Genomic DNA, 461373 nt, shown 5'->3' on the forward strand with positions numbered 1-461373 from the left:
GCTGGGTGGTATCCTGAACCGGATTCCCTCGCCGACGGCCCCTGCAACCACCACTGACGGCTGTCCCAAGGGCAAGTCACGTAGCAAGGGCTCGACCATTGCCGGGAGCATTCTCGGCTCGCTGGCGGGCGATGCGGCGACCCGCGCGGGCGTCAACTACGGTTTCGTTCCAATCGAAGGTCTGACCGATCAGCTGACCGCGGCAATCGCCTGCAAGCTCGACCCGGAAGAACAGAAGCAGGCGGCACAGGCCACTCTCGACGCGACGCGCGGTGAGGGCGAGACTGCAGAGGTTGCTGTCGGTTCGTCCGCGTCATGGACGTCACAGACGCGCGAAGACGTATCGGGCACCTCGACGGTGGTCGGCCGCAACGACCATGAAGGCACGGGCCTGCAATGCATCACCGTTACTGACGTGATCATCGTGAAGGGCGAAGAGACCAAGGCCGACAAGCGCATGTGCCGTCGGCCACCAGCCGCGCGCTACGCGCTGATCGCATGAAGTTTCGGCAGGCATTGGTGGGCGGCGCGATCGCCCTGGCGATACTCACGGGGGCCAAGGACCCCGACAATCCGACCTGTCCGGCCGACCCCAATTGGGGACCGTCGACGGCAATGACGCTGACCCCGGCGGTCAAGATGGGCGTTCGCGTGCTTCTCGCTGAGGGTGTCATCGATGCAACGCTGCCCGAGCGACTCCGCCAGGCGCTCGAGGCCGACGAATCGATTGGCGAGATCTGGATTCGTTCGAGCGGGGGTGATGCGGCGGCAGGAAATGAAGCGGGCAAGGTAATCCGCTCTTTCCCGGGGATGCTGACTCGTATTCCTTCAGGGTGGACCTGCTTTTCAGCCTGCAACTTTGTATTCATGGGTGGTGACCGGCGGGTGGTCGAGCCCGGCGGCGAGTTCATGGTGCACATGTTTACCTACACCAACCAGCGCGACGTGATTCAGGAAGCGAGCAAGGAAGGGACCACAGGTACGGTGCGCCTGATTGCCGATATCGAGCAGCAGAGCGCCTTGCTGGCCAGCGACGACAATGATTTCCTGATCCGCATGGGCATCAGCCGCAAGCTTCTGACCGAGATCATGTACAGGCAGCAGGCGGTGCAATCCGAAGAAGATCCCACCACGCGCTACTGCCTCGATCAGGAAGAAGTGCGTCGCTACAACGTTATGCCGGAAGAACGGCCCGGCTAAACCCTTCACCAACCTTGGTTGCGAGGCCCTTGCGCTCTTCCGCGCCGTTCATTAGGGCGAAAGCCAACCGTGAAACCCCCAGAATTCGAGAGGGACTAAAATGAGCGATACTGCCGACCGCGTGCAGAAGATTGTGGTCGAACACCTCGGCGTCGAGACCGACAAGGTCACTCAGGACGCGAGCTTCATCGACGATCTCGGTGCCGACAGCCTCGACATCGTCGAGCTGGTCATGGCCTTTGAAGAAGAGTTTGGCGTCGAGATTCCCGACGATGCGGCTGAAAAGATCACCACCGTCGGCGACGCGACCAAGTATATTGAAGAGCACAAGGGCTAAGGCTCGCGCTTTTCAGAACCCGCACTATATGCGGGTACGGACAGGCCCGACCCGATAGCGGGCCGGGCCTGTTGCCTTATCTGCGGAGAATTGCATGCGTCGTGTGGTTGTAACCGGTCTTGGACTCGTCACCCCCTTGGGTGGAGACGTTGAGACCACCTGGGCGAACCTGATCGCGGGCAAGAGCGGGGCGGGGCAGATCACCCGTTTCGATACGTCCGATCAGAAGTGCACCATTGCGTGCGAGGTGAAGCCGAAGGATCACGAGTGGGGCTTCGATCCCGAAAAGCGCGTGGACTTCAAGGTCCAGCGCCAGGTCGACCCCTTCATTGTCTATGGCATCGATGCCGCTGGTCAGGCGCTCGAGGATGCCGGCCTGCTCGACATGGATGACGACCTCAAGATGCGCACCGGCTGCTCGATCGGCTCGGGCATCGGCGGGTTGCCGGGCATCGAGAGCGAATCAATCGTGCTGCATGAGCGTGGTCCTGGTCGCGTTTCGCCGCACTTCGTCCATGGACGCCTGATCAACCTGATCAGCGGCCAGGTCTCGATCAAATACGGCCTGATGGGTCCGAACCACGCGGTAGTGACCGCTTGTTCGACCGGCGCGCACTCGATCGGTGACGCGGCGCGCATGATCAAGGATGGCGACGCCGACATCATGCTGGCGGGCGGTTCGGAAAGCACCATCAACCCCCTCGGCGTGGCCGGCTTTGCGCAGGCCAAGGCGCTCAACATGAGCATGAATGACCGCCCGACCGAGGCAAGCCGCCCCTATGACAAAGGCCGCGATGGCTTCGTTATGGGTGAGGGCGCGGGCGTCGTCGTGCTTGAAGAATACGAACATGCCAAGGCGCGCGGGGCGAAGATCTATGCCGAGGTCGTCGGCTATGGCCTTTCGGGCGACGCCTATCACGTCACCGCGCCGCACCCCGAAGGCAAAGGGGCCGAACTCTCCATGCGTATGGCTTTGCGCAAGTCGGGCCTCCAACCGGGTGATATCGACTACGTCAACGCTCACGGCACCTCGACCATGGCCGACACCATCGAACTGGCTGCGGTCAAGCGGGTGCTGGGTGACGATCTCACTGGGGCCTCGATGAGTTCGACAAAGTCGGCGATGGGCCATTTGCTGGGTGGTGCAGGTGCAGTTGAAACGATTTTCTGCATCCTCGCAATCCGCGATCAGGTTGTCCCGCCGACGCTCAACCTCGACGATCCCGACGAGGGGACCGAGGGCGTCGACCTGGTGCCCAAGGTGGCGAGGAAGCGCGAAGTGCGTGCCGCACTCAACAACAGCTTCGGCTTCGGCGGAACCAACGCATCGCTGATCGTCAAGAAGGTCGACTGAGGTGAAGCGCGCGGGCGCGCTGGCATTCGGCGCGGTTGCCGCGCTCGCGGCGCTCGTGGGAGCCGCATGGTTCCTCTCTGGCTGGTGGGGCACGTCCGGGGTCGAGGAGGACACGAGCTTCATCGTACCCTCGGGTGCGTCGCTGTCGTCGGTAGCAGGCAAGCTGGAAGATGAGGGGCTGATCGCCTCCACCGACGGCTTCCTGCTGCGGGCCAAGCTGCTCGGCTCTTCCGATCCGATCAAGGCGGGGGAATTCCTCCTCCCTGCCGGCGCCAGCCCGGCGACCATCCTCGATACCTTCCAGCACGGCAATGTCGTGCGTCGTTTCGTGACGATTCCCGAAGGCCTCCCTTCGATTATGGTCTACGAACGGCTGATGGCCGAAGACCTGCTGACTGGCGAAATCCCGGTGCCGGCTGAAGGGTCAGTGTTGCCCGATACCTATGACTTCGAACGCGGCGAGACGCGTGCGCAAGTTCTCGCGCGGATGCAGGCTGCGATGCAGAACTATCTCGCCGAAGCCTGGCCCAAGCGCGCGCCGGGTATCGCGGTGGACAATATCAAGGATGCGGTAATCCTCGCCTCGATCGTCGAGAAGGAAACCGGCGTTGCGCGCGAACGGCGCATGGTTGCGGGGCTCTATTCCAACCGCCTGAAGGACGGGATGCTGCTGCAGGCCGATCCGACGATCATTTATCCGATCACGCGGGGCAAGCCGCTTGGTCGCCGCATCAAGCAGTCGGAGATCGCCGCGATCAACGACTACAACACCTATTCGATGGTGGGCCTGCCCAAAGGGCCAATCACCAATCCGGGCCGCGAATCGATAGCGGCAGTGCTCAACCCGGCGAAGACCGAGGCGCGCTACATGGTCGCCGATGGCAGCGGCGGGCACGCCTTTGCCCAAACGCTGGACGAGCACAATCGCAACGTTGCCAAGTGGTTCGAGATTCGCCGCCGGCGTGGAGAGATGTGAGCACGGGGGATGCCCCACTGATCCTCACGGCGCAGTTGCCGCAGGATCTTCACGCCCGATACACCGCGCTGCGCAGGGCGCATTTTCCGCCCGAGCGCAATTACCTCGAAGCGCATGTCACGCTGTTCCATGCGCTTCCCGCCATGAGCGAGGAGGAGGTTACCGGCTGGTGCCGCCGCATCGCGAGTGAGTACGCTCCTGTGCCCGCGAAGGCAGTTGGCCTGATGTCCTTGGGGCAGGGTACGGCAATCCGCCTTGAGAGCCCTGCCATGCTGCGCCTTCGCGATCGGCTGGCGGATGCCTTGCATGGACTGCTCACCGCGCAGGACCAGCACCGGCCGCGTCTTCACGTGACAATCCAGAACAAGGTCACCCCGGCAGAGGCGAAGACGCTCCAGGCGCAGCTCGCCGGCGCAATACAGCCTCAGGCCTTCGCCTTTCGCGGGTTGGCACTGCATCGCTATCTGGGTGGGCCATGGGAGCCGCTCAAGACATTTGCCTTTCGCGGGCGCGCGGAGGCATAAGGGTACGGAATTCCAGCCTTTGGGGAAGGAGTGGAGGCCCTGGACGTGATCGGAAACAGCCTGGCATACGGTGCTGCCCTGCTGCTGGTCGGCGCGGTTGCCATGACGACGGTTCGGCGGATGCGGTTGCTTGCGGCGGGGGCAGGCCTGCTTGCCCTGGCGCATCTCTGGATCAATCAAGCCCCAGTCGGTGCCATTGGTCTTGCGCTGGTGTTCGTACTGGTCAATCTCGCGCAGCTCCTGGCCATGTGGCGACGGTCCCGAAGTGGCGCCATGCTGGCGGAAGAGCGTGCGCTGTTCGACCATCTTCTCGGTGCGGCCGCAGCGCGCCATGAAGGGCGCCTGCGCGACCTGATGCAATGGCGGGAGGTCCCGGCGGGCGAGGTACTGATGCGTGAGGGAGATGCAAATCCGCCCCTGGTCTATGTGGCCTCGGGTCAGGTCTCGGTCGAAGCGAGCGGCGTCGAGGTCGGCGTCTGTGGTGAAGGCGACTTTCTTGGCGAAATGAGCCTGGTATCGGGCCATACGGCATCTGCAACCGTGGTCGTCGTGGAAGCTGCGCGAATTGCCCGTTTCGACCGTGATGCGCTCGCCCAGTATGCCCGTGCGGTGCCCGAAGTTGGCACGGCCTTCACCAATGCGATGAACCGTGGCCTGGCCGCCAAGGTCGAACGAATGAACGAAGCCGCCACGCGTTCGCGCCAATAATTGCTGTGTGGGCGAATTGGGCGGTTGACCGCCCCTTGCATGCGCCCTAAATGCGCCGCCTGCCGAGCGGGCTGACGCCCCGGCAGGGCCTTTACGGGGCGGAGTAGCTCAGGTGGTTAGAGCAGCGGAATCATAATCCGCGTGTCGGGGGTTCGAGTCCCTCCTCCGCTACCAATCTCGAATCCGCATGGGTTCGCTTGCTTCCGCATATATCCGTAAAACTCAATTAAAACAGAATGATGTGAGTGATTCGCGTCCGCTTGCGTGCGCATGCATTCGCTTGAAGCCGGATTTGGTGTGGGGGTATTTTGGGGGTATTTTCCGGGGGTAGCGAAAAGGAGCGATACCCCCAATGGCCTTGAGTGAGATTCAGATCAAAAAAGCGAAGGCGGCTGAGCGTCCATACAAGCTTGCGGATGGGGAGGGATTATTCCTCCTCGTGCAAAAGAACGGCTCGAAGCTCTGGCGGCTGAAATACCGGTACCACGGGAAAGAGAAGCTGCTTTCTTTCGGTGCCTACCCCGAAGTCGGAATAGCGGCCGCAAGAGAACTCAAGAGAGCTGCCAAGGGTGTGCTGGCCGAAGGCAGGGACCCGATGGTTCACAAACCGGGTCGGGACTTCGAAGAGGCTAAGACCTTCAGGGCGATTGCCACCATGTGGCATGAGAACAGAGCAAGTAGTCTCAATCCCGCCCATGCGAAGCGTGTGTGGTCGCGGATGGAGCAGGACGTGCTTCCTGTCTTGGGCGAGCTCATGATGCATGAGATAACTCCACCAGAAGTCTTGAAGGTCATTCGGAAGATCGAGGAGCGCGGCGCGCTCGACATCAGTCGACGGGCCAAGCAGTGTATTGGTCAGGTATTCCAGTTCGCGATTGCCAGCGGACTTTGCGATTCCGATCCAACGGCGCATCTTCGGGGGGCTTTGAAGCCACGTCCTCGGGTCAAGCATATGGCGAAGCTGCCTCTGGCACAGCTACCCGAACTCATCATCAAGATGGAGCGATACCAGGAAGAGGGTGAGAGACGATCCGAAATTACGCGGGCGGCATTGACCTTTGCGCTTCTTACATGGGTCCGGACAAAGGAACTCCGGTTTGCCAAGAAGCAAGAGTTTGAGGATCTAGCTGGAAACTCACCAGTTTGGCGCATTGGCGCTAATCGGATGAAAATGGGCCGCGAGCATATCGTGCCATTGTCGCGACAAGCCGCTTCTCTTGCTCAAGATATGATCAGCAAGTCCGAAGCCGAATACGTCTTTCCAGGCCAGAAACCCAAGATGCCGCTTTCCGAGAATACGATGATCTATGGCCTCTATCGGCTCGGTTACCACGGGCGACAAACTGTTCACGGCTTCAGGGGTCTGGCGAGCACCTGGGCGAATGAGCAGCTGGTCGAGGTCGGCGAACCACCGATGTGGATCCGCAGATATCATGAAGACTGGGTTGAACTGCAATTGGCACACAGCGAAGAGAACGAGGTTCGTGGGGCATACAATGCTGCCGAATATCTCGCTCCTCGTCGTGCAATGCTGCAGGATTGGGCAGACTTCCTCGATTCCATCGGCGGCAAAGCGCAAAATATTGCAGTTTTGAGAGCCGCGTGACCTGCTCCTAGGCGGGCACCTGCCCCAGCCATTCGACGCGAAGGCGGTCGAACCCGACAACGATACCCTCTGCGGTAACCTCAAATCCAAAGTCTTCGTTCGAGGGTTCGTAGTCTTCGAGAACCCAATGATCTCCGGCATCGGTTACAATTACAGCTCCCCGAGGAAGGTGCTCGAGCCGTCCGCTGATCCTTTTCCGATTCGTAGTCATATCGAACTGTATGCCATCCATCGGTCGATAACGCTCTTCACATATCCAGGTGTTTCCCGATTTTTCGGTATCCCGCCGGCTCGCGACACAGCGCCGGGTCCAGCATTGTATGCGGCCAGCGCGAGATGGATCCCACCGAAGCGCTCTAGCATCTGCTTCAGATACCGCGCGCCGCCATCGATGTTCTCAGCCGGATCGTGGCGATTGCTGACACCAAGTTCTCTTGCCGTTCCCGGCATGAGTTGAGCGAGCCCAGCGGCGCCAGCCGGACTGATTGCCATCGGGTTGAACCGCGATTCCTGCCAAATCAGGGCCTGAAGCAGTCGAGGTGGCAATTGGTATCGCGCTTCAGCTTGCCGGATGAGTGGTTCGTACAAGGCTTCCTTGAAGCTTCTATCGATATAAGCCGTGCCGCCGTCTGGCTTGCCGAGGTGGATCGGAGTTGGGTAAAAACCGGCCTCCTGATCGATTGAAATCTCAGCCTTGCCAAGGTCGTGAGCGAAAACCTGAAATTCCTGCGCGCGGGCGGGTCCAGAGATAGCAATCGCAAAGGCAAAGCAACCACATGTTACCAAGGACATTCTCATCGCACTACCTTTCACCTTGTCTCGATCTGCAAGAGAACATAGATAGAACGAGCGGGTGTAGGAAAGCGCTTTCTAAAGGATCATCCGAGAGGAGAGGGACTCGTTCGGAGGGGGCAATTATGCGGCGATGGAGCCAGTATGCCTGTTTCGAATTCTACCGTGTCACGGACCTCGCTTGAGGACACCGCCCGCAAGATCTGTGAAAGCCGAGGCGGCAAGTGGTCCGGCAACAAGGGGATTTCCCGCTGCCCCGCGCATGATGACCGCACGCCGTCACTCGGTGTGTCGCTCGGCCGACAGGCCATCCTCTTCCACTGTTTCGCGGGATGCGATCAGCAGAGCGTGCTGGCTGCTCTGGCGCGTGAAGGTTTCGAGACACCGGCGCTTTTTGCAGGTTCTGCGACCACCAACGAACCCGAATCGACCAGCACCCGCAAACCCTCGGCGGTAGCGCTGAGGATCTGGCGCGATGCACAGCCACTGCGTGCCAGTCCGGCAAAGGCATATCTTGAAAGCCGCGGCATCCTCGCCGCATCTCCGGCGCTCCGCTTCCATCCACGAACGCCGCTTGGCCCGAAAGGACGGGCCCGCTTTCTGCCCTCCATGATCGCGGCAGTGAGTCTCGACGAGGGCCCGATCGCCATCCACCGCACGTTCCTGTCTACCGAGGCTTCAGGCAAGGCTGGCTTCGACAAGCCAAAACGCGCGCTCGGCGCGCTCGGTGAAGCTGCTGTTCGTCTTTTCGCTCCAGTTTCCGGCAAGCTTGGCCTTGCCGAGGGGGTCGAGAGCGCGATGTCGGCCTATGCTCTCACCGGCATTCCCGTCTGGGCGACCCTGGGCAATGAGCGCTTCGGTCTCGTCAGTGTGCCTGAGAGCGTGACCGAGCTTCACCTCTTCGTCGATCACGATGCTGGCGGCGAGCTGGCTGCGTCGCGTGGCCTGGCCGCTTATGCCCGCGATTGGCGGACGATCCACGTTCGCAAACCATCCTCACGCGACACCGACTGGAACGATGAACTTACAGAATGGCTGCGCCGCAAAGCGGCGCGGTAGAGGAGAGAGAGAGCTTCTCGAATTCCTGATCCGGCAGAGGGCGTGTCCCGATGCCCCCATCAGGAGGACGAATTGCCATGTTTCAATCAGACCTGTTTCCCGCCAGCGAGCAGTTGCCGTCAATGCCCCTGGCCTATGCCATCGGCACCCGAGTTGCCGCGCTTCTTGCTTCGGGACGTCATCTTACCCGTACCGACATTTCCGGGCTGTTCGCCGAAGAGACCGGTGTTCTGGACTGGGGAGGTGCATGGACGATCGACGACTACAACAACGCGGTCGAGATCGGCGCACTGCTCTGGCTGCGAGAGTCTTCGCGCATCGATCTGGCGACAAGCATGCACGAAGCAGAAGCACGTTTTGACTGGCTCGAAGCTGCATTGCCGCCGCGGCACGTTCGCAGCGAAGCACAGGTCGAGCTCCAGCAGTTCTCGACCCCGCCGATGCTGGCCTGGCTGATGGCGAAGGCCGCAACTGTCTGCGCGCAAGACACGCTCCTCGAACCGTCCGCAGGCAATGGAGCCCTTGCTCTTTGGGGTTGCCTCCAGAACGCTTCGCTGCTCCTCAACGAGATCGATCCAGCAAGACGAGACGGTCTGGCCCACGTCTTCCCCACGGCCACCATCACTGCGCATGACGGGGAACTGATCGCCGACTTGCTTCACGCCCCTGTTCCGTCTGCCGTGCTGATGAACCCGCCGTTCGCTCACAGCCTGGAACGCGGCAAGGACGGCGAGACCGCTATGCGTCACCTACGCGGTGCAATCCGGGCCGCTGCTAATCGGGCGAGGATCGTCGCCATTATGCCTGAAGGCTTCGACGCCTCCACCTTCGCCAAGGAACAGGACGAAGCATCGCTGCTCCTCGATGTTCGCTTGCAGCAGATGTTTCGCCGAACAGGTACGGGGATCGCCGTGCGTTTGGTCGTGTTCGACAAGGTGCCGACTGCATCCTCGTCAACGATCATCGGAGATACCGGCGACCTGATTGCGCTCGGCGAACTTGTCACCGAGTTGCCGCCACGCGCTCAAACACCCGCCAGCCTCCATCGCTTGCCAACCGGCAATCGGGTGCGCCTCCTTGCCAAGACTTCGACCCAACGCACGCCGGTCCGACCGGTGGCGCCGTTCGCTGCGACGCCAGCAGCCACAGCGAATGCGGTCAATCTTGCCTATTCTGTTATGGCCGACCCCGCGCCTGTGCCCGAACAGACAGGCATATATCTCCCTTACCGGCCCAGCCGCATCGCCTTCAAAGATGCTCCGGTCCATCCCACCCCGCTCGTGGAATCGGTCGCCATGGGTTCGGTCGCGGCACCGCAGCCCGATGTTTGCCCGCGCCTTCCCGCATGTTGGCAGGCCGATGGCCTGCTGTCCGAAGCGCAATGCGAGTCACTGGTCTACGCTGCCCAGGCATTTGCGCGCGATCTTCCGGGTCAGTTCAAGGTGAGCCAGGAAGGCACCTCGCTGGAATTGTCCGAAGACGGGCACGCCTACCGCCAGGGTTTCTTCCTTGGCGACGGGACCGGAGCGGGCAAGGGAAGGCAGATCGCAGCGGTCATCATGGACCGCTGGCTCTCAGGTGAGCGGCGTCATATCTGGATCACCAAGAACGAAGCGCTGCTCGAAGATGCACGCCGCGACTGGGAAGCGCTTGGAGGGCTGCCGCTCGATCTCCAGCCGCTCTCGCGCTGGAAGCTCGGCCACCCTGTAACGATGTCCGAAGGCATCCTCTTTGTCACCTATCCGACGCTGCGCTCGGGCCGCGCCGAGGATACGCGGCTTGATCAGATCCTTGCCTGGGCGGGCGAGGATTTCGACGGCGTGATCGCCTTTGACGAAGCCCACGCGATGGCCAATGCGCTCGGGGGCTCTTCAACCCGCGGCAAGGTCAAGGGCTCCGAACAGGGCATGGCGGGGCTCAGGTTGCAGAACCATCTCCCGCGCGCCCGGGTGCTCTACGCGTCTGCCACTGGCGCTTCGGATATCGCCAATCTGGGATATACTTCCCGGCTTGGCCTCTGGGGACCCGAGACCGCTTTCCCGACCCACGAGGCGTTCATGACCGAGATCCGCGCTGGCGGCGTCGCGGCGATGGAGATCGTCGCCCGCGACCTCAAGGCCCAGGGCCTCTATCTTGCTCGTGCGTTGTCCTTCGCCGGGGTTGAGTATGAGATCCTCGAACACAGCCTGACCGAAGCGCAGGTCAAAATCTATGACGCCTACGCCGATGCCTGGGCGATCATTCACCGCAACTTGGAAGCTGCGCTCGAAGCAACCCGCGTGGTCGACGAGGACAGCGGCGATACGCTCAATCGCAACGCCAGGGCTGCGGCGCTGTCGATCTTCGAAGGCACCAAGCAGCGCTTCTTTGCCCAGCTTCTGCTTTCGATGAAACTGCCCAACCTGATCCCCGCGATGGAAGCGGCGCTTGGCGAAGACCATTCGGTTGTCGTGCAGCTGGTCTCGACTTCCGAGGCCATGCTCGACCGGCGCCTTGCCGACCTTACCGTGGAAGAACGCGAAGCGCTCGATATCGATCTCTCACCGCGTGAATACGTCATCGACTACCTTACGAAGGGCTTCCCGGTACGATTGATGCAGGTCTTCGCCGACGAGGACGGCAATCTTCGCTCCGAGGCAATGAGCGACGGAGAGGGCAATCCCGTTTTCTGCTCGCGTGCCCTTGCCGCGCGCGATGCGCTGATCGAACAGCTCTGCGCACTGCCGCCCATCGCTACCGCGCTCGACGCGATCATCGAGCGCTTCGGGACCGAGGCGGTGGCCGAGGTGACGGGCCGCACCCGCAGGCTGATCCTGGGCCGTGACGGCCAGCAGCGGCTCGAACGGCGAAGCCCGAGCGCAAATGTCGCCGAAGCGCAAAGCTTCATGGAAGGGACCAAGCGCATCCTCGTCTTCTCGGATGCGGGCGGCACGGGGCGTTCCTATCATGCCGACCTCGGCTGTCGGAATCAGCAACGCCGGGTTCACTTCCTGCTTGAACCGGGATGGCGCGCCGACAACGCCATCCAGGGTCTCGGTCGCACGAACCGCACCAACCAGGCCTCGGCCCCGCTGTTCCGGCCGGTAACCACCGACGTGAAGGGCGAACGCCGCTTCATCTCGACCATTGCGCGAAGGCTCGATGCCTTGGGCGCGCTGACGCGCGGCCAGCGCCAGACCGGCGGACAGAACCTCTTTGACCCGGCAGACAATCTCGAAAGCGACTATGCGCGCGATGCGCTCAGCCGCTGGTTCCAGCTGCTCTATGACGGCAAGCTCGAAGCCACGAGCTTCGGCCAATTCGTCGAACGTACCGGCCTCCGGCTTGAAAACCCCGATGGCGGGCTGACCGACAATCTCCCCACGATCCAGCGCTGGCTCAATCGCATTCTTGCGCTGCCGATCGCGCTCCAGAACGCAATCTTCGATGAATATCTCGGCCTCGTCGAAGCGCGGATCGAAGCCGCGCGCGAGGCCGGAACGCTCGACCAGGGACTGGAAACCGTGAGGGTTGATCGCTTCACGGTCCTTGCCGACGAACTTCTCCGCACCGATCCCGTGACCGGAGCGGAGACCCGCCTCGTCTCGCTCGAAGTGACAAGGCACCTTCGGCCTCTACGCTTGCAGCGCCTGGTGCGGATGCACGAGATCGGCGGCCCGCACGCGATCCCGATGCGCAATGCGCGCTCGGGCAAGGTCGCGCTCTCGGTTCCTGCCCGGCGCCTCATCGCTGACGACGGGGCCGTGATCGAACGCCGACGCTTGCTTCGACCGCTCAAGTCCGCGAACTGGACGCTTGAGGCGCTCGGTGAAAGCCACTGGGAAGAAATTGGCGTCACCGCGTTCACCAGCGCCTGGCGGGCCGAGGAAGAGGAGGCCGCCGCTTCACCGATGACCGAGCGCGTCCATCTCGCCACCGGGCTGCTGCTGCCGGTCTGGAAGCGCCTGCCCGGCGATCATGTCCGCGTCACCCGGCTCGTTGCCGAGGACGGCCAGTCGATCATCGGCCGCGAAGTGCTCGATATCGATCTCGCTGCGATCGCCGAAACCTTTGGCCTGTCCGGTGTTACCGGACCATCGGCAGAGCAGATCGGCGACCTCGTCCTCGCAAACGGCAAGCCGCTGGGCCTCGCAAGCCACGATCCACTCACCGTGAAGCGCTCGCTGGTCGGCGGCGAACAGCGCCTCGAACTGACCGGGTTCTCGCCGGATCGCCTCGACTGGTACAAGAACAAGGGCTGCTTCACCGAGATCATCCGCTACCGCACGCGGCTATTTGCCCCGGTCTCGAGAGCAAGCGAGATCCTTCAAAGCATCGCAATCGAGCCTTGAACTTCTCATTTGCCCTAAACTGGTCTATATAGAGACCAAATTCAGTCCGAAGGTGTTCTATGAAGCTGGACCAGCGCATCAAACCGATCAGCTATCTGAAGGCCCACAGCGCCGAAATTATCCGGGAGATCGGAGATGGCGCCGGGCCAATGGTCATCACGCAGAATGGCGAAGCCAAGGCAGTTCTGCAGGATGTCGCCAGCTACGAGCGCGCACAGGAAACGCTCGCTCTGCTAAAACTTCTGGCGCTCGGACAGGCCGATGTTGTCGCCGGTCGGACCCGCCCGGTGGCAGGCCTTGCGGATCGCGTACGAGGTAAGTCAAACTGAATGATGGCGGTCGCCGTAGCGATCGAGATCACCTCCGGTGCGGAGCGCGATCTTGTGGGTATCTGGCAGCGCCGCCTGAAGCAGCGCGGGCCGGATGGCGATGATGGTGCGGACGCACTGCTGGATGACCTTGTCGCGTCTATCGAATCCCTTGTGAACAATCCTCAGAAAGGACCGATTCCACCGGAACTTGAGGCTCTCGGGATCACCGACTTTCGGCAATTGTCGCGCTCTCCATTCCGCATCATCTACGGGTATCGGCCCGATCCAGCACCCGGTCAGGTGACCGTGTTCGTAATTGCTGATGCGCGCCGGGATTTTCGGACGCTTCTCGAAGAGCGCTTGCTCAGCAGCGGATAGGCATAGGTTCCGCTGAAGAGGTCAGGGTCCGGATGAACCCGAGCGCTGCCTCCGAATGCGCTCAAGTTTCCCCCTTATCTCCTCCCCTCCGTGTGACTGAATGAATCGATAAGCTCCCGTGTCGCGTAGCGCCGGAGCCTGATCACGTCCTTCCTTAAATCCGGGCGAATATTCTGCCTGTGCCCAGTGATGACGGGCCTGCCGATGGGTTCGCGCATCGAAAACAACTGCTCTCATGGACTGAACTCAACCGATCCCTGATCGCCCCAGCCCGGTCGTATAGATGGTCGCCACAGCCATCGAAGAGAGTGGAGGGAGCCCTTTGGGCTTGTGGGCCTCGTGATCCTCACCTGCGCCTTCATTCCATCAGGAGAACACCCATGATCCAGTCGATCCCCTTGAATAAGCTTGTTCCGAGCCCGCGCAACGTTCGCAAGTCGAGCGATGCGCTAGCCGACCTCCAGCTGCGGGCAGACATCGCCGCGCGGGGCCTGCTGCAGAACCTCGTGGTGCGCAAAGGAAAGCGCGGAAAGTTCGAGGTCGAGGCCGGCGGTCGCCGTCTCGCCGCGCTGCTGGCGCTGGCCGAAGAAGGCACCTTGCCTGACACGCACGAAGTCACCTGCCTCGTCATCGAAGGCGAAGAAAGCGAAGTGCGTGAAGCCAGCCTTGCCGAGAACTTCCAGCGTCTCGCGATGAACCCTGCCGATGAGGCCCAGGCCTTCGCTTCCATCATCGAGGCGGGGGCCACACCCGAAGACGTGGCGCGCCGCTTTGGCCTCACCGTTCGGTTTGTCGAAGGGCGTCTGCGCCTGGCAAGTCTGGCACCCTGCGTCTTCGAAGCGCTCGCCGAGGGCACGATCACGCTCGACATGGCGAAGGCCTACGGTGCGATTTCCGATGTCGAGCGCCAGGCGCAAGTCTATGCCGAACTGCAGGACGCCTGGTATCAGATCACGCCCGACACGATCCGCCGCATGGTGCTCGATGCCACGGTGCGCGGTTCCGACCCGCGCACTGTTCTCGTCGGTCGCGACGCCTACCTCGCCGCAGGCGGCCGGATCGAGCGCGAACTGTTCGACGATGATGCCAGCGAGAGCTGGATCGATGTCGCTCTGCTCGAGGACCTCGCGCACAAGGCCATGGAAGAAGCCGCAGAAAAGACCGCGCTTGAATATGGCCTTGCCTGGGTGCGCCCGACGCTTGGCACCTATGTCAGCCATGACCTTGTTGAAGGTATGAGCCGTCTGCCCTGCGAGCCTGCGCCGATGACCGAACAGGAAGTAAAGGAACTCGGCGAGCTCGAGGCTGACTACGACCTTGTCGCCGCCGTGCTCGAAGACGAGGACAGCGACGAGGACGAGGTCGCCAAGGCCGAACAGGAACTCATGGTGATCGACCGCGCGATGCGCGCTCTTAATGATCGTCCGCCGGTGCTCCCCGACGAACTGAAAGCTGCGGCCGGTGCCTTCCTCGTCCTCTCTCGCAATGGCGAGCCGACACTGGTCCCGCAGTTCTACACCGAGACCGAAGTCATCCCTGACGAAGGCGTGGTCGAGGCCATTGAAGAGAGCGGTGCGGCGAAGCCCAAGGGAAGCTCGCTGTCGCAGCGCCTGCTCGATGAGCTCGCAATGCAGCGCCGCGACATCCTGGCGATCCATCTCGCCAACGATCCGGCACTGGCGCTCGACTTCATGGTCTTCACGCTCGCCGATGCCGATGGGCATGACTGGCGTGCGAAGAAAGCGTCGACGCTGGTCGGCTCGGTTGCTTCCGGCCCGGTTACCGGCTTCGAGGCCAAGGATGCGCCCGCGAGTGCTGCTTTGGCCGAGTTTGCCGGGTCGCTCGATGAAAGCTGGCGTGCTGGGACAAGCGACGTGGAGCGGTTTGCGAGGTTCCGGGCACTATCCGACGAGGCGCGCTCGGCCTGGCTTGGTCATGTCGTCTCGCGCACTCTTATTGCCAGCCTTGCCTGCGAGGGCGAACGCTCTGTACTGTTGCATGAGGCGCTCGGCTCGCTGCTCGAAATCGAAACCGCGCATTGGTGGCGTCCCACGGCGGCGAACTACTTCGACCGCGTGGCCAAGGCCCGCACGCTTGAGGCGCTCGATGCCGCCGGCGGTCCCGAACTGGTTAGTCGCTATGCCGCCTCCAAGAAGGCCGAGCTGGCGAGCGCTGCCGAGCGCATCTTCTCGGGCAACTTCATCGGCGATGCCGAGGTCAAGGAGCGGGCACAAGCCTGGGTTCCGACGATCATGCGGTTCACCGATACTGACGTTCCCACCGATCTCGAGGAAGATGCGTCGATTGAAGATGAAGCCGGCGAAACGGTCAGCGGCGATGTGACCGACGAGATTGCCGAGCAGGCTGCCTGACCCCTCCTGACAGGTCTAGGTCACTCGGCGGGCGGTCCGTCCCTATCGGGACGGGCCGCTTTTTCCCGTCATGTTATGAATTGAGCACTCTCGCTCGCTGGCCGAGAGCTGCCCTCCTGAAGTTTTTGCCACTACCGTGCCAATTGCGGCTACGATCATCTTGGCAAAGCTAGCGTACGCTTTCACCAAGTCCGATGAATCTTCCGTCCGTGATGATGACTTTGTCGCCCTTTCCGGCCGTTGCGAAGAGTTTATCCATGAAGGGGTCGGGTGCCGCAACGCAGCCATGGCTCGCGTAGCCGTTTTCGATCTCGGAACCGCCGTGGATGGCAATGCCGTCCCAAGTCAGGCGAAGGGTCCACGGCATCGGAGCGTCATCGTAAATGCTCGACGTATTGTGCCGCTCTTTGGTCAGAATTGGAAACACCCCGGTTGGGGTTGGATGATCCTCGGTTCCGAGAAGCACGGCTGTGGCCCCAATTTCATAACCGCCCCGCCAGACCGACATGACTCGTGCCTGTAGATCGACCGTCACCGTTAGCTCACCGTCCGGCACGCCCTCCTCATCCCAATACCAGTCACCGTAGCGGATCGGACTGGGAATATCGAGGATGCGTTGAACCGTGAATTCTCCGTTTTTGCTTCCGACACGCCTCTCCATCTCTTGGGGAGCGGCTTGCGTCTCGCTGACGGGAGAGCCGATTGTCGCAATCACCCCAGCGGCCAGAATGACGTAGGACCTCATTGGCTCTCTCCTTTAGTCGGTCCCATCGTCGACGCATCGCCTGTCTCGACTTGAACCGTCAACCAACGGTAACTAGCCCGCCAGCTTAAGGCAGGCTTAGGCCGCGGACACTTTTGCCGGCGTCAAAAGCGAGATCCCTTCGAGGCTTACGCCGAAACTGTGCCGGAGGATGCGGCGGTTGAGCAGGTGGCCAGTCGGGCCGCCTGAGCCCTCCTGACGGTCCGTCCGGGTTCATTTCAAACCTTGCCTGGCCAGCCCACATGCAAGTCGTCAATAACGAAATGGTGCCGATGGCCGTCGCTTCCATGCTCTTGCAAATGCGGATGATCAGACGGCAGTTCGGGATGCGTATGGTAAAGCATGGAGGGGTCTTTGCGGGGCCAGAGCCACAGGGTAAGCCCGACGCCCAGAATGCCCAAGGCCGCTAGCACCAGAAAAGTCGGCGTCATGCCAAAGCGAGCGCCGATTTGACCTGCCATGGGATACGCGACGAGCCAGCACACATGGCTCAGCGCGAACTGGGCAGCGAACAGCGCCGGGCGGTCCTCATCCGCCGACGAGCGTTTGAGTAATCTTCCGCTCGGCGTGACGCAAAGCGAATACCCGATACCCATCGCGAGCCAGCCGACCAGCAGAAACGGCCAGAGCGGTTGGGTGCCCAGCTGTCCGAACACTAGCCCTATCGCTGCCAGTGTGGCGACCAAGAGAGCCGCGCCGAAAATCATGACCGTACGGTCTTTCACCCCGGTCAGGATGCGGGGCAGAGCAAGCGCAGCCAGCATCGAGCCCGCTCCGTAAGCCGCCAAAGCCAGCGCGACGTCGCCTTCGCTGCGTCCCATGTTTTTCACGATGACAACCGTGTTGACGATGACCATCGCGCTGCCAGCCGCCGCAGCAAGGGTGACGGCCAGCAAGCCGACAAGCCTGGGTGTCTTGAGATAGACCCGCATGCCGCGTGTGGTTTTGCGCCATACACCCTCCACCCGCTTTGCCAGCGATTTCCTGTGAGGTAGAGCGGCGCTCACCACAAGCATCGCCGAGACGACGAAGCCGATGGCGGTTCCCGCGAACAGCCAGTGGAAGCTTATGGTCACCAGTAGCGCGGCAGCCAGGACCGGACTGACCAGGCTTTCAAGATCGTAGGCCATTCGGGACAGGGAAAGAGCTTTCGTGTACTCTTCTTCGTCCGGCAGGATGTCGGGAATGGTTGCTTGGAAGGTCGGCGTGAAGACGGCCGATGCCGACTGCAGCACGAAAATGAGCAGATAGATTTGCCAGACCGCATCGACGAATGGGAGCAGTAGCGCAACGCCGGCGCGGATGATGTCCATTCCCACAAGCAGGCGTTTGCGGGGAAATTTGTCGGCATAGGCCCCGGCAAGGGGAGCGATACCGATATAGGCGACCATCTTGATGGCAAGTGCCGTACCCAAGACCGCGCCGGCGTCGGCACCGGCGAGATCATAGGCCAGCAAGCCGAGAGCGACCGTCGAGAGCCCCGTTCCGACAAGCGCGATGACCTGCGCAAAAAACAGGTGACGATATGTGCGATTGGTCAGAACGGAGAGCATGGCGATGTCTTCCTTTGGGCAGAGAGTGATCTAGACTACACGCTTGATTTCGGAGTAGCTGCCGTCGGTCTTGAGGGTCACGGTTACGGTTGCGCCAGAACGATTGCGCCAGAACCAGCCATGGCTCCCATCGAAGGCGGCGACGAGTGTGCCGGACTCACCCGTGGATTCGCGGCCTTTGTCGTATCCGTGGTAAGAAATGCCCGGGGCATCGGCATGCGTATCGAAATTGACGTGGCCACCTTGCACCGACCATTCGTATTGAAGACTGGCCCCATCGGCCATGACCGCCTTGACTTCCGCACCCTCACCAGGCGCGAGCGTCAATTCGGTGACATCGCGGCGCGTTGCCGCTTCGGAGCCGCTGCCGCTGTTACCGGCGAGCGTACGAACCTCCTCGATGGCTGTGTTCTGCTCGTCGGCAGCTGCTTCCGCAGCAAGTTGCTGTTTGATCTCGCCCATCTCGGAATATCCAAGAAGACGGCCCGCTCCGGTCGGATCGATCGCGTATTCCGCGGGTAGAACCACGGTGACCAGGAGGACGGTCGCGGTCACCAAGGCGAACGCGGTCGCCTTGACAAGCTGGCGGTTGGTGGGAAGGTCGCTGGTGGACGGGCGCTGTGAATTGAACATGTCTATTGCTCCTGGAAAAATGTGATCAGGCTACGGCGAAGCCGACGAGTTGGTAGCCGACGAGCATGAAGCCCGCGGTCATGAGAAGAGTGTTGGCGGCGAAGGCGTGACGCATGAAGCTCTCGGTCCTGCGCCAAAAGCCCATCACGATCAGGATTGCGCCAAGGGCGAGCAATTGCCCGATTTCCACACCGACATTGAAGGCGAGAAGATTTGGGATGAGGCCGTCTTCGGCGATCTCGAATTCGATGATCTTCGTGGCAAGGCCGAAGCCGTGAAAGAAGCCGAAAATGAGGGTTGCTGCCTTGGTACTTGGCTGGAATCCGAACCACCGCTGGAAGGCACCGAGATTGTCCAACGCCTTGTAGACGACCGACAGACCGATGATCGCATCGATGAGATAGGCGTTGGCGGTGATACCGGTCAGGACACCGAACAGCAGCGTGGTCGAATGGCCGATCGCGAACAGCGTCACGTAGATTCCGACGTCCTTCAACCGGTAGAGAAAGAAGATGACGCCGAAAAGAAAGAGCAGGTGATCGTATCCGGTCACCATGTGTTTTGCGCCGAGATAGATGAAGGGCAGGATCAGCGTTCCGCTGCTCTCCTGGATGTAGCCCTTGTCCCCCTCGGCGACATTGTGCGCCCACGCTTCGGCACCCGAGGCGAGGAAGATTAGCAGAACTGTAGCGAGCGCGAGAATGCGCATGACTGCTGTATTGGATCGAGATTGCGTTATCGATATCATTTCGTTCTCCGGTCCCGGATGTCGGCCGCCCGCAGGATTGCACCCTGCGGACGACTGCTCCGGCTTCAGCTTGCGAGTTGAGGGTTGGGGTTTTCGTCGGATGTCCCTGTCTCCGGGACTTCCGTGCGTTCGCCGCGAACCACCCTGTAGAGTGCTGGCAGAACCAGCAGTGTCAGCGCGGTAGCCGAGACGATCCCGCCGATGACGACCGTCGCGAGCGGACGCTGCACCTCCGAACCGAGCCCGACATTCAGAGCCATCGGAACGAAGCCGAGGCTTGCGACGAGTGCGGTCATGAGTACGGGCCGCAGACGAGCCATGGCTCCTTCCTTGATGGCGTCCTCGAGCGGCTTGCCGTCATCCATCAGCTGCCGGATGAACGTCAGCATGACGACGCCGTTCAGCACGGCGATCCCCGACAGGGCGATGAAGCCGACCCCCGCCGAGATCGAGAAGGGGATGCCGCGCAGCATGAGCGCGGCCACCCCTCCGGTAAGCGCCAATGGCACCCCGGAAAACACGACCAGCGCGTCCTTCACCGAGCGAAACAGCGCCACCAGCAGGCCGAAGATCAGCAGCAAGGCGAGCGGAACGACGATCTGAAGCCGCGCACTCGCGGATTCGAGTTGCTCGAATGTGCCGCCATAGTCGACCCAGTAGCCCTCGGGCAGCTCGATCTCCGTGGCGATCCTCTCTTGCGCCTCGGATATGAAGGAACCCAGGTCCCGTCCGCGCACATTGCTGGTGACCACCGCACGCCGCTTGCCGTCCTCGCGGCTGATCTGGTTCGGCCCCTGAACGTTCTCGATCGTCGCAACCTCCGACAGCGGGACAGACCCTCCACCTGGCAGTGCGATAGGAAGACGCTCGAGCACCTGGCGATCCTCGCGCATCTCTTCGGGCAGCCGGACAACGATATCGAAGCGTCGATCACCCTCGAAGATCTGGCCGGCCTCGGTCCCGCCGATTGCCGTCGACACCACCGTCTGAACATCGTCCACGTTCAACCCGAGCTGGGTCAGGCGGATGCGATCAGGGATGACCTGAATGAACGGCAAGCCGGTCACCTGTTCGGTCTGCGCGTCCTGCGATCCCTCGATCGAAGAGACAACGCCCTCGACCTCGGCTGCAACGGAAGCGAGCTGGTCGAGATCGTCCCCGAAGATCTTGATCGCGACGTCTGAACGCACGCCCGCGATGAGTTCGTTGAAACGCATCTGGATCGGTTGAAGGAACTCGTAGCGCGAACCCGGCACCTGCTGGACGGCCTCGTTCATCTCGGCGACGAGTTGCTCCTTCGGTTTGCGGGGATCCGGCCAATCCTCTCTCGGCTTCATGATCACGAAGGTGTCGGCGACCGATGGCGGCACTGGGTCAGTGGCCACATCGGCGGTACCGATCTTCGCGAACACCTGGTCCACCTCGGGGAAGGTGCGAATTTTGTCTTCCAGGGCAGTCTGCATGGCGACCGCCTGGCTGAGGCTGGTACCCGGAATTCTCAGGGCGTGGAGCGCGATATCGCCTTCATCCAGATTGGGAATGAATTCCGATCCCATCCGGCTTGCACCCCATCCACTCAGGACCACCAGAGCCACGGCTCCGGCAAGGACAGCTTTGCGCGAACGCAAGGCGAAATCGAGCATCGGACGATAACCCGATTTGGCGGCGCGCATGACGCGCGTCTCCTTCTCCTCGACCTTGCCCGTCACGAATGTCGCGACCGCTGCGGGAACGAAGGTGAGGGAGAGCACCATGGCGGCGGTTAGCGCCATGACGACCGTGATCGCCATGGGGTGGAACGTCTTGCCCTCCACGCCTTCGAGAGCGAAGATCGGCACATAGACGATGGTGATGATCAGGATGCCGAAAAGGCTCGGCTTGATCACCTCGGCAGATGCGCGGGCCGCCAGCTTGAAGCGTTCCTCGCGATTCAGCAGTCTTCCGAGCGCATGCTGCGCCTCCCCGAACCGGCGGAGACAGTTTTCGACGATGATGACGGCACCGTCGACGATCAGGCCGAAGTCCAATGCCCCCAGGCTCATCAGATTGCCCGACACGTTGTTCTCGACCATCCCCGTGATCATCAGGAGGAAAGAGAGCGGGATCACGGCAGCGGTGATGAGCGCAGCCCTGAAATTGCCGAGGAGGACAAACAGGACGACGATCACCAGCAGCGCCCCTTCGGCGAGGTTCTTCTCGACCGTGGAGACCGTTGCCTCGACCAGTTCGGAGCGATCGTAGACCGTATTGGCGACGACGCCGCCGGGCAGCGAGCGATTCACTTCCTCCAGTCTTTCGGCCACCGCGACACTGACATCGCGGGCATTCTCGCCAACGAGCATGTAGATCGTGCCGAGCACGACTTCCCGGCCATCCTTGGTTGCGGCGCCATTGCGGATCTCGGAACCTATCTCGACATCCGCCACGTCGGCGATGCGAATGGGAATGCCATCGCGGTAATCGACGATAATCCCGGACAGGTCGCGTTCGTCCTCGGCCTGTCCGGGGACGCGGATAAGATATTGCGACCCTGATCTCTCGACATAGCCGGCGCCGACATTGGCGTTGTTGTTCTCGAGCGCTTCGATCACGTCCTCGACCGTCAAACCGAAACCGGCAAGACGTTCGGGCAGCGGGGCTACGACATACTCCTTGCGGTAGCCGCCGATCGAGTTGACCTCTGTGACCCCGGGAACCGTGCGAAGCTGCGGCCGAACCACCCAGTCATGCAACGTCCGCAGATCCTGCGCGGTATAGCGCGACCCATCGGGCTTGACCGCGCCCTGCTCGGCCTCGACCGTGTACATGAAGATCTCACCCAGGCCCGTGGCGATAGGCCCGAGTTCGGGTTCGACCGTCTCCGGCAGGTTCGAACGTACCGCCTGCAGGCGCTCGTTGACGAGTTGCCTGGCGAAGTAGATGTCGGTGCCGTCCTCGAAGACCACGGTGACCTGACTCAGACCGTAGCGCGAAACCGAGCGCGTATAGGACAGCCCCGGCAACCCCGCGATGGCGGTTTCGACCGGATAGGTAATGCGCTGCTCCGCTTCGAGCGGTGAAAAGCCCGGTGCCGAAGTGTTGATCTGCACCTGCACATTGGTGATGTCCGGCACGGCATCGATCTTGAGCCGGCCGAAACTGTAAATGCCCACGGCGGCGAAAATGAACACCGCTGCCAGCACTGCGAAACGCTGTCTGATCGACAGCTCGACAATTCTTTCCAACATGAAATCGCGCTCCTCAGTGATCGTGGCTCGCGCCCGACTTCTCGATATCGGCCTTGATCACGTAGCTGTTCTCGGATGCGTAGACGGTGCCTGCATCGATCCCGCTCAGCACTTCGGTCCACTCGGGACCTTCCTGACCAAGCTCGAGCATCCGCACCTCGTAGGTCTCACCGATCTTGGCGAAGACGACGCGAAAATCGCGGAATTGCTGGATGGCGTCCGTCCTGACGGCGAGAGGCACCCGTCGCTGGTCGACCGAGACCAGACCCCGGACCGCCATTCCCGGTCGCCAGAAGCCGTCGCGATTGGGAAGCGGCGCACGCGCGGTCACCGCCTGGCTGCTGACTTCCGCCAGAGGCAGGAAGTCCCGGATGCGGGAGCCCTGCGCACGCTGGCCTTCGAGGCCCCGGATGAGCACCGATTGTCCGGGACGAACCCGCTCGATGTCGCGCGGGAAGATGGGGAAGGTCGCAACCGTGCGCGAAGGATCGGAGATGACGAACATCGGATCGCTGTCCGCGATGTCGCCGATATTCGTATTGCGCTGCGTGATCACTCCGGAAATCGGCGCGTAGATCGGATAGGTCTGCAACGATGAGCTGCTTTCCACCCGCGCCAGCAACGCCCCCCGGGCTACACGATCGCCGAGATTGGCATGCAGCGACATGACGGTGCCCGGGAATTTGGCTCCCACCTCGGCGCTGCCAGAGGGATCGAGCTCAACCCGTCCGATGATTTCCACGGTTTCACCGACCTGCTGCGGTCCGACCGTTTCTGTCCGAATGCCGGCCGCACGTGCCGCCTCGTCCGAGATCGTGACCCGACCCTCGTAGGATTCGAACGCCCATCGATGGGTGTTGTCGCCTTCGTTTGCCACTACCACCACGTCGAAACTGTGCGGTTCGACGAGAACGCCCTGGCCTCGCAGGTAATCCTGCTCCGGTTCGAATTCGAACGTGGTCTTTTCGCCGTCCAGACGCGTGATCATGACCCGGGCACGGACCGTTTCGGGATCGACGGGCTCGTTGTCACGGTAGGCGTAGAGACGGTATTCGGGCGGAACACCGTCTTCGAAGACGGTAACCTCGATAGCGAAGTCGCCGTCACGAAGCATGCGACCGTTGTGTGGACCGCGCTCGTATTCGCCCTCTGCGGCTGCCTGTTCTTCCGAAGTTTCCGGCGAATCCGCCGACTGGCCGCAGGCGGTGAGTGTCGCTGCAAAAAACGCAGCGAGGAATAAATGCGTCTTGCGCATGATCAATAACCCCCAACAAGTTCGATGAAGCGGCCAGTCAGTCGGTCGTAATCGACCTTGGCCTGATGATATTCGGCGAGCGCATCGACGAAGCGGACTCTGGCCTCGTGCAATGCGGTCTGGGCAATGGAGACATCGAGAAAGGTGAATCCTCCGCGATTATAGCCGGCACGGACCTCCCGAAGGGTCTGTTCAGCACCGGGCACGACCTGCTCCTGGATCGCCTCGGCCTCGTGGCGCGCCTCTTCGACGCGTTCGGCCGCCAGAGCGATCTGCCGGCGACGCTGGAAACGTTCGACCGCGAGGTCCGCCTCGACCTGCCGCTGCTCGGCCGCGGCGCGGTCGATGTTGGCCCGATTGAGCGCGCGGTTGGGCAAGGGCAGCGAGAAGCCTGCAATGACGGCGACATCGCCATTGCCGAACAATCTGGGACCCGCGAAGACAGTGGGATCGGTCCGCGAATTGGCTTCCTGGAGGCGATAGTTCGCGTCCGCCCTCTCGCGCCGGGCCTGGAAGACGGCAAGATCGACTGGCGTAAGGTCGGCACTGATGGAGGCAATCTCTTCGGCTTCGAGGAAGCCCGAGGTCACGACCCCGATGCTGCCTGGATCCCCGCCGGTAAGGAGCGCCAGGCGCGCCAGAGCGGCTTCGAAGGCGTGTTCAGCCAGCCCAAGATCCACCCGGGCTTCGGCCAATTGCGTGCGGGCCCGCGTTCCGGCGAAGAGAGGGTCGCGCGCCTCATCGACCCTGCGCTGCACCTCATTGGCGAGGGTCTCGGCGATCTCGACCCTGCTCCTGGCAAGTTCGAGCGACAAGGCGGCGGCTTGCGCTTCGACGTACAACGCCTGGACTTCGCTCGCGAGATCGAGACGCCGCACGAGTGCCTCGGCCTCGGCAACGGCGATATCGCCTTGCGCGAGGCCCACGCGCGCCGCGCGCTTGCCGCCGCGCTCCAGTCGCTGGTTGTAGGTCCCGTCGATCTGCCATTGCGAGAAGCCCGGGGTGCCGATGTTCTCGACGGTCCCATCGATCGTGGGCGCGGGGTTGGTATCGGCAGCGTTTCGCGCTGCGTTGAGGCCGTCGAGGCGCGCGGCGGTCGCCTCGCCCTGCGGTGAATTGGCGACCGCAGTTCGAACGGCCTCCTCGAGTGTGTACGTCTGGGCGGATGCCGAGGTCGCCCACACCAACGTGGCCGCCAAAAGGGCGGCACGCGTGGACACGTGCATGATAGATTGCTCCTGATTGTCTGAACGGAAAGTGGCCCGGAATGCGGGCCGGATTCAGAAAATCAGGCTGATGGGGGCTGTGTTAACGGAGCTGGCGAAAAGCCGATGAGAGGCGGTGTCTCGCCCGGCCGCAGAAGTGTTCGAGGCGCAGGGGCGTTGCCCGCGAACTCGGTCTGGTCCGGCATCGCAATCGAGCTGTGCGAATGCGAAGCAGGGTGAGGCACGATGTCTTCGGACGCGAGCGAATCGGCGTCTGTCTCGACCTCGATGACATCGGCGGAATTGTGCTCATGCGCATGATGCGCGCTTGCCGCCTCATGTGCATGCGCCGCTTCCAGATGCGGAATCGATCCCGGAAGCCCGCCATGCGAGACCAGGAGCAATGCCAACAAAAACAGGAAATGGAGCTGGCGCATCGGCGGGCGGTTAGCTGATCGCAAGCAAATGGGCAAGCCGCAGGGACCGGTTTTTGAGCGATTGCTTGCCGTACGATCCCGTGTCCGACGGAAGATCCGGCGCGTGCAAGGTAGCACGCAGCAAGGAGAGAGGAGAGGGAGCTTTGCTCTTCCTGAGCCGGGGCATCTCCGTCCCGGCGATCAGGAGACCTCCCATGACCAAGTCCCGCCGCGCTGTTTCAGATTCGCCAGCCCAGCGCATCACCGCCGCCATCATCGAGAAACTCGAGCAAGGGACAAAGCCCTGGGTTAAGCCGTGGCGCGGTGTGCCGGTCTCGCGGCCCTTGCGGAGCTGCGGGACACCCTATCGCGGCATGAACACATTCTGGTTGTGGATGGTGGCCGATGGCTGCGGCTACGCCTCGCCTTACTGGATGACCTATCGTCAGTGCCAGAAACTTGGCGGACAGGTCCGCAAGGGTGAGAAATCGACCATTGCGATCTTCTACAAGAGCTACACCAAGGAGGTCGAGAACGCCGAAGGCGAAGCCGACACCGAGAACCGACGCGTACTCAAGGCCTATGCGGTGTTCAACGCGGATCAGTGCGACGGCCTCCCCGAGTGCTATCATCCTAAGCCACTCATTGCCGCGCTTGAGCCCGAGGGACGCGAAGACCGGCTTGATGCCTTCTTTGCCCATATCGGCGCAGACCTGCGCCATCATGGTGCCCAGGCTTATTACGAGCCGCTGCGCGACCGGGTCACCATGCCGCCAGCCGAGTTGTTCGAAGCCTACGACCACTACTATGCGACGCTCGCACACGAGTTGTCGCACTGGACGGGTCATTCTTCGCGGCTCGACCGCGATCTCAAGAACCGCTTCGGCAGCGACGCCTATGCTGCCGAAGAACTGATCGCAGAACTGTCCTCAGCCATTCTCGGGGCAGAACTGGGTCTTCCGGTCACCCACCTCGACCATCACGCCAGCTACATCGCGTCCTGGCTCAAAATCCTCAAATCGGACGAGCGTGCGATCCTGACGGCTGCAGCAAAAGCCGAGGAAGCGGCCAGCCTGTTGCTCGAACTGGGTGGCCAGCAATCTAGCGAAGGCGAGACCGACATCGATCTCGCTGATGCAGCCTGAGGAGCAGTGAGATGGGACGTTCCGTCACCTACCCGACCGGCTCCGTGGTGGCCTTTCGCCTGCTTGATGACGGCGACGACGAAGATGTCGACTGGGCCTACGACTGCCTCGTCGAAGAGATCATCGATACCACGAAGGCGGCCTTACCTTCCTTTCAGCGCTTCGATGGATGGCGCGGCCGCGAGGATCGCATCCTCCTGCGCAATGCCTTCGCCGATTGCGGCATATCGACCTATTGCGGGATCGCCGCGATCTGGCTCGCCGAACGAGACGATCCCCGGTACTGGGAGGCGGATTCTGACATCCCGCGAACGGCAAGGGCACGGCGCTGGCTCGCTCAAGTGTCGGGAAGGTTCATCGACCTGTTCGCTGAGTTGCGCCTGGTCGGGCGGTTCTCGAATGGCGAAGCGATCTTCGAGCGCTCCCGATCCAACTGCGACACCGGGTCCTGATCCTGCCTCATCCCTGCCCGCCAGGAGAGGCCCTTGGGCCGGTCGGGGCGCGCCGCAACCTGCGGCCCGTCGGCCCGTGTTGCCCGCGCCAGCCTAGGGCCGCAGGTTTCCCGCTGCGCGGTGCGTCTCGCCCCTTCTCCCGGCCCTGATCGGGCTCCGGCGGACAGGGGCGAGGCAATGGTGCCTCCTCTCCTTGTCCCCGCGATCAGGAGACACCCCATGTACGACAGCTTCATCGACCAGTTGAGCGGCCTTGACCTTTCAGGCCTCAGCATCAGGCCCGCCCCCTTCAACGAGACCGATTTCCCCTGCGAGGATGCGATCGAACAGACGCTTGTCGCCATATGGTCCGACCTCTTCGCGATCTTTTCCGACACGGCCCTCGAAGCCGATGCCGAGGACATTGCCTGGGGCGTGGTCAATCTCTTTCACCATGCCGCCAGCCGGAAGTCCGCTCAGCTCGACCGGGCCAGTGACGAGATCCGGGTCCTCCTCGCATCAGCCGATGGCTCCGAGGTGCATTCCAGCAATCTGGAAGAGCAGGTCGAACGTGCACAGGCCGCCGAAGCCAGCATGCTGGCGTTTGAGCAAATGCGTGAGGCTGCGGCAGCACTTTATCGCGACGAGACCGGTTCCTCTTGGAAGCCCGCTTCCGGCTCGCGGACAAGCCATTCGCGCCACCTCACGTCAGCCGTAGTTGATGCCCGCGACTTCCTCCGCGCACGTGCTGAGAACCGGCGTCACGCCCTTATTCCGGAAGGAACTCCAATCGTCTTTGCCGGCGGTCGTCAGACCTTCGAGAATTCCGAGGATGCGCGCGTTTATGCCGACAATATCTGGGCGACGCTCGACAAGGTTCGCGATGTGGTTCCCGATCTCTTCCTGGTCCATGGCGGCGACGGCAAGGGAGCCGATCGCCTGGCAGCGAGTTGGGCTGAACGCCGCGAAGTGCAGCAACTGACCTACTCACTTGATCGTCGGCTTGGTGCCCGCGCCGGGTTCAAGCGCAACGAGCAAATGCTTTCGCTCAATCCGCGTTATGTCGTCGCCTTTGCGGGCAATGGCGTCACCGAACGACTGGTGATCGATGCTAAGACGCGCCGGATCACCGTGGTCGATCGTCGCGGCCTCTTGGGCACCTCTCCCGGGTCCTGACGGGCCCATCATCATCTGCATTTGCATTGTCTGGATGTGCATTGGGCGCCGACCCGATTATAGACCGGTCATGCAACTTGACGATCTGCTGCAGCGCTACTTTGCCACCACTGACCTCTCCGGGGTTGCCCCCGATACGTTGTCAGCTGGCATCGAGCACTGCCGGGTCGATCTTGGCCTTGAGGAAGACCGGGGCAAGCGCTTTGCGCTGTGGTCGTTCCTGCACATGCTCGGGTCTGCCCCCGACCTCGACGTGGCCTTCGAGAACGAGGAGGACCGGGAGGCCGCGCGCAACTTCATGGATCTCCTGGCGGCATCGGAAGGCGATGGGGCAGGCTGATTGCAGCTGGGTCTTGGCACCTTCAGGCCCGCACCCGATACCCATCCGGCATTTGTCGCGAACATTCCATAAAGCAGGTCAGCTGAGGACAGCAACCCGTTCCTTTCCGGCCGTGTGGTCGCGCTTCGCGCGCCTGCCCGCACCACCCGTCAGTAACAGGTTTCCCTTCGGCCCTTCAGGCCTTCGGTGCAGTCCTCTCATGCCCTGCTTCTTCTGGATGTTCGCAAGCCGGAGATGGTCTCCGGTTTGAGGAACCGAAGGAATATCACCATGACCAATATCGCAATCCTCACCGGCCGCATCGCCCGCGATCCGGAAACCCGCGAGACCAAGGGCGGCACCAACGTCACCGGGATCACCGTCGTCACCGATCGCCCCGCACGCGACAAGGACGGCAAGACCTACAAGGACGAGAACGGCTACACCGCCAAGGAAAGCGAGTTCCACCGGGTGACCTGCTTTAACGGCCTCGCAAAGACCGTCGGTCAGTACTGCTCCAAGGGCCAGCTGGTATCGGTCCAGGGCCGCATCCACTACACCCAGTGGGAGGACAAGGACGGGGTTACGCGCTACGGCACCGAGATCCTCGCCGACAAAGTCGACTTCCTCTCGCGCGGTAACGGCTCGGGTGACGACAACGACAACACCGACGCTCCCGAGATCGACTGAACTCTCCCGTCGGTCTCCTTCCCGAAGGGGTCCTGTCCTACCGGACAGGGCCCCTTCTTACTGTTGCTACTCACCGGTTGACTGTTCGGTGCGAGAAGACGAGCGAGCCGGTGGAAGCAGGCTCAGCAGAGATGCTTCTTCGCCGAGCTTTCCGAGCTCTCGGGCAACTTTTGCGAGCGCCTTCTTCGAGAAGGTCTCAAGTCCTGTTCCTAGGATGATGCGGCCCAGTTCAAGTGCGGCTTGCTCCTCAAGTTGCTTCTGGCGCTCGGTGAGTGCCAGCCGGTCAGCTTCGAGTTTCCGGAGTGCTGCGACAGCGCTTCGTTTTGTTGGCATCGGGGTTCCTTTCCTGCACCCCTCGGTGGATCCTCCCGTCGATCAACATGCACCCGGGCACAGCCTGTAGGAAAGTCCAATCGCGCGGGTCGTCCCTTGCACTAAGTAACGGAGCGGGGGAGGGGGCCGGCTCACCGAATTCCAAGGGTGATGGGCATGGGGCCAGCGCGTCAAGGACGGCGGGGCCCCACCATTTTGCCTCCCCTGCGCTTTGCTCCGGTCCGACAAAATCGTTGCCCCCACCGCCGCTTCGCGGTCGCCCTCGGGGCGATCCCTGACCCGCCGGCCCCATGCCCCTCCGCCTGTTTCCTGTCGTCTCAGCGACAGGTTTCAGGAGGATATCATGACTACACTCAGCACCTTGGACATGAACGCGCACAGCTATTTCGAAGCGCTTGCAGTTGCCGAAAGGCGCGCCCAGCACAGTTTCTTCGACCAGCACGTGATGGAAGATGAAGACCTGGGCTACTTCGCCCTGGACGAGGGTGACTACAACGCGCTGCCCACGCATCTCGCCAGCCGCGTGGTGCACACGGTCCATGGGGCCATGCTGGACGAATACTGACGACCATACGAGGGCAGGAGCCGGTCACGGTTCCTGCCCTTTTTTCGTGTTCGCTGGCACTGGAGCGGGACGAAAAGCGGAGCGGGGCTGGGGTCGCGCTCGGTCCCGCCCCGCCTTCGGCGGTGCTCCTGCGGGCGCGGCCTTCTTGTTCTGGGCCCCGCACGCACTCCCGAACGACAGCGGGTCGGACCGGCGCGGTGCCGCGGGAACCGACAGGCCCCGGTCCCGGACACCGCACGCGCTCCTTTGCCGCCGCCTTTGCGGTGGGTGCGGTCCTTGTGCGTATTATTCGTTCAGTTGCAGATCAGGCTCGTTTACCGCCCCGAACTGGTTGCTCGCGCCGCCAAGGGCATTGCTGGAAAATGCCTTCGAGAACGGAACGACTAGGGTCACCGGATTTCGCCGCGCAATGGGGAACAGAATTGGCACACCGTACGCAGTAGCACTGCTATGTTTTGGGAAAAAGTGCAATAAAATCAGTGCGCGAAACGCTCAAAGTGCTCGGCAGAGAGGGTGCTGTTGAATGCCGCCCGGTCCCCGCAAATGACAGTAATTCCAAGGGTTCTGGGGGCAGTTTGCATGAGGGCGAATGCCATATGGTCCCCAAACGTCGAAGGTCTGCCCGTAGAGCGCTTCTCGATGGCAATTTTGCCCGCCGCAAACTGCCGCAGCGCGAACGCGAATACTGCATCTGGGACACCGAGCTGGCAGGCTTCGGTCTTCGCGTAAGGCCGAGCGGGAACTACTTCTGGTTCGTTCGCTTGCGGCATCGCGGCAAGCATCGGCGCATCACCCTTGGCCGGACCGACGAGCTTGAGGCGGGACTGGCAAGGGCGCAGGCTCGCCGCATTCTTGCAGAAACCGCGCTCGACGGATTGCCCAAGCGCGCAGTGGTGAAGGCCACCCCAACGATGACCGATTTCGTCGAGGCTTATTGGGATGATCTATCCCGCGTCTGGAAGCCCTCGACCACCAAACGAAATTGGGATGCGTGGCGGCTCGATATCAAGCCTACGTTTGGCGACACGCGCGTGGCGGACATCCTTCCAGCAGACATCCACCGCTGGCGCGATGGATGCGCGGGAGAGAGCGAGGTGAAGTTCAACCGCGCCGTGCCCGTGCTGTCCGCGCTGCTCAAATATGCCGAGGCGCTCAAGATGCGTCGGCCAGGTTCGAACCCCTGTCGAGGAATGCCGCGCTACAAGCGGCAAAGCGTCGAACGCTATTTGACGCCAGCCGAGTATCGCCGGATCGGAGCGGCATTGCGAGAGGCTGAGGCAGACCGACCGGCAGAGGTCGCAATCGCTCGCCTGCTCTTGTTCACCGGCGCGCGCGTGGGCGAGATCAAGAATCTGCGCTGGGAGTGGGTGAAGCCACCGCGACTGCTGCTGCCAGACAGCAAGACCGGTCCCAAGGTGATCTGGCTCAATTCGCAGGCGCAGGACGTACTTGCGGTGATCGAGCGGCGCGAAGATAGCGAGCTGGTATTCCCGAACAAGACCGGCAAGCGTCCGGTGAACTTCGATCAGTGGTGGTTCGTTTTCCGGCGGCGCTGCGCATTGCCCGACGTTCGTATCCATGATTTGCGCCACAGCTTTGCTTCAACAGCGATTATGGAAAACGTGCCGCTATCGACCATCGGCAAGCTGCTGGGCCACAAGCTGGTTGAGACGACCGCCAAATATGCGCATCTGTCCGATGATGTGATCGGCGAAGCCGCCGAGCGGATTTCCGGCTCGCTGGCGCAAGCTATTGGCCTCAGGCCATGACCGCCGCCAGTCTCAAGAAGATCGTCGAAGAGGCGCTTGCCGAGGTCGGGGCAACGGTCAACTTCAAGCTCGTTCCCAAAGGCAAGGCGCGCACCACGACCTGGCTTGGTGTCGAGCACGGTTTTGGCATTCGCCACTATCCGAGTGGCCGCAACGTCTACATCGTCCAGACGCGCATGGCAGGCCGAATGCGCACGGTCACAATCGGGCCTACATCGGTCCTAACTCGCTATCAGGCCCAAATGGTCGCGCGCCGCGTCATCGCATATGCACAGGTCGGTCGCGATCCGGCGACCGAACGCCAGCGCATCCGGTCCGCGCCGAGCTTCGCCGATTTCGTGACCGAATATTGGGATCGCTGGGCGCCACGTTGGAAAGCATCGACCCTGGAAACGCACACCGGCTACCGCCGCCGCTATCTCGATGATGCCTTTGTCGGCGTCTACATCGACGAACTCAACGAGGGCCATGTCACGAGCTGGTTCGCGGACCTCAACAATCTGACTGGACCGGGAGCATCGAACCGTACGTTCGAAATCCTCAAGCATATGCTGAACAAGGCAGAGGACTGGGGCTACCGGCTCGAGAACACCAATCCGTGCCGCTCCGTCCGGCCCAACCGCAAGCGCCAGTGCGAGCGCTTCCTTACCAATGATGAACTGGCCCGTCTGGGTGCCGAGCTGACAAATCTGCGCGCATCAGAGGATCGCACCAAGCAATGTTCGGGTGCAGCGATCACGCTCCTGTTGCTGACTGGTTGTCGCAAGAGCGAAATCCTCACGCTCGAATGGACCGACATCAAGGGCAACCGGCTGCACTTGCGCGATAGCAAAACCGGGCCGCGAACGGTTTGGCTTGGCTCGGCAGCGCGCGAGGTGATCGCCGCGCTTCCGCGCTTCGAGAGGATCCCATATCCATTCTGGAACTACCGCTACCGCAAACCGCTTCGATGCGTGAATGGCTTCTGGCGCAGGCTCAGAGACGAAGCAGGGCTACCCGACGTTCGCATCCACGACTTGCGCCATACCTTTGCTAGCCATGCAGCGATGAACAAGGAAACCTTGCCGATGATCGGACGGTTGCTCGGTCATGCTAATGTGCAGACGACCGCGCGCTATGCTCATTTCGATGACGGTCATTTGCTTGAAGCGGCGCAGCAAATCGGCGATTTGCTCGAGTGCATGCTAAATTGAGCAAGCGGAACAGACCTGAAAAGATCCCGGCTTTAGCCGAGTGCCTTCCTTTTAGATGTCGTGCTCCTTCGTCAATCGGCCAGCAGCATCCCGAGAGGTGCCTGACGATTCGATCGGGAATGCAACGCAAAGACGGACATAAGGGGGAAAGTCTGCTTCGCGCCCCAAATCTCGTCGTTCCGAAACTATCCGGGAGATCCCAAAAGCGGTTATTCGCACGGCTCAGTGCGAAGGGAGTTTCGCGCCCCGGTCTCAGCTGTCCGGGATCCACATAGCTGGATACGACTGCCGATTGCCAGTCACCGTTGTGGCGACCCATTTGGGTAATTTCTGGCACGATCTTATGCCGGAAATTGATCCGAGCGACCCATAGGGTAACGGTCACGGCTAGCTCGCGCTCCCCTTGGAGATTTTGTATGGTTCACGGGAAATCATAAAGCTCAAAAAATTAGCTTTTCGCCTATCTTGTTGCTATGTATGTATGGATCAATACATTTTATGTAGGGAATATGGTGGTGAAGATTTCCGAGCGAACCAAACGAGCGTGGATTTTCGAAGCGGGTTGGAAAGGGTTGTGTCCTCGCTGCGGGAAAGGCGACATGTTTCGCTCGTGGCTCAAGGTCACCGACAAATGCGAGCAATGTGGTCTCGACTATCGGTTCGCATCTCCTGACGACGGGCCAGCCTTTTTTTCCCTCTGCTTCGTCGCCCCCCCATTGCTTGCCGTGATCGTTTGGCTACAGGTCTCGCTCGAACTCCCGACTCTGGTGCTTTTCGTGATCGGCCTCCCCTTGTTAGGGATTGGCTGCGTTTTGCCGTTGCGTCCAATCAAGGGGTGGCTTGTGGCCTCGCAGTTCGTCAACAAGGCTGTCGAAGCCGGCACAGAGAAACTGTGGGCGGAAATGCACGAGCGGGAGGATGATTCCAGAAATGACAAACTGGGTTCCTGATCTGAGCGGAAAAGCTGGCCCCAAGTATCTTGCGCTCGCGGAATCACTGACGAATTCTATCGGGACTGGCGAGCTGAAGCCTGGCGCGCGATTGCCTCCACAGCGCGAACTGGCGCAAACTCTAGGCTTTGATCTGACCACCGTTACCCGTGCCTACAACATCGCTCGTCAGCGTGGGTTGATCGATGGTCGGGGGAAAGCCGGGAGCTTCGTGCGGGAGACGGCCACGCATTCGATCTACGCAGCCGCGCAAGTGGATACCGGATTGAATACGCCGCCTGTCCCATCGGACGGGATTCTCCAGAAAGAGATGAAAAGAGCTTTCGATTTGGCTCTTGGCCAGAACGCGGGCTCATTGCTCCAATATCAATCCGCTGGCAATGATCAGGCAATCATCCGGGCTGGAACCGACCTTGCGGCGCGGGTCGGGCTGAAACCGGCTATGGATCAGGTAGTCACGGCGGCTGGCGGCCAGAATGCGCTGCTCGCCGTATCGCGGGCGGTACTTGCTCCTGGTGCCAGGGTCGCCTGCGGAGAGTTCGTCTACCCCGGCTTTCGCGCAATTGCTTTGCGTCTGGGGGTCGAACTGGTTCCCTTGCAGGCCATGAATGCCGATACACTGGAGCTTGCCTGTCGGCAGAATGATATTGCGGCGCTCTATGTCGTTCCTACCAACGACAATCCCACGGCAACCACCATCCCGCTTTCGGAACGTCGGAGAATTGCTGAGGTCGCTCAGCGATACAAGCTGCAGATCATCGAGGACGATGCCTATGGCCTTCTGCCAAAGAGTCCGCTGCAGGCGATTTCCAGCCTTGTTCCGCAGCAATCGTGGCACATCCTCAGTACGTCCAAAATCATCTCACCTGCTCTGCGGATTGCCTTCATCAGCGCGCCCACCGTGGCAGATGCACTGCGGCTAACGGCGGAGGTGCATGACACCGCTGTGATGCCACCTCCGCTCAATGCGGCAATGGTCGCAATGTGGTTGCGCGAGGGGGCCTTTGACAGCTTGGTGTCGGCAGTGCGGGGCGAAGCCGAATGGCGTTCGGATCTTGCTGCCAAGATCCTGAAGGATCATTCAATCTGCCTCCAGCCTCAGGGTTACCATCTCTGGCTTTCGCTTCCAGCTGGAGCGTCGGCTTCCATGCTCTCTCAGCAGCTTACTGCCGCGGGTGTCGGAGCGATTCCATCCGACAGGTTCGCGGTAGGCAAGGTCGCCGCGCAAGCGCTGAGGGTCTCGCTTGGCGGCACGGCCCCACGAACAACCCTTGAGGCCGCTTTGAGACAACTCGCGGGCCATCTATCTCTACTCGACGTCGAGCGGGCTGATATCATTTAGGCCGCTTTCCCGGTGGCTCTTGTTCAAACCGGCAAGTCCGGAACCGGCCCAATTCCAGTCGTATAATTCGAAAGACCTCAATGGGCAGCTTCTGGGCCGTTTCCGGAATGTCGGCTGTGAAGCTCCGGACAGGGCAAAGCTGACGGTCCGTTGGGTTTCTGCCTCGGCCAGTAGCCTCTCTTATTTTACACCAGACATGCCCCGCCACATTGCCGGCAAAATTCGCCGGTCATTTGTGCGGCGTCGATGCGATTTACACGGATGCCCTTCTGCAATATCCAGCAGTATATGAGCAAACGCGACCCTAACCTTGTCACTTCCGGCCTATCGGGTAGCCAATCGAAAGATGGGGTTTCTGTCGAGGTGAACATTTTTCGTCTGGAGGACGAAGGTCAATGGACCCTCGAAGTCGTCAATGAGAAGGGTACCTCGATCGTTTGGGATGACCAGTTCGCAGATGATGACGCGGCATTCAGGGCGTTCGAGCAGGTAGTCGCTGATGAAGGTATGGCGACCTTTCTTGATAGCGCCAATGTCATCCCATTTCCCGGCCAGTGAAAGTGACCAGAATTCCCGTGAACCAATCCGACGTATGAATCGTCTGACCGGCTTGGTTTCGGGCGCCGGTAGTTTAGCTGCCATATCGTGGCGAGTTCTGGGCCGCTTCGAGACAGTCTGGTTTCGGGAGCTTTCCTAAGAAAACGGACAATCCGGTCGCGATTCAAATCGCGGCGCCGTGTCCCATCCACATCGCATTCAAAGACAAGCCCACCAGCTAGCGACATAACTCACGTTCCCTGCCATTTCGAAGACAATGCCTGTCGCAATGAGGTGCAAGCGATCGCTGCCTTACTGATTTTTATCGGAATGGTTGCGCCTATCCGGTTTCGGCCTGTGCGTTACGGGCAGCAGCAATCGCCGCTGCAAGCTCTTTTGCTGGACCCACTCCCCAGTAGTGGAGGAAGTAAAACATCGGTTCACCGCCGATCATGTGGTTATGCAATGCTACGATATGGATATCCCGCTCGCGCAGTGCGCGGAGCACGGGCTGGACTTCGTCCTCGGTCATGATGAAGTCACCATCCACGGCGGCAAGGTCGTTGGTGCCCGAGAACGCCGCCCAGGTCGTAAGCCCCATCGAACCACCGATCTCAACGCCGTGCATGCGGCCTTGGCGAGCGAAGGTGTATTTCACGACACCATCGGCGATGCTTGGCTCGGTGCCCAAGATTTCGCTCAGCGCCAGGGCTTCGATCGTGCCGTTTGCATCCGGCGTCATGCCACCGAAACTGCGCTGCGGCGTCGGCGAGGCGGCGCGCACTTCCTTGATGGCATCCCAGACGGCTTTTACACCCGCTGCCATCTTGGCGGTTTCCCCATGCCCGCCGATATGCATAAAATAGACCGGCGGATCGTCGAATATGAAATGATTGTGCAGCGCGGTGACGGTCAACCCGTTGGCGAGGGCAGCGTCCATCGCGGCTGTTATCTCATCCTCGAATACGACCGTGTCGCCCATGACCATCACTCCGCCATCGACGGGTTTGAAGGCAGCCCATGAGCCGAGACCTGCCGGGGGATCGAGGCGCATGCCGTCGACCATCACCGGCACGTCGGCGCGCGTCCAACCGATGCGTGCGACCCCATCGTCGGTCATGGTGACCTCCGAGTGCGATGCCTCGAAAATCAGTGCCTCGAGATTGCCGAGATTATCCTGCGCGTGAAGAGCCGCCGACATCGCTGATAGCGATAGAGCCAAGCCGCCGACGAACAATGTTCTGCGTAATTGCTTCATCTTAGTTCTCCTTGGATGTGATTTCAGGTGCCAGCCATCATTGCGAGGTAATACAGCGACCCAATGAGTGCGCTCACGAAGAGAACGAGCAACATCCCGATCTTGAAGCGCAGCATGGCGATCAGGGCCGCAGCGGCAATGACGACGGAGGCGACGTCGATCGTGGCGAAGTCCGGCACGAGCAGGCGTGCGCCGTAACCTCGAACCTCGTCAAGCCGTGCGAAGGCAACGTGCAGCGCAAACCAGATGGCAAGGTTTAGGATCACACCGACGACTGCTGCCGTCACCGCCGAAAGCGCCGCTGTCAGAAGCTTCACGCCGCGCAGTTTTTCGATAAATGGCGCACCAAGGAAAATCCATAGGAAGCACGGCACGAACGTGACCCACGTGACGATGACCGAAGCCGCGATGCCCGAAGCCACCGGGCCTAACATGTCTGCTTCGCGATATCCCCCCATGAACCCCACGAATTGGACGACCTGGATCAGTGGACCCGGCGTGGTCTCCGCCATGCCCAACCCATCGAGCATTTCACCGGGGGCAAGCCAGCCATGCGTCTGCACGGCTTCCTGCGCCATATAGGCCAGCACGGCATACGCGCCCCCGAATGTCACGACCGCGAGCTTGGAGAAGAAAACCGCCAGTTCCGTGAACACGTGATTTGGGCCAACAAGAAGGATCAGCGCAATTATGGGAGCTGCCCAGATGCTGCCCCAGATCAAGGCCGTGCGGACTGCTCCGCGCCATGTAGGCTGCGCTTTCGCCATACCGCCTGTATGAAGCACGGCTTCCGGCTCGCTCTCCCCGTCCTCGGTCGTTTCACGGGCGCGAATGACCAGAAACCGTGCAGGATCGAAATGCCCTCCAAGAAAACCGACCAGCGCGGCGGCCGCGATAATCAGCGGGAAAGGTGCATCGAATGCGAATATCGCCACGAAGGCTGCGGCGGCAATCAGATACATGGGCCAAGTTTTCAATGCCCTTTTCCCGATGCGCAGCAGGGCCTCGATGACTATGGCGAGCACCGCCGCCTTAATGCCGAAGAAAATCGCCTGGACGAAGCTGGCCTCCTGAAAACTGGCATAGAGCACGCTAAGCGCCATAATGCTGAGGAAGCCGGGAAGGACGAACAGGCATCCTGCGACGAGGCCACCGCGAACGCCGTGGAGCAACCAGCCAATATAGGTGGCAAGCTGCATGGCTTCCGGTCCGGGCAGGAGCATGCAGTAATTGAGCGCATGCAGGAACCGGTTCTCCCCGATCCAGCGCTTTTCATCGACTAGAATGCGGTGCATCACCGCGATCTGGCCCGCTGGTCCACCAAAGCTCAACGCGGCCACGCGCGCCCAGACACGCACCCCTTCGGAAAACGGGATCGGAGTTTGTTCTACGGAACCTGAATTAGCGGGAGAATTCATCAACGCGTCCTTCGCACACAGCTCATCGAGCCGGACTTGGGCGCATTGCCTTACCGGGCGCCGGAATAAGTGCCCGAAGTCAAACTGCTAGATCATTGATCTGGTGTTGTCAAAAGCCTTACGCGAACAGTCTGCCTTGCACTTGGAGAATGTCGGCTTTCGAGATCGGCATTTGTATCTCCGATTTCCGAATTGAGGGCACGAAGCCGCCCTCAGCTACTACCTAGTCCAGTGGCAGGTTTCAGGATCGCGACGAGACCGATCAAATGTCCAATATTGGGGCGCAAAGTCGACGCTAGCCGAGCCAGAATTGGACCGGGGCAAGCGCTTTGCCCTGTGGTCGCTCCAGCACATGTTCGGGTACGCCCCCGACCTCGACGTGGCGTTCGAGAACGAGGAAAACCGGGAAGCAGCCTGCAACTCGATGGATCTCCTGGCGGCATCGGCAGGCGATGGGGTAAGCTGATTTCAGCGGGGTCTTGGCACCTTCAGACCCACACCCGATACCCATCCGGCATTTGTCGCGAACATTCCATAAAGCAGGTCAGCTGAGGACAGCAACCCGTTCCTTTGACGGCCGTGTGGTCGCGCTTCGCACGCCTGCCCGCACCACCCGTCAGGAACAGGTTTCCCTTGGCCACCAGACAGGTCTGTGGGCCTGCGGTGCAGTCCTCCCATGCCCTGCTTCTTCTGGATGTTCGCAAGCCGGAGATGGTCTCCGGTTTGAGGAACTGAAGGATACAGCTCATGACCAATATCGCCATCATCACCGGCCGCCTCGCCCGCGATCCGGAAGCCCGTACGACCCAGGGCGGCACCAGTGTTACCGGGATCACCGTCGTCACCGATCGCCCGCTGCGCGACAAGGACGGTCAGACCTACAAGGACAAGAACGGCTACACCGCCAAGGAAAGCGAGTTCCACCGGGTGACCTGCTTCAACGGCCTCGCTAAGACCGTCGGCCAGTACTGCTCCAAGGGCCAGCTGGTCAGCGTCCAGGGCCGCATCCACTACACCCAGTGGGAGGATAAGGACGGGGTCACGCGCTACGGTACCGAGATCCTCGCCGACAAGATCGACTTTCTCTCCCGCGGCAGTGGTTCGAGCGACGACAACGACAATACCGACGCTCCCGAGATCGACTGACATATTCCATCATCGATGCCCATCAGAGGGGCGCTGTCCAGACCGGACAGCGCCCCTCTTCTGTTGCTCTATCAGACCTAAAGGGGAGGGGCCTGGCTCACGGTTGTCCCATTATGATGGGCGTGCAACCGGCGCATCAAGGACGGCAGGGTCCCACCATTTTGCCTCCCCTTCGCTCCGCTGCGGTCCGACAAAATCGTAACCCCTACCGCCGCTTCGCGGTCGCCCTTCAGGACGATCCCTGACCCGCCGGCCGCACGCCCATCCGTCCTGCTCCTGCCGTCAACGGCAGACATCAGGAGGAAATTATGGCTACGCAATTTCAACGCACTTCGACTTCGGATCGCTACTTTGCCGCACTGGCTGTGGCAGAGGGGCGGGCGCTGCACAGCTTCTTCGATCAGCACATTATCGAGGACAAGCGCCTTGGATATTTTGCCCTGGATGAGGGCGATTACAATGTACTTCCGGCGCACCTTGCAGCGCGCGTGGTGCACACCATCCACGGGGCGATGTCAGACGAGTTCTGACCGCATGAGCAGGGCAGGGACCGGCAACGGTTCCTGTCCTATTCTCATGTTCACAGGGGTGAAGGATGGCGATGGCGCAGTGCGAAAGTTGGACGCATAATCGGTCGCCCCTGGATTCGATAAAGATCAAACATTCTGGCATGTCGGTCCATTGCGCCGGACAATACATCTTGCTCCTTTGCCGTCATATCCAAGCAGGCCAGAACATTGGCCACTGATGTTGGCTATTTGGTCCCCATTTCGGAACATTTGAGGAAAATTCTCGTCCGAATATCTCGGTTCTGAACAAAAAGTTCCGCCGCTAAAGGCGACGCTGCGCTACGCTTCCGTTTTGAAACGAAAGCATTTTCTCCAATAATCTGGCCCGGTAAGCAACTGGTCACTGATCCGCAATTGAGAATGGGCTTGACCCAGCACACCGTACGCAGCGGGTGCTGCGATGGAAGGCGCGGAATTGTTTCGCGAATTCACGAAATTTCGCCGATACCATCTTCTGTGCCGGATCCGGTCCACTTGCGTTCTCGTCCGTGCCGAGTCGGCACAGATCCGTTTAATCTGCTGAAAAGCGATGTGAATTTTCCGTTTTCCTACACCCCATGCTGCGGCCTAGAGTGGCACTTGCCTTTCGAAGGGTGAGCCAGGTTCTTTGAACACAAGGAACTTGGAAAAATGCAAAGACACCACCGGTTCGTGACTTATGTCACGCCCCTGATCGCCGAATGGATCAGGAAACAAGCAGACGAGCGCAGGGTCAGCGCGAGTATCGTTGTTTGCGATTGCATCTTCGATGCCTGGCAGCGCGCGACCGAAGCTGACCTGAGGACTCCGGCGACCGATCCGGTCCGCCAGAACATCTTCATCACGGTCGCATTGGATGCGCTGCTTACGCATCATCCCGACACTACCTTGCGTGATAAAACCGTGGCTGCCTACCAGCGCCGGCTGGAGCGCCTCGGTATCGTTGCACCCCGACCCATGGGAGGCGACGATGAAGCATAATCTCGTCAACTTCACCCGCGGCAGCCAGCTCCTCGGGCATTTCGGCTTCATGTTTGCGGCGGGCCTCAAGGGGCCCCTGATCGTGACACTCTTGGTCGTTCTCGGGCTGGTCTATTGGGACGTAAGCGGGGCGCTAGACGACTACCAGGTCTACCTCCTGTGGATGCATGCCTATGCCTCTGGTTATGCCTTCATGGAGTTCGACCCGGACAAGCTTGTGAACCTCAAGCTGGCCGATGGGAGCCTCGTCGCATTTCCCATTTCCGTGGTGACCGATTACCCGCCGATGCGCGAAGCGGTCGCGCTTTTCCGGAGCGCGGTCATCAGCGCCTTGTGGCTTGCAGGGTTCATTCTTGTGCCGCTCTTCGCGCTCTTCTGGTGGGTTGCCGAACGCTTCGGCGAGAAGTCGAAACAGAAGAAGCATGTGCGCGGGGCGGAGCTTGCTACCTTGCGTGAACTTGACCGGGAGATCGCCGCGCACAACCGCAATGCCCGTGCCCGCGAGTATGGCGATGCGTTGGGCTGGCGCTGGCGTCTGGCCGGGTCGACTTCGCTGCGGCATGCGGGCTTCTATTCTCCCGCGCATCTGGCAGGGGTCAGCTGGCCCTGGCGCCTCGAGCAGAGTCACGCGATGCTTGTTGGCACAACCGGGACAGGCAAGACCGTTGTCCTAACCGAGCTTACCAGGGAGATCCGCGAACGGGGCGAACGTGCGGTCATTTTCGATCTTACCGGGGCCTTTGTCGAAACCTTCTACGATCCCAAACGCGACATCATTCTAAACCCGCTCGACGCGCGTTGCCCCGCCTGGAGCGTGTTCAACGATTGCTCCACGCGTGCCGAATTCCATGCCGCAGCGGAGTCGCTCGTCCCGCATGATGGGGGCGGCGCCGAACAGTTTTGGGTGCTCGCCGCGCGCACGCTGTTCGTCGAGACCTGTCTCAAGCTCGCCGAAGCAGGGCGGCGCACAAACGCCGCGCTGGCGCACGAACTCATGAACGCCGATCTCTCCGATCTGCACCGTCTCGTCGAAGATACCATGGCCGGTCCCATCAGCACGCCGAGCGCGGCGCGCATGGCGGAATCGGTGCGTGCAGTGTTCAATGTCAACGCCAAGGCGCTCCAGATGCTGCCCGAAGACGGGACGCCCTTTTCGGTCCGCGAGTGGATCAATGGGGCAGGAGGACCGGGCTCGATCCTGTTCCTGTCTGCCCGCTACATCGACATGAGCGTGCTCTCGCAGTTGCTCACGCTGTGGCTCGATACCGCGATCAATACGCTGATGGCGGGCCAGCGCTCGCGGGACATCAGGCTCTGGTTCCTGATCGACGAACTGGGCGCCCTGCATCGTCTCCCTTCACTCGAAAAGGGCCTCCAGACCGCGCGCAATTTCGGGGGAGCGATCGTCACCGGCATCCATGCCTTTGCCAAGCTCAAGGATGTCTACGGCGAGAACATGGCAATGACCCTGTCCTCGCTTGCCCGCACCAAGCTGATCCTTGGCACAGCAGATCGCGAGACCGCCACCTGGTGTTCCGATATCATCGGCCACCGCGAGGTTCGCGAGATGGAGGAAGGATACAGCTACGGCTACAACAATGCCCGCGACGCGGTCAGCCTGACGCCCCGGCGCCAGGTCGTCCCGCTGCTGCTTCCCGACGAGCTGATGAAGCTCAAGAACCTGCATGGCTTCATCAAGTTTCCCGAAGGATTTCCGGCGGCACCTGTGGTCCTCGAACCGCGCAACTGGCCTCGGGTGGCCGAAGGCTTCATTCCCCGGGATATGCCGAATCCACCACCGCAGACGCGGCACGGTGATGATCATGAAGGAGCAGGTGGTGGTGCCGGAGCAGCCTCTGAAACAGGCGACAATGATGGTGATCCTCGCCGGATGAGGGACGCGCACGATCGCTCCGACAGCGCTGAAAAGAAAGCCGACAAGGAAGACAAAAAGGAACTGCGCCGGACCCATCGCAGCAACAAGGGCGATCAGGCTCGACCGGATCAGACAAGGAAGCGTCGCGATCCGAATGCAAGAGGGAAAAGGGCGACATCGGACCCTCAGCGGCCGGCTGAATCCGAACTTCCTCTGTCTTCGAAAGCTGAGGAGCACCGCGGCATGGAGCAACGGGCTGTGCCTTCCGCCAGGTCCGATATTCCCGATCCCGCAGCGCATCAGCGGGCACAAGTCGCGCGCGGCAAGGCCGACCAGAGGCTCCAGGAAGAGCAGCAGAAGTCGCTTCTTGGCGGTGCAGCGAAGCAGGGTCGCGATGCCGATCAGGGGCAGGACCATGGTCACGATTACGGGGACTTCGACCCGGATATGTGACGCTCGACCGGGGAGGGGACGAGGGCCAAGAGAAAGTGATCCCACCCCATGCTTTCCGTCGCCAATGTCCGCTCGCCATCGGCGGCGGCAAGCTACTTCGCTTCGGACAATTACTACGCGAGCGCCGATGCCGACCGCTCGGGCCAGTGGGTCGGCGAGGGTGCAAGGCGCCTTGGTCTCGACGGCAAGGTCGAGGCCAAGGCGTTCGACGCGCTTCTCCGAGGCGAGCTGCCCGACGGCAGCAGTGTCGGCAATCCCGGACAGGCACACCGCCCGGGTACAGACCTCACCTTCTCCGTCCCCAAGAGCTGGTCGCTGCTGGCACTTGTGGGGAAGGACGAGCGGATCATCGCCGCCTACCGCGAAGCCGTCCTCGAAGCGCTGCACTGGGCTGAGAAGAATGCGGCCGAGACCCGGATGGTCGAGAAAGGCAAGGTGGTGACGCAGGCCACCGGGAACCTCGCGATCGGCCTGTTCCAGCACGACACCAACCGTAACCAGGAGCCGAACCTCCATTTCCATGCGGTCATCGCCAATGTTACGCAAGGCAAGGACGGCAAGTGGCGCACGCTCAAGAACGACCGGCTCTGGCAGCTCAACACCACGCTTAACTCGATTGCGATGGCGCGCTTTCGCATCGCTGTCGAGAATCTTGGTTATGAGCTGGGACCGACCCTCAAGCACGGCAATTTCGAGGCGCGCGGTATCACCCGCGAACAGGTCATGGCGTTCTCGAGCCGCCGCCAGCAAGTGCTCGATGCACGGCGCGGTCCTGGTCTTGAAGCGGGCCGCATTGCCGCGCTCGATACGCGCGCGAGCAAGGACGGGATCGAGGACCGCGAGGCCCTCGGCATGCAATGGAGCGACACCGCGAAATCGATAGGGCTGGACCTCGCGCCCTTGGTCGAGCGGGCGCAGACCCGCTCACTGAAACAGTCGATTGACCCTGGCAGGTTCGGTTCGCTTGTCGAGCGCGGGCGCGCATGGCTGGGTCGCTTCGCCGCGCATGTCAGAGGCGATCCGGCCGATCCGCTTGTGCCCAAGTCGGTCCTCAGGCAGGACCGTGAGACGATCGCAGCGGCACAGGCCGTCGCTTCGGCGGTGCGTCATCTTTCGCAGCGCGAGGCGGCCTTCGAGCGCACCGCGCTCTACAAGGCCGCGCTCGATTTCGGGCTCCCCACAACGATTGCCGATATCGAGAAGCGGACCCGCGCCTTGGTGCGCTCCGGCGACCTCTTAGTGGGTAAGGGAGCCCACAAGGGGTGGCTCGCCTCTCGAGACGCGGTGATAACCGAGCAGCGGATCGTGTCCGAGGTTGCCGCTGGCAGGGGCGCGAGTTCGACTGCAATCGAGCCGGGAAGCGCGACCGCTCGTGTCCAGGCCGCTGCAATGGCAGGGCAGGGGTTCCTGCTGAACGCAGGTCAGCTCGGAGCGGCGAAGTTGATCCTGACGTCCGAGGATCGAACGATCGCGGTCCAGGGAATTGCCGGTGCCGGCAAGAGCAGTGTTCTGAAGCCCGTCGCCGAGGTGCTACGCGCCGAGGGCCATGCGGTCGTTGGTCTCGCGATCCAGAACACGCTCGTCCAGATGCTCGAACGCGACACCGGCATCGGCTCGCAGACGCTGGCCCGCTTTCTTGGTGGCTGGAACAAGCTGCTCAACGATCCTGGCAACGCGGCGCTGCGTTTGGAGGCAAAGGCGGCGCTGAAAGACCATGTGCTGGTGCTCGACGAGGCTTCGATGGTCTCGAACGAGGACAAGGAAAAGCTCGTCCGCCTTGCCAATCTTACTGGCGTGCACCGCCTGGTCCTGATGGGGGACCGAAAGCAGCTCGGCGCAGTCGATGCGGGCAAACCTTTCGCGCTCCTGCAGCGGACGGGTATGGCGAGCGCTGAAATGGCGACCAACCTGCGCGCCCGCGACCCTGTCATCCGCGAGGCGCAGGCGGCAGCGCAGGCGGGTGATGTACGCACGGCGCTGCGTCACCTGCAGCCGCACACACTCGAGGCCGAGGGCGATGGCGCGCTGGTCGCTGCTGACAGCTGGTTGGCGCTCGACAAGGACACCCGTGCGCGGACATCGATCTACGCCTCAGGCCGCGCCATCCGCTCTGCGGTCAATGCTGCTGTCCAGCAGGGCCTTCTTGCCAATGGCGAGATTGGCCCGGGCAAGGCCGATCTCGGAGTGCTGGACCGCGTCAACACGACCCGCGAGGAGCTGCGACATCTCCCGGCCTACCAGCCTGGCCGGGTGCTCGAGGTCTCGAGAAAGCAACAGGCCCTGGGACTGTCAGCGGGCGAGTATCGTGTCCTGGGACAGGACGGGAAGGGCAGGCAGGTCGAAGTCGCGGACAAGCGCGGCAAGCGGTTCCGGTTCGACCCGGCACGGATCAGGGCAGGGAAGGGCGACCAGAATCTGACCTTGCATGAGCCGAGGAAGCTGGAAATCCATGAAGGCGACCGGATCCGATGGACCCGCAACGATCATCGCCGCGGCCTCTTCAATGCCGACCAGGCCAAGGTGGTTGCCGTTGTCGGCGGGAAGGTCACTTTCGAAACTTCCAAGGGAGACCAGGTTGAGCTCAAAAAGGACGATCCGATGCTGAAGCGGATCGATCTTGCCTATGCGCTCAACGCCCACATGGCGCAGGGTCTGACATCCGATCGCGGCATCGCAGTCATGGACAGCCGCGAGCGCAACCTGTCGAACCAGAAAACGTTCCTGGTGACGATCACGAGGCTTCGCGATCACCTGACACTCGTCGTCGACAGTTCGGACAGGCTCGGAGCAGCCGTGGCACGCAACAAAGGCGAGAAGGCCTCGGCCCTCGAGGTCACCGCACAGTTGACGCCGACAGAAAAGAAAAACGGCGAACTTGATCAGCTGAAACCGGAAGAGGCCAACAAGGCCGAAAAGGAACTCGCCCGAAGCAAGAGCAAGACACTGGACTTCGGGATTTGAAGGGCCGCTATGTGCAAGATTTTCTGACGAATTGGGCCCGGCAGTTGGTCCAGGTGGTGCTTACGCGCGAACGATCGGATTTCGGAACCGCTCTCAGATCGCAAGAGTCTTGCGATGCCTTTCGATCGCGCTTCGCACATGATCGGGGAAGGGGAGGTGTCCGCTTTCGCTGCTCCAGGCGTCATCAAACCGTGCAACGACATCCTTTGCTGTCGCGGTGATCAGCCTGGCAGGCAGCCGAGCTCTATCGGCGATCGCCTCGAGTTCATCATAGGTGTAGGACGCCCACTCGCGCGAGCTATGAAACTTGAGTGCAGCATCGTCGCCCGGGATATAGGCGAGCGTCGAAAGCAAGTCATAGGCAGGTGCAAGCAGCGCGTTGCGCCTATCCGGATAGATCAACGACCAGTTCTTGAGGTGCATGTCGCCATTCCCGATCAGCACCGAGTAGGTGAGCCGGCGGACGAATTCGACCACGCTTTGCTCGTCGGTTTCGATCGCCAGCACACTGAGGATCTGGCGGTAGCTCGCATTCTCGTATTTATCGTCTGCAAAGACACCGAACACCTGGGCGAAGTCTTCGGTGTGCACTGGTCCTTCTTCACCCCGGTCAAAGCGCCGGATGGCAAAAGCGGACTCTCCGTAACGGGTGATACCTTCGGGTATGCCATCGATCTGATCGAGGGGCACAAGGTCGATTTCAGGTACGTCGATCCCGATCTTTGCGGCCAGTTTCATCGCCGCGAATTCTGCCTCGGGCACGTCCGGATGTCTTGCAGAGGGCAGCTTGACGATCCAGTCGCCGCCGCTGCCTGTGACCGGGATCGTCAGTCCGCCATTCTTGCCCTGGGCTTTGATCGCCGAGAATTTGAGTTGCACGCCGGCAAGCGAGAAGCGCAGCGCGCGCTCTGCCTGCTTCTCCACCACTTCTGCATCGGGCTCGTCGGCCTCCGTTTCCTCGGCGTCGACGGCGATGGCGCGCACTGCGCCTGGAAGATCGTGCCCGAGCTGTGCGAGAAGGTGGTACTCGCGCACGGCTTTTACGCCCGCGCGGCGGGCGAGGTAGTCGCGAAGCGTGCCTTCGGGAAGGAGGTTGGAGAAGAACGGCTCGATTTTCGTTCGATAGCTGCGTGTGTCCGCAATGATTTCGCCATTCGCATCCTTGTAGGCGAGCGACAGCGTTGGCCGATTTTGGTCGGCAAGGTAGACCTCGTCGAATGTGAAGATGCTCGCATCTCCATCGAGGCGCGCAATCGTTCCAACGCGCGTCTTACCCAGAAAGATATCGAGAGCCGCTGCGTCGATCATGTGGCGTCGTCCTCAAGCCGGTAAGCAGGCCGTCTCGGGGCACTATCTCGATCGATTGCGTGGACCTGCAGGTTTCTGACGCGCTGGAGGGCACGTGTGGATGCCGCGATCTGTTGGGCGAACTTCTTCGTTCCCTCTTGCTGTTCAAGCGCCCAGCCGAAGTCCTGAAAATGTTTTTTCAGATGGGCGACGGGCTGCAAGGCCTGCTGGATGGCCTTGAGCGTTTCGGGATTGAGATTAACGGTCGGGATATTTTTAAGTGCGCTTTGCAGCTCATTCACCTCGGTGATGCTCGGATAGGTCTGCCGTACTCGCTCGGCGAACCGGTTGGTTTCAGCAATCGTTGCGAGCGCTCGACTTGCCTCGCTTCTTTCGCGCTGTGAGCGCACAACGCCTTCGATCGCCGGTATGGTCCTTCGAGGCACAAGCTTCAGCTCGAGGTCGAGCGCGCGCGCTATTTCGACAAGGCTGGAAATCTGTAGGTCTACACTCCCGCCTTCGATCTTGGAGATATGGCTTTGGGGCAAACCTACCCGTTCACCCAGCTGTTTCTGGGTAAAGCCCTTTGCTATCCGAGCCGCTTTGATGCTTGCGGCGATGTCTTCGATTGCCGTGCTCATAAATATAGTTCTGCATATGTTGATCGACGTGTATATGTTTTAGCATATACAAAGGTTTCTCAAAAAGCAAGAGAAATCTGTAGCGACATATATGGCTGACTAATCATATGTCATTGCATATCATGGACGGAGATTGACGGGCATAAAGCGCGAGCAGTCGTCACTTCGCAGAACCATTTTCGGATTTTTTCTCCCGATCCTTCGATGACAGAGCTTTCGCCCAGAGGCCTGCCGATTAGTCAGGAGCGCGAACGGCGGCAATGCGCCCCAATGTCGGACGTAGCCATCCGAGATCTTAGCTCCCGAAAGCGGACATTCTCTGCGGCCATTCCGGCCAAGGAGAATGACAATGACCTATTCACAATTTGATCCTGCTTCTCAAAACCGAGTGCCTTGGAACTTCGGTGCTAAGATCGGTCCCAAGCGTCCATTCAATCAAAAGCAGATTTGGGCGATCCGTTTCTTTCTTGATCGCGAGGAGCGCATAAGAGACCGCGCTCTGTTTGACTTGGCGATCGATAGCAAACTGCGAGGCTGTGATCTCGTCGAGCTCAAAATCGGCGACCTAGTCAGCGGCCCGGAAATCCGGACGCGAGCAACAATCACGCAGCGCAAAACAGGTCGACCTGTTCAGTTTGAGATCGCATCAGATGCGCGTGCAAGCCTGTTTGCGTGACTCGAGCTCAGATGTGGTGACGTGGAGGACTTCGTCTTCCCGAGCAGAGTTGATCAAACACGCCACTTGAGCACGCGACAGTACGCGCGGCTTGTTGATGAGTGGGTGACGGCTATTGGCTTGCGTCCTGAGGAATACGGCACCCACTCACTGCGCCGGACCAAAGCTTCAATCATCTACAAAGCCACAGGCAACATACGTGCAATCCAGATACTGCTCGGTCATTCCAAGATCGAGAACACCGTGCGGTATCTTGGTGTCGACATTGAAGATGCTCTTACTCTCGCTGAGAAAACTGAGATCTGACTGGAGTTGGGCGCTGATCTCAAATGGCCCAGCGTCCGCTTCTGGAGGTGAATGCGGACAATGCTTGTTCTACCCTGCGCCGATCACAAAACCGGTAACGGTTGAGCCAACGCTTCGACCTAGGACGGTCCATGCAAGAGCGAGGATCGAAAGTTGCTCACGAGCTTCCGCAAATCCGAGGCTGCCGCATAAGCTGCGGGTATCACCAACAATGTCAGGAAGGTAGATGTCGTGAGACCGCCGATAATGATGAATCCCATGGGGTTTCTCCATTCCGCAGCGTCTGACTGTGCCAATGCGACGGGCATCATTCCGAAAACGGCAGCCAGCGCGGTCATGAGGACTGGTCGCAGCCGTTCCGGCGCGGCATCGCGCATGGCCGCAGCAGCATCTTTGCCAGCATCGCGGAACTGGTTGGCGCGATCGACAAGCAGGATGCCGTTTTTCATCACGATACCCATAAGCGCAATCATGCCGATTTGCGCAAACAAGCTCATTTCCTGACCTGCTGCCCACATGAGAAAATACGCGCCCGAGAAGGACAGCGGCGCGGTGAGCATGATGATGATCGGTTGCCCGAAGCTGTTAAACTGGCTTGCGAGGACAATGTAGAGTGCGACAATCGCTAAGATGAAGGCAAAGATAATGGCCTCGCTCGTTTCAGCGAGGCGGCGCGCTGTGCCTTCCATTTGGGTAGACAGTCCAGCTGGCGGTGGGTTGGCGGCAAGCAAGCCCTCTAAATCCGAGACGGCCACGCTCAACGGAACACCCGGCGCGGTATTGGCGAGCACCGAAATCTGGCGCGATCGATCAATGCGTTCGATTTCTGCGGCGTTCAGCGTGACATCAATGTCGGCAATTGCTGCCAAATCGACCAGACTGCCCTGCGCTGTCCTGAGGGGCAGCGCCTCTATGTCGCTCAATCGCTGTCGCTCGCTTTCCTCCAACCGGACCCGAACGTCGTAGCGGCGTCCACCCGTCTCGAACGTCCCGGCATCGCTCCCGCCTACGAGTGTCCGCGAAGCTGCCGCAAGGTCGCGCGCAGAAATACCGAGATCCGCCGCCCGATCACGGTCGAGCGCGATCTGCAACTCAGGTCTGCCACCCTCATATGTGGAGCGCACGTCTACGAAATCAGATCGCGCGGACAGCTCGCTTTCGAGCCATTGCGCGTAGCGATTGATTGTGGCGGTATCCGGCCCTGTGATGATCAGCTCTATCGCGGTCTGTCCGACCCCGGCACCGGAAACCCACGGGACTTCCTCCACCGCGACTTGGCGTGCCTTCGGGACTCCGTCGAGTGCTGCCTGGCGTGCGAAGGTCATTATATCGTCTTGCGTCACGTCGCGTGACCGTTTGTGCGAAAGGCCGACATAGATATCGAGCTCGTTGATCTTTGGATTGGTCCCGCTGCCCGCACTGACAAAAACGAGTTCGACTTCGGGATTTTCGCGCAGAGCGGCATCCACCTGCTGCGCTGCATCCTTTGCCCCGGCTATCCCTGTGCCGAGCGGTAGCTTGATCGTGACGAGAAATTCCGAGCGGTCCGTAGTGGACATGAATGTGCTGGGCACGAGCGCCGCAAAAACCCCCCCCACGAATACGCTGGCAAGGGCGCCGCCTAGTACGACGTAGCGGCGGCGGATCGCCCAAGATACGAGCCTTTCGTAGCGTTGTCGCATCCCGACATGGAATCGCTCTATGCGTGCGAACCAGCCGCTCTCCTTTTCTTCGGGACGCAGCAACCGGGCCGAAAGCGCGGGTGTGAGCGTGAAGGCAACCAGCATCGAGACGCTGACGGAGAAGACGATTGCAAGACCGTATTGAAAGAAAAAGCGGCCAACTATTCCTTCCATAAACGCGATTGGCACGAACACTGCCAAAGTCGCAAAAGTTCCAGCCAGAACAGCCAACGCAACCCGCTTAGTGGCTGCGTGAGCCGCTCCAGTTGCGTCAGCACCTTCATCGACATCATTTTGAACTGCTTCGACGACGACGATCGCGTCATCGACCAGCAGGCCGATAGCGACCGTCAGCGCTAACAAAGTGACCATGTTGATCGTGAAATCGAACGCCGCAAAGGCAATGAAGCTTGCGACTATCGAAGTGGGGATCGCCAGCAATACTATGATCGTAGCGCGCCAACTGAGAAGGAAAAGGAATGTCACCGCGACCACCAGAACCACGGCAATTAACAGGTCGAACAGCACGTCTCCGATGGCCTGTTCGATGAAGCGAGAAGTGTCGCGCGCGATGACGAAGGTGACGCCTTCTGGTGCCGAAGCTCGCAGCTCCTCAATGTCGGCGCGGATGTGTTCGGCGACGGCGACTGTGTTCTCACCGCTTTGCTTGCGGACTTCAAGAACAACGCCTGGTTCACCGTCGAGCTGAGCATAACTGGCCTCGTCTTCAATCGAGTCTTCTACCCGCCCGACGTCGCCGATCCGAACGGTTTGGCCATTGGGTCGATAGGCGATGGGTATGGCCGCGAATTCTGCCGCGCTATCCGCTTCGGCGAGTATGCGGACACCGAATTGGCGCGCGCGCCCCTCGGTGACCAACCGACCACCCGGCAGTTCGGAGTTCTCGCGCTGAATTGCGCCGAGTACGTCGTCCGCAGTCACTCCGCGAGCGCGCATCGCGGCTGCATCGAGCCAGATACGCATTTCCCGCTTGCGTCCGCCGACCAGCTCGACTGAACCGACGCCGGGGACGCGCTGTAAACGCTCCTTGACCTCCTCGTCTGCGAAAGCGGTCAAGTCACGAGCGGGCATGTCCCCCGACATGAGAACCGAGAGAATAGGCGCGGCATCGGGATCGACCTTTTCGATGACCGGTGATTCGGAATCGGCAGGCAGATCGGCTCCAAGCCGCGACATTTTGTCGCGCACCTCCTGCGCTTTCACATCGGCATCTTCCTCGAGTTCGAATTCGAGATTGACGATGCTCACACCCTCCGCACTGGTCGACCGCATCTGACGCAATCCCGCAATGGTATTGAGCTGTTCCTCGACAATGTCGGTAACTTCGGTCTCCACGGATGCGGGCGAGGCGCCAGGAAGCGCCGTCGTTACTGAAACGTATGGAAACTCCACCTTTGGGAAAAGGTCGACGCCGAGCCGATTGAACGAAACAAGTCCCAGCACCACGAGCGAGGCGATCAGCATCGTAGCGAAGACGGGGCGCCGGATCGATACGTCAGCGAGCCACATATCAGTCTGCATCGCTCATTTGGCGGGACTCTACTGTTTCACCGTCACGCAAAGTCGAAGGCGGATCGAGGACCAATTCATCCCCTGCGGCCAAGCCTGAAAGAATGCGCACCCGATCAAGATCGATGCTCTCGAAAGTAACTTCGCGCCCATGTGCCTTCCCGTTTTCAACAATGAAAACGTGCGCGGCAGCACTATCGCCACGGATTGCGGTTCGAGGGAGGATTATCGCCGAAACGGGTGGGACGTTGATTTCAGCGCGAGCCCCCAAACCTGAGCTGATGCGATAATTTGGATTGGCAATCGGCAGCCGCAATTCGACCATCCGGCTCTCAGGGTCGACCCGGTCGTTGATAATATAGACTATGCTATCAATCGGCTCGTCGAACCCTTCGATGTAGACGCGAGCGGGCATATTTCGCCGAAAGGCGTCAACATATTCCTGTGGCGCGTTCACGATGGCGGCGACCGTTCCGAGCTCCTGCAATTGGAGCGCTGCTGATTGACCGCCCATCGAAAAGCGGTTGTTGAGGTAGACCCCTTCATCGACCAACCGAGCGGTAACAACGCCATCGTAAGGCGCTCGCGTGATGGTATCAGATAACGCTTGCTGCGCGGTGCCGAACACTGCCTGAGCCTGCGTTTTTTGCGCTCGTGCAACGGCAAGTTCCGTTTCGACCGCATCGACCTGCGCGTTTGATACAAAACCCTTAGGTGCAAGCGCAATAACGCGCTCGTAGCGCCGTTCTGCCTCGATCGCTCGGGCGCTAGCTAGATCGACGGCGGCCTGCGCTTCGGCGACGCGCCGCTGGTAATCAGCCTGACGGATACGAAAGAGTGGTTGGCCCCGCGATACCCTGTCGCCGACCTTTACGAAAATGCGCTCAACCGGCCCCTCTGCGAGCGCTCCGATCGAACTGCTTTGCTTGGCTGCAATGGTGCCGAATGCTTTTACTGGTTCTGCGAGCAATTCGGGTTCGACGACCATTGTCTGAACTTTGCGCGGACCTGACTGCGCGTCTTGCCCCGCCTCGCTTCCGTCCACGCCACCTGAGCATGCAGCAAGAGCCAAACAGAAAGCCGTTAGGGTGGCGCGCGCTAACATATGTAGGCACCCCTGCCGCTGGCGATCAGTTTGCCGTCCGGTCCAACTATCCGGCTTTCGGCAACCGAGATTTGCCTTCCGACCTTGACCACCTGACCCGTCACAATGAGGGGCCCAGAAGTCGCCGGGCGATGATAATCAACGCGCAGGTCGGCTGTCACCTTCGCTGTCACACCTTGCGACAGCAATGTGTAGAGCCCTGTGAGGTCAATCAGCGATGCCAGCACGCCGCCATGAGCTGAACCGATCATCGGGTTCGAGATAATCTCTTCGCGCCACGGCATTTCGAGCTCAATCTGCTCGCTAGAATACGATTTTACCGTCAGACCGAGCCATTGATGAAACGGAGCAATCCGCAACAGCTCATCAAGACGTTCGCAATCGATTGGACCGTGCTCCTTGCTCATGCTGTAGTTCCTTGGGGAGAGTGATGGCGGGTCAGAAAATCGAGGATCGCTTCCGAAAAGGCGTCGTTGGCGTCTCCCACCACCATATGCGTGGCATCTGCGATGTCGGAATATTCGGTGTTCGGGACCAGGTCGCGCAAATGCGCCACCGCCTCTTCGGAAACCAGATCGCTCGATCCGCCGCGAATGAGATGCACTGGTAACGAAAGCCGACTGGCCGCATCGCTCAGCGCATCGAATTGCCGATCCTGATGAGCCGGATCGCTTCGCTTCGTGGTCATGATGTTACGGATAAAGGCCGGGTCCCAGTGCCAGTAGTAGCGGCCATCATCCTTTTTGCGCAGGTAGCGCCGCAGTCCCTCTCCAGCCCCGCGCTTGCGGCGATGCGGCATGTACCTCGCGATGATTCCCGCCGCTTCTTCAGGTGAAGAAAAGCCGGTATCGACATGCTGTTCCATGAAACCGACCACACGCATCACGCCGCCCGGCTCCATGCGCGGGGCAATGTCTACAAGGGTCAGGGAAGCGAAAGTGTCTGGCGCGAGATAACCCTCGGCGATGATCCCGGCCAGTCCCCCCAGCGAAGCACCAACGAGTGCTGGTTTGCACTCCATGCCTGATGCAATCGCTACAAGATCGGAAGCGAAGTCGCGAATATCGTATGCTCCGCTCGCAGCCCAATCGCTCTCGCCATGACCGCGCATATCAATCGCAATTGTGCGGTAGCCAGCTTCGGCCAAATCACCTGTTACGCGCTTCCACGCACGGCGCGTCTGCCCGCCGCCATGTGCGAGCAGGACGGGCATGGCGTTGTCGCCACCAATCACTTCTGCGGCAAGGGAGAGTCCTCCCGCTCCATGAATTTTGGTGGTCAAAATCTCCATATCGCAAGCCACTATATTGTAAATTGATTTACAGTAAATGACTTTATCTAAGTCGATGCTGTGTTAAGGTGCCTTGCATGGCAACAAAGCTCGACCACGATCCCGATGAAAAAGCGGCGCCATTCCTGACCGATCAAGACCGGTTGGTTTTTCTGTTGGAAGAGCTCACGCGACGATTGCGCCGTACCTTCGATTCCTCACTCGAGCAGTTTGGACTCACCCGCACCCAGTGGCGTGCGTTAGCCTATCTCTACCGGACACCCGGCATGACCCAGACCGAATTGGCCGGTCAATTGGAGCTGGAGCGGGCAAGCATCGGGCAAGCGATCGACCGGCTAGAAGAATTGGGCTTGGTCGAACGGCGCAGCGCCAAAAACGACCGCCGTGTGTGGCAGGTGCACCTGCGATCCGCTGCAATCGACTTGCTTCCGAAAATGCGAGTCGAAGCGGATCAGGTCTATGCGCGCCTGCTCACAGGAATAAAGGACGAGGACTTGGAGGCATTCAAGTCTACTTTGGCCGCAATGCAGCGCAATTTGGGCGATGCCTAAAGGGCCCAGCGGTCGCCGCGAGAGAAGGTAACTTTACCAGCTGTAGTCGACGCCAACGCCGAAGAATGGCGGTAATTCCAATTACCCATCTATATCCGCAATTGGGTCGGAGGCGGAAGGTCCGCTTTTTGCGAAACCAGCGCCGAAAGCCGACCGTCAACTAACGGCCCAAGTCCTGCCGCTACAAGGCTCGGCCAAACCAGATAACCCGGCCCACCACGTGAACTTCCGACCGATCCATGTCGTGCCAGGTAGGGTAAGCCGGATTGTCGCTGGCAATGGTGATCTGCCTACCATTTGGCTTGATAGCGATCCGCTTCACGACGAGGGTATCATCAGAACGAAGGACGTAGATCCCGTCTCGCAGTCGCGAGCCGTGATCTGAAGCATCGACCAGAACCTCGTCACCATCACTGAGAGTGGGCTCCATCGAGTCACCCTTGACGCCGACGATCGACAGGCTGGCGCTCTTGGCCGAAGTCAGGTGCCGCAGCCACCGCTCATCGAACCCGAACCGGGTGTGTGCAGTCTCACTAGCAGCTACCGCGCCAAAGCCGGCGGATGCCTCCACATCGAGTACGGGGATCTCGACCATGCCATCGGTGACCGGATTAGCCGGACCACCGAGCACTTGCTCGTCGACACCGAAGAAGCAGGCAAGCGTCTTTCGATCCTCGTCATCGAGCTTTCTTGGAGAGCCGCGCCTGATGAACTGTTGTACATAAGCGGGATTGCGGCCGAGCAGCCGCGATATCGAGGCGTAGCCATATCCGCCCTTGAGAATCAGCCGGTCGAGCTCTTCCCTGACATGTTCCATCTGTCTGTCCTTCGAATCTCAATCGTAGGAATTTTCCTAGACTCGCGGATATGATCTTACTAAGAACATAACAGGAACACAAGGGATTTGCGAGTCGGAGCGAAAGGGTCATGACCTTGCTGGAACGGATCGAAAAGCATCTGAAAGATCATCATATTTCGGCTACACGCTTCGGCAGGCGCGCAGTCGGTGATCCTCGATTCGTACTCGACCTCCGGCAAGGACGAAGGCCGCGTCGACGAACGCTAGAGCGGCTGGAAGCCTATCTGCAGTCAGTCGAGGCTGGAGATCCCAACAGTTCCATCAGGAATGGGACTTGCGCGCGGCAAGTTGCTCATAGCGACGGACCACAACCTGCCAGAGTCTTGCCCCGTTCTGCTCGCCGTCCTCGCATAGCTGATCGATCTTCGACGCAATAAATTTTCGAGTCTGCAGGCCAAGATAGCGTTCTCGCTTTCGTGATGCTTCTTGTCTATTTTATCAGCGATCTGTTGGGACGATTTAGAGGTGAGAGCGCCGATTTACCACTGAAGGAGAATGAGCGATGAGCGATCCAGACAACAATCCCACTGGTGGCAAGCAGGACTGGGAAGGTCTTCGTGAAGTCGACCGGGCCATCGCCGAGAACCGTCTCACTTCCTACACCTGGAAAAAGACTTGGGCTGACCCTTGGGGACGGCTCAAGTTGATTGCGATTTTTGCTGCATTGGCAGCTTTTGTCGTGTTCGTAATTGTGCACGACGTCATCCTTTAGCAGCCTACCATTCCTTAACATCGTCTGCCGCTTCGGCCGAGGCTCCCTTCGCATCGCGGGTCTTGCCATCGAGGTAGCCTTTCACGGTCCCGATCCGTCGATCTCCCTGTTGCTGCACCCGATCGACATCACGGGCGATGTCTTCACGTTCGCTGGACGGGGCGCTCAGGCTTCCCGGCACACCGTCAAGCCGCACTGATCCCCGGACGCTCTCGGCGCTGCTCGCCGAGGGCCGAGCGATGGACGCAGAGGCCGGCAAGACCAGGTCGCCCGAGATCTCGGCATTGAGCTGGTCCGCATAGCCTTCGACGAACCGCGCCTGAAGCTGCTGGCCCCGCACGCTCATCTGGAAGTCGATGTCGTCAAAGCGCACCGGACCGTAGTAATCCCGGTTAGCCTCGATCTCCGCCATGCCCCATTCGCGATAGGCCTGGCTGAGGTTGAGAGTGCCTGCGGCATTGGCACTCTCGTACCAACTCGCCTGGTTCTCGAGGCGGCTGGCGATCTCCTCGGCTCGGCGCGCTTCGCGGGTATAGCTCTGCGCTTCGGTGATCGACGTGGTAATCCCGGCCGAGCTGCTTGACACCAGCGCCTCCGAACTCGAACTCGTTTCGCGCAGGAAGCCTTCGCGCGTGCTCGACCAGCTGCGACTGTCCGAGATCTGGCTCAGCGCGCCCATGATGCGCGAGCGATCCTCGGAGGCGATCCCGATATCACTGTCGGTCCAACTCTGGTTGCGTCCTCCCTTAACACCTATGCTCGCCGAGCCAGCGCCTTTTTCTCCCTTCAGTCCTAGAGCGCCATCCCCGTTCAAGAACCAAGATACGGTGATGTCATCGGCCGCGCGGCGCGACAGCCCGAATTGCTGCTGAAGTGTCTTCGAGGCGTTGTCGACCTCGCTGAAGGCGCTGCCGATGCTGTCGCTCGTTGACGTGCCACTGACGCTCTCGTTCGAGCGCGAGCGGGTGTACGCATCGCGTAGCTCGCTGAAGCGGGTGACAGCCGAACTCGTCGACTGCTGGGCAAGGTTCGAGAAGGTCTCGCTCTGGCCGCGGCTCTGGCTCGCCATGGTCGCAAGCCGGCTCGAGAAGTCCTGCCCGAGTGTCGGGGTGAACGGATAGCTCGAGGTCGGCACGGTGGCGAATTCGGCTTGAGGGAAGCCGGTGGTCTGGGTGCCGTTTTCGCTTGTGGCTCGCGTCTGCGCGGCGCCGTAGCCAATGTTGGGAGCGAGGCTGGCTTGCGCAAACTGCCGCGAAAACACGTTCGAGTTCTCAAGGCTGGTATTCCCGAGCGAAACATTGCCGGTGCTCGCTTCGCGCGCCGCCTCTTCTGCCGCGTTCTGGCTCGGATTGAGGTAGCTCGTTGCCTGGCCCGATATTGCGAGCGCGCCCCTGGCGACGCCGCCTGCAAGGAACGGTATCGATGCGACGAGGTAGCCGGCCAGGATCCCGATATCGTTGTTGACGTCGGTCATGCCGGAGAAGGTCGCGAGGCTGAGCCCGCTTGCGCCGCCCGCTGCCGCCACATCGCTCGCGCCCTTGAGCATCAGGATCATGTGCAGGATGACGAACAGCGGCCCCCAAGCTGCCAGATAGAAGAAGCCCGTGACGTATCCTTTGAGCGCGATCGGTCCGGTCTTGGGCATCAGGAACAGTGGGAAGAGCACCGGAAAAAGCGCGTAGAATACGACCGTCAGGACGACATTGAGGATCGGGACCCACTTCATCGCGTTATGCGCGATCGAAGAATAGGTCCGTTCGGTCTGGATATCGGCGCGGGTCAGCGCGAACACATCGACGCTCGATGCGCCGCTAGCTCCGGCAAATCCATGCATCGCCTGGTTCATGGCGTTGATGGTCAGAACTTGGCGGAAGATGCTGCTTGCATCCTTCGAGACGCCGGTGAGGTATTGATAGGCAATCGGCAGGTCGGCGATGAGCTTGGCCTTCGCGAGCGCTTCGGTCTGCCGGGGGTAGAGCTGGCGCCCGGCGACCTGTGTCATCTCATCGATAAGCCCGGCCCACTGGTTGGAGAGCGCAGTGTATGCTTCGCGGCAGGTGATGATCGTGGCCGTGACGCTATCGTCCGCCTGCCGGGTGAGGAAGCGCTGCGCACGCGCGGCACTGCCGGGCGCAATGGTCGCCCAGATATCGTTGCTCTCCGACAATTCCTTCATCGAGTAGCGACCGAGCAGCAGGTCGTAGAATACGCATTGACGGACATGTTCGTCGAAATTGGCGGCAAATTCGGGGTCGGCAATGCGCAGGGACCGCGTCGCTTCGAGCAGGCGCGCGCCGTAAATCATGCCGTTCTTCGAATAGTTGAGATCGTCGGGAAGGCCGAAGACGAGCTCGGCGGAACGGGTTAGGTAGTCGCCCGCTTGGCTGGTAAAGCTTGCCATGAGCGCTAGGCCCAGCGGGACATTGGCGACCGTGGCCGGTGCAAGGCTCGGATTGACGCGGTCGGTGACCTGCACATCCATGCGCGGAACCATCAGGCACATGTAGATGAGAGTCGCGCCGAGGAACCAGTTGAGCCAGGCGCGCCAGTCCTGGTTGAACGCGACGACAATGACCGCAAGCGCCATGCCCAAGACCAGCGCCACCTGGATCAGGCTCTTGTAGCCACCGGCCCCGGTCCACGCGGCGACGGCGTTCAAGACATTGACGATGTACTCACCGCCGCCGGTTGTGAAGATTTCGACCATGGCGCTCGACTCAGGGAATAATCGAGCGCGACTGGAGGCCGCGTGACCAGTCGAGCGCTGCGGACATCGAGGGCGACATCGAAGCGGCGAGCGCGTTCTCGATCATCGCGGTCTTCTCGATGATCTGCATGATCGCCGAGACCTTGGCCTGTCCAGTAGCCTGCCTCTGGACCAGGCCAGAGCGCACTTCGGCGACCTGGCCGCGCCAGATCGCAAGCTTGGCTTCATCGGCGGCGATGAAGCTCGCCATCGAGCGACCGGCTTCCGAGACGATCCGGTCGAGGATGGCATAGAGCAGATCGATGCTGGCGATCTCGGCGAGCGTTTCGCGGTCGTCGGTCGGCATGCCGCGTCCATAGGCGGCCTGGACGGTAAGGATCTTGTACAAGGGGACAGCGGCGACCTGCAGCAGTTCCTTTTCGGCATTGCCGATCGCGGTGTCGGCCCGGATCGCATCGACCATGTTCCCGATGAGGAGCGCGACCCGCGGGCGGATGGCCTTTGCATTCGATAGGCTCATCTGCTCGAAGGTGGGATTGAGGCAGAGATCGGTCTCGTCGCAGCGGAAAACGCGCACGGTCTGGCCCTGCGTCCCGTCTAGGAGCGCGCTTACGAGCGTCGAGGACGCGTCGCCCGCGAACGGCACGAACTTGCCGGGTTCATCATCCTTGGGCGGCACGTAGATGACCGTGCCAATCAGCGTCATGGCGTATTCGGCTAGTTCGCGGTCAAAGGTACCACCCGGATTGAAGAAGGCGCTCTTTTTCAGGACGTGCCAGGTGTAGTTGCGCGGCACGCCGGGATTGACGTCGGCATAGTCGGTACCGGCGCCCTCGTTGGTCGACGCGCGCTGGCCGCGCGTGCCGCAGCCGTGCTTGGCGGCCGCATAATCGGTAAAGATCCCTTCGGAGTTCCCGATCGCTTCGCAGATCGCCTTGTCGGCGAGATCGCCCTTGGGCCACAGTCCGCCGACCAGTCCCTGCGCCATCTCGCAGGAGTTGATCGAGAGATTGTTCATGAGCTGAGCCTTCTGGCTAAACTCCTGCATGATCTTGTTGCACTCTGGGCACACGGTATCGATCGCCAGGCTGAACGCGAAGCCGACCGCGTTGTTGGCAACGGCCTTCAGGAGCGCGACCATCTCGCTCGCGTTGATGAACGAAAAGGAGCCGGCAAAGATATCGATGCCGCCGCAGCCCGCCCTTGCGCGCGGCAGCTGGAGATTGGCGATGTTGGTCGTCTTCTGAGGGAAGCGCGTCCAGACATTGCCGAGGCTGTAATAGCCTGCCGACTGGCCTTCGAAGGCGGTCGGGCCGGTGACATTCGCCGCCGCCCCCATGTCGTCCATGAAGCGGTCCATGCTGTCGCCAACATTCGCGGCGACCGGTGAGGCAACCATGCTGGCGGCGGCAAGGGTCAATGCCGCATTGCGGATGCTAGTAATCATGTCCGGCTTCCTTGGAGGTGAGAAGGTAGATGCGGTACTGCAGCTCGTCGGCCGAGAGCACGCCGTAGCCGATCGGAATCGGGCGTTTGGTCACGCTGTCCCACAGCACCAGAGCGGGGGTGGCTTTGCCTTCGAGACCAAGCTTGCCGCGCTGGTTCGTCTCGACCCGATAGTCGGGAAAATGCCGGGATGGACCGCCATCGGTGGAGATCGCGCGCACGGTGATCCGCCAGCGGTCGGCGACGCCCTTCACGATCGGGCTCATCACTTCGCACGGTCCGCAGGTCGAACTGAAGAAATAGAAAAGGCCGTAGCGCTGCGAGAGCGTTGCCATGACGTGATCGCGCTCCGCGCTGCGGGCATCCTGCCACTGCTTCTTGGCGACCGCTCCGACGGGGCGTTCAAGCGTGTAGTCGAGGTCCGGGTCCTGCCAGATCGCCCGCTGCCAGACATCGGAGAACAGCGAGGCGCGGTCGAGCTGCGCGCGCTGGAAGCGGATATAGGCCGCTACATTGGCCTCGGTCGGATAGAGGATCGCGCGCGCCTTGAGTTCGCGAAGCTCGGAGGTGATCGCGTCGAGTTCTTGGCTGGCCGCGATCTGCTCGGCTTCAGGCTGTTGTGGCTCTTCAATGGGAGCGGGCTTCACGCAGTAGAACCAGTAGCCGAGCCTACGCTCTTGGCAGTAGAGCGCGTCGGCAGCGGTGGTCGATCTTGTGTCCTGCCGCTCCTGCGCCTGGGCCGAAGTGGTGGGCAGGGCAGCTATGCCGAGCGCGAGCGCCGTTAGGTGATGCAGATGGGTCATTGGCCGCCCCTTGCGTAATAATCTTCGATCCTCTGCTGGATGAGGATGCTGGTCTCGAGTTCGTCGGGAAGTCGGGCCGCGTCGGTGAACTCGGCATAGACTTCGCTGAAATCCATCCGGCTGAGGTCGAGCCGGGCAAACTCGTCGAGAGTGAACCCCTCACATTGCTCTTCTTTGGGCTTGTCCCATGGCTTGGGGAGCTGGCGACGTCCCTGTTCCTGCAGGATCCGCGAGAGCTTGGACTCAAAGCAGCAGTAGACCTTCTTCTTGGTGAGGCAGACGCCGAGGAACTTGTCCGAACAATAGGTCCCCACATAGGCGCACAGCCCCTGCGCATCGCGCTGGTGGAGTAGCACTTCCTCGCGATCGCAGCCGAGCGCAACCAGCAGGCTGATCCCCGGAATGAGCGGGAAACCCTTGCCCTTGCAGCAGTTGAAGACGCCGAAGACCTTGGACGAGCAGGTGTTGCGCGTGCCGCGGAACAGCGTCAGCGTGTTCGGATCGAACTGGCCGCGCGCCTCGTCCATGGCGTGCAATGCGACCGCGGCATCCTTGAACTCATCGTTGGCGGTGCGCTCGATCGTCTCGCAGCTGCCATCGATGCAATAGACATCGCCGTCGCAGACATATTGGGTGGAACTGTCAGTTCCGGGGAGGGGGCATTCGTAGATGCGCTCCCAGGTCTCGCACGGGTCTTCGTCGGTTAAGCAATCCTCGCCGATGAACCGGCAGGTGCCATGGCTTTCGATGTCGGAACAGTCGCTCGCCGCCTCGCGCGATGTGCAGGTGTAGCTGCGCTGCCATTCCCAGCAGGGCCGCGTAACCGAGACACCGTCGATCACGCGGGTCTGCGGATCGGCATCGGTGCAGATCTCATTGTCGAGCGTGCAATCGCCATTATCGGCAAATCCGGTGCACTGGCTCTCGTCGGAAAAGGTATCGATCGAGTTGTCCGTGGTCACCGCATAGGGCGTGTAGCGCGCATCTGGAGTGTCGCATGTGATTTCGGCGATGGGGTCGCCAGGTTCGGTGCAGTATCTATAGAACTGGTCCTGCCGCCACTGGAGGCAGGGGCCGGGCCGATACCCGGTGATCCGGCACGAGCCTCCATCGAATGCCGAGCACCAGGGATATCCATAGACTGTGCTGGTCTCATTGCAGAGATAGTGCCATTGCTGGCGCCGGGTCACGCTGGCAACGAGCGGCACCGCGCACTGACCCACCGACTGGTCGATCCGCGTGCCGGTGTTGCAGGTCGCGGTGTAGGTCCCTGCCGATCCGGACCCGGGCGGCAGCGGCACGCAATTGCCCTGACCGCCGGAGATATCCATGCCACTGGTATAGTCGAGCGGGGTCTCGTTGATGGCGAGGCTGCGCGCGATAACGTCCTCGATCTCACTTGGATCGAAGCGCGCGCGATTGGCCACGCTGTCGCGCACCGCCCGATAGCCCTGGTGTCCGGTGGCAGCGGCTGCCGCGCTACTTTCGATCCGGTCGGGATCGTCGGCGAGCGTTTCGAGGTCACGCACGGCATTGCGATCGTAGTTGGGGAGGGTGGATGCGTCGGGCTGCGACCTGGCAGCTTCTTGCGCTTCGCCGCGCAGGCTTTCGCCGAATGCCTTGCCATCGGCCCGCGCGTCCTGCTGCTGCGCGGAAAGGGGCGCGGCTATGGCAAGAAGGGCGAGCAGTCCTATGCGAAGCGATTGTGTGAGCCTCATGGCCGTTCTCCTTCGAGGCGACGAAGGTGGAGGCGAGCGAGTTGTGCTCCCGGACCGCCTCCCGAAGCAAAGGTGTCGAGCACTTCGGCCACGCTGATATTGCCCGCAAGGCGGTCGTGCGGCGGCAGGACGTCATTGCAGTCGAACCCGTCGCACGGGGCAAAATCGCTCGCGATCATCACGAAGCTCGGGGCAACCTTGATATCGAAGGCGCGGAACAGGCGCGGGTCGATCCCGAGCGCGTCGGCATCATCGCTATCGCTCCAGATAGCGGCGATGCGCTTCTTGAAGCGCGCGCTGTCGCCTTGGGGGAATCCGCGCAGCACGGTGACGCCGCCGGCCCTCGAGACATCGCGAACCAGCGCCTTCAATGAGGGCTCGGGCATTGCTAATGAGGCAAAAGCGATGAACCGGGGCGTGTCGCCCATCGCTGCGACTTCCGCATCGGCCTGGGCGCGGATCATGCCATCGATATCGAGCGGCCCGGCATTCGCGGTCGCCTGCGCAGTCTCGGCATAGGCTGCGCGATTGTCGAAAGCCGTTTGCTGAGCGGCGCGCGCGTCGTCTGCGAGGGCATTCGCTTTTGTCCTGACCGATGTGGCGAGAGCCTCGGCGTCGGCGGCATGTTCGGCCGCGCGCGCGCGGATCTCAGCCAGGTCAAGGTCGGGCCCGGCATCCTGCGCAGAAGCTGCGGCAAATCCGGCAGCGATCACGAGGCTCAGCCCAACGAGTAGGGGGAAGGCGTTTCTCATAGCGCGCAGCAATTCCTCTTGCGCCAGACGAGGTATCCCATGTCTTCGCCGATGGCGGGGATGACCTGTCCGGGGGACTGGAAGGTGGTGGAGGCACCGACGGGCGGGCAGGCGTAGCGGCCCTTCGTCGCCGGATTGGGATTGGTGGCCTGGAAGCGGTATTGCTGCTTGCGCATCACCGGCATGAGGTACTTGCCGCACAGACCCTTCGAACCCATCGTCCCCCACGAGACCAGCTCGCGGTGGAGCTTGTAAGCGAAGCGCGAGAGCACGAGCCGCGAGGCCTGCACATGTCCGATCGAGGCCGAGACATTGCCATTCATCGGGTACATCGAGCCCTGGCAGCCTGCGCACCAGAACATCTCGTCGAGCGGCAGGTTCGCGGTCGATGCAGCGCAATCCGCAGCGCAGGCGGCGAGCGCCAGCGGGTTGGCGAAGAGCACCGCTTCAGGGTTGATGATCGCGGTGAGCTCGCTGTCCTGCCACAGCGGATCGATCTCGGAGATGTAGAGGATGTCGATCGAGCCCGGCTCAAGGCACAGAAAATCGGCGACGATCTCCATCCAGTAGATCAGTGGATAGGCATACCAGTGGACGTGCCAGCTCGAATAATACTGGCTCGCGCCGCCCACCGCCGAAGGACCCGAGATCGAGCGAAAGCCGATATCAAAGCCGGGATCGAGCTTCATGCCGCCCAAATTGACGAAGCACCACGGCTTCATGCTGACATCGGCGAGCCGCACCGGCTCCCAGAACCCCATCGCGATGCCAGGGCGAAGCCCGCACAGGCAAACGGGCAGATCGGGATTGTCGGGATCGGGGCGATTGCTCGGCCAGATTTCGAGCCCGCCGACCGATATCGGGAACAGGCACGACCAGCAGATGTCGGTGATGGGGTTGACGAATTGCCCGGTGCACTTGCCCGGACCGGCATCGGCCGAAGCTGGTGATGCGAAGACCAGCGACAGCATCGCCGTGAAGAGTACGAGGAAGGCGCGGATTCCGGTCATGGCTGTGCCTTCCGGCGCGACAGCGCAATCTCGCTGACTTCGAGGACGCGCCCGTTCTGGCGCACCCGCGCGGGAACGGCCTTGATGCCGAATTTTTGCGTCAGCTTGCCGCCCTGGTCGAAATAGAACCTTCGCTGGCGGGCCTTCATCAGCTCGAGCGGCGCACCCTTGACGAGGATCAGCTTGGCATTGACCTCTTGCCTCAGCGACCAGGCGACCTGCGCCGGATCGTCGCCGTCGAGAAACAGGAGGTCGCCGCGCAGCTTGACGCTGTCGAGCGGGTTGACCCTCGTTCCGGCAGCATGGATGAGCTCGCCTTTGGCCCCGCGGATATCGGCAGCAAGCGTGATCGTCGGGTCGAACGCCCAGCTGCGGCTTGCGCTTGCGCGGATCACGCCGGCAACCGGATCAGGCCGGTTGACGCGGGCGATCGTGCGACGCTTGAGTTCCTCGTTGAGCCGCGCGGTCTCGCCCGACTTTTCCATCTGGGCGAGGCGCGTATGGATCTGTTCCAAGAGATCGCGCTCGATCACGGGGAAGACCGCGCCGCGCTGGCCGTAGTCTCGTGCCTGCAGGCTGGCAGGGAGCGCAGCGAGGAGAAGCGCGCCAAGCGGAAAGAGGGAGCGCATCACAGGATCGCCCTCCCGCTGCCAAGGATTTGTCCGCGGCACACGAAGCCGATGGCACCGTAGCGGCTGTCGAGCCCGCGGGGATGGCTGGTGCCGGTGTAGTAGCAACCTTCCGGTATTGCGCCTTCGGGACCGCGCGCGAGCGGCACGCCAAGGCGGGTGACCTCGAGCAGGCTCGCGACCTGCTTCCCGTTGATGAAGACCGCATCGCCCTCGTGGCGCACGACATCGCCCGGCATGCCAAGCACGCGCTTGCCGAACATCTGCGGTCCTTTTCCGAAATGCCTTTCGACCAGCTCGCTTTGCGGCGGCTCGAAGAAGATCAGGCTGCCGCGTTTGATCGGCGCGTGCTTGTCGAGCCAGAACGCCCAGTTGGGCAGGCTCGGGCTCGCATTGATGAGGAACGCGTGGTCCTTGCTGAAGGCATCGAGCGGCGCCCAGGCGAGCGGTAGCAGGACCAGCCCCGAGAGCAGCAGCGTACGGAGGATCGAGCGGGTCAGGCTCATGGCTGCTTCTCCCCGGCGAGCTGGTCCGCAATGCGCTGCTCGAGTTCGGGGGTTGCGTCTTCGGCAGCGCCCGCGAGCACGGCCTCGGCAACCAGCACCACGCGGCCGTCATGGCCCATGTCGGCAACGGCGCTTTCGGCGGCCTTGAGGTAGGCAAGGCTAGCCGCCTGGACGACCGCCGGATCGGCATCGGCGCGCGCGGCCTCCTCGACGAATGTCCCGATGGTCTCGGCAAGCCGGACCGTGACGATCCGCTGCTTGGGCGCGGCAGTGACTTGCTGCGTAATCCACGCACCCCACAGGAGCGCGGCAACGAGCACCGCTAAAGCGAGGAGTTTCGGGCCCAGCTGGCGCAGCGGGAGGTTCAGTCTATCCATGGCGAGGAGATCCTTCGGAGAGGCGGCGATCGAGGCGGTGCAAGAAAGCCGGCAATCGCAGCAGGGCGAGGCCGCCAGATGCGATGAGGAATGCGATCTGGAGGTCCTGGGCAAAGAAGCGGCGCGCGACCGGTTCAGCGGTGCGGTAATGGTCGGCAAGATTGCCGAGCTGCGCGAACAGCGCCGTGAGATCCCAGCCTGCTACAGCCAGGAACACGAACAGCGGCAGGCCGAGGACCAGCAGCAGCGTGCTCGCCGCGAAGCTTGCCGTTTCGATCAGCACCAGGCAGGTGCCCTGGAACAGCGCCAGCCAGTCGATCACACGGTGCTTGTCGCGGGCTTGTCTGACTGACGGAAGCGGCACGCGATCGACGAGCGTGGTGGTCTCGAGCACCATCACATGCCTCCTTCCACACCTGCGACCAGCGCGACTGCGCGCTCCAGCGGCATGCCGTTTTCGACATGGCGGTGGATTGCGGCATAGGTGTCAGGATCGGAGGAGAAGATCGTCGCGGAGAGTGGGTCGAGCACCAGGCGTCCAACGGCTTCCATCTCGGGACCTTTGAGGTAGATCTCGCTGTACTCGGTGCCCGAGCGCTTGAGGCTGCGGATCAGCGTCTCGGTCCGGTCGTCCATGTCGAGCCGGGCCTCCTTGCGGAAATCGGCGATGGTCTCGGGCTTCTGTTGGAGCACCAGCATCCAGTCGCTGTTTTCGAGCGCGGCGCGCGCACCATCGGACTTGTAGTAGTCGTTCAAGGACTGAGTCGCGGTCGCAAGCGCGCCGCCATATTTGCGCGCGGTGCGGGCATAGGTCTCGACGAACTCGCCCATCGAACCGCCCTTGAGCATCGCCCAGGCCTCGTCGATCAGCAGCAGCTTCTTGGTCGAGCGCGACGAGCGCGTCATCGCCTGACCGGTCATGAACATGATTGCCGAGAGGACAACGCTTCGAAGCTCCTCGCGGGACGCGAGGTCGCTCATCTCGAAGACGGTGAAATCGTCTTCGAGCGCGAAGCTCGCTTTCCCGGAGAAGAAGCCGGCGTAGCTGCCACCGCGGCAGAAGGGCGCGATCGCGGTAGCGAGGTCCTTGCCCGCCTCGTTGTCGCTCTGATGGAGTGCATGCGCGACGTCGTCGATCGCGCCGCCGCTGCCGAGCGTATTCCAGACCTGGGTCACTGCAAGATCGATCAGCCCGCGCTCGGTGTCCGAGGGGGCGGCGCTTGGCCGCGCCATCTGGCCGACGATCGCTTTGATCATCGCAAAGCAGTCGAGCTGGTAATCCTCGTCTTCATGCGCGCGGGCATCATCGACCATTGAGAATGGATTCAAGGAGAAGCCCGAGGCGAGCGTAAACTCGACAAAGCGGCCGCCTTGCAGCTTGACCGAATGCTCAAAACTGCGTCCGTCATCGATCACCACGACCTTCGCGCCCGCGCCGCGTAGCGCTGCGCACAGTTCCTGCAGGAGCACAGACTTGCCCGAGCCCGACTTCCCGCAGATCGCGATGTTGTGGTTGCCCGCCGCGTTCTCGAAGGGTGACCAGAAGAAGGGCTGGCCGCGCCGGCCGAGAAGCAGCAGGTGCGGGATAGTGCCGCCGAGATACTCGCCCTGCAGCGGGGCGATATGGGCCGCGGTGGTCGAGAGCATGGTCCGGAAGCGCTTGAGCCGAGCAAGGTCGTGGACAAGCCCGTCGGCGAGGCTCAGCGGGAAGGCCGCGACGAGACCCTGGAGCTGGAGAAAGCGCTCGTCGGCGAGGTCCCAGCCGGCTGCCTTGTAGATAGCCTTGACCGTGCGCTCATGCGCATCGCCTTCGCCGAGCGGCGAGATCGTGGTGAGACCGTAGAACAGCTTGACCAGCTTCTTGCCCGCCTGGAGCTCGGCCTGGACATGTCTCCATTCTGCCGACTGCTCGGACAGTTTAGGCAGGAAACGTGCGCTCTTCGTTTCCGACAGGCTGGTGGTGCGCATGAACTTGTAGCCTGCGCGCGCCGAGGCGGCTTCCTGGTCGGGATAATGCAGGCACAGCATGGTCGCAGCCGGGCAGGGAAAGCGCAGCTTGTCGGTGAACATGTCGCCGATGAGCCGCGCGCATTCCCACGGTGCCCAGCGCTCAGGGGTAGAGCGCACGCCGTAGTGGCGCACATCGAAGCGATCGGGATAGCACTCACCCATTTGCGGCACGCCGTCGCGGCCGCGTCCGGTTTCGCGGAAGCGCTCGGTGCGCAAGATCAGCCGGTCGTCCTCGACCTCGAGTTCGATATCGCGGCGGATGGCCTGCGCGTCGAGCGTGTCCTCGCGGTTCCAGTGGGTGAGATCGGGTTCGCGCGCTGTCGTCGGCGAGGTGAGTTCGTCGACCAGTGCGAGCAGGCCTGCGGGCTCGAGCCTGTTCGATGCAAGGCCGAGCGAGTTCAGCATGCCTGCCATCCCGTCGCGGCATTCGGTGAGTTCTGCATCGGTGACGCTTCCGGGCACCGGAACGCCGAGCGAGAGCACCAGACGCACTTGGCGTGCATGAAACGGCGCGTGTGCCGAGCCCGAGTTCCAGACGAGATCGTAGAGCCGGTTGGTGCGGGCTTTCGCAATCGCTTCGTAGATCCCGCCCTGCTCGTAGCGCGGCGCGAACCAAGGGCCGACGATGGCGCCGATGCGCGGGGACGCGAAGTTCAGCACCTGCAGGCAGGCGCCTTGCGGCAGGCTCTCGGAGAAGAACTGGCCGAGGATCTCACCTGTCCGCTCGTCGGCGCCGATGAGCGGGGTGACTTCGAGAATGAAGCCCTTCGAGTGCGCGTTGCGGTAGAGCCCCGGGCCCTCGTCATAGACGCGGTACGGAAGCCAGTCCGACAGCATGTCGAGCGCGAAACGCGGCTGCGCATGGTCGCCCCTTTTCGCATCGCCGAACAGGCCAGCGAGAAGCGCGTCGCGCGCAGAGGATAGCGAGAGGTTCACTTGGGCTCTCCTTCGGGCAGAACGGGGTGGGGCACCTGGCCGGGGGAGGGGGGACGACCAGGTGCCCCGGGGTCCGGCGCTTTGGCGCCGGGCAGCTCCGTCAGATCCTGCGAGGGGATGACCAGGACATCGGGAGGCTGCTGGGGGGACGGATTGGAAAGCTGAAAAGGAATTGCTTCTGCGGCGGCGGGCGGGGCGACTTCTGCTTCAGCCGGACGCGCCAGTGCGCGAAGCACGTCGCCGGTCGAACGCGGCGCGCGCCAGCGCTCGGCAGCGCGATCGGGCAGCACGACATGAACAACCCGGGCCTCGTGGATGCGGCCCGCCCCGTCGCGGTAGCCCGCAACAACGATCCGCAATCCGCGATCACCGGCCCTGTGCGCTCCCGCAGAGGCATGACCGGACCGTTCTGCCTGTGAAACGCGGGTCGCGGTATCGTCGATCATCGAGGTCGGCGCGCAGCTTCCCTCCGGTGCCCGGCAGGAAAAGTCGCCCTTGACGTTGCCGCCAAGCGTCGCACAGCCGGCGATCATCAACGCGAGAATTGCCGTCGCTCCGACACGGGTCGCACCGCCGCTCATTGCTTCGATCCGGTCTTGGCATTGGCAAAGGCGCGCAGTGTCTTTGCATCACGGTAGCCGTGCAGCACCGCACCGTCGCGCGCCCGGACGATTACCGGGGTTCCGGCAAAGCCGTTGGCCTGTGCAAAGGCTTCGTTGGCATCGAGCGCAGCTGACTTTTTGCAGGTTGCGCGCGGTTCGAGGTGCTTGCCGGTGTATGCGGCATGGAGCGCCTCGACCGGGTCGGCGGCGCACAGCACCGCCTCGGACAAGCGGCGGCTCGACGCGCCGAAGATCGAGATCGGCCGTTCCTCGACAAGAACGCCTGCCTTTTCGAGTTCGCCGGTGAGCCGCTTACAGTAGCCGCACTGGAAATCCGAGAAGACAACCAGCTTCAGCCCCTTGGGATTGCCCCACAGGATCGCGCCTTCCTTGGGAAGGGCTTTGAGATCGACATGCGTCGCGACCTGCCTGTCGCGGGTTTCGGCAACGTCATGGCGCCCTCCAGTGTCCTCGCCGGCGTGGCGGGCTGCGCCGGCGGCGAGCAGGTCGGGGTTGAGTTCGAGCAGGCGCGCGGCAGTCACGTCGCGCCGCTCCTCCATGTCGTAGAGCCGCCCGACGAAGAGGTAGCGTGCCGCTTCGTCGATGTAGAACAGCGTCTCTCCCGAGACGACCTCGCACCATGGCGCGAATGTCGTGCAATCGAGCGCGTCGATCGGCGTTCTGGGCAGACGAAGCTTGAGCGCTTCAACCACATCTCGCGTGATCGCGGCCTGCGCGGGCATGGCGGTTACGATCGCGACGCCGCTTGTAAGGAGGGCTGCTGCGCTGGCGGCGGCGAGCGATATGTGCGCGGCGCGCGCCTTGAGGCCGGGCCGCTGGTTCGAGTAGTTCATTGGGGTGTGCTCCTGACATGGACGCCGTCAAGAAAGACGATCTCGACTGCGATGCCGGTCGGCATCTCGACGACGGGTTGGTACTGTTCTGCGCGTTCGATGAGGTATTTGCTGACGGTGTCGGCGGCTTCGCCCGCGCCCTGGCCCAGGCCGCCTGCGAGGATGTCGGTCGGCGAGAGCGCGTCGCGCTTGCCGTCGCTGCCGACAGGCTGCGCAAAGATGCCGTTGGCATTGGCCGAGAAGCCGCGGCCGAAGCCGCCGACGATTCCGGCGAGCAGCGCCTGGCTGACGAGGCTGCCTTCGCGGCTGACGACATTGCCGCGCACGCCCGACTTGCCGGCGAAGGCGATGAACCCCTTGACCTCGCTGACCGCGAAGCGTCCACCTGGTTGCGCGCAGGTCATGCGCACGAGCTTCACGTAAACCTTCTCGGCCGAGAGATCGCCGCGCGCCGCGCCGTTCACGAGGCAGCCGGTGAGATCGGTGGTGAGGAGCTTGTTGCCCTGCAGCACCGAGCGCGCCGGGCCGGTGATGCGCAGCACAACGGGCAGCGGATCGCTCTGGCTGGTCACGCCCGTCGAGGCGTCGACCCCGACGATCACGGTAGCAGGTGCATAGCTGTTGGGCGGCAGGTAATCGCGGCTTGCCTCGAGCAGCAGCGGCGGCGCGTTCTCGGTTGCCTTGACTTTGGCTGCGCCCGGCTTTTCGGATGAGAAGCTCAGCAGGCTTGCCTTGGGTTCGCTCGGCGGCTCGAGCGGTCCGGGAGCAAAGCCCGGAGCCTGCGGATCGACTGCGGCCGCCGGCGCGATCGGGGGATTGGCGCGGACGGTTTCGAGTTCTGAGCGCAAGGCGGCGTTCTCCGCCGAGATCGCATCGATCGCCGCCTGGCCGTCGCTCAGCATCCGCGCGTTTTCGCCGCGCAGCGCTTCGAGCTCCTGCTCGATAGAAGCCTTGGGAAGCTGGCTCTCCTGCAGGTCCTTGATCGCCTTGCCCTGCGCATCGAGGCGGTTGCCGTAAGTGGCGACGAATTCGCGCTGCGAGAGATTGCGATTGACCAGCGCGCCGGTCTCGATCGTGGTCGCGCCCGCGCCGTCGGCGCTCGCTTCATCCTCACCACCGAAGATGAACATCGAACCGGCGATGAGTGCCACCCCGCCGATCCCGGCGAGCAGCAGCTTCTGCTTCTGCGCCACCGTGCGGTTGAGATTGCGCCGGGCTTCGCCGCGCGTCTCGTCCTTGGGCGCTGCCGCGGGCGTATCGCGTGTGTCGGGATCGGCCATTATTCGAGCCCTCCCTTTGTAAAGACGAGGAAGGCCTGCGTGCTCTCGCCGGGCTGGAGGCTGTCTCGGCCATAGGCAAAGGCCAGCGCCCCGGCGGGCGCCTCGCGTTCACCGGCAAGGTCGACGGGCATCGGGCCGAGATTGCGTAGAGTAAAGGCCTGACCGATCAGCTCGGCACCTTCGTATTCGGCGACCTGCTGCACTTCGAGACTGTCGGTTCGGCGTGGTCGAGAGAGTTCGGTGCGGGCCCGGAAGCCCGGCAGAACCCCGTCGCTCGCCATCGCCTCGATCAGCCGGATCGCGGCCTCGTCGCGGGTCGGGGCTTGGCCTTCCCACTCGCTCGCCTGGGATTTGGCGAGCGCGGGATTGGTGACGAAGAGCTGGCTCGCTTCCTCGCCTTCGACGCGGCAGGTGAACTTGTAGACATAGCCCGCGCTGCTCGTCGCGAAGAAGCTGACCCTTGCGCTCGCATATTGCAGCGGCACCGAGACATAGATGTCGCCGCGCACCGGCTCGTGGGTCACCTCGAAATCGTTGTAGGGATAGCCGCTCGCCATCTTCGAGACATTGCCGAAACCGTCCTCGATGAGGGCGATACGGGTCAGCGCGCCGCGTGCGAGCACGCAGTCGATCGCGGCGCCATCAGCGGCCTCGACGAACTGGTCGGCATGTGCCGGTGAAGCGTAGGCGGCCGTGGCGATTGCCAGCGCAACGCCGGTCAGCGCGGCGGGGAAGGGGCGGGATAGGAGTGTCATGGGTTCTCCTCCTCGTTTTCGGTTGGGAGCTGGCGGAAGCCGGTAAGGCCGAGACTGAGGCCGCGGCGGTTCCAGCTGAATTCGAAGCTGCGCTCTTGGCTTGCGATCACCTGCGCACCGACGAAGGTCTTGAGCGTGCCGGTGACGACAGCGGTGAGCGCCTGCGCGTCGACCTCCATCCGCGAGATTACGAAGGCCTGGCTGATGTCCGAACCGCGCTGCTCGTCGACGATCTTGACGAGCTCGGCCTTGAGGCTCCCGTGCGCTGACGGATCTGCCACCTTGAGGACCTGTTCCATCCAGTAGTCGAGGCTCTCGGGTGCGCGATTGAGCAGCATGAGCGCGGTGTCGCGGGTTACGAGTTCGAGGTAGTGCGCATCGGTACCGCCGCTCCCGAGCGTCAGGCGCTCGGTCGTGACAGGCACCAAAATGACGCTTTCCTCGCGCGTCGCCGCCGCGCCGACCGCCAGCAGGCTGGTAAGGCCCAGCACGGCTGACAGCGCGGCGAAGCGGTTGCGCTGTTTGAGGTGACGCTGCGCTTCCTCATAGGCGAATTCGTGTCTCATGGGTTCCTCCCTCAGCCTGCAAGCAGGCGGCAGTGGGAGGGCGGCGTGGCTTTAAGACCGAGGAAGCTCCCCGGCAGATACCAGTAGGCAGCATGGACCAGTTTCGACCCGGCACCTGACGCCTTCGCCTTTCGAAGGGCGAACCAGGTGAGCCCGGACAGGGCTGTGCCGATGAGGATGTGCTGCGAAAGGATGCCCCACGCGAAGGGGACGAGCAGTCCCGCAAACTCGTCGATGGTCCAGAAGCCGATGAGCTCCGGGTCGTCGAGCCGCCGTGGAACGAGGTATCTGTCGGCCATGCCGCCCTCCCGTCGTTAGACCGCGATCAAATGGTTGCGGTCACGACCGAGGTGACGATCGGCACGCCTGTGCCGACGCCAATTCCGACACCGACCGGGACCGCGACCTGCCCAAGGGCGAAGCGGCCCGAGGCGAGCGCGATCAAACCGCCGGCAAGGCTGAGGACGGTGATGATCTTGCCGCCCGAACCTTCGAGGAAGTCAGTGAACTTCTGCAGCGCCGGATCAAAGGTCGTGTCGGCACCGGCATAGGCGGCACCGGCGCAGGCGAGCGCAATCGCGGCCGGAAGAATATAGTCGCGGGCACGAATGCCTTTAACGGATGGGCGGGGAAGGGTGATTGCATTGTTCATCGAGGAACTCCGTTTCGAACATTGGCAGCGATGCGTTCGCTGTATGTTCTTTCCTCGATTGGAAGGCAGGGTGTAGGAAAACGGAAACTGACGCACGCGGCATTCCGACCAAGAGAAATCGTCGATTCTGGGCAATCTGACCAGGCTTTGCGCGACCGGTGCAGACATTGCGGCCAAGAATACCGATCATTGCGCCACCCATACCGAAGTCTGAGATCGAGGGACCGGGATCTGCGCGAATCAAATCGTGTGACGATGAGCCAGTTTCCTACGTGTTCCTTATTTGTTCTTTTTCCTTTCCTACAGTTTGACGCGTCGCCTAGCCTGTTGGTGATTCGCTGAAGATCACCGGAAGCAGGAACAATGGCGCGAAACACAAACGACAAATGGGAAGAACTATCGCGAGGAGTCGCCGCTTTCCTCGACCATGCCGTGGACGAAAGTGGCAAGTCCCGGCGGACGATTGCCGCACAGACGAATATCAACAAGGACGCGCTCCGACGCATCCTCGCCGGGACAAGGTCAGCCACACTGCCAGAGGCGCTGGCCATCCTTGACGCGAGCGGACACGCGCCGCGCACCTCCCTGATGCTGGCACTCGCGGGGTACTCGCAGCGTAGCAAGGATTGGCAGAATAGCGGCGTGCTGGAATTTCTTGAAACCTTCATAAGCGAGTTGCCGTCTGCTTTGGATCAAGCGCTGGGCCAGAGGCTGCTCGATGTGAGACCGCGCTGGGCAAAGGGGACCGCGCACCGCACCGCCGGTCTCCTGTCGGATCACCTCGCGCAACTGGAGCGGCAGGATGAACAAAGCTTCGCTCTCTGAAATGACGACTGGTATCGAAACGGACGCGGAAGCCGTTCCTGTCGAGCCAACGCCAGACCGGCTCATTCGTCTTCCCGAGGTCATGGCGCGCGTGGGCCTGCGCCGAACGGCAATCTATCAGCGGATGCGCGAAGGCCGTTTTCCAAAGTCGCGTTCGCTCGGTCCCCGTTGCACGGTTTGGGTCGAAGCCGAGATCGATGACTGGATTGGTTCTGTTGTCGAACGCACCGACGAGATATGTCAGAACACGCCCCGAATTTCGAGATGATCATGGTTTGCGTCCCGTCACCGCTCGAATAAACGCGCGCTGTCCCGCTAGCCGGAAAGCACTTCGATTATCCGGCATTCGCCAACCGCTCCGTGCTGGCAGTCGTCGACCATATGGCGCAGTTCGGTTCGCAGTTTTCGCAAGTCACCAAGCTTCCGATCCACTTCGCGTAGGTGGAGGCTGGCAATAGAGTCCACGGCTTCGCACGATTGCGATGGATCATCCGACAAAGAAAGCAATTGGCGCACCTCCGCCATGGTGAAGCCAAGGTCGCGTGCGCGGCGGATAAACCGCAATCTGGCCAATTCGGTCGAACCATAGTCCCGGTAGTTTCCGGCGGTGCGTGGTGGTTCCTCCAGCAATCCGGTCCGTTCGTAGTAGCGGATCGTTTCGGCGGTCGTGCCGGTCTTCCGCGCCAGGGCACCAATCTTCATGGGTTTCTCGCAATGCTTGACCTTGTAGCCACTACAAGGTGCATAAGACGATTCGAAGATGCAAGCAGAACGGTAAAATCCTGTGGCAAAGAAGGACATTATTGAACTTATCGAAGCTGAGCGGTGCGTTTTCCGTGCCGCCAGGCAGTCTGGTGACCGGGCTTTGGCTTGGACCGCGCTCGAGCGGGAACATATTCTGGGCCAGGGCTTCTTCGGGCCGCACCTTCGTTCACATATGACGATGCTGGGCTATGCAGTTGAAACCCGCGATGGCCGCGAAGTTCTGGGGCAGGTCATACGTCTTGCGCTCGCTCCCCTTGGCAATCTCACCGGACGGCTCCCCTGGGGCAATACCGGACGCGCAAACGTGAGCGCATTCGCGCCAATGCCATACCCGGACGACCTCGCGGAGGTTTTCACCATCTCTTCGGACGAGGTTCGCTAGCACGCGCCATGGCAATTCTATCCAACGAACAGGTTGAACGTCTCTACGACAAGACCGCGGGAATCTATGACCGATTGGTGTCGGGGTTTCGGTGGGCCGGTCTTGGTCGCTGGCGACGCGATCTGGTTAACCGGCTTGAACTCAACGCCGGTGACCATGTGATCGATCTATGTGCTGGCACCGGCGCAAACCTCGCGTTTCTGCTTGAGAGAGTAGGACCAAGCGGCAAGGTGACGCTGGTCGACCTTTCGCAAGGCATGCTCGACCAAGCCCGTCGACGAGCGAAGCGCCTGCGAGCTAGCAATGTCGAATTTGTGCAGTCAGACGTAGCCGCCTTCCGCTTTCCGAGCGAGACCAGCGCAGTCATCAGCACCTTTGGACTGGAAATGCCACCTGACTACGCCGCGATCATCGAGCGCGCCTCAGCTGCTCTCCCGACGGGTGGCCGGATGGCCCTGCTTGGCCTGAAGCACCCCGAGCGCTGGCCGCGATGGCTGATTGAAATCGGCATAGTGCTGACCAAACCATTTGGTGTGGCGCGGGAATATGAAGAGTTCCGCCCTTGGCTTCCAGCACGCAAAGTTTTGCGCGAAGTTCATTTCCGCGAGTTTCTGGCCGGTTGTGCGTATGAATTCGTCGGTGCCAAATCGTGATCATGAAAAGACAAGCGCTCAGACAGCCGTGGTTGCGCAAGCTTTGCAAGGCTCCTAAAGGGTTGAGTAACATGCCGCGTCTTGTGTTCCCCTTCCTTGCGATCATCGCCATTCTTTTCGGTAGTGTCCTATCGTTACCTGACGCGCATGCTTCAGAAGGCGAAAGCTTCGTTCATGCGGCCGATCACGTTTATGCGCATGGGGCGGACCACTTCGATAGCAATGATCCCGAGCCGGACCATGATGGTCAGGACCATTCGGCAACGCATCATCACAATTGCAGCTTCAGCCTCGCCGATAGTGGAGTGTTCCTGGGGTCGCCCTTTGCGCGCACGAATAGCCTGAAGGGTCCGCTGGCGACTTCGATGCTCACCTCGCGCGCGCCGCCGGTTCTGATCCAACCTCCCAAAGCCTGACAGCAAATCATGTGCGAGTGCGCCTGCGCGTGCGCTCGATTGGTTTCAGTCAGGAGATACAATAATGCGGTGCTTTGCACTGGCCGCGGCCTTGATTGCCGTGTCCACGGGTTCGCCAGTATTGGCACAGGAAACAGTTACACTCGAGGAAGCGCTCGCTCGAGCGGGCGTCGGCATTGAAGGGGAAGATGACCCTTCCAGCAATCCCCGGGTTTACGGCCCTCAGGCGGAGGCCGAAGCCGCGCGTGCGGCTATCGACCAAGCACGCCTCCGACCCAATCCCGAGCTATCGCTCGAGGCCGAGAACATCGCGGGCTCCGGCGCTTTCTCCGGGCTGCGGTCGACCGAATATACCCTAGCGATCGGTCAGCCGCTCGAACTCGGCGGCAAGCGAAGCGCACGCATCGCGAGCGCACGCGCATCGTCCGATTTCGCCGGCTTGCAGAGCGAATTTGCCTTGTCGCAACTCGCTTTGGGGGTGCGCGAGCGTTATGTGCAGGCTGTCGCCGCAGGCCAACGCCTCGTTCTCGCGCGGGAAATCGTCGAGCGAAACCGTGAACTGACGCGGATCGCCAACGTGCTTGTAGAGGTCGGGCGGGAGCCGCCTCTTCGAGCTATGCGTGCACAAGCTACGCTTGCCGAGGCGGAGGCCGAATTGCAGGCTGCACAAGCAGACGATTTAGCAGCACGTCAGGCGCTCGCGGCTCTCTGGGTATCCGGACAGCCCAATCCCGCAGTATCGAACGTCTTTCCTGACTTATCGCCGCCCCTTGCACCGCCGGTTTCCGAAAATCCGTTGCAACTGCGCATTGCGGGCGCTCGAACCAGCTTTGCTGAAGCCGAAATTGCGCGTGAGCGCTCGCTTGGCGTTCCCGACCCAACGCTGTCGGCAGGCGTGCGCCGTTTTGAGGAAAGCAACGATCAAGCGTTCATCGTCGGGATTTCCATTCCGCTTCCCTTTCGCAACCGCAACCAGGGCAACATCGCAGCCGCCGAGGCGCAATACCGCGCGGCAAGCGCGAGCGAGGCGATAGCCGAGGCGGACTACCGCGTGGAGTTCGAGCGGACGCGAACGCTTTATCTGGCCGCCGAAACGCGTGTGGAGACCCTCTCCAGCGCATCCCTGCCGCAGGCTGAGGAAGCGCTCAGGCTCGTCGAAATCGGCTACCGCAATGGCAGATTTCCGCTGATCGAAGTTCTGGCGGCTGCCGAAGCGCGCGACGCCATTCGTGAAAATCTGATTCAGGCAGAAGAGACCCGCGGCCTGCTCGCGGCGCGGCTCATCTGGCTCAACGCACAGTGAGGCCCATTTCCATGGAACGTAGCCATTTGATCGCCGTAAGCGGCGTCCTGATCTTGCTGGCCGCCTTGGCCTCGGTCTTCTGGCCCGCTGACTCAAACGGACCCGACCAGCAAGCGGAACAAGTTGAAAAGAGCGAAGTCCCCGAAGGCGTTCTGCTGATCGACGAGAAGCAGATCGCAGCTTCGTCGATAGAAATCGAAGCTGTCCAATTCGGCGCAGCAACGGAGCTTGTATTCCCAGCGACCGTCGCCGCGGCGCCGAATGCCAGCGCACGGATCGATGCGCGTGCATCCGGTGTGGTGAAGAGCGTGAACAAGATGCTTGGCGATTATGTCAGGCAGGGGGAGGTGATCGCGCGGATCGAGAGCGCTGATGCTGCCGGACTGGCTGCGCAGGTCGCTGCCGCGCGTGCGCGGGTCAATGAACTGTCTGCGCTCTACGACCGCGAAAAGCGGCTGTTCGAGGCCAATGTGACGGCCCGGCAGGATCTCGAAGCGGCGCAGGCCAATCTGCAAGTGGCAAGATCGGAGCTGTCACGCGCACAAGCCGCATCCGCTGCTGCTGGTGTCAGCGGGGATGGGCGTTCGCTGGCCGTGACGAGTCCGATTTCAGGGCAGATCACCAGCGCGCCGATCGTGCTTGGCTCCTACGTCTCCGCCGGTGAAGAGATGTTCCAGATCGTGAACGCGAGCGGCTTGCAGGTGCAGGTCGCCTTGCCTGCCAGCGATGCTGCGAGAATTCGGCCGGGCGATGAAGCTACGTTGGAGCTCGGGCAGGACCGGGAGATCGGCGGACGTGTGCGCTCGGTGACCCCGGCACTCGATCCGGAAAGCCGTAGCGCGACAGCGATAATCTCACTCGCCGGAGCGGTCCCTGGATTGCAGCCAGGCGCATTCTTGCAGGCGCGCATCCGACCCTCAGGTGAAACCGATGCGACCTCGATCTCGGTGCCTGAATCCGCAGTTCAGATGGTCGAAGGCCGTGAAGTCGTGTTCGTTCGCACGCGTACCGGGTTTCGGGCGATGCCTGTCGTGACGGGATCGCGCTCGGGAGGGCGCATCGTGATCGAGTCCGGATTGCAGAATGGCCAGCGGATCGCGACCGAAAACGCCTTCCTACTCAAAGCCGAACTCGGAAAAGAGGAGGCCGAACATGGACATTGATCGGTCTGAAAGCGGTTTCGAGGAGGAGCGCAGCAGCCATGATGGCCTGATTGGCGGCGTCCTTGACTGGTCGGTGCGCAATCGCTGGGCGGTCGTAGCCCTTGCCCTAGGTGTTGCCATTTGGGGCGCGTTCAATCTAGCAAAACTGCCGATTGATGCGGTGCCGGACATCACCAATGTTCAGGTGCAGATAAACACCGAGGCACCGGCCCTCTCGCCCTCGCAGATCGAAACGCAGGTAACCTTCCCTGTCGAAACCGGACTAGCCGGTATCGAGGGACTTGAGATGACCCGCTCGATCTCGCGTAACGGCTTCAGCCAGGTCACCGCGATCTTCGAAGAAGGCACCGACATCTACTTTGCCCGGTCGCAGGTCGAAGAGAGGATCGCCAACCTGGCCTCTTCGCTTCCTGCAGGTGCGGAGCCGTCAATGGGTCCGATTGCAACCGGTCTCGGCGAGGTGTTGATGTATACCATCGAATTCGAGCATCCGGGTGGAACCGATGCGCCCAAGGGTGGTGCTGTTGGCTGGCAGAAGGACGGCAGCTTTCTCACGGACCGGGGCGAGCGATTGGACACGGCGGTGGCAAGAGCCGCCTATCTGCGCACGGTACAGGATTGGGTTGTCGCGCCGCTGATGCGTACGGCCGACGGCGTGGCGGGCGTGGACTCGATCGGTGGCTTTGAGAAGCAGTACCTGGTGCAGCCAGACCCCGACCGCCTCAACGGCTACGGCGTTTCGCTCGACCAGCTGATTACCGCGCTCGAAGCGGCGAACCAAGCCGAAGGCGCCAACTTTGTCGAAAGGGCTGGCGAAGCTCTTCTTGCACGGGTCGATTCCCGGCTGAATTCCGTAGAAGACATTGCGCAGGCAGTGGTGGCAACGCGCGAAGGTGTGCCGATCCGCGTCGGCGACGTGGCAACGGTCGAGATTGGCGGCGATCTCCGCACTGGTGCAGCCTCGCTGAATGGCGAGGAAGCCGTCGTGGGTACTGTGCTGATGCGCGCAGGCGAAAACAGCCGCACCGTAGCTGCGGGTGCTGCCGACAGGCTCGACGAGGTACGGTCGTCGCTTCCAGCAGGAGTTGAGGCGGAGATCGTCTACAACCGTTCGACACTCGTCGATGCGACCATCGTGACGGTACGCAACAACCTTGTCGAGGGCGCGCTTCTCGTCATCGTTATTTTGTTCTTGCTGCTTGGAAACATCCGCGCCGCGATCATTGCAGCTCTGGTCATCCCTTTGTCGATGCTGATGGCAGCTATTGGCATGAACCGGCTTGGCGTATCTGGCAATCTGATGAGTCTTGGTGCGCTTGATTTCGGCCTGATTGTCGATGGCGCTGTAATCATCGTCGAAAACAGCATCGCGCGCCTCGCCGCAAGGCAGGAGCACGAGGGACGTTTGCTCACACTGCGCGAACGCCTTGCCGAGACGCGGGCAGCGGCGCATGAGATGATCAAGCCAACGGTGTATGGCCAGGCGATCATCTTTCTGGTTTTTGCGCCACTCCTCACCTTCACCGGGGTTGAGGGCAAGACATTTTCGCCCATGGCCATCACGGTGATGCTGGCACTTGCCTCGGCATTCATCCTCTCGCTCACGTTCGTCCCCGCGATGATCGCTCTCTTGCTGAACAAGAAAATCAACGAACAGGAAGCAAAGCCCATCCGAATGACAAAGGAGCGCTATGGTCCGCTGCTGCGCAGAGCGCTTGCCCGTCCATGGCCTGTCATCGGTACCGGAGTCGGCGTGTTCGCGCTCGCGGCGCTTGTCTTCAGCTTCATCGGCAGCGAATTTACACCGCAGCTCGACGAGCGTGATCTGGCTGTCCAGTCATTGCGTATTCCTTCCACCCCACTGGAGCAGTCGCTTACAATGCAGCGCCAGGTTGAAGCGCGATTGAAGCAATTCCCGCAGGTTGAGCTGGTATTTTCGCGCACCGGCACGGCAGAGGTCGCGACCGACCCCATGCCGCCGAACATCTCGGATGCCTATGTTATCCTCAAACCGCGCGAAGAATGGCCTGACCCCTCGCTGTCTAAGGATCAACTTGTAAGCGAGATGGAAGAGGCGCTCGGCAATCTCGTTGGCAATCTCTATGAATTCAGCCAGCCCATCGAGCTGCGCTTTAACGAGCTTATCGCAGGCGTTCGCGGCGATGTCGCGATCAAACTCTACGGCGATGATCTCACGGCCATGACTGCGGCTGCAAACCAGGTCGCGGTCGTGCTCCGCGGTGTCGAGGGCGCGGCCGATGTGAAGGTCCAGCAGGTTTCGGGTTTTCCGACGCTCGATATAGCCTTCGATAGGCCAACGATTGCGCGCTACGGCCTCACGGTCGAAGACGTGGCGCAGTCCGTTGCCATAGCGCTTGGAGGTCGAAACGCAGGGCTGGTGTTCGAAGGCGATCGACGTTTCGATGTCGTGGTCAGGCTATCGGATGCAAATCGCAATGACTTCGACCAGCTCGGATCATTGCCGATCGTGCTTCCCAATGGAGGAACCGTGCCGTTGCGCGCAGTGGCAAAGTTTCAGGTGATCGATGGCTTGGCCGAGGTCCGGCGCGAGCAGGGTCGCCGGCTGGTGATTGTGTCCGCCAACGTTCGTGAACGTGATCTTGGGTCATTCGTCGAGCAGGCACAGTCCGAGGTTGCCGCGAATGTTGATTTGCCGTCCGCATCGTTCATCGAATGGGGCGGTCAGTACCAGAACCTGCAACAGGCTCAGCAGCGTCTGCTGATCGTGGTTCCGCTCGCCTTCGGCGTCATCTTGTTGCTCCTGTATTTGGCGGTCGGCGGTTGGGTCCCTGCGCTGGCGGTGTTCAGCGCAATCCCTATGGCACTGGCTGGCGGGGTCTTTTTCCTGGCTCTGCGCGGCATGCCTTTTTCCATCTCGGCAGCGGTGGGGTTCATTGCTCTCTCCGGAGTTGCGACGCTGAACGGCCTCGTCATGATCACAGCGATCAAGCAGCGTCTCGAGCAAGGCTTGGAACTGGGCGACGCGATCATCGAGGGCGCGATCGCGCGGCTGCGGCCGGTGTTGATGACAGCGCTAGTTGCATCGCTCGGCTTTGTTCCGATGGCGCTTGCGACGGGAACCGGGGCCGAAGTGCAACGTCCATTGGCTACGGTTGTCATTGGTGGGTTGATCACCGCCACCGCGCTCACCCTGTTCGTATTGCCTGCCATTGTAAGCCTGATCTTCGCGAGAAAACCGCGCGCGACCCAGGTTGAGACATCAGCAGCAGCGAGGAGCGACAGCTAGTGACACGGAATATCGAACTCGAACTATCGTCGCTTCTCCCGGACATTCCGAGCGACACCGACAGATGTATCGCTCGGCTGCAGTCGTTGCTCAGTTCGCGGGCAGGTGTGCATGGGGTCGAGGTCGTTGAAGGATCGAACAGTGCACCTGCCCAGCTTGCAATATCTTACGATCCCGATCGTCTCACGATCGCGCGGATCAGAGAACTTGCGCACGTAGCAGGAGCGGAAATTTCCGGGCGCTACGGGCATGTTGTGTGGCAAACCGAGGGCATTAATTCGGTGCGCCGGGCGCAGACGGTCGCAGATCTGGTAGCCCGCGAATCCGGCGTACTTGAAGCAAATGCCGATGCGAGCGGAAAGCTGGTCGCCGAGTTCGACCGCCGGCGTACCGATGAGACCGCGATTGCCAATGCGCTGCAAGAACTGGGGGTTTCAATCAAGGCCGACAAAATCGCCGCAAATGCCAGAGATGCTGAAGAACACCGCCATGACGATAAAGATCATTCCGGGCACAGTCACGGCGGCATCTTCGGCGCTAATACTGAACTCTTTTTCTCGCTCGCTTCGGGCGCATTTCTCGCCATCGGCTTCGGGATCGAGAAGCTATGGGACGGGCATCCGGTCTGGCTGCCGTTCGCTTGTTATATAGTGGCATATTTCTTCGGAGGCTTCTTCACTCTCCGAGAGGCGTGGGACAATTTGCGCCTCCGCCGGTTCGAAATCGACAGCCTCATGCTTGTCGCCGCTGCGGGCGCCGCCTTTCTCGGGGAATGGGCCGAAGGCGCGCTACTGCTGTTCCTGTTCAGTTTCGGCCACGCGCTCGAACACTACGCGATGGGGCGCGCGAAGAAAGCTATCGAAGCGCTCGCCGGGCTTGCCCCGGACACCGCACGGGTAAAGCGCGGAACTGACGTAGTTGAGATCCCGGTCGAGGAGCTTGCGCTAGGCGACGTGGTAATCGTGCGTCCGAACGAACGCCTTCCGGCTGATGGCTTCATCCTGGACGGCGTCAGTGCCATCAATCAGGCTCCGGTGACCGGCGAAAGCGTGCCGGTCGACAAGAGCGCGGTTTCGGATGTCGCTTCTGCGCGCGCCAATCCTGACAATCTTGCGGATGACAATCGCGTCTTCGCGGGGACGATCAACGGATCGGGCGCACTCGAAGTGGAAGTGACCCGGCGATCGAGCGATACGACCCTAGCCAAGGTCGTCCAAATGGTGAGCGAAGCCGAGGCTCAGCAATCTCCTACCCAGCGCTTCACGCAGCGCTTCGAGCGAATTTTCGTGCCTGCCGTGCTCGCTCTGGCCGGCCTGCTCCTTTTCGCATGGGTCGTCATCGACGAACCCTTCCGCGACAGTTTCTACCGGGCGATGGCGGTGCTTGTGGCTGCCAGCCCCTGCGCTTTGGCGATCGCGACCCCGAGCGCGGTCTTGTCCGGAGTGGCCAGAGCAGCGCGCAGCGGCATTCTGGTAAAGGGCGGCGCGCCGCTCGAGGATCTCGGTGCGCTCAAGGCCATCGCGTTCGACAAGACCGGTACTCTTACCGAAGGCGAACCCCGCATTACCGATGTCGAACCCGCGCAGGGTGTATCTGAAAACGAACTGCTTGCGATTGCTTCGGCGGCTGAAAATCTGAGCGATCATCCCCTGGCACAGGCGATTGTCAGGGACGGCAAGCAGCGGCTTGGCGATGAGACTCTGCCCGAAGCAACCGATCTCGAAAGCTTCACAGGCAAGGGCATCACCGCGCTTGTCGGCGGTGAGCGGGTGTGGATCGGAAAGCTCGAAATGTTCGGGCAAGATGGGGTCCCTCCGCTCAGTGCCGAACTGTCGGATGCTATAGAGTCCATGCGCGAGCGCGGGCGGACGACGATGGGCGTTCGCTCGGAAACGCGCGATCTCGGAGCGATCGGCTTGCTCGACACGCCGCGTGCGGCGGCAAAGGCGACGCTCGAAGCGTTGCGCGGCCTCGGGATCACCCGAATGATCATGATCTCGGGCGACGACCAAAGAGTGGCCGATGCGGTTGGAAAGGAAGTCGGCCTCGACGAGGCCTGGGGCAATCTCATGCCCGACGACAAGGTCAAGGCCATCCGCAAGCTTGCCGGCCAGGACAAGGTTGCGATGGTCGGAGACGGGGTCAATGACGCTCCGGCCATGGCGAACGCAACGGTCGGAATAGCAATGGGGGCTGCCGGATCGGACGTTGCATTGGAGACAGCCGATGTCGCGCTGATGGCCGATGATCTCGCCCGACTGCCTTTCGCCGTCGATCTGAGCCGACAGACCCGGTCGATCATCCGGCAGAATATGATCGTCAGTCTCGGAATTGTCGTCGTGCTCATCCCGGCAACCATTTTCGGTCTCGGGATAGGCCCCGCTGTCGCGGTTCACGAAGGATCGACACTGATCGTGGTCGCCAACGCGCTCCGGCTGCTGGCGTATAAGGAGAAGGGCGGCACAAAAGAGAGAACGGGGAAGCCAGTATGAGCTGCAACGATGACTTCGATCTGGATTCGGCGGACAAGCGACGCACATTGTGGATCGTATTGTGGCTCAACGTCGCAATCGCGGTTGGTTTCTTTGTCGTTGCCTATTTTGCGGACTCGAACGCGCTCTTGGCCAACGGGCTCGACAATTCATCCGATGCATTTGTCTACGCGCTCAGTCTTCTGGCTCTCACCCGTTCGCAATCCTGGAAACGAGGGGCCGCGCGTTTCTCAGGCATTATGCTCCTAGTCTTCGCCGGAGGCGTTATCGCCGATGCCGTCAGGCGTTTCATCGAAGGCTCCGAGCCGGGCGGCCTGATGATGATCGCCATGGCGGGCATCGCGGCGGTGGTGAACCTCATATGCCTGCGCATGCTCCAGAAGCTTCAGCAAAAGGATGTCAATCTGCGCGCAGCGACCACGTTTAGCTTTAACGATTTCATATCGAACGGCGGTATCATCGTCGCCGGGATCATCGTTATGCTTACAGGCGCAAATTGGCCGGATCTCGTGGTTGGGATCGCGGTTGCTGGCATCGCCCTGTATGGCGGGATCGATATCCTTCGCGATGCGCACAGGGATAAGCATGAGGAAGCGGGCACCCAACATATCAAAGGCGACGAATTCCGAAGATGATGCTCGAATTTTGCATTTTGGCCGCTGGATTGCCTCGGCTCCTTATTCAGACTATCGCAGCTTCGTGAAATTTGTTCGCGCCTTGACCCTGATTTGCTTCAGCTTTGGACTGCTTGTGCAGGTTGCTGCGCAGGCGGCCGTTCCGCAGAGCGAAATGGCTGGGTCGGCTGATTGTGCTGAAATGGCGCAAGGCATGGCCGAGCACGGCATGTCTGAACACGCGATGCCCGAACAGATGGTTTCCGAAACGGACCCGGCCGAACAGCATGGCTCATGCTGCGAGATGAGCCTCGATTGTCTCGTAGCCATGAATTGCCTGCCACCGCTGGCGCTTGCGGGTCCGGGACTGGCGCATGCAGGACCGTTTCCTGTTGCGCCTACGTATCTGGCCGCTAGCGCCAACAGGCTCGACAGCCAGCCTCGACCGCCGGAATCTCCGCCTCCACAAACCGAACTCACCATCTAGCATTTCCCGGGCGGTGCTCTGCGCCGTTTGCGAGCTTGACGGATTACTTGACTTGCGCCGTGTCGATTGACGCGTACGCCGAAGTCGTTCCCGGCCAGTTCGCTTTGAAAGAGTGAGAATTATGGATTGGCGAATTGGCTGGGTGCCGTTTTCGGCACTGCTCGCCGCGCAAGCTGCGCAAGCGCAGTCTGTCGGATACGAGGAAGCACTTGCAGCGGTGCGGGGCGAGCAACCCGTTTTGGAAGCTGGCGCGCTGCGTGTACAATCACGGCGCGAGGCTGCGGAAGCGGCGGACGAGCTTCCCGACCCGCGTTTACGCGCAGGGGTTATGAACCTTCCGGTAAGCGGACCCGCGGCGTTCGAGCTTGACCGGCAACTTCCTACGCAAGTCGCCATCGGTATCGAGCAGGAGATACCCAATCTTGCGCGGCGACGGGCGAGGTATGGCGTTGCCAGTTCCGAAGTTCGGGTGGCGGAAGCACGGCTCGGTATGGCGGAGCGCAATCTTCTCGCAAGCGCTGGAACCGCTTGGGTCAGCTTGTTCTACGCGCAAGAACGCCTCGATCTCGCCAGCACAGCGCTCGATGAGCTGCGAGCCTTCATCCCTGTTGCCAATAGCGCAGTTGCGTCGGGCTCGGCCCGCCCGGCCGAAAGCCTCGTGATACGGCGCGAATTGCTTGGGATCGAGGATGCAGCGACGTCGATCGAGGCCGAGCGCGAGACGGCGCAAGCGCAGCTTTCCCGATACATACCGTTCCCTGACCCGGTTGCCTTGGGTGAGGCTCCCACGGCGGCTCTGGATGAAAACCAGCTTCGCTTCGAACTGGAAGGGAATCCCGAACTCATTCTGGCCGATGCGGAACGAGACCGGGCCGAAGCCGGTGTCGCGCTCGCTCGCGCTGAAAAGAGGCCGGATTTTGGGGTGAGCGTCAACTATGGTCGTCGCGACCAGGCGTTTGGCGATGCGGTGTCGGTCATGGGGTCGATTACTCTTCCGATCTTCACCGACCGGCGGCAGAATCCGCGCATCGCCGCCGCCGAAGCCGATGCCGCTGCCGCTTTGGCCGAACGCGAGGATCGCAGACGCGCGCTGGTCGCGGATTTCGAAGCCGATCTCGCCACTTGGCGCAGCACTATGCGCCAATGGCGCCGCGCGCGTGATGAACTTCTTCCGCTCGCGCGTGACCGCGTTGACCTCGAGACAGCCAGCTTTGCGGCCGGGCGTGCCGATCTCGTCGATGTGATTGCGGCGAAATCCGCACTTGCCTTGCTCGAGCTGGAAATTCTCGAACGCGAACAGGCGGCCGTGCAGGCGGCGGTCGAGCTACAACTCACATACGGGGAGGGCAGGCCATGAACTCCGTGCTCGAACGATTTACGCAGCGCCGACGCATGTTTGCGGCTGGGCTAGGTATTGCCCTTGTCAGCCTGGCTGCTGGCTACGGTCTTCACATGCTCGGCGGCGAGAGCAGCGGAGCTGGCTCGCCGACGGATACTGACTGTGAGGATGTGCTTTATTGGTACGATCCGATGGTGCCCGGACAACGTTTTGACGAGCCCGGTAAGTCGCCCTTCATGGACATGATGCTGGTTCCCAAGTGCGCCGGAGAAGCTGCGGAAGCGGGCGTCCGGATTGATCCCGGCCTTGTGCAGAATTTCGGAATTCGCACCGCAGCAGCCGAGTTCGGCGTTCTCGAACCGGAGATCACCGTTACGGGTGTCCTCGCATACAACAGCAGGGATATAGCTATCGTCCAGCCGCGCGCGGGGGGCTACGTCCAACGCACCTATGGCCTTACGCAGGACGATGTCGTCAGTCGCGGCGCTCCGATCGTCGATATTTTGGTCCCTGATTGGGGCGGCGCGCAGCGCGAGTACATTGCTGTGCTCAATACTGGCGATCGGGCGCTGGCAGATGCGATGCGGCAGCGCATGCGATTGCTTGGAATGAACGACGCAATGATCGCATCGGTCGAACGCACACGCAGAGCCCAAAACACGATCACCGTCACGGCTCCGGTGGGCGGTGCCGTAACAATGCTTGGGGTGCGCTCCGGCATGACTGTAATGGAAGGTCAGACTTTGGCCGAGATTACGGGCTTTTCGCCGATATGGCTTGAAGCTTCGGTTCCTGAAGCCCAGGCCGCAAATATCCGGCAGGGCCAGCCCATCAGTGCGACCCTGGCAGCGTATCCGGATCAGCGATTTGCGGGACGGATTGTTGCCATCCTTCCAAGCGCCGATGCCGCGAGCCGAACCATCACCGTCCGGGCTGAGCTACCCAATCCGCGCAGCAGGTTGAAACCAGGGATGTTCGCGCAGGTGTCGCTTTCACCCGACACACGGCGAGCCTTGCTGGTACCGTCGGAGGCGGTCATTCGAACCGGACGCCGAAATCTCGTGATGCTCAAGCAGGATGAAGGCGCGTTCCTGCCTGCCGAGGTCGAAATCGGGCGCGAAGCGAATGGCAGGACAGAGATACTCGCAGGCCTTGCGGAGGGCGAGCAGGTCGTCACTTCAGGTCAGTTCCTGATCGACTCCGAAGCAAGTCTTGGCGGGATCGACGTCAGGTCGATCGATGGGACCATGAGCATGGCGTCGGACGGCTCGCCAAAGATGAGGGCATACACCGCTACGGGAAGAGTGACGAAAATCGCTGGTGCTTCGATCACTCTCAACCACGCGCCGGTTCCCGCCCTCGAATGGCCAAGCATGGTCATGCCCTTCGCCCTCGCCGACGCCGCTCTAGTTGACGGTATTGAACCGGGCGACAAGGTCGAGTTTACCTTCTCGCAGCACGACACCGGTCCGCGCATCGAATCCATTCGGAAGACCGACCGATGATCGCGCGCATAATCGATGCCTCGATCGCCAATCGGTTTTTCATCGTTCTGGCGGCCTTCGCGGTCGCGCTCGCCGGCTTCTGGGCGGTGCGCGCAACGTCTGTCGATGCGATCCCAGATCTGTCTGATGTGCAGGTCGTGGTGCGGTCGAATTATCCGGGGCAAGCTCCGCGCATCGTCGAGGACCAGGTCACCTATCCGCTCGCAACGACGATGCTCTCGGTGCCGGGCGCGGAAACAGTGCGCGGCTATTCGATGTTCGGCGACAGCTTCGTCTACGTGATCTTCGAGGATGGGACGGACCTCTACTGGGCGCGTTCGCGCGTGCTCGAATATCTCAACCAGGTGCAAAACGAATTGCCCGACGGAGTGACCAGCTCGCTCGGGCCGGACGCGACGGGCGTAGGCTGGATTTACGAATATGCGCTGGTTGACCGAACGGGGAACAGCGACCTTGCTGGCCTTCGGAGCCTTCAGGACTGGTTCTTGCGCTATGAGCTGCAGACCATTCCGGGCATCGCAGAGGTCGCCAGCGTCGGCGGCATGGTCAAGCAATACCAGGTCGTCCTGGAGCCTTATCGCATGGCTTCGCTTGGCGTCACTTACAGCGATGTCGTGCGCGCCATACAAGCTTCCAATCAAGAGGCTGGCGGATCGGTGGTCGAAATGGGCGAGGCCGAGTTTATGGTCCGCGCTTCAGGCTATCTCACGTCTCTCGACGACTTCCGGCAGATCCCTCTCAAATCAGTCGGGAACGGTATACCGGTTACTCTATCCGATATCGCCACGATCCAGCTTGGCCCCGAAATGCGGCGAGGAATCGCCGAACTCAATGGCGAAGGCGAAGTCGCAGGCGGTATTGTTGTGCTTAGACAAGGCGAGGATGCGCGGGCAACGATCGCGGCTGTCGAAGAGAAGCTCGACGTGCTCCAGGCCAGTCTTCCTGAAGGGGTCGAGATTGTCACGACCTATGATCGTTCGAAGCTGATCGACGCCTCGATCGAAAACCTGACCGGAAAACTCATCGCCGAATTTATCATCGTCGCGATCGTTTGCGCGCTGTTCCTGTGGTATGTGCGATCAGCATTGGTGGCGATCGTCACGCTTCCATTGGGGGTGCTGGCGGCCTTTATCGTGATGCGGTTCCAGGGGGTCGATGCGAACATCATGTCCTTGGGCGGCATCGCCATCGCAATCGGCGCGATGGTCGACGCTGCCATCGTCATGATCGAGAACGCGCACAAGCATATCGAGCATTGGGAAGAGGACCATCCCGACGAGAAGATGTCCAACGATGAGCGCTGGAAACTGATTGCGGACGCATCGAAAGAGGTGGGGCCAGCGCTGTTTTTCAGCCTCCTGATCATAACCCTATCGTTCCTGCCGGTGTTTACTCTGCAGGCGCAGGAAGGGCGGCTCTTCTCCCCACTGGCCTTTACCAAGACCTATGCCATGGCGGCGGCCGCCATTCTGTCGGTGACGCTGGTTCCCGTTCTGATGGGCTGGCTGATCCGCGGGAAGATACCCAAGGAGGACACCAACGTCCTCAATCGCTTGCTGACCAACGCCTACCGGCCCGGTCTTGATTGGGTAATGCGCCGACCGAAAACCACTTTGGTTGTGGCCGGACTGGTATTCCTTACAGCGCTGATCCCGTTCACCCGTCTTGGAGGAGAATTTCTTCCCCCGCTCGATGAAGGCGATCTCCTCTACATGCCGAGCGCTCTGCCTGGCCTGTCTCCTGGTGAAGCGTCCGCATTGCTTCAGCGGACGGACCGACTGATCAAATCCGTACCGGAAGTCGACACCGTTTTCGGAAAAGCGGGGCGGGCCGATACAGCGACCGACCCCGCGCCGCTCACGATGTTCGAGACAACCATCCGGTTCAAGCCGCGCGAAGACTGGCGGCCGGGCATGACGCCAGAGAAGCTCGTCGACGAGCTCGATCGTGCTGTGCAGGTGCCGGGACTCGCCAATGTCTGGGTGCCCCCGATCCGCAACCGCATCGATATGCTCGCGACCGGTATCAAAAGCCCGATCGGCGTGAAAGTGTCCGGCGAGGACCTTGCCGAAATCGAGCGCGTAGCTTTGCAGGTCGAGAATGTCGCAAAACAGGTTCCTGGCGTCAGCTCCGCATTGGCAGAGCGTCTTTCGGGAGGCCGCTATGTCGATGTGGACATCGACCGGGTCGCTGCGGCGCGTTTCGGGCTGAATATCGCCGATGTTCAGCAAATTGTGTCAGGCGCGATCGGCGGCGCGAATATCGGACGGACAGTCGAAGGATTGGCGCGATATCCTATCAATGTCCGCTATCCGCGCGAGATCCGCGACAGTCTCGGAGAACTGCGCGCGCTGCCTTTGCTAACCCCCTCTGGCCAGCAAATTACGCTCGGCACCGTAGCGCAGGTGAGCGTCAGCGATGGCCCCCCCATGCTCAAGAATGAGCAGGGCCGTCTTATCAGCGTGGTCTATGTCGACACGCGCGGGCGCGATCTTACTTCGGTCGTAAGCGATCTTCAGGAGGCGGTGTCAGAGGGCGTCGATCTGCCTGCCGGTGTGAGCATCTCTTACGCGGGCCAGTTTGAATATCTCACCCGCGCCAATGAGCGGTTGCAGGTCGTCGTTCCCGCGACGCTCGGCATCATCTTCGTTTTGCTGTACCTGATCTTCCGCCGCTTCGACGAAGCGCTACTTGTTATGGGCACACTGCCCTTTGCCCTCACCGGCGGCTTCTGGCTGCTCTATCTGATGGGCTACAACCAGTCTGTTGCGACATCGGTGGGTTTTATTGCGCTTGCCGGTGTGTCTGCCGAGTTCGGCGTCATCATGCTGATCTACCTCAAGTCTGCGCTGGCCCGGCGCAGCGGTGCCCTCGATGCGGACGGCGTGGGCGAAGCCATCAGGGAGGGTGCTCTTCTGCGCGTGCGTCCCAAGGCGATGACCGTGGCCGTCATTCTTGCCGGTCTCTTCCCTATCCTCATTGGAACCGGCGCAGGTTCGGAGGTCATGAGCCGCATCGCCGCGCCGATGGTGGGCGGCATGATCACCGCACCGCTGCTTTCGATGTTCGTTATCCCCGCCGCATATTTGTTGATGCGGCGCCCCCGGCCCGAACGGCCAACCCAACCCCAAGGAGAAGAAGAATGCGTACCACAACCCTCATGAGCCTACTGGCCCTTCCGCTGGCGATGGCGGCCTGCGATTCTGGCCAGGACACTGCCCAGATGAACGACATGCCGATGGCAGAGAATGAAATGATGGACGGCGAAGATATGCCGATGATGGAACCTGGCAGCGGAATGCAAACCGCCAACGCAGAAGGCACGGTCACTGCAATCGATGCCGAAGCGGGCACGATAACCGTCGACCACGGTCCGGTCCCGGCGATCGAATGGCCTGCGATGACCATGGCTTTTGGAGCCGATGAACAACTGCGCAGCGAAGTAAGCGTCGGTGAGGGAATTGCCTTTGAATTTCGTACTGGTTCTGAAGGCAATGTGATCACGTCGATCACGAAGCAGTGAGTCGGTTGGGTGGTGCCTGGCAAACCTGGTGCCGCCCAATGAGATGCGGGGCGACCGGAATCTGGTATCGTGACGGCAATTCGAAGGTATTCGGCACAAGGCTGTAAGAGGTCTGCTGTAGAGTGAGAAAGGAAGAGCGATGAGCACGGACGCAAGCTTGCTCGAAGGCACCGCCATCGATCCCGTCTGCGGCATGAGCGTAGCGATCGACGGAGCAGAGCATATCGCGAAGCATGCGGGGGCCGAGCACTATTTTTGTTCGCCGCGATGTCACGACAAGTTCGTCACCGATCCCGAGCTCTATCTCTCGGGCGCGCATCTCGACGCGGTCGAGGATGTGCCCGAAGGCACGATCTACACCTGCCCGATGCACCCTGAAATCCGCCAGCCCGGGCCGGGTTCATGCCCGATTTGCGGCATGGCGCTCGAACCGGAAACGGTTTCGCTAGACGATGGCCCCGATCCCGAACTGGTCGACATGCGGCGTAGGTTCGGGTGGAGCGCGCTGCTCACGCTGCCTTTGTTCGTCTACGCGATGAGCGACATGGCACCGGGGCTCAGTTTCGACCGGCTGATCGAACCTGCCTGGGCGCAATGGGCGCAGTTTGCCCTTGCCACACCGGTTGTTCTTTGGGGAGCCTGGCCGTTCTTCGTTCGGGCCGTCCAGTCGCTCAAGACGCGCAATCTCAACATGTTCACGCTGATCGGGTTTGGCGTTGCCATCGCCTATCTGTTCAGCGTGGTGGCGACGGTCGCGCCCGATCTGTTCCCTGCGGCGTTCCGCGACCATTCGGGACGGGTCGGGATCTATTTCGAGGCGGCAGCGGTCATAACCACACTCGTTTTGCTCGGACAGGTCCTCGAGCTCAAGGCAAGAGGCTCGACCTCGAGCGCTTTGCGCGCATTGCTCGAATTGGCGCCGCCCAGCGCGGTCAAGATCTTCGGCTCCGGCGATGAGCGCGAGGTGCCGCTCGACCAGCTGGCCACAGGCGATCGTCTGCGCGTTCGACCGGGCGATAAGGTTCCGGTCGATGGCGAGATCGAAGAGGGATCGAGCGCCATCGACGAATCCATGATCAGCGGCGAACCGCTGCCGGTCGCCAAACAGGCTGGCGACACAGTCATTGGCGGCACGGTCAACCAGACTGGCGGGTTCGTCATGCGCGCGACCGGTGTGGGCAAAGACACGATGCTGTCCAAGATCGTCCAGATGGTGGCCGAGGCGCAGCGCAGCCGCGCACCGATCCAGCGACTGGCAGATCAGGTGGCGGGCTGGTTCGTGCCTGCGGTGGTGGTGATAGCCATCGCCACCTTCGTGGTATGGGGAATCTGGGGGCCCGCACCAGCGCTTGCCTATGCGCTGGTCAATGCCATTGCAGTCCTGATCATCGCCTGTCCCTGTGCGCTCGGTCTCGCTACGCCGATGTCGATCATGACGGGCACAGGCAAGGGTGCCCAGCACGGGATTCTGATCCGCAATGCCGAGGCGCTGGAGACACTCGAGAAAATCGATACGCTGGTGGTCGACAAGACCGGCACGCTGACGATGGGCAAACCCGATTTGGTGGCGGTGACGCCGGCAGATGACATCAAGGAAAGCGATTTCCTGGCTGCGGTGGCAGGTGTCGAAATGGGGAGCGAACATCCGCTGGCCTATGCCATTGTCGAGGGCGCGCGGACGCGCGGCGTTTCTCCTGCCAATGCCACGGATCTCGCTTCGACGACTGGGGAAGGCGTTGAAGCCAACGTCCAGGACCGCCGTGTTGCGATCGGAAATGAGAAGATGATGCGGCGCGTCGGGATCAATGACGAGGCCTGGCTGGGCTCGGCCGAAAATGGTCGCAAGCAGGGTCAGACGGTGATGTTCGTTGCGTTCGATGGCCGGCCGGCAGGCCTTATCGCGGTGGCCGATCCGATCAAGCCTACCAGCGCAGCGGCTATTGCGGCGCTGCACAAGCGCGACATCCGGGTCGTTATGCTGACGGGCGACAGCCGCAGCACTGCCGAAGCGGTCGCGCGCGAAATGAAAATCGATGAAGTGCATGCGAATGTCTCGCCCGAAGACAAGCACCGCAAGATCGAAGAGCTGAAAGCGCAAGGTCGCCGCGTCGGCATGGCAGGGGACGGGATCAACGATGCGCCTGCACTGGCCGCCGCCGATGTCGGCATTGCCATGGGCACCGGCACCGATGTCGCAATCGAAAGCGCCGGCGTGACGCTGGTTCGCGGCGACCTGACAGGAGTGGTGCAGGCCATCGTGCTGTCGCGTGGGACGATGCGCAACATCCGGCAGAACCTGTTTTTCGCCTTCGCTTACAACACACTCGGCATCCCGGTCGCGGCAGGCGTGCTGTATCCCTTCTTCGGAGTGCTGCTCAGCCCGATGATTGCGGCCGCAGCCATGAGCCTCTCTTCCGTATCGGTGATAGGCAATGCGCTGCGGCTGCGGGGTCTGCGCCTCGAAGTCTGAGAGGCCAAACTTCAGCTATACGCGTTTTTTCCAAGCGCCCATGGAGCCGAGATAGATGTCGAGGCGCTTGAAGCCCTGGCTTGCCAGCCAGCCCGCAGCAACGCTCGCCCGCATACCGCTCGCGCACATCAGCGTGTAATGGCGGTCGCGGTCGAGATCTTCCCACCGCGTGTTGAGCTCACCGACATAGATATGTGCTGACCCGTCGATCCTTGCTACTTGCCGTTCGTCCGCGTCGCGCACGTCGAGCAAGGTCCACTCGCCGCTGTCTTGATCGAGCCTGCGCGCGATTTCTTTTGTGCCGATCATGGGAATGCTGCGCATCGCTTTGCCCTGTGCGGCAGCTGGAACCACGCCGACATAGCCGCCGACAACATTATCGAGACCGATACGCACCAGATGGGCCATGGCCTGGGCTAGCTGGTCTTCCTCGGAAGCGATGAGGGCGATCCTGTCGCCTTCACTGAGAAACCATCCGGCAAAGGCCGGTATCATTCCCACCGGAAGGCACATGGCACCCGGCAGATGGCCGGCAGCGTAGGCGAGCGGCTCGCGCACATCGACCAAGTGATCGGCTTCGATCTCGTCAAGCTCTCCCAGCCCTAAGCGCCTTGGTCGTATGACCCGCGGCGCGGCATCGGCCCCTTCGAGGTTAAGCCGTTCCATCAGCCGGAAATAGGGAGGTTGGTGGTGGTGTTCTGCCACCTTCGCCTTGATGAACTCGTCGCGGTCGGAGATGCGCAGGCGAGGGTTGTTGCGTCGCTCGTGGCCGATTGTCGAGAATTCCCGATCCGCCATTCCCGACCCGCAGACCGAGCCCGCACCATGCGCCGGGTAGATAATCGCCTGATCGCCGAGGCCGCAAAGTTTCTGCAGTGAGTCGAACAGAAGGCCTGCGACCTCTTCCTTGCGCTCGGGATAGAAATCGGTGCGCCCGACATCGCCGACAAACAGGGCATCGCCGGTAAAGACGCCGACCGGTCCCTCGGAATATTCGCCGTCATGGATGATGAAAGCGAGATGATCGTCGGTGTGTCCAGGTGTTTCCAGCACCTCGATCCGCAATTGACCCAGCTCGAAACAATCGCCCTCGCGTGCGGTATTGGCAAAAACGATCTCGCCTGCCGCGTTGGGCCCGTGATAGACCTTGGCTCCTGTCAAATCGGCCAAGATCGGCGAGCCGCTGATCAGATCCTCATTGCGATGGGTTTCGAAGATGTGCGTTATCTCCAGTCCTTCGGCCCGCGCCTTTTCGACATAGATCTCGCAGTCCCGGCGCGGATCGATGACCGCTGCCTGTCCGCCCGAGCCGATGATATAGGAAAGGTGCGAGAGGCCAGGGGTTTTGATTTTCTCCAGAAACATACGATTTCCTTGTCTGTTGCTCACAACTTGCAACGTGCGGGCCTGTCACAAATCGCAAAATTATACGGCGCTCAATCGATCCCGAGTTCGGCCTTGATGGCGGCGGGACTTTCGAAATGTTCGGCTTCGGGCCTGCCGATGGCAGGCTTTGCGTTGATCCAGGTATCTTCGCACACGAAATCGAGCAGGCTCGCCGCGAGATCAGCATGACGGCAGCGGAAACAGCCTTCTGCCAAGCGTTCGTCCGTAATGACGGCATCGCCGGTGTAAGGCTCATCCAGCAGCCAGCCCGGTCGTGCGGCCGTCCATTTGATGCCTTGGGCGTCGCTGAGCATCGCTTCCATGGCGCGCATCTGCTCGAGTATATTGAACAATGCAGGCTTGGCGGTGAGTTCAAACCACGCCGGGACGCTCGACTGATGTTCGACGAAGGCAGCGGAGATCACGGCAATGCGGTCGATCTTCGTCTGTGCCATCGCCTCGAGCAGGTTGCGCGTGCCATCGGTATAGAGCGGCGGTGGATCCATCGCATTGCCCGGACCGAAAGCGACACCGAGCGTCGAGATAACCGCGCGGCAGCCATCGAGATCGCCCGCGAAATCGTCCGACAGCACATCGCATTCGATATATTCGAAGTCGCCCACCCGCTCGTCTGATCCAGGCACTGTGTGTTCGAAGGCGCGGATCGGTATGTCCGAGGCAAGGGCACGCCTCAATAGCTCGGTGCCGGTCTTCCCGCCCGCCCCGAAGACAGCGATGGGCCTCGTATCAGTCATCTGCTTGTTCCTGTTAAAACTGGCGGGGGCGACGAACGGAGGAGGCGCGGGCGCATGGGGTAGCCGGTGGCCCGCCCGTGCGCCCTGCCAGTTTCAGGCTCCTTCAGCCGGACAGGTGGTATAGCCCCAAAAGCCGAATTCATCCTTGGCTCTTGGCGCTGCGACGATCATCTCCTGCATTTGCAAGCCCGCATCGCCTTCACCATCCAACATACGGGTTTTGATCCGAAGCTCGCCATTCGAATAGCTACCGGGACCATCAGAAGCGACGGGGATCAATTTGCCATTGATCTTGATCGCTCCGCTCCCGTCACCGTCATAGACAAATGAGGGAAAGGCCACTTCGGTCAGGCGGAACTGGCAGGCCTGTCCTGCGCCCAGAGCAGCAAGGTCCGCGTCATTCATGGTCCCGGGAAGCATGAGGCCCGGGTCAACATTTGCCAGTGCACTGGCCGCATCCTCGATCGGCGCGGCAGTGGCAGGCGGGTCGAGCTGGGCTTCGCGGTCGTTGCCCGGAGCGGTGTTCGAATTGCAGGCGGCAAGCGGTAGCGCGATGAGCGCCGTGAAAGCTATCTTGTTCATGGCTGCATCTCCTCGGGCAGGCGTTCTTCGGTCCGAGGACCGTTCTGTTCGATATCGTCGATGAGATATTTCATCTCGGCGATTTCGCGGCGCTGGGCGACGATGATGGCCTGAGCGAGTTCGCGCACGCGAGGATCCTTCAGGCTCGCGCGTTCGCTGGTCATGATCGCGATCGAGTGGTGCGGGATCATCGCTGCCATATATTCGGTATCGTCGACGGTGGTCTGGCTGCGCACCAGCCACAGCGCGAGGGCGAACACGAAGGCGCCGACGCCCAGAATAATGAAGTTCTTGGTCCGGTCCTTGTACATGCCCCACATGAAGAGCAGCATGACAACCATCATCATCGCGCCCATGACAAACATCATCCAGAAGCGCGTTTCGCTCCAGAAAAGATCATCGACGGTAAAGGTGTTGGCATACATCAGGAAGAACATGATCACGGTCGAGGTCGACACCATGGCCATGAATCGCCAGTAGCTGCCGCCCCCTCCCTTGTCCGAGTGGGTCGTCTTTTCAGTCATGCTTTTTCTCCTTTTTGCATCATGGTCCAGAATAGCTGCGCCGAGCAGCTGATGAGAGCGAAGCCGGTGAGGGCCTCGACGCCGGCCAGAACTCTCAGGTGCTCGGTCGGATAAATGTCGCCCAGGCCCAGTGTGGTCACGTTGATGAGCGAGAAATAGAAGTAGTCCATCCAGTCCATGGAAGGCGCCTTGTCGAAACCTCCCAGGCCCCATTGCGCGCCCAGCCAGAAACCTGCTGCAAAAAGGATCGCGACCAGAAAATGCGACGCGAGCACGAGCAGCGAAACGGCAAGCTTTGCCAGCGTATCGCGGCGCCGGTCGAGAAGCCGGTGACCGACACCCAGAATGGCAAGGTGCGAAGCGACAGCCGAGAGGAACAGAAGGACGGCGAGAAGGAGCGCGGTGATCATGCGAGAAGCTTCGCGCCCATCCACAGACCCATTCCGATCATGAACAGATTTTCGGTCAGCGAGACGAAGCCGAGCGGCACATTGCTGCTGCCGCCCACGCAGGCGCATTTGAGCTCACGCTTGTCGATGTAGACAGCTTTGAAGACGCTGACAGCGCCGACGGTGCCGATGAACAATGCCAACGGAGCAGAAAGCCAAGTCAGCGCGCCCGCGGTCATGAGAATGCCGGCAGCGGCTTCGCCGAACGGGTAGACGAAGCCATAGGGCACCCAGCGCCGTGCGAGTAGGTCGTAGTTGAGGAACATCGTCGAGAAACTGCGCACGTCCTGAAGCTTCTGAACGGCGAGCAGGGTCATCGATAGGCTCACGAACCATTCGGCGGCCCGGACAGTGAAGAGGTTATCAAAAAAAGCCCAGCTCAGTCCGAGCGCGAGCAGAAGCGCGACCGCGAAAATCGCAATGACCGGCTGATAGCTGGTCTCGCCTTCCTCTGGCTGCGAACGGCTCTTGCCGAAGAACTCGCGGACATCGTCATAGCCGCCAATGCGCTTGTCTTCGATAAAGGTCTGCGGGGTGGTCTCGACGTTGTGCTTGTCCTTGAATGCGTCGGTTTCCTCCCTGCTGGTCAGGTGATGATCGTCGACCTCGAAACCTTGCCGCTTGAGAAGATCGACCGTCTTGATGCCATAGGGACAGACATGGTCCTCCATTACCATGCGGTAGACCGCCGCTGTTCGGGTCGTCATGAATCGCTCCATCTGTTTTGCCTGACGTGTCTCGTGCTCAACGCCGGTTTTCGGTGAACGGTTTCGAAAAACCCCGCTGCAAGAGCCTCAAGGCCCAGCGAAAAGTTGCCATCAACTCTTCTCTTCTGACCGATCATCTTTGTGAGAAGCGGGCGCTTCGGAATTGTCCGAAAGGTAAATCCATTCTCCCATGAAGACTGCGACGATGCCGATCGCCGCATAGGCGACAACGGCAGGATCGCTGCGCAATTTGGCCGCGGTAAAAGCTGCAAGGACCACGCCATCTGCCGCGAGTGCTGTAAGAAGTATTGTTGCGCGCGCGCCGACTTCCTTGCGCAGGTGACGCAGGACGCCCCAATGCACCAGCATATCCATGACGAGGTAGAAGAAGGCGCCCAGCGAGGCGATCCGCGACAGATCGAACAGGACGGCAAGCGTCCCGGCAATGACCACCGTATAGACCAGCATGTGGCTGCGAATTCCGCCGCTCATGCCGAAATGGCTGTGCGGGATCATCTTCATGTCGGTCAGCATCGCAAGCATGCGCGACACAGCAAATACGCTCGCGATCACGCCCGAAGTCGTGGCGGCGATCGCGATCGCGACGGTGAAATAGAAGCCCAGCTCACCCAGCGCCGGACGCGCCGCTGCCGCGAGCGAATAATCGCGCGCCTCGACGATCTCGGATATGCTCAGGCTCGAACCCACCGCCAATGCGACGAGCAGATAGATCACGATGCAGACCGCGATCGAGATCATGATGGTCCGACCGACATTCTTGTGCGGGTCGATGATTTCGCCGCCGCTATTGGTAATCGTGGTGAAGCCCTTGAAGGCGAGGATCGAGAAAGCAACAGAGGCGAGCATGGCTTCTGCATTCGTCAGCGAAACGGGCTGCGAAAACGCGCCTGATGAAAAACCGCTGGCCCAGATCGCCGCGACTGCGAACAGCGCGATGCCGCCGATCTTGATGGCGGACATGATGAGCGAGAAGCCGCTTACCGACTTGTTGCCCGCTGCATTGACGAGATAGGCGAAGATGATGAGGGCAAGCGCTGCGAGAGAAACGAGCCACCCGCTGCTTTCGAGGCCGAACGGGCGCAGCGCATAAGTCGCGAAGGTGCGGGCCACGAGGCTTTCATTGATGACCATCGAGAGCGCCATCAGGAGCGAGGCAGAGGCGGCGATCACGCCGGGTCCGTATGCTTTTTGCAAGATCATCGCGATGCCGCCCGAAGACGGCCATTTGTTCGACATCTTGATATAGCTGTAGGCCGCCAGCGAGGTTACCAGCGCGCCAGCGATGAAGGATAAGGGGAAGAGCGGACCGGCAAGCTCGGCGATCTGCCCGGTCAGCGCGAATATGCCGGCACCGATCATGACGCCGGTTCCCATCGCCACGCCGCCCAGCAGGGTTATCGAGCCAGCTGTCTCGCTTTGATTCTCGTGCTCATGGTCTTGCAAGACTTTCCCCTGTCGATGGTCTCCCGTTCAAGAAAGATCATGCCGGACAGTACGTTCAGCCGGGGCTCATCCCTCAAAAATATTTCAGGACAAATCCGGAGGGTTGCGTTTTGCTCGGGGCGCTCGAGCAAATTGCGGCCCAAAGCGGACTGCTTGCGCAGCTGAAAATGCTCGGCGAGTATCAAGGCACGCGTCCATCGCCGCCGATTTACTACGTCCTGAACCGGTTACGGAAAAATCGCAGCAGTGGCACCCCAATGACCGCGATGTACCAACCGTACAGAAAGCTGCCGAGAGCGCCTGCCAAAAAGCCCGAGAGGGTTAGCCATTCGAAACCGGGAAGCAGCGGCGCCCACGCTTCGTGCATGTGCACCTGTTCGGGCGCGAGCAGGCCGAAACCGATGCAGATCAGGTAGCTGAAAAGCAGGAAGAGGCTGAGTGTCCAGCCCCATATGAGAATTGAGGTTTTGACCGAATAGTCCGACATGATGGTCCTCCGTTAGAGTTGGCGCGAAAATGGCTTGTCCATAGTCACGGGTAGGATGCGAACACGCTCCGCCCGCCTGGGCCGAAGGCGATGACATCATAGGGCTGCACCTGCTCTCCGACTTCCATTCCGGGCGAGCCAAGCGGCATTCCGGGCACAGCCAGGCCAGCAACGCCTTCGGGGCGTTCGCGCAATAGCTTCGCGACGGCATCGGCCGGCACGTGGCCTTCGATGATATAGCCATCGACTTCCATCGTGTGACACGACCACAGATCCTGTGGCACACCCTTGGCTGTCTTGAGCGCAGCCATGTCGTCGGTGTCGACCGAGGCGACCTCTGCTTCGAGCCCATGTTCGACGTGACCGGCCCAGCTGAGACAGCAGCCGCATCCTGCGTCGCGGAACATCGTGTAGGTCGCGGCCTGCGCTGCATTCGAGCAGGCTGCAAGGGCGAGGAGGAGCGAGGCCGCCAGCGAACGGCGTAGCGGTCTCGAATCTTTCGTGAGGTTCATTGGACATTGCCTTTCTTGATGCCGCGCCAGAGAGAAATGGTTCCGGTCGCGGTATGGATACGATCGAGCAATTCGGCGTCTGCGAAAATCTCGGCGAGCAATTTCTCGACGGCTCCGTCGGCGCTCGGCTGGGTGTCCTTCACGCCGTCGAGAAGCTGAACGCTCGAACGGAACAGCGCGCGCATGACTGGAGCATCCTGCCCCATATAGTCGGCAATCAGCGCCATGCCCCCGGGGGCCAGCAGGTTCTCGATCTGCTCGAGGATCGCGCGTTTTTGCGAAACGGGCACCTGGTGAAGGACGAGACTGCTGACGATCTTATCTGGTTGCCAGCCGTCGGAAAGCTCGAGACTGTCAAGAAAGCCGTTGTGCCACCGGACCATATCGACTCCGGCACCGAATTTGCGCTGCGCGATCGCCAGCGCGGCGGGGTCTGGCTCAACGCCGATGAAGCCGGCTTCGGGACAGCTGGCCATCAGCGCTCTGAGCAAGGTCCCGGTGCCGCACCCGACATCGATGACCTTGTCGCCCGGCACCAATACGGCCTCTTCGACGATCGCGCGGCGCCACCGGCTCTCGCGCGTAAAGATTGCGATCGCGCGGTCATAGAACGGCGTGAGCCAGCTTTTGCCCAGCGGCGGAGTGAACTCGCGTTCTTTTGACGGAACTGCCGCGCTTTTCATGCCATGGCTCCCATTCGACGCTGGTACATACCGCTGTTGCTACAGATATCTCCTCTTACGCGTCGCCAACCCGCAGCCCTCAAAAAAGAAACTTGAGGGTTTGCGCGAAGTGTCGCGTATAGGAACCGTGCAACCGACAGGAGCAAGGGATGCGTGAAAATCAGACACTCGATGCGATGCTCGGCACCATGGCCTCGCAGAAGGCTGGCGACGTGCCGCCCGACTTCATGAACGGCGTCTGGCAGCGCGCGGGACAGCTTGGCGAAATTGTCGATCAGCGACGCAGAATGGCCTTGTTCGCCGGTCTGTTTGTCGTCGGGCTGGCAGCTGGCGCAGGGACCAGCGGATGGCCTTCCGAATATGGCGCTCCTACAGAAATTGTTGGCGAGAGCCTCGTTGGCGGAGAATCCCTGTCACCCGCTGCTTTGCTTCATGTGGGATCATAGGCGTTGAAGAAGTTTCACCTTGTCCTCGCGGTTCTGCTGGCGGCGCTCGCCGGATGCCTCGGAGCGCTTGCCGCCGATCGCTGGTCCAACGACGATGCGGAGGACAGCCTGCACCAGTTCGTGCACGATGAACTCTCGCTCACGGCTGACCAGGAGGAGCGGCTCGATGCGCTCGAAGCGCGTTTCGCGGTAGAACAGGCAAGGCTCGAAGCCTCTGCGCGCGCAGCCAACGCACAGCTCGCCCAGGCAATGGAAACCGAGCACGAATACGGGCCCGAAGTCAGTGCCGCGATCGACGAGGTGCATGCGCGCATGGGCGAATTGCAGAAAGCGACCGTGCGGCACGTCTTCGATATGCGGGAAATTCTCGATCCCGATCAGCAGCTCCAGTTCGACCGGAAAGTGTCCGCGGCCCTCACGCGCGATCCGCGTGACTGATCAGCCTTGGCAGCGGTGGATGACACTTCGAACGCAGCGCTGATCGGGCGGGCAATAGCCGGTGACAAGCGGGCGTTCACAACTCTCGTCGAACATGAGATCGCCCGGTTGATCGCGCTTGCCACGCGTATGCTGGGTTCACCATCGCAGGCCGAAGATGTCGTCCAGGACGGTCTCGCTTCGGTCTGGCTGACACGGCATCGCCTCGACCCGAGCAAGCCCATCGGTCCCTATTTGACGACAATCGTTCTCAACAAGTGCCGCGACAAGCTTCGCCGGAGGAAAGTTGCGGGCTTCCTTGGCTTGCCGAGCGGCCGGGAAGCCGACGCCGTTGCCGACGATGCCCCTAATCCCGAAAATGTTGCCGGAGCCCGCGAACAGCTGCGGCTGGTCCAGGTCGAAATCGGGCGCTTGCCGGTGCGGCTGCAAGAGGCGCTCGTGCTGGTCACTGTCGAGGGGTACAGCCAGGCCGAGGCTGCCGAGCTGCTCGGCACCACGGAGAAGGCCGTCGAGACGCGCATCTATCGCGCGCGCAACCGGCTGAAGGAGCGGTTCGAAAACTTTGAGGGGTAGCGCAGGTGGCCGCGTAAGTGACGGTATACGCATTTTCAGGAGCCCCCTATGCCAGCCGTTAATCGCCGAAAATTTCTTGGAACAGGAGCGGGGGGAATAGGCCTGCTCGGCCTCGCCGGTGCAATGCCGGCATGGGCACGCGGTGCGAACATCTTGGCGGGAAACGCCCGCAAGGGGCTGGACGAGGTAGCTGGACCGAATATCGACCTCACTGTCGCGCGATCAGCCTTCGCGACCGGCAACAGAAGCGGTGGAGCCATCGCCGTCAACGGCTCGATTCCCGGCCCCTTGTTGCGCTTGAAGGAAGGTACAACCGTCCGGCTCAACGTCCATAACCAGCTCGAGGAAGACACCTCGATCCACTGGCATGGGCTGCTCGTGCCATTCGAGCTCGATGGCGTGCCGGGTGTGAGTTTTCCGGGCGTCAAACCGGGCGAAACCTTCACTGCGGAATTTCCGGTGCGCCAGTCCGGCACCTACTGGTGGCACTCGCATAGCGGCCTGCAGGAACAGGCTGGGCACTACGGCGCTATCGTGGTGGATCCGGCGGGGCCCGATCCGGTTCAGGCCGACCGTGAATATATCGTGGTGCTGAGCGAATTCAGCGAAATGTCGCCCCACACGATATTCGACAAGCTCAAAAAGGGCGAAGGCTACTTCAACTACAACCAGAATACCTGGACCGACGACTATCCGCTTTCGGGCGAGGATCGCCGTATGTGGGCCAGAATGCGCATGATGCCTACCGACATCCTCGATGTGTCGAGCGCTGCCTACACTTACCTCCTCAATGGTCACGGACCGCTCGACAACCTGGAATATCTCTTCCGCCCGGGTGAACGCGTGCGGCTGCGCTTCATCAATGCCGGCGCCATGACCTTTTTCAATATTCGTATTCCCGGCCTGCCGATGACCATCGTTCAGGCGGACGGGCAGAACGTCGAGCCGGTTGAGGTCGACGAGTTTCAGATCGGCGTGGCCGAGACCTATGACGTCGTCGTGACGCCGGGCGCGCAACAGGCATACACGCTGGTCGCTGAGTCGATGGACCGCTCGGGCATGGGTATTGCCACGCTGGCGAGCGCACCCGGCGCGCGCGCCGCCATTCCGCCGCTGCGCGATCCACCGCTCCTGACCATGGCTGACATGGGCATGAGCGGCATGGACCACGGCTCGTCTGGCGACGCCGGCATGTCGGGTATGGACCATGGAAGTGGCGGCGACATGGCAGGGATGGACCATGGTTCTTCCGGCCAATCCGAGATGGCAGGCATGGCCGGAATGTCGGGTATGCAGATGCGGGATACCTCGCTCCTGCCACCCGATGTCAAGGTCGGTCCCGGTCTCGACATGGTCTCGATGAACCCGGTCGACCGTATGGGCGATCCCGGCATCGGTCTCGCCGATGTCCCGCATCGCACGCTCGACTATCGCAAGCTGCGCGCTCTGACGCCGCACCGCGAGGGCCGCACGCCGTCACGGCGAATGGAAATTCATCTGACCGGAAATATGGAGCGCTACATGTGGTCGTTCGACGGCAAGAAGTTCTCCGCCGTCTCCGACGAGCCGATCCGTTTCGCCTATAACGAGCGCGTGCGCGTGAAGCTCGTCAACGATACGATGATGGCGCACCCCATTCACCTGCACGGTCATTTCTTCGAGCTGGTCAATGGCGCATCGGCCGATCGTCAACCGCTCAAGCACACGGTAATCCTGCAGCCGGGTGGCAGCGCGCAGTTAGATCTGACGGCGGACGAGCCGGGCGACTGGGCTTTCCACTGTCACCTTCTCTATCACATGCATGCCGGGATGTTTCAGATCGTCACGGTCGCCAATCCCGACGGGAGCGAAGCATGAAAATTCGTATTGCCAGCCTGCTCGCATCGGTCGCAGCCGGCTCAGTTCTCGCCTCCCCCGCGGCGGCGCAGCATGCCGGTCATTCGCCGGCGGAGCCGCAGCAAGGCGCCGAGGCGCAGGCTGACGCGAAGACAAAGTGCGAGGAGGAAGCCGAGCGCCATCGCGCGATGGGGCATCCGGTAGCAGATGGAGCATGCGAACCGGCTGCTCAGTCTGAAGCCGCCATGGACCACTCCGAGATGGATCATTCAACCATGGATCATGGTTCGATGACCGCTCGGGACGGTCATTCGAGCATGACAATGCCGATTGACGCTGCCCGTCCACAGGCATCGCCCGAAAGTCATGAAGGAATGGATCACGGCTCGATGCCGCAGGGCAAGCCTGCCGAAGGCGCGATGGATCGTTCGCAGATGAATCACGGCGAGATGGGACAGGCGGAAGCCAGTTCGTCGATGGACCATGGGCAGATGGATCACAGCCAGATGAACCATGGGCAGACGCCTTCGCAGGACATGCAGGGCATGGACCATTCGGCGATGCAGATGGGCTCGGATGCCGATATCCCGCTGTTGCCGCCTCCTCCAGAAGCAGGGAGCGGCCCAGCGCGCGCGGCGGTTGCGATCTGGGGCGAGGAAGCCATGAACGAAGCGCGGCGCGAACTTGTCCGCGAGACCGACGGCGGGATTCGCTTCTGGTTTCAGGGCGACAGGCTCGAATACCGCGCCCGCGATGGGAAGGATGGATATCTGTGGGACATCCAAGGATATTATGGCGGTGACATCGACAAATTCTGGTTCAAGTCCGAAGGTGAGGGCAGCTTTGGCGAACCCATAGAAGGCGCCGAGGTCCAGGCGCTCTGGAGCCGCGCCATTGCGCCCTTCTTCGATTTCCAGGCGGGTGTTCGCCAGGACCTCACCGCTCCGGAGCGCACCCATGCGGTGATCGGTATCCAGGGTCTCATGCCGTACCGCTTCGAGATCGATGCCGCGGCCTTCGTCTCCACCAAGGGCGATGTGACCGCGCGTATCGAGGGCGAGCTCGACCAGCGGATCACCCAGCGCCTTATCCTCCAGCCAAGGGCGGAACTCGCGCTATCGGCACAGGACATTCCCGAACTCGGTATCAGCGCAGGTCTCGACCGGATCGAGGCAGGTCTGCGTCTTCGCTACGAGTTCGGACGCGAATTCGCGCCCTATGTTGGCGTTTCCCAGGAATGGCGGATCGGTGACAGCGCCGATTATGCCCGCGCCGTAGGGGAAGACCCCAGCGTGACGAATTACGTCGTAGGCTTACGATTCTGGTTTTAAGAGAAGGAAATATACAATGAGAACAAGACTATCTCTAAGCGCGGTCGCCCTGGCCTTGGCTGCAGGGGGCGCTCCCGCCCTGGCACAATCCATGGACCATTCGGCGCATTCGGAACATTCGGTATCAACGCCGATGGACCATACGGAGCAGGGCATGAACCATGCCGAGCATATGTCTGCGATGAACGACGACGTCGCTGGGGCAGAAGCGGTTCTGACATTATATCGCGATGCCCTGACGTCGCGCGATGCAGAGGCCATGGCCGCGCTGTTTGCCGAGGAATCCTTCGTTTACGAAAACGGCAAGGCGGAAGGCAGCTTCACGCATTACATGGAGCATCATCTGGGACCGGAACTCGATGCAATAACCAGCTTCACCTTCGGCGAACCGACGCTCGCAGTCACCCGGATGGGACATATGGCCTATGGCCGCGAAACGTACACCTATCGGATCGAACTGGCCGACGGCCGCGTGATCGACCGCGAAGGCGTTGCGACCTCGGTGCTCGCCCATGATGCGGATGGCTGGAAGATCGTTCAGTACCATTCATCGTCACGAGCGCCGCGTAACAACTGATTTGATCGGGGGAACACCGATTGGCGACTCGCTCTTTCAAGCTGCGTCTGCATGTGCTGGGCAGCAAGCTTCACAAATGGCTGGCGATCTTTGTCGGCGTCCAGGTGCTACTATGGATGGCCACCGGGGCGCTGATGTCGTTCCTCGACATCGAAGAGGTTCGGTCCGAACATGTCGTTTCGCGCGCGCCGGAGGTCCTGCCCGCTGATGCTGTCATGCCCCAATGGCTCGATAGCAGCGAGGGGGTGGTTTCCCTTGCGACGCGCGCGGTCGGCGGCAGGGCCGTGACCGAGGTCCGTCGGGAAGATGGAAGCGTCACGCTCCGCGATCCGGAAAGCGGCATGCTCCTCTCGCCTCTTCCCGCTGCGAGCGCACAGGCCATCGCCCGACGTGCCTGGACCGGGCCGCGAACCACCATAGCGAAAACACTTTTCGTGGAAGACGCAGTCGGGACCGAATTCCGCGGTCCGTTCCCGGCGTGGCAAATCACTTACGGCGATGAGGATAATACCCGCGTCTACATCGATGCATCGAGCGGCTCGGTGCTCGCTGCCCGCAGCGACACCTGGCGCTTGTTCGACTTTGTCTGGGGGCTGCATATCATGGACTGGACGCAGCGCGACCGGATCAACAGCTGGTGGCTGCTACTGTTCGGGATCGGCGGGACAATCATCGCGGTTTCGGGCTTCGTGCTGCTTGCCAACCGGTTTCCCAAGATCAGGCGGCGGGCAAAACCTGTGCCAAATGCTCCCTGAAGCCGCTCCTTGTTCAATCAGGTTCGACGCGGGCAAAGCGGATCAGCAGGATCGTTAGTGCGGGTACGATCGTCCACATTGCGATCGGGATCAGCGCCAGTCCCGTCACTGGCTCGTGTGGCATTAAATCGCTGTAGCGCCAGCTCAGGAAGCTGTTTGCAGGAAGCGACGTAGCGATCATTTCGACGGCGATGGCGACGACAAGCCCGAAGCCGAAATAGATCGCATAGGGTAGCTTGTCTGACTGCCAGGGCCACGCGTGCCCGCCGCGCAGTGCAGCAAGGCTATAAGCTGTGAGCAGGATCACGCCATCGCCCAGGCTTGCGATGCCGCAGCGAATGGTCTGCTCATAAGTCTCGAGATTGCCCGGCTTGAAAAACGGCATCTGGAAAATCTCCCAGACGAACGCGATCAGGCTTCCACAAATGAAGATGAGCCAATGGGTTCTGGTCATGCTGCGGATACGCCGGAATGATGTGCGCAAGGAAATAGCGGCTGGCCGGAGTTCCACGTCCTGCGTAACGTCTTTGCTGCCCCAAAGCCTGGATCAGTCACCGTCTTCGCGCCTCTCGGTCTTGGCCATGCGAGCAGCGCGTTCGAGAAATTTCCGCATGTCACCTGCTGCCAGTTCGGTAAACGGATGCCGGCTCGCCTCAGGGCGCGGTTCGATCATGTCCGCACGTTTCCTGATCCGTTCGATTTGTTCATCGCTCGCCCCGGACAAAAGCCCGAGAACTATGTTCTCGAGAGTTATGAGGCGCATGCGCATTTGCACCAGCTCGGCATGATCGGGCTCCGGGATATCCCAGCTGCCGTCCTCATTGACCGTGCTCACGACTGCTTCTCCGACAGCTCTGTTGTCACCATGATCTGTTCCATTCATCTCTACCGGCTTCGGTTAAAAAGGGTGACCGAAAAACACCATTCCTGCAACCGGCTGTGCCATCGGCTCAGCCGTCTCCGGTGGGCGCGGAAATTGTTTGAGGGGAAGAGATGTTGGCTGCGTAAAGAGAATGAATGCGCACAGCACCCATCGCATGACCGACGTAAGGAAATCGATTATAAAACGGACAGCTCTAGCTCTCATTCTCGCCACTGGCCTGACAGCCACTCCGGCGATGGCCCAGGAACAGCATGACCACGGAGCTCAGGCTGCGGCACAGCAGCAGGATCACGCTGGCCACATGATGCAGGATTCGGAGGCCATGGCGGCGCATCGCGAGAAGATGGCTGAAATGCGCGCGCTGATGCAGCAGGCCCACGCGGCGAGCGATCCTGCCGAACGCCAAAGGCTTATGGCCGAACATCGTGCAAAAATGCAAGAGCACATGGCGGGCATGATGCAGGGCGGCAATTCCGATATGATGGCGGCCTGTCACCAGCGCATGATGATGATGCACGATATGATGGAGCAGATGGCGGCTCACCAGAACATGGCGCAAGACGATTAGGAGATGGTGGCCGGACTCTCGCTCGTGCCTAAGGCCGGCCGCCCTCTTAACAAGGCTGTGATATTGGCAAGAGACCCGACCCCCTCATGAGTTAAATTTGGACCCTCACGCGCCGAGGATCATCACGCTCCATCACCGCAAGAGATGAGGGTTCGCAGAGCAATACAGACACAATAGGTCGCACGACCATCGCCAAGACCGGAACCCTTAGAGAATGAAAAGAATACAATTCATGGCTATTGTAGCTGCCAGCTTGCTCATCGTCGGACCAGTTCAGGCTCATGGCGACGAAAAGCATGGCGAAGAGACGAGCGCCGCGCCTGCCGCCGCGAATGGCGATGCGCATGACCAGGCGGCCATGGCGCAGATGGGCGACGGCGGAGCGGTCGGCGAGCCCTCAGCCGCGCACGACGAAGCAAGTGGAGGCCATGACGAGGCTGGTGGCCATGCTGATGAGGGCGATTCCGGCGTCATCGCCGTCCTGAAAAAACTGCATCCGGCGACCATCCACTTCCCGATCGCCCTGTTTCTCATGGCTGCTGCCACCGAGTTGTTCGTCATGCGCCGGAAAGATGCAGGGCTTGAGAGCGCGGTGCGCGTACTCGTCCACGGCGGAGCAATCGGCGCAGTCGTCGCAGTCCTGTTCGGATGGATCCACACCGGCCTTTGGTTCGGCGGCGATGCCGTCATGCAGGTCCATCGATGGAACGGGATGCTGATCGCGGTCCTCGGTCTGGCGATGGCCTATCTGGCGAGCCGTGCTTCCGCGAGCCGGACCGCGCTTCGCGCCGCAATCTTTGCCATGGCCGCTCTAGTGCTGGTGCAGGGATTTCTGGGCGGCGAGCTTGCGCACGGTGCCAATCATCTTGGTATCTCCTGGCTTTGAAGGATAGAATGATGCGCAGATCGAATCGGAACGGGTTTGTTGCCCCCCTTGCTGCGGCGGCACTGGGGCTAGGGCTCGCTGCATGTGATCAGACGCAGGACACTTCATCAGAAGCTGAAGCCTTGCCACTGTATACGGCCCCGCCGACCGAGAGCACAGGTCCTGGCGAAGGCGAAAGAGACAACGCTGCCTCTCCCGCTGGAGAGGCCAACACGAACCGGTCGGATGAAGCTGTGACTGCCGGTAGGCAACCAGACCGACCGGCGAGCACTCCGGTAGTAGCGCCGTCACCTGCGGCCACTCCCCCGCCGATGAATGCGAAGCCTAGCGACACACCCGATCCGCATGCGGGCCACAATATGCCGTCCATGCCAGACCATGACATGTCCTCGCTGTACGATCGGGCGGATGGTTCATGACCTGGCGTTTCGCCTTCTGATCGGCCCGAAAACGGCCGACGCTCCTTTCACCTGTCACTACGAATAACATGTCATCGTTTGCCAAAGGCGCTTTATCTCATCTGTCCGATTCTGGGGGTATTGATGGGGGTATTTGCAAGGTGATTCAAAAAGTTGATTAGGTAAATCAGCATGTTATACGCTCCCTATATTTCCCTCCTCCGCTACCAAATCCCAACAAGATTTGTGATTGGCGCTCGTCTGCCATAGTCTTCCAACGGGTCCGGGGGAGATTGGTTATGAGTGCTTTCGCGCGATCCTTAATCGTTGCAGTTACGGTTCCCGCTTTGGCCCTGCCTGCGATGCAGGCGCAGGCCCATCATCCCGTTGTCCACGAACTGGGGGCAATGCGTGTTGCAAGTATGCAGCAAGCCGCATTGGCCTTCCTTGGCACGCTGACCGATAGACAACGTGAAACGGTCACCAGCACGCTGGACGACAACGCCACCAGGACAAGCTGGTCCAACCTGCCGGTTAGCATGGCGCCGAGATCAGGACTGGTCGTAGCTGAAATGTCATCCGCGCAGCGTCGCGCGCTGCATGCGATGATGGCGTCGGCCCTTTCGAGCCAGGGCTACCTCAAGTCAGCGACGATCATGTGGCACGAGGATGTGCTGCGCGGGATGTTCGACGCGATGGTCGAAGCAATGCCGGACAACGATGCGCGCAAAGCCCAAGCGCTCGCTTTTGCTGACAATTACGACAGCGAGAAGTTTTTTGTCACGGTATTCGGGGATCCCGAAAGTGACGATTGGGGATGGCTGGTTACGGGGCATCATTTTGCTGCCAATTTCACCGTCTCTGGCGGCAAAATCGCGTTCACACCGATGTTTGTGGGAGCCAATCCGCAGGTCGTCCAGGAGGGGCGTTACGCTGGCTGGCGATTGCTGCAGCATGAATCGGACAGGGCGTTGGATTTGCTTAGGTCGCTCGATAACAGCCAGCTTGCGCAGGCCGTCGTTTCGGCAGAAGTCGATGGCGATATTTTTGCCGGGCCGGGCAATCAGCAAAGCCACAAGCAGGCCTTTGGGATAAAAGCCTCGGAACTGAACCCGCTTCAGCGCCGCCTGCTGGACGGGCTCCTGGACGAATATCTCAGTGATGCGTCGAACGAGGCAGCCGCACGGCAACGCGCCTCAATCGAAGCAGACGGTCCAGAAGCTTTGAGATTTGCGTGGTGGGGAACCACCAACGAACCAAGGGGCCGCTATATGTTTAGAGTGCAGGGCCCGTCAGTTCTGATTGATTTTGTCCGCGAGGGGTCTGGCGACGGAGCATACAATCACGTCCATTCAATCATGCGTGATCCGTCGAATGACTACGGTGCCGACTGGCTTAGGCTCCACTATCAGGAAGCGCACCAGGAATAGCGCGCTAGATCCGCGTCGAGTCCCTCCTCCGCTACCATTATTACGGCACGAGAACCGCGGCGCCTTGCAGCAGGCCCTGGCGCAAATCCGACAATGCGCGGTCCGCATCCACCAGAGAATATTGCGTAGTTTGGGTGCGTATGGCTGCCAAGCGGTCTGCCGTCAGGAATTGCGTTCCATCTTCGCGAGTGAGGTTCGCCACGGACTCTATGCGGCGTTCGCCCCATAGGTCGGCGTATGGGAAGGACGGAATGTCAGTCATGTGGATTCCAGCACAGATAACCCGTCCACCCTTGCGGACTGCCTTGAGCGCTACGGGAAGGAGTGCGCCTGCAGGGGCAAAGATGATCGCTGCATCGAGTTCAACCCCGGGGTTTTCCATGCTTGAGCCGGCCCAGTTGCAGCCAAGCATTCGGGCAAACTCCTGCGAGGCGCTATCGCCTTCCCGCGTGAAGGCGAAAACCTGGCGGCCATCTGTCAGAGCTACCTGGGCAAGGATGTGTGCCGCGGCGCCGAAGCCGTAGAGTCCAAGCCGCTTGCCATCTCCTGCCATGCGATAGGCGCGCCAGCCGATCAGTCCGGCACACAGCAGCGGTGCGGCTTCGCAGTCCCCAATGCTGTCCGGCAGAGGAAAACAGAATTGGGCGTCAGCAATCGCGTGGGTGGCATATCCGCCATCACGGGTTGCGCCGGTAAAGAGTGGATTGTCGCACAGGTTTTCCTTCCCCGTGCTGCAATAGACGCACTTCCCGCATGTGCGACCGAGCCAAGGAACGCCGACCCTTGTGCCAACGGAGATTCTGGCAACACCTTCGCCCAGCGCAATAACATCGCCGACGATTTCGTGACCTGGCACGATTGGGTAATTGGCAGAAATGTCGCCATCGACAACGTGCAGGTCAGTCCGGCAAACGCCACACACGCGCACCTTCACAAGCACTTCGCCGGGGCCGGGCCGCGGAATGCTACGCTCCTCGCGACGAAGGCGAGCTCCAGGTCGGTCGCTGACCATCGCCCAGCAGGCGTCGTTGTTTGCAATCGGCAAAGGGCTGTCTCTCCTTTCGCGGTGACGCGAAGATCATATCATAAACCGCGTGCTGGGGCGGCGGCGGGTCCCTCCTTCGCTTTCCTCCCGCGTGAGGGAGGCGCCTGTCGACGTCATTGACCTTTTCTCGCCCGGTTGGCGGTTGCCAGCAGTTGCACCACTTCTGAGTCGCTGGTCTGGTCGAAATCCAGGTAATGCGCCCCAACGGCATAGAATGGCTCGGGCGCGAGCAAGCAGACAATCTCGTCACACATGCTTCGTAACGCCTGAAGCGCAGATCGGGGCGCGACGGGAACGGCCAGGATGATCCTGGCCGCTGCGGACTTTCTCAACGCCTGCAACGCAACCTTGACGGTCCCGCCAGTGGCGATCCCGTCATCGACCAGGATGACATTGCGACCGGTCGGGGAAATCGGTGGAACAGTCCTGTACGCCGCACGTCGACGCTCGAGCTCCTTGAGTTGGCGTTCGACTTCACGATTGATGTAGTCCGCGTCGGCGCCCACCATCCGCGCAACTGCTTCATCGATCACGACTTGCGGGTTGGAACCATCGACCAAGGCGCCGATCCCATATTCTTCGTGTCCCGGTGCACCGATCTTGCGCACCAGCAGGATATCGAGCGGGGCGTCAAGACGACGCGCAACCTCGAATGCTACGGGGACACCGCCACGGGGAAGTGCCAGGATTAGCGGATCTTCGACATCCAGCTTTGCCACGGCCTCAGCCAGAGTGTGACCGGCGCTTCGGCGATTGGCGAAACGATTGGCCGCGTCCGTCATCGAGTGTTGTCCCGTAAGTGCGCCAGAAACCAGGAACCGGCGAGGTCGACAACCTGATCCAGAGTGCCGGCTTCCTCGAACAGGTGGCCGGCCCCGGGTACGATCGCGAGTTCATGAGGACATGACATTTCTGCTGCCGCCGCCCTGTTCAGTTCGATAACTGGACCATCCCGGCTTCCCACAATCAGGAGGGTCGGCGCCGCGAGCCGAGCCAGGGCATCGCGGCCTGCAAGATCGGGCCGCCCGCCGCGCGAGACGACTGCAAAAATGCGTGCATCCCCAACGGCCGCGCGAATAGCTGCGCCTCCGCCGGTGCTTGCTCCAAAGTAGGCAGGCCGCAAGTGTGCGGTCTCGCCGTCAGCTGCAGCCCAATCGACCGCAAACCGCAGGCGAGCGGCGAGCAGTTCTATGTCGAAGACATTTCGGCGGTCCTGCTCTTCGGCAGGAGTCAGGAGATCAAGCAACAGTGTTGCCAGGCCGGCTTGTCGAAGGCGGTCGGCAACATGGTTGTTGCGAGGACTCATCCGTCCGCTGCCGCTACCGTGGGCGAAGATAACGATTCCTTCCGCGCGCGCCGGCAGGCCGAGAAACGCACGCAGCATCAAGCCTCTCCCGGCGAGGATCGCTTCGCGGCAACCTAGAGGAGGCCGGGGCATGCTCACAGTCCGAACGGCCAAGTTTCGGGCGCGCCATGCGGTCGCTCAGGTCCGAGCGGAGTGACTGCGCGACTCTCCTCGAACCAGACCCATGCATCGAACTGATCGGCGAGCACCGATTCAAAATAGTGGCTCGTGAGCTCGGTTTGGGGCCGATAGACGACGCCGATTGCGCGTTCCAACAATGCATGTGACAGGGCGTCTGTGAGGTCCTTGCTCTTGCCGCCTCGCCAGTCGGTCAGCGAGCGGGCAAGACCGGTCTTGCGAAACATGCCTTCCCAGCTGTCATCACGTGCCGGGCGAACCTGCATCACTTCCATGGCGTCGCCCCAATTGGCGGCTGCAGCAACGGTCCCCCTGTCGGTGCCGAAGCCGATGAGCACAGCGTCGTCGCCATAAGCATGTTGGACGAGCTCACCGATGTTGAATTCGCCACGCCATCCCATTGCCGTGGCGGACGCATTGCCGACGTGAGAATTGTGTGCCCAGACGACGGCGCGCGCCTCACGCGTATGTGCCATCAGTCGCTGGAGCGTATCGAACATGTGCCGATCGCGCAGGTTCCAGCTCTCCACTGCTCCGCGATACATCGAACGATAGTAGCGCTCAGCCGCCCGCACGATCCGCGCGTTCTGTTCCGCGTCGAAGAATGCTTCGCCATCGCAGCCAGCACTGTGACTGATGAGTTGCATCCGCCGCGATAGCAGCTCGCCCAACTGCGCCACCGCGGGCTCTTCGCACTTGGCCAGTCCTCCGTGCACAACAGCACTGCCATAGTGCTGGGGCTCGTCCTGCCATGGGGTGAGGCAGCCATAACGGCGACGGGCGTCCTTCGCTTCTTCGGGGCAGTTTGCGTCCAGGTAGGCAAGGACGGCGTGTATCGATTCTCGAAGGCTGTAGACGTCCAGGCCCCGGATGCTCGTGCGTTCCGCTTCTGGAAGACCGGCATTGTGGCCACGTAGCCAGTCGGCGAAGGCGAGAACTTCCTCATTGCGCCACATCCAGGTCGGGAAACGCGTGAAGGGTTCTCCGCTACGAGGGCGGGGCGCGCCGTGACGCACGTAGTCGTCGATGCGAGCCAAATCAGGCCAATCGCCCTCGACGGCGATGATGTTGAAACCGTGCTGCTTTATGAGCCGCTTGGTTATTTGCGCGCGCGCCTGATAGAATTCATGCGTGCCGTGGGTCGCTTCACCAAGCAGCACGATGCGGGCATCGGCAAAACGATCAAAGCTCTCAGCGAAATGCGGTCCGTCGGGGCTTGGCAACACTTCTGCATGCGCTCGCAGCGTCGCGGGCAGGTCCGCGAGGATCTTCGCCAAAGGTTGGTGCAGTGACATTGGCTTGCCTCCAGCGATGGTCGCCAGCGAGGTAAGCGATCAGCACAAGAAAGCGCCATGCTTGGACCCGCCTCAAACGCGGCCGGAATAACCTAATCTAACATACACCAATCGCGAGGGATGTCTTTGCGCTAGGACAAAAGTCGTTGATGCCGCACGCGGGAAGCCGGAGGTGATCCTGAGCAGCCGCAGTCACCGGATCTGGATCCAGACCATTGGCATTTCCGCTCACTCGCAGCAGAGCCAGCGGGCTGGGCGGCAAGCCATTCCTCACCCGTCGAGCAAACTGCACTCCTTCGCGGGCATGCTATGGAGTCAGCGCTGAGGTATGCGCAAGCAGTAAACTGGCCTGCGCTCTCGCTTACTTGGTGGAGAACAACAGACGACCTGGCCCCAGTCGTTCGAGAATTTCGCTGATCTTGTCCTGCTCGAACGCGAAGCAGCCGAGACTCCGTCCGACGCGTCCCTGCAGCTCCGCCATGGAGCGGTCGACATAGTCGGCACCATGGATCACGATTGCGCGATCCCAGGCTCGGTTGTTCTCGGGATCAAGGCCGTGCAGGCGCCGGGAGCGGCCGTGCTTGCCGTAATAAGTGTCCGCAGTGAGGAAGCTCCCCGATGAGGAAGCGTACGATCCGGGCCGGTTGGAGAAGCGCTCGACATAGCCGGTATTGGCCGGGTCCGAGCCCCTGCCATGCGAAACGAGATAGTCGGCCTCGATCTGACCAGCTTCGACATTCACGAGGTAGAAGCGGGCTTCGGCCGAGTGCAACGCGTAGTCTGCAACCGCAATGCGATCGCGATGGATTATGCGAGCATTGTGCTTGGAGAGCGCTTCCAATGCTTGCGAAACCGGCAGGGGCAGTTTCGTCGCGGCAACTGGAGGTTGCGGGATTGGTGGAATGACCGGAGGGTTGGTGATGGCGGCGCTGGGTGCCGCGAAACCGGCGCCTATGCATATCCCCCCGCCGATGAACAGGCGTCTAGTGATTGTCATGATGCGATCCCTTGGTAACAGTGCGAAATGTGGGTTCGAAAACGCAAGAGGCAAGGTCAGGAACAAGATGCGCAGTATCCGAAGAGCGGCAATTGCAGTGGCAGCCATTGCGGCGGCATGGTCGCCCGTGGCGGCACAGGATACCCAGCAGGCATGGTCCTCAGCCGACGTTTCGAAGTTGAAACAGTGGGTTGCCGCGGCACGCTTGGACGCCCTGCCGGAGCCTGACACGAACGCGCTAGACCGGGCCTTGGTGCGCGGTGATGCCGATGAAATTTCGCAGCAGGCGCGGCAAATTGCCCTGCGGCTAGCCAAAATGCACCTCAAGGGCAGGGCCGGCGATGGGGAGCGTCGCGGTTGGGGCATTCGCGATACCGATGACGAAATCGCCCTTGGGCCGATGCTCGACAATGCCCTGTCCAATGGCTCGCTCGATACGTTTTTCGCCATCCAGCGACCCGTGCATCCTGAGTATTCCGCCCTGCGGGCAGCCTATGCCACGGAGACGGATGGACAGCGTCGGACGGTCATCGCGCGCAATATGGAACGTTGGCGCTGGCTGCCGAGATCGCTTGGGCAGGACTATGTTCTCGTAAACACCGCCCGCTTCGAGGCCAGGCTGTGGCGGGCAGGTGAACAAGCCGGTACCTGGCGAATCATCGTGGGCAAGACCTCGACACCCACGCCAGTCTTTGATGCCACCATTACCGGCGTAATTCTCAACCCCTGGTGGGAGATTCCGGCAAGCATCGTCAGGGAAAGCGTCGGGGCGCTGGTAAGGCGCAATCCGGCATTGGCGAAGCAGCGTGGTTATGTCTGGAGCGACGGGCGCTATCGCCAGAAGCCCGGTCCGAACAATGCCTTGGGACAAATGAAGCTGGTCATGCCGAATCCCTATTCGGTGTTCATGCATGATACGCCCAACAAAGACCTGTTTGAAAAGGAAGTCCGCGCCTTCAGCCATGGTTGCATCCGTACCGGGGATGCCATCGGCTATGCCGCAACCTTGCTGGAAGGGGTCCGGACGCGAGAGGAAATCGATCAGATCGTAGCCGCGGGCGAGACGACGCAACTCAATCTCGCAAAACCCCTGCCGCTCTACATCACCTATTTCACCGCAGTGGAGAACGGTCAGGGCGGGATCGATATTCTTGACGACATTTACCGGAGGGACGGCCGCGTCAGGACCCTGTCCGCCGACTATAGCGATGAGCAACGTCTCGCGAGTGCGGGCTGTGCCATGCAAGCGACGGGGTGAGATCGGCTCAATGGGGTGAATCCGGGCTCGCTTGACCGCCCCCAAGTTGCTCATTTCCAAAAGAGCTTTGTCCCAGGTCAAAGGCCATGCCATCATTGTTGTGTACATCGCAGGATGGACAAGCAGGGAGGGCGATAGTCGGTGGAGCTGGCCTTTCATGGAACCGGCCTGAGCAAGATCTACCAGACGGGAGAAACCGAGGTTCACGCCCTTCGCGGAGCGGACCTCGAGATCCCGGCGGGGGAGCTGCTGGTTCTGCTTGGCCCATCAGGCAGCGGCAAGTCGACCTTGCTCAACATCGTGGGTGGCCTTGATCGGCCGACAGCCGGCGAACTCTATTATGGCGACACGGACCTGGTTGCACTCGACGATCGTCAGCTGACCCGCTTCCGCCGGTCGAACATCGGGTTCATTTTTCAGTTCTACAACCTGATCCCCAGCCTGACCGCCAAAGAGAACATAGAGCTGGTTACCGACATTGCCGACAATCCCATGGATGCCATGGAGGCGCTCGGCTTGGTGGGATTGACCGACCGTGCGGACCATTATCCGGCGCAGCTTTCGGGCGGGGAACAGCAACGCGTCGCCGTTGCGCGGGCCGTTGCCAAGCAGCCAGGCGTCTTGCTGTGCGACGAGCCTACCGGCGCCTTGGACAGCAAGACCGGCGTGCGCGTGCTGGAGACGCTGGCGGTGGCCAATCGCGAGCTTGGCACTACCGTGGTTATCATCACCCACAATGTGGGGATCGCGGCCATGGCCGACCGCGTGCTGCATTTCCTCGACGGGCGCATCGCCCGGGTCGAAGTGAATGAAAACCCGATTGCGGCCACGGCGATCAACTGGTGAGGGCGCTGGACCTCAAGTTGATACGCGACCTGTGGCGCATGCGAGGGCAGGCACTGGCCATCGCGCTAGTACTGGCCGCCGCGACGTCGACTTTCGTGCTCTCCATGGGGGTCAGCCGGTCGCTGGCGGAAACCCGCGATGCCTATTACGCACGCAACCAGTTTGCCGATGTTTTCGTCGAGATGACGCGCGCTCCGCGCACCATCATCGACCGGGTTGCCGCCATCGATGGCGTCCAGCGGGTTGAGGGCCGGATCCAGCAATATGCCTCGCTCGACATGCCGGGACGCGTCATTCCGGTGCGTGCGCTGATCAACTCGATCGACGAACATGGCTACAATCGTCTCAACCTGATCACCCTGCGCGAGGGACGCCTGCCGCGAGCGGGAGCGCCGCAGGAAGCCGTCGTCGACGAGGCCTTCGCAAAGGCGAATGCGCTGACCATCGGCGACGAGGTATCGGCCCTGATCTATGGTAGCCGGCAACCCCTGCGGATCGTTGGCATCGGCCTTGCGCCGGACTTCATCTACGCGTTGGCACCGGGCGATATCGTGCCGGACGAGACCCGCTTCGGCATATTCTGGATGGGGGAGAAGGCGCTGGAGGCGGCAACGGATCGGAAAGAGGCGATCAACGCGCTTTCCCTGACCTTGCAACACGGGTCATCCGAAGCCGAAGTGATCCGCAAGGTCGACGACGTAGTTGCTCCCTATGGTGGCGCGGGTGCCTATGGCCGCAAGGACCATGTTTCCAATGCCTTCGTCGACAACGAGCTGATGCAGCTTGATGCGATGACCCGCGTTATTCCGCCTGTCTTCCTGGTTGTCTCCACCTTCCTCGTTTACATCGTGCTGGGGCGGTTGATCCGAACAGAGAGAACCCAGATCGGGTTGATCAAGGCCTTCGGATATTCGGATTGGGCCATAGCCTCGCATTACCTGAAGTTCTCGCTGGCGGTTGCAGGCTTGGCGACACTTGGCGGCGCTCTGGGAGGCATCTGGATGGGCCGGGCGATGACCGAGATCTATCTCCAGTTCTTCCGCTTCCCGTTCCTCGAATACCGTATCTCTGGAAGCGTGTTCCTTGGTGCCGCAGCGCTCTCTTTCGGGGCCGCTAGTCTCGGGGCCATGGCCGGCATGCGCACTGCCGCCCGGTTGAACCCGGCCGTGGCGATGTCGCCACCACCGCCGCCCGTCTACCGCTCGGGTATGCTTGAACGGTTTGGTGCCTGGGCCGGCTTCACGACGATTGGACACATGATCGCCCGCCATATCGCCCGATGGCCATGGCGCTCCGCGATCACGGTGCTCGGGGTCTCTCTCTCGCTCGCCTTGCTCTTTGCGACCTTGCAGTTCCTCGATTCAAGTCGCGCGATGCTGGATTCGTTTTTCTTTCGGGCCCAGCGACAGGATATGACGGTGACCTTCACGGAGCCGCGCAACGAGGATGTGCTTTACGAGCTGGAGCAGTTGCCCGGCGTACTCCGGGTCGAGCCCATGCGCGGCGTCCCGGTCAAGCTTAGCTATGCCAATCGGATGGAACGCGCGGCGATTGAAAGCACTGGCGATACCGCCGTGTTGTCTGCCCGGATCGACAGCAGCGGGAACGAGTTGGGCTTGCCTCCGGCGGGCCTGATGCTCAGCCGTCGCCTGGCCGACAAGCTGCAAGTCGAGGCGGGGGATCGAGTACATGTCGAGCTGCTGGGGGGGCGACAGACCCAGCTGGAAATGCCTGTCGCGGGCATAGTCGATGAGTTCGTCGGTGAACGGGCCTACGCGACGCAGGGCGTTCTCGATCGGCTGACGCGCGATGCATCACCGGTGGGCGCGGCATTGTTGCGGGTCGATCCCGCGTCACGCGAAAGGATCCTGACCGAACTCAAGAACATGCCGCTGGTCCTTGGGGTGAACGAACGCGATGCTTCGATGCAGCGGTTCGAGGAACTGATCGACGAGAACATCAATACGATGCTGGCCTTCTACATCGTCTTTGCGTCGGCGATCGCGGTTGGCGTCGTCTACAACAGCGCCCGCATCCTGTTTTCCGAACGCGCCCACGAACTCGCGACCTTGCGTGTCCTGGGCTACTTCCGCTCGGAAGTGGGTATCGTGATGCTGGGTGAGCTTGCCTTGCTGGTGGTCGCCGCGGTTCCCGTAGGGTGCATCCTTGGTTATTGGTTGGCACAATTCATGACCGCTATGTTCAGTTCTGACCTGTTTCGCCTGCCATTCGCGCCATCGCGCGCCACCTACGGCTTTGCCAGTCTGGTGGTCATGGCGGCGGCCTCACACACGGCGCTGGTGGTTGCGAGGCGCGTGTTTGCGCTGGACATGGTACGGGTATTGAAGGCTCAGGAATGATTGGCTCCTTGATCACACGCTGGCGCTGGGCCCTGCTCATTGTGCTGCTGCTGGCGGCGGGCCTGGCCTTCGCCTTTTGGCCCGAGAAAGTGCCAGTCGACTCCGGAACAGTGTCACGCGGCCCAATGACCGTTGGCATAACTGATGATGGTGTGACGCGCGCGGAGGAGTACTACATCGTGTCCGCTCCCGTGTCGGGGTATCTCGCCAGGATCGAACTTGAGGCGGGCGACCCGGTTGCCCGTGGCGCGTTGATCACACGCATGACCGGGGTACCGTCGACTCCGCTCGACCAGCGCAGCGAACGCGAACTGCGCGCCGCGCTGACATCCGCGCGCGCGACCTTGGGCGGGGCGCAGGCATCGTTGGAGCAGGCACAGCGAGATCTTGCCCGTGCAGAAGAGCTGGCCAAGCAGGAGTTCCTGTCCCGCGCCCAGTTGGAAGCTGCTCGCACCCGCGTCGCCAATGGCCGGGCGCAGGCGGATCAGGCGCGCGGGGAAGTGCGACGCCTCGAAGCGCTGTTGGCGCAGCCCAAAGGCGCCGGGATCGGCAGCCCGATCGCCGTTCGTGCCCCGGCTAGCGGGTCCGTCATGTCGGTGATTACCGAGAGCGAGGGCGTGATCGCACAGGGAACGCCGCTGGTGACCATTGGCGACCCGCAGGAGATCGAAGTCGTGGTTGACCTGATCTCACGCGAAGCCGCCCGTGTGAGCGTCGGTGACCGAGTGTCAATCACGCAATGGGGCGGCGATGCGACAATTGCCGGGCGGGTGAAGCAGGTCGAGCCGTTTGGCCGCTTGAAGATTTCGGCACTCGGTATCGAGGAGCAACGCGTCAACGTGATCGTCGGCTTTGAGCCGAAGCAGGCAGATGCGCTTGCGCGCCTCGGACACGGCTATCAGGTCGACGCGACATTCATCCTGTGGAGCGACGACAAGGCCCTGCGGGTCCCTATCGGGGCATTGTTCCGGGGTGGCGACGGTGGCTGGCGCGTGTTCGTGATCGAGCGAGGCCGAACTGCCGAGAGATCGGTGAGACTGGGTCACATCAACGACGAATATGCCGAAGTCCTGAAGGGGCTTCGCGAGGGGGAGGACGTCATTCTCAATCCGGGTGGCCAACTGGCTGGCGGCGTCCGCGTCGAGGCAAGGGACTGAAGTGGCTCTCGATTGATTGCGCGGATGGATGCGTCCGCCCCGACTATCGGGTGACATAGTGCTGTCATGGGCAGTATCGCCATAGAGGCGGTATGTAAGCGCTGAAAAATTGTATCGAATGCACGGTTGCAGCGCGGTCAGACCTCCGGAATAAAGTCCCAAGGGCGGGTGACAGAGTTGCGCCCGGCTAGAGTAGATAGCGGAGAGGCAGGAGTACCCGGGATGAGCAATACTGCGCATGATGACGAGTGGGTTCGCAAACCGGCCAGCGCCTCCGTAGGTACGAACTGCACGGCTGCGCAGTACGACAGCATGTATGCGGAAAGCCTTGCCGATCCCGATCGGTTCTGGGCCGCCCAGGCGGACCGTCTCGACTGGATCAAGCGACCGACCAAGATTGCCGGTTGGAACTATGACCCGGTCGACATCAGGTGGTTCGAAGACGGGAAACTCAACATCTGCCATAACGCCGTCGATCGTCACGTAGCCGCCGGGCACGGCGATCGCGTCGCCCTGATCTTCGAGCCGGACAGTCCCGATGCCGAAGGCCGTCACATCACCTATGCCCAGCTTCAGACCGAAGTGATCCGCATGGCGAACACGCTGAAGAAGCTCGGGGCGAAGAAGGGTGACCGGGTCACGATCTACATGCCGATGATTCCCGAGGGGGTCTTCGCCATGCTCGCCTGCGCGCGGATCGGGGCGATCCATTCGGTAATCTTTGGCGGCTTCTCGCCCGACGCAATCGCTGGACGCGTCGAGGATTGCGAGAGCGACTGGATCGTCACCGCCGATCAGGGGTTGCGGGGATCGAAGATCGTCCCGCTCAAGGCCAATGTCGACGAAGCTCTGGAGAAGGTTTCGGTCAAGGCAGTGCTGGTCGTTCGGCATACGGGTGGCGAGATCGCCATGCGGGAAGGGCGCGACCACTGGTATCACGAAGTGTCGCAAGGCGTTGATGACGAGTGCCCGTGCGAACCGATGGACGCCGAAGACCCGCTCTTCATCCTTTATACCTCGGGTTCGACAGGGAGCCCAAAGGGCGTGCTGCATACCACCGGCGGCTATGCGGTGTGGACCGAGACGACCTTCCGCTATGTCTTCGATTATCGCCCGGGGGAAGTCTTCTGGTGCACCGCCGATATCGGGTGGGTCACGGGACACAGCTACATCGTTTATGGCCCGCTGCAGAATGGCGCGACCGCATTGATGTTCGAAGGCGTCCCGAATTACCCGGATCACGATCGCTTCTGGGCCGCTTGCGAAAAGCACAAGGTCAACATCTTCTATACGGCGCCGACCGCGATCCGCGCGCTGATGCGCGAGGGTGAGGCGCACGTGGCCAAGCATGACCTGTCTTCGCTGCGCCTGATCGGATCGGTCGGAGAACCGATCAATCCCGAGGCCTGGCGTTGGTATCACGAGCATGTCGGGGCGGGTGCCGTTCCCGTTATCGATACCTGGTGGCAGACCGAGACGGGCGGGGTGATGATCACGACACTGCCCGGCGCGCACGACATGAAGCCGGGCAGCGCCGGGCTGCCGTTCTTCGGCATCTGCCCGCAGCTGGTCGACAATGACGGCGATGTCCTTGAAGGTGCGGCAGCAGGCAATCTGTGCATCACCCGCAGCTGGCCGGGCCAGGCGCGTACGGTCTATGGCGACCACGATCGGTTCATCCAGACCTATTTCAGCACCTATGCCGGCAAGTATTTCACGGGCGATGGATGTCGTCGCGATGCCGACGGTTATTACTGGATTACAGGCCGCGTGGACGACGTCATCAACGTCTCGGGCCACCGTATGGGCACGGCGGAGGTGGAAAGCGCGCTGGTGCTCCACGCCTATGTCAGCGAAGCGGCGGTGGTCGGCTACCCACACGATATCAAGGGGCAAGGCATCTATTGCTATGTCACCCTCAAGGTTGGCGAGGAGCCTTCAGAGGAGCTGGCCGGCGAACTGCGTCAATGGGTGCGCAAGGAGATCGGCCCCATTGCTACGCCCGATCACCTGCATTTCACGCCCGCACTGCCCAAGACGCGATCGGGCAAGATCATGCGCCGTATCCTCCGCAAGATTGCTGAGAATGACTTCGGCTCTCTTGGCGATACCTCGACGCTTGCCGACCCAAGTGTGGTCGAAACACTGATCGAGGGGCGCCAAAACCGCTGACGCGGCTTTTTGGCAGTATTGCGGGAAATGCTCGATTGACCAAGGCGACGCACGCTCCGCCGTGCTTGCCTTTTGGCAAAACCCCGCCAAACCTGCGCTGAGCGAAAGGTCGGCGGAAGATCGGCCCACTGACCATCCGGGTTGCACAAGGAGGGAAATACCGATGAGCAACCTGCCGCGGCGTACGCGGGTATACCAAAATCACCATCTCGATTCGACGCGCTGGAATTGGTTCACGCCACGCCCGGACGACATCATCATTGCCACGTCCTACAAGGCGGGGACGACACTGATGCAGACGATCGTCGGCAACATGCTGTTCCCCGATGGCAATGTGCCCGGAGCGATTACCGAGCTCTCGCCCTGGCTCGATTTCCGCATGTTCCCTCTGGAACTCGTCCTGGGGCAGCTCGAGGCGCAGCAGCATCGCCGCTACATCAAGACGCATACGCCGCTCGATGGACTACCCTACTATACGGAGGCGAAATATCTCTGCGTTTCGCGCGATCCGCGCGACGTGTTCATGTCGCTGCTCAACCACTGGGGCAATCACACACCAGAGCTCTATATGGGCATGAATGGCGTGCCCGGTCGCGTGGGTGACGAATTCCCGCACTTCTCCGGCGATATCAAGGCGATCTGGCGGGATTGGATCACGCGGGGCTGGTTCGACTGGGAAAGCGACGGTTACCCCTACTGGTCGCACCTCAGCTATGCGCAGACTTTCTGGGATCACCGCGATCTGCCGAATATCCGCCTGGTCCATTACAACGATTTACGCGCGGACCTCGATAGCGAGATGCGCGGCATCGCGGACTATCTTGGTATCGAGATTCCCGAAGAACTGTGGCCAGATGTCGTCCGGCGCTGCACCTTCGAGGAGGTGAAAAAGGACCCATCGAAAGTGGTCGGTGAAGGCATCGCTTTCGCCTTCAAGGGCGGCGGCGATACTTTCATCAACAAGGGCACCAACAAGCGCTGGGTCGGCGTTCTCGATGGTGAAGATCTCGCGCTGTATGACGAGGCGATGGCCAAGCTACCGGCGGACTATGCCGCCTGGCTCGAGAATGGGGCCAGCGCGCTGACCTAGTCGACCGACGCGATCAGCTTGGCCAGTATGCCAAAGATTTCGTCGATGTGCGCCTTGGTCAGGATCAGTGGCGGCGACAGAGCGATGATGTCGCCAGTCACGCGGATGAGCAGGCCTTCATCGAAGGCGCGGTGGAAGATTTCCATCGCGCGCTTCGTGGGGGCGCCCGGACGCGGTTCTAGCTCGATCCCGCCGATCAGGCCGACATTGCGGCAATCGATCACGTGTTTCGTGCCCCTGAGCGAATGCACCGCGTCGGCCCAGTAATCCTCTAGCTCGATGGCGCGTTCGAACAGTCCCTCTTCTCGGTAGAGATCGAGCGTCGCGATGGCCGCAGTCGCGGCGAGCGGATGCGCGCTGTAGGTATAGCCGTGGAACAGTTCGATCCCCGGCGCGGCATTGTCGATCACCGTGTCGTGCACCTCGCGTCGCACCGCGACCGCGCCCATCGGAACGGCGGCGTTGGTCAGTCCCTTGGCCATGGTGATGATATCCGGGGTAACGCCGAAACGTTCGGCAGCAGTCGCCTTGCCGACGCGGCCGAAAGCGGTGATGACCTCGTCAAAGATCAGCAGGATATCGTGGCGGTCGCAGATCTCGCGCAGGCGCCGGAGATAGCCGACGGGCGGCACGAGCACGCCGGTCGAACCCGCAACAGGCTCAACGATCACCGCGGCGATGGTGTCCGCCCCATGAAGCGCAACGATCCGCTCGAGATCGTCGGCCAGTTCGGCGCCATGGGCGGGCATTCCGCGTGAAAAGGCGTTGCGCGTGAGGTCGTGAGTATGGCGAAGATGGTCGACGCCCGCCAGCAGCGTGCCGAACTGGCGACGGTTGCCGACAATGCCGCCGACCGAGATGCCGCCGAAGCCGACGCCGTGATAGCCGCGTTCGCGCCCGATCAGCCGGGTGCGGCTGCCCTGTCCGCGTGCGCGCTGGTAGGCGAGGGCGATCTTGAGTGCGCTGTCGACCGCTTCGGAGCCCGAATTCGCGAAGAAGATCCGGTCGAGGCCTTCGGGCATGATCATCGACAGCTTGGACGCCGCTTCGAAGGCCAGCGGGTGGGCCAGCTGGAAGGTCGGAGCGAAATCGAGCGTCGCCGCGCTGGCCTGGACCGCCTTGACGATGCTGTCGCGCGAGTGACCGGCGTTGACGCACCATAGCCCGCCAGTCGCATCGAGCACCTGGTGGCCACTTGCCGAGGTATAGTGCATGTCCTTGGCAGCAACGAACATGCGCGGATGCGCCTTGAACCCGCGATTGTCGGTAAAGGGCATCCAGAAGGCTGAAAGATCGTTGGGTTCGCGCATGGCTCGGCTCGTGATTCAACTGTAAGGATTGCGATACCGGGACGCGGAATCGCGAGCCAGAAGGATTCTGTTGCAACTCTGCATCGGAAAAACCGATAGCAATCACTCCGATTTATCGCATTGTCGCTTTCTCGGAAATTTGGCCTATTGCATGGTCAGGGGAAGCGGGGGTCGCCAATTCGGCTACGAAGACCGACCTGCCCAAATGACATTCCCTGCATGAGGAGGAAAACATATGCGCAGGATTGTGTCCGTACTGGCACTGCCGCTGATGTTCGCGTCGACCGCTGCCTGGGCGCAGGACGATGAGGGAGAGGAAAGCACTGGAGCCTGGGAAATCGACGCCGAGATCGGTGTCCTTTCCGATTATCGTTTCCGCGGCATTTCGCTGTCCAGCAAGGACCCGGAAGTCACCGCTGAAGTTTCCGTTGCGCACGAATCGGGCTTCTACGCCGGGGTCTGGGCATCCAACGTCGCGATCAACGATGGCGCGGACGACGTCGAACTGGATCTCTATGCAGGCTTCGCACCTGAAGTAGGGGCTGTTTCGTTCGATTTCGGCGCTGTCTATTACCTTTACCCGAGCAATAGCGAGTTCAATTATATCGAGTTTCTCGCTTCGGCGGGTACGACGGTTGGTCCCGCTACTGTGACTGTCGGGGTCGCTTACGCACCCAGCCAGGACAACATCGGTAACCAGGACAATACCTACGTCTACATCAACGGCGACCTGCCGATCGGCGATACCCCGCTATCGCTGCACGGTCAGTTCGGCCTCGAAGACGGTGCTTTCGCCGATTCCAAGCGCGACTGGCTGCTGGGGGCGAGCTACGACCTTGGCGGCGGGCTGACCGCGACGCTCGATTACGTCGATACGGCGCGTGCCTATACGTCGCTTGGCGATGCCACGGTGGTCGCGAGCCTGGCCTTCGCCTTCTAACCCGGAGCCGGCCCGGACGAACCCCGCGGGGTGTCCGGGCCGGTCCAGACAGGACCTTTATGAGTACCGATATCGCAAGCTGGATCAGCGAACGCGGAATCAGCGAAGTCGAATGCATTGTTCCCGACATGAACGGGATTCAGCGTGGCAAGGTCTTGCCCGCCAACAAGTTTCTCAAATCGCTGACGGACCGTACACTGCGAATCCCGATCAGCATTTTCTCCGTCACCGTGACGGGCGAGTATCCCGACGATATCGATCATATCGTCCTGCCTTACGACCCGGACATGACCCTGGTGCCGGACCCTGCAACCCTGCGCGAAGCGCCGGGATTCCAGACGCCGACGGCCTATGTCATCGCCGATGCCTACACCGGCAAGAACGACCTGGTTGAAATCGCCCCGCGTGCGATCCTGAAGAAGGTGCTGGGGCTCTATGAGAAGCGCGGGTGGCAGCCGGTTATCGCGCCCGAGGTCGAATTCTACCTCGTCTCGAAGAATCTCGATTCCGACTTTCCGCTGGTCCCGCCCGCGGGGCGTTCGGGTCGCCCCGAGACGGCCAGCCAGCCATTCGGCCTCGAAGCGCTGGGCGAGTTCGAAGACATCATCGAACATATCTATGATTTCTGCGAGAAGGCCGAGCTCAATATCGACACGATGATCCACGAAGCGGGCGCGGCCCAGCTCGAGGTCAATTTCGTGCATGGCGATCCGCTGGCGTTGGCCGACCAGGTATTGCTGTTCAAGCGCATCGTGCGCCAGGTGGCGTTGGAACACGGCGTCTACGGCACCTTTCTCGCGAAGCCGATGTCCGACCAGCCGGGCAGTGCCATGCACATCCACCAGTCCATTCTCGACATGGAGACCGGGCGTAACGTCTTCACGACCCAGAACGGCCGCGACAGTGCCTTGTTTCGCAGCCACATCGCGGGGCTTGTACGGCTCTTGCCGCAGATCACCCCGATGTTCGCGCCGAACGTCAATTCGTTCCGGCGCATGCGCCCCGACAATGCCGCGCCGATCAACGTCCAGTGGGGCAGTGACAACCGTTCGTGCGGCCTGCGTATCCCGATCTCGGACCCGAGAAACCGACGGATCGAGAACCGTCTGCCCGGTGCGGATTCGAATCCATATCTCGCGATCGCGGCTTCGCTCATCTGCGGCTACGTCGGGATGGTCGAAAGGATGCAGCCACCCAAGAGCGTCAGCGGCAATGCCTATAATCGGGCACGGACCCTGCCGCGCACGCTCGAAGGCGGGCTGGACCGGTTCAGCAAGTGCAAGCAGGTGCGGCAGTACCTGGGAGAGGACTTCTTCGAGGTCTTCTACGCGATCAAGGAAACCGAACTCTACGCCTACCAGTCCGTGATCAGCTCGTGGGAGCGTGAGCACCTGCTCCTGCGCGTCTGACGTGACGGACTATCCGGCCTCTTACTACGCGGCGACCGCGAACCCCTTCGGTCGGCACGCCGCCTTGCGCGGCGCCGTCAATGCGGATGTCGTGGTGGTGGGCGGCGGCTTCACCGGCCTCTCGGCGGCCTTGTCGGCCGCGGAAGCCGGGTTCTCGGTAGTGCTGGTCGAAGCGAAGCGCATCGCCTGGGCCGCGTCGGGGCGCAATGGTGGGCAGATGATCCCGGGCATGCGCTGGGCCGCAACCGACCTGGTCGAGAAGTTCGGCGAGGGGGAAGGGCGGCGGCTGGTCGAACTTGGCCTGCAGGCCACGGCGAGCGTGCGGAACCGGATCGCGAAACACGCCATCGCCTGCGACCTGCGTGACGGTCACTTTCATGCGGCGTCAAAGCCGGGGCACCTCGACGATGTGCGGAAGGAAGTCGACCTGCTGCATCGCCTCGTCGGCTACGAAGCCGCGCGTGTGGTCGAGAAGGCGGATGTGCCGCAGTTCGTTGCCAGCAAGGCCTATCACGGCGGCATGTTCGATGCGCTGGGAGGGCACCTGCACCCGCTCAACTACGCGCTTGGGCTGGCGGAAGCGGCAGAGGCGGCCGGGGTGAGGATCTTCGAGGAAACCCCGGCACTCGCAATGGAGCATGGTTCTCCGGTCCGTGTGACCACCCCCGATGGGGTAGTCACCGCGCGTCACGGCATCCTGGCTTGCGACACCGAAGTCGGTTCGGTCGAGGCATCGATGCGGCGGATGATGATGCCGGTGGTCAACTACAACGTCGCCACGCGCGTGCTCGGGGAAGAAGAGGCGAGGGCACTGATCCCCTCCAATGCCTCGATCGCGGAGAGCCGCTTTGTGCTCAATTACTACCGCCTGACCGCCGACAACCGCCTGCTGTTCGGCGGTGGCGAGAAGTATTCACCGCGCCCGCCCGCGAGCATCGCGGACTTCGTTCGCCCACATATCGAACAGGTCTTCCCGCAACTGCGCGGGATCGAGATCGACTATGGCTGGGGCGGGGCGATAGGCGTCACGCTGAACCGCCTGCCGCAGTTCGGGCGGATCGGGAACAGCTTCTATGCGCAGGGGTATTCGGGACACGGCGTGCTGCTGACCACGTTGGCGGGCGAGCTGGTGGTCGAGGCATTGCGCGGTACCGCCGAACGCTTCGACCTGATGGCCAGCCTGCCCAAGCCGGGATTCCCCGGCGGGCCGCTGCTGCGCCACCCGCTCTATGTGCTGGGCATGCTGTGGTATGCGCTGAGGGACAGGCTATGATCGCGGACAGTGCCATTGCCGCCATGCTGGAGCGCGAGAAGGCGCGGTTCGAAGCGGCCAACCCGAAATCGCGCGCGTTGGGGGCCGAGGCCGCGCGCCACTGGCATCGCGGCGTGCCGTTCCACTGGATGCTCGATTGGGGCACGCCGTTTCCGCTGTTCGCCGAGCGGGCCGAAGGGGCTCGGCTGTGGGACGTCGACGGCCATTGCTACGAAGACTTTTGCCTTGGCGATACCGGCTCGATGTTCGGCCATTCGCCGCCGCCGGTCGCCCGGGCTATCGCCGAACAGGCATCGCGCGGGCTTACCTACATGCTCGCAACCGAAGACGCCCCGATCGTGGCGGACGAATTGGCCAAGCGGTTCGGCCTGCCATTCTGGCAGGTGACATCGACCGCGAGCGAGGCCAATCGCGCCGTGATCCGCTGGTGCCGCGGCATTACCGGGCGTGACAAGATCCTGGTGTTCAATGGTTGCTATCACGGCGCGGTCGACGACGTCTTCGTCGACCTGCGCGATGGCGTGCCCGAACTGCGCAAGTCGCTGGTTGGACAAGTCTACGACGTGCGCGAACACACGCGGGTGATCGAGTTCAACGATCTTGCCGCGCTCGAGGAAGCGCTGGCTTCGGGAGATGTCGCCGCGGTGTTGACCGAACCAGCGCTGACCAATGTCGGCATGGTCCTGCCCGATCCCGGTTACCTCGAAGCGATGCGTGAGCTGACCAGCCGCCATGGAACGCTGCTCGTCTTCGACGAGACGCACACGATTTCGTCCGGCTATGGCGGGCATTCGATGACCTATGGGCCCAAGCCGGACATCTTCGTGGTCGGCAAGCCGGTTGCGGGCGGGGTGCCCTGCGCGGTCTTCGGCTTCAGCGCGGAGGTGGCCCAGCGGATGGAGCAGCTGCGCGAAGAGGGCGAGAAGGGGCATTCGGGGATCGGCACCACGCTGTCGGCCAATGCGCTGGCGCTCGCCGCGATGCGTGCCAACCTCACCGAGGTCATGACGCCGGCCGCCTATGACCACATGCTGCCGCTGGCCGATCGGCTCGCTGCGACGCTCGAACGGGTCATCGCCAGTCACGGACTGCCCTGGCCGGTGGTCCATGTCGGTGCGCGTGCGGAATTCATCTGTGCCGACCGGGCGCCGCGCAATGGCACTGAGGCACGCGCCTCGATGCAGGGCGCGCTCGAGCATGCGATCCACCTGTTTTTCATCAACCGGGGCGTGCTGATCGCGCCCTTTCACAACATGATGCTTGTCAGCCCCGCCACGACCGACGCACAAGTCGCGCGATTGGCGGAAACGCTCGACGAGTGCCTGGGGGTTCTCGTCCCATGACGCAGGAAACAAAGATGCCCAAGAGTTCGAGCGCAATCGCTACTATCGAGGAAGCTCGGGCCTTCTTCGATGCCAATCCCGATATCGACGCGGTCGACATCATCTTCACCAACCTTTCGGGCGTGCCGCGCGGCAAGCGCTTGCGGCAACACGAAGTGCTGGCGGTGTATGAGAGCGGGCGGTTCCTCCCCGGATCGGTGCTGGTGATCGATATTACAGGCCGCGATACCGAGGAAACCGGCCTGGTCTGGGAAGATGGCGATGCCGACCGCTATTGCCTGCCGGTGCCCGGTACGCTGGTGCGCGCGCCGTGGCTGGGCGACGGGGCAGGGCAGTTCACCACCAGCTTCTACGAACTGGACCACACGCCCAGCGATCTCGATCCGCGTCACGTGCTGGGGCGTGTGGTCGACCGGCTGGTCGCGGATGGGTTGACCCCAGTGGTGGCGGTCGAGCTGGAGTTCTTCTTGCTCGAACAGGACGGTAGCGGCCGACCGATGATCGCCCGCGGCCTCAATAGCGGCGAGCAACCCTGGGCCAATGAGGTCTATTCGCTGCGCGAGATGGAGGACTTCAAGCCCTTCTTCGACGACCTCTACGCCGCCTGCGATGCGCAGGATATTCCGCTGGAATCGGGCATCAGCGAATATGCGCCGGGCCAGTTCGAACTGACCCTGCGGCACAAGCCCGACGCGCTGCGCGCGACTGATGATGCTGTGATGTACAAGCGCCTGGTCAAGGGCGTCGCCGCGCAGCACGGCATGATCGCCAGCTTCATGGCCAAGCCCTTCGCCGAACAGGCGGGCAGCGGCATGCACCTGCACGTGTCGATGGCCGATGGGGATGGCAACAACGCCTTCGCCAGCGAGGATCCCGAGGGTTCTCCGCTGCTGCGCCATGCGATCGGCGGGATGAAGGAATGGCTGGGGGAATCGATGGCGATCTTCGCGCCCAACGCAAACTCGTACCGCCGGTTCAAGGCCAATTCCTATGCCCCGGTGGCGCCGACCTGGGGGGTGAACAACCGCACCGTAAGTCTGCGCGTGCCGGCCGGCTCGCCTGCCTCACGCCATGTCGAACACCGTATCTGCGGCGCCGATGCCAACCCCTATCTCGCGGTGGCGACGGTGCTGGCGGGGATGCATTACGGCATGACCAACACAGTCGATCCCGGCTCGGCGATCGTCGGCAACGGCTACGAACAGGCACCCGAAGACTATCGCCTCCCCAACCACTGGGCGGCGGCGATCGAGGCGTTCAAGAACTCGGCCCGGATGCGCGATTACCTGGGTGACCGGTTCGTCACGCATTACACCACGGTGAAGGAAGTCGAGATGGCCCGATTCATGGCCGAGGTGACCGAGCTCGACTACGCCTGGTACATGCACAACGCGTGAGCGAGTAATGGCTGAGTTCCACGCAGCGACTGGCAGTCTACCAATGCGTGCGAGTCCGTGATAATTTGCGGCTATCACGCCCTGTGGGAGGGATGCCATGACGATCCGCCTGATGCCGCTTGTTGCGGCCGCGTTGCTAATCTCATCATGCGATACAGGGAAAGAGGCTGCTGACGGGACATCGCCCGAAGTCGCTGCAAGTGCTGACCCCGCTGCCGAAGAAGCAGCCATCCGGGTAAAGATCGCCCAATGGCTGGACCTGATCAAAGCCAAGGATGCGGCCGCAATTGCGCAAATGTATGCGGAAGACGGCGCCTTCATGCCGCCCAACGCACCTATCGGCAAAGGACGAGCGGCGATCGAGCAGAATTGGGCTGCGATGATGGGCGCCCCCGGCTTCGATCTCACCTTCGCCCCGGAGCAGATCATCGTTGCGTCTTCGGGCGACATGGCGCTCGATCGGGGGACGTACCGTTTGGTGGTCGCGCCGGAGGGTACGGAGCAGATCGACACCGGCAAATATGTGGTCGTCTGGCGGAAGGTCGATGGCGACTGGAAAGCCGCCGCGGACATCATCAACAGCGACCTTCCTGCTGGCGGCGGCTAGCCTGTTTTAGCCCTCACCGCCGCTGTTCGTGGACCGTTTCCATGAACAGCATCGCGGGTTCGCTGTGGTGGGTCAGGCGGCGCCAGGCGATGCCGATGTCGACCGTCGGCAGATCCTCGCGTGGGCGCTTGGCGATGATGCGGTCGCCATCGAGACTCCAGGGGCGATAGACCAGCTGCGGCAGGATCGTGATGCCTGCCCCGGTCCCGACGAGGCTGCGCACCCCCTCCATCGAGCTGGTGCGGTAGGACACGTGGGGCGGGTGGTCGAACTTCGACCAGATGCTTTCCACCAACCCGTCCATCTCGTCGAGCGAGAGCGTGACGACCGGCTCGTTCTCGAGATCGGCCAGGCTGAGCGCATCGACTTCGGATAGCGGATGCCAGGGTGCCATCCATGCGCGGCAATCGGACCGCAGCAGGACTTCGAAATCGATCGCCGCCTTCTGTACCAGGTTGGAGACGATCAGGATGCCGAGATCGAGTTCTCCATTGACGAGGAGATGTTCGATGTAATCGCGCTTGTCTTCCACCAGTTGCACGGTGACCTGCGGGAACATGCGGCGGAAGCGCGAGAGGATGTCGGAGAGGAAATATCCCGTCACCACCGGGGTTACGCCGATCTTGACCGTACCGGTGGCGGTAACCTGGTCATGCCCGACCCCATCGGCCAGGTCGGCCACCGCATTGATGATCGAGCGCGCATGGCGCAGGAACTTGTGCCCTTCGCGGGTCAGTGTGACCCCCTTGGGGTGGCGGTAGAACAGCTTGACCCCGGTTTCCATTTCAAGCGTTCGGATCGCGTCGGTTACTGCAGATTGCGAGATCCCGACCGCTGTCGACCCGGCGGAAACGGAGCGGGCTTCGGCCACGGCGATGAAGTAACGAATCTGGCGGAAAGTTATGTTCATCGATTTTTCCGATGGCTCCCGGTATGAATTATAGGCTAGCTAAGCGGGCGAGGCTAGTGCTTGATGAGCCTCATGAGAGAAGAGGACTCGAAGCGGTGGAATCGCCACCGCTTTGTCTTCGCAGTTTGAAGCCTGGGGGATCTTTATGACCAAATTCGACCTGAACGGACACCGCATTGGCCGCCGTTCGCTGTTGCAGGGCATGGGCGTCGCCGCAATCGGTATTACCGTCACCGGACTCGGTGGTTGCACCAAGGAATCGGCCGAAACCGCCTCGACCGGTGAAGAAGGCGCACTCAATTTCTACAACTGGGACACCTACATCGGTGAAACCACGCTGGACGACTTCAAGGAAGCCAGCGGCATCGCGGTGAAGATGGACCTGTTCGACAGCAATGACGTGCTGTTCGCCAAGTTCCGTGCGGGCAACCCAGGCTACGACGTGATCGTCCCGTCGAATGACTTTGTCGAGCGCATGGTCCAGGCCGATATGCTGATGGAGCTCGATCACTCGCTGCTCCCCAACATGAAGAACATCGACCCCGCCTTTATCGACGTCGACTACGACCCCGGCCGCAAGTACTCGATGCCCTACACCTGGCTGACGCTGGGGATCGGCTATCGCAAGTCGAAGGTGAAGTCGGTTCCCGATAGCTGGAAGGTCCTGTTCGATTCCGACGAATACAAGGGCCGCATCGCGGTGCTTTCGGAAGCGGGCGACATGTTCCGCCTCTACGGCAAGTACCTGGGCAAGTCGGTCAATGAGCTGACACCTGCCGACATCAAGACCATCGAAGCGATGATGATCAAGCAGAAGCCGAACATCCAGAAGTTCCACGAGGATGACGGCCAGGACCTGCTGCTCAAGGGCGATGTCGACCTGGTTCTCGAGTATAACGGCGATATTGCGCAGGCGATGGTCGAAGACGATGACATCGACTTCGTCATTCCGAAGGAAGGCAGCCAGCTCAATTCAGATACGCTGTGCATCCCCAAGGGCGCACCGCATCCGAAGAATGCGCATGCCTTCATCAACTACATCATGGACGCCGAGGTCGATAAGAAGATCACCGAGACGATCCTCTATCCCACGCCGAATGCCGCCGCGAAGGCGCTGATGCCCGACGATTACAAGAGCAATCCGGTCATCTTCCCGCCCGCCGACGTGTTGGCAAAGTGCGAATACGCCAAGTTCAATCCCGAGCTGCAGCCGCTTTACGAAGAGGCTTTCACGCGGGTGCGCGCGTCCTGATCGGACGATCGTAGACAAATAGTAGGTTAAGTTGGGACACGTCCGGCACCCGCTTTGCGGGGCGCCGGGTCGTGCGGGAGATCCACGTGGCAGAGCAGGATTGGCAGGCGGACAAGAAGGCGTTCTGGGCGGTGTCCGCGACTCCGCTGTTGTGGACCCTGCTGTTCTTCCTGGTCCCGATGAGCTTCGTTTGGCTCTACAGTTTCGGCAGCAATGTCGGGCTGACGGACATCGAGTTTTCCGGGACGCTCGACAATTACAAGCGCGCCATCCAGTGGCTTTACCTGTCGATCTTCGTGAAGAGCTTCGGTGTTGCCGCGCTGGTGACGGTGATCTGCCTGATCATCGGCTTCCCGGTCGCCATGGCGCTGACCTTCGCGACCGAGAAATGGCGTCCCTGGCTGCTGCTGGGGATCATGCTGCCGTTCTGGACGAACCTGCTGATCCGCACTTACGCGCTGATGATCATGCTGGGTTCCAACGGCTATGCCAACCGGACGATGGGCTGGTTCTGGGATAGCGCCAGCTGGATGAAGTCGCTGGTCGGTCTGCAGCCGCTACCGGCGTGGGAGCCGATCCAGCTGCTCTATAACAACACCGCGGTCGTGCTGGGCCTGGTCTATGTCCACCTGCCCTTCATGGTTCTGCCACTCTATTCGGCGCTCGACAGGCTGGACAAGAGCCTGATCGAGGCGAGCCTCGATCTTGGTGCGGGGCATCTCCGCACGCTGCTGCGGATCGTGGTGCCGCTGGCGATGCCCGGCATCATCGCAGGGATCATGATTACGCTGATCCCGGCGCTGGGCGCCTATCTGACCCCCGACCTGATGGGCGGGACCGAGAGCCAGATGATCGCCAATGTGATCGAACGGCAGTTCAAGCGCGCCAATGACTGGCCTTTCGGCGCGGCGCTGTCGTTCCTGCTGATCTATGCCATGTTCATCCTGATCGCCGTGCAAAGCATCAAGCCCAAGAAGCGCGGGGAGGCTGCCTGATGGCTCTCTTCAATCGCACTCCGCGCGCGCCGCTCGAATACACCCGCACGCTGTGGATGCGGAGCTGGGTGACCGGTGTGCTGGTGTTCCTCTATGCGCCGCTCGTCGTGCTGATGATCTTCAGCTTCAACGATTCGAAGCGCAACGTCGTCTGGCGCGGCTTCACCACCAAGTATTACGAGAAGGCGCTGAGCAACGACACGCTTGTCGAAGCGCTGATCAACTCACTGACGATCGCCGCATTTGCGACACTGGCCAGCCTGGTCATCGGCGCGATGGCCGCGATCATGCTGTGGCGCTTCCGCTTCCCGTTCAAGGGTGCGGTGGACGGGACGATCTCGCTCCCGATCATCGTCCCGGAGATTTGCCTGGGCGTGGCCATGCTGATCTTCTTCGCCTGGATCGAATGGCCCAACGACCTGATCTGGCCGCTCAACCTGGGGGCCATCACCATCGCCCATATCACCTTCTGCTTCCCCTTCGTGACCATGGTTGTCCGTTCGCGCCTGGCAAGCTTCAACAAGGAAGAGGAAGAGGCGGCGAAGGATCTTGGAGCGAGCGAGTGGCAGGCGTTTCGCGATGTGCTGCTGCCGCATATGCGCCCATCGCTGGTGGCCGGCGCATTGCTGGCCTTCACGCTCAGCCTCGACGACTTCGTGATCACCTTCTTCACCAGCGGGCCGGACACGATCACCTTCCCGGTGAAGGTCTATTCGATGGTGCGCTTCTCGGTCACGCCCGAGGTCAATGCCGCTTCGACCCTGCTCATCATCCTGACCGTCGTACTGACGGCCGTCGCCCTGCGCCTGCAGGGCACCAAGAACCTAGCCGTGAGTCACTAAGAGATGCCCGACAAGAGTCCCATCATCCAGGTCCGGAACGTGTCGAAACGCTTCGGCAAGGTCATTGCGGTCGACGATGTCACCCTCGATATCGAGGCGGGCGAGTTCTTCGTCCTGCTCGGTCCTTCGGGCTGCGGCAAGACCACGCTGCTGCGCATGATCGCCGGCTTCGAACAACCGACCGAAGGGCAGATCCTGATCGACGGACAGAACATGGCGCACGTCCCGCCCAATCGTCGTCCGGTGAACATGGTGTTCCAGAGCTACGCCGTGTTCCCGCACATGTCGGTGGCGGACAACGTCGGCTATGGTCTCAAGATTACCGGGGTCGGTCGGGCCGAGCGCGACGAGCGCGTCCGCAAGGCGCTCGAACTGGTCAAGCTCGGCGGGCTCGAAGAACGCATGCCCGATCAGATGTCGGGCGGCCAGCGCCAGCGCGTCGCGCTGGCGCGCAGCCTGGTCATGCGGCCCAAGGTGCTGCTGCTCGACGAGCCGCTTTCGGCGCTGGACGCCAAGCTTCGGGCGCAGATGCAGTTCGAACTGGCAGATCTGCAGGAGCGGGTCGGAATCACCTTCGTGACGGTGACCCATGACCAGGACGAAGCGCTGTCGATGGCTTCGCGTATCGCAGTGATGAACAAGGGCGATATCTCACAGCTTGCCACCCCATCGGACCTCTACGAATTCCCCGCCAATCGCTTCGTCGCGGACTTTGTGGGGTCGGTGAACATCTTCGAAGGCAAGCTGACCATTGACGAACCCGACCGCGCAGCGGTCGATTGCCCGGGGGTGGGGCGCATTTACCTCAATCACGGAGTCACCGGATCGCATGGCTCGGACGTCTTCGTGGCGCTTCGGCCGGAGAAGATCTATCTCCACGTGCCCGGCAACGGGAAAGCGGTGGAGGCAGCCGCGAAGGACGCACCGGAGGGGCATAATTTCGCCCGGGGCAGGATCACCTGCATGAGCTACCTTGGGGACATCACCCTGTTCGACGTTACGCTCGATGATGGTGCTGTTGTCCGCGTTTCGCGCCCGAACCTCTCGCGCCACGACCAGGAAGATTTCGAATGGAATGACAGGGTGTCGATGCATTGGCGCGCCGACAGCCCGGTGGTGTTGCTGTCATGATCGCAAGCAGGAACTAGGACCATGCTGGAGAGGCCCGGACAATTCATTGGTGGACGCGAGCTCACGGGCGAGGAAGCCCCCGAGGTCGCCTACAACCCGGCAACGGGCGAAGAGCTCAGCTGCCTGGCCAGCGCTAGCCGCGAGCAGGTTGACAAGGCCGTGGCCGCGGCCAAGCAGGCCTATCGATCCTGGTCGCGCATGTCGCCCAAGGAGCGGTCGCTGCGGATGCTGCGCATCGCCGACCGCATCGAAGAGCTGGCAGACGAGTTCGCCGAACTCGAGATGCGCAATTGCGGCAAGCCGATCGGCACCGCGCGCGCGGTTGACGTGGGCAATACGATCGACGTGTTTCGCTTCTTCGCGGGCGCGGCGCGGACCATCCAGGGCCTGCCTGCGGGCGAATACCGCTCGGGCTTCACCTCGATGCTGCGGCGCGATCCGCTGGGCGTGTGCGTGGGTATCGCCCCGTGGAATTACCCGCTGATGATGGCGAGCTGGAAAATCGCGCCGGTCATCGCCGCGGGCAACACTGTAGTCCTCAAGCCGTCGGAGCATACGCCGCTTACCGCGCTCAAGCTGGCCGAAGTATGCGCCGAGTTCCTGCCCGAAGGGGTGGTCAATGTCGTGACCGGCAACGGCCCCAATGTGGGTGCGCGGCTGGTGTCGCATCCCGACGTTTCGATGGTTTCGCTGACGGGTGACGTCGCCACCGGCCGCAAGATCATGGAAGCCGTCGCTCCCACGATCAAGCGCACCCATTTCGAACTGGGTGGCAAGGCCCCGGTGATCGTGCTCGAGGATGCCGATATCGCCGCGGCGGTCGAGGCCATTGCCGAAGGCGGGTACTACAATGCCGGGCAGGACTGCACCGCCGCGTGTCGCGTCTATGCCCATGCCAACATTCATGACCGCCTTGTCGCCGAGCTGCAGGAAGCCATAGGTCGCATCACCATTGGCGATCCTGCGGAGCCGGGCACAGTGCTTGGCCCGCTGATCACCGCGCGGCAGCGCGACCGGGTCGATGGTTTCGTCGCCCGCGCGGTCGCGGATACACCGGCAGAGATCGTGACCGGTGGGACGCGGCCCGATCGCCCGGGGTTCTACTATGCGCCGACACTGATTGCCGGTGCTCGCCACTGTGACGAGATCGTCCAGAAGGAAGTCTTCGGGCCGGTCGTATCGGTGACCCGGTTCGATGAGGACGCGCAGGTGCTCGATTGGGCCAATGACTGCGAATACGGACTCGCTTCTTCCGTGTGGACGCGCGACGTGGGCAAGGCCGCCGCGTTCGCCTCGCGGCTCGAATATGGCGTGACCTGGATCAACACGCATTCGGTCAATACCACCGAGATGCCGCATGGCGGGGTGAAGATGTCGGGCTATGGCTCGGACCTTTCGGTCTATTGCCTGGAGCATTACACCGTCACCCGCCACGTCATGATCAAGCATTGAGGCAAACCTTTCATGCGTCCAGTCCTCGGCATAACCGCCTGTAACCGCACGGTCGGCAGCGAGATCGGCCAGGTGGTGATGAACCGCTATGCCCGCGCGGCGATGCAATATGCTGACGTCGCTGCCTTGCTGGTCCCTTCGCTGCCCGACCTGATGGACATCTCGGAGGTTATCGGCCGGTTGGACGGGATCCTGCTGACCGGTTCGCCCTCGAACATCGAGCCGTCGCGCTATGGCGAAGACGAAGGCTTCGGCCCGTTCGACACCGCGCGCGACGAGGTTTCTCTCGGGATGGTCCGCAAGATGATCGATGTCGGCAAGCCCGTGTTCGGCATCTGCCGCGGGTTCCAGGAAATCAACGTTGCGCTGGGCGGTACGCTGCGGCGCGACACCTCGAGCAGCGACGATTTGCTGCGCCACCATTCGCCCGAAGAAAACGACTTGGCGCGTATGTTCGACCATTTCCACGAGGTCGACCTGGCCGACGGCGGCTTGCTCGCCGGCGCGATCGGCAAGGGGCAGGCCAAGGTCAATTCGGTTCACTACCAGGGCGTCGGCAAGCTCGCAGACGGCCTCGCGGTCGAAGCCACCGCGCCCGACGGATTGATCGAAGCCTTCAGCGCGCGCCCCAACGGTGCGCCGCTGGTCGCGGTTCAGTGGCATCCCGAATGGGATACCGCCGACAACCCGGACAGCCAGGCCTATTTCGGCTTGCTCGGAAAGGCGTTAAGAGGGGAGCTATGAACACCAAGGTTCATCGCTACGACCGCTATCTTGCGCGGCTCTGCTTCACGCCCTGACCGCTAGCGCCCGGCGGGCCGCTCCGCCGCGCATCGCAAGCTCCTTCTGCCGCCACTGGCGGCCGCATTCTGTAGTCAGGAATACCCACATGGCACGCAACTACGACATCGCCGAACTTCGCCGCCTCGACATCGCCCATCACCTGCCCGCGCAGGCTGACTGGCAGGAGATCGAGAACCTTGGCGGCAGCCGTATCATTACCCATGCCGAAGGCTGCTACATCCACGATGGCGACGGCAATCGCATCCTCGATGGCATGGCTGGCCTGTGGTGCGTCAACGTCGGCTACGGGCGCGAGGAGCTGGTCGAGGTCGCGGCCGAGCAGATGCGCGAGCTGCCGTTCTACAACACCTTCTTCAAGACCGCGACGCCGCCCACCGTGATGCTGGCCGACAAGATCGCCAGCCTGACCAACAACCGCCTGCCGCACGTCTTCTTCAACTCTTCGGGCAGCGAGGCGAACGACACCGTTTTCCGCCTGGTTCGCCGCTATTGGGAGCTCAAGGGCGAACCCAAGCGCCAGATCTTCATCAGCCGCTGGAACGCCTATCACGGCTCGACCGTCGCCGGCGTCTCGCTCGGCGGGATGAAGGCGATGCATGCGACGCCGGGCCTGCCGATCCCCGGGGTGGAGCATGTCCGCCAGCCTTACTGGTTCAACGAAGGCCGCGACATGGACGAGGAAGCGTTCGGCACGCTTTGCGCGCAGGCGATTGAGGATCGTATCCTCGAAGTCGGGCCGGAAAACGTTGCCGCCTTCATCGGTGAGCCGATCCAGGGTGCCGGCGGGGTGATCATCCCGCCCAAGAATTACTGGCCGCAGGTCGAGGCGATCTGCCGCAAATACGGCATCCTGCTGGTTTGTGATGAGGTCATCACCGGCTTTGGCCGCACCGGCAAGATGTGGGGCCACGAAACCGTGGGCGTCTCGCCTGACATCATTCCGATGGCGAAGGGGCTTTCGTCGGGCTACCTGCCGATTTCCGCCACGGCGGTTTCGGCAGAGATCGTCGAAGTGATGAAGACCGGCGGCGATTTCGTCCACGGCTTCACCTATTCGGGCCATCCGGTTTCGGCCGCGGTGGCGCTGCGCAACATCGAGATCATGGAACGCGAAGGGCTTGCCGAACGCACGGGCAGCGAGACCGGACCTTATCTTGCGAAGGCACTGGCGACGCTCAACGATCACGAACTGGTCGGCCAGACCCGTTCGATCGGCCTGCTCGGTGCGGTCGAGATCGTTGCCGACAAGGCGACCGGCGCACGCTTCGGCGGGGCCGAAGGTACCGCTGGCCCGATGGTACGCGACCTGTGCATCGCCAATGGCCTGATGGTGCGTGGCATCCGTGACAGCATCGTCATGTGCCCGCCGCTGGTGATCACGACCGAACAGATCGACGACCTGGTCGCGATCATCCGCAAGGCGCTCGATGAGGCCCTGCCGCGTCTCAGGGCGATCGGGTGAGGTGAGCCATGCCTGTATCCCACCTGCTGCGCGAGGCGTGCTATATCGACGGACAGTGGATCGCCGCCGATAGCGGCGAAACGCTGACCGTCTCCGATCCGGCCACGGCCGACCAACTCGGTACGGTGCCCAAATGCGGGGCGGCAGAGACGCGGCGTGCGATCGAGGCGGCACAGGCGGCCTTTCCCGCCTGGAGCGCCCGTACGGCGAAGGATCGCGCGCAGGTGCTCCAGCGCTGGTTCCGCCTGATCCTCGACAACCAGGAGGAACTGGCCCGGCTGCTGACGCTCGAACAGGGCAAGAGCCTGGCGGAATCGCGCGGTGAGATCGCCTATGGCGCCAGCTTCATCGAATGGTTCGCGGAGGAAGGAAAGCGGCTCTACGGCGACGTCATACCGGCGCAAGCGCCCGACAAGCGTATTCTTGTGCTTAAGCAGCCAATTGGCGTCGCGGCGGCGATCACCCCGTGGAACTTCCCCAACGCCATGATCACGCGCAAGGCTGGACCGGCGCTTGCAGCCGGCTGCCCGATCGTGATCAAGCCGGCGGCGCAAACCCCCTATTCGGCGCTGGCGCTGGCAGTCCTGGCGGAAGAGGCAGGCATTCCTGCGGGCATCTTCAACGTCGTCACGGGTAGCGCGGCGGCCATCGGCGGCGAGATGACATCGAACCCGCTGGTCCGCAAACTGACCTTCACCGGCTCTACCGAGGTAGGCCGCAAGCTGATGGAACTGTGCGCACCGACCATCAAGAAGCTCAGCCTGGAGCTTGGCGGCAATGCGCCTTTCATCGTGTTCGACGATGCCGATCTCGACGCGGCGGTGGCTGGGGCGATGGCCTCGAAGTACCGCAATTCGGGCCAGACCTGCGTCTGCACCAATCGCATCTATGCTCAAGCCGGGGTTTACGATGCCTTCGTGGAGAAGCTGGCAGCAGCGGCAGGCTCGCTCAAGGTGGGCAGGGGTATCGACGATGGGACAGAGCAGGGTCCGTTGATCGACGCCAATGCGGTGACCAAGATCGAAGAACATATCGCCGATGCATTGGCCAAGGGAGGTCGCCTGGTTGCCGGTGGCCGTCGCCATGCGCTGGGAGGCACCTTCTTCGAACCCACGGTGATCGCCGACGCGACGCAGGACATGCTGGTCGCAGGCGAAGAGACCTTCGGTCCGCTGGCGCCGGTGATCCGTTTCGAGACCGAAGATCAGGCGATTACCATGGCCAACGATACTGAGTTCGGTCTCGCGGCTTATTTCTATTCGCGCGATCTCGGCCGTGTCTGGCGAGTGGCGGAGGCGATCGAGAGCGGCATGGTCTGTGTCAACTCGGGCATCCTGTCGACCGAAGTCGCGCCTTTCGGCGGCGTCAAGCAGAGCGGCCTCGGCCGCGAAGGATCGCGCTATGGCATCGACGACTATGTCGAGATGAAATACGTCAGCCTGACAATCTAGGTGCGGCAATGAGCGACAGCGAACAGCCCCAGCAGCCGATCGACCTGGCGTTCACCCGCAAGGGTGGCGCGGACGGCACGATCGCCGAGCCGACCTTTTCGGGCGCGCTCAGCTTCATGCGGCGTCGCTACAGCAAGGATGTTGCCCAGGCCGATGTCGCGGTGGTCGGGATACCCTTCGACCTGGCAACCACGGGTCGCCCCGGATCGCGCTATGGTCCGCGCGGAGTGAGGCTCGGGTCATCGATGATTGCGTGGGACGCGGTCTATGGCTGGTCGTTCGATCCCTTGGCGGTGCTCGACGTGGTCGATTTCGGCGATATCGCCGTCGACTACGGCTCGCCGATCGAAGTCGTCGGCAATATCGAGGCCCAGTTTGCCGCGATCCACGCGCAGGACACGGCCACGCTGATGCTAGGCGGCGACCATTTCTGCACCTACCCGGTGCTGCGTTCGCTCGCGAAACAACTGGGGCAGCCGCTGTCGCTGATCCATTTCGATGCGCACAGCGACACCTGGCCCGCGCGCGATGGGCAGGTCGATCACGGCACCATGTTCTGGCGCGCGGTACAAGAAGGGATCGTCGACCCGGTGCGATCGGTGCAGTTGGGCATTCGCACCAACAACGCCGATACGCTTGGCTTTACCGTGATGGACGCTGGTGAGGTCGATGCGCTCCCGGCGGGCGAAATTGCGGCAAGGGTTCGCGCAATCGTTGGGGACAACCCCACTTACCTGACCTTCGATATCGATGCGCTCGACCCGGCCTTCGCGCCTGGTACGGGTACCCCGGTGCCCGGCGGCCTTAGCAGCGCGAAGGCGCTGGCCATCCTGCGCGGGCTTGCCGGTGTCGACGTGCGGTCCGCCGATGTGGTCGAAGTTGCACCGGCTTACGACAGTGGCGATGTGACCTCATTGGTGGCGGCGACCATCGCACTGCATTGTCTTGCAATCATGGCCGATGCGAAAAGAGCCGGATTAGGCACGAAAGCCTGATCCAGCCCCTTCACATTGCCTCACGCTCCGCTATAGGGGCGTCCGCCTGCTGGGGTGTAGCCAAGCGGTAAGGCAGCGGTTTTTGGTACCGCCATGCGCAGGTTCGAATCCTGCCACCCCAGCCAGCCTTTCCGGACCAACCGTAGCTCAGGATCGAACCTGCTCGCACAGCGAACGGCAGGTTAGGACTCGCAGCGCGTAAGCGCGGAGAGGACCGAAGGGCAATCCTGCCACCTCAGCCAGGCCTTTCCTCAGACGTTCTTGCCGGCGAAGTCGGCTGCCGAGTGACGCTCGAGCAGTTGCTCGTTCTCTTCGCCCCAGGCCTTGTTGACGATGCGGCCACGGCGCACTCCCGGGCGCTGGGCGATCTGCTTCACCCAGCGTTCCACGTTGGTGTATTCGTGGATCGAGAGGAAGGTTCGCGCTTCGTTGTAGATCGTGCCGAACACGAAGGGTGCGAGCCAGGGGAAGGTGGCCATGTCGGCGATGGTGTAGTCGGCGCCGCCAAGGTATTCGCTCTCGCCCAGTCGCTTGTCGGCGACGTCGAACAGGCGCTTGGTTTCCATCGCATAGCGATTGATCGGGTATTCGTACTTCTCTGGCGCATAGGCGTAGAAGTGGCCGAAGCCGCCGCCGATGAAGGGGGCGCTGCCGACCTGCCAGAACAACCAGCTGAGCACTTCGCCGCGCGTATGGTCGGTGGGCAGGAAGGCACCAAATTTCTCGGCAAGGTGCAGCAGGATCGCGCCGCTTTCGAACAGGCGCACGGGCTGCGGTCCACTACGATCGAGCAGGGCGGGGATCTTGCTGTTCGGATTTATTCCGACGAAGCCCGAAGTGAACTGGGTGCCGTCGGAGATGTTGACCGTCCAGGCATCGTATTCAGCATCCTTATGGCCGGCCTCCAGCAGTTCCTCGAACATGATGGTAGTCTTCACGCCATTGGGGGTGGCGAGCGAGTAGAGCTGGAAGTCATGTTCGCCGACCGGAAGATCCTTGTCTTCGCGCGCACCGGCGGTCGGGCGGTTGATCGATGCGAAGCGACCGCCGTTCTCGGTGTCGTTGGTCCAGACTGCGGGCGGCGTGTAAGTGGGATCGGCCAAGATTGCTCTCCTTGTGCTGTTGCCGGAGTAGGTGGGCGACTGGGTCTTCGCAAGCAAGGGCAGGCGGGTTACGCGGCTGGCCAGTATTCGCTACTTCGTCTGGAAGGATAAGTTTAACACGCCGAAGCGGCTACACGGTAAAGCAAGACACCGGATATCTCGGTTATCCTGATATGACTTGCATAATTTTGTCTAAAAGAATAATTGATTCTCATGACGACAAAGGCCGGCGCCAAGATCCGCAACTGGCGAAAACACCACGAACCGCCGCTTTCTGCTGAGGATTTCGGACGCATCTACGGGCGCCCGCAGGTCTGGAAGGCGCAGGCCGTCTACAATTGGGAAGCGAAGGGCAAGGTGGCGCGCCCGGCAGTCCAGCGCCGAATGGCCGCGCTCGGAATCTGCGAGCCCGCCGACTGGCTCGAGCCAGCCGAGGATGACAAGCGCCTCGATATCGAGGGAAGCGGCCCGGAGGCGCGTGACGGGCACCCGTTCTTCGACTTGCACCGGCACGGCTTCGTTCGTGTTGCCACCGCAACGCCGCGAACACGGACAGCGGATGTCGTCTATAATGCCGACGGGATAATCGAGCAGGCGCGAATGGCCGCACGGCAGAACGTCGACCTGCTGCTCTATCCCGAATTGTCGCTGTCTTCCTACGCGTTGGACGACTTGCATTTGCAGACCGCGCTGCTCGATACGGTCGAACGCGAACTGGCGCGTGTCTGCGAAGAGACGCGGGCGTTGACACCGGTCCTCGTGATCGGCGCCCCCCTGCGCCGCAATGGCCGGATCTACAACTGCGCACTCGCGATCGCCCGGGGCGAGGTGCTGGGCATCGTGCCCAAAAGCTTCCTGCCCAATTACCGCGAATATTACGAGAAGCGCTGGTTTGCGCACGGCCGCGACTGCATCGGGCTGGAGATCGAGTTGGCGGGACGTTCGGTTCCCTTCGGCACCGACCTGATCTTTGCAGCGGCAAACCTGCCGGGCTTCGTCTTCGGGATCGAGATCTGCGAGGATTTCTGGGCGCCCAATCCGCCGGGGACCCTTGCGGCCCTGGCTGGTGCAACGATCCTGCTCAATCCCTCGGCATCGAACATCACCATCGGCAAGGCGGACGAACGCCACTTGCTGACCCGCGCCAGTTCGAGCCGCGCCGTCTGCGCCTATGCCTATTCGGCCAGCGGGCATGGCGAAAGTACCACCGACCTTGCCTGGGACGGACAGGGGATGATCTACGAGCTCGGCGACCTGCTGGTCGAAAGCACGCGCTTCGATCTCCATCCCGAGCTCTGCGTCACCGATGTCGACACCCAGCGCATCCTGGCCGAGCGGCTGCGCATGGGGACGTTCAATGACGCAACCGAAGCCGCTGGTCGTCCCGAGGACTGGTATCGCCGGATTGCCTTCACCCATGCCGCGACGCCTGGCGACAAGGGGCTGGTCCGCCCGGTCCGGCGCTTCCCCTTCGTGCCGAACCGGGCACACAAGCTGGACGAGGATTGCTACGAGGCCTTCAACATCCAGGTCGATGCGCTGATGCGGCGGATCCAGTCGACCGGTTCGAGGTCGCTGGTGATCGGGATCTCGGGCGGGCTCGACAGCACGCATGCCCTGATCGTCGCCGCCAAGGCCTGCGACCGTCTGGGTCGACCGCGCACCGATATTCGCGGCTACACCATGCCCGGCTTCGCGACTTCGGAAGGGACGAAGTCGAATGCCTGGAGGCTGATGAAGGCATTCGGGATTACCGCGGAAGAGATCGATATCCGGCCCACCGCCACCACCATGCTGGAGAATATCGGCCACCCCTTCGCCGATGGCGAGCCGGTCTACGACGTCACCTTCGAGAACGTGCAGGCGGGCCTGCGAACCGACTACCTGTTCCGCCTTGCAGGCCACCATCGCGGTTTCGTGATCGGTACCGGTGATCTCAGCGAGCTCGCGCTCGGCTGGTGCACCTACGGTGTGGGCGACCACATGAGCCACTATGGCGTGAACTCGGGCGTGCCCAAGACGCTGATCCAGTACCTCATCCGCTGGACCATCCAGACGCGGCAATTCGATGAAGGCGTCGACGGCGTTCTGGCTGATATCCTGGATACCGAAATCAGTCCCGAACTGGTCCCGGCAGGTGCCGACGGCCAGATCCAGAGCACGCAGTCGATCATCGGTCCTTACGAGCTCAATGACTTCTTCCTGCACCACATCATCCGCTGGGGGCAGAAGCCGAGCCACGTTGCATTCCTTGCCTGGCATGCCTGGCGCGATGCGAAGGAGGGCCAGTGGCCGATCGACTTCCCGGAGAACGCGAAGAACGCCTACGACCTCCCTACGATTGCCCATTGGCTGGAGAACTTCCTCAAGCGCTTCTTCGGCTTCAGCCAGTTCAAGCGCAGCGCCTTGCCCAACGGCCCGAAGGTCAGCGCAGGCGGGGCATTGAGCCCGCGTGGTGACTGGCGTGCGCCCAGTGACGCGGTCGCTGATGTCTGGCTCGCCGAACTTGCCGCCGAACTGCCGCCATTGGAGCGCTGATCGTGTCGTTTCGTAGCCTTGCGATCATGATGTTCTGCAACGTGGTCTGGGCGCTGAACGTTGTGGTCAGCAAGCTGGCAGTCGATGATCTCGGCGCGCCGCCACTGTTCTACGCCTTGCTCCGCTCGGTGCTGGTAGCGCTGGCCTTGTTGCCCATGTTGAGACCGATTCCCAAGGATCTGTGGAAGGTCCTGCTGATCGGTCTCGCGATCAGCGGCGGGTCCTTCGCCTTGCTGTTCATGGGGCTGCAGACCGCGAGTCCCTCGGCCACCGGCGTGGTGAGCCTCACCGGCGCGCCCATGACAGTGCTGTTCGCGATCATATTCCTTGGTGAGCGGGTCCGCTGGCGCCGCGGCCTCGGCATCGCGCTGGCCTTTGGCGGAGTGTTCTTTGCCATTGCGGGTGACAGCCACATGGATGCCAGCGCGGGCCTGCTGCTGGTCTTCCTGGCGGCTGTGGTCGGCGCGCTTGGTGCCGTTTTCGTGAAGCGGCTCGATCTGCCATCGATCAACCTGCAAGCCTGGGCCGCGGTCGCCTCGATCGTTGTGCTCGCGCCGCTGTCTGCGGTGCTGGAGAGCGGGCAAGTGAGCGCGTTCGATGACGCGCCGCTGGAACTCCTGGCGTGCGTGATCTTTGCAGGGATTGTGGTTTCCGTCGGTGCGCACACGGCCTATTTTCGGCTGCTCCAGCAGCACGATGCCAATCAGATCGTTCCCTTGACGCTGATGACCCCCATCCTGACCATCGCCTTTGGCGCATGGCTGACGGGCGACTCCATCGGCGGGAGACTGCTGATCGGGGGCGCGATCGCTCTGGTCGGCGTCGCGATCATCGTGCTGCGGCCCAGTGCGACCTTTACCCGTCGCTTCCTGGTGCGTTCGCGCTTCTGATCAACCGACCGTCAGCACCCAGCCGTGGGTATCGGCGGTGGTGCCGCGCTGGATAGCGACCAGCCGTTCGCGGACCTTGCTGGTGAGCTGGCCCGGGCCACCCGACCCGATGGTGAATTCGCCATCATGGCCGGCAACCTTGCCGATCGGCGTAACCACGGCGGCGGTGCCGCAGGCGAAGCTTTCGACGAGCTTGCCGCTCTCGGCATCGGCGCGCCACTGATCGATGCTGTAGGCTTCCTCGCTGACTTCGAGGCCTTCCTCGCGCAACAGCTGGATCAGGCTGTCACGGGTGATGCCCGGCAGGATCGTGCCGGTCAGCGGCGGGGTGATGACGCGCCCGTCATCGAAGGCGAAGAACACGTTCATGCCGCCGAGCTCTTCCACCCACTTGTGCTCCACCGCGTCGAGGAACAGCACCTGGTCATGGCCGCGGGAGAAGGCTTCGCGCGTCGGCACCAGGCTTGCCGCGTAATTGCCCCCGCACTTCGCCGCACCGGTTCCACCGGGCGCGGCGCGGGTATAGTCGGAAATCCAGAGGCTGACCGCCGGTGCACCCGACTTGAAATAATTCCCTGCGGGTCCGGCAATGACCATGAACTTGTAGCGCTTGGCCGGGCGAACGCCGAGGAAAGCCTCGGTCGCGATCATGAAGGGGCGCAGGTAGAGCGAGCTACCCTCTGCCGACGGGACCCAGGCTCCATCGACCGCGATGAGCTGGCGGATCGCCTCGATGAACAGATCTTCGGGCACATGCGGCATCGCCAGCCTGTCGGCCGATGCGTTCAGGCGGCGCGCATTCTGATCGGGCCGGAACAGCGCGATCGATCCGTCGCCATGGCGATAGGCCTTGAGCCCTTCGAAGATCTCTTGCGCATAATGGAGCACCGCGGCTGCGGGATCGAGCTGGATCGGTGCGCGTGGTTCGACCCTGGCATCGTGCCAGCCGGCCTCGTCGGTCCATTCGATCGTGACCATATGGTCGGTAAAGTTCGTTCCGAATCCGGGATTGGCGAGGATCGCCTCGCGCTCGGCATCGGACAGGGGCGACGGGTGCGGGATGTGCTCGAACTGCATGGCCCGGCGGGTACTGCGCAGCGCGGCCAAGCGCAAGGCAGGCAATCTATGTTCACCAAAATGGGAAGGGCAGCTCGACCTTGGTCGAGCTGCCCCCAAGCAAGACCGCAGCAAATGAGAAGGGCAGCATCGACCTTGGTCGAGCTGCCCTTCGCATGGTCAGCGGCGGGAAGTGCCGCTCACGAAGCCTTTATCGGTTGCGATCCTTACCGATAATGCTCCGCGCGGGAACTTGCCGACCTCTCTGCTGAACCATGAGACATCGGATCACCTCCTTTCGCGCTTGTGAGCCAGAAATCCGTTTCACCGGATCCCAAGACCGCGTTTCGCCGCTGATCTTGAGTGTCAATTTGTTGCGCGAAAGAGCCTAATTCAAGGCTTGAAAAAAAGTTTTCCCACGTCAGAATTGTTAGATGTGGCCCGGCAGATTTGCGCGGGCCTTTTTCGTTTCACCTACAATCTTCGATAACCCGCGTAACCTCCGCCCAGTTAGGCAGATACAGGGCGGGCGTACCTGCCATTTCGACCGCGAATCGTCCGCTCGTGAGGGCCATGGCATCGAGCAGCGGATCGCGTGCCGCGAGCGCCGCGGTCGCTGAATCCCGATTATTCGTAGACCCTGCTGCCAGCGTCCGACTCGCCTTTTCGGTGCGAATCGTCATGGCTGTGCCTGCCGAAGTGCCCTGAGAGTGGCGGGTCAGGGTGACGCGGCGGTCGTTTGCCGTGCAGGCGATAGTGAAGAGGGGATCGCCGCCTGCCTCGGCAAAGCGCGCGATGGTGCCCCCGTCGATGATGGCATAGCTCCAGGCCCCTCGCGATTGCGGGGCATCGATCCAGTTGGTTTCCGCCGGCATTGGCGCAGGTGGCGGGGCAGGCGCCGGTATCTGCGCGACGGGTGTGGGCGTGGGGGCCGGTGCCGGTGCGGTCTGAGGGGCCGGCACGCAAGCGGCGATGGCGAATGTCAGCGCAATCGCGCCGGCAAGATGGGCGAAGATCGGTTTCATAGTGCTTCAATGCCCGCTAGGCGCAATCTTTCCAATGGCTAAGAAGATGCGCCTCGATCAGATGCTGGTGGACCGCGGGCTGGTGGAGAGCCGCACGCGGGCGCAGGCGCTGATCATGGCAGGCCTGGTCTTCTCAGGTGAGACTAAGCTGGCCAAGCCGGGGCAGCAGCTCGCCGAAGACACCCCGCTGGAAGTGCGCGGGCGCGACCACCCCTGGGTCAGCCGGGGCGGGATCAAGCTTGCCCATGCGATCGAGCAGTTCGGGCTCGATCCGACGGGCGTCACCGCCATGGATATCGGCAGTTCGACCGGCGGGTTCACCGATGTCTTGCTGCAAGGCGGTGCGGTGCATGTCTTCGCGGTTGATTCGGGGACCAACCAGCTAGCCTGGAAGCTGCGGCAGGACCCGCGCGTCACCGTGCTCGAACAGACCAGTGCGCGCATCCTCACGCCGCAACTGATCGACCGCCCGTGCAATTGGGTGGTCTGCGACGCCAGCTTCATCGGCCTTGCCAAGGTGCTCGAGCGCCCGCTCGAACTCGCCGCCCCCGAATGTCGCCTTGTCGCGCTGATCAAGCCGCAATTCGAGGTTGGGCGTGAGGAAGTGGGCAAGAAAGGCGTCGTCAGTGACCCAGCGCTTCACGCGCGCGTCTGCGATGAGGTACGCAGTTGGGTCGAAAGCCTCGGCTTCGAAGTGCAGGGGATTGTCGAAAGCCCCATTACCGGGCCTGAAGGCAATATCGAGTTCCTGATCAGCGCGCTGCGGGGCGCCTAGCCGAAGCGATAAGGCACTACGCCGCGCTGGTCGGGGTCGACCGCGATGGGGCGGTCGCTGGGCGGGAAGGCGCGCTGGTCGCAATCTGCGCGAGGACAGATACGGCAGGAGAGGCCGATCGGCGTCACGTTGCGGCCTGAAGCGATGTCGAGACCGTCGGCATAGATGAACTCCGCAGCGTGGCGCACCTCGCAGCCGAGCGCCACGGCATAGCGGCGAGGGGGGCGTTCGAAGGTCCCAGATGGCTTGACCAGCCCCTTGGCCATCGAGACGTAGCGCAACCCATCGGGCGTTTCGGCAAGCTGGACGAGGATTCGGTCGGGAACCGCCACCGCCTCGTGCACGATCCAAAGCGGGCAGGCACCACCGAAGCGGGCGAACTGCAATCGGGTTGCCGAATGGCGCTTGGTGATGTTGCCCGCCATGTCGACCCGGCAGAAGAAGAACGGCACGCCGCGTGCCCCGTCGCGCTGCAGGGTCGAGAGGCGGTGGCAGGTCTGTTCGAAACTCGTGCCGAATACCTGCGCGATCCGGTCGATATCGTGGCGCAGTTCGCGCGCGGTGCGGCGGAAATCCTCATAGGGCATCAGCAGCGCCCCGGCGGCGTAGTTGCTCAGACCTACGAACAGCAGCTGGCGCGAAGCGGCATTGGGGAGCTTGGCTTCCTCGACGACCCCCAGGATCTCGTCGCGCAGGGCGAGCGACACGAGCTGATGCGCCAGTTGGAACCGGCGGCTCTCGGCAGGCTGGCCCGGGTCGATCACGAGGTGCGCCATCTCCGCGTCGTAGCTGCGCAGGCCCGACTGGCCCGAATAGATCAGCGAGATCGACAGCGCGCTGCGCAAGTGGTGTTCGATTGCCTCGACGCTGGGGGAGGGTGCTCGCCCACGCAGGTGCTGGGCGAGCTGCTCTGCCGCGCGATCAAGCGTGTCGACGTAATTGTTCGCCACATGGAACCAGTCGCGCACCTCCTCCCAGGGCAGGCGCGCCCCGCCTGCATTGTCGGCAGAAAGTGCTTCATCGACCATTTCCAGCCGCTGTCCGGTGCGACGGTAAGCCTCGTGCAATGCGACGAAGCGCTCGGCCAGGGCCGGTTGCTGCTCGACAATGCGGGCGAGCTGGTCTGGGGCCATTGGTTCGGCGAACAGCGGGTCCGCCGCCGCTTCGCGCAAGGCGACGGTCAGGCGCTCGGCCCGGTCGGTGCCCAGGTCTTCCCAGTCGAGCGGAAATAGCTCCGCCAGCCGCTCTATGAGTGCGGTCGTCAGCGGTCGCTGGTCGTTCTCGAGCTGCGAAAGATAGGACGCGCTGACCCCCAGTGTTGCAGCGAAGTCGGCCTGGCGCACGCCGCGGGTTTCACGCAGGCGGCGCAGGCGTTCTCCGGCAAACAGGCGGCGACGGGTCGACATGTCACGTCAGGTTAGTTTGCAAATACCGACTTTGCAACTTTGCAACTTTGCATTGGACTTGGCGTCTGCTGGTGGCCAAGGGCAGGCTTTCCGCAATTGCCGATGGAGCAACAATGAGCGCCAATATCGCCGAAATGGAAAAACGCCGCGAGGCCGCGCGGATGGGCGGGGGCGAGAAGCGCATCGCAGCTCAGCATGCCAAGGGCAAGCTCACCGCGCGCGAGCGGCTGGACGTCCTGCTCGACGAAGGAAGCTTTGAGGAGCTCGACACCTATGTCGAGCATGACTGCACCGATTTCGGCATGGAGGATCAGAAGGTCCCCGGCGATGGCGTGGTCACCGGGTCGGGTACGATCAACGGCCGGCTCGTGTTCGTGTTCTCGCAGGACTTCACCGTCTTCGGCGGCTCGCTTTCCAAGCGCCATGCGGAAAAGATCTGCAAGGTCATGGACATGGCGATGAAGGTCGGCGCGCCGGTCATCGGCCTCAACGACAGCGGTGGTGCGCGCATCCAGGAAGGCGTCGCGTCACTGGGTGGCTATGCCGAGGTATTCCAGCGCAACGTGCTCGCCAGCGGCGTCGTGCCGCAGATCAGCCTGATCATGGGCCCCTGCGCGGGCGGCGCGGTCTATTCGCCGGCGATGACCGACTTCATCTTCATGGTGAAGGATTCGAGCTACATGTTCGTCACCGGTCCTGACGTTGTGAAGACCGTCACCAACGAAGTCGTGACGCAGGAGGAACTGGGCGGGGCGGTCACGCACACCACCAAGACCTCGGTCGCAGACGTCGCCTTCGAGAACGACATCGAGACGCTGCTCGCGACCCGCGACTTTTTCGATTACCTGCCGCTGTCGAACCGCGAGGACGTGCCCGAGCGTCCGACAGCCGATGCCTGGGACCGCGAGGAGCCGAGCCTCGACACGCTGATCCCCGACAACGCCAACCAGCCCTATGACATGCACGAAGTCATCCGCAAGGTGCTGGATGAAGGCGATTTCTTCGAAGTCCAGCCGGCCCATGCGGGCAATATCCTCTGCGGTTTCGGCCGGGTCGAAGGGCGCACGGTGGGCGTGGTCGCCAACCAGCCGATGGTGTTGGCGGGCGTGCTGGACATCAACAGCTCCAAGAAGGCCGCGCGCTTCGTGCGCTTCTGCGATGCCTTCGAGATCCCGATCCTGACTTTCGTCGACGTGCCCGGCTTCCTGCCGGGCACGGCGCAGGAGCACAACGGCATCATCAAGCACGGCGCCAAGCTGCTGTTCGCCTATGCCGAGGCGACCGTGCCCAAGATCACCGTGATTACCCGCAAGGCCTATGGCGGCGCCTACGACGTGATGGCCTCAAAGCACCTGCGCGGCGATTTGAACTACGCCTGGCCGACCGCCGAAATCGCGGTGATGGGCGCCAAGGGCGCGGTGGAGATCATCTTCCGCCAGGACCGCGACGATCCCGACAAGATCGCCGAGAAGACGAAGGAATAAGAAGACCGATTCGCCAACCCCTTCGTCGCGGCGCAGCGCGGCTATATCGACGAGGTGATCTACCCGCATTCCACACGGAGACGCATCGCGCTGGGGCTGCGCAAGCTGCGCGGCAAGCAGCTTGAGAACCCGTGGAAGAAGCACGACAATATCCCGCTATGATGGACAGCAACGAACTCATCTCCATTGCTGAAAGGCTGGAAGCGGGCGCTTTCGAGAATAACCGCTCCTTTCAGTTCAGGCACAGCGTCCACCGTGATGGCACAATCGAGATCACGGGAGATCAAGGAGCTTTGCGGGAGTTTGCGGGGCAAATTCTTCGGCTAGTAGCCAAGCCCTACGTCGAAGGTGCGCACGTTCACTTCGATTGTGCTGCTTTTTCCGATGAAGGGTCACAGCCGATGATCGTGTCGCGAGTAGAAGGGAATGAACGTCAATGAAACTCGGTCGTCTCAACCATGTCGGCGTCGCGACGCCTTCGATCGAGGAATCGATCCGCTATTACCGTGATGTCATGGGCGCGACCTCATTCCACAAGCCCTTCGACCTGGAGGCGCAGGGAGTGAAGGTCTGCTTCGTCGATACGCCCGGCGAGAACGACACGCATGGCACGCAGATCGAACTGATCGAACCGCTCGGCCCGGACAGCCCGATTGCCAAGTTCCTCGAGAACAACCCGTCGGGCGGGCAGCATCACCTGTGCTACGAGGTCGAGGATATCGAGGAAGCCCGCAGCTGGTTCGAAGGGATGGGCAAGCGCATTCTTGGCCCCACCCGCATCGGTGCACACGGCACGCCGATCTTCTTCCTTCACCCGAAGGATATGATGGGCCAGCTTACCGAAATCATGGAGACGCCCAAGGGCGACTCGCACTGGTCGAATTAAGGCAAACCCCTCCCGCTGCGGAGGGATGGAGGGAGAAACACGTGTCCTACGAAACCATCATCGTCGAGCGCGAAGGACCGCTGCTCACCATTACGCTCAACCGGCCCGAACGGCTCAACGCGATGCCGCCGCAGATGGCGGACGAGATCGGCGCGGCTTTCTATGATCTGGGCGATGCGCGCGCGGTGCTGATCACCGGTTCGGGCAAGGGTTTCTGTTCGGGCGCCGATCTTGCTGCCCGGGGTGAGGGCAGCGCGCTGCAGAACAAGGGCGGTAGCCACCGTGCGCTGCAGAACCACTACAACCCCGCCGTCAATTTGGTGCTGCGCGCGCCGGTTCCCGTGGTCTGCGCGGTCAACGGCCCCGCGGCCGGCGTGGGCTGTTCGCTTGCCCTGGCGGGCGACTTCGTGCTCGCGGGCAAGAGCGCCTATTTCCTCCAGGCATTCGTCAATATCGGCCTGGTGCCCGATGGCGGTTCGACCTGGCTGCTGAGCCGCGCCATCGGCCGCGCCCGCGCCACCCGCATGATGATGCTGGGTGAGAAGATCGGCGCCGAGCAGGCGGAGGAATGGGGCCTGATCTACAAGGCCTGCGACGACGATGCGCTGCTGGCCGAAGCGAAGGAACTGGCAATGCGGCTCGCGAACGGCCCGACGCTCGCTTACGCCACGATGAAGCGCAATATCGCCACCGCGATGGACGGCAACATCACCGAGGTGTTCCTTGCCGAGGCGGAAGGCCAGCGGATCGCCGGCGCCAGCCAGGACGCGATGGAGGGCGGCATGGCCTTCCTCCAGAAGCGCAAGGCCGAGTTCAAGGGCTGCTGATGCTGTTCTACGACTCACCGAACCCCGCGCCCAACCCGCGCCGGGTGCGCATCTTCGCTGCCGAGAAGGGGATCGAGCTGCCGTCAAAGGAGCTCTCGATCCCCGCGCGCGAACACAAGTCGCCCGAATATCTTGCGCTCAATCCGCGCGGGCAAACCCCCGCGCTCGAACTCGATGACGGCACCGTGATCGCCGAAAGCGTCGCGATTTGCCGGTACCTTGAGGCGATTCACCCGGAGCCCGCGCTGTTCGGCACCACGGCCAAGGAAATCGGGCTGATCGAGATGTGGTGCCGCCGGGTCGAGATGATCGCGATGATCCCGATCGGGCAGGTGTGGATCCACACCCATGCTTTCACCGCGGCCCTGCCTGGCCGAAATGCCGAGTGGGGCGAGGCCAATGTGCCGCGCGTCGCCGATGCCTTCGCGTTCTTCGATCGCAGTCTCGAGAACCGCGAATTCCTCGCGGGCGAGAGCTATTCCATGGCCGATATCCTGCTGCTCACCACGGTCGATTTCGCGACCTTCGTGGGCTGTGGTCCATCCCCCGAGAACGGCGCGCTCAACCGCTGGCACGAACAGGTGAGCGCCCGCCCGAGCGCCGCCGCCTGAGGACGACATGACCGACAAACCGACCCCCGCAGACTGGAAAGCGCTCGCCGAGAAGGAGGTTCGCGGCAAGGACCTCGACTGGCACACGCCCGAAGGATTCACGATCAAGCCGCTCTATACGGGCGAGGACGTGGCTGAGGATCCGGGGTTGCCGGGTTTCGCGCCGTTCACGCGCGGGGTGCGCGCCAGCATGTATGCGGGTCGTCCCTGGACGATCCGGCAATATGCCGGCTTCTCGACCGCCGAGGAATCGAACGCCTTCTATCGGCGCAATCTCGCCATGGGGCAGAAGGGCCTATCGGTCGCCTTCGACCTCGCGACGCACCGTGGATACGACAGCGATCACCCGCGCGTGGTGGGCGATGTCGGCAAGGCGGGTGTGGCGATCGACACGGTCGCCGACATGCAGATCCTGTTCGACCAGATCCCGCTCGACCAGATGTCGGTCAGCATGACCATGAACGGCGCGGTGATCCCGGTGCTGGCCTTCTTCATCGTCGCGGCGGAGCGGCAGGGCGTGTCGCAGGACAAGCTAGACGGGACCATCCAGAACGACATCCTCAAGGAGTTCATGGTCCGCAACACCTATATCTATCCGCCCGAACCAAGCATGCGGATCGTTTCGGACATCATCGCATATACATCGGCCAACATGCCGAAATTCAACAGTATTTCGATTTCTGGTTATCACATGCACGAAGCCGGGGCGACGGCGGTGCAGGAATTGGCCTTCACCATCGCCGACGGCAAGGAATACGCCCAGCGCGCCATGGCCGCGGGGCTGGATATCGATGCCTTCGCCGGTCGCCTGTCGTTCTTCTTCGGCATCGGGATGAACTTCTTCATGGAGGTCGCCAAGCTGCGCGCTGCGCGTACGCTGTGGTGGCGGGTGATGGACGGGCTGGGCGCCAAGAGCGAGCGCAGCAAGATGCTGCGTACCCATTGCCAGACCTCGGGCGTGTCGCTGCAGGAGCAGGACCCCTACAACAACGTCATCCGCACCACGATCGAGGCGCTGGCCAGCGTGCTGGGCGGGACCCAGTCGCTTCACACCAATGCGTTGGACGAAGCGATCGCGCTGCCGACCGATTTTTCCGCCCGCATCGCGCGCAACACGCAGCTGGTGATCCAGGAGGAAAGCGGCATCTGCAACGTGGTCGACCCGCTCGGCGGCAGCTACTACGTCGAGGCGCTGACGAAGCAGCTGGTGGACGATGCCTGGGCGCTGATCGAGGAGGTCGATGCTGCTGGCGGGATGACCGCCTATGTCGGCACCGGCAAGCCCAAGGCCGCGATCGAAACCGCAGCCGCGCAGAAGCAGACCGGCATCGACCGGGGCGAGACGGTGATCGTCGGCGTCAACAAGTACCGCAAGGCGGAAGAAGACCCGATCGACACGCTCGATATCGACAACCACGCGGTGCGCGAGTCGCAGATCGCACGGCTGAAAGCCGTGCGTGCGGGGCGTGACGAAGCCGCGTGCCAGGCCGCATTGAAGGCGCTGACCGAAGCGGCCGCTGCCGATCCGCGCGCTGCCCGCGCGGCGCTTGCCGACGGGCGCGACGACAAGGGCGTTCCGCTGCCTCCGTCGGTGATCGAGGAGATGCGGGCGAAGGGCGACATCAACCTGCTTGCCCGCGCCGTCGAATGTGCCCGCCACGACGCGACGCTCGGTGAGATTTCCGCCGCGATGGAGGCCGCCTTCGGTCGCTACGATACAATGCCGCGGCCGGTGAAGGGCATCTATGCCTCCGCCTATGCCGGTGACAGCCGCTATGCGCAGGTAGTCGAGGGGGTCGAGGCGGTCGCGCGGCGGCTCGGGCGCAAGCCCAAGATCATGGTCGCCAAGATGGGCCAGGACGGCCACGATCGCGGCGCCAATGTGATCGCCAGCGCCTTTGCCGACATGGGCTTCGACGTGCTCAGCGGCCCGCTGTTCCAGACCCCGCAGGAAACCTGCGCCATGGCGCTGGAAAACGGTGTCGATGCGGTCGGCTGTTCGAGCCTGGCGGCAGGGCACAAGACGCTGATCCCCGAACTGATCGAGCTGCTGCGCGAGGCAGGCCGGGCGGACATCAAGGTCGTCGCGGGTGGGGTGATCCCGCCGCAAGACTACGAATTCCTCAAGCGCGCCGGGGTGCAGGGCATCTATGGCCCGGGTTCGAACGTGGTCGAATGCGCCGCCGACATGCTGCGCCTGCTGGGACACAATATGCCGCCTGCGGGCGAGGAAATTAATGAGGCTGCTGAGTGACTGAAGTACGTACCGACTGGACCCGTGAAGAGATCGCGGGCCTGTTCGACCTTCCCTTTACCGAACTGCTGTTTCGCGCGGCCACCGTGCATCGTGAGTTCCATCCGCCCGAGCAGGTCCAGCTGTGTACGCTGCTCAGCATCAAGACCGGCGGCTGCCCGGAGGATTGCGGCTATTGCTCGCAGTCGGTTAAGGCCGATAGCGGGGTCGAGGCTACCAAACTGATGGAGGTCCAGTCGATCCTCCAGAAGGCAGCGCAGGCCAAGGATGCGGGCAGCCAGCGCTTCTGCATGGGCGCCGCCTGGCGCAACCCCAAGGACCGCGACATGCCCGCGATCGTCGAGATCGTGAAGGGCGTGCGCGCGATGGGGCTGGAAACCTGCATGACGCTGGGCATGCTCACGCCGAAGCAGGCCGACATGCTCGCCGAGGCGGGGCTCGACTATTACAACCACAATATCGACAGCAGCCCGGAATATTACGAGCGCGTCATTTCCACCCGCAAGATGGAGGACCGGCTCGACACGCTGGCCAATGTCCGTGCGGCGGGGATCAATGTCTGTTCGGGCGGGATCGTCGGCATGGGCGAGACGCGCGAGGATCGCGTCGGCTTCGTTCACACGCTCGCCACCCTGCCGCAGCACCCCGAAAGTGTGCCGGTCAACGCGCTGGTCCCGGTCAAGGGCACGGTGCTGGGCGACATGCTCGCCGACACCCCGCTCGCCAAGATCGACGACATCGAGTTCGTCCGCACCGTCGCGGTGGCGCGGATTTGTATGCCGATGAGCATGGTGCGCCTGTCCGCCGGGCGCGAAAGCATGAGTGAGGCAACGCAGGCGCTGTGCTTCCTCGCCGGGGCGAACTCGATCTTCACCGGCGACAAACTGCTCACCGCGCCTAACGCGGGTGACGACAGCGACTCCGCGCTGTTCGCCAAGCTGGGGCTGACCGCGCTCCAGCAGGAAGAACCGATGCGGGCCTGCAAGGTGGCGGAGGCAGCGGAGTGAAGCGCTCGTCGACCGCTTGGGCCATCGTTTTTTCAGCAGGTTCTGGGATCTACTGGTTCATCGTTGCAACGATCTTGGACGTCGTGGCCCCAATGATGCTCGATGATGGGCCTTGGCTCAGTCGTGTCGCGTTCGAGTTTGCTGCTGCGCTGATCCTCTATGTCGCTGTTTGCGTGTTTTTCTTACGCTGGCTCACCGGCAACGAACGGAGCTGAAATGTTCAAGAAAATCCTCATCGCCAACCGTGGCGAGATTGCTTGCCGGGTCATCAAGACCGCGCGTCGGATGGGTATCGCGACTGTTGCGGTTTACTCCGACGTCGATGCGCGCGCGCCGTTTGTGCGGATGGCGGATGAGGCGGTGCATATCGGCCCGGCGCCTGCAGCCGAAAGCTACCTGATCGCGGACAAGATCATCGCCGCCTGCAAGCAGACCGGGGCCGAGGCCGTGCATCCGGGCTATGGCTTCCTTTCCGAACGCACCAGCTTTGCCGAGGCGCTGGCGAAGGAGAACATCGCCTTCATCGGCCCGCCGGTGAACGCCATCGCCGCGATGGGCGACAAGATCGAGTCCAAGAAGCTGGCCAGGGAAGCCGGGGTCAATGTCGTCCCCGGTTTCGTCGGCGAGATCGAGGATACCGAGCACGCGGTGCGCATCTCGAACGAGATCGGCTATCCGGTGATGATGAAGGCCAGCGCCGGCGGCGGCGGCAAGGGCATGCGTCTCGCCTACACTGAAACCGATGTGCGCGAAGGCTTCGAGAGCGTGAAGCGCGAAGGGCTGAACAGCTTCGGCGACGACCGCGTCTTCATCGAGAAGTTCATCCTCAATCCGCGCCACATCGAGATCCAGATCCTCGGCGATCAGCACGGCAACATTCTCTACCTCAACGAGCGCGAATGCAGCATCCAGCGCCGCCACCAGAAGGTGGTGGAGGAAGCGCCGTCGCCCTTCGTCACGCCCAAGATGCGCAAGGCGATGGGCGAGCAGTGCGTCGCGCTGGCGCGCGCGGTGGGTTATTACAGTGCAGGCACGGTCGAATTGATCGTCAGCGGCGCGGACCCGAGCGGGGAGAGCTTTTACTTCCTCGAAATGAACACCCGCCTGCAGGTCGAACACCCGGTGACCGAAGCGATCACCGGTATCGATCTGGTCGAACAGATGATCCGCGTCGCGGCGGGCGAGAAGCTCTCGATCACGCAGGACGAGGTCAAGATCGACGGCTGGGCGATCGAGAACCGCGTCTACGCCGAAGACCCCTATCGCGGCTTCCTGCCCTCCACCGGCCGGCTGGTGCGTTACCAGCCCCCGGTCGAGCCCTGGGCCGATGACGGGACGGAGAACGGCCGCCGCGGCGTTGCTGGCATCCGCGTCGACGATGGCGTGTTCGAGGGCGGCGAAGTGTCGATGTTCTACGACCCGATGATCGCCAAGCTGGTCACCTGGGGCGCAACCCGCGATGAAGCGGCGGACCTGCAGGTGCAGGCGCTCGACGCTTTCCGCATCGAAGGGCTGGGCCACAATGTCGACTTCCTCAGCGCGATCATGCAGCACCCGCGCTTCCGCTCGGGCGAACTGACTACCGGCTTTATCGCGGAGGAGTATCCCGAAGGCTTCCATGGCGCTGCAGCTTCCGGCGAACTGTTGCGCGGCCTTGCCGCAATCGGCGGCGTGATCGCCACCGCCGACGCAGATCGTGCGCGGCGGATCGACCAGCAGCTCGATGGCACCATGCTGCCGCCCGGCGACTGGGTCGTGCGCATTGGCGACACGGACTATGCCGTCAGCCTGGAGGAAGAGGCCATCACCGTCGATGGCGAACCCGTGGCGCTGTCGATGGAATACACCCCTGGCGACGCTATGGTCGATGTCGAGCTGGGTGGGGACGAGGAGGTCGCGGGCGAGGCACTGACGCTGCAACTGGCGCGCACCCGCGCCGGCTATGCCATCACCACCCGTGGCGCGACCCACCAGTTGCGCGTCCTTCCGGCCCGCATCGCGCACCTCGCCGAACACATGATCGAGAAGATCCCGCCGGACCTTTCGAAGCTGCTCATCTGCCCGATGCCGGGCCTGCTGGTGAAGCTGCACGTGGGCGAAGGTGAAGAGGTCCAGCCGGGCCAACCGCTCGCCACGGTCGAAGCGATGAAGATGGAGAATATCCTGCGCGCCGAGAAGCAGGCGACGGTGGCGAAGATCAACGCCGCCGAGGGCGATAGCCTGGCGGTCGACGCGGTGATCCTGGAGCTCGAATAATGCACCTCCTCCACGACCCTTCGGCACCCGCCGCGGACGCAATCGGGTTCGAGGATTTCCTCAAGGTCGATATCCGCATCGGCACGATCCTGTTCGCGGAGGAGTTTCCCGAGGCGCGCAAGCCGTCCTATCGCCTGCAGATCGACTTCGGGCCGACTATCGGGGTCAAGAAGAGCTGCGCGCAGATCGTGGCGAATTATCCAATCGACGAGCTGCCCGGCCGCCAGGTGGCCGCTGTGGTCAACTTCCCACCGCGCCAGATCGGCCCGGCCATGTCCGAAGTGCTGACGCTGGGGTTCGCCGACCAGGCCGGCGAAGTCGTGCTGTTCGCGCCGGACGTGAAGGTGCCCGAAGGATCGCGCCTGTTCTAATCGTCGATCAGGGCGACAGCCCGAATCCAGCCGGCACTGGCGCGCTCGATCTTCACCGGGAAGCAGCTGAAGGTGAAGCCGTGGTCGGGCAGGGCGGCGAGGTTGGTGAGCTTCTCGATCTGGTAATAGGGACGGATGCGTCCAGCCTTATGGCCTTCCCAGATGATCGCCGGATCGCGGTTCTCGGCCCAGCGGCGGGCGGTGTGGCTGAAGGGCGCGTCCCAGCTCCACGCGTCAGTACCGACCACTTCGACCCCGCGCTCGGTCAGCCATAGGGTCGCTTCGGCGCCAAGGCCCACGCCCTGGTCGGTGAAATTCTCGGTGCCATACACCGCACCCGACTGCACCAACACGATATCGAGCGGCTGCAGCGCGTACCCGATCCTGTCAAAGGCTTCCTCGACTTCCGTGCCGGTCACCACATGGCCATGGGGCAGGTGCGAGAAATCGAGCTTCACACCCGGGCGGAAGAAGCGATCGAGCGGTGCCTCGTCGATGCTCGGCGCAGGGCTTGCCCCGCTGTCGGTGGTCGAATGGAAATGCCACGGCGCGTCCATGTGCGTACCGTTGTGCGTCGACAGTTCGAGCATCTCCACGGCCCAGCCTTCGCCGTCGGGCAGGTCGCCTTTTTCCAGCCCCGGAAAGAACATGGCGATCTGCTGCCAGGTGTTCTCGTGGGTCATGTAGGTGATCTTCGGGCGCATCACCTCGGGATCGGAGATCACGCGGTTGGTGATGGGGATCGAGAGATCGACGAAGCGGGTCATGCGAGTGCGGCGTCCTCCGGTGCGGCATCATGCATCAGGCGCGGGGCGAGGAGAAGCTTGAACACCACGAAGACGAAGCCGGAAGCGGCGGCAAATCCCATGTGGATCAGCCAGAACTGCGTGACCGGCATGGTCTCGAACCAGCCGCCGACCCAGCCGACCATCGAGTTCGCGCCAAAGAAGGAGAGGTAATAGAGGCCGATCACAGTGGCGTTGATTTGCTTGGGCGCGAGGCGGGCGAAGAGTGCAAGGCTGACGGGGAGCATGTGCGCGAAGCCGATAGAGTTCACCACATGGAACATGACCGGCCAGAATAGCCCGATCTTCTCGCCCGCGGGGGTGGTTGAGGCGGCGAGGTAGAGGCAGGCCATGCCGCCGATCGAAAACAGCGAACCGATGATGATCTTGGTCAGCTCATCGGGCTCCGGCCATTTGGTCTTCCACCAGCGATAGAAGGCAGCAACGATGGCGAGGAAGCTCACCGACACCACCGCGTCGAGCGTGATCAGCCATGTGGTCGGGAGCTTGTCATCACCCCAGTAGAGCGCAAAGTCGCGGTCGCCCCACACGAGGTAGGCGTTGAATATTTGGTTGTTGGGTACGATCCCGACCGCAAGAACCGGGATCAACAGGATGAGTGCCGCAGTCGCCACCCAGTCGTTGCGCGACATCGGTTCGGACGGGCTGGCCGCCTTGGCTGGAACGTCGAAGTGTTCCGCCGGCAGGTACTTTTGGCCTGCCAGATAGATGCCCAGCGCCACGAGCATGCCGACGCCCGCGGCACCGAAGCCGTAGTGCCAGCCCAACGTTTCGCCCAATGTTCCCACGATCAGCGGGCTGGCGATCACCCCCGCGTTGATACCCAGATAGAAAATCTGGAAAGCGTCGGCGCGGCGCAGGTCCTCGGGTTTGTAGAGGCTGCCGACCTGGCTCGCGATATTGCCCTTGAACATGCCCGATCCGAGGATGAGGCACAGCAAGGCGAGCAGGAAGGTCACATTGAATGCCATCAGGAAGTGTCCGATGGCCATCGTGATCGCCCCGACCAGCACCGTCCGTCGTTTCCCGAGGACACGGTCCGCCAACCAGCCGCCGAGGATAGGGGTGAGATAAACGCTGGCGGCATAGGTTCCGAAGATCGCGCTGGCGAAGGGTTGCCCGTCTATTCCGCCGAAGATCGAGCGCAGTTGTTCGATTCCAGCGACCTGTTCGACATTGCCGGGTAGGAGCAGCGACTTGGTCATGTAGAGGACCAGCAGTGCCTGCATGCCGTAGAAGGAAAACCGCTCCCACGCCTCGGTAAATGCGAGATAGCCGAGCCCCTTGGGATGCCCGAGGAAAGACCTGTCGGACTCGCTCACGTTCTCCAGGTCAGGCGTCGCTTCGGCAAGTGTCATCGGCATCCCCGTCGTTTCGTTTGGGCATGGGGATAACGGCAGACAACCGGCCTGTCTCGCAATCTTCGGTCAGCGACGTTGATAAATGCTGCGCAGCAAAGCTGCGGAATCAGGCGATGGAAAGCTGTCCGTCGAGAAATTCGGCGACGTCATCCAGCGCAACATCCTTGGCGACAAATGCCTCGCCGATGTTGCGCAGCAGGATGAAGGGCAGGGTGCCCGCATCCATCTTCTTGTCGTGCAGCATATGCGCGACCAGGGCCTTGCCATCGCAAGTCAGGCCAAGGGCCGAAACTTCTGCCGGCAGGCCTGCCGCGACGACTGCGCGAGCGACGCGTTCCGCAGCACCATCGGCGGTCAGGTCGCGGCGCGCGGAATAGCGTGCCGCCAGGACCATGCCGAGCGCAACGCCTTCGCCGTGGAGCAATCGGTCGGAGAAGCCGGTCTCCGCTTCCAGCGCGTGGCCAAAGGTATGGCCAAGGTTGAGCAGCGCGCGCGTACCCGTGGTTTCGCGTTCGTCCTCAGCCACGATGCGGGCCTTGGCGGCGACGCTATCGGCGACTGCGCGTTCGAGAGGCTTGCTCTCAAGCCCGACCACCGCTGCGCCCTGGCCCTCGAGCCATTCGAAGAAGTCCACGTCACCCAGCACGCCGTATTTCAACACCTCGGCATAGCCGGCACGCAGCTCGCGCGCGGGCAGGGTAGCGAGCGTGTCGAGATCGGCGAGTACCAGCGAAGGCTGGTGAAAGGCCCCCACAAGGTTCTTTCCTGCCGCGGTATTGATCGCGGTCTTGCCGCCGACCGAGCTGTCGACCTGCGCCAGCAGGGTGGTGGGCAGTTGCACGAAACCGCAGCCGCGCTTGAGGATCGCGCAGGCGAATCCGGTGAGGTCGCCAACCACGCCCCCGCCCAAAGCCAGCACATGGTCGCCGCGCTCGACGCCTTCTTCCAGCAGCCAGTCGACCAGTCGTGCAAGGCTATCCCAACTCTTCGAGCCTTCGCCGGGCTCGACCAGGTAGGGCGCAATTTCGAAGCCTTCGGTGGCAAGCGATTTGGCCAGGCGTTCACCGTGCGCGGCCCAGGCATTGGCATCGGCCACCACGGGCACGCGCGCCTTGCGCAGGAACTTCCGCGCATGGGTGGCGGTATCGTCCAGCAAGCCATGCCCGACCAGCACCTGATAGCTGCGGCCGGCCAGTTCAACCGGGATCATAGCCATGCTTCGATCGCCTCCAGGATGCGATATGCAGTTTCGTTGTGCGGCCCGTCGTCGGTGAGCACATGGATCTGCGCCTCGGCATAGGCGGCTCCGCGCTGCTCGCGCAATCGGGACAGGATCTCATGCGGATCGCCGTCCTTCAGCAAAGGCCTTGTGTCGCGGCGTGCGGTGCGCGCGACCAGCGTGTCGATTGCGCAATCGAGCCAGATGGCAAGCCCACGCTCGAGGATCAGCGCGCGGGTCTCGGGATCGACGAAGGCACCGCCACCCGTGGCGATAACCCCGTGATGCTCTTCCATCAGCCGCGCGATGACGCGGCGTTCGCCATCGCGGAAGTAGGCTTCGCCGAACTCGGCGAAGATTTCGGGGATGGATCGATCTGCCGCCCGCTCGATTTCCTCGTCGGCATCGACGAAATCGGTACCCAGTAGGGCAGCGATACGCTTGCCGATGGTCGATTTTCCCACGCCCATCAGCCCGACCAGCACCACTGGCCGGTCGAGCCGGCGCGCGATCCCGGCGATCTCCGCATCGGTCAAGGCGAGCGCGTGGGTCATTGCCGCCGTGCCTAGAGATGGGCTAGGGCGCGGGCAAGGTATCAGCACTTGGAATGGGACGCGAAAAACTTGGCCATGAGCGGGAAGCGGATTGGAGGCGTGCTGGCGTTGCTGTTCTTGCTGTTGTGTGCGCTGGCCCTGATCGATGGAGGCGAAGAGCCGCTGCATCCGATCGAGCAGGCGATCGAGCTGCCGGAGAGTGCGCGATGAAGGCTGGCTGGTTGCTTGGTGGAGCCGCATTGGCGCTGACGTCTTCGCTGGTTCTTGCGCAGTCCGCGCCCGAAGACCTGCTGCCTCCTGGTTTCGATACGCCTGCGCCTGCGCCCGCGCCCGCTCCGGCCCCCGCGCCGCGTGCAACGCAGGCACCGGCCGCAAGCCCAGCAGGGCCGGCTGCACCGCGTACTGGCGAAGTTGTGCAAGCCCTGCCGACGGGCGACGACGCTGCAGCGCCCACAGTCACCGGTTTCGACCTGACCAAGCTCCCGACGCTCGAAGAGCTCGAGGCGATGACGACCGATGAGCTTGACGATTTCCTCGGTCTCAAGCCGAGTGCGGATATTCCTGCTGCGGCCCGACGCTCGATGGAACGAGCGGGTATCCTCTCCATGAGCGAAGGTGGGTTACCCGGCGGCTCGCTGGCGAAGCAGCCCGCCGCACTGGTGCGGGCGGCGCTCAAGGGCACAAACAAGCCGATGGTATCGCGCTGGGGGCACATCCTCCTACGTCGGGCACTGGTAAGCCGGCTTGCTGCGCCGGAAGGGATGGATCCGGTCGAATTCGCCACCTTGCGTGTGCGCACGCTCAATATGCTGGGCGAATATGCCGTCGCACGCGCGCTGGTCCAGGATATCGACACCGCCGACTATTCGCCTGCTCTCGCCGATGCGGCGATCGATGCGTATATCGGGACAGCGGACATTGTCGGGGCGTGCCCCGCGGTGAGATTGGTCCGCACCGACCGCGACGATGCACAGTGGAAGATGCTTTCGGGCATCTGCGCGGCCTTTGCGGGTGAAGAAACGCGCGCCCAGAACGATCTGCGCAGATTGCAGAACAGCGGGCAGATGGTCGCGATCGATATCCTGCTGGCGCAACGGTTCGCCGGCGCCGCCGGGACGGGCGGTAAAGCTGTGACCATCGAATGGGACGAAGTCTCGGATATCACGCCCTGGCGTTTCGCACTGGCCAATGCCCTGAGCGAACCGATCCCTGACAACCTTGCCGATGATCTCGCGCCGGCGCTGCTCAAGAGCGCCGCGGTGACTCCGGCCCTGGCATATCAGCAAAGGGCGCCGGGGGCAGACGTGGCTGGGCAGAGCGGCATTCTCTCCGCTTCGGCGATGGTCGATCTCTATGGCCAGATCCATGCCGAAGGCGGCGGAGACAGCGAGGCGGCGACCCGCGCGGCGCGCCTGCGCGAAGCCTATGTGGGGACCGATCCGGCGGCGCGCCTGGCGGCGATCCGGGATGTGTGGAGCGATGCCGGCGGCTTCGGCTATGGCCGCATGGTGCTGACCGCCTATGCCGCAGCTCGCCTGCCTGCACAGGATGATTTTGCAGATGATGCGGGCGAGTTGATTGCGTCGATGCTCAGCGCGGGGCTCGATCGTGACGCGATGCTGTGGGCCAACGTGGTCGAGCGAGGCTCGGTTGGCTGGGCGCTCCTGGCCATTGCCGCTCCCAATCGGCGCCAGGCCGTGACCGATGGCGAAATGGACACTTTCGTCGATGACGACGATTCGTCAGGGCAGCGCAAGTCGCGGATGCTGCTTGCGGGCCTGGCTGGTCTTGGCCGTCTCCAACAGGCAACCATCAACGAGTACAGTGGCAAGCTGTCGGTCAGCCTTGGCGGGGAAACCCGCTGGACCCGCGCGATCGATGGCGCGGCACAGGTCGGCAATCCTACCCTGGTGGCCCTGCTGGCAGGTCTCGGCATGCAAGGTGACAGCTGGGATCGGATGACTGCGCGGCACCTGTTCCATATCGTTTCCGCCCTCCGGCGCGTGGGGCTGGAAGCGGAAGCCCGCATGATCGCCGCGGAGGCGGTCGCGCGCGCCTGACGTGAGCGCTGTCCCAGATTTCCTCGCCATGCTCGCCGCCGAGCGCGGCGCGGCGCGTAACACCATCCTCGCCTATGGCCGCGACCTGGATCAAGCCGAAGAGATGCTGGGCCGCTCGCTGGACGATGCGAATTCGGCACAGTTGGCGCGCCTGGCGCAGGGCTGGTCGGCGCTGGCGCCTTCGAGCGTGGCGCGCAAGGTATCTGCCTTGCGTCAATTCTACGGCTTCCTGATCGACGAGGGCCTGAGGGAGGATGACCCGACGCATGCGTTGCCGCGCCCCACGATGCGCCGCCCGCTGCCCAAGATTCTTTCGCATGAACAGGTCAATGCCCTGTTTCGCCAGGCCGAACATGAGGCGGAAGGAAATTTACCACTGGCCGTCCGGCTGCTGACACTTCTGGAACTGCTTTACGGCTCAGGCCTGCGTGCGACCGAACTCGTTTCGCTGCCACTATCGGCCGTGCCGCGCGACGCGCCTTTCCTGACCGTCATGGGCAAGGGTGGGCAGGCGCGCATGGTCCCGGTGAGTCAGCGTGCCACGGCAGCCCTGTCACGTTGGCTCACTGTTCGCGAGACCGGGTCGCCATGGCTGTTCCCTTCGCGCACCGGCCATATCTCACGCGTCCGCCTGTTCCAGCTCCTCAAGGAGCTTGCCGTTCGCGCGGACCTGCCGCCGGAGAAACTCAGCCCCCATGTCTTGCGGCATGCCTTCGCCACCCACTTGTTGGAGGGTGGTGCGGACTTGCGGGCCCTCCAGACCTTGCTGGGCCATGCGGATATCTCGACGACGCAAATCTACACGCACGTCGATGCCGAACGGCTGGTGAAGCTGGTCAATGAGCGGCATCCGCTTGCACGCCGCGCCGCATCAGACTAGCGCGTGCCGATGATTTCCTATCTCGAATTCGAGAAGCCCGTCGCCGAGCTTGAGCAGCGCATTGCCGAATTGCGCAACGCAGCCGAAGGCGACGACGTCGATATCTCTAAGGAACTCGCGCGGCTCGAGAAGAAGAGCGCGGATTTGCTGGCGAGCACCTACCAGGCATTGACGCCATGGCAGAAGACGCAGGTGGCCCGGCATCCGGCGCGTCCGCACTTCCGCGATTATGTCGAGCATGCCTTCGAGGAATTCGTGCCGCTGGGCGGCGATCGTTGTTACGGCGATGACGAGGCGATCCTGGGCGGTTTCGCCAAGCTCAATGGGCGCAAGGTCGTCCTGATCGGGCACGAGAAGGGCAACGACACTGCCAGCCGCATCCGCCACAATTTCGGCATGGGCAAGCCGGAGGGCTACCGCAAGGCGATCCGCCTGATGGAACTGGCCGGTCGTTTCGGTCTGCCGGTGGTCACACTGGTCGACACCTCGGGCGCATTTCCCGGCGTCGAGGCCGAAGAGCGCGGGCAGGCCGAGGCCATCGCCCGCTCGACCGAGGCGTGCCTGGCGCTGTGCGTGCCCATGGTCGCGGCGATCGTGGGTGAGGGCGGTTCAGGCGGCGCTGTCGCACTGGCAAGCGCGGAACGTGTGCTCATGCTCGAACACGCGATCTATTCAGTGATCTCGCCCGAAGGCTGCGCTTCGATCCTGTGGCGCACTGCCGAGAAGGCGCCCGACGCCGCGGAGGCGATGAAGGTCACCGCGCAGAACCTCGCCGAACTCGGCGTGATCGACCGGATCGTGGCCGAGCCGGTGGGGGGTGCGCACCGCGACCCGCGGGGAGCGGCAAAGGCCCTGGGCAGCGCGATTGGCGAGGAACTGGACAAGCTGTCTCGCTTCAGTGGCGATGAGCTGCGGCGCATGCGCGAAGAGCGCTTTCTCCAGATCGCCGGCTGACGGAAGCGGGAACCAATCGGTCCCGCCACCTGTTCTGCAATTCATACACGAACTTACGGACGGCGCCCTGGCGCCGCGCCGACCCATGGGGAGTCCAGAATGTTGCGCACCAGATTGACGCTTGCATCGACAACCGCCGTTCTTTCGCTGGCCCTCGCGGGTTGTGCGACCGGACCGATTCCTGACGCGAGCACACCGATCACCCAGTCGGAGGCGCAGGCAGGCGCCGAAGCTCATCCCGAACTGCTTGCCGAATTCGGCGGTGCCATGACCGGCTCGCAAGCCCTCTATGTGGAACAGGTCGGCAAGAATATCGCCGTCCAGTCCGGTCTGGGCAATGCGCGAGATTCGTTCACCGTGTCACTGCTCAACAGTTCAGTGAACAATGCCTTCGCGATTCCCGGGGGCTACATCTACACGACGCGCCAGTTGGTCGCCCTTATGAACAATGAGGCCGAACTTGCGGGCGTCCTTGGCCACGAGGTCGGACACGTCGCCGCGCGCCACTCGCAGCGGCGACAGGCGGCTGCACAGCGCAACACTCTTTTGGGCGCAGCCGGCGCAATTCTCTCCGGGATCTTGCTTGGCGATTCGGGCCTCGGTCAGCAGATCGGCCAGACACTGATGCAGGGTTCCCAGCTGTTGACGCTGAAGTTCTCGCGTTCGCAGGAACTCGAAGCCGACGGTCTCGGTATCCGTTACCTGAACCAGGCGGGATACGATCCGCACGCGATGGCTACGGTGCTGCAGAGTCTCGCGTCGCAAAACGCGCTCGATGCCCGCCTTCAGGGGCGTGACAACGCGACGATTCCCGAATGGGCTTCGACCCACCCCGATCCCGCGAGCCGCGTAGCGGGCGCGAATGCCACGGCGCAGGGGTTGTCGGGTGTCACGAATCGCGACACTTTCCTGACGCGGATCGATGGATTGCTCTACGGCGACGATCCCAAGCAGGGGGTTATCGAAGGACGCGAGTTCATTCACCCCGAGCTGCGCCTGGCCTTTACCGCGCCGCAGGGCTTCTACATGGTCAACGGCACGCGAGCCGTGACGGTCAACGGGCAGAGCGGCAAGGCGCAGCTCACGCTCGGCCAGTATAATGGCAATCTCAATACCTATGTGCAGGGCGTTTTTTCAGGACTGAGCCAGCAGCAGCAGGTGACGCCGTCCTCGATCCAGCGGACCACGGTCAATGGCCTTCCGGCGGCCTATGGCACGGCGCGGGTGGCGTCTGGCGGCAGCCAGGTCGACGTGACGGTCTTCGCCTATGAATTTGCCAGTGATCGCGCCTATCACTTCCTCGCCATCACACCGGCGGGGCAAGCTTCTACCTTCAATGAGATGTTCTCGTCGATGCGCCGGATCAGTGCGCAGCAGGCCGGTAACATAATTCCGCGGGTCATCGATGTGATCACGGTCCGCGTCGGCGATACGGTCGCCAGCCTGGCATCGCGTATGGCCTATTCCGACAACCAGGTGGAACGCTTCCGCGTGCTGAACGGATTGGGCGCCAATGACGGCGTGGTAGCGGGACAGAAGGTTAAGATAGTCGTCCGCGGAAGCTGACCCTCGCTCTTTCGTTCAGGCAAAGAAAAAGGCGGCAGGATTGCTCCTGCCGCCTCTTCTATGTTTTAGCGAAATATCGCTTAGGCAGCGCCGCCCATTGCGGTGCCAACGTTAGTGAAGGTGGTCGAAAGCGTACCGCCGAGGCTCTGCATGGCGGTGATCGCGGCAACGGCGATCAGGGCGGCGATCAGGCCGTATTCGATTGCGGTGGCGCCTTCTTCGTTGCGGCGCAGCTTCTTGATGAACTTCATGTTACGTCTCCTGGTTCAGTCTTCGTTCCCGGCTCTCCCCGAAACCCCGGCTCGAGCGATCTTCGTTTTGTGCTGGAGGTGTTGAGAAATTACTAACACCTCGTTGCATCGTCTTCATCAGGCCCCGGTTGCAGCCGCGATGGTGTTACTTGTATTGGTCCACATCCTGATTGCTTCGGTACTAAAGGCCTGGACGCTCCCGATCATCGCAAGGAAAATGAGAGCAAGTATCAGCCCATATTCGACGGCTGTCGCCCCGCTGGTGTCGCGTCCCAACTTCTTGAGGAATTTGACCATTTCAGCGTTGCCTCATTCGTCGCATTGTCGAAGCTGACATCGACTAGTTACCGGTTTAAAAGTTAAGAAAGTCTTGAAGGGGCGCCGCGACTTGGAAAAAAACCCGACATGGACATGTGTAGTGGCGCTAGCGCTTTGCGGTGGCGATGGCCGATGGTTGATGCACCGAAGGCCGCAGAACAAGCATCATGGGGGACTGTGGGAGTTCCCCGGCGGAAAAGTGGAAATCGGGGAAAATCCGTCGCTTGCCTTGGTTAGGGAGATCAAGGAGGAGCTTGGCCTGCAGCTGACTCTAGAGGAGCTCGAACCGGTTGGTTTTGCACAAGAGCCGCCAAACGCGACCACCGCGCAGCTTGTCATATTGCTTTACAAGGCGAGTTGGTCCGGTGCGCCCATCGAAGCCCTTGAAGGAGGGGCGATCGGCTGGTTTTCGCCAGCCGAGCTTGTAGCTATCGACATGCCTCCGCTCGATATTGCACTGGCACGCGGGCTGTTCGAAAAAGCTTTGGATTAGGGATTGCCAAGGCAGAGTGGCGCCCCTATGTGGCGCCCTCCAGCGCACCCGTAGCTCAGCTGGATAGAGCACCAGACTACGAATCTGGGGGTCGGACGTTCGAATCGTTCCGGGTGCGCCACAAAAGCCCATCTCTCGAAAGAGAGGTGGGCTTTTGTGGTTTCGGCCCTAGTCCGCTTCGTCTTCCAGCCAATGCATGTCGTCGTCGCTGAAGCCGAAATGGTGTCCCGCTTCGTGCACCACCACATGCCTTACGAGATGGGCCATCACCACGCCGGTAGCACGCCATTCTGCGATCAGCGGTTCGCGGAACAACCAGATGCGTGCCGGCAAACGCCCGCTTTCCCAGATCGAACGATCGGGTAGGGCTTCACCTTCGTAGAGCCCGGTCAGTTCCCAGCGATCGTCGAGGCCGACCGACTCGAGTTGTTCCTGAGTCGCAAAATCCTCGACGCGCAACACCACCTCACCCAGAGCCGAACGAAATTCTTCGGGCAGGCCAGAGAGGACCTCTTCCGCCATCAGCTGCATTTGCGCCCTTGTCGGACCGGTTCGCGCGTCTCTCATGCTATGAATATGGTGGCTCGCTTCGGAGCGGCAAGCGACCGGAACCAACGCCGTGCCAGTCTAGTCCAAGGGCCAAATAGCAGAAGGCATGGGCCAGTGCGGCGGGCGAATTGATCGCACGACTGCCTGCTATGCTCTCCCCATAAGGCCGAATTGGCTGTTCGAGCTGTTTGCAAATGCCGGGCTTATCCGCAAAGGAAGCCGTCTAGGTTGGACCAGAGATCGAATACGGAGGATCAAAGGCAAGTGAGCAGTCTGGTAGGGCCCGATGAGGATGATCCGCGCGGCAAGCCGCCCGTGCCGGAACATGTCCAGGCGGCGATCCGCACACTGATTGAATGGACTGGCGACAACCCAGAGCGCGAGGGGCTGCGCGATACGCCGTCACGCGTCGCGCGCGCGTGGAAGGAATATTGCCTGGGTTACGAAGAAGATCCGGCTTACCACCTCAGGCGCGTGTTCGATGAAGTCGGCGGCTATAACGAGATCGTGTTGCTCAAGGACATCCCGTTCCAGTCGCATTGCGAACATCATATGGCACCGATCATCGGCAAGGCCGCTATTGCCTACTTGCCGAATGACCGGGTTGTGGGAATTTCCAAACTTGCTCGCGTTCTACATGGCTTTGCCCGGCGCCTGCAGGTGCAGGAACGCCTCACCGCTGAAGTCGCCGATTGCATCTGGGAGAACCTGCAACCGCAGGGTGTTGCGGTGGTAATCGAGGCTTCGCACAGCTGCATGACGGCGCGTGGCGTCCGTACGCCGGGTGTGGGCATGATCACGAGCCGGATGATGGGTACCTTCCTGGAAGATCAGCGCAGTCGGAAGGAAGTGCTCAGCTTGATGGGCTACGGCTGATCGATCAGCGCCCGAATAACCGTTCGATGAGTCCCGGGCGGGTGGTGCGCGGCGCTGTGGCACCTGCCAGACGGAAGAGATAGTTGCCCAGGAGCACCGCCTGTTCCTTGGTCATGTAATAACGGAAATCGCGCACTTCATTCTTCGTCTTCGGTGTTTTGCGCGAGCTCTGCATGATGAGCATGATCCTCTCGCCGGCCGGGTGAGACTCCCAGCCGAGTAGGACGCCGAAGTCGCGCTCCGGGTTCGTTTCGGCTGGTTCAGCGATTGTCTTGCGGGCCATGACGAAAAAGACTGCGCCCCGCCTTGCGAGTCGCGCAAGGCGGGGCGCCATCTTGTCCGCAAGTGGGACGCTTGGGCTCAGAGCTGGCCGAGTAGGTATTCCGCGCTCGAGACCGAGAAATCGCCCGGCGCTTCCACATTGAGTTCCTTGACTACGCCATCCTCGACGATTGCCGACCAGCGCTGCCCGCGCTTGCCGAGTCCAAAGCCCGAACCGTCCATCGTCAGGCCGACCGCTTCAGCGAAATCGCCATTGCCATCCGCCAGCATGGTCACCGTATCGGCACCATTGGCAGCCTTCCAGGCCCCCATCACGAACGCGTCGTTGACTGCCGTCGCGACGATCTCGTCTACACCCTTGGCCTTGAGTTCATTCGCCTTCTCCACGTAGCCCGGGAGATGCCGAGCCGAGCAGGTCGGGGTGAAGGCACCGGGAACCGAGAAGAGCGCCACGGTTTTGCCCTTGAAGTACTCGCTCGACTGAACCTTTTCCGGCCCGGCCTCGGTCGCCTTGATCAGCGTTACGTCAGGCAGCTTGTCGCCTACCGAAATCGTCATTGGTTGAATCCTTGTCTGTCCCGTCCGCCTGAGGAGTTAGGAGGAGGAGTGCGCGGTTGCAACACGCCAGTCTGGTTAATTTCGCTTTACCTAGGCTCTTTAAAATCAGGTAAATTGTCCGGACGCACCTTGGCTTCACGCGGGCAATGGGGACACGCCGCTGGGGAGGCGGGGACATGCAGAAATCTGGACACTTGGCAGCTATCGCGGGCGCTGCGGCTGCGTTTTTGATGCCGCTGTCGGCGCTAGCGACCACGCATAATGAGGCCGAGCAGATACGCAGGCTCGACATCATGCTCATGGTCACATCTCTGAGGTGTCGTACAGGCGGGGATAATTTCCAGCCGCAATACAACCGCTTCAGTGCCAACCACCTGGCAACGCTCAACAATGCCGCGAGGACGCTTGAGACGGACCTGGTTCGGCAGCATGGCGCACGCGGTGCCAAGCGGGCCCTCGACAAGATCAGCGTCGGAATCGCCAATGAGTATGGACAGGGCCATCCATGGCTGGGCTGCGGCGAGCTAAAGCAGATCGCTACCGAGCTTTCGCAATCGAAGAATTCGGCCGACCTGACGCTCGCTGCGAACGAATTGTTGGCTTCCGGGCCACGCATTGGGGGTCGCTTCGCAGCGCGATAGTCCGGACCCGGGCGCCAGGGTCGTAGGGGGCTGTTGCCCTCGACCCGGGGAGGGGCTAGGGGCGGCGCCAATCAGCGCCGCCCCTTTCTTTTGCGGCGTATCGTTCCCTGCAGTTAGAGGACCCCTAGCGTGACCGCCTTCTCCGATTACGTCATCAAGGACATTGCCCTGGCCGACTATGGCCGGGCCGAAATCGCCATCGCCGAAACGGAAATGCCGGGCCTGATGGCACTGCGCGAGGAGTATGGTGCCGCGCAGCCGCTCAAGGGCGCACGCATTACCGGTTCGCTCCACATGACCATCCAGACCGCGGTGCTGATCGAGACACTGGTGGCGCTGGGTGCGGACGTCCGTTGGGCGACCTGCAACATCTTCTCAACCCAAGACCACGCCGCAGCCGCTATCGCGGCGCGCGACATCCCGGTCTTTGCAGTCAAGGGCGAGAGCCTGGCAGATTACTGGGATTATGTCGGCAAGATTTTCGACTGGTCGACCGAAAGTGATCCCGATCTAACCACCAACCTGATCCTCGATGACGGTGGCGATGCCACAATGTTCGCCCTGTGGGGTGCACGGATCGAAGCTGGCGATGAATTGCCCGAGCCGCAGAACGCTGAGGAAATCGAGTTCCAGCGCGCACTCAAGGCCTTTGTCGCGGCCAAGCCCGGATACCTCACCAAGTCGGTCAAGGCGATCAAGGGTGTGTCGGAGGAAACCACCACCGGCGTCCACCGGCTCTATCATATCGCCAAGGGCGGCAAGCTGCCGTTCCCCGCGATCAACGTGAACGACAGTGTGACCAAGTCGAAATTCGACAACCTCTATGGTTGTCGCGAGTCGCTGGTCGACGCGATCCGTCGCGCGACCGACGTCATGCTTTCGGGCAAGGTCGCTTGCGTCGCCGGCTTCGGCGATGTGGGCAAGGGTTCCGCACAGTCGCTCCGCAATGGCGGCGCCCGCGTGCTGGTTACCGAAATCGACCCCATCTGCGCGTTGCAGGCGGCCATGGACGGATTTGAAGTCGTCACCATGGACGAAGCCGTTACCAAGGCCGACATCTTCGTGACTGCCACTGGCAACGAGCACGTCATCAGCGCCGAGCATATGAAGGCGATGAAGGACAAGGCGATCGTCTGCAACATCGGCCACTTCGACAGCGAGATCCAGATTTCAGCGCTGGACAATTACGAGTGGAACGAACTCAAGCCGGGTACCGACGTGGTCAAGTTCCCCGATGGCAAGGAAATCATCGTGCTGGGCAAGGGACGCCTGGTCAATCTTGCCTGCGCGACCGGCCACCCCAGTTTCGTCATGAGCTTCAGCTTTACCAACCAGACGCTGGCGCAGATCGAGCTGTGGACCAAGGGCAACGATTACGCCAACGAGGTTTACGTGCTGCCCAAGCACCTCGACGAGAAGGTCGCGGCGCTGCACCTCGACAAGCTTGGCGTCAAGCTGACCAAGTTGAGCCAGAAGCAGGCCGACTACATCGGCGTTCCGGTCGAAGGGCCGTTCAAGCCCGACCATTATCGCTACTAGGCGTTGATCCTTTGCGGGGAACGGCAATGGCTTGCCATTGCATCCCCGCGCCCGTGGGCATAGCTGGCGAGTGATGGATTCCTCGCCCGCACTGCTCGCCGTGATCGGCCTGCTGTTCGCCCTGTGGACCGCTGCGGCGGTTTGGGTGATGCTGCGCGCGAGCGGACGGGAGCAAAAATCGGTCGCCAGTCGCCGCTCGGCGCTGCGGATGGCGCGGATGCTCGAGGAATCGCCCGCCGTGCCTTTGCTGGTGCGTACCGATGGCAGGATCGAGGCACCCGATCGCCTTGCCCGGTGGCTGGGCCTGCCCAGGGTTCCCGAGTTCCTTAGCGAACTGGGCGATCTGGACGGCAACGGGTTCAGCGAAGAGCAGGTCGAAGAACTGACCCGCAATGTCCGGCGCACGCAGAAGACGGCCAAGCCGTTCAAGATTTCGCTGACCGTCCCGGGGTCGCGTCGGGCGCTGGCGCTGCAGGGATCGCTCGCCGATCCGGCAGTCTCTCCCAGCGGAGCCGCGCTGATCTGGGTGTTTGACTATAGCGAAAGCCAATCCGAGCTGAGCAACTTGCGCGAGGAAGCTGCGCGCGCGCGCGACGATTTCGGCGCGCTGGTCGGTTTGATCGAAGCGGCACCGATGCCGATGTGGTTCCGCGGCGCCGACATGAAGTTGCGACTGGTCAACCGGGCCTATGTCGACGCGGTTGGGGCGGAGAGCGCGGATCAGGTCGTGGCGCGGCAAATCGAACTGGTGGAAACCGTCGGCGGGCGCACGGCGGCGCAGGTGGCACAGCAGGCGGCCGATCGCCGTCAGCCGATCGAACGCATCCTGTCTGCAACGATCCATAACGCGCGGCGCACGGTGCGCGTGACCGACCTGCCACTCGTCGGCGAAGGGATCGCCGGTTACGCGGTCGATATCGAGGAAATGGAAGAGCAGGCACGCGAGTTCCGCGCCTTCCGCGAAGCGCAGCGTTCGATGCTAGACCAGCTATCGATCGGGGTTGCGCAGTTCGATGCGCAGCACCGGATGACCTTCGCCAACCAGCCGTTCCATCGCGTGTTTTCGCTGCCGCCGGGCGTAGTCAACGATCGCACGACATTCGAACAGATGCTGCTCATTGCGCGCGAGGCCGGGCGCATTCCGGAAGTGCGCGACTTCCCGGCCTGGCGCAACGAACTGGCCCAGTGGTTCCTCCGCGACGAGCCGCATGAAGAGGCTTGGCCGCTGTCCGACAGCACCCACTTGCGTATCATCGCCCAGCCTTTGCCCGACGGTGGGTTGGTGATGATCGCCGAAGACCGTACCGAGCAGCTCGCGCTCTCGGCAACGCGCGACACCCTGCTGCGGACGCGTACGGCGACCTTCGACAGTCTGTTCGAAGCGCTGGCGGTGTTCGCCCCGGATGGGCATCTCGAACTGTGGAATCGCGGCTTTGCGGGTGCCTGGGGTGTCGATCCTGAAGTGCTCGACGGCCATCCCCAGGCGGAGGACCTGCTTGAAGCGATCGCGCAGAACCTGGCGGATCCCAAGGCGATCGCGCAGGTCGGAAACATCATCCGTTCGGCCACGCTCGATCGCAAGAAGCGCGAAGGGATCATCGAGATGGCCGATGGCCGCACGCTCGACTTCGCGGGCGTGCCGCTGCCGGACGGCAACGGCTTGCTGACCGTGCTCGACGTCACCGCCTCGCGCCAGGCAGAAGAAGCGTTGCGCGAACGCAACCGTGCGCTGGAAGAGGCCGATGCAGTGATGACCCGCTTCCTTGCCAACATGAGCTACGAATTCCGCACCCCGCTCACCTCGATCGGCGGCTTTGCCGAGCTCTTGTCGAGCGGCGTTGCGGGCGAATTGAGCCCGCAGGCGATGGAATATGTCCAGGCGATCTCGCTCTCGGTCGGCAAACTGACCGAGCAGGTCGAAAACGTGCTCGACCTTTCGCAGAGCGAAGCCGGGCTCATGCCGCTCCGCAAGGAGGACATCAGCCTGCTGCCCTTCGTGACGCAGATCGTGCGAGCCGAGGAACAGCGGATCGTCGATGCCGGCCTCACGCTCGATCTCAAGGGTGATTCGGGGAAGACGATCTCGGCCGATCCGCAGCAGCTGCGCCGGGCGATTACGCAACTGCTCGACAATGCCATCAAGGGCACGCCGCGCGGCGGGCGGATCATCGTCGATATCGGCAAGGCCCGTGGGGTGACGAAGATCGTCATCGCCGACAATGGCTGCGGGATGAGCCAGCACGAGCTGGCCCGGGCGCTCGAAGGCATTCGCATGGCCCCTGACGGCAAGGGTATCGAGCGGCGCCAGGGGCTTGGCATTCCGCTCGCCCGCCAACTCATTGAAGCGCATGGCGGCACCTTGGAAATCCATAGCCGCAAGAACGCCGGGACGACGGCGACCATCCTCCTGCCGTGAGCATCGCTCTGCCAAACCTCGGCGCGATGGAGGCATTTGGCGCGCGGATCGCGGCCAAGCTCCTGCCCGGCGATGTGGTCGCCCTCTCGGGCGAGCTCGGAACGGGCAAGACCACGCTTGCCCGGGCGATCATCGCGGCGCTGGGGCACATGGGCGAGGTGCCATCGCCGACCTACACCATCGTCGAAACCTACGATGGCCTGCGCCTGCCGCTGGTCCATGCCGATTTCTACCGGCTGGAGCATCCGTCCGAGGTCGAGGAGCTGGGTCTCGACGACTATCGCGAAGGCGCAGCGCTGCTAGCCGAATGGCCCGACCATGCGGGCGGTTTCGCGCATGAGGCCGGTTGCCTTTCGATCACGCTCGAAAAAGTGGGGGAGGGCCGCGAAGCCGTTGTAACCCCGGGCGACAATTGGCAAAGCCGCTGGCCATGAGCGACGCGCTGCCCGAAGGCATCCACCAGTTCCTTGGCGACACCGAATGGGAAGGGGCGGAGATCGCCCCGCTGGTCGGCGACGCCTCTTTCCGCCGCTATTTCCGCCTGCGCATGGGCGGACGCAGCGCCATGCTGATGCATGCCCCGCCACCGCATGAGGATCCGCGCCCGTTCCTGCACGTGGCGCACTGGCTGGAGGCCAATGGCCTGCGCGCGCCCCATATCCTTGCCGAGGATGCCAGCGAGGGCTGGGTGCTGACCGAGGATTTCGGCGACCAGCGCATGCGCGAGTGGATCGACGAGCATCCTGAAGACGAGCGCCACATCTATGCCCAAGCGATCGACGCGATGGTGCAGCTCCATCGCCTGCCGCCGGGACCGTTCCTGCCTTATGACATGGCGGTCTATCGCCGTGAGGTCGACCTGTTCACCGAATGGTACTGCCCTGCCGTCGGACTCGACGTCGACGTGAGGGGCTGGACCGAAGCCTGGGAAGAGGCGCTGGAACCGCTGCTGTGGCGGCAGGACCCGGGTGTCACCGTGCTGCGCGACTACCATGCAGAGAACATCATGCTGCTCGAACCCGGCAGGCTGGCCGGGGCGCAGGGCCTGATCGATTTCCAGGACGCGCTGGTCGGCCACCCTGCCTATGACCTGGTAAGCCTGTTGCAGGACGCGCGACGCGACGTGTCCGAGGAACTCGAGCATGAGATGCTCGGCCGCTATCGTGCCGCCGCGCAGCCCGACGAGCATTTCGAGGCCGACTATGCCCGGCTTGGGGCGCAGCGGAACACCAAGATCGTCGGCATCTTCACGCGCCTGTGGAAGCGTGACGGCAAGTCGCGCTATCTGGGCATGATCCCGCGCGTGTGGGCGGCCATGGAACGCGATCTCGCGCATGAGGCGATGGCACCCGTCGCCCGTTGGTTCGAATCGAACGTCCCGCAGGCCCTGCGTGACGAATTGGGCGGGACGATCGCGTGAGCACCCTCGTCAGCGATACGGCCATGCTGATGGCTGCGGGACTGGGCAAGCGCATGCGCCCGCTCACTGCCGCGACGCCCAAGCCGCTGGTGCGGGTGGGGGGCAAGCCGCTGATCGACCGGGCGCTCGACCGGCTCGAAGATGCGGGGGTCGAGAAGGCGGTGGTCAATGTCCACTATCTCGCCGATTCGATCGAAGCTCACACCAAGGCGCGCAAACTGCCCGCGGTGACCATCTCGGACGAGCGTGAGCAGCTGCTCGAAACGGGAGGCGGCATGGTCAAGGCGCAGGGCGCGGGCCTGTTGCCCGACCCCTTCTTTGCCTGCAACGCCGACAGCATCTGGCTCGACGGGCCGCGCAACGCCTTTGTCGACCTGTCTGCCCGATGGGACCCGGACGCGATGGACGCGTTGCTGTTGGTGGTCAGCCACGCACGCGCCTTCAATTTCGACGGGACGGGCGATTTCTACATGGATCCGGCCGGGCGATTGAGCCGCAAGGTGCCGGGCCGCATCGCGCCTTTCATCTACACCGGCATCCAGATCGCATCGCATCGCCTGCTGCGCGATGCGCCGCAGGGTGCCTTTTCCACCAATATGCTGTGGGATCGCGCGATCGCGGAAGGGCGGCTGTTCGGGCTCGCCTTCACCGGACTGTGGTACGAAGTCGGCACGCCGGCGGATATCGCACCGACCGAGGAGGCGCTGAGGGGTGGCTGACCGCCCGGGACCGAAGATCTACTCGATCGCCGCGCACAGGGGATTTGCCGATGCGCTGGTTGCCGGTCTGGTGCCCCGCTATGCCGAGCAGGAGTTCGGGCTCGCGCGACTGACGCTGCTGTTGCCGAGCAGCCGCGCAAGGCGAACCATATCCGAAGCCTTCATCCGGCATGCGGGCGAAAGCGGCACGCAAGGCCTGCTGATGCCGCGCATGGCGGTGATCGGCGATCTCGATCTCGACGAAACGCTGGGGCCGCTGCTCGATCCGTTGGGCGCGGCGGACATACCACCGGCGATCGATCCCCAGCGACGGCTTTTCGCATTGGCGCAGCTGATCGGCGAGAGCATGGACGATCCCCCCGGCGGAGCGACCTTGCTGCGCCTGGCGCGGGAAACTGCCGCCACGATGGATCGCCTGTTGGTCGAAGGGATCGGTCCGGAGGAATTGCGATCCGATCGCGTGCTCGACCTGTTCGATGACCGGCTTTCCGGCCATTGGCAGAAGAGCCTGCACCTGTTCGCGACGGTCCAGGCCAAGTGGCTGGCGAGACTCGAGGAATGGGGTGCCGTCGATGCGGCCGCGCGCCGCAATCGGTTATTCGATCACGCGGCGGCACAGTGGAAACTTGCCCCGTCAGCAACGCCGATCATCGCAGCGGGCGTAACCAGCGCCGCACCCTCGCTGGCCAGGCTGCTGCGGGTGGTCGCAGACCTGCCGCAGGGCGCAGTGATCCTGCCCGATTTCGACCTGACCATGCCCGAGACCGTGTGGGATGAACTTGGCCGTGCGGGTGCCGCTCCCGAGCCCGGCGACACTCCGTTCGCGAGGGATGATGCGGTGACCCACCCGCAATATCACCTCAAGCTGCTGCTCAACCGCATGGCTGTGCGACGCGAGGAGGTGCAGCCGTGGCACCGGCGCGGCATGGCCGCTTCCGAGCCCGAGCGCAGCCATGCGATCGGGTCGCTGTTCCTGCCACCTGAAGCGAGCAAGAGTTGGGTCGACCTGCCGGCAGAGAAGCGCCGCCTGTCTGGGGTGCGCGTGATGACCACCGCCAACCCCGAGGAGGAAGCGCAGGCGATCGCGCTGCTGGTGCGCGAAGCCGTCGAGGAACCAGAGAAACGGGTTGCGGTCATCACCCCCGACCGAGGCCTGGCGCGGCGCGTGGTCCATCACCTCGCGCGCTGGAATATCGTCGCGGACGATTCGGCCGGACGCCCCTTGTCGCAGACCGCCGCGGGGCGGCTGCTCCTGCTGCTGGCCGAGGTCATCGCGGACGATGCTGCGCCGGTGCCGTTGATGGCGCTGCTTGGCCATCCGCTGGTCGATGCCGGGATGGAGCGCGGAACATGGCTGCGCCAATTGCGCCGGGTTGAGCGGGAACTGCGCGGACCGCGCAAGGCCGGCGGGCTCAAGCCGCTGGCGGAAATCGCCGCGAAGCTTTCGCACCGAGACCCGCGCCTTGGCGAGTGGTTCGCACTGGTCGAGGGCGTGCTCGCACCCTTGCTGGCGATGGAAGAGGAAGTGGCGCTCGCCGACCTGTTCGATGCGCTGGCTGCGGCGGGCGAGGCGCTGTGCGGCGAAAAGCTGTGGGCGCGCGAAGATGGGCGCGCACTGGCGGGGTTCGTTGAAGAGCTGCGCCCGCAGGCTCGCGCCGCAGAATTCCGGATCAAGCGGGGCGAAGGGGCGGTCGTCCTGCGCGATGCGATGGAGCAGCTTGCGGTGCGTCCACCTTATGGCGGACATGCACGGGTGCAGGTGCTCGGCCTGCTCGAAAGCCGCATGAACCGCGCCGACCTAGTGATCTGCGCCAACCTCAATGAGGGCAGCTGGCCTGCCCGGGGAAGCGTCGATGCCCTGTTGGCCCCGGCAGTACTGCGCGCACTGGGCGTGCCGGGCGCGGATTTCCGGATAGGATTGTCGGCGCATGATTTGGCCGGTGCGCTCGGCGCGCCCGAAGTGGTGCTGAGCCGTGCCGAGCGCGATGAGGGTGGCCCGGCGATCCCCTCGCGCTTCCTGCTGCGCGTCGAAGCGTTGCTGGGAGAACTGCTCGACCGGCACCGCGAGACGCGCGCCGTGGAGTTAGCCCGCGCCATGGTTCGCGCCGAGCGCGCACCGCCACATCCGCGCCCGAAGCCGGTTCCGTCTCCCGAACAGCGCGATGTCGACATCTCCGCCACTGCGCTCGACCGGCTCCTGGGCGATCCGTACCAGTTCTACGCCAACAAGATCATGCAGTTGCGCGATCTCGAGCCGCTCGATGCCGATCCATCGCCACAGTGGCAGGGCAATGTCGCGCACGAGATACTCCAGCACTGGCACCTCGCCCGGAAGACCGATCCAAAGGCCCCGTTGGCGCCAATCATGGAGATGGTGCTCGACGAGGCTAATGCCGATGCACTGACGCGCGGGCTGTGGCAGCCGCGACTTGAAGCGGCGCTGCGGTGGATCCAGGATCAGGTCGAAAGCTATGAGGATCGCGAAGTCGTGGCGGTCGAAAAGGAAGGCGCCATGACCTTCGAGGGCGTCCACGTGCACGGCCGCGCGGACCGGATCGATCGCCTACCGGACGGGACTCTGGCCATCATCGATTACAAGACCGGCAAGCCCCCCAGCGCGGCGATGGTCGAACAGGGCTATGCGCTGCAACTCGGCATTCTTGGCCTCATTGCCGAGCATCATGGTTTCGGTGGGCTCGCCGGTGAGCCGGGAGGCTACGAATACTGGTCTCTCGGTCGTGCGGACAATCAATACGGCTTCGGCTATGTCGATGTGCCGCTCAAGGTCGGGCGAAAGACCAGCGGCGTCCTGCCGGAGGATTTCCTCCCGCATACTGCCGACAAGCTGTCCAGCGCGATTGCGCGCTTCGTCAAGGGTAGCGACCCTTTCACTGCGCGCGAGAACCCGGATTATCCGGCTTACGACACTTACGACCAATTGATGCGGCTCGACGAGTGGATCGCTTCGCAGGATGGGGAGGATGCGGCATGAGCGGCACCGTCTATCCGCTCAAGGACAAGCAGGCGCTGGCGGTCGACCCGCTCGACAGCGTGTGGCTTTCCGCCAGTGCAGGGACGGGCAAGACACAGGTCCTTTCTGCCCGGGTGCTGCGGCTCCTGCTCGAACCTGGAACCGACCCTTCGCAGATATTGTGCCTGACCTTCACCAAGGCCGGCGCTGCGGAAATGGCGGTGCGCGTCAACACCGTGCTCGCGCGCTGGGTGCGGATGGAAAAGACCCAGTTGGCGAAGGAACTCGACCACCTTGGCGCGCCGATCGATCCTGAGACGCAATCGCGCGCGCGGGCTCTCTTTGCACGGGTGCTCGACTGTCCCGGGGGCGGGCTGCGCATCGATACGATCCACGCCTTTGCGCAATATTTGCTCGCCGCTTTTCCGAACGAGGCGGGCTTGCTGCCCGGCAGCCGTCCGATGGAGGATCGTGAGCGCGACCTGTTGAGCCGCCAGGTACTCGCCGAATTGCTCGAAACCGGTCACCCGAATGTGCTCGGTGCGGTGGCCGAGATGAGCCGCCGCAAGGGCCCCGACGCGGTGCGCGGCTGGCTGATGCGCTGCGCGAAGCAAATGGACCTGTGGGAAGGCGCGGGAAGCTGGCAACCGCCGATGGTGGCGAGGGTGCATCAACTCCTCGGTATTCCTGCCGATGCGAACGAAGCCTGGGTCGCAGATGCATGCTCAGATGCGAACTTTCCGGTCCGTATTCTCCAGGCCTGCCAGTCGGCTTGCCGCGATTGGTCGGCGGCAACGGGGCAGAAGGCGGCGGATTTCATCGCGAGCTGGTTGACTGAAGATAGCACCCAGCGCTTGGCTACGCTCGACGGCTTTCTCGAAACGCTGCTCAAGAAGGATGGGGCCCCGCGCAAGATGGCGGGCGCGGAGAGAGCTGATCCGGGTTTCGCAGCCAATCAGGAGGCGATTGGCGAAGCGGTCGCTGCGGTCGGCGAACGCGGGGCCTTGCTCGATTTGGCGGGTTTCCTCGCGCCGCAGCTCGAAGCCGGGCGGGCCTTTGCGCTCAAGTGGCAGGAGGCCAAGGAACGCGAGGGACTGGTCGACTTCGACGATCTGATTGCCCGAGCGGCAGAGCTGCTTTCCGACAACGCGATGTCCGACTGGATCCGCTACAAGCTCGATCGGAGCTTCGACCATATTCTGGTCGACGAGGCGCAGGACACCAACGCTTCGCAATGGGCGATCGTCAAGGCGCTGACCGACGAGTTCTTTGCGGATGAGGGCGCACAGGGCGATCGGATCCGCACGATCTTTGCAGTCGGGGACTACAAGCAGGCAATCTTCGGCTTCCAGGGCACCAGCCCCGAAAATTTCCGCGAGGCGCGCGATTATTTCCGCGAACGAATGGAGGCCAATGCCGAGGCAATGGCGGAACTGCGCGGCGCACCCAAGATCCGGCGGCTCGAGGAATACGACCTCCGGCGCAGCTACCGCACGAACCAGACGGTGCTGTCCTTTGTCGACCGCGCGATCGATGCGATCGGCTTCGATGGCCTCGGCCTCGACGAACGTGACGAGCAGCACATCGGCAGCGACGAACCCGGCCAGGTGGTGCTGTGGAACACGATTCATGCCGACAGCGGGCTGGAGGATGGCGAGGCGGATGAAAGCTGGCTCGGTAAGCACGACCGCAAGCTGGCCGACAAGCTGGCGCTGCAGATCAAGCAATGGCTCGATCCGGAAGGACCGGGCTTCACGCTGGTTCGGGGCAAGCGGCGCCGCGCCGGGGCGGGCGATATCATGGTGCTGGTGCAAAAGCGCCGCGATCTTGCTTCGCTGATTGTCGCCCGGCTTTATCGCCATGGCGTTCCAGTGGCGGGCGTCGACCGCCTCCGGTTGGGCAATCCGCTGGCGGTCAAGGACCTGCTGGCCGCGCTGCGCTTCGCCGCCCAACCGCTCGATGATCTGACGGTCGCCAGCTTGTTGGTTTCACCATTGATCGGGTGGAGCCAGGACGACTTGCTCAAATACGGTTACCGCCCGCGCAAAGAACCTCTGTGGGAGCATCTGCGCCAATCCACGGACGACTTCGCGCACCGCACGGTCGATCTCCTGCGTGAGATTCTGCGCAGGGCCGACTTCGACAGCCCGCAGCAACTGCTCCATTGGATCCTCGTCGGACCGATGGACGGGAGACGCAAGCTGGTCGCGCGATTGGGGCGCGAGGCGAACGATCCAATCGACGAATTGCTGAACGCCGCCAACGCCTTCGCCAGCGCGCATACCGCCAGCCTGCAAGGCTTCATTCGCTGGTTCGATGCGGGCGACGGGGAGCTGAAGCGAGAGGCGGGCGAAAGCGACAACCAGGTTCGGGTCATGACCGTTCATGGCTCCAAGGGGTTGGAAGCGCCGATTGTAATCCTCGCCGATGCGGCGATCCGGCCCGATCCTTCGGGCGACCTCGCTCTCGAAGAACGTCCGCTCGGCATGGGCAGGTCCTGCGAAGTCCCCCTGCCGGCGCTGACCAAGGATGAAAAGGTCGGGCCCATCCGGCTCGTCGACGAACGCCAGTCCGCCCGTGCGATGCAGGAACATTGGCGGTTGCTCTACGTCGCCATGACGCGCGCGCAGGAAGCGCTGTTCATCGGCGGTTCGCTCGGCCCGCGCGACGTCCGGAACGGACCGCACGCGGATAGCTGGTACGCCCGCCTGCGGGCCTTGTTCGATCCGGGCGAGGGGCTGGCGGACCCACTGTGGGGTGCGCGCTGGGAGATCGGCGAACGGGCGCCAACGGTTCCGGCAAGCCCGCTTGCCGCGGCTGAGGAAGTCCCAGCCTTGCCTGCGTGGGCCATAGAGCCGGTTGGGCCAGAACCACGGCCACCGCGTCCTCTTTCTCCTTCGGGATTGGGTGAGATCGAAGGCAGCGATCCTCCCTTGCCGCCCGGGCAAGTAAGCGAGGCGGCACGCCGGGGCACCTTGATCCACGCGCTGCTTGAGCGATTGCCGCAGGTTCCCGTCGATAATCGGGAAGGGTTGGCGCGGGTGTGGCTGGCAAGGCAGGCTCCCGAACTCGACGAGCCGACCCGCGATGAAATGCTGGCTCGGTCGCTGGCGGTTCTCGGCGATCCCGATTTTGCCGCGATCTTCGGACCGGATGCGCTCGCAGAGGTTCCACTTGCCGCTGCGGTCGACGGACAGGTCGTATTGGGAACAGCCGATCGCCTTCTGGTGACACCCGAGAAGATTACCGTGGTCGATTTCAAGACCGCGCGCCGCCCTCCGAACGATCTGGCCGGTGTGCCGGACAGCACGCTGCGTCAGATGGCCGCCTATGTTGCTGCCCTCGAGAAGATCTATCCTGGGCGGGCAGTAGAAGCGGCCGTACTCTATACCCAGGCCCCGATGCTTATCGCCTTGCCGCCGGTTACACTCGCTGTTTACAAGAGTGCGTTTGCGGTCTCGCAGGAAAGCTTTCTCTTACCACCGCTTGAGTAATTGTCTGTTTGGCCCACATCGGGTTCAATAGGATTTCAGGAGATTCCCCCATGGCAACTACCGCCGTTACCGATGCCAGCTTCAAGGCTGACGTCCTCGATTCAGACAAGCCTGTGCTGGTCGATTTTTGGGCCGATTGGTGTGGCCCGTGCAAGATGATCGCACCGGCACTCGAAGAACTGTCTGACGAACTGGGTGACAAGGTGACCATTGCGAAGATGGACATCATGGAAAACCCCAGCGTTCCCGGCGGAATGGGTGTCCAGTCGATTCCCTACCTCGTGCTGTTCAAGAATGGCCAGCCCGCCGCCCACATGCGTGGTGCGGCCCCGAAGGGTCAGCTCAAGCAGTGGCTTGAGAGCGTCCTTTAGTCCAGTTTCAAATATAGTGCGGCGAGCTGGTCCCACAGGGCCGGGCTCGCCGCCCCGATAAGCCCGCGTCGCTCCCACTCGTCGACTCGGTAGGGAGAGCCATCAGGTCTCGCCACCCGGCCTCCGGCTTCTTCCAGCCAAAGCGTACCGGCCGCATGGTCCCAAGCGAGCGTTCGCTCGAAGAAGGACACATCGTTCTCGCCGAGCCCAAGTCGCGGATACTGCTCCGCAGCGCAGCGTGGCGCATCAACCGTCCGGTAGTGTGGCGCTATATGCTCGTGGACCAACTCGCGTCGTCCGGGTTCTAGGAAGATGACCGAGATTGCCGCCACCGGTGGCGTCTCGCCGGTCGTGCGGGCTGTTACCAGATCTCCGTCGACATAGGCACCGCCGCCCCGATGTGCGCTGCAAAAGCGCCCGGAAACGCAGTCGTATATCCAGCCAGACTGCACGAAGCCCCCGCTGGCTTGGGCGAGCAGGATCCCGAACGGGGGCTGGCCGTGCGCGAAATTGTGGGTCCCGTCGATTGGGTCGATGATCCAGCAATCGCCGCCAAGATGGTCCAGCACAGCCTTGTCGGCATGGGCCGCTTCCTCGCCAACGATCGCCAGCGAAGCGTCGATCCGGGCGAGTCCTTCGGCCAGCATCAACTCAGCCTCGCGATCGGCGATGGTGACGAGATCGTCCTCTGCCTTTTCGATGATCTCGCGGCCCGAGAGATTGCGGAAACGCGGCAGGACGGCCTGTTCGGTCACGCGCTGCATCAACGCATGCATCGAGCGGTCGAGCGTGTTCACGAGCGATAATCGGCGTTGATCGCGATGTAGCCGTGCGTCAGGTCGCAGGTCCACACCGTGGCCCGGCCATCGCCAACCCCCAGGTCGACGTCGATGCGGATGTCCTGTCCGGCCAGATGCTTGGCGACGGGTGTTTCGTCGTAATCGGGCAGTGGCTGGCCGTCCCTGGCCGCCCAGGTGCCGCCGAAGCCGATCGAAAGCTTGTCGCGATCGGCAGGTTCACCCGCCTTGCCGACCGCCATGACGACGCGTCCCCAATTGGCGTCTCCCCCGGCAATCGCGGTCTTTACCAGCGGTGAGTTGGCAATCGACAGTCCGACACGGCGCGCGCTCTCGTCACTGGCAGCGCCAGTGACCGCAATTTCGATGAACTTCTGCGCACCTTCGCCATCGCGGACGACCAGATGCGCGAGATCGCGGCAGACCTGCAGCAGGGCGCTGTAGAATGCATCGGCGCCAGCGTCGGTCCAACCGGTGATTGGCGTGTTGCCCGCTTTTCCGGTAGCGAAGAGCAGCACCGTATCGCTGGTCGACGTATCCCCATCGACGGTGATGCAGGAGAAGCTCGCCGCATTCGCTTGCGACAGCATTTCTTGCAGGAAGCCGGGTTCGATCGTTGCGTCGGTGAAAATGTAGCCGAGCATCGTTGCCATGTCGGGCGCGATCATGCCGCTACCCTTGATGAAGCCGGCCAGCTCGACCCTGGTCTGACCGACCATGGCGGAGGCGCCTGCGCCCTTGGTGAAAGTATCGGTCGTCCCGATGGCACTTGCTGCCTCTTCCCATCCGCAAGGATTGGCCTTCAAGGCCGCCGCAACGCCTTCGCGTGCCTTGTCCTTGGGTAGCGGTACGCCGATCACCCCAGTCGAGGACACGAAGACCTCGCTGGGATCGCACGCCAGGGCGTCCGATACTTGCGCCATGATCTGTTCGACCGCCTCGCGCCCGCGGTAGCCGGTAAAGGCGTTCGAATTGCCCGCATTGACGACCAGTGCCCGTGCACGGCCCGTCTTGGCGTTTTCGCGCCCCAATTCAACCTCGCTCGAGGCGCAGGCGCTCTTCGTGAAGACCCCTGCGATCGCCGTGGCGGGAGCAAGCTCGACCAACGTCAGGTCGCAGCGGTCCCATGTCTTGTAGTGCGCCCGCGCTACGCGCAGCGTGACCCCCTCGATTGGGGGCAGGTTGGGGAAGGGCCGGGCGAGAGGCGATATTGCGAGATCCATCTCCGCGCCGATAGGAACTCTTTCGCTTCGGGTAAACGGCCATGCGGGGGTGGACGCGGTGGGAGTGAGGGATTATCTGGTCTCTACCATGTTGCGTCGCCTGCTAACCTGCCTCGCGTTGATCACCGGCCTTGCTGCCGTCAATGCGCCTGCGCATGCGAATGTTCTCGACGCAATGGGCGCCACGCTCGAGCTCACGCAGAAGGCGGATGACTCGGGCAAGAGCGAGAAGGTCACCTGCGCCGAGCGCCAGCGCCAACAGCGCTTGCGGGGCGAGAAGGTCACCCCGTGCCGCCCGTGTGAGGGCGTGCGCGTGGTTATTCCAACGGTGATGTTCGGCGCCGACCGCGCCTTCGAATAGAACCCGGCAGAATCACAAGTTTCCCGCTTGCTCGGCACCGATGCGGTGTGCGGGCATTTGCCAGATAGCATTCACCCCAAGGTTACCCATCCATGCTCAATACCGTGATGAAGGCCGTGTTCGGCTCTTCCAACGATCGCTACGTCAAATCGCTCGGCAAGATCGTCGACCAGATCAATGCATTGGAGCCGCAGCTCCAGGCGTTCAGCGATGCCGAACTTGCTGCACAGACCGACAAGTTCCGGGCCCAGCTGGCTGAGGGCAAGACGCTCGACGATATCCTCCCCGAAGCCTTTGCCACTGTGCGCGAAGCGTCGGTTCGCGTGCTCGGCATGCGCCATTTCGATGTGCAGATGATCGGCGGTATCGTTCTTCACCGCGGCGAGATTGCCGAGATGCGCACGGGCGAGGGCAAGACGCTGGTTGCCACGCTGGCGACCTATCTCAATGCGATCGAGGGCAAGGGTGTCCACGTCGTTACCGTCAACGACTATCTTGCCCGCCGCGACGCCGAGTGGATGGGGCGTCTGCACAAATTCCTTGGCCTGACGATCGGCGTCATCGTGCCGAACCTCAACGAGTTCGAACGCCGCGAGGCCTACAACGCTGACATCACCTATTCGACTAACAACGAGCTCGGCTTCGATTACCTGCGCGACAACATGAAGCATGAGCGCAGCCAGATGGTCCAGCGCCCCTTCAACTTCGCGGTGGTCGACGAGGTCGACTCGATCCTGATCGACGAAGCCCGCACGCCGCTGATCATTTCGGGCCCGACCGACGACAAGTCAGAACTCTATATCGCCATTGACGAAGTGGTGAAGGAGTTCCCTGAGGAATGGTACGAAAAGGACGAGAAGCAGCGCAACATCCAGCTGACTGAGGATGGGACCGAAGAGGTCGAGAAGATCCTGATCGAGAAAGGCCTGCTGCAGTCCGACAACCTGTATGATGTCGTGAACACCCAGGTCGTCCACCACCTCGAACAGGCACTCCGCGCGGTGCACATGTTCAAGCGCGACACCGACTATATCGTCAAGGACGACAAGGTCATCATCATCGACGAGTTTACCGGCCGCATGATGGACGGCCGCCGCTGGTCGAACGGCCTGCACCAGGCGGTCGAGGCCAAGGAAGGCGTGAAGATCGAGCCTGAGAACCAGACGCTCGCTTCGATCACCTTCCAGAACTATTTCCGCATGTACCCCAAGCTGTCGGGCATGACCGGCACCGCAGCCACCGAGGCTGCGGAATTTTGGGACATCTACAAGATGAACGTGGTCGAGATCCCGACCAACGTTCCGGTCCAGCGCATCGACGAGGAAGACGAGTTCTACAAGAACACGCAGGACAAGTTCAAAGCCATCGCCAAGGCGATCAGGGAAAAGAACGAGATCGGGCAGCCGGTCCTGGTCGGCACTGTCTCGATCGAGAAGAGCGAACTTCTGAGCGAGTTCCTCAAGGAGGAAGGCGTTCCGCATGCGGTGCTGAACGCACGTTTCCACGAACAGGAAGCGCATATCGTCGCCCAGGCAGGCCGTATCGGCGCGGTAACGATCGCGACCAACATGGCCGGCCGCGGCACCGACATCCAGCTTGGCGGCAACCTCGAGTTTAGGATCGACGACGAACTCAGCGAGATGCCCGAGGGGCCGGGGCGCGACGCGGCGATTGAACGTATCAAGGGAGAGATCGCCGAAGAAAAGCAGCGGGTGCTCGACGCGGGTGGCCTGTTCGTGCTTGGTACGGAACGGCATGAAAGCCGACGGATCGACAACCAGCTGCGTGGCCGCTCGGGCCGACAGGGGGACCCCGGCCTCAGCCGCTTCTACCTCTGCCTGGAGGACGACCTTCTGCGGATTTTCGGGCCGGATACCTTGTTCGCCCGCATGATGAACTCGAACCTCGAGGACGGTGAAGCGATCGGTTCCAAGTGGCTCTCCAAAGCTATCGAGACCGCGCAGAAGAAGGTCGAAGCGCGCAACTACGAAATCCGCAAGCAGGTCGTGCAGTACGACGATGTGATGAACGACCAGCGCAAGGTGATCTACGAGCAGCGCGCCGAGATCATGGACAGCGACGTGGTCGACGATGTCGTCGTCGACATGCGCCATGACGCGATCAACGCCATGGTAGGTAACGCGTGCCCGCCGGGTTCATATCCTGAGCAGTGGGATGTCGAGGGTCTCAAGACGCAGCTTGGTGAGGTGCTCGGGCTGCATTTCCCGATCGAGGACTGGGTCCAGGAAGATCACGTCGAGCCCGAACTGATCGAAGAGCGCGTTCGCGTAGAGGCCGACCGCGTGATGGAAGAAAAGTTGGCCAAGGACGATGCGGGCCTGTGGCGGCGGATCGAAAAGAGCGTGCTGCTGCAGGAGCTTGATGCGGAGTGGAAGGACCACCTCGCCACGCTCGACGCGTTGCGCCAGGTGGTTGGCCTTCGTGCCCACGCGCAGAAGCAGCCGCTCAACGAATACAAGCAGGAAGCCTTCAGCCTGTTCGAAAGCATGCTCGACAAGCTGCGTGAGACGGTCACCGGGAAGCTCATGCGCATCGAGATCCAAGATCCGGAGCCGATGCCGCAGATGATGCTGCCCGACCTGCCTGATTTCCTCACGGGCCATATCGATCCGCTCTCGGGTCTCGAGGATTCGAACGATGGCGATGGATCCGCCAGGCGCGCCGAGCTGTTCGGGTCGCTCGCCGGTAGTCCGCGTGCTGCGGTGGGGCCTGGCGGGTCGATCTCCGATAACCCGTTCGCCGGGTTGGAGATCAGCCGCAATGCTCCGTGCCCCTGCGGGTCGGGCAACAAGTACAAGCATTGTCACGGCGCGATCAGCGCCTGAGGTACGCTGGTCCCGTTGCTAGATGCGGCGGGGCTGGCGTACCATCGGCACGAGCGGCGGGCTGTCCGGTTCCGGATGGATCGGCTCGCCCGCCTGTTCGAAGCCACAGCTGCGGTAGAAGCCGGTGTTTTGCGGGTTTGAGTTCTCGAGATAGGCTGGCAAGCCTGCACGGTCGCAAGCGTCGAGCACAGGCTGGATCAGCTTGCGGCCCAGGCCCTTGCCCTGCGAAGTGGGCCTTACCCCAATGCTGAACAGGTAGGCGTGCTCAAAGTTAGGGTGGCGTGCGTCCATCGCGTCGCCCGTGCGCACGCCGCGCTTCACCGCGCCGGGGCCGCAGAGGAAGGCGGTTGGGACGGCGAAGCGGACGTAATCCCAAAAGCTGAAGCTCGCATCGCCGCCGGGTAGCATCCACATGCACGCGCCTTCGTTTCCAAGCGAATAGCAATAGCCGCGGGGCACATAAATCTGCCGCGCCTGCAGGTTGAACAGGTTCCGGATCCCGGCGAAATTCCCGAATAGCCAGAGGTTGAAGGGATCGTTGCGAAAGGCATCTGCAGTGATGTCGCCGATCATCCGGGCGTCGCCATGGCGCGCAAGCTGCAGATCTTCGCCCAGGTCAATATCGGCTGGTTGCATGGTTCTTTCTCCCGGAATGCAGGCTAGCTCCGGGGTAGGGTAGCGTCTAGGTCACGCGCATGATCATCCTTGCCGTCGGCTTTTTCCTCACCGCAATTCTCTATGCCAGCGTCGGGTTCGGCGGTGGGTCGACATACAGTGCCCTGTTGGCGCTTTCCGGCATCGACTACCGCATCTTTCCACTACTCTCGCTGGCCTGCAATATCGTGGTGGTCACAGGCGGATCGATCCGCTTCGCCCGAGCGAGGGTGACGCCGTGGCGCGGGGCCCTGCTGCTCACGGCAATTGCCGCGCCCGCCGCATTCGTAGGCGGGCTGACCCCGATCGACGAAGCCGCGTTCCTCGCGATCTTGGGCGCGAGCCTTGTTCTGACCGGGCTGACATTGCTGGTGCCGCTGAAAGAGCGAGAGGGAGAACCGACACGGGCGGCACGCTTCATGCCCCTCGCAGCGGCTCCCTTGGGTTACCTGGCAGGGCTGGTGGGGATCGGCGGCGGGATCTTCCTGGCCCCGCTGCTTCACCTGGCGCGCTGGAACGCACCGCGCGCGATTGCCGCCACGGCAAGCCTGTTCATCCTGATCAATTCGATCTTCGGTCTGGGAGGGCAGATTCTCAAGGGCGGGGCGGGGCGTCTCGCGCTGGCCGTCGACACCGGATTGCCGCTGTTGGTTGCTGTGGCGATTGGTGGCCAGATCGGCAGCCTGCTGGCCCTGAGATACCTGCCGCAGACATGGATTCGCTGGGCAACCGCTGCGCTCACCATCTGGGTGGGCGGGCGCCTCTTGCTTGGGTTGTAAGAAGAAGAATGGCTCCCCGAGTTGGATTCGAACCAACGACCAAGTGATTAACAGTCACCTACTCTACCGCTGAGCTATCGGGGAGCAGCCCGTCAGGCAGGGGTGCGCCTATATGGGCGCGATTCCGGTTTGGCAAGCGGGCATTTGGCGATTCTTGTGAGATGTGTGCCAGTGCTGCCGATCACACGACAAACTGCTCGGCGACGATACGTTCGTCGAGCGAATGGCCTGGATCGAACAGCAGCGTCAGCTCCCTTTCGCGGGCTATCGCGAGACGCACTTCGGCGACGTCGCGGACCTCGCGTTGGTCGGCCACGACACTGACCGAACGCTTTTCCTCCTCGAGCACGCGAAGCCGGACTTCGCTGCGATCAGGCAGTATTGCACCGTGCCAGCGGCGCGGGCGGAAGGGGCTGATCGGCGTCAGTGCCAGAAGCTGCGAATCGAGCGGCAGGATCGGGCCGTCAGCGGACAAATTGTAGGCAGTCGATCCGGCGGGTGTGGAGAGCAGTACGCCATCGCAGACCAGTTCTGGAATGCGAACCTTGTCGTCCACCGACACTTCAATCTTGGCCGTCTGGCGCGTTTCACGCAGTAGCGAAACCTCATTGATCGCAAAGCAGCTGTGCCGCTCTCCATCCTGGGTCACTGCCTGCATCAGAAGGGGGGCGATCGTATGGGGTTTGGCCCGTGCAATCCGGCCAAGCAGCGTGTCGGTCTTGCGGTTGCGATTCATCAGGAAGCCGACCGTGCCCAAATTCACGCCATAGGCGGGCAGGATGTGTCCGCTATCGAGCATCGCGTGCAGGCTTTGCAGCATGAAACCATCGCCGCCGAGCACGACCACGGCATCGGCTTCCTCGAGCGATACCCAATCGAACGTCTCGCGATAGAGTGCTGCTGCTTCCTGCGCTCGCTCAGCATCGGATGCCAGCAAGGCGAGGCGGCTGTAATCGGCCATAGTCCCGTGCTTCCTCCCGACCAGGCGATTGGTGCGCCGGGTTGCGGGGCGTTCCTATGGAGGTGCGTCCCATTTGGCAACAGAGCGGAATTGCTGGCATAAGTCTCGCGCGACCGCGATAAGAGCGTTCCCATGGCAAGTGTGCCCACCGAACTGACCCACGGGTCGAGAGACAGCCTCACCGGTCTGGCCGATCTGGCCCATGCGCGCGCGATGATAGCCGAGTGGCAGAGCGATTGCCCGGGTGAGTCGGATGACTGCCCGATTCACGCCATGATGATTTCGCTCGGTCGGATCGATACCGTCAACGTTGCCTTCGGTGAGTCCGCGGGGGATGGCGCACTGGTGGAGGTCGCGCAGCGCATCAAGCATTTCGCCGCCGACGAGCTGGATTCGAGTCCGTGGCTGGCAGCGCGAATCAGCGGGGGAGCGTTCCTGCTGGTGGCTCGCCAGCCATGCAGCCGCGAACGGTGGCAGTGGCTGGCCGAAGCGCTGGCAGATGCGATCGCCATGCCCATTGCCAACCCAGAAGAGGGCGGGGCGAGCCTGCGCCTGTGGCCGCGCATCGCGCTGATGCGGGCGACCATGAACGATTCGGCCGATCGCATTCTGGATCGCCTGTCGGAAGTGCAGGCACGCATGCGCGAGGGTCACGGGCGCAGGATCGACTGGTCGACGGGTGAAGTAGCCCGTCTAGGTCGTTCGTATCGCGAGCTCGAAGCGGACCTGCTTGCGGCGATCGACCAGGACGAGATCGAGATCCTTTTCCAGCCCCAGTATGCGCTAGCAGACGACCGGATGATCGGCGCGGAGGCACTGGCGCGCTGGCACCACCCCACCGTCGGCCGGATCGGCGCGAGCTCGCTGTTCCAGATCGCCGAGCGCGCCGACCATGTTGCACAACTTTCCCGCCATATCGCGCAGCGGGCGCTCGAGCATGCGGTACACTGGCCCGAACACTTGCGGCTCTCGCTCAATATCACTCCTGCCGACCTTGCTGCAGAGAGCTTCGCGACCGAGTTCGCGCGTCTTGCCGAACGCGTCGGATTCCCGCTTGGTCGGATCACGCTGGAGATTATCGAACAGGTTCTCCTCGCCGACCTTGATCGCGTTGGGCATGTGCTAGACCAGCTCAAGGTCTTCGATATCCGCCTGGCACTGGATGACTTCGGCGCGGGGTTCTGCAACTTCCGCTACCTGAAAGTGCTGCCGATCGACTACATCAAGCTCGATCGCTCGATGATCGACGGAGTGCTTGAGGATGAGCGCGACCTGGCCGTCTTCCGCGCGATCCTCGCCATGGCACGGGCGTTGGATCTGGCGGTGGTGGTCGAAGGCGTCGAGAGCGAAGAGCAAAGAGAATTGATCGCGACCGAGGGTTGCGAATATTATCAGGGGTTCCTGCGTTCCGAGCCGATAACGCCTGGAGAATTCCTGTCTCTTATAGATGCCTAGGCAAAACTCTTATCAGTTCGTCGAGATTTCCGCACGACCGCTGACAGGCCCTTGGTGAGCTGGAACAGCCCATTGAGGCGGCTCTCCGGCGAATTCCATGCACGGCTGATCACCAGCTTCATGTCAGGCCGCAGCTTGGCGGTTCCCTGCAGGCGCTCGACATAAGCGAGCAGGCCTGAGGGGTCGGGGAAATCGTCCTTGTGGAAGGTCACCAGCGTCCCGGCCGCTCCGACATCGATCTTGGCGATATTCGCCTCGATCGCCTGGTGCTTGATTTCGATCAGGCGGACGAGGTTTGCCGTCGCTGCGGGCAGATCGCCGAAGCGGTCGATCATTTCCGCCGCCAGCGCCTCGATCTCGGACTTGTCCTGCGCGTCGTTGAGGCGGCGGTATAGCGCCATGCGTACCGCCAGGTCGGGCACATAGTCTTCCGGGATCATGATCGGCGCATCTACGGTGATCTGCGGGCTCACCGTTTCGCGCTTCGCCTCCAGTCCCATCTCGCCTGCCTTGGCGGCAAGAATCGCGTCCTCAAGCATCGACTGGTAGAGCTCGAAGCCGACCTCGCGGATGTGACCCGACTGTTCGTCTCCCAGAAGGTTGCCCGCACCACGGATATCGAGATCGTGGCTGGCCAGCTGGAACCCTGCGCCCAGGCTGTCGAGATCGCCGAGAACCTTGAGTCGCTTCGCCGCGACTTCGCTGAGCTGGGTATCCGCGGCGTAGGTGAGGTAGGCGTAGGCACGCAGCTTCGCGCGACCAACGCGGCCGCGGAGCTGGTAAAGCTGGGCGAGGCCGAAGATATCGGCTCGGTGGATGATGATCGTATTGGCGCTGGGCAGGTCGAGCCCACTTTCGACGATCGTGGTGGCGAGCAGCACGTCGTACTTGCCTTCGTAAAAGGCGCTCATCCGCTCCTCGATCTCGCCCGCACCCATCTGGCCGTGCGCCGCGATGAACTTAACCTCGGGCACATGCTCGCGCAGCCATTCCTCGACGCTCTCCATGTCGGAGATACGCGGCACGACGATAAAGCTCTGCCCGCCACGATGGTGCTCGCGTAGCAGCGCCTCGCGCATCACCATATCGTCCCATTCCATCACGTACGTGCGTACTGCCAGACGGTCGACCGGCGGAGTCTGGATGGTCGAAAGCTCGCGCAAGCCGGTCATGGCCATCTGCAGCGTTCGCGGGATCGGCGTAGCGGTCAGCGTCAGCATGTGCACATCGGCGCGTAGCTGCTTGAGCCGTTCCTTATGGTTGACCCCGAAGCGCTGCTCCTCGTCGACGATGACCAGGCCGAGGTTCTTGAACTGCGTCTGTTTGGACAGGATCGCGTGGGTGCCGACCACGATATCGATATCCCCGCTGGCTAGGCCGTCGCGAGTGTCCTTCATCTCCTTGGCCGGAACAAGCCGTGACAGCCTTCCAACCTTCAGAGGAAAGCCATTGAAGCGGTTTGAGAAATTCTCGAAGTGCTGACGCGCGAGGAGAGTGGTCGGCGCTACCACTGCGACCTGCTGACCGTTCATCGCGGCGACAAAGGCGGCACGCAGCGCGACCTCGGTTTTGCCGAAGCCGACATCGCCGCAAACGAGCCGGTCCATCGGTTTGCCGCTTTCGAGGTCGGCCAGGACATCGGCGATCGCACGGTCCTGATCGTCGGTTTCCTCCCATGGGAAGCGGTCGAGAAACTGATTGTATGGGCCTTGCTCGACTTCGAACACCGGTGCCTTGCGCAAGGCACGGGCGGCTGCAGTACGCAACAGTTCATGGGCGATCTCGCGGATACGTTCCTTGAGCCGCGCACGCCGCTTCTGCCAGGCTTCGCCACCCAAGCGGTCGAGCATCACCGCTTCTTCGCTGCTGCCGTAACGGCTCAGCACATCGATATTCTCGACCGGAATGTAGAGCTTGTCGCCCCCGCGATACTCCAGCATCACGCAGTCGTGTTTGGACTTGCCGACGGTGATCGGCTCAAGCCCCAGATACTTGCCGATACCATGTTCGGTATGGACGATCAGGTCTCCGACGCTGAGTGCCTGCAGTTCGGCGAGGAATGCGTCGGCGTCCTTGCGTTTCTTCTTACGCCTGACGAGCCGGTCACCGAGGATGTCCTGCTCGGTGAGCAGTTCCATCTCATCGTTGGCGAAACTCGCTTCGAGCGGGAGGATCACCGCTGCCGCCTTGCCCTTGGCAGACAGGCCCAGCGCTTCCTGCCAGGTGTCGGCAAGCTGCACGGTGGCGCCCGCTTCGCCGAGGATCGAGGAAATGCGCGCCCGGCTACCCTTGGAATATGCGGCGATCAGCGGGCGCTTTCCCGCCCTGCCCAGTGCTTTCAGGTGATCGGCAAGAACCGGATAGACATTGTCACCCCGGGCCCGCTCGGGCGCAAAATCGCGGCCCGACCGGAAACCGAAGCCGACCACCTTCTCGCCTTCTGGTTCGTCAAAGGGCGTCGCTCGATGGGCCGGAGCAGAGGCGAGGGCGGTTCGAAATTCGTCCTCGGTCAGGTAGAGCGAGGCTGGATCGAGCGGGCGATAGCTGCCCTTGGCCTGTCCGCTCGCGGCCTTGCGCTGGTCGAAATAGTCGCCGATGTCCTTGGTTCGCTCTTCGGCGGCACCCAGTGCGGCGCTATCGATGACAACGAGATCATCCTTGCCCAGATGGTCGAACAGTGTTGTCAGGCGTTCCTCGAACAGCGGAAGCCAGTTCTCCATCCCTGCAAGCCGCCGGCCTTCGCTGACGGCCTCATAAAGCGGATCCTGCGTCGCATGGGCGCCGAACATCTCGCGATAGCGGCCCCGGAAGCGTTTGATGCTGTCCTCGTCCAGCAATGCCTCGCTTGCGGGCAGCAGCAGGTGGGAGTCGAGCCGCCCCGTGCTCATCTGCGTATTCGGATCAAATGAACGCAGGCTCTCCAGCTCGTCGCCGAAGAAGTCGAGCCGCAGCGCTTCTTCCATGCCGCTGGGAAAGATGTCGACGATCGAGCCTCGCACGGCATATTCGCCCTTGTCGATCACCGTGTCGGTGCGGCTGTATCCTTGCCGCTGGAGCAGTGCGGCAAGGCTTTCGCGCCCGATCTCCGTTCCGACCCTGAATTCGCGCACGCTTTCCCGGATCCGGAACGGCGTCAGCACACGCTGGAGAACGGCATTCGCCGTGGTAACGACGAGCTGCGCCTTGGCCTTGCCGGCCTGCAACCGGTGCAGTGCTGCGAGCCTGCGTGCGCTGATGGCCAGTGCCGGGCTGGCCCTGTCATAGGGTAGCGAATCCCATGCGGGAAATTCGATCACTTCCAGTTCGGGTGCGAAGAAACCCGCCGCGTCGACGATCCCGCGCATTGCCGCATCGTCCGGTGCGATAAACACCGCTCGACCCGTGCTGGCCCGGGCGAGGTCGGCCATAACCAATGGCTGTGCGCCGCGCGCGACCTGCGACAGCGTGAGCGCTTCGCGGGCCTTCAGGATGCGAGACAGGTCGGGCATTGGCTTCCTAGCGTTTGATCAGGGCGGACGATACGCGCACGCACGATTGCCCCCTGCCCGGATGGGAAGGGGGTGCTTTGGGTCAAGTCAGCCAGATAGAGGTCAGCGCTCGCGCGTCAACGGGGGATGTCGACGTAGTCGAGTTGCTGCATCGCCGCCATAAGCGGGCCCTGGAACCGCAGCGGGGGCTCCTGGGTCTTGAGCGCCCAGGCCATTACGTCGACATCGTCTTCTTCAAGCAGAGCTTCGAACCAGGCGATCTCTGCTTCTCCCCACTCCTCGTGATAGCGATCGAAGAACCCGCCGATCATGTAGTCGGCCTCACGCGTGCCGCGGTGCCAGGCGCGAAATCTGGCGCGTTGCTTGCGGCCTTCGAAAGTCAGGGCTTGGGGCATTGAAAAAGGGGTGCCTTCCGCAATTCCGGAAAGCACCCCTCTGGTTCATCGAGCGAGATCGATCAAGGGTGCGTGTGCGAGAAGTAGCGCACCGACTCCGTGACCAGCTTGTCGTTCTCGGCGTTAAGTTCTTCCGCCTTCTCTTCGCTGCCAGCGATCTTGATCAATTCGGCCCAAAAGGCCTTCCTTTCAGGCGAGGCGTGGGTATCGAGTGCGGACATGCCACGAGGCATGGGACGCAACAGCATGAGGTCCCACGTGCCGTCCATCATCCAATGCACCTGGGTTGCTGGCAGTCCCGCTGCGGCTGCTGCCGGAGCGTAGTATTTTTCCATTATCTCGCTCCACCGGTTGCCCGCATCGGGCGCCAGCTTCAGCAAGATGATCGTATATGTAGTCCGCGCTTCTTCCGGCTCGTCCTGTGCCAGGGCCGGCGCAGCGAATACCGGCATTGCAGCGAACGCGATTGCAGCTGCGATAGTCTTGAAGTTACTAAGCATGGCTATCCCCCCATGTACCAAGCAACCCTGCGGCATCGCCTAGCATGGAATTTCAATTAAACATAATCGTGCTTCGGAATGCCGGGAAAGCGGCCTGACTGTGGCTTTGCATCGGTTCGTCGATATCCTAACGCTATCGGGCGATGCGGCCCGATATCCTCAATCCGCTCTTCACTGAGACTGAAGCGCTCGACGGCGTCGGGCCGAAGCTCAAGAAGCCGCTGGAAAAACTTGGCCTGACGCGGGTGCGCGATCTCGATTACCACCTGCCCGAGCGTTTCGTGTCCCGGCGCGCTGTCGGCAATCTCGACGAAGCGGGTGAGGGCGAACAGATTGTCGTGCGCCTTACCGTGACCGAGCATCGCGCTGGACGCTCCGCACGCGCACCCTATCGCGTTCTCGCTCAGGACATGGTGGGTAATATCCTGGCCCTGACCTATTTCGGACGCGCATCATTCACTGCGCGGAAGCAGCTGCCCGTTGGCGAGACGCGCTGGGTGGCGGGCAAGCTGGAACGGTTCGGCGACATGCTGCAAATCGTCCATCCTGACCACGTGGTCGAAGAAGGCGGCGATACGCTGGGTCAGCTGTGTGAACCGGTCTATCGCCTGTCGGAGGGGCTGACCCAGCCCAAGATCGCCGGGTTGGTTCAGCAGGCCTTGTCGCGAACCCTTGAGCTTCCTGAGTGGATCGAGCCACGGCAGATCGAAAAGCAAGGCTGGCCCACGTGGCGCGACGCGCTGGTCCTGGCGCATAAGGGCGAGCATTCTGCGGCGCGCGACCGGCTCGCCTACGATGAACTGCTCGCCAACAGCCTTGCGCTGATGCTGGTCCGGGCGGACAACCGCAAACGCAGAGGACAACCACTGCGCGGAGACGGCAGCTACCGGGTCAAGCTTGACCTGCCGTTCCCGCTGACGGGCGCCCAGAAGCGTTCGATTGCCGAGATCGAAGGCGATATGGCGCAGGAATCGCCGATGCTGCGCCTGCTGCAGGGTGACGTCGGCGCGGGCAAGACCGTGGTGGCGCTTGAGGCCATGCTCATCGCGGTCGAGGCCGGGGCGCAGGCCGCCATGCTGGCGCCGACGGAGATCCTTGCTCGCCAGCATTACGAGAGCCTGCGGCGTATGGCAGAGCCGACCGGCGCGCGGGTTGCCCTGCTGACCGGCCGCGACAAGGGTAAGGCGCGCGAGGCGACGCTGATGGACCTCCTCGACGGCAGCATCGACATCGTCGTCGGCACCCACGCGATCTTCCAGGACAAGGTCGCCTATAACAACCTGGCGATGGTGGTGATCGATGAGCAGCACCGTTTCGGCGTAGGACAGCGGCTCATGCTGGCGAGCAAGGGCCGCCGCGCACCGCACGTGCTGGCCATGACCGCAACGCCGATTCCGCGCACACTGACACTGGCTCAGTATGGCGAGCTCGACGTGAGCAAGCTCGACGAGCTGCCACCCGGGCGCCAGGCGATCGAGACTGTGGTGATGGGGCAGGACAAGATAGGGCTCCTGGTCGATCGCCTTGCCGCGCAGATCGCCGAGGGACGGCAAGCCTATTGGGTGTGCCCGATGGTGCGCGAGATGGACGGACCGGACGAAATCGCCGCGGTCGAGGCCCGCTTTGCCGCGCTCGAACAGCGCTTCGGGCGCGACGTGGTCATGGTGCATGGTCAGCTCGCGCCCGAGATGAAAGATGCGGCGATGGAACGGTTCGCCAGCGGGGATGCCAAACTGCTGGTTGCGACCACTGTGATCGAGGTTGGGGTCGATGTCCCTAACGCTACGCTCATGGTGATCGAGCAGGCCGAGCGCTTTGGGCTTGCCCAGCTACACCAGTTGCGCGGGCGGGTAGGGCGAGGCTCCGAGAAATCGGTCTGCGTTCTGGTGCGCGGGGATACCTTGTCGGAAACCGCCCGCGAGCGCCTCGCCCTCATGCGGGAGACCCAGGATGGCTTCCGCCTCGCCGAAGAAGACCTCCGCCTGCGTGGGGGGGGAGAATTGCTCGGTACGCGCCAGTCGGGTGATACTCCGTTTACCGTGGCCAGCCTCGAGCAGATCACCACACTCCTGCCTACGGCCTATGACGATGCACGCCTCCTGATTGAGCGTGATGGGGGGCTGGAGGGGCCAAGGGGCGAGGCCGCCCGGACGCTGCTTTATCTCTTCGAGCGCGATTACGGTGTGAAGACCTTGCGCGGCGGCTAGTCGCTAGCGCTGCTCGCTCAACAGCAGGCGGGCACCAAACGCGAGGAAAACGCCGCCAGTCAGCCGGTCGAGCCATTGGAGCACGGCTGGCTTCCTCAGGACCTTGGCTATCGGTTGTGTCGCGGCGATCAGGATAGCGAACCAGGCCACACCCAGTGCGCCATGGATCGTGCCCAGCAGGATACTGCTGAGGAACGCGTGGGCACCGACCGGGATGAACTGGGGCAAAAAGGAGACGTAGAAAACACCAACCTTGGGATTGAGCATGTTGGTGAGGAAGCCGCGCAAGAACCACCCGGAAGCCGATGCCTCCTTACCCAGCTGGGGAACCTCATCCAGTGCCTTCCTGGGAGAACGGATCAACTTCACGCCAAGGTAGAACAAGTAAAGCGCGCCACACCATTTGAGCGCAATGTAGGCGAATTCCGAAGCGGCCAGAAGGGCGCCCAATCCGGCGCCGACAATGGCGCCCCAACCGACGCAACCCATTGCGATGCCCAGGCCTGCGAAAAAGGCGCGTCGCGCCGATTCTACGGTTGCAGTCCGCATGACCAACGCCGAATCCAGACCCGGCACGATGGTCAGAAATGCCGCGGCGATGGTGAATGCGATCAAATAGTCGGCGGACGGCATCTGCACTATATCCTTGATATTATTATGCTTAGGGTTCGCCAAGTAGTCTGACCAGCGCTGCGGCGCCCGCCGTAACATCGGCCCAGGTATCGCGGAAATTGTCCTCTCCGCCATACCAAGGGTCAGCCAGATCCGCGCCTTCGCGGCCAGGCACGAGATCCAGTAACATGGCAATGCGCGCCTTACCGTCGCCCGGGTTGCGAAGCGCGATGTTCGCCATGTTGGAAGCGTCCATGCCAATTATCCAGGTGAACCGATGGAAATCTTCCACCGAGAGCTGCCGGCCGCGATAGTGTCGAATGTCGATCCCGTGACGCGCCGCCTCGGCGATACTGCGCGGATCAGGCGGCTCGCCGACGTGATAAGCCGCGGTTCCGGCGCTATCGACTTCGGCAGCCAGGCCTGCGGTTTCGGCTGCACGACGAAAGGCGGCCTCCGCTAAAGGCGAACGGCAAATGTTTCCGAGACAGACAAACAGGACGGAGGGGATGGTCAGGGCTTCCTCCCGCGCTTGCGACTGGCTTGAACCAGCGCAGGTGAAATGGTCGGGGAGAGAGGATTCGAACCTCCGGCCCCTGCCTCCCGAAGACAGTGCTCTACCAGGCTGAGCTACTCCCCGACCGGATCGGCCCGCAGCGGTTTGATGCGGCGGGTGCGAAGCAGGCGCGCCCAATAGCGACGGGGCCCATGGCTTTCAAGCGCAAACACGGGCCGCTCGAAATTAATCGCGCAGCGCTGGCGTCGAATGGGCTAGCCTAGGGCGCGTCCCAGGTCTTCCTGCAGTGTCGCCACACCCTCGAGCCCCACCGACAATCGCAGGAGGGAAGCGGGAAGGGCTGGCGCGGCCTCGGCAGGGTCCACTTTGTGGCCGGTCATGACAAGGCTTTCCGGCCCGCCCCAGCTGACCGCACGCCCGAAGGTGCGCAAGCGGTCGGCGACTACGATGGCATCGGCAAAGCCATCGTCAAGCTCAAAGGAGAACAGGCCCGAATGCCCGCGCATTTGTCGCGCGAGCAGCGGATCGTTGGTGAGTGCCGGGTGGAAAACCCGGCGTACGCGAGGGTGCTCGGCAAGCCAGCTGGCGAGGGAGAGTGCATCTGCGTGGTGTTTGGCAAGGCGCACGGGGAGCGTCATCAGGCCCCGCAGGCACAGCCACGCCGTAAGCGGCGGCATCGCAGCTCCAAGCAGGAGCAAGCCCTTTCGGAAAATACGTTCGATATGCTCGACACTTCCGACGACAGCCCCGCCGACGAGGTCGCTATGCCCGCCGATATACTTGGAGCAGCTGTGCAGGACGAGGTCGACGCCCAGTTCGAGTGGTTTCTGCAGCAGGGGTGTCGCCACGCTGTTGTCGAGCATGGTGATGATCCCGCGGTCCCTGGCCATGGTTGCCAGGTCGGCGACGGGCAGCAAGCCGAACAACATCGAGCCTGGGCTTTCCATGTAGAGGACGCGCGTTTCCGGGCGCAGTTGGGCGGCAATGCCATCGAGGTCGGTCGCTTCGGCGCGACTCCAGCTTACGCCATACCCTTCAAGTCTTTGGGCGAGTTCGATCGTCGGGCCGTAGATCGTCCCAGCAAAGAGCACATGGTCCCCGCTTTCGAGGAACGCCGTCAGCGATGCGGCGATCGCACCCATGCCGCTGGCGAACCCCTTGCAGGCCTCGCCTCGTTCGAGCCGGGCGAGGGCATCTTCCAGCACCGACAGCGTCGGATTGGTCCCACGGGAATAGACCGCGACCTGATGCTCGCGCGACAGGCCGTCGAAGAGTGTCTCCATGTCGGGTTGCCGGAACAGGCTTGCTTGCGCGATGGGCGGCAGGACCGACCCGCCATCGGCCAGCGGGCGGTGGCTGCCGATACAGACGAGTTCGTCCTGCGGATCGAATTGCAGCGTCATGCTATCCCCTCGGAAGCCTCTTGTATCGCAAGCATTGTGGATGGATAGGCCATGCGCAATTGCGACGGGCCGCTGTCCACTCCATTCTCCCACGGCCCTCCTGATGGAAAGCACGATGTCGGCCGCTAGCGACCACTACGAACAGCAATACCTCGAGCTGATGGAGCGTATCTGGCTCGGGGGCAGCGAACGTGTCGATCGCACGGGCATCGGCACGCGCTCGGTGTTCGGCGCAATGCTCCGGTTCAATCTCGCTGACGGGGCCATGCCGCTCATCACCACCAAGCGGGTCTTCTGGAAGACCGCCACCCGCGAATTGTTGTGGTTCCTGACCGGCGATACCAACATCAGGCCGCTGGTGCTGCAGGGCGTGAAGATCTGGAACGAATGGCCGCATGCGCGCTACGTCGAGGAAACCGGCGAAGAAATTGCGCTCGATGACTTCGTCCAGAGGATCGCCGACGACGAGGATTTTGCCGCGCGATGGGGCGATCTCGGTCCGGTGTATGGCAAGCAGTGGGTCGATTGGCCGACCTACCAGCCAGTGGCCGGGGGGCTGTTCCGCAAGGGACGCGGGATCAACCAGGTCGCCGAAGTGGTCGAATCGCTCCAGAAAAACCCCGGCAGCAGGCGGCATATAGTTGAAGGCTGGAACGTGGCTGAGCTCAACCGGATGGCCTTGCCCCCGTGCCACAAGACCTACCAGTTCCACGTCGCCGACGGACGCCTCAATGGCTTGCTCTATCAGCGCAGTTGCGACGTTGCCTTGGGCCTGCCGTTCAACCTGTGGTCGGCTGCTCTGTTGCAACGCATGCTTGCGCAGCAGGCAGGGTTGGAGCCGGGCGAGTTCGTTTGGATGGGTGGGGATACTCACCTTTATCTCAATCACGAACACCTGATTCGAGAGCAGCTAACCCGGGAACCGGTCGGTCAACCGCGGCTTGATATCCTGCGGCAGCCGCCGACGATCTTCGACTATCGCATTGAGGATTTCGAGGTTCGCGACTACACGCCGCACGGGGCCATCAAGGCACCCGTCGCCGTGTGAACCGGCTCCCCTTGACCGTTTCGCGCGCGTGAAATAATATAACGCTTACGCGTAAGATTGCGTCTGGGAGAGACTCTATGGCCGACAGGCCCGACGGAGCGGCACAACAGGGCGGTAATCGTCCCAAGTTGGCGCTGCACGTTCCTGAACCGAAGTTCCGGCCCGGCGACACGGTCGACTTCTCGCACTTGCAGATTCCGGAGGCAGGCAAACAACCGCGCCCAGACGAGACTTGCGACCCCAAGGACATGCACGAGCTCGCATTCGGGCTCGTCCGTGTGTTGGGGGAAGACAACAAGGCGCACGGTCCGTGGGATCCGAAGCTCGACCCGGATACCTTGCGCAAGATGCTTGGCCACATGGCCATGACTCGTGCCTTCGACGAGCGCATGTTCCGCGGCCAGCGACAGGGCAAGACCAGTTTCTACATGAAGTGCACCGGCGAGGAGGCGACCAGCGTCGCTGCCTCGATGGCGCTTGCGGCGGATGACATGGTCTTCCCCAGCTATCGCCAGCAGGGCATCCTGATCCAGCGCGGTTACCCGATGATCGAGATGATCAACCAGATCTACTCGAACAAGGGCGACAAGCTGAAGGGCCGGCAGCTGCCAATCATGTATTCGAGCCGCGAGCACAGCTTCTTCACCATCAGCGGCAACCTCGCCACGCAAACTCCACAGGCGGTGGGCTGGGCGATGGCCAGCGCGATCAAGGGCGATAGCCGTATCGCTGCGACCTGGGTGGGCGAGGGCAGCACCGCGGAAGGCGATTTCCATTCTGCGTGCACTTTCGCGACCGTCTACCACGCGCCGGTGATCCTGAACGTGATCAACAACCAATGGGCGATCTCGAGCTTCAGCGGGTTTGCCGGAGCCGAGCGCACGACATTCGCGGCGCGCGCACTGGGTTATGGGCTCGCCGGGTTGCGGGTCGACGGCAACGATGCGCTCGCCTGCTTCGCCGCTGAACAATGGGCAGCCAATCGTGCCCGGGCCAATGCCGGTCCTACGCTGATCGAGTTCTTCACCTACCGCGCTGAGGGGCATTCGACCTCGGACGATCCATCCGGGTATCGCAGTGCGCAGGAGCGCAGCGAGTGGCCGCTCGGTGACCCGATCACGCGCCTCAAGGACCACCTCATCGCGATTGGCGAATGGGACGAAGCGCGCCAGGAGAAGATGGATCTCGAGGCTGCGGAACTCGTCAAGGCGACAACCAAGGAAGCCGAAGCCAACGGCATCCTCGGCCATGGCCTCCACCACCCGTTCCGCACCATGTTCGAAGATGTGTTCGAGGAACTGCCCTGGCACCTCAAGGAACAGAGCGAACAGGCCATCCGCGAACGCGAGATCAAGTTTCCGGGAGGGCTGGAGCTGTGAGCACCGAGGTCAAGGAAGCCGCGGCTGTGCAGGCAGAAGCGGAACGTCGCCTCAATATGATCGAGGCGATCAACGATGCGCTGGCCGTCTCGATGGAGCGCGATCCCAATGTCGTCGTGATGGGCGAGGACGTAGGCTACTTCGGCGGCGTGTTTCGCTGCACCGCGGGCCTGCAGGAAAAGTTCGGCAAGACCCGCGTGTTCGACACGCCGATCTCAGAATGCGGCATCATCGCCGTCGCGGTGGGGATGGGGGCCTATGGCCTGCGCCCGGTGCCTGAAATTCAGTTCGCCGACTACATCTATCCTGGACTTGACCAGCTGATCAGCGAGGCCGCGCGCCTGCGCTATCGTTCGGCGGGCGAATATATCGCCCCGATGACCGTGCGTTCGCCCTTCGGTGGCGGCATCTTCGGTGGCCAGACCCACAGCCAAAGCCCCGAAGCGATCTTTACCCATGTGTCGGGCTTGAAGACGGTCATCCCGTCGACGCCTTATGATGCCAAGGGCCTGCTGATCTCGGCGATCGAAGACAATGACCCGGTCATCTTCTTCGAACCCAAACGGATCTACAACGGCCCGTTCTCCGGCTACTACGACAAGCCGGCGCAGCCGTGGAAGAAGTTCGACGCCAGCGTGGTGCCCGAGGGGTATTACAAAATCCCGCTGGGCAAGGCGCGGCTCGCCGCCGAAGGGGAGCAGCTGACCATTCTGGCCTATGGCACCATGGTTCATGTGGTGGAGGCAGTGTGTCGCGAGAAGGGGGTCGAAGCCGACATCCTCGACCTACGAACCTTGGTCCCGCTCGACATCGAGGCGATCGAGGCTTCGGTCGAAAAGACTGGTCGCTGTCTAATTGTCCACGAGGCGACGCGCACCAGTGGCTTTGGCGCAGAACTATCGGCGCTGGTTACCGAGCGCTGCTTCTATCATCTCGAGGCCCCGGTCGTGCGTGTTACGGGTTTTGACACGCCTTATCCGCACAGCCTCGAATGGGCCTATTTCCCTGGTCCCGTCCGTATCGGCGAGGCCCTCGACAAGATCCTGAGCGAGTAATCCATCATGGCGAAATTCACCTTCCGCATGCCCGATATCGGCGAAGGCATCGCCGAGGCCGAGATCGTGCAATGGCACAAGAAGGTCGGCGACACGGTCAATGAAGACGAGGAATTCGTCGACATGATGACCGACAAGGCGACCGTGCCGATGGAAAGCCCGGTCACCGGCAAGATCCTCGAGATCGCTGGCGGCGAAGGCGATATGGTTTCGATCGGCTCGATGCTGGTCGTAATCGAGGTCGATGGCGCGGCGCCCGAGGACGCCAAGGAGGAAGAAGCCCCGGCGCCGAAGGCGGACGTGGTCGAAGAGCGGATCGAGGTCGAGACCTCTGACGCGAGCGACGCCGACGATGCGCTGGCGGCCGATCCGCGGCCCGAACCGCTGCCCGCACCAACCCCGGCACCCGAGTCGACGGTCCACGCCAAGGTTCTGGCTACTCCCGCGGTACGCAAGCGCGCGAAAGACCTCGGCATCGAGCTTACCCAGGTAAAGCCGGCCGAAGATGGCCGCATCCGTCACGGCGATCTCGACGCCTTCCTGTCCTACAATGGCGGTTACGCTGCGGCTGCGCCGAGCCGCTCGGACGAAGAGGTCAAGGTGATCGGGATGCGCCGCCGCATCGCCGAGAACATGGCGGCTTCGAAGCGCAACATCCCGCACTTCTCCTATGTCGAGGAATGCGACGTGACCGCGCTTGAAGAGTTGCGCGCGCAGCTCAACGCCAATCGGGGCGACAAGCCCAAGCTGACCATTCTCCCGCTGCTGATCACGGCAATCTGCAAGACACTGCCCGACTTCCCGATGATCAACGCGCGCTATGACGACGAAGCGGGCGTCGTGACGCGATACGGATCCGTTCACATGGGCATGGCCGCGCAGACCGACGCGGGGCTGATGGTCCCGGTCATCAAGGATGCGCAGGCCAAGAACCTGTGGCAGCTCGCCAATGAGATTGCTCGCCTCGCAGAGGCCGCCCGGACCGGCAAGGCCAAGGCCGACGAGATGCAGGGCGGGACGCTGACCGTAACCTCGCTCGGCCCACTTGGCGGCGTGGCGACGACACCGGTCATCAATCGCCCCGAAGTCGCGATCATCGGCCCCAATCGCATCATCGAGCGCCCGATGTTTGTACCCGATGGTATGGGCGGCGAACGCATCGAGAAGCGGAAACTGATGAACATCTCGATCAGCTGCGATCACCGCGTGGTGGATGGCTGGGATGCCGCGAGCTTCGTGCAGGCGCTGAAGAAGCTGATCGAGAGCCCGGCGCTTATCCTCGTCGCCTGACTAGGCTAGCATGGTGCCTTCCAAGGAAGGTTGCCATGAGAGCCGAACCTGGTGCCGATGCATACATCGCCAAGGCCGCGCGGTTTGCTCGGCCAATCCTCACGTATTTCCGCAACCTCGTGCACGCGACGATCCCCCGCGTAAGGAAATCGAACTACTGGTCGAGCAGTGTTTCTGGCGAACCCACCATCATTGCGACCGCTCTATTCGTTGCCGGTCGATCGGCGCCTTGCTCAAGCTTGAGCGCAGATTGCATCGCGCAACCGCCGCCAGCGAACATAGTCAGCGATACGAGCAGAAAACCCATTTTCAGCATTGCGGACCCCCGGTCTTCCCACGCGGAATTCCAAGGGGGACTGTCGGCAGAGGGCGTTAATTTCGAGTAAACGAGGTGGTCGAAATCCTGGTCCTGTCATATCGCAAAAAAAGCCTCCCAATCGGCATTGACAGGACTCGGAGCCTGCCTTAGTGGCGCGGCTCCCAAGCGGTGCAACGCTTCAAGCGGGTGTAGCTCAGTTGGTTAGAGTGCCGGCCTGTCACGCCGGAGGTCGCGGGTTCGAGCCCCGTCACTCGCGCCACTTGGGACTTTCCTAAAGCAGATCAGTGAACTCGATCGCCTTGCCCTTTGCGGGCAAGCTGACGAGCAGGCCGTCGTCTCCGATCCGCAAGTCCCCATCGAACAGGTCCGGTGCATTCCCGAGGAACGCGCGTTTGACCGATCGGACGGGTGGGGCGGGAACGAGGTGGTAAAGCACCAATGCCCGAACCCCCGACTGGTTTGCGACCTCCGCGGCCTGCGCAGGTGTCGTATGGTAGTCGGGAATATCGGCCATGATCTTGGACCCGTCGCTATCGCCATGTTCGGCCAGTGTGCTGCCGATCTTGCCCACCATTTGCGGATTGAGCGCTTCGTGAAACAGTACATCTGCACCCTTGGCGAAACTGGCGAGTTCGGCCGATTGCTTGGTGTCGCCGCTGATCACAAGCACCCGCCCACCATATTCGATGCGATAGGCAAATGCGTAGTCGACCGGGCTATGATCGACCGGCAAGACGCGGATTATCACGCCAGCGGCGTCGTAGGCGATCGCCCCGGTCCTGGGCGGGTCGAGCAGATGAACCGCACCACCAAACCCACCCGGCCGTGCAACTTCGGGCCCATGGTGGGTGATCCGGTAGCCGCGATCGATGGCATAGGCCTGCATGAAGCCCTCAACGACCTTGTCGGTTCCCGGAGGGCCGTAAACCGGCAGCGGTTCGTCGCGCCCGCCGGCCATCCATGCCTGCAGCATGAGCTCGCCGAAACCATCGATATGGTCGGAATGAAGATGCGTGAGGAATGCCGCTTCAAGGCGATCCATAGGGAAGCCCATACGTTGCAGCTTGCGGATCGAACCCGATCCTGCGTCGAATATGAAGGCTTCTCTGCCCGCCAGAACCGCAATGCATGGTCCCGCTCGCTCGGCGTCGGGCAGGGGAGAACCGCTGCCGCAGAGATAGGCGTGGATCCCATCGGGATAACTTACGGTCGAATCCTGTCCTGCCACCTTCTCCACTGTGCGGTCGAACAGGTACTGGCCTATCCAGCCTTGGCCGATCCACGCTGCGATGCCAATCAGCGCCGCAATCGCGCCGACCGCCACGGCCACCTTGCCCATTATGAGGCGTCTCCCTGCATGGTCGCGATCTTGCGCAGATTCTCCTCGTGCCCCTCCTTGTCGATGCGGTAGCGCGAGACAAAGAAAAGAGCGCTTAGCCAGAGGAATAGTAGGGACGGGGCGTAAAAGAGACCCAGTTGGTAAAGCGTGTCGGGCGAGACAGTTTCGGGTGACGCGCCGGTAGGAAACGCGATGGCGGAGAGGATCAGTCCGGCCGCTAGCGCGCCGAAGCCCTGCGTTGTCTTACGGGTGAAGGTCATGGCGGCGTAATAGACCCCCTCAGCGCGGCGGCCGGTCTTGACCTGGTTCGATTCCACTAAGTCGGCGATCATCGAATAGGCCACTGCGGTCACGGCGATGATCAATGCGAGGTCGATGACGTTGATTGTCAGTACCAGCGGGAAGAGCAGTGGGTCGCCATTGGCAGGCATGAGGTCGAACAGGCGCAGCATCACGGGCGCTGGCTGTATGGTGAAGGCCAGGATACCGAGTACGATCGTCGCCTTCTTCTTTCCCATCCGCCGCGTGGCAACTGGCGCGATCATCGCGCCGAGTAGCGCCGAGAAGAACACCGTGCAGGTCCAGATGAAGATCTGGACCTCACTGAAGCCCCAGAAGTAGTTGAGCATGATAAAGGTCAGTGCTGCAGAAAGCCCGGTGGCGATTGCGAACAGGATCGTTGCGAGGAACAGGGCGAGGAAGCTGCGCTCGCTGAGTGTTTCGACCATTTCGCGGAAGATTCGCCTGGTGCTGAACGGCTCTTTCGGAACCGGCGGTCGGTGCAGGTGGGGAATGCGGCTGTGCGTCCCGAGCGCCGAAGTCATGATCGTAAGAAGGATCAGGCCGCTGGCAATGATCCCATAGGTTGCGAAGGCCTCACGGTCGCGCATTCCCAGGGGTCCGGTGAGCAGGATCCCGAACATCAAGACACTCATCACGTTCCCACCAGCCCAACCGAAAAACAGGCGATAGGCTTGCAGGCTTGTCCGTTCCTCGTAATCGGTCGTCAGTTCGGGGATCAGCGCCGAACTGGGAGTCTCGTAGAAAGTGATGAAGGTCCGGATCATCACTGCGAGCACGGTGAGATAGACGAACAATCCCATCTGGCTAAGTTCGGGCGGATCCCACAGCAGGAAATAGCTCAACGCGACCGGGATTGCCGAAGCGTACATGAAGGGATGGCGGCGACCCCAGCGAGATCGCAGATTGTCCGACCAGTATCCGACCAGCGGATCGCTCAGTGCGTCGGCAACCAATGCTATGAGCAGGGCAAGGCCAACAAGTCCCGGTTCCAGGCCGACTACGGTGCCGTAGAAGAGCAGTAGGAAGTAGTCGAAGCCGTTGTTCTTGATCCCGAACGCGGCTGAGCCCGATCCGTGCGCAAGCTTCAACCAAACCGACGGCTTGTCCTGCGCATCAATCAATGCGCCACCCCTCATGGAATCCATCCCGTACCTCTCCCTTGCCTTGCAGGCTAGGGAAGGCGGGCAACCTTGGCAATCAGCTCCAGCGACCGGTTTCCATCCACGCCAGGAACCCGCGCATCGGCAGCAGCCAGGCGAGGCCCAATGCGATGTAGACTACGGTTTGGGCCAAGGTCGGCCAGCCGTCGATCATGCCGGGTACATATCGTGCGATGACCAGGCCATAGATCGCCAGGAACACGAGCAGGCCCAGCAGACCTACAGGGATGCGCCAGGTAGGTTCGGTCCTCATGCGAACGGTCCGTAGATGCGGGTGGGCGTGACAATCGCCGCGAGCGGCTGGTCATGCGCTTCAGACGGTAGATGCTCGACAAGCTGGCAATCCCAGGCGAGGCCGATCGCGATTGCTTGCGGGCGCGAAGCGAGCCAGCGGTCGTAGTGGCCACCGCCCTGGCCCAGGCGAGCACCCGACGCGGTGAATCCCAGCAGCGGGACGAACAGGACGGCTGGATCGATCGTGGCAGCTTCCGCGGCCGGCTGCAGCAAGCCATAGGGTCCCACTTCGAGGTCCTCTTCATCGAACGGATCGGTGAACCGGGCGAATTCCATCGGGGCTTCGCGGCTACTGAAGCGCGGCAGGGCAAGTGTATGTCCGCGTTCGAAAAAGAACCTGGCATAGGATGAGGCAGGCGCCTCGAACGGGGTTGCCCGGTACAACCCGATCGTTTCGCCTTCAGGGAGCATTTCCATGAGTGGGGCTGGCGGTCGGTGGAATACCAGGCCGCGCATGTTTTCGGGCAAGGCGGCAACATGATCGCGGCGGGCAGCGCGCAGGATTTGGCGAAGATCGTTCTTTGTGGTCACGCCGTGTCCTTAGGGTGCGCGTCATTACGCGAGAAGTGGCGGGACCACCATGGGTCGGTTGCCGGAGAAATCCTCTGACGCCTCAACGTCAGGTGGGCGCCGTTTGCCCCAATCTCCAGGACGAACCCGCAAACCGGGGTAGGGACAGCTCCCTTGGATTGCTTATAGCCTCAGGGATATTCATGCAGCTCGTGCCGGGCAGCCCCGCCGATTGCTATCTAGGCGCTTGCGAGCCCGCCCTCAAGGACCTGCGCTGCGTTTTCGAGCGCACCGGCCAATCGCTCGAGCTGGCCGGCGATCCGTTCCGCATCGAAATCGGGTGCTGCTGCGACTGCACTGCCGGCTTGCTTCTGGGCTTCGTCGAGTTCGTCGGCCAACAGGAGTGCAGCGAACAGCAAGTTCTTCGCTTCCTGGCTCGAGAGATTTGCGCCCATCGAACCCAATTTGGAATCGATCACACCTGCGAGGCGCTGGACGTGCGCTTCCTGGCCATCCTGGCAGGAAACCGAATATTTGCGGCCGCCGACTTCGAGCGTCACGTCACTCATCGTTCCAGCCTTTCGATCAGCGAGTCGAGTTCGGCGAGGCTGGTATCGACTATTTCACGCAGCGCTTCATGGCGCTCGACCAATTCCGGCGGGGCGAGATTACGACTGGCGTCCACATGGCGAGCCAGCGCCGCCTGCGTTTCGATCCGCGCGAGGGCGGCATCGATCCGCTCCATTGCCTGCGAAATGCGCTGCGAGCTCATGGCTGAAGTGAATATCAACTTTGACGCGCACTGGCAAAGGGTTGGCAAGGGCTGTTGATAACTGGGTTGAGGGCATGGGCCTCGCGGTCGGGCACGCGGGCCCGCGCGTACCTTGACCTGTCGCTTCCCCTCCGCAATGGCGGGCCCGCGTCGAATCGGCCCCTATTCCCGGAGAGCAAAAGAATGAGCCTTCCCACCGCACGCATGGCCCGGATGGCCAATGCCATCAGGGCGCTTTCGATGGATGCGGTGCAGGCGGCGAATTCGGGCCATCCAGGCATGCCGATGGGCATGGCCGATGTCGCCACTGTGCTGTGGACCGAATATCTCAAGCACGATCCGAAGGCCCCGGGCTGGGCCGACCGCGATCGCTTCGTGCTCTCCGCCGGCCACGGCTCGATGCTGATCTACAGCCTGCTCAACCTATCGGGCTACGCGCGCCCGACGATGGATGACATCCGCAATTTCCGGCAGCTTGGCAGCTCCTGTGCCGGCCATCCGGAGAATTTCCTTCTCGAAGGCGTCGAATGCACCACCGGACCCCTCGGCCAGGGCCTGGCCATGGCAGTGGGCATGGCGATAGCGGAGCGGCACCTCAACGCCGTTTTCGGCGATGAGTTGGTCGACCACCGTACCTGGGTGGTCGCTGGTGACGGTTGCCTGATGGAAGGCATCAACCACGAGGCGATCGGCCTGGCGGGGCATCTCAAGCTCGGCCGCATGAACGTGTTGTGGGACGACAATCGCATTACCATCGACGGTGACACAGACCTGTCGACCAGCGAAGATATCAAGGCCCGCTACGAAGCGACCGGATGGCATGTCACGAGCTGCGACGGGCATGATTTCGACGACATTCGCCGCGCGCTGGATGAAGCGCAGGCTGACCCGCGTCCCTCGCTGGTGGCTTGCCGCACTGTGATTGGCAAGGGCGCGCCCAACAAGCAGGGCGGCCACAATGTCCATGGTGCGCCGCTTGGTGCCGAAGAAGTGGCCGCGGCCCGCGAATATCTGGGCTGGGACGCCGCGCCTTTCGAAGTGCCCGGAGATATCCTGGCCGATTGGCACGCTTCTGCAGGGCGCGGGCATGCGGCACATGCGGAATGGCAAGCGCGCCTTGCCTCCGATGCAGATCGGCGCGCGAAGTTCGAGAGCCACATGGCTGGCATCGACAACCGCGCCAGCCCGGCGCTCGAAGCATACGTCCGCGATCTTGCTGCCAACCCCAAGACCGTCGCCACGCGCAAGGCTTCCGAAATGGCGCTGGGCCCGCTGACCGAGGCGCTGCCGCAGATGATTGGTGGCTCGGCAGACCTTACCGGCTCGAACAACACCAAAACCGCGGCAACCGGACCTTTCAGTGCGGACGACTACGGCGGGCGCTACGTCTATTACGGCATCCGCGAATTCGGCATGGCCGCCGCGATGAACGGCATGGCGCTGCACGGTGGCGTTGCGCCCTATGGCGGCACTTTCCTGATCTTCAGCGACTATTGCCGCAATGCCATCCGACTTTCGGCACTGCAGCAGGTCAACGTTACCTACGTCCTTACGCATGACAGCATCGGGCTGGGCGAAGACGGACCGACGCACCAGCCGATCGAGCAGATCATGAGCATGCGCCTGATCCCCAACCTCAATGTCTATCGTCCCTGCGACACGATCGAGACCGCTGAGTGCTGGGCGCTGGCGCTGGAGAATCCGAAGACCCCTGCGGTCCTGGCGCTGAGCCGTCAGAACCTGCCGCAGCTGCGGGGCGAGGGCGACGCGGCATGGAGCGCAGCCACCAATCGTTCGGCCAAGGGCGCCTATCGCCTCAAAGCCGCAACCGCACCGCGCAAGGTCGTTCTGGTTGCAACTGGCTCGGAAGTCGCGGTCGCAATGGACTGCGCAGCACAGCTTGAGGAACAGGGTGTGGGTACCGACGTGGTCTCGATGCCGTGCATGGAACTGTTTACCGCGCAGGACGCGGCTTATCGTGCAGACGTATTACCCGCCAATGCGCTGAAGGTTTCTATAGAAGCAGGTGTGACCCATGGGTGGGAGCGATTCATCGGCGAAGACGGCATTGCGATCGGTATCGATCGGTTCGGCGCTTCTGCCCCGGCCGAGGAACTGTTTGCAAAATTCGGTATCACTGCGGAGGCAATCGTCCCGCAAATCTTGAACAAATTGAACGGATAAGCAGGAGCTTCTTTCATGGCGACCAAGGTTGCAATCAACGGTTTCGGACGTATCGGCCGGCTTGTGGCGCGCGCAATCCTCGAGCGCACCGATCACAACCTCGAGCTGGTGAGCATCAATGATCTTGCCGATACGAAGTCGAACGCACTTCTGTTCGGTTTCGACAGCACCCATGGTCGCTTCCCGGGCACGGTTGAAGTCGATGGCGACGATCTGGTCGTCAACGGCAAGCATATCCGCGTTACGGCGGAGCGTGACCCCGGCAAGCTGCCGCACGGCGAGACGGGCGTCGACATCGTCCTCGAATGCACCGGCTTCTTCCAGTCCGACGAGGCGGCGCGCCCGCATCTCGCGGCAGGCGCCAAGCGCGTCGTCATCTCGGCCCCGGCTACCGGCGTGTCCAAGACCATCGTGTTCGGGGTCAACCACGACACGCTGACCGCCGACGACGACATCATCTCGAACGCGAGCTGCACCACCAACTGCCTTGCCCCGGTCGCCAAGGTTCTCAACGACCTTGTCGGGATCGAGCGTGGTTTCATGACCACGATCCACAGCTACACCAACGACCAGCGTATGCTCGACCAGATCCACAAGGACCTGCGTCGTGCGCGTGGCGGGGCGCAGAACATGATCCCGACGACTACCGGCGCGGCTCGGGCAGTTGGCCTGGTCCTGCCCGAGCTCAAGGGCAAGCTAGACGGATCGTCGGTCCGCGTGCCGACGCCGAACGTCAGCCTCGTCGACCTGACCTTCGTCCCGGGTCGCGATACCACCGCCGAAGAGCTGAACGCCGCTCTGAAAGCTGCGTCGGAAGGTGCGATGAAGGGTGTGCTGGCTTATACGGACCAGCCGCTCGTCAGCAGCGACTTCAACCACCAGCCGGCCAGCTCGACTATCGACAGCCTGGAAACCTCGGTGCTCGAAGGGAAGCTTGCCCGTGTGGTCAGCTGGTATGACAATGAATGGGGCTTCTCGAACCGCATGATCGACACCACGGGCGTGGTGGCCGGCCTGCTCTAAGGATCGACTGATGGCCGGCTTCAAGACTCTCGACGACCTTGGCGATATCAGAGGTAAGGTCGCGCTGGTACGCGTCGACCTCAACCTGCCGATGAACGAAGGGCGCGCCAGCGACGTGACACGCGTCGAGGCGGCGAAGCCGACCATCCTAGAACTTTCCGACAAGGGGGCGAAGGTCCTCCTGCTTGCGCATTTCGGGCGGCCCAAGGGTGCGCGACATTCGACCATGAGCACCAGCATGGTGCAGGGCGATGTCGAACGCGTGCTGGACAAGGAAATCATGTTCATCCCCGAGGTCACGGGCCCGGTGGTTGAACAGGCGGTCGGGATCCTGCGTGCTGGCGATATCGGCCTGCTCGACAATGTCCGCTTCTGGCCAGGTGAGGAAGCCAACGACGCTGAGTTCGCCAAGGGTGTTGCGGCAATCGGGGACTTCTACGTCAACGATGCCTTTTCCGCGGCGCACCGCGCACATGCGACGACCGAGGGAATCACTCACTTCCTGCCGTCCTACGCCGGGCGCGCGATGGAGGCCGAACTGCGCGCGCTCGACGCGGCGCTGGGCGATCCCGAAACCCCGGTTGCGGCGGTTGTCGGTGGGGCGAAAGTCTCGACCAAGCTCGATGTGCTGCACAATCTGGTGGGCAAGGTCCAGCACCTGATCATCGGCGGCGGCATGGCCAACACCTTCCTGGCCGCCAAGGGCGTCGATGTGGGCAAGTCGCTGTGCGAGCATGATCTGACCGCGACGGCCAGCCGCATCATGGATGAAGCTGATCACGCCGGCTGCACTGTCCATTTGCCCTATGACGTCGTTGTGGCGAAGGAATTCGCCGCCAACCCGCCGTCGCTGCGTACCAGCAACGTTCATGAGGTCGCTGCGGACGAGATGATCCTCGACATCGGGCCACTGGCAGTCGAGGCGCTGGGCGACGTTCTCAAGACGTGCCGCACGCTGGTCTGGAACGGCCCGTTGGGGGCTTTCGAGATAGAACCCTTCGATGCTGCGACGGTGGCGCTGGCACGCACTGCCGCAGCCCTGACCCAGGAAGGTTCGCTGACCTCGGTTGCGGGAGGTGGCGATACAGTCGCGGCACTGGCTCACGCCGGAGTGAAAGACGACTTCACCTTCGTTTCGACTGCCGGTGGTGCCTTCCTCGAATGGATGGAAGGCAAGACTCTCCCGGGTGTTGCGGCTTTGCTCTCATGAGTGAGAATGAAGCTGTTGGTTCGACCGGACGCCTGAAGCCGATCACCGAAGGTGAATGGGCGGGGTGGTCGACATGGATCGGCGACGCGTTTGAGCAGCGGGCTGGGCCATTCTATGAACGGCGCGAGGCGGACGGCAGCAACATCGCCGCGTTTCGCGCCGAAGAACGGCACATGAACGGCGCGGGTTTCATGCATGGCGGTTGCCTGATGACCTTTGCCGACAGCGCACTGTTCACTATCGCTACCGATGCGCTGGCCGGCGGGCATGGTGTGACCATGCACCTTGCAGGCGATTTCCTCGATCCGGCGCGCGTCGGCCAGTTTATCGAGGCGCGCGGCGAGGTCGTGCGCGCGGGCGGCAAGACGCTCTATGTGGTCGGCATGGTGCGTGCCGACGGGGCGCCAGTCCTTAGTTTCAACGGAATCATCCGCAAGGTGCGCCGGGACTAAATCCGGCCTAGGCAAAAGTCTGCGGGCCCTGTTGCGAGTGCGAAGGCGCTTGGGTAAGGGGCCGCGCATACGAATGCACGGACACGGGGATTCTTTGATGACTTTCGACGAAATGAAGGCGCGGGTTGCTGAAGGACAGGGCTTCATTGCGGCGCTCGACCAGTCGGGCGGCTCGACCCCCAAGGCGCTGAAGGGCTATGGCATCGAAGACGGCGCCTGGACCACCGAAGAAGAAATGTTCGGCCTGATCCACGCCATGCGCCAGCGGATCATCGAAAGCCCCTGCTTCGGCAACGGCAAGGTCATTGGCGCGATCCTGTTCGAAAAGACCATGGACGGGGAAAGCGGCGGTAAGCCGGTTCCGCATCGTCTGGCCGAACGCGGCATCGTTCCCTTCCTCAAGGTCGACAAGGGTCTCGAGGACGAGCGTGACGGTGCACAGTTGATGAAGCCCAACCCCGGCCTTGAAGCCATGTGCAATCGTGCACGCGAACTCGGTGTATTCGGCACCAAGATGCGTTCGGTGATAAAGTCGGCTAACCCTCGCGGGATCAAGGAGGTTGTCGCCCAGCAGTTCGCTGAGGGTGCGCGTATCCTATCCTGTGGTCTCGTGCCGATCCTCGAGCCCGAATACGACATCAATGCAGCCGATCGCGCGGAAGGTGAGAAGATCATGCTCACCGCGATCGAGGAAGGCCTCGATGCGCTGCCCGAAGGCCAGCAGGTCATGCTCAAGCTCTCGATCCCCAGGGAGGCTGGCCTCTACACGGGACTGACCAGCCATCCCAAGGTGCTGCGTGTTGTTGCGCTTTCGGGCGGTTATTCGACCGGTGAAGCCTGCGCCGAACTGGCGAAGAACCCCGGCATGATCGCGAGCTTCAGTCGCGGCCTGCTGCAGGATTTGCGCCACCAACAGAGCGACACCGAGTTCGACGGCACGCTTTCGACGGCGATCGATCAGATCCACGCCGCCAGCGTTGCCTGAACTCAGTTGCGGGCGACGCTCTGGCCCGCTTCGTAGGTGAAGCGGTATTCCGAAGGTTCCACCTCTCGGTCGGTCGTCTTGTTCGGTTCGCCCGATACGAGGCGAACGACGCGGCCATGCGTGCCATAGCTCTCGCCCAAGGTAATGTTTGCCGTGTCGCGCCAACCGGCACCGTCGATGCGGGTCTCGACGATTAGCCGCCCGGCCCACACGCAGCGGGCGTTAATCGGGCAGCGGCTGTCTTCGATGACCTTCATCGGGGTGGCCACGACGTCACCCACCATGACGGGGACCCGCAGTGCCACGGCAGTACCTTCGGGCATGGGCGTGCCCTCTACGATGGGTGCATCGGGTACGATGACACATGCGGTAAGCGGTATGGTGGCGATGGCGAGCCCGATGGCTGCGAAGCGGGACTGGGTCATGTCGCCAGATAGCGCCCGCACGCCTTGCGGCAATCTGAATGTCGACGAATGGCTCCAGTGGGGATACGAAGCGCGCCAATGACCGATTGCCAACTTTATCTCATCTCACCGCTCGATGTTTCGGGCGATTTTCCGCACCGGCTTGAACGCGCGCTCGACGCCGGACCTGGGCTCGTCACTGCCTTCCAGTTCCGCGTGAAGGGCGTGGACCAGCACGAGGCCGCGCGACTGGCCGAGCCGCTGCAGGCGATATGCGCGGCGCGCGACGTAGCCTTTATCGTCAACGATTCGATCGCGCTCGCGAAGCGCATCGGTGCCGATGGCGTTCATTTGGGGCAAGGCGATGGCGATCCGAAGGACGCGCGGGCGCAGCTTGGGCGCGAGGCGCAGATCGGTGTCACTTGCCATGCTTCGAAACATCTCGCGATGGAAGCGGGCGAAGCAGGGGCCGACTATGTCGCCTTTGGGGCCTTCTTTCCCTCGACGACCAAGGAAACCGAACACCGGCCCGAACTCGAGATACTCGAATGGTGGTCCAAGGTGTTCGAGATTCCCTGTGTGGCAATCGGTGGCATCACCCCTGAAAACTGTGCGCCGCTGGTCGAGGCAGGGGCGGATTTCCTCGCCGTGTCCGGTGCGGTCTGGGGCGGCGACGAGGTTGCGGCGATCGCCGCCTTTGCCGAGGCTATACGCGCAGCATAGCGATCATTCGCTCAAAGGACCCGTGCGATGGCACCGCAAGCGCGACAGTTTGCCGCCCTTGTCGACTTCCTGCAGCAGTCCCGAACTGAGCTTAAGCAGCATCATCCCCTTTAGCGGGCCCCGGGTGAAGGTGACCTGTTTGCCTTCGAGGAGGTAGGTGCCGGCCCCGCGTTCGGTGCGATAGCTTGAGCCCCCGGTGATAGCGAAGGCCTTGCCTTCCTGTTCGATCCAGGCGGTGCCCGTCGCATCGCCGGGAAGCGCACAGACATAGTGACCCTGGTCGAGCAGGCCAATACGCCCCTGGGCGCCCAGCGGCGTGTTGGCTAGTCCCGCCGCAAGGGCGAGCGCAATGAGTGATTTCAGTGTCTTCATCGATTCCGTCCGACGGTGGATATAGCAATCATTCGCTGGAATTTCCACTCGCCTTGCCGCGGGCCGTAGTCTCGGCTAAGGCGCGCCGCGCATCACGCTGCCCGTTTCGCAAGGGCGGCACGCTCTTTTACAAGTCGAAGGTAGCTTCCCATGAAGATCAGCGGCGTGGACATTCGTCCGGGCAACATTCTCGAATATGAAGGCGGCATCTGGAAGGTCGCCAAGATCCAGCACACGCAGCCGGGCAAGGGCGGCGCCTATATGCAGGTCGAGATGAAGAACCTGCAGGACGGTCGCAAGACCAACGTCCGCTTCCGCAGTGCCGACACGGTCGAGCGCGTGCGCCTCGATACCAAGGAATTCCAGTTCCTTTACGAAGACGGTGACATGCTGGTCTTCATGGACAATGATACCTACGAACAGATCACCCTGCCGAGCGACCTGCTCGGTGACGCGCGCCCGTTCCTGCAGGATGGCATGCAGGTGACGCTCGAGCTTTGGGAAGAGAAGCCTATCTCGGTCGAACTGCCCGCGCAGATCGAAGCGACGATCGTCGAAGCCGATGCGGTGGTAAAGGGGCAGACCGCCTCATCCAGCTACAAGCCGGCGATCCTCGACAATGGCGTGCGTATCATGGTGCCGCCGCATATCGAGAGCGGCACGCGTATCGTCGTCGACGTTTACGAACAGAGCTACGTAGGCAAGGCGAACTGATCCCATGGGCAAGTCCATCGCCAGCCGGTTCAAGAACATCGACATCGCCAAGAGCGTGCTCTTGAGCGTGGTGATCAACGATGACGAGCTCTCACTGGAAATGGACTTCTTCCTGGAGCCTGCGCACCCCGATTACGAGGAGCCAGGCGAAGGCGAAGATCACTGTTTCCATCCCGGCATGCTCAAGTTTGCCGGGATCTCCAAGCTGTCGCTCGAACGTGCCGTCGACGGTGCGGGAACCGGTCGTCGATTCGCAATCCACTCGTTCAATATCGAGGGTACCCGGTTCGACATGGACTGCGAATGGGGCGCCATCCACCTTCAGGCGCGCTCGATCCGCGTGCTGACCGAATAAGAGAGTTTTCATGGCAGCTGTCTCCGGACTGATCCGCGTGATGGAAAAGGCCGCTCGCAAGGCGGGAGGGCGCCTGCGGCGCGACTTCGGCGAAGTCGAGCACCTGCAGGTAAGCCGCAAAGGTCCGGCCGACTTCGTTTCGAAGGCGGACCAGGTGGCCGAGCGAACCATCTACGACGAACTTCTTACCGCCCGTCCGGATTGGGGATTCGTGCTGGAAGAAGCAGGCACGATCGAAGGTGATCCGAGCAAGCCACGCTGGATTATCGATCCGCTCGATGGGACCAGCAACTTCCTGCACGGCATTCCGCACTTTGCGGTGTCGATCGCCGCTCAGGAACCCAAACTGGACGGCTCGGGCTGGGGCGATGTGGTCGCGGGGGTGATCTACAACCCGATCACTGACGAAACCTTCTGGGCCGAGAAGACGCGTGGTGCGTGGTTGCACGATGGTCGCTTGCGCGTTTCCGCGCGCAGCCGCCTGCCTGAGGCGCTCGTGGCGACCGGCATCCCGTTCCAGGGTCATGGCGATTTCGGCGAGTGGACCAGGATCTTTGCGGCAATTGGGCCGCAGGTGGCGGGAATTCGCCGAAATGGAGCGGCCTCGCTCGACCTCGCGTGGCTGGCTGCGGGCCGGTACGACGGCTTCTGGGAAAGCGGTCTCAATGACTGGGATACGGCTGCCGGATGCCTGATCGTGCGCGAAGCCGGCGGATTCGTGTCCGACTTCCGCGGTCGGTCCGCTCCGATTCATTCGGGGCAAGTGCTCGCTGCAAACGATGCCCTGCATTCAAAGCTGCATAAATTGCTCGCAAGTGCCTTGAAGGCGTGAGCCGGCGCGGCTAACTCCCGCGCTCCTGACGCAGTGCCCCTGTGGCGGAATTGGTAGACGCGCTCGACTCAAAATCGAGTTTCTTACGAAGTGCCGGTTCGAGTCCGGCCAGGGGTACCAACATTAGATGCGGGTAGTGTAACCTTCTGCAAAGACGGTCGAACTAGCTTCGATAGCACGTCTTTTGAGGGGGATCCTGAATGCTTGAAACTACCCGTGGCGCGATGCGCGCCCTTGCCATCCTGCTGCTCGTCACCGTAGCGACGCAGATCTTTTATATCACCGTCGTCTCGGCGGCGGGGGACGAAACTCCGCTGCGCCCTGCTACGTGGCTGGTCGAGCTGTTTGCCTTTGTCGGCATCGCAGTTTCGGGGATCACACTTGCTGTCCGCGATTCCCAGCGTGCGCACCTGTGGTCGTTGGTCGCCCTGTCCGGTCTCTTCAACATGCTGCAGATTGCCATGGGCCTGTCGATGTTCGGCCCCGCTTCCGAAGCGAGTGAGACGGTACCGAACCTTTTCGCCACCATTCTTGGCGGTGCGTTCTTCTTCTACTTCCTCGCGAAGCTGCTGCTAGGCCTGGCTGCACTCGCCATTGGCGGGACCGCGGTACGCGGTGGCGCGGGCCTGGCGCGCATTTTTGGTGGGCTTGCTGCACTCGCTGGCGGCGCGACTGTCGTCATCGGCTTCCTGGCGATGCTCGACCGGGATGGTTGGATGTTCCCTGCCGGGGCCGCCGGAACAGCAGTGGCAGCGCTGTTTGCACTGACCTTGCTGACTGCCAAGGATAGCTAGGAATATTGCCAAGGCCCTTGTCATTCGCGCTGAGGTTTGAAATCCCCTGCGCGAATGATCGGGCTTCCTTCCTATCACGCCATCGCCGCTATCGCGGTTACGATTGGCATGTTCGTCGCCTTTGCCCGCGGTCGGATGCCGGTGGAGATCGTTTCCCTGCTGACCATCGCGGTCATTGCGGTCGGACTGTATTTCTTTCCTCTACCGGATACCCAGCCGACCGACGGGCTGGTGCTCGCCTTCTCGGGCTTCGGTCACTACGCTCTCATCACCATCTGTGCCCTGATGATCATGGGGCGCGGACTGGTGGTGACTGGTGCGCTGGAGCCCGCAGCACGATTTCTTGAGCGGGTCTTCAAGATCAATGGGCAGCTGGGCTTGCTCGTCTCATTGGTCGTTGCGATGCTTCTTTCGATGGGCGTCAACGACACGCCTGTGATGGTGCTGTTGTTGCCGATCTTCGTGCAGCTCGCGGCACGCGGCGGGATGGCTGCCTCCAAGACGCTGATCCCTTTGAATGCCGCGATCCTGATCGGCGGCATGGCAACGACGATCGGTACGTCTACCAACATCCTCGTGGCCTCGATCGCGGTCGATCTGGGCATGCGCGAGATGGGGGTGTTCGATTTCACCCCGATCGTCCTCGTCACGGCAATGTTCGCACTACCCTATCTGTGGCTCGTCATGCCCCGGATGCTGGGCGATAACCGCGTCGAGAACACCACGCAGCTCAGGCGTTTCGAAACCCGCCTTCGCATTACCGAGAATTCGATCCTCAATGGCCGCGAATTGTCGGAAGTGATCAAAAGGCTTCCTGCCGGCGTGACCTTCAGTGACGTGCCGCTTGGCCTGATCCGTCCGAACCAGCGCCTGCGCATGTCCGGAACGCACGAAGCGATCGAGGAAGCCGCGCGCATCCTGCGTGGCGATACCGCACCAAGTTGGGTGCTCGACCGGATCAAGCGCCGCTCCGAAGAGAGCGGGATCGATATCGCAGTCGTCGAAATGACTGTGACCGCGGATTCGCGCCTTTTGGGGAGATCGCTGCCGAGTTCGGGGATCGCCGACCTCTACGGCGTCGCCGTGATTGGCACGCACCGGCCTGAGCGACTGGTCGGCGAGAAAGAGCAATTTAGCGAGGGCGGCGACCTCAAGATCGCTGAAGGCGATGTGCTCCTGGTGATGGGCTTGCCCGATGACCTCCAACAGTTCGCCAGCGCCGACAGCCTGCTGACGCTTGAGGGCATGCGCGAACTGCCACGCCGATCCAAGGCGGTCCTCACCGGGGTGATCATGCTCGGATCGATTGCCCCGGCATCATTGGGTCTCGTGCCGATCGCTATCTCAGCGCTTGCTGGCGCCATCGTGATGTTCGTTACCGGTTGCGTGAAATTCGATCGCGTGGGTCGTGCACTCTCGGGCAAGGTGATCGTGCTGGTCGCAGCCAGCATCGCGCTGGGCAAGCTTGTCCTGGACAGCGGTGCGGCCGACTGGATCGGTACGGTAATGGCCATGGGGCTGGCGTATCTCTCACCAGCGGCTGCGCTGGCGGCTGTGATGCTCTCCGTCACCTTCCTCACCAACTTTGCGTCGAACGCGACTGCGGCGACGGTCGGCACTCCGATCGCATTCGCTATTGCCAACAGATTGGGCCTTCCGCCGGAGCCGATGGTGCTGGCCGTGCTGTTCGGCTGCAACCTATGTTACGCTACGCCCATCGCTTACCAGACTAATATGCTGATCATGTCCGAGGGTTCGTACGAATTCAGGGATTACATCCGCACGGGCGTGCCGCTGGTGCTGCTGATGGTGACCGTCCTATCCGCCACGCTGGTTGTTACCTACGGCTTGTAGGGCTTTCCTACCGTGGCGGCGTCTGCAAGGTAGGTGGGTGCGGTTGCTGCGTGGAGACCGGCACAGAAACACTGCATGGACCGTGTTCCATGTGTTCCATCGCCTGGGGAGATCCGAGGGAATGTCCAAATCGAGCCTGATCGCCATCGCTGCCTATGCCGCGGCCACTGCTGCGCCAGCGCAAGCAGACGACCTGCGCGAAGCGATTGCCGCAGACATGCCGGCGATGATGGAAATCTACCGGGATCTGCACCAGCATCCCGAGCTTAGCTTCCAGGAAGTCCGAAGCGCAAAGATCATGGCAGATGCGGCGCGTGCGGCAGGCTTCACCATCACCGAAGGTGTGGGCCGAACCGGTATCGTGGCGGTTCTCGAGAACGGACCTGGGCCGACCGTGATGATCCGCGCCGACATGGACGCGTTGCCGGTGGTCGAACAGACCGGCCTGCCTTTCGCGAGCACCCAGCGGGGTATTCCGCCCTCGGGCGGCGAGACAGGGATCATGCACGCCTGCGGTCACGATACGCACATGACCGCATGGATTGCCACGGCGCGGCAAATGGCGGCACGCAAGGATGAGTGGTCGGGCAGCCTGGTGATGATCGGGCAGCCAGCCGAAGAGACGGGCGAGGGTGCCAAGGCCATGCTCGACGACGGGCTCTACACCCGCTTTCCCAAGCCTGACTATGCACTGGCCTTCCACGACATGTCGGGGGTTCCTGCAGGCAAGATCACCTATGCCAGCGGCCCTGCCATGGCCAATGTCGACAGCGTCGACATCATCGTGAAAGGTGTTGGTGGGCACGGCGCCGCGCCGCATACCACCAAGGACCCGATCGTGCTGGCGAGCGCGATCGTGATGCGCCTGCAGACGCTGGTCAGCCGTGAGAACAACCCGATCGAGCCCGCCGTGGTGACGGTAGGCAGCTTTCATGCCGGTTCGCGCTACAACATCATCTCCGATAACGCGCACCTCCAACTTACCGTACGCAGTTTCACTGACGAACAGCGCGCGCGGCTGATCGAAGGCATCAAGCGTATTGTCGCGGGTGAGGCCATTGCATCCGGGATTTCCGCCGAATTGATGCCGGAGGTCAGCTTTGGTGAGGGTTTCACGCCCTCGCTGATCAATGAACCGGGCTTTACCGCTCAGGTCGTCGGACCATTGGTCGAGCGTTTCGGCCCGGACCGCGTCGAAAGCGCGCCGCCGATCATGCCGGGGGAAGACTTTGCGCGTTATCGCCGGGCAGATCCAGAGCACGTCCAATCGGTGATGTTGTGGGTTGGCGGAGAGCGGCCCGAGGTGATCGCCGAGGCGGCACGGACGGGCAAGACGCTACCCTCGTTGCACTCGCCATTCTGGGCGCCTGACGCAGAGAAGGTCATCGCGACTGGGGCAGAGGCCCTGAGCAGCGCCGCGATGCGCCTGATGCCTAAATCGGGCGGGTAGATGTTTGTCTAAAAAGTGCCGGCCGCCGGAGCGTTGGGGACACTCCGACGGCCGTATTCTCCTCCCCAGGAGAACTCTTTGATGCTGCGTTATTCCGAAGGCACGTAGGTGCCGAGGCGGTGGTGCAGCGCGTTGATCCTTGCCAGTTCCTCGCGGTCCTCGGTCTGGCGCGCATAGGCGGTCAGTGCGGTGCGAAGCAGGCGGAAATCCGCAGTGGAGAACAGCGCACGGGCACGTCCTGGCTCGGTCTTCGGAGTGTCGTCTGTCATGGTCGTCATCCTCTCTACCTTTATGCCGCGGCGAACTGGTTCATGGTGTTGTCCTTGCCGCCGGCCTTGAGGGCCGCTTCGCCGGCAAAGTATTCCTTGTGGTCGTCGCCGATGTCCGACCCGGCCATGTTCTGGTGTTTCACGCAGGCGATACCCTGGCGGATCTCCTGGCGCTGGACGTTCTTGACGTAGCCGAGCATCGCCTGCTCGCCGAAGTACTCCTTGGCGAGATTGTCGGTGCTGAGCGCCGCCGTGTGGTAGGTCGGCAGGGTAATGAGGTGGTGGAAGATACCAGCCCGCTGGGCGGCGTCGCGCTGGAACGTACGGATCTTCTCGTCGGCTTCGGCGGCAAGATCAGTGCCGTCGTAGTCAACGCTCATCAGCTTGGCTCGGTCGTACGCCGAAACATCCTTTCCTGCTTCAGCCCAGATATCATAAACTTGCTGGCGGAAGTTGAGGGTCCAGTTGAAGCTGGGCGAATTGTTGTAGACCAGCTTCGCGTTCGGGATGACCTCACGGATCCGATCGACCATGCCGGCGATCTGTTCGATGTGCGGCTTTTCGGTCTCGATCCACAGCAGGTCCGCGCCGTTCTGGAGCGAAGTGATGCAGTCGAGCACGCAGCGATCCTCGCCGGTTCCGGGGCGGAACTGATAGAGGTTGCTGGGCAGGCGCTTGGGAGCCAGCAGCTTGCCGTCGCGGCTGATGAAGACCTGACCGTTGGTGATGTTGGCCGGATCGGCTTCGTCGCAGTCGAGGAAGCTGTTGTACTGGTCGCCCAGGTCGCCCGGTTGGGTCGAGAAGGCGATCTGCTTGGTCAGGCCCGCGCCGAGCGAGTCGGTGCGCGCCACGATGATGCCGTCATCAACGCCGAGCTCGAGGAAGGCATAGCGGATCGCGCGGATCTTCTGGAGGAAATCCTCGTGCGGAACGGTAACCTTGCCGTCCTGGTGGCCGCACTGCTTCTCGTCCGACACTTGGTTCTCGATCTGGAGGGCGCAGGCCCCGGCCTCGATCATCTTCTTGGCGAGCAGGTAGGTTGCTTCGGCATTGCCGAAACCAGCGTCGATGTCGGCAATGATCGGCACGACGTGCGTTTCATGCTCGTCGATTTGACGCAGCAGGCGGTGCGTGTTGACTGCATCGCCTGCAGCCTTGGCAGCGTCGAGCTCCCGGAACAGGCCACCCAGCTCGCGGGCGTCCGCCTGCTTGAGGAAGGTGTAGAGTTCGCCGATCAGCGCCGGGACGCTGGTCTTCTCGTGCATCGACTGGTCGGGCAGGGGCCCGAATTCGCTGCGCAGCGCGGCAACCATCCAGCCTGAGAGGTAGAGGTACCGACGCTTGGTGCTGCCGAAATGCTTCTTGATGCTGATCAGCTTCTGCTGGGCGATGAAGCCGTGCCACGTGCCGAGCGACTGAGTGTAGTTCGCCGGGTCGGCATCATAAGCCGCCATGTCCTCGCGCATGATCTTCGCGGTATACTTGGCGATATCGAGTCCCGTGCGGAAGCGGTTCTGTACAACCATGCGCGCAGCGCTTTCGGCATCGATGGCGCCCCAGGGCGCACCGTTGGCGGTGATGGTCTCGTTCAGTTCCTTGATCCGGGCCGAGTAGGTCACGGGTTTGCTCCTTGGTAAGTTCAGGCGTGATCGCCTCGCCACCCAAGTGCTATTGTCAGGCCGCGAAGGATAGCGAAATTTACAAACTTTCTTGTCTAATTGGCGGGTATTGGGCTAATTACCCTGTAAATCTGTGAAGAAAGTTACACATGGCTGAAGAAGCTCTCTTTGCCGGACCCGCGATCCGTCGCCTGCGTAAACGTGAGGGCCTGACCCAGGCGGCCATCGCCGCTCGCCTCGAAATATCGCCCAGCTACCTCAACTTGATCGAGCGTAATCAGCGCCCGATCAGCGCTCGCGTCGTCATGCGCCTTGTCGAACAGTTCGACTTCGACCCGCGCACCTTGCGCGAGGATGAGGCGATCGGTGGGGTGGAAGGCTTAGTGCGCAGATTCGCCGATGAGCGTTTCGCCGATCTCGGTATCGACAGAGAGGAAATGCAGGAGCTGCTGAGCGCCGCACCGCAGGCCGCCGCGGCCTTCGCGCGACTTTACGACAATGCTGCGCCAGCCAGCCTTGCGGCTGACGATCCCTTCGCTGCTTCGCGCCGAGAGATTGAGCGCTGGCGCAACCATTTCGCCGATCTCGATGTCGCTGCGGAAGAGCTGGCTGACGAGATGCGCCTGTCACGCGGCGACATGGGTCTGGCGCTCGTCGACCGCCTGCGGGAACGCCACCAGCTTTCGGTCCGCATCCTGCCGCAGGAGGTCATGCCCGATAGCTTGCGGCGGCTCGATCTCCATGCGCGACAAGTCCAGTTGTCGGAAATGCTCAGCGCTGCCTCGCGAAATTTCCAGTTGGCCCTGCTGATCGCGCAGTTGGAGCAGCGCGACCAGATCGACGCGATCGCCAAGGGTGCGAGGTTCGAGGACGAGGCGGCGCGTGGCTTCTTCACCCGCCACCTGATGGGATATTTCGCCGGAGCGCTGATCATGCCCTACGGTCGCTTCCTGCGTGCCTGCGAGGCGACCGGATATGACCTGCCTGTCCTCTTGCGACGCTTCGGGGTCAGTTTCGAGCAGCTCGCCCACCGGCTGACCACGCTGCAGCGCGTCGGGCAGCGCGGGCTGCCCTTCTTCATGGTTCGGGTTGATCGGGCGGGCCAGTTCTCAAAGACCTTCGTTGGCGCCAGCACTGCGCGTTTCGTCAATTCCGACGTCAGCTGCCCACTGTGGCATGTCCACCGAGCTTTCGAGCGCGCGGGTGAGTTGCAGGTGCAATTCGTCTCGCTCGATGTCGCTGGGGAACGGGAAGGGGGGTGGCTGACTATGGCGCGCACTGTCGAGGGACGGGGCGAGCCGGGCGAAACGCAGTTCGTCGTCGCCATTGGGGTGGAGGCGGTGCTGGCCGGCGAGCTTGCTCAGGCCCGGGGTATTTCGCTTCGCTCCGATGATGCACAACCGATCGGGCCTGGCTGCGCAAATTGCCATCGCGTGCGTTGCAGCCAACGGTCTTTGCCGCCACGCGGCCGTAAGCTTCATTTCGACACGATCCGCCGTGGCGTCACCCCTTTCGAACTGGCGTCAAGCTGATTAGCAGCCGCGTGTTCCTCGGAACCAGCCGCATGAGACATGCGTTTCTTCGGCCATTACCCATCGCGAGGAGCGATCGACATGACTGAAGAACGTATTACCGAAACAACCTCGCCTTCGGGCGACACCCACACCACCCACACCGTGGTCACCGATGGAAAGAGCGGTTCCGGCGGATCGAGTTGGGGCATCCTGCTCGTAATCCTAGCCGTCGCTGCGCTGGGCGTGGTGATCTTCACCCAGATGAACAGTTCCGAGATTGCCAAGGATGATGCGATGGCCGAGGCAGCCAACCAGGTTGGCAACGCAGCCGAGCAAGTCGGCGATGCCGCCCAGAATGCTGGAGAAGCGGTCGAAGGCGCAGTCGCTCAGTAACAAAAGAAAAGCATTTGGAGGGCGGTGGGCGCAGGCCTGCCGCCCCTTCTTATGCTTAGTGTAAAATTTACCGACGGTTCACACCCATGTGGTAGTCAAGATATCCGACACCAGCAATTCATGGGCCGGACCGAATGATCCGACTGTTTAAGCACTACATTCCCTACAACGTGGTGCTTCTGTGCCTCGTGGATCTGATGCTTCTGCTGGCGTCGGGAGAACTGGCTTGGCGCCTAAGGATCGGACAGATCGGTACGAGTGTCGGCGCTTTGTCCGACCGCTTGTTCGGAATCTCGGGCTTTGCGCTGGTCGTATGGCTCGGCATGATCGCGGTTGGGACCTATGGACCCGAGGCGCTGCGTTCCCTGCGGTTCGCTACTGCTCGATTGCTGGTTGCTGTAAGCCTTGGTGTATTGGCGATCTCCTTCATCGATTTCGTCTTTCCGGGGGCGGCGTTTTGGCGCTCTGTCCTGCTCTATGCGATGATCATCGCCGTCCTGGCGTTGATCGCCAATCGCATGTTGGCCGGTCGGATGCTGGGGCTCGAGGCATTCCGTCGGCGAGTGCTGGTGCTGGGAGCGGGTCGACGAACAGAACGATTGCGCCAGTTGGCTGCGCGGGGAGGCAGCGGGTTCACCACCGTAGCCTTCATCGATATGGGTGATGGCGCCCGCGTGATCGATGAAGCAGTTCCGCGAGAATCCATTCCAGACTTGGGGCAATATGTCGAACGCCTGGCTGCAAGCGAAGTCGTGTTGGCATTGCAGGAGCGGCGCAACTCACTGCCGCTCAAGGACCTGCTCAACGTCAAAACCAAGGGCGTTTACGTCAACGATTTCAGCAGTTTCATTGAACGTGAGACTGGTCGGGTCGATCTTGATACGCTCAATCCGAGTTGGCTGATCTTTTCTGATGGTTTTTCTGCCGGCCGTCGCCTGTCGAGTATAGGCAAGCGTATATTCGACATCCTCGTCAGTCTCCTGATCCTGGTGGTCGGTTTGCCGATGATCGCCATCTTCGCTGCTGCGGTGAAGTTGGAGAGCAGGGGACAGGCATTCTTCCGCCAGACCCGAGTGGGTTTGTACGGTCAGAGTTTCGACCTCCCAAAGCTACGTTCGATGCGGATCGATGCCGAAGCCGATGGCGCCAAGTGGGCAGAAGAGGATGATCCTCGCACCACCCGTGTCGGGCGGATTATCCGCAAGGTGCGGATCGATGAACTGCCGCAGGTGTGGAGTGTCCTGAAAGGAGAAATGAGCTTTGTCGGACCGCGACCCGAAGTTCCGCGCTTCGTCTCCGACCTCGAACGCGAACTGCCGTACTACGCAGAGCGTCACGTGGTGAAGCCTGGTATTACGGGGTGGACGCAGATCAACTACCCCTATGGCGCTAGCATCGAGGATGCGCGGCACAAACTTGAGTATGATCTCTATTACGCCAAGAATTATACGCCGTTCCTCGACCTGCTGATACTGTTGCAGACCGCGCGGGTCATTCTATGGCCTGAGGGAGCACGGTAATGGGCTTGAGCGTGTCACTCGCCTACTTGGCCTATACAGCAGGCGCAATTGTCTGTGCGATCGCCGCCTTTTGGATTGCGAGCCGAGGGGACGAAAGCCGTTCCGATCGCACGCCTGCGATCATTGCGCTGGCCTTGACTGCCAACTGGTGCTTCGCGGCAGCAAGCTTCCAGCCGGGTCGCCCGATCGTCGAGCTGACGGAGATTGCCCGCAACCTGGCCTGGCTCTTCGTACTGTTTCGGTTGTTCGCTAACGACGGGCGCGATGAGACACTGCGCTTGGTGCGCCCTACAGTACTCGCATTATGCTTCGTAGAAGCACTGCATTTTCTGCTGCTTTTGATCGATATGAGCAATCCGATGACGACGGAGGTTTCGACTCTCGTCTTTGAAACCGCGACGCTTTTCCGGATCATGGTCGCCGTTGGTGCATTGGTGTTGGTTCACAATCTCTATGTCGGCGCAGCAACGCCGTCACGGCGATTGTTGAGGTGGAATGCAGCGGCCCTAACGGGGCTCTGGGCCTTCGATCTCAATTTCTACACCATTGCCTATATTCTTGGCTCTCCGTCTCCCGAACTGACTGCATTGCGTGGGCTGGCTGCCGGAATGCTGGCGATTCCCTTCACCATGGGCTTCAATCGCGCGGCAGCCGGTCTGGAGTTCAGGCCCTCCCGTGCGGTGACCTTCCGTTCGCTCTCTTTACTAGTCATTGGAGCCTACCTCCTGCTGATGATTGGGCTCGCCCGTTGGCTCGACCTGCTTTCCGGGGACCTTGCCCGTTTGGTGCAGGTAGGCCTGGTTATCGCGGCAGGGGCGCTCGCGCTGGTCTGGTTGCCGTCTGACCAACTGAGAGGTTGGCTTCGCGTTACGGCAATCAAGCATCTGTTCAAGCATCGATACGACTATCGCAATGAATGGATCCGATTCACGCAAACCATCGGACGAACCGGGTTCGACGAATCCAGTCTGTCTGAGCGTACCATCAAGGCCTTGGCAGACATTACCGATAGTCCGGCGGGGCTCTTGCTGATGCCCGATGAAGATGGTGCATTCCAGCTTGCCGCCAACTGGCGCTGGCAAGGACTGGAAGTCCCGGCACCGGCAGCGCCTGGCACGCTGGCAGCGGTTCTCGAAAGAACTGAATTAATCGTCGACGTCGACGAAGTGCGCAGCGGCATCGATCACTATGGCGAACGCGGCTTTGTGCCTGAATGGCTCAAAGAAGAAAGCCGGGCCTGGGCGGTGGTACCGCTCCTTCACTTCGATCGAATCGTCGGGCTTGGCGTGCTGTCCCGCCCGCTTGTGGCGCGCAAGCTCGACTGGGAAGACTTCGATCTGCTCTCAGTCGTTGGCCGTCAGCTGGCCAGCTATCTTGCGGAACAGGCAGGGCAAGCAGCGCTTCTCGAGGCCGGCCGCTTTGACGAGTTCAACCGCCGCATGGCTTTCGTCATGCACGATATCAAGAATCTCTCCAGCCAGATGTCATTGCTGCTCCGCAATGCTGAAAAGCACGCTGACAAGCCCGAGTTTCGCAAGGACATGCTCGTGACGCTGCGCAACAGCGCGGACAAGCTTAACACATTGTTGGCGCGGCTTGCGCGTTATGGGCCGCGCGAGGGTACGGCCCGGCAGCCTGTTGACCTGGCCCTGGCGGCACGCGCAGTTGTCGAACGCTGTGGGCGAGCGCATCCGGTCAATATGGTGCGCGACGAGAGTGCAGTGGTGCTTTGCGATCCCGAGGCGCTGGAGCAAGCACTGGTCCACCTAGTCCAGAACGCCATCGATGCGAGCGACAGCAACAGCCCAGTGGCGATGGAAGTCTACTCAGATGGAATAAGCGGCAAGCTGCAGATCATCGACAATGGAAAGGGCATGAGCCCCCAATTCCTGCGCAGCGGCCTGTTCAAGCCATTCGTCTCATCGAAGGAGGGTGGGTTCGGTATTGGCGCATTCGAAGCGCGCGAAATGATCCGTAGCATGGGCGGACGATTGGACGTCGAATCCCGCGAAGGGATAGGTACCCGCTTCACCGTGACTATTCCGCTCCAGGCTGCCGATCGCCTCATTGGAAAGGCACCAGATACTCAGACTTGCGAGAATGTGTGATGGCTAACGATAAACCCAAGCTGCTGATTGTCGAAGACGACGAAGGACTACAGGCCCAGTTGAAGTGGGCCTACGACGATTTCGACGTCGTTATTGCAGGGACGCGCGAAGCTGCTCTCGCGGCATTGCGTGCAGAGACGCCCTCGGTGGTGACCCTTGACCTCGGCCTGCCGCCGGACCCCGATGGAACCAGCGAGGGGTTTGCGGTCCTCGAGGCGATCATGGCGATGAAGCCCGACACGAAAGTGATCGTGGCGTCGGGACATGGTGCACGCGAGAGTGCGCTCGATGCCATCGCGAAGGGTGCCTACGATTTTTACCAGAAGCCTGTCGACATCGACACGCTGGGCTTGATCGTCCAGCGCGCCTGGCGCCTGCACCAGATCGAGCGTGAGAACCGACGTCTGGCAGAGAAGGTCGGTGAAGATCGCACTGTGCTCGGCTCTATGGTTACCGCAGCGCCGGAGATGGCCAAGGTGGCGCGAACGATTGAGCGCGTGGCGCCTACGGGGGCCTCAGTCATGTTGCTCGGTGCGAGCGGGACGGGCAAAGAACTGCTCGCGCGCGGACTTCACGAAGCAAGCGACCGAGGGAAGGGTGCCTTCATTGCGATCAACTGCGCCGCGATTCCCGAGAGTCTTCTCGAGAGCGAACTGTTCGGCCACGAACGCGGTGCGTTTACCGGTGCGGTCAAGACGACCGAAGGCAAGATCGAGCTTGCAGATGGTGGTACGCTGTTCCTCGATGAGGTCGGCGACATCCCGCTTGCCCTTCAGGTCAAACTGCTGCGGTTCCTGCAGGAACGCACTATCGAGCGCATCGGCGGACGCACGCTGATTTCCGTGAACACACGGATCGTCTGCGCCACGCACCAGGATTTGGAGGCAATGATTGCGGAGGGAACTTTCCGCGAGGATTTGTACTACCGCCTGGCCGAGATAGTTGTGAAGGTACCGACCCTTGCGGAGCGGCCAGGTGATGCAATCCTGCTGGCGAAGCATTTCCTTGCGCGTTTCGCGGCCGAAATGAATCCTCAAGTCAAGGGCTTCGCGCCCGATGCGCTCGCCGCAATCGACAGCTGGGGCTGGCCCGGGAACGTCCGCGAACTGGAAAACCGCATCAAGCGCGCGGTTATCATGGCCGATGCGAAACTGGTCAGCGCCGAGGATCTCGATCTCGTCCAAATTGACGAAGAGGGTGCCGATCTCGCGCTAAACCTCAAGACCGCGCGCGAACAGGCCGATCGACGCATGATTCGCCAGGCACTCGCCCGTAGTGAAGGCAATATTTCGAACACTGCCAAGTTGCTCGGTATCAGCCGTCCGACGCTGTACGACCTCTTGAAGCAGTATGATCTTCAGGCGTGATCACTTCGCGTGCCTGCTTGCCGCGGCCTTGGCTCTCTCTTCGTGCGGAGATCAAGAACCCGAGCTGACGCCGCTTGATCGTGCTCGCGCTGCATTCGCAGCAGGTGATGCGATGGATGCGCAGATCCAGCTGGAGAAGCTGCTTTCCCAAGGTGTGGATCGCACCGAACTGGCGGCCTATTTGGGTGAGGCTGCCCTGGCCCAAGGTAATCTCGACCAAGCGCGCGACTGGCTCAGTGCCGGGGCCTTCTCGAAGGGAACGATGGCGCTTGGTTACCGCATGCTCGGTCGCCTCGCACTGGCGGAAGGCGATTTGGCGGAAGCGGGACGCGCGTTCGATCGCGCGTATACAATCGATCCCGACGATCCGGAACTGTGGGTCGATATCGGGCGTTTGCGATACCGAGGCGGGGAGCAATTCCAGGCGATCGAAGCTTCTGAAAGGGCGGTCGCGCTGGACCCGAAGAATGCCGCCGCATTGCAGTTTCGGGGCCAATTGGCGCGGGATGCGCAGGGCATGGCGGTAGGAGTTGCGTGGTTTTCGCACGTGCTCGCGCAACAACCGAACAACGTCGAGCTTCGAGTTGAGTATGCTGCAGCTCTGGGTGATGCGTGACGAGCGGAGGATGCCTTGGCGGTTTTGCGCGGTTCCGGTGGCGCTGCGCTTGGCAACTCGCGCGGACTGTTCGTTCAGGCGGTTATTGCGGCGCGCGGTGATGACATCCTGCTCGCGAGGCAATTGCTCGAGCGATCAGGCCTGGAGCGTACCGGCGTGCCCGCCGCGCTTATGCTGTCAGCGATTATCGATATCCGGGCAAAGAACTACGCCATCGCCGCGCAGACACTTGAGCGGCTCTACCAGCTTCAGCCAGACAACGGGCGGGTCGTCGATCTGCTTGCCTCTGCCTTGTCGTCCGGCGGCCGTGACCGCGAACTGATCCATCGGTTTGCTCGGCGTGCAGCGAGCGACATGGGGACGCCATACCTGCGTACCCTGGTGGGGCGCAGCTTCGAAGCGCTCGATGACCGGGTCAGTGCAGCACTTTACCTTGATATAGCTGCATTGGAGAAGGGTGCGCTTGTGGTTCTGCCTAGTTTCACTCCACCCGAGGCGCCTATGGCTGGCGGGGCAGGAGCTGGACTGGAAGCTCGCGCCACTGTGCGCCATGCGTTGGCTACAGGTCAGGTGGCTGTCGCCTTGGATCGTGCGCGAGGATATGTGCAGCGGAATCCAGGTTCCGGCGATGCCTATGGCATTCTTGGCGATGCTGAATTTGCAGTGGGGGACAAAGAGGCTGCGCGGGAAGCTTACCTCCATTCAGCCGCAGTGCGACACCCTTGGCCGCTGACCTTGCGTCTGGTGCGTAGCCAGCCGCATCAGATGGCCGCACGGGAGCTGCTCGAACGCTTTGTCCGCGATCATCCGACAAATGGGGAAGCGGCGGCCATGCTCGCAGACACCTATGCATCGGAGGCGCGGTGGAAGGAAGCCGCACTACTGCTCGACCATGCAATGCGACTGGGACAGGCGCGGGTTCCCAGGGTAGTGGCTGCTCGCAGCGTGGCTGCGACCAAGCTCGAAGATCACGAAGCTGCGCTCGGCTATGCGCTTGATGCTCATGCGCTCCAGCCGCTGAACCCGTTCGCTATTGGTGCATTGGTAGCTGCGCTTCCGGAAAGCGATGCTGCGACCCGCCGCGAATTGGAAATCAAGCTGCGCTCGCTTTCGAAGCGCTAGGTGCTCGACAAACCTATCGTCGCAGGCCACGGCCAGCAAATGGCTGCCAGGACTGTCCTTGCCGATCCGATGTTGCGCATGCTTGGCGCGGCCATAGTGCTAGCGGTACTGGTCCCTGCCTCGGGCGATATGCGTATCGTGGCACAGACGATCGCCAATGCAGCCATTTTCGTGCTGTTCCTGCTGAACGGACTGCGCATTGCGCGCCGCGATATCGCGGCCGGTATCGCCAACTGGCGTTTCCTCCTGCCGCTTGTACTCTGGGTGTTCGGGGCTATGGCATTGGCTGGGCTGGGCCTGTCGATGCTCGGGAATTCGTTCGTGCCGCCGCTTGTCGCGCTGGGCTTTCTCTACCTCGGGACCCTGCCATCGACGGTGCAGTCTGCTACGTCATATACCTCGCTCGCCAAGGGGACCGTGGCTCTATCGGTGGTAAGCGCCGCCTTGCTCAACATCATTGGAGTCTTCGTCAGCGTTCCCATTTTCATTGCCCTTGGCGGCAGTGGTGAGGGCGCAATTGGGAATGACGCGGTGATCAAGATTTTCGCGATCCTCGTCGTTCCTTTTGCGATCGGTCAGGCGTTGCAGGTGAGAGCGGCAGGTTTCACAGCCCGGAACAAACACCGTATTGTCTGGATCGATCGCTTCATCATTGCGACGGCTGTCTACGTCGCTTTCTCGGGTGCGGTCGGACAGGGCATCTGGAGCCGTGTGGATGTTGCCGGTTGGGTAGGGATACTGGCGCTGACCGTGACGTTTCTTGCGGTGGGCCATTGGGGGGCATGGCTGCTTGGTCGTGTGCTTGGTTTGTCACCCGGTGATCGCATCGCCTTCCTCTTTGCTGGGTCACAGAAGAGCGCGGCAGTCGGTGCGCCACTGGCCACAATCCTCTTTCCGCCGGGGGTTGCCGGCTTCATCGTGGTCCCGCTCTTGCTCTATCACCTGTTCCAGCTGGTGCTCGCTGCACCATTGGCTAACCGCCTAGCTCACTCGCCTCATCAGGATGCTGGCGATTATACAGAACCGACCAGGCAAGGCTGAGCCCGATCAGCACTGCCCCGATCAGGCCGGTGACGGTTTCAGAAATGTGGAACTTCGCGGACAGCAGCATGATCATGCCGAGTACGATTATGGCCCAGAAGGCACCGTGCTCCAGAAAGCGATAGGCTGCCAGCGTTCCCTTGCGGACTAGGTGGATCGTCATAGAACGCACGAACATCGCCCCGATCGACAGGCCGAGCGCAATCACGATCATGTTGTTCGAAAGGGCAAACGCCCCGATCACGCCATCGAAACTGAAGCTCGCGTCGAGGACATTGAGGTACAAGAATCCCCCAAGCCCGCTGCGCACCACCGCGCCTTGCAGCCTGTGCGCCTCCTCCTTCAGTTCCAGCAGGGCGTTGAGCCCTTCTACAGCGATGAATGTAACCAGGCCGAGGATGCCGGCGATCAGGAAGGTCAGTGCCTCCTCAGGTGGAAGCATCTCGGAGATGCCCCATAGCGCCAGCAAGAGCACTGCAATCTCCGCCGCTGGAAGTGCGGCGAACTTGCTCAATTGCTCCTCGATCCAGCGGATCCAGTGAATGTCTTTCTCGAGGTCGAAAAAGAACTTGAGCCCCACCATCGTAAGGAAGGCGCCACCGAAGCCCGCGATCCCGACATGCGCGCTCGACACTATGCGTTCGTACTCGTCAGGCCGGTTGAGGGAGAGGTTGATAGTCTCGATCGGTCCCAGCCCGGCCGCGATCGCAACGATGGCCAGGGGAAATACCACGCGCATGCCGAAGACCGCGAAGGCGATGCCCCAGGTCAGGAAGCGCCGTTGCCAGACCTCGTCCATTTCCTTGAGCACCGAGGCATTGACCACGGCATTGTCGAAGCTGAGCGAGATCTCGAGAACTGAAAGGACCAGGACAATCCAGAGCAGCGATGCGGTGCCCCCAATCGATCCGGTGCTCTCCCAGCCATACCATGCCGCAAGGCCAAGGCAGGCGAGCGTGAAGATTATGGCGAAGCCATAATAGCGGACAAGCGTAGCCACAATCGGTTCAGTCCTTGGGCTGGTAGGTCTGGTCGGGGCCGGGGAAGCTTCGATTGCGCACTTCCTCGGCATAGTTTGCCACAGTCGTGCCGATTATGCTCGCGATGTCTTCGTATTTTTTCACGAACCGGGGGACACGTTCGAACATGCCGAGCATGTCTTCGGTGACCAGTACCTGCCCATCGCACTGGGCCGAAGCACCAATGCCGATCGTCGGGCAGGATACCGACCGCGTGACCTCGATCGCGATAGGCTCGACGACCCCTTCAATCACAATGGCGAATGCTCCGGCGTCGTCGAGCGCTTTGGCATCGCCGACGATCGTCTCCGCTTCCGCGTCGGTGCGCCCGCGCGCGGCGTAACCTCCCAGCACGTTGACTGCCTGCGGGGTAAGGCCGACGTGTCCCATCACCGGAATGCCGCGCTGGTTGAGAAAAGCGACGGTCTCCGCCATCGGCGCTCCGCCTTCAAGCTTCACTGCAGCTGCACCGGTTTGCTTGACGAGGAACGACGCGCTTTCGAACGCCTGTTCCTTCGATGCCTCGTAGGACCCAAACGGCATGTCGACCACGACCACGGCATGATAGCTGCCGCGTACGACCGCTGCACCGTGGGCGGCCATCATTTCTAGAGTAACCGGCACCGTCGAAGGCAGGCCGTAGATAACTTGCCCGAGCGAATCCCCGACGAGCAGGATATCGCAATGTTGATCGAGCAGCTGCGCCTGCCGGGCGGTATAGGCGGTCAGCATGACCAATGGCTCGCCATTCATCCCGTCGGTCTTGCGCGTGCGGATCTTCGGCACGGTCAGGCGCTTCATCGGACGCGGCGTCGGATTGGCGCGTGAGGTCGTGGTTTCGAGCTGGAAGGTCGTTGACATGGCGTGTCTTCTAGACGTCACCTTTAAGGGGGGAAAGCCCGCAGTTTGCGCCTTGTAATGACTCGTGGTTCCGCTAGCTTCCGCCGTCATTCGGGATGCGCGGGGAGAGCTCGCGCCGCCAAGGGGAGTTAAATCCACATGTTCCTTGACAGGATCAAGCCGCTCGACGCCATCCTGGCGACAGCGGAAAAGAAATCGTTACATCGTTCGCTCGGATGGTTCCAATTGACCCTTATGGGTATCGGTTGCGTGATCGGGACGGGTATTTTCGTTTTGACTGCGGTGGGCGCGCAAAAGGCCGGACCTGGCCTTATGATAGCCTTCGCCATTGCCGGTCTGGTCTGCATCGTGGCCGCGCTCTGCTATGCCGAAATTGCGGCGATGATCCCAGTTGCTGGCAGCGCCTATACCTATAGCTATGCGACCATAGGCGAGTTCTTCGCCTGGACCGTGGGCTGGGCGCTGATCATGGAATACGCCATCGCCGCAAGTGCGGTTTCGGTCGGCTGGTCGGGATATTTCAGCGGCACCGTGCTGGGAGGGTTGGGAGTTGAATTGCCCACCTGGCTCAGTGCCGGGCCGCTCGCCTTGGGCGGTGTAGATGGCGGTTTCATCAACCTTCCCGCGCTGCTCATCGCACTGCTTGTCACTGGCTTGCTGGTGATCGGTACTAGCGAAAGCGCCAAGGTCAATGCCGTGCTGGTGGCGATCAAGGTTACTGCGTTGACGGCCTTTGTCGCAATTACGCTGACGAGCTCGGACTTCGATACGAGCCGGTTCAATCCGTTCCTTCCTGCCGGTGTTTTCGGCGGCTGGGGCACGGGTGTTGGCGCAGTCGGTGCGGCTGCGACGATGTTCTTCGCCTATGTCGGCTTCGATGCTGTTTCGACTGCGGCTGAGGAAACCAAGGATCCGCAAAGGAACGTTCCGATTGGGCTGGTCGGCTCATTGCTGTTCTGCACGGTGTTCTACGTCCTTGTTGCAGCCGGCGCGGTCGGGACCATCGGTGGCCAGCCGATCCTCGATGCCATGGGCATCCCGCTCGAAGCTGGTTCGCCGGAACTCGCGCGCCAGTGCGCCATGCCGCAATATGCCGACGCGCTGGTCTGCTCGAACGAGCCGCTGGCACATGTGCTTAAGGTGCTTGGCTTCACCGGTTTCGGCAACGCGATCGGCCTAGCAGCCTTCCTTGCGCTGCCTTCGGTTATCCTGGTGCTGATCTTCGGTCAGACGCGCATCTTCTTCGTGATGAGCCGTGACGGCCTGCTGCCGGAGAGGCTCAGCCAGGTTCACCCGCGCTTCAAGACCCCGCACATCGTGACGATCATCACTGGTCTTGCCGTGGCGGTTGCAGCGGCGTTCTTCCCGGTCGGTCAGCTTGCCGACATTTCGAACGCAGGCACGCTCTACGCCTTCCTCATGGTGGCTGTTGCGGTGATGGTACTACGTGTGAAGGATCCGCAGCGTAAGCGCCACTTCAAAGTGCCGATGGTGTGGGTGGTTGCGCCGGCGACGATTATCGGTTGCCTGCTGCTCTTCCTCAACCTTCCACTGGCGGCGATGCTGTTCCTGCCGGCTTGGGGTGTGCTCGGTCTGGTTGTCTATTTCGGCTATTCGCGCAGCCAGAGCCATCTCGGGCGCGGGATCATCGAAGTGGTCGACGATGTGGCCGGTGAAGAGACGATGGTACCGATCCATCCTCCTGCCGACGGCAATTGATTGGAAGCGAATTGATGAGGCCGCTCCCTTCGGGGGGCGGCCTTTTTCGTTGGGGACGGGAGAATTGCGAATCACTCCAATATGGAACATAATCGGAACATAGGATCTGTTTCCATGCTCCATACCGATCTCGCCTTGGCCCCCTTTGCACGCTTCACGGATGCCGCCGTGCCCCGTAGTGCGCGCTGGCGTCCGGGATTGGCGCGACAAGCCGGGGCAGCGCTGCATAGCGAGCTGTTCGCCACGTCACGCGAAGCAGGGGGCGCTGCGGCCGCGCTTGCGTTGGCCCTCGATGACTGGTGGCATGCGCCCCGCGGGGAGGGGCAGGAGGTCCAGGACCGTCGCGGCGTGCTGTGGGTGCAAACGCGTGAGGCGGCACGGCTTACCGGACGACCCTATCATGCGGGATTGCCTGAAGACCTGCGTAGGCGTTTGATTCACGTGCTTGCCAACAAGGCGGAGGATGCACTCTTCGCGCTCGAGGAAGGGTTGCATTGTCGCGACCTTGCTTTCGTTATCGGCGAGATCGCGGGCAATCCCCGCGCGCTCGACTTCACCGCCTCGCGGCGTTTGACGCTGGCGAGCGAGAAGCACGGCGTACCGCTGTTCCTCGTCCGGATTGATGCCGCGCGCGACCTGTCCTCGGCGCGGATGCGATGGGAAATTGCTTCCGCCCCCTCCACGCCGCCGCGCTGGAATGCGCAGGCGCCCGGTACCCCCCAGTGGCGGGCCGAACTGTTCCGCGCGCGAAGCCATGCACCCGGCGAATGGCTGTTGCACGAGGCGGGCGGCAAGCTGCAGGCACTGCGCCCGCGCTCTGCGGATAACGACACCATCGGCCTGAACTGGACTGCGGGGCTGCAGCGCAGGCGGCTGTTGCGAGGCGAATGAACGCGCCTGGGGGTGAGGGGCGGTCACGGCGTCGCATCCTGGCCATCTGGCTCTCAGCGCTGGCGCTGGACCGCTGGCGCCTGGCGATGGGTGCGGCGGGCAGGGCGCTAGACGCGGGGCCGCTGGTTCTGATTGCCGATACTGCACACGGCCCACGGATCGAAGCGGTCAACCGTGCGGGCGTGACGGCAGGTGCGCGGGTCGGCATGCGGCTGGCTGACGCGCGGACCGTGTGCCCCGATATCGCCACCGCACCGAGCGACCCGGCAGGCGACCTTGCCTTCCTCGAACAGATCGCGCTGTGGGCACAGCGCTGGGGCCCATGGTCGGCGCTCGACGCGCCTGATGGGCTGCTGGTCGACGTGACTGCAGTACCGCACCTGTTCGGCGGGGAGGCAGAGCTCCTGGCCGATGTCCGCGATGCTTTCGCGAAGCGCCAACTTGCCATGCGCGCCGCTATCGCGCCGACCGCGGGTGCAGCCTGGGCACTGGCGCATTTCGGTCCACCGGGGGCGATCGTCGAGGATCAGGTCGAGCGGGCGCTGGCTGACCTGCCCGTCGCGGCGCTACGGCTCGATACGGATGTCGTCACCGTGTTGCGCCGCCTCGGCCTCAGACGCATCGGCGATATCGCCACTATGGGCCGCGACGCGATCCAGCGGCGCTTTCGCAACCGCAAGTCGCCGGCGGCGAACCCGCTGATCCGGCTCGACCAGCTACTTGGCCGTGTACCCGAGCCGGTGCTGCCGGTGATCCCGCAGCACATGCCACTGGTCCAGCGCAGACTGATGGAGCCGATCCGACACCGCCAATTGCTCGACCGGGTAGTAAGCGATCTTGCCGTGGACATGGCATGCGAACTGGAAGGCAAGGGGCAGGGGGCTCGCCGCCTCGAACTCGGCTTGTGGCGGGTCGATGGCGAAGTGGTCGTCCGCCGTCTCGAAATGGCCGCCGCAACACGCGATCCGGTGCATATCTGCCGTCTGTTCGCCGCGCGGCTCGACGATGTGGATGCTGGATTCGGGATCGAGATGTTGCGGCTGCGTGCCAGCTGGGCCGAGCCACTGGCGTTGACCCAGGACGATATCGAGGCAGCGGCGGAGAGCCAAGGTACCAGCCTTGCAGCCTGTATCGACCGGCTCACCGTACGCCTCGGTTCAGATGCGGTCCGTCGCCCAGTGCCCTTTGCCAGCTATTTGCCCGAATGTGCGCAGCGCTGGCAGGCGCCGCTCGAACCGGAGCCGCTCTCGCAAGGAGAGCTGGCCTTTCACGAAAGGCCCCTGAAGATACTCGATCGGCCTGAACTTATCGCGGTGCTCTACGCCACACCCGATGGGTACCCGCAACGCTTCCGCTGGCGTGGTTCGGTGCATGAGGTCACGCGGGTTGCGGGACCCGAGCGGATTGCCCCCGAATGGTGGCGCGAACGCGGTACGACCCGGCTACGCGACTATTACCGGATCGAGGATGATCGCGGGCGACGGTACTGGATCTATCGCCAGGGGATCATCGGCGATGGCCGCGGGGGCGCTCCCGATTGGTTCCTGCAGGGGTTGTGCGCGTAGCCGTCAGTCTGTGCTGGAAGTGCCCAACCTCGCGCGCTTCTGCCCCAGTGGAATATTCCCGCATTGCGCAACCGGCATCGAACTTTCCTCGACGCCATGCGCCGTCTCTTCCACCAGATAGGTGGGGATCGGCTGCTCGAAGTAGACCCCGCAGGCACCGTCCTTGCGCCAGGCGATCCTGCAGAAGACTTCGTTGAGCCCCCAGTCGAGCATGGCGTCGGCGCCTTCCGGGGGGAGGCCCGGGCCCTCGAAACGGGCGCCTTTTTCGGACAAGTCAGTCAGGCGGCCATGATGGGTACCCGCCGTCGTGCGCAGGCTGGCGGGACAATCGACCAACCACCTGCGGACGCTGCGCCTATCTGTTTGGAAACTATTCGCGACGGGGACCGATGCCATGGAAGCCTTCCTTTTGCGGCAGCATCCCGCGAGAGGGTAAACTCCGCCTTTCGGCTTGCGGTAAACGACCTGAAAAGGACGCATTTTTCACACACCGCTAGCAGGATCGTGTTTTAGAACATATAAAGAACAAGTGCGATTCAGGGAGCCTTTCAACGGATACGCGATAGCCGCTGCGGCGGGTGGATAAGCGTTAGCCCATGCCCGAGAACGATCTCCAGGCCCCCAGGCGAACGATCGACCTCGATCCGGATTCGATCGATCCGCTGCCGCGCGCACCATTCGTCGAACTGGGGATGGTTTCATGTTTCAGTTTCCTGCGCGGGGCTTCCGATGCGGTCGACCTGGTCACCCGTGCGCGTGAGCTGGGTTACGATGCGGTCGGGATTGCCGATGCCAATACGATGGCCGGGGTAGTACGGGTTCATGTCGAGGCAAAAACACTTAAACTGAAGCCACTTATCGGTTGCAGAATAGAAACGGTCGAAGGACTGGATTTCCTCGCCTACCCCACCGATCGGGCGGCCTATGGACGCCTGTGCCGACTGATCTCGGCTGGACGGATGGCGACGCTTGGCGGCGAATGGCAGGCCAAGGGTGCCTGCGACATCTCGCTCACCATGCTCACGCAGCACGCTGAGGGCGTACAACTGATCCTGATCCCGCCACGTGACCTTGGCACAAGCTTCACCATCGAGGTTGAGAGCAATGTCGTACCCTTCCGCCCATCGGGAGCGGGCAGGCCTGACGAGGGCAGGATGCATGTCAGCGGAACCCTGGCGGAGGTTCTTACCCATCTCACCCGCCAACTTCCGACGTTGCGCCATCTTGCTGCGAGTTATCTCTATACCGGTGACGATATTGCGCGGATTGCGACACTTGATGCGCTGGCGAAGGCGAATGGCCTTGCCATCCTCGCCACCAACGACGTGCATTATGCGACACCTGACAAGCGTCCGCTGCAGGACGTGATGACCGCGATTCGGCACAAGACCACTGTTGCCGCTGCTGGGTACCTGCTCCACGGCAATGCCGAGCGCTACCTCAAGCCGCCTGCAACCATGGTGAAGCTGTTCGAGCGCTGGCCGCATGCGATTGCCGCCGCGCGCGCGGTGGCTGATGCCTGCAGCTTTTCGCTCGACGAATTGCGCTACGAATATCCGGAGGAGCTTTACCCCGGCGGCATGTCTCCGCAGGCATTCCTTGAAAGCGAGACCTGGAAGGGAGCCCAATGGCGTTATCCGGCCGGTGTACCCGACAGTGTCGAACAGACCCTCCGGCGCGAGCTCGAATTGATCGGCAAGCTCGAACTGGCGCGCTACTTCCTTACCATCAAGGATATCGTCGATTATGCGCGCGGGGTTGATCCGCCGATCTTGTGCCAGGGGCGCGGCAGCGCGGCGAACTCGGCGGTGTGCTATTGCCTCGGCATTACCAGCGTCGACCCGGCCAAGCATGCACTGCTGTTCGATCGCTTCATCTCCGAAGAGCGCAAGGAGCCGCCTGATATCGACGTCGATTTCGAGCACGAGCGACGCGAAGAAGTGATCCAGTACATCTACGGCAAATATGGTCGCCACCGCGCCGGCCTTTGTGCCACCGTGATCCATTACCGCCCGCGCATGGCGATCCGCGAGGTGGGCAAGGCGATGGGGCTGACCGAGGATGTCACTGCCGCGCTTGCCAAGACCGTATGGGGCGGATGGGGGCGCGAGATCAGCGAGAAGCATGCCGCCGAAACGGGTATGGACCTGGCCGATCCGCACCTCCGCCGGGTTCTCAAACTAACCGAGCAAATGATTGGAATACCGCGTCATTTGTCGCAACACGTTGGTGGCTTTATTCTTACCGAAAGCGCGCTGACCGAAACCGTGCCGATTGGTAATGGCGCCATGCCCGAGCGTAGCTTCATTGAGTGGGACAAGGACGATATCGAGGCCCTGGGTATCCTCAAGGTCGATGTGCTCGCGCTTGGCATGCTCACCTGTATCCGCAAGTGCCTCGACCTGCTCGACGAGCACCATGACCGCACGCTGACCCTTGCCACCGTTCCGCGCGAGGATCCTGAAACCTACGCCATGCTGCGCAAGGGGGACTCGCTCGGCGTGTTCCAGGTTGAAAGCCGCGCGCAAATGAACATGCTGCCGCGCCTGCGCCCGCGCGAGTTCTACGATCTCGTGATCCAGGTGGCGATCGTGCGCCCGGGCCCGATCCAGGGCGATATGGTTCATCCGTATCTGAAACGGCGGCGTGGTGCGGAACAGGTAGAGATCCCCGCGCCAGGTCCCGAACATGGCCCGCCCGACGAGCTTTCGAGCATTCTCGAACGGACGCTGGGTGTGCCGATTTTCCAGGAACAGGCCATGAAGATTGCGCTCGACGCTGCACGTTTCTCTTCGGCCGAAGCGAACCGACTGCGCAAGGCGATGGCGACCTTTCGCAGTCGCGGCATGGTTAGTGAGCTGGAAGAGCTGATGGTCGGCCGGATGGTCGCGCGTGGTTATGACCCGGACTTCTCGCAACGCTGCTTCAACCAGATCAAGGGCTTCGGGGAATACGGTTTCCCGGAGAGTCACGCGGCGAGCTTTGCTCATCTTGTCTATGTCTCGAGCTGGCTCAAATGCCACTTCCCCGCTGCCTTTGCCTGCGCCCTGCTCAACTCGCAGCCAATGGGCTTTTATGCCCCGGCCCAGATCGTGCGCGACGTGCGCGAGCATGGCGTCACGGTGCTGCCGGCTGACGTCAACCTGTCGCAGTGGGACTGCACGCTGGAGAAGGTTGCGGATGAGCGCGAGAGCGGGGGAAATTACCGCCGCTTGGACAGGCACGTCGCGCTGCGCCTCGGGCTGCGGCAGGTCGATGGCTTGCCAGAGGCCGTGGCGGCACGGCTGATTGCCGAGCGGGAATCGAACGGGCCGTACCACGGCGTCACGGCGCTGAGGGATCGTGCCCGCATCGGTCCGGCGCATGTCGAGCGGCTCGCCAGCGCCGATTGCTTCGGTTCGCTCAAGCTGTCGCGGCGTCAGGCGCTGTGGGACGCACGTAGCCTGATTAGTGGCACGGAGCTGCCGTTGTTTGCCGCCGCTGCGGCGCGCGAGGAGGGCGCCGAGACATCACGAACGCAGCTGCCGGCGATGCCGCTCAGCGAAGAGGTGGTGGCGGACTACCAGACCACGCGACTCAGCCTGAAGGCGCATCCCATGGCTTTCCTGCGCGCGAGCCTGGCCGAGCGTGGCTTTGTGCGCGCATGCGACCTGCGCAAGCGCAAGTTCCGCAGCATGGTTCATGTCGCGGGTGTGGTGCTGATCCGGCAGCGCCCCGGTTCGGCCAAGGGCGTGTGCTTCATCACGCTGGAAGACGAGACCGGGGTGGTCAATCTCGTCGTCTGGCCGGATCTCATGGAGAAGCAACGCCGGGTAGTGATGGGCAGCCGGCTGATAGAGGTCAGGGGGCGTGTAGAGTATGATGATGAAGTGATACACGTTATCGCACATCACATGCATGATGCGACGGACGCGCTCTACGGCCTGTCCGATAACATGCTCAACGCGCCGGTTGCCCGGGCCGATCATGTCAATTCGCCGCTGCCCGACAAATCTAATCCGCGCGACAATCTCAGGACCGGGACCGACGATCCCTACCAACCGATCGAGCCGTGGCAGGAACCGCCACTCGGTAACCGTGACTGCGGTTGGCGTGGCGGGCACCCGCGCGATGTGCGAATTATTCCCCCAAGCCGCGACTTCCACTAGGGCGCGCGCCATGATCGATCCCGAGAAACTCGCCGCCTTTATGCTGGTGACGACGACGACCAGCCTCGTACCGGGGCAGTCGATGCTGTTCGTCATGGGGCAGGCGCTCTGGCGTGGCACGCGGGCAGGCTACATCGCGCTGCTGGGCATGCAGCTCGGATATCTGGTATGGTGGGCCTTGGCTGCTTTCGGCCTTGGCACGTTGGCCAGGGCATACCCACTGGCCTTCAGGCTGCTGGCACTGGCGGGTACTGCCTATCTGGCATGGCTCGGTCTCAAGGCCATTCGCCACTCCTTCCATACCGAAGAACACCGCCAGGAAGCCGCACGCAAGGCACCCGATGGCAATCCCTTCCGCGACGGCATTGTAGTCGCCATCGGCAACCCGAAATCGCTGATCTACATGGTCGCGCTGATCCCGCCTTTCATCGATGCCGCCCAACCGATCACCGGCCAAATCGTGACACTGGCGCTGGTTGCGCTGGTGCTCGATCTGCTGGTGGGCACGCTTTACATCCTCGCCGGACGAAGCCTCGCGCGGACCATGGACGATCCGGCAACAAGGCGCTGGATCGATCGCGGAGTTGGGGCCGCCTTCCTGACTATCGCGGGCCTGATATTGCTGGACCTCCTGACCACACCCGTGTGACAAGCGGCGCATCAAGGCTTTGGGAGAGCTTCGTGCTTACGATCACTCTGTACCTCGTTTCGGCCGCGTTGGCCCCACCAGCGGCCGCACAGGATAGCCGGGAAATCCCCGCCGCCATCTACACCGACCCCGTACCCGACAGTGAATATCCCGCACGGATGGAAACACTCCACATTCCCAGTGGTGGGGAGAGCATCAACGGTATCGCCTATCTTGCTGGGGGCCCGGGTCCGCACCCAACCCTGGTCATCTGCCATGGCTGGCCAGGCAACGAAAAGAACCTCGACCTCGCGCAGGCTGTCAGGCGCGCGGGATGGAACGCGGTGACCTTCAACTATCGCGGGTTCTGGGGTAGCCCGGGATCCTTCCGGTTCGCCCAGAATCCCGAAGATGCTGCCGCCGTGCTGGCCTTCCTACGCGATCCGGCGAATGCGGCCGCGCTCGGCGTCGATCCCGATCGCATGGCGATCCTTGGCCACTCGATGGGAGGCTGGGTCGCGGCGATGACCGCAGGACGGGATGATCGCCTGCTCGGCATGGGGCTCATATCGGCGGCGAATATGGGCTGGGTCGGGCGGCTCGAGCCGGACGATCTTGCCCAGCGTGCGGCGGGGAATGCGGAAACCCTCGCTGACACGACGCCTGAGCTGATGGCAGAGGAATTGATAGCGAACCGGAATGCCTTCGACTTCCTGCAGTTCGCCCCGCAGCTCGCAGGGAAGTCGAATCTCATCCTCAGTTCCGATGACGGTCTTACCTCTATGACCGATGCGCTGGTTGAAGCGATCCGCAAGGAAGGCGGGTCACAAGTGGTCGCGATCCACGAAGCGACCGATCACAGCTGGTCCAGCAAGCGGATCGCGCTGCAGGCCTACGTCATCCGCTGGCTGGAAATGTTGCCGGGATCCGGCAGCTAACCGGTCAATTCGGCTCGAGTGAGTAGCCTGCGCTGCGCACGGTGCGGATCGGGTCCTTTGCGCCTTCGATCTCGATGGCCTTGCGCAGTCGCCGGATATGGACGTCGACCGTGCGCAGCTCGATATCGCTTTCGGTACCCCACACGCCGTCAAGCAGCTGCCCGCGGCTGAAGACGCGGCCCGGACTTTCCATGAAGAACTTGAGCAAGCGGTACTCGGTTGGACCGAGTTGGAGTGCGCGGCCACGGCGCATCACCTTGTGGGCCACCGGGTCCAGCGAAATATCGCCTACTTCGATCGTCTCACCCGCCAGGGCAGGGCGGATGCGCCGCATGACCGCGGCCACACGTGCCAGCAACTCGCGTGGGCTGAATGGCTTGGTGAGATAGTCGTCCGCGCCAGTTTCAAGGCCGCGAATGCGATCGTCCTCGGCTTCGCGTGCGGTGAGCATAATGATGGGTACGTGCGCGGTTTCCTTGTCGCGGCGTAGCCGACGACAGACCTCGATCCCGCTGGTCCCTTCGATCATCCAGTCGAGGATGACGAGGTCGGGCGTATCTTCGGAAGCAAGGATCAGCGCTTCATCGCCATCGGCGGTCGCGCGGACCTGGTAGCCTTCATTGGCGAAGCGATATTCGAGCAGTTCCGAAAGAGCCGGATCGTCCTCGACGAGCAGTAGCTTGGCGGCGTGCAAATCCTTGCCTTCCCGAGATGAATTGGTTTCGGTCGGCACGGCTCTATGACCCTTCTACTACAGTTTTATGTCAACCATCCCCATCGGGCGGATAGTGCCCCGTGGCGGCGAAATGTACCATTTCGGCCACGTTGGTTGCGTGGTCGCCAATACGTTCGAGATTGCGCGCTACGAACAGCAGCTGCGCTGCACTTGAAATGGTGGAAGGATTTTCCACCATATGACTGACAAGATTACGGAAAATCGAGTTGTAGAATGCGTCGACCTTTTCGTCGGCAGCGATCACTTCACGAGCCAGTTCGGCATCACGCGCTGCATAGGCCGTCAGCACATCGTGGACCATTTCGCCCGCCACCTCGGCCATGGCCGGGAGGAGGGTCAGCGGTTCGAACTGCTTGCGGTGTGGACCGATTTCGCGGCTCGCCTTGGCAATATTCTTCGAATAGTCGCCGATGCGTTCGACCACGCCGGCGATCTTGAGTGCGGCGATCACTTCGCGAAGGTCATCGGCCATTGGCGCGCGCAGTGCGATGATGCGCACTGCCAACTTGTCGACCTCGCTTTCGAGCGCATCGATCTTCTTGTCGCCCTTAACGACCTTCTTGGCCAGTTCGTCGTCGCCCTTGACCAACGCTTCGAGCGCGTCCTGGATCGCGGCTTCGGCAAGGCCGCCCATCTCCGCGATCAGGCCGCGCAGCCGGGTGATGTCCTCGTCGAATGCCTTGACCGTGTGTTCGTGCATGGATGCCATGACCTTACCCGTATCGACCCGTGATGTAATCCTGGGTGCGCTGCTCCAGTGGATTGGTGAATATGTCGGACGTACGCCCATACTCTACCATTTTTCCGAGATGGAAGAAGGCCGTACGTTGGCTCACACGTGCGGCTTGCTGCATCGAGTGCGTGACGATGACGATCGCGTAGCGGCCGTTGAGTTCGGCGATCAGTTCCTCGATCTTCGCGGTGGCGATCGGATCGAGCGCCGAGCAGGGTTCGTCCATCAGGATCACTTCAGGATCGACGGCAATGGCCCGGGCGATGCAGAGGCGCTGCTGCTGACCGCCCGACAAGGCGGTGCCGCTGTCCTGAAGGCGATCCTTCACCTCTTCCCACAGGCCGGCGCGCTTGAGCGAGCGTTCGACGATCGCGTCGAGCTCTTCCTTGCCTTCGGCAAGGCCGTGAATCTTGGGCCCATAGGCGATGTTTTCGTAGATCGACTTGGGGAAGGGGTTGGGCTTCTGGAACACCATACCCACCCGCGCGCGCAGCTGCACGACGTCCATCTTCGAGCGATAGATGTCATCGCCGTCGAGCGTGATCTCGCCTTCCACGCGGGCGGAAGGGATCGTGTCGTTCATGCGATTGAGCGTGCGCAGGAAGGTCGACTTGCCGCAGCCCGACGGGCCGATGAAGGCGGTGACGTATTCGGTCGGGATATCGATCGAAACCTCGTCGATAGCCTTCTTGTCGCCGTAGAATACGGAGACGTCCCGCGCACGCATCTTGGCGTCGGTGGTTTCAAGGTTTTCGTGAACTACGGTCACCACTTTTTCTCGAACTTGTTGCGCAGGTAGATTGCGAGCCCGTTCATAACGAGCAGGAACAGCAATAGCACGATAATCGCCGCACTGGTGCGCTCCACGAAGCCGCGGTCGATTTCATCGGACCACAGGAAGATCTGCACCGGTAATACGGTGGCCGGCGAGGTGAGCCCGTCTGGTGGCGTCGAAACGAATGCGCGCATGCCGATCATCAACAGCGGTGCGGTTTCGCCGAGCGCGCGGGCCATGCCGATGATGGTTCCGGTCAGGATGCCGGGAAGGGCCAGCGGCAGGACGTGGTGGAAGACGACCTGAACCGGCGACGCGCCGATTGCCAGCGCACCATCGCGAATGCTCGGCGGGACAGCCTTGATCGCGTTGCGGCCGGAAATGACGATTACCGGCATGGTCATCAGTGCCAGCGTCAGGCCGCCGATCAGCGGCGCAGAGCGGTAACTGGGGAAGATCGTCAGGAAGACAGCCAGGCCCAACAGGCCGAAAATGATCGATGGGACCGCAGCGAGATTGTTGATCGACACTTCGATGAGGTCGGTCCAGCGGTTCCGTGGGGCATATTCTTCGAGGTAGAGTGCGGCCAGCACGCCGATCGGGAAGGCCATCAGCAGAGTGACCAGCATGGTCAGCATCGAACCCTTGAGCGCGCCCCAGATACCCACTTGTTGCGGGTTGGTCGCGTCCGAACGGCCGAGGAAGCCAGGATCGAAATTCTTCGCGAGCTTGCCTTCATCGGCCAGCTTCTGCGCCAGGGTCTGCATTTCCGCAGACCCTTCGCCCGAATAGCCCGAAGCGAGGTCCGCAGAAGTAGGTAGCGAGAAAGTCACCGTCTCGCGCAGGATCGACGGGTCGGCGATGATTGCGGCAGCAACATCGCGCCAGGCGTCGGGGCCAATCTCAGCGGCGGCTTCGTCGCCCAATGCCTGGCTGGCATAGAACGACACGACTTCGGACAGACCCTGCGCCTGGAGCGAATTTGCCGCGCCCGACTGAGTCATCATTGTCGGATCGGCGGCAATCCCGGCCTGTGTGAAATCGATCGGTACATCCATCTCGACGCGCTGGAAGCCGCCGATGCCGTTGAAAGTCATCGTTGCGAGCAGGAACAGTAGCACGGCGACGGAAAACAGGATTGCCCCCAGGCCAACCGCCTTGAAGCGACGCTCGGCTGCGTAGCGCTTTTGCAGTCGCGCTTCGAAGGAAGCGGTGCGGGTCGGGGCGACACGCTCATTCATATGCTTCGCGGAACCTCTTGACGACGCGCAGCGCGACGAAGTTGAGCCCGAGCGTCACCATGAACAGGACAAAGCCCAGCGCGAAGGCACTCAGGGTCGCAGGATGGTCGAAGCTGCCTTCGCCGGTAAGCATGGCAACGATCTGCACGGTAACGGTGGTCATCGCCTCGAGCGGGTTGGCAGTCAGGTTCGCTGCGGTAGAGGCTGCCATAACCACGATCATGGTTTCGCCAATAGCACGGCTGATCGCCAGCATGACGCCGGCAACGATGCCGGGGAGCGCGGCAGGAACCAGCACCCGTCGGATCGTTTCGCTGGTTGTCGCACCCATGGCCAGGCTGCCGTCGCGCATTGCCTGAGGGACCGCCGCGATTGAATCGTCCGCCATCGAGGAAACAAAGGGAATGATCATCACGCCCATGACGAGACCTGCGGCCAGGGCACTCTCGCTCGATGGATTCGACACGCCCATCGCCAGTGCCAGGTCGCGAATGGCGGGGGCGATGGTGAGCGCCGCGAAGTAGCCGTAAACGACGGTAGGAACGCCTGCGAGGATCTCCAGCGCGGGCTTGATCCATGCCCGCAGCCGCGGATCGGCATATTGGGTAAGGTAGATCGCGCTCATCAGGCCCAGCGGGATCGCGACGATCATCGCAATGATCGCGCCGATGAAAATCGTTCCCCAGAACAGCGGGATGGCGCCGTAGCGGCTGCCGTCGACCGCGGCAGCGCGGGCCATGGGGTCGGGCCCCCAGTGCGTACCGAACAGGAAATCGATCGGCGAGACCATGCCGAAGAAGCGCACCGTCTCGAACACCAGGCTGGCGAGAATGCCGAGCGTGGTCAGGATCGCGACCAGCGATGCGCAGAGCAGAATTGTCATCACGATTCGCTCAACCTTGGAACGGGCGGCGAAATCGGGTTTCAGGCGCAGGAAGGCCCAGGCGCCTGCGAGGAAGGCGATCACCAGCGTCGCGGCGATGCCGATGCCTCCGTAGAAGGAAATCGCATCGCGATAGGGCTGGATCAGCGCGGTCGCCTTCGGATTGAACACGGCGGGCGCGGCCCCCGTCGCCACGTTGCGGGCCTCGTTGAGGAGCGCATCTCGCTGGAATCCGAATGCAGGAAGTTCGGCCGCGGCAGGATCAGCCAGCACGGACTGAATGATCAGCCCCGGCGAGATAGCCGACCACAAAGTGATGAAAGCCAGGACGGGCAGGGTAACCCACAGCGCAACGTACCACGCATGGTAGGTCGGTAGGCTGGAGATGCGCCCGTCAGGGCTGGCGCGCCGGAAGGTCCAGGCGCGTGCGCGGGCCGCCAACCATCCGGCAAGCCCAAGGCCAAGGGCCAGGAGAAGCAAGATGGTTGGCGACATGCGTTATTCGTTACCTTACTTGAGCTGCGAACCGTCGAGCAGGGTGTACTCGGTGGCTGCCTTGGTGCTCGCCGCCATAACGTCATCCGGCGAGGCTACAAGCCCATGCTTGGCCAGCGGACCATCCTTTGCCCACATCTTGGTCCAAGCGACCAGATATTCCTTGAGGCCGGGAACAGCATCGAGGTGGTTCTTCTTGACGTACATGAACAGCGGACGCGCACCCGGATAGGTGAAGCTGGCGATGTTGTCATAGGTCGGTTCGACGCCATTGACCGTCAGGCCCTGGAGCTTGTCGAGGTTTTCTTCAAGGTAGGAATAACCGAAGATGCCGACGGCATTCATGTTACCTTCGATCTTCTGCACGATCAGGTTGTCCTGCTCACCCTGGTCGACATAGGCGCCGTCCGAACGGACTTCGGTGCAGACCTTCTTGAATTCGTCCTCGTTGGTTTCCTTCAGCGCCTTGGTCGCTTCGTCGGTCTTGCAGCCGGCTTCGAGGATCAGTTCCTTGAGCGCGTCGCGGGTGCCCGAGGTGGACGGCGGGCCATAGACGAGGATCGGAATGGCGGGCAGCGAGGCGTCGACGTCCTTCCAGGTCTTGGCGGCCTGCGGCTTGCCATAGGGGTTGGCGGCGAGCGCTTCGTAGATGATCTTGGGGGTCAGGTTCATGCTGATCCCGCCCTTCGCCGAAGCCAGTGCAATGCCGTCAAGACCGACCTGGATTTCGACGATGTCGGTCACCCCATTTGTCTTGCAGGTCTCGAACTCGCTAGCCTTCATACGGCGCGAAGCGTTGGCGATGTCCGGGGTCTCGAATCCTTCGCCCTTGCAGAACGTTTCGATGCCGGCGCCCGAACCGATCGATTCGATGATCGGTGCCTTGAAGTCGGGATTGTCGCGGCTGAACGCTTCGGCAACGGCCTTGGCGAAGGGATAGACCGTCGACGAACCGGCAGCGCGGATCGAATCGCGGGTGGCAGTGCTGACGCCGCTGCCGCCGCAGGCGGCGAGGGCAGCGGCTGAGACGGCGGCGAAAATGAGGGACTTGGTCTTCATGATGATAAGCCTCTTCGTTGATAGCTAGCGGCGCAAGAGCGCCTCAATGTTACACGGTTGCGACACGCGTATGACTTTCGACGGAGCAGAGCAAAAAATGCCCCGCTCCAGCGAAGTCATCAGAAGTCAATCTGCGCGCGCAGGCCGAAGGCATCGACGGTGTAGGACGTATCGCCTCCCGCCGCTGCATAGACGGCGTCGTCGTATTTGAGCGCGCCATAGTTGAGCGCGAACAGAGTATAGGCGGTCGGCTTCCACACCAGCGACGCAAGGAAGGCATCCTGCTTCCCACCAAGGATACCGGCGTCATTCAGGTCGAGAAAGTCGTAGCGCAGGTTGAACTGGAGCGAGCCAATCCCGCCGCTGCCGACAGGGTTTGCCGGTTTGGTGCGGTCGAACTTGCCACTCTTGTAGCCGCGCGTATCGCCCTTGGTCAGGTAGATGCCGGCTTCGGCATAGCCGCCGAAGAAGGTCGGGTCGGCGCCTGCGCCCGGCGTGTTCACCTTCTGCCAATATCCTTCGGCGGCGGCATGGAACGGACCCGAGACTACTGCGCCTTCGAGACCCAGACCGAATTCGCTGTCGGCCGCAAGGTTGCCGGTGTTGATGAAGCGTTCCGAAGTGAAGTGGACCAGCGGGCGCTGGCGATAGCGGACGGTCGCGGCCGGATCGTCGATATTGTTGTAGTGGATCGAACCGCCGAGGTGGAACTGGGTCTTGCCGGACTTCGGCATCAAGACGAAGCGGGCATCGGCGCCCCGGTTCTTGCTTTCGGTATCGGCAAAATTGTCGGTGAACAGGCCAGCCTGGGCCAGGACGATACCGTTCTTGTAGGTTGCCGATGCACCGATGCGGCGTTCGAAACCAAACGCATCGGTAAAGGCCGCACGCTCGATAAAGGTGGTGTGTAGGCTGCTGGTCAGCTCTTCCAGCGACTGGAAGTTGTTCTGGTGGCCGACGATGATTTCCAGCGGGCCGTCGCTATAGGACAGGTAGGCGTCGGCCGCTTCGACCTCGTTGCCGGCGAAGTCGAGCTCGAACTTGTAACCGAAGCCGCCGGGAATATCGCCCTCGACGCCAAGGCGTGCGCGGCGGACTTCATTGCCGAAGCCGTCCTCACGACCGGTGGGTTCCGGTGCGCTGGTGAAGCCGACGTCATACATCAGGCGACCACGCGGCTTGAAGCTCCAGCCGCCTTCGCCTTCCAGTGCGGGCGCACCCTTCCAGGAGATCTTGGTGGTTGGTTCCTTGGGAGCCGGGATCGCAGCCACGGCCTCGGCCTGCGCCGCGATGGTGGCGTCCTGCGCGTCGTTCGCGGCCTTGGCGGCGGCCAGCTCACCTTCGAGCTGGTCAATTCGCGCATTCATTGCACTGAGCTGGGCGCGCATGGCGGACAGCTCTTCAGCCGAAACCGTAACGGACTGGGCATAGAGCGGGGTGGCCATGGTGCAGCTGAGCGCGGCAGCCGCCACAGTAAGACGGTACTTGCGGGTCATTCCGAATCCTTTTCGGGGAAGTGACGTTTCGGCGACGCGTCTATGACCGGCAAATTACAGTTCTGTGACAGACCCTGCTCAGCCGTATCTGACCTGTGGACAGGTTGTGGAAATCGGCGCCGAGCTGCGCGCCTATTCGGCCTCGGCTTCCTGTTCCAGCGGAAGGATCACGGCAACCTTCGTTCCCTCGCCAACCGTACTCTCGATATCGAGGCGTCCACGGTGGCGTTCGACAATATGCTTCACGATCGCAAGGCCGAGCCCAGTCCCACCGGAAGCCCGGCTGCGCCCCGGATCGGTGCGGTAGAAACGTCGGGTGAGATGAGGAAGGTGTTCGGGCGCAATCCCCTCTCCGCGATCGCTGACGGTCAAGCGCAAGCGGCTCTTGCCGCGCGGTTCGATGCGGATGGAAACAGGTGCGTCGGAAGCGCCGTATTTGAAGCCGTTATCAACGAGGTTTCGTACCAACTGCTCAAGCTGTTGCGGATCGCCGCGAACGGTAAAGTGCCCAGCAGCCTTGAAATCCAGCCTGTCCTGCCGTTCGCTCCCCGCAGCGTCGCGTGCGGCGCGTTCGACCAGCGCGCCGAGGTCGACCGACTGGTCGGGAAGTTCGTGTTTCTCCGCTTCGATCCGAGAAAGCGACATCAGGTCGCTGACCAGATCCTGCAACCTCCGCGCTTCGCGGTGAATCGTGCCCAGGAACCGTTCGGCCATGGTGCTGTCGAGTGACGCCGGATCCTCGCGAAGTGTTTCGACGTATCCGATGATCGCGGCAAGCGGTGTGCGCAACTCGTGGCTCGCGTTGGCTACAAAGTCGGTATGGGCGCGGGCAATGTCCGCTTCGGCGGTTTTGTTGACGAGTTCGATGACCGAGAGATTTTCGTCGAGTGCTTTGCGATTGATCCGCCAGATATCGTTGCGCCTGGCCAGGCCGCGAATGACCGCTCCACCATCTCCGCCCTGTTCGATGAGCCTGATGGCTTCTGGCTGGCGCAGCGCCATTCGCACGTCCTGGCCAAGGATATGCGTGCCGAGCAGTCCACGCGCAGCGTGATTGGCAATGACCACACGGTCGCGTTCTGTAATCACCACGGGCGCTTCGGAATGTTCGAAAAGGTCGCGCATTGAATCGCGCGAAAAGCCGCCGTTTGATGTGCGCCGCTCGGTCGGGGGAGGTGGCGCTGCGACCAGCCAGAGCGAGCCGGTCCACAAGAGCAGCACCGCGAAAGCCCATGCAAAGTCGAGGCCCGAGATCAAGAGCGCGAGGCTGCCGACCAGCGCCAGTGCGAATCCGGACCAGGGAAAGGGTCGCCTATGCATTGCGCCGCGGCTTAGCCGTGCGGGTACGGCTGTGCCAACCGTAATCAGAGTGCTGTCATGAAAGGCTGGTGACCCCTACGGGAATCGAACCCGTGTTTCAGCCGTGAGAGGGCCGCGTCCTGACCGCTAGACGAAGGGGCCATTCCTAATCGCGGGTATCTACGCCGCTGGAATGAAAAACGCCACCGTGGTGACCCCTACGGGAATCGAACCCGTGTTTCAGCCGTGAAAGGGCCGCGTCCTGACCGCTAGACGAAGGGGCCACATCGGTGGCGTGGCGGCGCACTTAGGGGGGAGACCTGCAGGCGTCAACCCTACAATGTCACGCGCCCGCCATGCTGGCCCCGATCAGGCCCAGGCCGCATCCTCGAGGTGGAGTTCGGCGGCGGGGCGACTGCCCCAATCGTCAATCTTGACCCGGCCAGCCAGCCATAGCCGGCGACCCTGTGCGCCGTGGAGCAATGCCTGTCCCAATTCGCTCTCGGCAGCACGGAAGGCGATACCCTTGAAACTGCGCCCGTCGTCGCCCGCTGCGATGAGCCGTACGTGATCGCTGCCCACGATGTCACATTTGACGAGCCGGACGGGTCCTACCGCCACGCGCGGACCGGGCCAGCCCATGCCATAGGGACCGCCCGCTTCGAGCGATTCGACCAGCTCCGGAACCAGACCGCCCGGCGCGACCGCGACGTCGAGCAGCATCTCACGCTCGGCAGACGCGCGCGCAACTGCGCCCTCCAACTCGACATCGAGCCACTCGGCCAGTTCGTCCACCTTGTCGCTTGCGACCGTCAGGCCTGCCGCCATGGCATGGCCGCCGCCAGCCACCAGCAGTCCTTCGTGACGCGCGCGAATAATCGCTGCGCCAAGATCGACACCCGCGATCGAACGACCCGAACCCTTACCTTGTCCTTCGGCAGCATCGAGCGCGATCACCAGCGCAGGCTTGCCGGTCTTTTCCTTGATGCGTCCGGCAACGATCCCGATCACTCCTGGGTGCCAACCCTCGCCCGCCAGCAGGTGTACCGCCCGATTATGTTGCGCGGCCAATTGTTCTTCCGCAGCCTCTTGCACCGCCGCCTCGATAGCTCGGCGTTCCTCGTTCAAGGCAGAAAGTTGTGCCGCGATGGCGCGCGCCTCATCCGGGTTGTCGGTAGTCAGCAGGCGAACGCCAAGCGTCGATTCGCCGACCCGCCCGCCGGCATTGATGCGTGGACCCAGCGCAAAGCCGAGGTCGGAGCAGCCAGGTGCGCGTTTCAGCCTGCTGGCGTCGATCAGCGCCGACATGCCGATATTCTCGCGCCGCGCCATGACCTTCAGGCCTTGCGCCACGAAAGCTCGGTTGAGGCCGTGAAGGGCCGCTACGTCCGCCACCGTACCCAACGCGACAAGATCGAGCAGCGCGAGCAGGTCCGGTTCCTTGCGCCTTTCGAAGAAGCCCTGGGCGCGCAACGTCCTGACCACGGCGATCGCAAGCAGGAACGCCACTCCGACAGCAGCAAGGTGGCCGTGGGCAGCAGCGAGATCATCTTCGTCCAGGCGGTTGGGATTGACCAGGGCCAGCGCCCGCGGGAGCTCAGCGGAACATTTGTGATGATCCACCACGATGACATCGATCCCGGCATCGTGTGCCATGGCAAGTGCTTCATGCGCCATCGCGCCGCAATCGACTGTCACGATCAGGCTGCTGCCTTGTTGCCCTAATCGTACAAGCGCTTCGCCCGACGGACCGTAACCTTCGAGCAGCCGGTCAGGGATGTAATAGTCCGCAGAAAGGCCCAGTTCGCGCAGTAGCCGGATCAGCAGCGCGGAGCTGGTTGCGCCGTCGACATCGTAGTCGCCGTAGATGGTGATCCGCTCATTGCTGAGCACGGCCTGCGCAATGCGATCGGCAGCGCTATCCATGTCCCGGAAAGCCGATGGGTCGGGCAGGAAGGCGCGCAGGGTCGGGTTGCGATGGCGGGCAAGGTCGTCTCGCTCGACACCTCTCGCGAGCAGCAGCTGGTCGACTATGTCCTGGCCGGAGCCGAGCCCGCCAGCCAGTTCCATATTACCTCCCCGCCAGCGCCAGGCCCGGCCCGTTAGTGATTGGGTGACGCCGAAAACATGGGAGAGTGCGTGGGAGGCCATGGCGCAGTCTAACCGTCGGTGCTCCACTGTGAAAGGTCGACGAGATTGACAATCGACAAGTGCCCGCGATGCTGGGCTGATGGATGACCTGCAGCTCCTTATCGCCTGGCATAGCCGCACCGGCACAGCGGAGGCACTGGCGTGCGCTGCATCGCAGGGGGCGGGCAAGCAGGCTCTCTTGCTACGTGCGGACGAGGTCGGGCCGGAGCATTTCCTGGCGGCAGGTGGTTTTCTGTTCGCCTGCCCTGAGAATCTCGCGACCATGAGCGGTGCGATGAAGGAGATGTTCGACCGCTGCTACTACCCGGTACTGGGCCGGATCGAGGGCAAGCCCTACGCCACAATCATCGCGGCAGGGTCGGATGGCGAGGGGGCCCAGCGGCAGATCGACCGAATCGCCACAGGATGGCGGTTGCGGCGGGTGGCAGAACCCTGGATCGTCAACATGGAAGCCCAAACCTCGGAAGATATCCTCGCACATAAGACGCCGCGGCGTGAGGATATCGAAAGAGCCCACCTTCTGGGTGCGTCGCTTGTGGAAGGGATCGGAATGGGAATTTTCTGACGCGGCACCTCGCTGTCGGCTCCTGCCCTGACGGGATTCTCATCCGCACCGGATATTTTTCCATATTTTTCAATATGAACGGGAGTGAAAAAAGAAATCGAGTCTGTAATCCTGCCTGAATGACAATTGCACACTCTTTCGCAGATGCGGCTATTGGCCAATCCGGATTGCTATTGCTGTTTGGTAGCGGGAACCGGCCCGAGCGAAGTCATATCATCGCCGCGATGGATTGGGGCGGACGCACCTCGATCAGCCATGACCCCGCGCAATTGGACGCATCCGATAAGCGTTGTTCGGACGACACCGGAGTGACTGCATGTCAGACCGACAACTGGCTTGAGCTGCAACGCGATGGCCTGACATTCGATCTAGTCGGCTTGTCCGGTGGCCCTTCGCTTGCCGTACCGGTTAACCTCCATAAGGTCGGCAACCCTTCTGAACTCTCGCTTGATATGGTTGAGGCGATCGGTCTTGCGCCCGGTCCGCACCTCGCGGCCGGATCGGCGAGCCTCCCGGTCGTGCGAACGCAGCTTGCCGTTGCTGTCGAGCTTATCGAAGAACTGCCCGGGCTTGTGGCGGTTTGCTGGGCGGCGGCGGGTACGGTTCTGCCCCCGGCCTTGTTCAGCAGTGTTGTAACGGACTGGCTTGCTGGAGGTGCCTTTCCGGCAAGGGCATTGCTGCACATTGGCAAGGGGAGCGTGGATTGCCTGCGAAGTTACGGCCTAGCCTATTTCACGGGGCAGGAAATCGAGCTCTCGGAGTGGCTCTCGCGGGACGAGACGACGGCAACGGATCTGGCCCACCACCTTGTCCATGAACTTGTAGCGACCGGGCCGATTTGCGACCCGGTCGAACTTCATCTTGGCAAGTGGGGCTCGCTACGGCTCAAGCCGTCGAGCGACGGCGCTACCGTGCTAGTCGAGCAGGCCTAGGCCGTTGCCGCAGCCAGGGCTACCTTGGCTGCTTCGTACTCGCGCTCCAGCCGCGCCACGGTGGCTTCGACCGGGGCGGTTTCGGTGACCGTGCCGATGCCCTGACCCGAACCCCAGATGTCCTTCCACGCCTTCGCCTTGGTATTACCGCCGCTGCCGAAGTTCATCTTCGAAGGATCGCTCTGGGGCAGGTCGTCGGGATTGAGCCCGGCGGCCTCGATGCTCGACCGCAGGTAGTTGCCGTGCACACCGGTGAAGAGGTTGGTGTAGACGATGCCGCTCGCGCTGGCTTCGACGATGGCGTCCTTGTAGCGCTGGTCGGCATTGGCTTCGGTGGTGGCGATCCAGGGCGAACCGATATAGGCGAAGTCCGCGCCAAGCGCTTGCGCGGCAAGGATCGAGCGGCCGTGCGCGATCGATCCCGAGAGCGCCACAAGCCCATCGAACCAGCTACGGATTTCCTGCATTAGCGCAAAGGGGCTGAGCACGCCGGCATGGCCGCCTGCACCGGCGGCAACGGGGATCAGGCCGGTAGCACCCTTTTCGATCGCCTTGCGCGCAAAGCGATCGTTGATCACGTCGTGCATGGTGATCCCGCCCCAGCCTTTCACGGCGGAGAATACATCCTCAAGCGCGCCGAGCGAGGTAATGACAAGCGGCACCTGCCACTTGGCGCAGGTCGCCATGTCCGCATCGAGGCGGTCGTTCGACTTGTGGACGATCTGGTTGACCGCGTAGGGCGCTGCCGGACGATCGGGGTTGGCGCGGTTATGCGCGGCCAGTTCCTCGGTGATCTGGTGCAGCCACTCGTCGAGCTGGCTTTGCGGACGCGCGTTGAGCGCGGGGAAGCTGCCTACGATGCCTGCCTTACACTGGGCGATGACGAGTTCCGGCCCCGAAACGATGAATAGCGGCGAACCGATGACGGGCAGGCGCATCCGGTCAAAAGGGGCGGGAAGGGGCATCCGTTATCTCCGTTGCATTCTGAAACTTGGGTATGGCTTATGGCGCACGCGAGCGCTTGTCGAGCGTGACGTTACGTAAACGTCAGCTTCAATCGAGCAGGTGTTCTATGCCGTAGATGCGCGCTGCGGTTCCGGAAAACAGCGCACGCTTCTCATCGGGGCTGGCACCCTGCGCCAATCGCTTGAAAGCGTTCCACAATACTGCGTAGCTCGCCCCCCAGCGATCGACCGGGTAATTGCTTTCGAACATGGCGCGGTCGGGGCCGAAGGCATCGATGCATGTATCGACATAGGGGCGCCAAAGCGCAGCGAGATGTTCGGATCCGTAGCCCTTGGCCGGCCCATCCTCGGGCAGGCCGCAGAAGGCCATCGCCAGCCCGCCCAGTTTGACCGAGACATTGGGACAGTCGGCGATGGCGTGAATTGAATGACGCCATGCGTCGAAACGCTCGTGCAGCTTGCCACGATAGCTGGCGATGTTGAGCGGAGTGCCGCAATGGTCGAGCACGATCTGCTGGTCGGGGAAGGCTTTCGCCAGTTCCAGCACATCGCCAAGCTGCGGCTCGAGCAGCCAGGCATCGAATGTAAGGCCGTAGTCGGCATAGGCGGCAAATCCTGCGCGAAAGGTATCGCTGCCATACAGGCCCTGGGGCGCGTGGAAGGGCGGACCGAGCACCTCCGGATCGGCGTCCCACGCCGCTGCGTGGCGAATGCCGCAGAACCGCCCATTGCCCGCCGCGATCAGCGCCTCGACGACCGGTTTGACTGCATCGCCCAAGGTAAGGTCGGCATGACCGACGATTGCGGCGCAAGGGCGGTAATTGCCGTAAAGACCGCTTGCCCCCTGCGCCGCCACCCCATTGACGAACTCGACTTCGCCGACTGACTTCAGTGCTTCGCCCCGGCTCGCATCATAGAAGGCACCGCATTCCATGAATACCGTCGCCACGATGTTGTGGCCGCTATGTGTGTCGGCATGAAGTTCATCGAAAGTGTAGTATGCCGCGCCGGCGATAGCTTCGAGGAAGTCGTGCCGCGGTTCGGGAAACGCGCCCATCAGCGGGCGCAGGTCCCACAGGTGATGGTGCGGATCGACGATGGGCAGGTCCGGTTCGAGGATTACTTCGGTCATGGCAGGCTCTCTCTCCCTGGCGCCGTGTAGGACCGATGTCGGATACCCCCGGAGCCTTCCCTTCTGGATGGAACACATGGAACACGGTTCTGGCAAGGAAAACTGGAGGCCAATCCTTGATAGCTTCCCGTGTGCGATAGTGCGGAGAGAATGGGTGGGTTCACAGCGACCCTGTGTAGCATGAGCTCAGGCTAGGAAAGCATTCTTGTCGTCCCGAAAAATAGTAAATGGTAATCTTTGAGGAAGAAACGGTGACTAGTGCGCGACATCTGAATATCGGATCAGAGGTCGCAAATGAGTTTTGGCAGGAAGGGACTGCGTAGGAGTCCAGATAAACTGCAGCCATACAGGAATATGGAGCCTACGCCGGAGCGGTGGGAGCTTGAGAGAAGTTTGCTCGTCGAGCAGGAATCGCACGACAAATCCTTCTTTGATATTGAAGATAGGCGTAATTGGGTCTGGTTAGGCTTTGTCTCGATCCTTGCAGTCATTTCGATCGATGATTTCTTTTCAGATTCCGTACTCGTTACCCCGATTAATCCGGACCTTAACTTTGGTGTCACTGCAACATGTGCGGTGTTGGGCTTTGCACTCGCCTTTTGGCGCTTGCTAAATCGGACTGGTCGTCGGCGCCGCCTTGGAGACTACCTGGTGGTTTTCCTCGTTGCACCGCTTCTTGCCGGAATGTGGGGGAACGTCACGGTTTGGCGCATGGCCGAGCACCTCGCGTTCTTTGGTTCCGATGCATCCTGGGAGCCAGCCGTTTATCCGGTGCAATCGTTCGTGCGGAACACTCGCAGGCGTCGCCCCGATACGTACAAGATTAAGATCGACCCTTTTGGTGCAAGGAATGTCGATATTCCAATACCCTACGCGCAGTATGATCAGTTTCGCCGATCTTCAGCTCCGGTATGCGTCACTGTACTTCAGCGCGAGTCCCCTTCGGGCGCTGTTCAAATCATCACAAACGGGGGCCTTGACTTAGGAACGCCGGAACCCGTGCAGCTGCATAGCTGTTAGCTCATGGGGGCGAGATATTGGGAACTCCCTCCTTCGCAGGCAGCCGCAAGCGATTTCGCTTTCGTTAGATTTGAACAAGCTGGTCAAGCGCGGAGGAGCCCGTAAGCGCCTGCGGAAGGCAGTGAATTGTCGCTTGGCTCCTCTTGGCCGAATGCTGCGCGATTGCTTGCGGGCCCAGAATGCGTAAGCAAGAGCGATAAATATCGGGGAGAGATATATATGCGGGCGAGACTATTCTCGGCTACAATTCTTGCGTTGGTGGTGCCGCAGCAAGCCTGGGCTGCTAAGGCGGGACCAACCGATATCGTCAGGGTCGAGCAAGTCTCGGAACCCGAAATCTCAGCTGACGGACAGTCTGTCGTCTACACCCTAGAAGTGGCTGACGTCGCTGAAGACGAACAGATCAGCCATATCTGGATCGCTCAGTGGGACGGTTCAGGTGCGCGCCGGCTGACCAGTCGCAAGGGCGAAAGCGAGAGCGCCCCGCGCTTCAGCCCCGATGGCAGCGCGATCGCTTTCATCTCTTCGCGAGCTTCAGAGGATGATGAAGCCGATGATGCACCGGCGCGTCTCTGGCTCCTTCCACGTGCCGGGGGTGAAGCCTATCCTTTGCCCGGCATTGAGGGCTCAGCCAGCGATTATGCCTTCTCCCCCGATGGTAAGCGCCTGGTGCTGGTGGTGCAGGACCCCAAGCCCAAGAGGGAGGGTGAGGCCAAGGACCGTCCCGAACCGATCGTGATCGACCGCTATCGCTTCAAGGAAGACGGTATCGGCTACCTCGACAATCGCCGCGAACGGCTGTGGCTCTATGATATCGCCAGCGGCAAGGCGGAACGCCTGACCGATGGTGACTTCGACGAAGCGCTTCCAGCCTGGTCGCCTGACGGCAAACGCGTCGCCTTCGTTTCGCGCCGTATTCCCGACGCCGAACGCTCACCGGACTTCAATATCTGGACTGCCGATGTCGCGAAGCCGGGACAGGCACCGAAACAAATCACCAAGTATGGAGGCGCGGACAGCGATCCTGGCTTCGGTTCATATCCTGCATGGAGTCCAGACGGCTCGCAGATCGCCTATCTGCGCACAGGCGATCCATCGCTGATCTGGTATGCCACGACCGACCTTGCGGTTGTCCCATCTGGTGGGGGCGAGGAACGCGTGTTGACCGAAACGCTCGACCGCAACGTCCTCAACCCCTTCTGGTCGACCGATGGATCGACGATCAGCTTCATCGTCGAGGATGACGGTGTCCAGCGGCTTGCCAGCGTGCCGGCCGTCGGCGGTTCGGTGAGCAATGTGAAGAGCGGCGAGTGGGTGTTTTCCGAACCCACGGTAGCGCCCAACGGGCATGTCGCGATGCGGGTCGGTCAGCTGACCGCTCCAGACGAGATCTATGCGCTGGATAATGGCAAGCTTCGCGCACTTACTTCGCACAATGTCGAGTTCGCCAAGAACCTCGAACTGGGCAAGGTTGAGCGCATCAGCGTCACCAGCAAGGACGGCACCGAAGTGCGCGGCTTCATCCAGACGCCGCCGGGATACCGCAAGGGCTCACGTGTGCCGACCATGCTCTATATTCATGGTGGCCCGACCTCGCAGTTCGATGTCAGTTTCGACATCATGCGCGAGATATTCTCGGGGGGCGGATATGCGGTGATTACCGTCAACCCGCGCGGCAGCACCGGCTATGGTCAAGCCCATGCCGCCGGGATCGATGCGGCCTGGGGCACGGTCGACGTTGAGGACGTGCTGGCTGCAGTGGATCATGCGGTGGCCGAAGGCATCGCCGATCCAGACAAACTGGTCATCGGCGGGTGGTCCTATGGCGGCATGCTGACCAACTACACCATTGCCAGTGACACGCGGTTCAAGGCGGCGATGAGCGGGGCCTCGATCGGCAATATCCTCGCCGGATATGGCACCGATCACTACGTCTACGAATACGATGTCGAGCTGGGATATCCCTGGGAAAACCAGGAGGTCTGGGAGAAGCTCAGCTACCCCTTCCTGCACAATGACCGCATCGTGACGCCGACCTTGTTCATGGTCGGCGGTGAGGACGTCAACGTGCCCACACTGGCGACCGAGCAGATGTACCAGGGCCTGCGTTCGCGCGGGATCGAGACGCGGATGGTGATTTACCCAGGCGAATTTCACGGGATCAGCCGACCGAGCTTCAAGATCGATCGACTGAAGCGCTGGCTGGACTGGTACGACGCTCACGTGAAGTGAGCGTCGTACTTATCCGTTAGATCAACCGACAGAGTTTGCTGCACTGAGCACGGCACGCACGCTCGCGGTCGCGATGTCCTCGTCGATACCGCAGCCCCAGACGGTCTTGCCTTCGGGCGTACGGCATTCGAGGTAGGCGGCGGCGTTGGCGCTGGTTCCTGCGCCAAGTGCGTGTTCGTTGTAGTCGACCACCTCGAGCTCGACCCCGAAGGCATCGCGCAGTGTGGTCATCACACTTGAGATCAGGCCATTGCCGCGCCCTGAAACGCTCTGTTCCTTGCCATCGACCTCGATGGTGCCCGCGAACAGGCGCGTGCCGTCGCTGGCACGGCTTTCCTCGTAATCGACCAGGCGGAAGCGGCGCGGTTCCATCTTGACGTAGTAGGCGTGACGGAAAGCGTCCCAGATATCGCTGGCGTTGAGTTCGCGACCCAGTTCGTCAGCCATGCGCTGGACGTGTGGGCTGAAATCGGCTTGCATCCGCTTGGGTAGCTTGAGGCCCTTGTCCTGTTCGAGCACCCAGGCAAAGCCGCCCTTGCCGGACTGCGAATTGACGCGGATTACCGCTTCGTAACTGCGGCCGAGATCGGCCGGGTCGATGGGCAAATAGGGCACGCGCCAGGTCGGCGAGTTCTGCGTCTCTTGTGCGGCAAAGCCCTTCTTGATCGCGTCCTGGTGGCTGCCCGAGAAAGCAGTGAAGACCAGCTCGCCGCCATAGGGATGGCGCTGGTGGACGGGGATCTGGTTGCAGTACTCGACCGTCTCGATCACCCGGTCGATGTCGGAAAAGTCGAGGCCCGGGTCGACGCCTTGCGTGTACATGTTGAGCGCCATCGTCACGAGGCAACAATTGCCAGTACGCTCCCCATTGCCGAACAGGCAGCCTTCGACGCGGTCCGCTCCTGCCATCAGCGCCAGTTCCGCCGCGGCCACGCCGGTTCCGCGGTCGTTGTGCGTGTGCAGGCTGATCACCGCGCTGTCACGATTGGGCAGGTTCCGGATGAAATATTCGACCTGGTCGGCGTAGATGTTCGGTGTCGCCGCTTCGACCGTTGCCGGCAGGTTGAAGATGATCGGATGGTCGGGGGTGGGCTGGAGAACCTCCATCACCGCTTCGCAAACCTCGAGGCTGAAATCGAGTTCGGCTGTGGAGAAGGTCTCCGGCGAATATTCGAAATGCCAGTCGGTCCCCGGCTGTTTCGCCGCCTCGTCACGCATGATCTTTGCGCCGGTTACGGCGATTTCCCGCACCTGGTCCTTGGTCATGCCGAACACGACCTCACGCCAGGCGGGGCTGACTGCATTGTAGAGGTGGACGATCGCCTGCTTTGCACCGGCGAGGCTGGCGAAGCTGGTGCGGATCAGGTCTTCGCGGCTTTGCGTGAGCACCTGCACGAAGACGTCGTCAGGAATTCGACCCGATCGCACGAGGCCCGAGATAAAGTCGAACTCGGTCGCACCGGCGCTGGGAAAGCCGACCTCGATTTCCTTCAAGCCCACCTGGACGAGCAGGTCGAAGAAGCGGTTCTTCTTGTGCGCGTCCATCGGGTCGACGATTGCCTGGTTGCCGTCGCGCAGGTCGGTGGACAGCCACCGGGGTGGGGTGGTGATCGTGCGGCCAGGCCACTGTCGGTCAGGCAGGGGCACCTGCGGGAAGGCGGAGTACTTGACGCTCGGGTCGCGGAGCATGGACATTGAAAATCTCGGTATTTGCGGAAGCTACGGGGTGGTTTCGATCCCTTGGGCGCTCAGCGCGCCCGCTTCGGCACGCCAGCTATCACGCCCAAGGGCGTGTAAGTCGCAGAATAAGGCCGAGTGCATTGTGCATGTGCGTTGCTATGCGAAAGCACGACGGGGTTGTAAAGCAAAACAGGCTTGGGCATCGCGAGAAATTAAATTTCTCGATTTGCTGGAGAGAGCATGGCTGACGGACATTCGCTTCACGAAACTATGGGACTGGTGCGGGTCGTGTCGGTCGACCCCGAAGGTCGCGCGAGCCTGGAATACGAGGCGAAGCGCGAGCAATGCCATTCGGGCGGCGTGGTGCAGGGCGGCTTCATCAGCGGGTGGATCGATGCCGCAATGGCCCACGCCGCGATGGCGAGGAACGGACCGGGCATCGTTCCGATGACGCTCGAGCTCAAGGTCAGCTTCTTCGCGCCGACGCGGCCGGGGCTGGTCATTGCCGAAGCCTGGGTCGAGCGGCACGGGAAGCGGACCAGCTTCTACGAAGGCCACCTCAAGGACGCCGATGGGACCGTTCTGGCCAAGGCGACCAGTACCATCCTGCTGGCTGACATGACCCGGGTGGTCGAGGCTTCGCGGAAGGCGACAGGAGAGCAGGCATGAGCGAGATCTGCCCCTTCCACCTCGATATCCCGCAGGACGATCTTGTCCGTCTTGCCGATCGGCTCGACCAGACCCGCTGGCCCGAAGAAGAGCCGGTCGATGACTGGTCGCAGGGGACCAAGCTGGCAGCGCTAAAGGAACTCGTCGCCTATTGGCGGATCGAATACGACTGGCGGCGCTGCGAGAAACGGCTCAACGAGATCGGCCAGTTCACTACCAATATCGACGGCCTGTCGGTTCACTTCCTGCACAAGAAATCCTCGCGCGCGGACGCTTTGCCGCTGATCATCACGCATGGCTGGCCTGGGTCAGTGGTCGAGTTTCTCGGCGTTATCGATGAATTGGCCGAACCGTCCGATCCGCAGGCCATGGCCTTCCACGTCGTGGCTCCCTCGCTACCCGGCTACGGCTTTTCGCAGAAGCCATCGGTGACGGGTTGGGGTGTCGAACGGATCGCGCGCGATTGGGCCGAACTGATGCGCCGCCTCGGCTATGGCCATTGGGTTGCCCAGGGCGGCGACTGGGGCGCCGCGGTAACGACTGCGATCGGCCAGCTGGCGCCAGAGGGTTGCAGGGGCATTCACCTCAACATGCCGCTTGGCCGACCCGGCCCCGAAGACCTGCAAAGCCAGGACCCGAAGGTGCTCAAGGCGCTGCAGCGGCTCGGTTTCTACCAGGAGTGGGATTCCGGCTACTCCAAGGAACAGAGCACGCGGCCGCAGACGATCGGATATTCGTTGGTCGACTCGCCCGTCGGCCTCGCCGCGTGGATCCTCGAGAAAGTGTATTACTGGACCGACAATAGTGGGTCGCCGTGGGATGCGCTGTCGATGGACCAGGTACTCGACGACATCATGCTCTACTGGCTGCCCGGCACCGGCGCCTCGGCGGCGCGGCTCTATTGGGAAAGCTTCGCCCAATTTGGTGCTGGAACGGTGGCCATTCCTTCAGGCGCGAGCGCCTTTCCGCGGGAAATCCTGCCGACTCCGCGTGAATGGGCGGAGCGGACCCTGACCAACCTCGTCTATTGGAACGAGGTAGAGAAGGGTGGGCATTTCGCTGCGTGGGAGCAGCCCGAACTGTTCGTGAAGGAACTGCGCGCCTGCTTCACCAAGATGGTTTAGCGCCAGCGCAAGCGGTCGGGGGTCAACTGATCGACCGACGTCACGCCCATCAGGCGCATCGCGCGTTCGATCTCTTCCTTGAGGATATTGACCGCGCGTTCGACCCCCGGCTGCCCGGCTGCGGCAAGCGCGTAGAGATAGAGCCGCCCGCCTGAAGCTGCGGTCGCTCCGGCGGCAAGGCTCTTGAGCACATGCGTCCCTCGCCGCACGCCGCCATCGAGGATGATCTCGATCTCGCCACCGACCTCGTCTACGATCTCGCGCAACTGGTCGAAGGGCGCGCGGCTGCCGTCCAACTGCCTGCCCCCATGGTTCGAGATCATGATGGCATCCGCCCCGATTTCGACCGCACGACGCGCGTCGGCTACGCTCATCACACCCTTGAGCGCGAACTTGCCGCCCCAGTCCTGGCGAATTCGCGCAGCGGTATCCCAATCCATGTCCACGTCGAGCATGGTGTTGAAATAGTCCTGGATACTGACCGCCTTGCCGGACCCTTCCTGCACATGCGCGTCGAGGTTGGGCAGGCGGAACTTCGGCCCAAAAACATAGTCGAGCGTCCAGCGCGGGCGCGTGGCGTAGCTCCATAAGGCACTGGCGGTGAAGCGGGGCGGGGTAGTGAAGCCCGAACGCAGGCATCTTTCGCGCTTGCCCGAAACGATGGTATCGACTGTCAGCGCAATGGCGTCGAACTTAGCCGCCTGGCAGCGCTCGATCATGCTTGCGTTGAGGCCCTTGTCCTTGTGGACGTAGAGCTGGAACAGCTTGGGTCCGCTGGTGAGCTCGGCAATTTCCTCGATTGAATGCGTGGCAAGGCTGGAGATGCCGAACCATACGCCGAACTTCTCCGCTGCCTTGGCTACCGCACGTTCGCCATCGCGGTGGAAGGCGCGCTGCAGCGCCGTGGGGCTGAGCATCAGGGGCAGGGCGCTCTTGCGGCCCATGATGGAGCAGGACGTGTCGATTGTGCCCACGCCCGCGAGGACGTTGGGCACCAGGTCGACCTCGTCGAAGGCACTGGTGTTGCGCGCCTTGGTGATTTCGTCGTCCGCTGCCCCGTCGATGTAATCGAACACCGGCCAGGGCAGCCGTTGTTTCGCAAGGCGGCGGAAGTCGTCGATGTTGTGGCAGTCGGTCAGCTTCATGCGCGCCCCAATGCTTCCTGCTCGGCTAATGTGAGGTGGCGTGGTTTGGCAATCGGCTCAAGTGTCCTCGCGTCAAACAGCGCACTACGTCGCCGGTCGCCGGAGCTCAGGTCCTTAAGCATTCGCCTGAAGAAACGCCACATCAGCCTGGCGAAGGAAAGTTCGGGCAGGTTGCTGGCATCACCCGTTGCCTGCTCCGGGAAGACATGGCCGATCGGATCACCAAGCAGGATGTCGCGCTTGTCAGCATCGGTATTGGCAAGAAGGGTCGTTACGTAGGGGACCCGCCCATTCGCATAGGTGTTGAACAGCGGTGACTGGCAACAACTGGCATACCAGCGCAGTGTCTTGCCCTCGGTCATATGGAGGCTTGCCAGTTTATCTCGGCCCGACTGCAGTCTCACCCGTGCGCAGCGGGACTGATACAGATCGGTGCCGCCGAGATCGTCGAGGACGCGGGCTTCCTGGCCCAGATGCCGTACGAGGTCGCGGCAGTCGACGCAGTGGCATACCACACGGTCGCCCTCCTGCGGATTCGCATGCTCGATGACGCCGGTCACCGAGCCACATTTGCAGGCGAAGGGTAATTCGTCGGACGCGCCCATGGCCTCTCTCTCCATGAGCGCGTCCTAACTGTCAGTTCTTGTCCTTGTCGACCAGCTTGTTTGCGCCGATCCAGGGCATCATGGCGCGCAGCTGTGCGCCGGTCTGCTCGATCGGGTGCGCAGCGGCGGCCTTGCGACTTGCCTTCAACTCGGGCTGGCCCGCCTGGTTGTCGAGCACGAAGTCCTTCACGAAGCGGCCCGACTGGATGTCCTTGAGGACGCGCTTCATTTCGGCCTTGGTCTCTTCGGTGATGATGCGCGGACCGGTCTTGATGTCGCCGTACTCGGCGGTGTTCGAGATCGAATAACGCATGTTGGCGATGCCACCTTCATAAAGCAGGTCGACGATCAGCTTGGTCTCGTGGAGGCACTCGAAATAGGCCATTTCGGGTGCGTAGCCAGCTTCGACCAGCGTTTCGAACCCGGCCTGGATCAGGTGGGTGATGCCACCGCAAAGCACGGCCTGCTCGCCGAACAGGTCGGTTTCGCACTCTTCCTTGAAGTTGGTTTCGATAATGCCCGAGCGGCCGCCGCCGACCGCGCTGGCGTAGGACAGCGCGAGCTGCTTGGCGAAGCCATTGCCGCCCGACTGGTTGCTTTCCTGGTGCACGGCGATGAGGCAGGGCACGCCGCCACCCTTGAGGTATTCACCGCGCACGGTGTGGCCGGGGCCCTTGGGCGCGATCATGATCACGTCGACGTCGGCCGGCGGATCGATCAGGCCAAAGTGAATGTTGAGGCCATGCGCGAAAGCGAGCGCGCTGCCTGGCTTCATCTTGCCCGCCACTTCATTGGCGTAGATCGCGGCCTGGTGCTCGTCGGGCGCGAGGATCATCAGGACGTCGGCCCATTCGGCAGCTTCCGCGACGGTCTTGACCGGGAAGCCGGCGCCTTCCGCCTTGCGCGCAGTGGCCGAGCCGGGGCGAAGGGCAACGGCGACTTCGCCCACGCCGCTGTCACGCAGGTTCTGGGCATGGGCGTGGCCCTGGCTGCCGTAACCGACAATGGCGACCTTCTTCCCCTTGATCAGCTGCTGGTCGCAATCGGTATCGTAATAGACTTGCATTGTTTTCCTCACGTCAGATGCGGCGTCAGTCGTGCCCGGCGCCGCGCATCATTCCCACGATCCCCGAGCGACCGACCTCGACCAGGCCGAGTTCGCGCATCAGGGTGATGAAACTGTGGATCTTGTCCGGCGAGCCGGTGAGCTCGAAGACGAAGCTGCTGGTGGTTGTATCCACCACGTTGGCGCGGAACAGCTCCGCGATCCGCAGGGCTTCAACCCGGTTGTCGCCTTTACCGGCAACCTTCACCAGCGCCAGTTCACGTTCGACATGCGCGCCACTTTCAGTGAGGTCGATAACCTTGTGGACGGGCACAAGCCGTTCGAGCTGTGCGCGGATCTGGTCGATCACCGGTTCGGGGCCGTTGGTGACGATGGTGATGCGGCTGATCGCGTGGTCCTCGGATATATCGGCCACGGTCAGGCTGTCGATGTTGTAGCCGCGCGCGGTGAACAGCCCCGCGATCTTGGCGAGGATACCCGCCTCGTTATCGACGATCACGTTGAGGACGTGCCGCTCGCTGGCCTGCTGGGCGATCTTCATGCTCGCATGTCCTGCCACACGGGTTCGAACATCCGCCCTTCGCCGTCGTACTCGGACAGGAATACGCGACCGAGGCGGACAGCTTCGAAATTGTCGGTCTGCCGACCCAGGTCGAGCGTTTCGTCGAGCAGCGTCCAGGTGCCGTCCGCACGCTTCTCGGCCACTTCCATGCCGATGAAGCGGCAACCACTGTCCTCCAGCCAGTCGAGCAGCTCGGCTGCATCGGTGCGGTTGAACCAGTGCCTGCGCTCAGCGCGTGCAGCGAACTGCTCGGGAATCCTTGCGTGCATACCCATCAAACCAGTGCTTTCGCTTCGTCGTCCATCGTGCCTTCGACACGGTCGCCATAGAGCAGCATGTCGGTGTGCGCTGCGCCGCTCGGGATCATCGGGAAGCAATTGGCTTCCTTGGCCACCATGCAATCGACGATGACCGGGCCGTCATGCGCCAGCATGGCTGCGATCCCGGCGTCGAGCTGGCTTTCGTCCTCGATGCGGATGCCCTTCCAGCCATAGGCTTCAGCCAGCTTCACGAAGTCCGGCAGGCTGTCCGAATAGCTGTTCGAATAGCGGCTTTCATAGGTCAGTTCCTGCCATTGGCGGACCATGCCCATGTATTCGTTGTTGAGGATGAACACCTTGACCGGCAGGCGATACTGGCTGGCCGTACCAAGCTCCTGGATGTTCATCTGGATGCTCGCTTCGCCGGCGATGTCGATCACCAGGCGTCCCGGATTGCCGAGCTGCGCGCCGATCGCGGCGGGCAGGCCGTATCCCATCGTGCCGAGGCCACCGCTGGTAAGCCAGCGATTGGGACCGAAGAACCGGAAATACTGCGCCGCCCACATCTGGTGCTGACCGACCTCGGTGGTGATGATCGGGTCGTAATCCCTGGTCAACGCGAACAACCGCTCGATGCTCTTCTGCGGCATGATGAGGTCACTGCCCTTGTCGGGATAGGCGAGACAGTCGCGCGCCTTCCACCCAAGGATGCGGGCCTTCCACTCGCTCAGGTCGCGCGGCTTGCGGCTACCCCAGGCTTCGAGCAGCTGCTCGAGGACCTGGGCGCAATCACCGACGATACCCAATTCGACCGGAACGATCTTATTGATGCTTGCGCGGTCGATGTCGATGTGGATCTTCTTGGCCTCGGGCGCAAAGGCATCGAGGCGTCCGGTCACGCGGTCGTCGAAGCGCGCGCCGATGGCCACGATCAGGTCGGCCTTGTTCATCGCCATGTTTGCTTCGTAGGTCCCGTGCATGCCCAGCATGCCGAGCCAGTCGGGATGCTCGGCGGGGAAGGCGCCGAGGCCCATAAGCGTGCTGGTGACGGGGGCACCGGTGCGATGCTGGAGTGCGCGCAGCATCTCCGTCGCGCGCGGGCCGGCATTGATCACGCCGCCGCCGGTATAGAAGACGGGACGCTCGGCCGTGGCCAGCATTTCGATTGCCTCGGCGATTTCATCCGCTGCGCCGACCATCCGGGGCTGGTAGCGATGCGAGGGTAGGGGTGCCTGATCCTGATTGTCCCAGCACGCCATCGCGATCTGGACGTCCTTGGGGATGTCGATCAACACCGGACCCGGGCGGCCGGTGGTTGCGATACGGAAGGCTTCATCGATCGTCGCGCACAGGCGTTCGGGATCTTTCACGAGGTAATTGTGCTTGGTGCAATGCCGGGTGAGGCCGATGGTGTCGGCTTCCTGGAACGCATCGGTCCCGATCAGCGCGGTCGGCACTTGCCCGGTGATGACCACCATCGGGATCGAATCCATGTAGGCGTCGGCGATCCCGGTGACCGCATTGGTCGCGCCGGGGCCGCTGGTGACGAGCACCACGCCGGGCTTGCCGGTCGACCGCGCATAGCCTTCGGCAGCGTGGGCTGCCCCGGCTTCATGGCGCACGAGGATATGGCGAATGTCTTCGTCGGCGAAGAGTTCGTCGTAGATCGGCAATACCGCGCCGCCGGGATAGCCGAAGACGAATTCGACTCCCTGCCGCTTGAGGCATTCCATCAATATGGCGGCGCCGCTGCGCTCGGTGCTCACGTTACCCTCCGACCCGTTTTCATGGATTAAAGTGACAAATCGGCCCGGCACTGGGGTCTGAAGTGCCGGGCCGACGGGACCTTCTTTATGGGCCTGTCGGTTACAAAGTCAACTCGTTTCACGTAACAAAGATACAAAAAACTCTGGTACGTTGATATTTTTGTTTTCCACGCGATCCCATTCCGCCGGTGGTTGGTGGCGAAACCACGTGTATTGCCTCTTCGCGTACTGGCGCGTGGCAATCTGGCCAGCGGCGATTGCTTCATCGCGCCCAAGTTCGCCTTTGAGATGGGCCGTGAGCTCCGGCACGCCGATCGCCCGCATGACCGGGAGCGACGGGTCGAGATCGCGCGCGAGCAGCCTTTCGACCTCGGCCAAGGCCCCACGATCCATCATCTGCAGGAACCGCCGATCGCAGCGTTCGTAGAGCCATTCCCGCTCCGGCAGCAGGACCAGTGCGCGTAGGGTTACGCCCGCGCCGATTCCTCCCTCCTTGTGGGCCTGCCAGTCGGCCAGCGTGCGGCCTGTCGACCGGATCACTTCGAGTGCCCGCGTTGTGCGGGCCGCGTCGGCCGGGGCCAAACGCGCCGCAGCAGAGGGATCTTCCCGTTCGAGTGCAGACCTCGCTTCCACCTGTGACAGGGCCCGGACTGCTGCTCGAACTTCGGGCTCGATCGCCGGAACCGGGGCAATGCCATCGAGGAGGGTGCGCATGTAGAGGCCGGTCCCGCCGCACAGGATCGGGATGGCGCCTTCCGCGTGCAGGCTGGCAATCTCGCGCTGCGCAGCCGCGGCCCAATCTGCCGCCGAGCAGGCCTGTGCACCATCCCAGGCGCCGAACAGGCGATGCTCGATCCCGCCCATCTCCGCCTCGGTGGGGCGGGCCGACAGGATTTGCAGGTCCGAATAGACCTGCGCGCTATCGGAATTGATCACGACGCCGCGACGGCCCGACTCTTCCAGCCATTGGGCCAATTTCACCGCGAGATCGCTCTTGCCGCTGGCGGTCGGCCCTGCAATGAGCGCGACCGGCGGCCTCGGCCCCGGATTGTCAGGAGGTTGCAAAGTGCTCATCGCCCGGCTGATAGCAGACCAGGACGGCATCGAAACCCGCATGGATGCGGCGATCAAGGCCTTGGCCGAAGCGGGCATGCCGGTCGCGATGGCGGGACTGCTCGATTCTTGCGGCGACGTGCTCCAGTTCTCGCTCCCAGAGGGGCATCGCCAGGCACTTACCGAAAAGCTGGTGGCGCATTTCGGACAATGCGACCTGCTTGTCGCCGATCACCAGATCGAAGTCCCGCGACTGTTCGTCTCGGATATGGATTCCACCATGATCGGGCAGGAATGCATCGACGAGCTGGCCGACTTCGCAGGGATCAAGGATCGCGTGGCGGAGATAACCGAGCGGGCAATGCTGGGCGAACTCGATTTCCGCAGCGCGTTGCTGGAGCGGGTCGGGTTGCTCGAAGGTCTCGAAGAAGGCGCGATAGATCGTTGTCTTGAAGAGAGAATAGTTCCCGTCGCGGGTGCGAGGACGCTGGTAGCAACGCTCCGTTCAAAGGGTTGTCGTACGGTGCTGGTAACCGGGGGATTCCACCATTTTGCCGATCCGGTCGCGACGCAGCTCGGGTTCGAGCGTGTGGTCGGCAATCGCCTGGCGGTGGCCGATGGGAAGCTCACCGGATCCCTGGTGGGACCAATCAGCGACGCTTCCACGAAGCTCGCCACGCTACAGGAAGAGCGGGAGAAGCTCGGCGAGGGCGCCAGGGTGCTGGCGACCGGTGATGGGGCGAACGACATCCCGATGATCCAGGCGGCCGACTATGGGATTGCCTATCGCGCCAAGCCGAAAGCCCGCGACGCGGCGAATGGTCGTATCGCGAGTGAAGACCTGACTGTCATCCTCAAGCTGTTCGGGATCCCGGTCCACGAATGGGTTTACGGCTAGGCCAAGCTGAGATCACCCTTCGCCGCCCAGTAGGGGCAGCACGACATTGGGGACGAAGTCGACCAGGAAATGGGCGACTATCGCGGCCAGCAGGTCTCGCTTCCACACGTAGTAGAGCGTCAGGATCAGGCCGAGCACGAAAGCCAAGAGGACACCGGCGAGGCCGCCGCTGAAGTGAAAACCGGCGAAGGCGGCGACGGTAATCACGACGGCCGCAACCTTGCTGCCGGTCAGCGCTTCGATGCGCTCGAGCGCAAAGCCACGGAAGAAGATTTCCTCCGCGATCCCGGCCCTGATTACTGTCAGCGTGACAAGCGCCAGGGATGGCGCGATCTTTGCGCCCGATCCGTAGGGTAGGCCCAGGGCAGCAAGGGCAGCAAGGGCTCCGACAGCGGCCAAGACCAGCACGATGGACAGAATGAATCCTTGAAAGACCGAGCGACCGATCCTGTCGAAGCGCAGGCCGATGGAGGAAAGTGGCAGTCTCTCGCCCTTGGTGACGATAAGTAGCAGGACCACCGTCAGCGCGAGAATAGCCAACTCGCGCAGTGTCGTTACGGTTGGATCACCTGGGCCGGTTAGCCGGGCAATGGCAGCGATTGCGGGGATGCCGAACAGCGCTACGACCAAACCAATCGCAGTCCAGCGCTTTGTCGCTACTCCAGCCTGTTGCTCCATGTCCCGAATCCCCCCCGACACAGACGTTTCGCTGTGCTTGTATGCGAGCAACGCCTTACACCAGAACGCGGCCTGCTACCCGGCATTTCGTTGGTCGTTCGATCAGGATCGACAGGCGTAACCGAGCATGGGGTTCGATCCTTTCACGATTCCTCATCAGCAGGATCGTAAATTCCTGACTTTCTTGGCGTGCCTGTCCAATTATTTAACTTCAGTTTCGATTAACGACTGAACGTGATAAGGACGGGCAGCTATGAATCAACAAACCGAATATTTCACTGGGATTGAGGCCGCAAAGGATGGGACGCCGCTGCGCCACCCCGATCGTCCGCAACCCAAGTACGAACCGCTGAAAGCGCTCAAGCATTTCCGCATCCTGCTGAAGGACAAGGAAAACACGGCCGAAGTGTTCAAGATCTACGATGCGCTGCCGAACAAGGCGTTCATGCCCCGCGTCCGCGATCTGACTCTGAGCCAGCACGGCGAGGCGCTGCGTGCGGCGGAGCCGTTCCTGCCGCCGCTGCTCGACGACCATAAAGCGTTGCGTAAGCTGCCCAAGGGCAGCGTGGCGCATGCCTATTGTGATTTCATGGAGCACGAGGGGCTGTCGGCGGCAGGGCTTGTCGAGGAATCGGAGAAGTCGGGGCGTCCCACCTATCCCGATTTGGTCCAGTGGTTCGGGTTTCGTCAGCGCGATACGCATGACCTGATGCATGTGCTGACCGGTTATGGTCGCGATGCCCTGGGCGAACAATGCGTGCTACTCTTCACGCACGGGCAGTCGCCGAGCCAGGGGCATTTGCTGCTGGGTTATGCGGGCTCACTCCACATCAAGACGCTGGTTCGCGGTAGCGCCGCGCCGGTGCTCAAGGCGACGCGCGAAGCGCATCGCATGGGTAAGGCCTGTCCGCCGCTGGTTTCGCTATCGATTCGCGAGTTGCTGGCAAAGGACCTGCAACAGGCCCGGACGGAACTGAATATTCCCGACCCCCATTGGTATCGCGAATGCCACCGCATCTGGCGCAGTGAGGGAATCGATCCCTACGACCTGTTGGCTAAGAACGCGTCGCAGGAGGCTGCGGCCTGAGCGTCAGATCCAGCTGGAGATCTGTGCCAGCGGTTTCTTGACCAAGGCGCGCGTCGGGACGGTCGCGTCGGCGGCGGGGTGGCCTACCACGATCACCATCAGCGGCTTTTCGTTCTCGGGACGGCCGCAGATCTTGCGCAGGAATCCCATCGGTGATGGCGTATGCGTCAGCGTCGCCAGGCCAGCCTCGTGCAACGTCGCAATCAGCAAGCCGCAAGCAATGCCGACGCTTTCGGTGACATAGTAGTTCTGGGTAACCCCGTCTTCGGCAATACCCCCCTTGCGCTGGGCGAACACCACGATCAGCCAGGGTGCCGTATCCAGGAACGGCTTATCCTCATCGGTGCCGAGCGGTGCGAGTGCTTCGAGCCATTCATCGCTAGCCTTGCCTTCGTAGAAAGCGCGTTCCTCCACCTCTGCCGCCTCGCGGATAGCCGCCTTGGTTTCGGGGGAGGACACTGCGACGAAATGCCATGGTTGGTGGTTGGCGCCATTGGGTGCGCTTCCGGCAGCTTCTATGGCCGCTTCAATCACCGCGCGTGGGACCGGCGCTTCCGAAAAGTACCGGCAGGTGCGCCGCTCCTTTAGACGATCGCGCATCGCATTTGCACGGGCGATCCGTTCGTCATCGGGAATGGCAGGCAGGGCGTAGGGGATAGTCTCATGGTCACGCATGGCCGCCAATTAGCGCGTAAGTCTATGAGAGGCGAGCCTTAGTTGCAGAGCGCATCTCGACCCCGAACATCAACGCAATTCCTTGCGGATCACCAGTTTGAGCCCGGACCATACGTCATCGACGGCACAAACCTTGGTGTCGACGAAGCCCAGCGGCAGGCATACTTCGCGAATGGTGTCCTCGGTGATGTCAGTCGGTACTTTTGCGGCCTTCTTGGGCCAACTTACCCAGACATGGCCATCCCGCGCCAGGGTGGTGCGGAGGTTGGCGAGTTTCCGCGCCATGTCCGTACGTTCGGTGACGAAGATGTGGACTGCGTCCGGTCCGTCCTCGGGCCCCCCGACGAAGGTCAGTTCGAGCGCATATTCGTCGATCTCGTCCTGCACGCTTTCGGGCATGGCGTCGAACCACACGCGCTGCCCGTCGCGCAGCGAGAGCTTCTTGGCGAGCGGCGTGCCTGAATAGTCCGCCGACATGCGATCAGCCTTCCATCCAGTCGTGGAAGAAACTGCGATGCGCTTCGCGCAGGTCCGTAAGGCTGGCCGAGCTATCGCCGATGCGCAGGGCGTTGCCCCCCGTCATGCCGATCCGTTCGAACGGCACTTCGCTGCGGTCGAGGTCACTCTCACTGCGATAGGTGACGATGTAGCGTGCCTGGCTCTCATTGAACGCGAACTCGCTGGTCATCGCGTCGATGGTCGCGCCGATTCCGCCAGCGAGGGCCATTTCGGCCAGTGCCACGGCCAGGCCGCCATCGGAAATGTCATGCACCGCGGTGACCTTGCCCGCGGCAATGAGCTTGCGCACGATTTCGCCGTTGATCTTCTCGTCCGCGAGATCGACGCGCGGTGGCTCGCCGGCCTCCAGTCCGTGAATCTCGCGCAACCATAGCGACTGGCCGAGTTCGGGGTAGTTCGGGCCGATTACGGCGATATGTTCGCCAGCTGCCTTGAAGCCCATGGTCGCCATCGTGTCGTAATCGTCGATCAGGCCAACGCCGCCGATGGCAGGGGTGGGCAGGATAGCCGAGCCGCCGCCGGTTGCCTTGCTCTCATTGTAGAGGCTGACGTTGCCGCTCACGATCGGGAAATCGAGAGCGCGGCAGGCGTCGCCCATGCCTTCGAGCGCATGGACGAACTGGCTCATGATTTCAGGGCGCTGCGGGTTGGCGAAGTTGAGGCAGTTGGTCACTGCCAGCGGGCGCGCACCGACCGCGTTAAGGTTGCGATAGGCTTCGGCGATGGCCTGCTTCCCGCCCTCATAGGGATCCGCATAGACGTAGCGCGGGGTGCAGTCCGTGCTGATCGCCAGTGCCTTCTTTGACCCGTGTACGCGTACCACGCCGGCATCGCCGCCGGTCTGCAGCGTATCGGCACCCACCTGGCTGTCATACTGTTCCGAAATCCAGTATTTCGAGGCGAGGTTGGGCGTGGCGAGCAGTTTCAGAAGGTCTGCGCAGATATCGCCGCCTGCCGGGTTTTCAGCGAGCGCGGAGACCTCGGCCCAGGTCTTGTATTCCTGCTTCGACAGGTAGGGCCGGTCATATTCGGGCGCGTCGGCAGCGAGCGGGCCGAGCGGGATGTCGCACACGACTTCACCATTGAACTCCAGCACCATGTGCCGCGTATCGGTGACCTCGCCGATAACGGCGAAATCGAGTTCCCATTTGCGGAAGATCGCTTCGGCCATGGCCTCCTTGCCCGGCTTGAGCACCATGAGCATGCGCTCCTGGCTTTCGCTGAGCATCATCTCATAGGGCGTCATGCCCTCTTCGCGGCAGGGCACCTTGTTCATGTCGAGCCGGATGCCGGCCTTGCCGTTGGTCGCCATTTCGACGCTGGACGAGGTCAGGCCCGCGGCGCCCATGTCCTGGATGGCGACGATGGCGTCGGTCGCCATGAGTTCTAGGCAGGCTTCGATCAGCAGCTTCTCGGTGAACGGGTCGCCGACCTGCACGGTGGGGCGCTTGGCATCGGCATCTTCGCCGAAATCGGCGCTGGCCATGGTCGCCCCGTGGATCCCGTCGCGGCCGGTCTTCGAACCGACATAGACTATCGGATTGCCGACACCGGTTGCAGCCGAATAGAAGATCTTGTCGGCATCGGCGACGCCCACCGTCATCGCGTTGACGAGGATATTGCCGTCATAGGCGGGGTGGAAGTTCGTTTCGCCACACACGGTCGGTACGCCGACGCAGTTGCCGTAACCGCCGATGCCCGCGACCACGCCCTTGACCAGGTGCTGCATCTTGGGGTGCTCGGGCCGGCCAAAGCGCAGCGCGTTGGCATTCGCTACCGGCCGCGCGCCCATCGTGAAGACGTCCCGCAGGATGCCGCCGACACCCGTCGCCGCGCCCTGGTAGGGCTCGATGTAGCTTGGGTGGTTGTGGCTCTCCATCTTGAAGATCGCCGCCTGGCCATCGCCGATGTCGATCACGCCTGCATTCTCGCCTGGACCGCAGATCACCCAGGGCGCCTCGGTGGGGAGTTTCTTGAGGTGCAGGCGCGAGCTCTTGTAGCTGCAATGCTCCGACCACATCACCGAGAAGATGCCCAGTTCGACGAGGTTGGGCTCACGGCCCAGCGCGTGCAGCACGCGTTCGTATTCCTCGGGGCTGAGGCCGTGCTGTTCGACGACTTCGGGGGTGATCTGGGACTCGACGGTAGCCATGCGCGCGCCCTTAGCGGCGCGCGCTGGCGACCGCCAGCCCTACGAGGCTCTTATGCCACCGGGTTTCGTCGAGCCAGTAGGCGAGGGCGGTCAGTATGCCGTAGCTGACGAGCGCCAGCACATACATGCCGATACCCGCTTCAACCGGCTGCGGACCGAACCAGTTGATCGCCTGGAATACCAGCATCGTCCCGATCAAGACCAGAGGGGGGACGATTGGGCCCTTGGTTCGGCGCCAGTACCACCAGAAAGCGAGCAGGGTGATGCCGAGTTCGAGCGGGATCGCGATCTGCGGAGCGTTCCACAGTCCAAGCCCGATCTTGTGATCGCCCCCGGCGAGCGTCAGGTCTGGGCGGTGAACGAGCAGGTCGAGGAACCAATGCGATACAACGACGACTGCTGCCCAGGTAGCGGCGGATACGTTGCGCGACATGGCGAAGACCAGAACGCCGAAACCGATGGCGAAGACAAGCGAGCCCAACAGGCTGTGCGTGAAGGGCATGTGATAGAGATCCAGCGGGTTCATCGCGGTGATACCCGGCACGATCCGCATGTGCTCGACCCCGAAGATCGCGAAGGTGAAGAATGCCCAGTCGATGAGCTGCGCGGCGATGAACAGCGTGCCGAGACGAGGGGCCTCGTCGGTTACCGCACGAGCAACGAAAGCGGGGGCGAAATGGCCGATAAACATGTGGTGTCCTCTTGCGACCTTATGGGACTTACTGGCTCAGAATATTCTCACCTTCGGCGAGGAATCGGCGCATACGCGCCATCGCCTCATCATCTGCCGTCAGCGTGTGGGCGAAATCGCCCGCAGTTGCGGCGATCCCTTCCTGCAATGTTTCACCGCTTGCGATTCGAGCGGCCATCCCTTTGACAGTAGCAACTGCGACGGGCGAAAGGGTCGCGAGATCGCGGGCGATCTCCACCGCTGCGGCAACAGCGTCTTCGGCGATGAAATCGACAAGACCAATTCGTTGCGCTTCGTCTGGACCGACAACGCGCCCGCGCATGACCATCTCGGTTGCGCGAGCGAGGCCGACCTTGCGCGCCAACATCTGCATTCCGCCTAGACCGGGGATGATGCCGAGCCGCGTTTCGGGCAGGCCGATGGTGTAGCCCCCCGTTGCCGCAATGCGCATGTCGCAGGCCAGGGCGAATTCGCAGCCTCCGCCCATGCAAATCCCGTTGATTGCGGCGATGGTCGGCTTGGGATTGTCGAGTAACAAGTCTGCCAGCGCGTAGATCGGCGTTGCAGAGCGTGGTGCAGCTTCTCCCGACGGCGCGCTGCGCATTGCCTCGCCCACGGCGACAATTTCGCCGACATCGTAGTGACGAATGAAAACACCCGGGACGCCACCGGTGAAGACAATCGCCCGGACAGCATCTTCGGCCAGCGCGGCGCGCAAATGCTCAAGTATTTCCTCGGATAGCGCGGCGTTGAGATATCCGCGTGGGGGATTGCTGATCGTCAACAGCCTGACGCCGCTATCGTCCAAGGCGCTGACCGTACCAGTCATCCGCTGACCCTTTGGGCCGCTAGCGTGGCGACACTGGCGGCCAGGGCTGTGGCAAATGCCCCCCAGATGATGTCGACCACCGTGATCGTTGTCGACCATTGCCGAAGCGTCGCCTGGTTGGTGAGGTCATAGGTGGCGTAGCATAAGGCGCCGAGCAGGGCGCCGTTGAGCGCTGCGGTCCCGACACCACCCGTCAAACCGGGGCGGACGGCAAACCACACCATCCCTGCGATGTAGGCAGCGTAGAATACCAGTGCTGGCCCCATGCGAAAATTCGTGGCGAGGAGTTCGCCAAGCTGAGGGCGGTAGAAATTTGGGCCTGCCCAGCCGAGCCATAGCGCGTCGAGCACGCCAAAGGCGGTGGCGGCAGCAATGTAGGCGACAATCCACGTCATAAGTCGGCCCCCGAACTGCGCGCTTACTTGACCGGCTCGGCACGCGCGGTCAATGCTCGGCAGCGATGGATGAGGAACAACCCAAGATCGCAGAAATGACGTTCGAGGAAGCGCTCCGCGCACTCGAGGGCGTGGTCAGGCGGCTCGAGAGCGGCGAAGTGCCGCTCGATGAGAGCATCGACCTTTACGAACGTGGCGAGGCGCTGCGCAAGGCGTGCCAGGCACGGCTTGATACGGCGCAGGCGCGGATCGAAAAGATCGTGCAAGGAGCCGACGGCAAGCCGGCGGGAACGGTGCCGTTCGATGGGGACGGGGCTGCGTGACCATCATGGCGGCGATGCCCGATATCCTCGGCAACGCGTTCGAGCGCGTCCAGACCGAGGTGGACAGCGCCTTCGATGCCTTCCTCCCGGTCCCGCAGGATTCGCGCGCACGTCTGGTCGAGGCCATGCGTTACGCGGCGATCGGCGGGGGCAAGCGCGTTCGCCCCTTGTTGGTCGTGGCAAGCGCCGAGCTGTTTGGGGTCAATCGCAGCGCTGCGATCAATGCCGGATGCGCCGTAGAGGCGATCCACGCCTATTCGCTGATTCACGATGACCTGCCGTGCATGGACAATGACGACCTGCGCCACGGCAAGCCTACGCTCCACAAGGCCTTCGATGAGGCGACCGCGGTCCTCGCCGGCGACTGCCTTCATGCGTTGGCCTTCGATATCCTCACGCAACCCGACACCAGCACCGATCCATTCGTGCAATCCGAACTGGTGCTGACGCTCGCCCGGGCGAGCGGGCATGAGGGCATGGCTGGCGGGCAGATGATGGATATCATGTCCGAAGAAGAGGACTATGACCTGCGGCAGGTGACGCGATTGCAGCAGTTGAAGACCGGCGCATTGCTTGCGGCAAGTGTCGAGATGGGTGCGATCCTGGGTCGCGTGCCGCCTGAGGGCCGGGGGCATCTTCGCGCCTATGCGCGCGACATCGGCCTGGCCTTCCAGATCGCCGACGACCTGCTCGATGTTGAGGGTGACGAAGCCAAGGCTGGAAAGGCGCTGCGCAAGGACGAGGAACAGGGCAAGCAGACCTTCGTGACACTGATGGGTGTGGCGCAGGCTCGGGCGCAGGCCGAGATGCTGGTTGAGCAAGCCGGCCGACACCTCGCCGGTCACGGCGAAGATGCGCGACTGCTGGTCGAGCTTGCGCGGTTTATTGTGAGGAGAGACCATTGATGGCCAAGCGTATCGGGGTCTATCCCGGCACCTTCGACCCGATCACGCTCGGGCACATGGACATTATCGAGCGTGGGGCGAAGCTGGTCGACGAGCTGATCATTGGTGTCACCACCAATATCGCCAAGTCGCCGATGTTCGACGATGACGAACGCATTGCCATGGTGGAACGTGAAGTGGCGGCGGTCGGATGCGGGAATTGCCGCGTGGTCGGTTTCAACTCGCTTCTGGTCGATTTCGCCAAGGAGCAGGGTGCGGCGACCATAGTGCGCGGGATCCGCGGCGTTACCGACTTCGAATATGAATACCAGCTCACCGGCATGAACCGGCAACTCAACCACGATATCGAAACGGTCTTCCTGATGGCCGATGTCGCGTTGCAACCGATCGCCAGCCGTCTGGTCAAGGAAATCGCCATCTATGGCGGCGAGATTGGCAAGTTCGTAACCCCGAAGGTGCGGGCCGACGTGATGGCCCGGGTCGCCGAACGCGGTCCGCGCAGCGGTTAGCAGCCGTTCTGACCAAACCATTCATTGAACGGACAGAAGCCTCCCGCTAGAGGCACCCCAATCCAGGACCCTGCCACGGAATGATGATGTTCAAGACTACGCTTGCCTTTGCCGCTGCCGCGCTCGCCGTGCTGTCTCCGCTCGCAGTTGCGGCGCAGGAAGCTGAAGCCGAGCCCAAGGTGCAGCGCACCTATGATGCCATCAATTTCGACATGACGGTTGATCCGGAGAATATCCTCCTGCTCGACCTGTCGAACGGCCAGCGGGTCGCCATCCGTCTGATGCCTGGTTGGGCTCCGAGCCATGTGGAGAGGGTGAAGACGCTCGCTCGCCAGGGGTTCTACAATGGAATCATCTTCCACCGCGTTATCGACGGTTTCATGGCCCAGACCGGTGACCCGACGGGTACCGGTACGGGCGGGTCGGAGCTGCCCGACCTCGAGGCCGAATTCAATCCGATGCCGCATGTCCGCGGCTCGGTTGCCATGGCCCGGGCAGCGAGCGAAGACAGTGCGAACAGCCAGTTCTTCATCGTCTTCTACCCGCGCTTCAGCCTCGATCAGCGCTACACCAATTTCGGGCGTGTGATCTCGAACATGGCGGCAGTCGATGCGATCCACCGTGGTGAGCCGCCGCAGGATCCGACGCGTATCCTCCAGGCATCGATCGCGGCTGACAATCTTCCGCCACCGCCGCCGCCCGCAGAGGTAGTGGAAGCGCCGATCTCCATCGATGATCTGAACGCGCCGCTCGGCAACTGACTTCCCTTCACGGGCGGGCCGCTTTAAGCGCCCGCGCATGAAAGTCGACCTCTTCGATTTCGAGCTTCCGCCCGAACGGATTGCTCTGCGCCCGGTACGTCCACGGGATGCCGCGCGCTTGCTGGTTGTGCGGCATGACGGTCCATTTGAGGATCGTGGCGTGCGCGATCTGCCGGCGCTGCTGCGCAAGGGTGACGTGCTGGTGTTCAACGACACGCGCGTTATCCCCGCACAGCTCGAAGGGCGACGGGGCGAAGCGAAGATTGGTGCAACCCTCCACAAGCGCGTCGACCTGAGGAGATGGCAGGCCTTCATTCGCAACGCCAAGCGGCTGCGTGAGGGGGACGCGATCGAATTCGGCGGCGGGGTCGGCGCCATTGCAGAACAGCGCTTGCCGGATGGCAGCTTCGTGCTGGCCTTTGCCGGTGATGAACCCGTCGAAGTGCTGTTGGAACGGGCAGGTCGGATGCCCCTGCCACCCTACATCGCTGGCAAGCGTCCCACGGACGCGCAAGATCGTGAAGACTACCAGACGATGTTCGCGGAAGAAGACGGCGCGGTGGCGGCGCCCACCGCAGCATTGCACTTCACGCCTGGGTTGATCGCGGCGCTCGATGTTGCGGGTATCGGACGTGAAACACTCACCCTGCACGTTGGCGCCGGGACCTTCCTCCCCGTCAAGGCGGAGGATACCGAGGATCACGCCATGCATTCGGAATGGGGACGCATCGAACCCGATGTTGCCGCCCGGCTCAATGCGGTTCGATCTGGCGGTGGACGGGTAATCGCGGTTGGGACGACGAGCCTGCGCCTGCTCGAAAGCGCGACGGGGGAGGATGGAATTATCCAACCCTTCGCAGGCGATACGGATATTTTCATCACGCCCGGCTATCGCTTTCGCGCGGTCGACGGGCTGATGACGAACTTTCACCTGCCCAAATCGACCTTGGTAATGTTGGTCAGCGCATTGATGGGCCGCGACCGGATGATGGCCGCCTACTCCCATGCCATCGAGCAAGAGTACCGCTTCTACAGCTACGGGGACGCTTCGCTGCTATTGCCCTAGCAATTTTCGCTGGGAAACAGGCTCTTCTGGTCGATCAGGCGATCGATCAACGCGTCATCGGCGGGGATCCGGCCGTCGAGCATCAACATGGCGATGCCGTGGGCGATTGCCCAGGCCTGGAGGGCCAGGCGTTCGGCTTTCTCCTTATCGCCGGTGATCTTGAGCGTGTTCGCGGCCAGCAAAGCCTGCGCCTGGTCGTTCTCGGGTCGGTTCAGGATGGGGTCGCCCAGCGTGAACATGAAGCGGAACAGGGCGGGATGCGCGAGCGCAAAGCGAACATAGGCGCGGCCCGTTGCGGCGAAGGCGCCGGGGCCATCGCCTGCCGCATCCGATGCGGCCTTTTGCGCGTCATAGAGCATTTTCAGGCCCTCGGTCGCGAGCGCATCGGCTAGGGCTTTCTTGTCCGGGAAGTGACGATAGACCGCTGTTGGTGAAACGCCCACTGTTCTGGCGAGCTCACGCAAGGAGACGTCCTTCCCCTCACGGCCCTCCAGTGCCGCCATTCCGGCGGCCACCAAGGCTTCGCGCAGGCTGCCGTGGTGGTAGGCTTCATTCGATGTTGACACTGTTATCATCACTCGTATGTTTACGCCGTTCACTTTAAACGGAGCGAGTCGGTCATGGCAAGCGTCATCGAGAAAACTATCCGCAAGGCAGTCACTCCTGCGATCCAGGCCGTGGCCGGGATCAATCGCGCGCGACTTGAGGATGCGTCTGAAAACCCCTTTCTCAAGGGGCTCCACACCCCAATGGTGGAGGAGAAGACGCTCACCGATCTAGCGGTGACCGGCACCATCCCGGCCGAACTCGACGGGCGCTATGTGCGGATCGGCCCCAATCCCTTCGGTGAAGCTGGCAAGGGCCATCACTGGTTCATCGGAGATGGCATGGTTCACGGTGTGCGCCTCAAGGGAGGCAGGGCTGAGTGGTATCGCAATCGCTACATCCGCTCGAAGGAACTTGAGTCGAAGGGTGGGCCGCAAGCCGTCGGCGGTCCGCGCCGCGGGATGAGTGATACGGTCAACACCAATGTCATGGGTGTCGGCGACAAGATCATGGCCCTGGTAGAGGCCGGTTCCTATCCGGTCGAACTCGACGGCAACCTTGAAAGCGTGGCCTACAGCAACTTTGGCGGCGGGCTTGCCGGATCGTTTACCGCGCACCCCCACCAGTGTCCGATGACCGGCGAACATCACGCAATCTGCTATCAGGCCGACCAACCCGATCGCATCCGACACGTTGCGCTTACGCGCGATGGCGAGGTTCTCCGCGAGGTCGAGATTCCCGTGGCCAACGGTCCCTCGATCCACGATTGCGCGCTCACCCCGAACTACGTGATCGTTCTCGACCTGCCGGTGACCTTCTCGATGAAGGCATTGCTGGCGGGCTTCCGTTTCCCTTATCGCTGGAACCCCGACCACCAGGCCCGAGTGGGCTTGATCCCGCGCAACGGCGATGCGGGGGATGTCATCTGGTGCCATGTTGATCCGTGCTACGTCTTCCACGTCGGCAACAGCTTCGAGGACGAAGCCGGTCGGGTGGTGATCGACCTTTGCGCCTATGAGACCATTTTCGACGGTGACATGCCTGGGCCGTATGGCAAGGCGCTGGGACTTGAGCGCTGGACGGTCGACCCCAAGGCGGGTTCGGTAGAGCGGGTGACTCTCGATCGGGCAGGTCAGGAATTCCCTCGCCCCGACGAACGGTTCTTCACCAAGCCCTATCGATATCTGTGGTGCGATAGTCTCGACGGAGATCTCGAATTCTTCTCTTCGGTACCGCTCTATCGCCACGACCTGCAGACCGGCGAACGGATTGCGCATGATTTCGGCGAGGGCAGGGTGCCGGGCGAGTTCGTCTTCGTACCGCGCAGCGCGGATGCCTCGGAAGGCGATGGGTGGGTGATGGGTTATGTGATCGACCGCAATTCGGGCACAACCAACCTCGAGGTTCTTGAGGCGATCTCGCTCGAACCCGTCGCCGCGATCCATATCCCCCACATTGTCCCACCGGGCTTTCACGGCAACTGGATCGAGGCTAGCTGAACCATGTGGAGCCGATTCTCGAACTCAAGGGCCTGACCAAGGTCTATCCCGGCGGGCTGAAAGCGCTCGATTCCGTCGACCTTTCGATCCGCCGGGGAGAGATTTTCGCGCTGCTCGGGCCCAACGGCGCGGGCAAAACGACACTGATAGGTGCGGTCTGTGGCCTCGTGCGTTCGAGCGGTGGCAGCATGCATGCCTTCGGCCACGATCTCGCAATCGACTGGCGCAAGGCGCGGTCGCGCATTGGCCTGGTACCCCAGGAAATGGCGACCGACATGTTCGAAACCGTGTGGCGCGCGGTTTCCTATTCTCGGGGGCTCTTTGGCCTGGCGCCCGACAAGGGGCGGATCGAGGAAATCCTCAAGAGCCTCTCGCTGTGGGACAAGCGGGACGAGCAGATACGGGCGCTGTCGGGCGGAATGAAACGTCGAGTGCTGATCGCCAAGGCATTGGCGCATGAGCCCGATCTGCTATTTCTCGACGAACCCACCGCCGGCGTCGATGTCGAACTGCGCAAGGGCATGTGGACGATCATCGACCAGATGCGCGCCCGCGGCGTGACGATCATCTTGACCACCCACTACATCGAAGAAGCGGAGGAGATGGCCGACCGTGTCGGGATCATCTCCAAGGGTCGGCTGATCATGGTCGAAGAAAAGGAAGCGATGATGGCCAAGCTCGGGCGTACTGAAGCGCACATCGCCTTGGCGGAACCTCTGACAGAGCTGCCGCCCACGCTGACGGGCTATCCCGTCGAGCTGGAGAATGATGGTACGTCACTGCGCTATCGTGGCGGTGATGGGACGGGCAAGGGCAAGGCCGAAGTGGCCGAGATAACCAAGGCCCTGACCCGGTCGGGCATCGACTATACCGGCATCGATACGCGCGAAAGCAGCCTTGAGGATATCTTCGTTTCGTTGCTTGGGGAGGACGCGGCGTGATTGCGTGGCGCTCGACCTGGTCGATTTACAAGCGCGAGTTGTTCCGCTTTCTGCGCACGGCCTTCCAGTCGGTGCTGGCACCGGTGCTCACGACTTCGCTCTATTTCATTGTCTTCGGTGCGGCCATCGGCGCGCGCATGCCCGACCTGGGTGGGGTGAATTACGGTGCCTTCATCATTCCCGGTTTGCTGATGCTCACGCTCTTGGGTGAGACCACCAGCAATTCGAGTTTCGGCATCTACATGCCCAAGTTCACCGGGACGATCTACGAGTTGCTAAGCGCACCGGTGGGCGTAGCCGAGACACTGATCGGCTTTGTCGGTGCAGCAGCAACCAAAAGCCTGATCCTGGCGACGATCATCCTCGTCACGGCGCGCCTGTTCGTCGACTATTCGATTGCTCACCCACTGCTGGCTGTGATTTACATCATGCTGGTCGCCGCGGCATTCAGCCTGTTCGGTTTCATCCTCGGCATTTGGGCGGACAATTTCGAGAAGCTCGGGATTATCCCGATGCTCTTCCTGACGCCGCTGACCTTCCTTGGTGGGACATTCTACTCGATCGACATGCTGCCAAAGCCATGGGACACGATCGCGCTGGCAAACCCGATCGTATACCTTGTCAGCGGGCTGCGCTGGACCTTCTACGGTACGGCTGACGTCGATATCCGCGTGAGCTTCGCAATCACGCTCGGCTTCCTTGCGCTTTGCGTGGGCATCATCGCCTACATTTTCAGGACAGGTTGGCGCCTGCGCGCCTGAATTCACGAAAACTGCAGATGACTGAGCGTGCCATTCAGGGTACGGACAGGCGCGGCTGCGCAATTGGCAGCTCGCCGACACGTTCGGCATCCCCCCAAATCAAGGATAAGATAAGACATGAGAAAAGTAGCCTTCACCGCCGTTGCGCTGGCAGCTGCAGTCGCCTTCCCGACTGCTGTCCAGGCACAGGATGCCGTCCCCGGGAACGGTTTCGTCGGCGTATCGGCAGGTTACCACGACCTGGGTTTTTCTGATGAGATTGACGACGTTGCGCCTGGAGCCAACGTTGACGATTCGAGCCCGATTCTCGGGGTCTTCGCGGGCTACGATGTCCCGATCGGATCGAACCTCTTCATCGGCGCCGAAGCCAACTACAGCTTTGGGACCGATGCGCTTGACGGTGAGTACGGTGCTTCGGCCCGCCTCGGCTTCCGCGTTCCCGGTGGCACAAAGGTCTATGCACGCGCCGGCTACCAGGAAATCAACGTCGACTATAACGAGATCATCAACGACGACAGCATCGACTTCAGCGGTATCGATGACACCGATGGCGACTACCTCGTGGGTCTCGGCATTGATATCCCGTTTGGCAAGGCGTTCATCCGCGGCAACGTTGATACGATCGCGTTCGACACCACGCGTGCAACCGTAGGCGTCGGCCTGCGTTTCTGATCACTCGCAGTGCTGCAGAAAGGGCCGGTTTCCCCAGCGGAGGCCGGCCTTTTCGATTCAAAGGTGACAGGGGCAGGCCGCGCAGCTAGCGCAGCGCCGATGACTTCCTCGCGGTTCGACTTCCAGATTCATGCCACTGACGGAGCTGCGCGCACCGGCCGTATAACCATGCGCCGGGGTGAGATCAGGACGCCAGCCTTCATGCCCGTCGGAACTGCGGCTACGGTGAAGGCGATGAAGCCCGAGACGGTGCGCAAGACCGGCGCCGATATAATCCTCGGCAATACCTACCACCTGATGCTGCGTCCTGGTGCGGAGCGGATCGCGAGTCTGGGTGGGTTGCACAAGTTCATGAACTGGGAGCGTCCGATCCTTACCGACAGCGGCGGCTACCAGGTGATGAGCCTCTCGGAGCTCCGCAAGCTTACCGAAGAGGGCGTCGAGTTTCGCAGCCATCTCGATGGTTCGAAGCACATGCTCACTCCCGAACGCTCGATGGAAATCCAGCGCCTCCTAGGCAGCGATATCGTGATGGCGTTCGACGAATGTCCACGTGCCGACCGGCCGCGCGATGAAATCGCTGCAAGCATGGAAATGTCGATGCGCTGGGCCAAGCGCAGCCGGGACGGCTTCGACGCAGGGGAGGACCAAGCAGGTCGTTCTGCGCTTTTCGGCATCCAGCAGGGCGCCCTCGACGAAGGACTCCGGCGGATCAGCGCTGACAAACTCGTGGACGTCGGTTTCGACGGCTATGCCATAGGCGGCCTTGCAGTGGGCGAGGGGCAGGAGGCGATGTTCGCGACGCTCGATTTTGCGCCCGGCCAGTTGCCCGTCGACTGTCCACGTTACCTGATGGGGGTCGGCAAGCCCGATGACCTTGTCGGTGCAGTCGAGCGGGGAGTGGATATGTTCGACTGCGTGCTGCCCAGTCGTTCGGGCCGCAATGGCCAGGCTTTTACCTGGAATGGTCCAATCAACCTCCGGAACGCCCGCTTTGCGGAGGACCAGGAACCGCTCGACAGCCGGTGTAGCTGTGACACCTGTGGGACATATACTCGCGCCTACATTCACCATCTGGTCCGTTCGAACGAGATACTCGGCGCGATGCTGATGACCGAGCACAACATCGCATTCTACCAGCAGCTGATGCAGGCCATGCGCGATACGATTGGCGAGGGGCGCTTTGCCGCCTTTGCCGCAGAGTTTCGCGCGAACTATCGCGTTTCGCGATAAAAGCTTGCCGTTTCCCTGTGAGGCGTAACCTCGCGGCCATTCGCAACGTAAGCAATGCATGCTGCGTGCAATCCTTGCCCTGCTTGCTGTGGTTCTTTCGCTGGGCAGTGCGCAGCCCGGTTCTGCGGCATCCCTGTCAAGCAAGGTTGCCGCCGATTGCGTCCAGTTCTGCGATCATGCCTGTTGCAGTGATCAGTCCCATTGCGCCGATCCGTTAGCCTGCCGCACGACTAGCCCGACAATTCTTTCCGCCGGTGTAGACCTGACCAATTGGTTGCCCCGCAAAGATGTGGCGCACGAGGAAGTGCTCCATCGGTTGACATCGATGTCGCGAGGACCGCCTGTGCCGCCGCCGCGTAACGACGCTCCATGAAACTGGAAAACCTACTAAGTTCAATTGGAGATATCTTATGAAAATCGTTACGAAAATCGTCTCACTCACAGCCTTCGTCAGTTCGGGCGCGGCCTTCGCCGCGGATCCGGCCGGCGTGGTCAAGGCGTGCTGTGAGCTCGCAATTTGCTGCGGTCTGGCGTGCTGCTGACGGAGTAATTGAGGTGGGGCCGGTAAATACCGGTCCCACTTTCTCGCCCTACCAGGCGCTGGCGACCGAGCCACTAACGGACCCCGCTCCAAGATCTATACTCGCGAAGTTCAGATCGCGGGTCGAATCTTTAGTAAATTATAGACTTTCCTGAAATCAAATCACTCGATAGTCGTTATCGCATCGATTTGGGGAGTCGCATTTCTTGAAAAACTATTTCCGCGCCGCAGCCGCTGCATCGCTTGGCTTTGTCTTCATTGCACCGGTGAGTCCTGTTTCAGCGGAAACAGCGGAAGAGACTGCTGCGACTTTTGGCGTCAGGCAATCGATCCTCGATATCTCCCTCTCACCTTCTGGCAGGCGGATCGCATTCGTCGGGTCAGGTCCTGCTCACACCGAAACCCTCAATATCATCGATCTCGACGGCGACTTGACAGTCAAACCGATTTTCAACGTTACAGAGATCAATAGTGACCTAGTCTCTTGTGAATGGGCCACCGACGAGCGGCTCGTGTGCCGCCTGCACTTTATCGACAACTCGCAAGGTCAGTTGCTGGGTTTCACGCGCGTTATTGCGCTTGATGCGGACGGCAATAACCCGGTGCTGCTTACGTCTCGTTCGAGTTCCCGCTCGCTCGTGCTACGCCAGAACGGAGGCAGCATTGTCGCCCTCGATTCCCCAGACGGGAAAGGGCGAATTCTAATGACGAAGCAGGCCGTTGAAGAGCGATCGGTTGGTACACGCTTCGCCAACACGAAGAACGGTCTCGGCGTTGATTCGATCGACGTCGAGAGCGGCAAGAGCCGAACAGTTGAGGCGCCAGACCCTGCCGCAGCAGGATATCTCGCGGATGAGAACGGACGTATTCGCATGTTGGTCCGTCAACCGGATGAGGGGAGCACCGGCTATGTCGGCAATCGTCTGATATTCTTCTATCGTGGTTTGGCAAACGATGAGTGGCACAAATTGTCCGACATTGAGGTCAACTCTCAAAAGAGGACAGGGCTTTATCCGCTGGCGGTAGATTCCGGCCTCAACGTGGCATATGCGTTCGATGACATTGGCGGCTTTGATGCGCTTGTCGAAGTCCCGCTTGACGGTTCTAGCGACGGACGGGTGCTCCTTGCCCGCGACGACGTAGACGTCGATCACCTTGTGCGGATCGGCCGCCAACGGCGGGTAATTGGCGCTAGTTACGCAACGGAAAAGCGGGCGGTCGAGTATTTCGACTCGGACATTGCCGCGTTGGCGAGGGGGCTCAGCAAGGCTCTGCCGGGGACGCCCCTGATCGATATTGTTGGGGCCAGCACCGATGAATCCCGTCTACTAATCATCGCATCCAGCGATACCGATGCGGGTACCGTCTATCTGCTGGACAGGAAAACCAACGAGCTGAATGAGATCCTTCCCGTGCGCCGCTTCCTTGAAGGGAGGGCCATGGGCAAGGTTGTTCCAATTTCCTATCCGGCGCGCGATGGAACCGAAATTCCCGGCTACCTTACCCTACCGCCCGGCTCGGATGGAAAGGGCCTACCGGGAATTGTACTGCCACACGGTGGGCCGAGCGCACGCGACGAATGGGGCTTTGACTGGCTTGTGCAATTCTTCGTGGCTCGGGGCTATGCGGTCCTGCAGCCAAACTACCGTGGCTCGGCGGGTTATGGCGAAGCATGGTTCGGCAAGAACGGCTTCCAAGCCTGGCCGACCGCGATTGGCGATGTAAACGACGCAGGTCGCTGGTTGGTTTCGCAAGGGATCGTGCGGGCCGACCAGCTGGCGATCGTTGGCTGGTCCTACGGTGGATACGCCGCTTTGCAGGCGCAGGTATTGGACCCCGAACTATTTCATGCAGTGGTAGCGATTGCTCCGGTCACAGATCTGCCGGAAATGCGGGAGTATGCGCGCGGCTATACCAATGCGCGGCTTGTCTCGGCTTTTCTTGGAGAAGGTCCGCATTTGACTGAAGGAAGCCCCGCGCGCCACGCCGAAGCATTCCGTGCTCCGGTCCTGCTATTCCACGGCACTCTCGACCAGAACGTGAATGTTCAGCAATCGCGGATCATGGCAAATCGCCTGAGGGCGGCGGCAAAGTCGGTCGAGTATGTTGAATACGAGGATCTCGCTCACTCCCTTTCGGACAGCAAAGCACGTACCAATATGCTTCAGAGGATCGACGAGTTCCTCGGATCGGAACTCGGCTCCTCGGCGAACTGATCGATCCGTTCGGCCGATGTGGTTTGTAGGAGCGTGCAGTTGAGGTAACAGACTGACCATGAGCGAAAACCGGAATCCGATCGTGGCTCCCGCCAGATGGGGTCTTCCTTATTCCGAGGACCAGTCGAATGCCGTGATCAAGCGCGAACAGACCTATATCCTTGCCTTCGCAGTGCTGACCATCCTTGCATGGCAAACCGAGTTCGGCACCTTGGCGCTGATGCCCTTTACGTTGCTTTCGACATGGTGGCACGAAATGGCTCACGGCCTGACCGCGGCCGCGCTCGGTGCCGATTTTGAGCGGCTTGTGATCTTTGCCAACGGGTCGGGCTATGCCGAAAGTTCCGGCAGGCTATGGGCAGTTGGACAGGCGATCGTTTCTGCGGCGGGCTTGCTGGGGCCGAGCCTCGCAGGATCGTTGATGATCATCGCTTCGCGTTCGCGCAGGGCCACGCGCCTGGTCTTGCTGGGCCTTGGAGCCGCGCTTCTGATCAGCACATTGATTTGGGTACGGTCATTGACCGGTTGGATCGTGCTGCCGATCTTCGGTCTTGCCGCATTTGCCATTGCGCTTCGCGGTACCGAGAAATGGCAGCGCATTGCCGTCGAATTCCTGGGCGTGCAGGGCGCGATCAGCGTCTATCAGCACATCGGGTATCTGTTCAGTCCCGGCGGGGTTGTGGATGGACAGATCGTCCGTTCCGACACCGGACAGATCGCCGATGCATTGTTTTTGCCCTACTGGGTGTGGGGCGGCCTGATCACCGCAGCGATCCTCGCCATGGTGTGGAAGGCGTTGCAGATCGCGGCACGTATCTGAAGCGCAAACGAAAAGGGCGGCCCCACGGGACCGCCCTCTTGCGTGACGATATCGTCGTGGATCAGCGCGAGTAGAACTCGACGACCAGGTTCGGTTCCATGGTCACCGGGTAGGGTACTTCGTCGAGCTTCGGCACGCGGGTGAAGGTCACCTTGTCGTTGCCGTCGGGCGCCACGTAGTCGGGGATGTCGCGCTCGGGCAGGCTCTGCGCTTCGATGACCAGCGCCATTTCCTGCGCCTTCTTGCCGAGGCTGATCACGTCACCAACCTTCACGCGGCGGCTCGCGATATTGCACTTCACGCCGTTGACGTAGATGTGGCCGTGCGAAACGACCTGGCGAGCCGAGAAGATGGTCGGCGCAAACTTGGCGCGATAGACGACCATGTCGAGGCGCTGCTCGAGCAGGCCGATCAGGTTCTGGCCGGTGTCGCCCTTCATGCGCGAGGCTTCGATGTAGGTGCGCTTGAACTGCTTCTCGGTCACGTCGCCGTAGTAGCCCTTGAGCTTCTGCTTGGCGCGCAGCTGGAGGCCGAAGTCGCTCATCTTGCCCTTGCGGCGCTGGCCGTGCTGGCCCGGGCCGTAGGAACGCTTGTTGACGGGCGAATTCGGGCGACCCCAGATGTTTTCGCCCATCCGGCGGTCGAGCTTGTACTTGGCGCTGGTGCGCTTCGTCATGTGACGTAGTCCTTCGATTTGCTGTCCTTACCCCACTGGCAAGGCTTCAACCCGGCATCGCACCGCTGAAGCTATTCTCCAGCGCGGCCACCGCTTCACCGGGATACGGGGCCAATTCGCGAGCGCGCGCCCTAGCAGTTTCGCCGCTTACGTCAAGCTTTGCGATAGGCGCTCGACAAAGTGCCAGGAGGAGGGCAGTGCGCCGCCCCATGGACGACACTTTCAAACTTCCCGATGATTGCACCGACATGCGCGAAGTCCGCACCGGTGTCGACAGGACGGATCGCGAGTTGATGGACTTGCTCGATCGCCGCTTCGGCTACATGCGCGCCGCCGCGCGGATCAAGAGTGACCGAAACGTAGTACGTGACGAAGCCCGCAAGGCTGAGGTTGTGGCCAATGCGGCCAAGGATGCAACGATGCGGGGACTGCCGGGTGAACGGATTGCTCAGATCTGGGATATGCTGGTCGAATGTTCGATTGATTTCGAACTAGACGAATGGGACCGCCTGCGTCCTTGATCATCGACCGATTGTGCGGCCGGAGAAATTACCAGTCTTGATATCTAACTCTTCGCCATTGATTGCTCGATCCTGAGCATCCCATTGCTCTTGGGTCTTGCATATCCGCGAAGCAGTTCGAAACCCGGTGTTTCGGATTTGGCGGCAGATCCGCTTCGGCTTTTCTTTCTTAGCTTCCGCTTCGGGTGCTTGGTCCTGCTCACCGTCCACTGCTGCAAAAGCAACGGTAGGCACAAGCGCAACTGCGGCAAAGGACATTAGGACACGATTCAATCTCATGGCGACCCCTACTCCTAGAAAAATAAGTAAATACGTCTGATTGAGAAGTTATCGGCAGGAATTGGACGTGTCTATCCTAACTTCCGGGGCTCGCGTTCCAGCGAGCTCAGTACGCCGCGCAGCGTGCGCACCTCGAGGTGGTTCCAGCCCGGTTTGGTCAGCACTCCGCGCAGGGTTCGCCGGGTTGCGTCGGCCCGTGCCGAGGGCAGGAAATAGCCCTTAGGCACGAGCATTCGTTCGAGATGGTCGATGAGGCCCTCGAGTTCCTCTTGCGGTGCCGGGGGAAGCCGCTCTTCCTGCGTTGGCTGCACCAATTGCTGGTTCTTGGACCACTCGTAGGCGCACAGGATCACGGCTTGGGCGAGGTTTAGCGAGCCGAACTCGGGATTGATCGGCACCGTCACTATGGCCCGAGCCAACGCCACGTCCTCCGTCTCCAGTCCAGATCTCTCAGGACCGAACAGGAAGGCGCTGCGCCCGGCGTTCCCAACTATCTCGCGCGAAGCCTCCTCGGGCGTGAGTACTGGTTTGGTCACGCCGCGCTTGCGAACCGTTGTGGCATAGACATGGGCGCAGTCTGCCACGGCTTCGGCGGTTGTCGAATAGACCCTGGCCTGTTCGAGCACGATATCCGCTCCGGCTGCCGCAGGTCCGGCAGACGGGTTGGGCCAGCCATCGCGCGGTTCGACCAGGCGCATCTCGGTTAGCCCGAAATTGAGCATCGCCCGCGCCGCCTTGCCGATATTCTCGCCAAGTTGCGGACGGATCAGGACGACGACTGGCTTAAGCGTTTCAGCCACTCTTCGCCGCTTCCTGCACGGTGCTGGCGAACTCTTCGAAGTCACGCGCCTCGCTGAAGTCGCGATAGACGCTGGCAAAACGAATATAGGCGACGCTGTCGAGCTGTCGCAGCCCGTTCATGACCATTTCGCCTATGCGCTGCGATGAGACTTCCGCTTCGCCTGCGGTTTCGACCTGCCGCTGGATTCCCGAGACGAGTTGGTCGATGCGCTCTTGCGGAATATCACGCTTGCGGCAAGCGAGAGTGATCGACTGCTCCAGTTTACCCCGATCGAAGGGCTCGCGACGGTCGCCGCTCTTGACCACGGTCACCTCGCGCAATTGTACGCGTTCGAATGTCGTGAAGCGTCCGCCGCAGCTTGAGCACTGGCGCCGGCGGCGGATCGAGGTGTTGTCCTCGGTCGGCCGACTGTCCTTTACCTGGCTGTCGTCATGCGCACAGAAGGGACAGCGCATCTACGGTCGGATACGCTTGTACAACATGATGCCCGCACCGGCGACGAGTCCGATGGGCCAGGTCACCACTGGGAGGAGGCCAGCAGCAACGGCACCCACAACCGCTCCGGTCAGAACCGGCTTGGTCGAAGGGTGAGCCATGCCTTGCTTGGCCATGCCCTTCAGTTCGTTGGTGGCATCGGGAATGAGCTTGTGATCCTGGTGGTTCGGTTCGCGGTCATCCATCGCTTCTCTCCTCAGCGTCCCGGGTAAACCGGGAAAGCTGCGCACAATTCGGTAACCTTGCCGCGCACACGCTCCTCAACCTGGCCATCACCTTCGGGGCCGTTGCGCGACAGTCCATCTACCACTTCTGCAATGAGCGCGCCAACCTGCGTGAACTCCGCCGGGCCAAACCCCCGCGTCGTGCCTGCCGGAGTACCCAGCCGCACCCCGCTGGTCACGAATGGACTGCGCGTGTCGTAGGGGATGCCGTTCTTGTTGCAGGTCAGCCAGGCGCGATCGAGCCCCTTTTCGGCGTCCTTCCCAGTCACGTCCTTGGCGGTCAGGTCGACCAGCATCGAGTGGTTATCGGTGCCCCCGGACACAACGCGCAGTCCGTTGGCTTCGAGGCTGGCGGCAAGCGCGCGAGCGTTCTCTACCACGCGGTGTGCGTATTCCTTGAAATCGGGACGCAGCGCTTCACCAAAGGCAACCGCCTTTGCCGCGACAACGTGCATCAGCGGACCGCCCTGCAAGCCGGGGAATACGGCCATGTTGAGGGGCTTGGTCAGCGCTTCATCGTCCCACAGGATGACACCGGAACGGGGACCGCGGAGCGACTTGTGCGTGGTGGTGGTGACAATATGGGCGTAGGGGAAGGGGGAAGGGTGCGCGCCACCAGCCACAAGGCCCGAGATATGGCTCATGTCGACCATAAGGTAAGCACCGACTTCGTCGGCAACCTTGCGGAAGCCGTCCCAATCCCAAACCCGCGAATAGGCGGTTCCACCGGCGATGATCAACTTGGGCATGTTCGCCTTGGCGATGGCCATGACCTCATCCATGTCGATCCGCTCGTCTTCCTTGCGAACACCGTAGCTGACCGGGTTGAACCACTTGCCGCTCATGTTGACGGGCGATCCGTGCGTGAGGTGGCCGCCCGAATTGAGATCGAGCCCCATGAAGGTGTCGCCCGGCTGTAGCAGCGCCAGGAACACGGCCTGGTTCATCTGGCTGCCTGAGTTGGGCTGAACATTAGCAAAATTGCATCCAAACAGTTGCTTGGCGCGTTCAATTGCCAGCGTTTCGACCACATCGGCATAATGGCAGCCGCCATAGTAGCGCTTGCCCGGGTAGCCTTCGGCGTACTTGTTGGTGAAGACCGAGCCGGTTGCTTCAAGCACCGCAGTTGACGCGATGTTTTCGCTCGCGATCAATTCGATCTTGTCCTGTTGGCGCTTCAATTCCTTGCGGACGGCGGCGTAGATTTCCGGATCGGCTTCGGCCAGCGTATCGTGCCAGAAGCGGTCCATCGGGTCGCGGGTGGTATTGGCGGGCTGGGTGGCCAAATCAGGTCTCCGGGTTGGATAGCTTGTCGACACGGCGCTGGTGACGGCCGCCGGCGAATTCGGTTTCGAGGAATGCGGCCAGGCAGGCCTTGGCCATGTCGCTGCCTGTCAGGCGCGCGCCCATCGCGATGCAGTTGGCATCATTGTGCTCGCGAGCAAGCGAGGCGGAAAGTGGTTCCGACACCAGCGCACAGCGCACGGCCGGGTTGCGGTTCACCGAGATGGAAATGCCGATTCCTGAACCGCACAAGGCCACGCCGCGCTCAGCAGTGCCGTCGGCCACGACCGATGCCAGCTTGTAGCCGTAATCGGGATAATCGACGCTGTCCTTCGTCTCCGGGCCCAGATCGGCAACCTGGTGGCCCTGTTCGATCAGCCATTCGCGCAGCTCGTCCTTGAGGTCGACTGCGGCATGGTCAGAGGCAATGGCGATTCTCATGGTCGCGCACATAGGGGCTGGAGGCGATTCCCGCCACCCCACTGGGGTGCTTTTGCTCTGTGTGGCCTGACGCCAGTTCAAGGGCCTTGACCCGCAACCCGGCTTACCGTCTTGCTGCTCCCATCAATGGGGAGTGCCAATGCGAAACTGGGTCCATCTTATTGCCTCGATGCTGGTTGCCTTGGCGCTTGCCATTTTCGCGACCACTCCTCCCTCACCAACTTCGCCAAGCAACGATCCTGCCGAAGCCTCGGCCGAGCGAACTTTCGAGCAGGTCGAGCGCATCGCGAGTGAGCCCCATCCAACGGGTTCTCCCGCCAATGACCGGGTACGGGCTTACCTAATTGCCCAACTCGAAAGCATGGGGCTCGAGGTAAAGACGACTTCCGGCTCGCTGGGTCCAGACGCGCTGAAGAAATTGGCGCACTGGCGTGGTGAACAGACGGCGGCACCGACCGAGTTCGTCAATGTCATCGGCGTGATGAAAGGTGCCGACCCAAACCTGCCCGCGATCGGCTTGATGGCGCATTATGACAGTGTCTGGGGGTCGCCCGGGGCTGCCGACGACGCGGCAGGCGTGGCGTCCATCCTTGAAACTGTCAGGGCACTAGCTGCAGAAGGTAGTCCGCGCCGCGACGTCGTGGTTATCCTGACCGATGCGGAAGAGCTTGGGCTGGAAGGCGCATGGCACTTCTTCAAGACCGACCCGCTAGCCGAACGCATTGGCGCTCTGATCAACCTTGAAGCCCGCGGCGGCGGCGGGATCGCGAGCATGTTCCAGACGGGCCCAGGCAATCGGGAGGGCGTTGAACTCTACGCGAACACAGTCGATCGCCCTGCAGCGTCGTCGCTTGCCGCCTTTCTCTACTCCGTGCTCCCGAATGACACCGATCTGACGGCGGCTCTCGAACGAGGCGGTTATACGGCCTACAACATCGCCTTCATCGGGCGATCGGGCCTTTACCATTCACCGCTGGCGACACCCGGTAATCTCGATCGCGGCGCGCTCAATCATATGCTCGCCCAGACACATTCGCTCGCACGCGCACTCGTCAATGCGGAGCAATTGCCGCAACCAACGACGGATGCAGTTTTCTTCGATGCGTTCGGGATTGTAACACTCGTTTACGCACCGTGGCTTGGTTGGGTCGTGCTGGTACTTGCTGCCCTTGGCTATGCCTCTGGGTATCGCGCGACGAAGGCGAAAGACGGCAGCGTCCTTTGGGGTGCAGGGCGCACGATACTGCTGCTGCTCGGTGGCGGCGTCCTGCTCTATGGTCTCAACCTGCTATCAGGCGCGGGGGTTGGCGCCGGGTACTACGATCGCCTTGCCGCCATCCCGAAGCTCACGGGGATGGCTGCACTTGCTGTCTTGTCCGCCGCAGTCCTGATTTGGGGCGGGAAGAAGCACGGGCCGAAGGCGCGGCTAGGCGCGGCTGTACCCTTGCTGCTTATCGCCCTCGCAGGGCAATGGATCGCCCCGACGGCAGCCTATTTCATCGTGATCCCACTTATGCTGGCAGGGCTTGTCGAGGCGGTAATTGCCCGCGCAGGAGATCCTCTGGGCAGGTCGGCCGCAGGCGTAGTGACAGCGTTGGTGGTAGGTTACCTGCTCGCATTGGGGTGGCAGATCATGCAGGGCGTGGGTCCAAGCATGCCGTTTGCCGTCGTGCTGCCAGCCGCTCTTGCGGTTGTCGCTCTATTGCCGTTGTGGCCCGCGCAAAAACGCCCGCGACTGGTCGCGGGCGTCTTGCTTGCTGCCGCCATCGGCTTGGCCTTGTGGGTGCGCTTCGACCCGGTGCCGCCGACGGTTGCAGTCTATTCGTCGCTCAAGCCGAGCTGATCGCTACTTACTGATCCAGGAACGAGCGCATCTTGCGGCTGCGGCTCGGATGCTTGAGCTTGCGCAGCGCCTTGGCTTCGATCTGGCGGATACGCTCACGGGTAACCGAGAACTGTTGGCCCACTTCTTCAAGCGTGTGATCGGTATTCATACCGATGCCGAAGCGCATGCGCAGCACGCGTTCTTCACGCGGGGTGAGCGAGGCAAGGACGCGGGTAACCGTTTCCTTGAGGTTCGCCTGGATTGCCGCGTCGACCGGGATGATCGCGTTCTTGTCTTCGATGAAGTCGCCGAGGTGTGAATCCTCCTCGTCGCCAATCGGCGTTTCGAGGCTGATCGGTTCCTTGGCGATCTTCATCACCTTGCGAACCTTCTCGAGCGGCATCGAAAGACGTGCGGCCATTTCCTCCGGCGTCGGTTCGCGACCTTCCTCATGGAGGAACTGGCGCGAGCAGCGGACCAGCTTGTTGATCGTCTCGATCATGTGGACCGGGATACGGATCGTGCGCGCCTGGTCGGCGATGGAGCGAGTGATCGCCTGCCGGATCCACCATGTCGCGTAGGTGCTGAACTTGTAGCCGCGGCGGTATTCGAACTTGTCGACCGCCTTCATCAGGCCGATGTTGCCTTCCTGGATCAGGTCGAGGAACTGCAGGCCGCGGTTGGTGTATTTCTTCGCAATCGAGATCACGAGGCGAAGGTTGGCCTCGACCATTTCCTTCTTGGCGATACGCGCTTCGCGTTCGCCCTTCTGGACCATGTTGACGATGCGACGGAATTCGCTGAGCGACATGCCGGTCTGGCTGGCGATATCCGAAATCTCGGCGCGGATGCGCTCGACTGCGTCGGCTTCCTTCTCGGCGAAGGCGGCCCACTTCTTGTCCTTGCCGGCCCGTTCGGCGAGCCAGGCGTCGTCAAGTTCGTTGCCGATATAGGCATCGAGGAAGTCGGCGCGCTTGACCTTATGACGCTCCGCCAGGCGCAGCATCTGGCCGCCCAGCGCCGTCAGGCGACGGTTGAAGGCGTAGAGATTGTCGACCAGGAATTCGATCTTGGTCGCGTGGAACTGCACGCTCTCGACCTCAGCGGTGAGCTGATCGCTCAGCGCTTCGTACTTCTTTTCCTTGGCCGGCGGGAAAGCGTCGCCGCGGCCCAGCACGTCGACGCGTTCGCCCTGGAGCTTCTCGAACTTGCCGAACAGGTCGGTGATCCGGGCAAAGCGCTCGAGCGCATCGGGCTTGAGCGCGGCCTCCATCTGGGCGAGCGACATGGTGTTGTCCTCGTCGTCGTCCTCTTCACGGCGCTTGGAGGTGCCTTCGCCGTCCTCATCCTCGTCCCCGTCGGCGTCTTCCTCTTCCTCGACTTCATCGTCGTCGCGAATGGTCGGACCGGCAGTCGCCTCGGAAATCTCACCGTCGTCGTCATCGTCTTCGGCGTCGTCGTTGAGCTTGTCGGCAGGCGGCTCCTTCGAAAGCATCGCATCGAGATCGAGGATCTCGCGCAGCTGCATTTCTTCATTGTTGAGCGCTTCGGACCACTGGATGATCGCGTGGAAGGTGATCGGGCTCTGGCACAGGCCCATGATCATCATGTCGCGGCCGGCCTCGATGCGCTTGGCGATGGCGATTTCGCCTTCGCGGCTGAGCAGTTCCACTGCACCCATTTCGCGCAGGTACATGCGCACCGGGTCATCCGTCCGCTCGCCCGCGGCGAGTTTACGGGTGGTGGTGGCCGCCTTCTTTACCGGCTTGCCATCATCATCGTCGTCATCATCGTCATCGCTATCGTCAGCGGCGATTTCACCGACTTCGCCATCGGCTTCTTCGGCAGCTTCCGCATCCTCGTCGGTCTCGACGATCTGCACGCCCATGTCGGACAGCGCCGACTGGATATCTTCGATCTGATCCGAACTCATCTCGCCCTGCGGCAAGGCATCGTTGAGCTCGTCATAGGTGACGTAGCCCTTTTTCTTTGCCTTGCTGATGAGCTTCTTGATCGAGGCCTCGTTGAGATCGATCAGCGGTGCGTCGTCCTTGTCGCCGGACTTCGACTTGGTGGCCATAAAGTAAGTCAACCCAATCTTGCGCCGCACCCGGGCCCGACACCCACCGCGGTCATGAATCCGATTCGCCTGTCGCTGCAGCCTTTCGCCGCCCGAACTGTTTCAATCGCTCGTTAAGGGCCAGCAAGCGTTCGCGCAATCTGGCCTGTTCGGCGATGGAACCTTCCGGGTCGCGTTCGAAACGCGCGGTCGCCTCCGCCAAAGCGGATTCGAGCGCGGGCCTTTCGACCAGCAGCGACACAGCCTCGGCCAGATCCTCGCGCGCATCACCCGGGTCGATGCCTTCATCAAGGAAGGCGAAATGAGCTTTCTCGGGTGGGGCAGGCAGGCCTTGAAGGTGCGATATGGGCGATTGCCCGCGCAAATCAAGCGCCTCGGCCGCTTCAAGCAACGAATCGATCGCAGGACCGACATTTTGGTCACGCCGGGCGAAGTCGGAGAGGGCGTGCTCATGACGGGCGATCTGATCTGGGTAGCGCATCAGTCCGGCAAGGACTGCGCGTCCCAGCGAATCGCGCGCACCGCCAGACATGGCGCGTCGCAGGCGCTCTGCCGCGCGGGGATCGAGTGTTGGAGCCTGTTGTTTCCAACCATCCTTCTTCCACTCGCGATGAGGGGTGAACTCGCGCTGCAGGCGCGGTGGGAAGGCGAAGGCCGAGAAACGATCGGACAGTTCGCGCTTGTAGAGCGCGCGGATATCGGGGTGCTGGATCGCCTCGACATGGTCCATCAGCCGCGCCTTGAGCCCGGCCTTGTCCTCTGGCGAGTTGAGCGGCCCGGCCGCTTTCTCAAACTCCCACAGCATGTCGAGCAGGCTGGCCGGCTCCGCCAGCAGTCGCTCCAGCGCCGCGACGCCCTGCTCGCGCAGGAGGTCGTCTGGATCGAGGCCTGCTGGCAGTCTGACGATCGCGAGCGAATGCCCGGGTCGCAGCAGAGGCAGCGCGCGCTGGATGGCGCGCATCGCGGCGCGCTGGCCGGCGTTGTCCCCATCGAGGCACAGGATCGGTCGTTCGACCTGGCGCCACAACAGCTCGAGCTGGTTTTCCGTCAGCGCAGTGCCTAGCGGTGCGACCGCCTCGCGAATGCCGGCATTGGCGAGCGCAATAGCATCCATGTAGCCCTCGACTACGATCAGCCGACCGCTCTGGCGCGCAGCGGGTGCGGCACGATGCAGATTGTAGAGCGTGCGCCCCTTGTCGAACAACGGCGTGTCCGGACTGTTGAGATACTTAGGCGCGTTGGGATTGGCGTCTGCGTCGAGAATCCGCCCACCAAAGGCGATCACTCGACCGCGGGTGTCGTGGATCGGCAGCATCAGGCGATCGCGGAAGCGGTCGTATGGGTCCTTGTCCTCGACCGCGATCCGCATTCCGGTTTCGACCAGCATCGGTTCCTCGAACCGGGCGAGGGCGCGTTTGAGTGCTTGGCGGTCCTCCGGCGCGTAGCCGAAGCCGAACTCCCGAACGATTGCTTCGGAAAACCCCCGGCGGCCCAGATAGGCGCGGGCATGGGCCCCTTCGGCTGCGCGCAGGTTGTGTTCGAACCACTCCTGCGCGGCGGCGGTGACATCGTGCAGGCCCGCCCGCCGCTCGGCGCGTTCGGCCTCGCGCGGGTCTGCACGCGGAACTTCCATCCCGGCCTGCGCCGCCAGTTCCTTCACGGCGTCCATGAACGACATTCCGCGCTGGTCGGTCATCCAGCGGATCACGTCACCATGCGCCTCGCAGCCAAAGCAGTGGTAAAAACCCTTGGCGTCGTTGACGTAGAAGCTCGGGGTCTTCTCGTTATGGAACGGGCAGCAGGCCTTGAACTCATGCCCCGCCTTGGTCAGCCGCGTGGTACGACCGATCACCGCGGACAGGGTAGTCCGCGCGCGCAATTCGTCGAGCCATTGGGGTGAGAGAACCATAAGGTCGCAGACCTTATAGGTCGGGCAGGGGTAGGGCTAGCGCGCGTTCGCGCCCTCCACAGGCTTGTCCGCAGGCGAAGCGTTCAGGAGAGCGCCTCTTTGACGAGCCCGCTGGCCTTGCTCATGTCGAGTGTGGCACCGTGACGGGCCTTTAGCTCGCCCATCACGCGACCCATATCCTTGATACCTTCCGCACCGATCTCTGCCTTGATCGCGGCGATCGCGGCGCGAGTCTCGTCCTCGCCCATCTGCTTGGGCAGGAATTCCTCGATCACAGCCAGTTCGACCTTTTCCTTGTCGGCAAGCTCCTGCCGCCCACCGGCCTCGTACATTTCGATCGATTCGCGGCGCTGCTTGGCCATCTTGAGCAGCACGTCAGTCACCAACTCGTCGTCTTCGGGCTTTCTCGAGGCCGTGCGTAGCTCGATATCGCGATCCTTGATCTTCGCACCGATCAGGCGGAGCGCGGCTGTGCGGTCCTTGTCCTTCGCCTTCATGGCAGTGACGGTTTCGGCCTGGATTGTCTCGCGGAGCATGAGAATACCTGTATCGCTATAGGATGGAGTTGGTTCGCCCATGTAGGGCCATGGACGATAAAGCCAAGCCTTGTGGACAAAGGCGGGTTGACGGGACTCGTCGGCATCCCTAGCGGCAATGACTTAGCACACATCGCCGGAAACCCCTGACTCGGAGAGCCCATGGCCCTGTCCGCATTTTCGCACGCGCAACCTAAAGGCGCGACTGGAGTCCTCGTATTTGCGGACGGGACGACCATTTGGGGGAAAGGCTTCGGCGCCACTGGATCCGCGGTGGGCGAAGTTTGCTTCAACACCGCGATGACGGGGTACCAGGAGGTGATGACCGATCCCTCCTACGACAGCCAGATCGTCACCTTCACCTTCCCGCACATCGGCAACGTCGGCGCGAACGAGGAAGACGTGGAGAGCCGCGGTCTCGGCGCGGTCGGGCTGGTGGTACGGCAGGAGATAACCCCGCAATCGAACTTCCGTGCGCAGCAGGAGTTTGTCGACTGGTGTGTGGCCCATGGCAAGATCGGCCTGTCGGGGATCGATACGCGCGCGCTGACGCGCCGTATTCGCCTCAATGGCGCACCCAATGCGGTCATCGCACACAGTCCGCGCGGCGAATTCGACCTCAAGGCGCTCAAGAAGCAGGCAGCCGGATGGAGCGGATTGGAAGGTCTCGACCTCGTTCCCAGCGTGACCCGTGAGAGCCAAGAAGACTGGCGCGGCGGACACTGGCAGCTTGGTTTCGGTTACACCGAAGGCGGGGCGGCACGTCCACATGTCGTTGCCATCGATTATGGCGCGAAGGACAACATCTTCCGCAACCTCGTGAAGGCGGGGGCGAAGGTCACCGTGGTGCCCGCGCGCACCTCGCTCGAGGATATACTTCGACTACAGCCTGACGGCGTGTTCCTCTCGAATGGTCCGGGCGATCCGGCTGCGACGGGTGAATATGCGGTGCCTGTGATCCACGGTCTGCTTAAACGCGATATCCCGCTATTCGGCATCTGCCTCGGCCACCAGATGCTCGGCCTCGCCGCCGGCGCCAAGACTGCCAAGATGCATCAGGGCCACCGCGGCGCAAACCACCCGGTCCAGCGCGTCGGCGGAGGCTGGAGCGAGAGCGAAGGTCTGGTGGAGATCACCAGCATGAACCACGGCTTCGCGATCGATGCCGATACGCTGCCGCCCGAAGTGGAGCAGACCCACGTCTCGCTGTTCGATGGCACCAATTGCGGCATTTCGATCAAGGGCAAGAAGGCCTTCGGCGTGCAATATCACCCCGAGGCGAGCCCCGGACCGCAGGACAGCTTCTACCTCTTTGAGAAGTTCGTGGGGATGCTGGGGTGAACTCTGTTGAGCGCATCAGAGGACAGATGCAGGTCGCTCTCGTCATCGAGGGGCACAAACAAACGGGGGCAATTCCGAACTTACTCGAATTAGCCTCTGCCTATTCAATCAAGGGGGAGCCTGCCCTCATCAACTCTTCGATCAAAGGTTGGGAGAATGAAAATCTTCTAATCGTGTCAAGAACCCTCGACGGCAAAGTGGCGGCCGCTCTCCGCCACGATTGTATCGCTGATGCGCTTTCCCACGTTCTAGATTCTTTGGGTGCAGAAACTTTCAAGGTGGACTGGTCCAAAGAAGAAATATTGACGGATGCCACCAATGAAGCGCTGATTGTCGCCCGCGACGGTTGGAAGCTACTCACCTTTGAGCGTGAGTGTGCCGCGCCGGGAAAACAGCCTAGCGACTCCGCATCTCCCCTACCGTTTCAAATTACCAACAACTTCACTCCTGTGAACAATATCACCTCAGCAAATCCGCAACCTGCCAACTCAGTTTCTTGGGCTGGGTGGGTCGGCGCGATGATCGGGATCATCGCAATTGTTGTAGCACTCTGGATTGGCGGAAAAATTTAATGCCCAAACGCACTGACATCTCCTCGATCCTCGTCATCGGCGCCGGGCCGATCATCATCGGCCAGGCTTGCGAGTTCGACTATTCGGGCACGCAGGCGATCAAGGCGCTGCGCGAGGAGGGTTACCGGGTCGTCCTGGTCAATTCCAACCCCGCCACGATCATGACCGATCCGGAAATGGCCGACGCCACCTATGTCGAGCCGATCACACCCGAGATCGTCGCGAAGATCATCGAGAAGGAGCGCCCTGACGCGTTGCTGCCGACCATGGGCGGGCAAACGGCGCTCAACTGCGCGCTCGATCTCGAGCGGATGGGCGTGCTGGAGAAATATGGCGTCCAGATGATCGGCGCCAATGCCGATGCGATCGACAAGGCCGAGAACCGGCAGCGCTTCCGCGAGGCAATGGACAAGATTGGCCTCGAAAGCGCGCGCAGCGGGGTCGCCAACACGGTCGACGAGGCCTTTGCGGTGCTCGAAATGACCGGCCTCCCGGCGATCATTCGTCCGAGCTTTACGCTGGGTGGCACCGGGGGCGGCATCGCCTACAACAAGGCCGAGTTCGAGAAGATCGTCCGCGAAGGTCTCGACGCATCGCCCACCACCGAAGTCCTGATCGAGGAATCGCTCCTCGGTTGGAAGGAATACGAGATGGAGGTGGTTCGCGACCGTAAGGATAACGCGATAATCATCTGCTCGATCGAGAACGTCGATCCGATGGGCGTGCATACCGGTGACTCGATCACGGTGGCGCCGGCGTTGACGCTGACCGACAAAGAATACCAGATCATGCGTACCGCCTCGATCGCGGTATTGCGTGAAATCGGCGTAGAAACAGGTGGTTCGAACGTACAGTTCGCAGTCAATCCGAAGGATGGCCGCCTGATCGTGATCGAAATGAATCCGCGTGTCTCGCGTTCATCGGCGCTGGCGTCCAAGGCCACCGGCTTCCCCATTGCGCGCGTCGCGGCGAAGCTGGCCGTGGGCTATACGCTCGACGAGATCCAGAACGAGATCACCGGCGCGACGCCGGCGAGCTTCGAGCCGACCATCGACTACGTCGTTACCAAGATCCCGCGTTTCGCCTTCGAGAAGTTCAAGGGGGCGAAGGCGGAGCTGTCGACCGCGATGAAGTCGGTCGGCGAGGTCATGGCGATCGGCCGCTGCTTCCAGGAAAGCGTGCAGAAGGCCCTGCGTGGGCTCGAAACCGGACTGGATGGCTTCAATCGCGTGCCCGAGCTCGAAGGCATGCCGAAGGACCAGATCTTTGCCTCGCTCAGCCAGCGCACGCCTGACCGCATCCTCAAGATCGCGCAGGCGTTCCGCGAGGACCTGACCGTCGAGGAAATCCAGCCTATCACCGGCTTCGATCCCTGGTTCCTGCGGCAGATCGAATCGATCATCTACGAAGAGAAGATGATCGGTCACAATGGCTTGCCGCGCGACGCGACCGAGATGCGGCGCCTCAAGGCGATGGGCTTTTCCGACAAGCGCCTGGCCACGCTGGCAGTCCGTTCGGTCGGGGTCGCGGGCGGCCTCGGCGAAACGCAGGCCAAGCGTTCGGGCCTGCTGCACGATGCCCTGCGCGCAATGGCGGGCGCCACGAGCGAGCAGGAAGTGCGCGACCTGCGCCACAAGCTCGGTGTGCTACCGGTCTACAAGCGCATCGACAGCTGCGCGGCCGAGTTCGAAGCAGTGACGCCCTACATGTACTCGACCTACGAGGCGCCGACCTTCGGCGAACCCGAGGATGAGGCGCAACCCAGTGATCGTAGGAAGGTCGTCATCCTGGGAGGCGGCCCAAATCGCATCGGGCAGGGCATCGAGTTCGATTATTGCTGCGTCCATGCCTGCTTCGCCCTGTCCGAAGCCGGCTTCGAAACGATCATGGTCAACTGCAACCCCGAAACGGTTTCGACCGACTACGACACCTCCGACCGCCTCTATTTCGAGCCGTTGACCGAAGAGGACGTGCTCGAAATCCTGCGGGTCGAGATGTCGAAGGGCGAACTCGTCGGCGTCATCGTGCAGTTCGGCGGTCAGACCCCGCTCAAGCTGGCCGCGGCGTTGGAGCGTGAGGGGATCCCGATCCTCGGCACCAGTCCGGATGCGATCGACCTTGCCGAAGATCGCGAACGCTTTGCCAAGTTGGTCGCCAAGCTCAAGCTGAAGCAACCTGAAAACGGCATTGCCCGCAGCCGCGACGAGGCCGTCGCGGTCGCTCGATCCATCGGCTATCCGGTGCTCCTGCGCCCCAGCTATGTCCTTGGCGGCCGTGCGATGGAGATCGTCGACAGCGAGGCGCAGCTCGATGACTACATCAATACGGCGGTCAATGTTTCGGGCGACAGCCCGGTGCTGGTCGACCAATACCTGCGGGACGCGATCGAGTGCGATGTCGATGTGGTTTCGGATGGTTCGGAGGTGCGAATCGCAGGCGTGATGCAGCATATCGAGGAAGCTGGCGTCCATTCGGGCGATAGCGCCTGTACGCTGCCACCCTATAGCCTGCCCGATGAAATCGTTGCCGAAATGGAACGCCAAGGCGTGGCTTTGGCCAAGGCGCTACAGGTCCGTGGTCTCATGAACGTGCAGTTCGCGGTGAAGGACGGGGAGGTCTACCTGATCGAGGTAAACCCGCGCGCAAGCCGCACGGTGCCCTTCGTCGCCAAGGCTATCGGCCGCCCGATTGCCAAGATTGCCGCGCGGGTGATGGCAGGTGAAGACCTGCGCAGCTTCGAGCCTTTCGACATCCGGCCCAAGCATATGGCAGTGAAGGAAGCGGTGTTCCCCTTCAGCCGCTTCCCGGGGTCCGACCCGGTGCTCAGCCCGGAAATGAAGTCGACGGGCGAGGTAATGGGTATCGATTACGGTTTCCCTGCGGCCTTTCTCAAGTCGCAGCTGGGCGTCGGCATGACCCTTCCACAGCAGGGTACGCTGTTCGTCTCGGTCAAGGATAGCGACAAGGAAATCATCGTCCCAGCGGTGAAGACGCTGCTCGATCATGGGTTCAAGGTGATTGCCACCGGCGGCACGCAGCGCTTCCTCGAAGCCAAGGGTCTCGATGTCGAAAGGGTCAACAAGGTCGCGGAAGGCCGCCCGCACATCGTGGATGCGATCATCGACGGGGAAGTGGCGTTGATCTTCAACACCACCGAAGGCTGGCAGTCGTTGCTAGACAGTCAATCGATCCGCGCGAGCGCGCTGGAGAAGAAGCTTCCCTACTATACGACGGCGACCGCCTGCCTGGCGGTTGCGCGCTCGATAGCAGAGGTTTCGCCGAGCCAGCTTGAAGTGCGTTCTTTGCAAGACTATTATAGCTGACGAGAACACACGCGCGCTCCCCTCACATTTGGACCCGCAAGGCTCCGCAAGCTGCGGACCGGGTTCGAATTGTCCCTGAGGGAGCCGGGAACAGGAAGGACGAAGGCCCATGGAAAAGGTGCCGATGCTGGCAGAGGGCTATGAAAAGCTGACAGCGGACCTCAAGGTGCTGCGCGCCGAACGCCCGAAGATCGTCGATGCGATCGAGGAAGCGCGCGCGCATGGCGACCTCTCGGAGAACGCGGAATATCACGCGGCCAAGGAACGCCAAGGCCAGGTCGAGGCGCAGATCGCCGATATCGAGGACAAGGTCAGCCGCGCGCAGATCATCGACCCGACGACGCTTTCGGGCGACAAGGTGATCTTTGGTGCGACCGTTACTTTGCTCGACGAGAACGACAAGCCGGTGCGATACCAGATCGTCGGCCAGACCGAAGCAGACGCGAACAAGGGCCGAATCAGCTACAACTCGCCGATCGGTCGGGCGCTGATCGGCAAGCAGGTTGACGAAGAGGTCGAAGTGACGGTCCCTTCGGGCGACAAGTTTTACCTGGTCGAGAAGATCGAGTTCATCTGAGCCGGAAAGCCGCTCTCAGAGCGGTTTTTCCATCGCCCAGTTGTGGATCTGCACACCGTCGATCTCAAATTCACGCTTGTGCATCATGACGTAGCCCGCGCGCTCGAACGCGGGTCGCGCAAGGTCGCTCGCTTCCGAGTAGAGTCTCGTTACGCCCCAACTGCGCGCCAATGCCTCCGCCTCACCTAACAGGCGGGCAGCGAGGCCTTGGCGAGTGTGCCCCGGATGATTGTACAAGTGGTCGAGGTGGCCATCTTGCTCAAGCAAGGCATAGGCGACGGGCCTGTCATCGGCGTCAACGGCGACGAGAATGATCGCACCATCCGCCACGCGACTGCGAAACTTTTCCGGCGTCGCTTGCCAACGTAACCAGGCCGTCACCTGCTCCGGTGAATACTTGAGCGCCCCCACCCGAACTATCGCCTCTCGCCAGACAAGCGGGAGGACCTCGGCATCATCGTCGCGAAACGGCCTGATGGAGTAGGCCATGGTGCGTTCAGGCGCCCGGGTCGAGCAGCTTGTGCAGGTGGACCACGACGTACTTCATTTCGGCGTCGTCGACCGTGCGTTGGGCATTGGCCCGCCAGGAGTCGACCGCCGCGTCATAGCTGCTGAACACGCCGGCAACGTGGATGCCCTCGGGATCGGCGAAAGTCACCGCGCGAGGATCTGTGACACGGCCGCCCATGACGAGATAGAGCGTCTGCTTGCTCTCTTTTTCTTCCATGACTATTGAAACTCCTTGGGGAGGGGAGGTTTGGCTGGTTTTCGGATTGGCTGGCCCCATAGCGAAAGCGGCGCGGCAGGCAACCCTGTCGCGCCGCTACGGCATCGTATTCCCCGCGGGGACTACCGCCCTGTGCGTTCCTTGAGCGAGCGGACTGCGCGTGAGCCCTTGCGTGCCACCTTACGCGACTTTGCCCGAACCGCATCGGTCGCAACGTCGAACTTGTAGGCCGCGTCCCGTCGCAGGCCGCGGGCAGTCGTGGCCGCGCTATCGCCGATATCTTCAAGCCTGTCCCCTGCATCACGCGCGGTCACCAAGGCTTCCTGGAGCATTCTCGCGCCATATGCGAAGGCCGATTCCAGCGCGAGGTTCACCAAAACGCTTCCGCGCTTGCCCACTTTGCGACCGCTCTTGGTCATGGCACCGATCGCGAAACCGGCGAAGATCACCCCGCCGACCACGGCAAGCGGATGCTTGCGGGTGAAAGCGATCGCCTCGTCCGCTGCCTGGCGAGCCTGTTCGGCCAAGGTGCGTTCGGAGTTGCGCTGTTGCGCGGCCTCGATCCGGGCGCGCAGGGCCTCACGCTTCTGCTCGTCCGTCTTGGGGGTGGTGAGGGTGTGGACTTCAGACATGGGGGCTCCGTTTTCGAGTTCAGCTGCCAGTGTCGTCGGGGGCAGGGTCAATATCCTCGCCCAGGCCGAACAATGACAATATGGGATTGCGCGCGAACCAGACCACGATGGCGGCAATCAATGCAGCCAGCGCACCGCGATTGTCGTCGGCGACTTCGACCGCTTCTTCGTAGATATCGACCGCTCCCTCGCGGACCATGTCCATGGCGCGGGCGGTAAGACCCTTCTGCGAGTAGGTCGTCTTGAGGTTCTCGACGTCAGCCTCGACAAGCGCGCGCGCAGAATCGCGCAGGTGGCGGTCGGAGATCATCCGGCAACGCAACTCGCTCACTGCTTGTCCTCCCCGAAAGCGGAGGCGATCTCATCGATACGGGCCTTGACCAGGCGAAGCAGCACCGCCGCCCCGACCAGCAGCGCGATCGTGACGATCGCCGTAGCACCCCAGGCGCCAACGGTAGGGATCAATGCGAAGAGGATCCCTACCGTAGCGGCGATCAGTGCAAGGTGGAGAAAGCCCAGACCAAGTAGCGCAAATCCGGCTGCTCCCTTGGCGCGGTCTGCTGTGAAGGCGGCGCGGCTTTTCTGGAAGGCGAGTTCGGCTTCAGCGTAGGTCTTGCCATCCTCGATCAACGCCGAGATGTCGTCAGTCAGCGAGGGACCAGCCTGGGACTCTTCGTCTTCAGGGGCACCGTAATCGTCGGGCAGGTCGAGCGGTCCGGTATAGTCCTGGGTCCGCTCACCGTCATCATCCCGCATTGCAGCCCCTCCTGTTCGCTTCAGCGCGAACGGCGAAATAGCCGCGAAAGGAGGAACCCTGCAATCGCTGCGATACCGAGCGCCTTGCCAGGGCTCTTGCGGACGAATTCCCGACCGTCTTCGACCAGGTCGTCGACGCTCTTGGCGTCCAGCTTGGTGGCATATTCATCGAGCGACTTCGAGGCGGTGCGGGCATAGTCGCCGTATTTGGCACCAACCTTTTCGTCGACCTGATAGGCATTGTCGCTCACGAGGCGGCTCAGGGCGCGCAGGCCTTCGCCGGCCTTGGCCTTACCTTCGACAGCTAGTTCCTTGCTCTTGACCTTGGCTTCTTCGCCATAGGCCTTGGCTTCGGCTACCCAATCTTCGCCTTTACCCTTCGCTTGGTCGCGATAGGCTACCGCGCGATCACGGCCTTCCGCCTTCAACGCGGCGGCGCCTGCCTTTGCTTCCTCGAGCGCCGCGTTGAAGCGCGACTTTGCTTCGGTGCGATTGTCTGCGGTCTTGGTCACGGCAGTGGTCTCCTTGGTTGCGGGTTTCTTGACCGCGCTCTTGCGCGGCTTTGCGGATGTGGTGGTCTTCTTTGTGGCACTGGTCTTACGCTTCTTCGGCGCAGTGGTCTTGGTCGTTTCGGCCATAACTCTCGTCCTTGCCCTCAATTCGTATTCATGCCGGATCAGCAGACTCCGGCCTTCCTTTTCCAACGCAACTTGCGCACCGAAGTTCCGGCGCATAGAGCGCGTCAAACCCCAATCTGGGGGTGTTATAGCATTTTACAACACCTTTATCCGGAGCGCTACCGACCATGACCGCGATCATCGATCTTCATGCCCGAGAAATCCTGGACTCGCGGGGCAATCCCACGGTTGAGGTGGACATCCTCCTCGAAGACGGCAGCTTCGGTCGGGCTGCGGTCCCGTCGGGCGCATCGACAGGCGCGCATGAGGCGGTCGAGCTGCGCGATGGGGACAAGGGTCGTTACCTGGGCAAGGGTGTGCTCAAGGCGATCGATGCGGCCAACACCGAAATCGCCGATGCGATCCTTGGTCTCGATGCCGAAGACCAGCGCGATATCGATGCCACAATGATCGAGCTCGACGGCACGCCGAACAAGGGCCGCCTGGGCGCAAATGCGATCCTCGGAACCAGCATGGCAGTGGCGAAGGCTGCAGCGGCAGCGCGCGGCCTGCCGCTCTACAGCTACATCGGCGGCGTATCTGCGCATGTCCTGCCGGTTCCGATGATGAACATCATCAATGGCGGCGAGCATGCCGACAACCCGATCGACATCCAGGAATTCATGATCATGCCAGTCGGCGCAGACAGCCTCGCCGAAGCTGTCCGCTGGGGTGCGGAAGTGTTCCATACGCTCAAGAAAGGTCTTTCGCAGAAGGGGCTGGCCACCGCGGTGGGTGACGAGGGCGGCTTCGCGCCGAACCTTGCCAGCACGCGCGATGCGCTCGACTTCATCATGACCTCGATCGAGCAGGCCGGCTTCAAGCCAGGTGAAGAGATTGCACTGGCGCTGGATTGCGCATCGACCGAGTTCTTCGCCGATGGGCGTTACGACCTTGCTGGCGAACAGATCTCGCTGACGCCGGAGGAGATGGCGCGCTACCTGGCCGATCTGTGCAACGACTATCCGATCCGTTCGATCGAAGACGGCATGAGTGAAGACGACTTCGCCGGATGGAAGGCCTTGACCGATCTGATTGGTGGTAAAGTCCAGCTGGTTGGCGACGATCTGTTCGTCACCAATCCGCAGCGCCTTAGCGATGGGATCGCCAAGGGTCTCGCCAACTCCCTGCTGGTCAAGGTCAACCAGATCGGCACGCTGTCGGAAACGCTCGATGCAGTCAGCATCGCAAACCGCGCCGGGTACACCGCGGTCATGTCGCACCGCTCGGGCGAGACCGAGGACGCGACCATCGCCGATCTCGCGGTCGCCACCAATTGCGGGCAGATCAAGACCGGCTCGCTGGCCCGTTCGGACCGGCTCGCCAAGTACAACCAGCTTATCCGTATCGAGGAAGAGCTGGGCGGCAGTGCGGTCTACGCGGGCCGCGGTTGCTTCGGCAAGCTGGGCTAACTCGACCGACCCCTGCGATGCCTCGACGAGCGGCAATTGCCGCTCGTGGGGTACGCGCATATCAAGCGAGCTTTCCAGACAAGGCGCGTCGCGCGCCGCAGGAGAGCTGTAATCATGAAAAACCGTCTCGTTGCAGCGCTGCTGCTCGGTACCGCCGTTGCCACGCTTGGACCCGTCGCCTGCAGCCAAATCGGCGATGAGACAGAGGTCGCTTCAACAGGGACCGAACTTGGGATCGAGCAGAGCTGGATGGACAGCTCGATCAAACCCGGTGACGACTTCTTCCGCTACGCAAACGGGAGCTGGTTCGATAGCACCGAGATACCGGCCGACCGTTCGAATGTCGGCGGTTTCTATATCGCCTTCCTCCAGACCGAGAAGAACCTGACGGCGCTGATCGACGGGATCGTGAAATCCGACCCGGCGCAGGGTACCGATGCCTGGCGAGTAATGACCTTTTACGAATCCTTCCTCGACACCAAGGCAATCGATGCTGCGGGTATGAAGCCGATCGAAAGCGATCTGGCCAGGATCGATGCGATCACGGACAAGGCGCAGCTCGCCAGTGCGATCGGGGCAAGCATGCGCGCCGACGTCGATCCGCTAAACAGCACCGATTTCGAAACCGAGAACCTCTTCGGCGTCTTCGTCACGCAGGCACTCAAGGGTGGGGAAGTGGTTCCATACTTGCTGCAGGGCGGCCTCGGCATGCCCGAACGCGAGTACTACCTGTCTTCGGATCCCAAGATGGCGGGCCTGCGCACCGCGTATAAGGCATATATCGTCAACTTGCTGAAAGCCGCAGGTGTCGCAGATGCGGAGGCCAAGGCGCAACGCATCTACGATCTCGAAATCAAGATCGCCAGGGCGCATGTCAGCCGGGAAGAAAGCGACGACTGGACTACCGCAAGCTCGCTGTGGTCGCAGGCCGATTTCAAGGCCAAGGCCCCGGGAATGGACTGGGATACCTTCTTCAAGTCCGCACAGCTGGCGGGCTTCGAAACCTTCGACGCCTACCATCCCAGCGCGATTACCAAGCTGTCGGCACTCGTGGCGTCGGAACCGCTCGCGGCGTGGAAGGATTGGATGACCTTCCATCGGATCAACGCCAATACCGAGGTCTTGCCGACCAGGCTCGATGAGCTGCACTTCGCTTTCTATGGCAAGAAGCTGTTCGGGCAGGAGGAACAGCGCAGCCGCGACAAGCGCGCGCTTGGCGCCATCAATCAGCACATGGGCGACGAGTTGGGCAAGCTCTATGTCGAGAAGTACTTCCCCGCGCCCGACAAGGCTGCGATTGCAGGCATGGTCGACAACATCAAGGATGCCTTCGCCAAGCGGATCGATGCGCTTGATTGGATGGCGCCCGCAACCAAGGCCGAAGCTAAGAACAAGGTTGAAACCATGGCGGTAGGCGTCGGCTATCCCGACACCTGGACCGATTATTCCTCACTCAGGGTTGAACCGGGAAGCGCCTACGCCAACCTCCAGGCAGCCGATTTGCTGTACTATCGCCAGCAGCTGGCCAAGGTGGGCAAGCCACTCGACAAGAACGAATGGTGGATGAATGCGCAGCTGGTCAACGCGGTTAACCTGCCGGTGCAAAACGCGTTGAACTTCCCGGCCGCGATCCTCCAGCGTCCCTTCTTCGATCCCAAGGCCGACCCGGCGTTCAACTATGGCGCAATCGGCGCTGTGATCGGACACGAGATCAGCCACAGCTTCGACAACAATGGCGCGGCCTTCGATTCCTCGGGCGCGATGCGCAACTGGTGGACCGATGCCGACAAGGCCAAATTCAACCAGGCGGGTAAGGCGTTGGCGGACCAGTACGATCGGTACGAGCCGTTCCCGGGCCTGCATGTCCGCGGCGACCTGACCTTGGGTGAAAACATCGCCGATGTGGCGGGGCTTGCAGCCGCGTACGATGCCTATCGCGCCTCGCTCGGTGGCAAGGAGGCTCCGGTCATCGGTGGGTTCACCGGCGACCAGCGCTTCTTCATCGCCTATGCCCAGGCCTGGGCCAGCAAGTTCCGCGAAGAGGCCCTGCGGCAGCGCATCGCCACAGACGGTCACGCCCCAGGGCAGTATCGCGCCCTGACGGTCCGCAATCTCGATGCCTGGTACAAGGCCTTCGACGTCAAGGAAGGTGACGCGCTCTACCTTGCTCCGGAAAAGCGCGTGAAGGTCTGGTAGGCTCAGCGGGGAGGGCGCCTGCACGGGCGCCCTCACACAGGATTTGCGCCATTGTCATGCGATCCCACGACAGGTAGCTATCAGCAACCGATATCGTGGGAGAGAGCGATTTGGGCGAATTTCCGGTTCACCCGGCCGATGTCACACCGCAGTGGCTGACGGAAGTTCTGGGCGCGCGTGTTGATACCGTGCGATGGGAGCCGATCGGTACCGGGCAGGTGGGCGACAGCGCGCGCTTCCATCTCGAAGGACCTGACGCCCCTGCGACCCTTGCCGGAAAATTCGCTGCCGAAGACGCTGCCAGCCGCGGTACGGCAGTCATGTTTGGCCTCTATCGCAAAGAGGTCGAGTTCTACCGACAGGCAGCACCAAGGCTTGGCGTGCGCGTGCCCGGCGTCCACTTTGCGGCCGTAAGCGAGGACGGCGGCGAGTTCATCCTGTTGTTTGAGGACATGGGGCCGGCACGCCAGGGCGACCAGATCCGCGGATGCACCATTGATGATGCGCGCGCCGGCATCAGGCAGGCGGCGGCCATCCACGCGCCCAGTTGGGGCGTCACTGATCTCCTCGAAGCGGAATGGCATGCGCCACCAACCGATCTCGGGCAGACTCTCGGCGCTCTCTACCCGCAGGCACAGGCAGTCTGGCGTGAGCGCTACGCCGATAAGCTCGAACCGGAAATGATGCGGTTGTGCGAGGAACTGGCGGAGATGAGTGGCAGCTATTTCCAGCGCACCGATCCACCGCAGTGCTTGGTCCACGGGGATTTCCGTCTCGACAACATGCTGTTCGATATCTGCGGCGGAACCGAGCCCATTGCGATCCTCGATTGGCAGACGGTCACGGTCGGCAAGGCGATGACCGACGTCGGTTACTTCATGGGTACCGGTATCGGCGAGGCGCTGTGGCGCATACACGAAGACGAACTGCTCGACCTGTGGCTGGCTGAGATGGCCGCGCGGGGTAGGGGCCTAACCCGCGATGACATCTGGCACGACTACCTGCTTGGCATTCTCCACGGCGTCTCGACTGCAGTGTTCAGCGCAGCCTTTGTCGAACGCACCGAGCGAGGAGATGCAAATTTTCTATCCATGGCACGCGGGGGCTGTTCGCTTGCGCTCGCGCGTGACAGTCTCTCTGCCTTGAAGGAGACGCTCTGATGGTCCTGACCCGCGGCGACGACTACCCGATCCACCAGACCCCCGAGCCGGTCGCCTATTCGGGCACCGATCGCAATTTCTACGACCGCTACTTCTTCAATGGCTATGCCCCCGATGGCAGCGGGTTCTTCGCCGTTGCCCTTGGTGTCTACCCGCACCTCGACGTGATCGATGCGCATTTCAACGTCATCCGCGGCGGGATCCAGCACTGCATCCATGCGAGCCGCGAGTTGAAGATGGAGCGTATGGACCTGCAGGTCGGACCCATTCGCATCGAGATCGTCGAACCGTTGCAGCGGCTGCGAGTAGCAATCGACGATTTCGAGGGGATCTCGGCCGACCTCTATTTCGAAGGGCGCGCCTTTCCGATCGAGGAGCCGCGCTTCATCCACCGTATCGGCCCGCGCGCTTTCATGGACTATACCAGACTGACCCAGAACGGCCGGTACGAGGGCTGGATCGAGGTCGATGGTGACCGGCGCCTGCTTGCCGAAGGGACCATGGGGACCCGTGATCGCAGCTGGGGCGTGCGACCAATCGGTGCGCGCGATCCGCAACCGACTCCCGGCCACACGCTTCCGGGCTTCTTCTGGCAATGGACCCCGATTAATTTCCCGCAGGGTAGCCTGTTCTTCCACGTCAACAATGATGAGAAGGGCGAAGCGTGGAACACGCGCGCGGCATGGGCGGACGAGGGGGCCCAAGCAGCGGACCTCACAGAGGGGCATGGAAGCATGCGCACAAGGTTGGACCAGAGCACGCGCTGGCCTTCAGGCGGCACACTTTCCCTTGCAGTGCGTGGGGCACCCGAGCAGATCAGTTTCGAACCGCTAGGCCGTTTCCAGATGCGAGGCCTGGGCTACACCCACCCGGAATGGGGCCACGGCCACTACAAGGGGCCGCTGGTGGTAGAGCGCGAGGACATCGAGCTGGCCGATCTCGATCCCTTGCTACCTGAAAACCTCCACGTGCAAATGCCAGTCAGGGTGGTTGGCAGCGACGGCTCGGAAGGTATTGGGGTATTCGAGCAACTGATCATCGGGCCCTTTGCGCCGCTCGGGCTTGGCGAGTTTCTCGACGGCGCGCGCTAACGGGCTACCAAGAGGGTAACGACCCCACCAAAGATCAGCGTACCACCAATGATTTTCAGCCGGTCGGCCCTTTCGCCAAGAAACAGGATGGCGATGACCAATGCAAACAGGATTGAACTCTCTCGCAAGGACGCGAGACGGGGCAGTTCCCCAACCGCATAGGCAGTGAGCGCAAGACCATAGGACAGCACGCCCAACGCCCCGGCAAGCACGCAGGCGCGCCAGTTTCGCTTGGCATAGTCGACAAAGCCCTGCCCGCGCCATGCGCCGAATGCAGCCCCGATCACGGCGCCAAGCACCAGGAAGGCCCAGGCGATGTAGGACATCTGGGTAGGTGCGCTCCGCACGCCGCCGGCATCGAGAACCGTGTAACAGGCGACCGCCAGCCCGGTCAGCAGGGAGTAGCCGAGTGCAGCCGGGGTTAGGTTTCGGCCAATTGCGCTCAGCAGGATGCCAGTGACGACTAGCCCCATTCCCGCTGCGACCGGCAGGGTAATTGCGTCGCCAAGGATGAACACGCCGCCCATTGCCGCGAAGACTGGTGCAGTTCCGCGCATGATCGGGTAGCTCGCGCTCATGTCCGCCACTTCGAAGGCACGGACCAGCGCGAGAAAATACACCGCGTGAACCGCAAGTGACCCAGCAAGCCAGCCCCATGCCCCGTGGGGTAGGGGAACCAAGAAGACTGCAGGAAGGACCAGCAAGCCGCCGCTGAGGTCGATCAGCGCGCGGCTCGCCAGCTTGTCGTCACCCGATTTGAGAACAGCGTTGACCACGGCATGGATCGCCCCGGAGGCGACCATCATCATCGCGGCGGTTTCGATCATGTAGTCAGGCAGCGAAGCGCGTCTGGAGGTCGAGCAGCGCCATCGCGGCTTTGGCCGCTTCGCCGCCCTTGTCCTTCTGCGACGGGTCGGCGCGGACCAGCGCCTGCTCTTCGTTTTCGACAGTCAGGATGCCGTTGCCGATTGCCATGCCATCCATGGTCAGTGCCATGATCCCACGCGCGCTTTCTCCGGCGACAATCTCGAAATGGTAGGTCTCGCCACGGATAACCACGCCGATCGCGACATAGCCGTCATACAGATCGCTCTCCGACGCGAGCGCGATGGCGCCGGGCACTTCCAGCGCGCCGGGGACGGTGAGGACGTCCACCTCATGTCCTGCATTGGCGAGCGCAGCACGCGCGCCTTCGACCAGCATGTCGTTGAGATGGTCGTAGAAACGGGCTTCGACGATAAGGAAACGGGCCAAGTGCTTACTCCGGAATCGGGCGTTCGCCCGTTACTGTGATGCCATAGCCCTCAAGGCCGACGACATTGTGATGTGAATTGGTGAGCAGTTCCATTTCGTGGACGCCGAGATCGGCGAGGATTTGGGCACCGACGCCATACTCGCGCAGTTCACCGCCATCGGTCGGACGCACGCCGCCGACTTCATTCTGCAGGCTTTCGGGGCGGTTGGGCATCAACAGCACGACCACGCCGCTACCATTGTCGCCGATCGCCTTCATCGCGCGCTGGAGCGTACGCTTGCGCTGGCCCGGACGACCGAGCACGTCGTCGAAGATCGAGATACGATGCATGCGCACCAGGGTCGGCTTGCCCGGCTCAACGTGGCCCTTTTGCAAGGCGACATGCGTGCTGCCATCGACCGCATTGCGGTAAGTCATGGCCCGCCAGTCGCCGCCGTAGTCCGAAACGAACTCGCTTTCGCTCGCACGCTCGACGAGATGGTCGTGGCGCATGCGATATTCGATAAGGTCACGGATCGTGCCGATCTTGAGGCCGTGGCGGCGGGCGAATCCGATCAGGTCCTCGAGCCGTGCCATGCTGCCGTCCTCTTTCATGATCTCGCAGATCACGCCCGAGGGGTTGAGGCCGGCAAGCCGCGAGATGTCGACCGCCGCTTCGGTATGGCCAGCACGGACTAGAACACCGCCGTCGCGCGCGATCAGCGGGAATACGTGGCCCGGCGTGACAATGTCCTGCGCATTGCGTGTCGGATCGATTGCCACCGAAACGGTGCGCGCACGGTCGGCGGCCGAAATGCCGGTTGTCACCCCTTCACGTGCCTCTATCGAGACGGTGAAGGCCGTTTCATGCCGCGTTCCATTCGAACGGCTCATCAGCTGCAAGCCAAGTTGTTCGGTCCGCTCGCGGGTCAGCGTAAGACAAATCAGGCCGCGGCCGTGCATTGCCATGAAGTTGATCGCATCGGGCGTCGCCATTTGCGCAGGGATGACCAGGTCGCCTTCGTTCTCGCGATCTTCGTCGTCGACCAGCACGAACATGCGGCCGTTGCGCGCTTCCTCGATGATCTCTTCGATTCCGACGAGCACCGGTGTCTCGTCATTGGCTTCGAGGAAGCGTTCGAGCTTGCCCAGCGTGTCTGCGGTTGGATTCCAACCGTGGTCGCCGCAGTCGCGCAAGGTATTGGCGTGGAGGCCTGCAGCACGTGCGAGGCCGGCTCGAGTCATCTTGCCCTCTTCTACGAGGGTACGGACTCGGGTGATGATATCAGTAGCCATGCGACTCAGATATCACATTGTGATGTGATATCCAATTCCGCTACGACATTGCAATGTGAGGCAGGAAAATGGTGGACGCACTAGGGCTCGAACCTAGGACCCGCTGATTAAGAGTCAGCTGCTCTACCAACTGAGCTATGCGTCCACACTGCGGCTTGCCGCGTACCCGTTTCCGGGCTCCCCCGACTCAGGGGAGGCGCTCATATAGCGGGCCTCTCACGGATTAAAAGGGGTTTATTTCGCCGGGGTCGAACGCATCGCCGAAAGCCTGTGAACACCCGGCAATTCGATCGAAACGACCGATGCAAAAGGGTCCGCCGGGTTATCGTAGATCCGGACGAAACGATTGAATTCGAGCGCACGCACGGCCGAGAATACGTCCTGCAAAGATAGGCCGGTTAGCGTGGGCAAATCCCAGATTGTAGTGCTGCGCTCTCGCTTTCCGGCCTGGCAAAGTGCCAAGAGCACGGTGTCGAGTGCATCCGCGTCCAGCTTGTCGGTAAGATTTTCACAATCAATTTCAGTGAAGTGGTTGAAATCCTGGCCCGGGGCCGCCTTCGACCCACTCACTTAAGAAACACCACGAACACTCAAACCCCCTGCGACCACGCGAACGTGTTTTGGCGGGTTTATACTTTCTGTTATGCTTAATTCCAGTCACTCGATCGGGGGACAGCCATGCAGCGCTACGCGGCGCATATGGATAGTTTGAAGCAGCCCAGCGAAGTGCTGCATTTCGTCAATCGCTTGGCGCGGCGGCTTGGCGCGGACAAGCAAAGTTATCATTGTACCCCGGTTTTCGGTTCCCATACTTCCGATGAGGCCGTGATCTACCAGCAGGGCTTTCCCGCTGCCTTTACCGAGGAGTACAGATCCGCCGGGCTGCGGCAGATCGATCCGATGCCACGCCTGACCTTTTCTCATGGCCCCGTGCTGCCCTGGGGTCGGGCTTTCGAACTGGGTGCATCGATGAACATTGGTCAGCGTTATGCAGAAGCATGCATCCGCCATGGCCTGACCAAGGGTGTTAGCCTTGCCTTGTTCGGACCCGCGCACAGGGATGCCTATGCTTCGTTCGGGTTTCCGGAGGACGCTGATCCGCTCGACGAAGGGGTCCAGACGATGCTGCATGTGCTGATGCAAGCCGCCCACCTAAGGATTTGTGCGCTGTTGGACGCGCGGGAACGGAAGATTTCACTGTCCGAGCGTGAAGCCGAAGTGCTCGAGTGGCTGAGTAAGGGTAAATCGAGCGCCGATATCGCCGCCATCCTCCACATCTCTCCAGAGACGGTGCGCACCTATACGAAGCGGCTCTATGAAAAGCTCGGTACCAATGATCGGGTTGGGGCTACCGTCAGGGCGCTCCAATTGGGATTGATCGATGCCTAGCGCGCCAATCCGCTCCGTGGTGCGTAACGGTTCCAGCGACTGACCATCATCAACGACCCAAGGCAGATCATGTTGGTCATCATGGAGCTGCCGCCGTGGCTCATGAAGGGCAGGGGGATGCCGACGACTGGTGCCAGCCCCATGACCATCATGAGATTGATCGCGACATAGAAGAAGACTGTCGCGGTCATGCCGGTTGCCAGCAGTTTTCCGAAACGGTCGTTGCTCTGTCGCGCGACACGCAATCCCCAGCTGAGGATCAAAGCGAAGCATACGAGTACGATCAGTCCGCCGAAAAAACCCCATTCCTCTGCCATGGTCGCAAAGATGAAGTCCGTGTGTGGTTCGGGCAGGTAATTGAGGTGACTTTGCGATCCCTCATTGAATCCCTTGCCCCACATTCCGCCAGACCCGATCGCGATCTTGGACTGGGTTATATGATAGCCATCGCCTAGCGGATCGCTTTCCGGATCGAGGAAGGTGAAAACGCGCTTCTGCTGGTATTCCTTCAGTCCGAAGAAGAAGGCGAGGGGGGCCAGCACCGCCCCGGCAGCGCCCGCACCGATGAACCAGCGCAGTGGTAGGCCAGCGACGAACATCACCACGACGCCGCCAAATGCGATTGCGAGAGAGGTGCCCAAATCGGGCTGGAGGAGTACCAGGCCAACGGGCAGGCCCATCATGACTCCTGCGGGAACGAGCGATCGCCAGGTCGGGATCATCCCTATGGGGAGGATCGCGTAGAATCGCGCCAGGACCAGCACAATGGCCGGTTTCATCAGTTCGGACGGCTGCAATTGCATGAAGCCCAGATTGAGCCATCGCTGGCTGCCGCCGCCGACAAAGCCGATTGCCTCGACAAGGACGAGCAACAGAATGATCACACCGTAGATTGGGAAGGCGAAGAACATTGCCATTTCCTTGGTGAATCGGCTCATCACGAAGGCCATCACCAGGAAGACGAGGAACCGGACGATGTGGTTCTCGGCGTAGGTTGTCCACGATCCACCGGCCGCGGAGTAAAGCACCAGTGAGCCGAAGCCGACGAGGATAAGCAACGGAAACAGCATCGACCATGGCTGGCGGGCGATCGGTGCCGGGACGATCCCGCTCATGGTGTTGGCCCGCTGTCGGGTGTTACAGCCGCCGGCGCGGGTGAGGCCTGCACCTCGGGTTCGATGATCGCACCGGGCGGAGGCGGATTATCGCCCGGCAGTGTGTCGACCCGCGGTTGCAGCGTTTCTTCCGCGATGTTTTCATTCTGGCGGACAGCAACGCGCGCCTCGGCTTCAACCCGGTCGAAGATCTCTTCTTCGCGGGCAGGCACCGGTTTCACGGACTGGCCTGCTGCTGCTGCATAGGCGCGGTACTTCGCATCGAGCCTTTGCTGTGCGGTACCGCCCCACTGGGCCTCATAGCCGCGCAGTGCTTCCATTGCCTTTGCGGGATCGAACAGGAAGGTCATTACGTCTCGTGCGATGGGATAGGCGGCGCCGGAACCGCCACCATGTTCGATCACCACTGCACCGGCGTACTTCGGCTTGTCGTAGGGGGCGAAGAACACGAACAGGCCGTGGTCGCGATACTTCCATGGTCCTGTCTTGCCGTTCGACAGGTTGAGGCCCACGACCTGCGCTGTACCGGTCTTTCCCGCCATCAGCACATCCTGGATGGGTAGGCGCGCACGTCCGGCCGTGCCCGGTCCGTTGACGACATCACTCATCGCCTGGCGCACGATATCGACGTGCTCCTGGCTGAAATCGGCCGGCGCGAAGGGCTGGCGAATCTTCGATTTCACCAGGTGCGGTTCAAGATGACGCCCCGATGCGATGCGTGCCGAATAGACCGCCAGCTGCAGCGGGTTGAACAGCATGTAGCCCTGGCCAATGGTGGCGTTGACGGTATCGTAGGTCTGCCATTCACGGCCGTATTTATTCAGCTTCCAGGCCGGGTCAGGCACCGTACCGTAGAACTGGCTCGTCACCGGCAGGTCGAATTTCTGCCCCAGACCGACGCGGCGGGCCATGGCCGCGATTGGGTCCATGCCGATCTGCTGGGCGAAGTGATAGAAATAGACGTCGCAGGACTGGTAGATGCCCTTGGCCATGTCGACGTGGCCATGCCCGCGGCGGTTCCAGCAGTGAAACACACGGTTGCCTACCCGAAGCCCGCCGGCACAGTTCGTTGCTGCATCGGGCGAGAGTCCTTCGCGCAGGAAGCTCATGGCTACCATCGGCTTTACCGTCGAGCCTGGCGGATAGAGGCCTTTGAGGACCTTGTTGCGCAGCGGCACCCGCTCGTCTTCGCTGAGCATTGAATACTCGACGCGCCCGATCCCCTGGGAAAAGCTGTTGGGATCGAAACTAGGCATGGATGCCATGCACAGGATATCGCCCGTCTCGCAATCCAGGACGACCACCGAACCGCTTTCCAGCCCAATGCGCCGCGCTGCGTAATCCTGCAGTGGTCCGTCGATCGTGAGCTGGACAGGGTCGCCCTGGACATCCTCGCGCGTTTCCAGATCGCGTACGATCCTGCCTGACGCGGTAACCTCAACCCGGCGCGCGCCGGGCACACCTCTGATTTCCTGTTCGAAGACCTTTTCCAGCCCGTCCTTGCCGATCTTGTAGCCCGGAGTGATCAGCAATGGATTGCGATCCTGGGCATATTCCTCGGCATTGGCTGGCCCCACATAGCCGATCAGGTGGCCGACCGATGGGCCCGTGGGATAAAAGCGTGAGAAGCCGCGTTGCGGGACGACGCCATGCAAGTCGGGCAGGCGGACGCTTACCGCTGCGAACTGTTCGTATTTGAGGCCAGATGCGACTTCTACGGGCTGGAAGCCTCGCGAGTCCCTGACCCTTTTCTTCACGTCGGCCGCCTGGTTCGCGTCAAGTTCGAGGATCTTGGTGAGTTCATCGATCGTGCGCTCCGGATCGGGCGTCCTGTCGGGAATGATGTCGACGCGAAAGTCGGCACGGTTCGATGCAAGCGGGGCGCCGTTGCGGTCGAGGATCCATCCGCGGCGAGGCGGGATCAAGGAGAGGTTGACGCGGTTGCTCTCCGACTCGAGCTCGTATTTCTCGTTTTCCGCGATCGCGATGTAGGCTTGGCGCAATGCAAGGAGGATACCGACCCCGCCCATGACCGTACCGATGGTAAAAGTCCGCCGGTCGAAGGCATTTTCGAGCATGGTCTGGTTGACCACCTCCCGGCGCTTCGTCTTGCCTGTACCCAACCGCTTCATGCGATCCGCTTCCTGCGTGTCAGGCGGAACTGGTCAAGCCGCGCCACGAAGCGGGCGAAAAGTGGAAAGAGCAGGACCGTGAGCACGATTTGGGGACCGAGGGCGACGAGTGACGAGGCGGTTGGAGTGGCGCCCGACAGGAGCCACCCCGACAACAGATAGGTGACAAGGAGTATACCTGCGGTGAACCAGTCCTGCCAGAAGCTCCGCCAGGGGAAGCGCAATTCGATCACTTCGATGGCAATCAGGGCCAGCGACCAGCCCAGGACTGCGAATCCAAATGGTTGGCCGTTGAAAAGGTCGTCGAACAGGCCCAGAGGAAGGCCGGCCCAAACAGGCAGAAGGCCGGGGCGCACAAGCCGCCATCCCAGCAGCAGCAGCAGTCCTGCGGGTGGCACCATGGGCATGGCGATCGCTAGCAGGAAGACGGGAAGTATCGACCCGAGTATGATCGAGGCCCAGGGTACCGAATAAGCCAGTATCGGCGAGTGCGAACGGTTGATGCGGCTGCCATAGGCGTCACTGCGCGAACGCGGGTTCATCCGCTCCATCAGTTCCCAAGCTCCTGCTCGACAGGAGTTTGCACCGCTACCACGGCTTCGGGCTCGAAAATGGGATCGATCGCCACGAAATCCGTCGCCGCAGGATCGCTGATCAACCGCGCCAGGCCGCCGTCATCGGTCTTTTCTGTGAGAATGGCGACTGCGGTTCCCGGCCTGTAGTAGCCGCCGGCGCCGCTCGTAACGAAGACGTCGCCAGGCTCGAGTGGATTGATGCCGAGATTGATCAGGCGGATGCGTAGCAGGCCGTCGCCGCGTCCCTCAGCAAAGGCCACGACCTCGTCCTTGGCCCGGCGCACGGGCAGGACGCTCTCACTGTCTGTCAGCAACAGGACCCGGGCGCTATCGGCGCCCACTTCGAGAATGCGCCCCACGACACCGCGCGGGCTGCGAACTGGCATGCCGACCTTGACGCCATCGCGCCGCCCGACGCCGACATAGGCGAAGCGGCGCGTGCTGGATGCGGTAGAACCTATCAGGCGGGCCATTGCCACGGGTTCCGCCGAAGTGTCCTGTAGGCCGATAAGCGCTTTGAGACGGCGATTTTCCTGTTCCACCGCCTTTGCTTCGACGAGCCGGATGCGCGCTATCTCCATTTCGCGTTCAAGCTCGGCGTTCTTCGATCCGGCGCGGTAATAGCCCGCGATCGATTCCCACAAAGTCCTCGTCCCCGTGCGAACCGTCGCAGCAGTCTCGGCAGCAGGGGCTACAGTGTCGCTGGCGCCGGACCTTGCCCAACCAAACAGGCTAGGCTGAAACAACGACACGCCCAGCAGCACCGCACCGACGAGCGCTCCCAGACCGGCCAGGATGTAGCCGGTAAAGACATTGTATTGCGCCCTGCGAGAGTAGCTCGAGCGCCGTTGGCTTGGCGGCGCCATCCCAGGTCCTTTCTCAGGCCGTCATCAGGACGCCGCGATAGATCGGATCTTCCATCGCCCGGCCCGTTCCAACAGCGACGCAGGACAGCGGATCCTCTGCGATGGTCACCGGCAGCCCGGTCTCTTCCCGCAGGTATTCGTCGAGTCCACCGATCAACGCACCGCCTCCGGTCAACACAATGCCCTGGTCGACGATATCGGCGGCCAGTTCGGGGGCCGTATTCTCGAGCGCGATGCGCACGCCTTCGACAATGGCGCCGATGGGCTCGCTCAATGCCTCGGCGATATGGCCCTGGTTGATGGTGATTTCCTTGGGCACGCCGTTGACGAGGTCACGTCCCTTGATGGTGATGCTCTCGCCAACGCCATCCGCGGGCTGGCGGGCCACGCCGTAATCCTTCTTGATGCGCTCTGCCGTGGCTTCGCCGATCAGCAGGTTGTGGTGTCGGCGGACATAGGAAACGATCGCTTCGTCCATCTTGTCGCCACCGGTGCGCACGGACGTGGTGTAAGCGAGACCGCGCAGCGACAGCACCGCAACCTCGGTTGTGCCACCACCGATGTCGACCACCATGCTGCCGACCGGTTCCGTAACCGGCATGTCGGCACCGATCGCGGCGGCCATCGGCTCCAGGATCAGGTAGACTTGCGATGCACCCGCATTCGAGGCGGCGTCACGGATTGCGCGCCGTTCGACCGAGGTCGAGCCCGAGGGAACGCAGATGGTGATCTCGGGGTAGCGCAGCAGGCTCTTGCGGCCGTGCACCTTACGAATGAAGTGCTTGATCATCTCTTCCGCGATTTCGATGTCGGCGATGACGCCGTCGCGCAAGGGGCGGATCGCCTCAATGCTGTCAGGGGTCTTGCCCATCATCATCTTCGCATCGTCGCCCACGGCCTTCACCCGTTTGACGCCATTGATGGTCTCGATCGCGACAACGCTCGGCTCGTTCAGGATGATGCCCTGGTCCTGCACATAGACCAGCGTGTTAGCCGTACCGAGGTCGATCGCCATGTTCTGCGAACCGAATTTGAAGAGATTGTTCCAGAAGCCCATTTTAAATCGATTTTCCGTTTGAAGGTAGGATCTGCCGGGTCCTTCGTTCGACCCCTTCGTGACCCCATGCGCGAATAGGTGGCGGGTGCATAGCGAGACAATCGGCAAAATGCCAAAAATTTGTGCACTTTCGACGGGGGAAACGGCAACGTCCGACCTCGGCTTTGCGGCATTTCGTCGCTACCTTGCGCCCCGATGGTACAAATCCGCCGCCTTCCCGAGAACTTGGTCAACCGCATCGCGGCGGGCGAGGTAGTCGAACGCCCATCTTCCGCGCTCAAGGAACTGGTCGAGAATGCGATCGATGCAGGGGCAAACCGGATCGCGGTGAAGCTGGTCGGCGGCGGGCTGACAAGCCTCGAAGTGACCGATGACGGCTGTGGTATGACGCCTGATGACATGGCTCTGGCGCTGGAACGGCACGCCACCTCCAAGTTGCCGGATGAAGCGATCGAGCAGGTGGTGACGCTGGGTTTTCGTGGCGAGGCGCTGCCCAGCATCGCAAGCGTTGCGCGCTTCACCCTAGAAAGCCGGCCGCACGGTGCTGAACAAGGATGGCGGCGAACGGTCGATCACGGTGAACTGGTCGGGGAGGGGCCGGCAGCCCTGCCTCCCGGCACGCGGGTCCGGGTTGAAGACCTGTTCGGCAAGGTTCCCGCCCGACGCAAGTTCTTGCGTAGCGAGCGGAGTGAGTATGCCGCCTGCCTTGATGTCGTGCGGCGACTTGCCATGGCGCGGCCGGACGTCGCGATAACGCTCGACCATGGTGATCGCAGGATCCTGGGTCTCCAGGGTGGCGAAGGGCTGGCGAACCGTGTGGCGCAGATCGTTGCGCGTGAACTCAAGGACAATGGCGTCGCGATAGAACTGGACCGGGGTCCTATGCGGCTGACGGGCATTGCCGGCCTGCCAACCTACAATCGCGGGGTAGCCGATCACCAGTATCTGTTCGTCAATGGTCGCCCGGTGAAGGATCGGCTGCTCACCGGTGCCGTGCGTGGGGCCTATGCAGATATGCTGGCGCGGGACCGGCATGCGGTCCTGGCACTGTTCCTCGAACTGCCGCCCGAAGATGTGGATGTAAACGTCCATCCGGCCAAGACCGAAGTGCGGTTTCGTGATGCGCAGGCCGTGCGTGGATTCATCGTTTCGGGCCTCAGGCAGGCTCTTGCAACAGGGGACCAGCGCAGCGCCCAGGCACCGGACGCTGCGGCAATGGGACGATGGCAAGCCGAGCCCCTGCGTGAGGAGCCCGCTCCGGCTCTTCGATCGATCTTTGCCGGACGCGACTGGTCGCAGCCGCAGGCGCGGGTAGCCGAGGCCAACGCCGCGTGGCGCGGGGTCGAAGCCGAGGTAATGGCGTCACCGCGGGGAAGGGCGGAGGAGGCAACACCGATCTCCGAAGAGGATCAGGATTTCCCGCTCGGTATTGCACGAGGACAGGTTGCGAACACCTATATCGTTGCGGAAGCGAAGGACGGCTTGATCCTCGTCGACCAGCATGCGGCACACGAGAGGCTGGTGCTTGAACGCCTGCGTGCAGCGGGTGCGGACGAAGCTGTCAGGCGTGAACAGGCGCTGCTCATTCCCGATGTCGTCGAGATGGACGAACCTTCCTGCGATCGGCTTGAGGAAGCCGCACCCAAGTTGGCCGAACTCGGTCTGGTAATTGAGCGCTTCGGTCCCGCCGCGATGCTCGTGCGTGCGCTCCCGCATGCCATCGCCAAGACCGATCCGGAAAAGCTGTTGCGCGACATTGATGACGATCTGGCGCTCAATGGCGAAGCGCTGCTGCTTGGGGAGAAGCTCGACCTCGTGCTTGCGACCATGGCCTGTCACGGTTCGGTCAGGGCGGGGCGCCCGCTGCGGGTCGACGAAATGAATGCGCTCCTGCGCGAGATGGAGCGAACCCCGCGTTCAGGCCAATGCAATCACGGGCGTCCGACATGGGTCAAGCTGTCGATGGACGATGTCGAGAAGCTGTTCGGGAGGCATTGATGCGCAGGTTCCTCTTTCTGTCTCTGCTGATCCTGGGTGCCTGCTCTGACAAGCCGACGGAGGAAGAGCGCCGCGCTGCGGTAGCCGAAGTGGAGAAGGCACAGGAAGCGCCGGCCCAGGCATTCGGACCCCAAGCGATTCTCTATCCCGATATCGAGAAGAACAGCCTATACGGGGCGGGCTGCAGCTTTGTGCCCGATGGTGGTGGCCTGGGTGCGGTTGCGCTGGCCATGGCGGAAGAAGGCTACATGAAGCGTGATGGAGAGATCCTGCGCTTTGCCGCCGACAAGGGCAGCAAGGAATTGCCATATCTAGCGCACGCCCAATATGATGGCCGCGACTATGCCTTTGTGCTGACGCTCAGCGAAGTGGATGGGGAAGTATCAGGCGAGGAAACGATCAACTTCCCCGCATCGCTGTCCGTCACCGACAGCAAGGAGCGCGTCGTGTATCAAGCGCAGGGCATTGCCCAATGCGGGGCCTAACCTAGTCCTCGATCGGGGCCTCGGGTTTGCGGACACGGATCAGCCCGTTGCTGACCATGTCGAGAACCAGCTCGTCATTCTGGTTGAAAGTGCGGTGGCGGACCTTGAAGATGCCCATCTCGGGGCGCGAGCGACTGCGGCGCTTCTCCAGAACCTGGCTTTCACAACGCAGCGTATCGCCCGGATAGACCGGTTTTACCCAACGCAGGTTGTCGACGCCCGGCGAGCCCAGGCCGGCAGATTTCTCGACATTCATGTTCGCGACCATCATCGACATGGTCATCGCACAGGTGTGCCACCCGCTTGCCGACAGCCTCCCGAAATGGGTCTGAGCCGCTGCCTCGTCATCCAGATGGAACGGCTGCGGATCGTATTTGCCTGCAAATTCCATCACTTCTTCGCGCGTCACCTCATAGTGACCGAAGGATTGCACCACACCAATCTCGATGTCTTCGAAGTACTTCATGCAGGATCGATGGCGCAGGCCTGAAAATCAGGCAATGGGCAAATCCTTAACCCCCGGCAAGCGCAGGCTGCACCGGGTCCAGCGTCCCGTCGAGGTTGGGGTTCTGCGGTAAACCGAGTACTTCGCGCAGTAGTGGCGCGATATCGACATTGTCGAAAACCGGAAGTTTCACGCCGCTGGAAAAGGCGGGACCACTGGCGATGAACAGCGCCAGCATCTGTGGGTCGGCATTGTCATAGCCATGCGCGCCGCCTGCCACGGGGTAGCGCGGAGGGCCGGCCAGGATGGTCCAGCCATTCTCCGCTATGCAGACGATGGCCGCAACGCGGGGGTTTGTGCCGTAGTGCAGCCGGGCAGGGAGGTCTTCCTTGCGCGCGCAATCCATATGCTCATGCGGGACGAGCAAGGCGTCGGCAACTCGGCTATCGGTCCCCGTGACCGGTTCGATCGCGGCGTAGGGCCCGACTTCTACCGCGATATAGCTCTCGCGATCGATGAAGTCGTCGAGCTGGATCACCCGCGATCCGTCGGTTTGGCGCATGCCATGGTCGGCAACGATCACGAAGTTTGGCGACAGGCCCAGCCCCGTCAGTTCGCTCACAAGATCGCCGATCCGCGCATCGACTTCGGCAATGGCCGCGTTGACCTCATCGCTGTCGGGACCGAAGCGGTGGCCGGAGGTGTCGACGGTGTCGAAATAGAGAGTGACGAGAGCTGGCCGCGTTGCTTCTGGCCGACGCAACCAATCGATGACCGTCCTGACGCGTTGTGCATTGCTGATGTTCTGGTCGAAGCGCAGCCAGTCACTCGGTCGGATCCCCTCGAAGGGCACTTCACTCCCGGGCCAGAACATCGTCGCCGTGCGGATTCCGGCGCGCTCTGCGGTTATCCAGATCGGCTCGGCCTGGCTCCACCAGAACGGGTCGAGCGCCTGCCGGGCGTCGCTGAGGCTGAACATCTGCCCCGGGCGTCGCGGGTCGATCATGTTGTTGCCGGAGATGCCGTTGCGGTCGGGCCGCAAGCCGGTCACCACGGTGTAGTGATTGGGGAATGTCTTGGTCGGGAAGCTCGGTCGCATCGGCCCGGTCGCCCCCTCGGCCGCAAGTGCGCTGAGGGTGGGAGTGATCCCCCTGTCGAGATAGTCGGCGCGGAAGCCGTCGATCGAGATCAGGATCGTGACTGGACGATCTGCTTCTTCGGCATGGGCCGGAACAGCAGACAGCCAAAGGGCCGTGAACAGGGCAATGAGATAACGCATGGGAGCCCGTTAGTCCCGACGGGCTACAATGGCGAGACAGGAATCGGGAAATTTACGATGCCGTTCGACAAACGGCGAAACCTCTGTGGACCGGCCGTAGACGCCGCCTTCCAAAGTAAGCGGTCACCAAGACTGTAAAACTAGGTAGCGCTAATACAATCTCGACCTAAGTAATAACAAATAATCAAGACTTTCTGGTCATCGCAAATCGTTTCCGCTGGGCGCTTTCACTCGTTGATGCGCGAAGAGAGCGAAGTGACCGACAAAGGGAGTCGCCAATGCGAAGTCTGCTGAAGATATTGATGACCGTCGTTGCGGCGACGCTGGCGGTGCCCACATGGGCCCAAAGTCCCGTGGCAGACGACGAGCTGACACCTGAAATGGTCGCCTGGCTGGATGATCTCTCGCCACGTTCCGGGAGGGTCAAGATCGACGCCGCGAATGCACAGCTCGATCTTGGCGACGCCTACGTGTTCTACGGGGAAGACGATGCCTGGAAGATCCTGACCGAGGCCTGGGGGAATCCCCCTGAGACTGCAGAAGGCGTGCTCGGTCTCGTGATGCCAAAGTGGTCGACTCCGTTCTCCGATAGTTGGGGTGCAGTGATCACCTTCGAAGAGGTTGGCTATGTATCAGACGACGACGCCGCCAACGTCGATTATGACGAACTACTCGAAGAGCTGCAGGAGGCGACTGACGAGAATAATGAGGCCCGCATCGACGCGGGGTTCGAGTCGATCAAGCTGGTCGGTTGGGCCACGCGTCCTGTCTACGATTCCAAATCGCATTCGGTCGTCTGGGCCGAGGACCTGGTGTTCTCTAGCAGTCCGGGTGAGCACGCGCTCAACTACGACTTGCGGACACTGGGTCGGTACGGCGTGCTGAGCATGAATCTCGTCTCGACTATGAAAGACCTGCCCACCGTGCAGATTGCTGCCAACGCTCTCGCAAAACGCGCGAGCTTCACTGCCGGCGCACGATATGAAGACTTCGATCCGGCGACCGACGAGGAAGCAGGCTTCGGCATCGGGGGCTTGATTGCGGCCGGGGCGGGCGTCGCGGCCGCAAAGAAGCTCGGCATCTTTGCCCTCTTGCTGAAGTTCCTCAAGCCTCTCCTTGTGGTGATCGTCGTGGCGTTCGGTGTCTTCCGCAAGCGGGTGATGGCTCTGTTCGGCAGGCAGCAAGGCGATGAGTACGTTGGCACGGCCGAGCCAAGCGGAGGAACGAAGCGGAGGCTTCGCACACCAGAAACCCTGGCGGCAGGTTCAGCAGAGGATCCGCCTGCCCGGTGAAACGGAATCAGGCTGCGATCAGGACGGTGCCTAGACGTTGAACTTGAACAACATCACGTCGCCGTCCTGGACGACATATTCCTTGCCTTCCTGGCGCAGCTTGCCGGCTTCCTTGGCACCACTCTCGCCGCCCAAGGTCACGTAGTCGTCATAGGCGATCGTCTCCGCGCGGATGAAGCCGCGTTCGAAGTCGGTATGGATTTCACCTGCCGCCTGCGGGGCCTTGGCACCTGAGGGGAAAGTCCAGGCGCGGGCTTCCTTGGGGCCGACAGTGAAGAACGTCTTGAGGCCGAGCAGCTTGTAGCCGGCGCGGATCACCCGGCTCAGGCCACTTTCGCTAAGACCCAGTTCGGCGAGGTATTCGGCACGATCTTCGGCCGGCATGGCGACAAGCTCGCTCTCGATCGCGGCAGAAACCACCACCGCCTCGGCACCTTCGGCAGCGGCCTTGGTGAAAACCAGCTCCGAAAGGGCATTGCCGTTGGCGGCGTCTTCTTCTGCGACGTTGCAGACATAGAGTACCGGCTTGGCCGTGAGCAGCTGCGCCTGGCGAAAGACGCGCGCTTCCTCCTCATCCTTGGGTTCGGTGAGGCGGGCGGGCTTTCCTTCGCGCAACAGGTCGAGCGCCTGACCGAGTACCGACGCCATCAGCTTGGCTTCCTTGTCGCCGCCAGTGGCGCGCTTGGCCGCAGCAGGGACGCGCTTCTCGAGGCTTTCTAGGTCGGAGAGCATCAGCTCGGTCTCCACCACCTCGGCATCAGCGATCGGATCGACCTTGTTGGCCACATGTTGGATGTCGTCATCCTCGAAGCAGCGCAACACGTGGACGATGGCATCAACCTCGCGGATATTGCCAAGGAACTGGTTGCCCAGGCCTTCGCCCTTGCTCGCACCTTTCACCAGCCCCGCGATATCGACGAAGGCGAGCTGCGTCGGCACGATCTTGGCCGACTTCCCGATCGCCGCGATCTTGTCGAGCCGCTCGTCGGGGACGGCGACCTGGCCCACGTTCGGCTCAATCGTGCAGAACGGATAGTTTGCGGCCTGCGCGGCCTGCGTCTCGGTCAGTGCATTGAACAGGGTGGACTTGCCGACATTCGGCAGGCCGACGATCCCGCAGCGGAAACCCATCGATAACTCCGGAAATAAGGTGTGGCGGCGCCCTTAGCCGCGCCGTGCGCCAAATGCCAGCGTGTCAGACATTGTGCACTGCGCGGATCATTGGGCCGAACGGTGAACCACCTAACCAGTCGACCTGCGTTCGGGCGCAGACCTCGTTGATCGCGGCCTGCGGGATGCTTCCGCCGCTAACCGGGAGGCGCACGGGGCGCTGCCCTTTTGGCATAGCCAACACATTGGCCATGGCGCGGGGGACATCCATCGGATCGGCACTGCGCCCTGAACCGTCCTCACGCCCCATCGCTGCGACTGCCTGCGGATAGCCGTCCTTGTGGATCGGATCAGCTCGGTCCCTGAGCTGTCCGGAGTAGCGATTGCGGTTGACCCAGACCTTGGTCGGATAACCACCTGGTTCGATCACTGTCACACCGATATTGTGCGGAACGAGTTCGTAGGCGAGCTGCTCGAACATTGCCTCAAGCGCGAACTTGGTTGCCGAATAGTGCCCGGCATAGGGAATCATGACCCGTCCGAGCTGGCTCGAAATGGCGAATATGTGCCCTTGCTTGCGGGCGCGCATGCCCGGCAACACGGCACGTGCAAGGCGCTGGTAGCCGAAGACGTTGGTGTCGAAGGCCAGCTTTGTCGCCTCCATGTCCTGCACCTCGACCGGGCCGGTGATACCGATACCGGCATTGTTGACCAGCACGTCGAGCCCGCGCCCGGCAATCCGCTCCGCCTCGGCTACACCGGCAACGACCATGGCATCGTCTAGCACATCGATTTCGATCACGTGGAGATCGAGCTTTTCATCGCTTGCCAGCTGGCGAAGCTCATCGGCTTCGGCACGTGGTACGTTGCGCATGGTCGCAAAGACCTTTGCTCCGCTGCGTGCAAAAAGCTCGGCAGAGAGGCGCCCGAAACCAGATGAGCATCCGGTGATCAGGATTGCCTTGCCAGACAGGTCCGCTGAAGCCTGCTCATCGCCAGCGAGAGCCGGTCGACCGGCGAGGGCAGCCGCCCCGCTGGCTGCGGCTGCGGCGAGGATTGCGCGGCGAGTAACTTTGGGCATGGCTGTCTCTCCTTCCGGGTCATGATGACCTGAAAGCGCGCATTGCGCCAGCATCGGTGTGTCGCTGAGGTCGGTGACCTTGTCGCTCTAGAGAGCGCTTAGCCAACGGCGAGTTGCAGCCGGGCTTTTGAGGCGGATGACCTTGTTGGCGAAGGGCGCCAACCTTGCCTCGAGGCGCTTGCCCGGGCCCCAGCGCCAGCTCACTACGTAGAAGAAGAAGGCCAGGTTGAAGCGTTCTTCGCAGCCTTCGGTCATGTCGGGCCGCGAGCGCCCCCGCCAGTGCCAGATGCGCTTCACCAAGCGCCAAAGGCAGAGTGAGATAGGATAGTCGAGATAGACCACCGTATCCGCACGCGGCAGGCGCTGGGCGAGAGTACTCCCATAGGTTCCTTCGAGGAGCCAGCGCTCCGCCGAAATCACGCCCTCGATCCGCTCGACCAGTTCCTCACGCGGGGACTCGATCCAGCCCGGCTGCCAATTGAGCTTGTCGAGATGGAACAAGGGGAGGGCGAGCTTCTCCGCTAGCTCCATCGCGAGCGTCGATTTGCCTGCTCCGCATGGGCCGACGACGAGGACCCTTTGCATGCGGCTAGTCCTGGAGACGCAGAGCCATATCGCTCATGAAGCGGGCGTCGTCACCCCTGGCGAGCCATTCGGCTTCTGCGGCGATGGCTCCGAGCATGGCGGCAAGATCGTCCATCTCCGCCTTGGCGTAGTTGCCCAGGACATGCCCGTGCACGCGGTCCTTGTGACCCGGATGGCCAATGCCGATGCGCACCCGCCGAAAATCCGGGCCAAGGTGCTGGTTGATGCTCCTCAGCCCGTTGTGCCCAGCCAGCCCACCGCCGGTACGGACCTTGACCTTGAACGGCGCGAGGTCGAGCTCGTCGTGGAACACGGTCAGCGCCTCCACGTCCAGCTTGTAGAACCGCAGTGCTTCGGCGACCGATCGGCCACTCTCGTTCATATAGGTTGCCGGTTTGAGCAGCAGGATCTTTTCATTGCCGATCCGCCCCTCCTGCACCCAGCCTGAGAATTTCTTCTGAATCGGGCCGAAACCGTGCATCTCCGCAATCACGTCGCAGGCCATGAAGCCGACGTTGTGTCGGTGGAGCGCATATTGCGGTCCGGGATTTCCAAGGCCTGTCCAGATCTGCATGTGCGCCCTCTAGCTGCCGCTCGCATAAATGCAAAACGCCGGCCCCTTGCGGGACCGGCGCTTCGTAACACCTGGATGGGTAGGGGATTACTCCGCGCTGCCCTCTTCCTCGGTGGTTTCTTCTTCGGCGCTCTCTTCAGCGTCCTGCTCGCTCGCCGGAACTTCGGCAGCGTCGGCGCTCGAGGTGTCGCCTTCGGCTTTCTTCAGGGCCGAAGGTGCAACCAGCGTCGCGATGGTGAAATCGCGGTCGGTGATCGCGCTTTCCGAACCAGCGGGCAGCGTAACTTCGCTGATGTGGATCGAATCGCCAACGTCCTTGCCGGTCACGTCGATGACGATCTCGCTCGGGATCTTGTCGTTTTCGCAGACCAGGTCGAGTTCGTGGCGAACGATGTTGAGCACGCCGCCCTTCTTGAGGCCCGGGCTCATTTCTTCGTTGGCGAAGACCACCGGAACCTGCACTTCGATCTTCCCGCCCTTGGTCATGCGGAGAAAGTCGACGTGTTCGGGGCGGTCGGTCACGGGATGTACGGCGACGTCCTTGGGAAGCGCGCGGACGGACTTGCCACCGATCTCGATCGTGACGATCGAATTCATGAAGTGGCCGGAGCCGAGCTGGCGGATCAGCTCCTTGGCTTCCACGTGGATCAGTGTGGGTTCTTCCTTGCCGCCGTAGATCACGGCGGGGACACGGCCTTCACGGCGCAGTTGACGGGAGGCTCCCTTGCCAGCCCGTTCGCGCGCCTCGGCCGGCAGGGTCAGAGCGTCGCTCATGTCACATACCTTTCGAATGCATTTGGGTACTTCGGTCCGCCACGCCTCCAGGGATGACCATGACGCCGAAGGGCGCGCCTATAGCGGGCTTTCCGTGAAACGCAAGGTGCAAGGCCATTGCCGAGCCTATTCGATCCGGCGGACGACGTACCCGATCTTCTCCAGCTGCGCCGGCAAACCCTCTGGCCCCAATAGATGTCCGGCGCCCACCGCCACCAGCGGGCGCTCATTCGCCGAGAAGAGGTTTTCGAGCTGGGCGGTCCAGGCCGCGTTTCGGTCAACAAGCAGTGCCTGCTTGAGCTCCTTGTCGGAAAGAATGCCGCGCTGGGAAACCCTGGTCAGCTCATCCAGATCGCCGCTGCTCCATACGCTCGCAAGGCGGGCGCTCTGATCTCCATACTCCGCTGCTTCGCTCAAGACTGCGTTGAGCAGGTCACGTTGTTCCTTCTCCGGCAAGCTATCGAAGATCGACAACTGCGCCTTGGCACCTTCCAGCTCAACAATCTCGCGGCCTTTGAAATCATCAATGAGCGCACGGTCGACGCCGTTCTCTGATTCTCCATCCTGCGCAACCTGGGCCAGAGCGAGCGCCGCCGCCCAGCTTTCCATCGGGTCGAAATAACTGCTTCTGACACGCGCCTCGACAAGCAGCTTGTCGAACTCTTCGTGCAGATCGGGCACGATCCTCTGGCGGATAGGACCGCCTGGAGTGTCGAAGGCCATGTCCTCGAACAGCTTGGATAGCGCTGCGCCATCGTCGAGGTTGGCCACTTCGACTACCAGCATATCGGCATCGCCCATCGCCTTTGTCAGCTTGGGCGATTGCCACTCGACGTCGTCCGGCAGCGCGTGGATCGTGCCGAACAGCCATCCTTCCACCTGGCCATCCGGTCCGGTTATCTCCCACAGGGCCGGATATGTCTTGGGCCCCGCAGACTCGTCCGCGCGGGGTTGGCAGGCGGTCAGGGCAAGGGCGATCGCAAGACAGGAAAGGAGACGCTTCATTGCGCGTCTCCCTGACGCAGCGGACGGCCATTGCAAGCATGCATCGTCAGATGGCCGACCAAGGGACAGCCGCTATTGCAGCCGCGTTACCGGGATCGAACGCGCTTCCAGGAAGTCCTGCACGCTCTTGTCGCCGGCAAGATGCCCGGCGCCAACCGCGATGAAGACGGTGCCGGGAGCGTCGAGGCGCTTCTCGATCCAATCGGCCCAATTGGCATTGCGATCGTACAACAAGGTCTGCGCGAGCGTGGGATCGCTGAGGCTCTCGTTCATGAGCGTGGCGAGACCGTCGGCATCGCCAGCCATCCAGTAGGCGACCATCCGGTCCATCATCGGAACGATACCATCGATATTGGTGGCCGAAGCCATCAGGAAGGCGATCTGCGATTTGAGCGGCAGCTCGTCGAACAGGCCGATCTGGTAATCGATCGTCTCCAGCGAAGCCCGCTGCTTCTCTTCCCCGGCCTTGACGTCGATCACGTGCTCGACACCGCTATCGGCGGTCCAGCCATTCTTCATCAACGGCAGGATCGACAGGGTCATGCCGGCGAACCAGGGTTCGAAGCGGTCGAAGGCGTTGACCGGCACGCCAATCGTGGTCAGCGCGCCCTCGTAAGCGACGCGGTCATCCTGAGGCAGGATATCGCGCAGGGACTTCTCCGCGGGCAGCACGGCCTTGCTGACCACCATTTGCTGCGAGGCAGGGTCATTGGTCGCATCCGGCGGAATCTCGGTCACCAGCGTGTCTGAGCTGGCAAGCGCAGTGGCAATGGATCCAGTGTACCATTCAACCGCGGTGGGAAGCGCGTGGACGGTCCCGAACAGGTAGATCGTCGTGTCCTCGTCGGCGACCTGCCACAGGGCCGGTCCCGAACGGGCTTCGGCTACTGGCGCAGCCGCCGCAGGCTGCAAGGCAGGCTCCGCATGCGCTGCGGTGCAACCCTGCAATGCCAGCGAAATGGGGGCCGCCAGGAAGAGGGAAAGTTTGGTTCTGAGGCTCATTGATGGCTTCTTCATTGTGACACTTGGGCCGTGATGATTCCGGATCGTCTATACCAATTGTTGTCCCGTAGCCTGCAATCAAGCCCCCTGCTACTCCACAAGCGATTGGGGACGCCGGATGCCGCCGATGCGTGTCGAAGGCGTCGCTACACCGCTTTGCGGCATTGACGCTTTTTGGCTGCTAAGCCATGGCGCAGCGCCATGAACCGTGACCCTTCGAAGTCATTCCAGGACATGATCCTCGCACTCCACGATTTCTGGAGCGCGCAGGGCTGCCTTATCCTCCAGCCTTACGACATGCGCATGGGGGCGGGGACCTTCCACACTGCGACCACGCTGCGCGCGCTGGGGCCGGAGCCGTGGAACGCGGCTTTCGTCCAGCCTTGCCGTCGCCCGACCGACGGTCGCTATGGCGAAAACCCCAATCGCCTGCAGCACTATTACCAATACCAGGTGATCCTGAAACCGAGCCCGGCGGATATCCAGGACCTCTACCTGGAAAGCCTGCGGGTGATCGGCATCGATCCGCTCAAGCACGATATCCGCTTCGTCGAGGATGACTGGGAAAGCCCGACGCTGGGCGCCTGGGGCCTGGGCTGGGAAGTCTGGTGCGACGGGATGGAAGTGACCCAGTTCACCTATTTCCAACAGATGGGCGGCTTCGACTGCAAGCCGGTGGCAGGCGAGCTGACCTACGGGCTCGAGCGCCTGGCGATGTACATCCAGGGCGTCGACAACGTCTATGACCTCAATTTCAACGGCGGCACGTCCTCAAGTAGCGAAGCGGTAGGACGCGAAAGACTCGTGACCTACGGCGACGTCTTCCTCGAAAACGAGAAGCAGATGTCGAAGTGGAACTTCGAAGTCGCCGAAACCGACGCTCTGTTCGACCTGTTCAACAAGGCCGAGGCCGAGTGCAAGAATGCGCTCGCGGCAGAGGTACCCATCGCCGCCTATGAGCAGGCGGTCGAGGCGAGCCACATCTTCAACCTGCTGCAGGCGCGCGGCGTGATCAGCGTGCAGGAACGCGCCAGCTACATGGGCCGCGTCCGCGACCTCGCGCGCGGTAGCTGCGAAGCCTACATGGCCAAGGAAGCGCCCCAATGGGCCGAGAAATATCCGGAGTGGTCGAAATGAGCGACTTCCTCCTCGAACTGCGCAGCGAAGAGATCCCGGCCCGGATGCAGGCGGGTGCGCGCGACGAACTCGAAAAGCTGTTCCGTCGCGAGATGGAAGCCGCCGGCGTTGCGGTTGGCGTGATTACGGTCTGGTCGACCCCGCGTCGTCTCGCATTGATTGCGCGCAGCCTGCCCGAAGCCACCGAGGCGGTCAGCGAAGAAGCCAAGGGCCCACCTGAAGGCGCGCCCGATGCCGCGATCGACGGATTCTGCCGCAAGAACGGCGTGACCCGCGACCAGCTTGAATTGCGCGACATGAAGGGCCGCAACACCTGGTTCGCCGTAATCGAAAAGCCGGGCAGGGCGACCAGGGACGTCCTGGCCGGGGCGATCCCGGCCATCATTCGCGATTTCAGCTGGCCCAAGTCGATGCGCTGGGGAGCGGCCTCGCTCTCGACCGAGAGCCTGCGCTGGGTTCGCCCACTGTCGGGCATCGTCGCGCTGCTTGGCGATCATGTGATCGAATGCGAAGTGCACGGCGTTGCCAGCGGATCCGTGACCCACGGTCACCGTTTCCATCATTCGGGCGACATCACGATCGGCAATGCCGACGACTATGCGATGAAGCTGCGCGCAGGCCATGTGATCGTCGATCACAATGAGCGGCAGGACATGATCCGCGCCCGCGCCGCGCAGGTTGCATCCGAAGCCGGCCTCAAGCTGGTCGAGGACGAGGGCCTGGTGATCGAGAACGCCGGCCTCACCGAGTGGCCCGTGCCACTGCTCGGCCGTTTCGACGAGGCATTCCTCGACGTGCCGCCCGAGGTGATCCAGCTGACGGCGCGCGTGAACCAGAAGTATTTCGTCTGCGAGGATGCACAGGGCAAGCTCGCCAATGCCTTCGTCTGCACCGCCAATATCGCGGCGGCCGATGGCGGTACGGCGATCGTCGACGGCAACCGCAAGGTGCTTGCGGCGCGTCTCAGCGACGCGCGGTTCTTCTGGGAGCAGGATCGCAAGACTCCGCTTGCGCAGCAGGCCCGCAAGCTCTCGCGCATTACCTTCCATGAGAAGCTCGGGACGCTCGACGACAAGGTCGATCGTGTTGCCAAGTTGGCGGACTGGCTGGTCTTCGATGCCAAGGCTCCCAATGGCGACCACAAGTTGGCGCGTATGGCGGCTGAGCTGTCGAAGGCGGACCTCGTGACTGAAATGGTTGGCGAGTTCCCTGAGCTCCAAGGCCTGATGGGCGGATATTACGCCCGCGCTGAAGGACTCCCCGACGAAGTCGCCGACGCAATCCGCGACCACTACAAACCGGTCGGTGCAAATGACGAGGTTCCCACTGCGCCGACAACGGTGGCAGTGAGCCTTGCCGACAAGCTCGACAACCTGTTGAGCTTTTTCAAGATCGACATCCTGCCGACGGGATCGAAGGATCCCTTCGCTCTGCGCCGCGCGGCGCTGGGATATCTACGTCTTGTTCAGGCGAACAATCTGAAGCTCGAGCTCAACGAGGTCGTCCATGCTTGGGCGAGCAAGCCGATCCCCGCGCTCGCGGAAAAACTGGCAGATTTCCTGCTCGATCGACTTGCTGTGCAACTTCGCGATGAGGGCGTGCGTCACGACTACATCCTCGCGTCGCGGGCATGGCGGGGCCGCATCGACATGCGCGTCGATCGGGTTGAGGCGCGGGCGCGAGCGCTGACCGGCTTCCTTGGTACCGACGACGGCACCAACCTCCTCGCCGGATACAAGCGCGCGGCCAATATCCTCAAGAAAGAGGACTGGCACGGCATCGAGGGCGAGATCGCCCGGACCGGCGAGGAAGACCCGCTGAGCCAGGTCGACGATCCCGACATGAAGGCCGTGATCGACGCAAAAATGACCGAGCGTCATGCGGCGGAGCTTTCCTACTCGCCCGAACCGGCGGAGAAGGCGCTGATGGACGCTATCGCCACAGCCGAACCGCAGGCCGCCAAGGCTATCGCCGCCGAGGATTTTGGCGCTGCCATGGCCGCGCTCGCGTCGCTGCGTGCGCCGATCGATCGCTTCTTCGATGAAGTGACGGTAAATGCGCCTGAAGAAAACAAGCGCGCAAACCGGCTCGATCAGCTTGCGCGGTTCCGTGCTGCAGTGCACAAAGTCGCGGACTTCTCGCGCATCGAGGGGTAGATTTTCCGGCGAAGGGTGTCCCTGTCGCCTTTGGTGGACCGAAAGGCCTACAAGGTGCCGGAAAACAACGCGTTGATGGTCTAAAACCGAAGGCGACACCAAGTCGCCTTTGTCGCTTTAAGAGGAAATCCCATGTCGGAAACGGTCTTCACCTTCGGCGGGAATGCTCCGCATTCGAATGCACGGCAGAAGGACAAGACCGTCACCGGCGGCAAGGGCGCGAACCTGGCCGAGATGGCCAGCATCGGCCTGCCGGTCCCTCCCGGTTTCACGATCGCGACCGAAGAGTGCCTCAAATACCTCAACGAAGGCGCGGATTTCTCGGATGATTTGCGTCGCCAGGTTGCTGAAGCGCTCGCCCATGTCGAACGCACGGTCGGCAAGGGATTTGGCGACAAGGCCGATCCGCTGCTGGTCTCGGTCCGTTCTGGCGCGGCGGTTTCCATGCCGGGTATGATGGATACCGTTCTTAACCTCGGGCTCAATGACGAGACGGTTGAAGGGCTGGCCAGCGCGTCGGGCGATGAACGGTTCGCCTGGGACAGCTATCGCCGCTTCATCCAGATGTACTCCGATGTCGTGCTTGGCCTCGACCATGGCCTGTTCGAGGAAGCGCTCGAAATCGCCAAGGAGGACAACGATTATTACGCCGACACCGAGATGTCGGCCGATGACTGGAAGGCGCTGGTCGCGGAATACAAGCGCATCGTGGTCGAAGAGCTCGACGCACCGTTCCCGCAGGACCCTCAGGAACAGCTGTGGGGCGCGATCCGCGCCGTTTTCGACAGCTGGGACAGCGACCGCGCCAAGGTTTACCGCCGCCTCAACGACATTCCGCATCACATGGGCACGGCGGTCAATGTGCAGGCGATGGTGTTCGGCAATATGGGCGACACCAGCGCCACCGGCGTCGCCTTCACCCGCGATCCGTCGACCGGCGAAAAGGCCTATTACGGCGAATGGCTGGTCAATGCGCAGGGCGAGGATGTCGTCGCCGGTATCCGTACGCCGCAGTACCTGACCAAGGCCGCGCGCGAGGCTGCGGGTGCCAAGCCGCTGAGCATGGAAGAAGCCATGCCCGAAGCCTATGCCGAACTGGCCCACCTGTTCGACCTGCTCGAGCGGCACTACCGCGACATGCAGGACATCGAGTTCACCGTGCAGCAGGGCAAGCTGTGGCTGCTTCAGACGCGTAGCGGCAAGCGCACCGCCAAGGCGGCACTCAAGCTGGCAGTCGACATGGTCGGCGAAGGTCTGATCGACGAGAAGACGGCGATCCTGCGGGTGGACCCGATGGCGCTCGACCAGTTGCTCCACCCGACGCTTGACCCCGATGCCCCGCGCGATGTGCTGACCAGCGGCCTGCCTGCATCGCCCGGCGCTGCCAGCGGCAAGATCGTGCTCGATGCCGATACGGCGGAAATCTGGGTCAATCGTGGCGAGAAAGTCATATTGGTGCGGGTCGAGACTTCGCCGGAAGATATCCATGGCATGCATGCCGCCGCGGGCATCCTCACCGCGCGGGGCGGGATGACCAGCCACGCGGCCGTGGTCGCGCGCGGCATGGGCCGTCCCTGCGTTTCGGGCGCATCGCAAGTTTCCATCGCGCGCGAAGGCCGCACACTGACGATCGGCAATCGAGAACTCAAGGAAGGCGATACGATCACCATTGACGGCTCGAACGGGCAGGTCATGGCGGGCGAAGTCGCGACCATCGAACCTGAGCTCGCCGGTGACTTCGGCACGCTGATGGAATGGGCCGACAAGCATCGCCGGATGAAGGTCCGCACCAATGCTGAGACTGAAGCCGACTGCCGCATGGCGCGCCAGTTCGGGGCTGAGGGCATTGGCCTGTGCCGCACCGAGCATATGTTCTTCGATGCCGACCGCATCAGCCTGGTGCGGCAGATGATCCTGGCCGAGAACGAGGCCGGTCGCCGTGCGGCGCTCGACAAGCTCTTGCCCGAGCAACGCGGCGATTTCGTCAAGATATTCGAGGTGATGACGGGCCTGCCGTGCACCATCCGCCTGCTCGATCCGCCGTTGCACGAGTTCCTGCCGCATGAGGATGGCGACTTCGTCGAGCTGGCGGAAGCCACCGGTCGCCCGGTCGAACAGTTGCGCCGCAGGGCAGGGGAGTTGCACGAGTTCAACCCCATGCTGGGCCACCGCGGCTGTCGCTTGGGCATCACCTATCCCGAGATCTACGAAATGCAGGCGCGCGCGATCTTCGAAGCTGCTTGCGAAGTTGCCAAGGCATCAGGCGAAGCGCCAATTCCGGAGGTAATGATCCCGCTGGTGGCGACCAAGCGCGAGCTGGAACTGCTCAAGGCGGTGGTCGACCGCGTGGCGCAAGAAGTGTTCGCTGCGAATGGCACGACCATCGACTATCTCGTGGGTACCATGATCGAGCTACCGCGCGCCGCGCTGATGGCGGGCGAGATCGCCGAGGTCGGCGAGTTCTTCAGCTTCGGCACCAACGACCTAACGCAGACCACGCTGGGCGTCAGCCGCGATGATGCGGGACGGTTCCTGACCACCTATGTCGAGAAGGGCATCTTCGCGCGCGATCCCTTCGTCAGCCTCGATGTCGAAGGTGTCGGCCAGCTGGTAGAGATCGCGACGGAGCGGGGACGGGCGACGCGGCCTGCGATCAAGCTGGGCATTTGCGGCGAACACGGCGGCGACCCGGCAAGTATCGCGTTCTGCGACAAGACCGGGCTCGACTACGTCAGCGCCTCGCCATACCGCGTTCCGATCGCGCGATTGGCGGCGGCGCAGGCCAGTTTACGTTAGTTTTTCCAGCTAGTTAGTGTGAGTATCTCGAAGTCTTCGAGAACTCTATCATGCTCGTCTGCAGTTGAGAGGAAGGCTTGGCGGGCCCGCTCCAGAGCGGCCTTGCCCAAAGCGGGTCCCGGTTTTGCCAGCACGTTGGCCAGCCCTTGGTCGCGCAGGTCGGACACCAGCCTGTCGAGCGAACTGTATGACACCGATAGCGTCCGCCCGTCGACCACCTGGCGCTTGAACAGGGCACGCTGTAGCAGGGCGCTCGCCGCGCGATTATCGACCAGTGGATGCATGCGCGCTGCCGGCCGGTCGGGCTCCGCGGCGATCATTGCCCGACGAAGGTTGGCGAGGCTTCCGGCAGCGATCAAACTGCCGATGAAGATGCCTTCGTCCGACAATGCATTGCGGATATGGAGCAGCGCACCGGGTAGGTCGTTGACCCGATCGAGTGAGGACAGGCTGACGATCAGGTCGAATGGCCCGTCGGGGATTGGCTGTTCCTCATCAAGAGACGCTACATCGCGTTCCGCGATCATCACGCCGCTGCCATTTAGCGAGAGCGCCAAGGTACCGGTCCAGTCACCGATCACGAGAACCCGCTTTGGCGCAAGACGCATGAACTCGAGTCGGTCGAGAACATCCTCGACCATTTCGGCGATGAGGTAGCGCGCTGCATCGCGTTGGGACTGGCGCACCAACGCTCGGCGGAGTCCCGCAATGCGACGACGCCGGGAGAAAATCTGGGGAGGAGAAACGCTTGGCATGGCCCGTCGCCCTGCCGCGCTTGCGCGCGCAGCGCAACCACGCCAGCATGCGCACATGTCGACAAGCCGCGTCATCGCCGATGCACTCGCCCCGATTGTCGATTTCATCTATCCGCCACGCTGCCCCGCCTGCGGTGCCGGCGTTGGCGAGCAGGGCGGGCTCTGCGCCCAATGCTGGGACGATCTCGTGATCCCGTCCGAGCCGTGCTGCGCCGCCTGCCAGCGTCCATTCGCTTCCGCGTCGTCGGATGGCTCGGCCCTCTGTGGGCCATGCCTTGCTACCCGTCCGGTACACGATGGCATCGCTGCCGGGACGCTATATACTGAGACCTCACGCAAGCTCGTCCTTGCACTCAAGCACGGCGGCAGGATCGCGCTTGCCCCCATGCTCGCCCGTCTCATCGCAGCGCGATTGCCTACTGCAAATCCGCGGCGACTAATCGTACCGGTGCCGTTGCATCGCCGCAGATTGTGGTCACGTGGCTACAATCAGGCCGGCCTGCTGGCCCGCGAACTCGGCCGATTCGGCCACGGGATCGTGCTGGTCGATGCGCTTGTGCGGACCAGGTCGACTCCGACACTGGGTGGTCTTGGCAAGCGCGAACGAGCGAAGGTGCTTGCTGGCGCGCTAGCTGTGCGGGGCAGTGCCAAGGAGCGCATCAAGGGAGCCGAGATAATCCTCGTCGATGATGTGCTGACCAGCGGTGCGACCAGTTCTGCCTGCGTCGCAGCGCTCAAGCGGGCCGGCGCGACCCGGGTGACGATCGCCTGCTTTGCCCGGGTTCTGGATGAAGCGCTCGATACGGCCCGCGGAAGCAAGGGCTAGCAAACGAAACGCCCGGGACCTTACGGACCCGGGCGCCACGTGACGAAATTTACCGGACCGGTCTTGCGACTACGGTGCAGCCCCCCAGCCAGCACCTCGATCCATCCCTCATCGTTGCCGGATGCGCCGTGCAAACCCTCAACACGGCAGCGGATCCGGTACCCCCATGAACCTGGCGCTCTATTGGCACCGATGCTCCGGTGGGCAGGCTTTTCAACCTGCATTGGGAATGTTCCCCATGATGCCCCTTCTTGGAATAACCATTTACACAAGCGCTTCATTTTGCGAGCGGTTTGTGGTTATCCTGCAACAAGATCGTCGCGATCCTACAAGTTCGGAAGGAATGGAGCCCCGGTGTCGACCACTCAGGAGCGGGAAAACGGCAGCATCTTCATGCCGAAGTTCGATGATCACGGTTTGCTCACCGCGGTCGTGGTCGACGCGGCATCCGGCGCCGTGCTGATGGTCGCCTTCATGGACGAGGAAGCACTGGAAGCGACTCGCAAGACTGGCCAGGCCCATTTTCACTCCCGGTCGAGAGGTCGCCTGTGGAAAAAGGGCGAGTCGTCGGGGCATGTGCTCGAAGTGAACGAGATGCTGGTCGACTGCGATCAGGATGCTCTGGTCCTGCGCTGCACGCCGGCCGGGCCGACCTGCCATACCGGCGCCGCAAGTTGTTTCTACCGCGTACTCGACGACGGCGTTCTCCAGCGCGTCAAGACTTGACGCTTACGTAAACGTGCGACTAGATAGCGGTATGAACCAGCCGCTTGCCAAGGAAGCCATGTCGTTCGACCCCGACCGTCGCCATGCGGGTGCGCACCTTGATCGCCCGGACGAGCTCGACCGTGACCAGTTCTCCATCTCGGATCTCACCAGCGAATTCGGCTGCACCGCCCGCGCGCTTCGTTTTTACGAGGACGAAGGGCTGATCGCGCCGTCCCGGATCGGCCTGACCAGGATCTACTCCAAACGCGATCGGGCCCGGCTTGCCTGGATCATGCGGGCAAAGAATGTCGGATTCTCGCTGACCGAAATCCGCGAGATGATCGATCTTTATGACCTCGGCGACGGGCGCCAGGAACAGCGCCGCGTCACCATCGAGAAGTGCAGGGCGCATATCGCCAAGCTCAAGGAACAACGCGCCGACATCGACAGTTCGATCAAGGAACTGACGGAATTCATCGGCATCGTCGAATCCCAACTCGACTGAATCCCCCGGCGGAACGCCGCAACTAAAACCCTGTCAAGGAACCCAAAATGCCGACCTATACCGCGCCGACCCGCGATACCCGTTTCATCGTCAACGAGGTTCTGGATCTTGCCAGTTACGGCAATCTGCCCGGTTTCGAGGTGGCGTCGACGGATGTGACCGACGCGGTTATCAACGAGGGCGGCAGGTTCTGTTCCGAGGTTCTCGCGCCGCTCAACTTGCCCGGCGACCAGGAAGGCTGCACGCGCCATCCCGATGGCTCGGTGACGACACCCAAGGGATTCAAGGAAGCTTTCGACCAGTTCCGCGAATCCGGTTGGGGCACCTTGTCGGCTCCCGAGGAGTTCGGCGGCCAGGGGCTTCCCCACTTGCTCGGCATGGTGATGGAGGAATTCATCTCCAGCTCGAACCAGGCTTTCGGGATGTATCCGGGCCTGACCAACGGTGCAGTGTCGGCCCTGATCGCCAAGGGATCGCAGGAGCAGAAGGAGAAGTATCTCCCCAAGATGATCTCCAACGAGTGGACCGGTACCATGAACCTGACCGAGCCGCATTGCGGCACGGACCTCGGCATGATCCGGACCCGCGCCGAGCCGCAGGCTGACGGCAGCTATGCGATCACGGGCACCAAGATCTTCATCTCTGCCGGTGAGCATGACCTCGCCGACAACATCATCCACCTGGTTCTGGCCAAGACCCCCGGGGCGCCTGATTCGACTAAGGGGATCTCGCTGTTCGTCGTGCCCAAGTTCCTCGTGAACGAGGATGGGTCACTCGGCGAACGCAATGGCGTGATGTGCGGTTCGATCGAACACAAGATGGGCATCCACGCCAACTCGACCTGCGTCCTCAACTATGACGGAGCGAAGGGCTGGCTGGTCGGCGAGGAAAACAAGGGCCTCGCCGCCATGTTCATCATGATGAACGCCGCCCGGCTTGGCGTCGGTATCCAGGGCCTCAGCATGGCCGAGGTATCGTACCAGAACGCAGTCGCTTACGCGCTCGACCGGCGTCAGGGCAGGGCGCTTACGGGCCCGGCCGATCCGCAGGCGCAGGCCGATCCTATCTTCGTCCACCCCGACGTTCGCCGTATGTTGATGGACGCCAAGGCCTTTACCGAAGGCATGCGCATGCTGTGCCTGTGGGGCGCGTTGCTGGTCGATCTCAGCCACAAGGCGCAGACCGAGGAAGAACGTGCGGAAGCCGATGCGATGATCGGTCTGCTGACCCCGGTCATTAAGGGTTACGGCACCGACAAGGGTTACGATGTCGCCACCAACATGCAGCAGGTGTTCGGCGGCCACGGCTACATCGAAGAATGGGGCATGAGCCAGTTCGTTCGCGATGCCCGTATCGCGATGATCTACGAAGGTACCAATGGCGTGCAGGCCATGGACCTTTGTGGCCGCAAGCTGGCGCAGAATGGCGGCGCGGCTGTCCAGGCCTATTTCAAGGCAATCGGCGAGGATATCGCTGCAGCGAAGGGTGACGAGACGCTCGGACCGCTCGCCGAGGCGCTGGAAAAGGCGCTCGGCCAACAGCAGGCAGCGACGATGTGGTTCATGCAGAACGCGATGGCCAACCCCAACCATCTCGGTGCGGGTGCTCATCACTACATGCACATCATGGGCATCGTTTCACTGGGCTGGATGTGGCTGCGCATGGCCAATGTTGCACAGGCTGCGTTGGCTGCCGGGACCGACGACAAGGCGTTCTACGAAGCCAAGCTTGCTACGGCGCGTTATTACATGGACCGCTTCCTGCCCGACACCGGCGCGCTTCGCCGCAAGCTGGAAGCCGGATCGGACAGCATGATGGCGCTGGGCGCAGAGGCGTTCGCGACAGCTGCCTGAGCGGCAGGTGGAACACCGAACCGGGGCATTCTAAAAATTCCGGGATCATGAATTAAGCTTCTGTTTCAGGTGGTTGCGCGGATTTTCGCGCAGCCACCTGTCACTTTTGAGTTACCGGAGATCGTGCCAGCCGGACGATAAGAAAGAGCTGGCCGATCCTATCGCTGCTTTGACGGGTAGGAAATCCGGATTGGTCAGGCGTGCGCCTGTCCCAACACCTCATCAAACAGGGCGTGCATCGCTGCCCAGCTCTGGCGGTCGGCACTCGCGTTGAATGCCGGATTGGGTGAGCCATCGAGCATGACAGGGTTGGTGAACCCGTGTTCGACACCCGCATAGCTGTGGAAGTGCCAGTTCGCTGATACGCGATCCATTTCCTCCCAGAAGCCGTTGACCTGACTGCGGGGAACCAGCGCGTCGGCATCGCCGTGGCAGACGAGTATGCGCGGCCCGATTGCGTCAACCGCGGGGAGGGGCGTCTCCAACAGGCCATGGAAACTTACCACAACGGCCAGGTCCTGCCCGTCACGCGCCATCTCGAGCACTGCGAAGCCACCAAGGCAGAAGCCGATCGCAAGTTGAGGCACGTCAGGTTCGAGTTCACGCAATAGGGCGATGGTAGCGCGCAGCCGTGTGCGCATGGCTCGCGGGTCCGAGCGCAGCTTCGTCATCACCGCGAAGGCCTGCTGAAAATCGCTTGGCGCCTCGGGTCCGTAGAAATCGCCAATGAGGACCGAATACCCCGCTTCAACCAAGTCGCGCGCTTTGGCTTCGACCCCGGGGGTCGAGTTCATGAAGGTGGGAAAGATCGCGACGGCGGCCCGCGCCGGACCATCGGGAGTCATGCGCAAAGCCGTTAGCGGAGTGTCCCCATCAGCATACGGGACTTTTATGAAGTCTTTCATATTTCGCTCTTTATTGGTTCAGAACCGAAAACGGGGGGTCTTTCGGGGACAGATGCAGGAGACAGCAAATGGGACTCGATTTGACCCCCTTGGCCCGGGCGCGTGAAGGCTATGAGTCGGAATGGCATGACTTGGTAACGCGATCCCTGGGCAATCTTGAACTGACCGATCAGGAACTCGAACGATTCGAGGAAATCAGCTTGCAACCTTATGAAGTTGTCGGCGCACCGCAAGTGGGGGTCGATCCTGCCGCCGACGACTGGATCGCGGGAGAGCTTGCGGACCGCATGAGTCGCGAAGAAGCCATCGAGGCGGGAAAGGGCTTCTTTGCCCTGCACCTGATCCAATCGGACGGGCTGCCGAAATACACCCACGCCGGCATGTACGAGGGTGTCGATGAAACCTGCTTCCGCGGTAGCTTTCTCGAGGATTGTGTGAACGTCCTGTCGCCTGAGCAGATCGAGGCCGCGTGGGAGAACCGGATGCCGGACGACGCAGAACGTTATGGCCGAGAGCTGCTTCAGGCGGTCGAAGATATCAGGCAGAACGGACCACGCGAGACGCGCAAGGCCGGTCTATTCGGACTGGGCAGGCACCGCGCCGAAGCGACGATCGAACTGGAAGAGCAGATCGACATCGTCGAAACAGCGGGCCGTTGGTTCGTATTCTGGGGCGAAAGAGGGCACCCGATCCACGCCTATTACTAGGGTGGATCGGGCCTCTACCCTGTCTATTCTGGCAGGAAGTCCGGCACCGAGAGGTAGCGCTCGCCAGTGTCGTAGTTGAAGCCCAGCACCCGCGATCCAGCGGGTAAACTGGGCAGTTTCTGGGCAATTGCCGCCAGCGTCGCACCGCTCGAAATGCCGACCAGCAGGCCTTCCTTGGTGGCGCATTGCCGGGCCATTTCCTTGGCGGCTTCCGGTTCTACCTGGATCGCGCCGTCGATCGACTTGGTATGCAGGTTCTCGGGTACGAAACCCGCGCCGATGCCCTGGATCGGGTGAGGGCCAGGCTGGCCGCCGCTGATTACCGGCGAAAGCGTCGGTTCGACGGCATAGGCCTTCATCGCGTTCCAGCTCTTCTTGAGTTCCTCGGCGCAGCCGGTGAGGTGACCCCCGGTGCCAACCCCGGTGATCAACACGTCGATCGGGGTGTCGGCGAAGTCCGCCAGGATCTCATGCGCGGTGGTGCGAGCATGCACTTTCCAGTTGCTCTCATTGTCGAACTGGCTCGGCATCCACGAGTTCTCGGTCTGGGAAACCAGTTCAAGCGCACGCTCGATCGCTCCCTTCATGCCCTTTTCCTTCGGCGTAAGGTCGAAGCTGGCGCCATAGGCCAGCATCAGCCGCCGCCGCTCAAGGCTCATGCTTTCGGGCATGACGAGGATCAGCTTGTAACCCTTTACCGCCGCGGTCATCGCCAGGCCGATGCCGGTGTTACCGCTGGTCGGTTCGATGATCGTGCCGCCGGGCTTGAGCTTGCCGGCCTTCTCTGCATCTTCGACCATGGCGAGGCCGATGCGGTCCTTGATTGATCCGCCCGGATTGGCGCGCTCGCTCTTCACCCAGACTTCGTGATCGGGGAACAGGCGCGAAAGGCGGATGTGGGGCGTGCCGCCGATAGTGGCGAGGACGGAGTCGGCTTTCATGTCAGGGCCTCCTTGCGAGTTGTTTCTGGGCCGGGATTATCCGGCAGGAATTCGGGGGCGAATGTCTTGGCCTGGCGAAGTTGGGGGAAGATCACCGCCCAGATTGCTGTCACCACTATGGCACCCACGCCGCCGAAAACAACTGCGCCAGCTGCGCCGAGCACCGCAGCGGCGAGGCCCGATTGCATCTCGCCGAGTTCGTTCGATGCGGAAATCGCCAACCCTGAGATCGACGAGACGCGGCCGCGCATCCGGTCAGGCGTGTTGAGCTGGACGAGGCTGGAGCGAATGAACACCGAGACCATGTCGGCAGCGCCGAGCAGGGTCAGGGCGCCGATCGACAGGGCGAAGTTGCGACTGAGGCCGAAAACGATGGTAGCGGCGCCGAACACCACGACGGCCCACAGCATCTTGGGACCGACATTATGCTCAAGCGGTCGCCACGCCATCCACAGGGCGACGAGCGAGGCGCCGATTGCTGGAGCACCACGCATGATTCCCAGGCCTTCGGGGCCGACCGCCAGGATATCGCGCGCGAAGACTGGCAGCATGGCGGTCGCCCCACCGAGCAGGACGGCAAACAGGTCGAGCGTGATACAGCCGAGGAGGAACTTCTGCCGCCACGTGAATTGTGCGCCTTCGATCATCTGGCGAACGGGGTGCCGCGGTGTGGCATCCTGTTCGGCGCGGATCGGGCGAATCGACCGGATGAGCGCGGCAGAACAAACCAGCATCCCGGCCGAAATCGCATGGGGCAGCCACTGGCTTTCGGCGAACATGAACCCGCCCGCCGCAGGGCCGATTACGCTGGCGACCTGCCAGGCGATGCTCGACATGGCGATCGCGCGGGGCAGCAGCCTGGGCGGAACGATGTTCGGGGCGACTGCGCTCATCGCCGGGTTCACGAAGACCCGGGCGGTCCCATGGAGCGCGGCAAGGCCGAAAACTATGGGCAGGTTCAGCGCGCCGCTCCAGGTAAGGAAGGCAAGGGCAATGGCGATGCTGCAGTCGGTGAGATTGGCACATGCGGCGACGACGCGGCGATCGAACCGGTCGGCGGCCCAGCCAGCAACCGGGGTAAGCACGAGCAAGGGGATGAACTGGGCGAGACCCAGCAGCCCGAGCAGGAATGCGCCTTCCGACGTGGAGTAGCCGTAGTCGCTACGGGCGATATCGTAAGCCTGGTAGCCGATCAGCACGACCATCGACATCGTCGCGAAGACTGCGAGGAAGCGGGCCGTCCAGAAGCGGCGGAAGTCGGCAATAGCGAGCGGCGTTGCTGGCTCTAGTGGGGGAGTTGTTGATGCAGAGCTCATGCCGGGCGCATGGCAGGCGCGCCTTCGGTTGTGAAGACGCGCCTGCTTTGCATTCTGGAATCAGATGTTGTTCGGCTTAGCGCAGCTTACGCAGGCGCGGATTTGGCTGGATCGTATCGATCATCGCCAGGAAGTCATCGACGCGGATGATGCGTTCGAACTGGAAGCCGGCGCGGTTGTCGCGGGTCCAGATCACGTAAGACTCGATCCGCCCAACAACGGGCAGGCGAATGATCACGCGATCGCCGCGCGTCAGGCCTTCCGCGTTGTCGACCATGAAGCCGTTGGCGGAAATGTTCGCGATGTGGAGGCGCATGTCTCCCTTGCCGAAATGCTCGGCAATCACCGGGTGATCGACCGGGTGGCGCGCCATGCGCCGCTGGTCGGTTACGCTCAGTTGTGCTCCGCCGCTCATGGACAGGGTATCCTCCCGAATTTCAATCAGGGCAGTAATGAACGGCAAAGGCTGATATTTGGTAAACCTTGTGGTCGGAATCTGCCCTTATCCACAGTCTTATGGACGCAGGATGGCATGCTTCTTCTTGCCCAGGCTGAGGCGAAGCTCAGTCCCGTGGAGGGCGATGACCAGATGCCCCGGATCGGTAATCGTCTCACCGTCAAGCTTCACGGCACCTTCCGCCAACTTCCGCTTTGCTTCTCCGTTTGATGCGGTGAAGCCGAGGGCGGTCAGCGCCGCGCCGATACGGACGCCTTCGGCACCCGTCGACAAGGAAGGCAGGTCTTCGCCAGCACCGCCGCCGGCAAAGGTTTCGGCCGCCGTACGCGCTGCAAGATCCGCAGCGGCATCACCGCGAACGAGCTTGGTTACCTCGTTGGCAAGAACCGCCTTCGCGGCGTTGATTTCGGCACCCTCGAGCGATTCGAGTCGAGCGATTTCGTCAAGCGGCAGGTCGGTGAACAGGCGCAGGAACCGGCCGACGTCGCGGTCGTCGACGTTGCGCCAGTACTGCCAGAAATCGTAGCTCGGCAACTGTGCCTCGTTGAGCCACACCGCGCCAGCGGCGGTCTTGCCCATCTTCGAACCGTCGGCAGTAGTCAGCAGCGGGGTTGTAAGCCCAAACAGTTCTGTCCCGTCCATGCGGCGACCGAGTTCCATGCCGTTGACGATGTTGCCCCACTGGTCGCTGCCGCCCATCTGCAGGCGGCAAGCATAGCGTTGTGCCAGCTCGCGGAAGTCATAGGCTTGTAGGATCATGTAATTGAATTCGAGGAATGTCAGCGGCTGCTCACGCTCTAGCCGCAGCTTCACCGAATCGAAGGTCAGCATGCGGTTGATCGTGAAGTGGGGGCCGACATCGCGCAGCAGCTCGATGTAGCCGAGCTTGCCCAGCCATTCGTCGTTGTTGACCATGACTGCATCGGTCGGGCCTTCGCCGAAGGTCAGCAGTCGCTCGAACACCGTGCGGATTCCGTCGATATTCGCGTTGATATCCTCGTCGGTCAGCATCTTGCGGCTTTCATCCTTGCCGCTCGGATCGCCGACCTTGGTGGTGCCACCACCCATGACCACGACCGGCTTGTGCCCGGTCTGTTGGAGGCGGCGCAGCATCATGATCTGCACCAGGCTGCCGATATGCAGCGAGGGCGCGGTTGCGTCGAAGCCGATATAGCCCGGGACGACCTGCTTCATCGCCAGGGCGTCGAGCCCCGCCGGATCGGTAATCTGGTGGATGTAACCACGCTCTTCGAGCAGGCGCAGGAGGTCGGACGAGTATTGGGTCATGATGTTCACTTGCGTTGGAGCGCGGCGGTTAGCATGGGGGCAAGACAATGCAAGCGTATCCCCTTGTCCCGCATCCCGCCAAATTGCCGAGCAGCGTTCGGTTAGTGGAAGCGCGCGTCAGGAATGACGATCCTCACTGGCTAACGATCCGCTGGCGCATCGACGGAAGTTCCGGGCTCGTGCTGCCCAAGCTGGTAGGCCGGCAGCGACGTGACGAGCTGTGGCGTACCACCTGCTTCGAGGTGTTCCTGCAGTCGGGCGAGGGGCAGTCTTACACCGAATTCAACCTATCGCCGTCCGAAGCGTGGAACGCCTATGATTTCGACGACTACCGGCAGGGAATGCGTGAACGGGCGGGAGAGCGGCACCCCGTCCTCACCATGCGCCCGGGTTCGAGCATGGCGATCTTCGATGCCGCGATTCCGCGCGAAATGCTGCCGCCGCAACCCTGCGCGATGGGCCTGACAGCAGTGATCGAGGAAGAAGGGCAGATCTTGAGTTACTGGGCACTCGCCCATTCGGCGGAGAATGCTCCAGATTTCCATCGGGCGGCTTGCTTCACCGCGAGGCTTGAGGCACCCACGCTCGCATGAGATTTGGTATCGACCGCCTACTGAATGAGCCAGAACTTCGCACCGAACTGGAAGGCAGGCGAGTTGCCTTGGTGGCGCATCCCGCATCGGTGACATCACGGCTCCAGCACTCGCTTGATGCGCTGATCGACATTGGGGTGAACGTCACTGGTGCCTTCGGTCCGCAGCATGGGCTGAAGGGCGACAAGCAGGACAATATGGTCGAAACCGCAGATGAAATCGATCCGCGCTACGGCATCCCGATCTACAGCCTTTACGGTGAAGTGCGCCGACCGACGGCCAGGATGATGGAGTGTGCGGACATCTTCCTGTTCGACCTGCAGGACCTTGGTTGCCGCATCTATACCTTCGTGACGACACTGCTCTACCTGATGGAGGAGGCTGCCAAAGCAGGCAAATCGGTATGGGTCCTCGACCGGCCGAACCCCGCAGGCGGACCGGTCGAAGGAACCTTGCTTGTATCGGGCCAGGAAAGCTTCGTTGGCGCTGCCCCCATGCCGATGCGTCATGGACTGACGATGGGCGAGATGGGGTGCTGGTTCAAAGCCCACTTTGGTCTCGATCTCGATTATCGCGTGATTGAGATGACCGGTTGGCAGCCGGGTCATGCGCCCGGTTATGGCTGGCCTGCCGATCGCGTATGGATCAATCCCAGTCCCAATGCTGCGAACCTCAACATGGCCCGTGCCTATGCCGGGACCGTCATGCTTGAAGGGACGACCTTGAGCGAGGGCAGGGGTACGACACGCCCGTTGGAGGTGCTGTTCGGGGCGCCCGATATCGATGCAGCCGCGATCCGGGCGGAAATGGAACAGCTAGCGCCCAAGTGGCTCCGTGGTTGCGCACTGCGCGAATGCTGGTTCGAACCAACCTTTCACAAGCACGTAGGAATGCTATGTAATGCGTTGATGATACATGCAGAAGGTCGGTTTTACAGTCATCATGACTTCCGGCCCTGGAGGTTGCAGGCGCTGACCTTCAAGGCGATCCGCAGACTTTATCCTGATTATCCGTTGTGGCGCGATTTCCCCTACGAATATGAACTTGATCGACTTGCGATCGATGTGATCAACGGCGGACCATCGCTGCGCGATTGGGTGGATGACAGCGAGGCGGAACCGGGCGACCTAGACGAACTTGCAGAGGCTGACGAAATGGACTGGCGTGAGACCATTGCCCCGCACCTGATCTATACATGAGCAAGATCGATAGTCCTGATCCGTCGCTTGAGGAGGCTGAGGCTGATAGGCGCTTGAGTGCCGACCGGCGGGACATCGTCGCAACCCTTGCCAAAGCCGACAACCGCATGCGTCACCGGGATTATCGTGCTGCGAACGCTTTCTACGGACAAGTCGGACGACTGGCGGGAGAAGGCGTCCCACTCGAACGGAGCGAGCTCTTGCGGGCGCGCGATGCCTGCGTCTGGCTGGCGGAACGCTTCAGACTCAACATCGTGGAAGGACTAGCAGCAAAGGGAATTGCCGGATCCGCGATGCACCCCCGGTTCGCGAAGTCACTCGCGATCATGTTTGGGGAACGCCAGCGCGACCCTGTGTTCGAACGCTTCCCGCAACTGCCGCAGATGTATTTCTATCCCGATCTTCCCTATTTGCAGTTCGACGATCCAGCGCGCCACCCGTGGACTAGCACTGTTGAGGGCGAGACAGAGATAATACTCCGGGAAGCGCTCGGTCTTCTGGAATCTTCGGGAAACTTCGCCCCCTATGTCAGCACGGATCACGAGCGCCCCCAGGGGGATGTTCACGGACTGCTCGACGATCCGTCGTGGAGCACGCTGGACCTCACGATCGCGGGACGAGCGGATCCCGAACGAACAGCGTTGAGCCCACATGCGTTCGCCACCATCTCTTCTTCGGCGCCCTTGTGCCAGATTCCAAGTCGCGCGCCTTCGATCATGTATTCGCTGCTGCGCGCCGGATCGTCGATCCCACCGCATACGGGCATGATCAATACGCGTTTGATTTGCCACCTACCCTTGATCATTCCCGGGCCCGGGCGGCTGCGCGTTGGTGAACAGGTACGTGAATGGGAAGTCGGGAAGCTGCTTCTCTTCGACGACACGGTGGAACATGATGCGCGCAACAATGCTGGGCAGGACAGGTTGGTCTTGATCTTCGACGTCTGGCGCCCCGAACTCGATCTCGACGAGCGTCAACAGATCCAGGCGCTCTTTGAAGTCGTCGATGAAGGCTAGCGTCTGCACCTGAATCCCTTGCCAGGTCGCAAACATGCCGACGATCCGTCGCATCGGAACTTGACCAAGTCTACGAATTCGTAAACCGTCCTAAGGCGCGGTGAGCATACCCGCGCTTCGGGAGAGGGATTAATGGCAACCGCTGCGCCAGCAGACGGATCACAGGCTGCTGTGCGAGCGACGCTCTGGATCCTGCTGATCGTCTACATCTTCAATTTCATCGACCGGCAGATCGTTAATATCCTGGCCGAGCCGATCGCGCAGGATCTCGGGCTCTCCGACACGCAAATCGGGCTGATGACCGGGCTGGCGTTTGCGTTGTTCTATACCGTGCTGGGCCTGCCGATTGCTCGTTTCTCGGATCGGCCGGGGACGAACCGTCCCTTCCTGATCGCGGGGGCATTGGCGATCTGGTCGGCTATGACCGCATTGTGCGGGTTAGCGCAGAATTTCGTCCAACTCTTGCTGGCCCGGATCGGTGTGGGGGTTGGTGAGGCTGGGTGCACGCCACCGGCGCACTCATTGATCGCGGATATGGTGCCTGCCGAGAAGCGCAGCTCGGCGTTGGCCTTCTATGCGCTCGGCATCCCCATTGGGACTGTGCTGGGCATGTTCATTGGTGGAACTCTTGCCGACTGGGTGGGGTGGCGCAAGGCGTTCCTCGTCGTGGGATTGCCCGGCGTTGCCCTGGCCCTAGTAGTTGTCTGGTTGCTCAAGGATCCCCGCCGTACAGGCATGATTGCGGCGCGGAACGTACAAACGGAGACCATGCCCTTCATGGATGCGATCAAGGCCGTGATGGGGTCGCGCGCATTCGTCCTTTTGCTGGCTGCCGGGTCCGCCGCAGCCTTCCTGTCCTATGGCAAGACGACGTGGACCACGATTTTCTTCCAGCGGACGCACGGCATGTCGCCGGGCGAAGTCGGTTTCTGGTTCGGCGTAGTCAACGGCGTTGCGGGCATATTCGGGACCTGGTTCGGCGGCTATCTTGCAGATCGTTTCGGCGCAGCCAACCGGCGCCATATGATGACAGCACCGGCTATCGGGATGGCGATCGCAGTTCCGATCGCGATATTCGCATACCAGGCGCAGAGCTGGCCCGTGGGTCTTGCCTTGTTGTTTCTGCCAACGCTGCTCAACTCGCTCTACTACGGGCCAACCTATTCCGCGGCGCAGGGGCTGGTTCCCATCCGGACGAGGGCCATCGCAGCGGCGGTTCTGCTGTTCTTTCAGAACCTCATCGGGCTTGGACTGGGGCCGTTGTTCTTCGGCATGCTGTCGGACGTCCTGCGTCCCGAGTACGGCGAAGACAGTGTACGCTACGTCCTTTACGGCGCGGCATTCCTGGGACTGCTGCCCGCCTATTTCTTCTGGCGCTGCAGCCTGAGGCTCGATGAGGAGCTCGACCGAAAGGGTTAGTCGGGTTCGCGCACAGGATTGACCAAGTTGACCAGCACGAAGCTGATCAGCATCAACAGGTACCAGCTGCCGAGTTTGGCAAGCCCGACCGGTTCCCATCCGTCCTCCTGCCCGGGATAACTCCAGGCACGGGCGAAGGTGCCGATGTTCTCGGCGAACCAGATGAACACCGCCACCAGGAGGAAACCCAGAAGCAGCGGCATCCAGCGATGGGCGCGCCAGTTGCGAAAATGGATCCGGGTCTTCCAGAACAGCAGGCCGGTCGCGGCGAACAGCAGCAAGCGGAAATCGGGCAACCAGTGGTGTGCGAAGAAGTTGACGTAGATCGCCGCCGCCAGGATGAATGTAGCCCAACGTGGCGGGTATCCAGAGTACCGGAAGTCGAATATCCGCCACACTCGTGCGATGTAGCTGCCGACGCTGGCATACATGAAGCCCGAGAATAGCGGGACCGCACCGATATGCAGCACGCTCGCCTCGGGATAGATCCACGAGCCGGCGCTGGTCTTGAACAGTTCCATCACCGTGCCGACGACATGGAAGATCAGGATGACCTTCGCCTCTGCCCAGGTCTCCAGTCGGAACAGCAGCATTCCACCCTGTATTGCGACAGCGGAAAGGGTCAGGAAGTCGTATCGATGAAGCGGTGCATCGTCCGGGTACAGGAAATGCGTGGCCAGGAGCAGCGCGAGCATCAATGCCCCGAACAGGCAGGCCCATCCTTGCTTGAAACCGAACAGCAGGAATTCGTAGAGCCACAGCCGCCAGCCCATGCCGGGATCGAACTGTTCAAGCCGGAGGCGGACCGCTTCGAAGCGGCTATGGCCGTAAGCACCCAACCGGCGCGGCATCGTCGGGGAAGGGATCAGTTTGCCGGTTCGAGACGAAGCGGACCTTCGGAAGGCAAGGGCAGGGAACGGAAATCGGTCTTGTCGTGATGCATCACCATCACGCTGCAGCCGTTGACCCGCTGGTCGACCGCGGCAATTAGATAGGGCTGGTCAGCGCTTGCCGGTTGGCGATCCAGTTCCGGCTTGGCCTCTCCCTGCCGAGCCTTGGAAATGCGGTCGTGACAGTCTGTCGTCGATGCGTCGGGCAGACCCAGCAGCATCATCGCATGTTCCGCCTGTCCGCCTGCCCGAATGTCTTCGGGAGTATCCGCAGCGATAGTCATGGCAGCGATGCACAGCAGAAACGGGACACGCATAGAGACTCTCCTTCGCGCGGTTTCTACTTCGAAAACCGTACCTTCTCAAGGATCGGATAGGTAGTTGCCCGTCACCCCTGCTTGCGGCTCAATTCACGCATTGCGTCGTCGAGCCCATCCAGTGTGAGCGGGTACATCCGGTCGTTGACGATCTGCTTCATCACCTTGGTCGACTGCGAATAGCTCCACTGCTTTTCGGGCACCGGGTTGAGCCAAACGGTCGCTGGGTAGGTGTTGACCACGCGTTGCATCCACACAGCGCCCGCTTCTTCGTTCATGTGCTCCACGCTGCCGCCCGGATGGGTGATTTCATAGGGGCTCATGGCCGCATCGCCCACGAAGATGACTTTGTAGTCGTGGCCGTATTTGTGGAGCACGTCCCAGGTCTTGGTGCGTTCCTGCCAGCGGCGCCGGTTGTCCTTCCACACGCCCTCGTAGAGGCAGTTGTGGAAGTAGAAGAACTCGAGGTTCTTGAACTCGGTGGTGGCGGCGCTGAACAGCTCTTCGCACAGCTTGATGAAGGGATCCATCGAGCCACCGACATCGAGGAACAGCAGCAGCTTCACCGCATTGTGCCGTTCGGGGCGCATGTGGATATCCAGCCAGCCCTGCTTGGCCGTACCCTCGATCGTTGCGTCCAGATCGAGTTCGTCAGCCGCACCTTCGCGAGCGAAGCGGCGCAGACGGCGCAACGCCATCTTGATGTTGCGAGTGCCAAGCTCCTTGGTGTTGTCGAGGTTCTTGAACTCGCGTTTGTCCCACACCTTCAGCGCGCGCTTGTGCTTGCTCTCGCCGCCAATGCGCACGCCTTCGGGGTTATAACCCGAATTGCCAAAGGGCGAGGTGCCGCCTGTTCCGATCCACTTGTTGCCGCCCTGGTGACGCTTTTCCTGCTCTTCGAGCCGCTGCTTGAGCGTCTCCATGATCTCGTCCCACGAGCCGAGCGACTTGATTGCCTCCATCTCCTCTTCGGTGAGGAATTTCTCGGCCACGGCCTTGAGCCAGTCTTCGGGAATGTCGACCGGGTTCTGCCCGTAATCGGACATTATCCCTTTGAAGACCTTGGAAAAGACCTGGTCGAACCGATCGATCAGCCCTTCGTCCTTAACGAATGTGGCGCGCGACAGGTAATAAAACGCCTCGGGCGTCTGCTCGATGACGTCTTTGTCCAGGGCTTCGAGCAAGGTGAGATGCTCTTTGAAGCTTGCGGGGATTCCTGCTGCGCGCAGCTCGTCTACGAAGTTGAAAAACATCCTGCTGGTCTAGCGCGATTGGCGGCGCAGGCGAAGCGAAAAACGGGGCATTCCCTTAACTCGGCGCTAACCATTCCCGTTTATCTGGCAAGTGAAAGAACGACGGGGGTCATTCCACCAATGGAACTCAAAACTATCGACGCGAACGGCGCGGCGAACATCAGCCTCATTCCGGAAAGCTGCGGCAAGGTGACCGTAGGCTGCACCGATGTTGCGGGCATCGTCCAAGGTGTGATCGATTCGTTCGGTCACCTGCGCTCGGAATATGTCGAACTGCAGGGCACGGTCCATGCGCTCGATGACGACCAGCGCAAGGTGCTGGAAGCCAGCGACGAAGCGCGGCTCCTTTCGGAACGTGCCATCGACCGCTTGGCGCAGGGTTCCGAACTAATCGGCAACTCGCTCGGCCAGATCGGCAACTTGCTCGGACTGGTCGAAACGCTGACCCAGCATGTGACCGGCTTTGCCGCTGCGATGGACCAAGTCCGCCGCAGCTCGCAGGAAATCGAGCAGCTCGCCGAGACCACCAATATCCTCGCACTCAACGCCACGATCGAAGCGATGCGGGCAGGGGAGCAGGGGCGTACCTTCGCGGTCGTCGCCAATGAGGTGAAGACCCTCGCCAGCGAGACGCGCAAGGCGACGGAAGAAATCGGGCGGACCATCGATATGCTCGGGTCCGAAGCAGAACAGGTCATCGAGAAGATCCAGGTTGGTGCCACCGCCAGCGCCGAGGCCAAGAGCTCGGTCTCTGCGATCGAGCACACGCTCCAGGGCGTCACCGAACTGATCAACGAAGTCGATCAGCAGCAGGACCAGATCGCGCGCAACACGGCGACCATATCCGATCATGTTCATCGGGTTCAGGACGTGCTGCGCGACTTCGACGGTGCGGTCAGCGAGAATGAGAACAAGCTGGCGACGGCCCATGATCGTATGGAAGACCTCGAGCTGACCGCGAGCGACATGTTCGACAAGCTCGTCAAGGCCGGCCTATCACCGCAGGACAGCATGATGGTCGAACGCGCGATCGAGCACTGCAACAACCTCGCGCGCATCGCGGAAGAAGCAATTGCCGCGGGCGAGCTCACCATGGAGCAGCTGTTCGACCAGAACTATCGACAGGTCCCGGGCACCAACCCGCCGCTCTACCGCACTACGCTGAGCGACTGGGCCGACCGACGCTGGCGTCCGGTTATCGACTCCGTCGTTGCGGAGGGTGCGCCGATCAAGATGTGCTCGCCGGCCGACATGAACGGCTTCCTGCCGACGCATGTCAGCGCGCATTCGCGCAAACCGACGGGAGATCTCGCGCACGATACGAAGTACTGCCGCAACGGCCGGATCATCCTCGAAGGCGTGGATCTTGTCTCGAAGAACAGCAAGGACGCCTACACCATGGCGGTCTATCGCCAGGAAGGCGACGGCAAGAACTACATCGTAGTCCGCAACGTCTATGTGCCGCTGTTCATCAACGGTCGCCGCTGGGGTGATTCCGAGCTGGCTTACTCGTTCGACTGAGCCAGACACCGAACACAAAAAGGGGCGCGCTCCATGATCGGAACGCGCCCTTTTTTTCGTCAGGATTTGGGGCTCAGTTCTGGCGGCGTGCCATGAAGGCCAGACGTTCGAACATCATCACGTCCTGTTCGTTCTTGAGCAGCGCACCGTGCAGCGGCGGGATCGCCGCGGTCGGGTTCTGCGACTGCAGCACGTCGAGCGGCATGTCCTCATTGAGCAATAGCTTCAGCCAGTCGAGCAGCTCGCTGGTCGAAGGCTTTTTCTTGAGGCCCGGCACGTCGCGAATCTCGTAGAAAATTTCCATTGCCTTGGTGACCAGGTTCTTCTGGATGCCGGGGAAGTGAACCTCGACGATGTCGCGCATCGTGTCGCGGTCGGGGAACTTGATGTAGTGGAAGAAGCAGCGGCGCAGGAACGCGTCGGGCAGTTCCTTCTCGTTGTTCGAGGTGATCACGACGATCGGCCGCTCCTTGGCCTCGATCCGCGTATGCGTTTCGTAGACGTCGAAGCTCATGCGATCGAGTTCCTGCAAGAGGTCGTTCGGGAACTCGATGTCAGCCTTGTCGATCTCGTCGATCAGCAGGACGGGGAGCTCGGGGGAAGTGAAGGCTTCCCACAGCTTGCCCTTCTTGATGTAGTTCGAGATGTCGTGAACGCGCTCGTCGCCAAGCTGGCCGTCGCGAAGACGAGCAACGGCGTCGTATTCGTAGAGGCCCTGCTGCGCCTTGGTGGTCGACTTGACGTTCCACTCGATCAGCGGAGCGCCAATTGCCTTCGAAATTTCGTGCGCGAGTACTGTCTTGCCGGTACCCGGCTCGCCTTTGACCAATAGCGGTCGACGGAGCGTGACAGCGGCGTTGACCGCGACTTTGAGATCGTCTGTGGCGATATAAGATTTCGTGCCTTCGAAACGAGTCGGTTCGCTCATCGGTTTTCCCTTGCAACTTTACGTAAGCGTTAGGGGCACCGCGCGCGAAGGGCAAGAGGGCGCCGCAACCGCGATGACAAACCGCGCAACAAGGAAATACCATGCCCACCGAGACACTTTCGATCCCCACCGGTCGGGGCCACGTGCTTGCAGGTTCGCTGGAAATGCCGACGGGTCTGGTTCGTGGTGCGGCGCTGTTTGCGCATTGTTTTACCTGCACCAAGCAATCCCGTGCAGCGATTGAAGTTTCGCGCGCGCTGGCGCGAGCTGGGATTGCGGCCTTGCGGTTCGACTTCACCGGTCTCGGCGCGAGCGAGGGTGAGTTCGGACGGGCGGGCTTCGCGGTCGATGTGTCCGATCTCATCGATGCCGCAAACGCGCTATGCGATCGCTTTGGAGACGGAATTCTGCTGGTCGGTCACAGTCTCGGTGGTGCGGCCGTACTCTCGGCGGCAGGGATACTCCCGAAGGGCCGGATTGCCGCGGTTGCCACTATCGGCGCCCCTGCCGATGTTCCGCATGTCCTGCTGAACATTAAGGGGGACCTCGCGGCAATCGAACGCGATGGTGAAGGCGAAGTGACGATCGGCGGTCGCCCGTTCAAGATCGGCCGGGATTTCCTGCAACAAACCCGCGACGTTGACCTGGTCGATCAGGTTGCCGCCCTCCGGCTGCCCTTGCTTATCTGCCATTCTCCAACCGATCAGATCGTCGGCATCGAACATGCCTCGAAACTCTACGGCGCAGCGCGCCATCCCAAGAGCTTCTTGAGTCTTGTCGGCGCCGATCACCTGTTACTCGACGATTCCGATGCACGCTTTGCGGCGCGTATAATCGAAGTTTGGGCAGAACGGTATATGCCGCTGAAGGCCGACTGGCCAATGCCCGAAGATGGCGTTGTAATCCGTACCGGTCACGGAAAGTTCGGAACCGAGGTTCACACCTCAACTCACCGCTTCGTTGCCGACGAGCCGCTCAGCGTAGGCGGCGACGATAGCGGGCCGACACCCTACGACCTGCTCAATGCCGCGCTTGGTACCTGCACTGCCATGACCATGAAGATGTACGCTGACCGCAAGGGCTGGGCGCTAGAGGGCGTGACCGTCGAAGTCCGCCACGAGCGCGAACACGAAAGCCACGACGACCATGCCATGGCCATGGCCGCAGGTGAACGTCTCCAGGCACTCTACCGCACGATTACCATCCGGGGCGGCACCCTCGACGATGAGCAACGCGCAAAGCTGATAGAAATCGCCGACAAGTGCCCGGTACACAGGACGCTAGAAGGCGAATTGCACATCCATACCGGCCTGGCCACGGGTTAGGCGTCGATCATTTCCCGATCGATGTCACCCGCGTTGTTCTGGATGAAGTTGAAACGGTGTTCGGGATTGCGGCCCATCAGCTCGTCGACCAGGCGGGCCACTCCCGCTCGCTGCTCGAATTCCTGTGGCAGGGTAATGCGAATAAGGCTGCGGGTCGCCGGGTTCATGGTCGTCTCGCGCAGCTGCGACGGGTTCATTTCCCCGAGTCCCTTGAATCGGGCAACCTCGACCTTCTTGCCCTTGAACACCGTTTCTTCCAACTCCTTGCGGTGGATGTCGTCTCGAGCGTAGCGACTCTCCTTACCAGCGGTGAGGCGATAGAGCGGCGGTTGGGCGAGGTAGAGGTGCCCATTGCGCACGATCTCGGGCATCTCCTGGAAGAAGAACGTCATCAAGAGCGTCGCGATATGCGCGCCGTCGACGTCCGCGTCGGTCATGATGATGATGCGATCGTAGCGCAGGTTCTCCGGATCGCAGTCCTTGCGCGTACCGCAGCCCATCGCGAGCGTCAGGTCGGCGATCTCCGAGTTGGCGCGGATCTTATCAGCCGTGGCGCTGGCGACATTGAGGATCTTGCCTCGGATCGGCAGGATCGCCTGCGTCTTACGGTTGCGCGCCAGCTTGGCGCTGCCGCCTGCTGAATCGCCCTCGACGATGAAGAGTTCGGTCTCTCCTTCGCCTTCACCCGAACAATCGGTGAGCTTGCCGGGCAGGCGCAGCTTCTTGGCGTTGGTCGCGGTCTTGCGCTTGACCTCTCGTTCGGCCTTGCGGCGCAACCGCTCGTCCATCCGCTCCATCACCTGGCCGAGCAGCGCCTTGCCGCGATCCATGTTGTCGGTGAGGAAGTGGTCGAAGTGATCGCGCACCGCGTTCTCGACCAGGCGTGCGGCTTCGGGCGATGTCAGGCGATCCTTGGTCTGGCTCTGGAATTGCGGATCGCGGATGAAGACGCTGAGCATGACGTCGGCGCCGGTCATCACATCGTCGGCACTGATGTCTTTGGCCTTCTTCGTACCTGTCAGCTCACCAAAGGCGCGCAGGCTCTTGGTCAAGGCAGCGCGCAAACCCTGTTCGTGGGTGCCGCCATCGGGTGTCGGGACGGTGTTGCAGTACCAACTCGTCGAACCGTCCGAGTAGAGTGGCCAGGCGATCGCCCACTCGACGCGCCCCTGCGGCATGTCGTTGAGATCGGGGAAGTCCTGCGAGCCGGTGAAGGGCTGGGCGGTGACACATTCGCGCCCACCGATAATCTCCGAAAGATGGTCTGCTAGCCCGCCGGGGAACTTGAACACTGCATCCTGCGGTACGTCCTCGCTGGCCAGGGCAGGCGCGCATTTCCAGCGAATCTCAACTCCGGCAAAAAGGTATGCCTTCGAACGGGCAAGCTTGAACAACCGCTTTGGGCTGAACGCGCGATCTCCGAAAATCTCGGTATCGGGCACGAAGCTGACGGTCGTGCCGCGCCGATTGGGAGTAGGGCCAAGGTCCTGCAACTTGCCGGTGGGATGCCCCTTGGAGAACTCCTGCGCGTATAGCTGTCGATCGCGCGCCACTTCGACCCGCGTGTGGCTTGACAGTGCATTGACTACGCTGACGCCAACGCCGTGGAGGCCGCCGCTGGTGGCATAGGCCTTGCCCGAGAACTTGCCGCCCGAATGAAGCATGGTGAGGATCACCTCGAGCGTCGACTTCCCAGGATACTTGGGGTGCTCGGCCACCGGCATCCCGCGACCGTTGTCGGTGATCGTTACGTGGTTGCCTTCGTCAAGTCGCACTTCGATGCGGCTCGCATGTCCCGCGACCGCCTCGTCCATCGCGTTGTCGAGCACTTCGGCGACGAGGTGGTGTAACGCGCGGTCATCCGTACCGCCGATGTACATGCCAGGGCGGCGGCGGACCGGTTCGAGGCCCTCGAGGACCTCGATCGATGACGCGTCGTAGTCGCCGCTCGATGCGGGGGTATTGTCGAAAAGATCGTCGGACATGTGCTTGCTATATCGTGCGGTCTTGCGCCCGAACAAGCGGGCGCGGGCGGTTATCCGCCCCGCTCAGAACTTGGCGGGGGCGTTGTCCACTACCACGACACTTCCGGCACGTGCTTCGCGCACTTCCATTGCCCGCTCGACCACGCCGGTCCGGGCGAACCGGAATGCGCCATCAAGGCCCAGGAAGCCGTCTTCGCTGCGCAGGGCGGCAAGCGGGAAGTTGGTGCCCACCTTCCAATCGCGGGCGACGCGGAGGGTTAATAGCACCGCGTCGTAACCGAGCGTCGCGATACGGTAGGGCTGGCTGCCGAAACGAGCCTCATAGCTATCAACAAAGCGCTTGTACCGCGCGTCCGAAACGGCGGAGAACAAAGCGCCGCGCATCGATGTGGCGCGGGCCACCGAGCTTTCACCGCTCCACAATTCGGTGCCGAGCAACAGGGTATTGCCTGCACCGCCGGGCTTGAGCACAGCGGCTGCCTGCTCTGCCAGTCGAGCGCCGTCGGCGATCAGGACGGTATCGTAACCACCATGTACCTTGAGCCGTTCAGCGGCACTCACGATCGACGTGTTCCCTCGCGAATAGCGCTCGGTCCAGACCACGTTACCACCGTAGGCAGCCACCGATCGGCGCATGGCCTCTTCTGCCCGGACGCCATAATCGCCATCGGGCGCAAGGATGGCGAAGTTCTGGGCGCCGCGATTCCTGACATACTGCATAGTCCGCATGATCGACTGTTCGGGCACATGCCCCATCACGAAGACGTCCGGGCCCGCAGCGTTGGTGTCATTGGAGAACGAGATCACAGGCACATTGGCGGGGCGCGCAACCGATAGGACCGAAGGGATGTTGCTCCCCAGCAGCGGTCCAAGAATCAGCTTGTTGCCTTCGCTGACCGCCTGCTTGGCCGCCGCATCGACCCCGGCCGCAGTATCATAGGTCGTTATGCGTAGGTTGCTGGCATTGGTGTCCAGCAAAGCCATGGTCGTCGCATTGGCGATGGCCAGTCCCACATTGCCGTTGTCGCCTGACATCGGGACGAGCAGCGCGATACGATGACGGGTCAGGTCTTCGGGCAGCACTGTGTCGCTTGGTTCGGCAGTCGGTGTTGGTGCCGGAGCCGGGCGCTCGGCACCTTTGGGGATGATCGAACAGCCCGCCAACAGGGCGGCTAGTCCCGCGGTCACGATTGTCCGACGGTCGATTGTCCAGCGCTTCATCTTGCGGCGTCCCTCTGCAATGGTTCATGGGGGTCAGGTGAGCGATCCCCACCTCCCCGAAGATAGCCTCGATCCGGGGCTCTATATCGTTGCGACCCCGATCGGCAACCTTGGCGACATAACCTTGCGCGCGATCGAGGTGCTGCGCGGCTGCGACGCTGTAGCCTGCGAAGATACGCGCGTCACCGGCAAGCTGCTGAGGCATCTCGGCATCTCCAAGCCACTGTGGCGCTATGACGATCATAGCGAGCATCGTGACCGCAATCGCCTGGTTGAGTCGATGCGAACACGCGCAGTCGCATTGGTCAGCGATGCGGGTACTCCCCTCGTCAGCGACCCCGGGTATCGCCTGGTCAACGACTGCCGGGCAGAGGGCATACCGATCACCGCGGCTCCTGGAGCCTGTGCCGCAGTGATGGGTCTTTCGCTGTCCGGCCTTCCCAACGACCGGTTCCTGTTCGCGGGTTTCCTGCCCGCCAAGGACAAGGCGCGCCGCGAAATGTTGGAGGAATTGTCCGTCGTCGATACCACGCTGGTTTTCTACGAAACGGCACCGCGCCTGCTCAAATCGCTGGAATCGATCCGTGCGATCCTGCCCGATCGCGAGGTTGCTGTGGGCCGGGAACTGACAAAGCTGCACGAGGAAATGCGCCGTGGCCTGCCTGACGGGTTGATGGCCTATTATGAGGCCAATCCACCCAGGGGGGAAATCGTCCTGCTGGTTGGCCCGCCGCCAGTGCGTGTGATGTCGAAAGCGGACGGGGATACGCTGTTGGCCGAGGCTCTTGAGACGATGAAGCCTTCGCAGGCAGCCGCCCATGTGGCCAAGTCTACCGGTCTCGACCGCAAGGCTCTCTACGCCCGGGCGCTGGAATTGCGCCACGAATGAAGCGCCAGATTGCCGAGAAAAGCGGGCGGGATGGTGAGACGCGTGCCGCATTCTGGCTCCGCGCGAAAGGCTGGCAGATTCTCGATCGGAGGGTGAAGACCCCCGTTGGCGAGATCGATTTGGTAGCACGGCGTGGCAAGCTCGTCGCATTCGTTGAGGTCAAGTGGCGCAAGCGGCGGGGGGAGCTCGACCATGCGATTGACGAATACCGCCTGGCACGAGTGGCCGCAGCGGTCGAAGCGGTGGCGCATCGCTATGCGCAGAACGGCGAGGACCTAAGGATCGACGTTATCCTCCTTGCGCCGGGCGCCTTCCCTCGCCACATCGCCAACGCTTGGCAGCCTTGAGGAGTTCGCATGCCGTTACGCGTCGCCGTCCAGATGGACCCGCTGGAGACCATCAATATCGCGGGCGATAGCTCGTTTGCCCTTATGCTCTCGGCGCAGACCCGCGGACATGAAATCTGGCACTACGACGTGGCATCGCTCGCCTATGAAAGCGATGGCACGCCCCAAGGCCGGATCACGGCCCACGCCGCCCCAGTGACGGTTCAGCGCGTGACAGGCGCTCACTACACGGCAGGCGAGCGCCGCGGAATCGACCTAGCCCGCGATATCGACGTGATCCTGATGCGTCAGGACCCACCGTTCCACCTGGGCTACATCAGCGCAGCATTCCTGCTCGATCGGCTCAAAGGCACCACGCTGGTAGCGAACGATCCGCGCGAGGTCGTCAACGCGCCCGAGAAGATGTTCGTGCTCGACTATGCGCGGTTCATGCCGCCGACGCTGGTCGCACGCAGGCTCGAGGATATTCGCGAGTTCCAGCAGAAGCATGGCGCCGTAGTGGTCAAGCCGCTCCACGGCAACGGCGGCAAGGCGATCTTCCGCATCGATGCGGAGGGCACCAACCTGTCTGCGCTGTCCGAAGTCTTCAATCAGACCTGGCCGGAACCGCACATGGTCCAGCCCTTCCTTCCCGAAGTGGCCGAAGGCGACAAGCGCATCGTACTGATCGACGGCGAATTTGCCGGGGCAATCAACAGGTTCCCTGGTGAAGGTGAATTCCGGTCGAACCTGGCCCAAGGCGGACATGCCGAAGCGACGACGTTGACGGCTCGCGAGGAAGAGATCTGCGCAACAATGGGGCCTGAGCTCAAGCGGCGGGGGCTGGTATTCGTAGGCATCGACGTAATCGGCGGCCAATGGCTGACCGAAATCAACGTCACCTCGCCAACCGGCATCGTCGCGATCGACAAGTTCAACGGCACCGACACGCCCGGTCGCATCTGGGACGCGATCGAGCGCAGGCACGCGAACCTGTAGCCGCGGGGCGCGTTGGTCCACCAGTGAACACTTTCATTCTCGAGACCATCGCCGCGGGCGGTTACGTCGGCATTTTCGTGCTGATGGCGCTGGAGAACATCTTCCCGCCCTTGCCCTCGGAAATCATCATGGGCTTCGGGGGTGTGCTCGTCGCGCGTGGCCAGATGGCATTTCTGCCCCTGCTGATCATCGGAACCGTCGGCACCACGGTCGGAAATTACTTCTGGTACTGGATCGGTCGTCGTTGGAACGAGAGCGATCTGCGCCGGTTCATCGATGCTTATGGCCGGTGGCTGACCTTCGAATGGGCAGACTTTGAAAAAGCGCGCCGACGTTTCCGGCGCAATGGCGAATGGATCGTGTTCCTTCTTCGATTTTCACCGTTCCTGCGGACGATCATCTCGCTCCCGGCGGGTCTCGCGCATATGCATATCGGCCGGTTCCTGCTGTTTACCTTCCTGGGCTCGCTGGTCTGGAACGGAGCGCTCATCGCGGGGGGCAGTTCCTTGGCGCATCTGATGACGCCGTACGAAACCGCCGCAGGATGGGTCGTGGGCGGGTTCCTGGGTGCTGGTGTGCTCTGGTATCTCTACCGGGTAATTACCTGGAAACCCCGCGTCGACGCCGGTTAGTCACGCTCACGCGGATGCGCGTTGCGATAGGTGTCGAGCAGGGTCGCCGCATCGACCTTGGTGTAGATCTGTGTCGAGCCGAGGCTTGCATGGCCAAGCAATTCCTGGAGGCTCCGCAGGTCCGCCCCGGCACCGAGCAGGTGGGTCGCAAAGCTGTGGCGCAAGGCATGGGGCGTCGCGGTGTCGGGCAGACCAAGTGCCTTGCGCGCTCTTGCGGTCGCCTTCTGCACCATCCCTTGACCAAGCGGGCCACCGCGCGCTCCGCGAAACAGGGGCCCCTCCTTGCCGAGAGTCCAGGGACAGCGCCGAACATACTCAGCCACGGCATCCCGGACGATCGGCAGGATCGGGACGACCCTCTGCTTGCCACCCTTACCGGTTACCGTGAGACGCTCACCCAGTGGATAATCGGCACCCGTCAGCGAAAGTGCCTCGGCGATCCGCATTCCGGCACCGTACAGCAAGAGCAGCACGGCACGGTCGCGCGCACCGGTCCAGTCTTCCAAGGCAATCGCCTCGACCGTTTCTGCCAAGGCCAGTGCATCGTCCGGCGTGACGGGGCGGGGCAGGCCCTTCTTGACCCGTGGCCCACGGAGGCGGGGCGGTTCAGTGCTTTCGCGCCCCGCCTGTACTCTGGCGAAAGCGATGAAGCCCTTGATCGCCGATAGCTCCCGTGCCGCAGAGGCATTCGACAAGCCATCAGCTCGCCGAGCAGCGATATGCGAGCGCAGCCGTGTCGCCGTGACGTCCGCGACGTCATCCCAGTTGTCGAAGCCAAGTCCAACCAAAAGACGTTCCGCTGCTTTGGCATAGGCGCGCACGGTATGCGGTGAGCGTCGGCGGGCGAGGGCCAGATGGTGGTGCCATGCCTCGAGCAGGTCGGTGCGGCTCATGGCGTCACCAGTTCCGCGCGGACCAGTTCGCCGAGCAGCGCATCGAGCAAGGGCATGCCTTGCGACGTGACGCCAATTCGTCCCGATGTCTCCCAAACCAGTCCAAGGTCGCGATAAAGCGCAAGCTTTGCATCATCGATCAAGTCCGGCTGCGTGACGCCGAAGCTCCGGGCCAAAGCGTCTAGATCAATCCCTTCGGCGAGCCGTAGGCCCATCAGCAAGGCTTCCGAAGCCTGCTCACGCCGATCGAGATCTCGCGCCTCCGCGATGCCGTGACCTTCCGACGTCACGGCAGCGAGGAAGTTCTCCGGCTTCTTGTGACGAACCGTCGCGACGTTGCCGCGTCGCCCATGTGCCCCGGGACCGATGCCGACATAACCCTGGTAACGCCAGTAAGTGAGGTTGTGACGACTCTCCTGCCCCAGCCTGGCGTGATTGCTCACTTCGTAAGCCGGCAAGCCATGAGCCGACGTCATGTCGCGCGTGACGGCGAAGAGGTCTGCCGCATGATCATCGTCCAGCGGAGTGAATACGCCGCGCCGAACGTCGGTCGCGAACCGCGTCGCGGGCTCGATCGTCAACTGGTAGAGCGACAGGTGGTCGGTCCCCAACGCAAGGGCATCACCGAGTTCCTGGCTCCACTCCGCTTCGGTCTGGCCAGGTCGTGCATAGATGAGATCGATCGATACACGATCGAAATGGCGCTGCGCGGCTTCGACGGCGCGGAGCGCTTCATCGACCCCGTGAAGCCTGCCGAGAAATTGCAGCACCTCATCGCGAAGTGACTGCACCCCGAGGGAAACTCTATTCACCCCGGACGTTGCAAGCATGGCGAAATTCGCTGCTTCGACCGACGATGGGTTGGCCTCGAGGGTTATTTCGATGTCCGCTTCGAAACCCCACAGGGCCTCCGCTTCGGTCAGCAGCCGCGAGACCAACGCAGGCGGCATAAGCGATGGAGTTCCGCCACCAAAAAAGATACTTGCTAGTGATTCTTCAGATTTGTCCGCAGCTGCTTCATGCCGCATGTCGGCGAGTAGCGCGGCTTCCCATGCGGTTATGTCGGCGTTGGCGCGCACATGGCTGTTGAAGTCGCAATAGGGGCACTTTGCGAGACAGAAAGGCCAATGAATATAAAGTGCGCGAGCCAAGGATGCCTTCAGAGATTTTTTACTCGGCCGAAAGAAACTCGCGACCGATGAGCAGGATGAAGAAGTGGGTTGCGCCATTTCTGAGCGCGGTGGGCATGGCTTGTGCCACGAGCGTAGCCATGGCTGCAAGCGGCTCTGCACCACTGGCCCCTGCTAACCCGCAGCTCGCCAGACGGATCCTCGCCACTCACAATGCTGAGCGCGAGCGGCTGCATTTGCCCGCACTGCGCTGGAACGGCAAGCTTGAACGCGAGGCCGCACAATGGGCCCAATCCCTCTCGCAACGGGGCGTGGTGCAGCACGATTCTGACGGCGCGCGCAATGGCACCGGAGAGAACCTGTGGATGGGTACCGCAGGGTATTGGATGGTCGAGGACATCGTCGAGATGTTCATCGCGGAAAAAGCGAACTTCCATTCCGGCACGTTCCCGCACATTTCGAGAACCGGCAATTGGGCCGATGTCGGCCACTATTCGCAAGTGGTATGGCGCGATACGCGGGAGGTTGGCTGCGCGCTCGTGACCGGCCGCGGCAATGACGTGCTGGTTTGCCGCTACTGGCCTGCGGGCAATGTGTGGGGCTAGAAAGCCTTCTAGCCCCTCAGCCGAATTGCTCCGCCACCAGCTTGGCGAAAGCATCGGCACGGTGGCTGATCGCGTGCTTCTCCGCCGGGTCCAGCTCTGCCATCGTCACATCGCGGCCAATGGGCACGAACACCGGATCATAGCCGAAACCCATCGTGCCGCGCGGGGGCCAGGCCAGAGTGCCCGCCACGCTGCCTTCGTAGATCGCATATTCGCCATCAGGCCAAGCTAGCGCGAGCACGCAATGGAATGCGCAGGATCGATCGACGTCGGCTCCCTGCTGCTGGAGCATTCCTTCGACCTTGCCCATCGCCATGTACCAGTCACGCCCGGGTTCGCCTTCGAACCATTGCCGCTCGGCCCAGTCGGCGGTGTAGACCCCCGGCCGCCCGTCCAGCGCGGCGACGGACAGCCCGCTGTCATCCGCGAGTGCCACGAGGCCCGATGCCTCTGCCGCAGCGCGCGCCTTGATCAGCGCGTTCTGGGCGAAGGTCGTCCCAATCTCGGCCGGTTCGGGCAGGCCAAGCGATCCGGCAGACAGGCATTTGACCCCGTAAGGCTCCAGCAATGCGCCGATTTCCTTGAGCTTTCCCGCATTGTGCGTGGCGATCACCAGCGAGCCCGAACCGAGACGCCGGGTCATTTTCGCGTCGCCTCGTCCTGTGCCTTGAAGATCTGTGCGCAGCCGATCTGCGCCAGGCGCAAGAGACGCAGGAAGCCTTCTTCGTCGTAGGGAGCGCCTTCGGCCGTGGCTTGCGCTTCGGCGATCTTGCCGCCTTCGATGAGGACGAAGTTCGCATCGGCATCGGCGCTGCTATCCTCGGGATAGTCGAGGTCGAGCACCGGGGTACCCTGGTAAATGCCGCAGGAAATCGCGGCGACCTTGGCGGTGATCGGGTCATCCTTGATCGCACCGGACTTGAGCAGCCCGTCTACTGCCAGGCGCAATGCCACCCAAGCGCCCGAGATCGATGCCGTGCGCGTTCCGCCGTCGGCCTGCAGCACGTCGCAATCGAGCGTGATCTGATGCTCGCCAAGGCGCTTGAGATCTACCACCGCACGCAAGCTGCGGCCGATAAGGCGCTGGATTTCCTGCGTTCTGCCGCTTTGCTTACCCTTGGCAGCTTCGCGCTGGCCGCGCGTGTGGGTAGCTCTCGGGAGCATGGAGTATTCACCGGTGACCCAGCCTTCACCCTTGCCGCGCAGCCAGGGCGGCAGTCGATCCTCGACCGACGCAGTGCACAACACGCGCGTTTCCCCGAAGCTGATCAGGCAGGAACCCTCTGCATGCTTGGTGTAGCCGGTCTCGATGGTGATGGCGCGCATTTCGTCGGGCGGGCGTCCGGAAGGTCGCATGGTTATCTCCAGTGCAGTCGAATCTCGCGGAGGCGTTTGGCGCATGACCCTTGAGGCCGCAAGCATGTGCGCTAGATAGACCCCATGAATTCGCCGCCGCTCACCGACCTCAGCGACCGTGCCCGCGAGATTTTCCGTCTCGTGGTGGAGGGCTATCTCGAAAGCGGCGTTCCGGTCGGCTCGAAAACGCTGGCGGGGGAGGGTGCGCTCAACCTGTCACCGGCATCGATACGCAACGTGCTGGCCGACCTCGAGGCGCGCGGACTGCTGGCAGCGCCGCACACGAGCGCCGGACGCATGCCGACCGAAACCGGACTGCGCCTGTTCGTCGACGCGATGATGCAGGTCGCCGAGCCAACCCGCGAGGAACGCGCGGCGATCGAGCAGCGTCTGTCCGAACCCGGCCCGATCGAACGCGCCTTGGAAGAAACCAGCGCCCTGCTGTCCGATCTGTCCGGCGCGGCTGGCATGGTCATGGTTCCACGGCGTGAACCGCGGCTGGCGCAAGTCTCACTTGCCGCGCTTGACGCCAATCGCGTGCTCGCAGTCCTGGTGGGCGAAGACGGGCATATCGAGAACCGCGTGCTAGCGCTGTCACCGGGCGCGTTCGGTGCCTCGCTCGAACAGGCCAGCAATTACCTGACCGCGCGCACAGCCGGTCGCACACTGGCGGAAGCGGCGCAGGCCATCGCAACGGAGATCGCGGGTGGCCGTACAGCGCTTGACGAGGCCAGTCGCGACCTCGTCCAGCGAGGTATTGCCGTGTGGACCGAGGATGCCGCGAGCCGTCCCGTTTTGATCGTACGGGGGCAGGCGAATCTGCTCGACGAGGCAGCTCTGTCCGATATTGAACGGGTTCGCAGTCTCCTCGACGACCTTGAAAGCAAGCAGTCCGTCGCCGAACTGCTGGAGCGCGCGCGCCGCGCCGATTCCATGCGGATATTCATCGGCAGCGAGAACCGCTTGTTCTCGCTTTCAGGCTCCTCTGTCATCGCTTCGCCCTATCGCGACCGCGAGGGAAGGGTAGTTGGTGTACTGGGTGTGATCGGCCCCACGCGGTTGAATTACGCGCGCGTCGTCCCCATGGTGGATTTCACCGCCCGCTCGCTGGGCAAGAGAATAGGCTGACAGGGTTTTTCACGTGATCGACGAGAACAAGGACGAACCGCGGACCAAGGCGGTCGACGAGGAAGTGGCACGCGAAATGGAGGGCGTTCCCGAGCACCTGCGCGGCGAAGACGACGACGGTGCAGGCGAGTCGCTCGCAGATGCGCTCGGCAAGCTGAAGGACGACCTCGAAGCGGCGATGCAGGACGTGCTCTACGCTCGTGCTGAAACACAGAATGTGCGTCGGCGACTCGAGAAGGAAATCCAGGACGCGCGCAACTACGCCGCGACCGGCTTTGCGCGCGATATCCTGAGCATTGCGGATAACCTCTCCCGGGCGCTCGACCATATTCCCGAGGAACTGCGCGAAAGCGAGAAGTCAAAGAACTTCATCGCCGGTATCGAAGCCACCCAGCGCGAGCTGGAGAAGGTGTTCACCCAGAATGGCATCACCCGCATCGCATCGACCGGCATGCCGCTCGATCCGAACCAGCACCAGGCGATGATGGAAATACCGACCGCGGATCACGAACCCGGTACCATCGTGCAGGAAATGCAGGCGGGCTACATGCTGAAGGACCGCTTGCTACGACCGGCCATGGTCGGCGTGGCCAAGAAGCCCGACTGAATCTGCACCGCGTGGGGAATACGATGAGGAGCGCTTTCATCCCGGCGGCGGTCCTCGTCGCCACCCTCACCGCACCTGCCGCTGCGCAAGTGAGCGCCGATACGGCTCTCTCTGCACTGACCGAGCAATGGTATGAGCAGCGACTGGTCGATTATGGGCAGGTGGTAGAGGCCGACGGCAGCACTTCGCAAGGCGACCGCCTGCCGTCGGCGACGCCCGAGGCAAACCGCCAACGTGCCCAGTTCGCGCAGGTAATGCTCGACAAGCTGCGTGCGATCGATGCCGCACAGCTCTCTGCCGGTGCCAAGATCGATGCCGAGGTCTTCCGGACGCTTCTGCAGACCGAGATCGGCGATGCGCGCTTTCGCGAATGGGAAATGCCGTTCGATAGCGACAACAACTTCTGGAGCTATCTGGCCGCACGCCACGGCTTCACCACGGTCGGGGGTTACGAACGCTACATTGGCCGGATGCGCGACCTGCCGCGCTATTTCGCCGAGCAGGAAAGCAACGCGAGGGCCGGGCTGGCCCGCGGTTTCAGTGTGCCGCGAGTGACCCTTGAAGGGCGCGACGCTTCACTGGCTGCCTATGTGGTCGACGATCCCGAGATGAGTCCCTTCTGGGGTGCTTTCGAACAAATCCCTGAAAGGTTCAGCCCCGAGGATCGCGAGCGATTGCTGCGCGAGGGCAGGGCCGCGATCGAGGCGGCGGTAACGCCGGCCTATGCGAAATTTCTGCGCTTCTTCCGCGAGGAGTACCTGCCTCAGACGCGCACTACGCTTGGTGCCGAACAGATGCCCGACGGGGCGGCCTACTACCAACAGCAGATCCGCGAATACACGACGCTCGACCTCACCGCGGAACAAATCCACCGGATCGGCCTCGACGAAGTTGCCCGGATCACCGCCGAGATGGAGCAAGTGAAAGCCGAGGCCGGGTTCGCAGGGGCGCTGACCGAATTCATTGGCTTCCTGCGCAACGATCCGCAGTTCGTCGCCAAGACGCCCGACGAACTGATGGGCGTATCGGCCTATGTGGCCAAGCGAGTCGATGGAAAGATAGCCGACTATTTCGGCTTTCTGCCGCGCCATCGTTTCACCATCCGCCCGGTCGATCCGGCCATCGCGCCATTCTACACCGCTGGCCGGGGTGGACGCGATGCGTGCCAGATGAATACCTACGACCTGCCTTCGCGTCCGCTCTACAACATTCCCGCGCTAACGATGCACGAGTGCATTCCCGGGCACAGCTTCCAGGCCGGAGTGGCGCTTGAGCAAGAAGAGGCGCCGCGCTTTCGCCGGGAAACCTATTTCTCCGGCTTCGGCGAAGGGTGGGGCCTCTACACCGAGTATTTCGGCAACGAGATGGGGATCTACCGCACGCCATACGAACGGTTTGGTCAACTGAGCTACGAGATGTGGCGCGCCGTCCGCCTGGTCATCGACACCGGTATTCATCACTACGGGTGGAGCCGCGAGAAAGCGGTCGAATACCTGGCCAACCGCACTGCCTTGTCGGAGCACGAGGTCAATACCGAAGTCGATCGCTACATTAGCTGGCCGGGGCAAGCGCTTGCCTACAAGCTGGGCGAAATGACCATCCGCCGCGTCCGCGCCAAGGCGGAGAAGGAACTCGGGTCGAAGTTCGACATCCGCAAGTTCCACGATGTGGTGCTTTCGCTCGGCTCAGTACCACTACCCGTGCTGGAAGAGCGGATCGATGCGTTCATCGCCGATGGCGGCCAGGGCCTGCCCGGGGTCAAGTACGACTGACATCAACAGCAGGCCCAAGCAGTTTGGCCAGTCGTCACTGCTGTGCTAGCCATCGACCAGGGCGCTAAAGATCGCGCCGGAGGGTCGCCTCGCAAGAGGGAGGCGCGAATGAAAACCTGGCAAAAGGTCCTGATCGGAGCGGTCGTTGCGGCGATCGCGATAGTCGCTCTCATCTTCTGGGCGACGGGCGGCATCGCCAGGACGGCAGACGATTTCTTTTCGGCGGCCAAGGCGGGAGACATGGATTCCGCCTATGCGCTTACGTCGCAGCAGCTTCAGGAGGGTACCTCCCAAGAAGAACTCGGCAGATTCCTGCATGCCAGCAAACTCGACCAAGTGATTGAAACCAGCTGGTCATCGCGCTCCATCCAGGCCGACACGGGTACGCTTGAAGGCACGGCAACCACCGGCACCGGGGCAAAAATTCCACTCAGGCTGGAATTCGTCAAGGAAGGGGGCGAATGGCGCATCATCCTACTCAAGAAGACCGTTGCCGGGATCGAGGATTCAAACAGCGCGGTGTCCTTGCCGCCATTGCCCGACGAACAGCGACGCATGGTCTTGCAGGATACGCGGCGTTTGATCGAAGCCTTGATTGACAACAATCCCGAGCATTTCCTTAAGGGATGGCCTGAGGAGGCAACCGTCGAGAACCTCGGGGAAGGCTTCTCCACACTCCGACCTTTCGCCGATCGCATGGTGGCACTGGCACAACAGGAACCGAAGATATCTGCGGCAGCGATGGGCAAGGATGGGGTCTTGTTGCTCGAAGGGACCTATCGCGTGGCCGGCGACCTTGCGATCATGCGGCTCGAATACATGAAGTTCGATGGCGCGTGGAAGATCGTTTCCTACAACTACAAGATCAGCGCCGATCCCGATACCGACCCTGGCGAAACAGAGGAATAGTCAGCCAGTTGCACCAGGAAAGCGCACCAGCAGGTCGTAAACACCTGGATCACGGACACCGACAAGCTTTATGCCATTGCGTAGCAGGAAGGCGTGGCGGACGATCTCAGCCTGTTGCTCGATGCCGTATCTCTCGAGATGCCAACCCGGCTTGAGGCAATAGTCATAGCGAGCCCAGGGCATTCGATGCGTAACCAGGTACCAAGCTCCCTTGGTCTGGACCTGCCACACATGGGTCAGCTCGTGGATCAGCAGGCCCTGCCTGAAGATGTCCGCGGTCGAGAAATCCTCGCAATAGTTCTCGCTAAGCGGGTGGAAGTGCACATGGCCCCGAGGGGCCATGGTGATCCGTCTTGGTTGGAACGGAAACCACTTGCGGCGCCGGATGGTCACCCGGGCATAGTCAATCGCAGTACCAAAAACCGATTTCGCCAGCGTGACTTCGCCGGGGGTCAGTGGGCGCTCTCCGCCCACCGGGCACGGTGCAACGGCCGCACCCTCCCTGACGACCCCCGACGAGTCGCTCAGCGATCGTCCCCTGCGCCGACTACTGCGATTTCAACCGTCGATGTCTTCCCGCCGGCAATGGTCAGCGTCATCTCGGTCGTGCTTCCCGCAGTGAGCGACGGATCGAGGTCGAAGGCCATGATGTGCTTGGCGCCCGACTTGAAGGTATCGGTCCTGCCTGCCGGTATCATCACCGGGCCCATTTCGCCCATGACCTTCTGACCGCTCCATTCGGTAGTGTCATGAATTTGCGCACTGGCAGCGCCCTTGATTGCAGCCTTGCGGATAGCGACGTTCGCTTCGCCGATGTTCTTGACGTCGAAATAGACGGCGCCCGGATTGCCCGACACGGCGGGCAGGACCAAGCGTGCATTGGTCACCTCGAGGCCCGCCGCATTGGTATCGGCGACTGCTTCGGTCGCTGCCTCCTTGCCACCGCACCCGCTTAGCGAAATTGCCGTCGACGCTAGGGCGATGCAGGCAAAATACGAAAATTTCATGGATTTTCCCCTGTCTCTCGAATGAGCAAAAACTAGCGAGGCACCTCCCTTGTGCCAAGCAAAACCGCACCTATATCGCCCGAGTAACAACTACCTAATACACCACTCGAACGAGCCGCCGAGTGGTCTTGCCCATTGGGGAGACCGACAGAGCGGCGTCCAACGAACCAATTGATGGGGAAACCATGGCTAAAGTAATCGGTATCGACCTCGGCACCACCAACAGCTGTGTCGCCGTGATGGATGGGGGCAAACCCAAGGTCATCGAGAATTCGGAAGGTGCGCGCACGACGCCTTCGATCGTCGCCTTCACCAAGGATGGTGAGCGCCTGATCGGGCAGCCGGCGAAGCGCCAGGCCGTCACCAATCCCGACAACACCGTTTTCGCGGTCAAGCGCCTGATCGGCCGCCGCTTTGACGACCCGGTGACCAAGAAGGACACCGAACTGGTTCCCTATACCATCGTCAAGGGCAAGAACGGCGACGCCTGGGTCCAGGCCGGCGGCGAAGACTACAGCCCTTCGCAGATTTCCGCCTTCATCCTGCAGAAGATGAAGGAAACTGCCGAAAGCTATCTCGGCGAAGCCGTCACGCAGGCGGTCATCACCGTTCCCGCATACTTCAACGACGCGCAACGCCAGGCGACCAAGGACGCTGGCCAGATCGCCGGTCTCGAAGTCCTGCGCATAATCAACGAACCGACCGCCGCCGCCCTGGCCTATGGCCTCGATAAGGACGACGGCAAGACCATCGCCGTCTACGACCTTGGTGGCGGCACCTTCGACGTCTCGATCCTTGAGATCGGCGATGGCGTGTTCGAGGTGAAGTCGACCAATGGTGACACCTTCCTGGGCGGTGAAGATTTCGACGGCGCGATCGTCGAGTACCTTGCCGACCAGTTCAAGCAGAAGGAAGGCATCGACCTGCGGAGCGACAAGCTCGCTTTGCAGCGGCTCAAGGAATCGGCTGAAAAAGCCAAGATCGAGCTGTCCAGCGCACAGACGACCGAGGTCAACCAGCCCTTCATCACCGCACGTATGGAAGGCGGCAACACCACGCCGCTTCACCTCGTGGAAACGATCAGTCGCGCCAAGCTCGAGCAGCTGGTCGGCGATCTGATCAAGCGCACTCTCGAACCCTGCAAGAAGGCACTGGCTGACGCCGGGATCGACAAGGGCGGCGTTGACGAGGTGGTCCTCGTCGGTGGCATGACCCGTATGCCCAAGGTGCGTGAAGTCGTGGAGGAATTCTTCGGCAAGAAGCCGCACACCGGCGTGAACCCCGACGAAGTCGTTGCCATGGGCGCGGCGATCCAGGCCGGCGTGCTGCAGGGCGATGTCAAGGACGTGCTGCTGCTCGACGTGACCCCGCTGTCGCTGGGGATCGAGACCCTGGGTGGCGTGTTCACCCGCATGATCGATCGCAACACCACGATCCCGACCAAGAAGTCGCAGACCTATTCGACCGCCGAAGACAACCAGCAGGCGGTGACGATCCGGGTATTCCAGGGTGAACGCGAAATGGCGGCGGACAACAAGCTGCTTGGTCAGTTCGACCTCGTCGGCATCCCGCCGGCTCCGCGTGGCGTTCCGCAGATCGAAGTGATCTTCGACATCGATGCCAACGGCATCGTCAACGTCAGTGCCAAAGACAAGGGTACCGGCAAGGAACAGCAGATCCGCATCCAGGCTTCGGGTGGTCTTTCGGACGCCGACATCGACCAGATGGTCAAGGATGCCGAAAAGTTCGCAGAGGAAGACAAGAAGCGGCGCGAAGGTGCGGAGGCACGCAACCAGGCCGACAGCTTGGTGCACACCACCGAAAAGCAGCTTTCCGAGCACGGCGACAAGATCGAAGCCTCGCTCAAGTCGGACATCGAGACCAAGATTGCGGCCGTGAAGACCGCGCTCGAAGGCGACGATGCGGCAGCCATCAACAGCGCGGCACAGGCCCTGACCGAAGTCGCGATGAAGATGGGCCAGGCCATTTACGAGCAGGAACAGGCAAGTGCCTCCGCAGCGACGGAAGGCGAAGCCGCCGGTGGTGACGCCGGTTCGGAGGAAGAGGTGGTCGACGCCGAATTCTCCGAAGTCGATGAAGACGCGAAGAACTGATCGCCTGATGATAACCCAACCGCCACCGGTGCAAATCAGCGCCGGTGGCGGCTAGGTTTGGGGCAGGAAAGACCATGTCAGCGACAGAAGCCGATTTTTATGAAGTGCTTGGAGTGGCGCGCGATGCCGATGGCGCGACCATCAAGAGCGCCTATCGCAAGCTTGCGATGCAGTTCCACCCTGACCGTAACCAGGGGTGCAAGGAGAACGAGGCCAAGTTCAAGTCGGTCAGCGCCGCCTATGAATGCCTCAAGGATCCCCAGAAGCGCGCTGCTTACGATCGCTTCGGCCACGCCGCCTTCCAAAATGGTGGGCCCGGTGCCGGCGCGCACGGCGGTGCCGATTTCGGCGACATCGGAGATATTTTCGAGACCATTTTCGGCAGCGCCTTTGGCGGCGGCCGGGCGCAGCCGCGGCGCGGTGCCGATCTGCGCTATGACATGCAGATCGATCTCGAAGACGCCTTCCACGGGAAGTCGACCGAGATAGAGATCGAAGTTTCCCAGAACTGCGACACCTGCCACGGCACCGGGGCCACTCCGGGTACCCACGCGCGAACCTGCAACCTGTGCAGTGGACGCGGCCAGGTGCGGGCGAAGCAGGGTTTCTTCGTGGTCGAGCGACCCTGTCCCAACTGCCACGGCAGCGGCGAGGTCATCACCTCGCCCTGTCGCGATTGCGGCGGCGAAGGGCGGGTGGACCGGCCTCAAAAACTCGCGGTCGAAATCCCCCCCGGCGTGGATACCGGAACTCGTATCCGCTTATCGGGCAAGGGCGAGGCAGGACCGCGTGGTGCGCCTCCCGGCGACCTCTACATTTTCGTCCACGTCAAACCGCACGCGATTTTCCAGCGTGAAGGCACGAACCTGGCGACGCGGGTGCCGATAAGCTTCACCAAGGCCGCGCTTGGCGGATCGATCGACATTCCCAGCCTCGATGGCGAGGAAGTGACAATCGAGATTCCGGCGGGCATTCAGTCGGGCAAGCAATTGCGTCAGCGCGGTGCGGGCATGCCCGTCTTGCAGGGCCGTGGTCGTGGCGACCTGGTCGTCGAGATCGCCGTCGAAACCCCGACTAAACTGACCAAGGAACAGCGTGCCTTGCTCGAGCAGTTCCGCGAGACCGAGACGGGCGATGAATGCCCCGAAAGCCGCGGTTTCTTCGACAAGCTCAAGGACGCTTTCGGGGGCTAGGCTCCCCGGGACCGCCCAAGCGCTCGTTCACTTCCCGCCTCAGAGTATCGATCAGCTTCTGCGAGCATCGGCGCATCGACTGTTCTTCGTCGAGAATGGCGTGAAACGCATCATGCTTGAAACGGCGGCAGGTGCTGTCATCCATCCGATCGGGTGTGGTGGAGCAGACTAAATCGATCATCCGCTCGCAGCCGTGGAGGCGGCCCCACAGATAATCGTTCTCACGATAGGCGCGGCTGAAGAAGGCGCCGAAATTATAGAACTCGATCCCGCGCAGCGTCGCTTGCGTCCCACCTTCGCGAATGCTGCGGGCATCATCGGGGCTGATACGATCGACCTTCACCGCGTCGAACTCGGTGAGGGAGTCGTTGCGCAACAAAGGTAGTGTGGCGACGTCGTAGAAGGGGAAGCCGAGATAGCCGAACAGCATCCGCCGCCGGAGATTCTTCGGCATCGTTTCCAGTAACGAGGAAAGCATGACCTCGGCCCGATCATCGACTTCCGGCAAGAGCCGCTTCGCTTCGAGCATGTCGAGGAGGGTGCCCGGGTCGCGCAAGACATTCTCTGCGATAGGCTCGAACGCAGGCCCCATCGCCGAAAGACCCTCCTTCTCGAAATAGAGGGCGAGGATTCGATAGACCGCGTCACGAGCGTCCCCCAGTGCTTCGTCGTCGATTTCGGGATCGGCCTCCCAGTCACGCGCAAGGCGGCGAGCAAGCAGGCGCAGGCGCCGAATTCGAAAGCCTACATCGTGCTCGCGGAAGAAGGCGATCGCCTGATCAGTAGCGCCACCCGATGGGTCTGCCAGCATGTCCAGCCCACGCCGGGCCAATTCTTCGCGCAGGACCGCTTCGATCGGCGCAGGATCGTCGAGCATCAACTTCGGGGCGGCATCGAGAATGAGCCTCGCCAACCGCATGACGATGCCTGAGAATTTCGCTTGGGCGTAAGAGTGAAAAGCATAGCCCGCCTGCTCGGCCGCTGCTTGCTGCGCTTTCCGGCGCCAGGCGCCCAGCCTGGCGGGAGTGGGGCTGTCGAGGAACAGCGTCAGGCCGAAGAGCTTCTCGACAGCCGCGTCGACTTGCGGGCGCAGGGTGGCAACAATGCGGCTCGTCCTCTCGGCTTCGCGGCTCTGTTGGTCGAGTTGCTCGAGGTTGTCTCGGATTGGCTGTTCGCGCGGGATGGTCGATAGCGAACCGAAGATAGCGGAGAAGAAGCCCACGGGCTCGTTGGGTCCACCACCGCGATTGCTGGAGCGGTCGGGCCGCGGGTCAATGTAGACGAATCGCCTGTCGACTTCGCGCTGCGCCGGACGGCCCGGCAAAGCCGAGATCGCACCAGCGAAGGGCTTGTTGACCAGCACCGATCCGTCAATCAGCGAAACACCTTCCACGGTACCCCGATCGACATGCACCGGGATGATCCGTTCAAGGAAGGCGTCACGCCCCGGCCACGCGCGGCCAGAGCGCCGTATCAGCTGGTCCATCTCGTCCAGTCGCAGCGGCGGGAATGCACCAGGGAAGCTTGCCGTAGCCCGCGCGGCGAAAACCAGCTCGATCGGGTTGGTCAAGCTCTCGCCACCGGTTGCTGGTGTGCGCACACGGAAAGTGATCGGGGTACGATGCTCGGTGTCTTCGACCACGGGAGGGCTGTGGAGCCGCAGGAGCTCGAGATAGCCGTGAAAGTCAGTCGCCGTAACGTAGAGATCGAGCGGATGACCTGGCGGTAGCAGCGGAGCCTCCGCGGCCGTCGCTTCCATCGCCGAGAAAGCTCTTTCGAGCATGCAGGAGAAGCCGATGCCGGAGAACGGCGGTTCGAACCAGCGCCCGCGAATGAGATGCGACATCTTGCGCCGAACTTCCTTGCGGGTTTCGGGAGCGACTGTGTGCGCAATGTCGCTACCTGGGCGGCTCAGCAGCCAATCGGCGAAGGGCTGGGCGTAGAGCTTCGACATACGCCAAGTCGGCTTGGCCTCCGGATCGACGAGCTGGTCGACGTCCGCAATCTCGAGCCAAAGATCCGTGAGCGGCTCTAGCGATTGCCCCGAGTAGATCGCCTGGGCGAGGAAGATGGCGTTGATCCCGCCTGCACTTGCACCGCTCATGATATCGGGAAGCACGCGGAGGCGCAGTCCGTGCGCTTCGGCGACATGTTCCAGCAATGAGCGATAGACTGCATCGACGCCGCTGCGCGGCGCATCCTCCTGATGGAAGTCGCGGCTTGCACGGGACAGCTGCCACAGCTCGCGGGTAACGCCATGCATGTAAATTGCGAGGCTGACCCCGCCGTAGCAGACCAGCGCAATTCGAAGTTCTTTTTGCCGCATCGCCCAAGCTTTGCATGGATTTCCGATCCTTGGCAATTGCGTTCCCGAATTGTTCCGGTTAGCAAGCAGTATGGCCAAGCCCAAGAAACGCTATGCCTGCCAAGCCTGTGGCAGCGTCACCCACCGCTGGCAGGGACAATGCCCCGATTGTTCAGAATGGAACACGCTGGTCGAGGACGCACCCGCCACGGTCTTCTCGCTGAAGCATGATCTGTCGAGCGGGGGCCGGGCGGTCGAGTTTGTCGATCTCGACAAACCCGGTGCCCTCCCGATCCGGCAACCTACGGGGCTGGCCGAATTCGATCGCGCCTTGGGCGGGGGACTCGTACCGGGTTCGGCCATCCTGATGGGCGGCGACCCGGGCATCGGCAAGTCGACCTTGCTGCTGCAGGCGGCGGCGCAGATCGCGCGGCAAGGGCGCGGTGTGATCTACGTCAGCGGCGAGGAGGCTGCGGGCCAAGTGCGGATGCGCGCCGCGCGATTGGGGTTGTCCGACGCGCCGGTGAAACTGGCCTCGGCCACCGGCGTGCGCGACATCCTTACGACGCTGGGTCAGATGGAGACGCCTGCGTTCCTCGTGATCGATTCGATCCAAACAATGCATTCCGACACGATCGAGGGCGCACCAGGCACCGTAAGTCAGGTGCGCGGCTGCGCCTTCGAGCTGATCCGCTATGCCAAGGAGAACGGCGTTGCGCTGGTTCTCGTCGGCCATGTGACCAAGGACGGAACCATCGCAGGGCCACGGGTGCTCGAACACATGGTCGATGTGGTGATGAGCTTCGAAGGAGAGCGCAGTCATCAGTATCGCATCCTGCGCGCACTCAAGAACCGCTTCGGTGCCGTTGACGAGATCGGCGTGTTTTCGATGGCAGGTGAAGGGCTGGAAGAGGTAGCCAACCCCTCCATGCTATTCCTCTCCGGTCGGTCCGAACCCATGGCGGGCAGCGCGGTGTTTCCGGCGATCGAGGGCACCCGGCCCGTTCTGGTTGAAATCCAGGCGCTGATCGTACGGCTCCAGTCCGGTGCCACACCGCGCCGTGCGGTAGTGGGTTGGGACAGCGGAAGGCTGGCGATGTTGCTGGCCGTGCTGGAATCGCGCTGCGGGCTGAACTTCAGCTCGGCTGAGGTTTATCTCAATGTAGCTGGCGGTTACCGCTTGAGCGATCCCGCTGCGGATCTTGCAGTGGCCGCAGCGCTCGTCAGCGCCCTGGCCGACCGCCCGTTGCCTGAGGGCAGTGTATGGCTTGGGGAGGTTTCACTGGCAGGCGAGATTCGCCCGGTGGCACATGGTGGCCTGCGGTTGAAGGAGGCCGCGAAGCTGGGCTTCACGCGTGGACACGGCCCGGCTGACAGCAAGAACCTCCCATCGGACCTCGAGTTCATTGGTTTGGGACAACTCGCGAACCTCGTTGACCGGGTGATTACGTCGGCATAGTCCCTGATCGGCTCGGTCATGACAGGGTTTGATCTTCTCGTTCTGCTCATTGTGGGCATCGCCGCAGTCGGCGGCTTCTCGCGAGGTTTCGTGCAGGAAGTCCTTTCCCTCGCTGCTTGGGTTCTCGCGGCCTTCGCCATTCGCTATCTCCATACTCCGCTGACGCTTGCCATGCAGGAGTTCCTCGGGACTGGCGTTTCGACTTCGCTGTTTGCTTTCGCACTGCTGTTGTTGATCCCCTATGCCGCGATGATCGTGATCGCGAACAATGTCAGTCCCGCTTCGAAGGGAGCGGTCCTCGGTCCCATCGATCGAGTCCTTGGCTTTGGTTTCGGCGCGCTAAAGGGCGTCCTCATCACCGTCCTGGCCTTTTCACTGCTCGTGCTCGGTTACGATACCGTGTGGAGCTTCAAGGGTCGGCCAGCGTGGATGACCACCGGGCGCAGCTATGAGTTCGTCGATGCGAGCTCGCGCGCTTTGGTAGAAGTCCTGGCCGAACGCCGCGCACGCCTGCGCGAACAGGCGCCTATAGTCGAAGAATGACCGCGTCGCAGCGCACTGCGCTCTATTCCCCTGAATTGCTGGCACTTGCGGTCGAACTGGCGGACTGCCCACTTGATCCAGCCATGCCCTTGCAGGGCCACGCACGCTCGCGAACCTGCGGCAGCACTATCACGTTCTCGGCACGAGGCGATGGGCGGATCGAAACCTTCGGCATGCGCGTCGCCGCCTGTGCCGTGGGGCAAGCGGCAGCGGCATTGTTTGCTCGTTCAGCCACAGGGCGCACGACCGCCGAGGTTGAAGAGGCATTGGACCAGCTACGCGGCTGGCTCGCGAAGGAAGGTGCCGAACCGACGTGGCCGGGTATCGGGGTACTTGCCCCAGCACGGGATCATCCGGGTCGGCACGAAGCCATCCTGCTGCCGTGGAGAGCGGCGCTGGACGCGCTTTGCAATGCACAAACCCGCGGCTAAACCCGCCCGGTCATAAGCGTCACAGGGAGAGCGCAATCTTGCACCGCGAGCCGACCGAGAAGGAAATCCGCCTCGTCATTGCCGCCAGTTCGGCGGGCACGATATTCGAGTGGTACGACTTTTTCATCTACGGCACGCTCGCCGCGCTGATCGGCGCGGCCTTCTTCCCGAGCGATAACGAGACGCTGGAAATCCTTCTCGTTTGGGCGGGCTTTGCGGTTGGCTTCGGCTTCCGCCCGCTGGGTGCGATCTTGTTCGGTTTCCTCGGTGATCGACTGGGGCGGAAATACACCTTCCTCGTCACGGTGACGCTGATGGGCATCGCCACCGCCGGGGTTGGCCTGATCCCCGGCGCAGCGAGCATCGGCATTGCCGCGCCGCTGATCGTGATCGGCCTGCGCATCCTCCAGGGACTTGCGCTGGGCGGCGAATATGGTGGCGCTGCGATCTACGTCGCCGAACATGCCCCACCCGAAAAACGCGGGTTCTACACCAGCTTCATCCAGGCGAGCGTGGTCGGCGGTTTCGTGCTCTCAATCGTCGTCGTGCTCCTCTGTCGTGCGTTGATCCCGGCGGACGATTTCGCGGCCTGGGGCTGGCGCATTCCGTTCCTCCTTTCGCTGATCCTGCTCGGCATTTCCCTGTGGATGCGCATGAAGCTGTCGGAGAGCCCGGTGTTCCAGGCGATGAAGGCGGCTGGCGAAACCGCGGGCAACCCCTTCATCGAGAGCTTCACCTATCCCGGCAACAAGAAGCGTATCTTCGTAGCGCTGTTCGGTGTCGCCGGCGTTCTGACCGTGATCTGGTACACGGCCTTCTTCTACGGCCTCTCGTTCCTGCGCGGCCCCATGCGCGTCGATGAAAAACTAACCGAAGTGCTCATGTTGGTCGCGGGCCTTATTTCGATGAGTTTCTATATCTTTATCGGCAAATGGTCGGACCGGGTGGGGCGCAAGAAGCCGATCATTATCGGCGCAATTGCCACGCTGGTGTTCCTGTTCCCGATCTTCTGGGGCATGGGTGCCCTCAGCAACCCGGGACTGGAAAGCAGCGCCCGCGCCGCGCCTGTGGTGGTGAGTGGGCCGCAGTGCGACTACGATCCTTTCGCCAGCGTCCAATCGACCGAGTGCGGAAAGCTGCTTGCCGACCTTACTGCGTTGGGCATCAGCTACGACGTTTCCGAAGCGGATATGTCCAGTCTCGCCATCGGAGGCGAGAGCTACGACTACGCCGGTCTTGCAGACGACGCGCGCCGGGCGACCGTTCAGGGCTGGCTTGAAGGGCAGGGATACGACTTCTCCAAGCAGACGCCGTCGTTCCTCAGCCTGGTTGGCATCGTTGCGCTGCTCTGCGCCTTGGGCATGCTTTCGGCACTGACATATGGTTCTGTCGCGGCATTGCTCGCCGAAATGTTCCCGGCACGGATCCGCTACAGTTCGATGTCGATCCCCTACCACATTGGTGCGGGCTATCTCGGCGGCTTCCTGCCGTTGATATCGGGCTACATCGTGGCCAGCACGGGGAATCCTTACTCGGGGTTGTGGTATTGTTGGGCCGTAATGGCCTTTGGCCTGCTGGTCGCCTGGTGGGGCATTCCCGACGGGCCGCCTCGCGATTTCGAGGACAGCGGCGAAGATCCGCCCGCGTCCCCCGTCCTTCCATGAGTGTGCAATGACCGACCTACCGCCGCCTGCCCTGCGGCTGCGTATCGATAGTTCGGCGATCGCCGCCAACTGGAACGTGCTTGATCGCCTCTCCGGCCCTGCGCGGGCAGGCGCGGCGGTCAAGGCGGATTGCTATAGCCTCGGGGTCGATAGCTGCATCCCTGCGCTGCGAGAGGCCGGCTGCCGCGACTATTTCGTCGCGCATTGGTCAGAGGTGCCTGCGGTGCTGCGCCACGTCCCGGCAGACCAGCTAGCCGTTCTGCACGGGCCAGTCACAGCGGGGGACGCGGCCTATGCACGGGCTGCGGGGGTCCGGCCGATCATCAACAACCCACAACAGGCAAGGCTATGGCTGGAAAGTGGCGGCGGCGCCTGCGATCTCATGGTCGACACCGGCATCAATCGCCTTGGCGTAACGCCGGACCAGCTGTCCGACCCGGCGATACAGGCACTGGATGTCCATCTGCTGCTCAGCCACCTCGCCAGCGCTGACGAGGACTGCGCGCAGAATGCCCAACAGCTCGCCGATTTTCGTTCGGTCATGGCCCTCGTGAAGCATCGTCGGGCAAGTTTGGCGAACAGTGCCGGTATCGGCCTGGGCAGCGAGTACGGATTCGACCTGACCCGGCCCGGGATTGCTCTCTACGGCGGTATCCCGCGCCAAGAATTGGCTCAGGCGATACGGCAAGTGGCATACCCGCAAGCCGCGCTGATCCAGGTCCGCGACTTGCCGGCGGGCGCCAGCGTGGGGTACAATGCTACATTCACTGCGACGGAACCGATGCGCATCGGCGTCGTATCGCTCGGCTATGCCGACGGTGTCCTGCGGTGCTGGGCCGGCGGACACTTCGTCCACGGGGAAACCAGCCTGCCGATCCTTGGCAAAGTGTCGATGGACATGATCGTGATCAGCCTCGATGCTGCGCCCATTTTGCGGGAAGGCGATTGGGTGGAGCTGCCGTACAGCCTGCCCGAGGCTGCCCGGCAGACCGGTCTGTCGCAGTATGAGCTATTGACCGTTCTGGGACACCGCTTCGAACGCTAGCCACGCCGTGTTGCGCTGCACATTGTGCACATGCTAAGCGCGGATGTTGCGCACAAAAACCAGGGGAGCGTACCGGAATGGCCAAGCGTACCGCCGACGGCGAGCCGATCATCATCAAGAAATACGCCAACCGGCGGCTCTACAACACCGATACCAGCAGCTACATCACGCTGGACGACCTTGCCGGCATGGTGCGCGAGAACGTCGATTTCCAGGTGCTCGATGCCAAGTCGGGCGACGACATCACCCATACCATCCTGACCCAGATCATCGTCGAAGAAGAGAGCCACGGTTCGCAGATGCTGCCGGTCAGCTTCCTGCGTGATCTTATCAGCATGTACGGCAATTCGATGCAGTCGCTGATGCCCAGCTATCTCGAAGCGAGCATGGCCAATTTCCGCAAGAACCGCGAACAGCTGCAGGAAGCTTTCGCCAAGGGCCTCGCATCCAACCCATTGGCCAAGCTGGCCGAAACCAATCTCAAGATGATGCAGAACGCGGCCGAGGCGTTCATCCCCGGGGCGCGCAAGTCGTCCAAGCCGGACCAGGCAGCGGAGCTTGCCGAGATGCGCGCGCAGATGGCTGCCATGCAGAAGAAGCTGGACGAACTGAGCAAATAGCGGCATCGGCCCGCGCTCATTCCGACTAGCAGAATACGGGAAATAGCGACGTGGCCCAGATCCGCCATGCACTCAGCACCAAGCGCGCCGATGATTTCGCCGCCTGGTACCAGGAAGTCATCTCTGCCGCACAAATGGCCGAGGAGTCGGGCGTGCGCGGCTGCATGGTGATCAAGCCATGGGGCTACGGCATCTGGGAGCGCATGCAGCGCCTGCTCGACGACCGGATCAAGGCGACCGGTCACGAGAACTCCTATTTCCCGATCTTCATTCCGCTGTCGAACTTCGCGCGTGAGGCGGAGCACGTTGACGGCTTCGCCAAGGAAATGGCGGTGGTTACCCACCATCGCCTGATCGCCGGCCCCGAGGGCGGATTGATCCCCGATCCCGAAGCCAAACTGGAAGAACCGCTGGTGGTTCGGCCGACCTCGGAAACGATCATCGGCGATGCGATGGCGCGTTGGATCCAGTCGTGGCGCGACCTGCCGCTGAAGCTGAACCAATGGGCCAACGTGGTGCGCTGGGAAATGCGCACGCGGATGTTCCTGCGCACCAGCGAGTTCCTCTGGCAGGAAGGGCACACCGCGCATGCGGACGAGGCCGAGGCCAAGGAGCACACGCTGCGCATGCTCGAGGTCTATCGCGCCTTTGCCGATGAAGACCTGAGCCTTGCGGTGGTCGCAGGCGAAAAGCCGGAGAACGAGCGTTTCCCCGGTGCGGTCGAGACCTGGTCAATCGAGGCAATGATGCAGGATGGAAAGGCGCTGCAGGCAGGCACCAGCCACTATCTCGGCACCAATTTCGCGCAGGCCAGCGGCATCCAGTACCAGGATCGCGAGGGCACGCAGACTTATGCCCACACCACCAGCTGGGGCGTTTCGACCCGGATGGTCGGCGGCGTCATCATGACGCATGGCGACGATGATGGGTTGCGCCTGCCGCCCAAGATCGCGCCGCAGCAGGTCGTCATCCTGCCGATGCTGCGCGACGACGACAGCGACGCAGCGCTGATCGACTATTGTGAAGGGCTACGCGCCACGCTCGCAGGCCAGCACGCGCTGGGTGAATCGCTGCGCGTCCTGCTCGATACGCGCCCCGGCAAGGCGGCGCAGAAGCGCTGGGACTGGGTGCGTAAGGGTGCGCCGGTAATCGTCGAGGTCGGCGGGCGCGACATGGAAAACGGCGTGGTCAGCATGCTGCGTCGCGATCGGCTGTGGGACGAGGCGAGTGGCAAGCCCGCCTTCCAGACCCCGACCCGCGAAGTGGCCGGGCAGACTATCCCCGATGTGCTCGCCGATATGCAGGCTACCTTGCTTACTGAAGCGCTCGAACGCCGCGAGGCGAACGTCACGCGCGGTGTGGCCGATTTCGCAGCGGTCGAAGCGCATTTCGGCGGCAAGGCCAAGTACCCGGGTTGGGTAGAAGTCCAGTGGTCGAAGCCGACTGGTGCTGCGCTCGACAAGGTGGTCGAGCGGCTCAAGGCGCTGAAGCTGACCATCCGCAATGTCCCGATCGGTTCGGCTCCGGCGAATGGCGCCTGTATCTTCACCGGCGAACCGGCCGTGGAACGGGTGCTCCTGGCCAAGGCTTACTAGCTTGAACTGACGGGCAGTTTGGGTGAGACAGCGGGCATGAAGAAGCTCGCTTTCGCCGCCGCCCTCATTGCCGCCCCGATTTCAGCACAGAGTTCCGATCCCGCCGCCGGCGTGTCGGAGGCACGCTTGCGCGCCGATATCGATACGCTGGTGGGGTTCGGCACGCGTCACACGCTATCCGAGCAGGACAACCCCAAGCGTGGCATCGGCGCAGCGGTCGACTGGGGCCTTGCCGAATTCAGCCGCATTTCCGCGCAATGCCGAGGTTGCCTCGAGATCGTTGCGCCGGAGCGCATGGTTTCAGGTGCACGCATTCCCACGCCGGTACGCCTGCGCAATGCCGTGGCGATCCAGCGGGGGGCCGAGCGTCCCAATGAGGTCGTGATCGTCCAGGGTCACATCGACAGCCGCGTGTCCGACCCGCTCGACTGGCAGAAGGATGCCCCCGGCGCCAACGATGATGGCTCGGGTACCGTGCTGGTGCTCGAGGCCGCGCGCAACCTGTCGCAGCGCAGCTACCCCGTCACCATCGTCTATGCGCTGCTTTCGGGCGAGGAGCAGGGGCTCTTCGGTGGACGACTGATGGCCGACTATGCTGCCGAGCAAGGCTGGCAGGTCAAGGCGGTGCTCAACAATGATATCGTCGGCGGCAGCTGCGGCAGCGACGGCTGGTGCGACGACGCGCATGTCCGCCTGTTCTCCGAAGGTCCGCGCGCCGATTTGACCGACGAACTCCGCGCGGCGCAACGCCGCGAAGGCGGCGAGAACGATACGCCGAGCCGCAATCTGTCGCGCTATATCGACCAGCTTGCGGACCAATATGACGGAAGCCTCGATGTGCGGCAGATTTGGCGCGCCGACCGCATGGGGCGGGGCGGGGACCAACTCCCCTTCCTCGAGAAGGGCTATCCTGCGGTGCGGATTACCGTCGCGGTCGAAAACTACAATTGGCAGCACCAGGACCTGCGCATCGAGGATGACATCGAGTACGGTGACACACCGGACAAGATGGATTTCCCCTACCTCGCCCGGGTCACGCAGCTGAACATCCGCGCGCTCGACGCGCTGGCGCGGACACCAGTTCCTCCTGTCGCCAAGGCTGAAGCTGCGGTGCAGACCTTTACGGACATTAAGTGGGCAGAAGTCCCTGGAGCCATCGGCTACACAGTCTGGCAACGCCGTACCGACGAACCCTATTGGCCTGCCGAGCCGGTGATCGCGAATGTCGTAGCAACCAGTGCACGACTGGAAGGCGTGCGCGGGGACGACTGGATCTTCGGAGTAAGTGCGACCGCGGTCGACGGGAAGCGCAGCCCCGTTTCCAGTGCCGTCCCTGCCGGCCAGTTTGCGCCTGCTGCACCGAAGAAGGATGACAGCGAGTAGCTGCGTCCCCATATGGCGCGCATGACAAAACAAAATAAGAACCGGCAGCCGCCCCAGCGTGGCGCAGGCATGCCGTCCAAGGAACAAATTCTAGAATTCCTCCAATCCTCACCGACCCCTGCCGGAAAGCGCGAAATCGCCAAGGCTTTCGGCCTCAAGGGTCAGGAAAAGATCCTCCTCAAGCAACGCCTCAAGGACATGGCCGAAGAAGGCCTGATCGACGGCAGGCGCACCGCCTATCACCGGATGGGCGGCGTGCCGAAGGTCACCGTGCTCAAGGTCGTTGCCATCGATGATGGCGAACCGATTGCGGAGCCCGAGAACTGGGCGCCCGATGCGCCGGGCAAACCGCCCAAGCTGACGGTCAAGGAAACCAAGAAGAGGGCTGCGCTCAAGCGCGGCGATCGCTTCCTGGCCCGGACCGAAGAAACCGCTAACGGTTGGATCGCGCATCCAATGAAGAAGCTGCCCGCGCGCACCGAGGGCATGATGGGTGTTGTCGAATTCGACGGGGCCGGAAAGCCATGGCTCGCTCCGGTCGACAAGCGCGTACGCGACAGTGCGCCGATCGGCGAATTGGGTGAGGCCAAGGAGGGCGAACTCGTCCTTGCCGAACGCATGGGCAAGTCGGTCCGCTCGCCGGTCAAGGTGGTCGAGGTCGTCGGCGATCCGCTGGCTCCCAAGAGCTTCAGCCTGATCGCCATCGCCAAGCACGGTATTCCGCACATCTTCCCGCACGAGGCCATGGCCGAAGCGGAACGCGCGACGGAGCTGGGTCTCTCGCCCGATCACCGCGAGGATTTGCGCGCCGTCCCGATCGTCGCCATCGACCCGGCCGACGCGCGCGACCATGACGATGCCATCTGGGCCGAATCCGATGGGCAGGGCGGATACAACGCCATCGTCGCCATTGCCGACGTCAGCTATTACGTCCGACCCGGCGGCGCGCTCGACCGTGAGGCCCGCAAGCGCGGCAACTCGGTCTATTTCCCCGACCGGGTCGTGCCGATGCTGCCCGAAGTGCTCAGCGCGGACGTCTGTTCGCTGAGGGAAGACGTCGACCGTGCGGCGATGGCTTGCCACATGCACATCGATGCGCAGGGGCAGATCAAGAGCTGGCGCTTCACCCGCGCCATTGTCCGCATCGTACGCAATATCGCCTACGAGGATGCGCAGGCGGCAATCGATGCCGGTGACGCGCCCGAGTACCTGAAGAACCTTTGGGGCGCGTGGAAGCTCTTGCTCGCCGCGCGCGAGGCCCGTGACCCGCTTGAGCTCGAACTGCCCGAACGGCAGGTGAAGCTCAACGATGCCGGCAAGATCGAAGAAATCGCCGTGCGCGAAAGGCTCGACGCGCATCGCGTGGTCGAGGATTTCATGATCGCCGCCAATGTGGCCGCCGCGAAGGCGCTAGAGGCGAAGAAAGCCCCTGTCGTCTATCGCATCCACGAACAGCCGAACCGGGAAAAGATGATCGCCCTGCGCGATTACCTCGCCACGCAGGGGCGCAAGCTTGCGCTCGGCCAGGTCATCACTCCAGGCCTGTTCAATCGCATGCTCAAGGACATCGCCGATCCGGCGGAAAAGGTCCTGATCATGGAGGCTGTGCTACGCAGCCAGACGCAGGCCTATTACGGGCCGCAGAACGCGGGCCACTTCGGCCTTGCGCTCGGCAGCTACGCGCATTTCACATCGCCCATCCGGCGTTATTCCGACCTGTTGGTCCATCGCGCACTGGTCGACGCCTATGGCCTCGAGCAGCCCAAGCCCAAGGTGAATCTGCCGGAAGGCAGCGGCCTCTCGGATCGCGACAAGACCGCGCTCAGCCAGATCACCGACGCAATCAGCCAGACCGAACGACGCGCGATGGAGGCCGAACGGGACACGATCGACCGCTATGTCGCCGCCTGGCTTTCGGGCCGTGTGGGTGAGACTTTCGACACGCGGATCACCGGCGTGCAGGGCTTCGGCTTCTTCGCCACCATCGATAAGCTCGGCGGCGACGGCCTCGTTCCCGTCTCGACGCTGGGGCGCGAATATTTCCGCTACGATGAGGCGGCGCAGAAACTGGTCGGCGAGGACAGCGGCACGGAGTATGCTGTCGGTGACCGGCTGAAGCTCAAGCTGGCCGAAGCGAATGCACTGACCGGCGCGCTCAAGTTCGAGGTTCCCGACAGCGACGGTGCCCCGGTCGAACAACGTGGCGCCCGACCTGCCCCGCGCAAGAAACCGCCACAAAAGGGGAAGGGCGCCCCTCGCCAGAAGCATGCGCAGGGCCAGCGCGGCCGACCGTCCAACATTCGCCACCAGGGGCGGGGGAAGAAGCGCTAGGCCAGCCTGTCGATGTCTTCCCGACTCAAACCGCCGGGGACGATATAGAGCGGGCAGGGCAGCTGCCCCGCATGGGCTGAGAAGTGGCTTACCAGCGGCCCCGGCGCGCCATCGGCGCAAGCACCGAGCACGAGCGAGGCGATCTCGCCATGCTCCTCGATATATTTGCGGATAACCTCCGCAGGCGTGCCAGGGCGCACGGCAATCGTTGGCATCTTGCCGCTTTCGGCAAAGATATGGCCGGCAGCATTGTTGGCCATGACTTCGGCCCGTTCGCGCGCTTCCTGTTCGATCGTCGCCTGCACGCCGCCGAAGGCCGAAAAGGTCTGCTGCGGGACCAGCGCCAGGATATGCACCGAGCCGCCCGTCTTCTGCGCACGCAGCGAGGCGAAGCGGAGCGCCTGGTTAGCCTCCTCCGTCTCGTCCATCACAACCAGGTAGATACGCATGCCAGTCCCCTCAGTCCCTGCGTGCGGGATATCCGGTAATTCGTATTCTGCGCAAGGACCTTGCAGCGCGCGCGCAACTTGGCCAGAGGACGAGGCAAGACGTTTGCCCGTGAGAGGACGCTACGGAAACCATGCCCACGCCGATCAAGATGCCCGCCCTGTCGCCCACCATGGAAGAGGGCACTCTGGCTCGCTGGTTGGTGAAACCGGGGGATACGGTCAGCGCGGGCGACATCATGGCCGAGATCGAGACTGACAAGGCGACGATGGAGTTCGAGGCGGTCGACGAAGGGACGATCGTTTCGATCGCGGTCGATGAAGGCACCGAAGGGGTCAAGGTCGGCACCGTGATCGCAATGCTCGCCGAAGAGGGCGAGGATGCCAGCGCGGCAGCAGCCGCTCCCGCTCCCGCCGCTGAAAAGCCGAAACCCGAGCCCAAGGCCGAGGCAGCACCCGCTCCGGCACCCGCTCCTGCTCCTGCGCCCGTTGCTGCTGCACCCAAGGCATCGGGCGACCGTATCGTGGCCTCACCGCTGGCAAAGCGTATTGCCGAACAGAAGGGTATCGACCTCGCAGGCGTTACCGGCAGCGGCCCCAACGGCCGTATCGTCAAGGCGGATGTCGAGGGCATACAGCCCGGCGCCGCACCGGCCAAAGCCGAAACTGCTGCGCCCGCTCCGGTCAAGCCCGCGACGCTGGGCGGCGATCTCGATGCGCCTTACGAAGCGCAGAAGCTCAACAATGTCCGCAAGGTCATCGCGCGCCGCCTGACCGAAGCGAAGCAGACGATCCCGCACATCTACCTCACCGTGGACGTACGGCTCGATGCGCTGCTCAAGCTGCGCGGCGAACTCAACAAGAGCCTCGAGCCCGATGGCGTGAAGCTCTCGGTCAACGACCTGCTGATCAAGGCGCTTGCCCGTGCACTGCAGCGCGTGCCCAAGTGCAATGTCAGCTTCCAGGGCGACGAGCTGTTCCAATACAGCCGCGAGGACATCTCTGTTGCCGTCGCCGCGCCTTCGGGCCTGATCACCCCGATCATCCGCGATGCGGGCCGCAAGGGCCTCGCGCAGATCAGCACCGAGATGAAGGAACTCGCAGGCAAGGCCAAGGACGGCAAGCTGCAGCCGCATGAATTCCAGGGCGGCACGGCCTCGCTCTCCAACCTCGGCATGTTCGGCACCAAGCAGTTCGACGCGGTGATCAACCCGCCGCAGGCAATGATCCTCGCGGTCGGCGCGGGCGAGCAACGCCCCTGGGTGATCGACGGCGCGCTGGGCGTCGCCACGGTGATGAGCGCCACGGGCAGTTTCGACCACCGCGCCATCGACGGCGCCGACGGCGCGGCGCTGATGCAGGCGTTTCAGCAGTTGGTGGAGAACCCGATGGGGCTGGTGGTCTAATTGATCGTCTCTCGCACCTCGATTGCGGCCCTTCTTGCGGCACATATTCTATTTGTGTGGGGAATGATTGGATTCCTCGGAGAAACCTGGTTGATGCTGCTTCTCTGTGGCGCGTCCCAAAACTCGCTATTGAGTGGGTCGCTTGGGGTTATGTGGCTTGTTGCAACGCTGACCCCCATCCTCGGGATTGTTTCAATAGTGAAGACCCGTTGGGGCTCACTCTACGTTTGTTCCGTCGCATTTACGTTATTTATCTTTTGGCTCATTCAATACCTACGAGAGCTCAGGATAACATTCTGCGATGCGCTCTGAACCCCTCATCCGCGTCACTGCCATGCCGACCGACCTCAACCCCTATGGCGGAGTGTTCGGTGGCTGGCTGATGAGCCAGATGGCACTGGGTGCGGGTTCGCTCGCGAGCCGGGTGGGAAAGGGCAAGGCGGTGGTCGTCTCGGCCACCGATTTCGCCTTCCCCGGCGCGATGCAGGTGGGGGACGAGCTCTCGGTCTATTGCGAGGTCGTCACCACCGGCAACACGTCGCTCACCATTGCGGCCGAGGCGGTCGGCCGCGAGCGCAACGGCGAGGCTGAAACCAAGGTGGCGCAGGGCACCTTCAAGTTCGTGCTGCTGGACGAGAACGACCGCCCGCGCGCGGTGTCGGGGCAGTGGGTATGACCGCTGTCCTACAGGTGCGCCAGCATGGCATCATGTCGGGCATGGCCCGCCTATACGCAATACTCCCTGATCCCGCATTTTCCGCCCACGCGAAAGGTGACAATCCTGATCGCATCTCGGCCCGGTTTGCCGAGGGTAAGGCGCGGATCGCAGAGTTTTTCATAACCCCCCGGTCGGTGTTCCACCCGGCCGGCGAATCAACACGCATCAGGCAGGCAATTCATGGCTGACACTTCTTACGACGTCATCGTTCTCGGTTCCGGACCCGGCGGCTATGTCGCGGCGATCCGCTGTGCGCAGCTGGGCCTGAAGACCGCCATCGTCGAACGCGAACTGCTGGGCGGCATCTGCCTCAACTGGGGCTGCATCCCGACCAAGGCGCTGCTGCGATCGGCCGAGATCCTGCACTATGCCCAGCACGCGAGCGACTATGGTCTCAAGATCGCCGGCAAGATCGAGGCGGACCTTGAAGCGGTGGTAAAGCGCAGCCGCGGCGTGGCCAAGCAGCTCAACCAGGGCGTCACGCACCTGATGAAGAAGAACAAGATCACGGTGCATATGGGCGAGGGCACGCTGACCGGCCCGACCTCGCTGACGGTTAAATCCGACAAGGGCGAGGAGAAGCTCACCGCCAGGCATATCATCATCGCCACCGGCGCGCGTGCCCGCGACCTGCCTTTCGCCAAGGCCGACGGCAAGCGCGTGTGGACTTATCGTCATGCGATGACGCCGAGCGAAATGCCCAAGAAGCTGCTGGTGATCGGCAGCGGCGCAATCGGGATAGAGTTCGCGAGCTTCTACAACGACATGGGCTGCGAAGTGACCGTGGTCGAAATGCTCGACCGCGTGGTGCCGGTGGAAGACAAGGACGTCTCCGCTTTCCTCGAAAAGAGCCTGACCAAGCAGGGCATGACGATCATGACCGGTGCCGGGGTTGAGGACCTCAAGGTCTCCGCCAGTGGCGTGAAGGCGAAGATCAAGGCCAAGGACGGCAAGGTTTCCGAGACCGAGTTCAGCCACTGCATCGTCGCCATCGGCATCGTTCCGAACACCGAGAACGTCGGGCTCGAGAAGCTGGTCGATCTCGACCGTGGCTTCATCCAGATCGATCCCTTTGGCCGCACCAAGTCGAAGGGATTGTGGGCGATCGGCGACTGCACGCCCGGGCCGTGGCTGGCGCACAAGGCGAGCCATGAGGGTGTCACCACCGCCGAAACTATCGCCAAGGAACTGGGCAACAAGGACGTCCATCCGCACCCGCTCGACCGCAACAACATCCCCGGTTGCACCTATTGCCACCCGCAGATCGCCAGCGTCGGCATGACCGAGGCCAAGGCAAAGGAAGCGGGCTACGAGGTCAAGGCCGGAACCTTCCCCTTCATCGGCAATGGCAAGGCCATCGCGCTGGGTGAGGCCGAAGGCTTCGTGAAGACCGTGTTCGATGCGAAGACCGGCGAGCTGCTGGGCGCACATATGGTCGGTGCGGAAGTGACCGAGATGATCCAGGGCTTTGTCGTCGGCAAGACGCTGGAGACGACCGAGGCGGAACTGATGAACACCGTCTTCCCGCACCCGACGATAAGCGAGAGCATGCATGAGAGCGTGCTTGCCGCATACGGGCGCGCGCTGCATATCTGATCCGCGCGCATAACAGGGGGAGGGCGCAGTGACCGATTTCTTGATCCTCGCCTTCCTGATCCTGGTCGCGGGCCTGGTTTCGGTCCCGCTGGCGACACGCTTCGGCCTGGGCTCGGTACTCGGCTATTTGCTCGCCGGAATGGCGATCGCGCCACTGCTGGGCGCGCTCAAGGTCGATGTCGATGCACTGCAGGTCTTCGCCGAATTCGGCGTGGTGATGATGCTGTTCATCGTCGGGCTGGAACTGGAGCCGAAAAAACTCTGGGCGATGCGCGGTACGCTGATCGGTACCGGCGGCGGGCAAGTGTTCCTGACTGTGCTGGCAATGACCGGCGTCTCGCTGCTAAGCGGCAACCCTTGGCAGACCGCGCTGGCCATCGGCATGGTGCTGGCCCTGTCGTCGACGGCAATCATCGTCCAGTCGCTGAACGAGAAGGGGCTGCTCAAGAGTACCGGCGGCGAAGCGGCATTTTCGGTCCTCCTGTTCCAGGACGTGGCCGTGATCCCGATCCTGGCGATCCTCCCGCTGCTGGCATTGCCAGAGCTGGTATCGGCGGTTCCAGTTGCCGAGGCGGCAGGGGCTTCGCATGGCGCGTCACTCGACTTGACCGCCCACCTGGCCGCCTGGCAGGCCGCACTCGTCCGCGTCGGCGCCGTGGCCGCCGTGGCTTTCATAGGCAACTACCTGACGCGCCCGATCTTCCGCTACATCGCCGCCGCCAACCTGCGCGAACTGTTCACCGCGGCTGGCCTTGTCTTCGTAATCGGTATCGCACTGCTGATGTCGCTGGTGGGCCTCTCTCCTGCCCTCGGAACCTTCATCGCGGGCGTGGTCCTGGCGAACAGCGAATACCGCCACGAGCTTGAGAGCGACATTGATCCGTTCAAGGGTCTCCTGCTCGGCCTGTTCTTCATCACCGTCGGCGCAGGGATAGACTTCTCGCTCGCGCTAGAACGCGCAGACGAGGTCGTGTTTTGGGCCGCTGTGACCATTGCGGTGAAAGTCGCCGTGCTATTGATCGTCGGCCGGTTGTCCGGCCTCCGGCGTGAATCGCTGTGGCTGTTTGCCCTGGCGCTTCCGCAAGCAGGCGAATTCGCATTCGTGTTGATCGCATTCGCCGTCGGCAATGCCATCTTTTCGCAAGGCCTTGCCGATCTGCTGCTGTTGGTCGTCGCACTGACCATGCTGATTACACCGTTGCTGTTCATCCTCTACGACAAGGTCATCGCGCGCGCCTATTGCGGCGGGTTCAATGAGCGGGAAGCGGATGTCATCGAGGAAGACAACCCGATCATCATCGCCGGCCGTGGGCGCGTGGGTGGGATCATCGATCGCATGCTCAATGCCGCAGGCCACCAGGCGACCGTGATCGACTATGACAGCGAGCATATCGAGCAACTCAAGAAGTTCGGCGTGAAGAGCTTCTTCGGGGACGCCACGCGACCAGACCTGCTGGCCAGTGCGGGAATCGACCGGGCCAAATTGCTGGTCGTGGCGCTGGACGAGCGCGAGCAGATCGACAAGCTGGTCCGCTACGCCTGCACCAATTTCCCCAACCTCCACGTCATCGCCCGGGCCAAGGATCGCGACCACGTCTACCACCTGTGGGCCATGGGCTGCCGCGATATCGTGCGCGAAACCTACGACAGCTCGCTGCGTATGGGTCGGGCGGCGTATGAAGCGCTCGGCGTCGATCGGCAGGCCGCCATCGCCATGGCCGACGCGTGGGAAGAAATGGACCGTACCTCCATGCGGGCGGTGGCCGACCTTTATCGCCTCGACATACCGTCGTGGGAGAACGAACCCTTGCTCACGAAGATCCGCGAATTGCGAGCGGAGTGGGATCCGAAGCTGCGGCAGGCGATGGACGACATCATGGCGCGGGGAAACTGACGGAATGGCAAAGGGTACCCACCAGTATGTCCCGGACGCGCGCAACGATGGTGTGATCATCGACATCAATGGCGAACATGTCCCACGCCCCGATGCGAAGATCAGCGTGTTCGACAGCGGGTTTATGCTCGGGGACGGGGTGTGGGAGGGAATCCGCCTGCATCACGGACGGCTCGCTTTCCTCGATCGGCATCTGGATCGGCTTTATCGCGGCGCCAAGGCCATCCTCATGGATATCGGCATCCCGCGCGATGAGCTCGAACGTCGTCTTTATGCCGTGCTCGAAACCAACGGCATGGGTGGCGATGGGGTCCATATTCGATTGATGGTGACGCGCGGTATCCGCTCCACGCCCTACCAGGATCCGCGCGTGGTGATCTCGCCTGCGACCATCGTCATCATCCCCGAATGGAAGGAGCCGGCACCGGAAACGGCCACGCGGATGCTTACTCTGGCAACGGTGCATGTCCGACGCGGCTATCCCGACGTCCAGGACCCGATGCTTAATTCGCATTCCAAGCTCAACTGTATCACCGCCTGCATCCAGGCGGCACAGGCTGGCGCGGACGAGGGACTGATGCTCGATCCGCATGGCTTTGTCGCGACCTGCAATTCGACCCATTTCTTCATCGTCAAGGACGGTGAGGTGTGGACCTCAAGCGGCGACTATTGCCTCGATGGTATCACGCGGGGGATCGTGATCGAGGCTGCGCGTGAAGCAGGCATAACCGTGCGAGAACGTAATTTCTCCCTGACTCATGTCTACGGGGCTGACGAAGCCTTCACCACGGGGACCTTCGCCGGCGTAGCACCGGTCGGTTCCATCGATGGGCGGGTACTTGGCACTGAGCGCGGCCCGATGGTCGAGCGCCTGCAGCACCTATATCTGGAACGACTGGCTCGCGATGTAGGGGCACGGGCGCGACCATGACCATCCATATCGCCATGTGGTCGGGCCCTCGTAATCTCTCGACCGCGATGATGCGGAGCTTCGCGAGCCGGGCCGATACCTTCGTCAGCGACGAACCGTTCTACGGTGCCTATCTGAAGCAAACGCAGGACCCGCAGCCGATGGCCGAAGATGTCGTCGCCTCGATGGACTGCGATTGGCAAAGGGTAGCGAAGTCGCTTCGCGGCGCAGCACCCAACGGCCGGCCGATCTGGTACCAGAAGCATATGACGCACCACATAGAAGGCCCAGTCACCATTGTGGATTTTCCCGAGATGCGACACGCTTTCCTGATCCGTGATCCGCGCAGAGTCGCGGCAAGCTACGCCAACAAGCGCACCGAGATCAGGCCAGACCATCTCGGTACCTTCCGCCAGCGTGAGTATTTCCAGAGCGTGGCAGAAAGAACGGGTCGGATTCCTCCGGTGGTCGACAGTGACGACATCCTTGCTGACCCGACCAAGGTGCTCACCGCCCTGTGCGAGGCGCTGGACCTGACTTGGGATGCGGCCATGCTCGAATGGGACAAGGGTCCGCACCCTCAGGACGGTATCTGGCAGAGCCACTGGTATGATGCGGTCAATGCCTCAACCGGATTTGGCCGTGCGCCTGGTCCACCGCCGCGCCTGGAAGGCCGCTATAGGGAGGTGGCCGACGCCTGCATGGCCGACTACGAATTCCTCAGCCAGCATGCGATCAATGGTTAGGTCTGGCGGACAGGGTGGGATTCGAACCCACGGTGGGCTTGCACCCACGGCGGTTTTCAAGACCGCTGCATTCAACCACTCTGCCACCTGTCCGCGATTTGGCCCGGCTAGCGTCCGACGCGGCACTTGTCACGCCCGTCTATCGCCGAAATAAATTTTCCCTGCGACACGCGACACTTGCCATTCATCTGCGGTCTGCGACAATCCCCTAATGATCGCGCGTCGCTTGGCTACCACTCTCGCTTCTCTTGCCCTGGTCCTTACCTCCGGCCCCGCTGTGGCGCAGGAGGGGCTGTCATTCGACGCATACATGCAATTGCTGATCGCCAGGGCTCGCGCAGAAGGCGTATCGGAAGCGACGATCCTGCGAATGACGGAGGGCCTTTCACCGAATTACCGCGTAATCGAGCTCGATCGGTCGCAACCGGGCACACCGACTCGCACCGGTTATCCCCTGGTTGCCCCCTATATCGCGACTCACGTAGATGCTGCACGCATTGGTGGCGGGCGACGGGCCTATGCCAATTACCAGGGGCGATTGGCTGCCATCGAGCGCGAGTATGGCGTTCCCGGCGAGATCCTGGTTGCGATCTGGGGCCATGAGACAGCCTATGGCTCCGTCAAGGGCGGGTTCGATCTGTCGCAAGCGCTTGCGACATTGGCGTGGGAAGGGCGGCGACGAGACCTCTTCGCGGCTGAGTTCGTCGACCTGCTCAAGGTGGCGGACAAGGGCTATTCTCGCAGCGACCTGAAGGGCAGTTGGGCTGGAGCATTCGGCAATCCGCAGTTCCTGCCTTCGGTGTACCTTCGTCTTGCAGCGGATGGTGACGGCGACGGACGCGCCGACATCATGAACAATGGTGCCGACGCGCTCGCGTCGATTGCCAACTACTTTCGAGATGCGGGTTGGCGATCTGGGCAACCATGGGGCGTCGCTGCGTCCGTACCATCGGGTTTTGATGTCGGGTCCTACCGTACCAAGATCCAGGCGCCTGTTTGCGAGCGGGTTCACGAGCGTCACAGCATGTACAAGACGGTTTCGGAATGGCGCGCGCTGGGTGTGCAGCCGCAGCGTGCCTTGGCTCCGGAAACCTTGGTGACGCTATTCCAGCCAGACGGCCCGGGCACCCGGGCATGGCTGCTGACTTCAAACTACCGCGTCATCCTCGAATACAATTGTTCGAACTACTACGCGATGAGCGTGGGACTGCTAGCGGATGAAATTGCACAATAAATCTAGATGGATAAAATGCATAGTTGCGGGCGCGATGTTGCTGGGCTCCGCGGCTGGGCTTACTCAGCCAGTCTCGCGACAACCGGCAGGGGCAACCAAGGACCCGGCGGCTGACTAACCCATCTCGGTTGGCGACCCATTCACCATCGAAAGCTCGGTGGTTGTGTAGAGGACGCGGGCAGGTTGGCATTGGTCAGGATCGGTCTCTTCCCAAGTCGTGGACAGGCGGCCGAGGCGCTCGCCAAGCTGCACGCTCAAGGTTATAGCGACGCCTTAATCAAGACTATCGACTGACACGCCGGCGCTGCGCCCGGCATGGGAGCAGACTTGCGCAAGACCACGATTTCCCTGATCGGCCTCGCCATTGCGACCGCGCCTATGCCTCTTGGCGCGCGGTCGTCGAACACGCCATCGATCCCCTCGGTCGAAGACGCGCCGATCGCCTATCTATTCGATGCCACCAGCGGGCAGGTGCTGTTCGCACGCGAAGAAGATCGGCGCTTTATGCCGGCATCCATCACGAAGGTAATGACCACCTTCCTAGCCTTCGAATGGATGGAAGAGGGACGCTTGTTGCCGCAACAGATCTTCGGAGTGCGGCCCGAAACCTTCAAGGCGTGGAGTCGCGTGGGCTCAACCATGTTTCTCCCGCCCGACGCGCGAGTGACTGCCGATGATCTTCTGCACGGAGTGACGACGGTCTCCGCCAATGACGGTGCCGTAGTCCTGGCTGAAGGCGCGGCAGGCTCGGTGCAGGATTGGATCGCGGCCATGAACGCCAAGGCTCGCGAATTGGGCATGCGTGATACCTATTACGGCACGCCCAATGGATGGATGGACGAGGGACGAACCTTCACCAGTGCGCGCGATCTTGCGCTGCTGGCCCAGGCGATGATCTCGCGGCATCCGGCCAAATATCGCCATTTCGTCGGAGCCCAGACCTTCCGCTACAACAATATCACGCAGCGTAACCACGACCCGATTTCAGGAATCGTCCCTGGGGCAGATGGGATCAAGACAGGCTTCACTAACCAGGCTGGGTTTGGCTTCCTGGGCTCCGCGGAGCGCGATGGACAGCGCCTGATCATGGTGGTGGCCGGCAGTCCGACGGGAAGGGACCGCAACAAGGCCGCCAGATCCTTCATCGAATGGGGGTTTGCGTCCTTCGACAGCCTTCCCCTGTTCCCGCAGGGCGCCCAGGTAACCGAAGCGCGGGTCCAAGACGGCGCAAGCCCCACAGTGGGGCTTCGGGGCAAGGGTCCGATCAGTATTGTCGTGCCTCATGACACAAAGCCCAGGGTCTCGATTTCCGTGCGCTACGAAGGCCCCCTGCAGGCACCCGTCCGCGCCGGTGAGGAAGTCGCAGAACTGATCGTCGAGATCGAAGGCATGCCAAAAGCGCGATTGCCATTGGTGGCTGACGGTGACGTTCCCAAGGCGAATGCCTTCCAACGCCTCATCAATGGCTTTCGGGGCTGGGTCACGTGACCCGGGGTCGCTTCATTACCTTCGAAGGCGGCGAAGGCATGGGCAAATCGACCCAGGCGAAGTTGCTGGCCGAGGCACTTTCTGCACGCGGGCTTGCAGTCGACTTCACTCGCGAGCCTGGCGGAACGCCTGGCGCCGAAGCGGTCCGAACGCTGTTGCTCCACCCACCCGGTGAAGGGTGGAGCAGGGAAGCGGAGGCTCTGCTTTTCGCCGCGGCGCGTTCCGATCACGTCACGCACCGCATTCGCCCGGCCTTGGAGCGAGGCAGCTGGGTTGTGTGCGATCGCTTTGTCGATTCGAGCCGCGCATATCAGGGAGTCGCCGGCGGCTTGGGGGACGAACGCATCCTCTCCCTGCATCAATTCGGCAGCGAGGGGTTGTTGCCCGACCTGACCATCGTGATCGAAGCCCCGTTAGAGGATGTCTCTCGACGTTTGGCTGCGCGGGATGTGGGCGGACCGGACGCAATCGGTGGCCGTGCAAGTGAATACCATGCATCGGTCAACGCCGCCTTCCTTGCCTTCGCAGAAGCCGATCCAGGGAGATTCCGGATCGTCGACGGTGCAGGGGATGTGGAGCAGGTCCACGCGCGCGTGATGCAGGTCATTGCACCCCTGCTGGAATCTCCATGACCCTGCTGGGACACGATGAGGCCTGGCGGGAATGGCGCGAGGCCATGGCCGGTTCGCGGATGCATCATGCCTGGCTGCTTGCCGGTCGCAGGGGTGTCGGCAAGGCAAGCTTCGCCCTAGCTGCGGCCCGTGAACTTGTCGGAGCGGCGCCCGGGCAAGACCATCATCCGGATATCATCGTGCTGACGCATGGGCCGAAGGACGACAAGGAGGAACGCAAGCGCGCCGATGGCAAGCCTTTCGAACTCGCGCGCAGCATTCGCATCGCGCAGGTTCGTTCCATGCAGCAGCGGCTGACGACGCGCCCTACAGTGGGCAGCCGCCGTGCCATCATCATCGATCCGGCCGACGATCTCGAGCGTAACGCCGCCAATGCACTGCTCAAGAGCCTGGAAGAGCCGCCCGTCGGGACATTCTTTCTCCTGGTCGCACACAGTCCGGCACGGTTGCTCCCGACCATTCGCTCGCGTTGCCGAGTCCTTCGCTTCCCCACAGTGTCCGACGCCGAAATGGATCGCTTGTTGGCGGAATTGGCACCACTGGCCAACGCGGCAACTCGCACCGCGGCGATCGCCGCGGCAGCAGGTTCGCCAGGAGCTGCGCGCGATTTCGTCGAGCTGGAGCTGGGCGAAGTAGCAGAGCTGATGGGGCGTATCCTGAGCGAAGGTGATCGTGACTTCGCCTTGCGTGGGAGATTGGCGGGAGCGATCGGGGCCCGGCCCGACCGTGAGCGGCTGCAGGCGGTACTCGATCTGGCACGTGCCGAACTGGTCAGGCGGCTCGACGGAACGGAAGCCGATCCGCGCCCCGCGATAGACGCACATGCCGAACTCGTGCGCTTGACTGGCGAGCAACCGACCTACAACTTCGACGCCGGATTGCTTGCGATGGAAATCGGCACCTTGCTCGCGAACGCTGCCAAGGCTAGCGAGCGGGCCGATGGCTGACAGTTTTTACATTACCACCGCGATCAACTACCCCAATGGCCGCCCGCATATCGGGCACGCCTATGAGGGGATCGCAACCGATGTCATGGCGCGCTTCCAGCGCCTGCGGGGACGCGATGTTCGCTTCGTCACCGGCACGGACGAGCATGGGCTGAAGATGGATCAGACCGCGCGCAACCAGGGTCGCGCGACAATCGATCTTGCGGATGAAATGTCTGGCCATTTCCGCGACATGGCGGACCGCCTCGATCTCTCCTACGATGAATTCGTGCGAACAAGCGAGGATCGCCACAAGGCGGCCAGCGTCGAGCTGTGGAAGCGCATGCAGGCGGCCGGTGATCTCTACCTCGACCGCTACGAGGGATGGTACTCCGTCCGGGATGAAGCCTTCTATGATGAGAGCGAACTGGTTGCGGGCGAGGGCGGGGCGAAACTGTCGCCGCAGGGAACTCCGGTGGAATGGACCGCAGAGGAGACCTGGTTCTTCCGCCTCTCCGCCTATCAGGACAAACTGCTCGCACTCTATCGCGACAATCCGGATTTCATTCGACCCGAGAGCCGCCGCAATGAAGTGATGCGCTTCGTCGAAGGCGGATTGAAGGATCTTAGCGTCTCGCGGACCAGTTTTAACTGGGGCGTGCCCGTACCCGACAGCGAAGGTCACGTAATGTACGTCTGGGTCGACGCGCTGACGACCTATCTGACCGGCGTAGGTTTCCCCGATGCCACCGGCGAAATGTTCCAGCGGTATTGGCCGGCCAACATCCACATGATCGGCAAGGACATTACGCGGTTCCACACGGTCTACTGGCCAGCGTTCCTGATGAGCGCGGGTCTGCCACTGCCCAAACATGTTTTCAGCCACGGCTTCCTGCTCGCACGCGATGGCGGCAAGATGAGCAAGAGCGCCGGCAACGTGGTCGATCCGCTTGAACTGGCCGAACAGTATGGCGTCGACAATCTGCGCTATTTCTTCATGCGCGAAATCGCTTTTGGCCAGGACGGGAGCTATTCGGCCGAAGCCATAGTTACGCGCTGCAATGCCGAGCTCGCCAACAGCTTCGGCAATTTGGCCCAGCGCACGCTGTCGATGATCGCCAAGAATATGGATGGACGGCTGGAAGCCTTCGAGAGCGCTGCGGCGGACGATGACCTGCTGGCCAAGGTCACTAACGCCTGCGGGGCGGAACTTCCGCAGGAGTTCGAGAAGCTCAATTTCAGTGTCGGTATCGAAGCCTGGATGCGCGCGGTCTATGCCTGCAACCAATACGTCGATGAACAGGCGCCCTGGACACTCAAGAAGACCGACCCCGAACGGATGAAGGCGGTGTTGCTGACACTGTACATCGCCATCCGCGACCTTGCCATCGCCATCCAGCCCGTGGTGCCAAGCAAGGCCGCTGCGGTACTCGACATGCTCGGCATTCCCGCCGAGGCGCGGAACTACGCGGCGCTGGACGATAGTGGCTGGTTTGAGGCGCTCGTCGCGCAGGGACATTCAATCGCCGCGCCAACGCCGGTATTTCCCCGTCTGGAAGCCCCCGCCGAGGCCGAGTGATGCTGGTCGATAGTCACTGCCACCTCGAGTACAAAGGCCTGGTCGACGATCAGGACGGGGTCCTCGCACGGGCCCGCGAAGCTGGTGTTAAGGCCTTCCTGAACATCTCGACCAAGCGCGAAGAGTGGGATCAGGTCGTCGGAACCGCGCGGGGCAATCCTGATGTCTTTGCCAGCGTGGGCGTGCATCCGCACAATGCGGACCAGCATTTAGACCTGACGCGAGAGGAGTTGCTCGAGGCGACCCGCGACCCCAAGGTAATCGGGATCGGGGAAACCGGGCTCGACTATTACTATGATCATTCGGACCGTGCGGCCCAGCAGCGCCTGTTCCGGATACACATCAACGTCGCGCGGGAAACGGGCCTGCCGGTGATTATCCATACGCGCGATGCCGAAGACGACACCCTGGCGATCCTTTCGGATGAAATGGGGCAGGGCGCCTTCCCAGCGTTGATCCATTGTTTCACGGCTTCAGCAGAGTTTGGCGAGCAGGTACTAGAACTGGGGCTATCCATCTCGCTCTCAGGCATCGTGACATTCAAGAATGCCAAGGACTTGCAAGAGGTAGCGAGGACAGTACCGCAGGATCGGCTGCTGGTCGAAACGGACAGTCCCTTCCTTGCACCTGTACCACATCGTGGGAAGAGCTGTGAGCCAGGTTATGTTCGCGACACGGCCTCTTTCATTGCTGAATTGCGAAGCGAATCCTTGGAAGAACTTGCGGCCTACACGACCCGGAACTTCTTCGATCTTTTCAGCAAGGCCGCTGTATGAAGCTGCTGATGCTCGGCTCTGGCACCTCGACCGGGGTACCACGGATTGGCAACGATTGGGGTGAATGCGACCCGGAAGAACCGCGCAACCGCCGCACACGAGTGTCGATCCTGATCGAGAACGAAGCGGGTCAGCGAATACTGGTCGATACGTCGACGGATCTGAGAGCTCAACTTCTTGCCAATGGAATTGGGAAGGTTGATGCCGTATTTTGGACGCATGATCATGCCGACCATTGCCACGGTATCGATGACCTGCGGGTCATGCGGTATGATCGGAGCAATCCGCTACCGGGATTTGCGAGCAAAGGGACTTGCGCGCGGCTGCGGAAGCGCTTCGACTATGTGTTCGAAGGCCAGCATGGGTATCCGACGTTGATGGATCTCAAGGAATTCGATGCAATTCATCTGGTTGCAGGATTTTCTTTCGACTTCGTCGAAATGCCGCATGGCCCAGTGACAAGTACGGGCTTCCGCTTCGAAGCGGACGGCAAGACGATCGTCTACGCCACGGATTTCAGCACCATCACTGCAGATATGGTCGCCTGCTTCAGCGGCGCCGATATCCTGGTGGTGGACTGCCTGCGTCGTCGACCGCATCCTACGCATGCGCATCTCGATATGGCACTGGAGCTCGCCCAGAAGACCCGCGCGCGGAAGACGGTGCTGACGCATCTCGACAAAAGCATGGATTACCGTAGCTTATGCGATGAAGTGCCCAAAGGCGTGATCGTTGGATACGATGGATTGGAGCTGGCTGCTTGAGCGAGTTGCAGATTATGGCGTTGATACCGCTAATCGGTTTCCTCATCTTGAACATTGCGGGGTTTCAGCGGTTTAATGTGGGCTGGCAGAAGGCGCTCTACATGGCGGGTGCCTGGGCGGGGATTTTTGCGATCGTGATCTTGTTCATCGATTTCGTGAGGTAGCGGAGCCTAACTGCTCAATCGGGAGATCATGAGGGGAAGTTGCCGCCTCTCGACCGCATCGGCATTTTACATAATATGTATTATCCTCTTTAATTGCCTCACACGCTCAACACCTCTCACTGCCCCCGCTTTGACACCATTACATCGCAGGCTATGCGAGGATCATGTCTGATCAATTGAACCGCCTTCTCGCAATCATGGCGAGGCTCCGTGACCCACAGCATGGATGCGAGTGGGATACGGCACAGAATTTCCGCACAATCGCACCCTATACGATCGAGGAAGCCTACGAGGTCGCCGACGCGATTGCGCGGGACGACATGAACGACCTTCGCGGCGAACTTGGCGATCTTCTGTTCCAAGTCGTCTTCCACGCACGCATGGCCGAAGAGGCTGGACACTTCGCGTTCGAGGACGTCGCCCGCGACATTTCGGATAAGATGGAAGCACGCCACCCACATATCTTCGGTGAGGAAGACGGCGTGATGGAAGATGCCCGTTGGGAAGATCTCAAGGCGGCCGAACGAGAGGCTTCGGGATCGACTAGCGCCATGGACGGCGTTGCACTGGCCCTGCCAGCATTGCTGCGCTCACACAAACTACAGAAACGGGCTGCGCGCGTCGGGTTCGAATGGCACGACGTGAAAGGTCCGCTCGAGAAGCTCCAGGAAGAGATCGAGGAACTGGAAGCGGCTCAATCCGACGAGGATCGCCTCATGGAGGCGGGCGATGTCCTCTTTGTCATGGTCAACATCATCCGTCGCTATGGTGTCGATCCTGAACAGGCGCTACGCGCCTCGAACGCGAAATTCGAGAAGCGATTCAGACAGATGGAGCGGTTATCTGCAGTTCAAGGTCATGAATTTGCGGCGCTCTCGCTCGACGAGCAGGAAGAATATTGGCAGCACGTCAAGGCTCGGGAACGCAAGTTGACAGACGATCAGATAACACCCTGAGCCGCTAGCCGCGCAACTTCATCCCCACTCATGCCCAAAAGCGAACCATAGATCTCCAAGTTATCCTGTCCCGGCACCGCAGGCGCTGGGCGCCGGATGGATGACGGGGTCTTGGACAGCTTGGGAAAGGCGTTCTGCATCCTGATCGCTCCGCGGGTCTGCGTCTCTACCTCGACGATTGCCTGTCTGGCCTGGAAATGCGGGTCAGCCAGCATGTCCTTCGCCGTATAAACCCTGCCCGCGGGGATCGAATGTGCGATCATCGCTTCGTCAACCTCGTCCATCGTCAGTGTCGAGGTCCACGCATTGATCAGGCCGTCGAGCTCTTCCTGGTTCTGGCCGCGCGCAAGATGGGTCGCATAGCGTGGGTCCTGGGCCAATTCGGGTTGCCCCATCGCCTCTGCCAGTCGGGCAAATATCCCATCCTTGTTTGCCCCAATCATGAAGGGCCCGTCCTTGCAGGAATAGACGTTGGATGGTGCAATGCCTGGCAGGATCGAACCTGAGCGTTCGCGGATGTAGCCATTATAGTCGTATTCGGGGACCAGCCCCTCCATGACCTGCAGCACCGCTTCGTATAGCGCCGCGTCTATAACCTGCCCCTCGCCCGTCTTTTCACGGTGATGCAGCGCTGCGAGCACGCCCATCGTGCCGTAGGTCGCGCAAAGCGTGTCGCCGATGGAGATACCCATTCGCGCTGGCGGTCGATCCGGATCGCCCACGATATAACGCCAACCGCCCATCGCTTCGCCAATACCGCCAAAGCCGGCCCGATCCGAATAAGGCCCGTCCTGCCCGTATCCCGACATGCGCACTATGATAAGCGGTGGCTTGGCCGCGAGCAGTTCATCGGGAGCGAGACTCCACCTCTCGAGGGTTCCAGGCTTGAAGTTTTCTACCACCACGTCCGCAGTCTGGATCAGTCGCCGAGCAAGCTGCTGACCTTCCGGCATCCGCAGGTTGCAGGTGACCGAGCGCTTGTTGCGCGCGATCACCTCCCATTGGACCTTCTCGGCACCCTGCCCCCACTCGCGCATCGGATCGCCCGCCCCCGGCGGCTCGATCTTGATCACCTCTGCGCCCATGTCGCCAAGCAATTGGCCGCAAAAGGGCCCGGCGATCAACTGCCCAAGTTCGACGACGCGCAGCCCCGCAAGGGCACCGGGTGTAGAAGAGGTCATGCCACACTCTCTCCCGGTGTCGTGCCAGGACGCGGGAACAGGCCCGCCCTGCCCACCATCGAGGGCAACTGCCTGCCCATGACCTCAGCGAGCCAGTGGTTCGATGACAGAAGGACTTCCAGATCGAGGCCGGTCTGAATTCCTGCTCGCTCGAGCATATAGGCCACATCCTCAGTTGCGACATTGCCCGTTGCGGCAGGGGCAAAGGGGCAACCGCCGATGCCACCAATCGAGGCGTCTACGATCCGCGCGCCGACGCCAATGGCAGCCCACACATTCGCAAGGCCCGTGCCGCGTGTGTTATGGAAATGCACTCGCACGGGGATCGGCGCGACCGCCTCGCGCACCTGCTCTACAAGGCGTGCGACATGCGCCGGATCAGCGACGCCGACCGTGTCGGCTAGGCCAATTTCCTCCGGTTGCACTTCGGCAATGGCCGCAGCCATCGCCACGATCCTGTCTTGGCTGACTTCGCCTTCGAACGGACAGCCAAAAGCAACCGCAATCGTTGCCTGACCGGTCAGACCCGCGGATCGGGCGCGGGCGATAATCGCGCGCGCGGCTTCGACCGACCCTTGACTGGTCTGCCCCTGATTAGCCATCGCAAAACGGTCGGTGGCCACCGCGACGGCGCCGAGCTGGTCGATCCGCCCCGTACCTATCGCGCGCTCCGCCCCGCGATCGTTCATGACCAGACCGATGTATGTAACATCGTCCCGCTGCGTCAGGCCTTCGCAAACCAGTTCCGCATCGGCCATTTGCGGCACTGCCCTTGGGTTCACGAAGCTGGCGACCTCGATACGCCGGGATCCCGCAGCGATGGCGCGTTCGATCAGCGCAAGCTTGTCCTCGGTCGAGACAAGCAGCTTTTCGTTCTGCAATCCGTCACGGGGGCCAACTTCGACCATTTCGATAGCGGATGGGTATTCCTCAGCCATGGTCCCTTGCGCTCCGCCCCGCCTGTGTAGTTGCCCCTACAGGCTTTGGTAGCGGCCGAAGTCCTTCTCTGAAAGCTTGACCACGATGCGGCGCTTTCCTGTGTCACCCTTCGCCTCGTCGGCTAGGACATTGCCATGTTGATGCAGCCACGCCAGCCTGCGTCCGTCTCCAGCAGCCAGTTCCAGCTCATAGGTGCGTGCAGCCGAGGTCAACAAGCTATCCAGGCGCGCGAGCAGGTTCTCCAGCCCCTCCCCCGTCAAGGCGGAGATCGCCACGATATCGTCTTCAGCCGCAGCAACCTCCAACAACTCGGCACGGTCTTCGGATCCGAGAAGATCGAGCTTGTTCCATGCCTCGACGATCGGAATACGAGTGGTCTCCCCTTGCCCGTCAACGACGCCTAGGTCGGCCAGAACCTGCAACACCTGCTTCTTCTGCGCATCGCTTGAAGGGTTCGACATGTCCCTGACGTGGCAAATCACATCCGCCGCGGTGACTTCTTCCAGTGTGGCGCGGAAGGCTGCGACAAGCTGCGTCGGCAGGTCGGAAATGAAACCGACTGTATCCGAGAGGATCGCCTTCTCAACGCCCGGCAAGGCAATGGCCCGCATGGTCGGGTCGAGCGTGGCAAAAAGCAGATCTTCGGCCATGACTTCCGCGCCCGTCAACCGATTGAACAGTGTCGACTTGCCGGCATTGGTATAGCCGACCAGTGCAATTACCGGCCAAGGCGCTCGCTCGCGTCGTTCACGATGAAGGCCACGTGTCTTGCGAACCTGCTCGAGTTCCTTGCGCAGCCTGCCCATTCGCTGGCGGATCATCCGACGGTCGGCTTCGATCTGCGTTTCGCCGGGACCACCGAGAAAACCGAAGCCACCGCGCTGGCGTTCGAGGTGTGTCCAACTGCGGACAAGGCGGCTTTGCTGGTAATCGAGATGCGCCAGTTCGACCTGCAACCGCCCTTCGGCTGTCGCCGCGCGTTCGCCGAAGATTTCGAGGATCAGGCCGGTACGGTCGATCACCTTGCGGCCAAGCTTTTCCTCCAGGTTGCGCTGCTGGATCGGGCTTAATGCACCGTCGACAACCACAAGTTCGGCCTGCTCCTGCTCGCAGGCGATCCGGATATTCTCTACCTGACCGGCGCCGAACAACAGGTTCGGGCGAACCTGCCGGACGGGCAAGGTAAAGCTGTCCGCAACTACGATGCCAATGGCCAGCGCGAGCCCTTCGGCTTCTGCCAAGCGAGACTCCGTATCGAGGTCATAGCTGATCCCGCGGATATCCGGGCACACGACAAGGGCCCGCGCACCGCGCGAAACCTCGCCCATCAAATCATCGTCGAAACTCAGCTGGCGCTCTCTTCCCAATCCTCGGTCAGGTCGACCGGCGTGGTCGGCTGGATCGTGGATACAGCGTGCTTGTAAGCCAGCTGGACGTAGCCGTCACGTTCGAGCAGCATGCAGAAAAGGTCGTATGCCGCGATCTTGCCCTGCAACATCACACCATTGACCAGGAACATGGTCACCTGCGCCTCAGCCTCGCGGACACGCGTAAGGAACACGTCCTGCAGCAGGCGCTGGCGAGCGTTCGAATTCTGACTGACGAACTGGGAAGCATCCACGGGCTGCGCCGGCATGATCGTGCTGATCGCGTGCTTGTAGACAAGCTGAGACTGCCCATCCCTACGCAGCAGGATCGAGAAGTTGTCGAACCATGTCACGATGCCCTGGAGCTTCACGCCCTTGACGAGGAACATCGTTACGGGGGTCTTGTTTTTGCGCAGAAGGTTCAGGAATGCGTCCTGTAGATTACCTTGCCGCTGCCCTCCGCCGTCCCCACTCGCGGACTTTGCCGGTCGCGGACGGGCAGATAGGGTACGTTCGGACATTTCTGTCTCTCCATATTTTTGGCGGACAGGGTTATCCGCGACTGGGCGCCCACCGCACCCGAATGCGCATGGCAGAACGCCGTGCACAACATATTTAGGCGATCTCCGCCAATTTTCGCAATGATTGTATTGCTTTTCGTCGAAGGAGTAAGGATTTGGCCGAATTCAGCCTTTCCGATCGCCCGGCTTCTTGTCGGCCATCCCCAGCAGCTTCAGCTTTCGGTGCAGCGCCGAACGCTCCATCCCGATGAAGGATGCCGTTTTCGAAATATTGCCCGAAAACCGCCGGATCTGGATCGCCAGGTACTCGCGTTCGAAATTCTCTCGCGCTTCCCTCAGTGGCGCACCCATCAAGGCTGCAACACCGCTGTTTCCGCCTAGCTTGCCGCCAAGTACTTCCTCGGGGAGCATGGCGGCCTCAATCTCTTCAAGTTGATCGCGTGGCGTCAGGATGATCGTGCGTTCCACCACATTTCGTAGCTGGCGGACATTGCCCGGCCAGTCATACGCCTGGAGCGCGGCCATCGCCTCCTCGCTTATGGTTGGCGGGCGAATACCCTGCTCCGCCGCGTAGTGGGTAAAGAAGGTCTCGGCCAAGGCAGGGATATCGTCACGTCGTTCGGACAGTGATGGAACCTCTACCGGCACCACATTGAGCCGGTAGAACAGATCTTCGCGGAAGCGCTTTTCTTCCATTTCCTTGTGCAGGTCGCGCGCTGTCGATGAGACTACGCGCACGTCGACCCCGATCTGGCGCGATCCGCCGACGCGGACGAAACTCTGTTCAGTCAGCACGCGCAGGATACGCGCCTGGGTCGACAAAGGCATATCCGCCACTTCATCCAGATATAGAGTACCCCCGTCGGCCAGCTCCAACAGGCCCGGGCGCACAAGCTTGCCTTCGGCTTCCTCGCCAAACAGCTCTTCCTCGAAGCGTTCGGGTGTAATGCGCGCCGAATTGACGATAACGAAGGCCTTATCGGCGCGCGGGCTCCAGCTGTGCAACAGTCGCGCTGCCACTTCCTTGCCGGTCCCGGCGGGACCACTGATCAACACGCGGCTGCCGGTGCTCGCCACCCGCTTCAGCGTCGCGCGGACGGCATTGATCGCCGCCGAGTTTCCCTGAAACTCTCCGCCCTGGGCCATGCCCTCCCGCAAGCGGGAGTTTTCACGCCTCAGCCGCTCCGTTTCGGTTGCACGGCCGACCAAGTGCAGCAAGCGTTCCGCCTCGAACGGCTTCTCTATGAAATCCACTGCGCCGCGGCTCACCGCGCTCACAGCCGTGTCGATATTCCCGTGACCCGAGAATACAATGACCGGAAGATCGGGTTCGCGCACCTTGATGGCGTCGAGCACTTCGAGCCCGTCCATCGGGCTTCCGTGGAGCCAGACATCGAGCAACACCAAGGACGGCCGCCGCGCGTCGACTTCGTTGAGCGCACTGGTGCTGTCGCCTGCCGTGCGGCATTCATAGCCTTCATCGCTAAGCACGCCGGCCACGAGTTCGCGAATATCGCGTTCATCGTCGACGATCAGGATGTCGAGAGCCATTGCCTGCTACCCTTTATCATGTTGCTTCAGTGTCCCTCCCCAGCGGCGGGAAGGGGATCTCGCGCAAAGCGCATGGTGACGCGAGTGCCGCCGGTCTCGACAGTGGAGAAGTTCATCTCTCCTCCGTGCTCCTCGACGATCTTGTTGACGATCGCCAAACCGAGGCCCGTGCCCTTCTCGCGCGTGGTAACGTAGGGTTCCAGGATCCGCTCGCGATCCTGCGGCAGCCCGATGCCATTGTCTTCGATCGCGATCGTCAGCGAGCTTTCGCTTTCGGTCACCGTTACCGCAATCTTCCCGCGGTAATCCGGCTCGGCATTCTGCGCCTTGGCCTCGATCGCTTCAAAAGCATTCTTGAGGATATTGGTGACCGCTTGGCCAAACTGGTGCCGATCGCACTGAATTCTGATCGGCCCTTCGCTGCTGCAGCGCAAGCTGTAGTTGACTTCGGGGTGTCCGACTTCCTGCAGGAATAGCGACTGCCTCACGAGATCGAGTGCATCCTCCGGCCTGAACACCGGCTTGGGCAGGCGCGCGAAGCTTGAAAACTCGTCGACCATTTTGCGCAAATCGCCGACTTGCCGGATGATCGTGCTGGTAAGCTCGTCGAACAGCTCGCCGTCCTGCTCGATCTGCTTGCGGTAGCGGCGCCTGAGGCGTTCAGTTGCAAGCTGGATCGGCGTCAGCGGATTCTTGATCTCATGGGCGATACGCCGGGCGACATCGGACCACGCGGCCTGGCGCTGGTCCAGCAGCTGCCGCGTGATATCCTCAAAGGTAATCACGTGTCCTTCCGCTTCCGGGCTGAGCTTGACCGCCAGCGTCAACAGTTCCCCGCGCCGCGAATGACTGATCACCCCGTGGGTCAAATTCGCCTCGACCATGACGGCGATTTGCGGCGCGAGCTCGTAGAGCGTGGTCGGCTGCGGTTGCGCCGTGGCGTCATCCATAAGCATCGCCTGCGCCGGAGCATTCATCAGCAGGACATTGCGGTCGCTATCGATCGAAATGATCCCTGCACTGACGGACTCGAGAACGGCCTCAATGAAGCCCCGCCGTTCTTCCAATTCGGCATTCGCCGAAACGAGCGCATCGGTCTGCCGTTCGATTTGCGACGTCATCCGGTTGAAGGCCCGATTCAGCAAGCCGATTTCATCCGCGCCAGTGCGACCCTCCACGCGCAGGGCGAAATTGCCGGCACCGACTTCGCGTGCCGCTGCAACGAGGTCTGTCAGGGGCTCGACCTGTCGATCGGCAAAACGTAAGGCAAACCACACTGCCACACCCACAAGGCCAAGACTGACGAAGAACAGCGCGAGATTGAATCGCAGTTGGAGCGCGCGAGCGCGCTTTGTCAGTTCGTCATAGGCAGTCGAAATCGAGCGAGCGTTCTCCCAACTTCGAAAGCTCGCCGCTTCGGCGTTGCGCGCGGTGTAGAGGTATATGCCAGTATCGCGATCGATCGGAGCGACCGCCTCGATGCGTTCAGGGCTGCCACGAACCACCACCTGCTCGCCGTTGGCCAAGCGGGACAAGGTACTCTCGGCAAATGGCTTGGGATCGCTGTCTTCGGAGATTCCATAGACCACCGCGGTGCGCATCGATCCATCGGGCAATGCCTGGAGGATCGCGCTTTCGATAACGTCACGCGGTTCCGCCTGGTATTGGTAGACAAGTGCGAAGTTAGGATCGGTCACCCGAACCCGCTCGAGGATCGCGCGCATATCCATCGCCATGGATATGGTCTCGTTGCCCAGATCGAGCTGGTTCTCCTCGTAGTAATTTTCCGCCAGCTGATTGGCATTCTCCATCAGTCCGCGTGAGTTATCCGAGAACCAGAAGTCGACGCCCGACTGGAACAAGAATGCCGCAAAGCCGGCAACCAGCAGTGTCGGCACTGCGGCAATCATCGAGAAGAAGAATACAAGGCGAACATGAAGCCTGGCCGTGCTGCCCGCTGCGCGGCGCAATGCCAGGCGGCGCCCTGCCAATACGAGCAAGGACATCGCCGGGATCAATGTACCGATCAGCAGGCCCGCTACCTGACGACTGGGCAGCAATTGTCCATTGGGCGGAGCGGTCGTGAACGCGGCCCAGGTGCTCGCCACCATGACCAGGAAAGCGACCCCGAAGAAGACCTCAAGATAACCGAAAAGATTGGCGCGCCGTGACGCCACGATAAACTTGCGCCACCAGCGCGGGATCGATCGGGACTGGGGACGCGCCTGACTCGCCATCGTGGCCGTCTTACAACAGCCGTGTTGCAATCCTGCAAGTGGAAATGCGACGAAACGCCCCGTTATCGACGCTTGACGAAGGATTCCGGGGCGATCCGTAGCTCGCTAAGACGCTTGCGCAGGGTGTTGCGATTGATACCCAATAGCTGCGCAGCACGAAGCTGGTTGCCATCGGTTTCACGCAAGGCATGTTCAAAAAGCGGTTTCTCGAATGAGGCCAGCGCAGCATGATAGAGCGTGCCCTGCGACGGCCCGTTGATTGCGAGCCACTCGCCCAGCGCACTTTCGAAGCCATCACGAATGGGCGCCTCGCCTCCACTCGTCTCCGCAGGGACACAGTCCTCAACGGTCGAGGCGTCGATGACGTCTTCCCGGGCAAGCAATGCAAGGCGAAAGACCACATTGCGCAATTCGCGAACGTTGCCAGGCCACTGGCGTACCGCAAGCCGCGCGATGGCATCCTCACCGATCTGCCTTCGCGGGAGTCCTTCGGTGGCTGCCTGGACCAGGAAATGTCGAACGAGTGCCGCGATATCCTCACGCCGCTCCCGCAGGGGAGGCAAGTGAATAGGCACCACGTTGAGGCGGTAGTACAGATCTTCACGGAATCGCCCGTCGGCGATCATCGGCGCAAGGTCGCGATTGGTGGCTGCAATGATACGCACGTCAACGCCAATTTCCTGGCGTCCCCCGACACGCCGAATTCGGCCCGACTGGAGCGCGCGCAGCAACCGCGTCTGCGCCTCTGCCGGCATATCTCCGATTTCATCAAGGAACAGCGTGCCGCCATTGGCCTGCTCGAACTTGCCGATTTGCTGGCTGACCGCTCCGGTGAATGCCCCACGTTCATGCCCGAACAACTCACTCTCGAGCAGATCATGCGGGATTGCCGCCATGTTGACTGCAATGAAGGGACCGGTCTTCCGCGCGCCGAGTTCGTGGATTGCTTCGGCCACCAACTCTTTGCCAGTACCGCTTTCACCGGTCACTAGCACGGTCAGATCGTTACGCAGGACCCGCGTGATCATGCGGTAGACGCCTTGCATCGCCGGGCTGCGACCGATCAGAGGCAGTGCGCCTTCATCACTCTCCCCCCCGTTCGACACGCTTGGGCGATTTGCGACGGCCTGGCGCACCGCCTGCGTCAGTTCGTCGAGATCGAAAGGCTTGGGAAAATACTCAAAGGCGCGACTGTCGCTGGCGCGTACAGCGGTATCGAGAGTGTTCTGCGCCGAGAGGACGATGACCGGCATATCGGGTGCGCATTCACGGACCACGTCGATCGACGCCAGCCCGTCGCCATCCTCGAGGATGACGTCAGTCAGCATGACGTCGAAACCGCCATCCGCCAGCAAGGCGTCGCGTCGTGCAATGCTTTCGCACGTCGTGACGTCATAGCCTTCCTCGCGCAGTGCCTCGGTAATGACCGTTGCGATGCCCTTGTCATCCTCCACCAATAGGACCGAATGCGTCATCTCTATCCCCTACCCCGCCACCGGCAGGTTGATGCGGAAATGGGTGAGCCCGGCGCGCTCATCGCGCTCATGGGCGATCCGCCCGCCCATATCGCGCAGCAGCTTGCGGACCAGAGCGAGACCAAGCCCCTGGCCGTGCGGCTTGCTCGAAACGAACGGCTCGAACACGTGATCGCGCAATGACGGATCGATCCCCGGCCCGGCATCGGTCACGGTAATTTCGATCGGCAGGCGGGTGGCTTTGCCAAGCCGGATTGCACTGAAAACCAGGCCGCTGACAAACCGTGTTCGCACGGTAACGCGCGGGCTCTCAAGGCCGGCACTGGCATCGCAGGCATTGGCGATCAAATTTATGAGCACCTGTTCGAGCGCCCCCGCATCGGCCGCGACCGGCGGCAGCGAGGGGTCGAACTCTTCGACCAATTCACAGCCCTCCCCCCGCCCTGCGCGAACTGTGGCCATGGCATTCCGAATGGCTTCGTGCAGGTTGCAGGGCCCACTGACCACGATGGGTTTACTGCCAAGTTGCTGCATCCGATCGATCAGCTGGGCTATGCGGTCGACTTCGGCAGAGATCATCTTCGCAAGCGGCTTGTCGCGCGCATCGACGCGCCGCGCCAAGAGCTGGCTCGCCCCGCGTATAGCCGAAAGCGGGTTCTTGATTTCATGGGCAAGGACCGCTGGCGCGCGAAGTTCGACGCGCTCATCATCGTCATCCCCCGTCTCAGCCTGGCCAACGTCCGAAAGCGTGACCACCCGCCAACCAGGGTGGCTCGGAAGCGGTGAACTGGTCAGGTTGACCCGCCGGTCGCGCTGGGCGGTCCCCACGAGAATCCCGCGAGCAATCAATTGGGTATCCGCGGTGATCAGGCTGTCGCGTACGCGTTCTTCCTCGATCGAGAGTACGTCGAGCAAGCTGGTCCCGACGAGTCTGTGGGCGCTACGCCCCAACATTTCTTCCGCCGCGGCGTTAGCTTCGGCAATCCGTCCGTTCTCGTCGATCAACATGACCGCGAAGATCAGTCCGGCGATCTGCGCTGCCGGACCGGGCGGTATCCCGGGCTCGTTCACGCAGCCTGGCGCCGCAGTAACGGCTCATAAAATCGGTCAAGTTCATCAATAACTTCATGAGGATCGGAAATGAAGTTTACGTGATTACGGAAATCAGCGGACCCACGCAGACCCTTTGTATACCAGCCCAGATGCTTGCGCGCGATCTTCACTCCAACGGGCGGCGTGTAGTGCTCCAGCATCGCCTTGTAGTGCTCGACAAGCACCGAATATTGCTCGTCGATATCGGGCTCTCCATGCACTTCACCCGTACGCCACCAATGCATCACCTGACCAAGCAGCCACGGTTTGCCATAGGCGCCCCGTCCGATCATCACGCCATCTGCGCCCGATTGCTCGAGAGCTTTTGCCGCGTCCTCGATCCCGCAAATGTCACCATTGACGATTACCGGGATCGACACCGCGTCCTTGACCTTGCGTACAAAGGCCCAGTCAGCTGCGCCGCGATACATCTGGTTTCGAGTGCGGCCATGCACCGTGATCATCTTGACCCCGATATCCTCGGCGATCCGCGCGAGTTCCGGAGCATTGAGACTATCATGGTCCCATCCCATACGCATCTTCACGGTCACTGGCACATCGACCGCCTTCACCGTCGCTTCCATCAGCTTGATGGCCAGCGGCACTTCGCGCATCAGCGCCGATCCGGCGAACTGACCCACGACCTTCCGCACCGGGCAGCCAAAATTGATGTCAATGATTGCAGCGCCATTGCCTTCCTGCAGTTTGGCCGCTTCGGCCATGCTCGAAGGATCGCAGCCCACCAGTTGCATCGATACGGGCTCTTCAATCGGATCCCACTCAGCCTTCTGGATGCTGACGCGAGTTTCGCGGATCGCCGCTTCGCTGGCGATCATCTCGGTTACGTTCAATCCGGAACCATAGCGCCGCACGAGCCGCCGGAAAGGCAGGTCGGTGACGCCCGTCATCGGCGCCAGGATCACTGGCGTATCGATGGTCACTGGGCCGATATGAATCGGCTTCGGCGAGACCGGAGGAAGGGGGTATGCGCTCATGCTCGGAGTTTGTGCCTAAATATTGGGCAGCCACATAGTGCGTTGCGGCGCCTACGGCAAGTCGCTAGCGCGCGAGGCTAATGACGAGTGCCCCATCCCCCTTACCTGGTTTCGCCGCTGTAGTGGTTGCTGCGGGCAAGGGTTTGCGCGCGGGCCAACCCCTTCCGAAGCAATTTGCGAGTTGGCGCGGCAAGCCTGTGTTGCGGCATTCGGTCGAAACGTTGCTTGAAGCGGGAGCCTCTCCGCTAGTGGTCGTCATACCGGAAAGCGGCGAAAATGCTGTGCATGAAGCACTGGCTGGTTTGACTGGCTATCGCCTGGTTACTGGTGGAGAGACGCGCCAGGAATCCGTTGCGCGGGGTCTCGAGGCGATCAAGGACGCAGAGCGGGTCTTGATCCATGACGCCGCGCGCCCAGACCTGCCCCGTGCGGTCGTTTCACGCCTGCTGGACGCCCTAAGCACTCACTCCGGCGCGATCCCGGTCCTGCCCGTGGTGGACAGCCTCGCTGTCGAAGACGACGGCGTGATGACCGGCATTGCTCCTCGCGAGCAACTCCGCCGAGTCCAGACACCGCAGGCGTTTCGCTTCGAAGACATCCGGGCCGCACACCGCGCGTGGCGGGCAATCCCTGACGCGGGAGACGACGCCCAGGTTCTGCGAGCAATGGGTGGTACCGTCGCGCTCGTCGAAGGCGACGAGCGACTGGCCAAGCTGACATTTGCGGAGGATTTCATGGCTACGCCTGCAGCCGTGCGCACCGGTATGGGCTTCGATGTACATCGCCTGGGCCCGGGCGAGCAGTTGTGGCTCGGGGGAATCAGAATCGATCACGACAAGGGCCTGATCGGCCACAGCGATGCTGATGTTGCGCTCCACGCGCTTGCCGACGCCCTCCTCGGTGCGATCGGCGATGGCGATATCGGCACCCATTTCCCACCGTCTGATCCGCAATGGAAGGGAGCAAGCAGTGATAGGTTCCTGAGCCATGCTGCTGATCTTATCCGTCAAAGTGGCTATTCATTGGCGAATATCGATCTCACGATTATTTGTGAGGAACCGAAGATTGGCCCACACCGCTCGGCGATGCGCGCACGCATCGCTGAGCTACTCGGCGTTGACACCGGCGCGGTAAGCGTGAAGGCGACCACAACCGAACGGTTGGGGTTCACCGGTCGCGGCGAGGGGATCGCGGCCCAGGCCATCGCAACGCTCGTCCGAACCTGACGGAGGTTTCATGTCTCGGCAGTCCCTGTTGCCCAAGGATATCGAAAAGCTCGCGCAGCGGGTGGTTGAGGAAAACGCCGCTACGGGCCGCAAGGTGGCTCTTGCAGAAAGCTGCACAGGCGGCCTCGTTGCTGCAGCGATAACGGAGATCGCCGGCTCCTCGGCGGTGCTCGACCGCGGTTTCGTAACCTACTCCAACGAATCGAAGATGGAGAGCCTCGATGTGCCGCTTGACATCATCGAGACCTTCGGCGCGGTGTCGATTGCTTGTGCCTGGGCCATGGCCAAGGGTGCACTCGAACACTCCAATGCAGATGTTGCTGTCGCCATTAGTGGTGTTGCCGGCCCCGGGGGTGGATCTGACCTAAAGCCCGTCGGGACAGTGGTCTTCGCTCGTGTCGTTCGCGGCAAGGAAGGCGAACCCGAGGGTGAGCTCAAGCACTTCGAGCCCATTTCGCGTGCGGAGGTGCGTCGTCAGGCCACGCTTTGCGCGCTCGAATTACTGCTGCCGTAGAGTTCATTGGCGCGCGTCTCGAAGGCGCCGACCATCTTTCGGAACGCACGGTCGAAATATTGCCCCGCCAAGGCTTCAAACACCGCATTGCGGAAAGTGAATTCTACCGAAAATTCGACCTCGCACCCACCTTCGGCAGGCGTAAAGCGCCAGTCGTTGTCCAGATCACGCAGAGGCCCGTCCACATAGAACACCTCGATATGGTTGGGACGCTGTTTCTCGACCCGCGAAGTGAACTTTTCCCGGATCGCCTTGAAGCCGACCAGCATGTCCGCGACCATTTCATTGTCGCTGTCCGAGCGGATCCTCGTAGCGATCACCCAGGGAAGAAACTCGGGATAGCTGGCCACATCTGCGACCAAATCGAACATCTGGTCGCAAGTATATGGAAGAAAACGGGTTTCCCGAATTCCCGGCATTAATCAGCCTGCTTGGCCAGCTTGACTTCGCGGGCCGCGCGCATTTGCGCGAAGTCGTCACCTGCGTGATAGCTTGATCGCGTCAGCGGACTAGCAGCGACCTGCAGGAAACCCTTGGCCCGGGCGATCGCGCCGTAGGCCGCGAACTGCTTGGGCGTGACGAACTCTTCGACTTTCGCGTGCTTCGGTGTCGGTTGGAGATATTGGCCCATGGTGATGAAATCGATGTCAGCGCTGCGCATGTCGTCCATTACCTGGTGAACTTCCAGACGTTCTTCGCCAAGGCCAAGCATGATGCCGGACTTGGTGAAGATCAGAGGATTGTGCGCCTTCACCTCTTCAAGCAGGCGGATCGAGGCATAGTAGCGCGCACCGGGGCGGATCGTCGGATAAAGACGGGGCACGGTTTCGAGGTTGTGGTTGAAGACGTCGGGCCCGGCCTCGCAGATTTCGGCGATCGATTGCTTCATCCGGCCCTTGAAATCGGGGGTAAGTATCTCGATCGTGGTATTGGGCGTTTCTCGACGCAGCGCCTTGATTACCTTGACGAACTGTCCAGCACCGCGGTCAGGCAGGTCGTCCCGATCAACGCTGGTGATTACGATGTGCTCGAGGCCCATCGCCGCCGCTGCAGCGGCGGTATGTTCCGGCTCGAGCGGATCGACCGGCATAGGCATGCCCGTCTTGATGTTGCAGAAGCGGCATGCCCGCGTGCAGGTGTCACCAAGGATCATCACGGTTGCGTGCTTCTTGGTCCAACACTCGCCGATGTTCGGGCAGGCGGCCTCTTCACATACCGTATGAAGATTGAGCTCGCGCATAAGCTTGCGCGTTTCGTGATAGCCCTTGCTGACGGGCGCCTTCACGCGGATCCAGTCTGGCTTGCGCTGCATACGGGGGCGTTCGCCTTCGGGCGCGGGAGCGGTAGAGAGGTCGTTCATGACGCGGCCCATCTAGGCGCCCTCCCCCGCAACGGCAAGCCGGATAGCTATGCGTCACCTCTTGCCAGCAGGCCCATTTCGTTGCAGCGGAGCCGGCATGAAGAGCTTCGACGAAATGATCGATGGCTACGCGCGGTTTCGGACCGGGGCGTGGCAAAACCAGCACGAACGCTGGGAGCAACTCAAGGAAGGTCAATCACCGCAGGTGATGGTCATTGCGTGTTCCGATAGCCGGGTCGATCCGGCGCAGATCTTCGATGTCGATCCGGGTGAAATCTTCGTCGTCCGCAACGTCGCCGCCCTGGTGCCGCCTTATGAAACAACCCCGGGACGACACGGCGTCTCGGCAGCACTCGAATTCGCCGTCCAATTCCTCAGGGTACGCGAAGTGGTTGTGATGGGGCATGGCATGTGCGGGGGCTGCCAGGCCGCATTGACGCAGGACCTTCACGGCAATGAATTGGGCGAAGGCGGCTTTGTCGCCCACTGGATCGACATGCTCGACGGTGTGCGCGAGCCGATCGCCACCAATCTGGGCACAGAGGGGCGCGATGCCGAGCGGGCGATGGAAATGGCCGCAGTGAAAGTCAGCCTTGCCAACCTCCGCACCTTCCCTTGCGTGCAGGAGAAAGAGAAGCGCGGCAGCCTGACCTTGCGCGGTGCTTATTTCGCGATCTCCGATGGGGTCCTACACCTGCTCGACGAGGAGAGCGGCGAGTTCCACCCAGCGTGATCGCTTGCGCCGGGGGGCCGGCAACGCCATGTGTTGGCGATGTCCGAATTCTCACAGCGCAACATCGCCCTTTTGATCGATGCCGACAACGCGAGTCCGACCGGGATAGACCCGGTACTGACGGTTCTTGCGGAGCTCGGCCAGGTCAATATTCGCCGGGCATACGGCAATTGGCGCAAGGCCAGTCTCAAGGGCTGGATCGACCTGATGCACCGCTATGGCATCGAACCACAGCAGCAGTTCGACCTGACCAAAGGCAAGAACGCCACGGACATGAAGATGACCATCGATGCAATGGACATGCTGTTCCGCGGGCGGGTCGATGGCTTCGGCATCATGTCGTCGGACAGCGATTTCATGCCCTTGGCGATGCGCCTGCGCCAGGATGGCCTGCCGGTCTACGGCTTCGGCGGGGACAAAACTCCCGAAGGCTTCCGTCAGGCATGCACCCGGTTCATCGATGTCAACGCGCTGATCAAGGCGGAGAAGGAGCAGCACCGCGGGACAAATGTTTCCGCACCTTCGTCGAGCGTGCTCGACCAGGGACTGCTCGACCTTCTGTTCGACGCCTACAACGCAAGCAAGCGCGACGAGAACGGCTTTGCCAAGCTGTCTGAGGTGGGTCAGCGCGCAGGTAACCGTTCAAGTTTCGACACGCGGAATTACGGCTTTGCGCGCCTCATTGATCTGATGGAAGCCGTGCCAAATTTTGCGATCGAACGACACAGCGACGGTCAGGTATTCGTGAAACGCCTGCGCTAGACGCAAGAAGGGCGCGAACCCAAGTGGATCCGCGCCCTCCCTAGTCGTGAGGTTTCAACCTCAAATTACATGGCTCCGCTTGCCTTCTCATCAGCGTAGATCAACCAAAGATTAGCGATCGGCTGACGAATGCCGGTGACCTTGCCAAAGGTCGCATTGGCTTCTGCAAGTTTGCCCTGATCGAACTGGGCGATGCCAAGCCGAGTCAACACCAACGCGGTATCCGCGCCTGCAATGCCGGATGCTTTCGCATAGAACTCTTCTGCTTCGGCCGCGCGACCCAAGCTGAGCAACGAGTCAGCGGCGGCCATCACCGTACGCAGCGTGGCATTGGGGGCGCGCGCGTCGCGCATCAGGCTTGCCATATCGGCCTGGTCAGCCTTGGTACGCGTCGCCGCCTGGTTGTAGGTGTCGTTGATATACGGATCATCGCTGGGCAACAGCCCCTTGGTACGTCCTTCTTCTACGACCGAAACGACCTCGCCTGGAAGGCGGCGATAGTCGGCAGCATCAACGTATTCCATGTACATACGGCCGTCAGTGAGGGTGCCGGCGCGACGTCCAAGCCGCAACAGGTCAAGGATTTCGGGATTTTCGTACCCGCCAGTGTTGAGCAGGATCGCAATCGCGTCCTTCCAGCTCGTGGGACCGGGGAATTCCCGGACATAGAGCGCCGCATACTTCTGAGCCTCAGCCTTCATCTGTGCGTTGTAGGCAATGCTAAGACCACGCTTGATCCATGCTTCGTCGATCGGCTGACCAGCCGCCTTCCTCGCCTCGATCACGCCCGTCAGGTAGTTGAGCCCTTCGGCGTCGCGATCCTCAGCGAAGTAGCTTTCGGCAATGAAAGTCTCAGGGGTATTCTCGGTATAGCCCACGTCTAGCGCCGCCTGGAGATAGGTCCGAGCCTTGGCATAGTCTTCGTACTTGTAGGCAATCTGGCCGGCCTGGAAGTTGTAGATTCCGAGGTTTTCGGCGGGAACCTTGCCGCTGGCCAGCATGAGCTCGAGTCCCTGAAGTGCGAGGCTGAGATCGTTCAGCTTCTGGCTGACGGCCACGTAAGCCTGACCTGTAGCGAAACGATCGTCCTCATTCTCCACTGCAGCAAGCACCGGCGGTAGAGCTGCTTTAATAGCAGCCGCGTCAGGCGCTTCGGCCTGCAGCAAGACCTGGAGTGGCTGGTACGCAGCGATAAACGCCTTCGAATAGGCGACCTTTTCCTTCTTCTTTGCGGCAAAGGCCGGGGCTTCAAAGGCAACCGAGCTCACCATCGCACCGGTCGCAACCGCAATCGCGAGGGCCATGGTGGAAGCCGTACCCTTGGCACGGGTGAGGCGAGAGAAAATCATTTCAAAAACTCCCAAGATTGATCAGGGGTCTGAGCGCAGGGCGCCGTCAAATACCGACGGATTGGGCCATGCCGCGTGTCGTCGCTCATTGCAAATCCTTCTATGGTCGAGGGCCTGAATGCGGATTGAATAGGGCCAATGCCGCGTGTTCAGCCTTCCATGACGACAGGGTCGCACCCATATGTGGAAAAGGCCCTCGAAATACCGCCTCCGAGGGCCGGTTTGGTGGCGTACCCCGGCCAGTTAGCCTAGGCTGGCTGCACTCAGAAAATAAGCTCATCGCAACACGGAACTGCTCACTTGTCCGACGAAACAGAAGCCCTCAATCCGCCGCCCTTTGACGGGGGAGATTACACCCGCATCGACATCGTCGATGAGATGAAGACCAGCTACCTCGATTACGCGATGAGCGTGATCGTCAGCCGTGCGCTCCCGGATGTGCGCGACGGGCTGAAGCCGGTGCACCGGCGTATTCTCTTCGCCGCCCAAGAGGGCGGAATGGTGGCGGGCAAGCCCTACCGTAAGAGCGCAAAGATCGTCGGTGACGTGATGGGCAACTACCACCCGCACGGTGACAAAGCGATTTACGATTCTCTGGTTCGCATGGCTCAGCCCTGGTCGATGCGTGTGCTGCTCGTCGATGGACAGGGCAATTTCGGATCGATGGATCCCGATGACCCGGCAAGCATGCGCTACACCGAAGCGCGGCTGTCGCGCATCGCCAACAGCTTGCTCGACGATCTCGACAAGGACACCGTCGACTTCACCGACAACTATGACGGTTCGCGCAAGGAGCCGACCGTCCTCCCCGCCCGCTTCCCGAACCTGCTGGTCAATGGCGCGGGCGGGATCGCGGTGGGCATGGCGACGAACATCCCGCCACATAACCTCGGCGAGGTCATCGACGCCTGCTTCGCCTTCATCGACAATCCTGCGATCACCAATGAAGAGCTGTTCGAGATCATCCCTGGCCCGGACTTTCCGACCGCGCCGCTAATCCTGGGCAGGTCCGGCGCGCGCTCCGCCTACACGACCGGACGCGGCTCTATCCTCATGCGAGCGCGTCACGACTTCGAGACTGGACGTAACGATCGTCGATCGATCGTTCTGACGTCGATCCCCTATCAGGTCGGCAAGAGTGCGCTGGTCGAGAAGATTGCCGAAGCCGCAAAGGAAAAGCGGATCGAAGGCATTTCTGACATCCGCGATGAATCGAACCGAGAAGGTGTGCGCGTCGTCGTCGACCTCAAGCGTGACGCTTCCCCCGAGGTCGTGCTCAATCAGATTTGGCGCTACACCCCCGCCCAAGCGAGCTTCCCTGCGAACATGCTGGCCATCCGCGGTGGCCGGCCAGAAACGCTGACGCTGCGCGAGTTCATCCAGGCGTTCATCACCTTCCGCGAAGAAGTGATCACCCGCCGCATCAAGTTCGAGCTGAACAAGGCGCGAGAGCGGGCGCATATTTTGCTCGGCCTCGTTGTCGCCGTCTCGAATCTCGACGAAGTCGTCGCAATGATCCGCGGTTCCTCGAACCCGGCCGATGCGCGTGCCAAGCTGCTAACCAAGGAGTGGCCGATCGGCGATATCGCACAGTATATCGCACTGGTCGAAGCGATCGAACCGACCGACGAGCAGACTGGTGGCACCTACAAGCTGTCCGAACGCCAGGTGAAGGCGATCCTCGACTTGCGTCTACATCGCCTGACAGCACTTGGCCGCGACGAGATTGGCGATGAGTTGAAGGAGCTCAGCCTCACGATCGAGGACTTCCTTTCGACGCTGGCCGATCGCGCCAAGCTCTACGCCATTATGCGCACGGAGCTGGAAGAGATCCGCACCAACTACGCCACCCCTCGCCTGTCGGAAATCGCACCCGCTTGGGATGGGATCGAGGACGAGGATCTGATCGAGCGTGAGGAGATGGTCGTCACCGTCACGGTCGACGGTTATATCAAGCGCACCCCACTTTCGACCTTCCGTGCCCAGAACCGTGGCGGCAAGGGACGCAGCGGCATGGCGACCAAGGACGAAGATGCCGTCAGCGAACTCTTCGTCACCAGCACGCATAATCCAGTGCTGTTCTTCTCAACGGCGGGGAAGGTTTATCGCCTCAAGGTGTGGAAACTGCCCGAAGGCGGCCCGGCAACGCGTGGTCGCCCGATCGTCAATCTGCTGCCGCTCGACCAGGGCGAGACAATTCGCACGGTGCTGCCTTTGCCGGAAGACGAAACGAGCTGGGGTGCACTCAGCGTGGTTTTTGCCACTGCCAAGGGCAGCGTCCGTCGTAACAGCATGGACGCCTTCACCAACATTCCGTCGAACGGCAAGTACGCCATGAAGTTTGACGAGGGCAGCGAAGACCGCCTGATCGGCGTGGCGCTGCTCGATGCGACCGACGACGTTCTGTTGGCTAGCCGCAACGGCAAGGCGATCCGCTTCGCGGCGGAAGACATCCGTGAATTTACCTCGCGCACTTCGACAGGCGTGCGCGGCATGTCGCTCAAGGGTGACGATGAAGTCGTCTCGCTTTCGATCCTGCACAAGGTCGGTACGGAGACCGACGAGCGCGAACAGTACCTGCGCTTCGCCCCGTGGAAGGCTGAGAAGGAGGGCGAGCCCGAACTGCCAGTCGAACGGTTCGAGGAAATGGCTGACAAGGAGCAATTCATCCTCACCGTCTGCGCCAATGGCTACGGCAAGCTTTCGTCGGCCTATGAGTATCGTCGGATCGGGCGCGGTGGCCAGGGTATAACCAATATCGACAACATCGCACGCAATGGCCCGGTGGTGGCAAGCTTCACCGCGACACAGAACGACCAGCTCATGTTGGTGACCGATCAGGCCAAGCTTATTCGAATCAGCCTGGAAACGCTGCGGGTTCTTGGCCGCAACACTGCTGGTGTGCGCCTCTTCAACGTGGCCGAGGGAGAGACGGTAGTCAGCGTCGCGCGGCTCGACGAAGACGAGGAACCCGAAAACGAGGCCGAAGACATGATCGCCGAAGAAATCGTCGACCATGGTGGCAGCCTCAATCCGACGATGCCCGACACAACGGCACAGTCCGATACGGATCTGTTCGGGGATCTCGACAAATGACATTACGGGTCGAGGCCAGTGGACAGGCGTGCGGAGCGCACGTCACCGGCCTCGACCTGTCACGCACGATTTCACCCGCGCTGGCCACTGAAATCCGCGAGATCTGGCTCGATCACAAGGTTGTCGCATTTCCCGGGCAACGAGTGGACGACGACGCGCTTGAGCGTTTCACGCTGGCCATGGGCGGCTTCGGCGAGGATCCCTTCTTTGCGCCTATCGAAGGGCGCAAGCATATTGCCGCAATCCTGCGCGAAGCCGACGAGCAGAGCCCGCTATTCGCAGAGAATTGGCATAGCGACTGGAGTTTCCTCTCGCGTCCCCCTGCCGGGACTTGCCTGATGGCGGTCGATATTCCCCCGGTTGGCGGGGATACGCTTTTCGCCGACCAGGGAGCCGCATTCGCCGCGCTACCCGAGGACCGAAAGCGACATCTTCGGACTTTGACCGCAATCCACAGTGCCAAGCTCGCCTATGCGCCCGACGGCACCTACGGTGAGAAGGACAAAGGTCGTTCGATGGCCATACGACCGGGCGAGGCGGCGCGGGCAACGCAACCCCACCCACTCGTTCAACGCCACCCCGAAACGGGTGAAGAGTGCCTCTTCTCGACCCTCGGCTACATCATCGGAATCGAGGGCATGTCGGAGCCCGAGGGCTTCGCCTTTCTCAGCGAGCTTGCCCAATGGCAGTCACGCGACGAATTCGTCTATCGCCATCACTGGGAATCCGGGATGGTCGTGTTGTGGGACAACCGGGCCGTTCTGCACAAGGCGACTGGCGGATACGAAGGCTATCGTCGCGAGCTGCATCGCACCACCATCGCGGCCTATTCGGGCTAGACCTTGCCCTTTCGAAGGGTTTGCACGACGCCCACGGCAATCAGGAACTGGCCGCCATAATAGAGGGGCCATATCAGCCAGCTCGTGACAAGATTGGGCAGCACCGCACTCTCCTGTGCAAAAATCATCAGGTCGCTGACCACGAACATCACGGCGCCAATCCCAACGCGATATCGCGGGAAGCGGCTTGTCCAGGCGGCGGCGGCCATCGCGCCTACGACGGCAGAGTAAATCGTTGCCACCGCCCAGTTGGGCATCGGATAGACCATCGAACCGGCAATTGCCGGTGTCAGTCCCAGCAACGCAGCGCCAGCCAACATCTGGCTACCAGAGACCTTCTCACGCGGATTCCTCAGGTAGAGGCCAATCGCGACAATGTGTCCCAGGGCAAACAGGGCCCCGCCGACAAGGAAGTCCAGTTCGAGTGCCACGTCGCCCGCCGCACCCAATGCCATCACCACTGCAATCAGCGCGCCATCAAAGCCCCTGCCCCGAAATGCAGCATAGATCGCGAGGAAGCCTACGCCAGCTCCCTTCCAAAGCATCAGCCAGGCGCCGCCGATGGGATCGTCAGACGCAAAGAAATAGGTGACCCCCGCAAGAAGGCTCATGAGCAACCAGGGTCGATGCTTGATAAGAGCGCGGTGCGGCATGGCAGGACGCTAGGCCTTGTCGAAGGGGCCTTGCAAGCACTAGGGCGCCCACGATGACCCATGATATCCACATCATCGGCGGTGGGCTCGCCGGATCCGAGGCCGCGTGGCAACTGGCACAACGCGGCTTCAAGGTACGCTTGTCGGAAATGCGCGGCAGCGGAGACATGACCCCCGCGCATCAGACCAACGGCCTTGCAGAGCTGGTTTGCTCGAACAGCTTCCGTTCCGACGATGACACCAAGAATGCGGTCGGCCTGTTGCATCATGAGATGCGGCGGCTCGACAGCCTGATCATGCAAGCAGGAGAAATGGCCCGCGTTCCGGCAGGATCAGCCATGGCGGTCGACCGTGACGTCTTCTCCGCGGAGGTCGAAAAAGCCCTTGCTGAGCACCCCAACGTAGAGATCGCTCGTGAACGGATCGATGCCCTTCCCTCCTCGGGACCGACCATCGTTGCCACCGGGCCACTCACGGCGCAGGCCCTGGCGGAAAGCATCGTCGGCGCAACCGGTCAGGACCGGCTTGCCTTCTTCGATGCGATCGCCCCGATCGTCCATCGCGACAGCATCGACATGGACATCTGTTGGATCCAGTCCCGCTGGAACAAACGCACCGAGGCTTCCAACGCTGAGGGCGATTACATCAACTGCCCGATGACCAAGGAGCAGTACCTCGCGTTCCACCAAGGCTTGCTTGACGGGGAAAAGACCGAATTCAAGGAATGGGAAGCCGATACCCCTTATTTCGATGGATGTATGCCGATCGAGGTGATGGCCGCGCGCGGCGTCGATACGCTGCGTTTCGGTCCTATGAAGCCGGTTGGTCTCGACAACCCACGCGATACCACACCCGAATTCCCGCAGGGCCGCTGGCCCTATGCCGTGGTCCAGCTACGGCAGGACAACAAGCTCGGCACGCTATGGAACATGGTCGGCTTTCAAACGAAGCTGAAGCATGGTGCCCAGGTCGAACTGTTTCGAACCATTCCTGGCCTCGAGAATGCCGAGTTCGCTCGCCTTGGCGGGTTGCATCGCAACACCTTCCTTAACTCGCCGCTGGTGCTGGATCGACAGTTACGGCTCAAGAGCGCGCCGCACATAAGGTTTGCCGGACAGGTAACCGGCTGCGAGGGTTATGTCGAAAGCGCCGCGATTGGACTGCTGGCTGGGATCATGGCTGCGGCCGAACTGGCTGGCCGCAGTTGGCAGGCCTTGCCGCGCACCACCGCCTTCGGCGCCCTCTTGGCGCACATCACGGGCGATGCCGAGGCCGAGACCTTCCAGCCCATGAACGTCAATTTCGGGCTCTTCCCGCCGCTGCATGAAGTCGGCAAGAAAGTCCGCAAGGAAGCCTACACCTCGCGAGCCAAGCAGGACCTCGAAGCCTGGCTTGCTAAGCAGGGTGCCGTTGCCGCCTAGCAGGCGCAGGCCCGCTTCCGTGTCGGCTTTGGAGCGGTGGCAACAAACTCGGCAGGTGTAAGCTGGTTGTCGTGATCGGCGTCTGCACTTTCGAACTTTTCAACCGTTGCCACTGCCCATTCCTCGAAGTCGAGCAGGTTGTTGCCATCCTTGTCCAACTTGCGAAATCCGTCCGTCCTGGTTGAAAGCATTTCCGTGCGGCTGATCCGCCAGTCCCGGTTGCGGTCGTAGCGGAAGAAGCGCTGCTGCTCCCTCGACAGTTCGCTCGCTTCCGGTGGTTCAGGTCCGATCATGTTGCCTGGCCGGGAATTGGGCACTTCCACCGCAGCAACCGGCTCTTCCAGCATGGGAGGAGGAGCGGCATTCTCGATTTGCGCCCGACCCGACCACCAGAACAGACCGATGCCGACCAGTGCCAGGCTCGCTGTACTGCCAAGGATCATGCCCTTCATCCAACGACTCCCTTGCCGAGCGTTTCGAGTAGCTTACCTGCCAAACATCCCAGCGCGCAATGCGGTGAGTGCGCTGCTTCTTCCGCTCATCAGTGCCGTTCCCCCCTGACGAAGGGATCTCCGCGATAGTGCCGCGAGCACCGCCAATGGTCGAAGACGGCGGGGAAGTCTTACTGGGGTAGCCATCGACTCAGCCGCGAAGTCCAAAACCAAGTCTCGTTCGCCTGGATTGTCCAGCTTTGACGCAATGTCCGCCAATGCCCACGATTTGGCCGCATCGTGAACAAACTCGTCGTTTCCATCATACCCCATGGCCGCAACGACCGCTTGCCAACCCATGGTTCGCCCGGCGGCAAAAGCGGCAACAGCCTCTCTTTCCAGCGGATCCGCCAGCAGAAGCACCTCCCATCCATCGACCAACGCCGCAAGGTCGGTGAGGTGCTCACCAAAATGCAGGCTCAAATCATCAAACTGTGGATTCCCTCGCGGTCGCGCAGCCGGATTGACGCTCATCGCATCGCGCCACCATGCAAGTCGCATCTGACCGACAATCGGCTCGCTCGCCACTGCGACTGCTCGAGCCAGTGACTGATCGAATGAGAAGAAGCTAGCCAGCAGCGGGCGGTCCCGCCTCACCGCGTATGCAAGTGCCAGATCGACTTCGGGCGACGGTAAGAGCGCTTGATCGTGCATCGCGCGCCTTATGGCGCCGGTCTACGTACAACGGAAGGTCTTGCTCGTTGCATCGCTCTCTACGGAACGGGTGCTCAACACAAACCTTGCCGGCTTGTTTATCATCTACATTAGTGTTGTACGGTTGCCATTCGGGACGCACCGCCTTGCCCTTAAGTTTGCAGATTTGCTTGCAGGCTTGATTAGAGCAAGAGGTTAATCGACCAATAGGATATGATCTCCGTGGCGTCATAACCTACTGTATAATGGCGGTATTTCTAATTCTTAGGGCTGTAAACAAGAATCCCTGGACCGCTGCAATGGACACGGCACGCACCTCAAACTCCACGCTCTCGATGCGGCAATATGTCCTCGCATTTAGCTCATCTTAACCGAGTTCATCGATAAGTCCTTGATGCCCTGCATTGTAGATGGTGCGCGTAGGAATTGTCCTCCGGAGATGGTCGAGATGCACAATCAGGGTTTCTGGCGCCGTCTGCGCAAGGACACCAACGGCAACGCAATGATGCTGACGGCCATGGCTGCCCCGGCCATCTTCGGTGCGGCCGGTCTCGGCATCGACGTGGCGCAGTATTATCTGTTCCAGCGCGAACTGCAGTATGCGGTCGACCAGGCCGCCATCGCTGGCGCGTGGGCGCGTGGCAACGGTGACTCCGGTACCTATTATCAGACTCGCGCGCTGCAGGAGTTCAACGCCAACCTTTCGACAACATCCGGCTATTCGCCGTCCGTCACCTACGCTGTCGCCGACTACGACGGGAAAACTCAGAACAGCGTTGTCATCACAGCCGCGATCACCACCAACCTGCCCTTTACCAACTTCGTACTTGGTCGGCCGACGGTTGTAGCCGTCGATGCCCAGGCGTCGTTCGAGGACCTGGAGAGCTACACGCCATGCCTCTATGCATTGAACCCTTCCGCCAGCAAGGCGTTATGGTTCAACGGTGATCCGACCGTAGACGCGGCTTGTGGCGTCGGGGCACGTTCCAATGCCAGCGATGCCGTGCGTACGAACGGTAGCTCCGGCCCGCAGAACATTACCTTCGCGATCTCCGGTGGCGGCGTGAGCGACGGCATGGGCGCCTTCACCAACTCAGACGTTGTCGAGAATCTCGAGGACCTGGTTGATCCTTTCGACGGAGTCAGCCCCCCGGACAACGCTACCCCGCGAAGCCTCTCCTGTGGTTCGACGAGCGCCAATTGGACTGCAGACGAAACGGCCACCGAGACCTCGGTCTATCGGTATTACCAAGGCCAAAGCGCGGGCAAAGCGGAAAGCAGCGGCGTTATCAATTACGCAGATGCACAATCTCCAACGACGACTGTCGTGACCACGCTCAACATGTCGTTCAGCACTGAACCGAACAATTACACTTCGGCGCAAACCAGCAGCGGCCTTTACAAGAAGGCCGGCAACGGTCCGGACACAATTTGGGAAGAGAAGCTGTCCACGACGGACTATGCTTATGTCAACAAGGTCCAGACTGCGGTCAACGCCGGGGCGATGCTCCCTGGCACCTATTCAGATTTCGAGATCTCCTGCGATACCGTGCTCGCCGGCGGGATCTACGTCATCGACGGCGGCCCGCTCAAGGTGACCGGCAACTCGTTGACCGGCACGGGCGTAATGTTCGTTCTCAAGAATGGTGCAGAACTTCAGATCACGGGGGGCACAATCAACTTGACCCCGATGAGTTCGACTGAGCTGATCGCCGCCGGCGTTTCGGCGGACCTGGCCGACAAGATCGAGGGCATTCTGATCTTCGAGGATCCGAACTCTCCCGGCTCGAGCAACAGCAAGATCACGGGCAACGCCAACGTTGACCTCAACGGAATTATCTACCTACCCAAGAGTGACCTGCAACTCGCCGGCACAATGCGCGCGAGCAGCGAATGTCTCTCCATCTTCTCCAACACGTTGCAGCTGAGCGGCACCACCGATCTCACCACGCTTTGCCCTCCAGGCGCCAAGCATGACGTTGTGGTCGGTGGTGGCGGTACTCGCGTGAGGTTGGTGGCATGATCGCACGCTTTCGCACTCTGATCCGCGACCGCAGGGGCTCGGTCGTCATCGAGACGGCCTTTGTCCTCCCGGTGTTGGCGACGCTTGCGTTTGGCGGATTCGAAGTCAGCCGCATCGTTGCACGCAACAACGAATTGCAAGCTGCCGCCGCCGAAGCGGCCACAGTCGTCATGGCTAATCCGCCAGAAGATCAAACCGATCGCGACACGATCGAAGCCATCGTGGAGGCCTCGACGGGGCTCGCCACTGACAAGATCACAATGAGGCAGAGGTTTCGCTGCAACGCCGATACCTTGCTGGTGGCTGCAGCTGCGAGTTGTGCGACTGGAGCCGAGATATCGGAGTTCATCGAAATCCGCATGCAAGACAGCTACACGCCAATCTGGACAAGTTTCGGTATCGGCAACACGATCAATTTCGACATCACTCGTCGGGTACAGGTCTCATGATGCGACGTTTCCCTACCAAGCTCGCACGCGACGAGGCTGGCTCGACTCTTGTCGAATTCGCCATTCTCGCCCCGGTTATCTTCGGCATGATCTTCGGCGTGATCCAGGTCGGCGCAAGCATGCAGTCATACAACGCCATGCGTTCGATTGCGTCCGATACCGCTCGATATGCCGCCGTTGAGTATATGAAGAAGAACGAGGTGAGCGATGCAGCCTTGCAGAGCTATGCGCAGAACCTCGCTGCTTCGCCGCCTTACGCGCTGCGCGGTACGCAACCCGTGATCATGGTCGAATCCGTGGCTACGCCTCGGGTGGACGGGACGTTTGAGAAGACCCTCACGATCACCTATACCCCGCCGAACCTCATGCCGATCATGGCGATCCCGATGCCGGAACTGAACTACAGTCGGCCAATTTTCGTCATCGACGAATAGGACCTGGAAGGTCCGCTAACGCTCAATCGCGATAGCAGACCTTCTTTGCTGCCGCGACGATGCGCGGCGTATCGATCAGTGCCAGCTTCTCAAGGTTCGCCGCATAGGGCAACGGCACATCCTCATCGCATACCCGCAGGACCGGAGCGTCGAGGTGGTCGAAGCCATCTTCCATACAGATTGCCATCACTTCGGAAGCGATCGAGCAAGTCGGCCAGCCCTCTTCTGCGATGATCAGGCGGTTGGTCTTCGCCAGCGATGTGAGGATCGCGTCCTTGTCGAGCGGACGCAGCGTGCGCAGGTCGATCACCTCCGCTTCAATGCCCTCACCCGCCAGCTCTTCGGCGGCCTCCAGCGCGAGCCCAACGCCAATCGAATAGCTGACAATGGTCACGTCAGAGCCTTCGCGCATGATCCGCGCCTTGCCGATCGGCAGAACGTAGTCGTCGAGATCAGGCACGTCGAAGCTGCGGCCATAGACCAGTTCATTCTCCAGGAAGACCACCGGATCTTCGCAGCGGATCGCAGCCTTCATCAGGCCTTTGGCATCGGCAGCGTCATAGGGTGCGATCACGATCAGGCCGGGAACGCTGGCATACCACGGGCCATAGTTCTGGCTGTGCTGCGCGCCGACGCGGCTCGCTGCGCCATTGGGGCCGCGGAACACCACCGGGCAACGCATCTGCCCGCCCGACATGTAGTTGGTCTTGGCCGCCGAGTTGATGATGTGGTCGATCGCCTGCATGGCGAAGTTGAAGGTCATGAACTCGACGATCGGTCGTAGGCCGCCCATCGCTGCGCCGGTCCCGATGCCGGCAAAGCCGTATTCGGTAATCGGTGTGTCGATCACGCGCTTGGGGCCGAATTCGTCGAGGAGCCCTTGGGTAACCTTGTAAGCGCCCTGATACTGGGCAACTTCCTCACCCATCACGAAGACACGCGAATCGCGGCGCATTTCCTCAGCCATGCCGTCGCGAAGTGCCTCGCGTACGGTGGTGGCAGTAAATGCGGTACCCTCGGGAACCTCTGGATCACGCACCCCGTCCTTACGGGCGGGAGCAGAGACTGCCGGAGCGGAAGTCTCGGTAGGTTCCGGGGCAGGCTTTGCTTCAACTGCCGGAGCTGGCGCAGGTGCAGAGGCATCTTCGCCCTCGCCTGCGATCATCGCGATGACTGTGCCGACCTTAACTCCTTCAGTGCCTTCCGGTACGAGGATCTGCCCGAGGGTGCCTTCGTCGACCGCCTCGAATTCCATTGTCGCCTTGTCGGTCTCGATCTCGGCGATGATGTCGCCAGCGACAATGTCGTCGCCTTCCTGCTTCAGCCACTTGGCAAGCGTGCCCTCCTCCATGGTGGGCGACAGTGCGGGCATCTTGAGTTCGATCGCCATGGCTCAATACTCCTCCACCAATACGTCGGTGTAGAGTTCGCTCGCCGCCGGCTCGGGCGAGGTTTCGGCGAAGTCAGCGGCTTCGGTCACGATCTTGCGGATGTCCTTGTCGATGGCCTTGAGGTCGTCTTCGGAAGAACCGTTCTCGAGCAGGATCTTCTTGAGGCCCTCGATCGGGTCCTTGTGCTCGCGCACATCCTGCACCTCCTCGCGGGTACGGTACTTCGCCGGATCGGACATGGAATGGCCGCGATAGCGGTAGGTATTACATTCCACCAGCACGGGGCCGAGGCCGTCACGAACGTGCTTGAACGCGATCTCTGCAGCCTGGCGCACCTCGAGAACGTCCATCCCGTTGACGTCCATACCGGGGATGCGGAAGGCGGTACCGCGACGGTGGAACTCGGTCTCGGCCGAGCTGCGCCCGACCGCTGTGCCCATGGCATACTGGTTATTCTCAACCACGAAGACGATCGGCAGCTTCCACAGCGCCGCCATGTTCATCGTCTCGTAGACCTGCCCCTGGTTGGCCGCGCCGTCGCCGAAATAGGCCAGGCATAGGCCGCCATCATCGTTGTATTGATGCGCGAGTGCGAGACCGCCACCAAGCGACACCTGCGCGCCGACGATCCCGTGACCGCCGTAGAACTTATGCTCGGTCGAGAACATGTGCATCGACCCGCCCTTGCCCTTGGATATCCCGGCTTCACGACCAGTCAGCTCGGCCATGATGACCTTGGGATCGATGCCATAGGCAAGCATATGGCCGTGATCGCGATAGCCCGTGATCACGCTGTCGAGCCCGTCATTGAGGGCCGACTGCAGGCCGACAGCAACCGCTTCCTGACCGATGTATAGGTGGCAGAAGCCGCCGATCAGGCCCAGTCCATAGAGCTGGCCCGCGCGCTCCTCGAAGCGGCGGATCAACAGCATCTGCTCATAGAAATGCAGCATCTCGTCCTTGCTGGCATCGTAGTGGCGCTTCTTTTCGAGCACCTCCTGCAGCGAGTGAAGGGCGAAAGCGGTATCCTCGGCGGGGGAATTCGCTGGGGTTTTCTTGCTCCGGGGGGCTTTGGCCAAGATATCCAATCCTTGTTCTTCCGGGGAGGAATATGCCGTGGCCTATAGGCACAGCGAAGCTTGGCGCGCAACGGTGCGCGCATTGGTGCATACGAAAACCCTTACGGAAACCTCCCGCCGCGCGTCTAGTCGTCGAGCTTGACCACGACCTCGTCGGGGTGGACCACGTTGAGCTGGCTGCGCAACAGTTCGCCGACCATATCGGGATCAGCATGGTTCTGATCGAGTAGCGCAACCCGGTTCGCCAGCGCCTTGCGCTCTTTCTCAAGCTTCGCCAGCTGCGCGTGGCGCTGGTCCAGCATGCGTAGGTTCTCACTCCATGCCAACAGGCCCGAAGGACCGGCGATCGCGAAGCCCCCCATGACGAGCAAAGCAGCCAGGGCGCCGTGCTGGCTCGCCCTAGTTTTCCGTAGTGTCGCCATGGAACTGCCCCGCTGCATTGCGACAAAGAATCACAAAGCGGAGTCGCGTGCAAGAGCATTCGCGCTAAGCCGGTTCAAATTTCCTTCGATGTGATTCTAACGCCCCGTATCGAGGAATTCTTGGGCCGAGAAATTTTCCGGGGCGGCGACCTCGACAATGGGGTCGTCACGATCATCAAATTCAGTCCGCAGTGCCTTGCTCATCACTGCATGCATGTCATACAGACAAGTGATGTAGGTGAGCTCGAGAATTTCGATATCGGAGAACTCAGCCTTCAACTCGGCGAACAGCGCGTCGGGCACCCTGCCCCGATGCGTCACAAGTCGGTCGGCATAGGCCAGCACTAACCGCTCGCGCGCATCGAACAGCTCACTGGTCTGCCAGGTCGGCAGTGCAGTGATCTTTTCTTCGCTGACGCCGAGCCCGCGCAAGCTCTTGCAGTGCTGCGAAAAGACGAACTGGCTACCCACCGCATAGCCGGCCCAAGTCTGGCCTAGCTCGCGCAGAACGGGATCGATCTGGCGCGCCGGATTGCGATAGTAGCCGAAACCTTGTGCGGCGTGCTTCAGCGTGTCGGGGGAATTGGCAAAGACGGTCCACCAATCTCCCGGCGTACCGGTATCGGTTCCCGGATCCACCACCGGATCGCGTTCGCCGAACAGCAGCTTGTAAAGCGGGAGTGCGACTTCGGCATCGGCCTCGTCACGTGGGACTTCGCGCAGGCGGGGCATCAGGCGTCTACCGTCGCGGGTTCGTGGCGCACATCCTCGGATGTGAACGCCTTGGTATAGGCGGCGAACTCCATCATGATCCCGTTGGGATCGGTGAAATAGACCGAGCGGACGAACACGCCTTCGTGCATTTCGCGGGCAACGCCCATCTGGCTGTCGTCGTGATTGACGACTGCATGCGTGTGCGGAATGCCAGCGGCCTCGAGCTTGTCGAGAGCCGCCTCCAGTTCGCTTTCCTCCATGTCGAAGGCGATGTGATTCATCGAGCCAACCGCTGTCTTGGAATCGTAGGGGAAGCTCTTGACCGAGGCGATGCCGGGCGCCGCCGGCGGCCCGTCCTTCCACCAGAAGAAGGCTACGGCCGCCCCGCCCCCGCAATCGAAGAAGAAGTGCTGACCACCGTCGGGCAGTTGGACCGTCTTGACCAGCGGCATGCCCAGCACCCCGCTGTAGAAATCGACCGTTTCCTTCATGTCGCGGCACACCAGCGCGATATGATTGATGCCCTTCACCTTGAACATGGCTTGCCCTCCTCTGGCTTGCGAGGATGCCAAGCATCCGGCCATCGCGCAATCGGAAGAGTTAGCGCCGCTTCAGGCTCGCTTCCTTGACAAGAACCGGTTTCAGGTGTAACTAGTTTCCAAAGAAACCAATCCAGCTTGCAGAGGGTAATAATGGCTGATCTCTTCGAAAACCCCATCGGACTCGACGGCTTCGAATTCGTCGAGTTCTGCGCACCGGAAAAAGGCGTCATCGAACCCGTTTTCAAGGCGATGGGTTTCACCCACGTTGCCACGCACCGCTCCAAGGACGTCGAGCTGTGGCGGCAGGGCCAGATCAACCTGATCCTCAACTACGAACCGCGCAGCGCCGCCTGGTTCTTCGCCCGCGAACACGGCCCCTCGGCCTGCGGCATGGGCTTCCGAGTCCGCGACGCGCGCAAGGCCTATGCCGAACTTCTCGCCCGCGGTGCCGAGCCGGTTGCGGTCCAGACCGGACCGATGGAACTGCACATCCCCGCCATTCGCGGTATTGGCGGCGCAATCGTCTATCTCATCGATCGCTATGAGAATGAGGAAGGCAATGGCCTGTCGATCTACGATATCGACTTCGAATACCTCCCGGGCGTCGAGAAGCACCCCATCGGTGCGGGCTTCAAGCTGATCGATCACCTCACCCACAACGTCTACAATGGCCGCATGAAGTACTGGGCGGACTATTACGAAACGCTGTTCAACTTCCGCGAAATCCGGTTCTTCGACATCAAGGGCGAATACACCGGGTTGACCTCCAAGGCGCTGACCGCCCCTGACGGCAAGATCCGCATCCCTCTCAATGAAGAAGGCGAAGGCGGCAAGGGCCAGATCGAGGAGTTCCTTCGCGAATTCAACGGCGAAGGCATTCAGCACATCGCGCTGATCTGTGACGACCTGATTGGCTGCTGGGATAACCTCAAGCAGCTCGGCGTCCCCTTCATGACCGCCCCGCCCGAAACCTATTACGAGATGCTGTCGGAACGCCTGCCGGGCCATGGCGAGGATGAGAAGGAGCTGAAGGCTCGCGGCATCCTGCTCGATGGAACTACCGAAGGCGGCCAACCGCGCCTGCTCCTGCAAATCTTTGCCGAGGCGCAGGTGGGGCCGGTCTTCTTCGAATTCATCCAGCGCAAGGGTGACGAAGGCTTTGGCGAAGGCAATTTCAAGGCACTGTTCGAAAGCATGGAACGCGACCAAATCCGCCGCGGTGTGCTGGAAGTGGAGCCGGCAGAATGAGCGCGCACCCCGTCAAGCTCGGCGGAATTCACCATACCGCCTATCGCTGCAAGGACGCGAAAGAGACTGTCGAGTGGTACGGCAAGGTGCTCGGCATGGACTACACAACGGCCTTTGCGGAAGATCACGTACCCTCGACCGGGGAATATGACCCCTACATGCACGTGTTTCTCGATGCGGGTAACGGCAATGTCCTGGCATTCTTCGAGCTGCCCAACCAGCCCGACATGGGGCGCGATGAGAACACCCCGGCCTGGGTCCAGCACCTCGCCTTTCGCGTCGGTTCGGAAGAAGAGCTGCTCGCGGCAAAGGCGCATGTGGAGAGCCTCGGTATCGATGTTCTCGGCCCGACGCACCACGGCATCTTCAAGTCGATCTACTTCTTCGATCCCAACGGCCACCGCGTCGAACTGGCGACCGATATCGGAACCCCTGAGCAATATGCCGAACTGAAGCGTGTCGCCCCGGTAATGCTCGAGGAATGGAGCCAGACCAAGAAGGCTCCGCGCCATGCCGACTGGCTGCACGAGATCGCCCGCAAGGAACACGGTCTTGGCTAATATCGGCTAAGCAATCCTCCTGAGGATTTCGGAACTACCCGAGCGCCATACCGTTTGCCTCGAAAGGGAGTTCCACACGCGTGAATTACATCGGCACGCTTCGCGGCCAGCTGGAAGAGATGGGCAAGGGCCTGGTCGAGTCCCTGCCCGCATTTGGCATCGCACTGTTCGTCGTCTTCGCGACATGGATTGTTGCGCGTTTCGCTGTGCGCATTTCCGACATGCTGGTTGGGCGCACCGAGATGCGCGCAAGCCTGAAATCACTGTTCGACACACTTGTGCGGTTGGCGATCTGGATCGTCGGGCTTTTCACCGCCGCGATCGTGGTCGTCCCCGACCTTACCCTTGCCAGCATGCTCGCTGGCCTTGGTATTGGCGCGGTGGCGATTGGCTTTGCTTTCAAGGACATCTTCGAGAACTTCCTCGCTGGTGTCCTGATCATGGTTCGCGAGAAAATGCGCATCGGCGATATCATCGAATGCGAGGGTATTACCGGCAAGGTCGAACACATCAACATGCGCGAAACCCATGTCCGCAAGCAATCTGGCGAGCTGACCGTCGTTCCCAACTCCCTACTCTTCAAGAACCCGGTCGAGATCCTCACCGACGATGACATCCGCCGCCATCAGGTCGTGGTCGGCGTATCCTATGACACCAACCTCGACCACGCTGCCGCTGTTATCCGGCGCGCAGTCGAGGGCGTGGACGACGTCCTGGCCAGTAAGGGCGTCGACATCTTCGCTCAGGAATTCAACAGCAGTTCTGTCGATTTCCTGGTACGCTGGTGGGCGGGATCAAGCCCACGTGCCGGATGGGAAAGCAAGGACAAGGTAATCCGCGCGATCAAGGCGGGCATGGATGAATCGCACATCGAGATACCCTTCCCGCATGTGACCCACACATTCAAAGAAACGGTTCCGGTCAGCCAGTTGGGTGACACGCGAAAGAAGACGCCTTAGGGTTTCGATTCGAGACCGGATTCCCGGTTGACAAGGAGAGACCCCCCATGGAAATCCTGCGCACCCCCGCGGATCGCTTTGCCGACATCCCCGATTACCCCTTCGCCGAAAACTGGTTCACCGTCGGTCTTGGCGATGGTTTGACTGCGCGTCAGCATTATGTCGATGAAGGCGACAAATCGGCGCCGCCTGTGCTGCTGTTTCATGGCGAACCGAGTTGGTCGTTCCTCTATCGCAAGATGATCCCGCTGCTGGTCGATGCGGGCTTCCGCGTGCTTGCCCCGGACCTCATCGGCTTCGGCAAAAGCGACAAGCCGAGCGATATTTCCTTCTATACTTAC

The 461373-nt window shown here is 61.9% G+C and carries 435 protein-coding genes, 11 tRNA genes, 1 other RNA gene and 3 pseudogenes (2 of these 450 running past the window's edge); 247 read left to right on the plus strand and 203 right to left on the minus strand.

Annotation, left to right across the window (positions count from 1 at the left end; all coding sequences use genetic code 11):
• The 9 genes from HQR01_RS07560 to HQR01_RS07600 form a co-directional block, all read left to right on the plus strand.
• On the plus strand, positions 1-502 hold the 3' portion of the coding sequence (locus HQR01_RS07560) for a hypothetical protein (RefSeq protein WP_234030289.1). 212 nt of this gene lie to the left of the window's left edge; 502 of the gene's 714 nt are visible here — the last part of the coding sequence; its start codon lies beyond the left edge, outside the window; its stop codon occupies positions 500-502.
• The gene (locus tag HQR01_RS07565; RefSeq protein WP_234030290.1) at positions 499-1200 is read left to right on the plus strand and encodes a COG3904 family protein; all 702 of its coding nucleotides are present in this window, start codon (positions 499-501) and stop codon (positions 1198-1200) included. Before HQR01_RS07560 ends, HQR01_RS07565 begins: the two co-directional genes overlap by 4 nt.
• A 100-nt stretch (positions 1201-1300) precedes the next feature.
• Positions 1301-1537: an acyl carrier protein gene (locus HQR01_RS07570; RefSeq protein WP_173213999.1), complete on the plus strand. Its 237-nt coding sequence runs from the start codon at positions 1301-1303 to the stop codon at positions 1535-1537.
• 94 nt (positions 1538-1631) lie between these two features.
• Positions 1632-2891, plus strand: a complete 1260-nt coding sequence (gene fabF / locus HQR01_RS07575; protein WP_173214001.1) for a beta-ketoacyl-ACP synthase II — start codon at positions 1632-1634, stop codon at positions 2889-2891.
• Between the two features lies 1 nt (position 2892).
• Positions 2893-3867 (plus strand): endolytic transglycosylase MltG, encoded by a 975-nt coding sequence (gene mltG / locus HQR01_RS07580; RefSeq protein WP_173214003.1) that lies wholly within the window; start codon positions 2893-2895, stop codon positions 3865-3867.
• Positions 3864-4391: a 2'-5' RNA ligase family protein gene (locus HQR01_RS07585; RefSeq protein ID WP_173214006.1), complete on the plus strand. Its 528-nt coding sequence runs from the start codon at positions 3864-3866 to the stop codon at positions 4389-4391. The genes mltG and HQR01_RS07585 overlap by 4 nt, the downstream gene beginning before the upstream one ends.
• A 45-nt stretch (positions 4392-4436) precedes the next feature.
• The gene (locus tag HQR01_RS07590; protein WP_173214008.1) at positions 4437-5099 is read left to right on the plus strand and encodes a Crp/Fnr family transcriptional regulator; all 663 of its coding nucleotides are present in this window, start codon (positions 4437-4439) and stop codon (positions 5097-5099) included.
• Positions 5100-5196: 97 nt separating this feature from the next.
• Positions 5197-5273 (plus strand) — tRNA-Met (locus tag HQR01_RS07595).
• A 178-nt stretch (positions 5274-5451) separates the two neighbouring features.
• Positions 5452-6705, plus strand: a complete 1254-nt coding sequence (locus HQR01_RS07600) for a tyrosine-type recombinase/integrase (protein ID WP_173214010.1) — start codon at positions 5452-5454, stop codon at positions 6703-6705.
• 7 nt (positions 6706-6712) lie between these two features.
• Here HQR01_RS07600 and HQR01_RS07605 read toward each other — a convergent pair whose 3' ends face one another.
• Both HQR01_RS07605 and HQR01_RS07610 read right to left on the minus strand, forming a co-directional pair.
• Positions 6713-6916: a DUF5818 domain-containing protein gene (locus HQR01_RS07605; RefSeq protein ID WP_083825587.1), complete on the minus strand. Its 204-nt coding sequence runs from the start codon at positions 6914-6916 to the stop codon at positions 6713-6715.
• On the minus strand, positions 6913-7497 hold the full coding sequence (locus tag HQR01_RS07610; RefSeq protein ID WP_173214012.1) for a lytic transglycosylase domain-containing protein: 585 nt from the start codon (positions 7495-7497) through the stop codon (positions 6913-6915). The genes HQR01_RS07605 and HQR01_RS07610 overlap by 4 nt, the downstream gene beginning before the upstream one ends.
• A gap of 144 nt (positions 7498-7641) precedes the next feature.
• On the opposite strand from HQR01_RS07610, the gene HQR01_RS07615 reads away from it, so the two are divergent.
• The 5 genes from HQR01_RS07615 to HQR01_RS07635 all read left to right on the plus strand — a co-directional run bounded on the left by HQR01_RS07615 (position 7642) and on the right by HQR01_RS07635 (position 15948).
• Positions 7642-8556 carry a DUF7146 domain-containing protein gene (locus HQR01_RS07615; protein ID WP_234030291.1) on the plus strand — a complete coding sequence of 305 codons (915 nt, stop codon included), beginning with the start codon at positions 7642-7644 and terminating at the stop codon, positions 8554-8556.
• A gap of 77 nt (positions 8557-8633) precedes the next feature.
• Positions 8634-12887 (plus strand): strawberry notch family protein, encoded by a 4254-nt coding sequence (locus HQR01_RS07620; RefSeq protein WP_173214014.1) that lies wholly within the window; start codon positions 8634-8636, stop codon positions 12885-12887.
• Positions 12888-12946: 59 nt separating this feature from the next.
• The gene (locus HQR01_RS07625) at positions 12947-13216 is read left to right on the plus strand and encodes a type II toxin-antitoxin system Phd/YefM family antitoxin (protein WP_119594096.1); all 270 of its coding nucleotides are present in this window, start codon (positions 12947-12949) and stop codon (positions 13214-13216) included.
• On the plus strand, positions 13217-13576 hold the full coding sequence (locus HQR01_RS07630) for a type II toxin-antitoxin system RelE/ParE family toxin (RefSeq protein WP_119594098.1): 360 nt from the start codon (positions 13217-13219) through the stop codon (positions 13574-13576). It abuts the gene before it with no gap.
• Between the two features lie 380 nt (positions 13577-13956).
• Positions 13957-15948, plus strand: a complete 1992-nt coding sequence (locus HQR01_RS07635) for a ParB/RepB/Spo0J family partition protein (RefSeq protein WP_120108316.1) — start codon at positions 13957-13959, stop codon at positions 15946-15948.
• Positions 15949-16117: 169 nt separating this feature from the next.
• Here the strand turns inward: HQR01_RS07635 and HQR01_RS07640 are convergent, their stop codons facing one another.
• The 8 genes from HQR01_RS07640 to HQR01_RS07675 form a co-directional block, all read right to left on the minus strand.
• The gene (locus tag HQR01_RS07640; RefSeq protein ID WP_120108318.1) at positions 16118-16693 is read right to left on the minus strand and encodes a L,D-transpeptidase family protein; all 576 of its coding nucleotides are present in this window, start codon (positions 16691-16693) and stop codon (positions 16118-16120) included.
• Between the two features lie 236 nt (positions 16694-16929).
• The gene (locus HQR01_RS07645) at positions 16930-18264 is read right to left on the minus strand and encodes an MFS transporter (RefSeq protein WP_119594104.1); all 1335 of its coding nucleotides are present in this window, start codon (positions 18262-18264) and stop codon (positions 16930-16932) included.
• 30 nt (positions 18265-18294) lie between these two features.
• On the minus strand, positions 18295-18897 hold the full coding sequence (locus HQR01_RS07650) for a transmembrane anchor protein (protein ID WP_119594106.1): 603 nt from the start codon (positions 18895-18897) through the stop codon (positions 18295-18297).
• Positions 18898-18922: 25 nt separating this feature from the next.
• Complete coding sequence (locus HQR01_RS07655; RefSeq protein WP_225082084.1) at positions 18923-19606, minus strand: HupE/UreJ family protein; 684 nt, start codon at positions 19604-19606, stop codon at positions 18923-18925.
• Positions 19607-19710: 104 nt separating this feature from the next.
• Positions 19711-22872 (minus strand): efflux RND transporter permease subunit, encoded by a 3162-nt coding sequence (locus HQR01_RS07660; protein ID WP_173214016.1) that lies wholly within the window; start codon positions 22870-22872, stop codon positions 19711-19713.
• Positions 22873-22885: 13 nt separating this feature from the next.
• On the minus strand, positions 22886-24127 hold the full coding sequence (locus HQR01_RS07665) for an efflux RND transporter periplasmic adaptor subunit (RefSeq protein ID WP_173214018.1): 1242 nt from the start codon (positions 24125-24127) through the stop codon (positions 22886-22888).
• Between the two features lie 2 nt (positions 24128-24129).
• Positions 24130-25353, minus strand: coding sequence for a TolC family protein (locus HQR01_RS07670; RefSeq protein ID WP_120108324.1), 1224 nt, complete (start codon positions 25351-25353; stop codon positions 24130-24132).
• A 62-nt stretch (positions 25354-25415) separates the two neighbouring features.
• On the minus strand, positions 25416-25769 hold the full coding sequence (locus HQR01_RS07675) for a hypothetical protein (protein ID WP_119594115.1): 354 nt from the start codon (positions 25767-25769) through the stop codon (positions 25416-25418).
• Positions 25770-25963: 194 nt separating this feature from the next.
• Between HQR01_RS07675 and HQR01_RS07680 the strand changes: the two genes are divergently transcribed.
• From HQR01_RS07680 to HQR01_RS07700, 5 genes are all read left to right on the plus strand, one after another.
• Positions 25964-26893 (plus strand): ArdC family protein, encoded by a 930-nt coding sequence (locus HQR01_RS07680; protein WP_173214020.1) that lies wholly within the window; start codon positions 25964-25966, stop codon positions 26891-26893.
• A gap of 11 nt (positions 26894-26904) precedes the next feature.
• Positions 26905-27345 (plus strand): hypothetical protein, encoded by a 441-nt coding sequence (locus tag HQR01_RS07685; RefSeq protein WP_173214021.1) that lies wholly within the window; start codon positions 26905-26907, stop codon positions 27343-27345.
• A 219-nt stretch (positions 27346-27564) separates the two neighbouring features.
• A complete protein-coding gene (locus HQR01_RS07690) occupies positions 27565-28500 on the plus strand; it encodes a DUF2493 domain-containing protein (protein ID WP_173214023.1) in 936 nt (311 codons plus the stop codon).
• 70 nt (positions 28501-28570) lie between these two features.
• A complete protein-coding gene (locus HQR01_RS07695; protein WP_173214025.1) occupies positions 28571-28840 on the plus strand; it encodes a hypothetical protein in 270 nt (89 codons plus the stop codon).
• 270 nt (positions 28841-29110) lie between these two features.
• Entirely contained in the window at positions 29111-29509 is a 399-nt protein-coding gene (locus tag HQR01_RS07700) for a single-stranded DNA-binding protein (RefSeq protein ID WP_173214027.1), read from the plus strand.
• Between the two features lie 66 nt (positions 29510-29575).
• On the opposite strand, the gene HQR01_RS07705 is transcribed toward HQR01_RS07700, so the two are convergent.
• The gene (locus HQR01_RS07705; protein WP_173214029.1) at positions 29576-29842 is read right to left on the minus strand and encodes a DUF6437 family protein; all 267 of its coding nucleotides are present in this window, start codon (positions 29840-29842) and stop codon (positions 29576-29578) included.
• A gap of 343 nt (positions 29843-30185) precedes the next feature.
• On the opposite strand from HQR01_RS07705, the gene HQR01_RS07710 reads away from it, so the two are divergent.
• The 6 genes from HQR01_RS07710 to HQR01_RS07735 all read left to right on the plus strand — a co-directional run bounded on the left by HQR01_RS07710 (position 30186) and on the right by HQR01_RS07735 (position 36219).
• Positions 30186-30407, plus strand: a complete 222-nt coding sequence (locus HQR01_RS07710) for a hypothetical protein (protein ID WP_173214031.1) — start codon at positions 30186-30188, stop codon at positions 30405-30407.
• A 596-nt stretch (positions 30408-31003) separates the two neighbouring features.
• Positions 31004-32176: a site-specific integrase gene (locus HQR01_RS07715; RefSeq protein WP_011413786.1), complete on the plus strand. Its 1173-nt coding sequence runs from the start codon at positions 31004-31006 to the stop codon at positions 32174-32176.
• Complete coding sequence (locus HQR01_RS07720; RefSeq protein ID WP_011413787.1) at positions 32173-33369, plus strand: tyrosine-type recombinase/integrase; 1197 nt, start codon at positions 32173-32175, stop codon at positions 33367-33369. Before HQR01_RS07715 ends, HQR01_RS07720 begins: the two co-directional genes overlap by 4 nt.
• A 509-nt stretch (positions 33370-33878) precedes the next feature.
• Positions 33879-34319, plus strand: coding sequence for a DUF983 domain-containing protein (locus HQR01_RS07725; protein WP_173216233.1), 441 nt, complete (start codon positions 33879-33881; stop codon positions 34317-34319).
• Positions 34300-35661 (plus strand): aminotransferase-like domain-containing protein, encoded by a 1362-nt coding sequence (locus HQR01_RS07730; RefSeq protein WP_173214033.1) that lies wholly within the window; start codon positions 34300-34302, stop codon positions 35659-35661. The genes HQR01_RS07725 and HQR01_RS07730 overlap by 20 nt, the downstream gene beginning before the upstream one ends.
• 288 nt (positions 35662-35949) lie before the next feature.
• Positions 35950-36219, plus strand: coding sequence for a hypothetical protein (locus HQR01_RS07735; protein WP_119512645.1), 270 nt, complete (start codon positions 35950-35952; stop codon positions 36217-36219).
• A 319-nt stretch (positions 36220-36538) separates the two neighbouring features.
• On the opposite strand, the gene HQR01_RS07740 is transcribed toward HQR01_RS07735, so the two are convergent.
• Both HQR01_RS07740 and chrA read right to left on the minus strand, forming a co-directional pair.
• Complete coding sequence (locus tag HQR01_RS07740) at positions 36539-37456, minus strand: DUF1259 domain-containing protein (protein WP_225081837.1); 918 nt, start codon at positions 37454-37456, stop codon at positions 36539-36541.
• A 23-nt stretch (positions 37457-37479) separates the two neighbouring features.
• The gene (gene chrA / locus HQR01_RS07745) at positions 37480-38874 is read right to left on the minus strand and encodes a chromate efflux transporter (RefSeq protein ID WP_119512568.1); all 1395 of its coding nucleotides are present in this window, start codon (positions 38872-38874) and stop codon (positions 37480-37482) included.
• A 747-nt stretch (positions 38875-39621) separates the two neighbouring features.
• On the opposite strand from chrA, the gene HQR01_RS07750 reads away from it, so the two are divergent.
• The 5 genes from HQR01_RS07750 (at position 39622) to mobF (ending at position 46839) form a co-directional block, all read left to right on the plus strand.
• Positions 39622-40020, plus strand: a complete 399-nt coding sequence (locus tag HQR01_RS07750) for a single-stranded DNA-binding protein (RefSeq protein WP_011413805.1) — start codon at positions 39622-39624, stop codon at positions 40018-40020.
• 308 nt (positions 40021-40328) lie between these two features.
• The gene (locus tag HQR01_RS07755; protein ID WP_011413806.1) at positions 40329-40550 is read left to right on the plus strand and encodes a hypothetical protein; all 222 of its coding nucleotides are present in this window, start codon (positions 40329-40331) and stop codon (positions 40548-40550) included.
• 669 nt (positions 40551-41219) lie between these two features.
• Positions 41220-41549 carry a hypothetical protein gene (locus tag HQR01_RS07760; RefSeq protein ID WP_152434326.1) on the plus strand — a complete coding sequence of 110 codons (330 nt, stop codon included), beginning with the start codon at positions 41220-41222 and terminating at the stop codon, positions 41547-41549.
• Positions 41539-43878, plus strand: a complete 2340-nt coding sequence (locus HQR01_RS07765) for a type IV secretion system DNA-binding domain-containing protein (RefSeq protein WP_173214035.1) — start codon at positions 41539-41541, stop codon at positions 43876-43878. Before HQR01_RS07760 ends, HQR01_RS07765 begins: the two co-directional genes overlap by 11 nt.
• 48 nt (positions 43879-43926) lie before the next feature.
• A complete protein-coding gene (mobF, locus tag HQR01_RS07770; RefSeq protein ID WP_173214037.1) occupies positions 43927-46839 on the plus strand; it encodes a MobF family relaxase in 2913 nt (970 codons plus the stop codon).
• A 93-nt stretch (positions 46840-46932) separates the two neighbouring features.
• Here mobF and HQR01_RS07775 read toward each other — a convergent pair whose 3' ends face one another.
• The gene (locus HQR01_RS07775) at positions 46933-48147 is read right to left on the minus strand and encodes a type II toxin-antitoxin system HipA family toxin (protein WP_173214040.1); all 1215 of its coding nucleotides are present in this window, start codon (positions 48145-48147) and stop codon (positions 46933-46935) included.
• Positions 48144-48767: a helix-turn-helix domain-containing protein gene (locus tag HQR01_RS07780; RefSeq protein ID WP_173214042.1), complete on the minus strand. Its 624-nt coding sequence runs from the start codon at positions 48765-48767 to the stop codon at positions 48144-48146. The genes HQR01_RS07775 and HQR01_RS07780 overlap by 4 nt, the downstream gene beginning before the upstream one ends.
• A gap of 349 nt (positions 48768-49116) precedes the next feature.
• Between HQR01_RS07780 and HQR01_RS07785 the strand changes: the two are divergent.
• Positions 49117-49749: pseudogene (locus HQR01_RS07785) on the plus strand (tyrosine-type recombinase/integrase).
• 119 nt (positions 49750-49868) lie between these two features.
• Here HQR01_RS07785 and HQR01_RS07790 read toward each other — a convergent pair.
• The 4 genes from HQR01_RS07790 to HQR01_RS07805 form a co-directional block, all read right to left on the minus strand.
• Positions 49869-52973 carry an efflux RND transporter permease subunit gene (locus tag HQR01_RS07790; protein WP_173214044.1) on the minus strand — a complete coding sequence of 1035 codons (3105 nt, stop codon included), beginning with the start codon at positions 52971-52973 and terminating at the stop codon, positions 49869-49871.
• Positions 52963-53949, minus strand: a complete 987-nt coding sequence (locus HQR01_RS07795) for an efflux RND transporter periplasmic adaptor subunit (RefSeq protein ID WP_173214046.1) — start codon at positions 53947-53949, stop codon at positions 52963-52965. The genes HQR01_RS07790 and HQR01_RS07795 overlap by 11 nt, the downstream gene beginning before the upstream one ends.
• Positions 53950-54059: 110 nt before the next feature.
• Positions 54060-54473, minus strand: coding sequence for a hotdog fold thioesterase (locus HQR01_RS07800; protein WP_173214048.1), 414 nt, complete (start codon positions 54471-54473; stop codon positions 54060-54062).
• Entirely contained in the window at positions 54470-55357 is an 888-nt protein-coding gene (locus tag HQR01_RS07805) for an alpha/beta fold hydrolase (protein ID WP_007163783.1), read from the minus strand. Before HQR01_RS07805 ends, HQR01_RS07800 begins: the two co-directional genes overlap by 4 nt.
• A gap of 77 nt (positions 55358-55434) precedes the next feature.
• On the opposite strand from HQR01_RS07805, the gene HQR01_RS07810 reads away from it, so the two are divergent.
• A complete protein-coding gene (locus tag HQR01_RS07810; RefSeq protein ID WP_173214050.1) occupies positions 55435-55908 on the plus strand; it encodes a MarR family winged helix-turn-helix transcriptional regulator in 474 nt (157 codons plus the stop codon).
• Positions 55909-56089: 181 nt separating this feature from the next.
• On the opposite strand, the gene HQR01_RS07815 is transcribed toward HQR01_RS07810, so the two are convergent.
• Together HQR01_RS07815 and HQR01_RS15415 are read right to left on the minus strand one after the other, a co-directional pair.
• Positions 56090-56725 (minus strand): S24 family peptidase, encoded by a 636-nt coding sequence (locus tag HQR01_RS07815; RefSeq protein WP_173214052.1) that lies wholly within the window; start codon positions 56723-56725, stop codon positions 56090-56092.
• Between the two features lie 303 nt (positions 56726-57028).
• Positions 57029-57160, minus strand: coding sequence for a DUF6961 family protein (locus HQR01_RS15415; protein ID WP_371815550.1), 132 nt, complete (start codon positions 57158-57160; stop codon positions 57029-57031).
• A 109-nt stretch (positions 57161-57269) separates the two neighbouring features.
• On the opposite strand from HQR01_RS15415, the gene HQR01_RS07820 reads away from it, so the two are divergent.
• A complete protein-coding gene (locus tag HQR01_RS07820) occupies positions 57270-57479 on the plus strand; it encodes a hypothetical protein (protein ID WP_173214054.1) in 210 nt (69 codons plus the stop codon).
• A 4-nt stretch (positions 57480-57483) separates the two neighbouring features.
• Here HQR01_RS07820 and HQR01_RS07825 read toward each other — a convergent pair whose 3' ends face one another.
• Genes HQR01_RS07825 through HQR01_RS07910 form a run of 18 tightly spaced genes read right to left on the minus strand, consistent with a single transcriptional unit; the run spans position 57484 to position 75082 of the window.
• Entirely contained in the window at positions 57484-60186 is a 2703-nt protein-coding gene (locus HQR01_RS07825; RefSeq protein WP_173214055.1) for a conjugal transfer protein TraG N-terminal domain-containing protein, read from the minus strand.
• 10 nt (positions 60187-60196) lie between these two features.
• Positions 60197-61633 carry a conjugal transfer protein TraH gene (locus HQR01_RS07830; RefSeq protein WP_173214057.1) on the minus strand — a complete coding sequence of 479 codons (1437 nt, stop codon included), beginning with the start codon at positions 61631-61633 and terminating at the stop codon, positions 60197-60199.
• Entirely contained in the window at positions 61623-62435 is an 813-nt protein-coding gene (locus HQR01_RS07835; protein ID WP_173214059.1) for a conjugal transfer protein TraF, read from the minus strand. The genes HQR01_RS07830 and HQR01_RS07835 overlap by 11 nt, the downstream gene beginning before the upstream one ends.
• Positions 62432-64153 (minus strand): conjugal transfer protein TraN, encoded by a 1722-nt coding sequence (locus HQR01_RS07840; RefSeq protein WP_173214061.1) that lies wholly within the window; start codon positions 64151-64153, stop codon positions 62432-62434. The genes HQR01_RS07835 and HQR01_RS07840 overlap by 4 nt, the downstream gene beginning before the upstream one ends.
• Positions 64150-64905, minus strand: coding sequence for a type-F conjugative transfer system pilin assembly protein TrbC (gene trbC / locus HQR01_RS07845; protein ID WP_173214062.1), 756 nt, complete (start codon positions 64903-64905; stop codon positions 64150-64152). The genes HQR01_RS07840 and trbC overlap by 4 nt, the downstream gene beginning before the upstream one ends.
• A complete protein-coding gene (traU, locus tag HQR01_RS07850; protein ID WP_173214063.1) occupies positions 64902-65915 on the minus strand; it encodes a conjugal transfer pilus assembly protein TraU in 1014 nt (337 codons plus the stop codon). Before traU ends, trbC begins: the two co-directional genes overlap by 4 nt.
• Positions 65912-66544 carry a type-F conjugative transfer system protein TraW gene (traW, locus tag HQR01_RS07855; RefSeq protein ID WP_173214064.1) on the minus strand — a complete coding sequence of 211 codons (633 nt, stop codon included), beginning with the start codon at positions 66542-66544 and terminating at the stop codon, positions 65912-65914. The genes traU and traW overlap by 4 nt, the downstream gene beginning before the upstream one ends.
• Positions 66544-67050, minus strand: coding sequence for a S26 family signal peptidase (locus HQR01_RS07860; RefSeq protein ID WP_173214065.1), 507 nt, complete (start codon positions 67048-67050; stop codon positions 66544-66546). Before HQR01_RS07860 ends, traW begins: the two co-directional genes overlap by 1 nt.
• Positions 67047-67427 (minus strand): TrbI F-type domain-containing protein, encoded by a 381-nt coding sequence (locus HQR01_RS07865; RefSeq protein ID WP_173214066.1) that lies wholly within the window; start codon positions 67425-67427, stop codon positions 67047-67049. Before HQR01_RS07865 ends, HQR01_RS07860 begins: the two co-directional genes overlap by 4 nt.
• Positions 67420-67824: a hypothetical protein gene (locus tag HQR01_RS07870; RefSeq protein ID WP_173214067.1), complete on the minus strand. Its 405-nt coding sequence runs from the start codon at positions 67822-67824 to the stop codon at positions 67420-67422. The genes HQR01_RS07865 and HQR01_RS07870 overlap by 8 nt, the downstream gene beginning before the upstream one ends.
• Positions 67824-70373 (minus strand): type IV secretion system protein TraC, encoded by a 2550-nt coding sequence (gene traC, locus HQR01_RS07875; protein WP_173214069.1) that lies wholly within the window; start codon positions 70371-70373, stop codon positions 67824-67826. The genes HQR01_RS07870 and traC overlap by 1 nt, the downstream gene beginning before the upstream one ends.
• Positions 70370-70906, minus strand: a complete 537-nt coding sequence (locus HQR01_RS07880; RefSeq protein ID WP_173216235.1) for a hypothetical protein — start codon at positions 70904-70906, stop codon at positions 70370-70372. The genes traC and HQR01_RS07880 overlap by 4 nt, the downstream gene beginning before the upstream one ends.
• 44 nt (positions 70907-70950) lie before the next feature.
• On the minus strand, positions 70951-71829 hold the full coding sequence (locus HQR01_RS07885; RefSeq protein WP_137678732.1) for a DsbC family protein: 879 nt from the start codon (positions 71827-71829) through the stop codon (positions 70951-70953).
• The gene (locus HQR01_RS07890; RefSeq protein ID WP_173214071.1) at positions 71826-73109 is read right to left on the minus strand and encodes a TraB/VirB10 family protein; all 1284 of its coding nucleotides are present in this window, start codon (positions 73107-73109) and stop codon (positions 71826-71828) included. Before HQR01_RS07890 ends, HQR01_RS07885 begins: the two co-directional genes overlap by 4 nt.
• Positions 73109-73864: a type-F conjugative transfer system secretin TraK gene (locus tag HQR01_RS07895; protein WP_173214073.1), complete on the minus strand. Its 756-nt coding sequence runs from the start codon at positions 73862-73864 to the stop codon at positions 73109-73111. The genes HQR01_RS07890 and HQR01_RS07895 overlap by 1 nt, the downstream gene beginning before the upstream one ends.
• Complete coding sequence (locus HQR01_RS07900; RefSeq protein WP_152434338.1) at positions 73861-74430, minus strand: type IV conjugative transfer system protein TraE; 570 nt, start codon at positions 74428-74430, stop codon at positions 73861-73863. The genes HQR01_RS07895 and HQR01_RS07900 overlap by 4 nt, the downstream gene beginning before the upstream one ends.
• Positions 74431-74441: 11 nt before the next feature.
• Positions 74442-74729 carry a type IV conjugative transfer system protein TraL gene (gene traL / locus HQR01_RS07905; RefSeq protein WP_173214075.1) on the minus strand — a complete coding sequence of 96 codons (288 nt, stop codon included), beginning with the start codon at positions 74727-74729 and terminating at the stop codon, positions 74442-74444.
• Between the two features lie 26 nt (positions 74730-74755).
• Positions 74756-75082, minus strand: a complete 327-nt coding sequence (locus HQR01_RS07910) for a hypothetical protein (RefSeq protein ID WP_173214078.1) — start codon at positions 75080-75082, stop codon at positions 74756-74758.
• Positions 75083-75445: 363 nt separating this feature from the next.
• On the opposite strand from HQR01_RS07910, the gene HQR01_RS07915 reads away from it, so the two are divergent.
• On the plus strand, positions 75446-75907 hold the full coding sequence (locus HQR01_RS07915) for a hypothetical protein (protein ID WP_173214080.1): 462 nt from the start codon (positions 75446-75448) through the stop codon (positions 75905-75907).
• A gap of 1 nt (position 75908) precedes the next feature.
• Complete coding sequence (locus tag HQR01_RS07920; RefSeq protein WP_173214082.1) at positions 75909-76175, plus strand: AlpA family transcriptional regulator; 267 nt, start codon at positions 75909-75911, stop codon at positions 76173-76175.
• A gap of 47 nt (positions 76176-76222) precedes the next feature.
• Here HQR01_RS07920 and HQR01_RS07925 read toward each other — a convergent pair whose 3' ends face one another.
• Complete coding sequence (locus HQR01_RS07925; protein WP_173214084.1) at positions 76223-76609, minus strand: MerR family transcriptional regulator; 387 nt, start codon at positions 76607-76609, stop codon at positions 76223-76225.
• 82 nt (positions 76610-76691) lie between these two features.
• Between HQR01_RS07925 and HQR01_RS07930 the strand changes: the two genes are divergently transcribed.
• The 14 genes from HQR01_RS07930 (at position 76692) to HQR01_RS07995 (ending at position 96287) form a co-directional block, all read left to right on the plus strand.
• Positions 76692-77054, plus strand: coding sequence for a DUF3703 domain-containing protein (locus tag HQR01_RS07930; RefSeq protein ID WP_173214086.1), 363 nt, complete (start codon positions 76692-76694; stop codon positions 77052-77054).
• An 8-nt stretch (positions 77055-77062) separates the two neighbouring features.
• Positions 77063-77707 (plus strand): class I SAM-dependent methyltransferase, encoded by a 645-nt coding sequence (locus HQR01_RS07935; RefSeq protein ID WP_173214088.1) that lies wholly within the window; start codon positions 77063-77065, stop codon positions 77705-77707.
• A gap of 2 nt (positions 77708-77709) precedes the next feature.
• On the plus strand, positions 77710-78123 hold the full coding sequence (locus HQR01_RS07940) for a hypothetical protein (protein ID WP_173214090.1): 414 nt from the start codon (positions 77710-77712) through the stop codon (positions 78121-78123).
• A gap of 64 nt (positions 78124-78187) precedes the next feature.
• Positions 78188-79426: a TolC family protein gene (locus tag HQR01_RS07945; RefSeq protein ID WP_173214091.1), complete on the plus strand. Its 1239-nt coding sequence runs from the start codon at positions 78188-78190 to the stop codon at positions 79424-79426.
• A gap of 11 nt (positions 79427-79437) precedes the next feature.
• Positions 79438-80589, plus strand: a complete 1152-nt coding sequence (locus HQR01_RS07950; protein WP_173214093.1) for an efflux RND transporter periplasmic adaptor subunit — start codon at positions 79438-79440, stop codon at positions 80587-80589.
• A gap of 46 nt (positions 80590-80635) precedes the next feature.
• A complete protein-coding gene (locus tag HQR01_RS07955; RefSeq protein ID WP_173216237.1) occupies positions 80636-83857 on the plus strand; it encodes an efflux RND transporter permease subunit in 3222 nt (1073 codons plus the stop codon).
• Positions 83857-86349, plus strand: a complete 2493-nt coding sequence (locus tag HQR01_RS07960; RefSeq protein WP_173214095.1) for a heavy metal translocating P-type ATPase — start codon at positions 83857-83859, stop codon at positions 86347-86349. Before HQR01_RS07955 ends, HQR01_RS07960 begins: the two co-directional genes overlap by 1 nt.
• Positions 86346-86984 carry a cation diffusion facilitator family transporter gene (locus tag HQR01_RS07965; RefSeq protein ID WP_152434343.1) on the plus strand — a complete coding sequence of 213 codons (639 nt, stop codon included), beginning with the start codon at positions 86346-86348 and terminating at the stop codon, positions 86982-86984. Before HQR01_RS07960 ends, HQR01_RS07965 begins: the two co-directional genes overlap by 4 nt.
• On the plus strand, positions 86935-87450 hold the full coding sequence (locus HQR01_RS07970; RefSeq protein ID WP_234030081.1) for a hypothetical protein: 516 nt from the start codon (positions 86935-86937) through the stop codon (positions 87448-87450). Before HQR01_RS07965 ends, HQR01_RS07970 begins: the two co-directional genes overlap by 50 nt.
• A 121-nt stretch (positions 87451-87571) precedes the next feature.
• Positions 87572-88807, plus strand: coding sequence for a TolC family protein (locus tag HQR01_RS07975; protein WP_152434344.1), 1236 nt, complete (start codon positions 87572-87574; stop codon positions 88805-88807).
• A complete protein-coding gene (locus tag HQR01_RS07980; RefSeq protein WP_173214097.1) occupies positions 88804-90294 on the plus strand; it encodes an efflux RND transporter periplasmic adaptor subunit in 1491 nt (496 codons plus the stop codon). The genes HQR01_RS07975 and HQR01_RS07980 overlap by 4 nt, the downstream gene beginning before the upstream one ends.
• A complete protein-coding gene (locus tag HQR01_RS07985) occupies positions 90291-93458 on the plus strand; it encodes an efflux RND transporter permease subunit (RefSeq protein WP_152434346.1) in 3168 nt (1055 codons plus the stop codon). Before HQR01_RS07980 ends, HQR01_RS07985 begins: the two co-directional genes overlap by 4 nt.
• Positions 93455-93817, plus strand: a complete 363-nt coding sequence (locus tag HQR01_RS07990; protein WP_172970324.1) for a copper-binding protein — start codon at positions 93455-93457, stop codon at positions 93815-93817. The genes HQR01_RS07985 and HQR01_RS07990 overlap by 4 nt, the downstream gene beginning before the upstream one ends.
• Before the next feature lie 139 nt (positions 93818-93956).
• Entirely contained in the window at positions 93957-96287 is a 2331-nt protein-coding gene (locus HQR01_RS07995; protein ID WP_173214099.1) for a heavy metal translocating P-type ATPase, read from the plus strand.
• Positions 96288-96302: 15 nt separating this feature from the next.
• Here HQR01_RS07995 and HQR01_RS08000 read toward each other — a convergent pair whose 3' ends face one another.
• The 10 genes from HQR01_RS08000 to HQR01_RS08045 all read right to left on the minus strand — a co-directional run bounded on the left by HQR01_RS08000 (position 96303) and on the right by HQR01_RS08045 (position 103836).
• A complete protein-coding gene (locus HQR01_RS08000; RefSeq protein ID WP_173214101.1) occupies positions 96303-97652 on the minus strand; it encodes an MBL fold metallo-hydrolase in 1350 nt (449 codons plus the stop codon).
• Between the two features lie 71 nt (positions 97653-97723).
• Entirely contained in the window at positions 97724-98428 is a 705-nt protein-coding gene (locus HQR01_RS08005) for an NAD(P)-dependent oxidoreductase (protein ID WP_173214103.1), read from the minus strand.
• A gap of 93 nt (positions 98429-98521) precedes the next feature.
• The gene (locus HQR01_RS08010) at positions 98522-99010 is read right to left on the minus strand and encodes a DUF6692 family protein (RefSeq protein ID WP_173214105.1); all 489 of its coding nucleotides are present in this window, start codon (positions 99008-99010) and stop codon (positions 98522-98524) included.
• A complete protein-coding gene (locus HQR01_RS08015) occupies positions 99007-99534 on the minus strand; it encodes a DUF305 domain-containing protein (protein WP_010412760.1) in 528 nt (175 codons plus the stop codon). The genes HQR01_RS08010 and HQR01_RS08015 overlap by 4 nt, the downstream gene beginning before the upstream one ends.
• Positions 99531-99944, minus strand: coding sequence for a potassium channel family protein (locus HQR01_RS08020; RefSeq protein ID WP_173214107.1), 414 nt, complete (start codon positions 99942-99944; stop codon positions 99531-99533). Before HQR01_RS08020 ends, HQR01_RS08015 begins: the two co-directional genes overlap by 4 nt.
• The gene (locus tag HQR01_RS08025; RefSeq protein ID WP_173214109.1) at positions 99941-100690 is read right to left on the minus strand and encodes a glutaredoxin family protein; all 750 of its coding nucleotides are present in this window, start codon (positions 100688-100690) and stop codon (positions 99941-99943) included. Before HQR01_RS08025 ends, HQR01_RS08020 begins: the two co-directional genes overlap by 4 nt.
• Before the next feature lie 111 nt (positions 100691-100801).
• On the minus strand, positions 100802-102085 hold the full coding sequence (locus HQR01_RS08030; protein WP_234030307.1) for an APC family permease: 1284 nt from the start codon (positions 102083-102085) through the stop codon (positions 100802-100804).
• 280 nt (positions 102086-102365) lie between these two features.
• Positions 102366-102641, minus strand: a complete 276-nt coding sequence (locus HQR01_RS08035; RefSeq protein WP_173214113.1) for a hypothetical protein — start codon at positions 102639-102641, stop codon at positions 102366-102368.
• A 44-nt stretch (positions 102642-102685) separates the two neighbouring features.
• Positions 102686-103153 (minus strand): DUF411 domain-containing protein, encoded by a 468-nt coding sequence (locus tag HQR01_RS08040; RefSeq protein ID WP_011413847.1) that lies wholly within the window; start codon positions 103151-103153, stop codon positions 102686-102688.
• Positions 103150-103836 (minus strand): class I SAM-dependent methyltransferase, encoded by a 687-nt coding sequence (locus HQR01_RS08045; protein ID WP_011413848.1) that lies wholly within the window; start codon positions 103834-103836, stop codon positions 103150-103152. Before HQR01_RS08045 ends, HQR01_RS08040 begins: the two co-directional genes overlap by 4 nt.
• A 149-nt stretch (positions 103837-103985) precedes the next feature.
• On the opposite strand from HQR01_RS08045, the gene HQR01_RS08050 reads away from it, so the two are divergent.
• From HQR01_RS08050 to HQR01_RS08080, 7 genes are all read left to right on the plus strand, one after another.
• Positions 103986-104282: a hypothetical protein gene (locus HQR01_RS08050; RefSeq protein WP_173214115.1), complete on the plus strand. Its 297-nt coding sequence runs from the start codon at positions 103986-103988 to the stop codon at positions 104280-104282.
• A 3-nt stretch (positions 104283-104285) separates the two neighbouring features.
• Positions 104286-104720 carry a periplasmic heavy metal sensor gene (locus HQR01_RS08055; protein WP_173214117.1) on the plus strand — a complete coding sequence of 145 codons (435 nt, stop codon included), beginning with the start codon at positions 104286-104288 and terminating at the stop codon, positions 104718-104720.
• Between the two features lie 15 nt (positions 104721-104735).
• Positions 104736-105293 carry an RNA polymerase sigma factor gene (locus HQR01_RS08060; protein WP_325064488.1) on the plus strand — a complete coding sequence of 186 codons (558 nt, stop codon included), beginning with the start codon at positions 104736-104738 and terminating at the stop codon, positions 105291-105293.
• A gap of 48 nt (positions 105294-105341) precedes the next feature.
• Complete coding sequence (locus HQR01_RS08065; protein WP_173214121.1) at positions 105342-107150, plus strand: copper resistance system multicopper oxidase; 1809 nt, start codon at positions 105342-105344, stop codon at positions 107148-107150.
• Positions 107147-108460, plus strand: a complete 1314-nt coding sequence (locus HQR01_RS08070) for a copper resistance protein B (protein ID WP_173214123.1) — start codon at positions 107147-107149, stop codon at positions 108458-108460. The genes HQR01_RS08065 and HQR01_RS08070 overlap by 4 nt, the downstream gene beginning before the upstream one ends.
• A 91-nt stretch (positions 108461-108551) precedes the next feature.
• Positions 108552-109037 carry a YybH family protein gene (locus tag HQR01_RS08075; protein ID WP_173214125.1) on the plus strand — a complete coding sequence of 162 codons (486 nt, stop codon included), beginning with the start codon at positions 108552-108554 and terminating at the stop codon, positions 109035-109037.
• 20 nt (positions 109038-109057) lie between these two features.
• Complete coding sequence (locus HQR01_RS08080; RefSeq protein ID WP_234030082.1) at positions 109058-109792, plus strand: PepSY domain-containing protein; 735 nt, start codon at positions 109058-109060, stop codon at positions 109790-109792.
• Positions 109793-109805: 13 nt separating this feature from the next.
• Here the strand turns inward: HQR01_RS08080 and HQR01_RS08085 are convergent, their stop codons facing one another.
• Together HQR01_RS08085 and HQR01_RS08090 are read right to left on the minus strand one after the other, a co-directional pair.
• On the minus strand, positions 109806-110246 hold the full coding sequence (locus HQR01_RS08085; protein WP_173214127.1) for a hypothetical protein: 441 nt from the start codon (positions 110244-110246) through the stop codon (positions 109806-109808).
• A gap of 93 nt (positions 110247-110339) precedes the next feature.
• Positions 110340-110627, minus strand: coding sequence for a hypothetical protein (locus tag HQR01_RS08090; protein ID WP_173214128.1), 288 nt, complete (start codon positions 110625-110627; stop codon positions 110340-110342).
• 202 nt (positions 110628-110829) lie between these two features.
• Between HQR01_RS08090 and HQR01_RS08095 the strand changes: the two genes are divergently transcribed.
• The 3 genes from HQR01_RS08095 (at position 110830) to HQR01_RS08105 (ending at position 113957) form a co-directional block, all read left to right on the plus strand.
• Positions 110830-111243 carry a hypothetical protein gene (locus HQR01_RS08095; protein ID WP_234030083.1) on the plus strand — a complete coding sequence of 138 codons (414 nt, stop codon included), beginning with the start codon at positions 110830-110832 and terminating at the stop codon, positions 111241-111243.
• Positions 111244-111475: 232 nt separating this feature from the next.
• Positions 111476-112129 carry a DUF2231 domain-containing protein gene (locus HQR01_RS08100; RefSeq protein WP_394727026.1) on the plus strand — a complete coding sequence of 218 codons (654 nt, stop codon included), beginning with the start codon at positions 111476-111478 and terminating at the stop codon, positions 112127-112129.
• A gap of 697 nt (positions 112130-112826) precedes the next feature.
• On the plus strand, positions 112827-113957 hold the full coding sequence (locus HQR01_RS08105) for a DUF3500 domain-containing protein (RefSeq protein WP_173214134.1): 1131 nt from the start codon (positions 112827-112829) through the stop codon (positions 113955-113957).
• A gap of 40 nt (positions 113958-113997) precedes the next feature.
• On the opposite strand, the gene HQR01_RS08110 is transcribed toward HQR01_RS08105, so the two are convergent.
• The 5 genes from HQR01_RS08110 to HQR01_RS08130 all read right to left on the minus strand — a co-directional run bounded on the left by HQR01_RS08110 (position 113998) and on the right by HQR01_RS08130 (position 118777).
• Positions 113998-115002, minus strand: coding sequence for a zinc-dependent alcohol dehydrogenase family protein (locus HQR01_RS08110; RefSeq protein WP_407644589.1), 1005 nt, complete (start codon positions 115000-115002; stop codon positions 113998-114000).
• Positions 115003-115115: 113 nt separating this feature from the next.
• Positions 115116-115784, minus strand: a complete 669-nt coding sequence (locus tag HQR01_RS08115; protein WP_173214136.1) for a phosphoribosyltransferase — start codon at positions 115782-115784, stop codon at positions 115116-115118.
• The gene (locus tag HQR01_RS08120) at positions 115781-116386 is read right to left on the minus strand and encodes a dienelactone hydrolase family protein (protein WP_234030084.1); all 606 of its coding nucleotides are present in this window, start codon (positions 116384-116386) and stop codon (positions 115781-115783) included. The genes HQR01_RS08115 and HQR01_RS08120 overlap by 4 nt, the downstream gene beginning before the upstream one ends.
• Positions 116387-116442: 56 nt before the next feature.
• The gene (locus tag HQR01_RS08125) at positions 116443-117780 is read right to left on the minus strand and encodes an erythromycin esterase family protein (protein ID WP_173214140.1); all 1338 of its coding nucleotides are present in this window, start codon (positions 117778-117780) and stop codon (positions 116443-116445) included.
• Between the two features lie 361 nt (positions 117781-118141).
• Positions 118142-118777: a murein L,D-transpeptidase catalytic domain family protein gene (locus HQR01_RS08130; protein ID WP_173214142.1), complete on the minus strand. Its 636-nt coding sequence runs from the start codon at positions 118775-118777 to the stop codon at positions 118142-118144.
• Positions 118778-118874: 97 nt separating this feature from the next.
• On the opposite strand from HQR01_RS08130, the gene HQR01_RS08135 reads away from it, so the two are divergent.
• The 6 genes from HQR01_RS08135 to HQR01_RS08160 all read left to right on the plus strand — a co-directional run bounded on the left by HQR01_RS08135 (position 118875) and on the right by HQR01_RS08160 (position 127660).
• Positions 118875-120035, plus strand: coding sequence for a L,D-transpeptidase family protein (locus HQR01_RS08135; protein ID WP_173214144.1), 1161 nt, complete (start codon positions 118875-118877; stop codon positions 120033-120035).
• A 141-nt stretch (positions 120036-120176) separates the two neighbouring features.
• Complete coding sequence (locus tag HQR01_RS08140) at positions 120177-120881, plus strand: ABC transporter ATP-binding protein (RefSeq protein WP_173214146.1); 705 nt, start codon at positions 120177-120179, stop codon at positions 120879-120881.
• Entirely contained in the window at positions 120878-123241 is a 2364-nt protein-coding gene (locus HQR01_RS08145; protein WP_173214147.1) for an ABC transporter permease, read from the plus strand. Before HQR01_RS08140 ends, HQR01_RS08145 begins: the two co-directional genes overlap by 4 nt.
• A complete protein-coding gene (locus HQR01_RS08150) occupies positions 123238-124398 on the plus strand; it encodes an efflux RND transporter periplasmic adaptor subunit (protein WP_234030085.1) in 1161 nt (386 codons plus the stop codon). Before HQR01_RS08145 ends, HQR01_RS08150 begins: the two co-directional genes overlap by 4 nt.
• Before the next feature lie 222 nt (positions 124399-124620).
• Positions 124621-126570, plus strand: coding sequence for an acetate--CoA ligase (gene acs, locus HQR01_RS08155; RefSeq protein ID WP_173214149.1), 1950 nt, complete (start codon positions 124621-124623; stop codon positions 126568-126570).
• A gap of 163 nt (positions 126571-126733) precedes the next feature.
• Positions 126734-127660, plus strand: coding sequence for a sulfotransferase domain-containing protein (locus HQR01_RS08160; RefSeq protein WP_173214151.1), 927 nt, complete (start codon positions 126734-126736; stop codon positions 127658-127660).
• Here the strand turns inward: HQR01_RS08160 and HQR01_RS08165 are convergent.
• Positions 127657-128970: an aspartate aminotransferase family protein gene (locus tag HQR01_RS08165; RefSeq protein WP_173214153.1), complete on the minus strand. Its 1314-nt coding sequence runs from the start codon at positions 128968-128970 to the stop codon at positions 127657-127659. The two genes, HQR01_RS08160 and HQR01_RS08165, sit on opposite strands and share 4 nt — an antisense overlap.
• A 235-nt stretch (positions 128971-129205) precedes the next feature.
• Between HQR01_RS08165 and HQR01_RS08170 the strand changes: the two genes are divergently transcribed.
• From HQR01_RS08170 to HQR01_RS08195, 6 genes are all read left to right on the plus strand, one after another.
• Positions 129206-129910 (plus strand): TorF family putative porin, encoded by a 705-nt coding sequence (locus tag HQR01_RS08170; protein ID WP_173214155.1) that lies wholly within the window; start codon positions 129206-129208, stop codon positions 129908-129910.
• A 59-nt stretch (positions 129911-129969) separates the two neighbouring features.
• Positions 129970-131319, plus strand: a complete 1350-nt coding sequence (locus HQR01_RS08175) for a glutamine synthetase family protein (RefSeq protein WP_173214157.1) — start codon at positions 129970-129972, stop codon at positions 131317-131319.
• 1 nt (position 131320) lies between these two features.
• The gene (locus HQR01_RS08180; RefSeq protein ID WP_234030086.1) at positions 131321-132592 is read left to right on the plus strand and encodes an NAD(P)/FAD-dependent oxidoreductase; all 1272 of its coding nucleotides are present in this window, start codon (positions 131321-131323) and stop codon (positions 132590-132592) included.
• On the plus strand, positions 132589-133935 hold the full coding sequence (locus tag HQR01_RS08185; protein ID WP_173214161.1) for an aspartate aminotransferase family protein: 1347 nt from the start codon (positions 132589-132591) through the stop codon (positions 133933-133935). The genes HQR01_RS08180 and HQR01_RS08185 overlap by 4 nt, the downstream gene beginning before the upstream one ends.
• Positions 133932-135332: a glutamine synthetase family protein gene (locus HQR01_RS08190; RefSeq protein ID WP_234030087.1), complete on the plus strand. Its 1401-nt coding sequence runs from the start codon at positions 133932-133934 to the stop codon at positions 135330-135332. The genes HQR01_RS08185 and HQR01_RS08190 overlap by 4 nt, the downstream gene beginning before the upstream one ends.
• A 97-nt stretch (positions 135333-135429) precedes the next feature.
• Positions 135430-135939, plus strand: coding sequence for a YybH family protein (locus HQR01_RS08195; RefSeq protein ID WP_234030088.1), 510 nt, complete (start codon positions 135430-135432; stop codon positions 135937-135939).
• A gap of 13 nt (positions 135940-135952) precedes the next feature.
• Here HQR01_RS08195 and HQR01_RS08200 read toward each other — a convergent pair whose 3' ends face one another.
• Entirely contained in the window at positions 135953-136849 is an 897-nt protein-coding gene (locus HQR01_RS08200; RefSeq protein ID WP_173214162.1) for a LysR family transcriptional regulator, read from the minus strand.
• Between the two features lie 145 nt (positions 136850-136994).
• Here HQR01_RS08200 and HQR01_RS08205 point away from each other — a divergent pair, with 145 nt between their 5' ends.
• The 10 genes from HQR01_RS08205 (at position 136995) to HQR01_RS08250 (ending at position 147358) form a co-directional block, all read left to right on the plus strand.
• Positions 136995-138101, plus strand: a complete 1107-nt coding sequence (locus HQR01_RS08205; RefSeq protein ID WP_173214164.1) for an ABC transporter substrate-binding protein — start codon at positions 136995-136997, stop codon at positions 138099-138101.
• An 86-nt stretch (positions 138102-138187) separates the two neighbouring features.
• Entirely contained in the window at positions 138188-139096 is a 909-nt protein-coding gene (locus HQR01_RS08210; protein WP_199800330.1) for an ABC transporter permease, read from the plus strand.
• On the plus strand, positions 139096-139938 hold the full coding sequence (locus HQR01_RS08215) for an ABC transporter permease (RefSeq protein WP_173214166.1): 843 nt from the start codon (positions 139096-139098) through the stop codon (positions 139936-139938). The genes HQR01_RS08210 and HQR01_RS08215 overlap by 1 nt, the downstream gene beginning before the upstream one ends.
• A 3-nt stretch (positions 139939-139941) precedes the next feature.
• Complete coding sequence (locus tag HQR01_RS08220) at positions 139942-141069, plus strand: ABC transporter ATP-binding protein (RefSeq protein ID WP_173214168.1); 1128 nt, start codon at positions 139942-139944, stop codon at positions 141067-141069.
• Between the two features lie 21 nt (positions 141070-141090).
• Positions 141091-142521 carry a gamma-aminobutyraldehyde dehydrogenase gene (locus tag HQR01_RS08225; RefSeq protein WP_173214170.1) on the plus strand — a complete coding sequence of 477 codons (1431 nt, stop codon included), beginning with the start codon at positions 141091-141093 and terminating at the stop codon, positions 142519-142521.
• A gap of 12 nt (positions 142522-142533) precedes the next feature.
• Entirely contained in the window at positions 142534-143265 is a 732-nt protein-coding gene (locus HQR01_RS08230) for a gamma-glutamyl-gamma-aminobutyrate hydrolase family protein (protein ID WP_173214172.1), read from the plus strand.
• 145 nt (positions 143266-143410) lie between these two features.
• Positions 143411-144787, plus strand: a complete 1377-nt coding sequence (locus HQR01_RS08235; protein WP_173214174.1) for an aspartate aminotransferase family protein — start codon at positions 143411-143413, stop codon at positions 144785-144787.
• Positions 144788-144795: 8 nt separating this feature from the next.
• Entirely contained in the window at positions 144796-146238 is a 1443-nt protein-coding gene (locus HQR01_RS08240) for an NAD-dependent succinate-semialdehyde dehydrogenase (RefSeq protein ID WP_173214176.1), read from the plus strand.
• A gap of 8 nt (positions 146239-146246) precedes the next feature.
• Complete coding sequence (speB, locus tag HQR01_RS08245; protein ID WP_173214178.1) at positions 146247-147233, plus strand: agmatinase; 987 nt, start codon at positions 146247-146249, stop codon at positions 147231-147233.
• Between the two features lie 50 nt (positions 147234-147283).
• Positions 147284-147358 (plus strand) — tRNA-Gln (locus HQR01_RS08250).
• A 126-nt stretch (positions 147359-147484) separates the two neighbouring features.
• On the opposite strand, the gene yghU is transcribed toward HQR01_RS08250, so the two are convergent.
• Positions 147485-148336: a glutathione-dependent disulfide-bond oxidoreductase gene (gene yghU, locus HQR01_RS08255; protein ID WP_173214180.1), complete on the minus strand. Its 852-nt coding sequence runs from the start codon at positions 148334-148336 to the stop codon at positions 147485-147487.
• 213 nt (positions 148337-148549) lie between these two features.
• Between yghU and HQR01_RS08260 the strand changes: the two genes are divergently transcribed.
• Positions 148550-150874: an NAD(+) synthase gene (locus HQR01_RS08260; RefSeq protein WP_234030089.1), complete on the plus strand. Its 2325-nt coding sequence runs from the start codon at positions 148550-148552 to the stop codon at positions 150872-150874.
• A gap of 2 nt (positions 150875-150876) precedes the next feature.
• Positions 150877-151764, plus strand: a complete 888-nt coding sequence (locus HQR01_RS08265) for a DMT family transporter (protein WP_173214182.1) — start codon at positions 150877-150879, stop codon at positions 151762-151764.
• Here the strand turns inward: HQR01_RS08265 and HQR01_RS08270 are convergent, their stop codons facing one another.
• Positions 151765-152841, minus strand: coding sequence for a branched-chain amino acid aminotransferase (locus HQR01_RS08270; RefSeq protein WP_173214185.1), 1077 nt, complete (start codon positions 152839-152841; stop codon positions 151765-151767). It lies immediately after the preceding gene.
• 449 nt (positions 152842-153290) lie between these two features.
• Positions 153291-153845, minus strand: a complete 555-nt coding sequence (locus tag HQR01_RS08275) for a hypothetical protein (protein WP_173214187.1) — start codon at positions 153843-153845, stop codon at positions 153291-153293.
• A gap of 34 nt (positions 153846-153879) precedes the next feature.
• Between HQR01_RS08275 and HQR01_RS08280 the strand changes: the two genes are divergently transcribed.
• On the plus strand, positions 153880-154620 hold the full coding sequence (locus HQR01_RS08280; protein ID WP_173214189.1) for a TlyA family RNA methyltransferase: 741 nt from the start codon (positions 153880-153882) through the stop codon (positions 154618-154620).
• Here the strand turns inward: HQR01_RS08280 and HQR01_RS08285 are convergent.
• The gene (locus HQR01_RS08285) at positions 154617-156026 is read right to left on the minus strand and encodes a helix-turn-helix domain-containing protein (protein WP_173214191.1); all 1410 of its coding nucleotides are present in this window, start codon (positions 156024-156026) and stop codon (positions 154617-154619) included. The two genes, HQR01_RS08280 and HQR01_RS08285, sit on opposite strands and share 4 nt — an antisense overlap.
• 113 nt (positions 156027-156139) lie before the next feature.
• Here HQR01_RS08285 and HQR01_RS08290 point away from each other — a divergent pair.
• The 10 genes and pseudogenes from HQR01_RS08290 to HQR01_RS08335 all read left to right on the plus strand — a co-directional run bounded on the left by HQR01_RS08290 (position 156140) and on the right by HQR01_RS08335 (position 165722).
• Positions 156140-157672: pseudogene (locus HQR01_RS08290) on the plus strand (acyl-CoA carboxylase subunit beta).
• Entirely contained in the window at positions 157669-157950 is a 282-nt protein-coding gene (locus HQR01_RS08295) for an Imm32 family immunity protein (protein WP_173214192.1), read from the plus strand. The pseudogene HQR01_RS08290 and the gene HQR01_RS08295 overlap by 4 nt, the downstream one beginning before the upstream one ends.
• Positions 157947-158396, plus strand: a complete 450-nt coding sequence (gene mce, locus HQR01_RS08300) for a methylmalonyl-CoA epimerase (RefSeq protein WP_173214194.1) — start codon at positions 157947-157949, stop codon at positions 158394-158396. Before HQR01_RS08295 ends, mce begins: the two co-directional genes overlap by 4 nt.
• 41 nt (positions 158397-158437) lie before the next feature.
• Positions 158438-159223, plus strand: coding sequence for an enoyl-CoA hydratase-related protein (locus HQR01_RS08305; protein WP_173214196.1), 786 nt, complete (start codon positions 158438-158440; stop codon positions 159221-159223).
• Positions 159223-159834, plus strand: a complete 612-nt coding sequence (locus HQR01_RS08310) for a glutathione S-transferase family protein (protein ID WP_173214198.1) — start codon at positions 159223-159225, stop codon at positions 159832-159834. Before HQR01_RS08305 ends, HQR01_RS08310 begins: the two co-directional genes overlap by 1 nt.
• Positions 159835-159841: 7 nt before the next feature.
• Positions 159842-162088 (plus strand): methylmalonyl-CoA mutase, encoded by a 2247-nt coding sequence (gene scpA, locus HQR01_RS08315; RefSeq protein WP_173214200.1) that lies wholly within the window; start codon positions 159842-159844, stop codon positions 162086-162088.
• Positions 162085-163095 (plus strand): biotin synthase BioB, encoded by a 1011-nt coding sequence (bioB, locus tag HQR01_RS08320; protein ID WP_173214202.1) that lies wholly within the window; start codon positions 162085-162087, stop codon positions 163093-163095. The genes scpA and bioB overlap by 4 nt, the downstream gene beginning before the upstream one ends.
• Positions 163092-163310, plus strand: a complete 219-nt coding sequence (locus HQR01_RS08325; RefSeq protein ID WP_173214204.1) for a hypothetical protein — start codon at positions 163092-163094, stop codon at positions 163308-163310. Before bioB ends, HQR01_RS08325 begins: the two co-directional genes overlap by 4 nt.
• A gap of 1 nt (position 163311) precedes the next feature.
• Positions 163312-165351, plus strand: coding sequence for an acetyl-CoA carboxylase biotin carboxylase subunit (locus HQR01_RS08330; RefSeq protein WP_173214206.1), 2040 nt, complete (start codon positions 163312-163314; stop codon positions 165349-165351).
• Entirely contained in the window at positions 165351-165722 is a 372-nt protein-coding gene (locus tag HQR01_RS08335; RefSeq protein WP_173214208.1) for a tRNA-binding protein, read from the plus strand. Before HQR01_RS08330 ends, HQR01_RS08335 begins: the two co-directional genes overlap by 1 nt.
• On the opposite strand, the gene HQR01_RS08340 is transcribed toward HQR01_RS08335, so the two are convergent.
• From HQR01_RS08340 to HQR01_RS08355, 4 genes are all read right to left on the minus strand, one after another.
• Positions 165719-166489 (minus strand): cyclase family protein, encoded by a 771-nt coding sequence (locus HQR01_RS08340; protein ID WP_173214210.1) that lies wholly within the window; start codon positions 166487-166489, stop codon positions 165719-165721. The two genes, HQR01_RS08335 and HQR01_RS08340, sit on opposite strands and share 4 nt — an antisense overlap.
• Positions 166486-167886 carry a peptide MFS transporter gene (locus tag HQR01_RS08345; RefSeq protein ID WP_173214211.1) on the minus strand — a complete coding sequence of 467 codons (1401 nt, stop codon included), beginning with the start codon at positions 167884-167886 and terminating at the stop codon, positions 166486-166488. Before HQR01_RS08345 ends, HQR01_RS08340 begins: the two co-directional genes overlap by 4 nt.
• Before the next feature lie 109 nt (positions 167887-167995).
• Positions 167996-169105 carry a 3-dehydroquinate synthase gene (aroB, locus tag HQR01_RS08350; RefSeq protein WP_173214213.1) on the minus strand — a complete coding sequence of 370 codons (1110 nt, stop codon included), beginning with the start codon at positions 169103-169105 and terminating at the stop codon, positions 167996-167998.
• Positions 169096-169662 (minus strand): shikimate kinase, encoded by a 567-nt coding sequence (locus HQR01_RS08355; protein ID WP_173214215.1) that lies wholly within the window; start codon positions 169660-169662, stop codon positions 169096-169098. The genes aroB and HQR01_RS08355 overlap by 10 nt, the downstream gene beginning before the upstream one ends.
• A gap of 75 nt (positions 169663-169737) precedes the next feature.
• Here HQR01_RS08355 and HQR01_RS15340 point away from each other — a divergent pair, with 75 nt between their 5' ends.
• The 5 genes from HQR01_RS15340 (at position 169738) to HQR01_RS08375 (ending at position 175122) form a co-directional block, all read left to right on the plus strand.
• Positions 169738-169872 (plus strand): hypothetical protein, encoded by a 135-nt coding sequence (locus tag HQR01_RS15340; RefSeq protein ID WP_267905487.1) that lies wholly within the window; start codon positions 169738-169740, stop codon positions 169870-169872.
• Positions 169869-171722 (plus strand): hypothetical protein, encoded by a 1854-nt coding sequence (locus HQR01_RS08360; protein ID WP_173214216.1) that lies wholly within the window; start codon positions 169869-169871, stop codon positions 171720-171722. The genes HQR01_RS15340 and HQR01_RS08360 overlap by 4 nt, the downstream gene beginning before the upstream one ends.
• Position 171723: 1 nt before the next feature.
• Positions 171724-172602 carry a tyrosine recombinase gene (locus HQR01_RS08365; RefSeq protein ID WP_173214217.1) on the plus strand — a complete coding sequence of 293 codons (879 nt, stop codon included), beginning with the start codon at positions 171724-171726 and terminating at the stop codon, positions 172600-172602.
• 9 nt (positions 172603-172611) lie between these two features.
• A complete protein-coding gene (locus HQR01_RS08370; RefSeq protein ID WP_173214218.1) occupies positions 172612-173556 on the plus strand; it encodes an acetyl-CoA carboxylase carboxyltransferase subunit alpha in 945 nt (314 codons plus the stop codon).
• A 99-nt stretch (positions 173557-173655) separates the two neighbouring features.
• On the plus strand, positions 173656-175122 hold the full coding sequence (locus tag HQR01_RS08375) for a M48 family metalloprotease (RefSeq protein ID WP_173214219.1): 1467 nt from the start codon (positions 173656-173658) through the stop codon (positions 175120-175122).
• A gap of 80 nt (positions 175123-175202) precedes the next feature.
• Here the strand turns inward: HQR01_RS08375 and HQR01_RS08380 are convergent, their stop codons facing one another.
• Entirely contained in the window at positions 175203-175373 is a 171-nt protein-coding gene (locus tag HQR01_RS08380; RefSeq protein ID WP_173214220.1) for a Flp family type IVb pilin, read from the minus strand.
• A 117-nt stretch (positions 175374-175490) separates the two neighbouring features.
• The gene (locus HQR01_RS08385; RefSeq protein WP_173214221.1) at positions 175491-175670 is read right to left on the minus strand and encodes a Flp family type IVb pilin; all 180 of its coding nucleotides are present in this window, start codon (positions 175668-175670) and stop codon (positions 175491-175493) included.
• Between the two features lie 121 nt (positions 175671-175791).
• Between HQR01_RS08385 and HQR01_RS08390 the strand changes: the two genes are divergently transcribed.
• Entirely contained in the window at positions 175792-176184 is a 393-nt protein-coding gene (locus HQR01_RS08390; protein ID WP_267905488.1) for an NUDIX domain-containing protein, read from the plus strand.
• A gap of 44 nt (positions 176185-176228) precedes the next feature.
• Positions 176229-176305 (plus strand) — tRNA-Arg (locus HQR01_RS08395).
• A gap of 47 nt (positions 176306-176352) precedes the next feature.
• Here HQR01_RS08395 and HQR01_RS08400 read toward each other — a convergent pair.
• Positions 176353-176715, minus strand: coding sequence for a metallopeptidase family protein (locus HQR01_RS08400; protein ID WP_234030090.1), 363 nt, complete (start codon positions 176713-176715; stop codon positions 176353-176355).
• Between the two features lie 282 nt (positions 176716-176997).
• Here HQR01_RS08400 and folE point away from each other — a divergent pair, with 282 nt between their 5' ends.
• Complete coding sequence (gene folE / locus HQR01_RS08405) at positions 176998-177609, plus strand: GTP cyclohydrolase I FolE (RefSeq protein ID WP_173214225.1); 612 nt, start codon at positions 176998-177000, stop codon at positions 177607-177609.
• Positions 177610-177613: 4 nt separating this feature from the next.
• On the opposite strand, the gene HQR01_RS08410 is transcribed toward folE, so the two are convergent.
• Both HQR01_RS08410 and HQR01_RS08415 read right to left on the minus strand, forming a co-directional pair.
• On the minus strand, positions 177614-177892 hold the full coding sequence (locus HQR01_RS08410) for a hypothetical protein (protein WP_173214226.1): 279 nt from the start codon (positions 177890-177892) through the stop codon (positions 177614-177616).
• 77 nt (positions 177893-177969) lie between these two features.
• Positions 177970-178449: a peroxiredoxin gene (locus tag HQR01_RS08415; protein WP_173214228.1), complete on the minus strand. Its 480-nt coding sequence runs from the start codon at positions 178447-178449 to the stop codon at positions 177970-177972.
• 176 nt (positions 178450-178625) lie between these two features.
• Between HQR01_RS08415 and HQR01_RS08420 the strand changes: the two genes are divergently transcribed.
• The 9 genes from HQR01_RS08420 (at position 178626) to trxA (ending at position 192020) form a co-directional block, all read left to right on the plus strand.
• Positions 178626-179090: an S-adenosyl-L-homocysteine hydrolase gene (locus HQR01_RS08420; RefSeq protein ID WP_173214230.1), complete on the plus strand. Its 465-nt coding sequence runs from the start codon at positions 178626-178628 to the stop codon at positions 179088-179090.
• Between the two features lie 129 nt (positions 179091-179219).
• Positions 179220-180629, plus strand: coding sequence for an adenosylhomocysteinase (gene ahcY, locus HQR01_RS08425; protein ID WP_173214232.1), 1410 nt, complete (start codon positions 179220-179222; stop codon positions 180627-180629).
• Positions 180630-180702: 73 nt separating this feature from the next.
• Positions 180703-183045, plus strand: coding sequence for a sensor histidine kinase (locus HQR01_RS08430; protein WP_173214234.1), 2343 nt, complete (start codon positions 180703-180705; stop codon positions 183043-183045).
• Entirely contained in the window at positions 183042-183479 is a 438-nt protein-coding gene (tsaE, locus tag HQR01_RS08435; protein ID WP_173214243.1) for a tRNA (adenosine(37)-N6)-threonylcarbamoyltransferase complex ATPase subunit type 1 TsaE, read from the plus strand. The genes HQR01_RS08430 and tsaE overlap by 4 nt, the downstream gene beginning before the upstream one ends.
• The gene (locus HQR01_RS08440; protein ID WP_173214245.1) at positions 183476-184465 is read left to right on the plus strand and encodes an aminoglycoside phosphotransferase family protein; all 990 of its coding nucleotides are present in this window, start codon (positions 183476-183478) and stop codon (positions 184463-184465) included. Before tsaE ends, HQR01_RS08440 begins: the two co-directional genes overlap by 4 nt.
• Positions 184462-185184 carry a nucleotidyltransferase family protein gene (locus HQR01_RS08445; RefSeq protein ID WP_173214247.1) on the plus strand — a complete coding sequence of 241 codons (723 nt, stop codon included), beginning with the start codon at positions 184462-184464 and terminating at the stop codon, positions 185182-185184. The genes HQR01_RS08440 and HQR01_RS08445 overlap by 4 nt, the downstream gene beginning before the upstream one ends.
• A complete protein-coding gene (gene addB / locus HQR01_RS08450) occupies positions 185177-188176 on the plus strand; it encodes a double-strand break repair protein AddB (RefSeq protein ID WP_173214249.1) in 3000 nt (999 codons plus the stop codon). The genes HQR01_RS08445 and addB overlap by 8 nt, the downstream gene beginning before the upstream one ends.
• Complete coding sequence (addA, locus tag HQR01_RS08455) at positions 188173-191649, plus strand: double-strand break repair helicase AddA (RefSeq protein ID WP_173214251.1); 3477 nt, start codon at positions 188173-188175, stop codon at positions 191647-191649. The genes addB and addA overlap by 4 nt, the downstream gene beginning before the upstream one ends.
• Positions 191650-191699: 50 nt before the next feature.
• A complete protein-coding gene (trxA, locus tag HQR01_RS08460; RefSeq protein ID WP_173214253.1) occupies positions 191700-192020 on the plus strand; it encodes a thioredoxin in 321 nt (106 codons plus the stop codon).
• On the opposite strand, the gene HQR01_RS08465 is transcribed toward trxA, so the two are convergent.
• Positions 192017-192817: an inositol monophosphatase family protein gene (locus tag HQR01_RS08465; protein WP_234030091.1), complete on the minus strand. Its 801-nt coding sequence runs from the start codon at positions 192815-192817 to the stop codon at positions 192017-192019. The genes trxA and HQR01_RS08465 overlap by 4 nt on opposite strands.
• Positions 192814-194040 carry a bifunctional glutamate N-acetyltransferase/amino-acid acetyltransferase ArgJ gene (gene argJ, locus HQR01_RS08470; protein ID WP_173214256.1) on the minus strand — a complete coding sequence of 409 codons (1227 nt, stop codon included), beginning with the start codon at positions 194038-194040 and terminating at the stop codon, positions 192814-192816. The genes HQR01_RS08465 and argJ overlap by 4 nt, the downstream gene beginning before the upstream one ends.
• A gap of 64 nt (positions 194041-194104) precedes the next feature.
• Here argJ and HQR01_RS08475 point away from each other — a divergent pair, with 64 nt between their 5' ends.
• The gene (locus HQR01_RS08475) at positions 194105-194401 is read left to right on the plus strand and encodes a hypothetical protein (protein ID WP_173214258.1); all 297 of its coding nucleotides are present in this window, start codon (positions 194105-194107) and stop codon (positions 194399-194401) included.
• Positions 194402-194493: 92 nt separating this feature from the next.
• Entirely contained in the window at positions 194494-197247 is a 2754-nt protein-coding gene (gene secA, locus HQR01_RS08480; protein ID WP_173214266.1) for a preprotein translocase subunit SecA, read from the plus strand.
• Between the two features lie 18 nt (positions 197248-197265).
• On the opposite strand, the gene HQR01_RS08485 is transcribed toward secA, so the two are convergent.
• The gene (locus HQR01_RS08485) at positions 197266-197883 is read right to left on the minus strand and encodes a GNAT family N-acetyltransferase (RefSeq protein WP_173214268.1); all 618 of its coding nucleotides are present in this window, start codon (positions 197881-197883) and stop codon (positions 197266-197268) included.
• Between the two features lie 59 nt (positions 197884-197942).
• Here HQR01_RS08485 and HQR01_RS08490 point away from each other — a divergent pair, with 59 nt between their 5' ends.
• Complete coding sequence (locus tag HQR01_RS08490) at positions 197943-198680, plus strand: sulfite exporter TauE/SafE family protein (protein ID WP_173214270.1); 738 nt, start codon at positions 197943-197945, stop codon at positions 198678-198680.
• Between the two features lie 9 nt (positions 198681-198689).
• On the opposite strand, the gene HQR01_RS08495 is transcribed toward HQR01_RS08490, so the two are convergent.
• A tRNA-Asn gene (locus HQR01_RS08495) sits at positions 198690-198764 on the minus strand.
• 97 nt (positions 198765-198861) lie between these two features.
• Entirely contained in the window at positions 198862-199641 is a 780-nt protein-coding gene (locus HQR01_RS08500) for an NAD kinase (protein ID WP_173214272.1), read from the minus strand.
• A 132-nt stretch (positions 199642-199773) separates the two neighbouring features.
• Between HQR01_RS08500 and HQR01_RS08505 the strand changes: the two genes are divergently transcribed.
• Positions 199774-201096, plus strand: a complete 1323-nt coding sequence (locus HQR01_RS08505; RefSeq protein ID WP_173214274.1) for a GGDEF domain-containing phosphodiesterase — start codon at positions 199774-199776, stop codon at positions 201094-201096.
• Here HQR01_RS08505 and mfd read toward each other — a convergent pair.
• From mfd to HQR01_RS08520, 3 genes are all read right to left on the minus strand, one after another.
• Complete coding sequence (mfd, locus tag HQR01_RS08510) at positions 201093-204584, minus strand: transcription-repair coupling factor (RefSeq protein WP_173214276.1); 3492 nt, start codon at positions 204582-204584, stop codon at positions 201093-201095. The genes HQR01_RS08505 and mfd overlap by 4 nt on opposite strands.
• 116 nt (positions 204585-204700) lie before the next feature.
• Positions 204701-204979: an FAD assembly factor SdhE gene (locus HQR01_RS08515; RefSeq protein WP_173214278.1), complete on the minus strand. Its 279-nt coding sequence runs from the start codon at positions 204977-204979 to the stop codon at positions 204701-204703.
• Positions 204980-205041: 62 nt separating this feature from the next.
• Positions 205042-205479: a hypothetical protein gene (locus HQR01_RS08520; RefSeq protein ID WP_173214280.1), complete on the minus strand. Its 438-nt coding sequence runs from the start codon at positions 205477-205479 to the stop codon at positions 205042-205044.
• Positions 205480-205622: 143 nt separating this feature from the next.
• On the opposite strand from HQR01_RS08520, the gene recG reads away from it, so the two are divergent.
• The gene (gene recG, locus HQR01_RS08525) at positions 205623-207686 is read left to right on the plus strand and encodes an ATP-dependent DNA helicase RecG (RefSeq protein ID WP_173214282.1); all 2064 of its coding nucleotides are present in this window, start codon (positions 205623-205625) and stop codon (positions 207684-207686) included.
• Positions 207687-207689: 3 nt separating this feature from the next.
• Here recG and HQR01_RS08530 read toward each other — a convergent pair whose 3' ends face one another.
• From HQR01_RS08530 to HQR01_RS08545, 4 genes are all read right to left on the minus strand, one after another.
• Complete coding sequence (locus HQR01_RS08530; protein ID WP_173216255.1) at positions 207690-208319, minus strand: LysE family translocator; 630 nt, start codon at positions 208317-208319, stop codon at positions 207690-207692.
• A 28-nt stretch (positions 208320-208347) separates the two neighbouring features.
• Positions 208348-208911, minus strand: a complete 564-nt coding sequence (locus HQR01_RS08535) for a low molecular weight protein-tyrosine-phosphatase (RefSeq protein ID WP_173216257.1) — start codon at positions 208909-208911, stop codon at positions 208348-208350.
• A tRNA-Pro gene (locus HQR01_RS08540) sits at positions 208862-208938 on the minus strand. The genes HQR01_RS08535 and HQR01_RS08540 overlap by 50 nt, the downstream gene beginning before the upstream one ends.
• Positions 208939-209069: 131 nt before the next feature.
• A complete protein-coding gene (locus tag HQR01_RS08545) occupies positions 209070-210218 on the minus strand; it encodes a trans-sulfuration enzyme family protein (RefSeq protein ID WP_173214284.1) in 1149 nt (382 codons plus the stop codon).
• A 115-nt stretch (positions 210219-210333) separates the two neighbouring features.
• Here HQR01_RS08545 and thyA point away from each other — a divergent pair, with 115 nt between their 5' ends.
• The 5 genes from thyA to HQR01_RS08570 all read left to right on the plus strand — a co-directional run bounded on the left by thyA (position 210334) and on the right by HQR01_RS08570 (position 215568).
• A complete protein-coding gene (gene thyA / locus HQR01_RS08550) occupies positions 210334-211266 on the plus strand; it encodes a thymidylate synthase (RefSeq protein ID WP_234030092.1) in 933 nt (310 codons plus the stop codon).
• A 77-nt stretch (positions 211267-211343) separates the two neighbouring features.
• A complete protein-coding gene (locus tag HQR01_RS08555; protein ID WP_173214288.1) occupies positions 211344-212645 on the plus strand; it encodes a 3-methyl-2-oxobutanoate dehydrogenase (2-methylpropanoyl-transferring) subunit alpha in 1302 nt (433 codons plus the stop codon).
• A gap of 56 nt (positions 212646-212701) precedes the next feature.
• The gene (locus HQR01_RS08560) at positions 212702-213700 is read left to right on the plus strand and encodes an alpha-ketoacid dehydrogenase subunit beta (RefSeq protein ID WP_173216259.1); all 999 of its coding nucleotides are present in this window, start codon (positions 212702-212704) and stop codon (positions 213698-213700) included.
• A gap of 6 nt (positions 213701-213706) precedes the next feature.
• Entirely contained in the window at positions 213707-214990 is a 1284-nt protein-coding gene (locus tag HQR01_RS08565; protein ID WP_173214290.1) for a dihydrolipoamide acetyltransferase family protein, read from the plus strand.
• Between the two features lie 501 nt (positions 214991-215491).
• A tRNA-Asp gene (locus HQR01_RS08570) sits at positions 215492-215568 on the plus strand.
• A gap of 12 nt (positions 215569-215580) precedes the next feature.
• Here the strand turns inward: HQR01_RS08570 and HQR01_RS08575 are convergent.
• From HQR01_RS08575 to HQR01_RS08600, 7 genes are all read right to left on the minus strand, one after another.
• Positions 215581-216648 (minus strand): MBL fold metallo-hydrolase, encoded by a 1068-nt coding sequence (locus tag HQR01_RS08575; RefSeq protein ID WP_173214292.1) that lies wholly within the window; start codon positions 216646-216648, stop codon positions 215581-215583.
• Positions 216648-218096: an MFS transporter gene (locus HQR01_RS08580; RefSeq protein ID WP_234030093.1), complete on the minus strand. Its 1449-nt coding sequence runs from the start codon at positions 218094-218096 to the stop codon at positions 216648-216650. The genes HQR01_RS08575 and HQR01_RS08580 overlap by 1 nt, the downstream gene beginning before the upstream one ends.
• Positions 218097-218148: 52 nt before the next feature.
• Complete coding sequence (locus HQR01_RS08585; RefSeq protein ID WP_173214294.1) at positions 218149-218364, minus strand: DUF2842 domain-containing protein; 216 nt, start codon at positions 218362-218364, stop codon at positions 218149-218151.
• A complete protein-coding gene (locus tag HQR01_RS08590) occupies positions 218361-218936 on the minus strand; it encodes a 5-formyltetrahydrofolate cyclo-ligase (RefSeq protein WP_173214296.1) in 576 nt (191 codons plus the stop codon). The genes HQR01_RS08585 and HQR01_RS08590 overlap by 4 nt, the downstream gene beginning before the upstream one ends.
• 37 nt (positions 218937-218973) lie before the next feature.
• A non-coding RNA gene (gene ssrS / locus HQR01_RS15455) (6S RNA) lies at positions 218974-219144 on the minus strand.
• Between the two features lie 10 nt (positions 219145-219154).
• Positions 219155-219484 carry a cell division protein ZapA gene (locus tag HQR01_RS08595; RefSeq protein WP_173214297.1) on the minus strand — a complete coding sequence of 110 codons (330 nt, stop codon included), beginning with the start codon at positions 219482-219484 and terminating at the stop codon, positions 219155-219157.
• Positions 219481-219687, minus strand: a complete 207-nt coding sequence (locus HQR01_RS08600; protein WP_173214298.1) for a hypothetical protein — start codon at positions 219685-219687, stop codon at positions 219481-219483. Before HQR01_RS08600 ends, HQR01_RS08595 begins: the two co-directional genes overlap by 4 nt.
• A gap of 183 nt (positions 219688-219870) precedes the next feature.
• Between HQR01_RS08600 and tkt the strand changes: the two genes are divergently transcribed.
• From tkt to HQR01_RS08625, 5 genes are all read left to right on the plus strand, one after another.
• Positions 219871-221871, plus strand: a complete 2001-nt coding sequence (gene tkt / locus HQR01_RS08605) for a transketolase (protein WP_173214299.1) — start codon at positions 219871-219873, stop codon at positions 221869-221871.
• A gap of 15 nt (positions 221872-221886) precedes the next feature.
• Complete coding sequence (gap, locus tag HQR01_RS08610; RefSeq protein WP_173214305.1) at positions 221887-222894, plus strand: type I glyceraldehyde-3-phosphate dehydrogenase; 1008 nt, start codon at positions 221887-221889, stop codon at positions 222892-222894.
• Between the two features lie 10 nt (positions 222895-222904).
• Positions 222905-224104 carry a phosphoglycerate kinase gene (locus tag HQR01_RS08615; protein ID WP_173214307.1) on the plus strand — a complete coding sequence of 400 codons (1200 nt, stop codon included), beginning with the start codon at positions 222905-222907 and terminating at the stop codon, positions 224102-224104.
• Positions 224101-224556 (plus strand): PaaI family thioesterase, encoded by a 456-nt coding sequence (locus HQR01_RS08620; RefSeq protein WP_173214309.1) that lies wholly within the window; start codon positions 224101-224103, stop codon positions 224554-224556. The genes HQR01_RS08615 and HQR01_RS08620 overlap by 4 nt, the downstream gene beginning before the upstream one ends.
• Before the next feature lie 97 nt (positions 224557-224653).
• The gene (locus HQR01_RS08625) at positions 224654-225541 is read left to right on the plus strand and encodes a fructose bisphosphate aldolase (protein WP_173214310.1); all 888 of its coding nucleotides are present in this window, start codon (positions 224654-224656) and stop codon (positions 225539-225541) included.
• Between the two features lie 2 nt (positions 225542-225543).
• Here the strand turns inward: HQR01_RS08625 and HQR01_RS08630 are convergent, their stop codons facing one another.
• Positions 225544-225966 (minus strand): hypothetical protein, encoded by a 423-nt coding sequence (locus tag HQR01_RS08630; protein WP_173214312.1) that lies wholly within the window; start codon positions 225964-225966, stop codon positions 225544-225546.
• A gap of 78 nt (positions 225967-226044) precedes the next feature.
• Here HQR01_RS08630 and thiE point away from each other — a divergent pair, with 78 nt between their 5' ends.
• Entirely contained in the window at positions 226045-226668 is a 624-nt protein-coding gene (gene thiE / locus HQR01_RS08635; RefSeq protein ID WP_173214314.1) for a thiamine phosphate synthase, read from the plus strand.
• Positions 226669-226671: 3 nt separating this feature from the next.
• Here the strand turns inward: thiE and HQR01_RS08640 are convergent, their stop codons facing one another.
• Positions 226672-227040: an elongation factor P gene (locus HQR01_RS08640; protein WP_234030094.1), complete on the minus strand. Its 369-nt coding sequence runs from the start codon at positions 227038-227040 to the stop codon at positions 226672-226674.
• A 150-nt stretch (positions 227041-227190) separates the two neighbouring features.
• Here HQR01_RS08640 and efp point away from each other — a divergent pair, with 150 nt between their 5' ends.
• The 7 genes from efp (at position 227191) to HQR01_RS08675 (ending at position 233039) form a co-directional block, all read left to right on the plus strand.
• A complete protein-coding gene (gene efp / locus HQR01_RS08645; RefSeq protein ID WP_173214316.1) occupies positions 227191-227754 on the plus strand; it encodes an elongation factor P in 564 nt (187 codons plus the stop codon).
• 4 nt (positions 227755-227758) lie between these two features.
• Positions 227759-228109, plus strand: coding sequence for a hypothetical protein (locus HQR01_RS08650; RefSeq protein WP_173214318.1), 351 nt, complete (start codon positions 227759-227761; stop codon positions 228107-228109).
• Positions 228110-228119: 10 nt separating this feature from the next.
• On the plus strand, positions 228120-228941 hold the full coding sequence (locus HQR01_RS08655; protein WP_173214319.1) for an inositol monophosphatase family protein: 822 nt from the start codon (positions 228120-228122) through the stop codon (positions 228939-228941).
• A gap of 35 nt (positions 228942-228976) precedes the next feature.
• Positions 228977-229061: transfer RNA gene (locus tag HQR01_RS08660), tRNA-Leu, on the plus strand.
• A gap of 80 nt (positions 229062-229141) precedes the next feature.
• Complete coding sequence (locus HQR01_RS08665; RefSeq protein ID WP_173214321.1) at positions 229142-229735, plus strand: hypothetical protein; 594 nt, start codon at positions 229142-229144, stop codon at positions 229733-229735.
• Positions 229736-229789: 54 nt separating this feature from the next.
• Complete coding sequence (locus HQR01_RS08670) at positions 229790-231589, plus strand: SLC13 family permease (RefSeq protein WP_173214323.1); 1800 nt, start codon at positions 229790-229792, stop codon at positions 231587-231589.
• A 121-nt stretch (positions 231590-231710) separates the two neighbouring features.
• Complete coding sequence (locus HQR01_RS08675; RefSeq protein ID WP_173214325.1) at positions 231711-233039, plus strand: M20 metallopeptidase family protein; 1329 nt, start codon at positions 231711-231713, stop codon at positions 233037-233039.
• 89 nt (positions 233040-233128) lie between these two features.
• Here the strand turns inward: HQR01_RS08675 and HQR01_RS08680 are convergent, their stop codons facing one another.
• A complete protein-coding gene (locus HQR01_RS08680) occupies positions 233129-233308 on the minus strand; it encodes a hypothetical protein (RefSeq protein ID WP_173214327.1) in 180 nt (59 codons plus the stop codon).
• Between the two features lie 20 nt (positions 233309-233328).
• Positions 233329-234927, minus strand: coding sequence for an isocitrate lyase (locus HQR01_RS08685; RefSeq protein WP_173214329.1), 1599 nt, complete (start codon positions 234925-234927; stop codon positions 233329-233331).
• Between the two features lie 149 nt (positions 234928-235076).
• Between HQR01_RS08685 and HQR01_RS08690 the strand changes: the two genes are divergently transcribed.
• The 8 genes from HQR01_RS08690 to HQR01_RS08725 all read left to right on the plus strand — a co-directional run bounded on the left by HQR01_RS08690 (position 235077) and on the right by HQR01_RS08725 (position 244608).
• Positions 235077-236459, plus strand: coding sequence for a helix-turn-helix domain-containing protein (locus tag HQR01_RS08690; protein WP_173214331.1), 1383 nt, complete (start codon positions 235077-235079; stop codon positions 236457-236459).
• An 81-nt stretch (positions 236460-236540) separates the two neighbouring features.
• On the plus strand, positions 236541-236834 hold the full coding sequence (locus tag HQR01_RS08695; RefSeq protein WP_173214333.1) for a hypothetical protein: 294 nt from the start codon (positions 236541-236543) through the stop codon (positions 236832-236834).
• 134 nt (positions 236835-236968) lie between these two features.
• Complete coding sequence (locus HQR01_RS08700; RefSeq protein WP_173214341.1) at positions 236969-238354, plus strand: TIGR03013 family XrtA/PEP-CTERM system glycosyltransferase; 1386 nt, start codon at positions 236969-236971, stop codon at positions 238352-238354.
• Between the two features lie 26 nt (positions 238355-238380).
• Complete coding sequence (gene prsK, locus HQR01_RS08705) at positions 238381-240462, plus strand: XrtA/PEP-CTERM system histidine kinase PrsK (RefSeq protein WP_234030095.1); 2082 nt, start codon at positions 238381-238383, stop codon at positions 240460-240462.
• Positions 240462-241829 (plus strand): PEP-CTERM-box response regulator transcription factor, encoded by a 1368-nt coding sequence (gene prsR / locus HQR01_RS08710; RefSeq protein WP_173214350.1) that lies wholly within the window; start codon positions 240462-240464, stop codon positions 241827-241829. Before prsK ends, prsR begins: the two co-directional genes overlap by 1 nt.
• Positions 241813-242445 (plus strand): tetratricopeptide repeat protein, encoded by a 633-nt coding sequence (locus tag HQR01_RS08715; protein ID WP_267905489.1) that lies wholly within the window; start codon positions 241813-241815, stop codon positions 242443-242445. Before prsR ends, HQR01_RS08715 begins: the two co-directional genes overlap by 17 nt.
• 15 nt (positions 242446-242460) lie before the next feature.
• Positions 242461-243567, plus strand: a complete 1107-nt coding sequence (locus HQR01_RS08720; protein ID WP_173214354.1) for a tetratricopeptide repeat protein — start codon at positions 242461-242463, stop codon at positions 243565-243567.
• Positions 243568-244608 carry a bile acid:sodium symporter family protein gene (locus HQR01_RS08725; protein ID WP_234030096.1) on the plus strand — a complete coding sequence of 347 codons (1041 nt, stop codon included), beginning with the start codon at positions 243568-243570 and terminating at the stop codon, positions 244606-244608.
• Here the strand turns inward: HQR01_RS08725 and HQR01_RS08730 are convergent.
• Positions 244541-245608, minus strand: coding sequence for a DUF475 domain-containing protein (locus tag HQR01_RS08730; protein ID WP_234030097.1), 1068 nt, complete (start codon positions 245606-245608; stop codon positions 244541-244543). The genes HQR01_RS08725 and HQR01_RS08730 overlap by 68 nt on opposite strands.
• A 7-nt stretch (positions 245609-245615) precedes the next feature.
• The gene (gene panB / locus HQR01_RS08735; protein ID WP_173214358.1) at positions 245616-246488 is read right to left on the minus strand and encodes a 3-methyl-2-oxobutanoate hydroxymethyltransferase; all 873 of its coding nucleotides are present in this window, start codon (positions 246486-246488) and stop codon (positions 245616-245618) included.
• A gap of 138 nt (positions 246489-246626) precedes the next feature.
• Here panB and HQR01_RS08740 point away from each other — a divergent pair, with 138 nt between their 5' ends.
• The 3 genes from HQR01_RS08740 to HQR01_RS08750 all read left to right on the plus strand — a co-directional run bounded on the left by HQR01_RS08740 (position 246627) and on the right by HQR01_RS08750 (position 250663).
• Positions 246627-248207 carry an amino acid permease gene (locus HQR01_RS08740; protein ID WP_173214360.1) on the plus strand — a complete coding sequence of 527 codons (1581 nt, stop codon included), beginning with the start codon at positions 246627-246629 and terminating at the stop codon, positions 248205-248207.
• A 114-nt stretch (positions 248208-248321) separates the two neighbouring features.
• Complete coding sequence (locus HQR01_RS08745) at positions 248322-249098, plus strand: hypothetical protein (protein ID WP_234030098.1); 777 nt, start codon at positions 248322-248324, stop codon at positions 249096-249098.
• Positions 249095-250663 carry a Y-family DNA polymerase gene (locus HQR01_RS08750; RefSeq protein WP_173214362.1) on the plus strand — a complete coding sequence of 523 codons (1569 nt, stop codon included), beginning with the start codon at positions 249095-249097 and terminating at the stop codon, positions 250661-250663. The genes HQR01_RS08745 and HQR01_RS08750 overlap by 4 nt, the downstream gene beginning before the upstream one ends.
• A 3-nt stretch (positions 250664-250666) precedes the next feature.
• Here the strand turns inward: HQR01_RS08750 and HQR01_RS08755 are convergent, their stop codons facing one another.
• Positions 250667-251143: a PilZ domain-containing protein gene (locus HQR01_RS08755; protein WP_325064490.1), complete on the minus strand. Its 477-nt coding sequence runs from the start codon at positions 251141-251143 to the stop codon at positions 250667-250669.
• A gap of 116 nt (positions 251144-251259) precedes the next feature.
• Between HQR01_RS08755 and HQR01_RS08760 the strand changes: the two genes are divergently transcribed.
• The 3 genes from HQR01_RS08760 to HQR01_RS08770 are packed head-to-tail and all read left to right on the plus strand — an operon-like array spanning position 251260 to position 256377.
• Positions 251260-254811: an error-prone DNA polymerase gene (locus tag HQR01_RS08760; RefSeq protein WP_173214366.1), complete on the plus strand. Its 3552-nt coding sequence runs from the start codon at positions 251260-251262 to the stop codon at positions 254809-254811.
• A 10-nt stretch (positions 254812-254821) separates the two neighbouring features.
• On the plus strand, positions 254822-255460 hold the full coding sequence (locus HQR01_RS08765) for a LysE family translocator (protein WP_173214368.1): 639 nt from the start codon (positions 254822-254824) through the stop codon (positions 255458-255460).
• Positions 255461-255492: 32 nt separating this feature from the next.
• Positions 255493-256377, plus strand: coding sequence for an alpha/beta hydrolase family protein (locus HQR01_RS08770; protein WP_173214370.1), 885 nt, complete (start codon positions 255493-255495; stop codon positions 256375-256377).
• Positions 256378-256381: 4 nt separating this feature from the next.
• On the opposite strand, the gene phoB is transcribed toward HQR01_RS08770, so the two are convergent.
• From phoB to recJ, 11 genes are all read right to left on the minus strand, one after another.
• Positions 256382-257071 carry a phosphate regulon transcriptional regulator PhoB gene (gene phoB, locus HQR01_RS08775; protein ID WP_173216267.1) on the minus strand — a complete coding sequence of 230 codons (690 nt, stop codon included), beginning with the start codon at positions 257069-257071 and terminating at the stop codon, positions 256382-256384.
• Positions 257072-257141: 70 nt separating this feature from the next.
• Positions 257142-257813 carry a phosphate signaling complex protein PhoU gene (phoU, locus tag HQR01_RS08780; protein WP_173216269.1) on the minus strand — a complete coding sequence of 224 codons (672 nt, stop codon included), beginning with the start codon at positions 257811-257813 and terminating at the stop codon, positions 257142-257144.
• Positions 257814-257826: 13 nt separating this feature from the next.
• A complete protein-coding gene (pstB, locus tag HQR01_RS08785; RefSeq protein WP_234030312.1) occupies positions 257827-258573 on the minus strand; it encodes a phosphate ABC transporter ATP-binding protein PstB in 747 nt (248 codons plus the stop codon).
• Between the two features lie 38 nt (positions 258574-258611).
• A complete protein-coding gene (gene pstA, locus HQR01_RS08790) occupies positions 258612-259862 on the minus strand; it encodes a phosphate ABC transporter permease PstA (RefSeq protein ID WP_173214374.1) in 1251 nt (416 codons plus the stop codon).
• Positions 259855-261240: a phosphate ABC transporter permease subunit PstC gene (gene pstC / locus HQR01_RS08795; protein ID WP_173214376.1), complete on the minus strand. Its 1386-nt coding sequence runs from the start codon at positions 261238-261240 to the stop codon at positions 259855-259857. Before pstC ends, pstA begins: the two co-directional genes overlap by 8 nt.
• Positions 261241-261255: 15 nt before the next feature.
• Positions 261256-262299, minus strand: coding sequence for a substrate-binding domain-containing protein (locus tag HQR01_RS08800; RefSeq protein WP_173214377.1), 1044 nt, complete (start codon positions 262297-262299; stop codon positions 261256-261258).
• Between the two features lie 119 nt (positions 262300-262418).
• Positions 262419-263795, minus strand: coding sequence for an OprO/OprP family phosphate-selective porin (locus HQR01_RS08805; RefSeq protein ID WP_173214379.1), 1377 nt, complete (start codon positions 263793-263795; stop codon positions 262419-262421).
• A gap of 132 nt (positions 263796-263927) precedes the next feature.
• Entirely contained in the window at positions 263928-265115 is a 1188-nt protein-coding gene (locus HQR01_RS08810) for a sensor histidine kinase (protein WP_173214381.1), read from the minus strand.
• Between the two features lie 66 nt (positions 265116-265181).
• Positions 265182-265256, minus strand: a tRNA-Glu gene (locus HQR01_RS08815).
• Between the two features lie 47 nt (positions 265257-265303).
• Positions 265304-265378, minus strand: a tRNA-Glu gene (locus HQR01_RS08820).
• A gap of 85 nt (positions 265379-265463) precedes the next feature.
• Complete coding sequence (gene recJ / locus HQR01_RS08825; RefSeq protein ID WP_173214383.1) at positions 265464-267245, minus strand: single-stranded-DNA-specific exonuclease RecJ; 1782 nt, start codon at positions 267243-267245, stop codon at positions 265464-265466.
• 79 nt (positions 267246-267324) lie between these two features.
• Between recJ and HQR01_RS08830 the strand changes: the two genes are divergently transcribed.
• Complete coding sequence (locus HQR01_RS08830; RefSeq protein WP_173214385.1) at positions 267325-267810, plus strand: flavodoxin family protein; 486 nt, start codon at positions 267325-267327, stop codon at positions 267808-267810.
• A gap of 119 nt (positions 267811-267929) precedes the next feature.
• Complete coding sequence (locus HQR01_RS08835) at positions 267930-268742, plus strand: hypothetical protein (protein WP_173214386.1); 813 nt, start codon at positions 267930-267932, stop codon at positions 268740-268742.
• Here HQR01_RS08835 and HQR01_RS08840 read toward each other — a convergent pair.
• Positions 268739-269707 carry an NAD(P)H-dependent flavin oxidoreductase gene (locus HQR01_RS08840; protein WP_173214388.1) on the minus strand — a complete coding sequence of 323 codons (969 nt, stop codon included), beginning with the start codon at positions 269705-269707 and terminating at the stop codon, positions 268739-268741. The two genes, HQR01_RS08835 and HQR01_RS08840, sit on opposite strands and share 4 nt — an antisense overlap.
• 88 nt (positions 269708-269795) lie before the next feature.
• Positions 269796-270839, minus strand: a complete 1044-nt coding sequence (locus HQR01_RS08845; RefSeq protein ID WP_173214390.1) for an amidohydrolase family protein — start codon at positions 270837-270839, stop codon at positions 269796-269798.
• Between the two features lie 393 nt (positions 270840-271232).
• Here HQR01_RS08845 and HQR01_RS08850 point away from each other — a divergent pair, with 393 nt between their 5' ends.
• Positions 271233-271859 (plus strand): hypothetical protein, encoded by a 627-nt coding sequence (locus HQR01_RS08850; protein ID WP_173214392.1) that lies wholly within the window; start codon positions 271233-271235, stop codon positions 271857-271859.
• A 219-nt stretch (positions 271860-272078) separates the two neighbouring features.
• On the plus strand, positions 272079-274091 hold the full coding sequence (locus HQR01_RS08855; RefSeq protein ID WP_173214394.1) for a S9 family peptidase: 2013 nt from the start codon (positions 272079-272081) through the stop codon (positions 274089-274091).
• Positions 274092-274112: 21 nt separating this feature from the next.
• On the opposite strand, the gene leuA is transcribed toward HQR01_RS08855, so the two are convergent.
• The gene (leuA, locus tag HQR01_RS08860; protein ID WP_173214396.1) at positions 274113-275786 is read right to left on the minus strand and encodes a 2-isopropylmalate synthase; all 1674 of its coding nucleotides are present in this window, start codon (positions 275784-275786) and stop codon (positions 274113-274115) included.
• A gap of 225 nt (positions 275787-276011) precedes the next feature.
• Here leuA and HQR01_RS08865 point away from each other — a divergent pair, with 225 nt between their 5' ends.
• The gene (locus HQR01_RS08865; RefSeq protein WP_173214398.1) at positions 276012-276440 is read left to right on the plus strand and encodes a PaaI family thioesterase; all 429 of its coding nucleotides are present in this window, start codon (positions 276012-276014) and stop codon (positions 276438-276440) included.
• On the plus strand, positions 276437-277564 hold the full coding sequence (locus tag HQR01_RS08870) for an epoxide hydrolase family protein (protein WP_173214400.1): 1128 nt from the start codon (positions 276437-276439) through the stop codon (positions 277562-277564). The genes HQR01_RS08865 and HQR01_RS08870 overlap by 4 nt, the downstream gene beginning before the upstream one ends.
• On the opposite strand, the gene HQR01_RS08875 is transcribed toward HQR01_RS08870, so the two are convergent.
• The 7 genes from HQR01_RS08875 to miaA form a co-directional block, all read right to left on the minus strand.
• Complete coding sequence (locus HQR01_RS08875; RefSeq protein ID WP_173214402.1) at positions 277561-278709, minus strand: alpha-hydroxy acid oxidase; 1149 nt, start codon at positions 278707-278709, stop codon at positions 277561-277563. The genes HQR01_RS08870 and HQR01_RS08875 overlap by 4 nt on opposite strands.
• Positions 278706-279314, minus strand: a complete 609-nt coding sequence (locus HQR01_RS08880) for a DUF6151 family protein (protein ID WP_173214403.1) — start codon at positions 279312-279314, stop codon at positions 278706-278708. The genes HQR01_RS08875 and HQR01_RS08880 overlap by 4 nt, the downstream gene beginning before the upstream one ends.
• A 31-nt stretch (positions 279315-279345) precedes the next feature.
• Positions 279346-280380, minus strand: a complete 1035-nt coding sequence (gene ilvC, locus HQR01_RS08885; protein WP_173214405.1) for a ketol-acid reductoisomerase — start codon at positions 280378-280380, stop codon at positions 279346-279348.
• Positions 280381-280405: 25 nt separating this feature from the next.
• The gene (gene ilvN, locus HQR01_RS08890) at positions 280406-280921 is read right to left on the minus strand and encodes an acetolactate synthase small subunit (RefSeq protein ID WP_173214414.1); all 516 of its coding nucleotides are present in this window, start codon (positions 280919-280921) and stop codon (positions 280406-280408) included.
• Positions 280918-281217: a hypothetical protein gene (locus tag HQR01_RS08895; RefSeq protein WP_173214416.1), complete on the minus strand. Its 300-nt coding sequence runs from the start codon at positions 281215-281217 to the stop codon at positions 280918-280920. The genes ilvN and HQR01_RS08895 overlap by 4 nt, the downstream gene beginning before the upstream one ends.
• The gene (gene ilvB, locus HQR01_RS08900; RefSeq protein ID WP_173214419.1) at positions 281217-282968 is read right to left on the minus strand and encodes a biosynthetic-type acetolactate synthase large subunit; all 1752 of its coding nucleotides are present in this window, start codon (positions 282966-282968) and stop codon (positions 281217-281219) included. The genes HQR01_RS08895 and ilvB overlap by 1 nt, the downstream gene beginning before the upstream one ends.
• 108 nt (positions 282969-283076) lie before the next feature.
• The gene (gene miaA, locus HQR01_RS08905; RefSeq protein ID WP_173214421.1) at positions 283077-284042 is read right to left on the minus strand and encodes a tRNA (adenosine(37)-N6)-dimethylallyltransferase MiaA; all 966 of its coding nucleotides are present in this window, start codon (positions 284040-284042) and stop codon (positions 283077-283079) included.
• Here miaA and serB point away from each other — a divergent pair.
• Complete coding sequence (serB, locus tag HQR01_RS08910) at positions 284035-284919, plus strand: phosphoserine phosphatase SerB (protein ID WP_234030099.1); 885 nt, start codon at positions 284035-284037, stop codon at positions 284917-284919. The genes miaA and serB overlap by 8 nt on opposite strands.
• Before the next feature lie 12 nt (positions 284920-284931).
• Here serB and HQR01_RS08915 read toward each other — a convergent pair whose 3' ends face one another.
• Positions 284932-285597 (minus strand): CPBP family intramembrane glutamic endopeptidase, encoded by a 666-nt coding sequence (locus tag HQR01_RS08915; RefSeq protein WP_173214423.1) that lies wholly within the window; start codon positions 285595-285597, stop codon positions 284932-284934.
• A gap of 253 nt (positions 285598-285850) precedes the next feature.
• Between HQR01_RS08915 and HQR01_RS08920 the strand changes: the two genes are divergently transcribed.
• Entirely contained in the window at positions 285851-286684 is an 834-nt protein-coding gene (locus HQR01_RS08920; RefSeq protein ID WP_173214425.1) for a Coq4 family protein, read from the plus strand.
• A 3-nt stretch (positions 286685-286687) separates the two neighbouring features.
• On the opposite strand, the gene HQR01_RS08925 is transcribed toward HQR01_RS08920, so the two are convergent.
• From HQR01_RS08925 to HQR01_RS08950, 6 genes are all read right to left on the minus strand, one after another.
• Complete coding sequence (locus HQR01_RS08925; protein WP_173214427.1) at positions 286688-287359, minus strand: nitroreductase family protein; 672 nt, start codon at positions 287357-287359, stop codon at positions 286688-286690.
• A gap of 69 nt (positions 287360-287428) precedes the next feature.
• Positions 287429-287836, minus strand: coding sequence for a DUF3052 family protein (locus tag HQR01_RS08930; protein ID WP_173214429.1), 408 nt, complete (start codon positions 287834-287836; stop codon positions 287429-287431).
• A gap of 4 nt (positions 287837-287840) precedes the next feature.
• Entirely contained in the window at positions 287841-290030 is a 2190-nt protein-coding gene (purL, locus tag HQR01_RS08935; RefSeq protein ID WP_173214430.1) for a phosphoribosylformylglycinamidine synthase subunit PurL, read from the minus strand.
• 10 nt (positions 290031-290040) lie between these two features.
• A complete protein-coding gene (locus HQR01_RS08940) occupies positions 290041-290721 on the minus strand; it encodes a hypothetical protein (protein ID WP_173214432.1) in 681 nt (226 codons plus the stop codon).
• 28 nt (positions 290722-290749) lie between these two features.
• Positions 290750-291550 carry an enoyl-CoA hydratase/isomerase family protein gene (locus HQR01_RS08945; RefSeq protein WP_173214434.1) on the minus strand — a complete coding sequence of 267 codons (801 nt, stop codon included), beginning with the start codon at positions 291548-291550 and terminating at the stop codon, positions 290750-290752.
• Positions 291547-291945, minus strand: a complete 399-nt coding sequence (locus HQR01_RS08950) for a DUF2177 family protein (protein ID WP_173214436.1) — start codon at positions 291943-291945, stop codon at positions 291547-291549. The genes HQR01_RS08945 and HQR01_RS08950 overlap by 4 nt, the downstream gene beginning before the upstream one ends.
• Positions 291946-292010: 65 nt before the next feature.
• Between HQR01_RS08950 and HQR01_RS08955 the strand changes: the two genes are divergently transcribed.
• From HQR01_RS08955 to queA, 5 genes are all read left to right on the plus strand, one after another.
• Positions 292011-292268, plus strand: a complete 258-nt coding sequence (locus HQR01_RS08955; RefSeq protein ID WP_173214438.1) for an exodeoxyribonuclease VII small subunit — start codon at positions 292011-292013, stop codon at positions 292266-292268.
• A gap of 5 nt (positions 292269-292273) precedes the next feature.
• On the plus strand, positions 292274-293173 hold the full coding sequence (locus HQR01_RS08960) for a polyprenyl synthetase family protein (protein ID WP_234030313.1): 900 nt from the start codon (positions 292274-292276) through the stop codon (positions 293171-293173).
• Entirely contained in the window at positions 293173-293682 is a 510-nt protein-coding gene (gene coaD, locus HQR01_RS08965) for a pantetheine-phosphate adenylyltransferase (protein WP_173214440.1), read from the plus strand. The genes HQR01_RS08960 and coaD overlap by 1 nt, the downstream gene beginning before the upstream one ends.
• Before the next feature lie 86 nt (positions 293683-293768).
• Entirely contained in the window at positions 293769-294443 is a 675-nt protein-coding gene (locus HQR01_RS08970) for a peptidylprolyl isomerase (RefSeq protein WP_173216274.1), read from the plus strand.
• A gap of 37 nt (positions 294444-294480) precedes the next feature.
• On the plus strand, positions 294481-295509 hold the full coding sequence (gene queA / locus HQR01_RS08975) for a tRNA preQ1(34) S-adenosylmethionine ribosyltransferase-isomerase QueA (RefSeq protein WP_173214442.1): 1029 nt from the start codon (positions 294481-294483) through the stop codon (positions 295507-295509).
• Here the strand turns inward: queA and HQR01_RS08980 are convergent.
• Complete coding sequence (locus HQR01_RS08980) at positions 295506-296084, minus strand: TetR/AcrR family transcriptional regulator (RefSeq protein WP_173214444.1); 579 nt, start codon at positions 296082-296084, stop codon at positions 295506-295508. The two genes, queA and HQR01_RS08980, sit on opposite strands and share 4 nt — an antisense overlap.
• Positions 296085-296129: 45 nt before the next feature.
• On the opposite strand from HQR01_RS08980, the gene HQR01_RS08985 reads away from it, so the two are divergent.
• The 7 genes from HQR01_RS08985 (at position 296130) to HQR01_RS09015 (ending at position 304738) form a co-directional block, all read left to right on the plus strand.
• Positions 296130-297554: an 8'-apo-carotenoid 13,14-cleaving dioxygenase gene (locus HQR01_RS08985; RefSeq protein ID WP_173214446.1), complete on the plus strand. Its 1425-nt coding sequence runs from the start codon at positions 296130-296132 to the stop codon at positions 297552-297554.
• A 5-nt stretch (positions 297555-297559) separates the two neighbouring features.
• Complete coding sequence (locus HQR01_RS08990; protein WP_173214448.1) at positions 297560-298495, plus strand: ABC transporter ATP-binding protein; 936 nt, start codon at positions 297560-297562, stop codon at positions 298493-298495.
• Positions 298492-299256 carry an ABC transporter permease gene (locus tag HQR01_RS08995; RefSeq protein ID WP_173214450.1) on the plus strand — a complete coding sequence of 255 codons (765 nt, stop codon included), beginning with the start codon at positions 298492-298494 and terminating at the stop codon, positions 299254-299256. Before HQR01_RS08990 ends, HQR01_RS08995 begins: the two co-directional genes overlap by 4 nt.
• 117 nt (positions 299257-299373) lie before the next feature.
• Positions 299374-299928 carry an outer membrane protein gene (locus HQR01_RS09000; protein ID WP_173214451.1) on the plus strand — a complete coding sequence of 185 codons (555 nt, stop codon included), beginning with the start codon at positions 299374-299376 and terminating at the stop codon, positions 299926-299928.
• A 99-nt stretch (positions 299929-300027) separates the two neighbouring features.
• Positions 300028-301161 carry a tRNA guanosine(34) transglycosylase Tgt gene (tgt, locus tag HQR01_RS09005; protein WP_173214453.1) on the plus strand — a complete coding sequence of 378 codons (1134 nt, stop codon included), beginning with the start codon at positions 300028-300030 and terminating at the stop codon, positions 301159-301161.
• A gap of 747 nt (positions 301162-301908) precedes the next feature.
• Positions 301909-303918: an alpha/beta hydrolase family protein gene (locus HQR01_RS09010; protein WP_234030100.1), complete on the plus strand. Its 2010-nt coding sequence runs from the start codon at positions 301909-301911 to the stop codon at positions 303916-303918.
• Between the two features lie 58 nt (positions 303919-303976).
• Positions 303977-304738 (plus strand): M50 family metallopeptidase, encoded by a 762-nt coding sequence (locus tag HQR01_RS09015; protein WP_173214455.1) that lies wholly within the window; start codon positions 303977-303979, stop codon positions 304736-304738.
• A 61-nt stretch (positions 304739-304799) separates the two neighbouring features.
• Here the strand turns inward: HQR01_RS09015 and rpsD are convergent, their stop codons facing one another.
• The gene (rpsD, locus tag HQR01_RS09020; protein WP_173214460.1) at positions 304800-305414 is read right to left on the minus strand and encodes a 30S ribosomal protein S4; all 615 of its coding nucleotides are present in this window, start codon (positions 305412-305414) and stop codon (positions 304800-304802) included.
• 209 nt (positions 305415-305623) lie between these two features.
• Between rpsD and HQR01_RS09025 the strand changes: the two genes are divergently transcribed.
• Entirely contained in the window at positions 305624-305935 is a 312-nt protein-coding gene (locus tag HQR01_RS09025) for a chorismate mutase (protein ID WP_173214461.1), read from the plus strand.
• On the opposite strand, the gene HQR01_RS09030 is transcribed toward HQR01_RS09025, so the two are convergent.
• The 6 genes from HQR01_RS09030 to rpiB form a co-directional block, all read right to left on the minus strand.
• Positions 305936-306214, minus strand: a complete 279-nt coding sequence (locus HQR01_RS09030) for a PepSY domain-containing protein (protein ID WP_173214462.1) — start codon at positions 306212-306214, stop codon at positions 305936-305938. It lies immediately after the preceding gene.
• Between the two features lie 71 nt (positions 306215-306285).
• Positions 306286-307014 carry an RNA methyltransferase gene (locus tag HQR01_RS09035; protein ID WP_173214463.1) on the minus strand — a complete coding sequence of 243 codons (729 nt, stop codon included), beginning with the start codon at positions 307012-307014 and terminating at the stop codon, positions 306286-306288.
• Positions 307007-307471 (minus strand): transcriptional regulator NrdR, encoded by a 465-nt coding sequence (gene nrdR, locus HQR01_RS09040; protein WP_173214464.1) that lies wholly within the window; start codon positions 307469-307471, stop codon positions 307007-307009. The genes HQR01_RS09035 and nrdR overlap by 8 nt, the downstream gene beginning before the upstream one ends.
• Positions 307472-307696: a hypothetical protein gene (locus HQR01_RS09045; protein WP_173214465.1), complete on the minus strand. Its 225-nt coding sequence runs from the start codon at positions 307694-307696 to the stop codon at positions 307472-307474. It abuts the gene before it with no gap.
• 11 nt (positions 307697-307707) lie between these two features.
• Positions 307708-308985, minus strand: coding sequence for a serine hydroxymethyltransferase (gene glyA / locus HQR01_RS09050; RefSeq protein WP_173216278.1), 1278 nt, complete (start codon positions 308983-308985; stop codon positions 307708-307710).
• Between the two features lie 37 nt (positions 308986-309022).
• On the minus strand, positions 309023-309460 hold the full coding sequence (gene rpiB / locus HQR01_RS09055) for a ribose 5-phosphate isomerase B (RefSeq protein WP_173214466.1): 438 nt from the start codon (positions 309458-309460) through the stop codon (positions 309023-309025).
• A gap of 139 nt (positions 309461-309599) precedes the next feature.
• Here rpiB and HQR01_RS09060 point away from each other — a divergent pair, with 139 nt between their 5' ends.
• A complete protein-coding gene (locus HQR01_RS09060) occupies positions 309600-311303 on the plus strand; it encodes a M20/M25/M40 family metallo-hydrolase (RefSeq protein ID WP_173214467.1) in 1704 nt (567 codons plus the stop codon).
• Between the two features lie 7 nt (positions 311304-311310).
• On the opposite strand, the gene rpoD is transcribed toward HQR01_RS09060, so the two are convergent.
• The 3 genes from rpoD to HQR01_RS09075 all read right to left on the minus strand — a co-directional run bounded on the left by rpoD (position 311311) and on the right by HQR01_RS09075 (position 315810).
• Positions 311311-313365 carry an RNA polymerase sigma factor RpoD gene (rpoD, locus tag HQR01_RS09065; RefSeq protein WP_173214468.1) on the minus strand — a complete coding sequence of 685 codons (2055 nt, stop codon included), beginning with the start codon at positions 313363-313365 and terminating at the stop codon, positions 311311-311313.
• 52 nt (positions 313366-313417) lie between these two features.
• The gene (gene dnaG / locus HQR01_RS09070; protein ID WP_173214469.1) at positions 313418-315274 is read right to left on the minus strand and encodes a DNA primase; all 1857 of its coding nucleotides are present in this window, start codon (positions 315272-315274) and stop codon (positions 313418-313420) included.
• An 83-nt stretch (positions 315275-315357) separates the two neighbouring features.
• A complete protein-coding gene (locus tag HQR01_RS09075) occupies positions 315358-315810 on the minus strand; it encodes a GatB/YqeY domain-containing protein (protein ID WP_173214470.1) in 453 nt (150 codons plus the stop codon).
• A gap of 162 nt (positions 315811-315972) precedes the next feature.
• Here HQR01_RS09075 and carA point away from each other — a divergent pair, with 162 nt between their 5' ends.
• The 4 genes from carA (at position 315973) to greA (ending at position 321623) form a co-directional block, all read left to right on the plus strand.
• Positions 315973-317151, plus strand: a complete 1179-nt coding sequence (carA, locus tag HQR01_RS09080) for a glutamine-hydrolyzing carbamoyl-phosphate synthase small subunit (protein WP_173214478.1) — start codon at positions 315973-315975, stop codon at positions 317149-317151.
• Positions 317148-317723 carry a hypothetical protein gene (locus HQR01_RS09085; RefSeq protein WP_173214480.1) on the plus strand — a complete coding sequence of 192 codons (576 nt, stop codon included), beginning with the start codon at positions 317148-317150 and terminating at the stop codon, positions 317721-317723. The genes carA and HQR01_RS09085 overlap by 4 nt, the downstream gene beginning before the upstream one ends.
• Positions 317723-321046 carry a carbamoyl-phosphate synthase large subunit gene (carB, locus tag HQR01_RS09090; protein WP_173214487.1) on the plus strand — a complete coding sequence of 1108 codons (3324 nt, stop codon included), beginning with the start codon at positions 317723-317725 and terminating at the stop codon, positions 321044-321046. The genes HQR01_RS09085 and carB overlap by 1 nt, the downstream gene beginning before the upstream one ends.
• A 109-nt stretch (positions 321047-321155) precedes the next feature.
• The gene (greA, locus tag HQR01_RS09095) at positions 321156-321623 is read left to right on the plus strand and encodes a transcription elongation factor GreA (protein WP_173214489.1); all 468 of its coding nucleotides are present in this window, start codon (positions 321156-321158) and stop codon (positions 321621-321623) included.
• 15 nt (positions 321624-321638) lie between these two features.
• Here greA and HQR01_RS09100 read toward each other — a convergent pair whose 3' ends face one another.
• From HQR01_RS09100 to HQR01_RS09125, 6 genes are all read right to left on the minus strand, one after another.
• The gene (locus HQR01_RS09100) at positions 321639-322112 is read right to left on the minus strand and encodes a GNAT family N-acetyltransferase (protein ID WP_173214498.1); all 474 of its coding nucleotides are present in this window, start codon (positions 322110-322112) and stop codon (positions 321639-321641) included.
• A 7-nt stretch (positions 322113-322119) separates the two neighbouring features.
• Complete coding sequence (locus tag HQR01_RS09105) at positions 322120-322350, minus strand: DUF4170 domain-containing protein (protein WP_173214500.1); 231 nt, start codon at positions 322348-322350, stop codon at positions 322120-322122.
• A gap of 122 nt (positions 322351-322472) precedes the next feature.
• On the minus strand, positions 322473-322982 hold the full coding sequence (locus tag HQR01_RS09110) for a hypothetical protein (protein ID WP_173214502.1): 510 nt from the start codon (positions 322980-322982) through the stop codon (positions 322473-322475).
• Between the two features lie 19 nt (positions 322983-323001).
• Positions 323002-323313: a hypothetical protein gene (locus HQR01_RS09115; RefSeq protein ID WP_173214504.1), complete on the minus strand. Its 312-nt coding sequence runs from the start codon at positions 323311-323313 to the stop codon at positions 323002-323004.
• Positions 323310-323738 carry a phage holin family protein gene (locus HQR01_RS09120; RefSeq protein ID WP_173214506.1) on the minus strand — a complete coding sequence of 143 codons (429 nt, stop codon included), beginning with the start codon at positions 323736-323738 and terminating at the stop codon, positions 323310-323312. The genes HQR01_RS09115 and HQR01_RS09120 overlap by 4 nt, the downstream gene beginning before the upstream one ends.
• A gap of 20 nt (positions 323739-323758) precedes the next feature.
• On the minus strand, positions 323759-324376 hold the full coding sequence (locus tag HQR01_RS09125; protein ID WP_173214508.1) for a hypothetical protein: 618 nt from the start codon (positions 324374-324376) through the stop codon (positions 323759-323761).
• 167 nt (positions 324377-324543) lie between these two features.
• On the opposite strand from HQR01_RS09125, the gene eno reads away from it, so the two are divergent.
• From eno to HQR01_RS09145, 4 genes are all read left to right on the plus strand, one after another.
• Positions 324544-325827 (plus strand): phosphopyruvate hydratase, encoded by a 1284-nt coding sequence (gene eno / locus HQR01_RS09130; protein ID WP_173214510.1) that lies wholly within the window; start codon positions 324544-324546, stop codon positions 325825-325827.
• Between the two features lie 114 nt (positions 325828-325941).
• A complete protein-coding gene (locus HQR01_RS09135; RefSeq protein WP_173214512.1) occupies positions 325942-328023 on the plus strand; it encodes a M13 family metallopeptidase in 2082 nt (693 codons plus the stop codon).
• A 110-nt stretch (positions 328024-328133) separates the two neighbouring features.
• Positions 328134-329183, plus strand: a complete 1050-nt coding sequence (locus HQR01_RS09140) for a phosphotransferase family protein (protein WP_234030101.1) — start codon at positions 328134-328136, stop codon at positions 329181-329183.
• Entirely contained in the window at positions 329183-330274 is a 1092-nt protein-coding gene (locus tag HQR01_RS09145) for a hypothetical protein (RefSeq protein WP_173214514.1), read from the plus strand. The genes HQR01_RS09140 and HQR01_RS09145 overlap by 1 nt, the downstream gene beginning before the upstream one ends.
• Here the strand turns inward: HQR01_RS09145 and HQR01_RS09150 are convergent.
• From HQR01_RS09150 to HQR01_RS09170, 5 genes are all read right to left on the minus strand, one after another.
• Entirely contained in the window at positions 330271-331101 is an 831-nt protein-coding gene (locus HQR01_RS09150) for a DMT family transporter (protein WP_173214516.1), read from the minus strand. The two genes, HQR01_RS09145 and HQR01_RS09150, sit on opposite strands and share 4 nt — an antisense overlap.
• Positions 331102-331105: 4 nt before the next feature.
• A complete protein-coding gene (gene ribH, locus HQR01_RS09155) occupies positions 331106-331528 on the minus strand; it encodes a 6,7-dimethyl-8-ribityllumazine synthase (protein WP_173214518.1) in 423 nt (140 codons plus the stop codon).
• A 4-nt stretch (positions 331529-331532) separates the two neighbouring features.
• Positions 331533-332804, minus strand: a complete 1272-nt coding sequence (gene ribB, locus HQR01_RS09160; RefSeq protein WP_173214520.1) for a 3,4-dihydroxy-2-butanone-4-phosphate synthase — start codon at positions 332802-332804, stop codon at positions 331533-331535.
• Positions 332805-332873: 69 nt separating this feature from the next.
• A tRNA-Lys gene (locus HQR01_RS09165) sits at positions 332874-332949 on the minus strand.
• Between the two features lie 89 nt (positions 332950-333038).
• Positions 333039-333374: a hypothetical protein gene (locus HQR01_RS09170; protein WP_173214522.1), complete on the minus strand. Its 336-nt coding sequence runs from the start codon at positions 333372-333374 to the stop codon at positions 333039-333041.
• Between the two features lie 108 nt (positions 333375-333482).
• Between HQR01_RS09170 and HQR01_RS09175 the strand changes: the two genes are divergently transcribed.
• Positions 333483-334193 carry a helix-turn-helix transcriptional regulator gene (locus tag HQR01_RS09175; RefSeq protein WP_173214524.1) on the plus strand — a complete coding sequence of 237 codons (711 nt, stop codon included), beginning with the start codon at positions 333483-333485 and terminating at the stop codon, positions 334191-334193.
• On the opposite strand, the gene rodA is transcribed toward HQR01_RS09175, so the two are convergent.
• Genes rodA through HQR01_RS09200 form a run of 5 tightly spaced genes read right to left on the minus strand, consistent with a single transcriptional unit; the run spans position 334190 to position 339938 of the window.
• Complete coding sequence (gene rodA, locus HQR01_RS09180; protein WP_173214526.1) at positions 334190-335308, minus strand: rod shape-determining protein RodA; 1119 nt, start codon at positions 335306-335308, stop codon at positions 334190-334192. The genes HQR01_RS09175 and rodA overlap by 4 nt on opposite strands.
• Positions 335305-337440 (minus strand): penicillin-binding protein 2, encoded by a 2136-nt coding sequence (gene mrdA / locus HQR01_RS09185; RefSeq protein WP_173214528.1) that lies wholly within the window; start codon positions 337438-337440, stop codon positions 335305-335307. Before mrdA ends, rodA begins: the two co-directional genes overlap by 4 nt.
• Positions 337437-337991: a rod shape-determining protein MreD gene (locus HQR01_RS09190; RefSeq protein ID WP_173214530.1), complete on the minus strand. Its 555-nt coding sequence runs from the start codon at positions 337989-337991 to the stop codon at positions 337437-337439. The genes mrdA and HQR01_RS09190 overlap by 4 nt, the downstream gene beginning before the upstream one ends.
• A complete protein-coding gene (mreC, locus tag HQR01_RS09195) occupies positions 337991-338881 on the minus strand; it encodes a rod shape-determining protein MreC (RefSeq protein WP_173214532.1) in 891 nt (296 codons plus the stop codon). Before mreC ends, HQR01_RS09190 begins: the two co-directional genes overlap by 1 nt.
• 13 nt (positions 338882-338894) lie before the next feature.
• Positions 338895-339938 carry a rod shape-determining protein gene (locus HQR01_RS09200; protein WP_173214534.1) on the minus strand — a complete coding sequence of 348 codons (1044 nt, stop codon included), beginning with the start codon at positions 339936-339938 and terminating at the stop codon, positions 338895-338897.
• A gap of 195 nt (positions 339939-340133) precedes the next feature.
• Between HQR01_RS09200 and mutL the strand changes: the two genes are divergently transcribed.
• Positions 340134-341936, plus strand: a complete 1803-nt coding sequence (gene mutL, locus HQR01_RS09205; protein WP_173214536.1) for a DNA mismatch repair endonuclease MutL — start codon at positions 340134-340136, stop codon at positions 341934-341936.
• Positions 341936-342421 carry a hypothetical protein gene (locus tag HQR01_RS09210; RefSeq protein ID WP_173214538.1) on the plus strand — a complete coding sequence of 162 codons (486 nt, stop codon included), beginning with the start codon at positions 341936-341938 and terminating at the stop codon, positions 342419-342421. The genes mutL and HQR01_RS09210 overlap by 1 nt, the downstream gene beginning before the upstream one ends.
• 1 nt (position 342422) lies before the next feature.
• Here the strand turns inward: HQR01_RS09210 and HQR01_RS09215 are convergent, their stop codons facing one another.
• Positions 342423-342887, minus strand: a complete 465-nt coding sequence (locus HQR01_RS09215) for a MaoC family dehydratase (protein WP_173214540.1) — start codon at positions 342885-342887, stop codon at positions 342423-342425.
• 46 nt (positions 342888-342933) lie between these two features.
• On the minus strand, positions 342934-344145 hold the full coding sequence (locus HQR01_RS09220) for an alkaline phosphatase family protein (RefSeq protein ID WP_173214542.1): 1212 nt from the start codon (positions 344143-344145) through the stop codon (positions 342934-342936).
• A 278-nt stretch (positions 344146-344423) separates the two neighbouring features.
• Here HQR01_RS09220 and HQR01_RS09225 point away from each other — a divergent pair, with 278 nt between their 5' ends.
• Positions 344424-345437, plus strand: a complete 1014-nt coding sequence (locus HQR01_RS09225; RefSeq protein WP_173214544.1) for a DUF2167 domain-containing protein — start codon at positions 344424-344426, stop codon at positions 345435-345437.
• 30 nt (positions 345438-345467) lie between these two features.
• On the opposite strand, the gene ychF is transcribed toward HQR01_RS09225, so the two are convergent.
• The 7 genes from ychF to HQR01_RS09260 all read right to left on the minus strand — a co-directional run bounded on the left by ychF (position 345468) and on the right by HQR01_RS09260 (position 351568).
• Positions 345468-346568 (minus strand): redox-regulated ATPase YchF, encoded by a 1101-nt coding sequence (gene ychF / locus HQR01_RS09230; protein ID WP_173214545.1) that lies wholly within the window; start codon positions 346566-346568, stop codon positions 345468-345470.
• A gap of 64 nt (positions 346569-346632) precedes the next feature.
• Positions 346633-347628 (minus strand): SDR family oxidoreductase, encoded by a 996-nt coding sequence (locus HQR01_RS09235; RefSeq protein ID WP_173214547.1) that lies wholly within the window; start codon positions 347626-347628, stop codon positions 346633-346635.
• A gap of 87 nt (positions 347629-347715) precedes the next feature.
• Positions 347716-348213: a P-loop NTPase family protein gene (locus HQR01_RS09240; RefSeq protein ID WP_173214549.1), complete on the minus strand. Its 498-nt coding sequence runs from the start codon at positions 348211-348213 to the stop codon at positions 347716-347718.
• A 4-nt stretch (positions 348214-348217) separates the two neighbouring features.
• The gene (gene pth, locus HQR01_RS09245) at positions 348218-348787 is read right to left on the minus strand and encodes an aminoacyl-tRNA hydrolase (protein ID WP_173214551.1); all 570 of its coding nucleotides are present in this window, start codon (positions 348785-348787) and stop codon (positions 348218-348220) included.
• Between the two features lie 87 nt (positions 348788-348874).
• Complete coding sequence (locus HQR01_RS09250) at positions 348875-349561, minus strand: 50S ribosomal protein L25/general stress protein Ctc (RefSeq protein ID WP_173214553.1); 687 nt, start codon at positions 349559-349561, stop codon at positions 348875-348877.
• A gap of 126 nt (positions 349562-349687) precedes the next feature.
• Entirely contained in the window at positions 349688-350566 is an 879-nt protein-coding gene (locus HQR01_RS09255; protein ID WP_173214555.1) for a TraB/GumN family protein, read from the minus strand.
• Between the two features lie 72 nt (positions 350567-350638).
• Positions 350639-351568, minus strand: a complete 930-nt coding sequence (locus HQR01_RS09260; RefSeq protein WP_173214557.1) for a TraB/GumN family protein — start codon at positions 351566-351568, stop codon at positions 350639-350641.
• Positions 351569-351769: 201 nt separating this feature from the next.
• On the opposite strand from HQR01_RS09260, the gene HQR01_RS09265 reads away from it, so the two are divergent.
• From HQR01_RS09265 to ppdK, 3 genes are all read left to right on the plus strand, one after another.
• A complete protein-coding gene (locus HQR01_RS09265) occupies positions 351770-352705 on the plus strand; it encodes a glycine--tRNA ligase subunit alpha (protein WP_173214559.1) in 936 nt (311 codons plus the stop codon).
• Complete coding sequence (gene glyS / locus HQR01_RS09270) at positions 352702-354861, plus strand: glycine--tRNA ligase subunit beta (RefSeq protein WP_173214561.1); 2160 nt, start codon at positions 352702-352704, stop codon at positions 354859-354861. The genes HQR01_RS09265 and glyS overlap by 4 nt, the downstream gene beginning before the upstream one ends.
• 132 nt (positions 354862-354993) lie before the next feature.
• Entirely contained in the window at positions 354994-357657 is a 2664-nt protein-coding gene (gene ppdK, locus HQR01_RS09275; protein WP_173214563.1) for a pyruvate, phosphate dikinase, read from the plus strand.
• On the opposite strand, the gene HQR01_RS09280 is transcribed toward ppdK, so the two are convergent.
• On the minus strand, positions 357654-358343 hold the full coding sequence (locus HQR01_RS09280; RefSeq protein ID WP_325064496.1) for a methyltransferase domain-containing protein: 690 nt from the start codon (positions 358341-358343) through the stop codon (positions 357654-357656). The two genes, ppdK and HQR01_RS09280, sit on opposite strands and share 4 nt — an antisense overlap.
• A gap of 67 nt (positions 358344-358410) precedes the next feature.
• Between HQR01_RS09280 and HQR01_RS09285 the strand changes: the two genes are divergently transcribed.
• The 4 genes from HQR01_RS09285 (at position 358411) to HQR01_RS09300 (ending at position 362304) form a co-directional block, all read left to right on the plus strand.
• Positions 358411-359238 (plus strand): ComF family protein, encoded by an 828-nt coding sequence (locus tag HQR01_RS09285; protein ID WP_234030102.1) that lies wholly within the window; start codon positions 358411-358413, stop codon positions 359236-359238.
• A 393-nt stretch (positions 359239-359631) separates the two neighbouring features.
• Positions 359632-359964 (plus strand): phosphoribosyl-AMP cyclohydrolase, encoded by a 333-nt coding sequence (hisI, locus tag HQR01_RS15250; protein WP_234030314.1) that lies wholly within the window; start codon positions 359632-359634, stop codon positions 359962-359964.
• Positions 359965-359995: 31 nt separating this feature from the next.
• The gene (locus tag HQR01_RS09295) at positions 359996-360451 is read left to right on the plus strand and encodes a MerR family transcriptional regulator (RefSeq protein ID WP_234030103.1); all 456 of its coding nucleotides are present in this window, start codon (positions 359996-359998) and stop codon (positions 360449-360451) included.
• A gap of 47 nt (positions 360452-360498) precedes the next feature.
• Positions 360499-362304, plus strand: coding sequence for an acyl-CoA dehydrogenase C-terminal domain-containing protein (locus HQR01_RS09300; RefSeq protein WP_173214567.1), 1806 nt, complete (start codon positions 360499-360501; stop codon positions 362302-362304).
• 194 nt (positions 362305-362498) lie between these two features.
• Here the strand turns inward: HQR01_RS09300 and HQR01_RS09305 are convergent, their stop codons facing one another.
• A complete protein-coding gene (locus HQR01_RS09305) occupies positions 362499-363149 on the minus strand; it encodes a dienelactone hydrolase family protein (protein ID WP_234030104.1) in 651 nt (216 codons plus the stop codon).
• 128 nt (positions 363150-363277) lie between these two features.
• On the opposite strand from HQR01_RS09305, the gene HQR01_RS09310 reads away from it, so the two are divergent.
• The gene (locus tag HQR01_RS09310; RefSeq protein ID WP_173214571.1) at positions 363278-363916 is read left to right on the plus strand and encodes a hypothetical protein; all 639 of its coding nucleotides are present in this window, start codon (positions 363278-363280) and stop codon (positions 363914-363916) included.
• A 23-nt stretch (positions 363917-363939) separates the two neighbouring features.
• Here the strand turns inward: HQR01_RS09310 and cysK are convergent, their stop codons facing one another.
• From cysK to tyrS, 4 genes are all read right to left on the minus strand, one after another.
• Positions 363940-364857, minus strand: coding sequence for a cysteine synthase A (cysK, locus tag HQR01_RS09315; protein ID WP_173214573.1), 918 nt, complete (start codon positions 364855-364857; stop codon positions 363940-363942).
• Complete coding sequence (locus tag HQR01_RS09320) at positions 364854-366173, minus strand: MFS transporter (protein WP_173214575.1); 1320 nt, start codon at positions 366171-366173, stop codon at positions 364854-364856. Before HQR01_RS09320 ends, cysK begins: the two co-directional genes overlap by 4 nt.
• A gap of 76 nt (positions 366174-366249) precedes the next feature.
• Positions 366250-366588: a PilZ domain-containing protein gene (locus HQR01_RS09325; protein ID WP_173214577.1), complete on the minus strand. Its 339-nt coding sequence runs from the start codon at positions 366586-366588 to the stop codon at positions 366250-366252.
• Positions 366589-366687: 99 nt separating this feature from the next.
• Positions 366688-367917, minus strand: a complete 1230-nt coding sequence (gene tyrS / locus HQR01_RS09330) for a tyrosine--tRNA ligase (RefSeq protein WP_173214579.1) — start codon at positions 367915-367917, stop codon at positions 366688-366690.
• A 104-nt stretch (positions 367918-368021) separates the two neighbouring features.
• On the opposite strand from tyrS, the gene HQR01_RS09335 reads away from it, so the two are divergent.
• The 4 genes from HQR01_RS09335 to HQR01_RS09350 all read left to right on the plus strand — a co-directional run bounded on the left by HQR01_RS09335 (position 368022) and on the right by HQR01_RS09350 (position 372144).
• Complete coding sequence (locus HQR01_RS09335) at positions 368022-368510, plus strand: DOMON-like domain-containing protein (RefSeq protein WP_234030105.1); 489 nt, start codon at positions 368022-368024, stop codon at positions 368508-368510.
• Positions 368507-369709 (plus strand): exo-beta-N-acetylmuramidase NamZ family protein, encoded by a 1203-nt coding sequence (locus tag HQR01_RS09340; protein ID WP_173214583.1) that lies wholly within the window; start codon positions 368507-368509, stop codon positions 369707-369709. The genes HQR01_RS09335 and HQR01_RS09340 overlap by 4 nt, the downstream gene beginning before the upstream one ends.
• Positions 369706-370725, plus strand: a complete 1020-nt coding sequence (locus HQR01_RS09345) for an aspartyl/asparaginyl beta-hydroxylase domain-containing protein (protein ID WP_173214585.1) — start codon at positions 369706-369708, stop codon at positions 370723-370725. The genes HQR01_RS09340 and HQR01_RS09345 overlap by 4 nt, the downstream gene beginning before the upstream one ends.
• A gap of 132 nt (positions 370726-370857) precedes the next feature.
• Positions 370858-372144, plus strand: a complete 1287-nt coding sequence (locus tag HQR01_RS09350) for a spinster family MFS transporter (RefSeq protein WP_173214587.1) — start codon at positions 370858-370860, stop codon at positions 372142-372144.
• Here HQR01_RS09350 and HQR01_RS09355 read toward each other — a convergent pair.
• From HQR01_RS09355 to HQR01_RS09365, 3 genes are all read right to left on the minus strand, one after another.
• Entirely contained in the window at positions 372141-372995 is an 855-nt protein-coding gene (locus HQR01_RS09355) for a DUF817 domain-containing protein (protein WP_173214589.1), read from the minus strand. The genes HQR01_RS09350 and HQR01_RS09355 overlap by 4 nt on opposite strands.
• 14 nt (positions 372996-373009) lie before the next feature.
• Positions 373010-373351 (minus strand): hypothetical protein, encoded by a 342-nt coding sequence (locus HQR01_RS09360; protein WP_173214591.1) that lies wholly within the window; start codon positions 373349-373351, stop codon positions 373010-373012.
• Positions 373352-373422: 71 nt separating this feature from the next.
• Positions 373423-374604, minus strand: a complete 1182-nt coding sequence (locus tag HQR01_RS09365) for a vWA domain-containing protein (RefSeq protein ID WP_173214593.1) — start codon at positions 374602-374604, stop codon at positions 373423-373425.
• A 120-nt stretch (positions 374605-374724) separates the two neighbouring features.
• On the opposite strand from HQR01_RS09365, the gene HQR01_RS09370 reads away from it, so the two are divergent.
• On the plus strand, positions 374725-376125 hold the full coding sequence (locus HQR01_RS09370; RefSeq protein ID WP_173214594.1) for a methyl-accepting chemotaxis protein: 1401 nt from the start codon (positions 374725-374727) through the stop codon (positions 376123-376125).
• A 73-nt stretch (positions 376126-376198) separates the two neighbouring features.
• Here HQR01_RS09370 and HQR01_RS09375 read toward each other — a convergent pair whose 3' ends face one another.
• Positions 376199-377053 carry an AAA family ATPase gene (locus tag HQR01_RS09375; protein ID WP_173214596.1) on the minus strand — a complete coding sequence of 285 codons (855 nt, stop codon included), beginning with the start codon at positions 377051-377053 and terminating at the stop codon, positions 376199-376201.
• A gap of 101 nt (positions 377054-377154) precedes the next feature.
• Between HQR01_RS09375 and HQR01_RS09380 the strand changes: the two genes are divergently transcribed.
• A complete protein-coding gene (locus HQR01_RS09380; protein WP_173214598.1) occupies positions 377155-378378 on the plus strand; it encodes a bifunctional alpha/beta hydrolase/OsmC family protein in 1224 nt (407 codons plus the stop codon).
• On the opposite strand, the gene parE is transcribed toward HQR01_RS09380, so the two are convergent.
• Both parE and HQR01_RS09390 read right to left on the minus strand, forming a co-directional pair.
• Complete coding sequence (gene parE / locus HQR01_RS09385) at positions 378375-380363, minus strand: DNA topoisomerase IV subunit B (protein ID WP_173214600.1); 1989 nt, start codon at positions 380361-380363, stop codon at positions 378375-378377. The two genes, HQR01_RS09380 and parE, sit on opposite strands and share 4 nt — an antisense overlap.
• Positions 380364-380426: 63 nt before the next feature.
• Complete coding sequence (locus tag HQR01_RS09390; RefSeq protein ID WP_173214602.1) at positions 380427-381584, minus strand: penicillin-binding protein activator; 1158 nt, start codon at positions 381582-381584, stop codon at positions 380427-380429.
• A gap of 37 nt (positions 381585-381621) precedes the next feature.
• On the opposite strand from HQR01_RS09390, the gene rsmI reads away from it, so the two are divergent.
• From rsmI to HQR01_RS09410, 4 genes are read left to right on the plus strand one after another with little or no spacing between them, the layout of a single operon-like run.
• The gene (rsmI, locus tag HQR01_RS09395) at positions 381622-382473 is read left to right on the plus strand and encodes a 16S rRNA (cytidine(1402)-2'-O)-methyltransferase (RefSeq protein ID WP_234030106.1); all 852 of its coding nucleotides are present in this window, start codon (positions 381622-381624) and stop codon (positions 382471-382473) included.
• Positions 382470-382820 carry a YraN family protein gene (locus HQR01_RS09400; protein ID WP_173214606.1) on the plus strand — a complete coding sequence of 117 codons (351 nt, stop codon included), beginning with the start codon at positions 382470-382472 and terminating at the stop codon, positions 382818-382820. The genes rsmI and HQR01_RS09400 overlap by 4 nt, the downstream gene beginning before the upstream one ends.
• Positions 382821-382829: 9 nt before the next feature.
• The gene (gshB, locus tag HQR01_RS09405) at positions 382830-383798 is read left to right on the plus strand and encodes a glutathione synthase (protein ID WP_173214608.1); all 969 of its coding nucleotides are present in this window, start codon (positions 382830-382832) and stop codon (positions 383796-383798) included.
• Between the two features lie 23 nt (positions 383799-383821).
• Positions 383822-384430, plus strand: coding sequence for a DedA family protein (locus tag HQR01_RS09410; RefSeq protein ID WP_173214610.1), 609 nt, complete (start codon positions 383822-383824; stop codon positions 384428-384430).
• On the opposite strand, the gene HQR01_RS09415 is transcribed toward HQR01_RS09410, so the two are convergent.
• Complete coding sequence (locus HQR01_RS09415; protein WP_173214612.1) at positions 384427-385323, minus strand: tyrosine recombinase XerC; 897 nt, start codon at positions 385321-385323, stop codon at positions 384427-384429. The two genes, HQR01_RS09410 and HQR01_RS09415, sit on opposite strands and share 4 nt — an antisense overlap.
• Positions 385320-386474 carry a radical SAM family heme chaperone HemW gene (gene hemW, locus HQR01_RS09420; RefSeq protein WP_173214613.1) on the minus strand — a complete coding sequence of 385 codons (1155 nt, stop codon included), beginning with the start codon at positions 386472-386474 and terminating at the stop codon, positions 385320-385322. Before hemW ends, HQR01_RS09415 begins: the two co-directional genes overlap by 4 nt.
• 47 nt (positions 386475-386521) lie before the next feature.
• Here hemW and HQR01_RS09425 point away from each other — a divergent pair, with 47 nt between their 5' ends.
• Positions 386522-387058 (plus strand): CAP domain-containing protein, encoded by a 537-nt coding sequence (locus tag HQR01_RS09425; RefSeq protein ID WP_234030107.1) that lies wholly within the window; start codon positions 386522-386524, stop codon positions 387056-387058.
• A 16-nt stretch (positions 387059-387074) separates the two neighbouring features.
• Here HQR01_RS09425 and rdgB read toward each other — a convergent pair whose 3' ends face one another.
• Positions 387075-387701 (minus strand): RdgB/HAM1 family non-canonical purine NTP pyrophosphatase, encoded by a 627-nt coding sequence (rdgB, locus tag HQR01_RS09430; RefSeq protein WP_173214614.1) that lies wholly within the window; start codon positions 387699-387701, stop codon positions 387075-387077.
• Positions 387698-388414 carry a ribonuclease PH gene (rph, locus tag HQR01_RS09435; RefSeq protein ID WP_173214615.1) on the minus strand — a complete coding sequence of 239 codons (717 nt, stop codon included), beginning with the start codon at positions 388412-388414 and terminating at the stop codon, positions 387698-387700. Before rph ends, rdgB begins: the two co-directional genes overlap by 4 nt.
• Before the next feature lie 84 nt (positions 388415-388498).
• Between rph and hrcA the strand changes: the two genes are divergently transcribed.
• The 4 genes from hrcA to HQR01_RS09455 all read left to right on the plus strand — a co-directional run bounded on the left by hrcA (position 388499) and on the right by HQR01_RS09455 (position 392830).
• On the plus strand, positions 388499-389542 hold the full coding sequence (gene hrcA, locus HQR01_RS09440; RefSeq protein WP_173214616.1) for a heat-inducible transcriptional repressor HrcA: 1044 nt from the start codon (positions 388499-388501) through the stop codon (positions 389540-389542).
• 16 nt (positions 389543-389558) lie between these two features.
• Positions 389559-390149, plus strand: a complete 591-nt coding sequence (gene grpE / locus HQR01_RS09445) for a nucleotide exchange factor GrpE (protein WP_173216290.1) — start codon at positions 389559-389561, stop codon at positions 390147-390149.
• 23 nt (positions 390150-390172) lie between these two features.
• Positions 390173-391921 (plus strand): DUF885 domain-containing protein, encoded by a 1749-nt coding sequence (locus HQR01_RS09450; protein ID WP_173214617.1) that lies wholly within the window; start codon positions 390173-390175, stop codon positions 391919-391921.
• 108 nt (positions 391922-392029) lie between these two features.
• The gene (locus HQR01_RS09455; protein ID WP_173214618.1) at positions 392030-392830 is read left to right on the plus strand and encodes a hypothetical protein; all 801 of its coding nucleotides are present in this window, start codon (positions 392030-392032) and stop codon (positions 392828-392830) included.
• On the opposite strand, the gene HQR01_RS09460 is transcribed toward HQR01_RS09455, so the two are convergent.
• Together HQR01_RS09460 and HQR01_RS09465 are read right to left on the minus strand one after the other, a co-directional pair.
• A complete protein-coding gene (locus HQR01_RS09460) occupies positions 392831-393304 on the minus strand; it encodes a vgr related protein (protein ID WP_173214619.1) in 474 nt (157 codons plus the stop codon).
• Positions 393305-393354: 50 nt separating this feature from the next.
• The gene (locus tag HQR01_RS09465) at positions 393355-393837 is read right to left on the minus strand and encodes a copper chaperone PCu(A)C (protein ID WP_173214621.1); all 483 of its coding nucleotides are present in this window, start codon (positions 393835-393837) and stop codon (positions 393355-393357) included.
• Between the two features lie 185 nt (positions 393838-394022).
• Between HQR01_RS09465 and dnaK the strand changes: the two genes are divergently transcribed.
• The gene (dnaK, locus tag HQR01_RS09470) at positions 394023-395951 is read left to right on the plus strand and encodes a molecular chaperone DnaK (protein WP_173214623.1); all 1929 of its coding nucleotides are present in this window, start codon (positions 394023-394025) and stop codon (positions 395949-395951) included.
• A 74-nt stretch (positions 395952-396025) separates the two neighbouring features.
• Positions 396026-397144 carry a molecular chaperone DnaJ gene (gene dnaJ, locus HQR01_RS09475; RefSeq protein WP_173214625.1) on the plus strand — a complete coding sequence of 373 codons (1119 nt, stop codon included), beginning with the start codon at positions 396026-396028 and terminating at the stop codon, positions 397142-397144.
• On the opposite strand, the gene HQR01_RS09480 is transcribed toward dnaJ, so the two are convergent.
• Positions 397122-399470, minus strand: a complete 2349-nt coding sequence (locus HQR01_RS09480; RefSeq protein ID WP_173214626.1) for a patatin-like protein — start codon at positions 399468-399470, stop codon at positions 397122-397124. The two genes, dnaJ and HQR01_RS09480, sit on opposite strands and share 23 nt — an antisense overlap.
• 70 nt (positions 399471-399540) lie before the next feature.
• On the opposite strand from HQR01_RS09480, the gene radA reads away from it, so the two are divergent.
• The 9 genes from radA (at position 399541) to rnr (ending at position 410520) form a co-directional block, all read left to right on the plus strand.
• Complete coding sequence (radA, locus tag HQR01_RS09485) at positions 399541-400908, plus strand: DNA repair protein RadA (RefSeq protein WP_173214628.1); 1368 nt, start codon at positions 399541-399543, stop codon at positions 400906-400908.
• A gap of 18 nt (positions 400909-400926) precedes the next feature.
• A complete protein-coding gene (locus HQR01_RS09490; protein ID WP_173214630.1) occupies positions 400927-401451 on the plus strand; it encodes a CvpA family protein in 525 nt (174 codons plus the stop codon).
• Complete coding sequence (locus HQR01_RS09495) at positions 401448-401882, plus strand: iron-sulfur cluster assembly scaffold protein (RefSeq protein WP_173214632.1); 435 nt, start codon at positions 401448-401450, stop codon at positions 401880-401882. Before HQR01_RS09490 ends, HQR01_RS09495 begins: the two co-directional genes overlap by 4 nt.
• 38 nt (positions 401883-401920) lie before the next feature.
• A complete protein-coding gene (locus tag HQR01_RS09500) occupies positions 401921-403546 on the plus strand; it encodes an MFS transporter (protein ID WP_234030108.1) in 1626 nt (541 codons plus the stop codon).
• Positions 403547-403553: 7 nt separating this feature from the next.
• The gene (locus tag HQR01_RS09505; RefSeq protein WP_173214634.1) at positions 403554-404591 is read left to right on the plus strand and encodes an alanine racemase; all 1038 of its coding nucleotides are present in this window, start codon (positions 403554-403556) and stop codon (positions 404589-404591) included.
• Between the two features lie 77 nt (positions 404592-404668).
• The gene (gene phaR / locus HQR01_RS09510; RefSeq protein ID WP_173214636.1) at positions 404669-405211 is read left to right on the plus strand and encodes a polyhydroxyalkanoate synthesis repressor PhaR; all 543 of its coding nucleotides are present in this window, start codon (positions 404669-404671) and stop codon (positions 405209-405211) included.
• 50 nt (positions 405212-405261) lie between these two features.
• On the plus strand, positions 405262-406806 hold the full coding sequence (proS, locus tag HQR01_RS09515; protein WP_173214638.1) for a proline--tRNA ligase: 1545 nt from the start codon (positions 405262-405264) through the stop codon (positions 406804-406806).
• 36 nt (positions 406807-406842) lie between these two features.
• Positions 406843-408189, plus strand: coding sequence for a M28 family peptidase (locus HQR01_RS09520; RefSeq protein WP_173214640.1), 1347 nt, complete (start codon positions 406843-406845; stop codon positions 408187-408189).
• Between the two features lie 12 nt (positions 408190-408201).
• Complete coding sequence (gene rnr / locus HQR01_RS09525) at positions 408202-410520, plus strand: ribonuclease R (RefSeq protein ID WP_234030109.1); 2319 nt, start codon at positions 408202-408204, stop codon at positions 410518-410520.
• On the opposite strand, the gene HQR01_RS09530 is transcribed toward rnr, so the two are convergent.
• Positions 410517-410969, minus strand: coding sequence for a universal stress protein (locus HQR01_RS09530; RefSeq protein WP_173214642.1), 453 nt, complete (start codon positions 410967-410969; stop codon positions 410517-410519). The genes rnr and HQR01_RS09530 overlap by 4 nt on opposite strands.
• A 131-nt stretch (positions 410970-411100) precedes the next feature.
• On the opposite strand from HQR01_RS09530, the gene HQR01_RS09535 reads away from it, so the two are divergent.
• The 6 genes from HQR01_RS09535 to HQR01_RS09560 all read left to right on the plus strand — a co-directional run bounded on the left by HQR01_RS09535 (position 411101) and on the right by HQR01_RS09560 (position 418236).
• Positions 411101-412372 carry a pyruvate dehydrogenase complex dihydrolipoamide acetyltransferase gene (locus HQR01_RS09535; RefSeq protein WP_173214644.1) on the plus strand — a complete coding sequence of 424 codons (1272 nt, stop codon included), beginning with the start codon at positions 411101-411103 and terminating at the stop codon, positions 412370-412372.
• Between the two features lie 301 nt (positions 412373-412673).
• Positions 412674-413048 (plus strand): acyl-CoA thioesterase, encoded by a 375-nt coding sequence (locus HQR01_RS09540; protein WP_234030110.1) that lies wholly within the window; start codon positions 412674-412676, stop codon positions 413046-413048.
• A gap of 222 nt (positions 413049-413270) precedes the next feature.
• Entirely contained in the window at positions 413271-414686 is a 1416-nt protein-coding gene (gene lpdA / locus HQR01_RS09545) for a dihydrolipoyl dehydrogenase (protein WP_173214646.1), read from the plus strand.
• Positions 414687-414714: 28 nt separating this feature from the next.
• Positions 414715-416580: a cation:proton antiporter domain-containing protein gene (locus tag HQR01_RS09550; protein ID WP_173214648.1), complete on the plus strand. Its 1866-nt coding sequence runs from the start codon at positions 414715-414717 to the stop codon at positions 416578-416580.
• 4 nt (positions 416581-416584) lie between these two features.
• Positions 416585-417511, plus strand: a complete 927-nt coding sequence (locus tag HQR01_RS09555; protein ID WP_173214650.1) for an aminotransferase class IV — start codon at positions 416585-416587, stop codon at positions 417509-417511.
• Positions 417508-418236 (plus strand): sulfotransferase-like domain-containing protein, encoded by a 729-nt coding sequence (locus HQR01_RS09560; RefSeq protein WP_173214652.1) that lies wholly within the window; start codon positions 417508-417510, stop codon positions 418234-418236. Before HQR01_RS09555 ends, HQR01_RS09560 begins: the two co-directional genes overlap by 4 nt.
• Positions 418237-418239: 3 nt before the next feature.
• Here HQR01_RS09560 and HQR01_RS09565 read toward each other — a convergent pair.
• Positions 418240-418329: transfer RNA gene (locus HQR01_RS09565), tRNA-Ser, on the minus strand.
• Positions 418330-418447: 118 nt separating this feature from the next.
• On the opposite strand from HQR01_RS09565, the gene HQR01_RS09570 reads away from it, so the two are divergent.
• The 11 genes and pseudogenes from HQR01_RS09570 to mazG all read left to right on the plus strand — a co-directional run bounded on the left by HQR01_RS09570 (position 418448) and on the right by mazG (position 426755).
• On the plus strand, positions 418448-419470 hold the full coding sequence (locus tag HQR01_RS09570) for a lytic murein transglycosylase (RefSeq protein ID WP_173214654.1): 1023 nt from the start codon (positions 418448-418450) through the stop codon (positions 419468-419470).
• 183 nt (positions 419471-419653) lie between these two features.
• On the plus strand, positions 419654-419764 hold the full coding sequence (locus HQR01_RS15420) for an SPOR domain-containing protein (RefSeq protein ID WP_173214655.1): 111 nt from the start codon (positions 419654-419656) through the stop codon (positions 419762-419764).
• Between the two features lie 84 nt (positions 419765-419848).
• A pseudogene (locus HQR01_RS15425) lies at positions 419849-420517 on the plus strand (D-alanyl-D-alanine carboxypeptidase family protein); the annotation flags it as partial.
• A gap of 39 nt (positions 420518-420556) precedes the next feature.
• Positions 420557-420958, plus strand: a complete 402-nt coding sequence (locus HQR01_RS15430; protein ID WP_407644606.1) for a hypothetical protein — start codon at positions 420557-420559, stop codon at positions 420956-420958.
• Positions 420955-421590, plus strand: a complete 636-nt coding sequence (tmk, locus tag HQR01_RS09585; protein WP_173214657.1) for a dTMP kinase — start codon at positions 420955-420957, stop codon at positions 421588-421590. Before HQR01_RS15430 ends, tmk begins: the two co-directional genes overlap by 4 nt.
• Positions 421587-422537, plus strand: a complete 951-nt coding sequence (locus tag HQR01_RS09590) for a DNA polymerase III subunit delta' (protein WP_173214659.1) — start codon at positions 421587-421589, stop codon at positions 422535-422537. The genes tmk and HQR01_RS09590 overlap by 4 nt, the downstream gene beginning before the upstream one ends.
• A complete protein-coding gene (gene metG / locus HQR01_RS09595) occupies positions 422530-424095 on the plus strand; it encodes a methionine--tRNA ligase (protein ID WP_173214660.1) in 1566 nt (521 codons plus the stop codon). The genes HQR01_RS09590 and metG overlap by 8 nt, the downstream gene beginning before the upstream one ends.
• Complete coding sequence (locus tag HQR01_RS09600; protein ID WP_173214661.1) at positions 424095-424871, plus strand: TatD family hydrolase; 777 nt, start codon at positions 424095-424097, stop codon at positions 424869-424871. The genes metG and HQR01_RS09600 overlap by 1 nt, the downstream gene beginning before the upstream one ends.
• Positions 424868-425635, plus strand: coding sequence for an MBL fold metallo-hydrolase (locus HQR01_RS09605; RefSeq protein ID WP_173214662.1), 768 nt, complete (start codon positions 424868-424870; stop codon positions 425633-425635). The genes HQR01_RS09600 and HQR01_RS09605 overlap by 4 nt, the downstream gene beginning before the upstream one ends.
• Positions 425632-425799 (plus strand): hypothetical protein, encoded by a 168-nt coding sequence (locus HQR01_RS09610; protein WP_173214663.1) that lies wholly within the window; start codon positions 425632-425634, stop codon positions 425797-425799. Before HQR01_RS09605 ends, HQR01_RS09610 begins: the two co-directional genes overlap by 4 nt.
• A 164-nt stretch (positions 425800-425963) precedes the next feature.
• A complete protein-coding gene (mazG, locus tag HQR01_RS09615) occupies positions 425964-426755 on the plus strand; it encodes a nucleoside triphosphate pyrophosphohydrolase (RefSeq protein WP_173214664.1) in 792 nt (263 codons plus the stop codon).
• On the opposite strand, the gene HQR01_RS09620 is transcribed toward mazG, so the two are convergent.
• The 9 genes from HQR01_RS09620 to dusB all read right to left on the minus strand — a co-directional run bounded on the left by HQR01_RS09620 (position 426740) and on the right by dusB (position 438113).
• On the minus strand, positions 426740-427936 hold the full coding sequence (locus tag HQR01_RS09620) for a CaiB/BaiF CoA transferase family protein (RefSeq protein WP_173214665.1): 1197 nt from the start codon (positions 427934-427936) through the stop codon (positions 426740-426742). The two genes, mazG and HQR01_RS09620, sit on opposite strands and share 16 nt — an antisense overlap.
• Complete coding sequence (locus HQR01_RS09625; protein WP_173214666.1) at positions 427933-428874, minus strand: hydroxymethylglutaryl-CoA lyase; 942 nt, start codon at positions 428872-428874, stop codon at positions 427933-427935. Before HQR01_RS09625 ends, HQR01_RS09620 begins: the two co-directional genes overlap by 4 nt.
• Positions 428875-428910: 36 nt before the next feature.
• The gene (gene hflX, locus HQR01_RS09630; protein ID WP_173214667.1) at positions 428911-430203 is read right to left on the minus strand and encodes a GTPase HflX; all 1293 of its coding nucleotides are present in this window, start codon (positions 430201-430203) and stop codon (positions 428911-428913) included.
• A 17-nt stretch (positions 430204-430220) separates the two neighbouring features.
• Positions 430221-430763 (minus strand): RNA chaperone Hfq, encoded by a 543-nt coding sequence (hfq, locus tag HQR01_RS09635; protein ID WP_173214668.1) that lies wholly within the window; start codon positions 430761-430763, stop codon positions 430221-430223.
• Between the two features lie 165 nt (positions 430764-430928).
• Positions 430929-432314: a nitrogen assimilation response regulator NtrX gene (ntrX, locus tag HQR01_RS09640; protein ID WP_173214669.1), complete on the minus strand. Its 1386-nt coding sequence runs from the start codon at positions 432312-432314 to the stop codon at positions 430929-430931.
• A gap of 26 nt (positions 432315-432340) precedes the next feature.
• A complete protein-coding gene (locus HQR01_RS09645; protein WP_173214670.1) occupies positions 432341-434551 on the minus strand; it encodes a sensor histidine kinase in 2211 nt (736 codons plus the stop codon).
• A gap of 62 nt (positions 434552-434613) precedes the next feature.
• Positions 434614-436026, minus strand: a complete 1413-nt coding sequence (gene ntrC / locus HQR01_RS09650; protein ID WP_173214671.1) for a nitrogen regulation protein NR(I) — start codon at positions 436024-436026, stop codon at positions 434614-434616.
• Between the two features lie 9 nt (positions 436027-436035).
• On the minus strand, positions 436036-437097 hold the full coding sequence (locus HQR01_RS09655; RefSeq protein WP_234030113.1) for a two-component system sensor histidine kinase NtrB: 1062 nt from the start codon (positions 437095-437097) through the stop codon (positions 436036-436038).
• A complete protein-coding gene (gene dusB / locus HQR01_RS09660; protein WP_173214672.1) occupies positions 437094-438113 on the minus strand; it encodes a tRNA dihydrouridine synthase DusB in 1020 nt (339 codons plus the stop codon). The genes HQR01_RS09655 and dusB overlap by 4 nt, the downstream gene beginning before the upstream one ends.
• Positions 438114-438193: 80 nt before the next feature.
• On the opposite strand from dusB, the gene HQR01_RS09665 reads away from it, so the two are divergent.
• Complete coding sequence (locus tag HQR01_RS09665) at positions 438194-439339, plus strand: bifunctional 2-C-methyl-D-erythritol 4-phosphate cytidylyltransferase/2-C-methyl-D-erythritol 2,4-cyclodiphosphate synthase (RefSeq protein WP_173214673.1); 1146 nt, start codon at positions 438194-438196, stop codon at positions 439337-439339.
• Between the two features lie 10 nt (positions 439340-439349).
• Positions 439350-439853 (plus strand): CinA family protein, encoded by a 504-nt coding sequence (locus tag HQR01_RS09670; RefSeq protein ID WP_173214674.1) that lies wholly within the window; start codon positions 439350-439352, stop codon positions 439851-439853.
• Here the strand turns inward: HQR01_RS09670 and HQR01_RS09675 are convergent.
• Positions 439814-440272, minus strand: coding sequence for a type II toxin-antitoxin system RatA family toxin (locus HQR01_RS09675; RefSeq protein WP_173214675.1), 459 nt, complete (start codon positions 440270-440272; stop codon positions 439814-439816). The two genes, HQR01_RS09670 and HQR01_RS09675, sit on opposite strands and share 40 nt — an antisense overlap.
• On the minus strand, positions 440272-441213 hold the full coding sequence (lipA, locus tag HQR01_RS09680) for a lipoyl synthase (RefSeq protein ID WP_173214676.1): 942 nt from the start codon (positions 441211-441213) through the stop codon (positions 440272-440274). The genes HQR01_RS09675 and lipA overlap by 1 nt, the downstream gene beginning before the upstream one ends.
• A gap of 97 nt (positions 441214-441310) precedes the next feature.
• Here lipA and HQR01_RS09685 point away from each other — a divergent pair, with 97 nt between their 5' ends.
• Together HQR01_RS09685 and HQR01_RS09690 are read left to right on the plus strand one after the other, a co-directional pair.
• Complete coding sequence (locus tag HQR01_RS09685) at positions 441311-441946, plus strand: carbonic anhydrase (protein ID WP_173214677.1); 636 nt, start codon at positions 441311-441313, stop codon at positions 441944-441946.
• A 39-nt stretch (positions 441947-441985) separates the two neighbouring features.
• Positions 441986-442708: an NYN domain-containing protein gene (locus HQR01_RS09690; protein ID WP_173214678.1), complete on the plus strand. Its 723-nt coding sequence runs from the start codon at positions 441986-441988 to the stop codon at positions 442706-442708.
• 65 nt (positions 442709-442773) lie between these two features.
• Here the strand turns inward: HQR01_RS09690 and HQR01_RS09695 are convergent, their stop codons facing one another.
• The gene (locus HQR01_RS09695) at positions 442774-444057 is read right to left on the minus strand and encodes a hypothetical protein (RefSeq protein ID WP_173214679.1); all 1284 of its coding nucleotides are present in this window, start codon (positions 444055-444057) and stop codon (positions 442774-442776) included.
• A 300-nt stretch (positions 444058-444357) separates the two neighbouring features.
• On the opposite strand from HQR01_RS09695, the gene gyrA reads away from it, so the two are divergent.
• Positions 444358-447153, plus strand: a complete 2796-nt coding sequence (gyrA, locus tag HQR01_RS09700) for a DNA gyrase subunit A (protein ID WP_173214680.1) — start codon at positions 444358-444360, stop codon at positions 447151-447153.
• The gene (locus HQR01_RS09705; RefSeq protein WP_173214681.1) at positions 447150-447992 is read left to right on the plus strand and encodes a TauD/TfdA dioxygenase family protein; all 843 of its coding nucleotides are present in this window, start codon (positions 447150-447152) and stop codon (positions 447990-447992) included. The genes gyrA and HQR01_RS09705 overlap by 4 nt, the downstream gene beginning before the upstream one ends.
• On the opposite strand, the gene HQR01_RS09710 is transcribed toward HQR01_RS09705, so the two are convergent.
• Complete coding sequence (locus tag HQR01_RS09710) at positions 447989-448603, minus strand: lysoplasmalogenase (RefSeq protein ID WP_234030114.1); 615 nt, start codon at positions 448601-448603, stop codon at positions 447989-447991. The two genes, HQR01_RS09705 and HQR01_RS09710, sit on opposite strands and share 4 nt — an antisense overlap.
• A 95-nt stretch (positions 448604-448698) precedes the next feature.
• Between HQR01_RS09710 and trmFO the strand changes: the two genes are divergently transcribed.
• Complete coding sequence (gene trmFO / locus HQR01_RS09715; RefSeq protein ID WP_173214683.1) at positions 448699-450066, plus strand: methylenetetrahydrofolate--tRNA-(uracil(54)-C(5))-methyltransferase (FADH(2)-oxidizing) TrmFO; 1368 nt, start codon at positions 448699-448701, stop codon at positions 450064-450066.
• On the opposite strand, the gene HQR01_RS09720 is transcribed toward trmFO, so the two are convergent.
• Entirely contained in the window at positions 450063-450518 is a 456-nt protein-coding gene (locus tag HQR01_RS09720; protein ID WP_173214684.1) for an EF-hand domain-containing protein, read from the minus strand. The genes trmFO and HQR01_RS09720 overlap by 4 nt on opposite strands.
• A gap of 33 nt (positions 450519-450551) precedes the next feature.
• Complete coding sequence (locus HQR01_RS09725) at positions 450552-451031, minus strand: hypothetical protein (protein WP_173214685.1); 480 nt, start codon at positions 451029-451031, stop codon at positions 450552-450554.
• A 619-nt stretch (positions 451032-451650) separates the two neighbouring features.
• On the opposite strand from HQR01_RS09725, the gene HQR01_RS09730 reads away from it, so the two are divergent.
• Genes HQR01_RS09730 through HQR01_RS09740 form a run of 3 tightly spaced genes read left to right on the plus strand, consistent with a single transcriptional unit; the run spans position 451651 to position 454117 of the window.
• On the plus strand, positions 451651-453234 hold the full coding sequence (locus HQR01_RS09730) for a TadE/TadG family type IV pilus assembly protein (protein WP_173214686.1): 1584 nt from the start codon (positions 451651-451653) through the stop codon (positions 453232-453234).
• Positions 453231-453683, plus strand: coding sequence for a TadE/TadG family type IV pilus assembly protein (locus HQR01_RS09735; protein ID WP_173214687.1), 453 nt, complete (start codon positions 453231-453233; stop codon positions 453681-453683). The genes HQR01_RS09730 and HQR01_RS09735 overlap by 4 nt, the downstream gene beginning before the upstream one ends.
• Positions 453680-454117: a TadE/TadG family type IV pilus assembly protein gene (locus HQR01_RS09740; protein ID WP_173214688.1), complete on the plus strand. Its 438-nt coding sequence runs from the start codon at positions 453680-453682 to the stop codon at positions 454115-454117. Before HQR01_RS09735 ends, HQR01_RS09740 begins: the two co-directional genes overlap by 4 nt.
• A gap of 22 nt (positions 454118-454139) precedes the next feature.
• On the opposite strand, the gene HQR01_RS09745 is transcribed toward HQR01_RS09740, so the two are convergent.
• The 5 genes from HQR01_RS09745 to HQR01_RS09765 form a co-directional block, all read right to left on the minus strand.
• The gene (locus tag HQR01_RS09745) at positions 454140-455507 is read right to left on the minus strand and encodes a pyruvate dehydrogenase complex E1 component subunit beta (protein WP_173214689.1); all 1368 of its coding nucleotides are present in this window, start codon (positions 455505-455507) and stop codon (positions 454140-454142) included.
• 3 nt (positions 455508-455510) lie between these two features.
• Positions 455511-456587: a pyruvate dehydrogenase (acetyl-transferring) E1 component subunit alpha gene (gene pdhA / locus HQR01_RS09750; RefSeq protein ID WP_173214690.1), complete on the minus strand. Its 1077-nt coding sequence runs from the start codon at positions 456585-456587 to the stop codon at positions 455511-455513.
• Between the two features lie 125 nt (positions 456588-456712).
• A complete protein-coding gene (locus tag HQR01_RS09755) occupies positions 456713-457009 on the minus strand; it encodes an FtsB family cell division protein (protein ID WP_234030115.1) in 297 nt (98 codons plus the stop codon).
• A 96-nt stretch (positions 457010-457105) separates the two neighbouring features.
• Positions 457106-457741, minus strand: a complete 636-nt coding sequence (locus tag HQR01_RS09760; RefSeq protein WP_173214692.1) for a carboxymuconolactone decarboxylase family protein — start codon at positions 457739-457741, stop codon at positions 457106-457108.
• A complete protein-coding gene (locus HQR01_RS09765; RefSeq protein ID WP_173214693.1) occupies positions 457741-458262 on the minus strand; it encodes a VOC family protein in 522 nt (173 codons plus the stop codon). The genes HQR01_RS09760 and HQR01_RS09765 overlap by 1 nt, the downstream gene beginning before the upstream one ends.
• Before the next feature lie 153 nt (positions 458263-458415).
• Between HQR01_RS09765 and hppD the strand changes: the two genes are divergently transcribed.
• From hppD to HQR01_RS09785, 4 genes are all read left to right on the plus strand, one after another.
• The gene (gene hppD, locus HQR01_RS09770; protein ID WP_173214694.1) at positions 458416-459513 is read left to right on the plus strand and encodes a 4-hydroxyphenylpyruvate dioxygenase; all 1098 of its coding nucleotides are present in this window, start codon (positions 458416-458418) and stop codon (positions 459511-459513) included.
• Complete coding sequence (locus tag HQR01_RS09775) at positions 459510-460073, plus strand: VOC family protein (protein WP_173214695.1); 564 nt, start codon at positions 459510-459512, stop codon at positions 460071-460073. The genes hppD and HQR01_RS09775 overlap by 4 nt, the downstream gene beginning before the upstream one ends.
• Before the next feature lie 80 nt (positions 460074-460153).
• On the plus strand, positions 460154-461032 hold the full coding sequence (locus HQR01_RS09780; protein ID WP_234030116.1) for a mechanosensitive ion channel family protein: 879 nt from the start codon (positions 460154-460156) through the stop codon (positions 461030-461032).
• Between the two features lie 47 nt (positions 461033-461079).
• A protein-coding gene (locus HQR01_RS09785; RefSeq protein ID WP_173214696.1) for a haloalkane dehalogenase crosses the window boundary here: on the plus strand, positions 461080-461373 show its 5' end (the start). 621 nt of this gene lie beyond the right edge of the window; 294 of the gene's 915 nt are visible here — the first part of the coding sequence; its start codon is at positions 461080-461082; its stop codon lies off the right edge, out of view.

Origin of the sequence: Erythrobacter mangrovi, assembly GCF_013260645.1 — a bacterium.
Classification (GTDB): Bacteria; Pseudomonadota; Alphaproteobacteria; order Sphingomonadales; family Sphingomonadaceae; genus Qipengyuania; species Qipengyuania mangrovi.

Coding starts and splice junctions, on each gene's coding strand:
- HQR01_RS08340 (WP_173214210.1), bottom strand. CDS start 166,489: ATGACCCGCTTCGTCGATCTCTCGATCCCCATCACCAACCGCGTGATC.
- HQR01_RS08195 (WP_234030088.1), top strand. CDS start 135,430: ATGACGATCCGCCTGATGCCGCTTGTTGCGGCCGCGTTGCTAATCTCA.
- HQR01_RS08675 (WP_173214325.1), top strand. CDS start 231,711: ATGTCCAAATCGAGCCTGATCGCCATCGCTGCCTATGCCGCGGCCACT.
- HQR01_RS08150 (WP_234030085.1), top strand. CDS start 123,238: ATGATTGGCTCCTTGATCACACGCTGGCGCTGGGCCCTGCTCATTGTG.
- HQR01_RS08030 (WP_234030307.1), bottom strand. CDS start 102,085: ATGGGAACCGGCGTCATGATCGGTGCCGGCATATTCGCGCTGACCGGG.
- HQR01_RS08115 (WP_173214136.1), bottom strand. CDS start 115,784: ATGACGGACGCGGCCAATCGTTTCGCCAATCGCCGAAGCGCCGGTCAC.
- speB (WP_173214178.1), top strand. CDS start 146,247: ATGAGCGACAGCGAACAGCCCCAGCAGCCGATCGACCTGGCGTTCACC.
- HQR01_RS09560 (WP_173214652.1), top strand. CDS start 417,508: ATGACCATCCATATCGCCATGTGGTCGGGCCCTCGTAATCTCTCGACC.
- HQR01_RS08410 (WP_173214226.1), bottom strand. CDS start 177,892: ATGGCCCGCAAGACAATCGCTGAACCAGCCGAAACGAACCCGGAGCGC.
- HQR01_RS09670 (WP_173214674.1), top strand. CDS start 439,350: ATGTCTCGGCAGTCCCTGTTGCCCAAGGATATCGAAAAGCTCGCGCAG.
- lpdA (WP_173214646.1), top strand. CDS start 413,271: ATGGCTGACACTTCTTACGACGTCATCGTTCTCGGTTCCGGACCCGGC.
- dnaG (WP_173214469.1), bottom strand. CDS start 315,274: ATGGTTCTCTCACCCCAATGGCTCGACGAATTGCGCGCGCGGACTACC.
- phoU (WP_173216269.1), bottom strand. CDS start 257,813: ATGCACGAACACACGGTCAAGGCATTCGACGAGGACATCACCCGGCTG.
- HQR01_RS09075 (WP_173214470.1), bottom strand. CDS start 315,810: ATGCTCCGCGAGACAATCCAGGCCGAAACCGTCACTGCCATGAAGGCG.
- HQR01_RS09400 (WP_173214606.1), top strand. CDS start 382,470: ATGAAGCGCCAGATTGCCGAGAAAAGCGGGCGGGATGGTGAGACGCGT.
- miaA (WP_173214421.1), bottom strand. CDS start 284,042: ATGAGCACTTTGCAACCTCCTGACAATCCGGGGCCGAGGCCGCCGGTC.
- HQR01_RS07690 (WP_173214023.1), top strand. CDS start 27,565: ATGTACGACAGCTTCATCGACCAGTTGAGCGGCCTTGACCTTTCAGGC.
- HQR01_RS07750 (WP_011413805.1), top strand. CDS start 39,622: ATGACCAATATCGCCATCATCACCGGCCGCCTCGCCCGCGATCCGGAA.
- rodA (WP_173214526.1), bottom strand. CDS start 335,308: ATGAGCGGGATCGTCCCGGCACCGATCGCCCGCCAGCCATGGTCGATG.
- HQR01_RS09000 (WP_173214451.1), top strand. CDS start 299,374: ATGAGAAAAGTAGCCTTCACCGCCGTTGCGCTGGCAGCTGCAGTCGCC.
- ribB (WP_173214520.1), bottom strand. CDS start 332,804: ATGGCTACTGATATCATCACCCGAGTCCGTACCCTCGTAGAAGAGGGC.
- HQR01_RS07780 (WP_173214042.1), bottom strand. CDS start 48,767: ATGAGCACGGCAATCGAAGACATCGCCGCAAGCATCAAAGCGGCTCGG.
- HQR01_RS07730 (WP_173214033.1), top strand. CDS start 34,300: ATGACAAACTGGGTTCCTGATCTGAGCGGAAAAGCTGGCCCCAAGTAT.
- mutL (WP_173214536.1), top strand. CDS start 340,134: ATGGTACAAATCCGCCGCCTTCCCGAGAACTTGGTCAACCGCATCGCG.
- HQR01_RS09745 (WP_173214689.1), bottom strand. CDS start 455,507: ATGGCGATCGAACTCAAGATGCCCGCACTGTCGCCCACCATGGAGGAG.
- HQR01_RS09755 (WP_234030115.1), bottom strand. CDS start 457,009: ATGGCGACACTACGGAAAACTAGGGCGAGCCAGCACGGCGCCCTGGCT.
- mazG (WP_173214664.1), top strand. CDS start 425,964: ATGTCTGATCAATTGAACCGCCTTCTCGCAATCATGGCGAGGCTCCGT.
- dnaK (WP_173214623.1), top strand. CDS start 394,023: ATGGCTAAAGTAATCGGTATCGACCTCGGCACCACCAACAGCTGTGTC.
- HQR01_RS08665 (WP_173214321.1), top strand. CDS start 229,142: ATGCTTGAAACTACCCGTGGCGCGATGCGCGCCCTTGCCATCCTGCTG.
- HQR01_RS08700 (WP_173214341.1), top strand. CDS start 236,969: ATGATCCGACTGTTTAAGCACTACATTCCCTACAACGTGGTGCTTCTG.
- chrA (WP_119512568.1), bottom strand. CDS start 38,874: ATGAATTCTCCCGCTAATTCAGGTTCCGTAGAACAAACTCCGATCCCG.
- mce (WP_173214194.1), top strand. CDS start 157,947: ATGAAACTCGGTCGTCTCAACCATGTCGGCGTCGCGACGCCTTCGATC.
- trxA (WP_173214253.1), top strand. CDS start 191,700: ATGGCAACTACCGCCGTTACCGATGCCAGCTTCAAGGCTGACGTCCTC.
- HQR01_RS07685 (WP_173214021.1), top strand. CDS start 26,905: ATGGGACGTTCCGTCACCTACCCGACCGGCTCCGTGGTGGCCTTTCGC.
- ychF (WP_173214545.1), bottom strand. CDS start 346,568: ATGGGTTTCCGCTGCGGGATCGTCGGCCTGCCGAATGTCGGCAAGTCC.
- HQR01_RS08835 (WP_173214386.1), top strand. CDS start 267,930: ATGACAATTGCACACTCTTTCGCAGATGCGGCTATTGGCCAATCCGGA.
- HQR01_RS08670 (WP_173214323.1), top strand. CDS start 229,790: ATGATCGGGCTTCCTTCCTATCACGCCATCGCCGCTATCGCGGTTACG.
- hppD (WP_173214694.1), top strand. CDS start 458,416: ATGGCTGATCTCTTCGAAAACCCCATCGGACTCGACGGCTTCGAATTC.
- nrdR (WP_173214464.1), bottom strand. CDS start 307,471: ATGCGCTGTCCCTTCTGTGCGCATGACGACAGCCAGGTAAAGGACAGT.
- HQR01_RS07880 (WP_173216235.1), bottom strand. CDS start 70,906: ATGATCGCCGGCTGTGCGACGCTTGGCGGCAACGTCAAGGGCGACTTT.
- HQR01_RS07765 (WP_173214035.1), top strand. CDS start 41,539: ATGAAGCATAATCTCGTCAACTTCACCCGCGGCAGCCAGCTCCTCGGG.
- HQR01_RS07635 (WP_120108316.1), top strand. CDS start 13,957: ATGATCCAGTCGATCCCCTTGAATAAGCTTGTTCCGAGCCCGCGCAAC.
- carB (WP_173214487.1), top strand. CDS start 317,723: ATGCCCAAACGCACTGACATCTCCTCGATCCTCGTCATCGGCGCCGGG.
- HQR01_RS08930 (WP_173214429.1), bottom strand. CDS start 287,836: ATGTCGGCGGACTATTCAGGCACGCCGCTCGCCAAGAAGCTCTCGCTG.
- HQR01_RS08845 (WP_173214390.1), bottom strand. CDS start 270,839: ATGACCGAAGTAATCCTCGAACCGGACCTGCCCATCGTCGATCCGCAC.
- HQR01_RS09775 (WP_173214695.1), top strand. CDS start 459,510: ATGAGCGCGCACCCCGTCAAGCTCGGCGGAATTCACCATACCGCCTAT.
- HQR01_RS09360 (WP_173214591.1), bottom strand. CDS start 373,351: ATGCGTGTCCCGTTTCTGCTGTGCATCGCTGCCATGACTATCGCTGCG.
- HQR01_RS08270 (WP_173214185.1), bottom strand. CDS start 152,841: ATGCAGTTCGAGCACATCCCGCACCCGTCGCCCCTGTCCGATGCCGAG.
- HQR01_RS09240 (WP_173214549.1), bottom strand. CDS start 348,213: ATGCAAAGGGTCCTCGTCGTCGGCCCATGCGGAGCAGGCAAATCGACG.
- HQR01_RS09535 (WP_173214644.1), top strand. CDS start 411,101: ATGCCCACGCCGATCAAGATGCCCGCCCTGTCGCCCACCATGGAAGAG.
- HQR01_RS09150 (WP_173214516.1), bottom strand. CDS start 331,101: ATGATCGAAACCGCCGCGATGATGATGGTCGCCTCCGGGGCGATCCAT.
- thyA (WP_234030092.1), top strand. CDS start 210,334: ATGTCGGCCGCTAGCGACCACTACGAACAGCAATACCTCGAGCTGATG.
- HQR01_RS08600 (WP_173214298.1), bottom strand. CDS start 219,687: ATGAGCTCGCAGCGCATTTCGCAGGCAATGGAGCGGATCGATGCCGCC.
- carA (WP_173214478.1), top strand. CDS start 315,973: ATGGCCCTGTCCGCATTTTCGCACGCGCAACCTAAAGGCGCGACTGGA.
- HQR01_RS09425 (WP_234030107.1), top strand. CDS start 386,522: ATGAGCAGGATGAAGAAGTGGGTTGCGCCATTTCTGAGCGCGGTGGGC.
- pth (WP_173214551.1), bottom strand. CDS start 348,787: ATGCAGATCTGGACAGGCCTTGGAAATCCCGGACCGCAATATGCGCTC.
- HQR01_RS09720 (WP_173214684.1), bottom strand. CDS start 450,518: ATGAAGGGCATGATCCTTGGCAGTACAGCGAGCCTGGCACTGGTCGGC.
- HQR01_RS08130 (WP_173214142.1), bottom strand. CDS start 118,777: ATGACAATCACTAGACGCCTGTTCATCGGCGGGGGGATATGCATAGGC.
- tgt (WP_173214453.1), top strand. CDS start 300,028: ATGACTTCCTCGCGGTTCGACTTCCAGATTCATGCCACTGACGGAGCT.
- ilvC (WP_173214405.1), bottom strand. CDS start 280,380: ATGCAAGTCTATTACGATACCGATTGCGACCAGCAGCTGATCAAGGGG.
- HQR01_RS09760 (WP_173214692.1), bottom strand. CDS start 457,741: ATGCCCCGCCTGCGCGAAGTCCCACGTGACGAGGCCGATGCCGAAGTC.
- HQR01_RS07910 (WP_173214078.1), bottom strand. CDS start 75,082: ATGAACAATGCAATCACCCTTCCCCGCCCATCCGTTAAAGGCATTCGT.
- mreC (WP_173214532.1), bottom strand. CDS start 338,881: ATGGCGCCGCCAAGCCAACGGCGCTCGAGCTACTCTCGCAGGGCGCAA.
- HQR01_RS08985 (WP_173214446.1), top strand. CDS start 296,130: ATGGCAAGCGTCATCGAGAAAACTATCCGCAAGGCAGTCACTCCTGCG.
- HQR01_RS09220 (WP_173214542.1), bottom strand. CDS start 344,145: ATGCGTTATCTCATTGCCCTGTTCACGGCCCTTTGGCTGTCTGCTGTT.
- gshB (WP_173214608.1), top strand. CDS start 382,830: ATGCCGTTACGCGTCGCCGTCCAGATGGACCCGCTGGAGACCATCAAT.
- HQR01_RS07835 (WP_173214059.1), bottom strand. CDS start 62,435: ATGACCCATCTGCATCACCTAACGGCGCTCGCGCTCGGCATAGCTGCC.
- HQR01_RS08190 (WP_234030087.1), top strand. CDS start 133,932: ATGACGCAGGAAACAAAGATGCCCAAGAGTTCGAGCGCAATCGCTACT.
- HQR01_RS08530 (WP_173216255.1), bottom strand. CDS start 208,319: ATGCCGTCCGCCGACTATTTGATCGCATTCACCATCGCCGCGGCATTT.
- HQR01_RS07805 (WP_007163783.1), bottom strand. CDS start 55,357: ATGGAGATTTTGACCACCAAAATTCATGGAGCGGGAGGACTCTCCCTT.
- HQR01_RS09705 (WP_173214681.1), top strand. CDS start 447,150: ATGACATTACGGGTCGAGGCCAGTGGACAGGCGTGCGGAGCGCACGTC.
- fabF (WP_173214001.1), top strand. CDS start 1,632: ATGCGTCGTGTGGTTGTAACCGGTCTTGGACTCGTCACCCCCTTGGGT.
- HQR01_RS07995 (WP_173214099.1), top strand. CDS start 93,957: ATGAGCACGGACGCAAGCTTGCTCGAAGGCACCGCCATCGATCCCGTC.
- radA (WP_173214628.1), top strand. CDS start 399,541: ATGGCCAAGCCCAAGAAACGCTATGCCTGCCAAGCCTGTGGCAGCGTC.
- HQR01_RS09340 (WP_173214583.1), top strand. CDS start 368,507: ATGAGATTTGGTATCGACCGCCTACTGAATGAGCCAGAACTTCGCACC.
- HQR01_RS09110 (WP_173214502.1), bottom strand. CDS start 322,982: ATGTCTGAAGTCCACACCCTCACCACCCCCAAGACGGACGAGCAGAAG.
- HQR01_RS08765 (WP_173214368.1), top strand. CDS start 254,822: ATGATCGATCCCGAGAAACTCGCCGCCTTTATGCTGGTGACGACGACG.
- HQR01_RS07660 (WP_173214016.1), bottom strand. CDS start 22,872: ATGTTGGAAAGAATTGTCGAGCTGTCGATCAGACAGCGTTTCGCAGTG.
- secA (WP_173214266.1), top strand. CDS start 194,494: ATGCTCAATACCGTGATGAAGGCCGTGTTCGGCTCTTCCAACGATCGC.
- aroB (WP_173214213.1), bottom strand. CDS start 169,105: ATGGCTATGATCCCGGTTGAACTGGCCGGCCGCAGCTATCAGGTGCTG.
- traW (WP_173214064.1), bottom strand. CDS start 66,544: ATGCGCTCCCTCTTTCCGCTTGGCGCGCTTCTCCTCGCTGCGCTCCCT.
- HQR01_RS09320 (WP_173214575.1), bottom strand. CDS start 366,173: ATGAGCTCTGCATCAACAACTCCCCCACTAGAGCCAGCAACGCCGCTC.
- HQR01_RS09450 (WP_173214617.1), top strand. CDS start 390,173: ATGAGGAGCGCTTTCATCCCGGCGGCGGTCCTCGTCGCCACCCTCACC.
- HQR01_RS08095 (WP_234030083.1), top strand. CDS start 110,830: ATGACCGACGTAAGGAAATCGATTATAAAACGGACAGCTCTAGCTCTC.
- HQR01_RS08355 (WP_173214215.1), bottom strand. CDS start 169,662: ATGACCCACGCGCTCGCCTTGACCGATGCGGAGATCGCCGGGATCGCG.
- panB (WP_173214358.1), bottom strand. CDS start 246,488: ATGTCAACGACCTTCCAGCTCGAAACCACGACCTCACGCGCCAATCCG.
- HQR01_RS08335 (WP_173214208.1), top strand. CDS start 165,351: ATGCACCTCCTCCACGACCCTTCGGCACCCGCCGCGGACGCAATCGGG.
- HQR01_RS08260 (WP_234030089.1), top strand. CDS start 148,550: ATGACGACAAAGGCCGGCGCCAAGATCCGCAACTGGCGAAAACACCAC.
- dusB (WP_173214672.1), bottom strand. CDS start 438,113: ATGAGCGCATACCCCCTTCCTCCGGTCTCGCCGAAGCCGATTCATATC.
- trbC (WP_173214062.1), bottom strand. CDS start 64,905: ATGAGAAACGCCTTCCCCCTACTCGTTGGGCTGAGCCTCGTGATCGCT.
- HQR01_RS08755 (WP_325064490.1), bottom strand. CDS start 251,143: ATGCGTCCTTTTCAGGTCGTTTACCGCAAGCCGAAAGGCGGAGTTTAC.
- HQR01_RS09310 (WP_173214571.1), top strand. CDS start 363,278: ATGGGACTCGATTTGACCCCCTTGGCCCGGGCGCGTGAAGGCTATGAG.
- phaR (WP_173214636.1), top strand. CDS start 404,669: ATGGCCAAGCGTACCGCCGACGGCGAGCCGATCATCATCAAGAAATAC.
- HQR01_RS07640 (WP_120108318.1), bottom strand. CDS start 16,693: ATGAGGTCCTACGTCATTCTGGCCGCTGGGGTGATTGCGACAATCGGC.
- HQR01_RS09355 (WP_173214589.1), bottom strand. CDS start 372,995: ATGCCGCGCCGGTTGGGTGCTTACGGCCATAGCCGCTTCGAAGCGGTC.
- hisI (WP_234030314.1), top strand. CDS start 359,632: ATGCCGAAGTTCGATGATCACGGTTTGCTCACCGCGGTCGTGGTCGAC.
- HQR01_RS09620 (WP_173214665.1), bottom strand. CDS start 427,936: ATGACCTCTTCTACACCCGGTGCCCTTGCGGGGCTGCGCGTCGTCGAA.
- HQR01_RS09490 (WP_173214630.1), top strand. CDS start 400,927: ATGACAGGGTTTGATCTTCTCGTTCTGCTCATTGTGGGCATCGCCGCA.
- HQR01_RS07615 (WP_234030291.1), top strand. CDS start 7,642: ATGCCTGTTTCGAATTCTACCGTGTCACGGACCTCGCTTGAGGACACC.
- HQR01_RS08380 (WP_173214220.1), bottom strand. CDS start 175,373: ATGAAGTTCATCAAGAAGCTGCGCCGCAACGAAGAAGGCGCCACCGCA.
- HQR01_RS08275 (WP_173214187.1), bottom strand. CDS start 153,845: ATGAAACCGATCTTCGCCCATCTTGCCGGCGCGATTGCGCTGACATTC.
- HQR01_RS09505 (WP_173214634.1), top strand. CDS start 403,554: ATGACCGACCTACCGCCGCCTGCCCTGCGGCTGCGTATCGATAGTTCG.
- HQR01_RS08980 (WP_173214444.1), bottom strand. CDS start 296,084: ATGATAACAGTGTCAACATCGAATGAAGCCTACCACCACGGCAGCCTG.
- HQR01_RS09295 (WP_234030103.1), top strand. CDS start 359,996: ATGAACCAGCCGCTTGCCAAGGAAGCCATGTCGTTCGACCCCGACCGT.
- HQR01_RS08000 (WP_173214101.1), bottom strand. CDS start 97,652: ATGTTTCTGGAGAAAATCAAAACCCCTGGCCTCTCGCACCTTTCCTAT.
- HQR01_RS09375 (WP_173214596.1), bottom strand. CDS start 377,053: ATGAGCGAACCGACTCGTTTCGAAGGCACGAAATCTTATATCGCCACA.
- HQR01_RS07795 (WP_173214046.1), bottom strand. CDS start 53,949: ATGGTCGTCGAACCCGAATTGCTCGCAGAACCAGTAAAAGCATTCGGC.
- HQR01_RS07565 (WP_234030290.1), top strand. CDS start 499: ATGAAGTTTCGGCAGGCATTGGTGGGCGGCGCGATCGCCCTGGCGATA.
- HQR01_RS08375 (WP_173214219.1), top strand. CDS start 173,656: ATGTTGCGCACCAGATTGACGCTTGCATCGACAACCGCCGTTCTTTCG.
- leuA (WP_173214396.1), bottom strand. CDS start 275,786: ATGTCCATGCTCCGCGACCCGAGCGTCAAGTACTCCGCCTTCCCGCAG.
- HQR01_RS09590 (WP_173214659.1), top strand. CDS start 421,587: ATGACCCTGCTGGGACACGATGAGGCCTGGCGGGAATGGCGCGAGGCC.
- HQR01_RS09285 (WP_234030102.1), top strand. CDS start 358,411: ATGGCCCGTCGCCCTGCCGCGCTTGCGCGCGCAGCGCAACCACGCCAG.
- HQR01_RS09625 (WP_173214666.1), bottom strand. CDS start 428,874: ATGGCTGAGGAATACCCATCCGCTATCGAAATGGTCGAAGTTGGCCCC.
- HQR01_RS07925 (WP_173214084.1), bottom strand. CDS start 76,609: ATGAAGATTGGTGCCCTGGCGCGGAAGACCGGCACGACCGCCGAAACG.
- HQR01_RS07700 (WP_173214027.1), top strand. CDS start 29,111: ATGACCAATATCGCAATCCTCACCGGCCGCATCGCCCGCGATCCGGAA.
- prsR (WP_173214350.1), top strand. CDS start 240,462: ATGGCTAACGATAAACCCAAGCTGCTGATTGTCGAAGACGACGAAGGA.
- HQR01_RS07945 (WP_173214091.1), top strand. CDS start 78,188: ATGCGGTGCTTTGCACTGGCCGCGGCCTTGATTGCCGTGTCCACGGGT.
- HQR01_RS07670 (WP_120108324.1), bottom strand. CDS start 25,353: ATGCACGTGTCCACGCGTGCCGCCCTTTTGGCGGCCACGTTGGTGTGG.
- HQR01_RS07840 (WP_173214061.1), bottom strand. CDS start 64,153: ATGAGGCTCACACAATCGCTTCGCATAGGACTGCTCGCCCTTCTTGCC.
- HQR01_RS07825 (WP_173214055.1), bottom strand. CDS start 60,186: ATGGTCGAAATCTTCACAACCGGCGGCGGTGAGTACATCGTCAATGTC.
- rph (WP_173214615.1), bottom strand. CDS start 388,414: ATGCGACCTTCCGGACGCCCGCCCGACGAAATGCGCGCCATCACCATC.
- HQR01_RS07650 (WP_119594106.1), bottom strand. CDS start 18,897: ATGTTCAATTCACAGCGCCCGTCCACCAGCGACCTTCCCACCAACCGC.
- HQR01_RS08285 (WP_173214191.1), bottom strand. CDS start 156,026: ATGTCGACCCGTCGCCGCCTGTTTGCCGGAGAACGCCTGCGCCGCCTG.
- HQR01_RS09305 (WP_234030104.1), bottom strand. CDS start 363,149: ATGACTCCCGATGGTCCGGCGCGGGCCGCCGTCGCGATCTTTCCCACC.
- HQR01_RS08500 (WP_173214272.1), bottom strand. CDS start 199,641: ATGGCCGATTACAGCCGCCTCGCCTTGCTGGCATCCGATGCTGAGCGA.
- HQR01_RS09675 (WP_173214675.1), bottom strand. CDS start 440,272: ATGCCGGGAATTCGGGAAACCCGTTTTCTTCCATATACTTGCGACCAG.
- HQR01_RS07715 (WP_011413786.1), top strand. CDS start 31,004: ATGGTCCCCAAACGTCGAAGGTCTGCCCGTAGAGCGCTTCTCGATGGC.
- HQR01_RS08695 (WP_173214333.1), top strand. CDS start 236,541: ATGACTGAAGAACGTATTACCGAAACAACCTCGCCTTCGGGCGACACC.
- HQR01_RS08370 (WP_173214218.1), top strand. CDS start 172,612: ATGATTTCCTATCTCGAATTCGAGAAGCCCGTCGCCGAGCTTGAGCAG.
- HQR01_RS07620 (WP_173214014.1), top strand. CDS start 8,634: ATGTTTCAATCAGACCTGTTTCCCGCCAGCGAGCAGTTGCCGTCAATG.
- HQR01_RS15430 (WP_407644606.1), top strand. CDS start 420,557: ATGGTGGTGGCCGGCAGTCCGACGGGAAGGGACCGCAACAAGGCCGCC.
- tkt (WP_173214299.1), top strand. CDS start 219,871: ATGAGCCTTCCCACCGCACGCATGGCCCGGATGGCCAATGCCATCAGG.
- ntrC (WP_173214671.1), bottom strand. CDS start 436,026: ATGACGCATTCGGTCCTATTGGTGGAGGATGACAAGGGCATCGCAACG.
- HQR01_RS07810 (WP_173214050.1), top strand. CDS start 55,435: ATGGCAACAAAGCTCGACCACGATCCCGATGAAAAAGCGGCGCCATTC.
- HQR01_RS08225 (WP_173214170.1), top strand. CDS start 141,091: ATGCTGGAGAGGCCCGGACAATTCATTGGTGGACGCGAGCTCACGGGC.
- HQR01_RS09350 (WP_173214587.1), top strand. CDS start 370,858: ATGGCAACCGCTGCGCCAGCAGACGGATCACAGGCTGCTGTGCGAGCG.
- HQR01_RS08740 (WP_173214360.1), top strand. CDS start 246,627: ATGTTCCTTGACAGGATCAAGCCGCTCGACGCCATCCTGGCGACAGCG.
- mrdA (WP_173214528.1), bottom strand. CDS start 337,440: ATGAAGCGGTTGGGTACAGGCAAGACGAAGCGCCGGGAGGTGGTCAAC.
- recG (WP_173214282.1), top strand. CDS start 205,623: ATGCGGCCCGATATCCTCAATCCGCTCTTCACTGAGACTGAAGCGCTC.
- HQR01_RS08485 (WP_173214268.1), bottom strand. CDS start 197,883: ATGCAACCAGCCGATATTGACCTGGGCGAAGATCTGCAGCTTGCGCGC.
- HQR01_RS07680 (WP_173214020.1), top strand. CDS start 25,964: ATGACCAAGTCCCGCCGCGCTGTTTCAGATTCGCCAGCCCAGCGCATC.
- HQR01_RS08235 (WP_173214174.1), top strand. CDS start 143,411: ATGGCACGCAACTACGACATCGCCGAACTTCGCCGCCTCGACATCGCC.
- HQR01_RS08555 (WP_173214288.1), top strand. CDS start 211,344: ATGGCCGACAGGCCCGACGGAGCGGCACAACAGGGCGGTAATCGTCCC.
- HQR01_RS09025 (WP_173214461.1), top strand. CDS start 305,624: ATGGACGACACTTTCAAACTTCCCGATGATTGCACCGACATGCGCGAA.
- pstA (WP_173214374.1), bottom strand. CDS start 259,862: ATGAATGAGCGTGTCGCCCCGACCCGCACCGCTTCCTTCGAAGCGCGA.
- HQR01_RS09380 (WP_173214598.1), top strand. CDS start 377,155: ATGCCCACCGAGACACTTTCGATCCCCACCGGTCGGGGCCACGTGCTT.
- HQR01_RS09265 (WP_173214559.1), top strand. CDS start 351,770: ATGAACCGTGACCCTTCGAAGTCATTCCAGGACATGATCCTCGCACTC.
- HQR01_RS08680 (WP_173214327.1), bottom strand. CDS start 233,308: ATGACAGACGACACTCCGAAGACCGAGCCAGGACGTGCCCGTGCGCTG.
- HQR01_RS08925 (WP_173214427.1), bottom strand. CDS start 287,359: ATGCGTGACCATGAGACTATCCCCTACGCCCTGCCTGCCATTCCCGAT.
- greA (WP_173214489.1), top strand. CDS start 321,156: ATGGAAAAGGTGCCGATGCTGGCAGAGGGCTATGAAAAGCTGACAGCG.
- mfd (WP_173214276.1), bottom strand. CDS start 204,584: ATGCCCGACCTGTCTCGCATCCTGAAGGCCCGCGAAGCGCTCACGCTG.
- HQR01_RS07735 (WP_119512645.1), top strand. CDS start 35,950: ATGAGCAAACGCGACCCTAACCTTGTCACTTCCGGCCTATCGGGTAGC.
- HQR01_RS09190 (WP_173214530.1), bottom strand. CDS start 337,991: ATGGAGCGGATGAACCCGCGTTCGCGCAGTGACGCCTATGGCAGCCGC.
- HQR01_RS07965 (WP_152434343.1), top strand. CDS start 86,346: ATGAGCTGCAACGATGACTTCGATCTGGATTCGGCGGACAAGCGACGC.
- rnr (WP_234030109.1), top strand. CDS start 408,202: ATGGCGCGCATGACAAAACAAAATAAGAACCGGCAGCCGCCCCAGCGT.
- HQR01_RS09045 (WP_173214465.1), bottom strand. CDS start 307,696: ATGGATGACCGCGAACCGAACCACCAGGATCACAAGCTCATTCCCGAT.
- HQR01_RS09325 (WP_173214577.1), bottom strand. CDS start 366,588: ATGAGCGGCGGAGCACAACTGAGCGTAACCGACCAGCGGCGCATGGCG.
- HQR01_RS08065 (WP_173214121.1), top strand. CDS start 105,342: ATGCCAGCCGTTAATCGCCGAAAATTTCTTGGAACAGGAGCGGGGGGA.
- HQR01_RS08870 (WP_173214400.1), top strand. CDS start 276,437: ATGAGCGAGATCTGCCCCTTCCACCTCGATATCCCGCAGGACGATCTT.
- HQR01_RS08025 (WP_173214109.1), bottom strand. CDS start 100,690: ATGACGACCCGAACAGCGGCGGTCTACCGCATGGTAATGGAGGACCAT.
- HQR01_RS09495 (WP_173214632.1), top strand. CDS start 401,448: ATGACCGCGTCGCAGCGCACTGCGCTCTATTCCCCTGAATTGCTGGCA.
- HQR01_RS08545 (WP_173214284.1), bottom strand. CDS start 210,218: ATGACGCTGCAATTCGATCCGCAGGACGAACTCGTCTGTATCGGCAGC.
- HQR01_RS09255 (WP_173214555.1), bottom strand. CDS start 350,566: ATGAAGCGTCTCCTTTCCTGTCTTGCGATCGCCCTTGCCCTGACCGCC.
- HQR01_RS08185 (WP_173214161.1), top strand. CDS start 132,589: ATGATCGCGGACAGTGCCATTGCCGCCATGCTGGAGCGCGAGAAGGCG.
- rpiB (WP_173214466.1), bottom strand. CDS start 309,460: ATGAGAATCGCCATTGCCTCTGACCATGCCGCAGTCGACCTCAAGGAC.
- HQR01_RS07645 (WP_119594104.1), bottom strand. CDS start 18,264: ATGCTCTCCGTTCTGACCAATCGCACATATCGTCACCTGTTTTTTGCG.
- HQR01_RS08280 (WP_173214189.1), top strand. CDS start 153,880: ATGGCTAAGAAGATGCGCCTCGATCAGATGCTGGTGGACCGCGGGCTG.
- HQR01_RS07760 (WP_152434326.1), top strand. CDS start 41,220: ATGCAAAGACACCACCGGTTCGTGACTTATGTCACGCCCCTGATCGCC.
- HQR01_RS08240 (WP_173214176.1), top strand. CDS start 144,796: ATGCCTGTATCCCACCTGCTGCGCGAGGCGTGCTATATCGACGGACAG.
- HQR01_RS08175 (WP_173214157.1), top strand. CDS start 129,970: ATGAGTACCGATATCGCAAGCTGGATCAGCGAACGCGGAATCAGCGAA.
- HQR01_RS08310 (WP_173214198.1), top strand. CDS start 159,223: ATGCTGTTCTACGACTCACCGAACCCCGCGCCCAACCCGCGCCGGGTG.
- HQR01_RS07815 (WP_173214052.1), bottom strand. CDS start 56,725: ATGGAACATGTCAGGGAAGAGCTCGACCGGCTGATTCTCAAGGGCGGA.
- HQR01_RS07695 (WP_173214025.1), top strand. CDS start 28,571: ATGCAACTTGACGATCTGCTGCAGCGCTACTTTGCCACCACTGACCTC.
- HQR01_RS09175 (WP_173214524.1), top strand. CDS start 333,483: ATGCAGCGCTACGCGGCGCATATGGATAGTTTGAAGCAGCCCAGCGAA.
- HQR01_RS08880 (WP_173214403.1), bottom strand. CDS start 279,314: ATGGGCGCGTCCGACGAATTACCCTTCGCCTGCAAATGTGGCTCGGTG.
- HQR01_RS08745 (WP_234030098.1), top strand. CDS start 248,322: ATGCTCCATACCGATCTCGCCTTGGCCCCCTTTGCACGCTTCACGGAT.
- HQR01_RS08875 (WP_173214402.1), bottom strand. CDS start 278,709: ATGAAGCTGACCGACTGCCACAACATCGACGACTTCCGCCGCCTTGCG.
- HQR01_RS08075 (WP_173214125.1), top strand. CDS start 108,552: ATGGACCATTCGGCGCATTCGGAACATTCGGTATCAACGCCGATGGAC.
- HQR01_RS08515 (WP_173214278.1), bottom strand. CDS start 204,979: ATGCCCCAAGCCCTGACTTTCGAAGGCCGCAAGCAACGCGCCAGATTT.
- HQR01_RS07710 (WP_173214031.1), top strand. CDS start 30,186: ATGACTACACTCAGCACCTTGGACATGAACGCGCACAGCTATTTCGAA.
- HQR01_RS09250 (WP_173214553.1), bottom strand. CDS start 349,561: ATGAGCGACGCTCTGACCCTGCCGGCCGAGGCGCGCGAACGGGCTGGC.
- pstB (WP_234030312.1), bottom strand. CDS start 258,573: ATGCGTGCGCGGGACGTCTCCGTATTCTACGGCGACAAGAAGGCTATC.
- HQR01_RS08650 (WP_173214318.1), top strand. CDS start 227,759: ATGGGCAAGTCCATCGCCAGCCGGTTCAAGAACATCGACATCGCCAAG.
- HQR01_RS09260 (WP_173214557.1), bottom strand. CDS start 351,568: ATGAGCCTCAGAACCAAACTTTCCCTCTTCCTGGCGGCCCCCATTTCG.
- HQR01_RS08940 (WP_173214432.1), bottom strand. CDS start 290,721: ATGTTTATCGGCCATTTCGCCCCCGCTTTCGTTGCTCGTGCGGTAACC.
- HQR01_RS07820 (WP_173214054.1), top strand. CDS start 57,270: ATGAGCGATCCAGACAACAATCCCACTGGTGGCAAGCAGGACTGGGAA.
- HQR01_RS07950 (WP_173214093.1), top strand. CDS start 79,438: ATGGAACGTAGCCATTTGATCGCCGTAAGCGGCGTCCTGATCTTGCTG.
- HQR01_RS09710 (WP_234030114.1), bottom strand. CDS start 448,603: ATGAGCCTTCTTGCGGGGGTCACCTATTTCTTTGCGTCTGACGATCCC.
- HQR01_RS08800 (WP_173214377.1), bottom strand. CDS start 262,299: ATGAAGACCAAGTCCCTCATTTTCGCCGCCGTCTCAGCCGCTGCCCTC.
- HQR01_RS09555 (WP_173214650.1), top strand. CDS start 416,585: ATGGCAAAGGGTACCCACCAGTATGTCCCGGACGCGCGCAACGATGGT.
- HQR01_RS07890 (WP_173214071.1), bottom strand. CDS start 73,109: ATGGCCGATCCCGACACACGCGATACGCCCGCGGCAGCGCCCAAGGAC.
- HQR01_RS08385 (WP_173214221.1), bottom strand. CDS start 175,670: ATGGTCAAATTCCTCAAGAAGTTGGGACGCGACACCAGCGGGGCGACA.
- HQR01_RS08200 (WP_173214162.1), bottom strand. CDS start 136,849: ATGAACATAACTTTCCGCCAGATTCGTTACTTCATCGCCGTGGCCGAA.
- scpA (WP_173214200.1), top strand. CDS start 159,842: ATGACCGACAAACCGACCCCCGCAGACTGGAAAGCGCTCGCCGAGAAG.
- HQR01_RS07705 (WP_173214029.1), bottom strand. CDS start 29,842: ATGCCAACAAAACGAAGCGCTGTCGCAGCACTCCGGAAACTCGAAGCT.
- HQR01_RS09685 (WP_173214677.1), top strand. CDS start 441,311: ATGAAGAGCTTCGACGAAATGATCGATGGCTACGCGCGGTTTCGGACC.
- traU (WP_173214063.1), bottom strand. CDS start 65,915: ATGACCGGAATCCGCGCCTTCCTCGTACTCTTCACGGCGATGCTGTCG.
- HQR01_RS09125 (WP_173214508.1), bottom strand. CDS start 324,376: ATGGCCGAAACGACCAAGACCACTGCGCCGAAGAAGCGTAAGACCAGT.
- HQR01_RS09030 (WP_173214462.1), bottom strand. CDS start 306,214: ATGAGATTGAATCGTGTCCTAATGTCCTTTGCCGCAGTTGCGCTTGTG.
- HQR01_RS09135 (WP_173214512.1), top strand. CDS start 325,942: ATGAAAAACCGTCTCGTTGCAGCGCTGCTGCTCGGTACCGCCGTTGCC.
- HQR01_RS08330 (WP_173214206.1), top strand. CDS start 163,312: ATGTTCAAGAAAATCCTCATCGCCAACCGTGGCGAGATTGCTTGCCGG.
- HQR01_RS09235 (WP_173214547.1), bottom strand. CDS start 347,628: ATGCCCAAAGTTACTCGCCGCGCAATCCTCGCCGCAGCCGCAGCCAGC.
- HQR01_RS08415 (WP_173214228.1), bottom strand. CDS start 178,449: ATGACGATTTCGGTAGGCGACAAGCTGCCTGACGTAACGCTGATCAAG.
- HQR01_RS08165 (WP_173214153.1), bottom strand. CDS start 128,970: ATGCGCGAACCCAACGATCTTTCAGCCTTCTGGATGCCCTTTACCGAC.
- HQR01_RS09390 (WP_173214602.1), bottom strand. CDS start 381,584: ATGAAGCGCTGGACAATCGACCGTCGGACAATCGTGACCGCGGGACTA.
- tyrS (WP_173214579.1), bottom strand. CDS start 367,917: ATGACCCAATACTCGTCCGACCTCCTGCGCCTGCTCGAAGAGCGTGGT.
- HQR01_RS09370 (WP_173214594.1), top strand. CDS start 374,725: ATGGAACTCAAAACTATCGACGCGAACGGCGCGGCGAACATCAGCCTC.
- addA (WP_173214251.1), top strand. CDS start 188,173: ATGAGCGGCACCGTCTATCCGCTCAAGGACAAGCAGGCGCTGGCGGTC.
- HQR01_RS08400 (WP_234030090.1), bottom strand. CDS start 176,715: ATGCAGCTGATGGCGGAAGAGGTCCTCTCTGGCCTGCCCGAAGAATTT.
- HQR01_RS08560 (WP_173216259.1), top strand. CDS start 212,702: ATGATCGAGGCGATCAACGATGCGCTGGCCGTCTCGATGGAGCGCGAT.
- queA (WP_173214442.1), top strand. CDS start 294,481: ATGAAAGTCGACCTCTTCGATTTCGAGCTTCCGCCCGAACGGATTGCT.
- ppdK (WP_173214563.1), top strand. CDS start 354,994: ATGTCGGAAACGGTCTTCACCTTCGGCGGGAATGCTCCGCATTCGAAT.
- HQR01_RS09600 (WP_173214661.1), top strand. CDS start 424,095: ATGCTGGTCGATAGTCACTGCCACCTCGAGTACAAAGGCCTGGTCGAC.
- HQR01_RS09210 (WP_173214538.1), top strand. CDS start 341,936: ATGCGCAGGTTCCTCTTTCTGTCTCTGCTGATCCTGGGTGCCTGCTCT.
- HQR01_RS08230 (WP_173214172.1), top strand. CDS start 142,534: ATGCGTCCAGTCCTCGGCATAACCGCCTGTAACCGCACGGTCGGCAGC.
- HQR01_RS08620 (WP_173214309.1), top strand. CDS start 224,101: ATGAGTGAGAATGAAGCTGTTGGTTCGACCGGACGCCTGAAGCCGATC.
- lipA (WP_173214676.1), bottom strand. CDS start 441,213: ATGAACGACCTCTCTACCGCTCCCGCGCCCGAAGGCGAACGCCCCCGT.
- glyA (WP_173216278.1), bottom strand. CDS start 308,985: ATGGACCGCTTCTGGCACGATACGCTGGCCGAAGCCGATCCGGAAATC.
- HQR01_RS07610 (WP_173214012.1), bottom strand. CDS start 7,497: ATGTCCTTGGTAACATGTGGTTGCTTTGCCTTTGCGATTGCTATCTCT.
- HQR01_RS08070 (WP_173214123.1), top strand. CDS start 107,147: ATGAAAATTCGTATTGCCAGCCTGCTCGCATCGGTCGCAGCCGGCTCA.
- HQR01_RS07830 (WP_173214057.1), bottom strand. CDS start 61,633: ATGATTACTAGCATCCGCAATGCGGCATTGACCCTTGCCGCCGCCAGC.
- HQR01_RS09465 (WP_173214621.1), bottom strand. CDS start 393,837: ATGAAATTTTCGTATTTTGCCTGCATCGCCCTAGCGTCGACGGCAATT.
- HQR01_RS09415 (WP_173214612.1), bottom strand. CDS start 385,323: ATGAGCCGCACCGACCTGCTCGAGGCATGGCACCACCATCTGGCCCTC.
- HQR01_RS07725 (WP_173216233.1), top strand. CDS start 33,879: ATGGTGGTGAAGATTTCCGAGCGAACCAAACGAGCGTGGATTTTCGAA.
- parE (WP_173214600.1), bottom strand. CDS start 380,363: ATGTCCGACGATCTTTTCGACAATACCCCCGCATCGAGCGGCGACTAC.
- HQR01_RS08505 (WP_173214274.1), top strand. CDS start 199,774: ATGGCAAGTGTGCCCACCGAACTGACCCACGGGTCGAGAGACAGCCTC.
- HQR01_RS08035 (WP_173214113.1), bottom strand. CDS start 102,641: ATGTCGGACTATTCGGTCAAAACCTCAATTCTCATATGGGGCTGGACA.
- HQR01_RS08580 (WP_234030093.1), bottom strand. CDS start 218,096: ATGGATTCCATGAGGGGTGGCGCATTGATTGATGCGCAGGACAAGCCG.
- HQR01_RS08895 (WP_173214416.1), bottom strand. CDS start 281,217: ATGGGTATGCACGCAAGGATTCCCGAGCAGTTCGCTGCACGCGCTGAG.
- HQR01_RS09645 (WP_173214670.1), bottom strand. CDS start 434,551: ATGGCGAGTCAGGCGCGTCCCCAGTCCCGATCGATCCCGCGCTGGTGG.
- HQR01_RS08625 (WP_173214310.1), top strand. CDS start 224,654: ATGACTTTCGACGAAATGAAGGCGCGGGTTGCTGAAGGACAGGGCTTC.
- HQR01_RS09060 (WP_173214467.1), top strand. CDS start 309,600: ATGCGAAACTGGGTCCATCTTATTGCCTCGATGCTGGTTGCCTTGGCG.
- HQR01_RS07985 (WP_152434346.1), top strand. CDS start 90,291: ATGATCGCGCGCATAATCGATGCCTCGATCGCCAATCGGTTTTTCATC.
- HQR01_RS08750 (WP_173214362.1), top strand. CDS start 249,095: ATGAACGCGCCTGGGGGTGAGGGGCGGTCACGGCGTCGCATCCTGGCC.
- ntrX (WP_173214669.1), bottom strand. CDS start 432,314: ATGGCTCTCGACATCCTGATCGTCGACGATGAACGCGATATTCGCGAA.
- HQR01_RS08960 (WP_234030313.1), top strand. CDS start 292,274: ATGGCGGCGATGCCCGATATCCTCGGCAACGCGTTCGAGCGCGTCCAG.
- HQR01_RS07870 (WP_173214067.1), bottom strand. CDS start 67,824: ATGGTGCTCGAGACCACCACGCTCGTCGATCGCGTGCCGCTTCCGTCA.
- HQR01_RS09145 (WP_173214514.1), top strand. CDS start 329,183: ATGGTCCTGACCCGCGGCGACGACTACCCGATCCACCAGACCCCCGAG.
- HQR01_RS08440 (WP_173214245.1), top strand. CDS start 183,476: ATGAGCGACGCGCTGCCCGAAGGCATCCACCAGTTCCTTGGCGACACC.
- HQR01_RS08125 (WP_173214140.1), bottom strand. CDS start 117,780: ATGTCACTGCACCAACCTTTGGCGAAGATCCTCGCGGACCTGCCCGCG.
- HQR01_RS07915 (WP_173214080.1), top strand. CDS start 75,446: ATGGCGCGAAACACAAACGACAAATGGGAAGAACTATCGCGAGGAGTC.
- HQR01_RS15340 (WP_267905487.1), top strand. CDS start 169,738: ATGAGCGGGAAGCGGATTGGAGGCGTGCTGGCGTTGCTGTTCTTGCTG.
- hrcA (WP_173214616.1), top strand. CDS start 388,499: ATGAATTCGCCGCCGCTCACCGACCTCAGCGACCGTGCCCGCGAGATT.
- gap (WP_173214305.1), top strand. CDS start 221,887: ATGGCGACCAAGGTTGCAATCAACGGTTTCGGACGTATCGGCCGGCTT.
- argJ (WP_173214256.1), bottom strand. CDS start 194,040: ATGGATCTCGCAATATCGCCTCTCGCCCGGCCCTTCCCCAACCTGCCC.
- HQR01_RS08120 (WP_234030084.1), bottom strand. CDS start 116,386: ATGCTGCGTGCGTTTCTCGGCCTGCCGGCGCGCGCGGAAGGAATCGTT.
- HQR01_RS08810 (WP_173214381.1), bottom strand. CDS start 265,115: ATGCATAGGCGACCCTTTCCCTGGTCCGGATTCGCACTGGCGCTGGTC.
- HQR01_RS08100 (WP_394727026.1), top strand. CDS start 111,476: ATGGCTATTGTAGCTGCCAGCTTGCTCATCGTCGGACCAGTTCAGGCT.
- HQR01_RS09765 (WP_173214693.1), bottom strand. CDS start 458,262: ATGTTCAAGGTGAAGGGCATCAATCATATCGCGCTGGTGTGCCGCGAC.
- HQR01_RS08520 (WP_173214280.1), bottom strand. CDS start 205,479: ATGCTTAGTAACTTCAAGACTATCGCAGCTGCAATCGCGTTCGCTGCA.
- coaD (WP_173214440.1), top strand. CDS start 293,173: ATGGCCAAGCGTATCGGGGTCTATCCCGGCACCTTCGACCCGATCACG.
- HQR01_RS09730 (WP_173214686.1), top strand. CDS start 451,651: ATGGTCGAGATGCACAATCAGGGTTTCTGGCGCCGTCTGCGCAAGGAC.
- HQR01_RS08970 (WP_173216274.1), top strand. CDS start 293,769: ATGTTCAAGACTACGCTTGCCTTTGCCGCTGCCGCGCTCGCCGTGCTG.
- HQR01_RS07625 (WP_119594096.1), top strand. CDS start 12,947: ATGAAGCTGGACCAGCGCATCAAACCGATCAGCTATCTGAAGGCCCAC.
- HQR01_RS08955 (WP_173214438.1), top strand. CDS start 292,011: ATGGATGAGGAACAACCCAAGATCGCAGAAATGACGTTCGAGGAAGCG.
- HQR01_RS09530 (WP_173214642.1), bottom strand. CDS start 410,969: ATGCGTATCTACCTGGTTGTGATGGACGAGACGGAGGAGGCTAACCAG.
- HQR01_RS07970 (WP_234030081.1), top strand. CDS start 86,935: ATGAGGAAGCGGGCACCCAACATATCAAAGGCGACGAATTCCGAAGAT.
- HQR01_RS08655 (WP_173214319.1), top strand. CDS start 228,120: ATGGCAGCTGTCTCCGGACTGATCCGCGTGATGGAAAAGGCCGCTCGC.
- HQR01_RS07755 (WP_011413806.1), top strand. CDS start 40,329: ATGGCTACGCAATTTCAACGCACTTCGACTTCGGATCGCTACTTTGCC.
- HQR01_RS08640 (WP_234030094.1), bottom strand. CDS start 227,040: ATGAAGACACTGAAATCACTCATTGCGCTCGCCCTTGCGGCGGGACTA.
- HQR01_RS07800 (WP_173214048.1), bottom strand. CDS start 54,473: ATGAGCAAGGAGCACGGTCCAATCGATTGCGAACGTCTTGATGAGCTG.
- HQR01_RS08220 (WP_173214168.1), top strand. CDS start 139,942: ATGCCCGACAAGAGTCCCATCATCCAGGTCCGGAACGTGTCGAAACGC.
- HQR01_RS08085 (WP_173214127.1), bottom strand. CDS start 110,246: ATGACCAGAACCCATTGGCTCATCTTCATTTGTGGAAGCCTGATCGCG.
- HQR01_RS08840 (WP_173214388.1), bottom strand. CDS start 269,707: ATGCCCCTTCCCGCCCCTTTTGACCGGATGCGCCTGCCCGTCATCGGT.
- HQR01_RS09345 (WP_173214585.1), top strand. CDS start 369,706: ATGAGCAAGATCGATAGTCCTGATCCGTCGCTTGAGGAGGCTGAGGCT.
- HQR01_RS08015 (WP_010412760.1), bottom strand. CDS start 99,534: ATGACTGAAAAGACGACCCACTCGGACAAGGGAGGGGGCGGCAGCTAC.
- HQR01_RS07895 (WP_173214073.1), bottom strand. CDS start 73,864: ATGACACTCCTATCCCGCCCCTTCCCCGCCGCGCTGACCGGCGTTGCG.
- HQR01_RS08040 (WP_011413847.1), bottom strand. CDS start 103,153: ATGAACCTCACGAAAGATTCGAGACCGCTACGCCGTTCGCTGGCGGCC.
- HQR01_RS09015 (WP_173214455.1), top strand. CDS start 303,977: ATGAGCGAAAACCGGAATCCGATCGTGGCTCCCGCCAGATGGGGTCTT.
- HQR01_RS08865 (WP_173214398.1), top strand. CDS start 276,012: ATGGCTGACGGACATTCGCTTCACGAAACTATGGGACTGGTGCGGGTC.
- glyS (WP_173214561.1), top strand. CDS start 352,702: ATGAGCGACTTCCTCCTCGAACTGCGCAGCGAAGAGATCCCGGCCCGG.
- metG (WP_173214660.1), top strand. CDS start 422,530: ATGGCTGACAGTTTTTACATTACCACCGCGATCAACTACCCCAATGGC.
- HQR01_RS08915 (WP_173214423.1), bottom strand. CDS start 285,597: ATGGAGCAACAGGCTGGAGTAGCGACAAAGCGCTGGACTGCGATTGGT.
- HQR01_RS09225 (WP_173214544.1), top strand. CDS start 344,424: ATGCGAAGTCTGCTGAAGATATTGATGACCGTCGTTGCGGCGACGCTG.
- rdgB (WP_173214614.1), bottom strand. CDS start 387,701: ATGACCCGGCGTCTCGGTTCGGGCTCGCTGGTGATCGCCACGCACAAT.
- HQR01_RS08160 (WP_173214151.1), top strand. CDS start 126,734: ATGAGCAACCTGCCGCGGCGTACGCGGGTATACCAAAATCACCATCTC.
- HQR01_RS08360 (WP_173214216.1), top strand. CDS start 169,869: ATGAAGGCTGGCTGGTTGCTTGGTGGAGCCGCATTGGCGCTGACGTCT.
- HQR01_RS09725 (WP_173214685.1), bottom strand. CDS start 451,031: ATGAGCGTCAATCCGGCTGCGCGACCGCGAGGGAATCCACAGTTTGAT.
- rpsD (WP_173214460.1), bottom strand. CDS start 305,414: ATGACGAAGCGCACCAGCGCCAAGTACAAGCTCGACCGCCGGATGGGC.
- HQR01_RS07920 (WP_173214082.1), top strand. CDS start 75,909: ATGACGACTGGTATCGAAACGGACGCGGAAGCCGTTCCTGTCGAGCCA.
- HQR01_RS07860 (WP_173214065.1), bottom strand. CDS start 67,050: ATGAGCCTGACCCGCTCGATCCTCCGTACGCTGCTGCTCTCGGGGCTG.
- efp (WP_173214316.1), top strand. CDS start 227,191: ATGAAGATCAGCGGCGTGGACATTCGTCCGGGCAACATTCTCGAATAT.
- HQR01_RS08005 (WP_173214103.1), bottom strand. CDS start 98,428: ATGACTGATACGAGGCCCATCGCTGTCTTCGGGGCGGGCGGGAAGACC.
- HQR01_RS08105 (WP_173214134.1), top strand. CDS start 112,827: ATGAGTGCTTTCGCGCGATCCTTAATCGTTGCAGTTACGGTTCCCGCT.
- traL (WP_173214075.1), bottom strand. CDS start 74,729: ATGGCCGACAGATACCTCGTTCCACGGCGGCTCGACGACCCGGAGCTC.
- HQR01_RS07790 (WP_173214044.1), bottom strand. CDS start 52,973: ATGCAGACTGATATGTGGCTCGCTGACGTATCGATCCGGCGCCCCGTC.
- HQR01_RS08050 (WP_173214115.1), top strand. CDS start 103,986: ATGCGTGAAAATCAGACACTCGATGCGATGCTCGGCACCATGGCCTCG.
- HQR01_RS07885 (WP_137678732.1), bottom strand. CDS start 71,829: ATGAACTACTCGAACCAGCGGCCCGGCCTCAAGGCGCGCGCCGCGCAC.
- hfq (WP_173214668.1), bottom strand. CDS start 430,763: ATGTCCGAACGTACCCTATCTGCCCGTCCGCGACCGGCAAAGTCCGCG.
- HQR01_RS09570 (WP_173214654.1), top strand. CDS start 418,448: ATGATCGCGCGTCGCTTGGCTACCACTCTCGCTTCTCTTGCCCTGGTC.
- pstC (WP_173214376.1), bottom strand. CDS start 261,240: ATGTCGCCAACCATCTTGCTTCTCCTGGCCCTTGGCCTTGGGCTTGCC.
- HQR01_RS07600 (WP_173214010.1), top strand. CDS start 5,452: ATGGCCTTGAGTGAGATTCAGATCAAAAAAGCGAAGGCGGCTGAGCGT.
- HQR01_RS07740 (WP_225081837.1), bottom strand. CDS start 37,456: ATGAAGCAATTACGCAGAACATTGTTCGTCGGCGGCTTGGCTCTATCG.
- HQR01_RS08295 (WP_173214192.1), top strand. CDS start 157,669: ATGATGGACAGCAACGAACTCATCTCCATTGCTGAAAGGCTGGAAGCG.
- HQR01_RS08010 (WP_173214105.1), bottom strand. CDS start 99,010: ATGAACAAGATAGCTTTCACGGCGCTCATCGCGCTACCGCTTGCCGCC.
- HQR01_RS07975 (WP_152434344.1), top strand. CDS start 87,572: ATGGATTGGCGAATTGGCTGGGTGCCGTTTTCGGCACTGCTCGCCGCG.
- HQR01_RS08595 (WP_173214297.1), bottom strand. CDS start 219,484: ATGAGTGACGTGACGCTCGAAGTCGGCGGCCGCAAATATTCGGTTTCC.
- purL (WP_173214430.1), bottom strand. CDS start 290,030: ATGGCTACCGTCGAGTCCCAGATCACCCCCGAAGTCGTCGAACAGCAC.
- HQR01_RS08205 (WP_173214164.1), top strand. CDS start 136,995: ATGACCAAATTCGACCTGAACGGACACCGCATTGGCCGCCGTTCGCTG.
- HQR01_RS08805 (WP_173214379.1), bottom strand. CDS start 263,795: ATGACCCGCAAGTACCGTCTTACTGTGGCGGCTGCCGCGCTCAGCTGC.
- cysK (WP_173214573.1), bottom strand. CDS start 364,857: ATGAAAGCCGACTCCGTCCTCGCCACTATCGGCGGCACGCCCCACATC.
- HQR01_RS09540 (WP_234030110.1), top strand. CDS start 412,674: ATGCGCTCTGAACCCCTCATCCGCGTCACTGCCATGCCGACCGACCTC.
- HQR01_RS07720 (WP_011413787.1), top strand. CDS start 32,173: ATGACCGCCGCCAGTCTCAAGAAGATCGTCGAAGAGGCGCTTGCCGAG.
- HQR01_RS07655 (WP_225082084.1), bottom strand. CDS start 19,606: ATGCGCATTCTCGCGCTCGCTACAGTTCTGCTAATCTTCCTCGCCTCG.
- HQR01_RS07980 (WP_173214097.1), top strand. CDS start 88,804: ATGAACTCCGTGCTCGAACGATTTACGCAGCGCCGACGCATGTTTGCG.
- HQR01_RS09105 (WP_173214500.1), bottom strand. CDS start 322,350: ATGGAAGAAAAAGAGAGCAAGCAGACGCTCTATCTCGTCATGGGCGGC.
- HQR01_RS07935 (WP_173214088.1), top strand. CDS start 77,063: ATGGCAATTCTATCCAACGAACAGGTTGAACGTCTCTACGACAAGACC.
- HQR01_RS08760 (WP_173214366.1), top strand. CDS start 251,260: ATGCCCGAGAACGATCTCCAGGCCCCCAGGCGAACGATCGACCTCGAT.
- HQR01_RS08490 (WP_173214270.1), top strand. CDS start 197,943: ATGATCATCCTTGCCGTCGGCTTTTTCCTCACCGCAATTCTCTATGCC.
- HQR01_RS08585 (WP_173214294.1), bottom strand. CDS start 218,364: ATGAGGACCGAACCTACCTGGCGCATCCCTGTAGGTCTGCTGGGCCTG.
- eno (WP_173214510.1), top strand. CDS start 324,544: ATGACCGCGATCATCGATCTTCATGCCCGAGAAATCCTGGACTCGCGG.
- HQR01_RS07570 (WP_173213999.1), top strand. CDS start 1,301: ATGAGCGATACTGCCGACCGCGTGCAGAAGATTGTGGTCGAACACCTC.
- HQR01_RS08565 (WP_173214290.1), top strand. CDS start 213,707: ATGGCGAAATTCACCTTCCGCATGCCCGATATCGGCGAAGGCATCGCC.
- HQR01_RS09520 (WP_173214640.1), top strand. CDS start 406,843: ATGAAGAAGCTCGCTTTCGCCGCCGCCCTCATTGCCGCCCCGATTTCA.
- acs (WP_173214149.1), top strand. CDS start 124,621: ATGAGCAATACTGCGCATGATGACGAGTGGGTTCGCAAACCGGCCAGC.
- HQR01_RS08830 (WP_173214385.1), top strand. CDS start 267,325: ATGGATGACCTGCAGCTCCTTATCGCCTGGCATAGCCGCACCGGCACA.
- hflX (WP_173214667.1), bottom strand. CDS start 430,203: ATGGGCGAGGTTTCGCGCGGTGCGCGGGCCCTTGTCGTGTGCCCGGAT.
- HQR01_RS08215 (WP_173214166.1), top strand. CDS start 139,096: ATGGCTCTCTTCAATCGCACTCCGCGCGCGCCGCTCGAATACACCCGC.
- HQR01_RS09120 (WP_173214506.1), bottom strand. CDS start 323,738: ATGCGGGATGATGACGGTGAGCGGACCCAGGACTATACCGGACCGCTC.
- trmFO (WP_173214683.1), top strand. CDS start 448,699: ATGACCCATGATATCCACATCATCGGCGGTGGGCTCGCCGGATCCGAG.
- HQR01_RS07900 (WP_152434338.1), bottom strand. CDS start 74,430: ATGAGACACGAATTCGCCTATGAGGAAGCGCAGCGTCACCTCAAACAG.
- HQR01_RS08575 (WP_173214292.1), bottom strand. CDS start 216,648: ATGGGCAAGGTGGCCGTGGCGGTCGGCGCGATTGCGGCGCTGATTGGC.
- HQR01_RS09365 (WP_173214593.1), bottom strand. CDS start 374,604: ATGTTTTTCAACTTCGTAGACGAGCTGCGCGCAGCAGGAATCCCCGCA.
- HQR01_RS09300 (WP_173214567.1), top strand. CDS start 360,499: ATGCCGACCTATACCGCGCCGACCCGCGATACCCGTTTCATCGTCAAC.
- rpoD (WP_173214468.1), bottom strand. CDS start 313,365: ATGGCCACCAAGTCGAAGTCCGGCGACAAGGACGACGCACCGCTGATC.
- HQR01_RS08045 (WP_011413848.1), bottom strand. CDS start 103,836: ATGAAAAGCGCGGCAGTTCCGTCAAAAGAACGCGAGTTCACTCCGCCG.
- recJ (WP_173214383.1), bottom strand. CDS start 267,245: ATGGCCTCCCACGCACTCTCCCATGTTTTCGGCGTCACCCAATCACTA.
- HQR01_RS08345 (WP_173214211.1), bottom strand. CDS start 167,886: ATGACACTTGCCGAAGCGACGCCTGACCTGGAGAACGTGAGCGAGTCC.
- ilvN (WP_173214414.1), bottom strand. CDS start 280,921: ATGAAGATCGCCCAGCAGGCCAGCGAGCGGCACGTCCTCAACGTGATC.
- HQR01_RS09455 (WP_173214618.1), top strand. CDS start 392,030: ATGAAAACCTGGCAAAAGGTCCTGATCGGAGCGGTCGTTGCGGCGATC.
- HQR01_RS08170 (WP_173214155.1), top strand. CDS start 129,206: ATGCGCAGGATTGTGTCCGTACTGGCACTGCCGCTGATGTTCGCGTCG.
- HQR01_RS08855 (WP_173214394.1), top strand. CDS start 272,079: ATGCGGGCGAGACTATTCTCGGCTACAATTCTTGCGTTGGTGGTGCCG.
- HQR01_RS09665 (WP_173214673.1), top strand. CDS start 438,194: ATGACGAGTGCCCCATCCCCCTTACCTGGTTTCGCCGCTGTAGTGGTT.
- thiE (WP_173214314.1), top strand. CDS start 226,045: ATGACCGATTGCCAACTTTATCTCATCTCACCGCTCGATGTTTCGGGC.
- HQR01_RS09215 (WP_173214540.1), bottom strand. CDS start 342,887: ATGAAGTACTTCGAAGACATCGAGATTGGTGTGGTGCAATCCTTCGGT.
- HQR01_RS09480 (WP_173214626.1), bottom strand. CDS start 399,470: ATGCGGCAAAAAGAACTTCGAATTGCGCTGGTCTGCTACGGCGGGGTC.
- HQR01_RS09690 (WP_173214678.1), top strand. CDS start 441,986: ATGTCCGAATTCTCACAGCGCAACATCGCCCTTTTGATCGATGCCGAC.
- HQR01_RS09740 (WP_173214688.1), top strand. CDS start 453,680: ATGATGCGACGTTTCCCTACCAAGCTCGCACGCGACGAGGCTGGCTCG.
- HQR01_RS08615 (WP_173214307.1), top strand. CDS start 222,905: ATGGCCGGCTTCAAGACTCTCGACGACCTTGGCGATATCAGAGGTAAG.
- HQR01_RS09695 (WP_173214679.1), bottom strand. CDS start 444,057: ATGATTTTCTCTCGCCTCACCCGTGCCAAGGGTACGGCTTCCACCATG.
- HQR01_RS07630 (WP_119594098.1), top strand. CDS start 13,217: ATGATGGCGGTCGCCGTAGCGATCGAGATCACCTCCGGTGCGGAGCGC.
- HQR01_RS07605 (WP_083825587.1), bottom strand. CDS start 6,916: ATGACTACGAATCGGAAAAGGATCAGCGGACGGCTCGAGCACCTTCCT.
- HQR01_RS09200 (WP_173214534.1), bottom strand. CDS start 339,938: ATGGGCTTCTGGAACAATCTCTTCAAATTCGGTTCGCAGAACATGGCG.
- HQR01_RS09605 (WP_173214662.1), top strand. CDS start 424,868: ATGAAGCTGCTGATGCTCGGCTCTGGCACCTCGACCGGGGTACCACGG.
- HQR01_RS07990 (WP_172970324.1), top strand. CDS start 93,455: ATGAGCCTACTGGCCCTTCCGCTGGCGATGGCGGCCTGCGATTCTGGC.
- HQR01_RS08715 (WP_267905489.1), top strand. CDS start 241,813: ATGATCTTCAGGCGTGATCACTTCGCGTGCCTGCTTGCCGCGGCCTTG.
- HQR01_RS07775 (WP_173214040.1), bottom strand. CDS start 48,147: ATGATCGACGCAGCGGCTCTCGATATCTTTCTGGGTAAGACGCGCGTT.
- HQR01_RS07675 (WP_119594115.1), bottom strand. CDS start 25,769: ATGCGCCAGCTCCATTTCCTGTTTTTGTTGGCATTGCTCCTGGTCTCG.
- HQR01_RS08950 (WP_173214436.1), bottom strand. CDS start 291,945: ATGACGTGGATTGTCGCCTACATTGCTGCCGCCACCGCCTTTGGCGTG.
- HQR01_RS08690 (WP_173214331.1), top strand. CDS start 235,077: ATGGCTGAAGAAGCTCTCTTTGCCGGACCCGCGATCCGTCGCCTGCGT.
- dnaJ (WP_173214625.1), top strand. CDS start 396,026: ATGTCAGCGACAGAAGCCGATTTTTATGAAGTGCTTGGAGTGGCGCGC.
- HQR01_RS08920 (WP_173214425.1), top strand. CDS start 285,851: ATGAATCAACAAACCGAATATTTCACTGGGATTGAGGCCGCAAAGGAT.
- HQR01_RS07665 (WP_173214018.1), bottom strand. CDS start 24,127: ATGCGCAAGACGCATTTATTCCTCGCTGCGTTTTTTGCAGCGACACTC.
- HQR01_RS08020 (WP_173214107.1), bottom strand. CDS start 99,944: ATGATCACCGCGCTCCTTCTCGCCGTCCTTCTGTTCCTCTCGGCTGTC.
- HQR01_RS08945 (WP_173214434.1), bottom strand. CDS start 291,550: ATGACTGGTACGGTCAGCGCCTTGGACGATAGCGGCGTCAGGCTGTTG.
- HQR01_RS09100 (WP_173214498.1), bottom strand. CDS start 322,112: ATGGCCTACTCCATCAGGCCGTTTCGCGACGATGATGCCGAGGTCCTC.
- HQR01_RS09735 (WP_173214687.1), top strand. CDS start 453,231: ATGATCGCACGCTTTCGCACTCTGATCCGCGACCGCAGGGGCTCGGTC.
- mobF (WP_173214037.1), top strand. CDS start 43,927: ATGCTTTCCGTCGCCAATGTCCGCTCGCCATCGGCGGCGGCAAGCTAC.
- HQR01_RS08430 (WP_173214234.1), top strand. CDS start 180,703: ATGGATTCCTCGCCCGCACTGCTCGCCGTGATCGGCCTGCTGTTCGCC.
- HQR01_RS07940 (WP_173214090.1), top strand. CDS start 77,710: ATGAAAAGACAAGCGCTCAGACAGCCGTGGTTGCGCAAGCTTTGCAAG.
- HQR01_RS08630 (WP_173214312.1), bottom strand. CDS start 225,966: ATGACCCAGTCCCGCTTCGCAGCCATCGGGCTCGCCATCGCCACCATA.
- HQR01_RS07865 (WP_173214066.1), bottom strand. CDS start 67,427: ATGGATAGACTGAACCTCCCGCTGCGCCAGCTGGGCCCGAAACTCCTC.
- HQR01_RS08420 (WP_173214230.1), top strand. CDS start 178,626: ATGCAGAAATCTGGACACTTGGCAGCTATCGCGGGCGCTGCGGCTGCG.